A 349,297-nucleotide genomic window follows, 5' to 3' on the forward strand; every position below is an offset into this window, starting at 1 on the left:
CAAGAAGCAGGCCGGCGACGCCAAGGAAGACCTCCAGGTCGTCGACGTCGCACAACTGCTCCTCCAGTCCGTCAAACTGCCCGAACCACCGGCGGCGGATGAGGTGCCGGCGGACGCGGGAGTGCAGTAGGGCCGGTTTCGCACCGCGTGCCGTGATCGCCGTCGGCCCCTGGAGGGGTCGGCGGCGATCGCTTTTCCCGGGCCGGGTCCGACAACGGTTTTTGTGCCCGAATTACGACCTTCCCGGGACGACGCCAGGGGTCGAACTGCCGGTACCGTCATTGATGTGACTGGCAATGGACCCTACGACCCGTACCGGCAACAGCCCCCGCCTGCCGGCCAGGGTTACCCACCTCAGCATGGCGGGGCTTATGGCGATCAGTACGGCGGTGGCCAGTACAACGGGCAACCGGGGTACGGGCAGCCTGGGGATGGGCAGCCCGGCTATGGGCAGCCGGGGTACGGGCAGCCGGGGTACGGGCAACAGGGTCCGCCGCCTCCGCCGCCGCAGGGTGGGCAGGGCGGGTATGGCGGTTCGGGATCGGGTGGTTCCGGGGCCGGGTACGGCTCCGGGTCCGGCTCCGGCTCTGGGTCCGGCTCCGGGTCCGGTGGCTCGGGTGATCCGAACTACGGTCCGCTGTCTTTGCCGGACGAGACGAGCCTGTACATCTATGGCGCGCCGCCCGAGGAGTACACGACGGTCACGCCCGCGGTGTCACCTCGGCAGCAGCAGCCGTACCAGCAACCGCCGCAGCAGTTCAGCGGCCCGCCGCCGAGGCGCCTGCACTGGAAAGAGGTGCTGAGCGGGCTCACGCTGCGGCCGCTGCGCACGATGGACGCGGTTCGCGACCAAGCGGTGTGGTGGCCGGCGCTGATCATGTCCGCGCTCGGCGGTGCGCTCGCGGTGTTCGCGAACGACGCGTCGCGCAAGGAGATCGTCGACTCGACGCTCGCTACGAGCGTGCCCGCGCTCGGCATGGTGATCGTCATCGTGCCCGCGTTCTGCGCGCTGCTCGGACTGGTGTCGCACGCGCTCGCGACCCAGTTCGGCGGGAACGGGTCGCCGACACCGTTCATCACGCTGTCGATGATCCTGGTCTGGATCGCGGACGCGCCTCGGCTGGTGGTCGCGATGTTCGCGCCCGACGACAATGCGATCGTGGCCGCCATCGGCATCGCGTCGTTCGCGCTGACCGGGTGGCTGTTGACCATGCTGATGACGCGCGTGCACGAACTGCCGTGGCCGCGCGCGCTGGGGTGTGTGGCGGTGGAGTTGATCGCGTTGCTGCTGGTGTTGAAGTTGCCGCTGGCTTCGTGACGGTGTGGCGTCGTGGTGGTGATGGCGTCGAGGTGGTGATGGCGTCGTGACGTTGTTCGTCGCGACGCCGTGATGGTCGGCCGGGCGGCGCGCCTTCGGCGGCTCGCGTGGCGCGTGGGCGATGGTTGGCGATGGATGTTGGAGTGGTCGCCCACTGGCCGCGGGGTCGTGTCGCCGGCGGTGGGGTGGGCCTCGGGTTCGACGTCGGTTTCGAGGTCGGTCGCGAGGTTGGCTGCGGCGTCGGGTCTGACGTCGGGTCAGGTGACGGGCAAAGCGTGCCGGCAGTGGACCGGGTGGACCACAAGCGGCACGGTCAGGCCGCGTTGCGGATCTGTTCGGCAACCGTTTCGGGCGGTGTACTCGTAGAAGTACACCTATCCGCGCACGACATTTCGTCGTAATCGCGGTTGCGAGGAACGGAACGGACATGCTTGTGCGGCAACGCACCCGGGCTGCGCTTCAGGCCGCCGCCCTCTTCTACGTCGTGGATCGGGGTTGGCCCGTCCTGCCCGGTGCCTACGTCGAAGACGGCCGATGTTCGTGCGGCGACACCGAATGCCCGGACCCGGGCGCCCATCCGGCCGCGGAACCCGGGCTGACCCGGGCCACCCGATCGACCGACGACGTCTGGGAGTGGTGGAGCGGAAAGCCGTACACGGTCCTGCTCGCGAGCGGCCTGGAGTTCGACGTCCTGGACGCCCCGGCGAAGGTGGGCTACGCGGCGATCCGCCAGCTCGAGGTGGTCGGCCTGCCCCTCGGGCCGGTCCTGCATCTGCCCGACGAGCGGCTGTTGTTCCTGGTCGACCCGGGCGCGCGCAACCTGTTCTGGTACACGGTGGACCACAACGACACGGCCCGATTCGACGTCCGGCACCACGCGGTCGGCCACTTCGTACCGGCCCCGCCGTCCTCCACCGCGTGCGGCGGACGAACCCGCTGGGCGGTCCCGCCGGACCCGATCGAGCGGGGGCTGCCGGGGGCGGTGGACGTGCTGGGGGCGTTGATGCGGTTCAGCACGCAGGCGCGCTGAGGCGCGGGGGCGCGCGGCGTGCTCGCGGTCGCGCGGCGGGCGCGGGCGTTGCTCGCCGTGTGGAGGCTCTGGGCGTCGAGGCTCAGGGCGTCGAGACTCAGGTGTGCGGTGTGGGGTGTGGGGGCTCAGGCGTCGAGGATCTGGCCCTGGCGGGTGACGACCGGCGGCTGTACCGACCACGGGAAGTTGATCCAGTCGTCGGTGTGCTTCCACACGTACTCGCACTTCACCAGCGACTGCGGCTTCTCGTACACCACGGCGCAGCGCACCTCGGCGACATTGCCCTCGCAGAAGTCCCGGACCAGCAGCAGCGTCTTGCCGGTGTCCGCGACGTCGTCCGCGATCAGCACCTTCTTGTTGGAGAAGTCGACCACGTCCGGCACCGGCGCGAGCATGACCGGCATGTCCAACGTGGTGCCGATCCCGGTGTAGAACTCGACGTTGACCAGGTGCAGGTTCTTCACGTCCAGCGCGTACGCGAGCGCACCGGCCGCGAACACCCCGCCCCGGGCGATCGACAGGATGATGTCGGGCTCGTACCCGTCCTCCGCGACCTGCATGGCCAGCTCGCGCGTGGCCTGGCCGAAGAGCGGCCAGGTGAGGTTTTCGCGCACGTCACTCATGTCCGGGTATGCCTATCTTCTGTTCGGGGATTCGCGGTCGCGGTGCCGACGCGGTCTCGGGTGGTGCTTGGGTCTCGGGTGGTGACGCGGACTCGGGTGGTGAGGCGGTTGCGTTGCGCTTGCGGGGCCGTCTCGATTGCGGGGGCCGTCTCGATTGCGGGGGCCGTCTCGATTGCGGGTGCCGACTCGGTCGCCACCGCCTCGGTGGCCACCGCCTTGTCGAGCCGGTCCGTCGTGCGGTCTAGTCGCGGACGTTCGTCCGGTGGAAATCCTTGAACGAGCGGGACGGGGTCGGCCCGCGCTGTCCTTGATACCGCGACCCGTACACCGAGGACCCGTACGGGAACTCGGCCGGCGAGGACAGCCGGAACATGCACAACTGGCCGATCTTCATCCCCGGCCACAACTTGATCGGCAACGTCGCGACGTTCGACAACTCCAGCGTCACATGCCCGGAGAAGCCCGGGTCGATGAACCCGGCGGTGGAGTGCGTCAGCAGCCCGAGCCGCCCGAGCGAACTCTTGCCCTCCAACCGCGACGCCACGTCATCCGGCAACGACACGACCTCGTACGTCGAGCCGAGCGCGAACTCACCGGGATGCAGGATGAACGGCTCGCCCTCGGGCGGCTCGATCATGCGGGTGAGATCCGGCTGCTCGACGGCGGGGTCGATGTGCGGGTACTTGTGGTTCTCGAAGACCCGAAAAAACCGGTCAAGTCGAACGTCCACACTCGACGGCTGAACCATGGCCGGCTCGTAGGGATCGATCCGAACCCGACCGCAGTCGATCTCCGCGCGAATGTCCTTGTCCGATAGAAGCACGGGGAAAGGGTAATCGCAGCCCCCCGGATCCACCCAAACGCGCCACCGCCCCCGCGCCCCCTCCGATCCCCTCCCGTCCCCCCTCACCCGAATCGATGCTGCGACCACGCGCGACGATCCGGTAGAGTGACGGAGCAGGGCTCCCCATGGGGCGCCTGATGCGGGCGTAGTTTAATGGTAGAACATGAGCTTCCCAAGCTTAGAACGCGAGTTCGATTCTCGTCGCCCGCTCATTTAATGAAGGCCCAGGTCACGGACATGATCCGAGACCTGGGCCTTCGTCGTTCTGGGGCTCCTACGCCTCGCGTGCCAGATCCGTGCCAGATTGGCGATGATCTTGGGGCCGAGACTTCTTGATCCGCTTCGCGATCGAGTCCGCGATGGCTTGGTCCCGGCCGGCGCGGGCGTGCTGGTAGATCAGGGCCGCGCGAGTGGTGGACTGGCCCATGCGGTCCATCAGCTCGCGGAGGGTGGCGCCGGTCTCGGCGGCGAGGACGTTCCCGGTATGGCGTAGATCGTGGAAGTGGAGATCGGTCACGCCGAGGTGACGGGTCCCGCGTCGCCACACCCGGGTGAAGTTGCACCGGCGCAGGGCCGCACCCTTCGGGCCGACGAAGAGCAAGCCGTCATCCTCCTTCTCGGCGAACCACTCCACGTGCCGACGGAGGTCAAGCAGGATCGGCGCGGGGATGGTGACGGTTCGCTTGCCGGCGGCCGACTTCGGCGGACCGGTGACGCGCTTGCCGTTGCTCATCTCGATGGCGGAGACGTCGATGCGGATGGTGCCGGCGTCGAGGTCTACGTGATCGCGCCGGAGGGCAGCGAGTTCGCCCCAGCGCAGCGACCCGAAGGCGGCGAGGAGGACGAGGGCCCGGTAGCGAGGGCCGACACCGTCCGCGAGCGTGAAGACCTGTTCGAGGGTGAGGATCGGGCGTTCAGGAGCCTTCTCGTCACCACCGCCCTTGATGCGGCAGGGGTTACGGCGGATCAGCCCGTCGTCCACGGCGGTGTTCATGATCGCGCGCATGAGTCGGTACGACTTGGCGGTGGTCGACAGGCCAAGGCCGCCTTCCAGGCGCATGGCCCGCCAGCGGCGCACGTCGGCCTCCTTGATCGCCGGGATGGCTGCGTCGCCGAACGTGGGCTTGAGGTGGAGACGGAGCAGAATGCTGTACAACTCGCGCGTGCGCGGGCAAAGGTTCGGCCGCTCCTTGATCCAGGCCGTGGCGTAGGTGCCGAAGACCATGTCACCGCGTGGGTCGATCCAGTCGCCGCGGCGCATCTCCGACTCGGTGTCGGTCAGCCACTCTTCGGCGGCCGTCTTGGTGGCGAAGGTCTTGTCAGCCGTCCGCAGTTGGCCGTCCGGCCCGGGGTATCGCGCCTGCCACTTCTTGGACGGAAGTTGGCGGACCGCCCCGAAACGACGGCGCCGTCCCTTGCTGTTGGCCATCAGGCTGCCTTTCCATGAGTTCGGCCAGGCTCGACAAGACCGGCGCGAATGAAGGCGTCGACCGCGTCCGCCGAGATCCGGATGTGGCGGCCGATCCGAATGAAGGTGATGCGTCGCTCTGCGATGAGGCGACGGACGAAGCGCTCGCCGACGTTGAGCCGGTCGGCGGCTTGGGGGACGGTCAGGAGCCGTCCGGGAGTGCTCTTCTCGCTCACGGGAGCAAGTCCCCTCGCAGGTCTGGACTGGTCAGGTCGCGTCCTGTTGGGGCCCGTCTGCGTGGGGACCTCGGCTGGTTGTCTCGACACCGTTGGGCGTTTGGTCGGTGCGAGCCGGCCTGTAGCGGCCGTTGCCGAATATCGGTCGGGTGGTGCGTTGGTCCGGTCGGGTGCACGGAGAGCGCTCTGCGCACCCGACCGGGGTGTGTGGGGTCAGGCCGCTTCGTCGTGCGCGGCGAGGTGATCCAGCTCGGCACAAAGGCCGTTGGCGAGGAGCGCGGCCAGGCGGTGGACTGCGTCGGCGGGGACGGGGCCGAGGTTGACCAAGCCGTCACCGTGGACGTTCACTTCCGCCTTGAGCGCTCCGAAACCGTCGTTCAGGCCGGCTGTTGTGAGGCGTTTGGCGAGTTCGGTCGTGGCGTTGTTCGCCGTGCGCCAGCCACGGACGTAGGGGATGCCGGCGTGCAGGACCTCGGCAGGTGGTGCGCAGGTTCGAGCGTTGTCGGCTGCGGGGCGCATGGCGATACCTCCTGTCAGGTGGGGTTCTTCTCAGCTGTGGCGAGGAGTTCGGCGAGCCGGATGGCGGCTTCCGGTGTGGTGCGGCCGAGTTCGACGAAGCCGTGGCCGAAGGCGTTGACGTCGGCACGGAGGTAGGGGAAGTGCTCGGCGAGGCCGACGGCGATCAGGACGTCCCGCAGGGCGACGACGGCGGACCGCGCTTCGTACCAGGCCGTGGTGTCGATGGGCGACCAGGACGCCGCATCCGGGTCACTCATCATCCGTTCCTTCGGCTGCGGCGGACAGATTGCGCAACGCGATCAGGAGATGACCGGCCAGCAGCGCGACCGCGTCACGGTCGAGGGTGGATTCCTCGGTGGGCTTGCTGAGCCACTGGTAGCGGTCTCCGGTTTCGACGCCCGGTCCGGGGACGAGGAGGTATCCGCCGGTCGAGAGGTACCGGTACGGCACGTCTCCGCGCAGGACCGTCAACGCACCCGCAAAGAAGGGCTCTCCGACCGGAGCGACGAGGAAGGCGACCTTCCGCGCCCGGTGATCGATGGCGGACGGCGGAGCCTGGGAGCCGAGGCGCCGGTACCAGTCGACAGCTTCGATCCCCAACCGATCCGCCACGACGACCGCGTCGAAGACGTGGCCGGTCGCCCACAAACGAGGCCCCCGAGGGTGTTCGGTCCCGTCCGAGTTGCCCATGGCTGCGAGCAGCCAAGCGCCGGCGGATTCACTCGCCTGACGAAGCGTCATGTCTATCTCCCGAAGCCCGCCGGTCGCTCCGACCGGGCACCACCAAGGTGCGCCGGCGGCACCGGTCCGAGGCAGACGGCAAGGGATGACAAGGGGTGACACGCCCTGTCACCTCAGCGCACGCCAAGCAAGATCAACTCACTGCGACTCTTTGACGACGCTTCGTGTGCGCGAGCATGATGGCTGAATCTGGCTCCGCTTCAGGGGAGGCGATTCGTGGTGCCAACCACCACGCCGTACCGAGCCGATCTTCTGCGCGCGGCTCGTAATCGCCTCGGCTGGAAGAAGCCACGTCTCGTCTACGCCCTCCGCCAGGCCGCCGCGCAGGAGGGCCGCTCGCTGCCCACCGACACATCGCTGTTGCGGAGCATTGCCCGGTGGGAGAACGGCCGGACGCACCCGACCGACTATGTCGAGTTACTGGTGAAGGTCTACGGCGAACCGGCCCACCGTCTCGGGTTGGCCGATGTCCCGGCCGCGCAGGAGGCACTCGGAACGGCCTACCCCACCACCCCCACCGACGGAATCGAGTCCCTCGCGACGTTGTGGCGCGCCGATCTCGCGCCTGGTTGCGACGTGCAGGCGCTGTCCCCCGACCCGGCCGCCTGGAACGCGGCACCACTCGCGTGGCTGGTCTCCGGTGGGCAAGAGCAGTTGCCGAATTCCCGAACACGCACGCAAGTAGGCGCATGCGACGTCGAAACCGTCCGCGCAACCGTCGACGTGTACGCCGACCTGGACAACCGCTTCGGAGGCGGGCACGGCCGCCGGGCCTTGATCCAGTACCTGGACGGCGACGTTGCCGAATTACTGACCTCCCGCAGCACGGAGCCCGTGGGCCGAGCCCTGTTCGCCACCGTCGCCGAAGCCACCCTCCTCGCGGCATGGATGAGCTACGACAGCGGCCATCACGGCTTGGCCCAGCGCTACTTCATCCAGGCCCTACGCCTGGCCCAGACCGCCGAGGACCGCCGCCTTGCCGGAAGCATCCTGTCCGCGATGAGCCACCAGGCCACCTACCTCGGCCGCTTCACCGAGGCTGCCAACCTTGCCCGCGCCGCGCAGCTCGGCACCACGGGCCACGCGACCCCGACCCTGACCGCCCAGTTCCTCGCGATGGAAGCCCGAGCCCTCTCCCGCCTCGGTGACCACGCAGCCTGCAACGCCGCCCTGACCCGAGCCACCACGATCTTCGAGCGCAACAATCCCGGCGAAGACCCGGAGTGGATCGGCTACTTCGACCAGGCGGAGCTATCCGCCGAACTCGGCCACTGCTTCCGCGACATGCGCCAGGCCCACCAGGCCACCACGTACGCGGAACTGTGTCTCGGCGGCACCGACGGCCGCTACATCCGCAGCGACTTCTTCGCGACCATGGTCCTAGCCGAAGCCCACCTGGCGGCCGGCGAACTCGAACGCGCGTGCCGAACGGCGTTGGGCGCCCTGACCATTGGCCGCCAACTCAAGTCCGCCCGCTGCGTCTCCTACCTGGCTGCTTTCCGCAAGAAGCTGGACGCGCGCAGCGACTCAACCGCAGTTGCCGAATTCCTGGAAGAGGCCGCCGGCTACCGCCTGTGGCAGCAAGCCGCAGCCTGAACCACCCTCAGAACGGCTTCCAGCCGTGCCGGTCCCCACCGGACCGCAGGTCCGAGATCCGCCGCTCGACCTCTGCTGAAACCTCGGCGTCACCGGCCATGTTCTGCGTCAGCCACACGGTCATCATCAGCTCACGCATGTCCGCCAGGACCGGGTAGCCGTACCAGCTCATGACGTCGAATCCGTAGGTGTTCACGAACGCCTCGTACTCCGTCCGGGTGTGCCACCCGTACCGCTCGTAGTACATCGCGGTCAGCACCAGGTCCCACTCACGCGGCCCGAGCGCGAACCCATCCAGGTCAATCAGGACCGCCCGCCCCCCCTCGTCAACGAGCGCGTTCCCGACGCTCGCATCCCCGTGCACAAGCCCGAACGGAAGCACGAACTCCAGAGCGTCGTACCGCTTCCGCACTGTCTCGGCCCGCTGCCGAAGAAACCCACGGTCGTCATCGCCCAACCCCACCGCGGCGTCGATCCGCCCCCAGGTCGCCGCCAGCGGCTCCAGATACGGAAGCCCCAACGACGCCGGTTCCTCCAGCCAATGCAACCGCCGCAGCAGTTCAGCCAGCGCGACCACGCCCGCGAACCGCTCCTCCTCGGCCACAAGCTCCCAGAAGGTCACCACCCGCCCATCAACCACGAGCGGTTGCCGAATTCTCGAAACGACCCGCACCGCCGGGAACCCCACCTCGGCGAGCCACCGTGCACCAGCCACAGTCCGCTCATGCTCATCGATCCGGTCCGCCGATCGCGCCACCCGCACCACAACCGGATCGCCCAACCGAAAGACAGCGTTCTCCCCAAGCCGCAGCAGAGACGCCCCCTCGGCACTCAGCCCGGCCACAGCACATGCCGAGCCCAGCACCCCCCGAGCATGCTCCGCAGTGAACGCCCCTCCGGCCCCAGACACCCCGCCATCCGCCATACCGCGAAGCTACCCGCAACGGGCCCCAAGCCGACCAGCCATCGCCACCCAATCGACCACTGCCGAATTTGGCTCTACTAGATCAAGGGCGCGCCGCGACCGGCGCGCCACCGCCCGGTCGGTGGGGGTCCGCCGCGCTGCGGCGTGGCCGCCGGTCACGGCGGACCCCCCACCGACCGGGCGGCAGAGAGCAGCCGAGGAAACCACCCGCGGAGACGCGTCGATCGATCACGTCTCACCCGTCGTCAACTCGTCACGGCGGAGAACGTCAGGAAGTATGCGTACCGGGATTTCGGCTGATGTCGACAAGAACGTGAGCCCATACCTAATTAGAACTCGCGGATCTACCAACACATCTCCCGAATCGACAATAGACCGCTCAAAGTCACATTCAATCGACCGGGGAGATCCTGATTCTCGCACATAAATAGAGTTCACGCGGGAATGCTTACCGAGGCCCGCACTAATCATTTCTACGTTAGCTTCAGACGTAACGCTCGCCGCAGATGTCTCTAGCTGCATTCGCGCAGTAGGGGCCGAGAATTCCAATCGCTCGACCTCGTACCCACCGAGCCGTTCCTGAATTTCTGTCCACGTAGGCGTGCGACCATCAGACTCCCTTTTAGAGAATCGTCGGCGGTCGTCAGCAAACGACAAGCGGAAGTCAGGGCCAATCAAGGTCAACACTGAATTAACAACCGACCAGTCACTCTGATCCGCACCGCTGAACAAATCGGGATCATGCCGGGAAAGTGCCATCTGTCGCACAGATAGCCTGTCCAGGTTGACATTCACGAGGTCGTTAAGATTCCGGCGAACGGATACATTAACCAGACTTTCGACGATTCGAAGCGTCAACGCATCCCCAAGCTCTCGCCAGAAAATGTCGCTTTGGATATGAGGAAGATCTAGCAAGAAGGGCAGGATGTAGCGCAATTCTTCTTCGCCAAGCCGACTCGCGGTGTCACCACCACTTGGGAAATCTGTATTCTCTCTACCGTGACTTACCCAAAGCAGCTTCATCACGCGTTCAATTTGAACCGCGTATGACTCTCGAAATGAAGAATTCAACTTCCTTAAGGTCTCGGCCACTTCATCGGCGGGCCCATCAGCAAGAGTTGCGTCAATCCTTTTCGACTCTTCGGCCAAAGAGGCAGCCTTGGCGCCAACAAGGACACCACGACCACCCCGAAGAACCGAGCTTCGGATTACCTCGGACATTACATTGGCATGCGTTCGTGTCGTAAAAGGCTCAAGCGCCGACGCATCGGAGACAAGGCAGTTGGGATATTGTTCCGCATGCGCCTCGATTGACAGGTGATTCCGTCTCGGACTAGGGGAGATACCAATAAAGGCAGGATCTCCTGTGCCCAACGCTTCAAGGTCATACCCAAGCGTGCTACTCGCTACATCGAAGCGGAGAAACACGTCCCGCGAGCTAACCGGCGCTGCCGCACCCCAGTTGAGAACGAAATCTGGGACAAAGGAATGATTGAAATAGTCCGTCGATCGGACCTCAACTTTCGGATCCAGAGCCTCAAGCTCGCGAGCCATAATGTGCTTAACGTCACGAATTACGGCTTCCCCCGAGCGTTGAGAAATCGCACTCCCAAGTCGCTCCATAACCAATCCTGACGTCATGCCACATCCCCCTTCTGGGCAGTCAGGAAGCTCCGAATATGCCCGAGAAATTTCGGGCTCATCATCAATTCCCCTTGCCTGCGAGACAATACCAGGAGCCACAATCTGTCCGCAATTAATTCACCAATCTTCGAATCGTACCGATCATCACCCAATTTCTCTGGATAATGATCTTCTACAGCTTCCCGGATTGACGCCTCATCGCACAACTTGGTCCAAGATTCAACAAGAAATGGATGCCATGTGATCCACATGAATTCCCATTGCTTGTCGGTCCCATTTTTCAACATTTGCGCAGTCGCGGAATAGCAATCGGCCAAGTACTCGCGGTATTTGGGACCCTGGGACGATCCATCTGTATAGTTCTTTACTTCGGCATAGAAGAGGTTCTTACTATCCGAAAAGAACCCACCGATATCCCATGACTCCTCCTTTCCGCTAAGCAGCGTCAACGTCGTGAGATGTGGAATGTCGTAAACCGTCCAAGGGGCTTCGACGCGGGTCGTGCTTTCAAGCCACCGCTGCGCGAAAAAACCCCATCTCGCCCCTTCTCCTGCTGAATCTCCCCAGCCACCATGGCTCGATGGTAAGAGCCTGGCCGCCCGGGTGTCCGTCAGTTCAGAAGATTGCCCACTTACGCAAATTGCCCGAATGAAGATATGCAAAATCGTTATATGGGGACGGCATGGAACGCACTCTCTGGGGGCATCACCGTGGGTTAGATTTCTTCGCTAATCGACGGACACGGCGGGCGCGCGCTCAAAAGAAAATCGAGACGTCTGTGGGGTACGCAGCCCACGCCGACGTCCACCCGGGCAGTTGTCCAGCTTCATGCATTGATCTTGCTCGCGTGCGCCATCAGGCGTGGCTCGCCCCCAGGTCAGACACGATGTCAGCCAACAAAAACGCAGCTGGACGAGGCTGAGGTTCTGGGTGTTCTCGGGTCTGGGGTTCCCTCCTCGATCGGGCACCGGAGGCGTACCCGGAACCTGGAGAGAACTCCCAGGCCGACCACCCACTTGTGGACAGGCCCGGCTTGCGCACCAGATGCGCACCAGAACGAGGTGCGGCCCAGGGGTCCTCACTGGTACTCAGGAGATGAGCGAACGCTCCGCCGCAGCAGGTGGGTGATGCAGGTCGTGGGCGGGATCGCGGGCGAACCTTCCCAGCTAGGCTTCCGAAGTCACGAGTGCGCGAGAACGGGACCTACAGGCCGAGAACGCGTACCGCTCGCCGTGCCAGATGCGTGCCAGAACGGGTGGGGACTCGCGGTCATCGAGAGGTACTGACGGGCTGTCGCACAGGAATCACCGGCCATGACGCGGCGCAGGTCACGAGGCTTCTCCGCATGCCGGTGGAACGGCGCTTCCCAAGCTTAGAACGCGAGTTCGATTCTCGTCGCCCGCTCATTTGATGAAGGCCCAGGTCACGGACATGATCCGTGACCTGGGTCTTCGTCGTTTCCAGCTCGCTACGCCTCGAGTGCGGGGTCCGTGCCGGATGCGCGTCGATGTCGGCCCCTGAAGCTTTTTGAGCCGCTTCGCGATGACGTCGGGAAGCGGCTTGGCAGCGCCGCTGCCGCCTTCGACGCAACGTCCGGCCTTACCCGTTACACATTTACCCTGAGCCGATGCACCGTGTTTCCGGCAGTGGTGGCGCTGGGAGGCTTGCGGGGGAGCCCGGTCAGCCGGGATTGACCTCCACGCGTCGTTGAAGTCGCGGGGGCGCGACAAGCCGACCGAGTCGTCGAACGGGTTGCCCGTCGGGCGGCCGGCTTGAAGGTCACCACCGGGTTGTCGGTGAGCAATGCGACTGTGAAGTGCCCTTCCAAGGCCCGTCCCAGGCGGAGCAGTGTCGGTGTGGTCACCGGTCGGCCGCCGTCCTCAAGAGGGCGGATGCCACCCGCTCGTTCAGCCCCACGCGGCGGGCGAGTTCTGCCTTCGTCCAGCCGAGTGCAATGCGGCGGTCGTAAACGGCTTGGGCCAGCGCGTCACCGAACGCGGCCTCCGCATACGCCTGGTCGAACTCCTCGACCTCGCCCGTGGTCATCGCATCCGCGTGGGACGTCTCGGGGACGGGCTCGGCAGCGGCCTTCGCGGCCCTGCGACGCATTGCCTCACGCGCATTCATCGTCCTGCCTCCGTCAGTCATCTCGTCCGTCGCGGCCGTCGATCTCCCCGGTTTGCCACCAGCCGCCGTCACCGGCCGCCCGGTTCCAGCGGCTGGGGGCCGGGCGGGGCCGGACTGCCTGATGCGGCCTGCGTTTCTGGGCCGTCAGAGGTGTGAGATGAGGTTCAGCGCCCGATGTCGCGGGTTGTGGGGTCCTGGTGTCGGGGCGCGGAGCGGAATGTGGCGGGGGCGTTGGTGGGCGCGGTGGAGGAAGGGGCGGGGGCGCGGGGAGCCGGCGGCGATGACGACAGTGGGCCGAACGAGCCTCCGATCAGGCGGGCCAGATCCAAGTGGCGGGACGGCACAGGTGATTGCGCCTGGTGTTGTCGTGCCACTTCGATGGCGGCCGTCGACGCGACGTTGCGCCCGGCAAGGGGTGGCGTGGTGGGGGCGGGACCCCGTGCGGTCGACGGTTGTGCCTGGTCCCGAGCCGGCGCGGGCGTCGTCTTCGTCCTGTGAGCGGCTGTCGCGGCCTGGCCCTGGGTCGGTCGCCGTGCGGGGTCCCGGTGCGATCGGACTGCGGGCTGGTGCGGTCGGGCCACGTGCCGGCCGGAGCGGGCGAGGGGCTTGCGATTCGCCGGCATGGGCCCCATCACCGGGAAGGCGCGTTCGCAATGCAGCTGATGCTGCGCGGCCGACAGGGTGTGTGCCCGCCCGCGCCATTCCTGCAGAACCGCCCCGCTTCCGGGCTTGAACGGGGCGATCGCGCTGCCGAGACGTTCGGTGATGTAGGCGTTGGCGGAATTGGCCTCCGAGCCCTCCATGACCACGTTGTCCACCGCGTATGCGGGTACCTCGTCGGCTGCCACGGTCATACCCGGGCTGCACCACAACACCTGGGTCAGATCCTCGAGAGTGACCAAACCGGCGGGTTTTCCGATTTGCCCACCGATGATTTCCCGGAGATCGTCGTACATGGAATTGGGATAATCCGGGAGAACATCAGCATTTCTCCATTCGGGGTGGGCATTCATCTCCATCACATGCGCCATCTCGTGAGCCCCGATCCGAATGCCCATGACTTTGGGATCCAAGTCTCGCTGCGAGAGCGACTGCAACGTCTCACGTTGTTCAGGGCTGGCCCAGTAGTCGCTGAGGACGACCGAGACACCCAGGTTGACCCAGTTCCGGTGCTCGCTTCCTTCCACCGGAACATCCGCTGGAAGAGTCAGGGTCATAGCGCCGTTGTCCCGCTCCCAGTCGGCACCATTCGATGCATAGACGTTGAACGGCAGTATGTTCCCGCGAGCACTCGTCGAGAACAATTCGGATGTTCGGAGCATCCCGTCCGTGAACTCATGAAGCGTCCTGATGTCGCCGCGCCATGGAAGCTCGGGCCTTTCCTGTAGACCATCCGACGCAATGGCGGCCGGCCGGCCCCCGGCGGCTTCCAGGGCTGCCACCAGATCACTGTGGCGCCCGAATACGTGAAACTCCGGCGACATCGAGAATTGGAAAATCTCATCGAGGTGGCGCTTCAGGGCACGTGCGACCTCGCGGTGGGTTGTGGCCGCGTAGATCTCGGGAAATCGAGAGCCACTTTCGTTGTTCACGTCACGCTCACTCGGGAATCGGGGCTTCAGGCGAGGAGTCCGCAGTAGGGGTTGAGGCGCGACTCGGGAGGTGTGGGCGGGGTGGTCAGGGCATGCGGGTCGTTTCGTGTGCCGATCGTGAGGCGATGCCGGGTGCACCGGGTCGGGAGTACCGCGGTGCCGAAAGCCTGTTCGGGGTGTCAGGGCTGTTCGGGCTGTGCGGGCTGTTCGGGTTCGGAGCGGTCACGCGCTGGGCGCCTCGCGGCAGGGTCGGCCGCAGGTAGTCGCCTTGGAGGAACGGGTGTTGGTGGTCGCGTTGTACTTTGCGGACGCACCCGCCCACACGTCAAGCCGGACATTTGTTCGACATCCTGTACGCAGATCTCGGCGGGTCTCGGTGCATGCGGGCGTGCGGGCGTGAGTTTGGGGTTGGGGTCGGTGTGGCGTTGGGCGGTGGGGGGTGGGTTGGTGATGTTGGGTGGGGTGGTTGGGGTGACGGTTTTGGTGAGGGTTGGAGGAGTTGGTGGTCGGGATGATGCGGGCTGTTGTGTTGAGTGGGCCCGGGCCGGTCGGGAATCTCGTGGTTCGGGACGTGCCGGTTCCGGAGGTGCGGGCCGGGTGGGTTCGGGTTGTGGTCAAGGCGTTTGGGCTTAATCGGTCGGAATTGCATACGCGGTTGGGGTTGGCGGAGGGGGTCAGTTTTCCGCGGGTGCCGGGGATCGAGGCTGTGGGGGTTGTGGATGCGCTTGATCCGGCCGATGGGGGGTGTGGGTTGGCGGTCGGGCAGCAAGTGGTGACGATGATGGGGAATATGGGGCGGACCTACGACGGTGGGTACGCGGAGTACACGCTGGTGCCGGTGGGGCAGGTCATTCCTTTTTCGTCGGAGTTGGCGTGGGAGGTGGTCGGGGCCGTTCCGGAGACGTTGCAGACGGCTTATGGGTCGCTGACGACCGGGCTGGATTTGGCTGCCGGGCAGACTCTGCTGGTACGCGGGGGGACTTCGTCGGTGGGGCTGGCTGCCGCCGCGTTGGCCAAGGGGCTTGGAGCGACGGTTTTGGCGACCACGCGCAAGGCCGGGAACGTGGATGTGCTGAAGGCCCAGGGGGTCGACCACGTTCTGGTCGATGACGGGGATGTGGCCGGTGCGGTACGGGCTTTGTATCCGGCTGGGGTGGACGCGGCGCTGGAGTTGGTGGGTACGCCGACGTTGCCGGACACGTTGGCCGCCACGCGGGTGCACGGGACGGTGTGTTTCACCGGGATGTTGTCCAACGAATGGCTCGTGCGCGACTTCTATCCCATTGGGTACCTGCCGAAGGGGGTTCGGCTGACGGCCTATGGGGGCGAGAGCGGTGATCTGCCGGGTGAGGTGTTGCAGCGCTACCTCGACGAGATCGCCGCGGGGCGGATTTCGTTGGGGCCGACGCACGTCTATCGGATGGACGACATCCGGCAGGCTCATACGGACATGGAAATGGGCCACACCGTGGGCAAGTTGGTCGTGTCGACCGGTCGGTGAGCGAACCTGACGGGTAGTCGGTGCGACGGGGTTCGCTCGTGGAGGCGGGCGGCGTCTATGGCTCGTGGTGGGCGTGGGGTGGGGCCGAGGAGTCCGGGGCGGGCCGGCGTGCGGGGTCGAGGGTGGGTGGGGTGGTGGAGAAGCGGGCGGATCTGGCGTCTCGTTCGTCGCCGAAGTGGTGGGTGAGGATGGTGTAGAGGTCGGGGCGGCGGCCCTTGAGCCAGCGGCGGCCGGTGGACATCGGGATCAGGGACAGGTCGATGTCGGCGGTGACCATGGTGTCTTCGGGCGACCAGGTCTCGGTGAGGATTCGGCCGTAGGGGTCGAGGATCATCGCGTTGCCGGTGCGGACCTCGTCGTCGTCGCGGCCCACGCCGTTGCTGAAGATCAGGGCCAGGCCGTTGTCGTGGGCGCGGGCCGGGAGCCAGCGCAGGAGCCAGGCGCGGCCGCTGTCGCCGCGGAAGGCCGCCTCGATCGCGGCGGGGTCGCGGTGGCGGGCCTCCCACAGGGCCATCGGGATCGGGCGCATCGAGTGTGGACTGCGTGAGGCGGTGCCGCCGGTTTGGTGCGGGGCGACCAGGATCGAGGCGCCGAGGAGCGCGGTGGCGCGGACGTTCTCGACGAGGTTGTTGTCCCAGCAGATGAGGATGCCGACGCGGATACCCCACGGGGTGTCGAAGACGGTGTGGCGGTCGCCGCTGGAGATGGCCTCGTGTTCGAAGGCGTGGAGCTTGCGGTGGCAGTGCACTCGGCCGTCGGGCAGGCAGACGGCGTACGCGTTGTAGAGGCGGCCGTCTTCCTCGTCGAGTTCGAGGAAGCCCAGGCCGGCGGCTGTACCCAGGTCCGTCGCGAGCCGGCGTACCCGGGTGACGGACGGGCCGGAGAGTGGCTCGGCGAGTTCGCGCAGGCGTTCGGGGGTGTGTCGGCGCAGGTGCCAGTAGCCGAGGAGGCACATCTCGGGGAGTACGACCAGGCGGACTCCGTCGGCGGCGGCCTCGCGGACGAAGTGTTCGACGCGGGCTAGGTTGTACGCCTTGTCGTCCGGGCGCGGCTCGAACTGTGCCGAGGCGCACCGCAGGGTTTGCTCCATCGATCACTCCCGATTTCTGGTTTGGCGTGGCTCGGTTTCGCGCGGCTCGGTTTGGTGCGGCTCGGTTTCGCGCGGCCGGGTCCGGTCGGACCGGGTGCGATCCGGGTCGTTCGGTTCCGTGTTCTCTCATCACAGTCGGGGACACCGGCTGCGGTCCAATGAATGTTCGGTGTGCTTCGATAACCCGGTGGAATGGAAAGCGACCTAGGCTTCGGGCATGGACGTGCGGTTGCTGCGGGCGCTGGTGGCGGTGGCGGACTGCGGTGGGTTCGGGGTTGCGGCGGGGCGGTTGTCGATCACCCAGCCCGCGTTGACGAAGCAGATTCAGGCGCTGGAGGCAGAGGTCGGCGGCGCGCTGTTCACCCGCGGGCGGCGAGGGGCCGAGCCCACCCGGCTCGGGCTGGCGCTGTTGCCGGAGGCGCGGGAACTGGTGCGGCGCGTCGACGCGTTGAGCCGCCGCGCCGCGCAGTTCAAGCGCGGGGAGGCCGGGAGTCTGGCGGTCGGATTCGGACTGTCCGGGATCGATCTGGCGCCACAGGCCGTGGCGGCCTTTCGGCGGCGCTTTCCGGGGGTCGAGATCACGCTGGAGGACGTGTCGTCCAACGCGCAGGTCGAGGCGGTACGGGCGGGCGATCTCGACGTGGGGTTCGTACGGCTGCCGGCGCCGGAGGATCTGGGGCGGCTCGTCGTACTGGCCGACACGCTGGCGGTGGCCTCACCCGGAGATCAGGATCCGCCGCCGATGGATCCGGCGGGAGTCGCCGCGTGGTTGCGCGGGCGGCCGGTGGTACGGCTGACTCGGGCCAAGGGGCCGGGGCTGGTGCGGCAGATCGAGCTGTTCGAGGAGGAGTTCGGGGCCCGGCCGGAACCGGTACAGGAGGCCTCCGACCTGCAGACGGTGCTCGCCCTGGTGGCGGCCGGGGTGGGTGCGGCCCTGGTACCGGCGGGCGCCGCCGACATCGCGTCGGCCACGGTCAGGGTGACCCCGATCGAGTGCGACGGCGGGTCCACCGGCGACTTCGACGCGGTGTCCTGGCGCATCGGCGCGGTGTGGGATCCGGCCCGAGTCACCCGGGTACGCGACAACTTCCTCGCCGTCGTCCGCGAGCTCGCCCGCAAGCGCGACACGGACAGCCCCGACGCCGCGCCGGTACGACGACCACGCGACCGGGGTGACGAACACAAAGGCTCTTCGAACGCTTCGTGAGCGGTGCGCGGTAGGCAGCGACGGAGCGCCGCGCAGCGGACAGCGGACAGCGGGCAGCGGGCAGCGGGCGTGGTTGGTGCGTCGGGCACGGCCAACGCAGACGGCTGCGACGGACGCGGGTGGGTGCGGACGGGTACGGCAAGCGCGATGGACGCGGCGGATGCGGTGAGCACGATGGGGGACGGCCCGCAGGGCGCGCTACCTGCGAGGGTGGCGGGTCGGGTCGGGTGAGCCGAGTTGGGCCGGGGTGGGCGATCGCGGGTGTGCGGAGGGGATGGGGGTTACTTCTTGGCGAGGCGGGCTCGGGTCAGTTCCGGGGTTTCGGGGGAGCGGGATTCGACGGTGGTTCTGAGGTCGGCGAGGGTTTGGGCGGCCAGTTCGTGGCGCCAGGCGAGGTCGGCTCGGGACATGGCCTGGGCGATGGCGCAGGACGTGCGGTAGTCGGCCGTGGGGTCGGCGTCCGGTCCGTTGTGCAGGATCTGTTGGCAGCGAAACGCGGGGTCGGGGCCCTCGATCGCGACCACCACGTCCATCAGGGTGATGTCCTTGAGAGCGCGGGCGAGGCGGAAGCCGCCACGTGGGCCGGAGGTCGAGGTGACGATGCCGGCGCGGGCAAGGGCCTGGAGCTGCTTGTTCAGGTACGCGGCGGGCAGGCCGTAGAAGGCGGCCAGCTTCGTGGCCGTGACGGCGGTACCCGACTCGGCCCATGCCAGGTTGAGGCAACTGTGCAGCGCCCACTCGACGCCTTCGCTCATCTGCATATGCTGGACGCTACCCATCCAGAATAGCCGCTACAACCCCCATTCCCCCGATCGGCCGACGGTCGGAGCAGGTGGGCGGCTCCGGTAGGAGTCGTCCGGTTCGGGCCGCGCGGTCGAGCCCTGTGGATCGGGCTGGTGGGTCGGTGCCGGTGGGTCGGTGCCGGCAGAGGGCGGGGCGCTTCCGGTGAGGCCGAGGCCGCTGGGACGGGCCGACCCCCGCTCCCGGATCGGCTGACCGTCGGGGTGGGTGGACGGTGGCCGGAACATGTGGATTGGGCCGGGCTGGGCTGGTGAGTGGTGGGGGCTTGGGGCTTGGGGCTTGGGGCTTGGTGGGCGGTAGGGGCAGGGGAGATTTAGGGATTGGTGGGACGATCTCGGGCTTCGAGGCGGCCGAGAGTCAGAGCGGATGGGTGGTCAGTTGTAGGAGGCGTTCGGCTCGGGCCGCGCCGTCGAGCGGGGCGGGGTCGGTGCCGGTGCGGCAGTGCCAGCAGAGGGCGCCGGGGGTGAGGTCCGGGCCGGGGCGGCCGCAGTCGGCGCATTCGACCAGGCGGGGGCGGTGCGACTGGGGTGGGATTACGGGGTGTCTCGGGGCCTTGGTGAGGCGGTAGTGCAGCAGTCCGGTCTTGATGGCTCTGCCCGGTGGCGGTAGGTCTTCGGTGAGTTCGCGAAAGACCTCGGCTTCGACGTGGGTGTCGCCGCCGGCCAGGCGGTCCACCAGGAACGGGACGAGGGTGCGCAACTCCCGTTCTTTGAACGCCAATCGCTCGTCCACGTCGGCGAGGGAACGAAGCAGCGCGAGCGCGCGCACGGCGGGATCGTCGACGGCCGCGACGGTGGTGGCGTCGGCTGCGGCGGCGGGCTCGGGAGCGTCTCCGGCCGCGCGTGGGCCGGACCACTCGGTGAGGCGGCCGAGCATCCGCCCGGTCGCCGAGTCCCGTAAACGCTTGGCCACCGCGATGCCTGCTTCGGTGAGTTCACGAAGCACGCGACGGGCGATGTGGGCACCTACGCCGAGGAGTTCGCGGATGGTATCGACGGTGAGAGGCGTGTCCGCGGGCATGACGTGGTAGCGGAGGGCCGCTTCCAACGCTCGCCCCGAGAGGGCGCCATATTGGGCCAACACGGTGGCGACGGGGTCCTGGACAGAGGCGGGGGCATCGATACGCTGGGCTGTAGCCATGGGACGGGGTGGGGTTTCCTCGTTCGGTGGTCAGGCCCTCGCATCGGTGTTGTAGCACCAGCGGGGGCCGACTTGCTTGTGTTGCGGATACGGAACAGCAGACAGTGCGACCGCACTTGCCGTCAATCACCCTCCGGAGTGAAGCTTCCCCACCCAGGGCCAGCCGCCGCCCCGGAGGAGCAGCCGGCCTAGTGGGTCCTAGAGAACACCGCGTCCGCACAACGGAAAACCGCACCTACGGGCTGACCTCGACAACCGGGCAGATCCTCGGACTACCCCTCCGTACAACGGATTTCATGCGCGTCGGTAAACCCACCCGTCGGGAAATCGGGGGCGGGGACGACACGTTCGAGGCGCGATCGCCGACCGGTGCCCCCGGCCCGGCGCCTCGGACGACAGCGCGCACGACGAGGCGCACGACGAGGCGCCCGGCGAAGCATTCGGCGACTCCCGACGGCACGCTCCCGACGCGCCCGCAGCGCCCCGACGCCGAGCCCGGCGGCGCTCCGACGCGAACGCGGCGACGTCCTCGGTGGCCCGTGAGGGCCACCGAGGACGTCGGGCGGCGGCGGCTTCGAAGGTCTACCGGGTCCAGCGCGGGTCGGCGGCCATCGTCTCGAGCTGGTCGAGGGTCAGCACCGGCTCGTCGCGGGACGGCCGGTGCGGGCCGAGGTCCGGCTCGAACAGGGCCCCCTCCACGTCCTCGTCAGCAGCCATGACCGTTTGACCGCCGGAGCTGTTCCCCGCGTCGACCCACACCGTGCGTCCGTCCGGATGGCGCACTCCCGCGCGCCACTGGACGAACCCGGGCGGCGCGTTGCCCACCGGCTGCCGTGCGGCGAAGGTCGTGGTGCCGTCGGGCAGGGTCCGGGTTCGACAGTCCGGGATCCCGGCGCAGGACTGCAGCGGCTCGTCGGTGACGCGCACGTTCGCGGTGACGCCCGATACCCCTCGCGCGTCCGTCACGATGATCGACGCGCCGTAGTCCGGCTCGCCCTTCGACGTGATGTTCAGCCCCGGCGGAAGCACACTCTCCAGGGTCGCCAGCATGCGCTTGTCCGGTGTGGGAAGCGCGGTGACGGCCTTCTCCCAGCGCGCGTCCGTCACGATCCGGGTGAGGTCCGCGATCGACAGTCGCGGATCCTCCTTGACCCCGATGGTGCCCTTGTCCGAACCGATGTGCTGGTCGCGGGCCCCTCCGCTGTAGGCATCCGCCGCGATCCGGCCGCCGTCGGGTCGATCCAGGATGACCCGCCAGTGCCTTTGCCGTTCCTCCCCCCACGCGTCGAGGTGGGTCTTGGCGACGGTCAGTTTCGAGCCGTCCGGCCGCTTGGTGGCCTTGCACTCGTCGTAGGGCTTGCGGCCGTCGACGGCGCCGCAGTCGACGAGCCGGGCGTCGGGGGTGCCCGGTGCCGGGCGCGACAGCTTGACCCGTACGCCGGTCGCGCCGGTCCCGTCGCCGTACACGAGCTGCGCGGTCGGGTTCTCGGCGATCATCGGCGGGTCCTTGGGCGTGAGCTGCGACCCCGTACCGAAGACGTCGCTCACGTTCCCCTTGGCCGGCAACAGGCTCGTGAGCACGGCGGTCATCTGGTTCCCGGTCACCGGCCAACCCGTGGGCGAATCCGCGTCCGGGAGGGTACGGCGGGAGGCCGGCGACCCGTCGGCCGCCAGGCCCCGATCGAGCGCCACGCCGCCGCCCACCACGGCAACCGCCATCGCGCACGCGGCGGCACCGATCCGCAGGCGCCGGACCCGACGCAGTCGCCTGCCACGCGCCAGGCCCCGGGAGATCACCCCGGGATCGTGCTCGGGGAACGTATCGGCCAGTGTGCTCAACGCGCCGGGCAGGTCCCGCTCGAAGTCGCGGTCCCGGTCCGGAACTTGCCGATCCGGACCCCGGGAGGTCCAGCCCGGGTGGTCAGCGGCCACGATGCGATCACCGGTCCTTTCGGTAGGAGGTAGGGAGGTAGGAGTACGAGAGCTCAGCGAAGATGCGGAAAACATGGGGCGAAGGTGGGATAGGTCCCTCGACACCCGAAGCGCGGAAGCGCGGAAGCGGTCGCAACGAACGCACGAGCGCGCGGACGGCCGCCCGAAGTCGGTCCCGTCACGCCCGGTCGAGGGCAAGTCCCGCCAGTTGATCGCCGAGCAGCGCCCGCAGCCGGTCCAGCGCACGATGCGCACGCACCCGTACCGCTCCCTCGGACATGTCCAGCGCGTCGGCGGTCTGCTCCACGGAGCGGTCCTCCCAGTAGCGCAGGACCAGCACCGCCCGATCCTTCGGCACGAGTGCGGCCAGACCGTCGAGGAGGGTGAGCCGCAGTTCGGGATCCCCCGTCGGGCGATCCGCGCGTTCGGGCACCGAGTCGGTGGTGCGCTCGGTGGAACTCTTGCGACGCTGCTGTTCGAGGTAGACGCGGACCAGAATGGTGTGCGCGTAGGCGAACGGCCAGTCCATCCGGCTGACCTTGCGCCATCTCGGATAGAGCTTGCCCAGCGTCTCCTGGAGCAGGTCCTCGGCGCCGTGCCAGTCACCCGAGGTGAGCAGGCACGCGGTACGGAACAGCCTGCGGCTGTGCGTGGCGGCGAACTCCTGGAAGCTCGCGTCGCTCGCGCCTGCCATCCGATGCCCCCGTTCGTCGACGTCACCAGGGGAATGGGATGGGCCCGTCGATCCGTTACAGCCCGCTCGTCACGGCCCGCCAGACCGGGTTCCTGGTTTCCGGTGCCCATCGGGTTGGGCAGGCTCGAGGCGCGCGTACCCACGCGGGACTTCGGAGTTGGGGAGAGGCGACCAGATGGCCAGGATCAAGGGGAGCGTGAAGTGGTTCAACGAAGCCAAGGGGTTCGGCTTCATCAGCCCGGAGGACGGCAGTAAGGACGTCTTCGTGCACTTCAGCGCGATCCAGGGCAACGGCTTCAAGACGCTCGCCGAGGGCCAGACGGTCGAGTTCGAGGTACAGGACGGTCAGAAGGGTCCGAGCGCCGCCAACGTGCTGGCCGTCTGACGCCGCCGACCGGGACACCCCCGATCGTGGCCACGAGGTCGGCTCGCCGATCCGTGGCCACGACGGTACGAGACCGGGCCCGGTGGGCCGCGACGCCTACGCCAGGTATCGCTCGATCGTCTCGACCTTCGCCGTCAGCCCGTCGACGACGCCTTCGCGGATGTCCGCCTTGAGCACCAGGCTGACCCGATTCGAGTGCGCCTTGACCGCCTCGACGGCCGCCTTCACCACGGCCATCACCTCGTCCCACTCGCCTTCGATCGAGGTGAACATCGCGTCGGTCCGGTTCGGCAGTCCGCTGGCCCGCACCACCTTGACGGCTTCCGCGACCGCCTCCCCGACGTCTTCACCGACACCGAGCGGGGACACCGAGAACGCGACGATCACGACAACACCTTCCGCAGCCCGAACAACGACGCCCCCAGCCTAGGCCGAGGCCGGCGCCGCTACGCGACCTCGAAAGCGGCCCGGAGCGCGCGTCGGATGTCCGCCATCGCGCGGCGCGAGACCTCGGCGGCCGAAATCGCGTTGGAGCCGTGGAAGGTACCGGGCCGGTGGTGCAGTTCGACGCGGACGCCCGCGCGAATCAGCCGGCCCGCGTACTCGATCGCCTCGTCGCGCAGCGGGTCGAGTTCGTTGGCGGTGATGTACGCCGGCGGCAGGTTCGCCACGTCCTCGGCCCGAGCCGGCGCCGCGTACGCGGTGGGCTCGGCGCCGGCCAGGTAGTACCGCCAGCTCAGCGCCGCCTGACCGCGGTCCCACAGCGGCGCCGACTCGAATTCGAGCATCGACGGCGTGTCCAGGCGGTCGTCCAGGACGGCGGTGTCCAACACCTGGTGGACCAGCGCCGGCCCACCCTCGTCCCGCGCCCGCAGCGCCAGCGCCGCGGCCAGACCGCCGCCCGCGCTGACCCCGCCCACCGCGATCCGCGCCGGGTCGCCGCCGAACGAGGGCGCGTGCTCGGCCACCCAGCGCAGCGCCGCCCACGCGTCCTCGAAACCGGCCGGGAACGGGTGCTCGGGCGCGAGCCGATACTCGACGCTCACCACGACGCAGCCGACCTCGAGCGCGGTCGCCACACAACTGCCGTCCGAGCTGTCGATGTCGCCGAACACGAAGCCGCCGCCGTGGAACCACAGCAGCACACCGAGCGAGCCGTCCGGACCGGCCGCCTCGGCCGCGTCCTTCGGCGTGTAGATCCGCACCGGGACGTCCCCGGCCACGATCCGGTCCTCGACCAGCAGGCCGTCCGGGCGCTGCACCGGCTGGGTCCGGGCCCGCTGCGCCGCGCGGAAGGCGACCGGGTCGGTGATGTCCACGATCGGCAGGTACGGGAGGACCGCGAGCAATTCGGGGTCGATGCGGTGTTCCATGCCGCGGAAAGTAGCAGCGCCGGCCGCCAACTTCTATGACGGCCCGTCAGATCAGGGCGAAGCGAGGCGGAAGTCACTCCCCCGCCGCCCCCGGGGCCGGCGATCGGCCACGCCCGGCCCGCCGACCGGGTCACCCCCGGCCCGACCTCGCCGCGACCGCCCCCACCTGCGAAATCCGCTTTCACCCGGACCACCCGCGGACGCACCATGTGGCCATGAACGCCATCCCCACCACGACGCTCTGGCGGCCGACCGGACCGGCCGAACTCGAGCTCGTGCGCGAGTCCGGCTGGACCGCGTGGCCGGCCAGGCTGCCCGACCAGCCGATCTTCTATCCGGTGCTGAACGAGGACTACGCGATCAAGATCGCGCGCGACTGGAACGTACCGGCCTCCGGGGTCGGCTACGTGACCCGCTTCAGGATCGAGACCGAGTTCGTGATCCGCTATCCGGTACGGCGGGCAGGCGGGCGAACCATCCTGGAACTGTGGGTCCCCGCAGAGGAGTTGACCGAGTTCAATCGGCACATCGTGGGACCGATCGAAGTCGTGCACGAGTTCCACTGACCCCGCGCCCGGTCGACCGACCACGAGCCGGCCGAGCGGCCGCGAAGACGAACGACCGACCCAGGGCGTGTCTTCCATCCCCCGCCGAGCTCCACGACGCCCGGCGGGGGATGGAAGACACGCCCTGGCGCACACCCCGGACACGTACGGCGCGGGCAGACCCGGGGCACCGGATCCGCCCGCGCCAGGGTGTCCAGGGGTCGGCTCACGAGGCCGGCGCCCGCAGGCTCAGCCATGCCTGGACCGGCCAGTGGTCGGACGGGCAGCGGCCGTCCCGGGTCCAGGTCAGCGTGCGCGCGTCGACGACGTCGAAATCGGCGGTGGCCAGGATCCAGTCGATGCGCTCGCCGTCCACCGGCGGCTCCCAGTTGTTGTACGTCCGGGTCGCGTCGGCCGCACCGGTGTCGCGCAGCAGCCCACCGGCGGTCAACGCCGCGTACGGACCACCGGCCGCGCCGACGTTGAAGTCACCCAGCACGATGGCCGGTTCCCCGGCGAACCGACGGGCCAACAGGGCCCGCGTCGCGTGCGCGCTCTTGCGCCGCGCGTTGGCCGAGACGTGGTCCCAGTGCGTGTTCACGACGCCGAACTCGGTGTCGGTGGCCAGATCCCGGAAGCGAATCCAGGTCATCATCCGGGGGTGGCGCCAATTCCCCCACGTGCGCGATCCGATCAGGCGCGGGAAGGCGGACAGCCACACGTGGTCGAAGGCCAGCGGCTCCAAGCGCTCGACGTCGTAGAAGACCGCGCAGAACTCGGACCGGCTGCCGCCCTCGCGACCGAGGCCGATCCAGTCGTACCGGGCCCGCAGTTCGCGTGCCAGCGGCCGAAGTTGATGCCAGCGCCCCTCCTGGGTGCCGAGCACGTGCGGACGCTCGCGGCGGATCAGCTCCAGCACGAGCGGGCGGCGCTCCCGCCACGAGTTCGGTGTCGGGTTCTCCGGGCCGCGCAGATTGAAGGTCATCACGTGCAGGGGGTCGCTCATGTCCTGGGGACTACCACCGGGACGACCGCGGCACGCCGCAAGTCACCCATCGCCCGTGCGCGTTCGGGACCGGGACCGGGACGGCGCCGCGGGACGGGCCCGTTTCGGCCCGTCCCCCTTCGGCTCCGGCCGCGTCGAACCGACCCGGCCGACTCGACCCCGCCCGGCTCGATTCCACCCGGCCCGACTCGATCCCCGGCCCGCACGGCCGAGGCTCAGCTGAACACGTCGCTGACCGCGTTGACGCCGGCCGTGACGAAGTGGTCGACCAACTCGGAGAGCGAGGACGCCACCTGGGTTCCGGACAACATCACGCCGGCCACGAAGGCCAGTATCAGGCCACCGATCTTGTAGTTCTTGTGGGTGACCAGGTAGAAGAGAATGAAGATGATCAGGATCGGGACACCGACGGTCACCCCGCGACCGACGCTGCTCGTCTCGGTGGTCACCGCCATTTGGAGCTCGACGATGGAGTCGGGCGCGGCAGCGGCCACGGCGCTCAGCGACATGTGCATGATTCCCCTCCGGTCCTGCGGTCGTCCGCCGGTCCCTGTTTGCCTTGGCGTACCCGTGATATGACGGTTCGTAAGCTACTCACGTCGCACGCACCGTCACCCGCCACCGATGGGGATGGATGCGCCGGCCATCAGACCGGCGAGCACCCAGGCCCAGCGCATGAGCCGCATCAACGGCCATTTCGCGCTGACGATCACGATCCAGAAGCCCATCATGAGCCACAGGCAAAAGGCCGCCATGAAGCCTGCCTCGGACGAGCAGCTCACGAGGAGCCCCGCACCGTAATAGGCGGCGAATCCGGCGGGAATCAGCATGGCCAGGTCGGTCCCGGTGAACGGACCGAAGCTGGACCGGGTACTCCCGTCGGTGCCACCCGCGAACGGCGCCGGCACCTTGGGTATGCCCGAACTCCCACCCTGCGTACCGGAATCGGCCGATCCGGTGGAATCGTCTCCGGCGCCGGCCGCAGGGCCCTTGCGAACGAACCTGGCCAGGCCGGAGGCGCCGGCGGAGGTGCTCGCGGCGTCGGCCGCGGCACCGGCCCCGGCCGCCCCCGCTCCCGTGCCGGTGGCCTTGGCGGGCTTGCGCCACGACAGCTTGCGCGCGCTTTCGACGGGGGTCGCGGGCGTGTTGTGCCGGCCCGGGTCGCGAGGTTTCATCACGTGCCGCACCGTGGGGCGCGCGGGACGGTCGGCGGCCCCGGGGCCGCGCTCGGACCGTCGCGCGTCGGCGCCTCGGGCGCCATCGGCGCGGCGCTCGTCGGCTCGCCCGGGGCGCGCGCCCGACCCGCTCGCGCGCTCGGTCGTACGCCGGGCCTCGGCCGCGTCCCGCTCGTGCTTCCGACGCTCCCGCAAGTCCCGCCGCCAGGACGGCTCGTCGTCCTCTTTCGGCGCTCGGGTGCCGCGCGAGGAGCCGCGTCCGGGCTCGCTCGCGCGTTCGTCACGAGAGGCCGGGAAGGCCGGTTCCTCGTCGTCGGGGTCGGCGAGATGACGGCGACGGACCAGGTCACCGAGTCGAAGTCCGCGTGCCTCGGGGGGTGGTGGCGGTTCGTACGCGCTCATCGCCTGTTATCCCCCTCCCGACTGACGTGGGCACGGCTTGCAGGCGCGGCTGTGCCGGTATGCCGCCAGTATCCACGGCGCGGCTATCCCGATCGCGAAGAACTCGCCGTCGCGCGCGCGCCCCTTGAGGTGCAACACCACCGCGAACACCGCGGCGGTGCCCAGGATGAGCATGGTCAGCACGTTCGAGTGAACGATCTTCAGCGCGATCCAATTCGAGGACGAGGTACGGGTCTTGACCGTGCTCTCCACGAACTTCTTGCGCCAGTCGCCGGCCATCACGGCCCCCAGGGCTCGGTCGTACCGAGCCGTGCGTCGATCACCGAGGCACCCGTCGGCGGTGCACCGGTCACGACCACACCGAACGTCGAAGGAACGGTCGGTGAATTGGCGAAATATGAAGCGTGGGGCGGCCGTCGGTCACCGTCGCCGATGCCGTGTGCCACCCGGGAGGGCCAGGACATACGCGGACTCCTCTCGTCCGGTGTCGCATCGCGCCCGTCGACCGGGGCCACTTCGACCCGGCGGCGGAGCTCACGGTGGTGAGGTGACGGCTCCACTCCTCTTTCCGCAGGCCGCGCTCATAGCGCGGCAAACCGGTACGTTCCATTTGACCTTGTTCAGTGTGGCCAGTGGGCGGGACAGCGTCAAGGGGCGACCGCTCGGCTGCGTTGCGTAGCCCAGCGCTCGCCCCTTCGAGGCATTCCCTTGCACTCTAAGGGCTCTGACGATCCGTCAGATGCCCTGCCGATGATCTTCGGCCACTGTTGATCTGCCGTCAGATCCGCTCCGCCGGGATCCGCCCCATCCGCCCGGCCTTGAAGTCGTCGAACGCCTGCGCCAGTTCGGCGTGCGTGTTCATCACGAACGGGCCATACCAGGCGACTTCCTCGCCGATCGGCTGCCCGCCGAGGACGATCACCTCGAGGTTGGGCTTGTTCGAATCCTGTCGGGCGTCGGCCTGGAGGTCGATCGTGTCCCCGGCACCGAACACCGCGAGCCGGCCGGTTTCGATCGGTCGCCGATCGGTGCCGACGGTGCCGGAACCCGCGAGTACGTAGACCAGCGCGTTGTAGTCCCTGTTCCAGGGCAGCGAAAGTCGTGCGCCCGGGTTGACCGAGGCATGCAGCAACGTGATCGGGGTGTGCGTGATGCCGGGACCGTCGAAGCCGCCGACGGAGCCGGCGATCAGCCGAACCAGCGCACCGCCGTCGTCCGACGCGAGCAGCTTGACGTCGCCCGCGCGGATGTCCTGGTAGCGCGGATCGGTCATCTTCTGCGCGGACGGCAGGTTCACCCACAACTGGATGCCGTGGAACAGGCCGCCACTGGCCACCAGCGCCTCCGGCGGCGCCTCGATGTGCAGCAGGCCGGAGCCTGCCGTCATCCACTGCGTGTCGCCGTCGGTGATCACACCGCCGCCTCCCGCCGAGTCCTGGTGCACGAACTCGCCGTCGATCAGATAGGTGACCGTCTCGAAGCCGCGGTGCGGGTGCCACGGGGTGCCCTTGGGCTCGCCCGGCGCGTAGTCCACCTCGCCCATCTGATCCATCATGATGAACGGGTCGAGGTAGTTCTGATTGACCCCCGCGAGGGCGCGGCGCACCGGGAAACCCTCACCCTCGACACCGCTCGGCGCGGTGGTGACGGCGAGTACGGGACGCGGCCGCGCGTCGAGACCGGGTTCCGGCAGACGCGGCAGGGCCAGCGGGTTGGCAACGGTGACGGCGGGCATGGCCTGCTCCTCGAAGACGAGTGCGGTCCCGGATTTCCCGGGTCTTGCTCGCCTCAACGATAGTTGCCCTCTCAACATTCCCCGCGCGGAGGATCGTCTTTCAGGCAGGCGGAAGCGGCCGGATGGGCGCGTCACGGGGCCGGTCCGGCAGGTGGTGGAGGGCGCGAAGAGGGCCCCGATTCGGGCGGGGCCGGGGCTGGGATCCGGGGCGGGCTTCGAGCGTGGCTTCGGCTCGGGTTCTGCTCGGGTTCTGCTCGAGTTCGGTCCCGGCTTCGGGTCGGGCGTCGAGCCCGTCTTCCGACCGGGCTTCGAGCCCATCTTCCGACCGGGATCCCACCCGGCCGCGGGTCGGATTCAGGTCCGGCCGCGGCCGGCTCGGCTTCAGGCCGGAAGCGCCCGATTCACGCTCGGCAACGACCGCTGGCCCGCGAGCCGCGCGAGCGTGGCGTCCACCGAGTCGGGCGAGAGGATCTGATCCAGGGCCATGAACGCACAGCCGGTCAGACCCGCGGCCTCACCCAGCACGCTCGGCACGATCCGCAGCTCGCGCGTGGCCACGGCGGTGGACCGTTTGTAGACGACCTCGCGCACGCCCGCGAGCAGCGGGTCACCCGCGTCGGCGAGGTCGCCGCCCAGCACCACGACCGCCGGGTTGAGCACGTTGACCACGCTCGCCAGCACCTCGCCGAGCATGCGACCCGACTCGCGCACGAGCCGGACCGCCTCGGGCTGACCGGCCGCCGCCAACGCCACCACGTCGCGCACGCTGGAGACCTCGCGACCGTCCGGGAAGCGTGCCCCGTGCGCGGCCAGCGTCTCGATCAAGTGCCGTCCGCTGGCCAGCACTTCGAGGCAGTCCACATTGCCGCACCAACACCGCACGCCGGTGCCGCCGGCGACCGGGATGTGCCCGATCTCGCCCGCCGCGCCGAGCGCGCCGCGATACACCTTGCCGTCGGCGACTATGCCCGCACCGATACCGGTGGACGCCTTGACGAACACCAGATCGCCCGCGTCGGCCCGGGCCCGGTACTCGCCGAGCGCCATCACGTTCACGTCGTTGTCCACGTACACCGGTACGGGCAACCGGCGTTGCAGCGTGGGGGCTATCGCCACCCCGTCCCAGCCGGGCAGCGTCGGCGCGCCGGCCGCGCGCCCGGTGTCCAGTTCGACCGGCCCGGGAACGGCCACCCCGACCCCGCGCACACGCGACGGGTCGAAGCCCTCGTCCGCGAGCATCGTGTCGATCCAGTCCGGCAGTCCGGTGAGCACCGCGTCCGGTCCGCCCTGCGCGGCCATCCGGGTCTCCCGGCTGGCCAGCACCCGGCCGGTCAGGTCGCAGACCGCCAACTGACCTCGGCTGCTGCCGAGCGACGCGGCGAGCACCAGGCCGCCGTCGGGGTTGAGTTCGAGGCGGATCGGCGGTCGCCCGCCGGTGGACACGCCGTCGGCGCGCTCGGCGAGCAGGCCCGCGTCGACCAGTTCGTCGATCCGGGCCGCCACCGCGGATCGGGACAGCCCGGTCAGCCGGGCGACGTCCGCCCGGGTCTCGGCATCCCCTTCACGCACAAGGCGAAGCACCTCGCCTGCACTGCTGTGCGGAATGGGGTTCGCGCGTCGGGCCATGCCTTCCAGTGAACCAGGGCAGCTTTCCCTCGGTCAAAGCCCTAAGTTCACTACTTCGACACCCGAGCGTCACTCTTTTGCTTGCCAAGAGGCAAAAGTACCCCTAGTTTGGTACCCGAACCGGCAGAGCAGCCGCCGACAGCAGGGGCACGAAGATCGTGAGCGAGCAGAGGATCCACCCGACGGTGGCCGCGGTGACGGAGCGCATCGCGCGCCGCAGTGCCGCCACTCGTACGGCCTACCTGGAGCGGATCCGGGCGGCGGCCTCCGAGGCCCCCGCACGCGGTCAACTCGGTTGCGCGAACTTCGCCCACGGCTTCGCCGCCTGCTCACCCGGCGAGAAGCTCGTACTGCGCGGCACCGGCCCCCAGGGCCCGGTCAAGCCCAACGTCGCGATCGTCTCCTCCTACAACGACATGCTCTCCGCGCACCAGCCGCTGCGCACCTACCCCGAGCAGCTCAAGGCCGCGGTGGCCGAGGCGGGCGGCGTGGCCCAGTTCGCGGGCGGCGTACCCGCCATGTGCGACGGGATCACCCAGGGCCGCGCGGGCATGGAGCTCTCCCTGTTCAGCCGCGACGTGGTCGCGATGGCGGCGGCCGTGGCGCTCGCGCACGACATGTTCGACGGCGCGCTGATGCTCGGCGTGTGCGACAAGATCGTCCCCGGCCTGGTGATCGGCGCGCTGTCCTTCGGGCACCTGCCGACCATCTTCGTGCCGGCCGGTCCGATGTCCTCCGGCCTGCCCAACAAGGAGAAGGCCCGGGTCCGGCAGCGCTTCGCCGAGGGCAAGGTCTCCCGCGAGGAACTGCTCGACGCCGAGGCCGGCGCCTACCACGGCATCGGGACCTGCACGTTCTACGGCACCGCCAACACGAACCAGCTCGTGATGGAGGTGCTCGGTCTGCACCTGCCGGGCGCCAGCTTCGTGCACCCCGACCAGCCGCTGCGCAAGGCGCTGACCGACGAGGCGGGCCGCCGGGTCGCGGCCACCACCTCGCTCGGCGACCCGACGTCGCTGGTCCGCGAGTACACGCCGATCGGCGAGGTGCTCGACGAGAAGGCCTGGGTGAACTCGGTCGTCGCGCTGCTGGCCACCGGCGGCTCGACCAACCACACGCTGCACCTGGTCGCGATGGCCGCCGCCGCCGGGATCACGCTCACCTGGGACGACTTCGCCGAGCTGTCCACCGTGGTCCCGCTGCTGACCCGGATGTACCCGAACGGTCCGGCGGACATCAACCACTTCCACGCCGCGGGCGGCACCGCGTTCCTGATCGGCACGCTGCTCGACGGCGGGCTGCTCAACGAGGACGTGCGCACCGTCGCGGGCGACGGGCTGAACCGGTACCGGCGCGAGCCGCAGCTCACCGAGGACGGCTCGATCGTCTGGGTGGACGGCCCGACCGAGAGCCTGGACCTGGACGTGCTGCGGCCGTACGACAAGCCGTTCGCGCCCGACGGCGGGCTGCGGATGTTGCACGGCGACCTCGGTCGCGCGGTGATCAAGGTGTCCGCGGTCGACCCGTCGCACCACGTGGTGACCGCGCCCGCGCGGGTGTTCGACGGACAGGCCGAGTTCCTCGCCGCGTTCGAGAACAACGAGCTCGACCACGACCTGATCGCGGTGCTGCGCTACCAGGGCCCGCGCGCGAACGGCATGCCCGAGCTGCACAAGCTGATCCCCGCGCTCGGCGTCCTGCAGGACCGGGGCCACCACGTGGCGCTGGTCACCGACGGCCGGCTCTCCGGCGCGTCCGGCAAGATCCCGGCGGCGATCCACTGCACGCCCGAAGCGGCGGCCGGCGGTGCGATCGGCAGGATCCGGGACGGCGACATCGTGACGGTGGACGCGGTCGCGGGGACGCTGACGACGGAGGCCGACCTGAGCGTGCGCGAGGTCGCCGGCGCGGCCCCGACCGACGCCGAGTGGATCGGCACGGGACGTGAACTGTTCACCGCGCTGCGCGCCGGGGTCGGCCCGGCCGACCTGGGCGCCGGTGTGTTCGGCGCGGTCGCGGCCGTGAGTTTCGACGCTGTGACTTTTGCGGGGGGAACAGCGTGAGTGGCACCGTGGCACAGCCGACCCCCGACAGCCCGTGGCTGGTCGCCGACATCGGCGGCACCAACGCGCGCTTCGCCGTGGTCTCCGAGCCGGGCGGTCAGCCCGAACACGTGCTCGGCCTGCGCAGCGAGGACCACGTGGACCTGGCCGCCGCGATCGAGGACTACCTGGACCGCTCCGGCGCGGCCCGGCCGAGCGCGATCTGCGCGGCGGTCGCGGGCCCCGTACACGGCGACCGGTTCCGGCTGACCAACGGCGCGTGGGTGCTGTCCATCGCGGAGACCCGGGTCAAGCTCGGCGTCCCGGATCTGCACCTGATCAACGACTTCGAGGCGCTGGCGCTGTCGCTGCCGCACCTCGTGGGCGACGACCTGATCGTGGTCGGCGACCGACTGCCCGACCCGACGCTGCCGATGGCGGTGCTCGGCCCCGGTACCGGACTCGGCGTGGCCGGCCTGGTACCGATCCCGGGCGGCGGCTGGGTGCCGCTGCCGGGCGAGGGCGGACACGTCCTGCTCCGTCCGGCGCACGGCCCGGACGCCGCGGCCCTGGAGGTGCTGCGCGACGAGCGCGGCGGCCTGGGCACGGTGACCGCCGAGCACGTGCTGTCCGGCCCCGGGCTGTGTCGCCTGCACCGCTGCACGGCCGCGGTGCACGGAGTCCCGGCCGAGGCGCTCAGCCCGGCGGACATCTCCTCGCGCGCGCTGGACGGCAGCGACGAGGTGTGCGTCGCGACGGTGGAGACGTTCTGCCGACTGCTCGGCACGTTCGCCGGTGGGGTGGCCCTGACCATGGGCGCTCGCGGCGGCGTCTTCCTGGCCGGCGGCATCCTGCCCCGGATCATCGACGTGCTGCTCAAGAGCGAGTTCCGGATGGGCTTCGAGACCAACCCGACAATGGCGCCGTACCTGCACCGCATCTCCACCGCACTCGTGGTGGCCCCGCATCCGGCACTGCGCGGCGCGTCCGCGTGGCTGGACGCGCGCAGCACTCGACTCGTGGAGGTGGCGGCGTGAGCACGTCCGCTCTGGACCTGGCCCCGGTGATCCCGGTGGTGATCGTGGACGACCCGGAGTCGGCCGTACCGCTGGCGCGCGCGCTGGTGGCCGGTGGACTGCCGGCCGTCGAGGTCACCCTGCGCACGCCTGCCGCGCTCGGTGCGATCGAGCGGATCGCGGCCGAGGTGGAGGGCGCGTTCGTGGGCGCCGGTACGGTCCTGACGCCGGATCAGGCGAAGGCGGCGGCCGAGGCCGGCGCGCGCTTCCTGGTCACGCCGGGCTGCACCGAGACGCTGTACGGCGCGCTGGTGGACACCGGGCTGTCCTTCCTGCCCGGGACGTCGACGGTGTCCGAGGTACTGCGGCTGCGCGAACTCGGGGTCCGGGAGATGAAGTTCTTCCCGGCCGAGGCCTCGGGCGGCGCGGCGTACCTGAAGTCGCTGGCCTCGCCGGTGCCGGACGTGCGGTTCTGCCCGACGGGCGGAATCACCCCGGCCTCGGCCCCGACCTACCTGGCGCTGCCGAACGTGGCGTGCGTCGGCGGGTCCTGGATGCTTCCCGCGGACGCGGTCGCCTCGCGCGACTGGGCGCGGGTGGAAAAGCTCGCTCGCGAAGCCTCGGGGCTGCGCGGGTAATAAATCGTCCCCTGGCGCGCTCTGCCCTGAGGTGCGCCAGGGGCACGGACCGCGGATGGTGGGCCGTATGAGGGTTCGGCCCACGAACGAGCAGGTCGTATGAGGGTTCGGCCTGCGGAGACCGCGAATAGGGACCCGCTCTTCGGCGAGGAGAGCGGGTCTCTTCTTTTTTTGGGCTGTCGCCGGCTCGCGAGGCGCCGCCTTTTTTCTCTCCCCCGCAAGCTCCGCGGCTCTTGTTGGGCGACTTCGTCGCCGGCTCGCCAGGCACCACCTTTTTTCTCTCCCCCGCAAGCTCCTCCGAGAAAAAAGGTGGCGCCTCGCTCGGGGTTTCGTGTCCCTCCGCTTCGCTCCGGGCCACGAAACCCAAATTCTGCGGCTCCGCCGCTCTCCGCGCTTCGCGCGTCGATCACTTGGGTGGGCCGGGGTCGGGGGCGCTGACGCGCCGGGGGGGGTGGGCGGGGTCGGGGTGGCGTTGGGGGCGCGGCGTGGGGTTGGGCTGTGGGCCGTCGGGGTTGTGGGGTTCGGTCCCTGCGCGCGTGGGGCGGCGGCAGGCGAGCGCCGCCATGGCCGTACAGGTGACGCTCGGTCCCTGCGCGCGTGGGGTGGTGCGTTTCGCCGGGGCGAGGGGGAAAGCCCTGGTTGGTGGTGGGGGTTGGTTCGGGTGATGTGGCCGGCCGGCTCTTGTAGGAGTCTACGAAGAGGCGGTCGCGGGGTGTGGGCGCTTTCATTTCTTCCACCCCTGGTTGGCTCCACTCGGGTGAGTGTGTACTTCTCGTAGGTGCAGCGCACCGCGATCGGCGGGAAACCGCATGGGGAATCGGCATTTCCCGCGCGAGTCGCGGGCATCGGAAAACTGCCTGCCATGCGGGCCGATTCGACTCACTCTGCCCGAACTCTGGTTGCCGAGTGTCCAGACCGTGGGGGACTTTCCTGATGACCGAACAGACTTCTCCCGCCCGTACGCCGCAGCACCTCGACGAGTTGATCGACGGTGGGATCGGCGACAGCCCACTGCGGCCGGACGGGACGCTCAAGGTGCGCGGGCAGTACGCCTACTCGTCGGATCTGTGGGCGCAGGACATGCTCTGGGGCGCGACGCTGCGGAGTCCGCATCCCCATGCGCGGATCACGTCGATCGACATCGGTCCCGCGCTCGGGCACCCCGGGGTGTACGCGGTGCTGACCCACGAGGACGTCCCCGGTGAGAACATCTACGGCCTGAAGGTCGCCGACACACCCGTGCTGGCCGAGGGCGTCGTGCGCTACCAGGGCGAGCCGGTGGCCCTGGTAGCCGCCGATCACCCGGAGACGGCCCGGCGCGCGCTGGCGAAGATCGTGGTCGCCTACGAGGTGCTCGAGCCGATCACCGACCCGGAACGGGCCGCGCACGACGACACGTTGCCCAAGCTGCACCCCGGGGGCAACGTGGTGCGCCACCAGCCGATCGTCCGGGGCAATCCGGAGGCCGAGGCCGACGTCGTGGTGTCCGACGTGTACACCATGGGCATGCAGGACCAGGCCTTCCTGGGGCCGGAGTCCGGTTTGGCCATCCCGGCCGAGGACGGCGGGGTCGACCTGTTCATCGCCACCCAGTGGCTGCACGTGGATCAGCGGCAGACGGCGCGGGCGCTCGGGCTCCCGGTCGAGAAGGTGCGCTTCACCATGTCCGGCGTCGGCGGTGCCTTCGGCGGCCGCGAGGACCTGTCCATGCAGATCCACTGCTGCATGCTGGCGCTGCACACCGGCCGGCCGGTGAAGATGGTCTACGGCCGGGAGGAGTCCTTCTACGGGCATGTCCACCGGCACCCGGCGAAGATGTACTACGAGCACGGCGCGACCAAGGACGGCAGGCTCGTCTACGTCCGGGCGCGGATGTACTTCGACGGCGGCGCGTACGCCTCCAAGACGCCGGTCGTGGTCAGCAACGCCACGTCGTTGGGCGTCGGGCCGTACGAGGTACCCAACGTCAGGATCGAGGGTTGGGGCCTGTACACGAACAACCCGCCGTGCGGCGCGATGCGTGGCCTCGGCGCCGTGCAGCCCGCGTACGCCTACGAGTCCCAGATGGACAAACTCGCCAAGGCGTTGGACATGGACCCGGTGCGGTTGCGTCAGCTCAACGCCATCGAGGAGGGCTCGACCCTGCACACCGGGCAGGTGCTGGACTACCCCGCGCCGGTCGCCGAGTTGCTGGAACGGGTCAAGAGCATCCCGCTGCCGCCGGACGACCGCGGCGGACCCGTGGACATCCGGGAGCTGCCGGGCGGTGCGGCCAACACCACGCACGGCGAAGGTGTCGTGCGGGGCATCGGCTACAGCGTGATCATCAAGAACATCTCCTACGCGGAAGGCGCCGACGACTACTCCACGGCGCGGGTGCGGTTGCAGGTCATCGCCGGCAACCCGGTTGCGATGGTGCACACCGCGGCGGCCGAGGTCGGGCAGGGTCTGATCACCGTGCAGCAGCAGATCGCCCGCAGCGAACTCGGCGTGGAGCGGGTGAACATCCACCCGAACGACACCAACGTCGGCGACGCCGGGTCGAGTTCGGCTTCCCGACAGACCTACATCACCGGCGGTGCCGTCAAGAACGCGTGTGAGGCCGTCCGCGAGGTGCTCTTCGAGCGGGTCGCCCGGCGTTTCGGCGAGAAGCCCGGGGACCTGTCGCTTGCCGGGGGCAAGGTCGTCTCCGAAGTCACCGGTGTCCTCGCCGATCTCGTCGACGTGCTCGGTGACGACGTGATCGAGGAGACCAGGGAGTACCACCACCTGCGGACGTACGCGTTGGACCCGGTGAGTGGGCAGAGCCCGCGGGTGCACGTCCAGCACGCCTTCTCCGCGCATCGGGCGGTGGTGGACGTGGACACCGAATTGGGTCTGGTCAAGGTCGTGCAATTGGACTGCGCGCAGGACGTCGGCAAGGCGATCAACCCGGACGCCGTCGTCGGGCAGATCCACGGCGGTTCCGCGCAGGGGCTCGGCCTGGCCGTGATGGAGGAGATCCAGGTCAAGGACGGGAAGATCCGCAACGCGTCGTTCACCGACTACCTGATCCCGACCATCGTGGACATGCCGCCGATGACGGTGGACGTGATCGAAAGGGCCGACCCGAACTCGCCGTACGGGGTGCGTGGTGTCGGCGAACCGCCCACCATTTCCGCGACCCCGGCGATCGTGAACGCCATCCGCGACGCGACGGGGTTGAACCTGACCCACACTCCGGTCGCACCGGAGCACATCTGCGGCGTCCGGCCGTAACGGACTCCCGCGGGTGTCGCCGACCGAGGTGAACTCGGGGCGGCGCCCGCGGGCCCACTTGTCGCCCCGGTGCGTCGGTGTTCCGCATCGACAACGCATCGGGGAATCCCCCACACCGTCTCCGCTAGGAGTAACCGTGACCACGCACACCCAAGGAACAAGCATCCGGGACCTCGAGCGCGCCTGGATGGACGAGGCGATCAGGTTGGCCACCGACAACGTGGCGAATGGCGGTGGCCCGTTCGGCGCACTGGTCGCCAAGGAGGGCGTGGTTGTCGCGATCGGGCACAACCAGGTCACCGCGACCCTGGACCCGACGGCACACGCCGAGGTGAGCGCGATGCGCGCCGCCTGCAGGCAACTGGACGTCTTCTCACTCGAGGGCTGCGTCCTGATCACCTCGTGTGAGCCGTGTCCGATGTGCCTTTCGTCCGCCCTGTGGGCCCGAGTGGACCGGATCGTCTACGCCGCCGATCGGCACGACGCGGCGGTGGCCGGCTTCGACGACCGCAAGTTCTACGACCTGTTCGAGAAGAAGCCCAAGTCGATGTGGCCCACCCGGGTCGAGCAGTTGGACCTGCCGCACCGCACGGCCCCCTTCGACGCGTGGCTGGCCAAGTCCGACCGCGTCGCCTACTGAGGACACGGGTGACACGCGCGCCTTCGCCCGGGCGTCGGCGCGCTTTCCTGATCCCCGCCGGGGGTGACCGGTCGAGCGGGCCGAGGCGGGTGTCGGGCTCGGTGGGGATCCGTCGCTCATGGTTCGGGTCGATGGCGCCGATATGCCGTACATGGTCCACGCGTCCGAGGTTCCCGAGCCGGCGCCTCGAAGGGACGCGATGAGCACGTGGGGTTGGTGAATGTTGTCGTGCGTGTATTCGCCCGGGCGCTGCGATCGAGCCGTCCCGATCCGAGCGGCCCACACGATGTCGAGGTCGAGCGCACCGCGCGCCCGGGCGGCCCTCGCGGGCCGGCGGCGCGCCCGGGTGGATGGCGGGACTTCGTGCCGCCGCCCGCTCCCGTCGACGACCCGCCCGTGTTGGAGGCGACGAAGGTCGTCGGGTCGTACCTGATGTCGCCGGAGGAGCTCGCCGAACGGCGGCGCGCGGATCTGGAACGTGGCCGCCGACAGGCGCGATTCGTCGCGACCTCGCGCCGCCGACCGGGCTGACCCGGCCGACCGCTCAGCCGAGGGCGAACCCGGTCCATGTGGCGTGGAGCGGCGCGACATGGCGTGCGCCGCGACGGCGGGCCGACCGGCCGGTTGCGCGATAATCGGGGATTTCGGCGCCTCGCGTGGGGCGACCGGGCCCGTGATCGTGTGGGAGAGACCGTGTTTCGTGGCGTTCAAACCGTCCTCGTCTTCGCCGCCGATCCGCGCCGGAGTGCCGGTTGGTGGGCCGAGGTGCTCGACGTCCCGGCCCGCTTCGACATCGACGGGGAGTCGGTGTACGCGTGGGTGGACATCGCCGGTGTCGAGCTCGGCTTCCACCCGGCCGATCCGGAGCGCAACCCGCCGGGCGCGAGCACCGTTCCGTACTGGGGTGTGGATGACCTGGACGTGGTCCGGGATCGGCTTCTCGCGGCCGGATGTGTGCGGCATCGCGGCCCGTTGGTGGTCGAGGCCGGGCGGCGGATCTGCCAACTCACCGACCCCTTCGGCTTCGTCTTCGGGCTGGACGGGCCGTGAGCGGACGGCACCGGCCGCCGACGGCGCGGGTGCGTCGGCGGCCGGTCGGTGATCCCGCGGGTCAGTGCGGATGCGGATCGGTCGGTTCCGGGGCGAGGACGCCTCGGGTCAGGCTGGTCATGATCGCGTCGACCACCTCGTGGCGGGGCAGGCCGTCCTCCTTCGCCGCCTCCCAGCCGGAGTAGAGCAGGGCCCAGAAGGTACGGCGGGCCCAACCGGCGGGGAGCGCCGGGGCGGTCGGTCCGCCGGCGCGGGTGAGAATCGCGTCGACCGGGTCGTCGCCGCCGATCAGTTCGTCCCACAGGTCGGTGTCGCCGACGATCGTGGGCTCGTTGTAGATGAACAGCAGGATCGGACCCAGCTCGAACTGCCCCTCGACGACCCGGCGCAGCGCCGCGAGTGGCGGACCGCTGTCCGGGTGGGCCCGGGCCACGGCGGCGTCGCTGAGCGTGACGACGTGCCGGGCGAGGGCGCGCAGGAGGTCGTGCCGCTCGGGGAAGTAGCGGTGCAGCGTGGTCCGGCCGACCTCGGCCGCCGCGGCGATCTCGCCGAGCGACGCGGTGGGGGCGGCGGCGAGCACCGTCGCGGCCGCGTCCAGGATCGCGGTCCTGGTGCGGAGTCGGGTACCGGTTTCCGCAGCGCCGGCGTCTCTCGTCATGCCGGTCAAGGTACCACTATGACCCGTAATGGGAATTCTCTTGACCAAAATGGAACAGTCATGTTCCACTCGAAGCATGACGCAGCCCGCCACCCCTTCCGAGCGCCGGCCGAACGCCCGCCTGCTCTGGAGCTTCGTCCGCCCGCATCGCGCGCGGCTGGCCCTCGCGCTGCTCCTCGGCCTGGGCTACACCGGCACCGCGCTGGCCACCCCGCTCGCCACCAAGTGGATCCTCGACACGATCGACTCGCCGAATTCGCTGGTCGGGCCGATCGGCCTGCTGGCCGGGCTGCTGGTGCTCGGCGCCGGGTTCGGACTCGTGCAGTGGATCATGCTGGGCCGGCTCGCCGAGCGGATCGTCTTCGACGCACGCGAATCGCTGGTCCGGCGCTTCTTCCGAGGCGTGCTGCCCGACCTCCAGTTCCGGCCGCCCGGCGAACTGGTCACCCGGGTGACCTCGGACACCGTGCTGCTGCGCGAGGCCGCCTCGTCCAGCCTGGTCGACCTGGTCAACGGGACCGTCTCGCTGGTGGGCACGATCGTGCTGATGGCGGTGCTCGACGTGCCACTGCTGCTGTGCACGCTGGCCGCGCTCGTCGTGATCGCGGTCCTGGTCGGCCTGCTGATGCCGCCGATCGCGCGGGCCCAACGGCAGGCCCAGGAATCGCTGGGCAACCTCGGCGGCATCCTGGAGGGCGGACTGCGCGCGGTCCGGACGGTCAAGTCCAGCGGCGCCGAGCAGCGCGAGGGCGACCGGGTGATCGCCGAGTCCCGCGACGCGGCCCGGCACGGCGTGCGGGCGGTACGCACCGAGGCGATCGCCTGGACCATCGCCGGCAGCGGCATCCAGTTGGCCATCATCGTGATCCTCGCCTACGGCGCGTGGCGGGTGGGCGAGGGGCAGATGGCCGTGTCCACCCTCGTGGCGTTCCTGCTGTACGCCTTCCAAATCGCGGAACCGGTGGGCGAGTTGACCACCAACGTGGCCCAACTCCAGGCCGGTGTGGCGGCGGCGACGCGGCTGCGCGAGGCCGAGTCGATCCGAACCGAGGACCTCACCGACGGCGAGCCGGCCCCGGCCCGGTACGGCGGCCCCGCCGCACTCACCCTCGACAAGGTGTCGGTGACCTACCCGGGAGCCGAACGACCGGCCCTGTCCGAGCTGAGCGTCGACGTCCCGCATCGCGGCCACATCGCAATCGTCGGCCCGTCCGGGGCGGGCAAGACCACGATCTTCTCGCTCCTGCTGCGGTTCTACGAGCCGGACGGCGGCCGGATCGACATGGCCGGCGTGCCGTACCGGCGGCTGAGCATCGGCGCGGTGCGGTCCCGGATCGCCTATGTCGAGCAGGAGACGCCGCTGTTGGCCGGGACGGTCCGGGACAACGTGCTCTTCCGGCACCCGGACGCGAGCGACGAGGAGGCGTGGACGGCGCTGCGCGCGGTGCACCTGGAGGAGACCGTTCGGCGGCTCCCGGGCGGCCTGGACGAGCCGGTCGCCGGTACCAGCCTGTCCGGCGGCGAACGCCAGCGCGTCGCGGTGGCCCGGGCCATCGTCCGCCGCCCCGAGGTGCTGCTGCTGGACGAGGCCACCGCACAGCTCGACGGCCGGACCGAGGCGGCCATCCACGACGTCGTGCGCGAGGTGGCCGAGCACGGCGCGGTGGTCACCATCGCGCACCGACTGTCCACCGTGGTGGACGCGGACCGCATCCTGCTGATGGACGGCGGCCGGCTCCGGGCCACCGGCACCCACGACCAACTCCTGGCCACGGACAAGTTGTACAAGGAACTCGTCGCGGCGCTCCGGATCTCCACGGCACCGGACCCGACGCCGACCGCGCAACTGCCGGCCGCGAGTTCGCCGTAGGCGAGCGGTGAGCCCGATTCGTGGATCGGATTCGTGGGTCGGATCCGTGGGTCAGGCCGGGTGCCGGATCGGTTCCAGCGTCCGGGCCGGTTTGACCACCTTCATCAGCGGCCCCGTCAGGGTCACCGCGAGCATCGCCGCGTCGTCCTCCAGCTTGCCGCCCACGTGCGCCAGCAGGCCCTGTTCGACCGCGTCCAGCATCGCCGCGGCGTCGTTGTGCGCGTGCGTGGCCAGATGCCGGCCCAGCGCGTAGAAGGTGCCGGAGGTGTCCCGGGCCTCGGTCACCCCGTCCGTGTGCAGCAACATCACGTCCCCCGGCCGAAAGCGCACGTGCTCCACCGTGCGTGTGGTGGTCGCCGGCAGCAGGCCCATGCCCAGCGGAAGTCCCGCCTCGGCGATCACCTCGCCGACCGTGCCGCCGCGGACCAGCAACGGCGACGGATGGCCGCACGCCAGGACCTGCATGGTGCCCTCGCCGGGGCACAGCTCGACCATCACGGCGGTGACGAAGTCCTCGCCGCCGAGCTGCCGGTTGAGGCTGCGATCCACCCGGACGCCGACCTCCGCCAGGGTCGGCGCCTCGTAGGCCGCCTCACGGAACGCGCCCAGCGTCCGGGCCGCCATGTCGACCGCCTCCAGCCCCTTGCCGCGTACGTCGCCGAGCAGCACCCGCACCCCGTACGGCGTTTCCAACACCTCGTACAGGTCGCCGCCGATGGACGCCTCCTCGGCCGCCGCCCGATAGCGGACCGCGAAGCCGAATCGGCCGATCGTCCTGGGCACCGGCCGCAGCAGGGCACGCTGGGCCACCTCGGCCACCGACTGCACACGATGCAGCCGGGCGTCCTGTCGCCGCCGCTCCCAGCCCACCCAGCACCCGAACAGGGTCACGATCAGGATCGCCGCCGAGACGCCGGTGGAGTGCCTGTAGTCGCCGTAGTCGCCGCTGTACATCTCCGGCCGCAACAGCAGACGGGTGATCAGCGCGACCAGGCCGGCCACCGCGGTCATCCACGGCCGATACGCCAGTGCCACCACGGCCGGCACGGCGATCAACACCGCGTGCATGTCCAGGTAGTCCGGAGCGAACACCCGACTCAGCAGCACCGCCACGTACAAACCCACTGCCACCGGAACCGCTCGGCCGGCGGGAAGGGCCATGGCAGGCATGTGTCGGGACCTTTCGTTGACGCGCAGGGGGACGGACCGACGCCGACTTCATCCATCGTCACGTGCGCCGAGGCACACGGACAGGGGCGAAAGTCCCATTAGCTCCAAAACGTATCCAAACCTGGCCAAACAGGCACTTGACAACTCCGCCATTCGTGGCCGAACCCGGGCTCTACCCAGGCCATATGCTGCGCCCATGCCCCGTGACTCCGGCCCCACCAGGCGCCGCATCGTCGAGGCCGCCGAGATCCTGTTCGCGCGGCACGGTCTGGACGTGCCGTTGCAGGACATCACCCGCGCGGCGGGGCAACGCAACGCCGGCGCGATCCACTACCACTTCGGCGGTCGCGAGGGACTGCTGCGCGCGATCGTCGAACAGCACGTCCCGGTCGTGTACGCGCGGCGCCAGGCGCTGCTGGCCGCCGCCCGCGAGCGACCGGAGCAGATGGCCGGATACGCCCGCGCGATCGTGCTGCCGATCACCGAGTTGCTCAACGGGTCGCCCGCCGATCGGGCGTACCTGCAGATCTCGGTGGAACTGCTGCGCGACGCGACCTCGCCGATCACTCCGCTGCTCGGCGGCGAGGACGTCCAGGACGTGGTGGACGCGGTCGCGGCGGCACGCCCCGGATCGGCCGTGACGGCGCTGCAGACCCGGACCTTCCTGGTCACCCAGATGGTCGGCATGTTGTGCGCGGCCCGCGCCGCGCGGCACACGCAGCCGCCCCGGCCGGACGGGATCGTCGCCACCGGCCTGCTCGGCCCGGAAGCCTTCGACGACCACCTGACCACGATCGTCGCGGGCGCGCTCGCCGGCGGCTGAGCGGGTTCGGTCCACCCGACCGCCCGCCCGAGCGCCCACCCGCACCGCCCGAGCGCCCACCCGCACCGCCCGGCCGCGTGCCGCCCCGCCCATCGCTCGCCGCGGCCCGCCCGGTCGCCCGCCGCCCCCGCGCACCCGCTCCGCCCGGCCGCCGCGGCCTCGGCCCGGAATCCCTTGACTCCTTCACGTCCTCGTATTAAACACACTCTTTAATTAACTGAATCAAGGGCTCTGCCGAAGGACGAAGGAAGGGACGCCATGGCGAACTACGACGTGGTCATCAAGGGCGGCATCGTCGTCGACGGTTCGGGAAACCCGCGTTTCCGGGGCGACATCGCGATCACCGACGGCGTGATCAGCCGGATCGGGCGAATCCCGGCCGAGGACGCGGATCGGGTGATCGACGCGACCGGCCTGATCGTCGCGCCCGGCTTCATCGACCTGCACACCCACTACGACGGCCAGGTCTTCTGGGACCCGTACCTGACCACGTCCGGCCCGCACGGGGTGACCTCGGTGGTCACCGGGAACTGCGGCTTCGGCTTCGCGCCGGTGCGCGAGGACATGCGCGAGCGCGCGATGTTGTCGATGACCGCGGTCGAGGACATCCCCACCGAGACCCTGCGCGAGGGCATGCCGTGGGACTGGGTCACCTTCCCCGACTACCTGGACAGCGTCGACCGCACGCCCAAGGCGGTCAACGTGCTGCCGTACGTGCCGGTGAACCCGCTGCTGATCTGGGTGCTCGGCCTGGAGCGGGCGAAGGCGGGTGCCGAGCCCACCGACGCCGAGCACGCCGAACTCGCCCGCCTGCTGGAGGAGGCGATGGACGCCGGCGCGTGCGGTTGGTCCGCGCAGTGTCTGGGCGAGCCGGGCAACCCGAACGGCCGACTGATGCAGGGCGACTTCGACGGCACGCCGATGCCCACCGACATCATGTGGCCGCAGACCCGCCTCGCGCTGGCCGAGGCGCTGGGCCGGCAGGGCCGCGGCTTCATGCAGGTGTCCGGCACGCAGATCACCGAGGAGGAGTACGAGCACCTGGTCGAGGTCAGCGGCCGGCCGCTGATCTGGAACGCGGTGATCGCCAACTCGCGCAGCGGCGGCCTGTACAAGCGCAAGATCGAATGGCTGCGACGCTGCCAGGAACGCGGCATCCCGATCTACGGCCAGGCGATGACCACCGACGTCCCGGTGCCGTTCAGCTTCCTGTACGGCGGCGTGTCCACCCGCCCGCCGGTGGCGGACATCTTCGCGGCCGAGACGGTCGAGGAGAAGATCGCGATGCTGAACGACCCGGCGGTGCGAGCCGAACTGCGCGAGTTCGACCCGCTGTTCTACCACCTGTACCCGGACATGAAGCTGCACCGCACCTTCACCGCCGAGTACAAGCAGTACGAGGGCCTGTCGTTCAAGGAGATCGGCGCGAAGCTGGACCGACACCCGGTGGACGTGCTGTGCGACGTCACCGTCGCGGACGGGCTGACCACGCAGGTGCACACCGGCCAGTTCAACGCGACCCTGGAGGGCCTGAAGGAACTCGTCGACTACGAGTACCTGCTGCCCGGCCTGTCCGACGGCGGCGCGCACCTGAAGACGCTGAGCGCGGGCATGTACGGCACGGAGTACCTGGTCGAGTACGTCCGCAAGCACGCCTGGACCTCGCTCGAACAGGCGCACCGGCGGCTCTCCGGCCTGCCCGCCCGCTGTGCGGGGTTCACCGACCGCGGCGTGCTCGCCGAGGGCGCCGCAGCCGACATCATCGTCTACGACTACGACGAACTCGCTTACGGTGACCCCGTGTTCGTGCACGATCTGCCCGCCGGCCAACTCCGCACGGTGATCGACGCCAAGGGCTACCGCTACATCCTGGTCAACGGCCGGGTGACCATCGAGAACGACGAACCCACCGGCGTGCACAGCGGCGAACTGTTGCGCCACGGCCGGCGCGCCCGCTGACCCGGCCCCTCCCCGTCCGCCCATCGGCGCCGACGATCGCGCGCCGCGCGCCGCGCGTGTGGGCGCGCCGCACCCGATCGTCGGCGCTTCGGCGTCCTCCGGCCGGCCCGCCCGCCGAGGCGTCGACGATCGGGTACCGGTGGGGCGGCGAGAAGCCGCACGCGTGGCGGTCCGGGTATCGGCCATGCGGTGGACGACCGCGCGATCGACCGCGCGTCCGCGTGCGGGGCACGGCTTCGGCTTGGCAGTCTGGGTGGCAACCGCCGAGTGGGCGGTGGTGTCGCTCTGCGCGAAGCGAGGATTGCCATCGGAATGTCCCGTGACCTCGGATTCGACCCGGTCGAGCCGGAATCCGCCCCCGCGCGCACGCCCGAGACACGCCGGCGGCGCGTCCTGATCGTGCTGGTCGTGATCGCGCTGGTGTCGATCGTCGGCGGATGGACGGCCGCACGATTCGTCCGGTCGCCCGAGGAGCGGGCCGCCCAGGCCAAGGCGCCGGCTCGATCGGTGATCTCGGCGACGGTGGAACGCCGGGTGCTCACGGACACCGTGGTGCTGCGCGGGACGGTCGGGGCGGAGCACACGGTCACGGTGGCGCCCCGGGTGTCGACGAGCGGGGGCGGGGACGGCGGCGGTACGACGAAACCGGTGGTGACTGGGGTTCGGGTCCGGGCCGGGGACGTGGTCGAGGCCGGGCAGGTGCTGCTGGAGGTGTCCGGGCGGCCGGTCTTCGTGCTGCCCGGGGAGTTGCCGGTGTACCGGGATCTGCGGCCGGGCGGCGAGGGCCGCGATGTCGAGCAGTTGCAGGCCGCGTTGAAGGGACTCGGGTACCGGGTCGGGACGGACCGGGCGGGAACCTACGGGCCCGGGACGCGGGCGGCCGTGGCGGAGTTCTACCGGGCGGCCGGATACGACGCGCCGATGACGAGCGGGGACGACGCGATCGCGGCCGCCGAGGACCGGGTCACCGCCGCGGAACGCGCGTTGGCCCGGGCCAGGGACGGGGACGGAGCGGGGGCGGGGGACTGGGTCGAGGCGGGCGACACGACGTCGACGGGCGCCGCGTCGACGTCGAGTGGGTCGACGGGCGCCGCGTCGACGGAGGGCGGGTCGACCTCGGCTGGGTTGACCTCAGGTGGGTCGACATCGAGCGGATCGACATCGAGCGGGTCAACCTCGAGCGGATCGACATCGAGCGGGTCAACCTCAAGCGGGTCGACCTCAAGTGGATCGACCTCAAGCGGGTCGACCTCAAGCGGATCGACATCGGGTGGGTCGACCTCAAGCGGGTCGAAGGCCGGCGCGTCGGCGGCCGCGGCTCGGCAGGTGCGTTACGCGAACGAGGATCTGGCCAGGGCGAGGACCACGCTGGCCGAGCTCCGGGACAAGGCCGGCGCGATGGTGCCCGCGGCCGAGGTGGTGTTCCTGGGCCGCTTCCCCGCCCGGGTCGACACGATGAAGGCGGTCGTCGGCGACGAGATGCGGGACAAGGCCCTGACGCTCTCGGTCGGGGATGCGGTCGTGCGGGGATCGTTGGCGCCGCACGAGAAGGTCCTGGTACGACCCGGCCTGAGGGTGCGGATCCTGGCCGAGTCGTCCGGAATCGAGGCGACCGGCGAGGTCCGGTCGATCGCGGACACCCCGGCCGCCGCGAACGACGAGGGCTCCGCGCAGGGTGTCGCCGCCACGCCGGCGGCCGGCGGCGAGGGCTATCCGGTGCTCGTCGTGCCCACGGCGGCGTTGGATCCCGAACTGGCGGGCCGCGAGGTACGGCTGACCATCGAGGCGACCTCGTCGGACGGCCCCGTGCTGGTCGTGCCGGTTTCCGCGGTGTCCGCGGGCGCGGACGGCCGGACCATGTTGACGGTGCTCGAATCGGGCGGCGCCCGGCGGCGGGTGGAGATCCGTGCGGGCACCTCCGGCGACGGATACGTGGAGGTGGCGCCGATGGCCGGCGCGTTGGCCCCGGGCGACCGCGTGGTGGTCGGCGCGAACCGCAAGGTCGCGGCACCCGTCCGCGCCGGCGCGCACCCGTGACGGGCGGGGCCCGGCCGTCGCCGACCGGCGAGCCGGTACAGCGGACCGCCCGGTCCCGCCGACGCCTGCGCGCGTTGTGCTCCCAGGCCCTCGCCGACATGCTCCGTCGACCGGCCCGCTCGATCCTCACCGCCCTGGGCACCGTCCTGGGCGTGGGCACCCTCGTCGCCGTCGTGGGCCTGACCGCCGGTGCCGACCGTCGGCTCGACGACCGCTTCGACGTCCGCGCCGCCACCGAGGTGATCATCGAGGACACCGGCGGCGCCGACCCCGCCCACGAGCCGCTGATGTTCACCGCCGACGCCGACCGGCGCGTCGGCGCCCTCAACGGCGTCGAACACGCCGGTGTGCAGTGGACGGTCGAACTGCCGCCGGGCACCGAAGTGCGCGCCGCTCCCGTCGGCGGCGACCCGAACGCCCCGCGGATCCCCGTCCTCGCCGCCTCTCCCGGCTTCCTCCGGGCCGCCGGGCCGCACTGGGCGACCGGCCGCGGCTACGACACCTTCCACGACGGGCGCGCCGAACAGGTGGCCGTCCTGGGCGCGGACGTCGCCGAGCACCTCGGCGTCGGCAGCCTGGACACCGCCCCGGCCGTGTTCGTCGGCGACACCCCGTTCACCGTCGTCGGCATCCTCGCCGGCGCCGACCGCCGGGCCGACCTGCTCCGGTCCGTACTCATCCCCCGCACCACCGCCGAACGCGTCTACGGCCCGCCCGGCGGCGCCGACCGGGCCAGGATGCTGGTCACCACGAGGAACGGCGCCGCCCGCCAGGTCGCCGGCGAAGCCCCGTACGCACTGCGCCCCGACGCCGTCGACGCGTTCCGGCCGATCCCGCCGCCCGATCCGGGCACCCTGCGCGGCCACGGCACCGGCGACCGCGCCGGGCCGTTCCTCCTCCTGGCCGGGCTCTGCCTGCTCATCGGCGCCGTCGGCATCGCCGGGACCACTTTGGTCGCCGTCCAGGAACGCACCCCCGAGATCGGCCTGCGCCGCGCCCTCGGCGCCGGGAGCCGCGACATCGCCTGCCGATTCCTCCTCGAATCCGCCGGCCTCGGGGCGCTGGGCGGCCTCGTCGGCACCTCCCTGGGGGCGATCACCATCGTCGTCACCGCCGCCGCGCGACACTGGCCCGCGGTCGTCGACCCCGCCATGCTCGCCGCGGGACCCCTGATCGGCCTCGCCATCGGGCTCCTCGCCGGCCTGCCCCCCGCGTGGCACGCCGCCCGGATCCGACCCGCCGCCGCGCTGCGCCGCTGAGCCGAGGGCGTCGGGGTCGGGCCGGCGTTCGACGTCGCGGGTCGCCGGTCGCCGGTCGCCGGTCGCCGGTCGCGTGGAACTCCGGGCATGAACGCGGACCGGGCGCGGGTAAGCATGCGGCACGACGAGCAAGGGGGCGCGATGTCGAGGAAGACCCGCAAGCGCAAGTCCCGTCGCAAGAACAGAGCCAACCACGGCCATCGTCCGGCCTGATCGAGGCATCGTCCCGAGCGCGCCGACCCTCGACCGCCCGACATCGACGAAACGCGACCCCGCGGTCACCGTCGGTGCTCCGAGCGGCACGATCGTCGGCGCGTTCGGCCGTGCACGCCGCTCGGGTCGAACGGACGGCTCAGCCGTACATCCGGCGCATCGCGAAGGCGATCATCTGCTCTATGGCCTTCGCGTCGAACATCACCCGGTGTTCGCCGTCGAGGTCGAGCACGAAGCCGTAGCCGTTGGGGAGCAGGTCGAGCACCTCGGCACCGGTGACCGTGAAGTGGCGCGACTCCTCACCGGCGTACTTCTTGAGTTCGGCGAGGGAGCTGAACATCGGGATCACCGGCTCGGGGGTGTTGTGCAGGGCCAGGAAGCCCGGGCGATCACCTCTCGGGCAGAAGACCTTCGACGCTATGAAGATGGACTGGAAGTCCTCGCCGTTCATGACGCCCGTGGCGAACGCGCGCACGGCGTCGGTGAGCGCCGGCGCCTCCGCCCGGGCCTGGGATTCTTCCGTTGCGTAGCCGTACACACCACGAGGCTAGCGGGTCCGCGGCCCGGGTTTGAGCCCTCCGCCGAGACGGTCACATGTACCTGGTGGTAACCGGATGGGAACCTCTCGGGCATTGAAAAAGTTACCCATGGGTACGATCATTATGTTACTGACCAGTACACTGGGTCCCAGTTCAGTTCGGTCGTTCAGTTCAGTTCAGTCAGCGCAGTCCACGAGACGCAACCACGGGCGGAGCCTGTCATGGGTCACTACAAGTCGAATCTCCGCGACCTGGAGTTCAACCTGTTCGAGGTCTTCGGGCGCGAGCAGGTCTATGGCACGGGTCCGTTCGCGGAAATGGACGTCGATACCGCCAGGTCGATCCTGGCCGAGGTCGAACGCCTCGCCGTGAACGACCTCGCCGATTCGTTCGCGGAGGGCGACCGCAACCCACCCGTGTTCGACCCCGCGACACACTCGGCCACGCTGCCCGAGGCGTTCAAGAAGTCGTACAAGGCCTACATGGACTCGGAGTGGTGGCGCCTCGCGCTCCCCGAGAGCATGGGCGGCACCAACTGCCCGCGTTCGCTGCGCTGGTCGGTGGCCGAGCTGGTGCTCGGCGCCAACCCGGCGCTGTGGATGTACGCGGCGGGCCCCGACTTCGCCCAGGTGCTGCACACGCTCGGCACCGAGGAGCAGCGCAAGGTCGCCGGCTTCATGGTCGACCGCCAGTGGGGTTCCACGATGGTGCTGACCGAGCCCGACGCGGGTTCGGACGTCGGCGCGGGGCGCACCAAGGCGGTCCGGCAGGAGGACGGCACCTGGCACATCCAGGGCGTCAAGCGCTTCATCACCTCGGGTGACCAGGACATGACCGAGAACATCATCCACCTGGTGCTCGCGCGCCCGGAGGGTGCCGGTCCCGGCACCAAGGGCCTGTCGCTGTTCGTGGTGCCGAAGTTCCACTTCGACCCGGAGACCGGCGAGCCCGGCGAGCGCAACGGCGCCTTCGTCACCAACGTCGAGCACAAGATGGGCCTCAAGGTCTCCACGACCTGCGAGCTCACCTTCGGCGAGCACGGCGTCCCGGCGGTGGGCACGCTGGTCGGCGAGGTGCACAGCGGCATCGCGCAGATGTTCAAGATCATCGAGTACGCCCGGATGATGGTCGGCACGAAGGCCATCGCGACGCTGTCCACCGGCTACCTCAACGCGCTCGAGTACGCGAAGGAGCGCTACCAGGGCGCCGACCTCGCGCAGATGACGAACAAGGCCGCGCCGCGCGTGACCATCACCCACCACCCGGACGTGCGCCGCTCGCTGCTCACCCAGAAGGCGTACGTCGAGGGCATGCGCGCGCTCGTGCTGTACACCTCCTCGTGGCAGGACCGGATCGAGGGCGCCGCGCTCGCCGGCGGGAGCGACGAGACCGCGGACCGGGTCAACGACCTGCTGCTGCCGATCGTCAAGGGCTACGGCTCGGAGAAGTCGTACGAGCAGCTCGCGCAGTCGCTGCAGACCTTCGGCGGCTCGGGCTTCCTCCAGGAATACCCGATCGAGCAGTACATCCGGGACGCCAAGATCGACACCCTCTACGAGGGCACCACCGCGATCCAGGGTCAGGACTTCTTCTTCCGGAAGATCGTCCGCGACCAGGGCAAGGCGCTGACCGTGGTGGCCGGCGAGATCCAGGAATTCATCGCCGCGCACGCCGAGGGCGAACTGGCCGCCGAGGTCGGGCTGCTCGCGACCGCCGCCGAGGACGTCCAGGGCATGGTCGCCGCGATGATCAACCAACTGATGGCGTCCGAGCAGGAGATCGACTCGATCTACAAGGTCGGCCAGAACACCACGCGGCTCCTGATCGCCGCCGGTGACCTGGTGGTCTCCTGGCTGCTGCTGCGTCAGGCCTCGGTCGCGCTGACGAAGCTGGCCGGCACGCCCGGTCGGGACGAGGCGTTCTACCGGGGCAAGGTGGCCGCGGCGAAGCACTTCGCCCGCGAGATCCTGCCGCTGCTGACGCCGCAACGCCTGATGGTGGAGCAGATCGACAACGCGATCATGGAACTCCCGGAAGCGGCTTTCTAGTCCTTCGGCGGATCGGGCCGGCGGCGAGGGCGTCCTGTGGACGACCTCGCCGCCGGCCCGTTTCGTGCGGCCGCGGGGCCGGGAGCGCGCGGCGGTGACGCTCTGGGTGGGGCGTAGTCTCGGGGCGGAGAGACCGTGACGATCTTCGCGGCCGGGCGGCCGTGGACCTTGGAGTATGTATGCCCTCGCCTCGCTTCGACCGGAGTCACACCGACGACTTGATCGAGTTCGTCGCGGCCAGTCCGTCCCCGTACCACGCGGCGGCGAACGTGGCCGCGCGGCTGGAGGCCGCGGGCTTCCGGCGGCTGGTGGAGACGGCCGCGTGGGACGGCGGGGCCGGCGGGCGGTACGTGCTGCGCGGAGGCGCGATCGTGGCCTGGTACGTACCGGAGGGCACCGAGAGCACGCGCGGCTTCCGGATCGTGGGGGCGCACACCGACTCGCCGACCCTGCGGGTCAAGCCGCTGCCCGACACCGGGGCGGTCGGCTGGCGGCAGGTCGCCGTCGAGATCTACGGCGGGCCGCTGCTCAACTCCTGGCTCGACCGCGACCTCGGTCTGTCCGGCCGGATCGTGCTGCGCGACGGCGGCGAGCACCTGGTGTTCGTGGACCGACCGCTGCTGCGTGTGCCGCAGTTGGCGATCCATCTCGACCGCTCGGTCAACGACGCGGGCCTGAAGTTGGACAAGCAGCAGCACATGACCCCGATCTGGGGGCTGGGCCCGGTCGACGAGGGCGCGCTGATCCGGTTCGTGGCCGAGGAGGCCGGGGTCGCCGCCGGCGACGTCACCGGGTGGGACCTGATGGTCCACGACGTGCAACGGCCCAGCTATCTCGGGCGCGATCGCGAACTGCTCGCGTCGCCCCGGCTGGACAACCTGCTGTCGGTGCACGCGGGGCTGGCCGCGCTGCTCGCGGCCGCGCACGACGGCGTCGCGCACATCCCGGTGCTCGGCGCGTTCGACCACGAGGAGACCGGCAGCGAGTCGACCACGGGCGCGGCCGGGCCGCTCCTGGAGACGGTGCTGAGCCGGATCGTCAGCGCCCGCGGCGGGTCGTCCCAGGACCGCGCCCGCGCGTTCGCCGACTCGTTCCACCTCTCCAGCGACGTCGGCCACGCCGTGCACCCCAACTACGCCCTCCGGCACGAGCCGGGCCACCACCCGGTGCCGAACGGCGGCCCGATCCTGAAGGTGAACACCAACCAGCGCTACGCCACCGACGCGCGCGGCCGGGCGGTGTGGACCGCGGCCTGCGAACGTGCCGGGGTGCCCTCGCAGATCTTCGTCGGGATCAACTCGATCCCCTGCGGCTCGACCATCGGCCCGATCACCGCGACCCGGCTGGGCATCGAGACCGTGGACGTCGGCGCCGCGTGCCTGTCCATGCACTCCTCCCGTGAACTGTGCGGCGCCGACGACCCGTTCCTGCTCGCCTCGGCCGCCGCCGCGTTCCTGGAGGGCTGAGCGAGGGCCGCACCGGGGCCGAACGCCGCCGCGAATCGGTGGGCATGGTTCGGGGGACTCCGGGTAGGCGCGAGCCGACAGGCAAGTCGGGCACAGCGCGTACCCGCCGCACGTCAGCGGATCGGAGTGAACGAACTCATGGGCATCGGAGCGGGCATCCTGTTGATCGCGGTGGGCGCGATCCTGACCTTCGCCACCGACTGGAGCGTGTCCGGGGTCAACCTCGACGTGGTCGGTGTCGTACTGATGATCACCGGAGTCGTGGGCATCGCGCTGTTCCTGATGGTGTGGGGCCCGCGGCGCCGCGAAGTGCCGCTGAACCCGCCGCCGGCCGGCTACACGCAGCCGCCGGTGGTGGGCGGCTACGTCGAGCCGCCCGTCGAGCGGATCGTCGAGGAGCGGCCGACCCGCCGCTACTACCGACGCTGAGGACCATTTCGGCACCACCCCCCTGACGACCGCGACTCCGGAGTCCTCCCCCCTCCCGCTCCGGAGCCGCGGTCGTCGCCGTTCACGGGAACCACGGTGCGGGGCACCAGCGTTCGCGCGAACGACCGCTCGGGTCGGCCGAGCGCACGCAAACACGGCGACGCGGGTCGGCGGGTCGCCCCGGCCGCCGACGTCACGTGTGCGGCATGCGCAGCTTGTGGACCCGGTGGGCGGAGGATTCCACCACGGTCAGGTAGAGGTCCTCGTCCAGATCCGCGACCACCGCCACCGCGGCCGGCTCGGTCAGGCCCTCGACCAGGGTCGAGACGAACCCGTCCGCGGGGTCGTAGCGGCGCAGCGCGCCGTTGTAGGTGTCCGCGACCACCACCGAGCCGTCCGGCAACGTGTCCACGCCCAGGGGGTGTTGGAACAGCGCGTGCTCGGCCGGGCCGTCCCGCAGGCCGAAGTCGAACAGCCCTCGGCCGACCACGGTCTCGATCGCGCCGTCCACCAGCCGACGCAGCGCCGAACTCTCCGCGTCCACCACCCACAACGTGTGCTGGTCGGGCGAGACGGCCAGGCCACAGGGCTGGGCGAAGCTGGCGGTGTCGACCGGCCCGTCCTCCATGCCCTCGTCGGTGGTGCCGGCCAGTACCCCGACCCCCTCGCCCACCGGGTCGAACTCCCAGAGCTGGTGCACACCCGCCATCGCCACGATGATCCGACCGCCGAACCACGCGACGTCCCACGGGCTGGAGAGGTCGATCGTGCGGGCCGCGCCGTGGTCCTCGGTGCCGCGTCGGCGCGGGCGCCCGGTGCCCGCGACGGTGCGGATCGAACCGGTGGCCAGCGAGACGCCGCGCAGCGCGTGATTGGCGGTGTCCGCGACCACGACGTCGTACCGCACGTGCGCGGCCACCTCGGGCGGCAGCAGGGCCATGCCGTGCGGCTCGGCCAGCATCGCGTGCCGGGGCCCGCCGTCGAGCAGTCCGCGGCGCCCGGTGCCGATCCGGCGCAGCACCGTACGGCCGTCGTCGGACAGCTCGGCCAGCGAGTGGTGCCCGGTGTCCGCGACCAGCAGCGCCCCGGAGGGCAGCCGCAGCAGGTGGCCCGGGAAGCGCAGGTCGGTGCGCGGGCTCTCGGACCGCTCGAACTCCTCGGCGGCCCGGCGCAGCGTGCCCTTGCCCTCGTGTTCGACCACCAGGTCGGCGATCATCACCTCGAGTTCGCCGGCGTGGCCCTCACCGGACAGTTGCGCGACCACGTAGCCCTCCGGGTCGACCACCACCAGGGTCGGCCACGCGTGCACCGCGTACTGCTTCCAGGTGCTCAGCTCGGGGTCGTCCAGGACCGGGTGCCGCAGTTCGTGTCGCTGCACCGCGCAGACCACCGTGCCGTGCTCGGCCTCGTGTTCGAACTTGGGCGAGTGCACGCCGATCACGGTCAGCACCTCGCGGTGGCGCTCCTCGATCGGCCGCAACTCGGCCAGCACGTGGTGGCAGTTCACGCACGCCGAGGTCCAGAAGTCCAGCACCACGATCCGCCCGCGCAGTTGGGCCAGCGTCGGGCCGGGGCCGTCGGTGTTGATCCAGCCGCCGGAACCGGACAACTCGGGGGCCCGGACCCGGGCTCGGCGCGCGGTGCTGCTCATGGTTCGAAGTGAACCATCCGGGTCGGCCACAGGCCGCCGGCCGGCGCGTGTACGGGCCGCACCCCACCCAACCGGGTGTATCCGCGGCCGCGTCCCGGCGCGCCCGGCACGACTGAACGCCGGCATTTCGGGCAGTCTGCCCGACAACGCGTAGTCATCGTGGAGGCACAGTGTTCGGGGACGAGTACGACGGAGCCCAGCTCTATCCGGGAGTGGCTCCCGGGCGCTATCTCGTGCGCGAGAAGATGTTCGCGATCGGCGACGACTTCTGGGTCACGACGGAATCCGGCGAGAAGGTCTACCTGGTCGACGGCAAGGCGCTGACCCTGCACGACCGGCTGGAGCTCAAGGACACCGCCGGCACGGTCCTGGCGACCGTGAAGAAGAAGATCATGAGCATCCATCACGCGATGAAGGTCGAGGACGCCACCGGCGAGACGGTCGCCACGGTGCGCAAGAAGATGTTCACCCCGCTGCACGAGGCGTTCGAGGTCGACCTCGCGGTCGGCGTCGAACTCTCGGTGCGCGGCGACATGTTCCACCACGAGTACGGGATCGCCGGGCCGAACGGGCCGGTCGCGCAGATCACCCGCAAGTGGCTGCGGGTGCGGGACACCTACGGCGTCGACATCGCACCGGGGTGGGACCATGCGCTGATCATCGCGATCGCGGTGTGCGTGGACCGGTTGAGCGGCGAGGACGACGACTGATCCGGGGACGGCTCGACGTTCGCGGCGGCGGGTCGCGGGGCGCGGCATAGAACGAGCCCCTTCCACACGTCTGTTCGGGTGGAAGGGGGCACGGTTGAGATCCCATGGGGAAGACGAGTTCCGGGCCTTCGTCGAGGACCGTCGAACAGCCCTGGTGCGCACCGCGTACCTGCTGTGCGGCGATCGCGACGAGGCCGAGGACCTGGCCCAGACCACGCTGACCAAGACGTACACGTCCTGGGCGCGGGTGGCCGAGGTGGAGAATCCGGACGCCTACGTGCGCCGCATTCTGGTGAACACCAATCTGTCCCGGGTCCGTCGACGTCGGGTGACGCACTTTCTCACCGACCGGATGCCGGACCGCGCCGGGCCCGATCCGACCGGCGGGGTGGCCGAACGCAGCGTGCTGATGGCCGCGTTGGCCCGGTTGCCGGCGGGTCGACGGGCGGCGGTGGTGTTGCGCTACTGGGAGGACCGCTCGGAGTCCGAGGTCGCGCAGATCCTCGGGTGCACGGTGGGTACGGTGCGCAGTCAGACGTTCAAGGGGCTCGCCCAGCTCCGCAAGGATCCCCAACTGGCCGATCTGATCCCATGTCAGACGGAAACCCCCTCTACTTCGGACACGGAGGTGCGGCCATGGCCGACGACGGCACCGCACTGAGGGAGGCCTTCATGGCGGAGATTCGAGCGACGGAGCTGACCCCGCCCACGGCGCAGGCGGCGATCGAGCGGGCGGGCAGGCGGCGCGGCCGGCGCGGGTTCACGGTGGGGGCGGCCGTGGCGACCGCGCTGGTGGTGGGCGGCGGCGGCGCGGTGATCGCCGAGGGTGTGCTGGACGAGGACGGCAGGTCCACGGACATCGTCTCCGTCGACGGCGGCACCAGGCCGCCCGGCGCGGGTCCGGACATCGTGGGCGCGGGTGTGGTGGCCGGGAAGCCGTGGAGGTTTCGGGCCTGGACGGAGGGTCCGGAGCGGACCTGTTTCGAGGAGCTCGAGCGGCAGGTGTTCAGCGAGATGCCGAAGATGTGCGACAGCCGGCCCGGTCGAACCGCCCAGGACAAGGCGGCCGACCGGAACCGCTTCGGCGGCGGCGGCACGACCGGGCCGGTGACGGGCGAGGCGAACCTGTACGCGGCGGTGTTCCAGGCCGAGGTGTCCCCGGACGTGGACCACTTGGAGGTCACCTGGCGGGGTCACCGGGAGCCGGTGGTGATCCGGCCCGTGCAGATCGACCCCACCACGCGCGTCTACGTACTCGTGGTGACCGCGCGCACGTCCGACCCCGCGTACGAGCTCAAGGCGTACGACGCGGCGGGCAAGGAGGTGCGGAACACCCGCCTGTAGCACCGCCGCGGCGCGAACGCGCTCAGAACACCCGGTTCCGCAGGACCGGGAAGTCCTCCCGGGTCTTGGCCACCAGCGCCGGGTCGATCTCGGCGGTGAGCACGGTCGCCTCGGTGCCCGCCTCGGCGACGATCTCGCCCCACGGGTCGATCACCATGCTGTGGCCGCCCATCGCCTCGCCGCCCTGGGTGCCCGTCGTGTTGCAGGCGAGCACGAACATCTGGTTCTCGATCGCGCGGGCGCGGGACAACACCCGCCAGTGCTCGATCCGCCGCGCAGGCCACGCGGCGGGCAGCACCAGCACTTCCGCGCCCGCGTCCAGGATCCGCCGGAACAGCTCCGGGAAGCGCAGGTCGTAGCAGGTCGCCAGGCCCACCTCGGCCCACGGCATGCGCACCTGCGCGATCTCGGTGCCGCGCGAGATCAACGCGGCCTCGCCGCCGGTGAAGCCGAAGCGGTGGATCTTGCGGTATGTGCCGCGCAGCGTGCCGTCCGGGTCGAAGACCAGCGAGGTGTTGTACAGGTTTCGATCCGCGCCGCGCTCGATGATGCTGCCGGCGTGCAGCCACACGCCGGCGTCGCGGGCCGCGCGGGCCATGGTCTGGGCGACGGGTCCGCGCACCCCTTCGGCGCCCGCCTCCCAGTCGTCGTAGACCCAGCCGGTGTGCAGCCACAACTCGGGCAGCACCACCAGGTGGTCGCCGCGCCGGCTTCGGACCAGGGCGGAGACCTCGGCCAGGCGGTCCTGGGCGGGCACCGTCGGGTCGACGTCGAGTTGTACGAGCGAAACGCGCACTTTCCCCTCACCTACACCGCTTGCTTCCCGCGAACGGGCTGACCGCAGGATCTTCGGCAGCGTAACGTGCCTGCCAGGATCCGGGACCACGTCAAAGCAACGGTCGCACCCGTCCCGTCGACCGACGACGCAGCGACAAGAGGTAGTACGTGAGCAACGACCTGAAAACGCACGCCGACGCCTGGGAGCACTCGGTTCGCTCCCTCAAAGATCTGGTCTCCACCCTGACCGAGGGCCGGTGGAGCAGCGCGACCGAATGTCCGGGCTGGTCGGTCCGCGACATCGTGTCGCACGTGATCGGGATCGAGCTCGAACTGCTCGGCGATCCCCGACCGATCCACACGCTGCCGCGCGATCTGCGGCACGTGCACGACGAGTTCAGCCGCTACACCGAGATACCCGTGGACGTCCGGCGCTGCCACACCTCACCGGAGATGACCGGCGAGTTGGAGTACGTGATCCTGCGTCGGCGCCGGATGCTCGACGAGTGCGACCGCGGCCCGGAGGAGGAGGTGCGCGGCATCATGGGCCGCAGCGTCCCGTACCGGTTCCTGCTCACCCAGCGGGTGTTCGACGTGTGGGTGCACGAACAGGACGTGCGGCGCGCGATCGGGATGCCCGGCAACCTGGACTCGCCCGCCGCGCTGATCACCCGCGACTTCCTGCTGACCGGGCTGGCCCGGGTGGTGGCCAAGGACGCCAAGGCGCCGGCCGGGGCGTCGGTGGTGTTCGACGTGACCGGGCCGGTGGAGTTCATGCGCACGGTCACCGTCGACGAGAGCGGCCGGGGCCGGCTGGACGGGCGGGTCCCGCTGGGACCGCTGGTGACGATCTCCACCGACTGGGAGACGTTCGTACGGCTGATGTGCGGTCGCGTCGCGGCCGCCCGGGCCGACGCCAAGATCGAGGGCGACCCCGACCTCGCGCGGCGCATCCTGGACAACATGGCCGTCACGCCGTGAGCGGGTCGGGCGGGCGTCAGCCGGCGTCGGGGACACTTTCGCGTTCCGGCACCCGCCCGGCCACCACGCACACGGGTTCGGTCGCGCGACCGCGACCGGCGACCTTGCGGGCGTAGCGCAACACCTGGACCACGCCCAGCAGCACGGGCACGGCCTGGACGGCCATCGCGACACGATAGGCGTTCAGGCCGTGCGCGCCCTCACTCGGCTCGACCAGGTCCAGGACCAGGCCGATCGCGAACAGGCACAGGGTCGCGGCGGCGAACCCGCCGACGTTGACGATGCCCGAGACCGTGCCCAGCCGCTGCGGCGGGTTGCCCGCCCGGGCGAACTCCATGCCGACCAGGGACAGCGCCCCGCCCGGGCCGATCACCAGCGCGAGCACGACCAGCAGCCACAGCGGCGAGGGCTCGCTCGGGATCAGCACGGCCGCCCACAACACCGCGGCCAGCACCGGCTGGCCCACGCACAACACCAGCCTGCTGCCCGGCCGGCGGGTCACCAGCGGGCCGACCACCAGGCACGCGAGCATGTTGATCACGATCGCGACGGTGAGCAGCGCGCTCGCGGTGCCCTTGGCCAGTTCCTGGCCCTCGACCAGGAACGGGAAGCCCCACAACATCAGGAAGACCTGCGGCAGGCAGCCGCACGCCCAGTGCGCCCACAGGCCCAGCCGGGTGCCCGGTTCGGCCCACGCCGCGCGGACCTGGGACCACATGCCCGGCCCACCGGCCGGCCGCGCCCGGCTCGCCCCGCCGGGATTGTCGCGCAGCACGAACAGGACCACGATCAGCACCGCCACGCCCACCCCGGCGGAGACCGCGAAGGTCCGGCTCCAGCCGAACGCGTGCAGCGCCCCGGCCAGCGGTGTGGCGCCGGCGAGGTTGCCGGCCATCCCGAGCAGCGCGGTCAACTGGGTCAGTACGGCGACGCGGTTCGCCGGGAACCACACCGCCACCACCCGCAACACGCTGACGAAGGTCATCGCGTCGCCCATGCCGACCAGCACCCGGGCGAGCACGGCGCCGGTGAAACCGTGCGCGAACGCGAAGGTGAACTGACCCGCCGTCATCAGCACCAGGCCGCAGGCGAGCACCCGCTTGGCCCCGAACCGGTCGGTGAGCGCGCCGACGGGTATCTGGAGGCCGGCGTAGACGAGCAGTTGCAGCATCGGGAACAGCGACAACTGCGACGCGGAGACCCCGAACCGCTCCTGCGCGTCGATCCCGGCCACACCCAGGCTGCTGCGATGAAAGACCGCGACGACGTATACCGAGGCCGCGACCGCCCACATGATCCAGGCGAGACTTCCACCGGGCCGGAAGGGGGCGGGATCCGCGGATGGTTTCACAGTACATACACATTAGGGGACGCCCCCGGACATACGTACGGCCGGGCCCCGGAAACAGGCCCGGCCGCAGGGCCGTACGCGCACCGCGCGCGAACCGCGCGCGGTGGCAACGAACGGTCAGCCGCGCACGAACAGCAACTTCGGCCGCTCCAGCATCTGGGCCACGTCGGCCAGCACCCGCGAGCCCAACTCGCCGTCCACCATCCGGTGGTCGAAGGACAACGAGAGCGTGGTCACCTGCCGGGGCTTGACCTTGCCCTTGTGCACCCACGGCTGCTCACGGATCGCGCCCACCGCCAGGATCGCGGCCTCGCCCGGGTTGAGGATCGGCGTACCGCCGTCCACCCCGAACACGCCCACGTTGGTGATGGTGACCGTGCCGCCGGCCATGTCGGCCGGCGAGGTGCGCCCGTCCCGGGCGGTGGCCACCAGCTCGGTGAGCGCGCCGGCCAGCGCGACCAGGCTCTTGCCGCCCGCGTCCTTGATGTTCGGCACGATCAACCCGCGCGGCGTCGCGGCGGCGATGCCCAGGTTGACGCGATCGCGGATGACGATCTCCTGGTTCGGCTCGTCCCAGGAGGCGTTGATCTCCGGATGACGGGCGATCGCCACGAGCAGTGCCCGGGCGACCAGGAGCAGCGGACTCACCTTGGTGTCCGCGAAGTCGGGCATCTCGCGCAGCTTGCGCACCAGCCTGACCGTGCGGGTCACGTCGACCGTCACCCACTCGGTGACGTGCGGCGCGGAGAACGCGCTGGCCACCATCGCCTGGGCAGTCGCCTTGCGCACGCCCTTGACCGGGACGCGGCGCTCGCCCGCGACGCTCTCGCCCGGCCCGGTCGCCGCGAAGGCGGCCGGGGCCGCGGTGGCCGGCGCCGGACGCGCGGCGGCGTGCACGTCCTCGCGCGTGACGGTGCCACCGGGGCCGGAGGGCCGCACGGACGCGAGATCCACGCCCAGGTCCCGGGCCAGTTTGCGGACCGGCGGCTTGGCGAGCGCGATCGAGCCGTTGCCGGGCGAGCCCGACGTCGGCGGGCCCGCGTGGCCCGAACCGTTGGCCGCGTGGACCGCGGGCGCGGGGGTGTCGGTCCTGCGGGCCCGTCGCCGGCCGGACGTGGTGCGCACGCCGTAGCCGACCAGCACCGCCGTACGGGTGTCCTTCTTCTCCGGCTCCGCGCCGGCGGCGATCTCGGTGGACTCGGCCGGTTCGGGCACGAGATCCGCCGCGAGCGCCTCCTGCCGGGTGTCGGCCGGTTCGGCCGCGCCGGCGCCGGTGAGCACGGGCGTACCGCTCGGCGCCACGGCGATGATCGGCGCGCCGACCGCGACCGTGTCGCCCTCGGCGGCCAGGAGTTCGGTCACCACCCCGTCGAACGGACACGGCAGCTCGACCAGGGCCTTCGCCGTCTCCACCTCGACCATGACCTGGCCATCGCTCACCTCGTCGCCGACCTTGACGTGCCATACGACGATGTCGGCCTCTTCGAGGCCCTCGCCGACGTCGGGCATCAGGAACTTCTTCACCTCGGACACGGGATTCCTCACCAGGCCAGGGAGCGGTCGACGGCATCGAGCACACGGTCCAGGTCGGGGAGGTACTCCTCCTCGACCCGGGACGGCGGATACGGCGTGTGATAGCCGCCGACCCGGAGCACCGGCGCCTGAAGGTGGTAGAAGCAGCGCTCGGTGATGGTCGCGGCGACCTCCGCACCGATGCCCAGGAAGGAGGGGGCCTCGTGCACGACCACGAGGTGACCGGTGCGCTTGACCGACTCCTCGACCGCGTCGAAGTCCAGCGGGGACAACGAACGCAGGTCGATCACCTCCAACTCGCGCCCCTCCTCGGCGGCGGCCGCGGCGGCCTCCAGGCAGGTCGCCACCATCGGCCCGTAGGCCACCACGGTGCACGCGTCGCCCGGGCGGACCAGGCGGGAGCCGTACAGCGGGTCCGGCGTCGCCGCGGTGTCCACCTCGGCCTTGGTCCAGTAGCGCCGCTTGGGCTCCAGGAAGATCACCGGGTCGTCGGAGGCGATCGCCTGCTGGATCATCCAGTAGGCGTCCACCGGGTTCGAGCAGGACACCACCCGCAGGCCCGCGGTGTGCGCGAAGTACGCCTCGGGCGACTCGCTGTGGTGCTCGACCGCGCCGATCCCGCCGCCGAAGGGGATGCGGATCACGATCGGCAGCCGGACGTAGCCGAGCGAACGCGCGTGCATCTTGGCCAGTTGGGTGACGATCTGGTCGTACGCGGGGTAGACGAAGCCGTCGAACTGGATCTCCACGACCGGCCGGTAGCCGGCCAGGGCCAGGCCGATCGCGGTGCCGACGATGCCGGACTCGGCGAGCGGGGTGTCCACCACCCGGTCCTCGCCGAAGTCCTTCTGCAAACCGTCGGTGACCCGGAAGACACCGCCGAGCTTGCCGATGTCCTCGCCCATGATCAAAACCTTGGGGTCGCTCTCCAGGGACTTGCGCAGTCCCGTGTTGAGCGCCTGCACCATCGACATCTGACGGGTCGTGCCCGTCGACTGTGCGGGAGCCATCAGTGCCCGTCCTCCCCGGCGTCGACGAAGGACGCGTGATAAGCCTCGAACTCGGCCCGTTCCCGGTCCACGAGCGTGTGCGGATCGGCGTACACGTGCGCGAACATCGACACCGGATCCGGATCCGGCATCGTGCGCACACCGTTGCGTACGCGCTTGCCCAGTTCCTCGCTCTCGGCCTCCAGCGCGGCGAAGAAGGCGGCGTCGGCGATTCCCTGCTTGTGCAGGTATGCCTTGAGCCGTTCGATCGGGTCCTTGTGCTTCCACTCCTCGAGTTCCGCGTTCAACCGATAGCGGGTGGGGTCGTCGGAAGTGGTGTGCGCGCCCATTCGGTAGGTGAACGCCTCGATCAGCATCGGGCCCTCGCCGCGCCGGGCCCGGGCCAATGCCGCCCTGGTCACCGCGAGACACGCGAGCACGTCGTTTCCGTCGACCCGAACTCCGGGAAAGCCGAATCCGGCGGCGCGCCGATACAGCGGCACCTTCATCTGTCGTTCGTTGGGTTCGGAGATGGCCCACTGATTGTTCTGGCAGAAGAACACCACGGGGGCGTTGAACACCGCGGCGAACGTGAATGCCTCGTTGACATCGCCCTGGCTGGAGGCGCCGTCACCGAAATAGGTGACGACCGCGCCGTCGCCTCCGTCGCGTTGCAGGCCCATCGCGTATCCGACACCGTGCAGGGTCTGCGCGCCGATGACGATCGTGTAGAGATGGAAATTGTTCTCGCGGGGATCCCAACCACCGTTGTTGACGCCGCGGAACATCCCGAGCAGATTCAACGGATCCACGCCGCGACACCACGCGACGCCGTGCTCACGGTAGGTGGGAAACACATAGTCGTCCGGGTTCAGCGCACGGCCCGATCCGATCTGCGCGGCCTCCTGGCCGAGCAGAGAGGCCCACAGGCCCAGTTCGCCCTGGCGTTGCAACGCGGTGGCCTCGGCGTCGAAGCGACGCACCAGAACCAGGTCACGGTACAGACCCAGGTATTCGTCGTCGGACAGGTCGATCGAGTATTCGGGGTGCTCGACCCGCTCACCCTCGGGGGTGAGCAACTGGATCAGTTCTGGACCGGCTCCGGATTCGGGCGGAAACAATGTCCCGTCCGTACTGTCCACTGCCACGTTCTCTCCTCCGTCTGTCCGGTCCGCGGGGTCGCCGTGGACCGGGTCCGGATCGCCGGGCCCGGTTCCGCGCGGGGTGTGCGCGGCTACCTTGATGTGCAGACACGGCGATTGGTGGCTGTACTTCCTAGGATTTCCTAGGAATTCCCGGGTGAATCCGGGAGGCACCTGCGCACAGGCATGCGGTTCGGAAACCGCACACCGCAACGTTACCCACCAGTCCGCCCGGCACGTAGTGGCGACCGGCCCGAACGTGGCGGCGCTGTTTGTCGCTCCCCGACAAAAGGCCGCGGACGCGACCCGTTCCCAACCCTTCCGGCGGTGTCACCGAGACCCCGGACGATGTGCGTGCGAACCTGTACAAGTGAGCGATCAAGGCAGTATCCGGGTATTCCTCCTCGATGATCACGAAGTGGTGCGTCGGGGTGTGCACGAGTTGTTGTCGCTCGAGGACGACATCGACGTGATCGGCGAGGCCGGCACCGCCGCCGAGGCGCTGGTGCGCATCCCGGCGACCCGACCGCAGGTCGCGGTGCTCGACGTGCGACTCCCCGACGGGAGCGGGGTCGAGGTGTGTCGCGAGATCCGCTCGCAACTGCCGGAGGTGCGCTGTCTGATGCTCACCTCGTTCTCCGACGACGAGGCGCTGTTCGACGCGATCATGGCGGGCGCCTCCGGCTACGTGCTGAAGGACATCCGCGGCTCCGACCTGGTCGGCGCGGTGCGCGACGTGGCCGCCGGCAAGTCGCTGCTCGACCCGGCGGCCACCGCCCGCGTCCTGGAACGCCTGCGCGGCGGCACCCGAGGCGACGAGCGCCTGGCGGCCCTGAGCGACCAGGAGCGCCGCATCCTGGACCTGATCGGCGAGGGCATGACCAACCGCCAGATCGGCACCGAGATGCACCTGGCCGAGAAGACGGTCAAGAACTACGTCTCCAGCCTCCTCGCCAAACTCGGCATGGAACGCCGCACCCAGGCAGCGGCCTACGTGGCCCGCCAGAAGGCGGAACAGGGACGGTAGCCCGCTCGACACGGCCGGGAAACCGCCGGAGCCGGACCCCGTGCGGGGGTCCGGCTCCGGCGTGACGGGGTGGGTCAGTTGTCCGGGGTCTTGGCGAGGACGAGGTCCGGGTGGTCCGGGGTCGGTTCGAGGTCCGGGGCCGGGTCCGCCTCCACCTCGATGCGGACGGACTCCTTGACGTCGATGGTGGGCGCCGGCTTGGTGGGGGCGCCGTTGGTGGCGGCGAGGAGTTGGCGGGCGATGCCCAGGCCCGTGCCGCCCATGGTCAGGGCCTTGGCGAACAGGTCGCCCATGCCGTCGCCGCCGTTGAGCAGGACCATGTGGTCCACGTTGCCGAAGGCCTCGGCGCCGGCCCGGACGATCTCCGGCCAGTTCTCCGCGAGTTGTTGGGCGACGACGGCCTCCTGGTTCTCGGCCAGCGCCGCCGCGCGGGCCGCGATCGCGGCCGCCTCGGCGAGTCCCTTGGCCTTGGCCGCCTCGGCCTGCGCCTTGCCGGTGGCCAGGGTGGCCTCGGCGGCGGCCAGACCGCGTACCTTCGTCGCCTCCGCGTCGGCGATCGCCGCCAACTCGGTCTCCCGGGCGCTCGCCTCGGCCGCCGAGATCCGCGCGTCGCGCTCGGCCTGGGCCCTGGTCCGGGTCTCGTACGCCTTCGCGTCGGCCGGCTTGCGTACGTCCGCCTGAAGCTGCTGCTCGCGTCGCATCGCCTCCAACTCGGCGACCCGGGTCTCCTGGACCACCACCTCCTGCTTGGCGGCGGCGTCCGCGAGCGGGCCCGCCTGGCGCGAGCGCGCGGTGGCCTCGTCCCGCTCCGCCTGGTAGCCGGCCTGCTGGATCTCGCTGTCCCGGGTGGCCTGGGCCATCCGCGCCTTGGCGTCCTGCTCGGCCTCGGTGGCCTTGCGGGTGGCCAGCGCCTCGGCGATCCGCGCGTCCCGGATCACCGCGGCCGTGTGCGGCGCGGCCATGTTCTTGATGTAGCCGGTCGGATCGTCGATCTCCTGGATCTGCAGGCTGTCCACGATCAGCCCGAGCTTTTCCATGTCCGATCCGGAGGCCGCGCGCACGTGCGCGGTGAGCTTCTCCCGGTCGCGGATCATGTCCTCGACGGTCAACCCGCCGACGATCGAGCGCAGATGGCCCGCCAGCACCTTGCGGACCCGGGACTCCATCTGCTTCTGCTGGTCCAGGAAGCGGCGGGCCGCGTTGGCGATCGAGACGTAGTCGTCGCCGATCTTGAAGATGACCACGCTCTGCACGCGCAGCGGGATGCCCTGGGTCGTGACGCATTCGACCGAGAGCTCCGCCTCGTTCAGATCCAGCGAGAGCTTGCGCACCGCCTGCACGAACGGCAACACGAGCGTGCCGCGTCCGGTGACGATGCGAAATCCCATGCCCTCGCCCAGGCCCTCGGTGTGGTGCCGGGAGCCGGAGATGACGAGCGCCTCGTTGGGTTCGGCGACGCGCCACATGAGTTTGAAGACCACGATCAGGATCACGAGCAGACCGAGCACGGCGAGCACGGTGTAGAGCACGGAGCATTCCCCCTTTGGCCTGTTCCGGAGTGTCCTCGCCACCGCCGTACGCGCCAAGAGGGAGCTCCCCAGGGGCAGTTGCACCCCACCGGCCGGTCGGGGCCGGTCCCTGCCGGCCGCGCTCAGACCGAGGTGGTCGCCGTGACCGCGCCCACCGCGTGCTCGCGCTCCAGCAGTTCCCGAAACGGGCCGGGGGCGGTGCTCAAGTGCGCCCACGTACCGCGTTGCAGCACTCGGCCCCGGGCCAGCACGAGGATCTCGTCCACCGCGTCCAGGCCGGTGAGCCGGTGGGTCACCAGCAGTGTGGTGCGTCCTCGGGTCGCGTCCAGCAGGTCGGCGGTCAGCGCGTCGGCCGTCGGCAGGTCCAGGTGTTCGGCCGGCTCGTCCAGCAGCAGGATCTCGAAGTCGGCGAGCAGCGCGCGGGCCAGCGCGAGTCGTTGCCGCTGGCCGCCGGACAGCCGCGCGCCGTGCTCGCCGACCATCGTGTCCAACCCCTCGGGCAGCGTGTCGACCCAGTCCAGCAGCCGGGCCCGGGCCAGCGCCGCGCGGATCGCGTCCTCGTCGCAGTCCGGGCGGGCCAGTCGCAGGTTCTCCCGCAGCGAGCTGTCGAAGACGTGCGCGTCCTGCGCGCACAGCCCGATCACCCGCCGCACGTCGTCCCCGTCCAGTTCGGTGATCGGTACGCCGGCCAGGGTCACCGATCCCGCGGCCGGGTCCAGGAAGCGCAGCAGCACGTTGGCCAGCGTGGTCTTGCCCGAGCCGCTCGCCCCGACCACCGCGAGCCGCTTGCCCGGGGTGAGTTCGAGGTCGACGCCGGCCAGTGCGGGCGGGCCGTCCGGCGTCCAGCGGGCGTGCAGGTCGCGCACCACCAGCGGGCGCGGCGCGGCGGGCAGCACCCGCGGGGCGGCCGGCTCGGCCACCGGTTCCGGCGCGTCGATCACCTCGAACACCCGCGCGGCGGCCCGGCGCGAGCTCTGCAGGTGCCGGCCGGCGGCGGGCAGCACGACGGTGGCCTCGAACGCGGCGAGCGGGGTCAGCACCACCAGCGCGAGCAGCACGCCGCTCAACCGGTCGGCGTGCACCGCCGCGACGCCCACCAGCGCGGACGCCCACACCGTCGCGCCGGACACCAGCGCGGCCAGCCCGGCCCCGACGCCCGCGCCCCGGGCCTGCCCCGCCTCGGTCGCGCGCAGCCGCGCGTCCACCGCGTCCACCTCGGCCAGCCGGGCGGGCGCGCGGCCCGCCGCGATCAGTTCGGGGGTGCCGCGCAGCAGGTCGACCACGGCGCCGGCGAGTTCGCCGCGGACCGCGGCGACCCGGCGTTCGGCCCGCCGGGCGACCCGGCCGGCCAGCCACGGCACCAGGATCCCGGCGGCGAGCAGGCCGAGCAGCAGGACGGCGCCGGCCTCGGGCAGCACCAGCGCGACGGTGAGCACCGCGCCCGCGCCGACCACGGCCGCCACGCACGCGGGCAACAGCGCGCGCAGGAAGAAGTCCTGTACCGCGTCCACGTCGGTGACCAGTCGCGAGAGCAGGTCGCCGCGCCGGAACGCGGGCAGTCCCGCGGGCGCCTGCCGCTCGAGCCGCTCGTAGACCCGCACCCGCAGCCGGGCCAGGATCCGAAACGCCGCGTCGTGCCCGATCAGCCGCTCGGCGTAGCGGAACACCGCGCGCGAGACACCGAACGCGCGCACGCCGGTCACCGCGACCATCAGGGTGAGTACCGGCGGGTGCTCCGAGGCGCGCGAGATCAACCACGCCGAGGTGGCCATCAGCCCGACCGAACTGCCCAGCGCGAGCGCCCCGCACAACACCGCGAGCGCGAGCCGTCCGCGCAACGGCCGGGCCAGCGCGAGCAGTCGGCGGCCCGGACCGGTCCCGGCGTCCACCGACACATCCGCCGAAGGCGGCTCCAAGGGCGGCTCGAAAGGCTCCTGAGGGGATGGCTCGACGGGCTGCTCGACCTTTGGCCCCTCCCCCGACGCCTCCGACGCCCGCGAGGCCTCGACCCGCGCCCGGGCCGCGACCGCCGCGTGCGCGCCCTCCGGAATCCCCTCCGAAGCCCCCGCCGCGGCCGCCGCGCCCACGGCCACCACCCGGTCGGCCAACGGCAGCAGGGCCGGCCGATGCGCGACCAGCACGACCGTACGGCCGACCGCCAGCCGCCGGACCGCGTCGACGATGTCCGCCTCGCCGGCCCCGTCCAGGTTCGAGGTCGGCTCGTCCAGGAACAGGATCGGCCGGTCGGCCAGGAACGCCCGGGCCAGCGCGAGGCGCTGCCGCTGCCCGGCGGACAGTCCCGCGCCGTCCTCGCCGAGCGGCGCCTCCAGGCCGCCCGAGGCCTCGACGAAGTCGGCCGCCCCGGCCGCGACCAGCGCGTCGTGTACCTCGGCGTCGCCGGCGTCCGGGCGGGCCAGGCGTACGTTGGCGCCGATCGTGCCCGCGAACAGGTAGGGCCGCTGCGGGACCCACGCGATCCGGGCCCGCCACGCGTCCGGGTCCAGCTCGGCCAGGTCCACGCCGCCCACGGTGATCCGGCCCGCCGTCGGCCGGACGAAGCCGAGCAGCGCCGAGAGCACGGTGGACTTGCCGCACCCGCTCGGTCCGGTCAGCGCGATCGTCTCGCCCGGTCGCACGGTCAGGTCCAGGTCGGCCGGCGCCGCGTCCGTCCGGCCGGGCCGGCGCACGCTCAGGCCGGTCAGTACCAGCTCGGCCGAGTGCGGGTCGGGCACCGGAGCGGTCCCGGCGGGTGCCTCCGGTGTGCTCTCCAGGACCGCGAACACCCGCTCGGCGGCGCTCACTCCCTCGACGCTGGCGTGGTACTCGGCGCCGACCTGACGCAGCGGCAGGTACGCCTCGGGCGCCAGGATCAGCACCACGAGCGCGGTCTCCAGGCTCAGATCCCCGTCGACCAGGCGCAGGCCGACACCGACCGCGACCAGCGCGACCGAGATGGTGGCGAGCAGTTCGAGCGCGAACGAGGACAGGAACGCGATGCGCAGCGTCTTCAGGGTGGCCCGACGGTAGTCGTCGGTGATCGTGCGGATCGACGCGGCCTGGGCCTTGGCCCGGCCGAACACCTTGAGCGTGGGCAGCCCGGCGACCACGTCCAGGAAGTGTCCGGCGAGCCGGTTCAGCACGCTCCACTGCCGGTCCATGTACTTTTGTGTGGCCATCCCGATCAGCGCCATGAACAGCGGGATCAGCGGCAGGGTGATCACGATCGTCACCGCCGAGATCCAGTCGCCGAACACCACCCGCGCGAGCACCGCCACCGGCACGGTGACGGACAGCACGAGCTGCGGCAGGTAGCGCGCGAAGTAGCCGTCGAGCGCGTCCACCCCGCGGGTGGCCAGCGTGGTCAGCTCGCCCGAGCGTTCGTTGTTCAGCCAGGCCGGGCCGAGCCGGACCACGTGCGCGAGCAGTCGCGAGCGCAGTTGCGACTTCACCGCCGCCGAGGTGCGGTGCGCGATCACCTCGGTGAGCCAGGAGATCGCCGAGCGGGCCGCGACCACCGCGGCCAGCAGGCCCAGCTCCGGCCACAGGTCGGCGACCGCGGCCCCCTCCTCGAAGGCCGCCACGATCACCCGGGCGAGCAGGCCCGCCTGGACGAGCACGAGACCCGCGCCCGCCGTGCCCAGCACCACGGTCAGGGCCAGAAAGCCCCGGGTGGCACGGGCGTGGGTCAGCAGGCGCGGGTCTACAGGCTTCACGAGCCGCTCTTTCGTCGGTGCGTCTTCGGCGCGGTGCTACACGGTGCCGCGGTCCGCTACTTGCCGACCAGGTCGGCCGCGGCGGCACCGAAGGCCGGCTTGGTCGGGATGCTCCGGGTGCTGATCCGCTTGCGGAACACCCAGTACGTCCAGGCCTGGTAGCACAGCACGATCGGGGTCATGAACGCGGCGACCCAGGTCATGATCTTGAGCGTGTACGGCGTCGAGGACGCGTTGTGGATGGTCAGGTTCCACGCCGAGTCCAGGCTGGAGGGCATCACGTTCGGGAACAGCGACAGGAACAGCATCGCCACCGCTGCGATCACTGTCACGCCGGACAGCGCGAACGCCCAGCCCTCGCGGCCGATCCGGTTCATCGCCAGCGCGGCGACCAGGGCGAGCACCGCGACGATCAGCGCGGCCAGGGTGCGGCCGTTGCCGTGCTGCGCCTGGGTCCAGATCAGGAACGCCGTCGCGAGCACGGCGGTGGCCAGGCCGAGCTTCCCGGCCAGCGCGTTGGCCCGGGTCCGGATGTCGCCGTCGGTCTTGAGCGCGACGAACACCGCGCCGTGAAAGGTGAACAGCACCGTGGTGACCACGCCGCCGAGCAGCGCGTACGGGTTGAGCAGGTCGAGCAGGTTGCCGACGTACTCCTTCTCCGCGTCGATCTTCACCCCGCGGGTGATGTTCGCGAAGGCCACCCCCCACAGGAACGCGGGCACCAGCGAGCCCCAGAAGATCGCCTGTTCCCAGCCGCGCTTCCAGCGGTCCTCGTCGCGCTTGGCCCGGTACTCGAACGCGACCCCGCGCAGGATCAGCGCGACCAGGATCAGCAGCAGCGGCAGGTAGAAGCCGCTGAACAAGGTGGCGTACCACTCGGGAAAGGCCGCGAAGGTGGCCCCGCCCGCGGTGATCAGCCAGACCTCGTTGCCGTCCCACACCGGGCCGATGGTGTTGATCAGCACCCGGCGCTCGGTCTCGTCGCGGGCCAGCAGCTTGGTCAGGATGCCCACGCCGAAGTCGAAGCCCTCGAGGAAGAAGTAGCCGATCCACAGGACGGCGATCAGCAGGAACCAGAATTCGTTGAGTCCCATGACACTCTCCCCTTAGTACGCGAAGGCGAGCGGACGTTCGGCGCCCTCGCCGTCGCCCGACGGATCGTCGGGGTCCTTGCTCACGGGCGGCTTGATCGGCTCGGGACCGGCCTTGACGTAGCGCCGGATCAGGCCCAGTTCGACCACCGCGAGCGCCCCGTACAGCAGCGTGAACACGATCAGCGAGGTCAGCACCTCACCGGTGGAAACGCTCGGCGACACCCCGGCCTCGGTCTTGAGCACACCGAACACCAGCCACGGCTGGCGGCCCATCTCGGTGAAGATCCAGCCGAACGAGTTCGCCGCGAACGGGAACGCGATGGTCCACAGGCCGATCCGGTACACCCACGGGTTGCTCGGCAGCTCGCGTCCCCGCCTGGTCAACCACAGGCCGACCAGGCCGATGCCGGCGGTGACCATGCCGACGCCGATCATCAGCCGGAACGACCAGTAGGTGACGAAGATGTTGGGGCGGTAGTCGCCGGGGCCGAACTTGACCACCGACTGCTCCTGGAGGTCGTTGATCCCGGGCAGCTCGGCGTTGAAGTCGTTCTTGGCCAGGAAGGACAGCGCGCCGGGGACCTCGATGGCGACCTTGTTGTGGCCCCTGTTGACGTCGCCGTAGGAGAAGATCGAGAACGGCGCCGGCTTCGAGGTCTCCCACAGCGCCTCGGCCGAGGCCATCTTCATCGGCTGCTGCTCGTACATCAGCTTGCCCTGCATGTCACCGGTGAGCGCGAGGCCGATGCCCGCCAGCACCGAGACCCACAGGCCCAGGCGCAGCGACGGGCGGAACACCGCGACCTCGTTGCGCTTGCGCAGGTGCCAGCAACTGATCCCGATCAGGAAGCCGCCGGCGACCAGGAACGCGGCCGGGAGGATGTGCAGGAACGCGGCGATCGCGGTGTTGTTGGTGAGCACCGCGACGAAGTCGGTCAGCTCGGCGCGGCCGGTCTCCGGGTTGATCCGGTAGCCGACCGGGTGCTGCATCCACGAGTTCGCGGCCAGGATGAAGTAGGCCGACAGGATCGTGCCGATCGCGGCGGCCCAGATGGTGGCCAGGTGGATCTTCCGCGGCAGTCGTTCCCAGCCGAAGATCCACAACCCCAGGAAGGTCGACTCGAGGAAGAACGCGACCAGCGCCTCGATCGCGAGCGGGGCGCCGAAGATGTCGCCGACGAAGCGCGAGTAGTCGGACCAGTTCATCCCGAACTGGAACTCCTGCACGATGCCGGTGACCAGGCCGAGCGCGAAGTTGATCAGGAAGAGCTTGCCCCAGAACTTGGTGGCCCGGAGGTAGTGCTCCTTCCCGGTGCGCACCCACGCGGTCTGCAGACACGCGACGAGGATGGACAAACCCATCGTGAGCGGGACGAAGAGGAAGTGGTAGACGGTCGTGACGCCGAACTGCCACCGGGCTACGTCGAGTGTTTCGACGGCGAGGTCCATGGGCCCCTCATTCCTCCTGATCGCCGGTCGTGTCTCGCGGGCGAGCGCACGTTTGGTTCACGATGCACACGGCGCCTCCGCGCGTCCCGCCCGACACTCCGCCGAACAAACCCGGATGAACCGGGATGGAAGCGCGGATCCACCACGGCAAACTTTGTGAATGGGTTCACAAAGTCGAGCTTGTGCATCCGTTCACAAACACTAGCGAGCCCTCTCGGGGACCCTTTGAGGGGGGTACCCGAGAGGGCTCGAAGTGGTCCGAACGGACCCAAACGACGACGGTCGCCGACCGCGCCGGGAGCGGGCTAGGCGGACATGAACCGCGCGGCCTGCTCCAGGAAGATCGTGTTCGCCTCGGTCTCGCCGATGGTGATCCGGCAACCCTCGCCGGAGAACGGGCGCACGGTCACCCCGGCCGCCTCGCACAGCGCGGCGAACTCGTCGGTGCGCTCGCCCAGGCGCAGCCAGACGAAGTTGGCCTGCGAGTCGAAAACGGTCCAGCCCTGGCCGATCAGCGTCTCCAGCACCCGCTCCCGCTCGGCCACCAACGCGTCGACCCGCTCCAGGAGTTCGCCCTCGGCGCCGATCGAGGCGATCGCGGCCACCTGGGCCAGCCGGTTCACCGAGAACGGCATCCCGGTCTTGCGCAGCTCGGCGGCCACCGGCTCGTGCGCGATGGCGAAGCCCACCCGCAGGCCGGCCAGACCGTACGCCTTCGAGAAGGTGCGCAGCACCACCACGTTGGGCCGGTCCCGGTAGACGTCCACCCCGTCCGGGACGCGCTCGTCCCGGATGAACTCGCGGTACGCCTCGTCCAGCACGACCAGCACGTCGCGTGGCACCCGGTCCAGGAAGCGCTCCAGCTCGGCGCGGTGGATCACCACACCGGTCGGGTTGTTCGGGTTGCACACGAAGATCAGCCGGGTCCGCTCGGTGACGGCGGCGGCCATCGCGTCCAGGTCGTGGCTCTCGTCGGCGAGCAGCGGTACCGGCACCGGCGTCGCGCCCGCGAGCAGCACCAGCAGCGGGTACGCCTCGAAGGAGCGCCACGCGAAGACGACCTCGTCGCCCTCGCCGGCCGTCGCGTTCACCAACTGCTGCGCCACGGTCACCGATCCGGTGCCGGCCACGATGTGCGACGCGGGCACCCCGAAGCGCTCGGCCAGCGTCTGGGCCAGCTCCGCGTTGCTCGGGTCCGGGTAGCGATTCATCTCGCCGACGGCGTCGGCCACCACCTTGTGCACGCTGGGCAGCGGCGGGTACGGGTTCTCGTTGGAGGCGAGCTTGTACGACGGCAGGCCCTCCTCCACCACCGGCGCCTTGCCCGCCTTGTAGACGGGCACCCCGGCCAGGGCCGCCCGGAACCTCACAGTGGCGCCGTCGTCCGTACCTGGGGCGTTGTGCTGGGTCACGCCCGTCCTCCTCGCATACTGGTCGGGGTGCCTGGGCGCACGTCCCGGTCGTGTCAACTCTATGGTCCGCCGGCCGGGGAGGGCATGGTCGGGGCGCACGAGTCAGTCGCCGAAGGTTCAGCGGCAGGTATGGGGCGATACGTTTCTTCGTAAAGCAATGACATGAACCCGGCCAGGGCGGCGCAATCGGCCTAGTGTCGGGACGATGACAGCGCCAGATGTACCGCGTGTGGGGCGGCGGATCCGGGTGGGCATCCGGGACGTCGCGGCGGCCGCCGGGGTGTCGATCACGACCGTCTCCGACGCGCTCAACGGCAAGGGCCGACTGCCCGACACGACCCGACTGCACGTGCGCGAGGTCGCCGATCGACTGGGCTACCGGCCCTCGGCCGCGGCGCGCACGCTGCGCACCGGTCGCTCGGGGCTGCTCGGGCTGACCACGACCATGCGCTCCACCGAGCCGTTCGCACTCACCGAGTTCGCGTGGTTCGCCGAACTGGTCCGCTCGGCCACCGCGACCGCCCTGGACCTGGGCTACGCGCTGGTCGTGCTGCCCGCGTCCTCGCCGCACGACGTGTGGGGCAACGTCGCGCTGGACGGCACGATCGTGGTCGATCCCGCGGACGACGATCCGCTCGTGCACGAGCTGCTGCGCCGGGGGGTGCCCGTGGTCAGCGGCGGCCATCCGGGCTCGACCCCGGTGTACGGCTGGGTGGACAACGACCACGTGGCCGCGGTGCGTTCGGTGCTCGACCACCTCGCCGACGCGGGCGCCGGCCGGATCGCGCTGCTGGCCGCCTCGGACGGACCGGGCGCGGCCAAGGGCGTCGCGGGCTACCGCGCGTGGTGCGCGGACCGGGGTGTGTCGCCGATCACCGCGGAGTACGAGGCACGTACGCCCGGCGCCGGTCGGGCCGCCGCGACCCGACTGCTCGACCTGGCCCCGGACGCGGTGTTCGGGCTGCACGAGGGGTGCGCGGCCGAATTGCTCACCGCGGCCCGGGCGCGCGAGCTGCGGGTGCCCGAGGACCTGCTCCTGGCCTGCTGCGGCGAGGGGGCCGATCCGTCGGTGACCTCGCTGAGCCTGCAACCGGCGCTGGCCGGCGCGTGGGCGGTGGAACTGCTGGTGAGCGTGATCGACGACGCCGGGGCCGGGCCGCTGCTGCCCGCCCAGCGCACCGTGCCCACCCGGCTCTCGGTCCGCGACTCGTCCACGCGCCGCTGACCGCCGGGCGCCCGCGGCCCGGTCGGCTCGGGTCGGGGCCGCCCGGTGGGACGGGCACGGCTGCACGCACAATTGAGCGTGGTCCGTTCCGCCGTGCCCGCACGAGAGATACGGTCCAGGAATCATCCGAATCGGACCGGGTGTGCCGCAGCCGAACCCGGCCCGCGTGCGTCTTGGTTCACAACGGGTGTCGGCATCGCCGCCGTACGGTGGTGCGGATCGTGAAGAAAGGACCCTTCTGGTGAGCAACGTCTCGGCTACACCGGCCCCGATGGGCGCCGCAGCGGAGCAGGACGCCCCGCTGTACGTGGTCGGTGACGTCCACGGTCATCTGGAGGAGCTCAAGGCCGCCCTGCGCGCCCGGGACCTGATCGACGCGGACGCGCACTGGTGCGGCGGCCGGGCCCGGCTGTGGTTCCTCGGCGACTTCACCGACCGCGGCCCGGACGGCATCGGCGTGGTCGAACTGGCGATGGCGCTGGCCCGCGAGTCCGCCGAGGTCGGCGGCAGCACCCGGATGTTGCTGGGCAACCACGAGATCCTGCTGCTGGGGGTGTTCCGCTTCGGCGACCACCCGGTGCCGGTGGCGGGCGGCGCGACCACGTTCCGCGAAATCTGGCTGCGCAACGGTGGCATGCAGTCCGACCTGGACCGCTTCACCGACGAACAGGCCGGTTGGCTGGCCGCGCAGCCGGTCGCCGCGGTGGTCGACGGGCACCTGCTGATCCACTCGGACAGCAACGCCTACCTCGAATACGGCGACACCATCGAGGAGGTGGACGGCGCGGTCGCGGACATACTGCGCGAGCCGGATCCGCTCTCGTGGTGGGACCTGTTCCGCAACCTGACCCGACGCGGCGCCTTCATGGGCGAGGTCGGGCCGTACGCGGCCGCCGACCTGTTGAGCGAGCTGGGCGGCCGGCGCATCGTGCACGGCCACACCCCGATCCCGTACCAGACCGGCGAGGACCCCTCGACGATCGTCGAGCCGCGCGTGTACGCGGACGGACAGGTGGTCAACCTGGACGGCGGGATCTACCTGGGCGGCCCGTGTCTGGTCGCGCGCCTGCCGCTGACCGCCACGCCGCCGAGCGCGGCGGCCGGTTCCCTGGAGGAGACCCAGGGTCGCGAATACGACCTGGGCGCCCTCGGCGGCGACACCGGAGACGAGCCGCGGTCGTAGGGAACTCCCTGCCCAAAAACGGGGGATGCACCCTATCATCAATAAGTATCCGCCTCGACACCGTCAGGTGCTTTTGCGGGTCGTTGATCCACCGACAGCTTGCACGGGTCCCCTGACGGGCCCGGCGGACGCGGGACACGCCCGCGCGGCCTCATTCGGGGGATCCGATGCAACACTGGTTTGGAAGTGACGAGCACCGCCGTCAGTACGAGCAGTTCGTCGATGACGCGCTGCACCTGGAGGAGACCCTCTCCGGTCTTGCGGCGGTACCCAACCTGAACGTCGAGCAGTTGCGGACGGCCACGTTGGACGCGACCCCGTCGATCGCGGACGCGGCACGCGACGAGTACGACCGCTACGAACGTACAGAGCAGCGTTTCGAGTCCGGGATCCGACAGGACTTCGGCGCCTCGATGATCGAGGCCGGCGAGAGCTTCGGCTGGTTCGCGCTCGCCACCGCCATGGCGGTGATCGTGGCCGGCATCTCGGCGGTCGTCTTCCTGATCGTGGGTTACGTGCTGTTGCCGCTCACGATGGACGACTCGTCCATGCAGCACACGATGCAACTCGCCTCGATCGCGGCCGTGGGCATCTCGCTCGGGGCGGCGGCGATCGGGGGACTGGCAATGCTGGCGGTGGCCGCGCGCAATCGGGCCCGGCCGACCGGCGAGGTCGAGGTGTACCTGGCCCGCGAGGAATGGCGCCGGGCGATCCTGCACCGGGGCATCCTGCCGTTCATGCGCTCGCGTCTGCGCGAGGCCTCCGACGAGGGCACCACCCTCCTCGGCTGACCGACCGTCGGCGCCGGCTCTCCCACCCGCTCGGGGCGGGAGAGCCGGATCACGCCGGCCGGGCGGGCCGGGCGGGCCTGGCCACACAATGGTCGACATGGTCGGCAAACGCGGGAAGGTCACCGGGGGAATCGGTCCCGGACTGGTGGGCGAGGTCATGATCGAGGTGCGCGGCGGCGTGGAGGCGTTCCTCGCGTATCCGGCGCTGCCCGGCGAGGAGCACCCGGTGGGTTCGTTGGTGGTGATCGTGGAATACCTGCCGCCGCGCACGGTGTACGTGGCGGGGGCTTTCGGCTGAGCGGGGGCGGCGGGCTTTCGCGCGTGCATCTGCGTGTGCGGACCGGTAGGCGTGAAGCGTGCGCGGGGGATCCGCACGCGTGTCCGGGATGATTTGGTGGTTTCATCCTGATTTGCCCACGTAGGCTGCGGTCATGGTGAACGCCACCGGCAGCAGTGCCGACAGCGCCGACGAGCCCGACGGGGCGGATCGCTCCGATCGCGCGCCCGGACCGGCCGGGTCGGCGTCGGCCGCGCCGGCCTCGCTCGGTCTGGACGACCTGGTGTCCGAGGTGGTCGAGCGGCTCGGCTCGGCGGCGGCGGCCGGGGAGCGGCTCCAGGGGCTGCTCGAAGCCGTGATCGCGGTCGGCGCCGACCTGGACCTGCACACCACGCTGCGCCGGATCGTCGAGGCCGCGGCCGATCTGGTGGACGCGCGCTACGCCGCGCTCGGCGTGATCGGCACGGAGAACAACCTGTCCGACTTCATCACCGTCGGCATCGCCGACGCGGACCGCGAGCGGATCGGCGAACTCCCGCACGGGCGAGGCATCCTGGGCCTGCTGATCGAGCACCCCGAGCCGCTGCGCCTGGACGATCTGGCCCGGCACGCGGCGTCCTACGGCTTTCCGCCGAACCACCCCGCGATGCACTCGTTCCTGGGCGTGCCGATCCGGGTGCGCGACGAGGTGTTCGGCAATCTGTACCTCACCGAGAAGCGCGGCCGGCCGGGCTTCAGCGTCGAGGACCAGCAGGTCGTCCGGGCGCTCGCGGCGGCGGCCGGAGTGGCCATCGAGAACGCGCGCCTGTTCGAGAGCGCGGCCCGCCGGGAGAAGTGGATCATGGGCTCGGCGGACGTCACCACGGCGCTGCTGACCACGCAGGACCCGGACGAGGCGCTCGCGGTGGTGGCCGAACGCGCGCGCAGCCTGGCCGAGGCGGACTTCGCCGCGATGTACCTGCCCCAGCCGGACGGTTCGTACCTGGTCGAGGTCACCTCCGGCGAGGACCTCGCGGGCCTGGGCGGCACGGTGGTCGCGCAGGGCAGCCCGGTCGCGGAGGCGATCAACACCGGGCGCAGCATCTTCATCGCGGACATGAGCACCGACCCGAACGTGATGCTGGACCAGTCCCGCTGCTTCGGGCCGGGCCTGTTCGTACCGCTGATCGCCAACGAACGCATCCTCGGGGCACTGGAGTTGGACAAGCGGATCGGCGCGGTCCCGTTCAACCGGACCGAGCGCTCGATGGCCCAGGCGTTCGGCGGCCAGGCGGCGATCGCGCTGATGCTGGCGAGCGCGCAGCGCGACCGGGAGAGGCTGGCGGTGTTCGAGGACCGCGACCGGATCGCCCGGGACCTGCACGACCTGGTCATCCAGCGGCTGTTCGCGACCGGGATGATGCTCCAGGGCGCGGCCAGGCTGGCGCGGGTGCCGGCCGTCACCGCCCGGATCAACCAGGCGGTGGACGAACTCGACGCGACGATCCGCGAGGTACGCAGCACCATCTTCGCGTTGCAGAACCCGCCGCGCGAGGGGCCGACCGGGGTCCGCGGCCGGGTGTTGCGCGAGGCGAGCGCGTCGGCCGGCACGCTCGGCTTCGAGCCGACGGTCACCTTCACGGGCCCGGTCGACTCGACCGTCCCGGACGAGGTCGCCGAGCAGCTCCTCGCCGCACTGCGCGAGGTCCTGTCCAACGCCTCCCGCCACGCGCACGCGTCCCGGGTCGAGGTGCGCCTCGCGGTGACCGGCGGCACGGTCGAGCTGACGGTCACCGACGACGGCGTGGGCATCGCGCCCGGCGGTCGGCGCAGCGGGCTGGCCAACCTGGCCGCCCGCGCGGAGGAGTTGGGCGGCCGGGCGGCGTTCGGACCGGGGCCGGAGGGCCGCGGAACCGCGGTGACCTGGTCGGTGCCGCTCCGGCGCGGGTCCTAGCCAAAAGTCCCCCACCGATGCTTGACACGCTGGTGGCACGCATTTAAGTTAGAGATTATAACAAACACTAAGACCAATCACTTGGAGTCCTGATGAATGCCACCGCCACCGGGACCACACCCGAAACCGCAACCCCGACCGCCACCGAGGCCGTCGCCGCCTCGGTCACCGAGATCGTGCTGCCGGGCATCGTCGAGCCCGAGGGTCTGGAGGTCCAAGTGCGCCCGGCGCCGGAGCCGGCGGCCGGGGAGGTCCTGCTGGCGGTCGACGCCTCGGGGGTGTCCTTCGCCGAGCAGCAGATGCGCCGCGGCAAGTACTACGACCAGCCGGCCTTCCCCTTCGTCCCCGGCTACGACCTGGTCGGTACGGTCCTGCGGGTCGGGCCCGGCGGCGATGCCGCGCTGATCGGCCGCCGGTTCGCGGCGCTGACCAAGGTGGGCGGGTGGGTGAGCCTGGCGGTGGTCCCGGCCGCCGACCTGGTCGAGGTGCCCGCGGACATCGACCCGGCCGAGGCGGAGACGGTCGTCGTCAACGGGATCACCGCGTGGCAGATGTTGCACCGCACGGCCGGGATCCGCCGGGGACAGACCATCCTGGTGCACGGCGCCAACGGCGGTGTGGGATCGACCCTGGTCCAGTTGGCCACGCACGCCGGCGTCCGGGTGATCGGCACCGCCTCGCCGCGCCACCACGACGCGGTACGCGCGCTGGGCGCGATCCCGCTGGACTACCGGGCCGCCGACCTGCCCGCCGCGGTGCGCGCGCACGCCCCGAACGGAGTCGACGCCGTCTTCGACCACGTCGGCGGCGAGGGGATCGTGGACTCGTTCGGGCTGCTCGCCCGGGGCGGCACCCTCGTCTCGTACGGGACGGCGGCCACCAAGAACGAGTCCGGCTCGTCCCGGCTGCCCGTGCTCAAGCTGGTGGCCCGCCTCATGTGGTGGAACCTGCTGCCCAACGGCCGGCGCACGCACTTCTACAACATCTGGGCCGGCAAGCGCCGCCCGGCGACCTTCCGCGCTCGCCTGCGCGCCGACCTGTCCCAGGTCCTCGCCCTGCTCGCGGCCGGCACCATCACCGCCCAGGTCGCGGCCCGCGTCCCGCTGAGCCGGGCCGCCGACGCCCTCGCACTGGCCGAATCGGGCACGGTCACCGGCAAGGTCGTCCTGGTCCCCGACACGCACTGACGCACCGCCACCCCCACCTCACCCACACCAGGGACTCCACCGTGCGCCTGAACCGCTCCCTCACCAACCCGTCCCACTGGGCGAGCGCCACCCTGATGACCGCCCTCGCCCTGGGCACCTCGACCTCCGCCCGTCCGCCCCGCCTCCCGGGCCCCACACCCCCGCCCCGGGCCACCCGCACCCCGACACCCCAAGTCCACCCCCGCCCATGACCGCGGGCGCCGGGCGGGCGGCTATGCCGGAATGTCGCGAACGTTGCGTTGCAGGACGTCGGGCAGGACACCGGCCGCGGTGACGAAGTCGTTGTCGTCGTGCAGCACGATCAGCCCGTGATGGGCCGCGATCGCACAGACCACCAGATCCACCGCGGACAACGCGCGAACAGCGCCTCCGGCCTGGGCGAGCCGAAACTGCGCGGACTCGATCCAGCCCCACATGTTCTTCGACAGCGGCACGTCCGGGTACAGGTCGGCGAACATCTCGCCCATCTGCTCGTACTGCGCCAGGTTGCGGGCGCAGCGGCGGAACTCGGTGCGCTGCGGGGCACAGGACCCGATGACCCGCAGGTCGATGTCCTCTCCCCACGCGTCGTTCAAGCTCGGCTCGCGCAACAGCCGCCACACGGCGGTGGAGTCCACGAGGTACCGAATCACTCCTCGCCTCGCTTCTCGGTGTCGTGGAGTCGCTGCCACCCCTCGTAGTCCCACTCCTGAGCGGCCTGTATGTGACGGGCCCGCCGGGCGGCCCGCTCGTGGCGCTCGGCGTACTCGCGGAGGGCGGTGTTCACCACCTCCTTCTTGGTCGCGCCGCCGGAGACCCGCAGCGCCTTCGCCAGGGCGTCCTCGTCCAGGTCGATCGTCGTGACACTCATACCGATCTCCTTTATATAAAGCCAACAGAGACTTTGAATATAGCCGGGAACGGCCGACCGGCTCCTCCTTCGGTGGCAGGTCGGGTTTGATCTTTTGGCTGAGGACCGGGAGATCGGGGGCGTCGATGCTTTCGGTATGACTTCGGTGCCATCACCGACCGCGGCGATCGCGGTCCACGAGCTGACCAAGCGTTACGGGCGGACGACAGTGGTCGACCGGCTCTCCTTCACCGTACGGAAGGGCGCGGTGACCGGGTTCTTCGGTCCCAACGGCGCGGGCAAGACGACCGTGTTGAAGACGATCGTCGGGCTGGCCAGGCCCACCGCCGGTCACGTGTCCTTTCAAGGCGGTCCGGTGCCCGCCGACGCCCGGGCGCTGGGTGTGCACATCGAGCCGTGCGGCGCCCATCCCGGCCGGACCGGCCGAGCCCACCTCCGGGCCCTGGCGCTGTCGGCCGGGCTGCCGGCCCGCCGGGTCGACGAGGTACTGGAGACCGTCGGGCTGGAGCAGGCCGCCGGGCGGCGGGTCGGCAAGTACTCGTTGGGCATGCGCCAACGCCTCGGCCTGGCCACCGCGTTGCTCGGTGATCCCGAGGTGCTCGTCCTGGACGAGCCGGTCAACGGCCTGGACCCGCAGGCGATCCGCCGACTGCGCACCCTGCTCCGCGACCGGGCCGCTCGCGGTCGCACCACCCTGCTCTCCAGCCACATGCTCGGCGAGGCCGCGCAGACGGTCGACGACGTCGTCGTCATCGACAAGGGCCGGCTGATCCACACCGGCACGATCGGCGATCTGGCACAGGGCGCCCTCTCGGTACGCACCCCCGAGCCCGAGCGGCTCTCGGCACTCGTCGAGGGCGCAGGCGGACGAATCCGGCCCGCGGACACCGGCGGGTTGTGGATCGAAGGACTCACCGCCGCGGAGGTCGCCGGGCTGGCGCTGCGCGAGCACATCCCCTTGGAGGAGATCACCTCCCGGACCGCCTCCCTGGAGGACGTGTTCTTCGATCTGACCGACGGCGAGACGCAAGCTCCGATGAAGGGCCGAAGCGCATGAACCGGCTGTTGCGGGGCGAGTTGCTCAAGACCCTCACCACCCGCTCGATCCACGGCTTCGTGGCCGGCGGCGTCGCGTTCACCGTGCTCAACGTCGTGATCGTCGCCGTGGCGTCGGGCCGGCTGGACGAGGTGGCCGAAAAGGAGGAGGCGCTGTCCGGGCTGCCGGTCCTGATGATGTTGTGGGGACTCGTCGGCGTGGCCGGCGAATACCGCCACCGCACCGCCGCACCCGCGGCTCTGGTGGCCCGGCGCGACCGCGGCCTGGTCCTGCTCGCCCGGATCGGCGCCTACGCGGTGACGGGTCTGCTGATCGGGGCGCTGCTGGTCGCCGTATCCGTCGCACTCGCCGTGCCGCTGCTCGCCGACCATCCGGGAGCCGACCTCACCCCGGGGGAGGTCGGCTCGGTCGCGGCGGGCAACCTGGCCGCGTTCGTGCTCTCTGCGATCATGGGTGCCGCCATCGGCGCGATGGTGCGCAGCCCGGTCGTGGGGGTGGTCGTGGTGTTGCTGGTGAACTTCGCGGTGCTCCCGCTGGTCGCCGGTGTCGCCGAGTCCGCCGCCAACTACACGCCGTTCGGGGCCGCCGGTGTGCTGGCGCGGTCGACGCACCACACGACGCTGTCGGCCGGTGCCGCCGCGGTGGTCCTCGGCGCCTGGGCGATCGCGCTGGTGATCGCGGCCGTCGCCGGCGAACGTCGGCGTGACCTGGCATGAACCCGGTTCTCCGGTACGGCCGAGCGGCGCGCCGGTGGATCCGGGCGCGCCGCTCGGCCGTGTTCGACACCCTCGTCGCGGTGGTGACCACGGGCGTCGAGGTCGGACTGACCTTCGAGGACTCGACACCCGTCCCGACGCTGCCCCTCGCATTCGTCGTCCTCACCGGTGCGCTCCTGCTCGCCCGACGGCGCGCGACGCTCACCGTGCTGGCGCTCGTCTGCGCGATCGAGGCGGTGCTCGCGGCGACCGGCGCCTACCCCGGCGGGGCGCCGGTGTTGGTGGCCCTCTACACCGTCGCCGAACTGCGGAATCGGCGTGTGTCGGTGGCCGCCCTGGTGCCGACGGCGCTGGTGCTGATGCTGGCGAGCATCGTCTCGATCCCCGTCTCCGTCGTCGCGTGGGGCCTGGGCACCTACGCGCAGACCCGACGGCGCTACACCGAGGCCCTGGAGGAGCGCACGGCCCACCTGGAGCGCGAGCGCGAGCAGCTCTCGGTGATCGTGGCGCAGCGCGAGCGCGCCGCGATCGCCCGCGAACTGCACGACATCATCGCCCATTCGGTCACCGTGACCCTGGTGGGTGTACGCGGTGCGCGCGACGTACTGCGCACCGCGCCGGACGTGGCCGACGACACCCTGGGGCGGGTCGAGAGCAACGCCGAGCAGAGCCTGGTCGAGTTGCGCCGGATGTTGCTGCTGCTGCGCGAGCCGGACCAGGGTGTGCGGATGCGTCCGCAGCCCTCGCTGGCCCAACTGCCCGCGCTCGTCGCCTCGTACGGCGAGGCCGGGCTGCCCGCGCGCCTGGAGGTCACCGGCACGTCCCGACCGCTGGCCGGCGGCGTCGAGCTGTCGGTCTACCGCATCGTCGAGGAGGCACTGACCAACGTGCTCAAGCACGCCCGACCCACCCACGTCACGGTGAAGCTCGACTTCGACCGCACCCATCTGCGGGTCACGGTCGTCAACGACGGCGAGCGGGTGTCCCAACCCTCGTCCGGCGGCCACGGCATCGTCGGCATGCGCGAGCGCATCGGCGTCCTCGGCGGCGAACTGGAGGCCCGGCCCGGCGCGGACGGCGGGTTCGAGGTCGCGGCCCGGCTGCCCCTGGGGGAACCCGCATGAGCATCCGGCTGCTCATCGTCGACGACCAGGAGCTGATCAGGACCGGCCTTCGCCTGTTCCTGCAGACGCAGGACGACCTCGCCGTGGTCGGCGAGGCCGAGGACGGCGACGAGGCGATCGCCCTGGCGGGCGCCCTGCGTCCGGACGTGGTGCTCATGGACATCCGGATGCCGCGGATGGACGGCGTCGAGGCCACCGCCCGCTTGCACGCCGCGGGCATCTCGCCGCCGCCGCGCGTGCTGATCCTGACCACGTTCGACCTGGACGAGTACGTCTTCGGCGCGTTGCGCGCCGGCGCCGCGGGCTTCCTGCTCAAGGACGCCTCCCGCGCCCGCCTCGTGGAGGCCATCCACGTCGTCCACGACGGGGAGGCGTTGCTCTCGCCCTCGATCACCCGCCGCCTGATCGAGAACTTCGCCACCCGCACCGAACCGCTCCGCTCCTCACCCGCGCTCCTGGCGGGCCTGACCCCGCGCGAACGAGAAGCCCTGCTCCTGGTCGCCCGCGGGCTGTCCAACAGCGAGATCGCCGCCCGTCTGGTGGTCACCGAGGCGACCGTGAAGAGCCATGTGGGCAGCATGTTCGCCAAACTGGGCCTGCGTGATCGCGCGCAGGCGGTCGTCTTCGCCTACGAGCACGGCGTCATCGTCGCCGGCGAGAGCGACCGGCCCGGACCGGCCTGACGACGTCCCGGGAGCCGGCCCGCTCCCGAGACGTCGTCTCCCGAGAAGCCGTCCCCCGGGACGTCGTCGACGCGTGCGTCAGTCGGCCAACGGCAGATAGACGCGGTTGCCCGAGGCGGCGAACTCCCGCGACTTGGCCCGCATCCCGGCCTCGGCGTCCACCTCCGCCGCAACGGCTCCGTCGCCGTGCTCCGCACGGATGTCATGCGAGATCCGCATCGAACAGAACTTCGGTCCGCACATCGAGCAGAAGTGGGCCGTCTTGGCCGGTTCCGCCGGGAGCGTCGCGTCGTGGTAGGCGCGCGCGGTGTCCGGGTCCATCGCCAGGTCGAACTGGTCCTGCCAACGGAACTCGAAACGGGCGTCGGAGAGCGCGTCGTCCCAGGCCTGCGCGCCCGGGTGCCCCTTGGCCAGATCCGCCGCGTGCGCCGCGATCCGGTACGCGATCACGCCCGCCTTGACGTCGTCCCGGTCCGGCAGGCCCAGGTGCTCCTTCGGCGTCACGTAGCAGAGCATCGCGGTGCCCCACATGCCGATCATCGCCGCGCCGATCGCCGACGTGATGTGGTCGTACCCGGGGGCGACGTCCGTGGTCAGCGGACCGAGCGTGTAGAACGGCGCCTCGTCGCAGATGCGTTGCTGGAGGTCGACGTTCTCCTTGATCTTGTGCATCGGCACATGGCCGGGGCCCTCGATCATCACCTGGACGTCCATCGAGCGGGAGATCCGGCCCAGCTCGCCCAGCGTCTCCAACTCGGCGAACTGCGCCGCGTCGTTGGCGTCCGCGATGGAGCCCGGCCGCAGCCCGTCGCCGAGCGAGTAGGTCACGTCGTACGCGCGCAGGATCTCGGTCAGCTCGGCGAAGTGCGTGTAGAGGAAGTTCTCCCGGTGGTGCGCCAGGCACCACGCGGCCATGATCGAGCCGCCGCGCGAGACGATCCCGGTCTTGCGACGCGCGGTCAGCGGCACGTAGCGCAGCAGCACGCCGGCATGCACCGTCATGTAGTCCACGCCCTGCTCGCACTGCTCGATCACGGTGTCGCGGTAGAGCTCCCAGGTGAGTTCCTCGGGCTTGCCGTTCACCTTCTCCAGCGCCTGGTACAGCGGCACCGTGCCGATCGGGACCGGCGAGTTGCGCACGATCCACTCGCGCGTGGTGTGGATGTCCTTGCCGGTGGACAGGTCCATCACCGTGTCCGCGCCCCACCGGATCGCCCACACCAGCTTGTCGGTCTCCTCCTCGATCGAGGAGGTCACCGCCGAGTTGCCGATGTTCGCGTTGACCTTGACCAGGAAGTTCTTGCCGATCACCATCGGCTCGATCTCCGGGTGGTTGATGTTCGCGGGCAGCACCGCGCGGCCGGCGGCGATCTCGTCCCGGACCAGCTCGGGCGTCAGGCCCTCGCGGATCGCCACGAACTCCATCTCCGGGGTGACCAGTCCGCGTCGCGCGTAGGCGAGTTGGGTCACCGCCTCGGTCCCGGACGCGCGCCTGGGTCGGGCCCCGGCGCCGGGCACCGCGAAACCGGCCGGGGTGAGCGCGCCGATCCGCCCGTCGTAGCGGACGGTGTCGCCGCGCTCCTCGATCCAGGCCTCCCGCAGCGCGGGCAGGCCGCGCCGCACGTCCACCTCGAAGGCGGGGTCGGTGTACGGGCCCGAGGTGTCGTACAGGCGAACCGTCTCGCCGTTGGTCAGATGCACCGTGCGTACCGGAACGCGCAGGTCCTCGCGCGATCCGGGGACGTAGCCGCGGTGGTGGGCGGGGGAAATCGGTCCGCTGGTGACCGTGCTCGCGGCGGCCGGATCGGCAACCGGGACAGCGGGCAGCGATGTGTCGTGCGAGGTCATGGAAAGGCTCCCTACGCCGGCATTACCCGGTCAGGTTCTGCGGTCGGCGCGGCCTCAGCGCCCTCTCAGCCCGGTGCCCCGAGCTCCCGTGTATCTCCGTGTGGTGCGCCCCCACCCTGACACACCGCCGGTCGCACGACCAGCGTCGGGTTTCAGCCGAGCGGATCGCGCGGCTCGCGGCCGACCACCGCGGTACGCGCGAGCACGACCATCCCGACCGTGACGAGCAGCCCCACGACGCCCTTGACGATGAGCATCAGGAAGGCCGAGAACAGCCAGATCAGCAACCAGCACAGCAGCACCAGCGCGAGTACCGGCACGCCGACGCGCACCCACTGCGGCCATCTCTCCATCGTTCAACCCCCAGTCACGCGATCCCACGCGAGACGTGCTTCCGGGGACCACATTCCCCGGGAGGACACGTCGTATCCGGGCGGACCGGTTCCGGCCGGACCGATTCCGGCCGGCCGGGGCGCGTCGCGACGCCCGGCCCGATCCGACCAAGACCGCCCCCGCCGCCGTCGACCCGGCCGACCTCGGCCCCGCTCAGACCGGCCAGCGCTCGCCGCGCCACGCGGCGTCCCAGAACATCCACTCGTAGCGGGCCGTGGTGGTGAAGTGTTCGATCATCCGAGCCCGCTCGGTCGCCGAGAGGTCCTCGCCGATCCGGTCCACCAGATCCAGCACCGCGCGCACCGTCTCCTGGAACTCCTCGGCGCCGTAGGTGGCTATCCACCGCCCGTACAGCTCGTCGGGCGAGCCCTTGGCCAGCAGCGCGTCGCCCACCCGGGCGTAGATCCAGTAGCACGGCAGCACCGCGGCCACACCTTCGGCGAACGAGCCGTTGTGCACCGTGGCGAGCAGGTAGCTGACGTACGCCCGGGTGCTGGGCAACACCGGCTCGGTCGCGGTCGCGTCCGCCACCGAGCTGCCGAAGTCGACCATGAAGCCCTCGTGCAACGAGCGCTCGGCGGCGATCGCGCCGGCCGCGTCGCCGGCGAACTGCACGGTCGTCGCCTCGTCCGGCGCCTTGGCCGCGCACACCGCGAGCGCCTTGGCGTAGTCGCGCAGGTAGTGCGAGTCCTGCACGACGTAGTGCCGAAACGCCTCGCGCGGCAGCGTGCCGTCGGTCAGCCCGTGGATGAACGGGTGTTCGAGGATCGCCGCGTAGACGTCCTCGATCGCGGCCCAGAGCTCGTCGCGCAGCGCCATCAGGTCTACTCCCGATCGTCGGATCCCGGGATCCGAATCCCGGATCCCAAGGTCCGATTGTCGTACACGGGTCCGGGCCCACCCGTAGGTGCGCCCACCCCGCCCGCCCCGCCCGCCCCGCGCATGCCGCTCAGCCCTCCGGCGGCGAGAAGAACACCAACACGCGCAGCGGTTCGGTGATCCGGTGGAAGTGGTGCCGCACGCCGGCCGGTACGTACACGACGCTGCCGCGCGCGACGTCGGTGGACTCGTCGCCGACGGTCAGCGTGGCCCGACCGCTGATCACCACGTACGCCTCGTCCTGGCGGTGCGGCTTCTGCGTGTCGGTCTCGCCCGGTTCGAGGGCGTACAGGCCCATCGAGAAGTTCCGCTCGCTGAGGAACTTCAGATACGCGCCCTGCTCGAACGCGCGCTCGGCGTCCAGATCATCGAGTCGAAAGACCTTCATGTGACCAACTCCTTACCGACACGAACAGACTTTCTCACCAGGCTCAAGCGGGAGGGTCCCCCCGGATGCCAGCATCAAGATATGAAAAGCCTGGTCGTCAAACTGGTTGTCAACGCACTGGCCATCTGGTTCGCAAGCTGGTTCGTGCACGGAATCGATCTCGCCGACGGCGCCTCGGCCGGCAGCAAGGCCAAGACGATAGTCGTGGTCGCGCTCATCTTCGGCATCGTCAACGCCGTGATCAAGCCGTTGGTGAAGCTGTTCTCGCTACCGCTGTTCGTGCTCACCCTGGGACTGATCACGTTCCTGATCAACGCCTTGATGTTGTGGTTGACCGAGGTGATCTCGAACAAGCTGGACCTCGACTTCCACATCGACGGCTTCTGGCCCGCGCTGCTCGGGGCCCTGGTGATCAGCATCGTGAGCTGGTTCCTGAGCATGATCCTGGACCGCGACTGAAGGTCCCGGGCGCGGCCTCGGCCCGGCGTCGCCCCGGGGGCACGCCGAGGGGCCGCGCAACGTTTCACGTGAAACAGGCAGCGAAGGAGTCGTGATGGTCACCGAGTGGAGCGACGGCACCCGGGCGGTCCGAGCCGGCAGCCCCGGCCACGCCCCGGGCGACCCCTTCCTGCCCGGCCCGGTCTTCGCCGGTACGTACCACCTGCCCGGCGAGGTGAACGGTCCCTACCAATACGGGCGTTACGCGAACCCGACCTGGACCGGCCTGGAAGCGGCGATCGGCGACCTGGAGGGCGCCGCCGACACCGTCACGTTCGCGTCCGGGATGGCCGCCGTCTCGGCCGTCCTGATCGGGCTCACCGCGCCGGGCGACGTGGTCGTACTGCCGTCCGACGGCTACCCGGCCACCCGCACGGTGGGCGAGCACCTCGCCGCACGCGGGATCACCGTACGCCTGGTGCCGACCGCCGGCGCCGAGCTCGAACAGGCCTTGCCCGGCGCCCGCCTGGTGTGGCTGGAGACGCCGAGCAACCCGGGCCTGGACGTGTGCGACATCGAGCGGATCGCCACGCTCGCCCACGCGCGGGACGCCCTGGTGGCCGTCGACAACACGCTGGCCACACCCCTGGGCCAACTCCCGCTCGCGCTCGGCGCCGACATCTCCGCGGCCAGCGGCACCAAGGCACTGACCGGGCACAGCGACCTCCTGCTCGGGTACGTCGCCTGCGCGAACGCCGAACTCGCCACCCGCGTGCGGTCCTGGCGCTCGCTCACCGGCGCGGTGCCCGGACCGATGGAGGCCTGGTTGGCGCACCGCTCCTTGTCCACCCTCCAGTTGCGGGTGGACCGGCAGGCGGCCAACGCGCTGGCCGTCGCCGAGGCGCTGCTCGGCCGCACCGACGTCGCCGACGTTCGTCACCCCGCGCTCACGGGCGATCCGGCCTACGATGTGGCAACCCGTCGGATGCGGCGGTTCGGCTGCGTCGTGGGCTTCACGCTCGCCGACGCGGACACCGCTCGCCGGTTCCTGGGCGCCCTCGAATTGGTCGCCGACGCCACCAGCTTCGGTGGCGTGCACAGCATGGCCGAACGTCGTGCGCGCTGGGCCGGCAACGATGTGCCGGAGGGATTCGTCAGGTTCTCGGCCGGTTGCGAGGACACCGCGGATCTCATCGCGGACATCCTGCGCGCCCTGGACGCCGCCTCCCCGGGCTGACCTGCGACTTCGGGCAAGATCACGTGATGTCCCCGACTCTCGGGAGTGGTCGGGGGACACGAGACGGGGGACCCGTGGACCTGACGCTGTTGCGCACTTTCCTGGCCGTACACCGCGCGGGTTCGTTCACCCGGGCCTCCGCGTCGCTCGGGCTCTCGCAGCCGGCGATAACCGCGCAGATCCGCACCCTGGAGAAGCAGGTCGGCAAGCAGTTGTTCGAGCGGCTGCCGCGCGGTGTCGCGCCCACCGGGCCCGCCGACGAACTCGCCCGCCGGCTCGCGCCGCACCTGGACGCGATCGAGGAGATCGCGGCCCGCGAGGTGCGCGGCGTGGACCCGATGCGGCGCACCGTGCACCTGGGCGGCCCGACCGAACTGACCGCGCTGCGGGTGCTGCCGTCGCTGGCCGACCTGGTCCGGCGCGGTCTGCGGTTACGGGTGACCCTGGGCCCCGGCGACGCGCTGCTCGCGGGCCTGGCGGCGGCCCGGCACGACCTGGTGATCTCCGACGTGCGGCCGCGGGCGCGCGGGATCGTGGGGACGCCGCTCACCGACGAGGAGTACGTCCTGATCGGCGCGCCGCACTGGGCCGCACGGCTGCCGCAGAGCCGGATCCTGGCCCAGGGGCCGACCGCCCTGGAGGGGGTGCCGCTGGTCTGCGAGGCCGAGGAGCAGCCGCTGATCCGGCGCTACTGGTCGACCGTGTTCGACGCGAAGCCCACCGCCCCGGCCGCGGTGACGGTGCCCGACCTGCGCGCCGTACTGGAGTGCGTACGCGCCGGGCACGGCATCGCGGTGCTGCCGCGCTATCTGTGCGCCGAGGCGCTGGACCGGCGCGCGGTGGTCGCTCTCCTGGAGCCGGAACTGCCGCCGCTGCACACGGTGTTCCTGGCGGTGCGGGAGGGTACTTTGAGCCAACCGCACATCGCGCATCTGCACGGCGAGCTGATCGCGCGCGCCGCGCGCTGGGCGTGATCCCGAACGTGCGGCCGCGCAGGCATAAACCCCCCGTCCCGCCGGAAAGGGAGACTTCAGACGGGGGCAACGCGGCAAGAAAGCAGAGGGCACCGACGATGCGTTCAGTGGTGAAGCGGACGGCACGCGCGATCCTGCTCGACGACGAGGATCGGATGGTGCTGATCAAACGCACCAAGCCGGACAGCCCCCCGTACTGGATCACCCCCGGCGGCGGCGTCGAGCCCGAGGACACCACGGTGTCCGAGGCCTTGCGGCGCGAGGTGTTCGAGGAACTCGGCGGCAAGATCGGCCGGCCGGTGCCCGCGTTCGTGGACACCGTGCCCGAGCCGGGTGGGGTCAAGGTCCAGCACTTCTTCGCCTGCCGGCTCGAATCGATGGATCCCGCGCTGCGGCACGGCCCCGAGGTGGACGAGCCGAACGGCGAGTACGACATCGTGCGGGTGCCCTTCACCCCCGCGGGGCTGGCCTCGGTGGGCTTGGTCCCGGCGAGCCTGGCGGCCTACCTGCGGGCCAACATCGAGGGCATCCACACCCTGCTCGCGGGCGACCTGGGCTAGCCCCGGGCCGGTCCGGTCCCGTCCCGGGGTCCCGCCCGAAAGCGCGGCGGGGCGCGGTGCTCAGCCGCGTCCCGGCCGGACCATCCCCGACTCGTAGGCGATCACCACGAGCTGCGCGCGATCACGCGCGCCGAGCTTGACCATCGCCCGGCTGACGTGGGTCTTGGCGGTCAGCGGCGAGACGAACAGGTGCTCGGCGATCTCGTCGTTGCTCATCCCGGCCGCCACCAGCGAGAGCACCTCGCGCTCGCGGTCGGTGAGCGCCTCCAGCCGATCCGGCGCGGCCACCTTGGGCTCGGGCTGGGACAGGAAGCGGGCCACCAGCGCGCGGGTGGCGCCCGGCGAGAGCAGCGCGTCGCCGGTCGCCACGGTCTTGATCGCCTTGAGCAGGTCCTCGGGATCGGTGTCCTTGACCAGGAAGCCGCTGGCCCCGGCCCGCAGCGCCTCGAAGACGTACTCGTCGACCTCGAACGTGGTCAGCACCAACACCCGTACACCGGCGAGCTCGTCGTCGTGCACGATCCGGCGGGTGGCCTCCAGGCCGTCCATGCCGGGCATCCGGATGTCCATCAGCACCACGTCCGGCCGCGTCTCCTTGGCCAGCGAGAGCGCCTCGGCGCCGTTCGCCGCCTCGCCGACCACCTCCAGCTCGGGGTCGCTGCCGACCAGCACCTTGAAGCCCGACCGGACCAGCAGTTGGTCGTCCGCGATCAGCACGCGCACCGTCATGAGGAATCTCCGTCCCGACGCGCGGTGAGCGCGCCCTTGTGGTGCGGCAGCACCGCGTGTACCGAAAAACCGCCATTGGGGCCGGGTCCCACCGCGAGCGAACCGCCGACGGCGACCGCCCGTTCCCGCATGCCGAGCAGCCCGTGTCCGGTGCCGTCGGCGCTCTTGCCCCGATCCGTCTGGGGCGTGCCCCGGCCGTCGTCGAGCACGTCGACCTCGACCGCGTGCTCGCCGTACACGACCCGCACGATCGCGGACGCGCCGTCGCCGCCGTGCTTCATCGCGTTGGTCAACGACTCCTGGACGATCCGGTACAGCGCGAGGCCGACCGGCGCGGACGGGGTCCGGGTCTCGCCGGACTCCTCCAGGAGCACCGGCAGGCCGGCGTTGCGGTAGGACGCCACCAGCGCGTCCACGTCGTCCACCCCCGGGGTCGGTTCGGTGGGCAGGTCGTTGTCGCCGTCCTGGCGCAGCACGCCGAGCGTCGTGCGCAGCTCGGCCAGGGCGTCCCGGCTGGCCACCTTGATGTGCACGAGCGCCTCCTTGGCCTGCGGCACGTCCCGGTCGATCACGTGCGCGGCCACGCCCGCCTGGATGTTGATCATCGCGATGCTGTGCGCGACCACGTCGTGCAACTCGCGGGCGATCCGCATGCGCTCGGCGGTGACCCGGCGACGGGCCTCGTCCTCGCGCTCGTGCTCGGCGCGGGCCAACCGGGCCTGTACCTCGGCCCAGTAGGCCCGCTTGGCGCGGACCGCCTCGCCGATCGCGACCGGCAGGTACATCCAGATCCCGGAGAGGTACTTCTCCGGGGACAGGAACCCGTCCGGGGTCAGGCCTATCCGCATCCCGGTGTGCACCACCGCGACCGCCGAGGCGATCAGCACCGAGCGGCGCAGTTGCCCGCTGGCGGCCACGGTGTACAACGCGACCATGGTCGGGATCAGGATCGGGCCGTCCGTGCCGTCGGCGGCCAGGTAGAACACCTGGCCCGCCTCGGTCAGCGCCAGCACCGTGAGCGGCCACCGCAGCCGGCCGAGCAGCACCAGGCAGGTGAGGCCGGCGATGGTCAGGTTGAGCGCGTCGGGGTGTCCGACGTTGTGCTCCTGGGTGGAGCCGCCGACCGAGCCGCCGATCACGCACATCAACACCAGCGCGACCAGGCACACCTCGCCGACCCAGGGTCGACAGGGCAACCAGCGCGCGAAGGACTTGGGCACCGGCAGCAGCCAGGGCTCGACCGACTCGCTCGTACGGGGGCCGGCCGCGGACGCGGGACGGCCCCGCACGGCTGCCGGCGCGGGGCCTTCCTTGGGCATGCGTTCTCCTGGGTCCACCGGGTCCGCGGTCCCCGGCGAATACCGGTTTCCTGTCCTCGTCACCTCGGCCGAGTCGATGCCCGCCATCATGAGCGACGCGAACGTCCCCGCCAGGATGACACCTGCGGGCGCGATCGAGGGACCCGCGTGCTCGACGGCCGGGGCGGCGGCCCTCCTCGACGCGTTGCCCTCCGTCACCTCCTCGCGCAATCGGGCGACAACTTCCGCCCCCGGGATGACAGGGGTGCACCGCCCCCGCAGGCGCGGGCGCGGCGGCGTACCCCAGCGGGAGTATCGAAAATTCGTGCCCGGGGATGAACGTCCCGTACGCGTGGCCGCGGGCGAACCGCGCGGGCTGCGGGGCCGCGCGCCGCCGGTCCGAGGAAACGAGAGATGCGCGGCGGCGGGTGCCGGGACCGACCTCGACAGTGCGCGCCAAGCCCACGCCCATCCGATCCCAAGCGGCGCCGACCATGATCGAGGGCATGCGGCGGGCCGGACAACCCCGTGATCGGGTCCGCCGCACCGGGAGCGGTCCGGAGCCTTCCGAGGGGGAGGGGCTCCGGACCGGACTCCCCGACATCCGCCGCCCGCCGGCACGCTCCGCCGGCGCGCGCCTGTGCCGAAAGTCGTGGACGAGCCCTGTCGAACGAGCGATGCCGCGCCCCGTGGCCCCTCCTAGCGTCGTCGGACGAGGAAGGAGCACGATGATCAGGCTCGAACGACTGACCAAACGCTACGGCGCGCACACCGCCGTCGACGCACTCACGCTCACCATCGAGGGCGGGCTGGTGACCGGCTTCCTGGGTCCCAACGGCGCGGGCAAGTCGACCACGATGCGGATGATCCTGGGCCTGGACCGGCCGACCTCGGGACACGCCTCGATCGACGGCCGACCGTACGCCCGCCTGCACCGCCCGCTGCACGAGGTCGGCGCGCTGCTCGACGCCAAGGCGGTGCACCCCGGGCGGAGCGTGCGTGCACACCTGCGCACGTTGGCGCGCACCCACGAGATCCCGCTCCGACGGGTGGACGAGGTCCTGGACCAAGTCGGCCTGACCGAGGTCGCGAACCGCCGCGCGGGACTGTTCTCGCTCGGCATGAGCCAACGGCTCGGCGTGGCCGGCGCACTGCTCGGCGACCCCCGGACGCTGATCCTGGACGAGCCGATCAACGGCCTCGACCCGGACGGCGTGCGCTGGATCCGCGAGCTGATCCGCTCCCTCGCGGCCGAGGGGCGGGCGGTGTTCGTCTCCAGCCACCTGATGAGCGAGATGGAGCAGACCGCGGATCGGCTCGTCGTGGTGGGCCGGGGACGGCTGATCGCCGACGCGCCGATCGCCGAGGTGATCGACGCGGCAGGTGCCTCCGGGGTGCTGGTCCGCAGCCCGGACCGGGCGGGCCTGGACCGACTGACCCAGTGCCTGCTCGGCACCGGCGCCCGGGTGGTGCCGGCCGACGAGGACGCCCGCGGCTACGCCGGCGCCTCGATCGAGGAGGTCGGCCGGGCCGCACACGCACTCGGCGTGCCGCTGTACGAACTGAGCCACCGACGGGCCTCGCTGGAGCAGGCATACCTCGAACTGACGGCGGAGGCGGTGGAGTATGCGGCGGGCTGAGACACCGACCCGGGTCCGGGAGCGGGGGCCGGGCGGGCCGCTCGCGCTGCGCTCCGCGGTGGGCTCGGAATGGATCAAGCTGTGGTCGGTGCGCTCCACGTGGTGGTCGGTCGCCGCCTCGGTGCTCCTGATGACCGTGTGCGCGGGGATCATGGGCATGGACTTCGCCAACGACGTGGAGCACGGGGAGACCAAGGACGGGCTGACCATGGCCGTGGGCGAACCCGCGACCGGCGCGGTCCTGCTCGCCCAATTCGCCGTCGTGGCACTCGCGATGGCGGTGATCACGGCCGAGTTCGCGACCGGGTCCATCCGCGGCACACTGACCGCCGACCCGCGCCGGGGAAGGATGCTGTTCGCGAAGACGGCGGTGGTGGTCGCGGTGACCACGCCGCTGGCCGCGCTGCTCGCACTCGCCGGCGTGGGCATCGGCCGGTTCACGCTCGGCTCGTACGGGATCACCTCGTCCGGCGCGGTGGCCGGCGACATCGCCGCGATCACCGCCTACCTGGTGCTCACCGCGATCCTGACCGTCGGCCTGGGCGCCCTGCTGCGCAGCCCGGTGGCCACGCTGAGCGTCGTGCTCACGGTGATGCTCGCGCTCCCGATGCTGATCGCCACCGAAGCCGCGGACGTCCTCCCCGGCCGCGCCGGAATGAACCTCCTCGACGGCGACGCCACCGCCGCCGCGATCCTCGCCGCCTGGGCCCTGACCGCCCAACTCGCAGGCTGGGCAGCCCTGCACCGCCGCGACATCTGACCACCGCCGCGCGCCGACCGACCCCCGCCCCGGGCATCCCGGGGTGGGGGGTCGGCCCGTCCCCCGAGTCAGCTCTGCGCCATGTCCACGAACCGCGAATAGTGCCCCTGAAAGGCCACGGTGATCGTCGCCGTCGGCCCATTACGATGCTTGGCCACGATCAGGTCCGCCTCCCCGGCCCGCGGCGACTCCTTCTCGTAGGCGTCCTCGCGATGCAACAAAATGACCATATCGGCATCCTGTTCGATAGATCCTGATTCGCGAAGATCGGAAACCATCGGCTTCTTGTCGGTGCGTTGCTCCGGGCCACGGTTGAGCTGGGACATCGCCACCACCGGGACCTCCAGCTCCTTGGCCAGGAGCTTGAGGTTTCGCGACATCTCGGAGACCTCCTGCTGGCGGTTCTCGGCCCGCCGCGAGCCGCCCGACTGCATGAGCTGGAGATAGTCGATGATCACCAGCCGCAGGTCGTGCTTCTGCTTGAGCCGGCGACACTTGGCCCGGATCTCCATCATCGACAGGTTCGGCGAGTCGTCGATGTACATCGGCGCCGCCGTGACCTCACCCATCTTGCGCGAGAGCCGCGTCCAGTCGTCGTCCGTCATGCTCCCCGAGCGCATGTGGTGCAACGCGACCCGAGCCTCCGCCGACAGCAGACGCATCATGATCTCGTTGCGCCCCATCTCCAGCGAGAAGATCACACTCGCAAGATTGTTTTTGATCGAACACGCACGTGCGATGTCCAATCCGAGGGTGGAATTGTGGGTGGGAATCCACGAGCGGCCCGCCAGGTAGAGGTGGCTGTCGTTGTCCACCTCCACGCAGCGCACCGGTACCGAGTCGACGCGCCGCACCGCGCTGATGTAGCGCAGCCGAGTCGTCGGGTAGGCCAGGGTGCTCTGCCGGGCGATCTTGCGCGGCAGCCGGAAGACCTTGTCCGCCGGCGTGAAGTTCACTTGGTAGCAGACCGACGATTCGGCATTGCGGCCCTTGACCGGCTTCGTACGCATCGTCGCGCGATAGCCCAGGCTCAGCACGAGTTCGAGAGCACCCTCGGCGAGCCTGCGGCTGGTCACCGCGAACTGCACGGTGCCGCTCGGGCTCACGTACCCGTCGGTGTCGAGCAGTCCGGCGAGGAGATCGCGCCGTTGCTGTTCGGAGGCCCGCAGGTAGACCTCGGGAATGTGCTTGTCGTTCAGGACACCGAGCGTGCGCAGGATGGCCGGAACCGTACCGTGTCGGTCGCGGCAGGACTGACACCGCAGCAATCCGCTGGACGGTCCTCCACAGTCGGGGCAGGACGGCTCGCCGACCGGCGCCGAAACCGCCTCGGCCTTGTCACCACAGGACTTGCCGCACGAGCGCACCTGGGAGGTGCGGGGCACGAACGGCTTCCCGCAGACCACGCACGCACGCTCCCCGAGGACCGCCGGTTCCTGGAGGCGCAGGTTGTACACCAGGGGACTCCCGGTCGGGACGGCTCGGATGCCGGCCCGCTCGATGTTGTCGATCATTTCCGGATCGGCCGTGGTGAGCCGGCTCCCCGCGCTGTGCCCGTCGCCCAACCAGGCCCCCAGCACATACGGCGGCAACATCAGGTCCCGCTCCGGGAAACGCGCGGGCGCGGCCACCCCGACGGCATGGTTCAACCGCCCGTCGGCCGTCTCGCACCGCACGGTGGCCGCGATCTCCTCGGTGGTCCGGACCGTCCCGGCGACCGCCGGCGCGCCGGTCCGGTCGTGGATCGCGCGACGCTCGGCCCGGGTCTGGGTCACCCACTGGTGGGCGCCGTCCGCAACGATCACCGCACCGTCGGAGAACTCGACCTCGTAGCACGGTCGATCGATCAACATCTCGGTCGCCGCCACCACCCGGGTCGGCGCTCCGTCGGCTCCGATCAGCAGGTCGCCGACCCGCACCTCACCCATCGTGGTCCAGCCGGTCGGCGTCGGCAGGGGAGTGTCCAGCGCCAGCGCCTTGCCCATGGCCGGACGGGCGGCGATCACGATCATCTGGCCGGAGTGCAGGCCGTTGGTGAGGGAGTCGAGGTCGGTGAAGCCGGTGGGGATGCCGGACATCTGGCCGCCGCGGGAGCTGATCGCCTCGATCTCGTCGAGCGCGCCCTCCATGATGTCGGCCAGCGGCGCGTAGTCCTCGGTGGTGCGCTGCTCGGTGACCTTGTAGACCTCGGCCTGGGCGTTGTTGACGATGTCGTCGACCTCGCCGTCGGCCGCGTAGCCCATCTGCACGATGCGCGTGCCCGCCTCGACCAGGCGGCGCAGCACCGCCTGTTCGCGCACGATGCGGGCGTAGTACTCGGCGTTGGCCGCCGTGGGCACCGACGAGATCAGGGTGTGCAGGTACGGGGCGCCGCCCACCCGGCCGATCTCGGTGCGCTTGGTCAGTTCGGCGGCGACGGTGACCGCGTCGGCCGGTTCGCCCCGGGCGTACAGGTCCAGGATCGCGTTGTAGACGAGTTCGTGGGCGGGCCGATAGAAGTCGATCGGCTTGAGGTTCTCCACGACGTCGGCGATCGCGTCCTTGGACAACATCATGCCGCCGAGGACCGATTGTTCGGCGGCGATGTCCTGGGGCGGGGTCCGCTCGAATCCCTCGCGGGCCGGCTCGGGCCTGGCCTCTTCGAACTCGGAGACGCTCATGCCCGGGGTCTCCTTTCACAAAGGCTCGCGCGAGATCGCACCGCAGTACACCGTGTCCTTCATACGCCACACGGCCGACAGTTCCGCCGCACGACGCGGCATGCGGCCCTTCACCGTACGGGTGGACCCCGGGACCGCCAAGACGGTCATACACAGGCCTTGTGGATAACTGTGGATAACCTGTGGAGAGAGGCGGGTCGAGCTGTGCACAAGCTGTGCGCAGTCGACCGCCAACGCTTCGCAATCATGTACACAAACCCGGTCTGACCTGCGCTTTCTCTATCCACCGGCTGTGTATGTGAAAAACTGTTGGGCGAATCATGCGGCTATCGCCCCACGTGTGCACCCGCGTACGCCCCGCGCTCGCCGGTAATGACCAGGAGCGCATTGTGACCCTTACCTGTGGATGACTACGGTGGACGCGTGCCGTCCACGGTCCCGTCCCCGCCCCCAGAACCGCCCACCGGCGAGCCGCCCGTCCCCGAGCGCCTCGCCACCGGAGAACGCGACACCGGAGAACGCGACACCGCGCAGCCCACCGGCGAGCCCGCCGGCCCGGCGGCGCCCGTCGACCGGAACCGGCGCCGCGCCCACGACCGCGACATCCTGCGCCTGGCGATACCCGCCTTCTTCGCCCTCGTCGCCGAGCCGCTGTTCGTACTCGTCGACTCGGCGATCGTCGGCCGCCTGGGCACACCCCAGTTGGCCGGCCTCGGCGTCGCGGGCGCGGTGCTGACCACCCTGGTCAACCTGTGCGTGTTCCTCGCCTACGCGACCACCGCCGCCGTCGCCCGCCTGATCGGCGCGGGCGACCCGCGCGCCGCGATCCGCCAGGGCCTGGACGGGCTGTGGCTGGCCGCGCTGCTGGGCACCGCACTGCTCGTGGTCGGCCTCGTCGCCGCCCCGTGGGTGGTCGCGGCGTTCGGCGCCTCGGACAGCGCGACGCCGCACGCGGTGACGTATCTGCGGATCGGCTCGCTGGGCATCCCGGCGATGCTGATCGTGCTCGCCGCCACCGGCGTGCTGCGCGGGCTCCAGGACACCCGGACCCCGCTCGTGGTCGCGGTCCTCGGCTTCGGCGCCAACCTGCTGCTCAACATCGTGTTCGTGTACGGCCTGCACTGGGGCATCGCCGGATCCGCGTGGGGCACGGTGCTCGCGCAGACCGGGATGGCGCTGGTCTACCTGGTCCGCGTCGTCCGCGGCGCCCGCCGACACGGCGCGTCGCTGCGACCGGACCCCGCCGGGATACGCGCGTCCGCGAGCGCCGGCGCGCCGCTGTTCGTGCGCACCGTCAGCCTGCGCGCGATCCTCGTCGTGGCCACCGTGGCCGCCACCCACATGGGCGACACCTCGATCGCCACGCACCAGGTCGCCTGGCAGGTGTGGACCTTCCTCGCCTTCGCGATGGACGCCCTGGCCATCGCGGCCCAGGCGATCGTGGGCCGGGCGCTGGGCGCGGGGGACACGACCGGGGCCCGCGCGGCGACCCGCCGAATGCTGGTGTGGGGGGTGTGGACCGGCGTGTTGTTCGCGATCGTGGTGGTCCTGGCCCGTCCGCTGTACATCCCGCTGTTCACCGCCGACCCGGCGGTGCGCGACCTGCTGGCCGGCACGCTGCTCGCGGTCGCCGCGCTCCAGCCGCTCGCCGGCGCGGTGTTCGTGTTGGACGGGGTGTTGATAGGCGCGGGCGACGGCCGCTACCTCGCGCTCACCATGCCGATCGTGCTGGCCGTCTTCTGCGCGGTGCTGGGCACCGTACTGGCCCTGGGCGGCGGCCTGATCGCGGTCTGGTGGTGGGCGATCGGCATGTTCATGCTCACCCGTCTGGTCGTGCTCGGCCGGCGCGCGATCGGCGACGCGTGGCTGGTGACGGGCAAACGCTGAGGTCGGGCACGCAAAGACGGCGCGCGCCGGCCGGACCGAGAGCGGCCGACCGACCTCCGCGTCCGACCGGGGCCGCGCGGCCGGACCTCGGCGTCGCGAGCCGTCCCGCCGACCGGGCCGGCGGGACCGCTCCCACTCACGCTCCGACGACCTCGTAGCCCGCCTCCACGACGGCCGCGCGCACCGCGTCCGCGTCCACGGGCGCCTCGGAGGTCACGGTCACCAGACCGGAGGCCAACTCGACCTTGACGTCGGTCACGCCCGAGACCTCGGAGACCTCCTCGGTGACGGACGATACGCAGTGGCCGCAGGTCATCCCGCTGACGGTGAAGGTGGCGGTGCTCATGACGGTGATCCTTTCGTCGACACGAGGACCATGATCGGCCCCACGACGACGAATTTATACCCCCCTAGGGTATCCAGGCAAGTCGCCGAACCCACCCGTTCGAGGGATTCCGACCACCCCACCCGCCCCGAACCACTCCGGCCCGCCGGGATCACGCCCGTCCGCGCAAGTCACCCCGCCGACCCCGGGTCACATCCACCGGCCCCGCCAGGTCCGTCCGCCGCGCGGACCGCACCGGCTCCTCCACCGGCCGCCCGACCCGAAACACCGCCAACGGAACCGCCCCCACCCGCTCCGCCAACTCCCCGCCGGTCCGCCCGCAGTCGACGAGCTGACTGAGCGGATGCGTCGCGTACCCGTGCCGGGCCAGCGTCAACCAGCAGCGCAACAGCCCCCGCCCCGCTTCGAGCACATCCTTCGGCCCGACGGGCGCCGTCGGCGCGGTCACCACCAGCACGGTCCCGTCGTAGCGCAACACCCCCCGCGACGCCGCCGCCAACGCCCGGGCCAACCCGACCCGGCGCAGCACCCGATGGGCGGCCGGACTCAACGCCGCGCGCAACGCCCGCTCCTCGACTCGGGACAGCGCGAGCGCCGGCCCGGTCAGCCCGTCCCGCGCGTCCGGATGCCCGGCCGGAACCGGCCGCAGCCGCAACCACCGCCGCAACTCGGCCACCAGCGCCGGATCCGCGAACAACCACCGATCCGCCTCCTCCAACAACGGCGCCAGCGCCCGGGTCCCGCCGCGCCACAACCCCGCCGACCCGGCGAACGCGTCGCCCGCCTCCGCGAACACCGCGTCCGGCAGCGCCCCCGGCTCGTACGCTCCGCGCGCGCTGCGCCGCCCCGCCAGGTCCGCCGCCGTGAACGACGTCGGATGGCACTCGTACGCCCGCACGAACCGCGCCACCGGGCCCCGCTCCCAAGCGCCCGTCCACTCGACCCTCAGCGGCACACCCAGGTCCGCCGACGCGATCAGGAACGCCTCCGTGAACGCCCCGAGCGCCAGGAACAGGTCCCGCCGCGTGGGGTCGCCGACCGGCAGCTCGCGCGCGGCGTCCCAGGACAGCGCGTAGCCCAGGGCACCGCTCGGCGACACCGTCCACGGCTGGGTGTTGTGCGCGCTCGGCGCCCGCCCGGCCGCCCGCAACAGCTCCTCGAGTTGCCCGCTCACGACGCGCTTCCCATCGATCGCGCGTAGAACGTATGCCCGTGCAGTTCGCGTCCGCCGATCCGGCGATACTGCGCCGCCGAGGCCTTGTTCTCGTCCTCGACCCAGGTGCTGCGCAACGTGTCGTAGCCGCCCGCCCGCAGCGCCCGGTACTGCTCGCGCGCGAGCAGCGTCAGATATCCGCGCCCCTGGGCCGCCGGCACGGTCCCCTTGATGATCAGCACGGCCTCCCGGCGATGGCGCCCGCGCGTGGCCAGCAGCCGCAACTGGTTGCCCACGTGCAGATCACCGCCGATCCGCGTCAGGAACTCCGAGATGTCCGGCACCGCGAGGGTGAACGCGATCGGCTCGCCCGCCCGTTCCAGCCACAACAGCAGCGACTCGTCCAACAGGTGCGCCAAGCCGTCCGTCTGCGCCCGCAGTTCGTCGAGTTCGATCGGCGTGTAGTAGCCGAGCTGCCCGAAGCTCGCGTTCAACATCGTGTGCAGGACCGGCAGTTGCTCGGCCAGCCGACGACGCGACCCGCGCCGGATCACCAACCGCTCGGCGGCGATCCGCGCGTCGTCGAACACGTACGTCTCGCCGGGGTCGTCGGTGCGCTCGCGCAGATCCGGGCAGATCCAGGTGGAGGCGGAGAACCGTCGGGCGAAACCGGCCCGTTCGTAGGTCTCGGGGTACCGCGCCGGATTCCACGCCGAGTCCACGAAGCCGCGCTCGGTGAACCCGGAGGTGATCACCCCACCGGTCTGGTTCGGCAACAGCGCCACCGGTCCGAACAGGCGATCGCGACCGGCCCGCGCGGCCCGCCGCTCCATCAGGTCCACCAGGACGGCGAACACCTCGGGATCGTCGGTGAACTCGGTGAGCCCGAAGAGCTGATGCCGCCCACGCAACTTGGCGTCGAAGCGCCCGTCGGTGTGCAGACAGGTCCGCCCCACCACCCGCCCGGCCCGATCCCGCACCACGTACAACTCGATCCCGGCCCGCTGCCACTGCCGCACCTGACCGCGCAACACCGGTACGTAGCGGTCCTTCGGGTGCAGCCGCAGCGGGAGTTCGCAGAAGTCGCGCAGCGCGCGCCGGGACTCGACCCGCTCCACCGTCGGTATCACGACTTCGCCTTCCGGTGCACCGGCGCGCCGGTCTCCTCGTGACCGATCGGGGTGAACTCCTCGATGTGCGCCATGCCGTCGCCCTCGGCCCGCCACTCGCCGTTGCTGTAGCCGGCCGGCTGCGCGTCGAAGAGCCGGATGAAGCCCGCCGTGCCGTTGCGGTCGTCGTGATCGGTCATCCAGCACATCAGGTCGCGGTGCGCCTTGGAGCGGGCGAACCGCAACATCGCGTCCCGATCCGCGAACACCGCGACCGTGCCGAGCGTGAACGGGCCCTGGCGGTAGACCTTGTGCCAGCGGTAGCCCTCCATGCGCTTCATCGTGCGCACCATCCGCAACCACGGCCGGGCCAACGACAACAACGAGCGCAGCCCGCTGTAGTGCGTGGCTCCGATGAACAACGCCTCGCCGCGCGCCTGCGGCGGTGCCGCCGAGAAGTCGGTGGTCCTCATCGCTGCTCCCCCTCCACGAGGTAGACGTTCTTGATCCTGGTGGTGCCGCGCAGGAACGGCCCGGTGCCGAAGTCGTGCACGAGCACCCGCACATCGGCCGCCGTCGGATCCTCCGCGAGCGACTGGGCGAAGTCCCGGCTGACCCGGGCCAGATGGCGCACCACGCCCTCCCGGCACACCCGGGCCAGCTTCTCCCGGTCCGCGTCGTCGAGCGAGGTCCCGTCGCGCAGTTGCAGGTTGACCACGGGCCGGCTCTCCAGATCGGCGTACTCGTCGACGGTCAGGCAGAAACCCTCCAGGTGCGCCGCCATCGGGTTGTCCTGATAGAGCCCGTACTCGACGTCCTGCGGATAGATGTTGGCGCCCATGTACGAGATCGTGCTGTCCTTGCGCCCGAACAGCAGCAACATCGGCAGCCGCATGCCCTCGACCCGCGCCGCGCGTTCCCAGTCGATCCAGGCCCGCGCGTCCGGCCGGATCATCTCCTCGACCTCGGCGAAGGTCAGCAGCCGGCCCTCGTCGCCGATGTTGTAACGCACCTTGGGACTCATCACCGCAGTCGAGTTGATCGTGCAGATCACCTCGTCGTCGGCGTTGGTCTCCAGGTACGTCTCCAGCGGGTTGTACTGGAACACCATCGGCACCCGGCCCTCGTCGGGCCCCAGCAGTCGCGCCCGCAGCCGCTCGTCGGTCAGCAGCCGCTTGCGCAGCCACACCGTCGCGTCGCTCTCGCCGGCCATCCCGATGGTCAGGTCCGAGGCGCCGTAGCCCGAGCGCACCTTGACGAACCGCTCCTCCAGGTAGTCGCGCAACGCCTCGGTCATGCCCTCGCCGCCGACGAAGCCGTACATCGCGTGCCGGCGCCAGTCGAAGCCCTCGGCGTCGAGCCGGTCGCGCAGATGCTTGAGGAACGGCGGGTACGCGGTGACCAGGTAGGTGAAGCGTGGCCCGAAGTGGCGCAGCGTGTCCACGATCTTGTCGATGTCGGGTCCGGTGTTCTTGACCATCGCCACCCGGGCCATCGCGATGCCGGTGTTGGTCCCGGTGGCCCACGCGCCCATCGAGTAGGCGTTGATCACGAACAACTTGCGTCGCGGGAACACCAGCGACGTGTAGCCGGCCACGTTGCGGTGCACCGACTTGAGTTCGCGCCGCGAGCGCAGCCAGTTGTGCGGTGTCCCGGAGGAGCCGGAGGACTCGTCCACGACCGTCCCGGCCACCTCCAGCGTGCCCAGCCAGCACCGGGTGTCCTCGGGGTACGCCTTGACGTAGTTCTCCTTGGACGTCTCCGGGTACGACGTGAGGTCGAACCAGCGAAAGCGCCAACGGTGCCGGCGCAGGAAGTCGCGGTACGCGGGCACGTCGAGCGCGGCGAACTGGCAGGTCATCCAGGCGTGTCGGCGGGCGAACCCCTGCATCCACGGCCGATAGTTGCGCGCGGTCCAGCGCCAGACGACGGGATGGACGCGGTAGAGCTGATACAGACCGGTCAGCGCGAAGCTGACCACGCGCAGCAACCACTGTCGGATGAACCTGGCCATGACCGTCCGCCCCTTTGTCCCGCCGGACCGCCCGGCGTGTGTCTCCAGCCTGCGGTGGCAGGGGAGTTCGGACATGAGTACCACTACTCAGTCGACTACTCGGAAACGCCGAACGGCCCGACCCCACAAGGGGTCGGGCCGTTCGGGTGCTTCAGGTCAGGCGGGCACGACGTCGAGGTCGAGCGCGGCCGAAACCTCCTGGTGGAGGCGGACCGTGATGCGGTGCGACCCGACGGTCTTGATCGGCGTACCGATCTCGACGCGACGCTTGTCGATGTCCGGACCGCCGGCGGCCTTGATGGCCGACACGACGTCCGCGACGGTGACCGAGCCGAAGAGTCGGCCCGTCTCGCCGGCGCGCGTCTGGAGCGTCACCTTGAGACCCGCGAGCTGACCCTTGACCTCGGCGGCCTGGTCGAGCGTGCGGATCTCGCGGACCTTGCGGGCGCGACGGATGGCCGCCACGTCCTTCTCGCCGCCACGGCTCCAGCGGATCGCGTAGCCGCGCGGGATGAGGTAGTTGCGGCCGTAGCCGTCCTTGACCTCGATGATGTCGCCGGGCTCACCGAGACCGGTCACCTCGTGGGTGAGGATGAGCTTCATGACAAGATCACCCTTTCTCAGCGAGCAGTGCTGGTGTACGGCAGCAGCGCCATCTCGCGGCTGTTCTTGACAGCCACGGCGACGTCACGCTGGTGCTGCGTGCAGTTACCGGTCACGCGACGAGCGCGGATCTTCCCGCGGTCGGAGATGAACTTCCGCAGCAGGTTGGTGTCCTTGTAGTCCACATAGGAGATCTTCTCCTTGCAGAACACGCAGACCTTCTTCTTAGGCTTGCGCGCAGGCGCCTTCGCCATTGTGCTCTCCAGATCGTTTCAGAAGTCTTCAGCTCGGGGTGCGAACCGATCCCTCGGCCTTGCGGCCTAGAAGGGGGGTTCGTCCGAGTAGCCGCCCGGCGGGGGACCCCAGCCCCCCGCGCCGCCGCCGCCCTGCTGCTGGCCGCCCCCTGCGGGAGTGGCCCACGGGTCGTCGGCGGGTGCGCCACCGCCCTGCTGGGGACGGCCGCCGTAGCCACCGCCGCCCTGCTGTCCGCCGCCCTGCTGGCCGCCGTAACCGCCACCGCCCTGCTGCTGACCGCCGCCGTAGCCACCCTGACCGCCGCCTCCGCGGCTGGTCTTGGTGATCTTGGCGGTGGCCCACTTCAGGGTCGGGCCGATCTCGTCGACCTCGAGCTCCACGACGGTGCGCTTCTCGCCCTCTTTGGTCTCGTAGGACCGCTGCTTCAGCCGGCCCTGGACGATGACGCCCGTGCCGCGCTGGAGGGACTCCGCGACGTTCTCCGCGAGCTGCTTCCAGGCCGAACAACGGAGGAACAGCGCTTCGCCGTCCTTCCACTCGTTCGTCTGACGGTCGAACGTGCGCGGCGTGGACGCCACGGTGAAGTTCGCGACAGCGGCACCGCTGGGCGTGAAGCGCAGTTCCGGGTCGGCAGTCAGGTTCCCGACAACAGTGATGATGGTCTCGCCTGCCATGCTGACCCCTTCGCTGATTTCAGCGCAGTGCTGCGTTTCGACGTGCGGTGCGGTTGGTGGTGCGCGAGCTCGGACTAGCGCTGGTCGGGGCGCAGGACCTTGGTCCGCAGCACCGACTCGTTGAGGTTCATCTGACGGTCGAGTTCCTTGACGGTCGCGGGCTCCGCGGCCAGGTCCACGACGGCGTAGATGCCCTCGGACTTCTTCTTGATCTCGTACGAGAGCCGGCGACGGCCCCACGTGTCGATCTTCTCGACCTTGCCACCGTCGTTGCGGATGACATTGAGGAACTGCTCGAGCAGCGGCGTGACCGCGCGCTCTTCGAGGTCCGCGTCGAGGATGACCATGAGTTCGTAGCTACGCATGTGAACACCCACCTCCTGTGGACTGATCGGCCACGGAATCTCCGTGGCAGGAGGGCTTGCGTAAATGCCGCCACGCCAAGGCGGCCCCCGATCCGAAAACGCACGGGGGTGCCGAGAAGGCAGCGGACGGTACAGCGTACCCGGCCCCACACACACTCTTGAAATCCGAGCTTGACGCCCGCCACTCCGGGGGATGGATATACGGACAAAACGTCTGCACCGCAGTCACTCACCGGAGGTGCGTGATGGCACATACGATCCGCCGTACGGGGACCGCCGCGACCGCAGGGACGCACCGGCCCCGCCTGACCCTCAACTCCGACGGCCGTGCCCATCCGCGCGAGAACGCGCTGGTGGCCGCGGTGGTGCTGTTCGCGCTGGTGGCGGGCATCTGCGCGTTCTTCGACGAGATGCACATCCTGGGCGCGTGGACCGCGCTCGCGGGTGTGCTGACCGGACTGGTCAGTCAGATGTTCTCGGCGACCACCGGGGAGCGTGTGGTCACGGTGCTCGCGCTGGGTGTGTCCGCCGTCGCCCTGTTCATGAACATGTTCCACGGCGGACTGTACTGAGCACCCGCGCCCGTATCCGGCGACTCACACGGCCAGCAGTCGCCGGATCTCCGGTTCGGCCAGTTCGCGGCCGGCGCCCTCGCGCACCACGACGCCCGCGTCCAGGACCGTGAAGCGGTCCGCCAGGCGCTCCGCGAAGTCCAGATACTGCTCGACGAGCAGCACCGCGAGACCGCGCTCGCGGTGCAGCCGCTCGATGACGTCCTCGATCTCGGTCACGATCGAGGGCTGGATGCCCTCGGTGGGCTCGTCCAGGATCAGCATCGCCGGTTCGGTGACCAGGGTGCGGGCGATGGCGAGCTGTTGTTGCTGGCCGCCGGAGAGGAAGCCGGCGGGCCGGTTCAGCAGCGGGCGCAGGCGCGGGAAGAGGTCCAGCACCTCGTCGAGCACACCCCCGTCCCGGCCGCCGCTCGCCTCCCGGGTCACCCGCAGGTTCTCCCGCACACTGAGCCGGTCGAAGCTCTCGTGTCCCTGCGGCACGTAGCCCAGGCCCAGCCGGACCCGCTCGTGGGTGGGCAGCCGGGTGATGTCGCGGCCGCGGAACCGGACCCGGCCGGCGCGCACCGGCAACACCCCCATGATCGCGTCGAGCAGCGTGGTCTTGCCGACGCCGTTGCGGCCCATGACGCACACGAGCGAGCCCGCGGCGACGGTGAGGTCGACGCCGAACAGCACCCGGGCCCGGCCGTAGCCGGCCTCCAGGCCGGCCACCTCCAACATCGCGTCCATCAGGACACCGCCTCCCGCTCGTGGGCCTCGCCGGCCGTCCGGGTCCGCGCCTCGCGCGCGCGGCCGAGATAGACCTCCCGCACGGTCGGATCCGCCTGGACCGAGGCCATGTCGCCCTCGGTGAGCACCCGCCCCTCGTGCAGCACCGTCACCGTGGACGCGTAGGCGCGGACGAACTCCATGTCGTGTTCGACCACGATCACCGTGCGGTCCCGGGCGATCGCGGTGAGCAGTGCGCCGGTGCGCTCGCGCTCGTCCCGGGACATGCCCGCCACCGGCTCGTCGAGCAGCAGCAGGCGCGGCTCCTGGGCGAGCAGCATGGCGATCTCCAGCCACTGCCGCTGCCCGTGCGAGAGCACGCCGGCCGGGCGGTCGGCCAGGTCGATCAGGCCGGTGTCCACCAGCGCCGCCTCCACCGCGGCGCCGCGTCCGCGCCGTCGTCGCAGCAGGCGGTGCAGGCCGAGCCGGAACGAGCCGGCCAGGTCGACGTTCTCCTCGACGGTCAACTCCTCGAAGACCACCGCGGTCTGGAAGGTGCGACCGATGCCCGCCCGGACCACCTGGTGCTCGCGCCGGCCGACCAACTCGGTGCCGGCGAAGCGCACGCTGCCCTCGGTGGGCCGGGTCAGACCGGTGACGATGTCGATCAGGGTGGTCTTGCCCGCCCCGTTGGGACCGATCAGAAAGCGCAGCTCGCCCTCCTCGACGGTCAGGTCGACGCCGTCGATCGCGCGGAATCCGCCGAACACCACCCCCAGACCCCGCACGCTCAGCAGTGGCTCGCTCATCCGGACACCTCCTCGGCGGTACGGGGGCGCACCGGCGTACTCGCGCGCGTCGGACGGCGGCGGGCGATCGTGTCCCGGATCTGCCCGACCAGGCCGAGCACACCCTTGGGCGCGAACGCCATCACCACGATGAACAGGACGCCCTGGAGGTAGAGCCAGCCGTCCGCGTAGTTCTCCGAGAACGTGGTCTTGGCGTAGTTGAGCAGGACCGCGCCCAGGATCGCGCCGGCCAGCGCGTACCGACCGCCGACCGCGACCGCGAAGACCAGTTCCAGCGAGGGCACCACCCCCAGCAGGGCGGGCGAGATGATGCCGACCACCGGGACGAACAGCGCACCGGCGATGCCCGCGGAGATCGCGGACAGGGTGAAGGCCGCGGTCTTCACCAGCGCCGGGTCGTAGCCCAGGAAGCGGACCCGGTCCTCGCCGTCGCGCACCGCCACCAGGAGCCGGCCGAACCGGCTCGCCACGACCTGCCGAAAACCCAGATAGAGCAGGCCGAGCACGATCGCCACGACGAAGTACAAGGTGCGCCGGTCCGCGTCGGCGGCCAGGTCCAGGCCGAAGAAGGTGCCGAAGTCGGTCAGCCCGTTGGTGCCGCCGGTCAGGGCCTGTTGACCGACCAGCCAGATGGTGAACGCGGCGGCGAGCGCCTGGGTGAGGATGGCGAAGTAGGCGCCGCGTACCCGACGGCCGAAGACCAGCAGGCCCAGCAGCGCGGCGACGGTGCCCGGCAGCAGCACCACCATCGCCAGGGCGAACCACGGTTGGCGGAACGGCTCCCACACCATCGGGAGTCGGTCCACCCCGCTCCAGACCATGAAGTCGGGCAGTTGCCCCGGACCCGCCTCGGCGAGTTTGAGGTGCATCGCCATCGCGTAGCCGCCGAGGCCGAAGAACACCCCCTGGCCCAGGGTCAACATCCCGCCCTTGCCCCAGGCCAACCCGATGCCGAGCGCGGCGATCGCGAAGCACAGGTACTTGGCCAGGAGTTCGAGGCGGAAGGGGCTCAACGTCGCGGGTGCGACGGCGAACACGAGCAGGGCTGTGGCGACGAAGCCGACCACCCCGCGCCAGTTCTCGGATCGGGCCCACCGGCGGCCCGCGGGGCCGCTCACGTCAGCGCCCGGGAGCGCAGCACGAACAGGCCCTGTGGACGCAGTTGCAGGAAGCCGATGACGACCGCGAAGACCAGCACCTTGGCCAGCGAGGCGTCCGACCAGTACTCCAGGTAGCTGTTCATCAGGCCCAGCGCGAAGGCCGCGATCACCGCGCCCTCCAGCCGGCCCAGCCCGCCCGCCACGACCACCAGGAACGCGTCGACGATGTAGTAGGTGCCGAGCGAGGGCCCGACCGGGCCGACCAGGGTCAGCGCGACGCCGGCCACGCCGGCCAGGCCGGATCCGATGAAGAAGGTGCGCTGGTCCACCCGCCCGGTGTCGATGCCGCTGCACGCGGCGAGCCGGCGGTTCTGCATCACGGCCCGCATCCGCCGACCCTGGCGGGTGCGGTCCAGGTAGACCCGGATCGCACCCACGCAGACCAGCGCCAGCACCAGGATGAACACCCGGGCGTATTGGATCCGGACGCCGAACACCTGGTCCCCGCCGACCAGCCAATCGGGCGCCACCACCTGGACGTTGGGGGCGCCGAACAGATCCCGCGCGACCTGCTGGAGCACCAGTGACACGCCCCAGGTGAGCAGCAGCGTGTCCAGCGGCCGGCCGTAGAAGCGGCGGATCAGCGCCCGCTCCAGGATCAGCCCCATGGTGCCCGCGACCACGAACGCCACGGGGAGGGCGACCGGTACGGCCTGCCCCTTCAGGCCGAGTGCCGCCACCGGCGCCTGCACCATGTACGCGGTGTACGCGCCGGCCATGATGAATTCGCCGTGGGCCATGTTGATCACGCCCATCTGACCGAAGGTGAAGGTCAGGCCGAGCGCGATCAGCAGCAGGACGGCGCCGATCGCGAGGCCGATCGGCAATTGGTTCAGGAATGCCTGCACCGGGTGATACCTCCTGTCTCCGTGGTCCCTGTCCCTGTCTCCCGGGTCGCCGGGCCGGGTCGCCGGGCCGGGTCGCGTCACCGGGCCGGGCCGGCCCGCGTCACCGGACCGGCCGCGTCGACCGACTAGGACAGGCCCGAGGCCCACGGGTAGGCCTTGAGGTAGGGATCCGGCTTGATCGGCGCCCCGGAGTTCCAGACCTCCTTGATCAGGCCGTCCGGCTGGACCACACCGATCCGCGCGGTCTTGTGGACGTGTTGGGTGGCGCCGTCGATGGTGACCCGGCCTTCGGGCGCGTCGATCCAGACGCCGTCCGCGGCCTTCTTGACCGCCTCGGGATCGAAGCTCCGGGCCTTCTCGACCGCGGCCTTCCACAGGTAGACCGAGTTGTAGCCGGCCTCCATCGGGTCCGAAGTGACCTTGTCCGCGCCGTACTTGGCCTTGTAGGCGGCGACGAACTCGGTGTTCCGCGGGGTTTCGGTGCTCTGGTAGTAGTTCCAGGCGACCGGCTGGCCGACGATGTTGTCCGGGCCGATGCCCCGGACCTCCTCCTCGGCGACGCTGACCGAGAGCACGGGCATGCTCGCCGCGCCGACGCCGTTGCCGCGCAACTGCTTGAAGAAGGCCACGTTGCTGTCGCCGTTGAGGGTGTTGAACACCGCGTCGGGCTTGGCCGACTCGACCTTGTTGATCAGCGTGCTGTACTCGGTGTGGCCCAGCGGCGTGTACTCCTCGCCGACCACCTCCATGCCGTTCGCCTTCGCGTACGCCTTGATGATCTTGTTGGCGGTGCGCGGGAAGACGTAGTCGCTGCCGACCAGGAAGATCTTCTTCTTGCCCTGGCTCTTGAGGTAGTCCAGGCCCGGCACGATCTGCTGGTTGGTGGTCGCCCCGGTGTAGAAGATGTACGGCGAGCTCTCCAGGCCCTCGTACTGCACGGGGTAGAACAGCAGTTGTCGGTTCTTCTCGAACACCGGCAACATCGCCTTGCGGCTCGCCGAGGTCCACCCGCCGAAGGTCACCGCCACCCGGTCCCGGGAGATCAGCTTCTGCGCCTTCTCGGCGAAGGTCGGCCAGTCGGAGGCGCCGTCCTCGGTGACCGGCGAGATCTTCTTGCCGAGCACACCGCCCTTGGCGTTGATCTCGTCGACCGCGAGCAGGACCGAGTTCTTCACGGTCACCTCGGAGATGGCCATGGTGCCGCTGAGCGAGTGCAGCACCCCGACCTTGACCGAGTCCCCGCCGACGTCCGGCCCGGCGGCACTCTTGTTCGCGGTGCTGTCGTCGGCGGCGCAGGAGGTGACGAGCAGGGCGGCCAGCGACAGGGCGGCGACGCGTGCCCAGGGTCGGTAAACCGTGATTTTCCGCACGATGCCGGGACTCCTTCGGTTCCGGGGGATGACGTACGGAGTCTGGCGAGACGCGGTTTCCCCGCCGAGTCGCGATTGTTAAGCGACGATTGCTGATTACTGACACAGTCAAGCGCCTGTTTCGACGACGAAAGCCTGAATTGTCCGCGTACCGTCCCGCGTGTGCCGCCCGGCACGATCCATAGCGCCCAAAGGCGCAGTAACCTCTGTCACGGCCGAACCGATTTCGAGGAGCTCTTACATGTCTTTGCGCCTGAGGACGCTCACCGCCGAGGAGCATCTCGCCTTCATCAAGGGCAGGCCCTCCGTGAGCTTTCTTCAGTGCCCTTCGTGGGGCGCGGTGAAGAGTGAGTGGCGGTCCGAGAGCATCGGTTGGATCGACGAGTCGGGCGCGGTGGTGGGCGCGGCACTCGTGCTGTACCGGCAATTGCCCAAGATCAAGCGCTATCTCGCGTACATGCCGGAGGGACCGGTCATCGACTGGTTCGACGGCGATCTGCGCAAGTGGCTCGACCCGATGCTCGCGCATCTCAAGAGCCGCGGTTCGTTCTCGGTCAAGATGGGCCCGCCGGTGGTGATCGCCCGCTGGGAGGCGGACACGATCAAGAAGGCGATCGCGGCCAAGTCGGCGAACCGGCTGCGCGATCTGACCCCGGACTGGACCGACGAGCGCGGCGCCGAGCTGGAGCGGCAACTGCGCGGCCTGGGCTGGCAGCAGGACGCGTCGGGCGGCGCCGGCTTCGGGGACGTGCAGCCGCGCTACGTGTTCCAGGTGCCGCTGGTCCGGCGCAGCCTGGACGACGTGCACGCGGGCTTCAACCAGTTGTGGCGACGCAACATCAAGAAGGCCACGAAGGCCGGCGTCGACGTGGTCCAGGGCGGCTACGACGACCTGCCCGTCTTCCACGAGGTCTACAAGGTCACCGCCGTGCGCGACCACTTCACGCCGCGCCCGCTGGCCTACTTCCAGGGCATGTGGAAGGCGCTCAACGCCGAGGACCCCGAGCGCATGCGGCTGTACCTGGCCAAGCACGACGGCGAGGTGCTCGCGTCCACCACGATGGTCACGGTGGGCGACCACGTCTGGTACTCGTACGGCGCCTCGGCCAACCACAAGCGCGAGGTGCGCCCCTCGAACGCGATCCAGTGGCGGATGTTGCGCGACGCGTACGCGCTCGGCGCCTCCGCGTACGACCTGCGCGGCATCAGCGACACCCTGGACGAGAACGACCACCTCTTCGGCCTCATCCAGTTCAAGCTCGGCACCGGCGGCCAGGCCGTCGAATACCTGGGCGAGTGGGACTTCCCGCTCAACAAGATGTTGCACAAGGCACTCGACATGTACATGTCGCGTCGTTGACGCAACGCCGGCGGCACCTGTGTCGTTGGCTGTTACGTGATGATCATCGTGACGCGGCCGGCGTCGCGTGTCCCCCGCCTCCGCCCTGTGTTCCCCAAGGGCAAGCCCCGCACACGGAAGGCCCCGAAGCGCCCATGTCGCTCACGCTCTACGTCGACGCCGCCCGCTGGCGCAAGCACCAGGACGAGGTACGCGACACGTTCCCCGGTCTCGTACCGGTGATGAAGGGCAACGGGTACGGGTTCACCAATCCCAGGCTGGCCGAGGAGGCCACCCGGATGTGCGTGGACACCGTGGCCGTGGGGACCACGTACGAGGCCGCGGTGGTCAAGGACCACTTCGACGGCAAGGTGCTGGTGCTCACGCCGTACCTGCGCGGCGAGGAGGCGGTCCCGCTGCCGGACCGCACCATCCGCACGGTGTCCTCGGTGCAGGCCGCCCGGGACCTGGTGGGCTGCCGGGTGGTGGTCGCGTGCATGACCACGATGAAGCGCGACGGGGTCACCGAGGAGGAGCTGGTCAAGCTCCGCACCGGGATGGACGACGTGCGCCTCGAGGGCTTCTCGCTGCACCTGCCGCTGGACCACCCGGACGGCTACGACCCGGTGGCCGAGGTGGTGGGCTGGGTCGAGCGGCTGCGCGCGGCGCGGCTGCCGGTGCGCACGATGTACGTCAGCCACCTGAAGGCCACCGAGCTCGCGGCGTTGCGCGAGCGGCACCCGGACACCGAGTTCCGGCCGCGGATCGGCACCGACCTGTGGCTGGGCGACCACGACGTGCTGGCCAGTCGCGGGACGGTGCTGGACGTGGTGCGCATCGCGCGCGGCGAGCGGTTCGGCTACCGCCAGCGCAAGGCGCCCAGCGACGGGCACCTGGTGGTGGTCAGCGGCGGCACCGCGCAGGGGGTGGGCCTGGAGGCCCCCAAGACCGTGCGCGGGGTGATGCCGCGCGCCAAGGGCGTGGCCCGGGCCGGCCTGGCCACCGTCAACCGCTCGTTGTCCCCGTTCACCTGGGCGGGCAAGCAGCGCTGGTTCGCCGAGCCGCCGCACATGCAGGTCAGCCTGCTGTTCCTGGCCAACGACGTGGCGCCGCCCAAGCCCGGCGACGAGTTGGAGGCCGCGCTGCGGCACACCACGACGCACTTCGACCGGATCGCCCTTCGCTGAGCGGCCCGAACGACGAGGCGGCCTCGGCGGCGGCGGGCGAACCGCCGCGGCCGAGGCCGCCTCGTGGTGTTCAGCGACCCGCGCGGGCCAGGACCGAGGTCGGCACGAAGACGTCCGGCGCGCGGTCGAGCACTCCGCCCGAGGGGTCGTCGCTGCCGTCCGCGCGCACCGGGTCCCGATCGGGGCGCAGGATGTCGCGCACCACCACCAGGCAGATGTACGCGGTGCCGAGCAGGTGCAGCAGGATCACCACGTGGTACGCGTTCTGCGACAGGCCCTTGCCGGAGAACGAGGCGATGTACATCCACACGCCGAGGAAGTACGTGACCTCGCACGCCTGCCAGATCAGGAAGTCCCGCCAGCGCGGCCGGGCCAGTACCACCAGCGGGATCAACCACAGCACGTACTGCGGCGAGTAGACCTTGTTGGTCAGCACGAACGCGGCCACGATCAGGAACGCCACCTGGGCGAACCTCGGCCGCCTCGGCGCGAACATCACCAGCGCGGCGATCGCCAGGCAACACAGCACCAGGATCGCGGTGACGTAGCTGTTCAGGTGCTCCAGCGGTCTGCCGTCGCGCTGCTGGACGATCAGCCAGATCGACCCGTAGTCGGCGGGCCGGTCCTGGCTGAACGTGTAGAAGAGCTTCCAGCCCTCGCGGATGTACCAGTCTCGCCGCTCGTACCAATGGCCGTCGTAGACCAGCATCACCGGCAGGTTCACCACGAGCCAGGACACGACGGCCGCCGCCGCGGTCTTGGCGAACGGGACCAGCCGGCCCGAGCGCAGACACAGCAGGAACAACGGTGCCAGCAACAACACCGGATACAACTTCGCCGCGGTCGCCAGGCCGATCATCACCCCGGCGACCACCACGTTGCGCCGCGCCCACGTCCACATGGCCACCGCCGTCAGCGCGACCGCGACCAGGTCCCAGTTGATCAGCCCGTTGAGCGCCAACGCGGGCGCGCAGGCCACCATCGCCGCGTCCCAGGGCCGCCGCCCGGACGTGCCCTTGACCGCGACCACGGTCACCACGGCGCAGGCCATCATGATCAACGCGTTGATCATGACGAACCACAACTGCTCGTCCTGGAGATCGCCGTCGGTGATGTCCCCGGCCGCGCGCGCCAGGGTCCCGGCGAAGGCCATCACCCCGCCGGTGATCACCGGGTACTCCAGGAACCTCATGTCCTTGTCGCCGGTCTCCTGGAAGTACGGGATCTTCCCGTCCGCGAGACCGCGATTGATGTACAGGTGCGGCATGTCGCTATAGCACGCGTGCGAGTACTGCGTGCTGCCGGAGAACCAACCCCCGTCGTAACAGGGCTTCTTCTGCATGATCCCGAGCGCGAAGCAGACCACCGCGAGCAGCACGAGCACCCGGACGGGGGTCCACCACCGGTCCGGCACGAAACGAATGCGCCGCCCGGCCGGACCGCCGACGAGTTCGCTGCCGGCGCGGACCACCGGATCGTCCCGAGTGGGCAGGACGGGTTCGGTCGATGTCGGCGTCATGGCGCCCATCCTCTCGCGCTCCACGAGGAGGTCGCCCTCGCCGGCCGGATACGACAACGCGTGCCCCACCGCCGAAGCGATGGGGCACGCGTAAGGCTAACGCCGGTCAACCGCCCCGGCCGCCCATGATGAAGCCGCTCGAACCGCCGCGGGTGTTGCCCTGTGGGCCGCCGGGCGGATCGGTGCTCGGCGGCCTGGTGCTGTTCGGCGGCTTGGTGGAGTGCCCGCCCCCGGGATCACCCGTACTGCCCTGCGAGCCACCGGGCGAGGTCGACGACGGCGGCGCCGCGGAGGTCGGCGGCGCGGTGGACGACGGCGGCGGCGTCGTGGGCGCGCGGCTGGTCGGCGGCGCGGTCGTCGGCGGCAGCGTCACCCTGTCCTTGTCCTCGAACTTCTCGCCGGGCGTGGCGAAGTCGGACGAGGGCAGACCCTGCACCGCGCTCTTCATGTACGCGGTCCACACCAGCGTGGGGACGTCACCACCGTGCACGGAGTCACGACCGCCCAGACCCTTGAGGGACAGCCGGGCGTGCGTGTTCGGGTCCTCCCGGAACAGCGCCACCGAGGTGGCCAGGTTGGGCGTGTACCCCACGAACCACGCGGAGTTGTTGCCGTCGGTGGTACCGGTCTTGCCGGCCACCGGCCGGTTCAGCGCCTTCGCCGCGCGACCGGTGCCGTCGTTGAGCGGCGGGTTGTCCACCACCCGCTGCATGACCTGGTTGACGGTGTCCGCGACGTTCTTGGGGAAGAGCTGCTTGGTCTCGCGCTTGGGCAGCTCGACCTTGGAGCCCCCGTGGGTGACTTCCTTGATCCAGTACGGATCCGCGTGCAGGCCGCGGGCCGCGAAGGTGGCGTACGCCTCGGCCATGTCCAGCGCGCTCGGCGGCGCGACACCGAGCGCCATGGTCGGGGTCGGCTCGAACGAGCCCAGGTCCGGCGGCAGTCCGGCGTCTATCGCGGCCTTCTTGACCTTCTCCGGTCCCACGTCGGCGGCCAGTTGGAGGAAGACGGTGTTCACCGACTTCTCCATGGCTCTGGTGATCGGGACCGGACCGTAGTCCACGTCCCCTTCGTTCGGCGCCAGATACTCCTTGCCGGACTTGTCGTCCTTGAAGATCTGACCGCTCTGCAGCTTGATCGGGATCTTGCTGTCGCCGTTGTACATGCTTTCCGGGCCGATCGGCTTCGCGTCCGCCCCGCCGTCGCGCAGCGCCGCCGCGAGCACGAACAACTTGAACGTCGAACCGGCCTGGATGTCGCGTCTGACCGCGTCGTTGTACTCCTGCTGGACGAAGTCCGGACCGCCGTAGAGGGCTACCACCGCCCCGTCGCCGGGGACCACCGAGGCCAGGCCGGTACGGATGTAGCGGTCCGCCTCGTTCTTGTCCGGTTTCAGCTCGGAGGTCAACTGGTCCTTGACCGCCGCGACCGCCGCGTCCTGCTTGGCCTTGTCGAACGTGGTGACGATCTTGAAGCCGCCGCGCGCGAGTTCGGCCTCGGGGATCACGTTGTTGGCCTTGAGGTACTGGTCGGTCACCTTCATCAGGTAACCCGCCTGGCCGGCCTTGTTCGCGGCCGGCTTGGGCTTGATCGGCATCGGGAACTGGAGCGTCTCGCGTTCCGCCTTGGTCAGCCAGCCCTCCTTGACCATGCCGTCCAACGCGTAGGCCCAGCGCCCCTTGACCTTCTCGATCTGGCCGGGGAACTCGATCACGTCGTAGATGCCGGGCGCATTGAGCAGGGTCGCCAGATAGGCGCCCTCGGCCACGTTCAGCTCGCCGACGTTCTTGCCGTAGTAGGCCTGCGCGGCGGCCTGGATGCCGTACGCGTTGCGACCGTAGAACGCGGTGTTGAGGTAACCGACGAGGATGTCGTCCTTGCGCATCTGCCGGTCGACCTTGAGCGCGATGAAGATCTCGCTGAACTTGCGCTTGAAGGTGCGTTCCTGGGTCAGATAGGTGTTCTTGACGTACTGCTGGGTGATCGTGGAACCACCCTGCGTGTCACCACCCCTGACCATGGTGACCCCGGCGCGCAGCAGGCCCTTCGGCGAGACGCCCGAGTCGCTGTAGAACGACCGGTTCTCCGCCGCGATCACGGCCCGCTGCACGTGCTTGGGGATCTGGTCCACCGTCACGTTCTGCCGGTTGACCTGACCGGTCCGACCGATCTCGGTCTTCCCGTCGGCGTAGTAGTAGATGTTCGACTGATACGTGGTGTTCGCGTTCGGGTCCGGCACCTTGACCATCGCGTACGCCAGGGCCGCCAGGCCCATGATCGACGCGAGGAAGAACAGGATCATCGCCAGGATCTGCTTGAAGGACGGCAACCAGCGGCGCACGCCGGTCTTGCCGTACCTCGGGTAGTCGATGAACCGCTTCTTCCGGGGCGGACCGGCGTTGGCCCGTGATCGGCCCCCGGCCGCGGTGCCGTTGGCGGCGCGTCGGCCGCCCCCGCGGGCGGCCGCTCGGGCCTCCACACGCGAGAGCGGGCGCTCCTCGTCGTCTCCTCCCGGCCCGGCGGGCAGCGACGAGCCGCCGGGCGGCGTCCCGCCTCCGGCGCCGGCCGCGCCCCCCGAATACGAGTCACCGCGCCCCTCGGGACGCGGCTGTTGTGATCTACGGCGATGTTCACTCATGCGTTCGCTACTCCTCGGCCGTACGACGCGGAGGTCGGACGCACGGGTCGTGGCTCTCCGCTCCCCAGGACGCACGCGCGAGGGGGGCGGTTCCGCAGGAAGCGGGGCTTGAGGTACCACACGGCGGAACAGACTACGCGGAACCGCTTTCGCGACCTCACTGTGACCTGCCTGTGACCCGAGTCACCGGCGGCCGCCTTGCCACCACACGGCAAGGAGACCTATCGTCTCGATGTATCGGTTCGATACATCGGGCCGGTACATCGAGCCGGGGGCACAGAAGCCCCGGCCGGACGAAGGTCGGCTGCGACCGTATCCCACGATCGCGGATGGACCCACGTCCGGCCCGGTCAGCATGGATGGAGGAAGGCGATGAGCAGGCGCGGTGGCGTCCTCGAATTCGCGATCCTCGGCCTGCTGCACGACTCCCCCATGCACGGTTACGAACTGCGCAAGCGGCTCAACACCGTGCTCGGCTCGTTCCGTGCCATCGCCTACGGCACCCTCTACCCCTGCCTGAAGTCCCTGCTGGAACGGGGCTGGCTCGCGGAGGAGGTTCCGGAGGTGACGGCACTCGCCGGCAGCAAGCGATCCCGGATCGTCTACCAGCTGACGGCACAGGGCAAGGAGCACTTCCAAGAACTGCTGTCCGAGTCCGGGCCCTCGGCCTGGGAGGACGAGAACTTCGGCGTGCACTTCGCCTTCTTCGGTCGAACCGACCACGAGGTGCGCATGCGTATCCTCGAAGGTCGGCGCAGCCGGCTCGAGGAACGCCTCGACCGGGTGCGCGGGTCGCTGACCCGGACGCGGGAGAAGCTCGACGGCTACACCCTCGAGTTGCAGCGACACGGCTTGGAGTCGGTCGAGCGCGAAGTGCGCTGGCTGAACGAGCTCATCACCGCCGAACGGCACGCCGGAGCCACTCCGGACGCCGCCGGTCCCGAAACCCCGGTCGACGCGTCGAAGGACGCCGACCGGCTTCGGACCCCCACCCAGGACGTGGCCTCGGACCCGTCCGCATCCAACAACTGAGGTCGCCGGTTCATGGCGGCTTCGTCGAGATCACAGGGAGCAACCGGAATGGGTTCGGTTCGCGTAGCCATCGTCGGCGTGGGCAACTGCGCCGCTTCGCTGGTGCAGGGCGTCGAGTACTACAAGGACGCCGACCCGAACAGCCGCGTCCCCGGCCTGATGCACGTGCAGTTCGGCGAGTATCACGTGCGTGACGTCGAGTTCGTGGCCGCTTTCGATGTGGACGCCAAGAAGGTCGGCTTCGACCTCACGGACGCCATCGGTGCCAGCGAGAACAACACGATCAAGATCTGCGACGTGCCGCCGTCGGGCGTCACCGTGCAGCGTGGGCACACCCTGGACGGTCTCGGCAAGTACTACCGCGAGACCATCGAGGAGTCGACCGAGGCCCCCGTCGACGTGGTCAAGGTCCTCAAGGACCAGGCCGTCGACGTCCTCGTCTGCTACCTCCCGGTGGGCTCCGAGGACGCGGCGAAGTTCTACGCCCAGTGCGCCATCGACGCCAAGGTCGCGTTCGTCAACGCCCTCCCGGTCTTCATCGCCGGGACCAAGGAGTGGGCGGACAAGTTCACCGAGGCGGGCGTGCCGATCGTCGGCGACGACATCAAGTCGCAGGTGGGCGCCACGATCACGCACCGCGTGATGGCGAAGCTCTTCGAGGACCGCGGTGTCCTGCTCGAGCGCACCATGCAGCTGAACGTCGGCGGCAACATGGACTTCAAGAACATGCTCGAGCGCGAGCGCCTGGAGTCGAAGAAGATCTCCAAGACGCAGTCCGTCACCTCGCAGGTCGACCGTGACCTCGGCGCGGACAACGTGCACATCGGCCCGTCGGACTACGTCGCGTGGCTCGACGACCGCAAGTGGGCGTACGTGCGCCTCGAGGGTCGCGCCTTCGGTGACGTTCCGCTGAACCTGGAGTACAAGCTCGAGGTCTGGGACTCGCCGAACTCGGCCGGTGTCATCATCGACGCCGTCCGCGCCGCGAAGATCGCCAAGGACCGCGGCGTCGGTGGCCCGATCCTGTCGGCGTCCTCGTACTTCATGAAGTCGCCGCCGGTGCAGTACTTCGACGACGAGGCCCGCAACGCGGTCGAGTCCTTCATCAAGGGCGACATCGAGCGCTGACCCGCCTCGCTCGGCCGATCCGGCCGGGTGACCTCGGGTGATCGAAGGCCCGGCTCCCGCCCAGGAGTCGGGCCTTCGGCGTGTCCGCGGCCGATCGGTGCCGGTCTCCGGTCCGGGTGCCGGGGCCGGCTACGGTGGGCGCCGTGGCCCTCATCCGTGATCTGCGCTCGTTGCTGAGGTTGCGCGACTTCCGACGGCTCTTCGCCACCCGACTGACCTCGCAGCTCTCCGACGGGGCGTTCCAGGTGGCCATCGCGGGCCAGGCGTTCTTCTCGCCGGAGAAGCAGACCTCGGCGGCCGACATCGCGACCGCGTTCGCGGTCCTGCTGCTGCCCTATTCGCTGGTCGGGCCCTTCACCGGGGTACTGCTCGACCGGTGGCGGCGGCGCCAGGTACTGGTGTTGTGCAACCTGCTGCGGGCGGTGCTGGTGACGGTGACCGCGGGCCTGGTGCTGCTCGGGGTGCCCGACCCGATCTTCTACGCCGCCGCGCTCGTGGTGCTCTCGGTGAACCGGTTCGTGCTCGCCGGGCTGTCCGCGTCGCTGCCGCGCGTGGTGCCGGTCGAGCAACTGGTGACCGCGAACTCGGTGTCGCCCACGGCGGGCACCGTCGCCGCGGCGGTCGGCGGCGGGTCGGCCCTGCTCGTGCACGCCTTCCTGGCCGAGGGCTCCGGGGCGACCGCGCTGGTGATCGTGGTGTCCGGGGTGTTGTACCTGGGTTCGGCGGCGGTCGCGGCGACGATGCCGGCCGATCTGCTCGGGCCCGATCCCGATCGGGTGCTGCCCGGCGCGGGGGAGGCGCTGCGCTCGGTGGCCCGCGGCCTGCGCGAGGGAGCGGTGCACGTGTGGCGGCGTCGGGCGCCGGCGCACGCGTTGGCCGCGATCACCGCGATGCGGTTCTGCTACGGCGTGCTGACCGTGATGACCGTTCTGCTCTGCCGCAACACGTTCAACGATCCGGCGGACACCGACGGCGGGCTGGCCACCTTCGGGATCACGGTGACCGTGTCCGCGCTCGGCTTCTTCGTCGCGGCCGTGGCCACGCCCGCGATCACCACCCGGATCGGCGTCGCGGCCTGGATCGGCACCTGCGCGCTCGCGGGGGCGGTCTGCCAGACCGCGCTCGGCCTGCCCTTCGTGTTCGCGCCGATGGTGGTGGGCGCCTTCCTGCTCGGGGTGACCTCGCAGGGCGCCAAGATCGGCGTCGACACGATCGTGCAGACCACCGTCGACGACGCGTATCGGGGCCGGGTGTTCTCCGTGTACGACGTGCTGTTCAACGTCGCGTTCGTGGGTGCCGCCGCCGTCGCGGCGCTGGGACTGCCCGACGACGGCCGGTCCCCGGCGGTACTGCTCGCGGTGGCCGGGGTGTACGCGCTGACCGGCGCCCTGTACACGCTGGCAGCGCGTCGCCACCCTCCGGTGATCGTCGAGACCGTTCCGGCGGACGATCGCCGGCCGTAATATCCCTTTTGATACCGATCATGGCTTATTTCACCCGGCAGTATCTCCAGGAAAAAATTACCTGCGGGTAGTGCATTACCGAGGCCGAGGTTCTAACCTGCACATCCAGCGACTTTCGGCACCTCTGGAGATACTCCATGTCCAATAACGCCGGTTCGGGTGAAAACGATCCTCTGCCGTACATACCGGCATGGACCGAGAACACCCCGCCGCACGGGCTCCCGCTTCCGCCGCAGGAAGCGTCGATGCCGCATGCGCCCGTCGTACGCCGGGCGCCGGTCGACGGGCGCGCGGCGCGCCGGGAGGCCGCCCGGCCGGCCCGCCGTGGGCGCGGGGTGCTGGTCGCGGTGCTGGCCGTGCTGCTGGTGGGCGGTACCGCGGCCGGGGGCTGGTGGTACATGCAGAAGGAGGACGACGGGCCGCGCATCCACGAGGGCGACTGTCTGCGGGACAAGACGACGATCGACCAGGACCCGGTGCGGTGCGAGGACTCCGCGGCCCGGTTCATCGTGGTCGAGCGCGTGCAGGGCACCACGTTCGCCGGCGTCTGCGATTCGGTGCCGGGGGATCCCATCGCGTTGACCTCGGATCCCACCGTGGAGAGCTTCGTGTTGTGTCTCGCCGAGCGGAAATGACGCGCCGCTCCTGCGATTGGCGCTTTATGCCCGTTATTCCGCTCACATTCGACCGGGACAAGGGGAATCCCCGCTGCGGGTGTCCGGCCGGAGCCCTAGTGTTCCGGACTGTCTCACCAGTCCCCTGCAACGGAGATCGTCCCCATGTCCAATCCCTTCCCGCCCGACCCCAACGGTCCCCAGCAGCCGAACCAGGGCTGGAACCAGCAGCCGGGCCAGCCGCAGCAGCCCCAGCAGGGTTGGGGGCAGCAGCCGGGCCAGCCGCAGCCGCCGCAGGCCGGCTTCCCGCCGGGCGGCTACCCCCAGGGCGGTCAGCCGGGCTTCTACGGCGGCCCGCCGCCGCCCCCGCCGCGCAAGAGCAAGATCAAGCGGATCGTGATCCCGATCGTTGTCCTCGTGGTGCTCGCGATCGTCGGTTTCGTGGTCAAGGGCGTGCTCAACAAGGACGCCGTCGACAAGGCGAAGGTCGGCGACTGCATCACCGGCACCAAGAACAAGAGCCCGAAGGTGGTCTCCTGCTCCAAGTCGGACGCCGCGTTCAAGGTCGTCGCCAAGTTCACCGACACCTCGGACACCGAGAAGTGCAACTCCGAGGAGATCGCGCGCAAGGGCTCGGTGCTCGGCCTCTACCGCAAGGGCTCCGACAAGGGCCTGCTGTGCGTGACGGTCACCGACCACACCACCCCGGAGTCGTTCTCGGGCGTGCCCGGTGCCAGCACGACGTTCACCCCCTCCGTCATCGCGCAGATCCAGAAGATCATGGCCGACGGCAAGGTCAGCGACGAGGAGCTCCAGGAGCTGGGCGGGAGCTGAGGCAGCCCCCGCCCGAATCCGGTGGTGGCCCGCTCACGCGCTCCCGTGGGCGGCCCACCACTCCCGTAGCGCCGCGACCGCCGTGTCGTGGTCCATCGGGCCGTGTTCGAGCCGCATCTCCAGCATGTGCCGGTAGGCCTTGCCCACCAGCGGGCCCGGCGGCACGTCCAGCAGTCGCATGATCTCGTTGCCGTCCAGGTCCGGCCGGATCGAGTCCAGCTCCTCCTGCTCGGCGAGCTGCGCGATCCGCTCCTCCAGCGAGTCGTAGGCGCGCGCCAGCGTGGCCGCCTTGCGCTTGTTGCGGGTCGTGCAGTCCGAGCGGGTCAGCTTGTGCAGCCGCTCCAGCAGCGGCCCCGCGTCCCGCACGTAGCGGCGCACCGCCGAGTCGGTCCACTCGCCCGTGCCGTAGCCGTGGAAGCGCAGGTGCAGTTCGACCAGGCGCGTGATGTCGTCCGTGACGTCCTTCGGGTACTTCAGCGCCTTGAGCCGCTTGCGCGTCATGTGCGCGCCGACCATCTCGTGGTGGTGGAACGAGACCCGGCCGTCCGGCTCGAAGCGCCGCGTGCGCGGCTTCCCGATGTCGTGCAGCAGCGCGGCCAGCCGCAGGATCAGGTCCGGCTCGCCCGGCGCCTCCAGCGCCATCGCCTGTTCGAGCACGGTGAGCGTGTGCTCGTACACGTCCTTGTGCCGGTGGTGCTCGTCCACCTCCAGGCGCAGCGTCGGCAGCTCGGGCAGCACCCGCGCGGCCAGCCCCGTGGAGACCAGCAGTTCCAGGCCCTTGCGCGGGTGGTCGGAGCAGATCAGCTTGTTGAGCTCGTCCCGCACCCGCTCGGCGGAGACGATGTCGATCCGCTCGGCCATGTCCGTCATCGCCGCGACCACCTCGGGCGCGACCTCGAAGTCGAGCTGCGCGGCGAAGCGCGCGGCCCGCATCATCCGCAGCGGGTCGTCGCCGAAGGACGCCTCGGGCGTGCCCGGCGTACGCAGCACCCGCGCGGCCAGGTCCTCCAGACCGCCGTGCGGGTCGACGAAGGTGATCCCGGGCAGCGCGACCGCCATCGCGTTGACCGTGAAGTCTCGGCGGACCAGGTCGTCGTCGATCGAGTCGCCGTAGGAGACCTCGGGCTTGCGCGAGGCGCGGTCGTAGGCCTCGGAGCGGTAGGTGGTGATCTCGATCTGGTAGTCCGGCGAGTCCGCGAGCTTCCGGCGGCAACCGATCGTGCCGAACGCGATCCCCACGTCCCACACCGCGTCCGCCCACGGGCGCACGATCGCCAGCACCTGTTCGGGGCGGGCGTCGGTGGTGAAGTCGAGGTCGTTGCCGAGCCGACCGAGCAGGGCGTCCCGCACCGAGCCGCCGACCAGCGCGAGCGTGTGCCCGGCCGCCTCGAAGCGACGGGCGAGGTCGTCGGCGACGGGGGCGACGCGCAACAGTTCGGTGACGGCGCGGCGCTGTACGGCGCTCAGTTCGCCGGTGGCCGGCGGGTCGTCCGGGTGGGGTGTGTTCTTGGCGTTCGGCACGGGAGACAAGGTTACGGGTCGAGGCCGCGGGTCTCGCGCGCATTACGCGGCCGCCGACCTCGCGAGCGGGCCGCGCGATGGAGTGATCATGGCGTTATGGCGTGGCGCATGTCGCACTAAGCTTGGCGGATGCCTTCCGAGACCACGCCGCCGCGCCGTCGGCTGCAGGTGGTCGAGGAGACCTCGGCGGGTGGTCTGGTGGTCGATCGACTCACGTTGCGCGCGGCGTTGATCGCGCGCCGGGACCGACGCGGCCGGCTGTTGTGGTCGTTGCCCAAGGGGCACATCGAGAACGGCGAGAGTGTGGTCGACGCCGCGTTGCGCGAGGTCGAGGAGGAGACCGGCATCGTGGGTCGGGTGCTGGCCCCGCTCGGGGTGATCGACTATTGGTTCACCGCGCCGGACCGGCGGGTGCACAAGACCGTCCACCACTACCTCATGGAGGCGGCGGGCGGGGATCTGTCGGACGACGACATCGAGGTCGAAGCGGTGGCTTGGGTTCCGCTCGGCGCGCTCTCCGCGCGTCTCGCCTACCCCGACGAGCGGCGATTGGTCACGCTCGCCCCGGAACTGCTGGCGGACAGCGCGTGAGCCATGGACGGTTCCGATCCGGGACCCCGACGAGCGTGCCTCGCGGCCGGCCGGCCGCCATCCTGATAGTGATCCTGGCGCTCGCCGCCGGGCTGTTGTCGATGATGCCGACCACCGCGCGCGCCGCCGACGGCGACGGGATCCAGGTCCTGATCACCAAGATGACGCCGGTGGCCAAGGCCGGCGGCACCATCACCATCGAGGGCCAGGTGCTGAACTCCGGCACCAAGGCGATCGACTCGGCCGAGGTCGCGGTCCGGCTCCGCACCTCCGAACCGCTCTTCCGCAGCGGCATCAGCTCGGCCGAGGACGCCCAGTCGAGCGGCACCCTGCTGCGCGATCCCAAGCCGGTGACGCTGCGCAACCTGGCACCGGGCACGGCCCAGCCGTGGACGTTCACCTTCCGCGCCGACCCGCTCGGCCTGGTCGAGGCCGGCGCGTATCCGCTCGCGGTCGAGGCCAGGATCGGCGGCAAGACGATCGGCGCGGCCCGCACCTTCCTGCCGTGGATCCCCAAGAACGGCCTCAAGGACGTCAAGAGCATGCGGATCGGCATGGTCTGGCCGCTGGTCGATCGGCCGCACCGGGACGGCACCACGCTCGGCGACGAGGCCCAGACGCCGGTCTTTCGCGACGACGACCTGGCCGCGCTGTTCGCGCCGGGCGGGCGGCTGTACGACCTGGTGAACATCGGTAGCGGGATGAAGGTCGACTGGATCCTCGACCCAGAACTGCTGGACTCGGCCACCCGGATGGCCGGCGGCTATCGGGTCGCGCCGCCCGGCAGCCTGGATCCGGACAAGCCGAAGAAGTCCCGCGACGGCAAGACCCCGAGCGACGAGGACACCGCCAAGGCGACGCCGAACCAGATCGAGAACACGCTCGCGGGCGGCGGCGGCCAGGTCGCGGCCGGATGGCTGGATCGGCTCAAGACCGGCATCGGCACCCAGCCGGTGATCGCCCTGCCCTACGCCGACCCCGACCTGGCCGCCGTCGCGCACGCACTGGACGCGGGCAAGGCGGACCTGCGCCCGCAACTGAGCGAGGCCCAGGCCGAAGCGGCCACCGTCATGCAGCGCACGTTCGCCCGCCCGGTGCGCACCGACGTGGCGTGGCCCGCCGGCGGCGCGCTGGACCCCGCGATCGTCGACGTCGCGATCGGGAACGGCGCGAGCACCGTGCTCACCTCCGGGGCGAGCCTGCCGCCGGCCAAGGAGCTCAACGTCACCCCGCTGGCCACGGCGGCCCTGCCGGGAGCCGACAAGGGCACCGCGCTGGTCACCGACCCGGACATCGACAAGACCCTGACCGCCGACACCAGGGCGCCGGGACAGAGCGTGCTGACCACCCAGCAGTTGCTGGCCGAGTTGCTGACCATCGTGCTCCAGGAGCCCACCCTCAAGCCCGCCCGCAGCCTGCTGATCGCCCCGCCGCGCACCATGGACGCCTCGCTGGCCGGCGTGCTCAAGGACGTCATGAACGCCTCGGCCGAATGGACCCACGGCGTCACCCTGGCCGAGCTCGCCGCCGAGCCCGCCCCGCTGCCCGCGCGCAAGCTCGCCGGCTACCCCAAGGACGTCCGCGCCGGCGAGCCGTCCGCGCAGTACATCGCCGAGACCGACAACCTGGTCCGGTCGATGCAGACCTTCGCCTCGATCCTGACCCGGCCCGAGCGGGTCACCGGCCCGTTCGACCCCGCGCTGCTGCGCCTGCTGTCGACCGAGTGGCGCGGCGATCCCCAGGGGGCGGACCGCTATCGGCTCGGCGTCACCCGCGGCCTGCGCGAACTCGAATCACTCGTCTACATCATCCGCAGAACCGGTGTGACGCTCTCCGGCGAGGAGGGCAACATCCCGGTCACCGTGGTGAACAACCTCCAGCAACCGGTCACCGTACGGATCGCGGCCGTCTCGCATCAGCCCAACCGGCTCAAGCTCGGCGATCCGACCACCGTGACGGTGCCCGACGGGCGCCGCCGGGAGGTGCCGATCTCGGCGAAGTCGGCCGCGAACGGCAAGGTCATGGTCGACGTACAGTTGCTCACCCCGGACGGGCGAGCGGTCAAGACGCCCGAGTCGTTCTTCGTCAACACGACCACGATCGACGCGCTGACCCGCTGGATCATCGGCGGCCTCGCCTTCCTGCTCGCGGTCTTCTCGCTCCGCGCGTTCCTGCGCAAACGTCGGGAAGCGGCCCTTGCCCGGGACGCGAACGGCGAGGATGGTGAGGACCTCGACGACGCGCCGTCGGACTCCGACACCTTCGACGCCACCGAAAACGATCGGAACCAGCCGACCTCCGGGTGGCCCCCGCCCCATCCCGTGGCACCTCCCGCCGGCGGAAACGGACCGCCCGATCAGGCCGACCCGCGCGGACACACACCGTCGAGATCCACGACCGACCGCCCCGAATGAGAAAGTGGGCACCGGACACTCAACCTGACCGAGAAGACGAGGGCCCGCCCGCATGAGCGACCGGAGCGACGAACGTCAGCCGTACACCGGCGGCTCCGCCGAGCCGGACGACGGCGCGCACGACGATCCCTACCGGGGTCGGCCGCCCGCCGACCCGTACCTGCAGCAGTACGTCGACCCGTACGGACAGCCGGCCGATCCCTACGCCGCGCAGCCGCACGACCCGTACGCGCAGCCGGGCGACCCTGGCTACCACGACCCCAACGCGCCGCAGCCGGGGTACGGCGAGCAGCCCTACCCGCAGCAGGGCGGCTACCCGGGCCAGGGCGGCTACGGCGTCGGGCCCGAACCGGTCTACGGGGATCCGTACGGCTCCGGATCGGGTCAGGGCGGCTACGACCCGTACGCCCAGCAGGCTCCGCAGCAGCCCGCCCAGGACGGCGGCGGCGCGTGGTTCCGGGACGAGTTGAGCGATCCGCCGGCGAACGACCCGTACGTGGGCGTGGACGAGCTCTTCACGCCGGAGCCCCCGCAGCACTACGACCCGTCCCGGCCGTACGACCCCTCGGGTCAGGGCGGGCAGCCGCACCAGGGCCACCAGGCCCAGCAGTACGGCGGCGGCGGTTACGGCTCGGGCGACCCGTATCAACAGCAGCACCAGGCCCCGCCGGCCCAGAACTACCCCCAGCAGCAGCCGCACCAGCAGCAGCCCCATCAGCACCAGGCACACCAGCAGCCGGCACACCAGCAGCCGGTGCACCAGCAGGCGTACGTCCCGCAGCAGCCGAGCCCGCAGCAGGGGCAGGGCGGCTGGGGCGACTACGACCGGCCCGGCGGCTGGCTGATGGACCAGACGCTGACCGGCATCAACCTCGGCCTCGCCGGCGACATCGCGGGCATGCCCTCGTACACCGAGGCCTACCAGCGCTACGAGACCCAGCACCGGGCCGAGGCCGCCGCCGCGTCGATGTCCGCGAGCGCGGTCCTGGACGCCCCGCCGGTCCCGCTGAACCCGTCCACGTCGCCCGTCTACCGGATGCCCGGCTCGGGCGCCGAGGAGCGGATGGCCGGCATCCCGGTCGGCGGCGAGAGCAAGAAGGGCAGCAAGCTCGGCGGGATAATGCGATCCTCCGCCGTGATGGCGGCGGGCACGATCGTGTCCCGGATGACCGGCTTCGTGCGCAACCTGGTCGCCGCGGCGGCCCTGGGCACGGCGATCCTGGCGAACACCTACAACGTCGCCAACACGATGCCGACGCTGTTGTACATCCTGGTCGGCGGCGGCGCGCTGAACGCGGTCTTCGTCCCGCAACTGGTGCGCGCGATGCGCCAGGACGACGACGGCGGCGAGGCGTACGCGAACCGCCTGCTCACGCTGGTCATGACGGTGCTGGCGGGGCTGGTGGTGATCGCCTGGCTGGGGGCGCCGCTGCTGATCCGGGCCTTCGCGAACTCGCTCGCGAAGCACCACCAGGACTACGAGCTGGCGATCACCTTCGCCCGCTACTGCCTGCCCATCATCTTCTTCATGGGCCTGCACGTGCTGTTCGGGCAGATTCTCAACGCGCGCGAGCGCTACGGCCCGATGATGTGGACCCCGGTCCTGAACAACATCGTCATCATCGCCACGTTCGGCCTCTACATCTGGGTCGCCGGCACCGCGAAGAACACCGGGCAGAACTCGGACACCATCACCCCGGACGAGATCCGGTTGCTCGGCCTGGGCACGCTGCTCGGGATGATCGTGCAGTCGATGGCGATGGTCCCGTACCTGAAGGCGGCCCGGTTCCGCTTCCGGCCCCGGTTCGACTGGCGCGGCTCGGGGATGGGCAAGGCGCTGGGACTGGCCAAGTGGACGTTCCTGTTCGTGCTCGCGAACCAGGCCGGCTACCTGGTGGTGACCCAGCTCGCGACCGCGATCGACGTCAACGCCCGGGACGAGAACATCCAGTACGGCGTCGGCTTCACCGCGTACAGCAGCGCGCTGCTGATCTGGCAGTTGCCGCAGGCGGTGATCACCGTGTCGGTGATGACCGCGATGTTGCCGCGGATGAGTCGGGCCGCCGCCGACGGCGACCTGGCCAGCGTGCGCGGCGACATCTCCTCCGGGTTGCGCCTGTCGGCGGTGGCGATGATCCCGTGCGCGGCGATCTTCGTGGCGCTGGGCCGGGACATCGGCGGCTTCATCTTCGCCCCGACCGGCGAACAGAGCGCGCACTGGATCGGCTACATGCTGATGGCGCTGGGCCTGGGCCTGATCCCGTACTCGGCGCAGTACGTGCTGCTGCGCGGGTTCTACGTGTACGAGGACACCCGCACGCCGTTCCTGAACACGGTGTGGATCGCGGGCGCCCAGGCGGCGTTCGCGGGCCTGGCGTTCATCGCGCTGCCCACCAAGTGGGCCGGTGTCGGCATCGCGGGCGGCTACAGCCTCGCCTACCTCGTGGGCGTGGTGCTGGCCGCGCAGCGGCTCAAGAAACGACTCGGCGACCTGGACGGCCGACGGGTGACCCGGACCTACACCCGGCTGCTGATCGCCGCCGGGATCGGCGGAGCCGCGGCGTTCTTCGTGGCCCGGGTGTGCACCGGCCACTTCGGCTCGGCGATGGGCGGCTCGGCGATCGCCGTGGGCGCGGGCATCGTGACCATGTTCGTGGTCTTCTTCATCGCGGCGAACCGGATGCGGGTCGAGGAGATGAGCGCGATGACCGGGATGATCAAGGGCCGCCTCGGCCGCTGACCGCCGGCCGGACCGGAGCGTCCACCTCCGCCCGCCGAATCCCCCACCGGGAATTCGGCGGGCGGATCCGTGTGGGATGTACCACCATGGGCGAGTGAGGGTGTGCCGAGCGCCTGAACCGGGGTAAAGCTCCCGATACGCCGGTCTCGGTTTCCTTTCGGATCTTGTGACGAGGCAACCCCAGGTGCGGTCCGGGAGTCTCATGTTTGTGGAGAGGTCGTCCCTGACCAACGGTCGGAGATGGCTCACCTCTACGATGAGTACGCCGACGAGGAGGATGAGGCCGAGGTGACGGACCGAACCGCAGGATCCGTCGACCTAGCGACGGACGAGGCAAACCCCGTACCGACAAAGGCTTCTGATACATCGTCGGACAATCCGGTCGGTTCGGACGGCAAGGTCTCCGGAAACACCACCACGGTTCTGCCCGTCGGTACCGAGCCCGAATCCGATCCGGTCGAGGAAGTCGCGGCCGACGCCGGCGCGGTCGCCGAATCCGCGAACGGCGGTGTCGGGAAGGGCGATTCGACCGAGATCGCCGACGCACCGGCCGCAGAACCCCCCGCCGCCGCGGCCACATCCGCGTCCGCCGCACCCGCGCCGGACGCGCCCGACGAGGACGAACCGGTCACCCACAAACGGGCGAAGCGCACATCCGCCGGGTCCGCGACCGCGGACCCCACGCCCGGCGACCCCACGCCCGGCGACACCGAGGCCGCGAAGCCGAGCGACACCGAGCCCGCCGCACCGCGCGCCGGCACGGACTCCGCGGCGGTCGCGCCGGAACCCGCCCCGGAACCCGCGCCGCCCCGGGTCAACGTCAGCCGAGGCACCCGGCTGGCCGACCGCTACCGGCTCGAACACCGCCTCTCCCAGAACGGCCGCAGCGAGACCTGGCGCGCCGTCGACGAGAAGCTGCGGCGCGCGGTGGGCGTGCACATCGTGCCCGCCGGCGGAGAGCACGGCCGCGCCGTGATCGCCGCCGCCCGCGCCGCCGCGCTGATGGGTGACCCGCGCTTCGTCCAGGTGCTCGACTGCGCCCAACAGGACGGCCTGATCTACGTGGTGAAGGAGTGGCTGCCCGACGCGGACAACCTCACCAAGGTCTTCGAGAGCGCGCCGCTGCCGCCGCACGAGGTCTACGAACTCTCCCGCGCGGTCGCCCAGGCGATGTCCGTCGCCCACCGGGCCGGTCTCTCCCATTTGCGTCTGACGCCGGAGAACGTGCTGCGCATGCACACCGGCCAGTACAAGATCGTCGGCCTGGCCGTCGAGGCCGCGCTGTACGGCCACGACACCACCGACGCGGCTCGCGACGACACCCACGCGGTCGGCATGCTGATGTACGCGGCGCTGACCCGGCGTTGGGTCGACGGCACCGAATACGGGCTCCAGGCCGCGCCGTTCACCGGCGGCAAGCTGTGCGCGCCCGGCCAGATCCGGGCCGGTGTGGACAACACGCTGGCCGCGCTGGCGATGCGCGCGCTCGGCCACGAGGTCAAGCACGACCCGGCGTTCGAGACCCCGGGCGAACTCTCCGCGGCGATCGCCGCGATCCCGGAGATCCATCCGCCCGAGCAGGGCGAGATCGTCGGCGGCCCGGAACAGGACGAGTACCCCGTCTACACGCCGACGCCGACCCGGACCGTCTACACCTCGGCCGGCTACGGCGGCGGCTCGAACGGCTCGGTCCGCCCGCCGATCGCGCCACCGCCGCCGCTGGGCGGCCGGTTCGGCGCGACGGTCAAGGGCGCGGTCGCGGTCCTGGTGGTGCTCGCGATCGTGTTGGTGACCTGGCAGGTGGCCAGCCACCTGGGCGACGGGGAGAAGAAGGAGGACCCGTTGAAGCCGCAGGGGGGCACCTCGTCGTCGATCCCGCCGCCGAGCACCGCGGCCCCGACTCCGGTCACGGCGACGCCCAAGAGCGCCCGGGAGATCTCGATCGGCGGCGGTTCGCCGACCCAGGCGGACGCCGCGAAGCTGACCATCGACGGGAACCCCTCGACCTACTGGCGCACGAACTACATGGTCGACGGCCCGGCGATCACCTTCAACCGCAAGGGTTACGGCATCGTCTACGACCTGGGCGCGGTGCACGAGATCCAGAGCGTCGAGGTCCAACTCGGCGCGGGCGGACCGCGCACCGACATGAAGCTGATGGCGGCGCCCGACGCGAAGTCGATGCCGACCTCGGAGGGCGCGTTCCGGGTCGAGGTCGGCCAGGCGTCGACCTCCGAGAACAGCCTGAAGATCACCGCCGGCAAGCCCGTGAAGGCGCAGTACGTCCTGCTGGTGATGACGGCGATGCCCAGGGTCGAGTCGAGTGTCGGCGACTACCAGATCTACAACCCCGGTTACCAGAACGCCTGGCGCGAGGTCACCTTCACCACGCTCGGCTGACCCGTCGCGACGATCGAGGCGAACCCCTCGCCAACCGGCGGTCGGCCCGTGCCAGGATGATCCCGGCACAGGGGGAGGTAGGCGGTGGGCAGCGAGCAGACCGGATCGGCATACGCGGACGTCACCGACGCCGATCTGCTCTCCCGGCACGGCGGCGGCGACCCGGACGCGTTCGGCGAACTCGTCCGTCGACACCGCGACCGGCTGTGGGCGGTGGCCCTGCGCACCCTGGGGGACCGCGAGGAAGCCGCTGACGCCCTCCAGGACGCCCTGGTTTCCGCCTACCGTGCCGCAGGTCGGTTCGAGGGCCGTTCGGCCGTCACGACGTGGCTGCACCGGATCGTGGTGAACGCCTGCCTGGACCGGGCCCGGCGCAAGGCCGCCCGGCCGGCCGTACCGCTGCCCGAGGATCTCGACCAGCGCCTGCCCGCGCCCGTGCACGAGGACCCGGCCATTCGCGGCGAGACCCGCGCGGCGGTGCTCGCCGCGCTGGCCACGCTGCCGGCCGAACAGCGCGCCGCGCTGGTCCTGGTGGACATGGAGGGCTATCCCGTCGAGGAGGCGGCCCGGATCCTCCAGGTCGCGTCGGGCACCATCAAGAGCCGCTGCGCCCGGGGTCGGGCCAAGCTCCTGCCGCTGGTGCGCCACCTGCGCGAGGCCGGACCACCCGGGGCGGATCGGGCACTCGGGAACCCCGGAGCCGGACAATCCGTCCCATCGACGGACGACCGCCCGAGAGCCGGCGGTCCGACCCCCGACACCGGTGGCACGAGCATGGAGGGAGGTGGCACACGATGAGCGAGCACATCGACGTCGAAGTGCTGTCCGACCTCGTCGAAGGACTGCTCACCCCGGAGCGCGCGGCCGCCCTGGACGCGCACCTGGCCGAGTGCGCCGAGTGCCGCGACACCCGGGACGCGCTCGCGGAGGTCCGCGAGTTGCTCGGCGGACAACCCCCCGAACCGATGCCGGCCGACGTGGTCGCGCGGATCGACCAGGCGCTCGCCCTGGCCGCGCTCCCGCCGCCGCGACCCGCCGAGGCACCCTCCGTGGGGATCCCCACCGCCGAGCTCTTCGCCCTGCCGAGCCCGGTCGCTCCGGTCGCGCCACCCGCCCCGGCCGACGCCCGGCCCGGGGCCGGCCACGACAGCGTCGTCCGGCTCGACTCCGCCCGCCGCCGGCGCCGGCGCGGTCCGCTGCTGCTCGCCGCGGCCGCCGTCGCCGCGGTGGCCCTCGGCGTCACGGTCGTGGTGGTCGGCACCGGTGGTGACGACCGCGACTCGTCCGGGCGCCCCGCCGCCGCCAGGGACAACTCCGCCGTGTCCGCGCCCCGGGGCGGGGCCGGCGCGACCGCCAAGGCGGGCGACCAGCCGGGCGCGAAGTCCGAGGAACGGGCACCGAGCCTGGAGATGCCGTCCATCGCCGCGCCCCGGGAGTACACCGCCGCCGGACTGCAACAACAGATCTCGCAACTGCTCCGCCGCGGCACCGTCCCGCCGACCCGGGAACTGCCCGGGTGCGTCGCGACCGCGGTCGGCCCGAACGCGCCACGAGCGCTGGCCGTCGACACCGGCACCTACGCCGGCGTCCCGGCCTGGGTGGTGGTCCTGGACGGCTCGAGCGCCGGCCGGGTCAAGGTGGTCATCGTGGACTCGTCCTGCGCCCGAACGCTCTCGGCGGCGCCTTCGAGCGCGTTCGCGGGCTCGGTACTGCTGAGCACCGAGGTCGCCCGAGGGTGATCCCCGGCACGCCGCGCCCGCGGCGTTGGGACCCGGGAATGGCGCGCACCTAGGATCCGTTGTCGAACGAGACACCGCATCTCATCGGGGCGCGGGGCTCGCAGACCCGCACAGCCGACGCCGGCCACCGGCACGAGGCTCGACAAGGAACCAGGAAAGGCTCAGCGTGAGCGACGTCCGCAACGTGATCATCATCGGATCGGGTCCGACCGGGTACACGGCCGCCGTCTACGCAGCACGCGCGGACCTGAAGCCGCTGGTCTTCGAAGGCGCCGTCACTGCGGGCGGCGCGCTGATGAACACCACCGAGGTCGAGAACTTCCCCGGCTGGCCGGACGGCATCATGGGTCCGGATCTGATGGACAACATGCGCAAGCAGGCCGAGCGCTTCGGCGCCGAGCTGATCCCCGACGATGTCGTGGCCGTCGACCTGACCGGCGACGTCAAGACCGTCACGGACGGCGCGGGCACCGTGCACAAGGCGCACGCGGTGATCCTGGCGACGGGGTCCGCGTACCGCAAGCTCAACCTGCCCAACGAGGACGCGCTGTCCGGCCGGGGCGTCTCCTGGTGTGCCACCTGCGACGGCTTCTTCTTCCGGGACCAGGACATCGCCGTGGTCGGCGGCGGCGACTCGGCGATCGAGGAGGCCACGTTCCTGTCCCGCTTCGCGCGCTCGGTGACGGTCATCCACCGCCGGGACGAGCTGCGGGCGAGCAAGGCGATGCAGCATCGCGCGTTCGCCGACGAGAAGATCTCGTTCGCGTGGAACAGCGAGGTCGCCGAGATCGTGGGCGACGGCAAGCTCACCGGCGTCAAGCTGCGCGACACGGTGACCGGTGAACTGCGCGATTTGGCGGTGACCGGCCTGTTCATCGCGGTCGGCCACGACCCGCGCACCGAATTGCTGAAGGACCAGATCGAGTTGGACGGCGAGGGCTACATCAAGGTCGACGCGCCGACCACGCACACCAACCTCACCGGTGTCTTCGCGGCGGGCGACGTCGTGGACCACACCTACCGGCAGGCGATCACCGCGGCCGGCACCGGATGTGCCGCCGCCCTCGACGCCGAGCGCTACCTCGCCTCGCTCGCCGACGGCGCCGGCGCCTGACGCACACCCGTCCGGCGGTTCTTCGTTCCGCCTTCCCGCAGTCGAGCACACAACCACCCGAGCAGACCGCCACCCGAGCACACCGAGGAGCAACCATGGCCGGGGCCACCACCACCGTCACCGACAAGACCTTCGACACCGACGTCCTGATGAGCGACAAGGCCGTGCTCGTCGACTTCTGGGCCGAGTGGTGCGGCCCGTGCCGCCAGATCGCCCCGGCCCTGGAGCAGATCGCGGAGGAGAACGCCGACAAGCTCACCGTCGCGAAGCTGAACATCGACCAGAACCCGGAGATCACCACCCGCTACGGCGTGATGTCGATCCCGACCCTGCACGTGTTCAAGGGCGGCGAGATCGTCAAGACGATCGTCGGCGCGAAGCCGAAGTCGCTGCTGCTCAAGGAGCTTGCCGAGTACGTCTGAGCCGACGCGTTCGACGCACCGGCCGCACGGCACGCGAGGGGCGCTTCCCGGAACCGGGGAGCGCCCCTCGCGCGTGTCAGGGCGTACCGTCGACCGGCGGGCGACCGGCGAACGGCCGCGAGCCGCACGCCCCGCCCGCTCGAGCCGGAATCCGGGCCCCGAGAGCCCCGCTCCGGTACGGGAACGGCCGAATGCGCGCGTACGATCGAGTGTTGCGTCAAAACTCGGGAGGACTTCTTTCCATGACCATGCAGCGGCGGTACCGACGCGGTGACACCGGCCCCGCAGTGGCCGAGATCAGGTCCAAACTGGTGCTGCTCGGCCTCCTGCCCGCCGGTGCCCACGCCGTCCACGGCACCGGCGACACGGACGGCCACGGCGGCTACGCGGACGCGGTGTTCGACGATTCCGTGGACCTGGCCGTCCGGCATTTCCAGCAGCAGCGCGCGATGACCGTGGACGGCGTCGTCGGCCCGGAGACCTACCGTCACCTCGACGAGGCACGGTGGCGCCTCGGCGACCGCATGCTGTCCTACTCGATCGGTCACCCGACGGTCGGGGACGACGTGGCCACCCTGCAACAGCGACTGCTCGACATGGGCTTCGACTGCGGGCGGGTGGACGGCATCCTGGGCCCGGCCACCGAACTCGCGCTGCGCGAATTCCAGCGCAACTACGGACTCGGCGCGGACGGTACGTGCGGACCGGCCACATTCCGAGCCCTCGACCGGCTCGCGCGCACGGTCGTCGGCGGCCAACCGCACGCGATGCGCGAGTCCGAACTGCTGCACCGCTCCGGCCCTTCGCTGGCCGGCAAGACCGTGGTCATCGACCCGGGCCACGGCGGTACGGATCAGGGCGTGACGGCACACGGGCTGACCGAGGCCGAGGTCGTCTGGGACCTCGCCCGGCGGCTGGAGGGCCGACTGTCCGCCCTGGGCGTGCAGGCGTATCTCACCCGAGGCCTGGACTCCGACGGCATCGGCGAGGAGGAGCGCGCGGCCTTCGCCAACGCCACGGACGCGGACCTGGTGATATCCCTGCACGCGGACCGCAACGAGAGCCCGCGCGCCGCGGGCGTCTCCTCCTACTACTACGGCAGCGGCAGCGACCGGTACGGGCGGCGCTCGCCGACCGGGGAACACTTCGCGAGCCTGGTCCAGCGCGAACTCGTGGCGCGCACCGGCATGGTGGACGGCCGCACGCACGGGAAGGCCTGGACGCTGCTGCGGCGCACCCGGATGCCCGCCGTACGGATCGAGGTGGGCTACCTCACCAACGCGGAGGACGCGGCCCGACTGGCCTCGTCGGAATTCCGCGACCACGCCGCCGAGTCGGTGGTGGTGGCGCTCCAGCGGCTCTACCTGCCGCCGGAGGAGGACGTCCCCACGGGGATGTTGCGACTGCCCGTATTCACCTGAGCCGATCGGCCTTCGCCCGATCGCACGTCAGGTCCTCGGGTACGACCGGATCCACCGGCCGGCGTGAGCCCCGCGGCAGGGCATGGACCGGGATCGCCGGCCCGTCCGGCGTCCACGGCGCCGGGACCGGGACCCGTGAACGCGGCGACCCGGCGAGCAGCCCGCCGACGAATCCGCCGACGGCACCCACTCCGAGACCTGCGACGACCCAGCGCATCGATCTCATCGCCCCTCCAGGGGTGGTGCCACGTTTCACGTGAAACGCGGCGCGAAGAGTGCCTGCCACCGCGCATGAACCGGGCGACACGTTTCACGTGAAACACAAGCAAGGAAGGGGCCCTCGGTCAACGACCGAGGGCCCCTTCGCGTGTTCCTTTGCCGACTACGGGACGAGCAGCGAGGTTTCCGCGTCGGCCGTCGACGTCGGACCCGCCTCCCGGCCGGCGTCCTCCGGGTGCGCGTCCACCGGCGCCACATCGTCCGGCGCAACCTCCGCCGCGTCCGCGTCCGCCACGTCCGTCGCGTCCGCGGAGGCCGCGCCGGTCCGAACGGGTCCGGCCTGGCCGGGCAGTTCCGGCTCGGACAGCCGCTTGGCGAAGTGGTCGCCCTCGCCGGGTGCCATCGAGGCGAGGATGCGTTCCAGGTCCTCGATCGACGCGAACTCGACGACGATCTTCCCCTTCTTCTGCCCGAGGACGACCTTCACCTCGGTCTCGAAGCGGTTCTTGAGTCGGTCCGCGAGATGGTTCAACGCGGGCGCGACGATCCGACCGGCACGCGGCTTGTGCGCCTTGGACTTGGCCGGACCCTCGTTGTTGATCGAGCGGGCGATCTCCTCGACCGTCCGCACGGTCATGCCCTCGGCGATGATCCGCTTGGCGAGCTTGGTCAGCTCGTCCGGCCGATCCTCCAGCGCCAGCAACGCCCGCGCGTGTCCGGCGAGCAACGTGCCCGCCGCGACCTTGGAGCGGACCTCCATCGGCAACTTCAACAGCCGCATCGTGTTGGTCAGATGCGGACGCGAGCGACCGATCCGGTCGGCCAGCTCCTCCTGCTTGCAGTCGAACTCCTCCAACAACTGCTGGTAGGCCAGCGCCTCTTCCAGCGGGTTGAGTTCGGAGCGGTGCAGGTTCTCCAAAAGCGCGTCGAGCAGCAGCTTGTCGTCGTCGGTCACCCGGACGATCGCCGGGATGTGGGTCAGCCCGGCCTTGCGGCAGGCCCGCCACCGCCGCTCGCCCATCACCAGCTCGTAGGTGCCCTCGGCGGTCGCCCGAACCACGACCGGTTGGAGGACGCCCACTTCCCGGATCGACTGGACCAGCTCGGCCATCGCGTCCTCGTGGAACACCTCACGCGGCTGGCGGGAGTTCGGCACGATCAGATCGAGCAACAACTCGGCGTACAGCGCGGCGGCGGGAGCGGGTTCGGTCTTCGGTGAATCCTGCACCGGGACCGACGTCGGCGACAGGGCCGACTCGTCCGTCGCTATCTCCGCCATCTTGCGCAAGGTCGCCGCGGCGGAGGACGAGGGCTGCAAGGGCCGAGGGGGGATGAGCGATCCGAGCCCCTTGCCCAATCCCCTGCGTTGTCCGCTCATACTTCCTCCTTCGCCTTCGCCACGCCGCGCAGCGCCATCTCCCGAGCCGCTTCAAGATACGACAACGCCCCGGTGGAACCCGGGTCGTAGGTCATCACGGTCTGCCCATAGCTGGGTGCTTCGGAGATGCGCACCGAACGCGGAATCGCGGTGGGCAACACCTCGTCCGGGAAGTGGTCGCGCACCTCCTGCGCCACCTGGGAGGCCAGCCGCGTCCGGGCGTCGTACATGGTGAGCAGGATCGTCGACACGGCGAGGTTCGGGTTCAGGTGCGCCCGGACCAGTTCCACGTTCCGCAACAACTGGCCGAGGCCCTCCAACGCGTAGTACTCGCACTGGATCGGGATGACCACCTCGGCACCGGCCACGAGCGCGTTCACGGTCAACAGGCCGAGCGACGGCGGACAGTCGATCAGGATGTAGTCCAACGGCTGCTCGTACGCCGCGATCGCGCGTTGCAGCCGGCTCTCCCGGGCGACCAGCGAGACGAGTTCGATCTCGGCACCGGCGAGGTCGATCGTCGCCGGCGCGCAGAACAGGCCCTCGACATCGCGCACAGGCTGGACGACCTCGGCCAGGTCGCGGCCCTCGACCAGCACCTCGTAGATCGACGGCGTGCCGGCGTGATGGTCCACCCCGAGCGCGGTGGAGGCGTTGCCCTGCGGGTCGAGGTCTATCACCAGGACACGGGCACCGTGCATGGCCAGCGCCGCCGCGAGGTTCACGGTCGACGTGGTCTTGCCGACGCCACCCTTCTGGTTCGCGACCACCATGACCCGGGTGTGCTCCGGGCGGGGCAGCCCCTCCGAAGCACGGCCCATCGTCTCGACGGCCTGTCTGGCCGCTCGGGCGATGGGTGTGTCTTCGATACCGGGCGCCTCTGTTTCACGTGAAACGTCGACGACGGCACCCACTCGGGGCGCCGGCATCGAGGCTGTCGGGTACTCGGACGGCAACGGTCCACTCTCCTCTCCTGCCGCGGCGACATGGGAACTCGGGCCGACGGAATGACCACGCACTGCGGCGGCACCCTCAGAGGGTGTCACGTTCCGGCGCGCCTCAGGTGAGTAGAAGCGTTTCCACGGAAGGCGTTTCACGTGAAACACGATCTCGGGTATCGCGGTGGGAGCACGCTCACGACACACCCCGAGCGGGCAGGATCGGCGTTTCAGCCGTCCGGCCCAACCCGGGGACGGACTACTTTCCGGGACGCCGCTTGGTCGTCTTCGCGGCCCGCCGGGCCTTCGTCGACTTGGACTCCTTGGCCGACACGGTGCCGATCCGCACCCGCACGACGGTGGTCAGGGGATCGACGATCCCGGCCCCGGCGTGCGCGACCCGCCACGACACCGCGCCGAGCTTGCGCAGGTCCGCCTCGGACTCCAGCAGTTCCTCGGCCGCCGAGTCGCCCTTGAGCGCGAGCATCTCGCCGCCCGAACCGAGCAGCGGCAGCCCCCACCCGGCCAGCTTGGCCAACGGCGCGACCGCGCGCGCGGTGACCACGTCGGCGGAGGTACGGCCGCGCAGTTCCTCGGCGCGGCCACGCAACACCCGGACGTTGTCCAGGCCGAGTTCCTCGACCACCTCGTCGAGGAACGTGGTGCGCCGCAACAACGGCTCGACGAGGGTGATCCGCAGGTCCGGTCGGACCAGCGCGAGCGGAATGCCCGGCAGGCCACCGCCCGAACCGACGTCGTGCACGATCGCGTTCTCCGCGATCAATTCGGCGACCACCCCGCAGTTGAGCAGGTGCCGCTCCCAGAGCCGGCCGACTTCGCGTGGGCCGACCATGCCCCGGCGTACACCGGGCCCGGCCAGCAGATCGGCATAGCGAATCGCGCGGTCCAGGTTGGCACCGAAGAGACGGCCTGCCGCCTCCGGCGCCTCGGGCGCGCGCTCGTCCACCGGCGGGTCGGGGGTCGTGTCGTCCTGACGTTTCACGTGGAACATCATCCCAGGAACGGCGCCGGCCCCACCTGTGATGCAGGTGGGGCCGGCGCGACGGTTTGCGGAAACGGATCCGTGGACCCGATCAGGCGGGCAGGACGACGACGCAGCGATTGGGCTCCTCGCCCTCCGACTCGCTGCGCAGTCCGGCCTCCGCGACGGTGTCGTGCACGACCTTGCGCTCGAACGGCGTCATCGGCTTGAGCTTGAGAGAGGTACCCGCGGCCTTGACCTCTGCCACCGCCTCGGTAGCGATCTCCGCCAGGTTCGCCCGCTTGGCGGCACGGAACCCGTCCACGTCGAGCATCAGCCGGCTGCGCTCGCCGGTCTCCCGGTGCACCGCCAGCCGGGTCAGTTCCTGGAGGGCCTCCAGGACCTCACCGTCGCGACCGACCAGACGCTTGAGGTCGGCGCCGGAGGATTCGCTCTCGTCCCCGGCGATCACCGAGACCGACGCGCGCCCGCCCTCGACGTCCATGTCGATGTCGCCGTCGAGGTCGGCGATGTCGAGCAGGGCCTCCAGGTAGTCCGCGGCGATCTCGCCCTCCTGCTCCAGACGGCTGATCTCCTCCGCGGTGAGCGTGATCCGACGCGAGGCGGCGGGTGAGTCGACGGCGGGGGTCGTGCCTTCCGTCACAGGGGAACTCCTTTGTGGACGAGTGAGCGAGTCGTTGGGGTGGGCGGCGGCCGGCCCTTCGAGGGTGGTCACTTCTTCCTCGGGTGCTTCCGGCCCTGGGTCTGCTTGCGCGGGCCGGCGTTACGCGCACCGGAGTGCGGGGTTCGCGCGGTCGAGCCCTTGACCGAGCCGTTCGACCGGGCGGTGCCGTTGCTCGCCGCGGTACCGGCCTCCGAGGTCTCCTCGGCGTCCCTGCCCGCCGCTTCCGCGTCGTCCCGAGCCCGAGCCTTGCGCTGCGACTTGGTGAGCCTGGTGGGCTGCTGGCGCCGGGCGGCCTGGGCCTTGATCTCGGCCTGCTGGGCCTCGTACTCGGCGATGTCCATCAGCTTGCCGTCGGGAAGCAGCACCTTGCCCTGCTTGCGCGCCTTCTCCGCGAGCTTCTCCTGCCGCACCTTGTACGCCGGGCTGCCCGGGGTGGGGTTGCGGTTGATCACGAAGAGCTGCTGGCCCATCGTCCACACGTTGGTGGTCAGCCAGTAGACGAGCACACCGACCGGGAAGTTGATGCCGAAGACCGCGAACATGATCGGGAACGCGTACATCATCAGCTTCTGCTGCTTCGCGAACGGGTTGCCCACGAGCGAAGCGGGGTCGGTGTTCTTCGTCATCAGCTGGCGCTGGGTGAAGAACTGCGACCCGGACATCAGCACGATCATCACGATGGTGACGATGCGCACAGTGGTCAGGTCGGCCCCGAGGCTGGCGATCTTGGCCGCCGAGTCGGTGAACTTGGCGGCGATCGGCGCACCGAAGATGTGCGCCTGCTGCGCGCTGTTCACCAGGTCGCGGTCGATCACGCCGACCGTGCGGTTCTGCGAAATGCGCTGGAGCACGTGGAACAGCGCGAAGAAGAACGGCGACTGGACCAGGATCGGAAGGCAGCTCGAGAGCGGGTTGGTACCCGTCTCCTTGTAGAGCTTCATCATTTCCTGGGACTGACGCTCACGGTCGTCCTTGTACCGCTTCTGGACCTCCTTGATCCGCGGCTGCAGCGCCTGGAGTCCCCGGGTCGCCTTGATCTGCTTCACGAAGAGCGGGATCAGGCAGATCCGGATGACGACCACGAGGCAGACGATGGACAAGCCCCAGGACCAACCGCTGTCCTTGCCGAAGATCGGGCTGAACAACGAGTGGAATTGGACGATGATCCAGGAGACGGCGGTATATAGGGGGTTAAGAATCCCCACGGTCAAGCTCCTCGGGCGGTGGTGTTCGCACCGGGCGCGGGCTCGGTACGGCCGGTGCTGGACGTCTGCTGCCGCTCGTGCGGCTCCGACTCCGAACGCGACTTCCGTTCGGGGAGTCGCCACGGTCGGCGTGTGCGCGGCGGCACAGGATCGACACCGCCAGAGTTCCAGGGGTTGCAGCGCAGGATGCGCCACACGGTGAGGTAGGTGCCCTTGAACGCACCATGGACGGACATCGCCTCATACCCATAATGCGAGCACGACGGGTAGAAGCGACACACCGGCCCCAGCATCGGGCTGATCGTCCACTGATAGACCCGAATGAACCCCATGAACAGGTACTTCACGCCGTCGCTCCCGGCTTGGCCGCGGGCCCGTCCATGCGAACCGCGACAGGGCGCCCGGCCCGGCCCAGAAGCCGGTCGAACGCTGCGTCCAGATCCCGTGCCAGTGCGGAGTGCTCCGCCTGGGCAGCAGGTGGCAATGCCCGTACCACGACCAGGCTACCTGCCGGAAGCAGGGCCATCCGATCGCGTATGAGGTGGCGTAGCCGACGCTTGACGACGTTACGGACAACCGCGGGGCCGACAGCCTTGCTCACGACGAAACCCGCACGCGGTGGTGGAGCGTGCTCCACATCCGCGTGCGGGTCCTCTGCCACAGATTGGCGCAGGGTGTCCGGCTCGGACGGCCGTACGGTCGCCAGGGTGCGGTCGGACGTCACGGGCCCACTCGTCTCCTGGCGATGCAGGTGGACGACCAGGTTCGGACGGCCGGCTCGACGCCCGCGGCGAACCGCGATCGCGAAGTCCTCGCGCCGCCTCAGCCGGTTATCGGCAGGCAGCACGGAGAGATCCGCGAACTCAGGCGGAAAGCTCCGCGCGGCCCTTGCGGCGACGGGCAGCAAGGATGGCGCGACCGGCACGGGTGCGCATGCGCAGCCGGAACCCGTGGGTCTTCGCCCGGCGACGGTTGTTCGGCTGGAAGGTGCGCTTGCTCACTCGGGGGCTCCAGGATTTGAATCGTGGGCCGGCAGAAAAGACCGCCGGCCACCACCGTACGTCCGCATCGACATGATCTCGGACATGCGGCAGCGGTCGTCAGACAACTAGACCGGCCCACGGTACGTACCAACAGGCGACGGGGTCAAATGGGGGATCCGGGGCACGTCGCCCACCTGCGAAAACACAGTATCGAGCAGTCTGTACACAGGCTGTGGACAACGGGTTGAGCAGGTTACCGGGCGCCACTACCGTGAACAGGTGGGTCGGACCGGAGCGCTCGCTCCCGGGGTCCGGGACACTGGGAGCCCTCCCGAGACCTGCGTCGACGCAATGAAAGAGCGTGCACTGTGGCTGACATCACCAGCGACCTCGCCGCAGTCTGGGCACGGTTCCTGGAACGACTGGCCACCGACGACTCGGTCACGGCCAAGGACAAAGGATGGCTCCAGCGGACGCAGCCGCTGACCCTGTTCTCCGACACCGCACTGCTGGCGGTGCCGAACGAGTTCGCCAAGGAAGTATTGGAGACCCGGCTCCGTCAGGTGGTCACGGACGCGTTGAGCCACGGTTTCGGCCGGCCGATCCGGTTCGCGGTCAGCGTCGAGCCGGGAGCCGGCGAACCCGAGCCGGTGCCCGAGCGGCACGACCGCTCGCCCCGGCACGACGACTACAACCCGGGCCCGTACGGGCGCCCCTCGTATGGCGGCGACCGCTACGGCCGCGACGGCTACCCCCAGGAGCCGTACGGCCAGCAGTCGTATCGCCAGGACCGCGATCCGTACGCCGAGCCGCAGTACCAGCAGGACTACCCGCACGAGCGCTACGCGCCGGGACCGTATCGGGATCAGCGCGATCCGCGCGAGCAGCGCGATCCCAGGGACGGTCGGGACGGCCGTGAACAGCGTGACCTTCGTGATCCCCGGGAGCCGCGTGAGCCGCGTGAGCCGCGGGACACCCGTGATCCGCGCGACGCGCGCGACCCGCGGGATTCCCGTGATCCATACGGATACGGCGGCAGCCCGAGCGCCTCCTCGGATCATCCGGGAATTCCGCCGTCGGACGGCACGCTCTTCGCGGATCGCGAGGACCTGTTCGGGCCGCCCGGCTTTTCCACACCGTCCGTCCACAGCTTTGTGGATAATTCGACACATCAATCCGGCGACAGAGAGCAACCGCCGGGCTCCTCGCAGCCGCCCCAGCAGTCCCAGCCCCCGCACCAGGCGCCGCCCGTACCGCCGGCCGACGTGCCCGGTGGGCCCGGTGGGCGACCGCTGCGGCTGGCCCGGCCGGGCACCGGGCGCGAGCACGGCGTGGTCGAACACGAGCCGGCCGCGCGGCTGAACCCCAAGTACCTGTTCGAGACGTTCGTGATCGGGTCCAGCAACCGGTTCGCGCACGCGGCGGCGGTGGCGGTGGCCGAGGCGCCCGCGAAGGCGTACAACCCGCTGTTCATCTACGGCGAGTCGGGCCTGGGCAAGACCCACCTGCTGCACGCGATCGGGCACTACGCGAAGAGTCTGTATCCGGGCACCCGGGTGCGGTACGTGAGCTCGGAGGAGTTCACCAACGAATTCATCAACTCGATCCGCGACGGCAAGGCCGACGGCTTCCGCCGGCGCTATCGCGACGTCGACGTCCTGCTTGTGGACGACATCCAGTTCCTGGAGACCAAGGAGCAGACGCAGGAGGAGTTCTTCCACACCTTCAATACGCTGCACAACGCGAACAAGCAGATCGTGATCTCCTCGGACCGGCCGCCCAAGCAGCTCGTGACGCTGGAGGACCGGCTGCGCAACCGGTTCGAGTGGGGGCTGTTGACCGACGTGCAGCCGCCCGAGTTGGAGACCCGGATCGCGATCCTGCGCAAGAAGGCCATCCAGGAGGGCCTCAACGCGCCGCCGGACGTCCTGGAGTACATCGCCAGCAAGATCTCCCGGAACATCCGCGAGCTGGAGGGCGCGCTGATCCGGGTGACCGCGTTCGCCAGCCTCAACCGCCAGCCGGTGGACCTGCAGCTCACCGAGATCGTGCTCAAGGACCTGATCCCGGACAGCGCGGGGCCGGAGATCACGGCGACCACGATCATGGCGCACACCGCCGCCTACTTCGGGCTGTCCGTCGAGGACCTGTGCGGCACCTCGCGCAGCCGGGTGCTGGTCACCGCGCGCCAGATCGCGATGTACCTGTGTCGTGAGCTGACCGACTTGTCGCTGCCCAAGATCGGGGCCCAGTTCGGTGGGCGCGACCACACGACGGTGATGCACGCGGACCGCAAGATCCGCTCGTTGATGGCCGAGCGGCGCTCGATCTACAACCAGGTGACCGAGTTGACGAACCGCATCAAGAGCTGATTCGGCGTCTCGAGACCGCTTCGGACCGGCCGGCGTTCCCCTTCGGGGCCGCCGGCCTTCGCATGTCCGGTGTGACCTTCGTCTCATCGGCTCCACGGAGGCCGAGTTATCCACCGATCGGCGCCGACTTGGGCATCCACACCATGGGGATGACGCGTTTGCCGTCGAGTTCCCCACAATGGCTCCGGGATCCTGGGGAAAACGCCGGCGAGCCGGCAGGTCAGGTTCCTGTGGTGATGTGGAGCGAACTCCTCCACAGACTGTGGATAACTTTCCCTTCGCGCACCGTCCACCGCCGTGTTGTCCGGTTGTCCACGTCCCGTCCACCGAAATTCCGAGCTTGTCCCCAGGTTGTCCACGGATGTGTCCACAGTCGGGCCGGTTTCACCCCTTACGGTGAATCCCGAGCCGAGCGGCGTCCGCAGAGGGTGGGGACAAGTGGCCCTCAACCTGGGGATTGACTGGGGACAAGTACGGGTACGGCTGGGGACGGCCTGTGGAGCCAATTCGGGCATCCACAGACACAGGGGGTTTATCCACTGGTCCACCCACACCTCGAAGTGGATAAAGAACAGCCTCTGACCTGCGCATATACCGGTTATCCACGGTATCCACACCCCCTACTACTACGACCACACGAAGTTCAAGAGAGATCCACGGAAAACGGTCGGGTCGGCCCGAATCTGTGGACTGCGGGTTTGCCGGGGGCTGCGCGGGCTGTCGGCGCGGTGCGTCAGACTGTGTCCCGGTGGTAGGCCCCGACGGCCCGACACCGACTGCCGAACCGACGAACGGCAGACAGACGACAGACAGACGGCCGGTAACGGCAGGAGGCGGTGAACCGGTGAAGTTCCGGGTCGAGCGTGACGTTCTCGCTGATGCGGTGGCGTGGACCGCGCGGAGTCTCCCGGCGCGGCCGGCGGTTCCCGTCCTCGCCGGATTGCTCCTGGAAGCGGCGGACCAGCGACTGACGCTGTCCAGCTTCGACTACGAGGTCTCCGCCCGAGGCGGCGTCGAGGCCGAGATCGACGAGCCGGGCCGGGTGCTGGTGTCCGGGCGACTGCTCGCCGACATCTCCAAGAGCCTGCCGAACCGCCCCGTCGAGGTGTCCACCGACGGCGCCAAGGTGACCGTGGTCTGCGGCAGCGCCCGATTCACCCTGCCCACCCTGCCTGTGGAGGACTACCCGGCGCTGCCGGAGATGCCCACCGCCGCCGGGACGGTCGAGGGCGACGTGTTCGCCGCCGCCGTGGCCCAGGTGGCCATCGCGGCCGGCCGCGACGACACGCTGCCGATGCTGACCGGCGTCCGGGTCGAGATCGAGGGCGACCTGGTCACCCTCGCCGCCACCGACCGATACCGGCTCGCGGTCCGCCAGTTCCACTGGAAGCCCGAGGCCGACGGCCTCTCCTCGGCGGTCGCCCTGGTGCCCGCCAAGACGCTCAACGACACCGCCAAGTCGCTGACCCAGGGCGACAGCGTGCAGATCGCGCTCTCCGGGGACAAGATCGGCGAGGGCATGATCGGCTTCGAGGGAGCCGGTCGACGCACCACCACCCGGCTGCTCGAAGGCGAATTCCCCAAGTACCGGGCGCTGTTCCCGGAGCAGTCGGAGACCGTCGCGACGGTGGAGACCGCACCCTTCGTGGACGCCGTCAAGCGCGTGTCCCTGGTCGCCGAGCGCAACACCCCGGTGCGGCTGTCGTTTTCCAACGGCCGGCTGGTGCTCGAAGCCGGTTCCGGCGACGAGGCGCAGGCCTCCGAGGCGATCGACGCGACGCTGGAGGGCGAGGAGATCTCGATCGCCTTCAACCCGACGTTCCTGCTCGAAGGGCTCAGCGCGATCGGCTCCCCGGTCGCCCAGATCTCCTTCACCACGTCCACCAAGCCCGCCGTGATGACCGGCAAGCCGGACGTCGAGGCCGAGGCCACCGACGAGTACCGCTACCTGATCATGCCGGTGCGCCTGTCCGGCTGACGCCGGACAGCGGCCGAACCGGGTGGGATTCACACCCGGGTTCGGCCGCGTCCACCGTGCATGACCCCGCAGCAGCACGGGCAACCGCTACCCGCGTACCGTCGACGCGGTGAAAAGCCCCCACAAGGGGTGTGCAAGCGGCCTCGGCGGTGCCCCACCCGGCATCGCAGCAGCGAACGAAGGATTTCAGGATGCAGCTCGGACTCGTCGGCCTCGGCAAGATGGGTGGCAACATGCGCGAGCGTCTGCGGCGCGCGGGTCACACGGTCGTGGGCTACGACCGCAACCCGGACGTCGCGGATGTGCACAGCCTCAAGGAACTTGTGGACGCGCTCCCCGAGCCGCGCGTGGTGTGGGTGATGGTGCCGGCGGGCGCGCCGACCCAGGCCACGGTCGACGAGCTCGGCGAACTGCTCTCCCCCGGTGACGTGGTCGTCGACGGCGGCAACTCCCGCTGGACGGACGACATCAAGCACGCCGAGGCGCTGGCCGCGAAGAACATCGGCTTCGTCGACTGCGGTGTCTCCGGCGGCGTCTGGGGTCGCGACAACGGCTACGCGCTGATGTGCGGCGGCGACGCCGCGAACATCGCGAAGGTGCAGCCGATCTTCGACGCGCTCAAGCCCGAGGGCCCGGCGGGCTTCGTGCACGCGGGCAAGGTCGGGGCCGGGCACTTCGCGAAGATGGTGCACAACGGCATCGAGTACGCGCTCATGCAGGCCTATGCCGAGGGCTGGGAACTGCTCGAGGCGGCCGACGTGGTCACCGACGTGCGCGAGGTGTTCCGCAGTTGGCAGGAGGGCACGGTCATCCGCTCGTGGCTGCTCGACCTGGCCGTGCGCGCGATGGACGAAGACGAGCACCTGGAGGGCCTGCGCGGCTACGCGGAGGACTCCGGCGAGGGTCGCTGGACCGTGGAGGCGGCGATCGACCACGCCGTCCCGCTGCCCGCGATCACCGCGTCGCTGTTCGCCCGGTTCGCCTCCCGTCAGGACGACTCGCCGCAGATGAAGATGGTCGCGGCACTGCGCAACCAGTTCGGTGGCCACGCGGTCACCGCCGCGTCGACGCACAAGGGGGCCGACGCCCCGGGCGCCGACACCACGCCGCCGAAGGAGGCCGACGCGGGCTGATCGCCGGCCCGCCCGCCCATGCATGTAGCGCACCTTTCACTCGTCGACTACCGGTCGTACGCCCGGATCGAGGTTCCCCTCGAACCGGGCGTGACCGCGTTCGTGGGGCCCAACGGCCAGGGCAAGACGAACCTCGTCGAGGCGATCGGATATCTGGCCACCCTCGGCAGCCACCGGGTCGCCTCCGACGCGCCCCTGGTCCGGCTCGGCGCCGAGCGGGCGTACGTACGGGCCAGCATCGTCCGTGAGGACGGCCGCAGCGCGCTGGCCGAGTTGGAGATCAATCCCGGCAAGGCCAACCGCGCCCGGATCAACCGCTCGGCCGCGACCCGGCCGCGCGACCTGCTCGGCCTGCTGCGCACCGTGCTGTTCGCGCCGGAGGACCTGGCGCTGGTCAAGGGCGACCCGGGCGAACGCCGCAGGTTCCTGGACGAGTTGCTGACCGCGCGCACCCCGCGCCTGCTCGGCGTACGCCAGGACTACGACCGGGTGCTCAAGCAGCGCAACACGCTGCTGCGCACCGCGGCCCTGGCCCGGCGGGCGGGTGGTGGTCGCAGCGGCGCGTTGAGCACGCTGGACGTGTGGGACGAGCACCTGGCCGCGACCGGTGCCGAACTCACCTGTGCCCGGCTCGATCTGGTCGCCGCGCTGCAACCGCTGGTGGACAAGGCCTACGACGCGTTGTCCACAGGCGGTGGACCGATCGTCCTGGACTACCGCAGTTCGATGTCGGAGGATCCGCTGCCCACCGACCGGGCCGGCGTGCACGCGGTGCTCACCGCGGCGATCGCGGCGGGCCGGGCGGCCGAGGTGGAGCGCGGCCAGACACTGATCGGCCCGCACCGCGACGATCTCGTCCTGCGCCTGGGCCCGCTGCCCGCCAAGGGCTACGCCAGCCACGGCGAGTCCTGGTCGTACGCGCTGGCGCTGCGGCTGGGCTCCTACGAACTGCTGCGCGCGGACGGCGGCGAGCCGGTCCTGGTGCTCGACGACGTGTTCGCCGAGCTGGACGTCACGCGGCGCGCGCGGCTCGCCGAGATGGTCGCGCACGGCGAGCAGGTGCTGGTCACGGCCGCGGTGGCCGAGGACGTGCCGGCCGCGCTCGCGGGCGCGCGCTACGACGTCGCCGCGGGCGAGGTTCGGAGGGTCGGGGATGAGTGACGAGGCCCACATCCCGCCCGCCGGCGGCCCCGGGCGGGCCGAGCAGCCCCCCGCCGAGCCGACCCGCGGGATCGACCTGGCCCGCGCGGCGCTGACCCAGGCCCGGGCCCAGGCGCGGACCCGCCACGACGTTCGGCAGGACCAGGCACAGGCCCGACGTGGCTTGAAACGCAGTGGGTCCGGTCCCGACGATCGCGACCCCCAGCCGCTGCGGCAGATCATGGGACGCCTGGTCAGCGAGCGCGGCTGGCAGACTCCGGCGGCGGTGCACGGGGTCCTGCAGCGCTGGCCGGAAATCGTCGGACCGGCGCTGGCGGCCAACTGTCGCCCGGAGCGCTTCGAGGACGGCGAACTGGTGGTTCGCGCCGAATCCGACAACTACGCGACCCACGTGCGGTGGCTCGCGCCGAAACTGCTGGCCCGGCTCAACCAGGAGCTGGGCGACGGCACCGTCACGTTCATTCGGGTCCTGGGCCCGGCGCAGGAACGCCGCCGGGGGCAGTGGCGCGCGCAGCCGTAGGCGGTTTTCGGCCGCGGGCGATCGGGCCCGCGCCCGCCCGCGGGCGGGCCGCGGCGCGAACGACCGCCGCCGGCCGGGGCGATGTGTCCGGTGTCATACCGGTCTGACACGCTGTTACCGTCCGAGTCGGTCGCGCCGCGTGGACAGGCATGAGAGCGATTCGGGACCCCGGGGCAAGTAGGGGGACATGCGACAGGGCACATCAGGGCGCCACACGCGGACACAGGCCCCTTGGGAACCCATCTTTGTGTCGCCCCGACCGGTAGACTGAACCAGCAATACCGCTCATGCGGATCCTGTTTCGACTTCCGCGGCTCCGTGCCCGGGGGCGTGTCGGGCCGGCCGGCCGGTCGTCCGACGCTCCCTGCCGATCCTGCTCCCGGGCAGGGAGCCGTGCTGTGCCAGAAAGGGCGCTTCGTGGCCGATTCCGGCAACCCCAAGGAGAATGACGTGGCCGGCTCGCCGGAAACCTCTGCCGCGAGCAACTCGCCGTCGTACGGCGCGAGTGACATCCAGGTCCTGGAGGGCTTGGACGCGGTCCGGAAGCGCCCGGGCATGTACATCGGTTCCACCGGTGAGCGCGGCCTGCACCACCTGGTCTACGAGGTGGTGGACAACTCGGTCGACGAGGCCCTCGCGGGGCACGCGACGCACATCGAGGCGACCATCCTCGCCGACGGCGGCGTGCGGGTGGTCGACAACGGGCGCGGCATCCCCGTCGACATGCACCCGGTCGAGAAGAAGCCCGCGGTCGAGGTCGTGCTGACCATCCTGCACGCGGGCGGCAAGTTCGGCGGCGGCGGCTACTCGGTCTCCGGCGGTCTGCACGGTGTCGGTGTGTCCGTGGTCAACGCGCTGTCCTCGCGCCTGGCGGTGGACATCCGCCGCGACGGCTACCGCTGGACGCAGGACTACAAGCTGGGCACGCCCACCGCGCCGCTGGAGCGGCACGAGGCGACCGGCGAGACGGGCACCCAGGTCACCTTCTGGGCCGACGGGGACATCTTCGAGACGACCGTCTACTCGTTCGAGACGTTGTCCCGGCGCTTCCAGGAGATGGCCTTCCTCAACAAGGGCCTGACCATCTCGCTCACCGACGAGCGCCCGGACCACGTGGACGACAAGGGCGAGCAGCTCTCGGTCACGTACCACTACGAGGGCGGCATCGCCGACTTCGTGCGCTACCTCAACTCGCGCAAGGGCGAGCTGGTCCACCCGTCGGTGATCGACATCGAGGCCGAGGACAAGGGCCGGACCATCTCGGTGGAAGTCGCGATGCAGTGGAACTCGCAGTACACCGAGGGTGTGCACAGCTTCGCCAACACGATCCACACGCACGGCGGCGGCACCCACGAAGAGGGCTTCCGGTCCGCGCTGACCGCGTTGATCAACCGCTACGCGCGGGAGAAGAAGCTGCTCAAGGAGAAGGACGAGAACCTCGCCGGCGAGGACATCCGCGAGGGTCTGACCGCGATCATCTCGATCAAGCTCGGCGACCCGCAGTTCGAGGGACAGACCAAGGACAAGCTGGGCAACACCGAGGCCAAGACCTTCGTGCAGCGGGTCGTGCACGAGCACCTCACCGACTGGCTCGACCGCAACCCCGCCGAGGCCGCGGACATCATCCGCAAGTCGATCCAGGCCGCGACCGCGCGCATGGCGGCCCGCAAGGCGCGCGACCTGACCCGACGCAAGGGTCTGCTGGAGACCGCGTCGCTGCCGGGCAAGCTCAGCGACTGCCAGAGCAACGACCCGTCCAAGTGCGAGATCTTCATCGTCGAGGGCGACTCGGCCGGTGGTTCGGCCAAGTCCGGCCGTGACCCGATGTACCAGGCGATCCTGCCGATCCGCGGCAAGATCCTGAACGTCGAGAAGGCCAGGATCGACAAGATCCTGCAGAACACCGAGGTCCAGGCGCTCATCTCGGCCTTCGGCACCGGGGTGCACGAGGACTTCGACATCGAGAAGCTGCGCTATCACAAGATCATTTTGATGGCGGACGCCGACGTCGACGGTCAGCACATCAACACCCTGCTGCTGACCTTCCTGTTCCGCTTCATGCGCCCGCTGGTCGAGGCCGGACACGTGTACCTGTCGCGCCCGCCGCTCTACAAGATCAAGTGGAGCCGGGACGACTTCGAGTACGCCTACTCGGACCGCGAGCGCGACGCGCTGCTCGAACTGGGCCGACAGGCCGGCAAGCGCGCCAAGGACGACTCGATCCAGCGCTTCAAGGGTCTCGGCGAGATGAACGCCGAGGAGCTGCGGGTGACCACGATGGACATCGACCACCGGGTCCTGGGCCAGGTCACGCTCGACGACGCGGCCCAGGCCGACGAGCTGTTCTCGGTGCTCATGGGCGAGGACGTCGAGGCCCGCCGGTCGTTCATCCAGCGCAACGCCAAGGACGTCAGGTTCCTGGACATCTGACCAGCCGGGGGGATCCGCCGCGGCGCGGATGTCCACACCCGAGTCGGCCCCACGCCACACCTCGAAAGGACTTTGACCAGCAATGGCCGAAGAGAACACCCCGGCGCCCGAAGGCGACCCGGCGGACGCGGTGAACAGTACCGGCGGTCTGCGGATCGAGCCCGTCGGGCTCGAGACCGAGATGCAGCGCAGCTATCTCGACTACGCGATGAGCGTGATCGTCTCGCGCGCCCTGCCCGACGTGCGCGACGGCCTCAAGCCGGTGCACCGCCGCGTGCTCTACGCGATGTACGACGGCGGCTACCGGCCCGAGAAGGGCTTCTACAAGTGCGCCCGCGTCGTCGGCGACGTGATGGGTACGTACCACCCGCACGGCGACACCTCCATCTACGACGCGCTGGTGCGGTTGGCCCAGCCGTGGTCGATGCGGATGCCGCTGGTGGACAGCAACGGCAACTTCGGCTCGCCGGGCAACGACCCGGCCGCGGCCATGCGGTACACCGAGTGCAAGCTCAAGTGGCTGTCCATGGAGATGCTCCGGGACATCGACGAGGACACCGTCGATCTCCAGGACAACTACGACGGCCGCAACCAGGAGCCGACGGTCCTGCCGGCGCGCTTCCCGAACCTGCTCGTCAACGGCTCCGCGGGCATCGCGGTCGGCATGGCGACCAACATCCCGCCGCACAACCTGCGCGAGGTGGCGTCGGGCGCGCAGTGGTTCCTGCAGAACCCGGACGTGTCGGCGGAGGAACTCCAGGACGCGCTGATCGAGCGGATCAAGGGCCCGGACTTCCCCAGCGGCGCGCTGGTGGTCGGCCGACGCGGGATCGAGGACGCGTACCGCACCGGCCGCGGCTCGATCACGATGCGCGCGGTGGTCGAGGTCGAGGAGATCCAGAACCGGCAGTGCCTGGTGGTCACCGAACTGCCGTACCAGGTCAACCCGGACAACCTCGCGCAGAAGATCGCCGACCTGGTCAAGGACGGCAAGATCGGCGGCATCGCCGACGTCCGCGACGAGACCTCCTCGCGCACCGGCCAGCGCCTGGTGATCGTGCTCAAGCGCGACGCGGTGGCCAAGGTCGTGCTGAACAACCTGTACAAGCACACCCAGTTGCAGGACACCTTCGGCGCGAACATGCTCGCGCTGGTGGACGGCGTCCCGCGCACGCTCTCGATCGACCTCTTCATCCGCAACTGGGTGGAGCACCAGATCGAGGTGATCGTCCGGCGGACCCGCTTCCGGCTGCGCAAGGCCGAGGAGCGCGCGCACATCCTGCGTGGTCTGCTCAAGGCCCTGGACGCGATCGAGGAGGTCATCGCGCTGATCCGGGCCTCGAACACGGTCGACGAGGCGCGCACGGGCCTGATCGGGCTCCTGGAGATCGACGAGATCCAGGCCAACGCGATCCTGGAGATGCAGCTTCGCCGGCTGGCCGCCCTGGAGCACCAGAAGATCACCGCCGAGCACGACGAGCTGATGGCGAAGATCACCGACTACCAGGCGATCCTGGCCTCGCCGGACCGGCAGCGGCTGATCATCAGCGAGGAACTCGCCGCGATCGTCGACAAGTTCGGCGACGACCGGCGCAGCGCGCTGGTGCCCTTCGACGGTGACATGTCCATCGAGGACCTGATCGCCGAAGAGGACATCGTCATCACCATCACGCGCGGCGGCTACGTCAAGCGCACCCGGACCGACCTGTACCGCTCGCAGAAGCGCGGCGGCAAGGGGGTGCGCGGCGCGCAGCTCAAGCAGGACGACATCGTCGACCACTTCTTCGTGACCACCACGCACCACTGGATCCTGTTCTTCACCAACAAGGGCCGGGTCTACCGGGCCAAGGCGTACGAGCTGCCGGACACCGGTCGGGACGCGCGTGGTCAGCACGTGGCCAACCTGCTGGCGTTCCAGCCGGACGAGAAGATCGCCCAGGTGCTCGACCTGCGCGACTACGAGGTGGCGCCGTACCTGGTGCTCGCCACCAAGGCCGGTCTGGTGAAGAAGACCGCGCTCAAGGAGTACGACACCAACCGCGCGGCCGGCGTGATCGCGATCAACCTGCGCTCGGACGAGGCCGGTGACGACGACGAGGTGATCGGCGCCGAACTGGTCTCCGCGGACGACGATCTGCTGCTGGTGAGCAAGAAGGCGCAGTCGATCCGGTTCACCGCCACGGACGAGACGCTGCGGCCGATGGGTCGGGCGACATCCGGGGTGAAGGGGATGAGCTTCCGCGAAGGTGACGAACTGCTGTCGATGAACGTGGTGCGCGAGGGTACTTTCGTGTTCACGGCCACCGATGGGGGCTTCGCGAAGCGAACCAGTGTGGACGAGTATCGCGTCCAGGGACGTGGGGGCCTGGGCATCAAGGCCGCCAAGATCGTCGAGGACCGAGGTTCACTCGTCGGGGCTCTCGTTGTGGACGACACGGATGAAATCCTCGCCATCACCCTCGGCGGTGGAGTGATCCGTACCCGCGCCGCGGGTGTCCGGCACACCGGACGTGACACGATGGGTGTGCAGCTGATCAACCTGGGTAAGGGCGACGCCGTTGTCGGCATCGCACGTAACGCCGAACCTGAGCCCGAGGCCGAGATCGACCCTGAGGTCGACGGGGCCGAAGCCGGTGCGGCCGATGGCACGCACGAGCCGACCTCCACCGTCGAAGGGGAGGTCGCGCCCGGCGGGCAGGAAGGGTGACGCGTGAGCACAGACCGGAAGTCGGCCGGCGGGAGAGGCGAGCGCGCCGACCGGGGTCGGGCCGGCGGGCGCGCTGACAGCACGAGCCGTAGCGAGGCGGCACCGCCCCCCACGGGGCCGGTGCCGCCGAAGCCGGTCGCACCACCTCCCGTGAAGGGGAGTGGGCCCGCCAAGGACGCGGCGGCACGTCCGCCGCGTCCCTCGGCGCCCACCCCGTTCACGTCCCCCTTCCCTCCCGCGGCTGCGGCGAGCGAGGGTGCGGAGCGGCCGCCGGCCGCGGTCAACGGCACAGCGGCCACCGCCCGCCCGACGGCCGGCGGCACGATCACCACGCCGCGCCCGACCCGGGGCACCCCGGGCGGGGGCACTTCGTCGACCGGTCACCAAGTGGGGCGGCCCATGGCGCAGCAAGGGCGGGTCGGGCCGGAGCCGCAGCCCCGACCGAGCGCGCGCTCCCGGCGGGCCCGGCTGCGGGCGGCGCGGGTGGACCCGTGGTCGGTGATGAAGGTCGGTTTCCTGCTGTCCTTGGCACTGGGCGTGGTGCTGATGGTCGCGGTGAGCGTGCTGTGGCTGGTCCTGGACGGCCTCGGCGTGTTCACCTCGGTGGGCGACACGGTCAAGGAGGCGACCCAGTCGGAGAACAACGCCGGCTTCGACCTCCAGCACTTCCTGTCCCTGAAGAACACGCTCTTCTTCAGCGGCATCGTGGCCATCGTCGACGTCATCCTGGTGACCGCGCTGGCCACTCTCGGAGCCTTCCTCTACAACCTCACCGCGTCCTTCACCGGAGGCATCGAGGTCACGCTGGCCGAGGAGGACTAAGGATTTTGGTGGCGGGCAAGCGGTGCGGTACGCTCTTCGAGCACGCACGCGGGCCTATAGCTCAGACGGTTAGAGCGCTTCCCTGATAAGGAAGAGGCCACAGGTTCAAGTCCTGTTAGGCCCACTCTCATAAGTGCAGATCAAGGGCCCTTCCTCATTCACAGGGGAAGGGCCCTTGATCATGTGTGGGGAAATTGTGGGGAATCCGGCTCAGACTGCCCGGTTCTCCTCCAGGTCGGCGATTACCGGCCCAAGGTGCGGGAGCAGGCCGACGAGCGTTTCCCGTTCGTTCGCGTCGAGCGTCGGCAGTGAGGCATCCCAGCGAGCCTCAGGGACGTCGGATACCCGCTGCTCCACTTCCGGCGTCACGTGTTCGTAGATCCGTGCGATACCCGGCATCTTGTGGCCGAGGTGAGCCCGCCGGGCGACTTCCGGCACATCATCGTGTGCGAGCCACGTCGGAGACGATCGACCCCGCGAATGCCTGCGCCGTGCGTTCAAACTTTCTCTACGTGTTCAAGGCGCCCGCCCGCCGCGCACGGCGCGGGGCGCGCGTCCGGGGCCCGGCCGCCGCTCCTGTCTTCGCCCCACGCCGACCGGGCCCCGGACGCGCGCCTGCCGAGCTCGGTGGATCGGTCCGCCGCGGTCGAGTCTTTACCTTCGCGCCGATCGGCGGACAGCGGAGATCCTCCGCAACGCTGGCGGCGGTGAACTGATGAAGCACGGTCGTAACGGCCGGATCATCGACAAGCGCACGATTGCCCCCGGGAACGACCCCGCAAGCTCCGAGGGTTAACCGATAGCGCGGTGGTTGCTGCGCGTGGCGACCACCGCGCCGATCGGACCCTGGCTACGCCCGCCGGGTGCGGCGACAAGCCGCAGTGGGTCGGGGATCCACTGTTCGGCGGAGCGGCTCCGATCCGCCGGAGCAAGGGACGGGGCACTGATCAGCTCTGGGAACCTTCGATGGCCTCGAAGATGTCGGAGTCGGTCTCCTGCTGCCAATCCGGCAGATCCGACCAGTCCGCGACGTAGCCCGGCTTCGGGTCCTCGAAGTGCTTGAACATCTGAGCCGTCCAGCAGGTCGCGACGAAGCGTCCCTTCTGTTCACGCGTCAATCTGGTCGCGTGGCCGGCACTGACTTCCAGGAATTGACGGACCTGGTCGAAGACGGCGCCCGCAGCTTCGCGTTCCCACTCCGGGGTGTCGTCCCAAGGAGTCACGTATCCCGGCTTCGGTTCGCCCGGGAAGTACTTGTGAACGCTTGAGATCCACGTCTCGCGGAACAGTCGTGCCCCGTGGTGCTCCGACATGTCTACCCCTCTCGTCACGCCATGTTCAGTGCGATGATCTCGGCTTGCAGGTCGGCGATGCGACCGTCGTGAGCCGGTTGACCGAACTCGCCCAGCAGCCCTTGGAGCCTACGGGCGACGTATCCGGACGAGGACTCACGGGCGAGCTGAAGAGCTTCCCGACCGTAGGTCACCACTTGGTCCGGATCCCGGCGCTTCGCGCCGATCGCTGCGAGGTCCGTCAGTACGGCCGCGCGTCGCCGAAAGGATTGCCCTGGTGCGAGCGCGCCTTGAGCCAAGGCGCCGACCAAGACGTTCTCCGCTCGGTCGAGGTGCCCGAGTTGTACGTAGCGGGCACCGCGTTCCTCTGCGAGCCGGGAGCCGTCGAACCGAAGCCAACCGCCGTTGTGGCCGGGGCCATCGAGTTCGGCTACCTGCTCCGCGTTGTCGAGCGCACGTTCGCAAGCTGCCATCTCGCCGAGACCGGCGTACGCCTCAGCCTGGACGCAGGCAACCCAATGCCGTGTCGAGAGCGAACTGTCCCCGCGGCGCGCTACTTGCTCAGCGCCCGACAGCGTTCGGGCCGCTTGCCTATAGCGGTGCTGGTACAGCTCGACGTAGGCATGTCGCACCAGCGCACACGCCCACAGGTCGAAGGACCCCGCTTCCCTGCCGGCGACAGCAGCCAGGGTGTAGGAGGCCGCGGCATCGGCGTAGCGGTCTCCGTCGAAGGCGAGTTCGCCTGCCAGTTGGAAGAGATCACCCGCAGCCCCGCACAGTCCCTGGAGTTCGGCGGTCGACCCACCGTCCATCGAACTGTTCAGCGTGGAGAGCTGATCCCGCACGATCGGGCGCACCGATCCCTTGGTTCGGGCGCGCAGGTACACCTGCCACAGATGATCGTTCATCTGTAAGAAGTCGGTGGTGCGGCCCCGCTGGGCCACCTCTGTAAGTGCTTCCGCGTTCTGAACGGGGATGCCTACGAGGGCACTTGTCACGGCTATCGCGCGCAGGAAGTCGCGTCGAATCATGTCGTCAATGCTCTCCAGGCCGGGGTGGTCGCCTGCCGGCGACCCGGTGGGTCTCTCGGAACCGGCCTGTAAGGGGATCACCAGAGCATCGAGCCCGGCGAGATCCACTTGCAGCAATTTGGCTGCTTTGGGCCGAAGTTGAGGCTGGGGTGTGGTTTCCCCCCGCTCCCAGCGCCCCACCGTTGTGCGGTCGACACCGAGTGCATATGCGAATGATTCCTGACTGTAGCCCAGGAGTTTGCGGCGATCTGCAAGGCCCACGCGAGCCTCCTTCCCCTGTTTCACCGTGAACTACCAGGTGGCACAGGCTGTGCATCCGATGTGCATCAAGAGTGCCGCTTCGATGCGGTGGAGAAGCCCAACTCCAGACGGTTCGCTGAAGCCATGACGGTTGTTCACAATGCGGGACCGATGGTGCTGCCCGTTGGACACGCGATGTCGCTCCGCGTCTACCGACTGACGCCCGACGGAAACCGAAGCGACGTACGTGCTCCTGAGACCTTCACGAGCTACGCCATGCCCTGGGGTGGCACGCCCGAGCCTCCATGTCGATGCTCTCTTGCGAGCTGCCCTCTGCCGCGCGGAATCTGAGCGGCGCCGGAGTGGGCCTGCGGTTGAGCAACCTCCTGGCTGCGTCGGCCCAATGACGCGGCTCCTTTGATCGGAGCCGCTCGACTCCTGCGGGATGTCGGGCGGATCCCGCGCCACACCAATTCAAGTCTGGCGAAGGGTGGAACGAGCATGACAAGCACGCTGTCACCGAAGGTCGCGACAGGGGTACTCGTCCCTGCCGCGGTTCGCGCAAGGCTTACAGCACGCATCCGAGCGGACCGTCCCGAGATCGACGCCGATCTCGCCGACCGGATTGTCACCGGGACCGCCGAGTTCCTTACGGTCAGCGCGGCCGACCCCAGGGCGCGCATGGTTCCGTCGGCCCTCATCGACGTCGGTTGGCACGCGTGGGTGCTCCACACGGTCGACTACGCCGAGTACTGCGACCGGATTGGCCGGTTCGTTCATCACGTGCCGGACACCGGGCCGCGCACCATGGCGCAGGGCCGGGCCGAGGTCGTTCGCACGGCCGAGGTGATCAAGGCGGCCGGCTTCGAGGTCGATGCCGAACTGTGGGCGGTTGCCGCGGCCGACTGCTCCCAGTGCCATGCGGGATGCCACGACAGCCCGTGATCACACGTAGGTGAGGAGCGCCCCCGATCGGCATCGTCACGAGCGGGGGCGCCCCTTCGACCCATCCGCCCCGAAGCGAGAGAGCATCGACAATGCCCCGTCGCCATGCATGGACCGAACTACCCGAGTCGGTCCGCGAGAAGATCCGGCAGCACACCGGCCCCATTCGTTCGATGCACGCCCCCGAGTTCGGCAAGTCGTCGGAGTTCTCGGCGACGCTCGAGACGCGGGATGGCCGGGTGTTCTGCAAGGGGGTTCGTGCGGACCGGCCGTACGCGTGGACGCACCGCAACGAAGCCGCCGTGGCGCCGTTTCTGCCCGTCTCGCTCGCTCCTGCGCTGCTGTGGAGTGTGGTGCAGGACGGGTGGCACATGCTCGGGTTCGAGTACGTGCCTGGACGCTACCCGTCGCTGTTGCCGACATCCGGCGACCTGGACATGATCGGCGACCTGGTCGTCACGATGGCCGAGACGTTGACGCCGTGCCCCTCCGCCGCACTGCACTCGATCGCCGACCGATGGGGCAGCGCTCCCGGTTGGGCTGCCGTCTACGCGAAGTCACCCGACGACCTTGATCCCTGGGCACGCGTGAACATAGGGGTGCTCGCGACGCTCGAACGGGGCGCCTCGTTGGACGGGGACACCCTCGTTCACTCCGACCTGCACCCGGCGAACATGCTCACCAGCGACGACCGGGTGCGCGTGATCGATTGGGCATGGTCGGCGCGAGGTGCCGCGTGGATCGATGCCGCATACGTGGTCGTCCGCCTCATGCACGAAGGCCACACACCCGAAGCGGCCGAAGCGTGGGCGATGCACGTGCCCGCTTTCGCCAAGGCGCCCGACCGGGTGATTGACGCGTTCGCCGTGAAGCTCTCCGGGATGTGGGAGTTCATCACCCGGTCCCCCCGGGCACGGCCGCACTCCCGAGCACTCGCCGACACCGCCCGGGAATGGGCCCGGTACCGGCTCGACTGACACCACGACCCGCGAACCGAAGCGCCCGGGGACCGTCGCCTAACGGCCCCCGGGCTGAGCCGATCAGCGTTTCCCTGAAGAGGAGCTGACAAGCCATGACAGAGCCTATTGCCCGCTTACTCGCATGGGTGCTCGGACGACCGGCCCCAAAGCCGGCAACCGGCATGCACCGCAGCGGCCAACTGAACCGCCCCCGCCCCGCCGGACCGAGCAGGCCCAAGCGCATGCGGAAGGCCAGTGCTGTGACTTGGCGCGACTTCACCCCGCCGACGCCCGAGGACGTAGCCCGCCGTGAGGCAGCAGAGATCACAGCCCGAGCGCCTCTACCCGCCGTGGCAGTTGAATCCGAGTTCGAGCCCGACCATGTACTCGTACGCCCGTTCGTGACGCGGCTGTACGAGGAGCGAGCCCGGAAGCAGGCCGAGGAGGATGCCTACTGGGTACGTCGCGGCGAACAGATGGAGCGGGAAGCCATCCAACGAGAGCGGCGAGAAGCCATGCGACGACACGAGAGGGTTTCACTGCAAGAGCGCCGAGACACAGCGGAAGGCATCGGATCGGGCCGACCTTTCACCATCACGGGCCGAGGGACCGCGTACGTATGACGCTGCCTCAACCCGCACGCGCGCGCTTCTGCCATCGCTGCTCAGAGATGCGTGACGATGTCGAAGTCGTGCGCCGTGTCGTCACCGCGAGCGGACCGGGATGGAGCGAGTACGCGTGCAGGCGATGCTTCGATCGGACCGAGCCGAAGGTGTCTGTGGGAGTCGAGGCGGCCCCATTGAGTCGAGCTTGCGAAGCCGAACTCGTCCCGCAGGTGTGGGGCGATTCTGGGGCGAGCAACGGAGCGGAAGGCGCCGGAACCCGTCGCAACCCGAGGCAACACGCCTTGTGAGACAAGGGATCTGCGTGTTTGCCCAAGTCAGAGGCGTGCGCGAGCATCCCTGATAAGGAAGAGGCCACAGGTTCAAGTCCTGTTAGGCCCACTCTCATAAGTGCAGGTCAAGGGCCCTTCCCCGTGTCTTGGGGAAGGGCCCTTGATCGTCTTGGGGGAGATTTAGGGGAAACCCGGATCAGGCCGCCGGCCCCAAGTGCGGAAGCAGCCCGACGAGCGTTTTCCGTTCGTTCGCGTCGAGCGCCAAAAGCGGGCCGTCCCAGCGAGCCCCGAGGACGTCGGATACCCGCTGCTTCATTTCCGGCGTCGCGTGTTCGTCGACCCGTGCGATCCCCGGCTGGAGTACCGGATCAACGACGGCGTCCCGTCCCGGCCGAGAGGCGGGTTCAGCCGCGGAGGAGTTCGGCGACGTGGGCGTAGGAGTCGTCCGCGTAGCCGGCCGCCATGCCCCGGCGCGCGATCTCATGGGCGGCGGAGATCACCGTACTGTCGACGCCCCGGCTGCGTGAGGCCTCCAGGACATGGGACATGATCGCCGCCGCCGAGCGGAGGTTGGAGCCCCCGGCGGGGTAGCTGCCGGTGTCGACCTGCTCGGCGAACGCGTCGATCACGTCGGGCAGGAGCGCGGCGACGCCCTTGGCGTAGGGGGCCAGGTCGGATGCGGTGACGCCCTCGGACCCGGCGAGGGCGAAGGCGTGGACGACGCCGGTCAGTGCCGTCCAGAAGATGTCGAGCAGTGCCACGTCGTGCGCCCCCGCACGGCCCGGGTCCGTGCCAAGGTGCACACAGGTGCCGCCGATGGCCGCGAGGGTGTCCCGGTGGCGTTCGTACAGATCGGCCGGGCCGCTGTGGAGGACCAGGGTGGACGGGCCGCCGACGAGGTACGTCGGAACCATGATCGCGCCGTCGAGATAGCCGATGCCGTGGGCGTCGGCCCACTTTGCGGTGGCGCGGGCGTCGTCGGGGGTTCCGGCGGTGAGGTTGACCAGGGTCCGGCCCTTGAGTTCGGCGGCGTGCGGGGCGATGACGGCACGGACGGCTTCGTGGTCCAGCACGCAGATCACCACGAGGTCGCTCGCCGCGATCGCCTCCGCGGCGGTCCCGGCCTCGACGGCGCCGTTCTCCACCAGGCCGTCCGCCCGGCCCGGAGTACGGTTCCAGACGGTTGCGGAATGGCCTGCGGCCAGGAACGCGGAGGCCAGGGCCCGGCCCATCGGGCCCAGGCCGAGAACGGTGACGGGGGAAGCAGACATGGGGAACTCCGAGGTCGTGACGACGACCGATCCGCACACATGCGGGATGGGTGTGGCCGTCGGGGTGTTCGAGGGCAAGTGGAAGTCGTTCGTCATGTGGGCGCTCTCCGAGCGTCCGCGCCGCTTCGGGGAGACCAGGCGGCTGGTCACCGGCATCAGCGAGAAGGTGCTGACCCAGCAGCTCCGGGAGCTCCGGGCCGACGGGATCGTGCACCGGGAGGACTACGACGAGATGCCGCCCCGGGTCGAGTACTCGCTGACCGAACGGGGCCGTCGGCTCTACGAACTGCTGGAACTGCTCTCCGCCTGGGGTCGGGACCACCTGGCCGAGAGGACAGGGGCGGTATCGGACGACGGGCTTGGCGCGCCTCGACAAGACTTCCCGGTCGCCGGTCCTTGATCAAGTACGCACCTTCGGGTACGTGCCACGTCCCCTCCCGGCTTGGCGTTCGCGGCCCCGGATCGGTACGCCGACGGCCGGCGACGGGTGAGCCGCTTGACCGAACCCTCCCGGCAGCCCCCGGAGCCTACGGGCGACGCACCCGGACGAGGACTCACGGGCGAGCTGAAGAGCTTCCCGGCCGTGGGTCACCACTTGGTCCGGGTCCCGGCGCTTCGCACCGATCGCTGCGAGGTCCGTCAGTACGGCCGCGCGTCGCCGATACGGGTGCCCGAAGCACGCCCCGGCCTGCGGTGTCGTGGGGTTCGGCGGGGGATCGAGGGCACGCCCTAGGTGCGTTCGAGGAGGGTGCGGAGGCGTAGGCCCAACGCGGCGGCGACGTCCATGGGGTACCACGGGCTGCCTCTGTCGCGGAAATGGAACCAGTCGTCGTGCGGGCCGGGCACGTCCAGGACCTTGAGTCGTCTGTAGGTGTACACGACTTCGCCGAAGGGTTTTGCCGCCCAGCGTGTTCGCACCGCGTCGCAGGCGAGCTCCACCATCTCGTGGGTGACCTTCCACGCCTCGGGCGGGCCCTGCGGGCGCAGGAGCAGTACGACATCGGCGCCGTCGAGGCGGGGCGCGAGCTGCTCGGCCCACGCTGCGGATTCGCCGACCTGCGGCATGGCGCCGGCATCGATGGTGACGTCGTCGCACCGCAGCCCGAGGAGGCGGACATTCTCCACGAGCCACATCCGGATCCGGTCACTCGGGAAGGACGGCCGGGTGCCGAGCGAGACCAGCGCGACCAAGGGGCGGCCGGGCGAAGACGCATCGGCTTCGCCCTGCCGGCCACCACGCCACGGCCATCGTCTCCTGAGCATGAGCGAGGATGCTACAGCCGATGGCCCGTGGCGTCTTACGAGAAAAAGCCTTCGTTCCCGGTCGGCGGGGCGGCGCGGGTCGGGCCGCCCCCTTGGTGGGTCAGTCGCGCAGGGCGGCCGGTTTCGTGTTGCCGACCTTGGCCTCGGTGACGGTGAGTTCGCCCCAGTAGATCATTCGGTTTCGCGACGTGAACTCCGGATCGCACGTGGTCAGGGTGATCAACCGACGGCCCGCCGGGCCGCCCAGGTCCGGGGGGCGTGCGGTGAGCACCGAGCCGTTGGAGGGCTTGGTGATGAACGGGCCCTTGACGATCGTGTACGTGAACCACTGGGTCTTGGTCTCCACGACCACCTTGTCGCCCGCCTTGAGCTTGTTCAGGTGGCGGAACGGCTCGCCGTGGCCGTTGCGGTGCCCGGCGAGGCCGAAGTTGCCCGCGCCGCCCGGGCCGACGTAGGGCGGGTAGGTGTAGTGGCCGACGCCCTTCGAGAGCGAGGCCAGGCTGGAGCCCTCGATGATCGGCTTGAACCAGCCCGAACCGAGCCTGGGGATCCACAGGACGGCCATCGTGTCGCCGCGGATGCTGCCGCGCGAACCGGGCACCTGCTGACCGTCCTTGCCGCCGTCCGTGCTCACGTCGGTGGGGCCGGTGAGGATGTCGGTCGGCGGCTGCGCCCGGGGCGCCTCCGCCTCCGCCTCCGCCTCCGCCGCCGACTCCGCCTCCGGTGTGCCGGGGGTGCCCGCCCTGGCCCAGTCCTTGCGGAGCTGCTCCACTTCGCTGCGGGCCTCGGCACGGGCCTCGAAGTTGGTCCAGTAGAGCTGGTGTACACACAGCAGCAGCCCGACCAGGCCGAGTGTCAGGAGCAGTTCCGCCCCGACGCGAATCGTCTTGCGTACAACGCCCATGGGTCGACAGCTTGGCATAGCCAAGCAGTTAGGTCAGGACCCGGAGGCCGGAATGTGACGTGTTCTCACTTGGCCGCGAGCAGCGCGTCCGGCTTGCCCTTCGATCGGGGCCGCTCCTCCTCCAGGTGCCCCCAGACGATCAGGCGGTATGTGGACGCCCCGTCGGGAGTGCACGTGGTCAGCGTGATGTAGCGACCGGCCTTCTTGTACGGGCCTTTGTCCGGGATCGGGTCGATCACCTCGATGTGCTGCGGCGAGGTCTCCGGCAGGTCGGCGTCGACGGTGTACGTGAAGTACGTCGTCGCGGTCTCCACGACGATCTTGTCGCCGGGCTTGAGCTTGTTGATGTAGCGGAACGGCTCGCCGTGCCCGTTGCGGTGCGCGGCCACCGCGAAGTTGCCCTGGGCGTCCCAGGGCATCGCGGTCTGCGGGTCCGTGTAGTGGCCCACCAGGCCGTTGTTGAGCACCTTGGCCCGATCGGTGCCCTCGGCCACCGCCTGCTTCTCCATCCCGATCCGCGGGATGTACATCAGCGCGAACCCCTTGTTCGGCGCGACGTATTGGCCGGGGTTGCGCGGGTCGACCACCTGACCGGGCGTGTTGTTCCAGCTCTGCTGTATGTCGTGCGCCTCCTCCCGGGCCTTCTCCGCCGCCACGATGTTCGTCCACCAGGTCAGGTAGACCACGTACAGCACCAGCAGTACGCCCACCGTCATGGCGAGTTCGCCGACGAGTCGGGCACCGGCGGTGAGCACCCGCGAGCCCACCGACGGCTTGGCCGCCCGGCGCCGCGCGGCCCGACCGGCCCCCTCGGCGACCGCCGGCCCGGCGGGCGGGCGATCGGCTCCTCGGCCGCCCTTCTTCCGCTGCGCCTTGCGCCGGGCCGCCCGGCCACCGGAGACGGCCGCGCCGCCGGCCGCGGCGCTCGGCGCGGCCGCGGCACTCGACACGGGGGGCAGGACGGACGTGGCACCCATGGACGGATCGTGTGCGGGGTCGAGTGCCAAAGCCGGCGTCGGGCCCGCGACCGCCGTTCCCGCGTCCTCCCGGAACCACACACCGGGGTCGGCCGCGACGGCGGCCGACGAAGGCTCGACACCCGCCGGCCCGAGCGCCCGGGGCCCCGGCACCGCGGGCCCCAACGCTCCCGGCCCCGGCGTCCCGGGCCCCAACGCCCTGTGCCTCGGCGCGCCGGGTCCCGACGCCCCCGGTCCCGACGCCCCCGGCCCCGATGCGCCGGGCGCCGGAGCCCCGTGGAACGCGTCCGGGGGCGGCCCCGTCGGCGGCCGGACCGGGCTACCCGTCGGCGGCCGAAGCGGATTCCCGGTCGGCGCCCGAAGCGGGCTTCCGGTCGGCGGCGGAAGCTGGTTCCCCGCCGCCGCCTCGGCCTGACGGGCCTGCGCGGCCCGCCGCCGGGCCGCGCGGCCACCCGGAATCGGCTCGGAAACGGCGGGAAGGGCCGCTGTGGGCGGTGCGGCGAAGCCGGGCTCCACCAGGTCGCCCGAGTACGTTCCGGGCGCGTACGGGGCGATCTCCGCCGATCCGTACCCGCCACCGGGTATCGGGGGCTCGGTCAGGCCGGGAGCGGCGTGCGCCCGACGACGGGAGCCAGTCCCGCCGAGCGGCTCGGCGCCGTCGGGTCCCCGCACGTCACCAGCCAGTTCGCCAGCATCCGGTGGCCGTACTCCGTCAGCACCGACTCCGGGTGGAACTGCACGCCTTCGACCGGTCGGTCGCGGTGCCGCAGGCCCATGATCACGCCGGTCTCGGTCCATGCGGTCACCTCCAGTTCGGCCGGAATCGTGTCCGGATCCACCGCGAGCGAGTGATAGCGCGTCGCGGTGAACGGCGACGGCAGGCCGGCGAAGACGCCCGACCCCTCATGCAGCACCGGGCTGGTCTTGCCGTGCAGGAGCTCGGGTGCCCGGCCAACGGTAGCGCCGTGCGCCGCCGCGATGGACTGCATCCCCAGGCACACCCCGAAGACCGGCACCCGGCCGCCCTCGCGACGGACCATCTCCATGCAGATCCCGGCGCCCTCGGGCGTCCCGGGACCGGGCGAGAGCAGGACGCCGTCGAACTCCTCGGCCTCTTCCACGGTCACCGCGTCGTTGCGGCGCACCTCGCAGGTCGCGCCGAGTTGGTAGAGGTACTGCACGAGGTTGAAGACGAAGCTGTCGTAGTTGTCCACGACGAGAATGCGCGCGCTCATCCGGGCAGCCCTCCCGGCAGGGTCGTGGGTGAGGTCGCGCCGGCCGGGCGCGGCACGACGCCGGGACCGGTGGTGTTCGTGACGCTGTCCTGATCCACCGTCACATCGCTGAACGGCAGCAGGGGTTCCGCCCACGGGAAGACCCACGTGAACAGCGCGTACACGATCGCCAACACCAGGAGCAGGGAGATCAACAGCTTCACCCACGCGTTCCCCGGCAGAGTGCGCCAGATCCAGCCGTACATCAGGCCCAGGCCCTCTCTCGCTCGCCGCCCGCGCGGCTCGACTCGCTCATCCCTGCAACGCCGCCGGCTTGCCGGCCGCCAACGGAGTGCGCGACTCCAGGTGGCCCCAGACGATCAACCGGTGTGTGCTGCCGAACTCAGGTTCGCAGGTGGTCAGGGTGATGTACTTCCCGGCCGTCGTATAGGCCTTCTCCGGCACCGGGTCGAGCACGTGCACATCCTCGGGGATGGTCTTCAGGACCGCCTTGTCACCGGAGAGGCTGACCGGCTTGTCGATCGAGTAGACGAACCACTCGGTGATGCCCTCGATCACGATCTTGTCGCCCACCTGCAGCTTGGGCACGTTCAGGAACGGGTCGCCGTAGGTCTTGCGGTGCCCGGCGATCGCGAAGTTGCCGTCCTCGCCCGCCTGCGCGCTGCCCTTGTACCAACCCAGGCCCTTCTGCAGCTCCTTCGGCGTGACCCCGGGCCGGATCGTCTTGTACCAGTCGCTTCCGAACCGCGGCACGTACATGGTGCCGAACGGCTCGCCGTCCTCGTACGGGGCCTGCACGGGGGTCTGCGCGACCGGCACGTTCTTGGGCGCCGCCGCGACGGTCCGCTTGCGCGCCTCGTCGAGCTTGTGCATCTCGTCGGCGCGGGCCCGATCGGCCAGTACTCCGGTCCAGTAGAGCTGATAGACGACGAACAGCAGGATGACGACGCCCAGTGTGATGAAGACCTCCCCGAGGCCTCGCATCGTGGTCCGCAACACTGTCGTCAGACTCCCCTCGGTTCACCGCTGCCGATCACGTCCCGGAGACTTTCGCATACTCCAGGCCCAGCGGGCCCGTGTACCCCGGCGCGTCCAGGCGCTTCTTGTCCTCGACCTTCCAGCCGAGTCCGAACGCCTCGACGTAGTCGGTGTAGTTGGACACGCTCTTGCTCTCGTCCAGGGCGCGCCGCAGGGCGCCGGTGTCGCCCACCGCCGAGATCACGTACGGCGGCGAATACACCCGACCGTGCAGGATCAGCGTGTTGCCCACACACCGCACGGCGGACGTGGCCACGATGCGCTGGTCCATGATCTGGATCGCCCGCGCACCGCCGCTCCACAGCGCGTTCACCACGCCCTGGATGTCCTGCTGGTGCACCACCAGGTCGTCCGCGGTGGGCTCGCGCACCCCGGGCACCCGCGACTTCGCGTCCGGCGGGGCGTCGGTCAGGGTCACGGTCAGGCCCTCGCCGGACACCGGGGTGACTCCGGCCGGGTCCGCGACCGCGTCGATCCGGCCGCGTGCCTGGGGGTCGTTGGCCTGCTCCTGGACCAGCGAGTCGACGTCCCGCTGCAGCTTGGACAGGTCGTGCTGGGCACTCTCGTTGCGCCGGCCCTGGTCCCGGATCACGTCGGACAGCCGAAGCATCTGCGCGTCGCTGCGCAGATTGGTGCCGTGCGAGGTGTCGGCGCTGATCCAGAACAGCAGCCCGGCCAGGGCGAACACCACAAGAGCGGACAACCGGGGTACGATCGCACGCAAAGACATCCCGGACGGCCGCATGGCGGAGATACGCACGTCGCCGTACCCTCCTTCCGGACCTGACAGCGACTACGCTAACCGACACATCACCGGATCGTGTCGCGTGTGCTGCGCACCCACTCGTCCGGCTACATCGACAGGAGAGACTCTCGTGCCGAAGTCCCGGATCCGTAAGAAGGACGACTTCACCCCGCCGCCGCCCAAGAAGACGACCATAAAGCTGGACTCGCGCCGTTGGGTGGCGCCGTTCATGCTGGCTCTCTTCGCGATCGGCCTGCTGTGGATCGTGGTCTTCTACGTGACCGACATGCACTTCCCGGTCGAGTCCCTGAAGAACTGGAACATCGTCGTCGGCTTCGGCTTCATCGCCGCCGGCTTCGGCGTGTCCACGCAGTGGAAGTAGCGCGTCGGCGCAGCTCAGCAGGTTTTCCGGGGAAGACTCCACAGAGTTATCCACAGTGGGGATAACCGAGCAGATCCTGTGGATAACCCCTTACGGTCCAACGAGTGACCGGGATGCGAGTAACGGCTTGCATCCCGGATTCATCACTGTGGGTCATTAAACAGATTCATCGGGTGACATCGATCAGCTGATCTGTGCGTTCCTGACCAGCACGATCGCCACGATGATCGCGGTCACCGCGAGCACCGTCCCCACCTGGATCAGCGTGCGGTTGCGCTGCGGCGCGTAGACCAGCCCGATCGCGGTGACAGTGCCCGTGACCAGCCCGCCGATGTGCGCGCGCCAGTCGATCGTGCCCATGTTGAGAAACGTGATCATCAGGTTGAGCGCCAGCAGGATGAGCAGCGGGCGCAGGTCGTACCGCAGGCGGCGACCGAGCACGATCATCGCGCCGAACAGCCCGAACAGCGCTCCGGACGCGCCCAGCGAGGCCTGATGGGGGTCCGCGATCAGGTACGACAGCGCGGTGCCGCCGAACGCGGAGACCAGGTACAGGGCGATGAACCGGATCCGGCCCAGCGCGGCCTCCAGCGGCGGTCCCAGCATCCACAGGCCGACCATGTTCAGCGCGATGTGCCAGATCTGCTGGTGCAGGAACGCGGCGGTGAGCAGCCGGTACCACTGACCCTCGGCGACGCCCTGCCACTCGCCGCCCATGAAGTACCGGCCGAAGAGGATCATCCGGTCGACGAACTTGTCGCCGACCACCAGGACCAGCAGGAAGACCGCGAGGTTGAGCCCGATCAGGGTCTTGGTCACGATCGCGTTCGCGGGCGCGACCCGGCCGCCGGCTATCGTGCGTGCCTCGCGTACCTGCGCGGTGCCCTGCCGCACGCAGTCCGGGCACTGGAAACCGACCGACGCGCTCACCATGCAGTCGCCGCAGACGGGACGCTCGCAGCGCGTGCAGCGGATGTTCGACTCGCGGTCGGGATGCCGGTAGCACACGGGCGGTCCGGCCGGACCCGCCGCGCCCGGTTGTTGCTGGTCGGGGCTCATGCTCACCTTCAGGCACGCGACGCGGGCCGGGACCCGAGGGCCCCGGCCCGCGTGCTCGGGGTTCAGGACTTGACGGTCTCGACCTCGACGGTGTTGATCACGACGTCGGAGGCCGGGCGGTCGCGCATGTCGGTCTCGGTGCCGGCGATCGCGTCCACGACCTTGCGGCTCTCCGGGTCGGCGACCTCGCCGAAGATGGTGTGCTTGCGGTTCAGGTGCGGGGTGGCACCCACGGTGATGAAGAACTGGGAGCCGTTGGTGCCCGGTCCCGCGTTGGCCATCGCCAGCAGGTACGGCTTGGAGAACTGCAGATCCGGGTGGAACTCGTCGGCGAAGCGGTAGCCCGGGCCGCCGGTACCGGTGCCCAGCGGGTCACCGCCCTGGATCATGAAGCCGGAGATGACCCGGTGGAACACGGTGCCGTCGTACAGGCGCTCGGTGGTCTTCTGCCCCTTGGCCGGGTGGACCCACTCGCGCTGCCCCTGCGACAACTCCACGAAGTTCGCGACCGTCTTCGGTGCGTGGTTCGGGTACAACCGGATGCGGATGTCCCCGTGGTTGGTCTTGATGGTGGCGAAAAGATCCTCGGCCACTGATGTGCCTTCCCTACGGTTGCACGGACGGTCTTCCTGAATCCTCGAAATCCTCGCATGCTGCGGGCGGCTCCTGCCACGAGACCACCCCCGGCACGGTTCCACCGTACGGATCCCGGGCGGATACGCGGCGCATGATCCCGGGATCGTCGGGAACAGATAGCGGATGAACCCGGCGAGTAGGAGGATGTCGTGACCCGCATGGATCCGGTACGTGAGGCGACCGGCAGGACCAGGGAGCGGCTCGCCCCACACGCCGCCAACGCGAAGGACGCGGCGGCCCACTACGCGGCCACGGCCCGTGATCGAGCGGTCGAGACCACCCGCGAACGCGTGGTCCCCGCCCTGGTGCTGGCCAAGGAGAACGCCGCCCCGAGGGTGGAGCACGCGGTGGAGGCGGCTCGCCACCGGGTCCGCCACGACGTGGTGCCGCGTGTGCACCTGGTGGTCGACCAGGCCCGGGAGGCGGCCGAGCCGGTCCGTGACGAGGCTCTCGCGCGCGCCGTTGCCGCGCTGTCCGTGATCAAGGGCGAGGTGACTGCGGCGGAGATCGAGAAGGTCACCCGAAAGAAGCGGCGCCGCGGCCGAGGCCGTCGGTTCCTGCTGATCACCGCGGTCGCGGGCGGCGGCTATGTGGTCTTCTCGTGGTGGCGGCGGCGCAACGCGCAGCCCGAGTGGCTGACCGACGAACCGGATGTGGCGCCGCAGGGCTCGGCGACCACGCCGACGACCGTCGAGACGCTCGACAACGAGGTCAAGCCCGCCGAGGACGAGTTCCGCTCGACCGCGCCGAAGACCGACTGACCGCGACCCTCGTCGACACACGACACACGACACGACGAAGGGCCCGCCGCACCGGATGGTGCGGCGGGCCCTTCGTCGTGCGCACCTCGGGTGCGCGGTCTGTGGAGCCTAGGGGAGTCGAACCCCTGACATCTGCCTTGCAAAGGCAGCGCTCTACCAGCTGAGCTAAGGCCCCTCGGTGCCGAACCAGGTTACCGGTAATCGGGGTCGGGGTGGACAACACCTCACCCGGGGAAAGGGACGTTTCACGTGAAACGCGCCCTTCCCCCGGGTGGGTTCAAGCCTTTGCGGGGTCTCCCGCAAGATCTGTTCAGCGGGTGGCAGTGCCCGCCGGAACCGCGTCCGTCGCCTCGGTCCACAGATCCTGCTCGGCCCGATCCGCCTGGATCTGGCGGTAGACCAACAGGCCACCTACAGCAGCCAAAGCCACCAGGATCAGCTTCTTCATCAGCGTGGCCTCTCCGTCCTGCGAGTGACGTTCGTGCACCTGTCCGTACGCCGGAGCGCCGCGGCCGGGTTGGGCTCGACAATAACAGGTGCACCAAGGCACCGACCAATACCGAAAGTCCCGGTCAGGCGCCGGTCGGGTGACCCGCCGGGCCGGCGGGGCGGGACGAGCCGAGGGCCCCGGAGGCGGGTGCCTCCGGGGCCCTCGGCCCTGGTGTGTGCGGATGCCCTCGGTCAGTTGGGCCAGCTGCCGTGGCCGCCGCGGAGGTCGCCGCCCATGATCGGGTTGCCGCCGCCACGGGAATCGCCCGTGGACGGTGGCGGAGTGGTGCCGCCGCCGGTGTTGCCGCCGGGGCTGCCCGAGGAGGGCGGCGGCGACGAGGAGGCCGGCTGCGGGCCCTTGGAGACGGTCAGGTTGATCGTGTTGCCCTCGGTGGCCTTGGTGCCCGGGGTCTGGCTCTGCTTGATCACCGTGCCCACCGGCTTGTCCGCGCTGAACTGCTCGGACTTGGTCACCTTGAGCTGGAGGTTCTCCAACTGTGCCTTGGCGTCGTCATAGGACGAGCCGACCACGTTCGGCATGTCGTGCTGCGGCTTGCCGCTGAAGACGTTGAGGGTGACCTTGTCGCCCTCGTTCAGCTCGGTGCCGGAGTCGGGGCTGGTCGAACACACGGTGTCGCGGGTGCAGTTGGTCAGCGTCTGGCTGCGCGCCACCTCGGCCACCAGGTTCGCGGCCTTGAGCTTGGCCGTGGCCTCTTCGTCGGACAGCCCCTTGAGACCGGTGGGGACGGTGGTCTTCTTCGGACCGCCGAAGGCCCAGACCTGGATGATGTCGCCCTTCTTGGCGCTCGCCCCGGCCTCGGGGACCTGCTTGCAGATGTTCCCCTTCACCGAGCCCGCGACCTCCGGGCACTTGGAGGGATCGTTGTTCATGTTGATCTTGAAGCCGGCGTTCTCGACGGCCTTGTTCGCCTCGTCCAGGGTCTTGCCGACCAGGCTCGGCGCGCTCGCGGACTTGTCCTCGTCGCCGCCCATCAGGGTCTTGCCGACGAAGAACGCCGCGACCAGGACCGCGACGCAGGCCAGCGCGAGCAGGATCCAGGCTCCGCCGCGGGAGCGCCGGGGCTCGTCCTGCCGGTGGTCGGTGTCGTCGATCTCGTACCGGCCCGTGTTCGGCCCCTGGCCGTGCGCCGGGATGACCTGGGTCGCCCCGCCCGCGGTCGGCGGCAGGTACTGCGTCGCCGGGTCGGCCCCCATCGGGGCGGCCATCACGCTCGGCGCGCCCACCGGCAGCCCGTGCAGGGCCCGCTCGATGTCGGCGCGCATCTCGTCGGCGCTCTGGTACCGGTTGTCCGGGTTCTTGGCCAGCGACTTGAGCACGATCGAGTCGATCGTCGGCGAGACCTCCGGGTCGAAGGTGCTCGGCGGCAGCGGGTCCTCGCGCACGTGCTGATAGGCCACCGCGACCGGCGAGTCGCCGATGAACGGCGGACGCTCGGTGAGCAGTTCGTAGAGCAGGCAACCGGTGGAGTACAGGTCGGTGCGGGCGTCCACGGTCTCGCCGCGCGCCTGCTCCGGGGAGAGGTACTGGGCGGTGCCGATCACGGCCGCGGTCTGCGTCATCGTCATGCCGTTGTCGGCCATGGACCGCGCGATGCCGAAGTCCATCACCTTGACCGTGCCCTGCCGCGTCAGCATGACGTTGGCGGGCTTGATGTCGCGGTGGATGATCCCGTTGCGGTGGCTGTACTCCAGCGCCTGGAGCACGCCGGCCGTCATCTCCAGCGCGCGTTCGGGCAACAGCCGGCGGCCGGAGTGCAGCAGCTCGCGCAGCGTCGAGCCGTCCACGTACTCCATCACGATGTACGGGATCGAGATCCCGTCGATGTAGTCCTCGCCGGTGTCGTAGACCGCGACGATCGCCGGGTGGTTCAGCGAGGCGGCGGATTGCGCCTCGCGTCGGAACCGGGCCTGGAACGTAGGGTCACGGGCGAGATCGGCGCGCAGTGTCTTGACGGCCACACTGCGTCCCAGACGAATGTCACGGCCCATGTACACCTCGGCCATGCCACCACGGCCGAGGACCGCGCCGATCTCGTACCGGTCGCCGAGGCGACGCGGCTCTTCCATAACTTCCAGCCCTTCCCTTACCGGTCCACGGCCTTCGGTCTTCGGCCGGCCGAGACCGGGTCGGTTGCCCGACCGGCCCGGCGCGTTCTCCGACACGGTACCGGTGCGACGCCCCGCGGGGCCGTCACACCCGAGTCACGAGGGCACGTCGGTATCTGATTGCAGTAGTGGTCGGAGTGATCAGGTGTGCGATCGCGGGCCATGGCTCACTTCTTGACCACGGCTTCCATGATGGACTTGGCGATCGGGCCGGCGAGCTGGCCACCGGCGATGTCGTCCCGCTCGATGTTGTCGTCGGGCTCGACCACGACCGCGACGGCGATGTTCTTGCCGTCGGCGCCCTTGGCGTACGAGACGAACCACGCGTACGGCTTCTTGCCGTTGTTGAACCCCTGCTGCGCGGTACCGGTCTTGCCGCCGACCTCGACGCCCTGGATCGCGGCGGGCTTGCCGGTGCCGTCCTTGACGACGCCCTGCATCATGTCCCGCAACTGCGCCGAGACCTCGGGCGAGACGGCCTGGCTGAGCATCTGCGGCTGGGTCTTCTCCAGCACCGAGAGGTTCTGCGCCCGCAACTCGTCCACCACGTACGGCTTCATCACCTTGCCGTTGTTGGCGATCGCGGCGACGACCATGGCCATCTGCATGGGCGTGGACGCCACGCTCTCCTGGCCGATCGAGGACCGCATGAGCTGACCGCCGTCGTTGCCGCCCGGGAACAGGCTGGGCTTGACCCGGCTGGGAATGTCGAGCGGGTTGTCGTTGGCGCCCTTGCCGAAGTTGTTGAAGCCGAACTTCTCGGCCTGCTCCTTCAGCTTGGCCTCGCCCACGTCGGTGCCCAGTTGGGCGAAGACCGTGTTGCAGGACAGCTCGAGCGCTCGTTGCACGGTCGCGCCGACGCACCCCTGGTGGTTCTTCTCACTCAGCCCCTGCGTCGACGACGGGTAGAACAGCGTGTCGCCCTTGAGCGGGACCGTGGGTGCCTCGTTCGGCTTGGCCTTGCCCTCGGACAGCGCCGCCGCCGCGGTGATGAGCTTGAAGGTCGAACCGGGCGGATAGGTGTACCGGATCGCCCGGTTGTCCATCGGCATCTTCGGGTCGAACTTGGTGTCCGGCTTCTTGCGGTTCTTGTCCGTGTCCAAGGTGAGCTGGTCGTACGCCTCGGCCACCTCGTTGCGGTTGTTCTGGGCCAGGACGTTCGGGTCGTAGGACGGGGTGCTGACCATCGCGAGCACCTTGCCGGTGTCCGGGTCGATCGCGACCGCGGCGCCGGTCTTGTCCTTGAGGCCGTTGTACGCGGCCTCCTGCGCCTTGGCATTGATGGTCAGCGCGACGTTGCCGCCCCGGGTGCCCTTGTTCGTCACCGTGTCCAGCACCTTGCGGACGAACAGCCGGCTGTCCTTGCCGCTGAGGATGTCGTCGTCGATGCTCTCCAGCAGGTTCTTGCCGACGAACGGCGAGATGTAGCCGGTGACCGGCGCGTACATCGGGCCGAACTCGTACTTGCGCAGGAACTCGTACTGCTTGTCGTCGGTCTTGACCGAGCTGGTGATCGGCTTGCCCTCGACCAGGAAGTCGCCGCGCGGATGCGAGTACTTCTCGTAGATCGCGCGTTTGTTGTGGTTGTTGGTCGCGTAGTCGTCGGCTTTGACGACCTGGACCCAGTTGGCCCGAAGCATCAGCGCCGCGACCAGGATCAGGCAGAAGACGGAGACCCGCCTCAAAGGCTTGTTCACGGTATGTCCCTCCCCTGGACGTGCGTTGCGGCCGTCACGGGTTCTGCCCGCCGGTGCCGCTCTGGCCCGGTGGGCCGTACGGAGTTCCGCCGCCGGGGTTCGGCGGGGGAACGAAGGGTCTGGGTGGCGTTGCGGACCCGCCCGCGGGCGGTGTCGCGCCGGGGCCGCCGGTGGCACTGGGCACCCCGCCCGCCACGGTCAGCGCCTCGGGCGAGGCGGAACCGCCGGCCGGCGTCGAACTCGGCGCCTGCGGGGCGGGCGTGCCGGCCGCGGGGGTGCCGCCGCGGTTGGAGGCGTGCGAGCCGCGCCGGGGCGCGACGCCCTCGCTCGGGTCGAACGCCCCGGCCGGTGGGGCGGGTCGGCGGGCCGTGTCGCTGATCCGGATCAGGATCGCGATCAGGGCCCAGTTGGTGATCACGGACGAGCCGCCCTGGGCCAGGAACGGCATCGTCATACCGGTCAGCGGGATCAGGCCGGTCACGCCGCCCGCGACCACGAAGACCTGGAGCGCGACCGAGACCGACAGACCGGCCGCGAGGAGCTTGCCGAACGGGTCGCGGGCGGCCAGCGACGTGCGCAGGCCGCGCTCGATCAGCAGCGCGTACACCATGAAGATGGCCATCATCCCGGCCAGGCCCAGCTCTTCGCCGACCGTGGTGAGGATGAAGTCGCTGCGCGCCGCGAAGCCGATCTCGGTCGGGTGGCCCTGGTTGAGGCCGGTACCGAGCAGACCGCCGGTGCCGTAGCCGAACAGCGCCTGGGCGAGCTGCTCGGACTGCACCGAGCCGTCGCCGTTGTAGACCGCCAACGGGTTCAGCCAGGCCGCCACGCGGTCGTGCACGTGCGGCTCGAAGGTGCCGACGACGGTCGCGCCGCCGACCGCCATGATCACGCCGAACAGCAGCCAGCTCGTGCGCTCGGTGGCCACGTAGAGCATCACCACGAACAGGCCGAAGAACAGCAGCGAGGTGCCCAGGTCGCGTTCGAACACCAGGATCAGGATGCTCAGCAGCCAGACCACCACGATCGGGCCCATGTCCCGACCGCGCGGGAAGTACAGCCCCATCACCTTGCGACTGGCCAGCGCGAGCGCGTCCCGCTTGGCCATCAGGTAGCCCGCGAAGAAGATCGTCAGCACGATCTTGGTGAACTCGCCGGGCTGGAAGTTGAACGGGCCGAGCCGGATCCAGATCTTCGCGCCGTACATGTCGCCGGGGAACGGGATCGGCGACACCAGCAGCACCAGCGAGAGCGCCATGAACGAGTAGGTGTAGCGCTGGAGCAGCCGGTGGTCCTTCATGATCACCACGACGCCCGCGAACAGCGCGATGCCGATCGCCGAGTACATCAGCTGGGACGAGGCCGCCGCGGTGCCCTTGACGTTGTTGGGGAGGCCGATCCCCTTGACGATGTCCAGGTCGAGCCGACTGATGAACATCAGGCCCATGCCGTTGAGGAACGTGGCCAACGGCAGCAGCAGCGGGTCGGCGTACGGCGCGAACTTGCGCACCAGCAGGTGGGCGAGGCCCGCGAAGACGCCGAGGCCGAGCCCGTACTTGACCAGGCTCCCCACCGGCAGTGACCCGTCCCCCGCCAGTCCCACGTTGGCATAAGCCAGCATCGGCACCAGAACCGCGAAGCCGAGCATCATCAGCTCGGTGTTGCGGCGATTCGGTGCGGCTTGGGGGGTGATCGTCGTGTTGCTCACGGCGCTCCCCTCAGTTCGTTCCGGTGGTTCCGGGCGGTCGCGGATAGCACTGCTTGGCCAGGTCGGCCTCTTCGGCGGTGAGCCCCGATCCCGGTGCCTCCGGCACCGCGGCCGGCGGTGCGGAACTCGGTGGCGCCGATCCGGCCGGCGCGCTCGGGCTCGTCGTCGACAGGCCCCTGCCCTTGCTGCCCGGTTCGGTCGGTGGCGCCGACGAGCGGCCGCTGCGCGACGCGGTGGTCGGGGTGTGCTTGCCCATCGGGGCGTTGGTCTGGAGCGCGGCCGGCGTGCCCAGGTTCTGCTGCGGGAACAGGTCCACGCTGCCGGCGGGCTGGGCGCCGGGGGCGCCCTCGACCTTCTTCGCGTCGTCCGCCGCGTAGGCCCTGCGACACACGTCGGCCTGCCGCTTGAGCCGGTCGATGGTGTGCCGGGCCTCGGTCAGGCTGGCCGCGTCGAGCGTGCTGTTGACCGCGTCCCGGTTGGTCTGACCGATCATCGTGAGCTTCACGTCGTCGTAACTCTGGTACGTGCTCGCGAGGTTGAGGCCCAGGATCTTCGAGTCGATGCCCCGGTAGATCGCGACGTGGTCCCCTTTGTCGGCCACGAAGTACTGCGTCTGGGTCCAGTAGTACGCGCCGCCGAGCGCGGCCACGAGCACCGCGACACCGCCCCAGATGGGCAGGGTTCTGCGCAGCGTGGACTTCGGCTTGGGCTTGCGCCGGCTGCCCGGCTCGGAGACCAGCGCCTCGGTCTCGTACTCGCCGGCGGTCAGCTCCCGGGCCCGGGAGGCGGGCGTGGTCGGCAGGGTCGTGGTGTCGTCCACGATGCTGGCCACCGCGCCGACCACGATCGGGCTGTCCGAGGGCTGATCGGACGGATCCACGACGTCCGCGACGATGCACGTGATGTTGTCGGGGCCGCCGCCGCGCAGCGCGAGCTGGATCAGCTCCTGTACCGCGTCGTTGGGGTTGGCGTAGGTGAGGAGGGTGCCCTCCATCGTCTCCCGGCTGACCACCCCCGACAGGCCGTCGCTGCAGATGAGGTAACGATCGCCGGGGCGGGCCTCGCGCACCGACAGGTCCGGCTCGACGTGGCCGCGCCCGTCCAGGGCACGCATCAGCAGCGAGCGCTGCGGATGGTGGTCGGCTTCCTCCTCGGTGATCCGGCCCTCGTCGACCAGGCGTTGCACCCAGGTGTGGTCCTGGGTGATCTGTTCCAGGGCGCCGTCACGCAGGAGGTAGGCACGGGAGTCGCCGATGTGGGCGAGGCCGAGTCGGCTCCCCGTCCACAACAGCGCGGTCAGCGTGGTCCCCATGCCCTCGAGCTGGGGATCGTCGTCGACCATCACACGCAGTCGGTCGTTGGCGCGATCGACCGCCGAACGCAGCGCGTCCAGCAGGTCGGCTCCGGGCACGTCCTCGTCGAGTTCGACGATGGTGGACAGGACTTCGGAGCTGGCGACTTCGCCCGCTGCCTGCCCGCCCATGCCGTCGGCGACCGCGAGCAGCCGAGGGCCGGCATAGCCGGAGTCCTCGTTGCCTTCGCGGATCATGCCCTTGTGGGATCCGGCGGCGAAGCGGAGAGAGAGGCTCATTCAGGCTACCTGCGCAGCTCGATAACGGTCTTGCCGATGCGGATCGGCGCACCGAGCGGCACGGGGGTCGGACCGGTCAGGCGCGTACGGTCCAAATAGGTACCGTTCGTCGACCCGAGGTCTTCGACCACCCAGCTGCCGTCGGGCGCAGGGTAGATGCGGGCGTGCCGACTCGACGCGTAGTCGTCGTCGAGCACGATGGTCGAGTCGTGCGCCCGGCCGATGGTGATCTGCTGATCCGTCAGATTTATCGTCGTGCCGGTCAGCGAGCCCTCGGTGATCACCAGCTTGCTGGGGTTGTTGCGCTGGCCGCGGCGGGGCCGGGCCTGCTGCCGCTGCGGAGGCGGGGCCGGCTGCGCCTGCGAGGGCGGAGCGGCACCTCCTCCACCGGCGGCGGGCGCGGCGGTTCTGCGCCGCGCGGGTCGTTGGGTCACGCGAGTGCCGAAGAGGTCGCTACGGATCACCTGTACGGCGACGATCACGAACAACCACAGCACAGCGAGGAAACCCAACCGCATAACGGTGAGGGTCAGCTCAGACATGCGCCCGTTGTCACCCCTCGGCTTGGCGGAACACGACAGTGGTGCTGCCGAGCACGATGCGGGATCCGTCGCGCAGACCGGCACGCTGACAGTGCTGACCGTCGACGACGATCCCGTTGGTCGAACCGAGGTCCGTGATCGACGCGGGAGCGCCGATGCGGATCTCGGCGTGGTGCCGCGAGACGCTCGGATCGTCCACGCGAACTTCCACATCGGTGCTGCGGCCCAACTTCACGACTGGGGCAGTGAGCTCGTGACGCACCCCGTTGACCTCCAGCCAGGTACGCAGCCGTGGTGCCGGCGGCGGACTCTGACCGTAGGCGGCCTGCTCCCCCGGCTGCGGCCGGGGAGGCGTCGGCGTTCCCGGGGTCCCGGGCGGGCCGAAGGGCGGTGGTGCGGGCACCCCGGGCGGGGGTGGCCCGCCGGGTCGACCGTATCCATAACCCTGTGGTGGCTGCTCCGGTTGCGGCCCCCCGCCCGGGAAGGGCGGTTGGTGCGGGGGCTGCTGTTGTTCATGGTGCGACTGACTGCCCGCGAGTGCCTGACTGCGCACACGGTACAGACCCGTGTCCAGGTCGTCGGCATGCTCGAAGTGCACCTCGACCGGACCGATGAAGGAGTAGCGCTGTTGTTGCGCGTAATCCCGCACCACGGTCGCCAGCTCGCCGCCGAGTTGCTGCACGTACGGGCTCAGGCGCTCATAGTCGTGTTGGCCGAGCTCGACGACGAAGTCGTTCGGGACCATGGTTCGGTCGCGGTTCCAGATCGTCGCGTTGTTGTCGCACTCGCGCTTGAGCGCGCTGGCGATCTCGACGGGCTGGACATCCGACTTGAACGCCTTGGCGAAGGCGCCGTTGACCAGGCCCTCAAGCCGTTGCTCGAACTTCTTCAGGGGACCCACGGGCACCTCCTTCCGTACGCGATCGGCCGGTCCGGTCCTACAGTCTGCTCACTGATCGTATCCACGCGTGGGAAACGGGCGCGGTTCCCTACCGTGGCCACTGTAAGGAGTGTTGGCTTTCACAGGGATTCCTACACCCTGTTGCCCCCTCCGTGGCTCGCTTGCAGTAGTTGTGCCGCGACCGTGTGCGTGGCCGGGGTCGAAGCCCGTTCACCGTACGGTGCAGGGCAAGCATGCCGGAGAGGCGGGGGTCGTGGGGATCCCGGTCCACAAAGATGAACCGTTGGTTGCTGTGGGTGTCCATACGGATGCTCATGGTGTGAGCGGTGCGGCCTGCGGGTATGGATTCGTATCGGACCTCGCGCCCGTGCTAATCTTTGATTGCTCGCGCGGGTGGCGGAATAGGCAGACGCGCTGGATTCAGGTTCCAGTGCCCGAAAGGGCGTGGGGGTTCAACTCCCCCCTCGCGCACCGAGCAAAGGCCCCAGGTCATCGACCTGGGGCCTTTCCGTATGTCCCGCCGGGTAGGTCTGGTGGTGTCGTGGCGGGTCTTGGCGGTGGGCCGTGCGCCGGCTCCGGGGAGGATCGGTAGATGTCGGGGACTGCGGTGGGGCGGGAGTTCATCGTTCCGGGTTTTCGGGACAGGTCGGATGTGGCGTCCAAGGCGCTGGGCAAGGGGCTGCGCGAGCGGGTCTCGCGCACCGCGCACGCCGACTTCGAGCCCGCGGTGGATCGGCCCGGTGTGGTGGAGAGCGTCGAGCGGGCCAACGCAGGGCGGCTCGACCACCTGGTGCCGTTGCGGATCGGACGGATGGCGGCCTCGCCGTTCGCGTTCCTGCGCGGGTCGGCCGGGTTGATGGCGGCCGACCTGGCCGCGCAGCCGGTCACCGGGTTGACCGGGCAGATCTGCGGTGACGCGCACGCCGGGAACTTCGGGGTGTTCGGCACCGCCGAGGGCCGGTTGGTGATGGACCTCAACGACTTCGACGAGACCGTGCAGGGCCCGTGGGAGTGGGACCTCAAGCGGCTGACCGCGTCGCTGGTGGTGGCCGGTCGGGTGGGCGGCCTGGACGCGGACGCGTGCCGGGCGGCCGCCTACGACGCGGCTGCCTCGTATCGCAGGACGATGGCGGTGCTGGCCCGGATGCCGGTGTTGCAGGCGTGGCACGCGATCGCCGACGAGTCGCTGGTGGCGCACGCGGACGCGGGCGAGTTGTCCGGGCTGCTGGCCCAGGTGACCGCGAAGGCCCGGCGCAACACCAGCGCCCGGTTCGCGGCCAAGTCGACCCGGCAACGCTCTGACGGCACGTGGCACTTCGTCCCGGAGCCGCCGGTGCTGACCGCGGTGGACGACGACCTCGCCCGTGCGGTGGCGGCCGGCCTGGAGAGCTACGTGGACACCCTGTCCACCGAACGGCGCCCGCTGCTGGCCCGGTTCGCGATCGAGGACGTGGCGTTTCGGGTGGTGGGCACCGGCAGCGTGGGCACCCGGGCGTACGTGGTGCTGTTGCTGGGCAACGGGGACGAGCCGCTGGTGCTCCAGGTGAAGGAGGCGCGGCCCTCCGCGCTCGCGCCGTATCTGCCGCACGCCCACGTCGAGCACGAGGGGCGTCGGGTCGTGGTCGGCCAGAAGTGGATGCAGGCCGGTACCGACGCGCTGCTGGGCTGGACCTCGATCGACGGGCGCGCGTACATGGTGCGGCGGTTCCGCAACATGAAGGGGAGCATCGACCCGGGTGTGCTGGCCGCGCACGAGATAGACGACTACGGGCGGATGACCGGCGCGCTGCTGGCCCGCGCGCACAGCCACTCCGTGGACCCCAAGGTGCTGGCCGGCTACTGCGGCAAGAGCGACAAGCTGGAGGAGGCGTTCGCCCGGTTCGCGGTGCGCTACGCGGATCGCACCGAGGCCGACCACGAACAACTGCTCGCGGCCGTGCGCTCGGGTCGGCTGCCGGCCGAGACCGGGGTCTGACCCGGGGTCACCGGCGGGCGGCGAACAAGGGCTCCAGCAGTGCCCGGGGCGGGACGCCGGCGGGCAGGTCCGAGACCTGCCCGTCGCCGACTTCGATCACCCGCCACGCGCCGTCCCGGCGCCGGGCCAGGTCCGTGGTGCAAAACGGCGAGCCCAGCTCCTCGACGGCCGTGCGGACCGCCGCCAGGTCCGGCGGATCGGTGTGCCCGCCGGGTGTGTCGGGGTGCGCCGTGCTCAGCACGGGGACGCCGTCGACCCACCACACCCGGGTCTCGGCGCCGGTGAACTCCTCGAAGGCGCGGTAGAGCACGCCGCCCTGCAACTCGGCGCCCTGCCGTTCGAGGAAGGTGCGCACCACCGAGCGGGTGTGCGCGACGTCGGCGACATCGGGCACGAAGCACGCCTCGTGCCATTCGTGCTTGCGCGACTTCACCCAGTCCTTGACGATCGCGGGTCCCGCGCCCAGCAGCGCGGGATCCTCCACCGTGCGCGGCGTCAGGTCGCGAAAGCGCGGATACCAGCCCGGAAGTTCGTGGGCCGCCCGGTAGTGCTCGGGGGAGGTGGCCAGGCCCGCCCCACGCGAGCGCAGCGCCGCGTCCAGCGCGGCGTAGTGCGGCCCGGGGATCATCCAACCCCGATAGCGCAGCGGTCCCCGGTCGTGGGGGACGCGTCGCACCGCCTCGTGCGCGTCGCCGCGCACGAGGGCTTCGTGGTCCACGCGCGCCACCGGGATCCCCAGCGCGAGCGCTGCCTCCGCCTCGGGGGCGAAGTGGGGGTCGGTGCGGCGGGGGTTCAGGGGGTCCGTGGGGACGAGCAGGACCTCGGGTGCGCCCTCCCCCGGGGGTGGTGTCATGGGGAGGACGGTATTGCGTGGGCATGCCGGATGAAGGGTGGACCCTTCATCCGGCCGTGCGCCCTATGACTGCTTCATCGACGCGATGGACGCTCGCGTGAACTCGATGAGGTGCTTGCGCCGGTTCGCCCGGGCCTCCTCGGACTCCGAGTCGGCCCCGAGCAGTACCCGCGACATCTGCGGCATCGTCTGTTGCCAGGCGGCGACGCCGATGAGCGAGAAGAGCAACTGGGCGACGTCGGGCGAGGGCTTCACGCCGAGGTGGTCGGCGAACTCCTGAAGTTTCGCGGCGTAGCTCGTGACTCGCCGCTCCTCGTCCGGAACCGGGTCGTGGCCGTAGTACAACGCCTCCCACACCAGCAGCCGGAGCAGCTCCGGGCGGGCGCAGTAGAAGTCGTAGACCTGGGCGATGTACTCGGCCGGGTCGTCGTTGGGCATCGTGACGACCGTGTTGAGCTCCTGGAGCGACTCCGTCAGCACGTGCTGGAAGAGCTGCTCCTTGTTGCCGAAGTACGCGTAGATGCGCTCCTTGTTCACCCCGGCGCGCAGGGCGATGCGGTCGACGCGGGCGCCGGCGATGCCGTGCTCGGCGAACTCCGCGCGGGCGGCGTCGAGAAGTTTGGCTCGGGTGCGTGCGGTGTCGGGCGGCATGGCTGGATCTTATCCCCTCTAGCCAACTGCTTTGTTGGATCGACTGGCCAGGGACGGCCTGACCATGCTGCCCTACCACATAGGCTGCTGGGGGGTGTTGCGAGTGATTTGATCTTCAAAGTCCGGCAGACGCGCCCGCCGGCCGGTGTCGCGCGGGAACAGAACAGCACACAAGGGACGTGATGGACGAGGTCAGCGCGCCGACCCCCTGGTCGGACCCCGAAATCGCCGAGTTGGAACAACAGGTCGCCGCGGCGGAGACCGCGCTGCTCGACGACGAAGTCGACGTGACGACCCTTCAGGTCGAGCTGGACAACCTGGCGATCGTGCACCATCGCCGGCTCGGGCCGCTGTACGAGCGGCTCGACGAGTTGGACGCCTTGATCGCGGAGGCGATCGCGGCGCACACCGGCGATCCGGCGGACATCCGGCGTGCGGTCGAATTGCGTGGTGTGGTCACGGACATGCCGGACTTGGACTCGCTTTTGGGCGCCCTGGACGGTGCGGGCCGCGGCGAGGCCGGCGAGGCGGCCGAGGAGCCGCTGCCGGTGCCGGAGGTGCACCGGGTCAGCCCCGGCGCCGAGGCCCGCAAGCTCTTTCGCGAGCTGGCCCGCCGGGCGCACCCGGACCTGGTCCAGGATCCCGAGGAGAAGCAGCGCCGAGGCACCTTCATCGCCCGGGTGAACGCCGCCTACGCGCGCGGTGACGTGACCGAGCTGCTGGCCCTGGGTACGGAATGGGCCACCTCCCCGGAGGGCGCGATCGGTCCGGACGCGGAGAGTCGGGGGCAGTGGCTGCGCAGCCGGCTGGCCTGGCTCACCCACCGGCGGTCCGAACTGGCCGGCCTGCGCGGTCAACTGATGGAGGGTGCGATGGGGCAATTGCTCCAGCTCGCCCCGCACGACCCGGACGGGCTGCTCGAGCACCTGGCCGATCAGCTCCTGCACGAGATCGCGGAGAAGGAGAAGGTGCTCGGCACGCTCGTCGAGTCCTGATCGGGGGTCGGCTCGGCGCATCGCCCGGGCCGGCGGCACTTCCGGCGGGCGGCCCCTCCCGGGCCGGCCGGATGGGCGTCGGTCGGCCCGGGAGGTTGCCGCCCACCCTGCTCGCCCGGGCGGCACATAGCCGTCATTTCGGCCGCGTGTCGCGGGTGACGGCCGGACGGTTCGCTCTTTCGAGGCACCTGTGCGCGGCGCGGATGACCGACAATGTGCGATGAGCGCGGCCGGACGGGTTCCGGACGCCCGACCCCCCGGAGATCCGATGCACCTGTCGCCCCCGCCGGCCGTCCCCGCCGCCGCGGTCCCTGACGACGCCTTCGTCCTGGACGTACGGGAGGTGCACGAATGGGACGCCGGTCATGTGGCCGGTGCCCGGCACATCCCGATGAGCACGCTCCTGGAGCGGATCGACGAGGTTCCGCACGACACGCGTGTGTACGTGATGTGCCGGGTCGGCGGGCGCTCCGCCCAGGTCGCGCACTATCTGGGGCAGCAGGGTTGGGAAGCGATCAACGTCGACGGGGGGATGCTCGCGTGGGAGGCCGCCGGGCGACCCATGGTGAGTGAGACGACCCTCGCCCCGGTGGTGGTGTGATCGCGGCCGCCGCCCCCGGTCAGGACCGGCGTTCCGCGATGAACACCGCGGTCGCCTCGGCGGTCACCTCGCCGTCGGCGCGGATCTCGCCGGTCGCGAAGCTCTTGCGCCCTTCGCGACCGGTCCAGCGTCCGGTCAGCTCCAGCGGTACGTCGTAGGGCGTCGCCCGGCGGTAGCGGATGTCCAGCCCGGCGGTGAGCCCGGGCGCCCCGGCCGCGGACGCGGCGACGCCGAGCAACTGGTCGAGGACGACCGCCACGATCCCGCCGTGCGCGCGGGCGGGCGGGCCGCCGTGTGCCGCGGTCAGCGTGCAGCGGGCGTGGATCTCGATCGACTCCGGCTCGGCCGAGGGGTCCGGCCTCGGCGCGACCTCCTCGAACACCAGCCTGGGCGCCTGCGGATTGAGCCGGCCCGAGCCCATCTGGGTCAGGTGCTCCAGCCTGCCGTTCGGATACCGGATCAGCGAGACCGCCTGCGGGCGTCGGGCCGCGCCCAGCAGCGCGGTCAGTTCGGCGACCCGCCGGGCCGCGTCCGCTCGCGTCGCCGGGTCCACGTCCGTCCACACCACCGCCTCGACCAGGTCCCGCACCCGATCCGCGAGCTCCAGCGCCTGGGGGGTCACGCTCTCGGGTCCGGGCAGTGTGCCGGCCATCAGTTCGGCGAGGGCGGTGGCCGAGGCCGGCGGCAGCGGCCTGGTGTTCGAGTTCATACCCGTACCTCCGTGACACTTTTCTTGATCTTGCCAAGAATGCGGGCAAAGAATATGACGGTGCATCAGATCTAACGGTCTATCAGATCCGGCCCGACCGGATCTCGGTGAGGGAGTGCGGCATGGTGACGATCGCGGAACTCGTCCATCACCAGTGGGGCGACCAACGGACCGGGCTGTACTTCGAGGATCGGACCTGGACGCACCACGAACTCGCCCGCGGCGCCGCCGCGCGGGCCGCGCTGCTGGCCGACCTGCTGCCGAGCGGGGCCGAGCCGCACGTGGGAGTCCTGCTCGACAACGTGCCCGAGTTCCCGATCTGGCTCTCCGGCGCGGCGGTGGCGGGCGCCACCCTGGTGGGGGTCAACTCCACCCGGCGCGGCGCGGAACTGGCGCGCGACATCACGCACGCCGAGTGCGCGGTGATCGTCACCGAGCGCGCGCACCTGCCGCTGCTGGACGGGCTCGACCTGGGCATCCCCGCCGAGCGCATCCTGGTCGTCGACGATCCCGAGTACGACGAACGGCTGCGGCCGTACGCGGACGCGGCGCTGCCCGCACTGGTGGCGGACCCCTCGGACCGGCTGCTGATCGTGTTCACCTCCGGGTCCACCGGGGCGCCCAAGGGCGTGATCTGCTCGCAGGGCCGGCTGGCCGGCGCCGGGACCGTGTTGTCCGAGCAGTTCGGCTTCGGGCCGGACGACGTCAACTACATCTGCATGCCGATGTTCCACGGCAACGCGCTGATGGCGAACTGGTCGCCGGCGCTGCGCGCGGGCGGCGCGGTCGCGCTGCGCCGGCGGTTCTCGGCGTCCGCGTTCCTGCCCGACATCCGGCGCTACGGCGCGTCGTACTTCACCTATGTGGGCCGTGCGATCTCCTACCTGCTGGCCACCCCGGAGCGGCCCGACGACCGGGACAACCCGCTGCGCGCCGGGTTCGGCACCGAGGCGGGCGCGGTGGACATGGCGCGCTTCGAGGCGCGCTTCGGGTGCGCGTTGACCGAGGGGTACGGCTCGTCGGAGGGCGGGATGAGCGTCAACTGGCGGCCGGGCACCCCCGCCGGAGCGGTCGGGCCGTGTCCCGAGAACGCGTCGGTGCTGGATCCGGCGACCGGAAGGGAGTGCGCCCGGGCCGAGTTCGACGCGGCGGGCCGGCTGGTCAACGGGGACGCCGCGATCGGCGAGCTGGTCAACACCGGGCGCAACGGCTTCGAGGGGTACTGGCGCAACGAGGAGGCGTCGGCGGCCCGGGCCCGGGACGGGCAGTACTGGACGGGAGACCACTTCTACCGGGACGGCGCCGGATACCTGTACTTCGCCGCCCGCTCGGACGACAAGCTGCGGGTGGACGGCGAGAACCTGGCGGTCGCCGGCATCGAGGGCATCCTGGCGCGCTTCGCGCCGTTCGAGGTCGTGGTCGTGTACGGGGTGCCGGACCCGGTGACCGGGGATCAGGTGATGGCGGCCGTACAGGTGCGCGAGGGAGCGGTGTTCGACCCGGAGGAGTTCGCCGCGTTCCTGGCGGAGCAGCCGGACCTGGGGGCCAAGATGGCGCCGACGTTCGTGCGGGTGGTGGACGAGGTGCCGACCACGGCGACCAACAAGGTGCACAAGGTCGGCCTGCGGCGGGCGGGCTTTCGGGCGGCGGGGCCGGTGTGGTGGCGGCCCGCGCGCGGCGCCGGGTACGGCCCGCTCGACGACGCGGGGCGGGCGGAACTGCTCGACCGCTACCGCGCGCACGGCCGGGAGGGCGTCCTGGACCTGTGAGCCGAGCGGCCGCGCCGCCTCGACCCCCGGCGGGTCCGTCGCTCCGAGCCGCCGCGTCGCCCCGCCGCCTCGACCCCGGCGGGTCCGTACCCGGAACCGGGGTCGGGGCGTCGGGGCCCGGGGCGGAGCGTGGTCGTGGGTCACCGAAATCGCCTCGACGGCTTGGTTGGCGACGGTTTCGGTACGTGCGACGGACCGGACCCGGTAGCGTGCCGGCAGCACGGGTCCGGACCGGTGGACCCATCGACCACGGGAGAGGCATGCAGCCGCCTGACGACGCGGTGCCCGGACAACCGGCGGACCGCTCCAGGCCCGGACCCGAGACCGGCGCGACGGTGGGCGTCTCGGCCGCCGACCCGGCGACGGGTCGGGGCACGGAGCCCGATTCCGACCCGATGATCGCCCGGATCCCGGAGCAGTCGGGGGAACGCTCCCCCGTCGACGTCCCGATCGACACGGCCGTGCCCGCGGACGAGCGGCGCTCCACCGCGGTGCGTTCGATCTCCGCGCTGTTCGCCGTGCTCGCGATCCTGGTCACCCTGGTCCACGTGTTCTTCGTGTTCCTGCACGTCGCGCCCAACAACACGCTGACCCAGGACTACCGCAAGCCGACCGGCACCTGGATCTACCCCTACTTCGAACAGAACTGGGCGCTGTTCGCGCCCAACCCGATGTCGGAGAACTTCCGCGTGCAGGCCCAGTCGCGGGTGCGCAACGCGGACGGCACCCTCGTCGAGTCCGACTGGTCCGACCTGACCGGGGACGACCTGAAGCACATCCGCGGCAACCCGTATCCGAGCAAGGCCGACCAGAACATGATCCGACGCGCGTGGTCGAGCTACGCCGACGCGCACGACGCCAAGGACGAGTCGGCGATCGGCGCGCGCGGCCCGCTGACCCAGAACTACCTGCGGCGCATCGTGGTGCACCGGTTCCAGGACGCGGGAGCGAACCGCTCGGTCGAATCCGTCCGGGTCCGGGTCGCCACCACGCCGATCGGCCGGCCGGACGCCAAGACCAAGCCGGAGACCTCGTACCGCATGCTCGGCTGGTGGGAGACGAAGCCCGATGACTTCCGCTGACCCGACGCCGCGCGTCGCGGCGAGCCCGTACCGCCGGGTGGAGGACGCCGTCGCCCGTCGACTGGTGTACGCCCTGGACACGGTGAGCACCCGTACCTTCGCCGTGCACCAGGCGGCGCTGCTGCGGATCGGCTACGGCCTGGTCTTCCTGGTCGGCCTGATCCGCGAATACCTCAACCGCCGGGAGATCTGGGGCGACCGGTCCGCGTGGTCGCCCCAGATGGCCCGGGAGCTGCTCAGCGGCATCGACGGGGTGAGCCTGCTGCTGGAGAGCGACGCGCGCTGGTGGTTCGAAGGGGTCTACCTCGCGGCGATCGCGGTGAGCGCGCTGTTCGTGCTCGGGTGGCACACCCGGGCGATGAGCGTGCTGTTCGCGGTCATGGTCGTCTCGTTCAACAGCCGGTCCATCCTGATGACCGACGGCGGCGACACCGTCCTGCTGCTGATGTCGATCTACCTCGCGTTCACCGCCTGTGGACGGGTGTGGTCGCTGGACGCGCGCCGGGCCAGGCGCACCGGGATCCGCCCCGGCACCGGTCCCGGACACGAGGTCGGCGTGCTGGTCGGGCTGCTCGCGATGGTCGCGCTCGGCACCACCTGCCGAGCCGACTCGTGGACCCCGGACCCCGAGTTCTCCTTCGCGTTCGTCTGCCAGTGGATCTGGATCCCCGGCATCGCGATCGTCTTCGGCGCGCTGTGGCGGCTGCCGCGCGCGGCCGAACAGGTACGGGCCGGCCTGGTCACCGTCGTGCACAACTGCGCGCTGTTCGTGATCGCCGCCGAGGTGTGCTTCATCTACGGCGCGGCCGGGCTGTACAAGGTGCAGGGCTCGTACTGGCAGGACGGCACGGCGATGCACTACGTGCTGAACCTGGAGTACTTCGCACCGTGGCCCGGGCTCAGCCACACGCTCGGGGAGAACGCCCAGATGGGCGTCCTGATGGGCTACCTCACGGTGTTCATCCAGGTCGGCTTCGTGTTCATGCTGTTCGCCAAGCGGGTCAAGTACGTCGCGATCGTGATCCTGCTCGGCATGCACTTCGGCATCGCGATCCTGCTGGGGCTGCCCGCCTTCTCCGCGTCGATGTCGGTGGGCGACGCGCTGTTCCTGCCCACCGCGTTCCTGATCTGGACCCGATCGCGGGTGGTCGGCCGACTGATGGACCGGCTGCGCCGCGGACCCGCCGGGCCGGCCCCGACGCCCGCGGGCCGCGAGGCGCCGCCCGCGCCGCCGGTGCCCGGCGGAGTCGAGGGGATGGCCTCGACCTCGGGTCGGGCCTGACCGCTCCCGGCCGTCGGCGTGCGGTCCCGGCCGGCGCGGACCCGGCCGCCGGCCGGCGCGCACCGCTTGCCGGCCGGCCGGGACCCGTGCGCGGCAGGTCCTACGCTGCTGTCATGAACGCGCACGAGATGGAGACCCTCGCGCTGTGGCGGGCCGCGTCGCCCGGCGCGGTGCTGCTGGACGGCTTCCACGCCGTCAAGCACGCGCTGCGATTCGGCGCCGAGATCCGCGTCGTGCTGACCACCGACCGGGCGGCGGTGCGCGCCCTCGCCGACGAACTCGCGGCCGACGTGGGCGGCTATATAGAGGAGACGGCGCGTGAGGTGTCCGTCCCGTTCCTGCGCGAGCTGATCCCGCGTGGCGGCCCCACCGGGGTGGTCGCGCTCGCCCGCCGCCCCGAGGCCGGCTCCGACTTCGAGCCCGCGCGCACCGCGCCGATCGTGCTCCTGGAGAACCCGCGCAACCTCGGCAACGTCGGCGCGGTCGTCCGGCTCGCCGCCGGATTCGGCGCCGCCGCCGTGCTGACCACCGGCGACCTGGACCCGTGGCACCCGAACGTGGTCCGCGGCAGTGCCGGACTGCACTTCGCGACCGGCGTCGCCCGGGTGGACCCGGACGCGTTGCCCGCCGGACCGCTGTTCGTGCTCGACCCCGAAGGCGTCGACCTGCGCGCGACCGAGATCCCGGACGACGCGATCCTGGCCTTCGGCACGGAGCGGCACGGCGTCTCGGCGGAGCTGCGCGGGCGCGCGGACCGGCGCGTGGCCATCCCGATGCGACCGAAGGTCTCCAGCTACAACCTGGCCACCAGTGTCGGGATGACCCTCTTCCGCTGGTCCGAGACCTCCGCGAACGTGCCCGCGTGAGCGGCTACGACGCGGTGGTCCTGGCCGGCGGCGCGGCCCGCCGGCTGGCCGGCGCCGACAAGCCGGGCCTGCTCGTGGCCGGCGTGTCGCTGCTCGACCGGGTGCTGGCCGCCGCGGCGGGAGCCGAGCGGATCGTCGTCGCCGGGCCGCGCCGGACCACCCGGCGCGAGGTGGTGTGGGTGCGCGAGGACCCGCCCGGCGGCGGACCCGTGGCCGCCCTGGCCGCCGCGCTGCCGCTGGTTCGCGCCGAGACGGTCGTGCTGCTCGCGGCCGATCTGCCGTTCCTACCCGCCGCGTTGATCGACCGCCTGGTGGCCGCCCTGGAGCCGGCGCTCGATCGAGGCGGCGGGTACGCCGGCGCGGTGGCGGTGGACGCCGACGGGCGCGATCAGATCCTGCTCGCCGCGTACCGCACCGCGGCCCTGCGGGCGGGTGTCGCGGCCCTGCCCGAACCGGCCGGAGCGCCGCTGCGCCGGGTGGTCGAGCCGCTCGCGCTGCGCCGGATCCGGGCCGATCCCGACGCCGTCCTCGACTGCGACACCTGGGCGGATGTGCGCGGCGCGCGGGCACGGTCGGGGAGGATGGACGCAGCCCCGAAGAGGAGAGACATGACTGGCTTGGAAGAGTGGACCGAAGCGGTCAAACAGGAGCTGGGCATCGATCTGGACGTGGACATCGCGGCGCTGCTGGACATGACCCGGGTGGCGGCGCACAACGTACAGCGACCGGCCGCGCCGCTCACCTCCTTCCTGGTCGGCTACGCGGCGGCCAGTCGCGGCGGCGGCGCGGCCGCCGTGACCGAGGCGCTGCGGCAGGCCCGTGAACTCGCCGAACGCGCCGGCGCCGAGCCGGGCACCCGATGACCCTTCGGGAGGACCGGGCCACCATGCCGCGCTCCGAGTCGCACCAGCCGCGGGCACTGGGCTGGCCCGAGGCCCGGGCCACCGCCCGCGCGGCCGGCCGACCCCTGCCCGTGGTCTCGCGCACGCTGCACCACGCGCGCGACCACGTGCTGGCCCGGCCCATCGTCGCGCTCACCGACCTGCCCTCCTTCGACACCTCGGCGATGGACGGATGGGCGGTCGCCGGACCCGGGCCGTGGCGGGTGCGCGGCCGGCTGCTCGCGGGCGAGGCCGGCGAGGACATCGGCGTGATGCGCGACGGCGACGCGGTGGAGATCGCCACCGGGGCGCGGGTGCCGCGCGGGGCCACCGCCGTGCTGCGCAGCGAGCAGAGCCGGGTCGAGGGCCGCACGCTGTTCGGCGACGTGCACATCCAGCAGGGCACCGACATCCGCGCGTGCGGCCAGGAGTGCCGCCGCGGCGACGAGTTGTTGCCGGCCGGCACCACGGTCACGCCGGGGGTCACCGGGCTGGCCGCCGCCTCCGGCTACGACGAACTGGTGGTGGTCGACCGGCCTCGGGTGGAACTCCTGGTGCTGGGCGACGAGTTGCTCGACTCCGGGCTGCCCCGGGACGGCCGGATCCGGGACGCGCTCGGCCCGCTGATCACGCCGTGGCTGCGCACCCTCGGCGCCGACCTGCTGCGGGTGCGGCGGGTGGGGGACAGCCTGGACACGCTGCGCGGGCACGTGAGCGCGTCCCGCGCCGACGTGGTGATCACCACGGGCGGCACCGCCGACGGCCCGCGCGATCACGTGCACCCGCTGCTCGCCGACCTGGAGGCGGACGTGCTCGTGGACGGCGTCGCGGTCCGCCCGGGTCATCCGATGTTGCTCGCGCACCTGCCCGGCGAGCGTCCCGGCGCCGGCCGCTACCTGGTCGGCCTGCCCGGCAACCCGCTGGCCGCGGTGGCCGGCATGCTCACCCTCGCGGTACCGCTGCTGCGCCGGCTCTCCGGGCGCCCGGAGCCGCGCCCGCGCCGGATCCGGGTCGGCGCCGACATCGCCGGCCACCCGAGCGACACCCGGCTGGTGCCGATGCGCGCGGATCGGCCGCTGCCCTTCTCCGGGCCGGCGATGCTGCGCGGGCTCGCGGTCGCCGACGGGATCGCGGTGGTGCCGCCGGGCGGCGTGCGGGCGGGCGATCGGGTCGAGGTGCTCGGGGCGCCGCGATGAAGACCGTGCGCTTTCCCGACGACCGGCCGGCCGATCGGCGCGGGCCGCGCGGCGCGCTGGCCCGGCCGCTGCCGGGGCTGAAGCGGCGCTCCGACGAACCGGCGGGCCTGGCCGGGCAGGCGGGCGCGACCGTACACATCCCCAAGGAGCGCCCCGGCCCGCTGGTGCAGGTGTTGCGCCGATTCGGGATGGCGCTGCTGGTCCTGGCGCTCACCATCCTGGTCGTCTACCTCGACCGGGACGGCTACCGTGACACCGTGGACGATCACGTCTCGCTGCTCGACGCGGTCTACTACGCGACGGTCACCCTGTCCACGACCGGCTACGGCGACATCACCCCGGCCGGTGACGGCGCGCGCCTGGTGAACGTCCTGGTGATCACCCCGCTGCGGGTGATCTTCCTGATCATCCTGGTCGGCACGACCCTCGAGGTGCTCACCGAGCGCACGCGGGAGCAGTTGCGGCTCAACCGTTGGAGGTCCACGTTGCGCGACCACACCATCCTGGTCGGCTACGGCACGACCGGGTACAGCGCGGTGCACACCCTGATGGCGCAGGGAATCTCGCGCGAGAACATCGTCATCGTCGACTCCGACCCGGAGGCGGTCACCGAGGCGAGCGAGGACGACAAGCTCGTGGTGGTCTCCGGTGACGCGACCCGGGCCGAGGTGCTGCGCCGGGCCGAGGTGGAACGGGCGCGGAACATCATCGTCGCGGTCAACCGGGACGACACCGCGGCCCTGGTCACGCTGACCGCTCGGCAGTTGAATCGGCGGGCCTGGATCGTGGTCGCGGTCCGCGAGGACGAGAACGCGCCGCTGATCCGGCAGAGCGGGGCCGACTCGGTGGTCACCACCGCGAGCGCCGCCGGCCGACTGCTCGGGCTCTCCATGCTCAGCCCCAACGTGGGCGAGGTGATGGAGGACCTGATGCACTACGGCGAGGGCATGGACCTGATCGAGCGGCCGATCGACAAGCGCGAGGCGGGCAAGTCGCCGAGCGAGTGCGGCGATCTGGTGGTGGCCGTGGTGCGCGGTCACCGCACGCTGCGGCACGACGACCCGGAGGCGGCGGTACTCGGCGCGGGTGACCGACTCGTGGTGATCAAGACGCATAAGCCGCAGCCGAAGACGGGCGACTCATAGGCTGGTGGCCATGTTTGCAATCACGATTGCCGAACCGGGCGGACCCGAGGTACTGACCTGGACCGAGGTCCCGGACGAGAAACCCGAACCCGGCGAGGTGTTGCTGGAGGTGGCCGCGTCGGCGGTCAACCGGGCCGATCTGTTGCAGCGACAGGGGTTCTACCAGCCGCCGGCCGGCGCCTCGGCCTACCCCGGCCTGGAGGCGTCGGGTCGGATCGTCGAGGTGGGCGCGGGCGTGTCCGGCTGGGCGGTCGGCGACCGGGCGTGCGCGCTGTTGGCGGGCGGCGGCTATGCCGAGCGGGTCCGGGTGCCCACCGGCCAACTGCTGCCCGTGCCCGAGGGCATGGACCTGATCACGGCCGCGGCGCTGCCCGAGGTGGTCTGTACCGTCTGGTCGAACGTGTTCATGGTCGCCCACCTGCGCAAGGGCGAGACCTTCCTGGTGCACGGCGGGTCGAGCGGCATCGGCACGATGGCGATCCAGCTCGCCGCGGCCGCGGGCGCGCGGGTGCTCACCACGGCGGGCTCGGCGGTCAAGCTGGAGCGCTGCCGCGAACTCGGTGCCGAGGTCGCGATCAACTACCGGGACGAGGACTTCGTGACCCGGGTCCGCGAGGCCACCGACGGGGCCGGCGTGGACGTGATCCTGGACAACATGGGCGCGAAGTACCTCGATCGCAACGTGGACGCGCTCGCGGTCAACGGCCGGCTCGTGGTGATCGGCCTCCAGGGCGGCGCCCGGGGCGAGTTGGACCTCAACAAGCTGCTGACCAAGCGGGCCGCGGTCGCGGCGACCTCGCTGCGGGCCCGCCCGATGTCGGAGAAGTCCGCGATCGTCGCGGCGGTACGCGAACACGTGTGGCCGCTCCTGGACGCGGGCCGGGTCAAGCCGATCGTCGATCGGGTACTGCCGGTGTCCGAGGCGGCCGACGCGCACCGGGTGCTCGAGGAGAGCGGCCACATCGGCAAGGTCCTGCTGAAGGTGCGCTGACGCGGTACGGGCCCGCCGGCGCGGCCGACGACGTGCCGGCGCGGTCCGGGCAAGGCGACCGCGCGGTGTGGTCCGGGCGGTGTGCTCCGGATGTCGCGCTTCGGGTGTCGTGCTTCGGGCGAGGCGGCGCCCGTGGCCGCGGTCCGCGGGGCGTCGATCCGAACCCTCCGCCGGACGAATGAAAATCGGATGACCATTCCACTGCGCCGAATGTCGCTGAATAGGTCCTTTGTCGATTTTCCTTAGTCTGACCGCATGCCTACCCCCGGCGGCTTCGCGCGTCGACTGGCTGCCGGGTGTGTGCTCACGGCGGCCCTTGTCCTCTCCGGTGCCTCGGCGCTCCCCGGTACGCCGGCGCTGCCCGATGCCCCGGCGCTCGCGGGCGGGTCGCCCGGACCCTCGGCCACCCCGGTCGACGGGTCGCGGCCGCCGCCCGAGGAGCCGGACCCGGGGGCGTCCCCGCGCGGCCGGGCGCCGGCCGCGCCCGAGTTGCGCCCGGATCCGCCGGTGCACGTGGACGCGCCGGCCGAGCCGGCCGGGCCGCCCCGCCCCGCCCCGGTCACGAACGCGCCGACGCAGCAGGAGTGGGAACGCCTGCTCGACCGGCTGGCCCGGCACGGCGCCCGCCCGCTGACCGACGAGTCGGGCCGGGCGGTGCTCGACGTCGAACACGAACTCGTGCTCATCGGCGGCGCCGCCGGCCTGGACGCGCTCCGGTCCTGGGGGGCGGAGATCACCGAGGACGATCGACCCGGGGTGTACGCCGTGCGCTCCCGCGGCCGCGTCGTCGCGCGCTACCTGATGGAGTCCGACCCGAACGCACCGACCGACACCTCGGCTCCGGTCACCTCCCCGGCCTTCGATGCGCCGCCCACGCTGCCCAGAACCGGACCATCCGTTGTGAATTTGACTCTGATGGGCCTCGGGGGAGCCGGTATCGTCTGCGCCGGTGGACTGCTCGTCCGGTGTTTCCCGGCGCCGCGACGACGCTGACCGGCGGGATGGGCGTCGGTCCCGCCGGGCAGACTGTGTGTCTGGCGCATCGCGGATGAAGGGTGCAGGCTCGTCGAGGATGCGAATCGTGATACAGCGGTACCTTCCGGCAACGTCCGACCGGTGGTGGGGGAAGGAGGCGTGATGTGGTCGATCGGCGGGTTTCACCGGCGGATACCGCTGGGCCCGACGATCATCGCGCTGGCCCTGATCACGCTGCTCGTACTCACGAACATCTGCGGCTCCGGCCCGGGCGTGCAGGCCCGACACGACCGGAGCGGGCCCTCGCCCGCCGACATCCCGCCGCAACTGCCCGCCCAGGACCAGAGCATCGAGGCCGGTCCGATGCCGACCGGCGGTGCCACGCCCGCGCCCGACGGCTCGGCGCCCGCGAGCGGGCAGCCCGTTCCGGTACCCACGGTGACCGTGACCGAGACGGTGACGGCACCACCCGGGAACGCGCCCGGTTCCGGGGGCCGGACCGGGAACACGACGAGCACTCCCGCTCCGGGCGGACAGTCCGGTGGATCCGGCGGCACCACCGCGACGACCGGCTCCGGCGGCCAGACGCCCACTCCGCCGCCGCCGTTGGGTCAGCGGTTTCGGGTCAGCGACGTACGACTGAGCGCGGACCGCGCCAACGGTTCCTACGTGCGCTGCAACGGACTCGACCAGGTGACGTTCGTCGGGACGGTGCTCGTGGACGGGGCGGGGCCCGGCGACATCGTCTTCCAGTGGGTGTACGAGAGGGGGCTGGTGCTCCCGCAGGACATCCTGCACTTCACCGGTTCCGGTCCGCGCCAGGCGAGTATTCCGATCACCTGGGCGATCCCGCCGCAACTGTTCGGTGAGGCGAGCGGTGTCCTGCAACTGCTGATCCTCCAGCCGGTCGCGAACGCGCAGACCGAGCGGTACACGTTCAACTTCAACTGCCGGGGCGGCTCCCCCTCCAACGACCGCTGACCCTGGTTCGCCGGTCGTTCGCCTCCGTCCGCGAGCGGCTTCCCCGGACGCTCCCACCGCGTGCCGGTCTTGCGCTGTCGAGCATACCGGGTATACATACTCGGTATGTCCATCAAGCACGGCCTGCTCGCACTGCTCGATCAGGGCCCTCGATACGGCTATCAGCTCCGGACCGAATTCGAGGCCCGGACCGGATCCACCTGGCCGCTCAACGTCGGTCAGGTCTACACCACGCTCGGCCGCCTCGACCGCGACGAACTCGTCGCGCCCGACGGCGAGGACGACGAGGGGCACGTCTTCTACCGGATCACCGACAAGGGTCGGGCCGAACTGCGCGAGTGGTTCGAGGCGCCGGTGTCGCGCACCAACCCGCCCCGGGACGAACTCGCGATCAAGCTCGCGATGGCGGTCACGGTGCCCGGGATCGACGTCCGGTCGGTGGTCCAGGGACAGCGCGCGCACACGTTGCGGGCGTTGCAGGACTACACCCGGCTCAAGACCCGCGCCGCCGAGGACGATCTCGCGTGGCAACTCGTCCTGGAATCACTGATCTTCCACGCGGAGGCCGAGGTTCGCTGGCTCGACCACTGCGAGGCGCGGCTGGCCCGCCGGGCCGCCGAACAGGCGCCGGCGCCGACTTCGACGAACGAGCGGCCGGCGCCCACCCGCAAGCGCGGGGCGCGTCGATGACCACGGGCACAGGGGGCACAGTGGAACCGGTATTGGAACTCAGGTCGGTGGGCCGGATCCACGGTCGGGGCGACGTGCGCGTCGAGGCCCTGGCCGAGGTGGATCTGGCCGTCGCGCCGGGCGAGATGCTCGCCGTGATGGGGCCGAGCGGGTCGGGCAAGTCGACCCTGTTGATGCTCGCGGGCGGGCTGGACCGGCCCACCCACGGCGAGGTCCTGGTCGAGGGCCGGGAACTCGGCGGGCTCAACCGGCGCCGGATGGCCGCGCTGCGCAGGCGCAGCGTCGGCTACGTCTTCCAGGACCTCAACCTGGTCCCGGCGCTGACCGCGGCGGAGAACGTCGCGCTGCCGCTCGAACTCGACGGCGTGTCCATCCGCCGGGCCCGGCAGGCCGCGCAGGCGGCGCTGACCGAGGTCGGCCTCGAACACTTCGGCGACCGCTTCCCCGACGACATGTCCGGCGGCCAGCAACAACGCGTCGCGATCGCCCGCGCGTTGGTGGGCGAGCGCCGACTGGTGCTGGCCGACGAGCCGACGGGCGCGCTCGACTCGACCACGGGCGAGGCGGTATTGCGGGTGCTGCGGGCGCGGTGCGAGGCCGGCGCCGCGGTGGTCCTGGTGACCCACGAGGCCCGGCACGCCGCGTGGGCGGACCGGATCGTGTTCCTGCGCGACGGTCGGCTCGTGGACGACACCGGTCCCACGGCCGACGCCGAGTCGCTGCTGTCCCGGGGTGGTTCGCGATGAGCGTGGGCTCGTGGCGGGCGACCTTGCGGATCGCCCGTCGGGACGCGCTGCGGGCCAAGGGACGCAGCGCGCTGATCGTCGCGATGATCGCGCTTCCGGTTCTGGGTATGAGCGCGGCCGACGTGTCCTGGCGGAGCGTGCAGTTGGACACCGACGAGGTGATCTCGCGCTCGATGGGGCGGGCGGACGCCGTGGTGCGGGACACCACCTCGGAGCGGCCGGGCGACGGGACCTCGGTGCCCACCGTCCCGATTCGACAGAACGCCGAAGGCGACGAGTGGCGCCCGGCCGACGAGCGGCCGAAGCCGCCCGGGCAGCCCGAAACAGCGCCCCCGGCCGGCGGATCCCCCGATCGGCCGGCCGCCCGGATGGCGAGCGCGGCGATTCCCGGGGTGACCGAGCGGCTGGTCGACCGCTTCGGCTACGGGACGGTGTCCACGGAGCACGGTCGGACCGAGGTGCGGATCCGCGAGTTCGACTACACCGAGCCGCTCGCCGAAGGCATGGTGTTCCAGCGTCGGGGGCGGGCCCCGCAAGCCCTCGACGAGGTGGTCGTCACCGAGCAACTGCGTCGTTCGGGCGGATACCGGGTCGGTGGGCGCCTGACCGAGAAGTCCACCGGTCGCACGTTTCGCATCGTCGGCACGGTCGATCTGCCGAACGACCTCCGCGAGTCCATGGTGATCGGCCGGCCGGGCGCGGTGCTCGACGCGATGCGTGCCCTGCCGGGGGCGAGCGGTTCGTTCGCCGAGCAGGTCGACGAGCTGATCCGGGTCCCGGGCGGGGTGTCGTGGGCGATGGTCGGGGAGGCGAACCGGCAGGGCGTCCTGGTCAAGTCCGCCGCGGTACTCGAGGATCCGCCCGCGAGCGACGAGTTGCGGTACGAGAGCCCGCGGCAGTGGGTCGACTCGCGCGCGCTCAGGCTCGGCGGCATCGGCGTGGGCCTGGGCCTGCTGGAGATGATCCTGCTCGCCGGCCCGGCCTTCGCGGTGGGCGCCCGCCGCAAGCGGCGCGAACTCGGGCTGATCGGCGTCGCGGGTGGCAGTCGCCGGCACATCGGCGGGGTGGTGCTCGGCGGTGGTGTCGTGCTCGGCGCGGTCGGCGCGCTGCTCGGCACGGCCCTGGGCATGGCGGTCGCGGCCCTGCTGCGGCCGTGGTTCGCCGAGAAGTCCGGCCGGCTTCTGGGCCGGTACGACGTGCGCGCGCTCGAACTGCTCGGTATCGGCGCGGTCGGGGTGGCGGTCGGCGTACTCGCCGCGCTGATCCCGGCCTGGCTCGCGGCCCGTGAGGACATCGCCGCGTCGTTGTCCGGCCGCCGAGGAGTGCGCCGAGGCTCGCGCGCGCTGCCGATCGCCGGGGTCGTCGGTGCCGGGCTCGGCGTCGCCATCGCGCTGTTCGGCGCGGATCGGGCGAACGACAAGGTCATCGTCGCGGGTGTGGTGGTGGCCGAACTGGGCCTGGTCGCGTGTTGCCCGGCACTGATCGGAGCGACCGCGAAACTCGGTCGGTTCCTGCCGCTGAGCCCTCGATTGGCGTTGCGCGACGCGGCCCGCAGCCGTCCGCGCAGCGCACCGGCGGTGGCGGCGGTGATGGCCGCGGTGGCGGGTTCGGTGGTGATCGCGGTGGTCTGGTCGAGCCAGAACGCGGACGAACGCAACAGGTACCGCCCCAACGCCCAGGAGAACCACGTCCTGATCGGTTTCCCCGGGCGCGTGCCGGGGGGCGGCATGCCGGGCGAGACGGCGGTGGGCGCGCGTGAGGTCGAGGATGTCCGGCGGGCGGTGGAGCGGATCCTGCCCGACGCGAAGGGCGGACCACTGGGCACGCTGGGCGGACCCTGCGCCCAGGAGGGCAGGTGCGTCACCTTCCGACCGCAGAAGTTGCCCGAGGCCCGCTGCCCGGCCCCCGGCGACGACCGGTGGCGTGACGATCCCAGGTGCCGATACGAGACACGGGCCCAGAACGGCTTCTTCCTGTCGGTGGTCGGGGACGCGGATCTGCTGCGCAAGCTGACCGGCGCGGACGACCCGCGCGCGATCGAGGTGTTGTCCCGCGGCGGGGTCGTCCTGTTCGAGGACGGGTACGTCGGGCCGGACGGCAAGGTGGAGGTCAAGTCACAGGAGGTGTTCTCCGGCCCCGGACCGGTCCGCGCACCCTCCCCGGAAGCGGCCGGGTCGGAACCGCCGGGCGTGTGGCTGCCCGCGGTGTCGGTGCGAGCGCCCTTCGGCCTGTCCGGCATGTTCGCCTCGCCGGAGGCGGCGCGCGTACTCGGGGCCGTCGTCGAACCGGCCGGGATGGTCTACGACGCCGGGCGCTCGCTCTCGGACGCGGAGAAGCAGCGGCTGGAGGAGCAGGTGGCGAAGGTCTCCGAGCACGGCTTCGTCTTCGTCGAGCGTGGATTCCAGCCGAGGAGCGACGCGCGGATGTTGTTGCTCGCGGTGTTCGCGCTGGTGATCACGGTCGGCGCGTCCGGGGTGGCCACCGGGCTGGCCCTGGCCGACGCGCAGAAGGACCTGGCCACGCTCGGTGCTGTGGGCGCGCCGCCGAGTGTGCGGCGCCGGTTGTCCGCGTTCCAGAGCGGGGTGATCGCGTTCCTGGGCACCGCGTTGGGACTGGGGGCGGGCGTACTCGCGGGAGTGGTCGTGCGTCGAGGACAGAAGTCGGCCGTGTGGGATGTGATGCCGGCCGAGGCCAAGAGTCGGCTGCACGCTCCCGAACTGGTGATTCCGTGGTCGCAATTGGGCCTCGCGCTGCTCGTGCTGCCGATCCTCGCGGCCCTGCTCGCGGCGCTTTTGACACGATCGCGTGCGGTGGTGCGCGGCAGGACGGCTTGAGCCCCCGGCGCTCCTAGGATGAGATGTATGGACACGCCGAACAGCGAAGCGAATGGTGAGAACCCGCAGGTGGTGATCGTCGGGCCGGATGGCATGGCGCTCGGCGGCGGCCTCGGTGAAGAGGGCGGTGAACTCGCGGTGACCGACATGGTCGAACAACCCGCGAAGGTCATGCGCATCGGCAGCATGATCAAGCAGCTTCTGGAGGAGGTGCGCGCGGCTCCCCTCGACGAGGCGAGCCGGGTGCGCCTCAAGGAGATCCACGCCAGCTCGATCAAGGAGCTGGAGAAGGGGCTCGCCCCGGAGCTGGTCGAGGAGCTGGAGCGGCTCTCGCTCCCGTTCACGCACGACTCGGTGCCCAGCGAGTCCGAGCTGCGGATCGCGCAGGCGCAACTGGTGGGCTGGCTGGAGGGCCTGTTCCACGGCATCCAGACCGCGCTGTTCGCGCAGCAGATGGCGGCGCGCGCGCAACTGGAGACGATGCGTCGGGCACTCCCGCCCGGCGTGGTCCCCGGTGGCCAGGGTGAGCCGCCGCACACCCAGTCGGGTCCCTACCTCTAGCGTTCGGGAGGGGACGCACCCCGGAGCGGCGCTCGATGGCGCCGACCCGGTGCGCTCCCGTCGCGTCTCTGACAGGCTGTCGGCGGTGCGACGGGAGCGCTTTTCGGTAGGTCGATTCGTGCCGGAGTCGTGCGCGAGTCGTGCGGCGTGGAGGGCGGCCTGACGGTGACCGTTTCGGGAGACCCGGCTCGGGCGAACGGGCGTGTCTTCGGCGGCGGGCGGTATCGCACCGGGCGCCGGATCGGCGGCGGCGGCATGGCCGTGGTGTACGAGGCGCACGACCTGGTGCTCGATCGGCTCGTCGCGGTCAAACGCCTGCGCAGCGACCTGGCCGAGGACACCGTCGCGCGCTCGCGGTTCGCCCGCGAGGCCGAGCACGCGGCCGCGCTGAACCACCCCACGATCGTCTCGGTGTTCGACACCGGTGCGGATCCGGGCGAGGACGGCGTGCTGGTGCCGTGGATCGTGATGGAGCTGATCGAGGGGCTGACCCTGCGCGATCTGCTGGAGGCGCACGGTCCGGTGCCGTGGCCGCGCGCCCTCGCGATCACCGCGAAGGTGCTGGACGCGCTGGAGTACAGCCACGATCGCGGTCTGGTGCACCGCGACATCAAGCCGGTCAACGTGATGATCACCCCGGGCGGCGCGGTCAAGGTGATGGACTTCGGCATCGCCCGTGCGCTGTTCGTCACCGACGGCGCGCTCACCGACCCCGGTCGGATCATGGGCACCCCGCAGTACTTCTCGCCCGAGCAGGCGTTCGGGCATCCCGCGTCCACCCGCAGCGACCTGTACTCGGTGGGATGCCTGCTGCACGAGCTGCTGGTCGGGGTGCCGCCGTTCGACGGCGGTACGGCGGTGCACATCGCCTATCGGCACATGCGCGAGGAGCCGACCCCGCCGTCGGTGTACCGGCCCGACGTGCCCGGCGCGGTCGACGACCTGGTCCTGCACGCGCTGCGCAAGGACCCCCACCTGCGCTTCGACACCGCCGGGCGGATGCGCGAGTCGGTGCGCCGGATCCTGCCCGCGGACGTCTGGGACTCGGTCCTGTACGGCGCCGGCGTCCCGGCGGGGTCCGCGCGGCCGCCGGGGCCGCCGACGTCGCAGCGGCCCGCCCGCCCTTCCGCCGGCGGCCCGCCGTGGGCGCGGGTGTTGTCCGGGTTCGGGCCCCGGGCCCGTTCGGCGGGCGCGCACAGCGCGCCGGGGGCGTACGGGCGCAAGACCGGTGCGGGCGCCGCGTTCGCGGCGACGGTGCTGGGCGTGCTGGCGGTGCTCGCCTCGATCCTGATGCTGCGCTGATCGGGTCGGCCGGATTCCGCGGGCGGGCGGTGCCCGGGGCGGACAAGGCACCGGCCGGGGATCCGGAATCCCGTTACCATGGGCAATTCACACGGAGTACCGCTGATCCCGGTATCGTTTCGGGACTTGACGCGAGGATGCACCACATTTCATCTGCACACCGGCGCGGGCCAACGCCCCGGCGCCACGTGAGGGGACTGTCGAGGATGAGCTCCGAGTCCCCGGCCGCAACCCTGACGCCCGAATCGGCGTGCCTTTGTGGCCGGCCGATCGTTGGAACCGTCGTGCTCCCCCGCTCCCGTGGTGCTTTCCGCTTCCCCTTGCTCGCGGCGGACGCCATCGCCACAGTTCGGCGGCCCCGGCGGGGCCGCCCCGACGCGCAGGGCGAGGAGCGATGACCGCGCCGACGGGACCGGACGAGCGTGAGACGTCCGGCACACAGGTGAAGACGGTCGGGTCCGGCCGCTACGAACTCGGCCGCCAACTCGGCCGAGGCGGCATGGCCGAGGTGTTGATGGCCCACGACGTGCGGCTCGGTCGCACCGTCGCGGTCAAGACGCTGCGCCCGGACCTCGCGCAGGATCCGGTCGCGCGCTCGCGGTTCGGCCGCGAGGCGCAGAACGCGGCGTCGCTCAACCACCCCGCGATCGTGTCGGTCTACGACACGGGCGAGGACCAGGTCGGCGACGAACTGGTGCCGTTCATCGTGATGGAGTGCGTCGAGGGCCGCACGGTCCGGGAACTGCTCGGCGAGGGCAACCCCATACCGCTGGAGCAGGCGCTCCGGGTCACGGAGGGGATCCTGGAGGCCCTCGAGTACAGCCACCGGCACGGCATCATCCACCGCGACATCAAGCCCGCGAACGTGATCATCACCAACTCGGGCGCGGTCAAGGTGATGGACTTCGGGATCGCCCGCGCGATGCACAGCGCGGCGACCACGATGACCCAGACCGGCATGGTCATGGGCACGCCGCAGTACCTGTCGCCGGAGCAGGCCCTGGGCCGCACCGTCGACGCGCGCAGCGACCTGTACTCCAGCGGCTGCCTGCTCTACGAACTGCTCGCGCTGCGTCCGCCGTTCAACGGTGACACGCCGCTGTCGGTGGTGTACCAGCACGTCCAGGACGAGCCGCGTCCCCCGTCGATGATGGATCCTCGGGTGCCTCCGCACCTGGACGCGATCGCGTTGAAGGCGCTGGCGAAGAACCCCGACGACCGGTATCAGACGGCCGACGAGATGCGGATGGACATCCGTCGCGCGCTCGCCGGTCAGCAGGTCTCGGTCGCGGTTCCGCCGCGGGTGCCCACCCAGCAGAGCCGGCCCGAGTTCGGTTCGTGGAGCCAGGTCGCCGCGGGTTCCGCGGCCCCGGCGCACACCGGCTCCACCGACGCGACGGCGGCGATGCCGCCGCTGGCGGGGCAGCCGGGCACCGGGTCGCAGCAGCGTCAGCCGGCCAACGACGGCGGCACCGGACCGCTGCCGATCCTGCCGCAGGAGCCGGCGCACAGGCGCAGGCTGCCGCTCTACCTGGTGGCCGCGCTCGCGGTGATCCTGGTGCTGGTCGGCGCGGTGCTCCTGGTCAAGGGCCTGCCCGGGGACGGGGACAGCCCCTCGAACCGCGATCCGGCCGGACCCGCCGTGTCGGTGAGCAACGACAGCGGCGCGCAACCGGGGAACAACAACAACCAGCCCAGCCCCGACGCGAACACCAAGGGCACGTCGGGCGCGACCCCGTCCAATCCGACGCAGACGTGGCGGCAGACGGCGCCGCCGTCCAGCACGCGCGATCCGGGCGGGACGACCTCGGGTCAGTCGCACACGCCGTCCTCGACCGCGTCGAACAAGCCGTCCGAGACGAGCCGGCCGACCACGTCGGCCACCGCGCCGCCGGGTTCGACCAAGGGCGGCGGCGAGACGAAGCCGCCGGACTCGGGCGGCGCCGCCGCCGGGGGCAATCCGGCGGGCGGCAGCGGTACGACCCCCTGAGTCGTACGCCCGCCGAGTCGTACGACCTCCGGGCCGTACGACCTCCGGGCCGCACGACGGCAAAGTCGCGCGACCTCCGGGTCGAAGACGCGAAACCCGCGCGAGCCACGATCGGTGGCGCGCGCGGGTTTTCTCGTGTGGGACCGGTTCGTCAGCCCAGGAACGCCTTCAGGACCTCGTCGTAGGCCATCGTCCACCACACGATCAGTGCGGCGGACGCGGGGAACAGCGGGGCACAGCGCGGGTCGTGCTCGAGGTAGTGCCGGGTGAGCATCCAGAAGTCGTTCAGTCGCTCCCACCACAGCCGGTGCACGGCGGCGGCGAGTTGGGTGGGCCCCGGATCCACGACCGCGCGATAGCCGTTCACGAAGCCGCGTACCCGCTCGAGGTCGAGCGTGCCGGAGATCGGGTCGGTGAAGAAGATCAACGCGGCCCGGACCAGCTCCTCGGTGTCGGGCAGCGCCGCGAGCCGGTCCCAGTCGATGATCGCGACCGGTTCGCCGGCGCGGTACAGCAGGTTCAGCGGATGGAAGTCGCCGTGCACATAGCCGGTTCCCGGCGCCTCGTGGTCGCGTGGTCGCCGGTGCGCGTACCGCAGGAGCATCGCGCGGCGCTCGATCAGGCGCAGTTCGGCGAGCCGGTCGAAGGCGTTCGGGCCGGGCCGGGTGCGGATCCGGGTGAGCAGCCGCTCGACGGTGGCCAGTGATTCGTGCGGGTCGGCGGTGGGCACCAGCAGCGGCTGCTGGATCGGCGGCAACAACTTGGGCAGCGTCACGTGCACGCCGCCGAGCAGCGCGCCCACCCGCGCGCAGCCCCGGGCGTCGAGCTCCGTGCCGCGTCGGTGCTCGCCGTCCACCCAGGGGTACAGCGCGAACCAGCGTCCGCGCGAGGTGAGTACGGTGCGTCCGTGTCGGTCGGCCACCGGCGGGATCGCGGGTATCCCGCACGCGGCGAGCCGCTGGGTGGTGCGGTGCTGGAAGCGGATGGTGTCGGGTCGTTGGTTCAGATAGTGCTTGAGAAACCAGCGTCCCCTGGTGGTGACGACCTCGTAGCCCCGGTTGAGCAGGCCCTCGGCGATGGGTCGGAACGAGAGTGCCTTGCCGACCCGGTAGCGATCGATCGTCACAGCCAGTGGGGACCCTGGCCGGGAGGGGATGTACACGGGCGTCAATCTATGTCACGGAAAGCGATCGTGTAACTACACTGTGCAACCTTCATGCGTAAGCGTGTCTTTGCTGTCACGCGTTCGAGGAGGCGGCTGCCGCGTACACCGATACCGGGCGACGCGCGATCGGCTCAGCCGAACAACTTCTCCAGCACCTGGGCGACGCCGTCGTCCTGATTGCTCCCGGTATGCCGGATCACCGCCGCGAGCACGTCGGGGTGCGCGTTGGCCACCGCGTACGCCTGTCCGGCCCAGGCCAGCAGCGGCAGATCGTTGGGCATGTCGCCGAACGCCACCACGTCCTCGGTGCGGATCCCGCGCTGCGTGCAGAACCAGGCCAGCGTGCTGGCCTTGCTGATCCCCAGCGCGCTGATTTCGACCAGGGCGATCGAGGACGAGTGGGTGAACTCCGCGTACGCGCCGGCCCGGTCCCGGGCGAGCGCGAGGAACACGTCGGGATCCAGGCTGTGGTGCCGGGCGAGCAGCTTGAGTACCGGCCCGGTGAGCAGCTCCTCGACCGGACCGACCGCGTGCACGATCGACACGTCGCGCTCCAGCGCGGGGTAGTCGGGCTCGTGCATGAAGCCGGTCTCGGTCTCGACCGCGAAGGACACGTCCGGCACCGCCTCGCGGAGCAGCCGGGTCACCTTGCGCGCGGCGGTCACGTCCATCGTGTGGGTGCCCACCACACGTTCGGCGCGCAGGTCGTAGACCACCGCGCCGTTGCCGCAGATGGCCAGGCCGCGATGGCCGGTGACCTCCGCGACGCGGCTCATCCAGCGCGGCGGCCGGCCGGTCACGAAGACCACCTCGGCGCCGGCGGACTCGACGAGTTCGAGCGCGGCGAGGGTGCGTTCGGAGATGGATCCGTCGTCGCGCACGATGGTGCCGTCGAGGTCGGTGGCCACTAGGCGTGGGCGATTCGTGATCGTCACGGGTACATCCTCGCTCAGAAACGATTCGCCCGGTCCGGGGGGCCGGGTCGACCGACCCTTCGGGACGGATCGGCTCAGTCGAGTTGGGCCGGGCCCTCGGTCGCGATGCGCTCGAAGACCTTCGGGTCCGCCTCGAAGACGGAGTCCGGCACCGGCCAGTGCAGCACCAGCTCGGTGATGCCCACCTCCCGGTATCGGCCCGCGTAGTCGACGAACGCGTCCACCGAGTCCAGCGGCCGCTCCCGCGTCGAGCCCTGGAGCAGGACCTTCTCCAGCTCGTCGGGCTTGCGGCCCTCCTCCGCGCAGATGTCGGACAGCCGCGCCAACTGGCCCGCGATCACGGCCGGGCAGTCCTTCGCCGGGACGGCCTTGGGGTCGCGCGGGTCGCCGTAGCTGATCCAGCCCTCGCCGTGCCGCGCGGTCAGCCGCATGCCCCGGGGTCCGGTCGCCGCGATGTACATCGGCAGGCGCGGGCTCCGCCGACCGGCCGGGATCATCCGGACGTCGTGGGCGGTGTAGTACGTGCCCTGTTCGGTCACCGCCGGCTCGGTGAGCAACCGGTCCAGCAGCGGGACGAACTCGGCGAAGCGGTCGGCGCGCTCGCGCGCGGTCCACTCCTGTTGTCCCAGGGCGGTCGCGTCGAACCCGGAGCCGCCCGCGCCGATGCCCGCGATCAGCCGACCCTCGGAGATGTCGTCGATCGCCGCGAGGTCCTTCGCGAGCGTGACCGGGTGCCGGAAGTTGGGCGACGTGACCATCGTGCCCAGACGCAGCCGCTCGGTGGCCGTCGCGGCGGCGGTGAGCGTGGGCACCGCGCCGAACCAGGGCCGCTCACGGAAGCTGCGCCAGGACAGGTGGTCGTAGGTGTACGCGGCGTGGAAGCCGAGGTCTTCGGCGCGACGCCAGACCTTTCGGCCCTCGGCCCAGCGGTGGATCGGGAGGATCACAGTGCTCAAACGCATCCGTCGACCATACGTGCCCGACCGAGCGGAGCCGGCGCATGGGCCGGCCGGCCCGTCGGCTACGGGACGTACGCTCCCGCCCGGGCCGCGGCCGCGGCGGCCGTCGCGGCGCGCTCCGCGCTGGCCTCGTCCAGCGGGTCGCCACTGGCCAGCAGCCGGTAGTACAGCGGTCCCGATACCGCCCGGATCACCTCGTGCGGGTCGGTGCCCGGCGGCGCCTCGCCGCGCTCGATCGCGGCCTCGACGCAGGGCGCCCACTCCTTGATCCGGGTCGCGTAGAACGCGTGCAGCGCCTCGGAGGTCCGCGCGTCGCAGGTCGCCGCGGCGATCACCGCCTTGAACAGCGCACCCTGCCGCCGGTCGGTGAGCGTGCGGCGCACCAGGTGCGCGTTGGCCCGCAGGTCGCCGAGCAGCGACCCGGTGTCGGCGCGCGGCACCGAGCTCTCGGCCATGTCCACCAGCAGGTCCGCGACCAGGCCCGCGGTGTTGCCCCAGCGCCGGTACACGGTGGTCTTGCCGACCTCGGCGCGCTGCGCGACATCGGCCAGGTCGAGACCGGCGAAGCCGCGCTCGGCGAGCAGGTCCCCGGTCGCGCGCAGCACCGCCTCGCGGACCCGGGCGGTGCGTCCGCCGGGTCGGACCGTGCCCGGATCCGCCGATGTCCCGGCCGATCCCGAAGAGCGGTCGGAGGAGCCGGGAGGGGGATCGCCGGCGAGACCATCCGAAGTCATAACGGGACTCCTGTTCCATTAAGTCGATCCATCGTGCTACCTTCGAGACATCTTAACGGGAAAGCAGACCCGTTAGAGCATCTCGGGAGACGCACATGTCCACGCTCGATCACCGCGCGAGGCCCGTCGAGGCCACGCCCGCCGCACCGCCCGCCACATCGGCCGACGCCCTGCCCGACGCCTCGCCCGAATCGCGCGGCGACCGGATGACCGGACAGCAGAAGCTGATCCTCACCCTGCTCCTCGGCGCCCAGTTCATGATCGCGGTGGACTTCTCGATTCTGAACGTCGCACTGCCCGTGGTCGGCGAGGGCCTCGGCTTTTCCCTGAACAACCTCCAGTGGGTGGCCACCGCGTTCGCGCTGACCGCCGCCGGATTCACCCTGCTCTTCGGACGCGTCGCGGACCTGTTCGGCCGCAAGCGACTGTTCCTGGGCGGCATGGCCCTCCTCGGCGCCTCCTCCGCGCTCGGCGGCTTCGCCACGTCGCCCGAGATGTTGCTCACCGCGCGGGTGCTGCAGGGCCTGGCCACCGCCGCGGTGACACCGGCCGGCCTGTCGCTGCTGACCACCGCGTTCAAGGAGGGACCGCTGCGGGACCGGGCGCTGGGCCTGAACGGCGCGCTGATGTCGGCCGGCTTCACCGCCGGAGCGATCCTGGGCGGCCTGCTCACCGACATGTTGTCCTGGCGCTGGGCGTTCTTCGTCAACGTCCCCGTCGCCGCGCTGGTGCTGATCCTCGCGCCGTCCGTGATCACCGACTCGCGGCCGACCCACCGGCCCAAGCTGGACGTCCCCGGCGCGATCGCGGTCACCGGCGGTCTGCTGGCACTCGTCTTCGGACTCACCCAGGCCGGCGCCGAGGGCTGGGGCGAGCCCACCACCCTCGGGGCGCTGATCGCCGGTGCCGGACTCCTGGTCGCCTTCTGGTTCATCGAGCGAGGCTCCGCCTCGCCGCTGGTCCCGGTCGGCATCATGAAGCGCCGCACCGTGCTGTGGGGCAACATCACCGGCCTGATCGCGTTCGTCACCGAGACCTCGCTGGTCTTCCTGCTCACGCTCTACCTCCAGGAGGTCCTGGACTACTCGCCGCTGGCCACCGGGCTCGCGTTCGGCGTGCTGGGCATCGGCACGGTCATCGGCGGCACGCTCGGCGGCCGGGCGGTGGGCCGGTTCGGTACCCGCGCCACGATCGTCGTCGGCGGCGTCGTCCAGGCCCTGGCCACGCTGTCGCTGGTCGCCCTCGGCAGCTCCGGCGGGTGGATCTGGCTGCTGCTCGCGGCGACCTTCGTCGGCGGCATCGGCAACATGCTGATGATCGTGGGCTTCATGGTCACCGCGACCTCGGGCCTGCCGGACGCCGAGCAGGGCCTGGCCACCGGTCTGGCCACGATGACCCAGCAGGTCGGCATCACGATGGGCATCCCGATCATGAGCGCCATCGCCACCGCGCGGATGAGCTCGCTCGGCAGCACCGGACCCGACGCGGTCCTGTCCGGGGTCGCCGTCGCGATCCTGATCGACTCGGCCCTGGTCCTGCTCGGGGCGCTGCTCGCGGGACTGTTCCTGGCGCCGCGTCGGGGTCGGCGGACGACGGCCTGAGCGCCGACCGGCGGTTCGGCGTGCACCTGCCGGCGCCCGCGCCGCCGTCCCGCGCCGCCGCTGTCCCGCCGCCCCGCCCCGCGCCGCTTCGTCCCGCTCTTCGTACGCCCGAGGCGACACGACAAGACCGAGGAGGTCTGTCATGGCCGTGACCCGTATCACTCCCGACATCCTGCCGCCGACGATCATCGTTCCCGGCGCCGAGCACGACGTTCCGGTCCGGATCTTTGCCGGCGGAACCGGCTCGGCCGGCCTGCTGGTCTGGGCGCACGGTGGGAGCTGGCGCTCGGGAGCCACCGCCGACTGGGCGCCGGCCCTGGCCCACCTGGCCCGGATCGCGGCCACCACCGTGGTCGGCGTCGACTACCGACTGGCCCCCGAACACCCGCACCCCGCCGCGCTGATCGACGTCCTCACCGTGCTGGACTGGGCCGACGCCGAGCACGTCTCGGTCGGCGGGGACAGTGCCGGCGCGACGATCGCCGCGTCCGCCGCGCTGGCCCGGCGCGACCTCGGCCGGCCGCTCGCCGCGCAGGTGCTCGCCTATCCGCCGATCGACCCCGGATGCCGAGCCGGGTCCTACCTCGGCCGGCCGGGAGCCTTCCCGTCCCGGGCCGCGCTGGGCTCGGCCTGGCGGGCGTACCGGGGCGAGGCGCCGACCCACCCGGCCGCCGCCGGCTCGCGACCGCTGTACAGCACGCCGGACGAGGCCGAGAACCTCGCCGGGGTCGCCCCCGCGATCCTCGCGGTCGGCTCGCTCGACCCGGTCGTGGACGACGTCCGCGATTACGCCCGCCGACTGCGCGCCGCCGGCGTCCCGACCGACCTGCACGAACTCGCCGGCACCGGGCACGGCGCCTTCCTGACCGACCCGGCCTTCCGACACCGCCTGGGCACCGCGTACGCCGCGGCCCACCGCACCGCGTCCTCGAGGAGGACCCGATGAACACCACCGCTCTGCTGCGGCACTTCGCGGACCTGCGCGACGGCACCCACGGCGACGTGGTCTCGCGCCGGGACAAGGAACGACTGTTCGGCGCGGCCGTCGCGCTGCTCGACCCGCAGGCCCGCCGGGCGCTCGCCGAACTGGACGCCGACCTGCTGCTGGGTTCCGGCGAGTACACCGCGACCGGCGTCCGGCGCGCGTCGGACGGCGGCCTGGAGGCGATCTGGGCGCTGTCCTGGGCCGAGCAGCGCGCGGCCGGCGTCCCGCCGATCACGCTGCGGGCGGTCTACGGCGCCGGCTTCCACCACCCGCATCTGCGCGGCGGCACGATCGGGGAGTGGCCGCTGAACGTGTTCACCCCGGAGCAGGCCGCCGAGGAACTGCCCACGCTGCGCGCGATCGCCGCCGCCGATTTGCACAACCTGGTCTTCCTGCGGGACTTCCGGATCGTCCCGGCGACGACGCGACCGGCGGGTGCCGAGCGGGTTCCTGGGGGCGCGGGGTGGGCTGAGAGCAGTGCTCTTGGTGAGAGCACTGCTCGCATTGAGAGCACTGCTCGCGGGGAGAGCGCTGCCCGTGGCGAGAGACCTGCCCATGGCGAGAGCACTGCTCGCGTTGAGAGCACTGCTCACGGGGAGAGCGCTGCCCGTGGCGAGAGACCTGCCCATGGCGAGAGCACTGCTCACGATGAGAGCACTGCTCACAGGAAGAGCGCTGCTCACGGGCAGAGCGCCGCTCATGTTGGGAGCGCGGCTCATGGCGAGAGCGCTGCTCGTGTTGAGAGCAAGAGCACTGCTCATGGCGAGAGCGCTGCTCACGATGAGAGCGGCGCTCACGTTGAGAGCGGCGCACACGATGAGAGCACTGCTCACGGCGAGAGCGCCGCACACACCTTCCTCACCGAGAATGGAGCCTGATCATGTCCATCCGCCTCTCCGTCCTGGACCAGTCGCCGATCCCCGCGGGCGGCACGCCGGCCGACGCGCTCACCGCGACCCTCGACCTGGCCCGCACCGTCGACCGGCTGGGCTATCACCGCTACTGGGTGGCCGAGCACCACGGCTCACCGAGCTTCGCCGGCACCGCGCCCGAGGTCCTGGTCGCGACGTTGCTCGCGCAAACCCGGCGGCTGCGGGTGGGCAGCGGCGGGGTGTTGCTGCCGCGCTACGCGCCGGCCAAGCCGGCGGAGGTCTTCCGGGTGCTGGCCGCGCTGTATCCGGACCGGGTGGACCTGGGGATCGGCCGCGCGGGCGGCCCGGCCGACCGTTTCCCGCAGCAGGTGGCCGAACTGCTCGGGCACCTGGGCGACCCGGCGCAGGACTACCCCGGGTACGTCCCGCCGCCGGTGTGGCTGCTCGGCGCGGGCACCCGATCCGCCGCCCTGGCCGCCGAACTGGGCACCCACTTCGCGTTCGCGCACTTCTTCAACCCCGGGCTCGGCGTCGGCGCGCTGGAGACGTTCCGCGCGGGGCCGGCGGGCGCGGACCGTACTCGCGCCGCGCTCGCGGTCCGCACGATCGTCGCGGACACCGAGGCCGACGCGAGCGAACTGGGCTCGGCGTACCTGCTCTGGCGCAGCCGCAAGGACCTCGGCTTCGACGAGCCCTTTCCGGACCGGGCGCGCACCCGCGCGCACCGCTGGACCGGCGCCGAGCGCGAGCGGGCCGGGCACAACGCGCGTGCGTTGCTGACCGGGACGCCCGAGCGGGTCCGGGCCGGGCTGGACGAGTTGGCCGACCGGCACGGGGTGGACGAACTGGTGGTCAACACGTTCACCCACGACCCGGCCGACCGGGAGCGCTCGTACCGACTGCTGGCCGAGGTCTACGGCACGGTCGAGGCCGCCGGCACGCCGCTGCGGGGAGCCGCGTGACGCGACGATCGCGGATCGCATCGGCCGCATCGGCCGCATCGGTCGGACCGGTCTCATCGGCCGCGCCGGCCGCACCGACCCGCACCGGCGTACCGGTCGGATCGGGTCGGAGGGGAAGCCGGCGTGCGCGGGCCACGGGCCGCGGACGCCGGCTTTTCGCCGCCCTATCGCATGTACTGCACAACTACTTGTAGGATGACTGGGCAACCCCACGAATTCGGGAGAGTCCATGTCGCTCCAGGCAGCCGGTCGGCGGTCCCTCGTCGACGACGCGATCGACCAGCTCCGCGCCCAACTGACGGCCGGCACCTGGCCGATCGGCGCGCGCATCCCGAGCGAGAGCGTGATCGCCGAGCGGCTCCGGGTCGGCCGGAACACCGTGCGCGAGGCGATCCGCGTGCTCGTGCACGCCGGGATGCTGGAGTCGCGCCAGGGCGACGGGACCTACGTACGCTCGACCACCGACCCCGGCGACCTGGTCCGCCGGATCGAACACGCCGACCTGCGGGACATCTTCGAGATGCGCCGCGCGCTGGATGTGGAGGCCGCCCGGCTCGCCGCACAGCGCCGGGACGCCGCGGATCTGGACCGGATCCGGGCCGCCCTGAACCGGCGCGGCGCGGCCGACGGCAGCGCGGATACCCCGGAGCCGCACGACTTCGACCGGGGCGACGTGGCCGAGGGCGAGTTGGACGACCTGGTCGAGCAGGACGTGGCCTTCCACACCGCGATCGCCATCGCGTCGCACAACTCGGCGATGGTCTCCACCTACCGCTGGTTCAGCGACTCGTTGTGGCGCAGCATCCGCGCGGTGGTCGGCGACGGCACCCTGCCGGACGCCTCGCACGCCCTGCACGTGGCGCTGGCCGACGCGATCGAGGCGGGCGATCCGGACGCGGCCGAACGCGCCGTGCGGCGCATCCTCGAACCCGCCGTGGTCGCCCTGGACGCACTGCTGCACGACCCGACGAGGCCTCACCCGCCCCACCCGACGAAGCACCACCCGACGAAGCACCACCCGGCGAAGCCCCACCCGACAAGGCACCACCCCATGGAGCACGACGCATGAGCACGACCGAACTGCGCATACCCCCGGCCGGCGAGTCCGGCCGGACCGGCACGAGTACCGCGCGGGCGACCGGCGGCGCGCTGCTGCTCGCCGGCATTGTGCTGATCGCGCTCAACATGCGGGCCGGGCTCTCCAGTGTGTCCCCGCTGGTGGGCGAACTGCGCGAGGTGTTCCACCTGTCCGCGACCACGGGCAGCCTGATCACCGCGATACCCGTGCTGTTCCTGGGCCTGATCTCGCCGCTCGCGCCGGTCGCGGCCCGCCGGTACGGCACCGAGACGGTGCTGCTCGGCGCGCTGGTCGTGGTGGGCGTCGGGATTCTGCTGCGGGTGATCCCCGACCTGACCGCGCTGTTCGCGGGCGGCGCGCTCGTGGGCGCCGGGATCGCGGTGCTGAACGTGCTGATGCCGGGCGTGGTCAAGCGCGAGTTCCCGCATCGGGCGGCGGCGATGATCGGCGTGTACAGCGCGGCCATGGTGTTCGGCGCGGCGGTCTCGGCGGGCGCGACGGTGCCGCTGGAGCAGGCGATCGGGCACGGCTGGCAGCCGGCGCTCGGCGTCTGGGCGCTGCTCGCCTTCGCGGCGGTGGCGGTCTGGCTGCCGCACGTGCGCCGCCGGCGCGGGAGCGTCGCGGCGGCGATGCCGCACGTGCCGGGTCTGTGGAGGTCGCCGCTCGCCTGGCTGGTGACCGGCTTCATGGGCCTGCAGTCGCTGTTGTTCTACGTACTGCTGGCGTGGATGCCGACCATCCTCACCGACCACGGGATGGGCAAGGGCACCGCGGCGACGATCTTCGCGTTCAACACGTTCGTCCAGATCCCGGCCTCGCTCGCGGGGTCGATCATCGCCGGTCGCATGCGGAACCAGAGCCCGTTGGTGATCGCGTCGATCGGGCTGGTCGCGGCCGGCTACGTGGGGCTGATGGTCGCGCCGACGGGCGGGGCGTGGGTGTGGGCGGTGCTCCTGGGGCTCGGGCAGGGCGGTGCGGTCTCGCTCGCGCTGACCCTGATCGTGCTGCGCTCGCCGGATCCGAACACGGCCGCGCAACTGTCCGGGATGGCCCAGGCGGTCGGGTACGTGCTCGCCGCGTTCGGGCCGTTGGCCGCGGGGGCGCTGCGTCAGGCGACCGACGGGTGGACCGTGCCGATCGTGCTGATGCTGGTGTTGTGCGGGTGCGCCCTCGCCTGCGGGGTGGGCGCCTCGCGCCCGATGCACGTGCGCGTGGCGCGCGAGGTCGTGCCGGGCGATCGTGCACCCGTCGGGTGAGGTGGGACGGGTTCGGCTCGCCGGGAAGGGCGCTCAGTGGTCGGGGAACAACCGTTCCAGGACCACCGCGACGCCGTCGTCCATGTTGGACAGGGTCACCTCGTCCGCCACGGCGAGCAGTTCGGCGTGCGCGTTGGCCATCGCGACGCCGTGGGCCACCCACTTGAACATCGCGACGTCGTTGGGCATGTCGCCGAAGGCGATGGTGTCCGCGGCCCTGGCCCCCAGCTTGCGCGCGGCCAGGGACAGGCCGACCGCCTTGCTCAGGCCCAGGGGCAACAGCTCGACGATGCCCGCTCCGGCGTGCGTGACGTCCACCAGACCGGCGCAGATCTTGCGCGCGCACGCGGTCAACCGGTCGTCGTCGTAGTCCTCGTGGTGCAGGTAGAGCTTGAGGATCGGCTCCGCCCACAACTCGTCGCGGTCCCGGACCACATGCACCGGCAACGCCGGGTTGTACGGGTAGCCGCGCTCCACCGCGATCTCGCCGCACAGCCCGTCCCGGCTGACCGCGAACCGCACCGCGCCCAGTTCCTCGGTCAACCGCTCGGTGGCCAGCCTGGCCAGAGGCCGGTCCAGCGTGACCGACGTGAGCAGCCGGTCCTCGCCCGCGTGGTAGACCTGCGCGCCCTGCCCGCACACCGCGAGGCCCCGGTAGCCCAGCGCCTCGAACACCGGACGGGTCCAGGTCACCGCCCGCCCGGTCACTATCACGTGCTTCGCGCCGGCTGCGGTGACCCGGGCCAGCGCCGCACGATTGCGCGCCGAGACGGTGTGGTCCTCGCGCAGGAGCGTGCCGTCCAGGTCGGTGGCGACCAGGGAGAAGGTCACGCCCCCACCGGTTCCAGCACCTCACGGCCGCCGAGGAAGGGACGCAGCGCCTCGGGTACGACGACCGAGCCGTCCGCCCTCTGGTGGTTCTCCAGGATCGCCACGATCGTGCGCGGCACCGCGCACAGCGTGCCGTTGAGCGTGGCCAGCGGGCGGGTGCCCCGCTCGTCGCGCATCCGCACCTGGAGCCGGCGGGCCTGGAACTCGGTGCAGTTCGAGGTGGACGTGACCTCGCGGTACTTGCCCTGGGTCGGGATCCACGCCTCGATGTCGAACTTGCGCGCGGCCGAGGCGCCGAGGTCGCCGGACGCGACGTCGATCACCCGATAGGGCAGTTCGAGCCGGTTCAGGAACTCCTTCTCCCACGCCAGCAGGCGCCGGTGCTCCGCCTCGGCCTCCTCGGGCGCGACGAAGCAGAACATCTCCACCTTGTCGAACTGGTGCACCCGGATGATGCCGCGGGTGTCCTTGCCGTACGTACCGGCCTCGCGGCGGAAGCACGGCGAGAAGCCGGCGTAGCGCAGCGGGAGTTCGGCGGCCGGGATGATCTCGTCCATGTGGTACGCCGCGAGCGGTACCTCGGCGGTGCCCACGAGGTAGTAGTCGTCGGCCTCGAGGTGGAACACGTTCTCCGCGGCCTGGCCGAGGAAGCCGGTGCCCTCCATGGCGGGCGGGCGCACCAGCGCGGGCGTCAACATCGGCGTGAAGCCGGCCTCGGTCGCCTGCGCGATCGCCATGTTGACCAGCGCGAGTTCGAGCAGCGCGCCGATGCCGGTCAGGTAGTAGAAGCGCGAGCCGGAGACCTTCGCGGCCCGCTCGACGTCGATCGCCTTGAGCACGCGGCCCAACTCGACGTGGTCGCGCGGCTCGAAGCCCTCGGCCGCGAAGTCGCGCCGGGTGCCGATCTCCTCGATCGTGACGAAGTCTTCCTCGCCGCCGACCGGCGCGTCCGGGTCGATCAGGTTGGCCAGCGCCTTGAGCAGCCGGTCGGTCTCGGCCTTGGCCTCGGCCTGTTCGGCGTCGGCGCTCTTGACCTCGCCGGCCAGCGTCTGGGCCCGGGTCAGCAGTTCCTGCCGCTCGTCGCCCTTGGCCTTGGAGACCTGCTTGCCCATCGACTTCTGCTCGTTGCGCAGCGCGTCGAACCGGGAGCCCGACGAGCGGCGGAGCTCATCCGCCGCGAGCAGCGCGTCGACGATGGTCTCGTCCTCGCCGCGGGCGCGCTGCGAAGCGCGGACACGGTCGGGATCCTCACGGAGCAGTCGCAGGTCGATCACACCCGAAGCCTACCGGGGGACCGCCAACGGATTTCGCGAGTGCGTCGAACCCGATGGCGGGTGAAGGGAAGTGACAGCCGGGATTCGGGCTAAGAATGAGAGATGACCTCCACCCCGACCTGGACCAGAAGGCGCCTCGACCCCGACCGGCGGTTCGGCCTCAGGATGACCCTGGTCGCGCTCGCCCTGCTCGTGGGAGCCCTGCCGTTCGGGCTGCTCGCCCTCCTGGTGGAGACCAAGTGGTCGCCGCTGCTCGACCTGGACAGGGACGTCGCGACCGGGCTGAACGACTGGGTCCGCGAGCATCCCGGATGGCAGCACGCGCTGCGGATCCTCAGCGACTGGGTCTGGGATCCGAACATGTACCGCCTCCTGGTCGCGATCATGTGCGTGTGGTTGTGGTGGCGCGGCGCCCGTCGGCTGGTGGTGTGGGCGGTGGTCACCATGGCGGTCGGCGGGCTGCTGGGCGCGATGTTCAAGCTCGTCTTCACCCGGGCCCGGCCGAATCTGCCCAACCCGGTCGACCACGCCGGCGGTTGGTCCTTCCCGTCCGGGCACGCGTTGATGGGCGTGGTCGGCCCCGGTGTGCTGCTGTTGGCGCTGCTGCCGCTGATTCCGCGGGTGTGCCGGCCGATCGCGTGGGTGGTCGCGATCGCGTCGGCGGTGGGTGTCGGGTTCACCCGGGTCGCACTCGGTGTGCACTACGTCACGGACGTGCTCGGCGGCTGGGTGCTCGGCCTGATAGTGCTCGCCGCGACGTCCGCGGTCTTCGAATGGTGGCGTCGCGACGCCGGACTGCGGGATGTGGACGCGACCGACGAGGGGCTGGAACCGGAGATCGACGGGCACGATCCGGATCCGGAGATTCGGCACATTAGGCCCGGAACGGAGGGGCACTCCTCGGATCGGCGGAACTGAAGGATCCATGGCCGGGTAAGAATGTCGGTCATGCTGACCGAAGCAGGACGGTTCCTGCGCCGTATCGTCCTGCCCCTTGCCATATTGACCTTCGTCATGGTCGGCCTCGGTCTGCTGATCACCAAGACCCTGGACGGGGTCTGGCCGTTCACGATCGAGGACGACCTCGACCGCACCTTCGCCGAGCATCGCTCGGGGGGCTGGAACGACGTCACCCACCTGTTCTCCACCCTGGCCGACACCCGTGTGATCATCGCCACCACGCTGCTCGCGGCGGTGGTGGCCCGGATCGTCGGCCACTCCTGGCGCGGCCCGCTGTTCCTGGCCTGCTCGGTGGCCGGCCAGGCGCTGGTGTTCTTCCTCGTACAACTCTTCGTCTCGCGCGATCGGCCGGACGTGCCGCGCCTGGACGAGGCCGCCGCGACGTCGAGCTTCCCCTCCGGGCACACCGGCGCCGCGTTCGCGCTGTACGGCGGGCTGGCGGTGCTGCTCGCGAGCCGGCTGCGCGGGCGCTCGGTGGTCGCCCTGGTGTGGGTGCTGCTCGGCGCGGTGCCGCTGGCGGTGGCCGGGAGCCGGATGTACCGGGGCATGCACCACCCCAGCGACGTGCTGATGTCGCTGCTGTACGCGAGCGTCGTGCTGGCGGTGATGAACCGCGCGCTGTTGTCCCCGAAATCGATCTGGGGATTTCGGTCCCGCCGGCTCGGGGCGCCGCAGGGCGCGGACGGCGGACGGCCGCGCGCGGCGCTGGTGGTCAACCCGATCAAGCTCGACATCGCCGAATCGCGCGCCCGGATCGACCGGATCATGCGGGAAGCCGGGTGGGCCGAGCCGCTGTGGCTGGAGACGACCGTGCTCGACCCGGGCGCCGGGGTGACCGCCAAGGCGCTGGCCGAGGGGGTCGACCTGGTCATCGCGGCGGGCGGCGACGGCACGATCCGCGAGTGCGCCGGCGCGCTGGCCGGTACAAGCACCCCGCTCGCGGTGATCCCGGCGGGCACCGGCAACCTGCTCGCGCGCAACCTCGGCCTGCCGATCGACGTGGCCGACGCGCTGCACGTCGCGATGCACGGGCGCGACCGGCGGATCGACCTGGGCACGGTGGACCCGGACGAGGAACTCGCCGACACCGCGGGCGTGGAACCGCGCTGCTTCACCGCGATGGCCGGCATCGGCCTGGACGCGGCGATGGTCGCGGACGCGCCGGACGCGCTCAAGAAGAAGGTCGGTTGGCCCGCGTACGTGGTCTCCGGGGCCCGGCACCTGCGCGATCGGCGGATGCGGGTGACGCTGACCGTCGACGACGGCGAGCCGATCCGGCGGCGGGCCCGGATGGTGCTGGTCGGCAACGTCGGCGCGCTCCAGGCCGGCATGCAACTGCTGCCCGGGGCCGCGCCGGACGACGGGCTCCTGGACGTCGTGGTGTTCGCGCCGTACGGGATGACCGGCTGGGCGCACGCCACGGTACGAGTCATAGGCCGGCGCCGCGATCAGGAGCCGGCCGTGGTGCCGGTCAAGCAGCAACGGCTGCGCCCGATCGAGCACTTCACCGGTCATCGGGTGCTGATCGAGACCGATCGCCCGGAGCCGCGCGAGTTGGACGGCGACCCGATCGGGCCCGGCACCCGGCTCGCGGTCCGGATCCGGCCCGGAGCGCTCACGGTGCGCGTTCCCTGAGGCCCCGCCGCCGGCGGAGCGTCGACTCAGATCTCGCCGCCGCGAGCGCGCGCCAGCCACTCGCTCGCGTTCGCGAACTCGGCGTCCGAGGTACCGCGACGCAGCGTCGGACGGACCTGGTCGGCCCGCGGATAGGAGCCGAGGAAGCGCACCGCCGCGCACACCCGCCGCAGCCCCATCAGCGCTTCGCCGACCCGTGCGTCCGCGACGTGGCCCTCGGCGTCCATCGAGAAGAAGTAGTGCCCCAGACCGTCTCCGGTCGGCCGCGACTCGATCCTGGTCAGGTTGACCCCGCGGACCGCGAACTCCTGGAGGATCTCCAGCAGCGCGCCCGGGTGGTCGTCCACGATGTACGCGACCACCGTGGTGCGGTCCGCGCCGGTGGGGAGCGTGGGCCGGTCCGGACGCTCGACCAGGACGAAGCGGGTGACCGCGCCCTCGACGTCGTGGATGTCGGTGATCAGCGGCACCAGGCCGTACGGCGCGGCCGCGAACTCGCCGGCCATGGCCGCGTCGTAGCGCCCCTCCTGGACCAGCCGGGCGGCGTCGGCGTTGGACGCGGACGAGTACCAGTGCGCGTCGGGCAGGTTCGTCGCGAGCCAATTGCGCACCTGCGGTTGCGCGTGCGAGTGGCTCGAGAGGGTCTTGATGTCGTCCAGGCCCACGCCCGGACGCACCAGCAGCGCGAACGCGATCGGCAGCAGCACCTCGGCGGTGATCACCAGCGGGGCACCGGTCGCCAACTCGTCCAGCGTGACGGACACCGCGCCCTCGACCGAGTTCTCCAGCGCGACCACCGCGCCGTCGGCGTCGCCGCGGCGGACCGCGTCCAGCGCGGCGGGCACCGACTCCATCGGGACGGCCTCGGCGTGCTCCGCGCCGGGCAGCGTACGCAGGGCGGCCTCGGTAAAGGTGCCCGCGGGGCCGAGGTAGGTCCAGCGGGGCGCGGCGGGCGTCTGGGCGTCGGACATGTCGTCACTGTACTGAGCCGGCCGGCGTGCATTGCCCGGGTTCCGGGGTGTGGACGGGTGGGCTGCGACGGTTGCGGGGGGCGGGTGCCGGCGTTGTGCGCACACGTTGTGTGCACGCGCTGTGGAGAGTGGACGCCCGCGCTGCGCGGCACCGCCGAGAGGGTGAGGCTGGGCCTGTGGAAAACGCCGCGACACTGCTCCCGGTGACCCCCACCCTGGGGATCGTCACCGCGCTGCTCCTGGTCGTCGCCATGGCGGTCTCGGGGGTGGCGCGACTGGGTCACGGCCGGGCGGTGGTGGTGGCCGGGCTCCGGGCGACGGCGCAGTTGCTCGCGGTGTCCTTGGTCATCACACACGTGGTGGACCGACTCGGCTTCGCGGGTCTGTTCGTGGTGATGATGTACACCGTCGCGGCCTTGACCGCGGCCGGGCGGGTGACCGCGAATCGACGGTTGTTCTGGCCCGCGGTGCCGATCGTGACGGCGACGGCGCCGACCCTGGTGCTGCTGTGGGCGACCGGTCTGCTGCCCGCCGAGGGCATCGTGCTGATCCCGATCGCGGGCATCCTGATCGGCGGCGCGATGACCGCGACGGTGCTGGCGGGGCGGCGGGCGCTGGAGGAGTTGGCACAGCGCCACGGCGAGGTCGAAGCCGCTCTGACCTTGGGTTTCACCGATCGCGACGCGGCGATGGAGATCTGTCGGCCGGCTGCGGCGGGGGCGATGATCCCGGCTCTGGACCAGACCAGGACGGTGGGTTTGGTGACCCTGCCCGGCGCCTTCGTGGGCATGTTGCTCGGCGGGGCGACACCGCTGCAGGCGGGGGCGGTGCAGTTGTTCGTGTTGGTCGCGCTGCTTCAGGTCCAGGCGGTCGCGGTGGCCCTGACCATCGAGTTGGCGGCGCGGGGGCGGCTGGTGCGGACGCGGCCGGGTCAGGGGCGCAAGGGCGGCTCCGGCACGTAGCGGTAGGTCTGGCCGCGCACCGCCGAGCGCATGGTCGAGTCGCTCACGCCGTGCTCGCGAGCGAGGCGATAGACCGACACCCCGTCCCGGGCCCGACGCCGGCACTCGGCGACGACCTCGGGGGTGAGACGACGCCGATCACCGGGTGTGGGTAGATGCGCGGGCCTGTGGATAACCCTGTGGAAATCGCTGTGGAGAACTTGCGTGGGGCTGTGGGTTTCCGAGGTGGGAGGGGTCGCGTCAGAGGTAACTGTGGACAACGGAGCCGCCGACTCGAACCCGGCGGTGAGGCGGGCGACGGCCATGGTGTTGATCTCGACGGCCTTGGTCAGATCACCGGTGCGGGCGGCGAGATCGGTGATCGAACCGAATGCGCGGGAGAGCAGCGCATCCATGTTTTCGCTGGTGGCGGGGTGTAGCGGCCGGTGCGGCGGATGGTGGGGAGGACGTCGTGGGTGACCCGGCGGCGGAAGGGTTTGGCCTCGGGCTTGTTGCTGCGCAGGATCAGTGTGTAGAGGCCCGACTCGCTGACGAAGGTCATGTTCGGATTGCCCCGACCAGTTCCGTATGGATTTTTTACACAACCCTCCTGAACTGCAGTTTTGTGGACAACTACCGTGGTCTTCTCGTCCGGATCGAGAGCGCTGACCGCCCGGCGCGAGTCGGACTGGAATGCCGGCACCGTGCACACGTCGGCGGCACGGAACCAGGGATCTCCGGCGATCATGGCGACGCGCACTTGGTCCCTGCCGGCAAACGTGAAAATCTCAATCGCGTTCGTGTGCCTCATCTTGGCCCCTCGCTCGGGTTGGCAGTTCCTTTTGTCCCGATTAATTCCGTACGGATTTGACACGGTATTCGCCTGACCTGCGGATTCGAGGGCGATTTTTTGGTCACCGCGATGCGCTCATGTTGCTGGCGTCATCCATCGCTTCGAGCTGCCCGCATCCCCCGAACGGCTCATTGCGTTCGCCCATACGTATGAACGAGCGGTGGGCGGTCGGGTTACGTGCCGGTTGGTGAGTCTGTTCGCCCTTGGGGGATTCGCGAGATTCGGCGACGGGGTGATGGGTTTCGGTGAGTATCGTTGATCTCATTGCGTGATCAAGCGACCACTGGGAGGGATCTTGGCTGGTGGTGGCGGTGAGAGTGGGGGCGGCTCGGCGCGGATTCGGGTCGAGACGGGGGCGTTGCGGCAGGGAGCCACAGTGGCTCGGGAGGTGGCGGGAGCGTTGCGGCGGGCGGCCGGGGGGCCGAGTGCGGGGGTCTCGGGGTGCCCGGGGTTCGCGGTCGCGGGGGCGGCCGGGGCGCTGACGGTGGCATGGGCGGATCATCTGCGGGCGCTCGGCGACGGGTACGGCGGGGTCGGCGACGTCTTGTGGACGAACGCCGACGCGCACGATCGCACCGATCAGGCGGTCGCGGGTGCGTTCGCCGGGGCACGGCCCTGATGGTGACGCTGGCTCAACTGCGCGACGCCGCGTTGGGCGGGCTGGACCGTGCGGTGGTCGAGTGGACCGACCTGGCGGCCGCGTTGGACGCGTTGGTCGGGCGGGCGACGACGGGGGTGGGTGGGCTGCTGCGGGCCTCGCACTGGGAGGGTGCGGACGCGGAGGCGGCGGCGCGGGGATTGGCCGCGCGGGGTGAGCAGGTGATGGTGGCGGCGCAGGAGGCCCGGTGCGTGCTCACCGTCCTGGACACGGCGGCCGACCAACTCCGGAACGCGCAGCGCGATTTGTGGGCGGGATTGGCGGAGGCGGCGGCTGCGGGATTCACCGTGTTCGAGGACGGGCGGATGGAGCCGGCCGATCCGACGCGCCGCGCCGACGCGGCGACGATCTCGCGGCGGCACGAGTTGGAGCAGCGTCTGGCCGTGCCGATCCGGACGGCGACCGAGGCCGACACACGTTGTGCGGAGACGCTGGCGCGGTTGTATCCGACGGGTACGGCCGACTGGGCGGATACGGCGGCGGACGGCACGTGCGTGATGGCGTTGGCGGGTCTGGATCTCGCCACCATCCCGAAGGGTGATCCGGTCGCGGCGGCCAAGTGGTGGGCGGGGCTGAATCCTTCGGAGCGGGCGATGTATCTGGCCGGGTATCCGGCGGTGCTGGGGGCGATGGACGGGTTGCCGACGGAGATCCGGGACCGCGCCAATCGGGTCGCGCTGGCCGAGGCGAAGGCCTCGCTCATCGCCGAACTTGCCGCCGCACGTGCCAAGCGGGACGCGGCGGGTCGCACCGACGACGCGAAGTGGCGCCTCCGGGTCACGGCGCTCAAGGAACGCCTGGCGGCGATCGAGGGTTTGGAGGCGACGTTGCGCTCGGGCGACGACCTCTACCTGATGGGCTTCAGCTCCAAGGGCGACGGCCGCGCAATCGTCGCCATCGGCAACCCCGACACAGCCGCCCACACGGCGGTATACGTCCCGGGGACGGGGGCTGGATTGACCAACATTGGCGACCACGTCCAAAGAATGCGGCGTCTTGTGATCGCATCGCGCGGCTATACAGGACCCGAAGATGTTAGCGCCATTGCGTGGGTTTCTTACGACGCTCCCGATACATTAATTCAAGCAATGTCATCTGCGGATTCGCAACACGCGGCGCCTGTGCTGCAGAAATTTCTGCGCGGAGTTGGCATTTCCCAAGGGATTGACTCAAAGAAACATGTGACTCTTATTGGGCATAGCTATGGATCCGTAGTCGTTGCGGATGCTGCGAGAAGCGAGGGCGGAGCATACGCCCAGGATGTGATTGTTGCTGGAAGTCCTGGAATGCACGTCGCTAAGGCGAAGGATCTGAACATGAACCCGAGTCACGTCTGGGTGCTGGCTGCCAGCGGTGATCCAGTTCCAACTCTGGGCTCCGGGGCGCACGCGCCAGTTGTGGAGGACAGCGGTCGACTCGGGCGAAGGACGCCTGATGATGAAGGCTTCGGTGCAAATCGAATGACAGCAAACGGTGCAGAAGGTCACAGTGAGTACTGGGCCTCGGGCAGTCTGGACAGCTTGGACAATCAAGCCGCTGTGGTCGTGGGCCGCTACGAAGAGACGAATCTTCTTTGGGGGAAGCGACCATGAGGCTTCTTTTGAAGGGAACCCTTTTTGCGGTGGGGCTAATTTCAGCGTGTGGACAACAAGGGGCGGGGGATCATGTCGAGGCGAGTAGAGCAGAGGTGAATGCTCGTATCGACCAGTATTCGAGCCGAGTATTTGATGCGCTGAAGGTAAGTTTCAGGACTGGGGAAAACGAGGGAAGATTCCCGCGTACTTGCCCGGCGGGCAATGGTTCCGGTGAATATGGTGTAGAGCATTTCTGGCAGGCTGACGACTTGCAGGCTGGTCAGGTCGACCCGGTGATTTCCCGTATCTACGAGTACTTGCGGAGTGAAGGGTGGACTATCGATAGATACGAAAGACCGCCGATTGTGCCGAGTGCCATTGTCAGTGCAATCAACCCTCGGGATGGGTATTTTGTATGGGCTAAAGGCGTGGAAGACAGGAATCGCGTCATTGTTCGTGTTTCCTCTCCGTGCGTCAGGCTCCCGAAGCGTGATTCGTAGGAGGCCGGAGGCGGAAGATGGCCCAGAAGGTGATTGATGCGAGTGCGGCGGTGGCGAAGAGGATCGTGGAGCGGAGCCACATGTCTCGGGTGAGGCCGTTGGCGGCGCCCGTGGGGTCGAGGAGGGCCAGGACGAACAGGAACAGGGCCAGGGCGTAGATCGCCGCCCAGGCCCAGCGGTTCCATTGCCACAGGGCGTGGCCGTCCATGAAGCGCATCGGCAGCAGGCCGAAGACCAGGCCGACCACCGCCGCCACGAAGCACTGGGTGAGGACGTCCTCGGCGAAGACCCAGCCGAAGGGTGCGCCGTCCGACTCGTTCAGGACGTGTGTCACCGGGATGCGCCACACCCACGCGACCACCGCGAGGCCCGCGAGGGACCAGGAGCCGAGGGCTATCGCGCGGCCCTCGTCCGAGGGTGCGAGCCGCCGCAGACCGGCCGAGGTGAAGGCCAGGAACAGCCCGTACACGTAGCCCGGCGTCAGATGCAGCAGCCGCGAGGCCACGGCCAGCACCAGGGCGACGCCGAGTGCCCCCGGAACCAGCCGAGGCAGGGCCCGGATGCGGGAGACCCGCCGTCGGTAGGCCTCCGCCGAGCCCTCGTACACCAGCACGCCGAGCGGAACCGCCGCCACCAGCGCCAGCGCGAGCGCGGCGGTGCCCGCGTTCCAGCCCGTGCCGGGTTCGACCGCGACGCAGAACGCGGCCGAGAGCAGCACGAAGACGAGCACCTGCAACTCGGGCATGCGCGGCTGTGATCGCGGGCGCGCGGCTCCCGGGCGCAGTCGGCGTCGGATCCGAAGCCGGTTCCGCTCCCACGTCTTGTTGAACAACTCGGCCGAGAAGCCCAGTACCGGCAGCGCCACCACCGCCGTCGCGCCGGCCAGCACCACCGGCCGGGGTTCGTCGAACAGCGCGCTCGGGCTCGGCAGGTTCACCGCCGCCTCGGACCGCTCCGAGACCGCGCTCGTCCCGGCCGCGCCCAGCACCGCGACCCGTATCGAGAAGTCGCCGTCGTAGCCCACGCCCGTCGCGCACGCGACGGTCAACATCCCTTCCCCGCCCGGCAGTTCGCGCGGTACCCGAATCTCGCTCGCGAACCGCCCGTCGGCGGCCACCGGCACCGTCCCCAGCACGGTGCCGCCATGACGCACCGTCAGCGTCCCGGCCCCGCCGTCGACCGGCCGACCGCAGGTGACGAATCCGCTGCCCTCGACCCGCAACGGCCGACCGGCCGTCGGCTGCGTGGGCGTCAGCGTCAACTCCGGCCGGGCGACCTGGAAGTCGGCGCGCTGGACGACCCCGTTGTCCGGCATGCCCGCGCCCTGCGCGAAGCAGGTCACGGTGATCGGGCGTGGTCCGCGATCGGGCCCGTCCGGCACGATGAAGCGCTGGGCCTCGGCGCCGGAGCCCGAGATGCTGAGCTTGGCGAGGTCGCGTCCACCCCACGTCACGCGTGCGTCGTCGCTCGCGTTCGCGTTCCCGCAGCGCAGGTCGGTCCACAGGGTGACTTCGGTGCCGGGCACGCCGGTGGCCGGCTCCAGCACGAGGTGCCTGGTGCGCAGGTCGGCCGGCGGGGTGCGGGTCTCCTCGGGACGAAACGCGTTGATCTCGATCGCCGTCTCCGCGAGGGCCTTCTCCTGCCCCGGACAGCGCACCGCGATCCGGTTCACCGGCCGGTCCGTGTTCGCTGCCCCGTTCGAGCTGAAGGTCGGGGCGAGCATCGTGTGCCGGAACGCGATCGAGTCCCCGTGCGCGGTGTCCACCGGAAGGTCGGCCGCGAGCAGGTCGAGGTACTCCCCGGAGCTGCCGCCGTTGGCCGACAGGAGGTAGACGTCCACCTTGTTCGTCGGACAGCCGGTCAGCCCGGATCCCCGGATCGCCACGGAATCCCCCGGCCGCACCGGGCCGGGTGTCACGCTCACCGTGGCGCCCGTGGCGCCGGCGGCCGAAGTCCCGAACGCGAGGGGCGCCAGGGTCAGGGCCACCGCCCCGATCCCCATGCCGAGCGCGGCCCGCGTCCGCACCAGTGTCCTGTTCATGGTCCCCGTTCCCCGTAGCCGAGCACCGATGATGATGCCGGCGATTCCGCATTCGTGACCCCTTGTCCGCCAGGTCCACAATTCCTGGGGGTGGGTGCGGTACGGGTGTGGATCAGGTGCGGTACGAAAGCGGCACCGGTGCCGATCGGGTTCAGGAGCGGCGGTCGACGAACGTCTCCAGGCCGTCGAGCAGGAGGCGTAGGCCGAACTCGAACACCGCCTCGCCGTCCTGGGTGAAGCTGTCCTCCGCGAGCGCGGCCAGCTTCGGGTAGCGCCCGCTTGTCATCGCCGCGTTCAACAGGGGAGCCTGCGCGGCCCAGAACTGCTCGTCGCTGACCCCGGTGCGCTGCGCCGCGTGCACGGTGTTGAAGTGAGTGCGTGCCATGCCGCTCACATAGCCGCCGTCGATGATCGACAGGACGGTCATCTTCTCCCGGTCGGACAGCGCCGCGTCGCCGATCGCGGCCAGCGTCAGCTCCAGGGCCTCGAGCGAGTTGGGCCCCAGCACCGGCCTCGCCTGATCGACGCCCAACAGCCACGGGTGGCGGTTGTACATCTGCCAGATGCCGCGGGCGACCTGCTCCAGGGCGCCGCGCCAGCCGAGTTCGGGGGGAAACTCGGCGTCGCCCGGCGCGTTGACCTTGTCGATCATCAGGTCGAGCAGTTCGGCCTTGCCGGGGACGTAGCGATAGAGCGACATCGTGCCGGACCCGATCTCGGCGGCCACGCGCCGCATCGACACCGCGTCCAGCCCCTCGGCGTCCGCGACGGCGATCGCGGCCGTGACGATCCGGTCCAGGGTCAGCGCCGGCTTGGGGCCTCGGGCCGGTTTCCGGTCCACGCCCCACAACAGTTCGAGGCTGCGCGCGAGGTCGCCGCCGCCGGTGTGGTCGGTGCTCGTCATGGTGCCCCCATCGTAGGAGGCCGCCTCGGCGCCCCACACCGGTAGGCCGATCGGCCGGCGTGCGCGCACGCCGGATCCGGGAAAACTGGGTACGCCGTACGCGTAATCGGGTACGGTGTACTCGGTTTGAAGGAGGCCGATGAGAACGTCGATGAGAACGCCGACGCAAATGCGGATGGAAACCACGAGCCACGCGGTCCTCGCCGAGGGCCTGACCAAGCGCTACGGCAACACGCACGCGCTCGACGACTTCGACCTGACGGTGCCCCGGGGCACCGTCCAGGGGCTGCTCGGGCCCAACGGCGCGGGCAAGACCACGGCGGTCCGGATCCTGTCCACGCTGCTGCGTCCGGACGGCGGCCGGGCCCTGGTGGCGGGCCACGACGTGACCGGCGATCCCCGCCGGGTGCGCCGGCACATCGGACTGGTCGGTCAGTACGCGGCGGTCGACGAGAAGGTGACCGGGCGGCACAACCTGATCCTGTTCGGGCGCCTGTTCCATCTGGACAAGCGCGGGGCGGCCCGTCGCGCCGACGAACTGCTGGAGCGGTTCGGCCTGGTCGAGGCGGCGGACCGGAGCGTCAAGCAGTACAGCGGCGGCATGCGCCGGCGGCTCGACCTGGCCGCGAGCATGATCCTGGCGCCCGACGTGCTCTTCCTCGACGAGCCGACCACCGGACTCGACCCGCGCGGGCGCAACGAGGTCTGGGAGGCCGTGCGTTCGTTGCTCGCCGGCGGTACGGCGGTGCTGCTGACCACGCAATACCTGGATGAGGCCGACAAGTTGGCGGATCGCATCGCGGTGCTCGACCGCGGGCGCAAGATCGCCGACGGCACCCCGGATCGGCTCAAGCGCGAACTCGGCGGCGACCGGATCGAGATCGTCGCGCGGGACGCGGTCGACCTGGCGCGCGTGGCCGAAGTGGTGGCCCGGGTGGCCGAGTCGGGCACCGAGCCGGTGGTCGATCCCGAGGATCGGCGGGTGACCGCCCCGGTCGGCGATCGGGTCGCGGCGCTCACCCACGCCGCCCGGGCCTGCCAGGACGAGGGGATCACGATCGAGGACATCGGCGTACGCCGGCCGACCCTGGACGAGGTCTTCCTCGGGCTGACCGGCCACCGCGCGCACGAGCCGGAGCAGGCCGCGAACGATTCCGCGAAGGAGGCGGTGCGCCGATGAGCGCGACCACCGCGGGGTCGGTGCAGGCTCCCGAACGCCGGCTGTACTGGGCGATCGCGGACTGTTGGACCGTCGTGCGCAACGAGATGGTGCACATCGCTCGGCAACCGAGCGTGCTGGCCTGGCAGTTGGGCTTCCCGATCGTGTCCGTGCTGCTGTTCGTGTACGTCTTCGGCAGTGCCATGGACGTGGGCGGATCCATCGACTACAAGGACTACGCGCTGCCCGGCATGTTCGCGATGACCATGGCCCAGGGGTTCATGAACACCGCGACGGTCGTCGCGGTCACCCGACAGCTCGGCGTGATGGACCGGTATCGCTCGATGCCGATGGCGCCCTCGGCGGTGGTCAGCGGGCGCGGGGTGGCCGACGTGCTCGGCGCGAGTCTGGACCTCGCGGTGCTCGCGTCGATCGCGCTCGTCGTCGGATGGCGACCGGACGGCACCCTGTTGGAGATCCTGGCCGCATTCGGGCTGCTGTTGCTGCTGCGGTTCGCGCTGACCTGGGTCGGTGTCTACCTGGGGCTGCTGGTGCCCAACGGGGAGGCGGCGGGCAGCCTGTTCGCGGTGGCCCTGCCGTTCGGGATGATCTCCAGCGTCTTCACGCCGCCGTCGATGATGCCGCAGTGGCTGGGCGCGGTGGCGATGTGGAACCCGGTCTCCTCCACCGCGAACACGATCCGCGATCTGTTCGGCAGCCCGGCTCCGCACGGGGGGAGCTGGATCGAGGAACACGCGTTGCCGATGGCGGTGGTCTGGCCGTTGGTGATCACCGCGATCTTCCTGCCGCTCGCGGTGCGCAGGTTCCAGGCCCTCGGCCGCTGATCGACGAAGACCGGCCGCGATTCCTCGCGGCCGGTCGGTCGACGGGTCGGATCGGTCGGATCGGGCGGGCATACGCGCGCACACCCGATCCGTGCCATAGGTCTACTACGGAACAATCTACTGGCTTACCTATCTTGTTACGCTGGCCGCATGACTACCGAGAGCCTGGCCCCGACCGTCCTGGACATGACCGGCATGTTCGTGCACGCCGGCCACGTGATGAACACCCGAATGGCCGCCGCCCTCGCGGCGATCGACGTCACGCCGCGCAGCTTCTGCGTCCTCTCGCACGCGATCGATCGGGATTTGACCCAGGCTCAGGTGGCCGAGCTCTCCGACCTGGACAAGACCACGATGGTCGTGACCATGGACGAGCTGGAGCGGGCCGGACTGGCCGAGCGGCGGCCCGCGCCGACCGACCGGCGGGCGCGGATCATCGTGGTCACCGAGGCCGGGCGGGACCTGGTCCGGGCCGGGCGCGGGATCGTCGACGGCGTGCATCACGAAGTGCTCGAGGCGCTGCCCGAGGACGAGCGCGCGGTGTTCGTCTCCGCGCTGGCGCGCCTGGTCGGCGGAGTGCTCGCGAAGCCGGTCGAGTCCGAGGCGACGGTACGGCGGGCGCGGACGTCGAAGCGGTAGGCGCGGGTCGCTCGCGGGCTGCAGGCGTGAGGCGGTAGGCGTGAGGTGTCGGGGGACGGATGGCGGGCCGCGGACACGATCGAGCGAGATGAGTCCGTGGCAGATGGGTTTTAAAAAGAAGAGTCTGAAAGAGATCGTCTACAACAAAACTATCTGCTAACGTCTCTCCTGTGAGTCGGCCGTCCGCCGACCGGTCGTCCAGGGAGATGAGCAGCATGTCGCGCACGTTCGCCACACCGGAATCGACGGACAGGTCACGCTGGTCGGCGCTCGCGGTGCTGTGCGCCGGGGTGCTGATGGTCGTCCTCGACGGCACGATCGTCACGGTGGCCCTGCCCGCCATCCAAAGCGATCTGGGCTTCTCCCAGTCGGGTCTGGCCTGGGTGGTCAACGCGTACGGGATCGCCTTCGGTGGCCTGCTGCTCCTGGCCGGCCGGCTCGGCGACCTGATCGGGCGGCGCCGGATGTTCATCGCGGGCATGGTCGTCTTCACCGCCGCGTCGCTGCTGTGCGGCGTGGCGACCGGGCCCGAACTGCTGATCGCCGCCCGCTTCCTGCAGGGCATCGGCGGCGCGATGTCCTCGGCCGTGGCGATCGGCATGATCGTCACGCTCTTCCCGGACCCTCGGGAACGGGCCAAGGCGATCGGCGCGTTCAGTTTCGTCGGCGCGGCCGGGGCGTCGATCGGGCTCGTGCTCGGCGGGCTGCTCACCGAGGCGTTCACGTGGCACTGGATCTTCTTCGTCAACGTGCCGATCGGCGTCGCCGCCACCGCGCTCGCGTTCCGCCTGCTGGTCGCCGACCGGGGGCTGGGCCGGTCGGCGGGCGCGGACCTGTGGGGCGCGCTGCTGATCACGTCCGGCCTGATGCTGCTCGTCTACACGATCGTCGAGGCCGACACGCACGGCTGGGCCTCGGCGCGCACGCTCGGCATGGGCGCGGTGTCGCTCCTGCTGATCGCCGGTTTCGTGGTCCGCCAGGCGAAGGCCCGGGAGCCGCTGCTGCCGCTGCGGGTGTTCCGGTCGGCGCGGGTGTCCGGGGCCAACGCGATCCAGATGTTGATGGTCGGCGCGCTGTTCGCCTTCCAGTTGATGATCGCGCTCTACCTCCAGCACGTGCTCGGCTACGGCGCGGCCCGGACCGGCGTCGCGATGTTGCCGTCGGCGGTCGTGATCGGGATCGTCACGCTCGGCTACTCGGCGCGGATCAACGCCCGGTTCGGCGAGCGCAACGTCGTGGTCGCGGGCCTGGCCCTGCTGCTGGTCGGGCTGCTGTTCCTGGCCCGGGTGCCGGCCGACGGCGCGTACCTCACCGATGTGCTGCCCGCGATGTTGCTGCTGGCCGGCTTCGGTCTGGCCATTCCGGCGCTCACCACGCTGGGCATGTCCGGGGCCACCGCCGAGGACGCCGGAGTGGTCGGCGGTCTGTTCAACACCACCCAGCAGGTCGGCGGCGCGCTCGGGCTGGCCGTACTGAACACGCTCTCCAGTGCCAAGGCGGAACGGCTGCTGGCCGGGGGCACCTCCGCGCCCGAGGCGCTGACCGGCGGGTACACCCTCGCCTTCGGCATCGGCGCCGGTCTGATCGCCGCCGCGATCGTGCTCACCCTGCTGGTGCTGCGCTCGCCGAAGCGGGAGTCGATCGTGGTCGCCGAAGGCACCGAAGGCACCGAAGGCACCGAAGGCATCCAAGGCACCGAAGGCACCCAAGGCACGGAAGGCACCCAAGGCGCCCGAAGCACCGAAGGCATCGGGGCAACTGGCGGCACGGGAGGCGTGGAAACGGCCCCGGCCGAGCCGACGGCGTCCGCGCGCTGAACGAAGCCGGTACGCAACCCCACTTCCGAACACCCGAGGGCCCCGTGTCGCCACCGCGACCGGGGCCCTCGGCACACCCGCCGCCCGCCGCGCCCGCGCGAGGCGCCCGTCAGTCCGCCTCCGGTCGGCTCGCCGCCGCCTCGGCGTAGGCCAGTTGCGCGGCCTCGATCTCGTCGATGTGGCTCTCGGACCAGGTCCGGATCTCGCTCATCAAGCCGCTCACGCTGGTCCCGAGTTCGGTCAGCGAGTACTCGACCTGGGGCGGCACCGTGGCGTAGACCTTGCGTCGGACCAGGCCGTTGCGTTCGAGGTCGCGCAGAGTCTGGGTGAGCATCTTCTTGGTGATCCCGCCGAGCCGGCGGCGCAGTTCCGCGTAGCGCAGGGTCTGCGGGTGGAGCGCCCCGACGACGAGGGCCACCCACTTGTTCGCGATCAGGTCGAGGACCGCCCGGGAGGCGCAGTCGGCGAGATAGACGTCGGCGCCACCGTAAGGGCGCAGGTCGGGAGGGGTATGCATAAGGTACCCAGGTACCAGGAAGGTGCCTTCTTCACAATGGTTACCGGGCCCACGATGCTTTCCGCATGACGAAGAACATGATCACTGTGCACCAGGACACGCTCGGCGGCCCGGAGGTTCTCCGGGTGATCGAGACCGCGATACCCACCCCCGGACCGGGCGAGGTACTGGTCGAAGTGCGCGCCGCGGGGGTCAACCCTATCGACACCAAGATCCGCGCCGGCGGGATGTGGCTGACGCCGCCGTTCACGCTCGGGTGGGACGTCTCCGGCGTGGTCGCGGGCGTCGGCGCGGGCGTCTCCCGGCTCTCCGTCGGCGACGAGGTGTACGGGATTCCCGGTTTCCCGCAACTGGCCGGTGGCTACGCGGAGTTCGTGGTGGCTGCGGAATCCTCCCTCGTGCCCAAGCCGAGCACGCTCGACCACGTGCGGGCGGCCGCCCTGCCGCTGTCCGCCTCCATCGCGTGGCAGGCCCTGGTCGAGGCGGCGCGGGTGCAACCGGGGCAGCGCGTGCTGATCCACGCGGCGGCGGGCGGCGTCGGGCACCTGGCGGTGCAGATCGCCAAGTCCCGGGGCGCGTACGTGATCGGCACGGCGAGCGCGGCCAAGCACGACCTGCTGCGCGAGTTGGGCGCGGACGAGGTCGTGGACTACACCACGACCGACTTCGCGGAGACGGTACGCGACGTCGATGTCGTGTTCGACCTGATCGGCGGCGAGTACGAGGACCGCTCGCTGCGTACCCTCCGGCCCGGCGGCGTCCTGATCAACATCACCAACCCGCCCGCCGCCGAGGCCACCGCGGCCAAGGCCGAGGCGGCCGGCGTCCGCGGCATCACCGTCGACCTGGAGCCGAACCCGGAGCGGTTGACCCTGCTGGCCGAGGCGGTGGACGCGGGCCTGCTGCGCCCGGTCGTCGCCGAGACCTTCCCGCTGGTCGACGTGGTCAAGGCACACGAGGTGGCCGAGACGAACCGCACCGCCGGCAAGATCGTGCTGATCCCCTGAGCCGGCCCGAAAACCCCGCGCCGGCCCGGAAATCCCCGGCCCGCCCCGGAAGTCCCAGGCCCGCCCCGGAAGTCCCAGGCCCGTCCCGGAAGTCCGGGGCCGGGCCAAGCAGATCCTCGATACTCCAGACCGGCACACCCGCCCCACGACAACGAAGCCGGGTACCCGCGCCGAACGGCCGGGATACCCGGCTTCGACCGGTGCGCGTCCTACTCGGTGATCTCGATCGTGCCCGCCATGCCGGTGCCCACGTGATACATGCAGTTGAAGGTGTACGAGCCGGGTCGGCCGAAGCTCAGCTTGATGTCCTGGGACTTGCCGCCCTCGGACGGCGCGACCGGAGCACCGCCGGGCAGGATCATCTGGTGCGGGGTGATCCCGGTGTCCGCGAGGGTGATCACCAGCGGGCCGGTCCGGGCGCGGATCACCGACGGCGAGAAGCGCAGCTTGTCGTCCACCCGCAGCTCGATCCGCTGCACCCCGTCGCTGCCCAGGGCCGCGACGCCCTCGGACGCCGCCGCGGTCGCCTCGGCCTCGCTCATGTACGAACCCGGGCCGCCCTCCGCGCCCCAGCTCCCGCAGCCGGTGAGCAGCAACGGCAGGGCCGCGGCCCCGACCAACCATCGACGGCGCATCGGAGTCAGCCCTCCAACAGGGAATGACCGACATACCCGCCCGGGGCGCACCCCGGCGGGATCACGAACAGCCCGCTCGCCTCGTGCCGCAGGAACGGGGACAACGCGTCGCCGCGGGCCAGCTTGCGCTGGATCGGCACGAAGCCGTCGTCCGGGTCGTGCTGCCACGCCACGAACAGCAGCCCGGCGTCCGGCGCGCCGTCCGTACCGAACCCGTCGTGGTAGGAGTAGCCGCGCCGCAACATCGTCGAGCCGCGGTTGAACTCCGGTGCCGCGACGCGCATGTGGGCGTTCGCGGTGATCACCAACTCGCCGTCGGGACCCCGCTTGCCGAAGTCCGCGGCGCTGTGCTCGCCGCCGCCGGACAGCGGCGCACCGCTGTCCTTGGTCCGGCCGATCACCCGCTCCTGATGCGCCTTGTCCAGGCCGTCCCACGCGTCCAGCAACATCCGGATCCGGCGGAAGACCACGTAGGTACCACCGGTCAGCCAGCCCTGGTCGGGGCCGGCCGCGGCGGTGACGAAGATCTTCTCGTCGAACTTCGGGTCGGCCGGCTTCGGATTGTTGGTGCCGTCGATCTGGCCCATCAGGTTCCGGTGCGTCATCGGCTTGGCGGTGGCACCCGGCGAGCGGGCGAAGCCGTTCATCTGCCAGCGGATCCGGGCCACGCCCTTGGCCAGCCGCTGCAGCGTACGGACCGCGCCGAAGGTGACCAGCCCGTCGTCCGCGCACACCTGGACGAACAGGTCGCCGTCGCCGCGGGCCGGATCCAGCGCGTCGTCCGGGAACGGCGGCAGCGGCTTGAGCGCGGCGGGTCGCCGCGCGGCCAGGCCCACCTTGTCGAACAGGCCGGCGCCGAAGCCGAAGGTGACCGTCAACGAGCAGGCCCCGGCGTCCGCCGCGACCCGGTCGTCCTGCGCCACCGGCCGGCCCGAGGTCAGCAGTGCGGCCGCGTCCGACCAGCGCCGCATCAGCGCGGCGACCGCGGCCCGGTCCGCGCCCGGTTCCAGGTCCCAGCCCAGGAAGACGGCCTTGGCCTGGGCAGGGGTGGTGATGCCGGCCTGGGTCCTGCCGTGGAAGGGCACGCTGGTCGAGCCGACGTGGGCCAGCGCCGGGCCGGCGGCGGTCGAGTCGTCCGCGAACGCGACCGCGCCGCCGGTCGCGCCGACCGCCAGGCCGCCCGCGCCGGCCGCTCCCGCGACACCGACGAACCGGCGGCGCGAGACGGCCGAACCGGCGCTCGCTCGATCGGAGGATTCTGGGCTGCTCATCACGTCGTCCCTCGCAGGTTCCACCGGCTCGTGCGCGCCGTTCGCGCCGCGCTCGCCGTCCGTCACACGCATCACTTCCGCGCCCTCGGCGGTCGCCGCCGCCGGGTACGGTCCCCGTCGCACCACCACGACCAGCGCGAGCGCCGCACCGAGTCCGGCGCCCAGCACCAGCACGGTCAGTGCCCGGTCCAGCGCCAGCCCGCCCGCGAACGGCGACGACGAGCGCCACAACACCGGCAGGTCGTACCCGGCCACCCGCAGGGCCAGCACGCCGAGCGCCGGCGCGGCCAACCACGCGCCGCCCACCCGACTTCGGACCAGCAGCACCGCGCCCGCGAACGCCACCGCCCCGGAAAGCAGTTGGAGCAGATTGCCGGCGAAGAACGCGCCCGCCCAGGCGCCGAACCCGCCGGCCCGGGCCGCCGCGACCAGGGCCAGGTGCAGCACGCTCGCCGCCGCGACCGCACCCGCGAGCACGCCGTACCCGATCAGCGCCCGGCGGCGGACCGGCGGCAGCCACACCACCGCGAACACCAGCACCGCGAGCCCGATCGAGCCGAGGATGCCCGGCCACGGGCTGGGCCCCGGCACCCAGCGCAGTTCGCCGGTCGCGGCCAGCTCGCGGTCGCCGATCCGCATCGGCACGGTCCAGGTGGAGATCCGCTGCGCGCGGTCCGGATCGGCCATCACCCGCGGTGGCAGCCGCTGTTGCACGATCCAGTGCACGCGCTGGTCGTACCAGCGGGCCACCGGCTCGGCGGAGATCCGGTGCCACTGCGGCGCGCCGGTCGGTTGCAGGTTCGACTTCTCGTCGACCGAGCCCCACCGCTCGCTGCTCAACTGCACGGCGGGGGACTGGCGGTTCTCGAACACCCCGCCCGGGCCGATCCGCAGGAACGGCTCGCTCATGTATCCGAGCACGACCACGTCCCGCGGCCCGGTGTTGCGCACCTGCATCCGCGCACCGTTCTCGATCACCTTGACCGTCAGGCCCGGGTCGAGCTCGCTCGGCGAGGTCATCACGGTGTGGAAGTTGCTCGGCCCCTGACCGGACAACTCCTGCGCGAACGCGCTGCCCGCCGGGGCCAGGCAGGCCAGCACCCCGACGAACAGCAGCACGAGGCGGCGTACGTGCCTCACTTGACCTCCACGGGCACCGTCACGGTGATCCGGTCGACATCGGAGGTACGGATCGAGAAGGACAACTCCCAGCGGCCCGCCATCGGCAGCGACAGATCGCCGAGCCAGTGCCCGGGACCTCCCTGGCGCACCTGGACGTCCGCGCCGTCGATGCCCTTGCCCGGCAGCGCCATCGACACCGTCAACTCGGCGACGTCCCGGATCTGCCCGATCGGATCGGAGAAGTAGATGTGCAACTCGTTGGGGCCGACCCGGGCCGGATCGACCGTGACGTCGAGCTTGCCCTTGCCCGCGGCGCCCCCGGCGTCGAACGGGACGCTGCGGCTGACCGGGCCCGCCGTCTCGGATTGTTTGCGCTCGTGCGCGGTGCGGCCCGGTTCGGTGTCGGTGAGCACCGTGGTGACGCCGAGCACCGCGATCGCCAGCGCCGCCTCGATCGCGACCGCCTTGCGCAGCACGGCCCACTTCGGCTTCCCGGCGGTGCTCTTGCCGATGGGGGACTTCCCGGCCACCGCCAACTGTCGCATCAGCCAGCGCCGGGAGACCCAGGCGCCGGCCAGCATGAGCAGCACCAGGTCGACCTTGAAGACCAGCAGCAGGCCGAACGTGGTGTCGAACAGCGCGGCGAAGGAACCCACCTGACGCCAGCTCGCGTACAGCCCCGTCGCCACCAGGACGCAGACCGAGACGAACGCGGTCCGGGAGAAGACCCGCACCGTCGGCACGTCCAGGCCCGCCTCCGGTGCCGGCTCGCCCGGCCGCACGATCAGGGTGACCACGATCGCGAGCCCGCCCAGCCAGGTGGACATCGCGAGCAGGTGCAGCGTGTCCGCGGCCATCGCCACTTCCACCTGGCGGCCCACCGACGCGTGGTCGGCGATCGGCCAGGTGATCGCGATCGCGGTGCACAACACCGCCCAGACGCCGCCCAGTACGCGCCGAGTGCGATCGGTCGAGTGCGCGAGCGAGGCGATCAGCCAGCCGAGCAGCGCGCCGGCCGCGCCCAGCAGCAGCACCCGGGCCGCGATCGCCTTGCCCAGCTTGGTGTCCAGCGTCGCGCGCAGCACGTCCGCGTCGAACGCCGAGGACAGGCCCAGACCGGACGCGTTCGGGCCGTGCAGCATCAGCACCGCGAGCGAGGACAGCAGCAGCCCGCCCCACGCGCCGGACAGCAGCAGCCAGACCCGGAACCGGCCGACCGCGGCGGGCCGGGCGATCAGCAGGAACAGCACCGCGCCGCCGAGCACCGCGAAGGACAGGTAGGCGACCCCGGTCGAGGCCCGCTCCAGCACGTCGGTCGCGGTGGAGCCTTGGTCGGTCAGGTCGGAGACCCGGACGCCGCCGGAGGCCTGGCCGATGTTGAACGTGAACGCGCCGGAGATCGGGTGCGAGTCGGCCGAGACCGCGCGCCAGGCGACCGTGTAGGTGCCGGTCGGCAGGCCGCCCCGGAGCGGGGTGACCACGCTGGTGTCGCCGTCCGGACCGTGCTTGGTCTGGTTGTTGTCCACCCGGGTGCCGCTGGGGTCGAACACCTTGACCCCGCCGAGCCCGATCTCGACGCCCTCGCTGAACCGGAGCGTGACCGTCGCGGGCGCGCTCGTCAGCGTCGAGCCGGACGCCGGGTTGGACGACTGGAGGACGGCGTGCGCGGACGCGACCCCGGCCCCGCCGAGCACGAGCGCGGCGAGCAGCAGCGGCAGCGCGAGCAGCCACGTGAGCGCGCGGCGGGCCGGCCCGCGCGCGGCTCGGGCCGGGGGCGGTGTCGGGACGGCGGCCGGGCGGCCGGCCGGGTCAGTGACCCGCATGGCCCGGTTGTTCGGCCGAGGGCGCGACCGCCGCGGGCGCGGCCGACGAGGCGGCCGGTGCCGGCGTGGTCGAGCCCGGTGCGTTCGAACCGGGTGTGTTCGACCCGGGCGCGCCCGCGGCCGGGGCGTCTCCGGGGCGTTCGGTCACCCCGAGCACGGGCACCTGTACGGTGACCGGCCCGGTCTGCTGGAAGGTCAGCGTGAGCGGCACGGTGTCGCCCTTCTTCACGGCCTTGTTCGGGTTCATGAACATGATGTGGGCGCCGCCGCGCGCCAGCACGCCCTTGCCGTGCGCGGGCACGTCCAGACCCGGGATGTGCCGCATCGAGTTGCCGCTGGTCTGGTGCAGCATCACCTCGCCGGACAGCGGGCTGGCCACCGAGAGCAGCCGGTCGGCGGTGTCGCCGTCGTTCTGCACGATCAGGTAGCCCGCCGCGACGTCCGTCGACGAGGGCTGCGGGATGTACGGGTCGACGATGCGCAACTTCGGCGTGCCCTTGGCGGCGCCCGCGTTCGCCGGCGCGGCGGCCTCGCGGTCGGCCGCGTCGGAGGACCCGGAGTCGGCGCAGGCCACCAGCACACCGCCGATCCCGAGCGCGAGCATGCCGCCGACGGCGAGTGGTACGGCCTTGCGGGGGAGGGGGAAGAGCTTCACTTCTTGGCGTCCTCGGGGTGGATCAGCAGCGGCAGGTCATGGGCGAAGTCGTCGGACGAGTTCCCGTTCGGGGTGCCGTCCGGCAGCAGTCCGCTGCTCGCGCTGTACATGACCGGTCCCTCGTTGTTGGGGGCGAACGCGATCACCTGGGTGCCGTGGGTGCTCACCACCTTGCCGTCCGGGCCGGTGGTCGGCGGCTCGATGGAGACCCCGACCTGGCGCGCGGCGGCCTGGATCTTGTCGAACGGGCCGGTCAGGCCGACGAAGGACTTGTCCAGCGAGTCGAGCCATTCGCGCAGCGCCGCCTGGGTGTCGCGCTCCGGGTCGGTGGTCACGAACACCACGTCCACGGTGGCCCGGTCCGGCGCGGGCAGCTTGCCCAGCGCGCGCACGATGTCGCCCATGACCGTGGGGCACGCGTCCGGGCAGTGCGTGTAGCCGAAGTACAGCAGCGTGGTGCGCCCGGCGGTCTTGGCCCGGAAGTCGTACGGCTGCCCGGAGGTGTCGGTCAGGGTGAGTTCCGGCTTGCTCCACGGCGGGTCGACGGCGATGCCCTTGTACTTCGAGTTCGCCTCGCGCACCTTCACCGGCGAGCCGTTGTCGGACTTGTCGGAGTCACCGCACCCCGTGGCCAGGAGCAGCCCGGCCGCGACCAGCGCGGCGAGGCGGAGGCCGGTACGACGGCCCCGGACCGGGGACTGCGTTGCGTTGCTCATCGTTCTCCAGGTCGTTGCTGCCGAGGGCTCGTGGCCGACGGGTTCGGCGCCGGCGCGGGCCCGGTGGCCCGGGCGGCCGGCACCGATCGATGCGGTGCCGGCGCCCGGGCCGGGAAGTTCACGTCCGAGACCGCGGTGCGAGACCTCGGTCCGGGCGGACCGACGATCAGGCGGAGGTGCCCCGACGCGAGGCGCGCAGGACGGCGAACACGCCGGCGCCCAGGCCCAGCACGCCGACCACGATGCCGACCACGCCGAGCGTGCGCGCCGTCGAGTCGTCGCTCTTGTCCTCGGCGACCGCGGCGACGGACGCCTTGGCATCGGTCGAGGCCTTGGCGTCGGTCGAGGGCTTGGCCGAGGCGGCGGCCGGCGTGGTGCCGGCACCCGCCTTGGCGGTGAGCTTGAGCGCCGGCGCGGGGTACTGCGGCTCCTTGCCGTCCGCGCCGGCCAGGTCGATCCAGCGCACGACCTCGCCGCTGTCGTAGGTCTGCACGGCCTTGAAGACGAGCTTGTCGGTGTCGGTGGGCAGCTTGCCCATGGACACCTCGAAGTCCTCGAACGTGCCCGGGTTCACCCGGGTGCCGGCGTCCGCGGTCCAGGTGATCTTGGAGACCACCTCGGTCAGCGGCTTGCCGTGGTTGTCGATCGGCGTGGCCAGCTTGGTCTTCTCGACCTCGGCCTTCCAGCCCGCCATCGCCCGGGTCTGTACCGACGTGAGCGGCTTGTCGGCGGGCAGGGTGATCTCGAGCTTGGTGGTCCCCGCGTCGTCGCGCTCGTTGGGGACCCGGAAGGCGACCTTGGCGTACGAACCCTGCTCGGCGGTGCCCGGCTGCACGGTCACGTGCGCGGAGGCCGAGCCGGCGAAGACGAGGATGCCGGCGCCGGCCGAGGCGGCTATCACGGACAGCCGGCGGCGCGTGGTGGTCATGGTCATGGGGTGTCTGCTCCATGGGTGATCCGGCCGAGGGCGCACGGGGGCGGCCTCGGTCCGGGAGGGGACGGCAGGAGGGCGGACGCGCGCCACCGCCGATCCGACACCCGGTCGAGAGCGGATCAGCAGGCGAGCGCGTACTCCGCCGGCGGGCCGCGCCGGGTCACCGCGTGCCGAAGCAGCGTCTGATGTGTCGTCAGGTCCGGGTCCGAGCCGGTCCGCCGGATGCCGCCCGGGGTCTCGAGGACCGGGACGACCAAGCCGCGGAGTACCGCCAGCACGATCCGCAGCGGCGCCGCGGCCAAGCCGAGCAGGGCGAACAGCGCGGCCTCGCCGCGCCGCAGCCACCAGCCGGTGAGCAGGGCCGCCCCGAGGTGCGCGCACACCATGCCCGCGCCGCCGTCGAGCAGCAGCGGGCCCGAGCCGCCCATGTGGTGGTGCCCGGCCGGCGGCTCCTGCGGGAACAGCGTGGGGTCCACCCGGGCGTTTCGGATGATCTGCTCGGGCGTCCAGCCGTTGGGCAGCAGGATGTGCCCGGTGGAGTCGCGCGGGCCGCACAGCAGTCGATCCAGCAGCGTGCTCGACCCCGAGCCGCCGGCCGCGGCCGAAGGGCCGGGCGTCGCGGCGCTCGCCGCGGCGGCGAACAGGGTGTGCAGCGCGAGTTGGGCCGCCGCGAGCAGCGTGGTGATCGCGGCGAAGGAGCGCTGTCGACCCGCTCCGGCGAAGGCCGAGACGAACACCGCGGCGAAGCCGGCGACGGGCGCCCACAGCGGCAGCGGCTCGGTCGACATCCACGCGTGACCGCATGCCGCGAGCGCGGCGCATACCGCCGCGAAGACGGCGGCGCGCACGGCGCGGAAAGGTACGGACACGGCCTGCATGACGCCCCATCGTCTCATCGCGCGCCGGCCCGTCGTGCCCGGGGCCGGGAATGGCCGATGATCACGGCCGGCGAACCGGCACCGGTCGGGGCGAGCACATGATGTCCCCACGATGCGGCCGAACGAATCGTCTTTACGGGGTATTGACGACCGATCAAGTGATGTGCGCATACAGGGACCAAGCGGCGGCAATAAAACCAGGTGTGTGATCCGCCGGATACAGCCGGACTCCCAGAGATGTCGAAAGGCCGCTCATGGACATGAGGTGGACTGTCCACCTGCCACGGGATACGGCGAGCGTGCCGATGGCGCGCCGGCTATTGGTCGGTGCGATGGAGACGGCGGGGGTGGATCGCGAGATCGCGATGGAGATCGGCCTCGCATTGTCCGAGGCGTGCGCGAATGTGGTCGAGCACGCCCGGGGCGGGCCGTATTCGGAATACCAGATTCGCGCGGGCATCACCGGTGACTGTTGTCGGGTCGAGATCATCGACGGCGGTCCGGGCTTTCCGATGGACCGGCTGCGCGGCTCGGCGGTGAACGTCGGCCCGGGCGCCGAGAACGGTCGCGGGTTGATGCTGATCCGGGCGATGACCGACCACGTGCAACTGAGCAACCATCCGCGGCGCGGCGCGGTGCTGCGCTTCGAGAAGACGCTGCGCTGGCGCGAGGACGCGTTGGTCCCGGTCTCCTAGCGGTCTCCTGGCCGGCCCGCGGGCGACCCGGCGCCCGCTGCCAACTGCCGTGTCGGACGCGGTCGTTCCGGTGGAGGTTACGATCGGGGCAGTGGACCGGGCCGAGGTAAGGGAATTGCTCGACCGCGTGGCCGCCGGGGAGGCGGGCGTGGACGAGGCGCTCGACGACCTCGTGCGCGGGCCCACGGCGGGCTTCGCGGATCTGGGATTCGCCCGGGTGGACACCCACCGGGCGCTGCGCACCGGTGATCCCGAGGTGGTCTTCGCGGCCGGGAAGACACCCGAGCAGACCGTCGCGCTCTTCCGCCGGTTGCGCGAGGCGGGCGGGCGGCCCGCGTTCGCCACCCGCGCCTCGGCAGCCGTGGTGGACGCGGTGCGCACGGCGTTCCCCGGCGAGGCGTACACCGACGACAGCGGCACGTGTGTCGCGGTGGGCACGCCGCCCACCCCGCGCGGCCTGGTCCGGGTGGTCTCGGCGGGCACCTCGGACGCGGCGGTGGCGGGCGAGGCGGCGTTCACCGCGCGCCTGTTCGGCGCCGACGTGGAGCGGATCGAGGACGTGGGCGTGGCCGGCATCCACCGGCTGCTCGCGGTGCACGCCGAACTCGACGCGGCGGACTGTCTGATCGTGGTCGCGGGCATGGAGGGCGCGTTGCCCAGCGTGGTGGCGGGCCTGGTGTCGGTGCCGGTGCTCGCGGTGCCCACCAGCGTGGGCTACGGGGCGTCCTTCGGCGGGCTCGCGGCGCTGCTGGCGATGCTCAACTCGTGCGCGCCCGGGGTCGCGGTGGTCAACATCGACAACGGCTTCGGCGCGGGCGTGTTCGCGGCCCGGGTGGCGCGGTCGGTCGGGGCGGCGCGGAGCGCCGGGACCCGGTAGCCACGAACGCCGAAGCACGTAGCCACGAACGCCGAAGCACACGGGAACCCAAGTGCAAGAAAGCGGTCGCTTTCGGTCGCTTCGTCGGTTTCCCGGCGGGACCCGCGATCGGCTGCGACAGTGGCCGCGACGGGAGGTATCCGCGTGGCAATCGCATGGTTCCAGTGCCAGGCCGGTGCGAGCGGCGACATGCTGCTCGGGGCCCTGATCGACGCCGGAGCTCCGCTGGAGGCCGTCCAGCAAGCCGTCGACGCGGTGGGCGTCGAACCGATTCTGATCACCGCCGAACGCACCGACCGACACGGGATCGCCGCGACCCGCGCCCGGGTCAAGACCGTGCACAGCCACGTGCACCGCACCTGGCACGACGTCCGCGACCTGCTCGATCGCGCCGACCTGGCGGAACCCGTGCACGCCCGCGCGCACGACGTGTTCGATCGGCTCGCGCACGCCGAGGCCCGCGCGCACCGGTGTCTGCCCGAGGAGGTGCACTTCCACGAGGTCGGCGCGTTGGACGCGATCGCCGACGTGGTCGGCACGTGTACCGCGCTGCACGCGCTGGGCATCGAGGACGCGGTCGGCTCGCCGGTCGCGCTCGGGAACGGCAGTGTGCGGGCCGCGCACGGCGTCCTGCCGGTGCCGGTCCCGGCCGTGCTCGAACTGATGCGGGTGGCCGCGGCGCCGGTCTACGCGGGCCCGGCCCCGTACGAGATGTGCACCCCCACCGGCGCGGCCCTGCTCACGGCGGTGTGCCGGAGCTGGGGGCCGATGCCGGCCCTGCGGATCACCGCGTCCGGGACCGGCGCGGGCAGCCGACGGGTCGAGGAGGTGCCCAACATCCTGCGGGTCGTGCTCGGGGAGCGGCACGAGGCGGAGCGCGTGCGCCCGACCGGCGAGGACGTGCTGATCGAGACCAACGTGGACGATCTCGATCCGCGGCTGTGGCCCGCGGTGCTCGGCAAGCTCCTCGCGATCGGCGCGGGCGACGCGTGGCTGGTGCCGATCCTGATGAAGAAGGGTCGTCCCGCCCATACGCTGTGCGTCCTGGTCCCGGCGGACCGGGTGGACGCGGCGCTGCACACGGTGTTCCTGGAGACCTCGACGATAGGGGCGCGGATCGTTCCGGTGGCCAAGCGGGCGCTGGCCCGCGAGTTCGGCACGGTGCGGGTGGAGGGCCTGCCGGTGCGGGTCAAGACCGCGATGTTCGAGGGCAGGGTGGTCAACGCCCAGCCGGAGTACGAGGACGTGGCCGCGGCGGCCGCGTCGCTGGGCCGACCGGTGAAGGTGGTGATGGGCGCCGCGACCGCGGCGGCGTACGCGGCGGGCCTGCTGCCCTGAACGTGCGGGCGGGCGCGGACGCATAGCCTTGGGCGACCATCCGTCCCCGTGTAGGCCGCGTACGTCGAGGAGCAGGCACCCGTGATCGCACGTCCCCTCCGGTTGCTGCTCGCCGTGCTCACGGCGGTGCTCGCGCTCTCGGCGCTGCCCGGGTCGGCCGGCGCCGCACCCGCTCGTCCGGCCGCCGCCGACCATGTCGTCCTGCTCGGGATACCGGGCCTGACCTGGGCCGACATCGACGCCGGGCGCACCCCGGGGTTGGCCGCGCTGGCCGGGCACGCGAGCTCGGCCGCGATGTCGGTGCGCACCGTGCATCCGCGCGCGTGCCCGGTCGACGGGTGGCTCACCGCCGGCTCGGGTGCCCGCTCGACGGATGCCCGGACCGGTGCCGGGAGCGGCGAGCCGTGTGCCGAGCCGCTGCCGCCGACCCTGGCTCCGGACGGCTCGGCGACGGTGCCGAACATGCGCGCGATCGTCAAGCGCAACGACTCGTTCGGCTACAACCCGAGGTACGGGCAACTCGCCGCCTCGGTCGCCGAGCGCGGCCGGGTGGTCACCTCGGTCGGCCCCGGCGCGGCCTACGCGAGCGCCGACCCGACCGGCCGGGTGCGCGGCGCCTACCTGCCGGACCCGAACGCCGTGGACAGCGCGCTGATCGAACGCTCCGCGCTGACCCTGGTCGACCTCGGCGGCCTGACCGGACCCGGCGTCGACCGCGTGCAGCGGCTGCGGGCGGTGGACGCGCAGGTGGCCCGGATCGGCGCCGCGCTGCCGCCGCGCACACAACTCGTGGTGGCCGGCCTCGCCGACGACACCGGCACCCCGCACCTGCGCGCGCTGTTGGCGAGCGGGCCGGGCACCGCGTCGGACACGAGATTCTCCTCCGGCTACCTGACCGCGACCTCGACCCGCGACGACGGTCTGGTCCAGCTCACCGACCTGGCCCCCAGCCTGCTCGCGCCGCTGGGCATCGACGCGCCGAGCGAACTGGTCGGCGCGGTCTACACCCGGGCGGCCGGCCCCTCCGGGAGCACCGCGATCGACGAGTTGCGCCTGTTCGACGTGGGCGCGCAGGCATCGCGCACGGTGCGCGAGGTCTGGTACTTCTTCACCTGGCTCACCCTGCTGCCGATCGTGCTCGCGGCGCTCGCGCTGTGGCTTGCCGTGCGGTTCGGCCGCGGCGGCCGGACCCGGGCCCGGCGCGCGGTGATACGCGCCGCGACCGGGATCGGGGTGTTCTTCGGCGCCGTTCCCGGCGGATCGTTCCTGGTCGGCCTGGTGCCGTGGGAGCAGGCCGGCGACCCGGCCTGGGCGCTGCTCGGGCTCACCGTGGCGTTCGCCGCCGTGCTCGCGGCAGCGGCCCTGCTCGGCCCCTGGCGACGGCACCCCTACGGCCCGGCCGGCGTGGTCGCCGCGGCGACCGCCGTGATCCTGGCCGGCGACGTCATGGCCGGTTCACCGCTGCAACCGAACACCCTGTTCGGGCTGTCCCCGCTGGTCGCGGGCCGGTTCTACGGCTTCGGCAACGTCGCCTGGACGATCTTCGCGATGGCCGTCCTGCTCGCCGTCGCGTGGCCGACGGGCCGGCTGCTCGCGGCCGGCCGGCGGCGGGCGGCGGTCGCGGTGCTGGTCGTGGTGGGCGCGGTCGCGGTGGTGGCCGACGGCTGGCCCGCGTTCGGCAGCGACTTCGGTGGCGTGCTCGCGCTGATCCCGGGACTGGCGGTGCTCGGCCTGCTGCTCACCGGAACCCGGATCTCGTGGGCCAAGGTCGGCCTGGTCGGCCTGGGCGCGGTCGTGGTGATCGGCACCATCGCCGTGCTGGACTGGCGGCGCCCGGCGGCGAGCCGCTCGCACCTGGGCCGGTTCGTCCAGGAGCTCGTCGACGGCGACGCCGGCGACACGCTGCACCGCAAGATCATGGGCAACCTGCACTCGTTCACCACGCCGTTCACGCTGATCATCCCGGTCGTGTTCGTGCTGCTCGTGCTCGCCCTGCGCGATCCCGCGAAGTGGCGGGCGCCCGCCCTGGAGCGCTCCTTCGCGGCCGTGCCGTGGCTGCGTTCGACGCTGCTCGCGTGCTGGCTGACCGCGGTGGTCGGCTACGCGGTGAACGACTCCGGCATCCAGATCCCGGCGGTCGCGCTCACCATCGCGGCGCCGCTGGCGATCGCGGTGATCGCAGCCGCGGAGGCCCGCCCGCACGCCGACTGACCAGCACCACCGCGACCAGGATGGCCGCGCCCGCCCACGGACCGACGGTGCCGCGCAGGGTGCGCTGGAGGGTGTCCACCACGTCCGGCAGCGGAACCACCCGGCCGGGAATGTACGCGCACACCAAAAGCGTGCTGCGGGCCAGCAGCAGCCCGTCGAGCGCGGACGGCGCGAGCAGCACGAGCGGTGCCCAGGCGGCGACGTCGTACCAGGGCAGGCTGTACGGCGTGGTCAGCAGCCAGGCCAGGGACAACAGCGCGGCCGCGGCGGCGCTGTCGCGCGTCACGCGGTCCATCGCCGCGGGCCGGGCCCGGGCGGCGGTGCGGGCCAGCAGCCATACCACCGCCGCGGCCAGCAGCCAGCCGAGCAGGCCGATCACGGTGCGGGCGGGGTCGTGCCCCAGGGCCGACTCCAGCGGCCCCAGCACCAGCCGCAGCGGCACCGCGAGGGAGACCAGTCTGCTGTTCTCGCGCATCTGATCGAACGCGCCGAGGCCGACCGGCAGATATGTGGCGATCCCGACCGCCAGCGCCGACCCGATCAGCGCGGCGAGCGCGCGCGGGCGACCACGCAGGCCCCAGGCCAGTGCCAACACGTACAGCCCCAGCGAGATCTTCGCCGCGCAGGCCAAGCCGACCAGGACGCCCGCGAGCGCGGGGGAGCGGCGCACCGCGAGCAGCGCGCCGACCGCGAACACCAGCGCGAACGCGTCCAGGTGGCCCGCGTTGACCGCCACGAACAGCAGCAGCGGATTGAGCGACCACAGCATCGCCACCCGGGCCCGGGCGCCCCGGTCCGGGCCGGCCGCGCGCTGGAGCAGCAGTCCGGTCAGCACGAACGCGGCCGCTCCGAGCAGGGTCAGCACCAGCACGATCGTGTGCACCGAGGTCCCGCCGATCCGGGCCGCGAGCCACTGCTCGGCGGTCGCCACCGGCCCGTACACGGACGGCACGTCCGTCCACGGCGCCTCGACCGCGACGCCGACCGGATCCCCGTCCCGCACCAGCGTCGCGGCGGTGTCCCGGTAGGGGTCGCCGCCGCCGGCCGCGAGCCGGCCGTACGCGGCGTACACGAGGTGGTCGGCCGAGCCCATCGGCGGTACGCACACCACCGCGAGCGCGGCGACCGCCCCGGCGAGGGTGAGCCGGCCCGGATCCGGCGCCCAGCCCCGGCGCAGCTCGCGCATCGCCATGCCCAGCCCGAGCGCGCCCGACAGCGCCGCCGAGAGCAGCAGCGCGGTCACCACACCGGCGCCGGGCCGGGCGTCGCGGTGATACGGCGGCAGCCAGGACGGCCCGCCCGGCATCGGCGGTTGTGCGGCCGAGGGCCCCAGCAGCCCGGCCGCCAGGAGCAGCGCGATCGCCAGTGCCGTCAGGCCGAGCGCGACACGCCCAAACGGGTGTTCCACGTGAAACATCGACGGGCGACGCTCCGTGCCGGGCCGTGGCGTCACCGTTTCAGCCACGACCGCGGATCGCCCCCGGCAACGCCCCGGCCGCGCCGCGCTCGGCCAACGCTCGGGCCACGTGCGCGTACTGCCGGGCCCGATGGCGCTGCGCGGCGAAGTCGGTTCCGGTCACCCGGTGGTGCAGTTCGACCTCGACCTCCTCGACCGCGAACCCCTCGCGGACCAGGTCGATGGTCAGTCCGGTCTCGACGCCGAAGCCGGCCGCGAGCGGCAGCGCGGCCTCGAACGCCTCTCGGGTCAGGCAGCGCTGGCCGGAAAGCGGCTGGGTCGCGGTGAACCCGCAGGCCCGGGCGATCCCGTCCCGGGCGGCCCGGACGACGAACCCGCGCCCGCCGCCGGCCCGCAGTTGCGGCGGCAGCACCGCGATGGTCATCGCCGCCGTCCCGGCTCGTACCGGGTCGATCAGGGGTGCCGCGGCGGCGGCCGTACGCTCCAGGTCGGCGTCCAGGAACAGCAGGTGGCGCGGCTGCTCCCGGCCCTCACGCACGTCGATCGCGGCGACCACGGCCGCCCCGGTCTCCATCGCCGCGGCCTTGCCGCGATTGCGCCCGTGCCGGGCGATCACGGCGCCGGCGACGCGCGCCGCGGTACCGGTGTCGTCGGTGCAGCCGTCGTCCACCACCACCACGAGATCCACGCCGGCGATCGATCGTGCCGCCTCGACCGTGGCCGAGATGCGCTGTGCCTCGTCGTATGCCGGGATCACCACGGCCGTGTCGCCGGTCGGTGTGCCGGTCGTGTGCTCCGCCATGGCGTGATCCTACGAGCCGACCCGAATGCCGGCCGGTTCCACCCGTCCTGCCCAACCCCGCGGCGCGGCGGCGTGAAGGTCGCGGACGATGGGGGTACAACGGAAGAGAGCCACATCGCGGGTATGCTCAAGGACCCTGTGATCGCGGTCTCGTGAGATCTGCGGAACCTCCGAGGGCCGGCTGTTCGTCGTCCTCGGTGAGGAGTGCTGGAACAGTCGCGGCGTCGCATCGGACGCGGTGCCGGGCCAGGCAGAGACCAACAGACCGAACCGCAGCGCAAACCGCAGCAACGGATGGCACAACGGTCCGCTCGGGAGCCCCCATCTCCCGCCCGAGGCCCGATCCGCGAGGGCAACACCCGTACCGGGCGCCGTAATTCGCCACCCCTGCGCCACCTCGCGCCATGTGCCGCCAAGCGGCCTCCTCGTGGTCGGCTGCGGAGTACCTGAGTATCACGCATAGTGCTTCCACGTTCACGGAAAGGAACGAGCGCATGCTGCGCGAGATCCTCGGAAGACGACGGAGGGAACGCACCGCATTGATGTCGGCCGTGCTGACGTGTGCGAGATGGCGCTGGCCGGTGGTTCCCGGCGTCGGATACGACCGCTGGTCGGGCGTGTGTCGTTGTGGTGCGACCGATTGCCGCGTGCCGGGCGCCCATCCGGGTGAACCTCCCCTGCTCGCGGCCACATGTGACGAGCGCATGGCGCGCTGGTGGTGGCAGCAGACCCCGGACGCGTCGGTGATCCTGGCGACGGGTGGGCGGGTGGCGGCGTTGAGCGTGCCGTCGGAAGCCGGTGCCCGCTCGCTCGACCAACTCGCCCGGCTCGGTGTGCGTACCGGTCCGGTCGTCGCCGCGCCGGGCCGCTACGCGTTCCTGGTTGAGCCATACGAGTTGGGCGAACTGGGTGAGTTGCTGGACCGATACGGCCTCGATCGGTACGGCACGGTGCCCTCGACCCTGCGCTTTCACGGGGACGGCGGCTACCTCGCGCTGCCGCCGTCCCGAGTGCAGGGCGGCCTGTTGCGTTGGGCCCGGCCACCGGCTCCCTCCGGGGATCCGACGGCCGGCGGACCATGGTTGCCGGCCGTGGCCGACCTGGTCCGCACGCTCGTGGACACCTGCCAACACGCCGGGCCCAGAGCCTGATCGAAGGCGCGCCGTCACGCGATGGAGTGATCGTTGTGGCGTAACCGCAACATGTGGTGATCGCTGCACGTCGTGGCGGCGCGATAGGCTCGGCGCGCCGATCATTCCGGCCCCGTTCCGCACCCGGATCCCCATCGTCGGGGAGCGTGCGGAGGGGGCTTCGCGCGCTAGGAGACACCATGCAGCGCCCACGCACGGGTCACATCCGCACGGTGGCCCTGGGCGCGGTCGTGGGTCTGTGCCTGATCGTCCCGCTCGCCGCCGCCTCCGCGGACTCGGCGGGCCCGGACAAGGGCCGCCACACCGCCGACTCGGGGCCGACCACCCGCCCGAGCGCCGCCAAGGCGGCCGAGTTCGGCAACGGTGTCGGCGACCGCGATCGGGCCGGTTCGGCCGGGCTGCTGGAGCTGATCGGCGGCAAGCCCACCGCGAAGTCCTCGGCCACGGCCGGTACTTTGCCGGTCGTGGGCACGGAAAGCGTGTGCGGCAAGGCGGTCGACGGCCCCCAGGGGGTGCGCGCGCAGACCTGCGTCGAGCGCGACGGCTCGGAGGCCTGGGGCCGGGTCTACTACCGAAACCCCACGCCCGACCCGCTGTTGCTGGTGATGAGCGTTCTCCAGCCGGGCGGCAACACGCTGCGGGTGACCTGCACCGTCGAACCCAAGGACGCCGAGGGTCGCTGCGACAGTCCGCGCGTGCGCGTGCCCAAGGATATCCAGGGCTGGTCCGCCGTCGCCGAACTGGCTTCCAAGGACGGCTCGACCAAGCTGCTCCGTTCGGGATCGGCCACCGCGCAGCGCTGACTTCGGCCCGGGAGAGCCACCTCGTCCGGCGATCGACGCATACGGACATTCCGGTGCGGGGCGGCGGAAAAAGCCCTCGGGACAAAAACGGGAAAAGACCCCGGAAAAGTGAGAGGCCCGGCCGCTGAAGACGGGGGATGCATCAGCGACCGAGCTGTCTCAAAGGTAACAACAAGCCGGCCGATCTCCAATCCGGGGCCGTTCATCGACCGATCACGACCGATCCCGCACGCCCGTTGTCGGGCGTGCGGGCGGTTCTTGTCGTCTTACGTGTACGCCGGGCACCGGGCGGATCGACCCCGCCCCGTTGCCTATCGGCTGGGCGTCAGCACCTTCTCCGCGGTGTCCCCGGCGGTGCCGGGGGCGTCGCCGGCGGGCCGGTCGGGCGGGTCCACCGCCAGGTGCGGCAGCACCTTGTCGAGCCACGCGGGCAGCCACCAGTTGGCGCGGCCCAGGACGTGCATCATGGCGGGCACGAGCAGCATGCGCAGGATGAACGCGTCCAGCGCGACCGCGCCCGCCAGGCCGAGGCCGGCCATCATGCCGCCGCGGTCGCCGCTGAGGATGAACGAGCCGAATACGAAGATCATGATGAGCGCGGCCGAGTTGATCACCCGCCCGGTCCCGGCCTGGCCCACGCGTACCGCACGGGCGTTGTCGCCGGTGTGCAGCCATTCCTCGTGCATGCGGCTGACCAGGAACACCTGGTAGTCCATCGACAGCCCGAACAGCAGCGGCAGCATGATCACCGGCAGGAAGGAGATGATCGGCCCCTCCTTGCCGAGCCCCATCAGGTCCATGCCCCAGCCCCACTGGAAGATCGCGACCAGCAGGCCGAACGACGCGCACGCGGCGATCAGGTTCATCAGCGCGGCGGTCAGCGGCACCAGCAGGCTGCGGAACGCGACCAGCATGAGCAGGGCGCCCAGCCCCACGATCAGGGCGATGAAGCCCGGCATGCGGTCGCCGACCACGGCGGCGAAGTCCTTCTGCAGCGCGGTCTCGCCGCCGATGTGGACCTTGAGCGTGCTGTCCTTCGCGGCGGCGGGGACGGTCTTGTCACGCAACGTGTCGATCAGCTTGTCGGTCGCCTCGGCCTGCGGGGACGTCGCGGGCACGACCTGTACGACCCGGGTATCCGCGGCGAGGCCGCGGGCGTCGGCGGGCACCGGGGCCTCGACGACGCGCACGACACCGGGGGTACGGCGCACCTCGGTGATCAGGGTGTCCAGCGCCTGCCGGTCCCGCGCGCCGTCGAGCTCGGCGACCATCAGCAGCGGGCCGTTGAAGCCGGGGCCGAAACCCTTGGCGAGCAGGTCGTACGCCTGCCGGACGGTCTGCGAAGTCGGCTGGTTGCCTTGGTCGTTGGTGCCGAGGCGGAGCGAGAGGGCGGGCACCGACAGCGCCCCCATGACGACCAGTGCGACGAGGCCGAGGAGGCGGGGCCGGCGTTGCACCAGGCTCGCCCAGCGCAGCGCGGCGCGTCCGGCCTCCTCGCCGCGCGGGGCGCCGGCGGCGGACGCCGCGGCCAGTGTCCGGCGTTCGCGGCGGCTGAGCGCGCGCGTGCCGAGCAGTCCGAGCAGTGCGGGCAGCAGGGTGGCGGACGCGAGCACGCTGAGCACCACGACGAGGGTGGTGCTGATCGCGATTCCGTCGAACAGGGTGATGTCGACGGTGAACAGCGCGAGCAACGCGACGCACACCGTGCCGCCCGCGAACACGACGGCCCGCCCGGAGGTGTCCAGTGCCCGTACCGCGGCCTCCTTGGGGGAGAGGCCCGCCTTGAGGCCGTTGCGGTGTCGCGTCACGATGAACAGGGCGTAGTCGATGCCCACACCCAGCCCGATCAGGCTGCCCAACAGCGTGGCGGTCTCCGGGATGTCGGTGACGTGGCTGAGCAGGACGACCGTGGAGATCCCGGTGCCGACCGCGAACACCCCGCTGACCAGCGGGAGCAGCATCGCGAACAGCGATCCGAAGGCGAGGAAGAGGATGATGCCCGCCGCGACGATGCCCACCGCCTCGGCCAGCCCGGCCGGAGGCTCCTGGGCGGCCTCGATCGCGGGTCCGCCGAGTTCGACGCGCAGCCCGGGCGCGCGGGCCTGTTCGGCGCGCTCGATCAGGTGCTTGAGATTCTCGGTGTCCAGCTCGAACTGCTGCTTGACGAAGGTCACCTGCGCGAACGCGATCCGGCCGTCGGCGCCGACCTGCTCGGCGCCGTCCGGGTCGTACGGGCCGACCACACGACCGACGTCGGGCATGCGCGCGATGTCGGCGAGCAGCGCGGTCATCCGCTCGCGTACCGCCGGGTCGTGCACGGTGCCGCGCTCGGTCTGCCACACCACGTTGTCCACGTCGCCGGCCGCGTCGGGAAAGGCTTTCTGCAGGCGCTCGTACGCGGTCGACGACTCGGTTCCGGGGATCTTGAACACGTTGGAGTACGCACTGCCCGCCGTCACGCTCGCCGCGACGGTTCCGAACAGCGCGGCCACCCACAGCAGGACCACCGCCCACCGGTGATCGAGACACCATCGCGCCCAAGCCGCCATAGCCGTTCCTTCCTCGTGCGGGCCTCGTGGCCCGGTCGTGCGTCCTGAGGCCAGACTCGGCGGCCGGGCGGGCGCCGCGGCGGGCGGCCGGCGCACTCACAGGAAGCTCACAAGCAGTCCTCCGAAGTTCCGCAAACTTCCGCCGGATACTGGGGACATGAACAGCAGTCAGCCGCGCGCGGGCGCCACGGTCCTGATCGTCGAGGACGAGCCGAGCATCACCGACGTCCTCGCCATCACCCTGCGGTTCCACGGCTTCGAGGTGGCCACGGCGGACGGTGTGCACGCCGCCCTCGCCGCCGCGCGCAGCGTGCGGCCCGACGTCGTGCTGCTGGACATCTCGCTCCCGGACGGCGACGGACGCCAGGTGTGCCGCATACTGCGCGCCGAACGGCCGGAGATCGCCGTCGTGTTCCTCACCGCCCGCGACGCCCCCGCGGATGTCGTCAAGGGGCTCACCCTCGGCGGCGACGACTACATCACCAAGCCGTTCAATGTGGACGAGCTGGTCGCGCGGACACGCGCGGTGCTGCGGCGCACCCGGCCGACGCCGGACGAGAGCGCGCCGCCGCTCGCGCGTCCGCCCGTACTGCGGCACGGCGACCTGGAGTTGGACGAGGCGACGTACACCGCGCGCCGGGGCGGACGCGGCGTGGAACTGACCCCGACCGAGTTCGCGCTCCTGCGCCACCTGATCCGGCACGGCGACCGGATCGTGCCGAAGGAGCAACTGCTGCGCGAGGTGTGGAAATACGAGCACGTCGTGGAGTCCACGGTGGTCGAGACGTACATCAGCTATCTGCGTCGCAAGCTCGACCCGCTGGTGCCGGACGGGCCGCCGCTGATCACGACGCGACGGGGCATGGGGTACGGGCTCCGGCCGGCGGACTACGGGGCGTGACGGGCGGGATCGGCGGGAACGAGGGGCGGAGCGACGTGGGCGGGTCGAAGGGGCGAGCGGGCGGACGACTGCGCCGGCGCGGGAACACGTGCGAGCGCAAGCGTCCGCACATCGTCGCGATGCGCGCGACGCTGGCGCTGAGCAGCATCGCGGTGCTCGCGATCGGGCTGGCGCTGCTGATCTGGTTCAGCATGATGGGGGTTCGGCACTACCTGGAGTCGGGCGTCGACGACGACCTGACCACGGGCCGGACCGGCATCGAGCGGGCCGGTCTCACCCGTGCGCAGTTGTCCGAACCGGGCCTGACCGCGGGCCTGCGCGACGTGCTGATGTCGGTCGGACTGCACGGCAAGGTCTTCGTGATGGTCGACGAGCGGGGCACTGCCCTGCCGGTGGCCGACCAGACGCCGAACGCCCTGCAGCGCGCCTTGGCGGCGGTGCTCCGGGACCCGCGCGGCCTGACGGCACACGACGAGCCGCGCGCCGTCTCCCTCGGCGGGGAGCCCTACCGGGTCGTCACGGCACGCCTCGGCGACGGCCACTACATCCTGCTCGCCCGCTCGACCCAGGACGTCGACGGTGTGGTCGACCGGGTCGTGCACTTCGAACTGCTGGTCGGCGGCGCCCTGTTGCTGTTGCTGGGCGGGTCCATCTACTTCGTCGCCCGGTGGCGGCTGCGGCCGTTGGAGGACATGGTCGAGACGGCGTCGGGCATCGCCGAGGGCGGCCCGGACCGGCCCGACCTGTCGGCGCGCGTGGCGCCGCGCAAGAGGTCGTTCAGCGAGGTCGAGCAACTGCGTACCGCGTTGAACGCGATGTTGCAGCAGGTCGAGTCGGCGTTCGAGATCCGCGAACACGCGGCGACGCACCTCAAGCGGTTCGTGGCCGACGCGTCGCACGAGCTGCGCACACCGTTGGCGGCGATTCGCGGCTATCTGCAGTTGTACGAGAAGGGAATGCTGGTGTCGGAGGACGAGCGCACCCGGGCCCTGAACCGTATGGGGGTCGAGGCCGAGCGGATGGACCGGCTGGTCGACGAGTTGCTGGCGCTGGCACGGCTGGACCAGCGCCCGCAGTTGCGGCCGCGCCCGATCGACCTGGTGTCCGTGGTGCGCGGGGCGGTCGCCGACCTGCGCGCGCAGCAGGCGACCCGGCGGGTGCACACGGACGTGCCGGAGACCTGTGTGGTGCTGGCCGACGAGGCGACGCTGAGTCAGATCGTCGGCAATCTGCTGACCAACGTGCGCGCGCACACGCCGACGTCCGCGGATGTGCACGTGTCGGTGTCGATGTCCGAGGCCACCGGAGAGGACGGGGAGCGGCGGGTCGTGTTGCGGGTGCGCGACGAGGGGCCGGGCATGCGGCCGCAGGATGCCGAGCGCATCTTCGACCGCTTCTTCCGGGCCGCGCGCGAGCGCGGCGGGAACGGCATCGACCGGGGGGCCGGCTCGAACACCGGCAGTGGGCTCGGCATGGCCATCGTATGGGCGGGAGTGGCCGCGAACCGGGGCAGTGTGCGGGTGGAGACGGAACCGGGGGCGGGGCTGTCCGTCGTCGTCGAGTTGCCGGCCGCGGAGGTCGACGCGCGGCGGCAGGGGGGCGAGGCGGACGCGAGGACGGGTGAGGACTCCGCGCGACCGCCGTCGCTGGTGTCCCCGACGTCGGATTCGCGCTGAACGCGGCCCGGGCGAGTGACCCGGGCCGGCCGCGGGTGCGGCCGGCCCGGGTGCGCGCGGGGTCCGGCTAGTTCAGCGTGATCTGGCGGTTCAGCAGACCGTTGCGGGCGCTGCGCTGACGCGGCGTCAACGGGCTGGTGTCCGCCATCGCGGCGGCGAGCCGCTCACCGAATTCGCGGGCCGGCTTCTCCACGTCCTCGGCGGTCATCGCGGTCGGCAGGTCCCACACCGGGACGAGCAGCCCGTGCGCGCGGAACGAGCCGACGAAACGCGTGCCCTCGCCCAGGCTCGACTCACCGGCCGCGTGCAGCCGCGCGATCGCGTCGAGCAGTTCCTCCTCCGCGTACGGCATCACCCAGCGCAGGTGGTTCTTCTCGGTGGTGCCGCACCAGTAGGCGGCGTCCACCGAGCTCAGCCGTACGGTCGGCATGGCCGCCGCGTTCGCCCGCTCCAGCGACGCGCTGACCTCGGCGTTCATCGCGGCCGGGTCGTCCACCCAGAAGTCGAAGCCCTGGTGGACGGTGATCTCCAGCGGCTTGGTCAGGTCGAGCAGGTCCTGCAGCCGGTCGCCGGACTCGGGCAGCGGGCCGGGGGTGACCGAGGTGCCGTCCTCCTGCGCGAGCGCGCGCTCCAGGGCGTGCGCGAGGTCCCGGCTGACGTCACCCGAGCTGGTGTGGGTCTGCAGACCGACCAGGATCGCGCCGTCGGCGCGCCGCAGTGCGGGCCAGGCCATCGGCAGCACGGTCGCGAGCGTGACCACCTGGTCGGCGTGCTCGCCGGTCAGGGTCAGCCGCGCGGTCGCGGCCGGGACCAATTCGCGCAGCGCGATCCAGTCGCATTCGTTCGGCAGCCCCTGGAACGGACGCAGCACGAGCGTCTCGGCGGCGGAGGACGCCTCACGTCCGTGACATGCCTTGTACCGGCGGCCCGAGTTGCACGGGCACGGTTCGCGACCGCCGACGACCGGGACGGATCCCGTGGCGGCTGCGGTCTGGGTCTTGTTGCCGGTGTGGCCCTTCAGCGCGGCCTTCTTGCCCATGCTGCGGTCTCTCCGCCTCGGTGTCGGGGGGATGGTGGTCGACGACTCACCAGGTCCGAGGGTACTGAGTTCCGCGAGCACGGGCAGCCGCTCGAACGTGTGGGCGAACACGTGGCCGGTGCGGTGGGTGCGCGGGTGGACGCGCGGGTCGGCCCGCGTCGGCGGGGTCGCGCCGGCTCGGCGGTGCGGGGTCGGTTGCCCGGGCTCGGCCGCACGGGTGAACGCGCCGTGCGTAGCCGCGGTGGGTCGGCGCGGTGGGTCGGCGCGACCGGATTCAGTCGAGCGGGTCCACCGTGTCCAGGTCGAACTCGTCCCACAGTCGGTCGGTGGTGCGCGACTCGATCGGAACCAGCGCCCACACGGTGACCTCGTCCGGGGTGCCGCGCACGCCCCAGTCGGCCGCCAGGGTGCCGATGATGGACAGCCCCCGGCCGCCGTGCGCGCTCAGTGACGGGCTGGCTTGCCGGGGGCGGGTCGAACTGCCGCCGTCGGTGACCTCCATGGCGAGCAGCCCGTCGGGACGCACCCACCAGGCCGCGCGGACGTTGCCGGACGGCAGCGCGCGGGCGTGCCGCAGCGCGTTGCTCAACAATTCGGACAGGATCAGCACCGCGTCGTCCACGACGTTCCCGGCGATGCCGCGTTCGTCGAGGTCGGTGGCCAGGCGGTGCCGAGCCGCGGACACACCGATCGGAGCGTGCGGTACCAACACCGCCGCGGAATCGGGCACCCCACGGGCCACGACCATTGCCACCCCCGGCCTCCTTAGTGCACACGCCTGCCGCGCGCGCATGTCTCGCGCGTCGGGCTTGAGATGCCCGATGCCGACGGACGGGAAACGGCGGGGAGACGCGCGCTCCGACTCGCCCAGGGGCGTATAGGGGTATGCGATCCTGCCAAGACGGATATAACGGCTCGAAAGGCTACCAGCGTACGCCCCCTAATCGGGGTCAACCGGACACTTGGGCCAGTACCTGTCGTGGCCGATTCGTGATGATGGCGTCCACGCCGAGCCGCAGGCACAACTCGACGTCCTCGGGAGTGTCCACGGTCCACACGTGCACCCGGTGACCGGCCCGGTGCAGGCGGGCGACGTAGCGCGGATGCGCCCGCACGATGTCGATGCTCGGGCCGGCGATGCGCACGTCGCGGGGCAACGTACCGTCGCGGAACAACAGCGGGACGTGCTCCATCAGGAACACCGTGGGCAACTCCGGCGCCATCAGCCGCATCCGGCGCAGGGACAGTTGGGAGAAGCTCATCACCCGGATCAGCGACGGGTCCTCGGCGGTCGGACGGGTCAGTGCGAACCGCTCCAGCAGGTCGACCAGGCGGCGCTCGACCAGGCCCGCGTAGCGGGTGGGGTGTTTGGTCTCGATCGCCAGGCGCACCGTGCGCGGCGCGTCCACGACCAGTTCGAGCAGGCGTTCCAGGGTGAGCACCGATCGGCGGTCCCAGTCGGGGGCCTCCGGTTCGTTCGGGCGTTCGCGTTCGACGCCGGATTCCTTCCAGGAGCCGAAGTCGAGCGCGGACAGATCCGCGAGTTCCAGCGTCGAGACGATTCCGCTGCCGTTGGAGGTGCGGTCGACCTTGCGGTCGTGGACGCAGACCAGATGGCCGTCGGCGGTCAATCGGACATCGCATTCGAGTGCGTCGGCGCCGTCCTCGATGGCCTGGAGATAGGCCGCGAGCGTGTGTTCGGGGACGGTGTCGGACGCGCCTCGATGGGCGACGACCTGCACGTTGGCGCGCAGTGGGCGCGCCCCGGTGGTGGGCACGGAACAATCGTGCCATCCCGAGGTGAGCACAGGGTGACGGCCGGGTGTCCGGCGCCGGTGTCCGGCGGCGTGGTCGGGGGTGCTGCGGGGGTGCCGCCGGGGCGCCGTGGGGTTGGTCGGCGGGCCGGCGAAGGGGCCGGTGGGGTGGGCCCTCGGACGCTCCCGGCGGGCTCACCGGGAGCGGTCGATGGTGTGCCGACGGGGCCGCGAACGGGCCGCGAACCGGCCCGCCGACGCCGGATCGGGGTCGATCTCCGGTGATTCTTCCGGGATTTACACCCCGGTTCAGGGGGTTCGACCTGCGCGGATAACCCCGGGATAAGGGGGACGGGCGGCCGGGACGCCCGGCGCTTACGGTGTTCAGACAGGGCGTCGGGGAGTCTGTGGACATCAACGATTCCGAAGTGTGTGGGAGGAAGACCGTGAGCGACGACCGCGACGTGACCGGCGGCGAAGTCGGTTCACCGGTGCCAGGGGAGGGCCACGGATCGTCTCCCTCCACACCACTGCCGGCGGAGCCGGTGATCGGGTCCGAGCCGGTGTTCCGTTCCGAGGCGGCGGCCGAGCCGGAGGTTCGGTCGGAAGCGCCGGCCGAGTCGGAGTTTCGGTCCGAGGCGCCGGCCAAGCCGGTCGAGGCGCCCACCGTGGGGCAGCCGCACGCCGAGTCGGCGTCGCCGACCGCGCCGCTGCCGCCGGTGGGCGAGCCGTCGGCCGAGGTGCCGGCCGCGTTCGCTGCCGGCGCGGGCGGCGCGGGCGTTCCGCCGTTCGGGGCCACCGGTGCCTACCCCGGTTACCCGGGCTACCCCGGCTTCGGCGCACCGCCCAAGCCCAAGCGCCGCCCGTCCGGGATCCTGGTCGCGGCCGTGGTGGCCGCGCTGCTCGCCGGCGGTGTCGGCGGCGGGGTGGGCGCGTGGATCGTGGACCGCGACGACAAGCCGGCCACGGCCGGTGTCAGCCCGTCCTCCTCCCCGGTGGACCCGGCCTCGCTGAACCGCTCGCCCACGAGCGTGGCGGGCATCGCCAAGCAGGCCGTGCCCAGCACGGTGACGATCAAGACCAAGGGCAGCGCGTCCGGTCAGGGCACCGAGTCCGGCACCGGCGCCGGCTTCGTGTACGACAAGCAGGGCCACATCCTCACCAACAACCACGTGGTCTCGCTCGCCGCCGCCGGTGGCACGTTGAGCGTGACCTTCTCCGACGGCACCACCAAGCCGGCCAAGATCGTCGGCCGCGCCGAGGGCTACGACCTCGCGGTGATCAAGGTCGACGACATGCCCGCCAGCGTGCAGCCGCTGCCGCTCGGCGACAACGACAAGGTCGCGGTCGGCGACCCGGTGATCGCCATCGGCGCACCGTTCACCCTCTCCAACACGGTGACCACGGGCATCGTGAGCGCCAAGGACCGCCCGGTCGCCTCCGGCGACCAGCAAAAGGTCTCGTACATGAACGCGATCCAGACCGACGCGGCGATCAACCCCGGCAACTCCGGCGGCCCGCTCCTGAACGCGGCCGGCGAGGTGATCGGGATCAACTCGGCGATCCGCTCGACCGGTGGCGGCGGCGGCCAGTCGCCGTTCGGCCAGCAGCAGGAGTCCGGCAGCATCGGCCTGGGCTTCGCGATCCCGATCAACCAGGCCAGGTGGGTCGCGGACACCCTGATCCAGGGCAACAAGCCGGTCTACGCGCAGATGGGCATCCTGCCCGACTCGCGCTACACCGGGACCGGCGCGCAGATCGTGGCACAGAGCACCAACGGCCAGGACCCGGTCACCGCGAACGGCCCGGCGGCGAAGGCGGGCCTGAAGGCCGGCGACGTGATCACCAGGCTGAACAACCGCGCGATCGGCTCCTACGAGGACCTCTTCAGCGAGATCTGGAGCCACCGCCCGGGCGACAAGGTGAAGGTCACCTACCAGCGCGACGGCAAGGAAGCCACCACCGAGGTCACCCTGGGCCAGCGCGTCGGCGACAACTGACCACCACCCCGGGCCCGAACGCCTCGGCCCCGAATCCCCAGTGATCGACACCATCGCTCATGAGAGACTGATCCCGCTCGCGCCCGATCCCGGTCGCGACGCTGGAGGACTCGCCTAGTGGCCGATGGCGGCAGTCTTGAAAACTGCTAGCAGGGGTGACTCTGCTCGTGGGTTCGAATCCCACGTCCTCCGCAGGAAGCAACGCGGAAGTGCAAAAACGCAGGTGGGCGGCGGTACCCGAGTCAGTCCGGGTCCCGCCGCCCACCTGCGTCATGTCCAGCCATGTTCAGCCGTGACCGACTCTCCACGGCCGTCCACGGCGAATACGCGTCGAAGTTTCGGGGCGCTCGCCCGGACGAACCCCGAGGTCAGGCACCTTCGAGAGCGTCCCTGAGGGCCACGTCCACGAGCTTCCGGGCGCTCGCGTCCTGACCGACGATGCACTTGGCGTACACCCGCAACAGCACCGCGACGCTGTGCCCCGCCCACTCGGCGACCTGCGCAGGAGGTACGCCCGCGTTGAGCCACGTCGACACGGCGGCGTGCCGCAGGTCGTACGGCCGAGCGGCAAGCGGCGAACCGCACTCCTCCTCGGTCAGCGCCGCGGCACGTGCCGCCCGCCACACGGGGAGATGGCTCGACTCGGCGAGCAACCCACCGAGCGGACCGACGAACAGCAGGCCCCCGGCGCCGTACCCGAACCCTTCGACGTGCGATCGAAGACGCCGAACCAGGGCAGGGGGAGCCGGGACACGGCGAGTCGTCTCATCCGCTCGATGCTTCAGGCTGCGTTCTTCCCGGGACGTCCCGGAGTTTGTCCAGCGAGTGCCCCCGCGCGGGTTCGAGCGCGTGAGCAGCAACTCGCCCCACCCGTCGTCGGGGAGCCCAGCCAGATTTGCCCTGCGCAGGTTGATCGCCTCGGCGGGCCGCAGAGCCGCGTAGTACTGCGTGGCGAAGAACGCGGCGAGGCGGCGCCCCACCTCGCCCTGAGCCTCGACCGCCGCAAGCAGGGCTTCGGCCTGCTTCCGGTTCACCACGCAGCGACGATCCACCTGATCGTCCTGCTTCGGCAGCTTCCACGCGATGGCGTCGACGGGGTTGCCGTGAAGCCTGCCGAGTTCCACCGCGTAGTTGAATGCGTTCACGAGCACGGCCCGCTTGCGCGCGGTCGTGTTCGGCGCCGCTGATGTGCCGTCCAGGCGCTTGGAGAGAGCGTCCAGCGCGGCCCGAACGACCCGCGCGCCGTCGTCCGGCTCTTCGAGGTCCGTTACGCGAACGGTGTGCTTCTCCAGCCAGGCAAGCACCGCCGCGAACTCGTCCGGAGGCGGGCCGGCCGCCCGCTTCGGCGCTACGAATGCCCACTCGTAGAGCGCTCGCCGCAGCAGATCGGCATCCGGGCGCCCGCGGTCGGCCGTGATGAACGCGGGCATCACCGTGGCCAGGGACTCCGCGATGTTCCGGCGGCTTCCCGCTGCGGCACCGGGCCACTTCATGTCCACGTATTCGCAGGCATGGGAGTACCAGGAGCAGGAGTGAGTCTCGCGGTAGACCGGCTCCGGGAGGCCCGTGGCGATGTGGAAGGGGACGCCGCGTTGGGTGTACGCAAGGAGGCTTGCCCGTTCGGCGTTGGCGAACGTGCTGGTCGAGAAGGGTTGGCGGTGTTCCTTCCCCGCGACCACCCACCGAACGGTATAGGTCGTCTTGCGGGCACCTCGGTACACCAGCACGTCCCAGATGCGGACGTCTCGGGAGAAGCGACGACCTGTTTCCAGCGGCGCGTTCAGGTTCCGGCGACGCGTCATGCAGCCTCCTCAAGGGACTCGAACCAGGCGTCCAACACGCTTCGGCGAACGCGGAGTTCACCGTTGGGCAGCCGGATGCAGCGGGGCGCCTTTCTGATCTGGCGCCAGTAGTAGAAGGTCGACCGGCTCACACCGATCTCGTTGAGGACTTCGGCAAGCGTGAGCTTGTCGGTGGGCTTGGGCGGGCGAGGTGCGGTGGACTTGAGGGAGCGGACGCGGCGTTCAGTCATCCTTCGCTCCGTGGGTGTGGGGGTCGGCAGCGGTCGTGGGCGGTGCGATGGTCAGGTAGACGAGGCAGAGCTTCGAGGGCGGCCGGTCGGCGTAGGGGCGGCTGATGTCGAGGACTTCGAGCACTTCGGCGAGGGTTGCGGCGGTGTGGTCGCACTCGTCCGGTGTGCCGTGAAGACGGATACGCACAGTGACTCCCATGGGGTTGTGGACCCTTGGAGGCGCGCACAAATCGCTAAATTCGAGAGAGGGCCCTGACCTGTGGGTTCGCGGATCCTTAAATCGCGCACAAACCGCGCACAACTCGCACTAAATTCCGCTGCTCCCCGCGTGGGCAGCCCAGTTCACTACGGAAAGTGACGGATCCGGGCGGAAGCTCGGCAGGGCTCGGAGCCGGCGCCTGCTGATTTTGGCGCGATTTTGGCGCGGTTTGTGCGCGAATTAGCTTCTGGCAAAACCGCAGGTCAGAGGCCCGTTTTGAATTTAGCGATTTGTGCGGGGGTCCCTGAGGCTCGGGTGGAGGAGGTAGCGCTTCGCGGGCGGTCGCCCTCGGCCGCGCTTGTCCGGCGGCGGCATCGGCTGAAGCCACCCGAACTCCTCCAGCGTGGTTAGCGCCGGGTCGATCGAGCGGGACGTCGGGTACTCCCGGCAGCGGACGCCCTTGAACACGGCCGTGTGGCTCACCTCGCGCGCCGGGTTGGCCCTGAGCCAGCCATGTACGAGTCGGGCGCCGTCGAGGTCCATGTCCTCGTCGGTGCCCATGAGTTCGAACACGGCGAGGGCGTGGGCGACGAAGTAGTCGCCGAGGTTGATGGCCGCGGTCATGGTCTCGGGGGTGACGGGTTTGCCCCAGCCGTCGGTCAGGTGCTCGGCGAGGTGGAGCAGGCCCGCGATCCGCGCGACCGCGCCCGCGAGCTTGCTGGCCCACGTGGCGATGTGCCCGAGGGCACCCTCGCGCGGGCGCAGTTGCGGTTCGAGGCGCTCCTGAAAGACGGCGAACACGGCATCGGCCTCGGGCGAGACGGTGACCGCGGCGGGTTCGGTGAGCGCGCCGAGGGAGCGGGTGAGCGCGGCCATGTTGCGGCCGTACGTCTCCAGGACCTGCACGGGGATGGGCTCGGGGCGGGTGCTTCTGTAGCCCACCCAGGACTCCGGCAGGCTGTACAGGAATCGCGCCAGGAGCCCGCGTCCGGCGAACTCCTCCTGGGCGCCGATGGCCTTGAGGACGTCGGGTTGGCAGGCGAGTCCGATGGTCAGGGCGGGGGCGCGGAGGTATTCGGCGCGTCCGGCGCGGTTGACCTTGAGCATGTCCCCGGCGTGGCCCTTGAGGTAGACGTCGAGGTTGGATCGTCCACTGCTGTAGCGCCCGGCGATGATGTCGAACACCCCACCCTCGGCGGACAACACGGCCAACCGCCCGCCCTGCTGGGCGAGCAGGGAGGCGACCGCTTCCGGGGTGGCGTCGTCCGCGATCAGTTGCGGCATCGCGGGCACGGTCATCGCCTCGGCGGCCTGGGCGAGGTCGACGGCTTCGGCGGCGAGGTAGGAGCCGCCGCTTCCGTCGTCGTTGGCGGCCTTGATCGCGGCCTTCTTCGCGGCCTCCTCAGCGACGTCCTTGAGCATGCGGGCCTCGACCACGGCCATGCGGCTCTCCTCCTGCATGGCCTGCTCGACATCCAGCAACGGAGCCGTCATCAGGTCGAACACGGCGCTCTTGCGGTTGCCGGGCGGCAGCGCGGCGGCGGTGAACAGGTTCAGCGGCTCCGCCCACTGCCCCCGCACCCGCACCACCACCCGCCCACCGGCGGCCGTGGCCAGACACGACAGACCCACGACCCCGGCCAGATCCGGCGGGGTCTGCGTCTCCTCGGCGACCGCCGTCACGAACTCACCCATCCACCCGGGAAACGAGCCGACCGGCAACGGCGGCAGCGCTACCCCACCGCCGAGCGGGATCGGCTCCGGCCACCGCTCGCTGCTCGCTTCCGCGACGGCACGCAACTCGTCGGCGGCGACCCGACCGGCCTCCTCCGGGTCGGCGGACCCGGAGACCTGGACGAGCCGGACCCCGGCCTGGGCGATCCGCCGCAACCGGGCCTGTTCGGCCACGATCCGGGCGTAGTACGGGCCGTTCGCGGCGGTGGGCACCGCGCTCAGGCAGGTGTGCAGATAGGCGGCCCCGCCGACGCGGGAGATGACGCCCGCACGGGTCAGGTGGGCGGCCACGGCCACCGCGTCGGTCGGCTCCCCGACCGCCACCAGGTCCCGCACCGCGCGCCAGATCGAGGCGTGCGCGGGCCGGTAGAACGCCGTGTCGGGGTCGCCGAGTTCGGCCTCGATCTCGGCGATGACCGATCCATCCAGCAGGGCCGCGCCGAGAACGGAGCGTTCGGCGTCCAGGTCGCACGCGACGCCGTCGATCGGCACATCGTCGGAAGCGCCGGGGCGCTCGAAGGGGATGGCGGTCATGCCGCGGTCACCTCACCATCGGCCTCGTCGTGGCATCCCCACGGCGAGCAGCCACCCCGGCGGTCCTCTTCCGCGAGCCGGTCGGCGTGCTGGGCGAGGATGTCGCCCTGACGGTCCTTCCATTCGCGGCGGCTGATCCGGTCGATCGGCGCCTCGTCCAGCGGAACACAGGAGCGGTGGAGGTATTCGCGGATGCCGTCGGGGTGCGCGGTGGTGCGCAAGGCGTGGTCGAAGGCGACGGCCTGGGCCCATTCGTCGGGGCTGGTGTCGCGCAGGTCGCGCCATTCGCGGTCGGTGTGCATGGGGCAGCCGACGCATGCGCTGCGCGGGGTGTGTCCCCAGCCGTGGGCGCGCAGGTGGCGTGCGCAATCCGCGCGGGTCCAGCCGGTGTGCCCGTCGGCTGCCCCGGTCAGGTCGAGCAGGGGAAAGTCGTTTCGCAGGTAGCGGCGTCGGGAGTCCTTGGCACGATGGAGTTCGTCCCGGCTGATCCCGATGTCCTGAAGTGCGTATACACCGTCGGGGACCCTGCGCGGGTGGGGGTAGCCGAGGCGTTCGCGGACGAGGCGCTTGAGTTCGTCCAGCTTGTATTGCTTGGTGCACTGGCGCTGGCCGATGCCGCGCCTGCCGTTGGGATGCACGATGTGCACGGGCATCGTGACGAATCGCCGGTGGAGACCGTCGGCCCGAATGTCCCCGGCGCCGACCCGGACCAGTTCGATCCCGGCCGGGCGTGCGATCTCCGCCTCGATCCGGTCCAGGTGCGCGTGCACGCGGGCGGGTTCCCACCCGGTGTCCGCGAACGCAGCGAGATCGTAGCGAGGGATGCGGCCCTGCGCGGACAACAGCAGCAGGGTCGTGGACTGCACCCCGGCACCCAATGAGAGCATCCGCAGCGCGGGTGCGGCCGTTGTCGTCATCGGCCCACCCGTCCGTCGCGGCACTTCGAGCAGCGGGCCTGGTGGAACTCCCCGTCCCGGGCGGTGTACCACTCGTAGCCGTCGCCCTTGCAGCGCTGGCAGGCCGGGTCGGTCTCGGTGTGGTCGGCGGAGGGCAGGACCGGCCGGTGCACGTCGCGATGCTCGATCTCGATCCGCGAGCACCCGTCGCCGAGGATGTCGGCGATGTGGCGGGCGACGGCAACGCTGCGGTGTCTACCGCCGATGCACCCGCAGGCCACGATGATCGGACCGGGGACGGCGTGGGCGAGGTCGTGCGCGGCGAGGGCGATCACGGCGGCGAGGTCGCGCACGCCCGGGGTGTCGAGGACGTGCTCGAACACGTCCTCGTCCAGGCCCGTCCGGTAGCGCATCGCGGGGTCGCCGTGCGGGTTGCGGAACCTCCTGCGGAGGTCGAGCGTGATCTCGGCCTCGGGGGCGTCGGCGTGGCCGTAGCCGAAACTGACGACACGGATCACCCGCGCGGGGCTGTGATTTGTCATGCTCGTGGTCCCTTCCGGGTCCTTGAGGTCGGGTTGGGCCCGGGACGACCGCCGGTCTTGGCGGATGGACGGTCGTCCCGGGGGTTGTCAGACCTTCAGGTCGGCGATCTCCTTGGCGCGGTTGGGGAAGAGGATGCGCCGGGAGACGGTGCCGAGGACGATGCGCTTGTCGGTGCGGTGTGCGGACGTGAGCAGGTTCCGCCCCGTGGTCAGGGCGTGGGTGTCGGTCGGCTCGCTGTAGTACTTGCTGCCGCGCGTGGTGCCTGAGGCGTCTTTGAACTCGATCTGGAACTGGGCCATGGCGACCCTCCTCGGGTGGCGTGTTGGTGGTGTCAGGAGTCAGGTGTCAGGGGGTGTCAGAGTGCGGTTTTCTCTTGCGCGTGCGCGCGCGAGGGGTGTCAGACGCGTTCTGACATGTCAGAGCCGTCGGGGGTGTCAGGGCGCCGTGACCAGCTCGGACACGGTCTGCCAGTGGTCGGTCCAGCGGTAGGTTCCGGGCTCCGGTTTCGTAAGGCGGCCCTCTTCGACCAAGCGGGCCAACTCGCCCATGACCCACGGGCGTTTGCGGCCGACGGCGGTGACGGTTTCGGCGAGATCGTTCGGGGCGAACCCGCTGCGGCCCTCGATCCTCAGTTCCTCGATCCGGGCTTCGAGCGTCGCGACCGAGGTTGCACGGTCGCGGCGGAACGGGTTGGCTTCGCCGATTGAGACGGCGGGGCGACCGGTGGGCGGGATCTCCTGGTCGACGTCGACTGTGCCCAGGTCCTCGGTGTCGGGCCGCGGCTCGAACTCGACCGGGGCGTCCCGCTGTTCCTCGGTGGGGCCGGTGGGGGTGTCGTCCATGTCCGCCGCCTTCTCGCGAGACTCTGCGCGGGCGTCGGCGACGGCCTCCTTGAGGCCGATCGGGTTGTGCCGGTTGGCGAATGCGGCACCGGCCGCCCTCGCGGTGACCAGGTCGGAGACCGCGCGCAGGTTCTTGTGCACGGCGATGACCTTGCGGAGCTTCGCCGGGTCGGACATGTACGAGCGGATCGGGATCGGCCAGCGGGCTTCGGGGATGCCGGGCGCGACCAGGTAGTTCTTGCCGGGGCAGGTGTTGCCCCAGCGCACCGGGTCGGCACCGGCCTCGGTCAGCGCGTCGGGCGTGACGTAGTTCGCGTCGATGTCCTCGCCCTGACCGTGGATGAGGCCGCCGGGGAACTGCCCGCGCGACTTCCGAGGGATGACGGTGTGGTCGAAGACCTGAGCGGACGCCAGGAGCGCAACACCGGCCGATCGAGCCTCTTGGCCTGCCGTCACCCACGCCTCGTTGCCGCGCAGCACCCGGGACGCCTCCTCCACGAACACGCACAGGAACGGCATTCCGTGCTTGTCGTAGACCTCGGGTACCCACTGCTTGTAGCCCCACCGGCCGAGTTGATCGGCCCGCGCGGTGATCACGTCGGGCAGGCTGGAGATCATCGCCAGGGTGCGGGCCGTCCCGATCGCCACCCATTCGAACGCACCGGCCACGTCCTGGAGGGTCTGGCTGCCCTTGCCCGGGTCGCCGATCCACATCACGACCCGACGGCGCGTGGCCACTTCCGCCACGACGTCGATCGTGGTCTCGCCCTTCCCCGCCCCGGTCATCCCGGAGATGAGGAAGTGCGTCACCGGCCGCGGCTGCCTGCCCTTGCCACCCGGCTCGCCCGGCAGCCAGAACTCGGCGGGCTGGCCGTCCTCGTAGATGCCGTACCGGATCGGCTCGGAGATGCACGCCCCGGGCCGCGAAGGGCCCGGCCATGCGATCGGGTCCTTCAGCAGGTCCTTGACCACGATCGACAGGTGCGCCCGGTCACCGCGTTCGTCGTCCTCGCGCACGGTGATCCCACGTGCGTGGATCCCGAGCGCGGAAGCGATGTGCTTGCGCGCTCCCTGCACGTCCTCGACGGTGACCTCGCCAGGCGGCAACCCCAGCGTCGCCGTGAGCCTGTGCCCGTCGATCGTCGCGCTCTGCACCGTGGTGCCCTTGAGCCGGTTTACCTTGTCGAACAGGTCCGTCCCCGAGGGCAGGGCCTTGGGGCCGTCCGCGCCGCCGTTGCGGGTGAGCTTGCGGATATTCCACGACAGCGCCGTGCCGACGCCCAGGATCGCCCACGCGGACATCGCTCCCGGCGCCCCCGGGTCCAGCGCCGCCGACAGTGGCATTGCGCCCGTGGCCAGCGCGCATGTGACTGTGGCGTGCCAGCGCCACATCGGCGCCCCGTCGGGCGCCACCTTCGCGGTCCCGGCGGTCAACGCGGCCGACGCGAGCGTGGCGGCCATCACCGGGCCCGGCTGATTCGCCCACGCGTGGTGGGCGACGTTGGCCGCCGCGTACGTCGTCCCGGCCAGCAGCCACGGCGGTGTGAACGGCAGCAACTTGGACACCATCGCCGCGGCGGCGCGGTTCGCTCCCGCAGTCACCGGGTTCTTCGCGGCGGCCATCAGTGCCCCTCCTCGAACTGGAAGGTCGGCTTGCGAGTCGCGCGCTTCTGCGGGTTCATCTCCAACTCGAACTGCTTCTCGAAGCTCCTCCACGCGCGCACCATCGACGCGGCGGCGTGCTGGGAGGCGTCGGCGGCGGTGCGGATGTGCCCGGCCACCAGGCGCGCCCGCTTGTGCGACGGGTTGCGCCCGCTCCCGGCGGGCGGGTCCGGGACCTCCATCAGGAACGCCTGCAGCTCCTCGGCGCTCACGTTCAGTTCGATGGCCAAGATCCGAAACGCCTTGCGCGCCCGGTCGCAGTACTGGCGCAACGCGGCGTCAGTGACCAACTCGGTGTCACCGAGCGACGGTTGGGTGGACATGGATTCAGCCCCCTTGTGGGATCGGTGCTGTGGTGGACCCGCCTCGTCCCGGCGGAACCCGATCCGCTCTTCCCGCCCGGTCCGTCCGTTGGGAGCCGGGGCGGGAGAGAGTCGGTTGGTCGGGTGAAAGTGAACGGGCCGGCTCTTTCGCCGGGCGCTCAGAAGAGTGGTTGCGTCTTGGACTCGGCCGTGTGCTCGCGTGCCGCGGCCTTGCACGCGGCACCTCGTGCCGGGCCGTGGCAGCGTTCGCACCACGTCGTCAGGTCCGCCGAGCCCAGCCCGACCGCGACCGTGAGGGATGCCGCGAGGTCGCGCGGTCCGACGATCAGGCCGTCGTGGCGGTCGCATCGGCCGTTGGTGTCCTTGTGGCGTCGGCCGCACTGTCCGGTGCAGCCGCAGGTCCCGCTCTCACGGGTGGCCACCGCCGACCACAGTTCGGCGCCGACGATCGGGGGCCGGTTCATCCCGCCCCCTCGACCAGGCTCAGTCGCCCGGCGGGTGGGTCCTCGCGGAGTTCCTGGTATCGGGCGGAAACCCAGCCGACCGACCAGCCGCACAACTCGGCCGCCGACCGCACCGGGCGCTTTTCCTCGAACGCGGCCCGCACCACCGCACGAGCACGCTCTTCGGGCAACCGGCCCTCCGCCGGATCGACTGCCAACAACTCGCGTCGCTCACGCTTGGCGTGTTCGGCGGCCTGACGTTCGAGCTGTTGATGCTCGACCCGCAGCCGCTCCTCCTCGCGTTCACGGCGTTCACGCTCGGCCGCCTCGGCCCGTTCCCGGGCCCGCTCCGCCTCCCGTTCCCGCCGAAGCGCACGCTCGGCCGCCTCGACCTGTTCACGGGCCAACCGGGCCTCGTGCTCACGCTGTTCACGCATCACCGACGCGTGGTGCTCACGCTCCTCGCGACGAGCCCGTTCGGCAGCCGCCCGACGCTCTGCCGCGGCCGTCTCGCGCTCCTCGCGTTCGGCCCGTTCACGCTCGTTCAGCGCGACCCGAGCGGCCGTGATCGCCCGCCGGTACGCGAGTCCGGTCTCGGCGGTGACGATCAGCAGCAAAGGGGCCACGGCGTGCACGGCGACGCCGACCGGGTCCCGGCGCAACGCGCTGTCGGCGACGTTCAGGAGCAGCGTCATCAGGCCCGTCATCCACCGCAGCACGACCGGCCACCCACCGCCGTGCCCGCCCAGGCGGGCCAGCGCGGCGTCCAGGCGCACCACGATCACCACCGCCGCGTCGACCACCAACGGCAGGATCGGCGCCGTCCACGCCCACCGGGCCGGGGTGTGCGCCGCGGCCAACGGGGTGACCGTCAGGACGGAGTAGAGCATCGCGCCGGCCACGATCAGCCACGAGCCGACGTTCAACGCCCGTTCCGCCGAACGCAGTTGAGCGGCGTTCACGGGGCCTCACCGTCCGCCCGGCGGACCTCGACCGCCGCGATCAGCCGCACCGGCGACGTGTCGTCCCCGGGCACCTCCGCGTGCTCGGTCCAGTCCCACTCGGCGCCGTCCGTGAACACGAAACCGAGCGCGTTCAACGCCCGTGAACGCCGCGCCGGGGTCGGCACCGCCGACCCCCGGGCGAACTCGTGCACCGGCCACCGCGACACCAACCCGGACATCGGCACGAACACCTGCCAACGCCCGTCACGAAACGTCAGCAACGCCTTGAACGCCACACCGCCGTCGACCCGGCACTGCAGCCCGATACGCGTGTCGGTCATCGCACACCCGCCGACACCGCGTGCTCCAACCGGTGCGTGAACTCCGCCCACGTCTCCGCCGGCCACCCGCCGCTCGGGCCGTGGCGATCCACGAAGTCCTCGACCAACGCGGCCCGCGTCGAGAACTCCCCGACCGGACGCCCACCACGGGCACCACGCGCCCACTCGTCGACCCCGTGAGCCCACAACACGCACCGATCCCGCAGGCTGCGTCGGCCGACCCGGGAGACGATCAGAAGCAGGTCCGCCGATACGACCACGAAGTTCAGCATCGCCACCGGCACGGCCCACGCCCCGGGGGTGAGCGAACCCGTCACCAGCGCCGCCCCGGCACCCCCGGCGAGCGCGAGCAGGACCGGCGCCGCCGTCAACACGCGGAACCCGACCGCTGCCACCGTCCGGCGGGCCAGGCCGAGCGTGTTCGCACTCGGCGACCAACGCGGCATGTGCGCGACCGGCCACACGGCCAACTCCCGGGGCGTCACGCCGCCCACGACCCCTCGCGCACCGCAGTGTCGATCCGCGCCACCAGGCCGAACGGGGCGGAGGAGAGCGCCAGCATCTCGGCGCACACCCACGTTCCCGCGTCCACCACCCGCAACCCGGCCAACATCCGCTCCACGTGCCGGGCGAGTTCGCGATCCGTCGCCCACAGGTCGGCGAGGATGTCCCGCGCCGCGTCCAGCCGCGCCGCCTCCTCCTCCGCCGACTCACCGGGCTCCCCGTCGAACAGAGCCCAATCGATGCCGAGCGCCAACTCGGCGAACTCGGCCCTCGTGGCCGCCACGCGGCCATCCACAATGGTCTTCACGGTCGTGTACTCCTTGCATCGGAGGAACGACCCACGGAGTGGCCACCACCCCGCCAAGGACAGGTGGCCGCTCCGGCACACATCGGTGTGCCTCATCCCAAGGGACGAGTGGCCTTGACCCCCGACGCGCGACATCTCGCGCCGCCCGCCGAGGACCAAAAGCACTCGTAGCCAGCCCCTGTGCAGCACGCATCCGAGCGGCCCGGGGCTTTGGCCGAAGTGCTCGGATCGATCCAGTTGTCAAGGAACAAGCCAACTCCGCTACCACCCGGACGAGCGGCGATGAACGCCGCCGTATCCGCCGGAACGCAGAGCCAGCACAGACACGTGGAACCAGGCACCTAGATGCCTCACAACTTCACTAGTGAGGTTGTGGTGTGACGGTAGCGCTACAGCGCGCTCGGGTGCAATACCTCACTAGTGAAGTCACCTAAGCTGGGGATATGGCCATCGATCCGACCGACCCGCGTTCGCCGTCCCGTCAGATCGCGGACGAACTCCGCGACGAGATCACCAGCGGGCGCCTGGCGCCTGGTGACAAACTTCCGTCCGAAAGTGTGCTCGTGGGACGGTTCGGGACCGCGCCCCAGACCGCCCGTCAAGCCGTTGCCTTGCTCAAGGCTGAGGGCCTGGTGGTGTCGGAGCGAGGTCGGGGCGTCTTCGTCAAGAAGCAGCCGCCGACCATCCACATGGGCTCACACCGCTTCTCCAGGAAGACCCGCTCGTCCGGCAAGGCTGCTTTCGAAGCAGAGATCGAGGCCCAGGGCCGGAAGTGGGGGCAAGAAATCCTGGAGCTGGCCGAGGTACCAGCTCCGGACTGGGTAGCCGAGTGGTTCGACGTGGCACCGGGGACTACCGTCTTCGTCCGCCGCCGTCGCAACTGGGTTGACGATGATCCGACGCAGGTTGCCGATAGCTACTACCGACTGGAGACCGTGGAAGGGACTGCAATCCGCACTCCTGACACAGGCCCGGGAGGGAGCTACGCGAGGCTGGAGGAGCGAGGGCACCACCTCGAACGCTTTCGGGAGGAGATCGCCATTCGCATGCCCACCCCTGCCGAGACCAAGGCCCTTCGGCTGTCGCCTGGTACACCGGTGGCCGATCTGCGGCGCATCGCGTTCACGGCCGCTGGGCCTGTGGAAGTGTTGACGTCCGTGGTCGCCGGTGATCGCCACGTTTTTTGCTACGAGTTCGACGCACCCGAGTAGACGGGAAGAACCTTGCAGGTCACCCACATCAGTGAGCCCTCTCCGGGCGGCGTGAATGACGACTACGTCGTGGCGAGCGAGCGCTTCGTCATCGTGTTGGACGGCGCCACCGCGAACGGCCTGTCAACCGGCTGCATCCATGATGTCCCGTGGGTGGTCGGCCGCTTGGCCGCGCAACTTTCGCTTCGACTGATCGCCGGGGACCACGTGCCCCTTGCCGACATCCTCGCGGAGAGCATCACGGCCGTCTGCGAGCAACACGCGGACACATGCGATTTGACGAACCCGAACAGCCCCTCGACCACCGTTGCCCTTCTGCGCCACCACGGGTCCGTGGTGAACTACCTCGTTCTGTGCGACTCGCCCATCCTGATCGAGACGACCGCCGGGAGCGTGCAGTTGGCGAACGACGACGCCACCGCGCATCTGCCGGGGTACACGCGGGAGATTCTGCAAGAGGTGCGGAACCAGCCGGGGGGCTTCTGGGTCGCCAGTACGAAGCCGGAGGCTGCCAAGCACGCCGTGACCGGCTCCGTGCCTGCCGGTGACGTGCGACGGGTGGCCGTCATGACGGACGGCATTTCGCGGCTGTTCGAGCGGTACGAGTGGTCGTTGAGTCGTGTCCTGGATGAACTCGAAGCGAACGGCCCCGCATCGTTGGTGGATGCCGTTCGACGGGCCGAAGTCGAGACACCAACCGGGCAATTCCGGGGTAAGCAGCACGACGACGTCACGGTGGCGCTATGCACCCGGTTCGGAGCGTGAGCCCATGTCCACGCTGCCGCGCCACTCGGTTAGCGTCGCCGGTGTCGTCCTGGACGCGTCGGGCCGCTGCCTCCTGACGAAGCGCCGGGACAACGGACAGTGGCAGGCGCCGGGTGGCGTGCTCGAACTCGCCGAGAGCATCCCGGACGGCCTTCGTCGCGAAGTGCGCGAAGAGACCGGCTTGGACGTCGAACCGTTGGCCCTGACTGGCGTCTACAAGAACATGCCTCTCAGTGTCGTGGCACTCGTCTTCCGATGCCGACTGCTCAGCGGGCGCCTGACGGAGAACGATGAGGTGTCGGCCTTCACCTGGGCGTCGCGTTCGGAGTTGTCCGACCTCATGACCGAGGCTTTTGCGGTCCGGGTAATTGACGCCATGACCGAGCCTTCAGCGCCCGCTATCCGGGCTCATGACGGAACCCATCTGCTCTACGGCTGAGGCCACGCCTCGCTAGTCGGACCGGCTCTCTGCAGCGGGCCTGACCAGTTGACTCAGCTCCGCAACCAACCTCTCCTGTGACGGGCGCATCGTGAGCCCCCGTGTGGGGCCTAAGAGAAACGTGAGCCCAAACAGAAGGAGAGTAGTCCCAGCTCGCTGCTGGCTGCCTACCTGTCCGAAGCTGCAGAAGTCTCGTGCTCTAGGCACCCCAGATACGGATGAACCCCAGCCATCCGGGAGATTTGCCATCTACTCGCTGTGGCGTTCACCTCACGGCTCACACCTGTGGCAGGGGTTGTGCAACGACACACCTGGCGCAGACACCACCAGTTAACAGCCCGTTTCAGCCCCTATCGATGACGGCTCCTCGACGAACCTGCTGGATAGGCCACGAAATCGGACTGGAGTGCTAGATGATGTCCTTGCTGAGGACGGCGGCGACGACGCTTGACTCGTGTGCCACACCCTATCCGAGCGAACTGCTAAGCGAAAACGGGAATATGCATGCCTACGCAGGCTAAGGAAATATTCGAGGCGCAGAGCAAGAGCCTCCGCGAGCTTCTATCTGACAATGGTCTGGGCCTCTACCTACCGCCCTATCAGCGTCCATACGGCTGGGGCAAAGACAAAGTCGAGAAATTGCTCGACGACACACTGCATGGCCTCAAGAACCTAGGTGAGGCGCCGGACAGTTTCACCTTCTTGGGCACCGTCATCACCATCCATGACGTCAACCACGTTACGGTGAAGCCAATCGTCAAGCCCGAGGTCCCGTCCAAGGTCCTTACCGTGATCGATGGGCAGCAGCGTTTGTCGAGCCTCCTTATCCTGCTGGTCGACCTGCACAATCTCATTCGTCAGCGTGCATGGAAGGTCTTCAAGGGCAAGGCGCCGGATCAGACCGATAGTGCTCGGATTCACCTCTACTCGGAAACGGTCAACATCCTGCAGATGCTTGGGGCGGCGTTCTACGAGCGAAAGAACTTCGGAAGTACGCCGATCTACCCGCGCCTCATTCGAGCCTTCGTGGATCAGTGGGCTAAAGACGAGAACCTCAAGAAGTATGATTCGCCGATCGCCAATCTTATTTACAGCTACTCGGTGCTGGCCGACAGCGAGCCGGTAGATTTTAAACCGACGGACTTCAGGCCGAAGGCGCGGCAGAATGCAGGTGAAGGCGAAGGCGATCTCATTAAGAGGTTCAACGAGATCCGAACGGCGTTGACCAAGCTGGCGCAGCGAAATGCTATCGAGGAGCTGGAGAATCTGCCGCCGCTAGCCACTCTTGCCACCAGCATCGAGTTCCAGCGTGCGCTCTTCAATCACGAACTCGACCCCGAGCTCTGTACTTGGCTGGGGCAGCTGCAGGACGAGCCTGAGGCTGAGCTGATGCGACTCGTCATGTTTGCTGCCTATAGCTTGAACCGCATCGCTCTTACGGTCGTGCAAGGCAAAGATGAGGACTACGCCTTCACGATCTTCGAGTCTTTGAACACCACGGGCGAGCCTCTGACTGCCTTCGAGACTTTCCTCCCTCGGGTGGTCATGGCAGAGAAGATTCAAGAATACCAAGATTCGGACGCACACAGGCACATGAGGGCGGTTCAGAGCTACCTCGATCATTTCGACGTCGGCGACAAGCTTCAGAACGCGACTCGAGACCTGCTGGTTACTTTCGCGTTGGCAGAGACTGGGAAGAAGCTTTCCAAGCGTCTCCCGGATCAGCGGGTCTACATGCGCGATACCTTTGAGCGTCACAAGGACTCGGCCGATGATCGCATCGCGTACTTGCGCCACCTACGTGACACGGCGGCCTTTGTCGGGAAGACCTGGGAGCCTGCGGCCAACTCTCCTCGCACGCTATCTGAGCTAGAAGCGACCGCCATGACGGACACTGTGAAGTTGTGTCTGGCCTTCCTTAGTTCGCTCAATCACACCATTGCCATCGCGCCGCTCGTGCGCTTCTACTCCGAGGCTGTTCACGCGGACGAAGGAGAGGCGAGGAGCAAGCGCATCATCGAGTTTGAGAAGGCGATCAAGGCAATCACTGCCTTCACGGTATTCTGGCGAGCAACCCGCCGCGGCACGGGTAACATCGACAGCCAGTACCGGGCGGTCATGGCCGGGGACTCACTCACGGGCATTGGACCGCTCGCTCGGCAGTGGGCAGTGCCGAATGCATCGAAGCCTGATCCGATTGTCGACGCCGAGGCGCTGAAGACGGAACTTGCGGCGCGTTTGTTGCACCCTAAGCACGGCGGTGTCCCAAACTTGGCGTCGTTCCTGGCATCTGCTTCCGCGCTGCCGCTCTACTCAATTAGTCGCCCGCTGACGCGCTTCCTTCTTCTGGCCGCATATCACGATACGATTGAAGATCCGGGGAACCCGGGCCTGATCATCCAAGGCAAGGCGGGGGTCGCCTCATGCTTCACCGCAGACGGTTGGGCGGACGAGACACACCTCACGATCGAACACATCGCACCACAGCAGGCCACGGGTGGGTGGGATCAGGAGTTCTACAGCCAGAAGGAGACCGTCCACAAGCTGGGCAATCTGGTTCTGGCACCAGGCGCTGCCAACACATCCCTCAGCTCGCGGCCTTGGACCGAGAAGAAGGTCCTGTATGAGGCACTCGGTGCCTCGACGGCCGACGACGCCAAGTCGATCCTCAACAATTCTGGCGTGACGTTCGCACAGACGACTGAAGATCTAGCGGCCATGTCACGCTACCTCCCGCACCTGCGCGCACTGGGTCAGCGTGAAGGCGACTGGAATCCGACGTTCATGGATCAGCGTGCTGACGTCCTCCTACGTCTGGCTTACTCACGGCTCAAGGTCTGGCTTGGCCTGGAACTGTCTGACTCCAGCAGTGATCTGGTGGTCAAGGTCGAGGATGTGGAGACGGAGAACGATGAGCTCGATGCGAGCGAGGATGCCGTGGGAGCAAGTGGAACGACGTGACAATACAAGCCGGTTGGACGGTGTTGACGAATCGGCTGGATAGGCCACGAAACCGGACTGGAGCACTAACGTGGCACTCGTTGCACGAGTGTCCTCCCAGGCCATCTCGGGGTGGTGAAAGAGTGCTCAACGAGTAACAACGCTGACAACTGCCGACAGCTCTGCACCAGATCAGGAGGCCAATCGCTAGGCGGTCGCAGGTCACGGACTCCGTTGATCAGTTATGGCTACAGAGCAGCGGAGTACAGCAACCATCGCAACCGTAGGCGCCGCGAAGTAGCCCACCAGCGGCTCGGCGGCCGCCCGGATGGCTGCTGATGACCGGTCCGGACAGAGCTACGGATCAGAAGGTTGCAGGTTCGCATCCTGGCGAGCGTACATGCAGGTCAGGGCCCCTTTCCGCTAGATCCGAAAAGGGGCCCTGAGTCGTTTGCCAGCATCTGCAAGCAGCGAAGTTCTGCAGTGATTACCGCAGGTTGTCCCCGAGTTCCTTGCGCGCCGCCCGCATCCGCACTCGCGACGTGGCTCTAGATTTCCATCACCGCGTGAGGATGCACACTGAGTGCCATCGGCAGCGAGCCGTAAGTGTGCCGGATCTCGCGCATGCCAGCCTTGCGGGACCGCGCCGGGTACATCGTCGTCAGGTTGCCCGGCCTGCAGGACCTGCCGACCCCGTCACGAACACCAGGTTCAACACCGGACACGGCGCGTCCACCCGCTCACCCGCAGCCGGGCTCGCCGATCCTCGTGGCCTCGCCGACCCGCCTCCTGCCACTCGCGGCGCGGCACTGGGTGACCGCACTGTGCTAAACAGCAGCTCAAGGCGTGGACAGCGGTTCATGGTGCACGTGCCTTCCAAGCACTTGGCCGCAGGTTCGAGTCCTGCCGAACGTGCCGCCACACCGCCGCGAGTCGCCCGCCCCTCCGCACGGCGAAGACGAATGACTAGTTCGGTTCGGATGCGTCCGGAGAGTCGGACTCCTTGGCCAGATGGTCTGCGTGGCGCTGTCGGGCCTCGCGGCGAAGTTCATCTGCGAGTTTGCCGCGGTTGACGCCTCGGGTCTTCAGGGCGTGGCAGTTGGGGCAGAGGGCGATCATGACTTCGGGGATGTCCCGGCCGCCGCGGGCGAGGTCGTGGACGTGGTCGACCTCCAGGATGGGTTGGCCTGCCATGGTGAGTTCGGTCGGGTGGCCGAGGCAGCGTGGGTTTTCGCAGATTCCGGCGCTGCGTTCGATGACGGCCTGGCGTGCGCTACCGTTGCGGGCTCGCCTGACGATTGCCCGCACGACAGTGCTCCCGATCCGGTCGTCCGCGCCCTGAGTGGCTCTTTGGTTGAGCAGCGCGTAGGTGTTCTTGGTGCTGCTCGCGGATGTACGAAGCCGTTCGTTGACGGCGTCTTCGAGGGATGTCGTGGCGAGGAGTTCGTGGACTGCGGGCGGCCATGATTCGGGGTCGTCGGAGGGGACCGGTCGTAGCAGCCAGGAATCCCCGCTTCGGTGGGAGCCCGCTGCGTCCGTGGACGGTTGTGTGCAACGACCGACGACTACTGCCCGGGTCTCGAAGTCCCAGCCTCCCGAGCCGTCCGGGCGGCTCACACGGATGGGGCGAGTTGCGGCGCGGGCACGTTCGAGCGCCAGGTCCGTTGCGGCGTCGGGGGCGGTGTATCCGATGAGGTCGGTTTCGGGAATCGGTCCGTCCTCGTTGGGGCCGCCGGGCACGTAACGCAGGTCCGGGCTCTTGTCCTCGTCGCCTTCCGTGACGCCTGGCCCGTGTGGGGCGGGGGCCGTGTCGGGGACTGCCCGATCGGAACGTGCCCACTCTGGGAGTCCGAGCGGTGCAGGATCGGGGAACTTCGCCAGTACGAGCGCGATTGCGGCGTCGAGGACCCGGGGTTCTCTCGTGAGCAACTCGTGGTCCGCTGCGGGGAATCCCATCATCGGGTTGGATCGGTTCAGTTCCCCGAGCGTCGGACGCTGCGACGCCGTCAGGTGCTCGGTGCCGTCCACCTCCCACAGGCCGTCGTTGCGTAGGGTCCAGACCGGATACAGCGCCTGGGCGTTCGCGTCCCGAGCGTTGCCGAACTTCTTGCCGACGACGGTGAGAGCCTCGCGTACGACGGTCCACGGCTGTCGGGGGTCCGGGTTCAGGCGGACCTGTTTCAGTGCCCACAGCAGCATCAAGGGGCGGTGCAGCGCGGTTCGGTCCGCGAACCTCTGCGGAGACACCGCCTTCACGCGCGACAGGAACTCCGCCCCGGCTGCGGAGTGTTCGGTGTGCCGATCGATCACCACGAACCCCAGACGCTCCATGACGGCGTTCGCCGCCGCGTGCCCACCGCTGAACCGGTCGTTCGTCAAGGGCCCCCGCTCCGGGAACTGATATCCGTACGCGGCTCCGACCAGCGCCTTGACGTCGTAGAGAGATCCTTCGTGGTCGACGAAGTAGCGGGTCGACCGACCGTACTTGTACCGCTCCAGGAACGCGTCTCGCCTGATGTGGTCGAACTCGTCGATGGCACGGAGGACGGCGTCTCGCTCCGTCAGATCCCTGAGGACCACAGTCCCTCCTTCAAGCTTGAGGTCCGTCCGAACACTCAGGCTAGCGCCGGGAAACGACACGCCTCGGACGCAGACAGCAGCTTGCTGACGAGAGCATTGCCCAACCTGACGAGCCGGTCCGAGCGGAGTTGAGGTCCGCGACTTCCGACGCCGACCGCTCGGCGGGCGCCCGGCCGATGTCGCCACCTGTTCCGATCCACATCTCCGGTCACACATCTAGTCTTCGAATGTGGCGCCTGTCACATATCGAACGGATGCTCGATGACAGGGGATGCCAGGGAGTGCCCTGCGTTGTCACACGGTTCCAAGTGCCCACGTTCTCTTATGACTTGTGGATCGAGGTGGACTTTCGGCGACGGTACGCTGATGCCCAGCATTCCCCTCCACCCAGCCGGGTGCGCCGTGGACTTCCCGCGGGGCCCACGAACTGTGGACTCGGCCCCAAGGAGGGGGGTGATCCCGTTGACTTCAGCCGAATGGCTGAGAAGGCGGGATGTGCGCAGTCTTGCCAGGCGGTTCGCTGAGGCGTTTCGCAGGTGGGGAGCCTCGGTCTACACGCTGTTGCGTGTGGTGTGGGACCTCTACAACGGCAACGGCCCTGGTGGCTAACACCACCAGGGCCCTGCGCTGATGCACACGGGGTCCCGTCGCGAGCTGGCCAGCCTTGGCGGGACCTTCGTGTTTCCGCGAACCGTGCACAGTCCAATGCACAAATTTGGGCGTTCAACCACCCTGGACCTGCACCGAGCTTCGCTGAGCATTTCTGAGCTTCGCGAAGCTTCGCACACCATCATGCCTTGTCCGCAACTGGAGTTGTGCGAAGGGCGGCCTGCTGCTTGGGCCTCGCGGGGCGCCCGTTGGGCATCCGATGCCCAAAAGTGTGCACTCGCTGCCCACTCAAGAGGCTCAGCCCTCTGAAGAGGAGGGGCCTGTTGGCGGGTCCTGGTGGGCTTCTGGGTCAGGTCGACGGCGGTCGCAATCATGATCCACGGCGAATGCGCGGTGAAGTTCGGTCGTCGGGTGCCGAACGTGCTGGTCAGAGCGATCCTGGTGGTCCTCTTGAAAACTGCTAGCAGGGGTGACTCTGCTCGTGGGTTCGAATCCCACGTCCTCCGCGGGAAGCAACGCGGACACACGAGAACACAGGTGGGCGGCGGTACTCGGAGGGATTCGGGTGCCGCCGCCCACCTGTGTTCTCGTGGTGTTCGTGGGGGCGGTCATAATCGCTGTTCGTGCCCGGTTCGGCCGGCGCCTTTCGGCGGCAGGGGCGGGGTCGGGCGGACGGGGGACTTGGCATGATCGAGCCGTTGCTTCCTGATGATCCTCGCGAGATCGCCGGGTATCGGCTGCGGGGCAGGCTGGGGCAGGGCGGGATGGGGAGCGTCTACCTGTCCTATACGCGGGGCGGGCAGCCGGTCGCGCTCAAGGTGGTTCGGCCCGATCTGGCGCGGGATCCCGAGTTTCGCAGGCGGTTCGAGCGGGAGGTCCAAGCCGCTCGGCGGGTGCACGGGCCGTATACGGCGCCGGTGTTGGACAGCAATATCGACGGTCCGCTGCCGTGGCTCGCGGGTGCGTACGTCGCGGGCCCGCCGTTGTCGGAAGCCGTGCGGGTGCATGGACCCCTGCCGGTCGAGACGGTGTTGTTGCTGATCGCGGGTGTGGCCGAGGCGCTGGAGTCGGTGCACGCGGTGGGCATGATTCATCGCGATCTCAAGCCGTCCAATGTGTTGCTGGCGGGCGACGGCCCGCGAGTGATCGACTTCGGGATCGCGCGGGCGGCGGATACCACCGCGCTCACCGGCTCCGATGTCGTGGTCGGTACGCCCGCGTTCATGTCGCCGGAGCAGGTGGTGGGGAAGCCGGTGGGTTTCGCGAGCGACGTGTTCTCGCTCGCGTTGGTCGGGTACTACGCCGCGACCGGCGAGCACGCGTTCGGCCAGGGGCATGCGCAGGCCCTGATGTACCGGATCGTCGGTGAGGCCCCGGATCTGCGTGCGTGTCCGCCGCCGCTGCGGGGCCTGCTCGAATCGTGCCTGGTCAAGGAACCCGCCGACCGGCCCTCGCTCGCGGACGTGATCGAGGGATGCCGGCGCGGTGCGGAGGTGACCACGCTCGTACGCGGAACCGGGTGGCTTCCGGCGGGTATCGCTCGGGACATCGCCGAGCGCGAGGCGGTCCCGCCGGCGGCGGCGACGGTCGGCCGGGAGGCGTCGTCCGAGGCCGCCGGCCCGCCGATCCCACCGCCGCCGCCCATGCCTTCGGCGCCCCCGAAGCCGCCCGCGCAACCACCGACCATCGGCCTGACCGCCGGCCCGGGCCCCGGGGTCGGGATGGCGCCGCCGGTGATCCCTGGTGTTCCACCGGGCGTCTTGCCGAGCCCGCCGTTCGGGTCCGCGAAGCCCACCTCCCGCGGCCGAAGGGACCGGCGCATCGTGGTGGCGGCGGTCGCCGCGGTGGCGCTGATTGTCGCGGCCGTGGTCGTGCTCCCCTCGTTGATCGGCGGCGACGGCGACGGGAGCGGGGCGCTGACGGCCGGAGACACCCCCGGGGCCGGGACCGGTGGCGACGACGGGAAGGAGACGCGGTCGAAGGTTCCCTTGGTGATCGCCGCACCCGCAGTGCCTCCGCAGTCCTACCTAGACCACGAGGTCTGCAACGGAGGCCTCGCCACCTACGTCGACCTGGAGAATCTGACCGTCCGGAACGCTCGGCCCGACGTCGCGGATTCCGCCGTGTCGCCGCCGGCCACGCTCAAGTACGTGGCGTGCCGGGAGAAGGACAGCGGCGCCGATGACACCGTCACGGCCGAACTTCGGTTCCTGGACCGGCAGGCCGTCGCGGGGTTCGTCACCAACCCGGACGCGAGCGTCGAGGAGTGCCGCAGCGCCGCCCGCGCCGCGAGCCTGCCCACGTCGGTGCCCATGTCCGTGCTCAACTCGAGCGTCGTCTCGCGCAATATCGGGTTCTGCGTCGAGACCGGCCGCAAGACCGTGGTGCTGGTGTGGATCACCGACATCCGGGACGCCGGGAACGGCACGGGATTGCGGACGTTCTCCACGCTGGCCACCCGGTGGAAGGCCGGGGCCGGCACGGCGTCTTGACGGCCCCGGGCAGCGCGCTCCGTCCCCGCTCCACCGTCCCCTTCCGCAGCCCTTGTCCACCGCTCTTGTCCACCGATCGGTGGACGACGAGTTCCATCGGTCGAGCCTGTCCGGGACATGGGCGCCCAGACCAGGATTTCGGGCATGACGAAACTTCCTGTTCGCGTGGCGCGGTGGAGCGCCGGACATCCCTGGCGGGCGATCGCCGGCTGGTTCCTCTTCGTCGCACTGTGCCTCGGAGCGGGGATCAGCGTCGGGACCAACGCGGCCACGGCCGACGACTTCCGGGTCGGCGAGGCCGGTCGCGGCGAGGCGCTGGCCACCGAGGGCGGGCTGCAACAAAAGCCAATGGAGCGGGTGTTGATCACCGCGAAGCCCGGGCAGCAGTTGGACCCGGGCGCCGCCGATGCCGCGGCCCGCGAGGTCGTCGACCGGATGCGGGTGCTGCCCGAGGTGTTGTCCGTGGCCGCGCCGGTGCGCTCGGCGGACGGTACGGCGGTCCGGGTCGACGTCACCCTCAAGGGCGCCGAACTCGACGGCAAGAACCACGTCGACCCGCTGCTGGCGCAGACCGCGAAGGTACGGGCCGGCCATCCCGGGCTGCTGATCGGGGAGACCGGCGGCCCCTCGATCAGCAAGGACGTCCAGGGCCAACGCGGCGAGGACCTCTCGCGTACCGAACTGATCGCGTTGCCGATCACCCTGATCACCCTGCTGATCGTGTTCCGCTCGGCGGCGATGGCCACCGTGCCGCTGCTGCTCGCGCTGTCCTCGATCGCGGCGTCCATCGGGTTGTCGATGCTCGTGTCGCACGTGTTCCCGGACGCCGGCGTCGGTACCAACGTCATCCTGCTGATCGGCCTGGCGGTCGGCGTCGACTACGCGCTCTTCTACCTCAAGCGTGAACGCGAGGAGCGGGCCCGGTCCGGCGGCCGGCTCGACTCGCGGGCGCTGGTGGAACTGGCCGCGGCCACCTCCGGACACGCCGTCGTGGTGTCCGGGCTCGCGGTCGCCGCCTCCAGTGCGACGCTGTTCCTCGCGGACGACGTGATCTTCTCCTCGATCGCCACCGGTGCGATCCTGGTCAGCCTGGTCGCGGTGCTCGGTTCGCTGACCGTGTTGCCCGCGCTGCTGGTCAAGCTCGGCACCCGGGCCGAGCGCCGGGCCGTCCGTCGGGCCGAGCGGGCGAGCCGACGCGGCAAGGTCGCGGCGGCGAAGCCGGCGCGCACCACCGGAGCCGGCCGGGTCACCTCGGCCATGCTGCGCGTCGCCGGCCGGCGACCCGGCGCCACGCTCGCCGTCGCCGTGCTGGCCATGCTGGCCATGACCGCTCCGCTCGCGGACCTCAAGCTGACCGACATCGGCCGGGAGACCTACTCCCGCGACCTCCCGGCGATGGAGACCTGGCACCGGCAGAACCAGGCGTTCCCGGAACTGAAGTCGATGCACCAGGTCGTGGTCCGGGCCGAGGCCGGCCGTGCCGACGAGGTGGCCGGCGCGCTGCGCGAGTTGGAACAGCGGGCCCAGGCCGACCCCTCGCTCGCCCGGGTCACCGAGCTGCGCACGTCGCCCGACCGCCGGATCACCATGCTGGAACTGCGGGTGCCGCATTTCGTCAGCGCCTCCACCGCGCAGGACTCGCTCGATCGTGTCCGCGACGAGTACGTGCCGGCCACCGTGGGCAGGCTGGCCGGCGTCGACGTCGCGGTGACCGGTGACGTCGCCCGCTACGCGGACTATCCCGAGCACCAAAAGGGCAAGTTGCCGCTGATCATGGTGACGCTGCTCCTGGTCACCTTCGTGATCACCGTGTTCGCGTTCCGGTCGGTGGTCCTGGGCCTGGTCGGCGTGTTGTTGAACCTGCTCTCGGCCGGCGCCGCGCTCGGGCTGCTCGTGCTGACCTTCCAGGGGACGTGGGCGGAGGGGCTGCTCGACTTCGATTCCACCGGCTCGATCGGCTCGCGCGTACCGCTGTTCCTGTTCGTGATCCTGTTCGGGCTGTCGATGGACTACCAGGTGTTCGTGATCAGCCGGATCCGGGAGGCCGCGCTGCGCGGGGCGTCGACCCGGGAGGCGGTGCTCGACGGGATCGGCAGTTCGGCCGGCGTGGTGACCAGCGCGGCGTTCGTGATGGTGACCGTGTTCGCCAGCTTCATCGGTCTGCATCTGATCGAGATGAAGCAGTTCGGCTTCAGCCTGGCGGTGGCCGTGCTCCTGGACGCGTTCGTGATCCGGATCATGATCCTGCCCGCGACGATGCTGCTGCTGGGGGAGAAGACCTGGTGGCCGTCGATCGGGACGCGTCGGACCCGGGAACAGGCCCCCGCCGCCGACGCTCGTACGACCGAAAAAGTAGGCTGATCGGTATGTCCGAACGGCCGCAGCTCACCGACCCGTTCCGGATGTGGACCCTGCACCGGTGGTACATCCTCTTCTGGGTGCTGCTGGGACTGGCTCCGATGACCGCCGCCGGCACGGACGATGCCGGCGCGACCCGGTACTGGTCGGTGGGGCTGCCGGTCGTGCTCGGCCTGGCCTACCTGATCATGTGGGCGTTTCCCGACAACCGGGTGCTGCGACCGCGCACCTTCGTGTGGGTGCTGATCGTCGGGCTGGGCGCGATGGCCTACCCGCGCGACGGCGGTGCCTCGGTGTACGTCGCGACCCTCCCGCTCTTCTGGTTCCTCACCAGGGACCCCAGGCCCGCGATCACGTACGGCGGCCTGGCCGCGGTCGCCACCGTGATCGGCGGGGCGGCGCCGCAGGGCTGGAGTCCGGACCTGCTCACCGGCAACACCGTCGCCACCCTGATCGCCTACACGGTGAGCGTGCCGCTGGGGTTGTCGGTGCACCGCCTCGTCGAGCAGAGCGGTGAGCGGGTCCGCGTCCTGGGCAGCGAACTGGAGAGCGCCCAGCTCCGGTTGGCCGAGGCCAACCAGCGCCGGGGCGCCGCGGAGGAGCGGGAGCGGTTGGCCCGGGAGATCCACGACACCCTCGCCCAGGGCTTCGCGTCGATCATCGTGCTGGCGGAGGCGGCCCGTTCCGGCATCGCGACCGATCCCGCGACCAGCGGCAGGCAGTTGCTCTCCATCGAGCACACCGCTCGGGAGAACCTCGCCGAGGCCCGGGTGCTGGTCGGCTCCGCCCCGCAGAGCGGCGTCGTGCCCGGTTCGGTCGCCGGAGCCCTGCGCCGCACGCTGGACCGCTTCGTCGAGGACACCGGGATCACCGTGGACGCGGACCTGCCCGACGTCGAGTGCGACCAGCCGACCCGGATCGCGCTGCTGCGCTGCACCCAGGAGTCGCTGGCCAACGTCCGCAAGCACGCGGAGGCCGCCGCGGTCGGCGTGGTGCTCGCCCGGCACCCGCACGGCATCGAGCTGGAGATCACCGACGACGGGCGGGGCTTCGTGGTCGGGGACGCCCGCGGCTTCGGGCTCGACGGCATGCGCAAGCGACTGGCCGAACTCGGCGGCGAGTTCACCGTCACCAGTTCGGTCGGTGACGGCACCCGGATCCTGGCGATGATTCCCACCGACGGTCAGGAGTGAAGGACATGACACAGGAAGCGCTGCGCGTCATCGTGGTCGACGACCACTCGGTGATGCGGGCCGGGGTGGTCGCCCTGCTGGCCGCGGAGCCCACCATCGAGATCGTCGGCGAGGCGGGTGACGGCCTCGCCGCCGTCGAACTGGTCGAGCGGCTGGAGCCGGACGTGGCGCTGATCGACCTGCGGATGCCGGTGCTGGACGGGGTGGCCGCCACCACCCGGATCGTCGGCCTCCCGGGCCGGACCCGGGTGTTGATCCTGACCACGTACGACACCGACGCCGAGATCGAGCGCGCGGTCGAGGCCGGTGCGATCGGCTACCTGCTCAAGGACACCACCCGCGAACAACTCGTCGAGGCCATCCGCTCGGCGGCTCGGGGCCAGACCGTACTGGCCCCCAGGGTCGCGGAGCGGCTGGTGGCCCGGATGCGCCGACCCGCCCCGGTGGTGCTGACCTCGCGCGAGGTGCAGGTGCTCGACGCGGTGGCCGACGGCCTCTCCAACGCGGACATCGGCAAGCGACTCGTGATCGCCGAGGCGACCGTGAAGACACACCTGCTGCGGGTCTTCGCGAAGCTCGACGTCAGCGACCGCACGCACGCGGTGGTCATCGCCATCGAAAGCGGGTTGTTGCCTCGTTCGAAGCACGAATCGCACGGTTGAACCGACCGACGCGCGAAGCGTGTGGTCGAACCGGTCGAACCCGCCTCGACCCGCCCGGGGGTGTCCGGGCGCACCCCGCACCCCCCGGCGACCCCGGGTGGGTCTCGGCCCGCGCCGGAGCGCGCATTCGTCCGTACCGGGGCGCGCCCGACCCCGGAAGAGCGCTCCTATATATAGGGGTGCGCCGGGCGCGACTTTCGGCGCACGGAATCCGCTTTCCCATCGCCACGCATCGTGATACCGGCGCGCTTTCCACAAGCTCCGGCTTCCGGAGGATCGCGTTCCGCCGCGGTGTCCCTCGAAACGGGCGAAAATAGCGCCACGCGCGAGTGAAAGTGGCGCGGGTCACAGATGCGGATGTGGCGCGGATCGCATTCGGCATACTTTTCCGGCCGGTGGCGAAGCGCTCTCGCAGCGTGAATACATGCAGGCTGGGACGGTTGTCCGGGGCGATGGCCGGCCGGTTATACCCGGTCTGTCCGCAGGCTACCGTCGCCGGAATTGTGATGACGCTCACGCTGCACGTGTAAGCCGGACATAAAGGTATTTAAGGCTCGCCCGAAATGCCGCTTCCAGGGCGCCGGCCTGCGTGATCATGCGATCGCATCCGGTAGTGATTCGACAATGTGTCACGGATTGATCGCTCGGTGTGTACAACCGGGGGTCAAAAGGGGCAAAAGGTTCCCCGGTTTGTCGGCCGGTAAACGCCGATCGGGCTCGGAAGGCGGCTCGAAGGGCATCGACGGGCATTTCTAATACCTATCCTGACCTGCGTAAATACCGGAGCGGGTTGATAACGGCCGGATAACCTGTTTATGGTCCTGGCGATGTGCAAATCGCACCTCCTGGGTTCCCGCCGGCACGGCATGGCGGAACTCGCGGTCTGGGAGGGCCGCGGGGTTGCGGCATCGGACATCACGTCTTGGACGTGACCGTTCGGTTCCGGGCGGGGGTGATCCGCAAGGATCGCGCCGGTCCATCCGCCCCAGGGGAATTCCGAGAGGAATGTATGTCTCTCCGCAACGCTTTCGGTCGCACCAACACGCACCGCGGCATGGGTCGTACCCAGCGCCGCCTGCGCACCGCGACCATTGTCGGCGTCGTCGCCGCCACCCCGCTCGTCGGGCTCGCGACCGCGACCTCGGCCGGCGCTGCCACCACTTCCACGTGGGACAAGGTCGCCCAGTGCGAGAGCGGCGGCAACTGGTCCATCAACACCGGCAACGGCTACTACGGCGGCCTGCAGTTCACGCAGAGCACGTGGCGCGCCAACGGCGGTACCGGCAGCCCGCAGAACGCCTCGAAGGCCGAGCAGATCCGGGTCGCCGAGAACGTGCTCAAGACCCAGGGCCCGGGCGCCTGGCCGGTGTGCTCGGTCAAGGCCGGACTGACCCGCGGTGGCGGCAGCCCGGACGCCGGCAGCACCACCCCGAAGAAGTCGACCCCGAAGAAGGAGTCGACCCCGAAGAGCACCACCCCCAAGAGCACCCCGAAGAAGGTCGTCGTCGCGCCGCAGAGCGAGACGCCGAAGAAGGCCGCTCCGGCGAGCAAGCCGGCCGCGGCTCCGGTCGCCGAGACCGCGCCGACCACCTCGACCGAGGGCGCCTACGTCGTCAAGACCGGTGACACCCTCAGCGGGATCGCCGCGGCGAACAACGTGGGCGGCGGCTGGCAGGCGCTGTACGCGAAGAACCAGGGCGTGGTCGGCAGCAACCCCGACCTGATCCTCCCGGGCCAGCAGTTGGTCCTGCGCTAGAACCCCCCCGGGACCGCCTCGGTTCCGAAGGTTCGGCGTACGCCGTGCGGTGCCCGCGACGCGGTGCACGGCGGTCGAGTGAGTGGTGCGAAGAACGGGCTGTGCGCACGTGGTGCGCGGAGCGAGCTGTGCGAAGACGGTCGGGGGCGGCCGTATCTCCTGTGCGAACACCGGGAGATGCGGTCGCCTTCGGCCGTTCTGTCGGCATTTCCCGCTTCGATGACGGAAGTACCACGACGTGCCGTGGAGGGGACGGGACGTCGCGAGGGGTCCCACGGGCCCCTCGACCGGCCCGGGAGGCATCGTCAGGTGCGGCCCGGGCCGCGCTGCGTCGAGGCCGCCTCGGCGGCGCACAGCGACTCCAGACGGCGGGCGATCGACGCCGCGCGCTCGATCAGCAGTCGGGCACGCTCGTGCTCGGCCTCGCTCCACTCGCCGGGGTCCGCGCGGTTGCCGCCCGGATGATGACCGTTGTTGCCCATAACCGCTTGGTTCCCACCGGATGGGGGCGATCATTCACGATGTGACGGCTCATCACCCGTGATGCCGATCACGTCCGTCTTCCGGCCGGTGCCCACATTCCTGCGGCAGGGCCTCGATCCGGGCCACACTGACGACCATGACGACTCTGATCGCCGGGGCCAATGTCCCGGTTCCCGCGGGCCCGCTGACCCTGGTGATCCGCCGCGCGGCGGACGCGCCGATCGCGGACGCCTCGGCGCTCCTGCTCGGATCGGACGGCAAGGTGCGCTCGGACGAGGACTTCGTGTTCTACAACCAGCCGGCCGGGGCCGCCGGCGCGGTGCGCCACCTCGGCCCGACCGCGGGCGGCGAGGCGGTCGCGGTGGACGTGCCCGCTTTGCCCGCCGACGTGGATCGCGTGGTGGTGGCCGCGTCCGTGCACGAGGGCACGTTCGCCTCGGTGGGCGGGCTCGCGCTGGCCGTGCTGGACGGCGCGGGCGGCACCGTCGCGACCTTCCCGGTGCAGGCCGGCGGCAGCGAGACGGTGCTGGTGCTGGGCGAGTTGTACCGGCGTCAGGGCGCCTGGAAGTTGCGGGCGATCGGCCAGGGTTACGACACCGGGCTGGCCGGACTCGCGAGCGACTACGGCGTGGACGTCGGCGAGGAGGACGAGGAGAGTGCCGGCGCCGGGCTGCCCGCCGGGACGTTGCCGGTCGCGCCGGTGGGTGCCACGCCCGGGTGGGCGCCGCCGCCGTACAGCGACGAACCGACCATGCGCCTGCCCGCGCCCGCGGACGACCCGCAACTGGCCGGGCTGCCGCCGGAGGTGGGCGCGCGGATCTCGCTGCGCAAGGAGGCGGTGCGGATCACCCTGGAGAAGAAGGGTCTGCGTGACGTGCGGGCCCGGGTGGCGATCGTGCTGGACCGCTCCGGGTCGATGCGCGAGCTGTACGGAAACGGCGCGGTGGGGCGCCTGGTCGAGCGCATGGCGCCGATCGCGGCGCGGCTCGACGACGACGGCGAGTTGGACGCGTGGATCTTCGCCGACGAGTTCGCGCCGCTGGATTCGGTCCGCATCCCGGAACTGCCGCGCTGGATCGCCGACAACGTGTACATCGACGGCCGCAACAACCGGCCGCAGTCGCCCCCGCTGCCGAACGGGGCACAGCGCTCGCCCGACCACCTGTCCGGCGTGTTCGGCGGCAACAACGAGCCGGCGGTGATCGAGGACATCATCGCGCGCTACCGCCGCGAGCCGGGCGCGCCGGTGCTGGTGCTGTTCTACTCGGACGGCGGGGTCAACCGCAGCAAGCAGATCCAGCGCCTGCTGACCGACGCGGCGGGGCTGCCGATCTTCTGGCAGTTCGTCGGACTGGGCCGCTCGAACTACGGGATCCTGGAGCGGATCGACACCATGCCCGGTCGGCTCGTGGACAACGCCGGCTTCTTCCAGGTGGACGACATCGACCGGATCTCCGACGTCGAGCTGTACGAGCGCATCCTGACCGAGTTCCCGCAGTGGCTGACCGCCGCCCGGGCGGCCGGCATCGTGCGCTGATCCGACGCCCGCACGCCGCGACCACCACCCGTGCGCCCGAGTGATTGGGGGATGACGCGACGTCACCGGGACGGTCACAATGGGACATTGCGCCGTCCTTTGGCACCACGTCGTCGTGCAGTCGAGGTACGGGGAGGGTTTCCATGCCGATATCGGGTGAATTTGCCGATTGGGCCATAGAACTGACGATGCGTCATATCCCAGTGCCGGTCCGACGGGCGACCGGTCGGCGGATCCTGACCGCGATCGCGGCCGGGGTCGGCGCGGCGCGCGTGGGCCTGGTGGACCCCGCCGTACACGTCGCCGTCGGGATCGGCGGCCCACCGGAGGCGGAACTCATCGGGCACGCCGCGGGCCGGCTCGCGGCGCCCGCGGCCGCGCTCGCGAACGGCATGCTGATCGGCGCGGCGCGCCCCGAACCCGATGGCGCGGGTGGGGCGATGGCCGTGGTGCTGCCGGTCGCCATGGCCGTCGGCCAGGAGGTCAAGGCACGCGGCGACGAGGTGCTGGTCGCGGTGATCGCCGGGCACGAGATGGCCTGCCGGTTGGCCGCGCCGGACGGTTCGCGCCCGGTCGGGGTGCTCGGCGCGGCGCTCGCGGCGGCCCGGCTGATGACGGCGGACCGGTGCCGGGTCCGGGACGCGGTGGGCATCGCGGGGGAGTTCGCGGGTGCGCGGATCGGCACCGGCGGCACCCTCGGGCTCACCACCGGGATCGCGGCCGGCAACGCGATCATCGCCGCGCGACTGGCCGCGTCCGGCGCGAACGGCCCCGTCGGCGGGATCGACGAGTTGTGCCGGGTCTGGGGGCTGCGGCCGGAACGGGTGCTCGGCGGGCTGGGCGACGAGTGGGTCAGCGAGCCGCATCCGGCGGCGAAGACGACGGACTACCGGTTCGACCTGGAGACCTGCGAACGCCTCGGCGGCAGCCGCCGCGACGCCCGAGCCCTGGTCGCCGAGATCCGCGCGCTCGCCTTCGCGCCGTCCCTCGACTCGATCCTGGCCCTGACGGTGCGGGTCGCCGCGGGCACCTGAGCCGGCCGGAACCCGCCCGCCGGGCCGAGGCGCCCGGCGGCGGTCGGCCGTCGGGCGGCGGCGATCGACCGAAGCCGGGCGGAGCCGATTCGGCCCGTTGCTCGATCACGCGGGACCGGCTCGCTCCTCGGCCGGGCCGGACAGGGCCTATGCGCCCGTGCCCGGTGTCCTGCGGCCCGGGGCGCCGCGGAAGGCGGCGCGATAGTCCCTGGGGGCGACGCCGACGTGCCGGGTGAAGTGTTGGCGCAGGGCCAGCGGGGAGCCGAAGCCGCAGTGCCGGGCGATGGCGGTGATCGAGAGATCGCCGATCTCCAGGAGGCGCTGCGCGGCCAGGACCCGCTGGGTGGACAACCAGCGCAGGGGCGAGGTGCCCGTGCTGCGCGCGAAGTGGCGGGCGAAGCTGCGCTCGGACATGCCGGCCAGGGCGGACAACTCGGCGACGGTCCACGGGTGGCGCAGGTCGTCCAGGACCCGGCCGCGCAGTCGGCCGAGGCCGTCGTCCGGGGCGGCGGGCGAGGCCGGTACCGGGTTGTTGACGAACTGGGCCTGGCCGCCCGAGCGGAAGGGCGCGGTCACCATCGTGCGGGCGATCTCCATGGCCGCCGCCGCGCCGTGGTCGACGCGGACCAGGTGCAGGCACAGGTCGATGCCGGCCGCCGAGCCGGCCGAGGTCCAGATCGAACCGTCGCCGACGAACAGGACGTTGGCGTCCACGGTGACGTCCGGGTAGTGGTCGGCCAGGTCCTCGGTGTCCAGCCAGTGTGCCGTCGCGCGCCGTCCGTCCAGCAGGCCGGCGGCGGCGAGCACGAAGGCACCCGAGCACAACGACGCGATCGTGGCACCTCGTTCGTGCGCGGACCGCAGGGCCCGCAGCACGTCGTCGGGGAAGGTGTCGCGCCTCGGCACGACCCGGTGTTCGTTGCCCGGGACGATCACGAGATCGCACTCGTCGAGGCCGTCCAGGTCGTAGTCGGGAACGCAGAAGACGCCGGCCCCCAGGTTCACCCCGGCGCGTTGCGGGCCGCACACCCGAACCTCGAAGGCCGGGACGCCCCGATCGGTGCGATCGACGCCCCAGACCTCGAAGGCGACCGCGTATTCGAACACCCGTACCGGATCGAACAGCAGAATCCCCACGCGCCGCATGGCGGCAACCTAACCCGCCCGGCCTCGATGCCACCACGGCCCGACCGATGATCCGGTGGATCGGCCGGCCGGGCCGTGGTCCGCGCGAGCGCTCGGGCGACGAGCGGCTCCTCGTTCCCGATCCGTCCCGCGACGTCCGGGTCCTGTCCGTTCCCGCGGCAGGATCCGGGCGCATCCTTGGTGCGACTCGCGCCCATCCGCCCCGTGACCGATGGGATCGAGCGGCCGGCTCGGCGTACCGCACACCCCGGGAGGATCCTCGGGGCCGAGGTGTGCGGCGGCTTCCGGCTCGCCTTCGATCCTTGTCGCTGTCGTCGGGTCGAGGTGAGTGGCAGAAATGCCAACCATGGATGGATTCCTGCCACATCCGGTGGGCGTACTCCGAGCCGGGACCACGGATCGGGGCGGAGGTCTGCACAAGACGGGTGCGCGTGAGCCGGTGTGCACAAGCGGAGGCGGGCGTCAACGCGGGTGTGCATAAGTTGTCCACAGCCTGTGGAAACTTTTGGGGGATGTCGGGGCTTCCTGTGGACAAGGCGTGTCCCATGGTGGGCCGGGTCGGCCCTGGCGCGCCCCGGTGACACGCCGTCAGACCCCCTTGCGCGCCGGCACCTCGTCCGGGTCGAGCCGGCGCATGTCGGCGAAGCCGTCACCCGTGGAGTAGCTGTCCTCGCACAGCACGAGCGCGTCGGCGTCGAAGCCCCACACGATCGCCATCTGCGTCTCGTACAGGTAGAACGCGTCGACGTCCGGCACCGACCGGCCCATTTCGGCCAGGACCCGTCCCGGATAGGCGATCCGCAGGATGCCCTCGGTCACCACGGTGTCCTGATCCACCGTCAGGCGGTCGATGTGGTGCGCGAGTCGGCCGCAGTCGTTGTCGACCACGGCACGATAGAACTCGCGGACCTCGGCGTGACTCTTGGGGGCGCGGTCCACCGGGGACGCGCCCCACTGGTGGTAGACCGCCCGCGGCGAGACGGTGGCCATCAGGGCGTCCAGGTCGCCCTCGTGCTCGGCGCGCATGTGCGCCACCAGGGTGGTCAGGATCGCGTGCCGACGCGGATCGTTCTCCGCGGCCAGGCGTTTCTCGGCGAGTTCCCACGTGCGTCGCGCGTCGATGAGCCCGGTCATGTGTCCACCCTCCGCCGGTCGTTGTGTCGCCCGACACCTTGCACCGAAGTAGTTCACTGTGCAATACAAGTAATTGACTGTGCAATGCAAATCTCCCCATGTGGCACACCGGCGATCCGCCCGGGTGGCACACCGGCGGATCCGCTCGGTGCGGCGTGCCGTGTTCCAGACGACGAGGTGGCGACAGATGAGCGACGCGGGCGAAGTACGGGACGCGAACGCGATGTTCGACCTGAGCGGCCGAGTGGCGATCGTGACCGGCGGCAGCCGGGGCATCGGCCGGGCGATCGCGCACGCGTACGCGTCGGCGGGCGCCTCGGTGGTGATCGCGAGCCGCAAGGCCGACGCGTGCGACGCGGTGGCCGAGGAGATCACCGCGGCCGGCGGCCGGGCGCTCGCGGTGGCCACCCACTGCGGCGACCTCGATCGACTGGCCGCCCTGGTGGACGCGACCGTCGCGCACTTCGGCGGCATCGACATCGTGGTCAACAACGCCGCGAACGAACTGGCGCAACCGGTCGGCGAGATCACCCCCGCCGCGTGGGACAAGTCGTTCTCGGTCAACCTGCGCGGCCCGGTGTTCCTGGTCCAGTACGCGCTGCCGCACCTGATCGCCTCCGGGCGCGGGTCGGTGCTGAACGTGGTCAGCGCGGCGGTGTTCACCCGCGCCGAGGGCAAGGGCCTGTACGCCGCGGGCAAGGCCGGCCTGGTCGCCTTCACCCGCACGATGGCCGGCGAACTGGCCGAACACGGCATCCGGGTCAACGCGATGGCCCCGGGCGCGGTGGAGACCGACATGGTCCGCAAGACCGGCCCCGAGGCGATGGCCCGGATGAAGGGTGCCGCGCCGCTGAACCGGATCGCCGCGCCGGAGGAGATGACCGGTCTGGCGCTGCTGCTCGCGTCCGACGCGGGCAGCTTCATGACCGGACAGATCGTCAGCATCGACGGCGGGCTGACCGTGCACTGAGCCGGGCGTCGACCGGTCGGGCACGGGTAGCTCGGTCGTGGCTCGCTCGGTCCTGGCGCGCCGAGTCTCGCGGCGGCTCAGTCGAGCGCGGTGGCGCCGATCACCGGGACCAGTGCGTCCGGGAGCGGATACACCCGTTCGGTCGGCACGGCCGCGGCGGCCGCGGCCAGGTCACCGGCGCGGACCAGATCGTGCACCCGGTGCGCGAGCGCGGTCACGTCGGTGATCCGGCGCGTCCACTCGTCGGCGTAGGCACGCGTCGCCCATCCGGCCAGGCCGAGCTGCAACGAACGATGCGCCAACGGCCGCAGGGCCAGGTCGCGTTCGGGGTCCCACTGGATCCGCACCGTGGTCGCGTGCAGCCGCCGACCCCACGTGTCCCGGTCCGGGTAGGTGGTGTGGTCGTAGTGGCTCAGGCACGCCCCGGCGAGCGCGGCTTCGAAGCCCTCCCGGCTGATCTCCAGGGCCAGCACCCGCTCCTGCTTGGGCTTGGTCGCCCATCCGCTGCGGTACATCATCCAGGTGAAGCTGGGCTTGACCCAGGTCATCCGCTCCCGGCTCCAGGTGTCCGGAAACCGCTGCCCGCGGATGGCAGCGTCGGCGATCTGCGGCTTGTACGCCTGGTACACCGTGACGGTGTCGTCGGTGTACGCGGCGCGGATCTGTCGGTTCGGTATTTCCATGCCCGCAGTCTGTTCGCCCCGCCCGACCCGCGACCAATCGTTTTCTCACCGGCTCACCGGCTCACCGGCTCACCGGCTCACCGGCTCACCGCGACGAGGCCGCCGGGTCCGGCTCCACCCGCCCCCGCTCGGGTGGAGCCTGCCCGGGTGGGGCTCAGCCGTCCTCGCCGGGCGGCGTGCCGCAGCTCGGGCCGCCGGGTCCGTCGAACCGCACCGAGCCGAAGAAGTCCCGGTAGGTGGGGAAGAAGTTGCCCTTGCCGGTCGGGCCGGCGGAGGTCACGGCCGTGCAGCCGCTGTAGTTCGCGTCGGACCACAGGTGGATGGTCGAGGGGGTCCGGTTCCAATCCGACTCGGCCCGGTCGTCCATGCCGAGCGCGGCGAGATCCGGGGTGCTCCCCCTGAGGGTGATCATGTCGCCGGTCCCGTCCAGGCCCGAGAACATGCAGTAGTAGCCGTCGGGGCACCGGTCGTACCCGTCGGCGGCGCGCGCCGTGGAGACCGGTACGGCGCCGGCGGTCGCGGCGGCCGCCGCCACGAGCAGTACGGAGAACTTCTTCCTCATCGACGCTCCTCGGTCGAGATGTCGTGAACTCCTGACACCAGGCCAAACGGTCCGATGGCCGGAAGGACACGGCCGCCGCGACGGGCGTCGACGGGGATGTGATCCCGCCTCGAAAAAATGCTTGATATTGACAAGCGATCGCGAGTCGGAGAGATTCGATGTTGCCGGGCGACACGCGTTCCCGGTCCGTATCGATGTGCAGCGCGGGGCAGACCCGACCGCGACCCTTCCGTGCCCGGCGGGCGTCGACCCGCGTCGCGACCACGCGATCCACGCACGTGAAGGAGCAGCGACGTGCATCTCGCCCCGACCCCAGCGCAGGACGCTCTGCGGGCAGAGCTGCGGGACTATTTCACCCGCCTGATCACCCCCGACGTCCGCGCGGAACTCGACCGCGAGGGCGAGGGAGGCGGCCCCACCACCCGGCGGGTGCGCCGGCAACTGGGCGCCGACGGCTGGCTCGGCATCGGTTGGCCGGCCGAGTACGGCGGCCAGGGCAAGGGCCCGGAGATGCAGTTCATCTTCTTCGACGAGGCGTACCGCGCCGGCGCGCCGGTCTCCATGGTCACCCTGAACACCGTCGGCCCGACCCTGATGAAGTTCGGCACCGAGGCGCAGAAGAGCTACTACCTGCCGAGGATCCTCGCCGGCGAGATCATCTTCGCGATCGGCTACAGCGAACCCTCGGCCGGCACCGACCTGGCGTCGCTGCGCACCCGCGCGGTGCGCGAGGGCGACGAGTGGGTGATCAACGGGCAGAAGATCTTCACCTCGACCGCCCAGGGCGCCGACTGGATCTGGCTCGCCTGCCGCACCGACGTGGACGCCCCCAAGCACAAGGGCATCACGATGATCCTGGTGCCCACCAGCGACCCGGGCTTCTCCTGGACCCCGATCGTCACGGTCGGCGGGATGACCACGACGGCCACGTACTACGACAACATCCGGGTGCCCTACGACAACCTGGTGTTCGAGGAGAACTCGGGCTGGAAGCTGCTCACCAACCAGCTCAACCACGAACGCGTCGCGCTCGCGGCGCTGGGCATGCAGGCCGAGGACTTCTTCGCCGAGGTGCTGGCATGGGCCCGCGAGACCGAGATCGAGCCGGGCGTCAAGGTGGTCGACCAGCCATGGGTCCAGCTCAAGTTCGCCGAGACCTACGCGCGCCTGTCCGCGGTGCGGATGTTCAGCTGGCGGCTCGTGCACGACGTCGGCAACAACACGCTCAACGCGGGTGACGCGTCCGGCGTGAAGTTCTTCGGCACCGAGGGTGCCATCGAGGTGTATCGCAACCTGATGGAGATCGTCGGCCCGGACGCGACGCTGCGACCGAAGTCGCCCGGCGCGTTCAGCGACGGACTCCTGGAGGCGATGAACCGCCGCGCGCAGATCAACACCTTCGGCGGCGGCGTCAGCGAGGTCCAGCGCGAGATCGTCGCCATGGTTCGCCTTGGCATGACCCGAGTGAAGCGGTGAAGGACGACATGACCGACCCCAACAGCCAGGACAAGGCCGCCTTCCTCGCGGTCGTCAAGAAGTACGAGGGCGTGCACGACGTCTCCGGCGTGCTCGCGCTCGACCCGGTCAACGGGCCGATGATCCGGCACTGGGCCGAGGCCATGGGCGACACGAATCCGGTGTACACCGACCCCGAGGCCGCCGCCCGTACCCACTTCGGCGAGGTGGTCGCGCCCGCGACCATGCTCCAGGTGTGGATCATGCGCGGCCTTCAGGGCGGCGCCCCGGCGAACTCGGCGACCGGCGAGCTGTACAAACACTTCACCGACAACGGCTTCGGCTCGGTGGTGGCCACCAACTGCGAGCAGGAGTACCTGCGCCCGCTGCGCCTGGGCGAGGTGGTGCAGTACGACCAGCTCATCGAGACCGTCTCCGACGAGAAGACCACCGGCCTGGGCACCGGCCACTTCATCACGACACTGACCAACGTCTACGTCGACGGCGAGGCCGGCCGCGAACTGGTCGGCACGCACCGCTTCCGGATCCTGCGCTACACCCCGCACCGGAAGAAGGCCAAGGCCGCGCCGCCCGCCGAGCGGCCGCTGCGCCCGCGCAAGGTGGTCAACAAGGACAACCAGGCGTTCTGGGACGGCGTGGACGCCGGGAAGCTGCTGTTCCAGAAGTGCGCGGCCTGCGCCACCCCGCGCTTCCCGTTCGCGCCCGGCTGCAACAACTGCGCGTCGCTCGAATGGGAGACCGTCGAGTCCACCGGCAAGGGCGTCGTGTACTCGCACGTCACGATGCACTACCCGAAGTTCCCGGCGTTCGACATGCCGTACGCGGTCGGCCTGATCGAACTCGAGGAAGGCGTCCGGATGCTGGGCAACGTGCTCGGCGTCGCGCACGACGAGGTCCGCATCGGGATGCCGGTCGAGCTGGAATTCGTCACCCACGACGCCGAGCTGACCGTGCCCGCGTTCCGAGCGGTTGGGGAGAACTGATGGACTTCAACCTCACCGAGGACCAGCGGGAGCTGTCCTCGCTGGCCGAACGCATCATCGCCGACCAGTCCACGGACGAGCGGCTGAAGAAGCTCACCCAGTCCGGCGCGGACCTGGACACCGAGTTGTGGGGCAAGATCGCCGAGGCCGGTCTGGTCGGCGCGCTCGTCGAGGAACGGCACGGCGGCGGCGACCTGGGCCTGGTCGGCCTGGCACTGCTGCTGGAGCAACAGGGCCGGTTCACCGCGCAGATCCCGCTGCTCGACACGGTCGTCTACGGGCTGCTCCCGCTGCTGCGGTTCGGCTCGGACGAGCTGATCGAACGCGACCTGCCCGGCCTCCTGGACGGTTCGCGGATCGTGGCCGGCGCACTCGCCGAGGTCGGCGCGGGACTGCCCGCCGTACCCAAGGTGACCGCGCGACGGGACGGCGCCGGCTATCGCCTGGACGGCGACAAGCGCGCGGTGGCCTGGCTCACCGTCGCCCACCGGATCCTGGTGACCGCGTCGCTCGACGGCGCGCTCGCGGTGTTCACCGTGGACGCGGACGCCGCCGGCGTCGAGATCCAGGCCGCGCCGACCACCGCGCCGTGGGCCTCGGGCAACCTGCGCCTGACCGACGCGCCCGCCCGGCCGGTCGGCACCGTCGAGGCCGGCCCCGAGGTCGCCGCGTGGATCGTCGACCGCGCGCGCGTCGCGCTGGCGGCCCAGCAACTGGGCGTGTGCGAGCGCGGCCTGGCCCGCACGGTCGAACACGTGAACGCCCGCGAGCAGTTCGGCAAGCCGCTGTCCACCAAGCAGGGCGTGATGTTGCGCGCGGCCGAGGCGTACATGGACACCGAGGCCATCCGGGTCACCACGCTGGAGGCCGCGTGGCGGATGGACCGGGGCGAGGCGGCCACCGAACAGGCGCTGGTCGCCCGCTGGTTCGCGTCCGAGGCGGGCAAGCGCGTGGTGCACGCGTGCCAGCACCTGCACGGCGGTACCGGCTCCGATGTCGACCACCCCATCCACCGCCACTTCCTGTGGGGCCGTCAGATCGACGTGACCCTGGGCAGCGGCATCCAACAGCTCGCCGCGCTCGGCAAGCTGCTCGCCCACGTGCCCGCCCAGGGAGGCAGCCGATGACCACCGAGGACCTCGTGAGCCGGACCCACGCGCAGGTGTCCGTCGGCGACGAACTGCCGCCGCTGGCCATTCCGCTGACCCGCACGCTGATCGTGTCGACCGCGCTGGCCACCCGCGACTTCCAGGACGTGCACCACGATCCGCAACTCGCGGCGGACAAGGGCTCGCCGGACATCTTCATGAACATCCTGACCAGCAACGGCCTGGTCGGGCGCTACATCACCGACTGGGCGGGCCCCGAGACCGAACTGCGCAAGGTCGCGATCCGGCTCGGCGCGCCCAACTACCCCGGCGACACCATGACCCTGACCGGCACGGTGACCGCCAAGACCACCGCCGAGGACGGCACCCCGCTCGTGGAGATCGCCGTCGTCGGCGCCAACAAGCTCGGCAACCACGTCACCGGCACGGTCACGGTGAAGCTGCCGGAAGGAGCCGAAGCGTGAGCCTCAAGCACGCCGACAATCTGCGCGGCAAGACCGCCATCGCCGGGATCGGCGCGACCGAGTTCTCCAAGCAGTCCGGTCGCAGCGAACTGCGCCTGGCCGTCGAGGCGGTGGGCGCCGCGCTCGACGACGCCGGGATCGCGCCGTCCGAGGTGGACGGCCTGGTCAGCTTCACCATGGACACCAACCCCGAGATCGCGGTCGCCGCGGCGGCCGGGATCGGCGACCTGACCTTCTTCAGCCGGATCCACTACGGCGGCGGCGCGGCCTGCGCCACCGTCGCGCAGGCCGCGATGGCGGTCGCGAGCGGGGTCGCCGACGTGGTGGTCTGCTACCGCGCGTTCAACGAGCGCTCCGGCCGCCGGTTCGGTTCCGGCGTGCTCCAGCGCGACCCCACCGTCGAGGGTGTGGGCCTGGGCTGGAACATGCCGCACGGCCTGCTCACCCCGGCCTCGTGGGTGGCCATGTTCGCGCAGCGCTACCTGCACGTGTACGGCGCGACCACCGAGGCGTTCGGCCACGTCGCGGTCGCCGACCGCAAGCACGCGGCGAACAACCCGAAGGCGTACTTCCACGGCAAGCCGATCACGCTCGAGGACCACCGCAACTCGCGCTGGATCGTCGAGCCGATGCGGTTGCTCGACTGCTGCCAGGAGACCGACGGCGCGCAGGCGATCGTGGTCGTCAGCGCCGAGCGCGCCAAGGACCTGCGGCAGAAGCCCGCGATCATCAACGCGGCCGCACAGGGCGCGGGCCGCCTCCAGGACCAGATGACCAGCTTCTACCGGGACGAGATGACCGGTCTCGCCGAGATGGGCGTGGTCGCCAAGCAGTTGTGGCAGACCTCGGGACTGACCCCCGACGACATCCAGACGGCGGTGCTCTACGACCACTTCACCCCGTTCGTGCTGATGCAGTTGGAGGAGTTCGGCTTCTGCGGGCGCGGCGAGGCGCCGGCGTTCGTCGCGAACGGCGGGTTGGAACTGGGCGGCAAGCTGCCCACGAACACGCACGGCGGCCAATTGGGCGAGGCGTACCTGCACGGGATGAACGGCATCGCCGAGGGCGTCCGGCAGATCCGCGGCAGCTCGGTCAACCAGGTGGAGAACGTGCACAACGTGCTCGTGACGGCGGGTACCGGGGTGCCGACGTCGGGACTGGTGCTGGGCGTCGAGTAGACGGGGCCGGCGGCGCGCGGCGGGCGCGACCGAAGCGGTCGGAGGCCCACCGGGTCGGGCGCCGCTCACCCGGGCCGCCCGTACCGCGCACCCGTGCCGCTCACCCGGCCGCCCGGGTGCCGCCCGCCCGGGCCGCCCGGTGCCCGGTCGCCGGGACTGCCCGGTGCCGCTCCGCTTGGGCCGCTCGGGTGACGCGTCGGCGCGTCGCCCGAGCGGTCCGGCGGATCCGCCGCACGTGGTGCGCAGCGTGGTGGGACTTCCTTTCCCACCACGCCGGGAGACACCGTGCGCCCTTCGCTCACTCGTCGCATCGCCTCGGCCGTGTTGCTCACCGCCGTGCTCGGCCTGTTGCCGGCCGGGCTCGCCGAGGGTGCCCGCGCGCGTTCGGGACAACCCTTCTTCGTCGACGGGCCGGGCTTCGACACGTGCGAGACACCGACCGTGGAGACCATGCGGGCCTGGCGGGACTCGCCGTACAAGGTGGTCGGGATCTACGTCGCGGGCGACAACCGCGCCTGCCGGAGCAGCCGGCTGACCCGCGACTGGGTCACCGCCGTACATCGCCAGGGCTGGGACTTCCTGCCGATCCAGGTGGGCCTCCAGGCGCCCTGCTCGCAGTCCGGCAAACCGGGCAGGATCGACCCGGCGCGTGCCGCGGCGCAGGGCGTCGCGGAGGCGAACGACGTGGTGGACCGCAGCACCGCGCTCGGATTCCAGCGCGGCAGCGCGGTCTGGTACGACATGGAGGCGTACGACAACACCGACGCCGCCTGCCGGACCGCGGTGCTGGACTTCGTCTCCGCGTGGTCCGACCGGGTCCGCCAACGCGGCTTCCTGGCCGGCTACTACAGCAGCCTCGACTCCGGCATCGCCGACCTGGTCGAGGCGGTCGACAAGCGCTCCGTCCCGGACGCGGTCTGGTACGCCCGCTGGGACGATCGCGCGGTCACCACCGGCGACGGCGCGCTCCCCGACGGCTATTGGCGGAACCGGCGCGTGCACCAGTACAGCGGCAACGTCACCGAGACGCACGGCGGCAAGAAGATGAACATCGACCGCAACGCGGTCGACGGACCGGTGGGCGTCTTCTGACGGCACGATCCGCGCGACGTGACCACCACCACCACCATCGGGACCGCGCGGCGCGAGGGCATCGATCCCGCGCGACGCGACCACCGGTCCCCCGCGGGACGCCGGTCGAGCCGGGATCGGCCCGACCGGCGACGCCCGTGCCGGCGGCTCAGCCTCGGTCGAGTTCGCTGACCTCCAGTGCCCCCTCCGCGTACTGGCTCCGGATCACCTTCTTGTCGAACTTGCCCACGCTGGTCTTGGGCACGGCGGTGATCAGGCTCCACCGCTCGGGCACCTGCCAGCGGGCCACCCTGCCCGCGAGGTAGTCGCGCAGTTGCTCGATCGTGGTCTCCGCGCCCTCGCGCAGCACGACCGTGGCCAACGGGCGCTCGCCCCACTTGTCGTCGGGCACGCCCACCACGGCCGCCTCGACCACGTCGTCGTGGCCCATCAGGGTGTTCTCCAGTTCGACCGACGAGATCCACTCGCCGCCCGACTTGATCACGTCCTTGGCCCGGTCGGTCAGCCGCAGGAAGCCGTCGGCGGTGATCGTGCCGACGTCGCCGGTACACAACCAGCCGTCCTTGAACCGGCCGCCGCCACTGGCGTCCACCGATCCCTCGTCGCCGATGTAGGCGCCCGCGATCCACGGACCGCGTACCAGCAGTTCGCCGACCGACTCGCCGTCGAGCGGGACGTCGACACCGTCCGGACCGACCAGCCGGGCCTGCACCGAGGCGGGCAGCCGCCCCTGGGAGATCCGGTACGGGAACGCCTCGTCGCCGGTGAGCCCGGCCGGCGGGCGGGCCACCGAGCCCAGCGGCGAGGTCTCGGTCATCCCCCACGCGTGGATGATCCGCACTCCGTGCCGTTCCTCGAACGCGTGCATCAGACCGGGCGGACAGGCCGAGCCGCCCACCACGACCTCCTTCAGCGAGGACACGTCGGTCTTGTGCACGTCGAGGTGGTCGAGCAGGCCGGTCCAGATGGTCGGTACCGCGGCGGCGAACGTCGGCCGCTCGGCGGCGATCATCGTGGCCAGCGGTTCCGGCTGGAGGAACCGGTCGGGCATCAGGATCGACGCGCCGCACAACATCGCCGCGTACGGCAGGCCCCACGCGTTGACGTGGAACATCGGCACCACCGGCAGCAGCAGGTCCCCGGAGCCCAGGCCGAAGCCCTCCATCGAGCACACCTGCATGCTGTGCAGGTACGTCGAACGGTGGCTGTACACCACCCCCTTGGGGTTGCCCGTGGTGCCGGAGGTGTAACACATCGCCGCGCCCTGCCGCTCGTCGATGTCCTCGGCCCAGTCGAACTCGGTCGGCCGTCCGGCGAGCAGGTCGTCGTAGCGGTGCACCTGCTTGCCGCAGTCCGCGAGCGGAGCCAGATCGGTGTCGGCGCCGGTGACCACGACGTGTTCGATGGTCCGGAGCTGGGGCAGCAGCGGCGCGGCCAGCGCCGCGAGCGAGCCGTCCAGCACCAGCACCCGGTCGTCGGCGTGGTTCGCGATGTAGATCAACTGCTCGGGAGGCAGCCGCAGGTTGAGCGTGTGCAGCACCGCGCCCATCGACGGGATCGCGAGGTAGCACTCCAGGTGCTCCTGGTTGTTCCACAGGAACGTGGCGACCCGCTCGTCGCCGGTGACGCCGAGCTCGCGCAGGCCGTGGGCGAGTTGCGCGGAGCGCCGACCGACCTCCGCGTAGGTGGCCCGCCTGGGCGCGCCGCCGGTCCAGGTCACCACCTCCGAACCGCCGTGCACCGTGGTGCCGTGTCGCATTATGCGAGCGATCGTCAAGGGCACGTCCTGCATCGTGCTCAGCACTGTGTGGCCTCCCTGCATTCGCCGGACGGGGACCGGTCGAGGTGAAGGGATTCTTTCTCGCGGATCGGGTGGTTGTCAGCCCCCGGAGCGTGCGCTTCCGTATGCGCGTCGAGCGCCGAACCACGCGCCCGGTCCGATCCGCCGTGCGCCCGTACGGGTGAACCAGGCGTGGCGATCGGCCGATCGGGCTAGCCGAGCGGAAGAATGCGACGGTGTCCCGGTTGCACCGATGACACATCGTTTTCGGTGGAACGCCGCGAGCATTCGGTAATTCCCGCTTTTCCGCTCATCCGGAGGGGGACCGGCGAGCCCTCGGCTTCCCCTTGGAGGGTGCCCCATGTACCCGCTGGAGGTGCGACCCGAACCGCACCGACCGTACGACGTCGTGCTGCCGGACGCGCTCGGCCATCCCGTGCTCGGCTTCCGGGACGGCTACTGGTTCCGGCTCGATCGGGACGGGCCGCCGCGTCCGTTGTGCGCGCGCACCGCGATCATCGGACATCCGGAGTCCGCCGGGCCTATCGTGCAGGTCATGTGTTGGTGGATGCGGGAACACCACGACCACCCCCAGGCGATGGACCTCGCCACCGAACTGGCTTTGACCGTCGGCGAGATGAGTCGTCGGCTGCATGCCCAGGGGCCGGCGGCATGGTGAGGCGCTGCGGGTCGGTGCGGATACGGCGGGTGCCGTGCGGCCCCCGGGTGCCGGCGGTCCGGGTGCGGTCGTGTGCGATTCCGCGCTGCCGGACCGGGCCTCGGCGGCGGTGCGGGTGACCGGGTCCTCGCCCGGACGGGTTCGAGGTCTCGCCCGGGTGGTCCGCTCGTCCGGGTGACGCGCGCGCGTGGTGGGCGGGTGCCGGGTCGGTCGCCGACCCGGCGCGCCCGCCCGCTCGCGCCGCCTGCCCGCCCGGGCCCCCTACTTGGGTGACGCGATCTTGCCGAGCAGGTCGACGATGCGCTGTTGTACGTCCTCGCGGGTCGACCGCTCGGCCAGGAACAGCACGGTCTCGCCGGTCTGCAGCCGGTGCAGGTCGTGCTCGACGAGGTCGAGCGTGGTGTAGACGACGATCGGCGTCGAGTGCAGGCGCGCGTTGTTGCGCAGCCAGTCCACCACGCCCATCCGGCGCCGGCGCACCAGCATCAAGTCGAGCACCACGAGATTGGGCTCGACGCTGGACGCCTTGGAGACCGCCTCGCTCTCCGAGGCCGCGTGCACCACGTCCATGCCGCGCCGCTCCAGCGACGCGGTGAACGCCGCCGCGATATCCGGATTGCCCTCCACCAGGAGGACCCGCGAGGCGTGTCCGGCACTGTCCGCCGGCGCGAGCGAACGCAGCAGTACGGCCGGGTCGGCGCCGAACGCGGCGTCCCGGGTGGCCTGCATCAGCCCGGCGGTGACCAGCACCGGGATCTGCGCGGCGGTCGCGGCGGTGCGCAGGGACTGGAGCGCGGTACGGGTGATCGGGCCGGTCAGCGGATCCACGAACAGCGCGGCGGGCTGCACCGGGACGCTCGCGTCCACCTCCTCGCGCGAACGCACCAGGAGCGGACTCCAACCGCGCGCGGTCAACGCGCCCGCCGTGGCACCGTCCGGCTCGGGCCAGACCAGCAGCCGGCGCGGCTGCCCGTCCGGCGCGGGCGTGACCATCGTCGGCAGGTCGGCGCCGGACATCGCCTCGGCGTCCCCGGGCGGCGCGGCCGGGAAGCCGGGTCGCCGGCCCTGGACCGGAATCGGCTGATCCGGCCCGGCCGGGATCGGTGGCAACAACTCGGTCGGCATGTCGTCGGCGGCGGGCCGGCCCGGCCGATCCTGCACGCTGGTGGTTCGTCCCGCACCGTCCGCCGTACGACCCTGGGCCGGGATGGCCGCCGGGGGCGTGGACAACCGGCGCCGGGCCTGCGCGCCCTGCGGGGTGTGCGTGCCGTTGAGCCGCCCGCCGGCCGCCGGTGCCGACGCGGGCGAAGCGGTGGCGGCGGGTCGTTGCGGCAGCGCGCTCGGCTCGGGCCGCTCGACCTCGGTCCCGGCCCGGTGGGCGACCCCGCGGTGCGATCCGGACGGTCCGTCGGCGGACTCGCCGGCGTCGTGCGTGTCGCGCGAGGGCCGGCCGCGCCGCGAGCGCGGCGGATAGACCGCCTCGAACGCGCCGCTGTTGTTGCGCGCGGCCTCCTCGGCCTCGTCGTACCCGTCCGAGTCGGGCCGCTCGTGCCCGCCTTCGGCGGAACCCTTGCTCGCGGGCACCAGCGGTACCGGCGCGACCGTGCCCGGCGGCAACGCGAACGGTCCCTGCGGCGCGGCGGCCACCGAACCGGGCGGCGGCGGCGCGGGCACCGGCGGGGTGGACGAACCGGCCGGCTCCAGGCGGGCCCGGGGCGGCTGCGCACCGCGTCCGCGCACGGCGAGTTCGACCCCGCTGCCCGGTGCGGGCGCGGGTCGCGCGGCGGCGTTCCCGGCCCGCTCGACGTCCGCACGACCCTTCGCGTCCGCGGTGCCGGTCCCGCTCTTCGGCTCGGCGGCCTCGCCGTCGTCCGCGTCCTCCGCTTCCGGACCGGTCGGCTCGGCCGCGGCGTCCTCGTCCTCGCCGGTCGGCTTCGCGGCGCCCTCGGCCCGGCTCTTCCCGTCCTTGCCCCGGTCGCCGTCGCCTCCACCCTTGCCGGCCTTGTCGGCGGCCGGGTCCGGTCGGCCCGCCTGGCGCGCCCGGCGGCCCTTGGCCGCGCGGTGCTCGCCGGAGCTCTCGACCTGTTCCGCGGCCTCCGCGTCGGCGGGCAACTCGACCACGTACGTGCTGCCTCGGCCGGGCATCGTGTGCGATTCGACGGTGCCGCCGTGCGCCTCGACGACCGCGCGCGCGAGCGGGACCCGGACGGCACTGCCCCGGCTCTCCGGACCACGCACCTCGATCCGGGCGAGATCACCGCGCTGGGCCGCCGCGACCACGACGGTGGAACCCTCGGGGCCGGCCGCGACGACGTCCGCGAGCAGGTGGCCCAGGGCCCGGGTCATCGCGTCCACGTCCACCCGCACCCCGACCGGGGACGCGTTCACCGCGAACTCCACACCCGCGCCGCGGGCGAGGTAGGTCACCGTCTCCATGGCCCGGTCGACGAGGTCGTCCACCGTGGTCGGCACCCGTTCGGGCTCGGCCGCCGCGTCCGCGTCCTGCGGCTCGGCCGGTTCGGCATCGGCCGCCTGGTGCGCGAGCACCTCGCCCGCGAGCTCCTCCAGGCTCTCCAACTCGCCCGCGACCTGACGCACCATCCGCCGGGCGCCGTGACCGACGTCGCCGGCCGCTCCGTCGGCCACCTTCTTCAGCCGACCGCGCACCGCCGCGAGCCGCCCCAGTATCTCGCTGTCGACCAACTCGGCGAGTTGGGACCGACGTTCACTGAGCAGCTTCTCGCGCGCGGTGTCGCTGAAGGTCATCACGGCGCCGACCACGGCACCGCCGAGCAGGATCGGCGCGGTGATCATGTCCACCGTCACGTAGCCCTCGTCGCCGCGCCACAACACCTGGTCGCGCAACCGCTGCCGGCGACCGTTGCCCAGGGTGACCAGCGGCGGGCACTCCTCGGCGGGCAGCGCGGTGCCGTCGGCGCGGGCGTGCATGAGCAGTTCGTGTACGTTCCGGCCGCCGAGGTCGCTCGCGCGATGGCGCAGGATCCGGGCGGCGGCCGGGTTGGCCAGCACGATGTTGCCCTCGGCGTCGATGCCGATGATGCCCTCGCAGGCCGCGCGCAGGATCATCTCGGTCTGCCGTTGCTGACGGGCGAGTTCGGCCTCGACGTCGACCTTTCCGGTCAGGTCGCGCACGACGATCATCAGCAACTCGTCGTCGTACCCGGCGGGCAGGTTCGCGCTGGTCACCTCGACCGGGAACACGCCGCCGTCGGTGCGGTGCGCGGACATTCGGGTCGGCTTGGTCCGGGTGTCGCGCGAGTCGTTGGCCCGGACCGAACCCGGGATGCGCCGGTGGTCGAACGAGGGCAACAGATCGAGAAGCCCGCGACCCACCACGGGAGTACCCGGCGCCTCCAGGACCTCCAGTGCCATGGCGTTCGCGTTGACGACGGTGCCGTTGCGATTCACCAGCAGGAGAGCGTCCGGCAGGGCGTCGAGTATGGCGGCGAGGCGAGCAGCGCCTCGGGATGGCCTGCTGCTCACGAAGCGCGTACCTCCTCCGGTCCTCGTACTGCGCGACGGCCATCTTGCCCGTCACCGCCGAGGCATGTCACGACCGACTATCCCATTGTTTTTGCAGTCACGTTGACGAGCCTAGTAATCTGTTCCTCGTCGGCAAACACCGATGGAGGCTTCGCCTAGTCCGGTCTATGGCGCCGCACTGCTAATGCGGTTTGGGTTCATCCCCATCCCGGGTTCAAATCCCGGAGCCTCCGCTTCACGAACAGCCCGTCCGGTCCCACCGGACGGGCTGTTTCGCGTCCATGGCGATCACGTTTCGGTGAGCGCACGGCGACCACGGGTCACGACTCGGGACGTGATGTCCGGTATAGGGCTCTTTTCCGGAGCCGCCGCCCGACCCGCCGCCGACTCGGCCCGAGTGCCTCGCCCGGCCCCTCACCGGCGGGCCGCGACCCGTCCGCACGACACGGTGAGGCGCCTTCCGATTCCCCCACCGGCCGACATGTCCGAAAAGGCGCTTTCAGCTCACAGCGAACAGACCGGGAACATCCCCGCGCGCGTCGTCGCGAGGACGACGCCGGGGTGACGCCGGGGTCGGCGGCCGACCCCTCACCGCGCTCCGCCACCTCCGCCGGCCACCCGCCGAAGCCCCACCGACCGCCCACCCACCAGCACCCGTCCCACCGCCGATCACCCTCCAAATGAAGGTGCTTGATCACCAAATGCCCGGCTCCGATCGACCCTCGAACAATGGATTTCACCCCCGGCCGGGGAGCATGTATTGTTGACCTCGGTCAAAGCGACCAAGCGCTCGTAGCTCAACGGATAGAGCATCTGACTACGGATCAGAAGGTTGCAGGTTCGAATCCTGCCGAGCGCACAAGATTGATTGTGCTTCCGCTGCAAGCCAGACCCGGAACAGGGTCTGGCTTGTTTTGCGTTTCCGAACTCGCAGGCCGGCTCGCGCGAGTCCACGTCGAGGCGACTTGTCGAAGCCGGGCCGCCCGGCTGCCGGCGATCAGCCGAAAGGTGCGCTGACCCGGACGACGGTGACCACGACCACGTTCGGGCTGACGTCGTAGGACAGGAACGCGTTGGCGAGCGTGACCTCGCGTCGGTCGCGATCTCCCCTGACGGACGTTGAACCCCAGGCGCACGGATCCTTGCCGAGTGCCCGTGTCGCCGCGTTTTCGATCTCCGCCTTGCGTGCCGCGGGGAGTTTGCTCATGTTCTCGCCGGCGTACGTGGTGAACTGAACGTAGTAGGTCACGACACCGGCCTCCCCGGGTTGCCGTCGACTCCCCGGACACCGCTGAGATCTCCGTGACGGACTCGCTCCATGACCTCGTCGGCCGTGACGCGTTCTTCCTCGGGGATGGCCCAGCCGAGGATGGCCCGGCGCATGATGTGTTCCAAGGGAGTGGCGTACATCTCCCTGTCGAACTCTTCGCGCTGGTCCTCGGGGAGCAATGCCCGGATCTTGCCGAGAGTGTTCGGGAGCACGATCTCGCCGGCCTTGACGCTGACGTGGGTGTAGACCGGCTCGGCGGCATCTTCGTTCGTGTTCATTCGCTCAGCCTGACACCGCTTCATATCCGGTTGGTAGACGGGCACACACGGATCGATGCGCGCGCCGAGCACGCGCCGTTCGTGCCCGCCCGTGCGCCGCCCGGTCGGATGTCCCCGGCCGGGCCGAATGGCTGAAGGCTCGTTCGATACCCGGACATCCGGGCACCCGTTCCTTCTCGGACCTGTTCCCCAGGGAGGCCGGATTGCCCGCCAGCCACGCCGTACCCCGCTCGCGCGGCGGAGTACTGCGGACGAAACCCGTGGACGCCATCCTCGAGGAGAGCGGTGGCGGCGGCGAGGGCGGGGAGGAAACCGGCCTACGGCGCACCATGGGGCTGCTCGAACTGACCTTCTTCAGTGTCGGCGCGACCCTGGGCACCGGCATCTTCGTGATCCTGGGCGAGGCGGTGCCCAAGGCCGGCCCGGCCGTGGTGATCTCGTTCGTGCTCGCGGCGGTCACCGCGCTGTTCTCGGCGCTGTCCTACGCCGAACTGGCCGGGACCATCCCGGTGTCCGGTTCGTCCTACTCCTACGCGTACGCCACCCTGGGCGAAGGCATCGCGTGGGTGTGCGGGTGGTGCCTGCTGCTGGAGTACGGCGTGTCCATCTCCGCGGTCGCGGTCGGCTGGGGGCAGTACGTCAACGAACTGCTCGACTCCGCCTTCGGGGTCAGCCTCCCCGACGCGATCAGCCAACCGCCCGGCGACGGCGGCACGTTCAACGTCCCGGCCGTGATCGTCGTGCTGCTCGCGGTGATCCTGCTGGTGCGCGGCGTGTCGGAGAGCGCCGTGGCCAACACAGTCATGGTCTTCATCAAGCTGATCACGCTCGCGTTCTTCTGCGCGATCGCGTTCACCGCGTTCGAGGACGGCAACCTGACCCCGTTCGCACCGCTGGGCCTGGCCGGGATCAGCGCCGGCGCGTCCCAGGTGTTCTTCTCCTACATCGGCTTCGACGCCGCCTCCACGGCCGGCGAAGAGGCCAAGAACCCGCGCCGGGACCTGCCGCTGGCGATCCTGATCTCGCTCGCGATCGTCACGGTCGTCTACGTCGCGGTCGCGCTCGCGGCGCTCGGCGCGTTGCCCTGGCAGGAGTTCGAGGGCAGCGAGGCGACCCTCGCGAAGATCGTCACCGATGTCACCGGCGGCTCCTGGGCGTCCACGATCCTGTCCGCCGGCGCGATCATCTCGATCGCCAGCGTCGTGCTGACCGTGCTGTACGGGCAGACCCGAATCCTGTTCGCGATGTCCCGCGACGGCCTGATCCCGCCGATCTTCGCGAAGGTGAACCGGCGTACCCAGAGCCCGGTGGCGAACACGCTGATCACCGGCGCGTGGGTGGCCGTACTCGCCGCGCTGGTCCCGCTCGGCCAACTCACCGAGGCCACCAGCATCGGCACCCTGTTCGCGTTCGCGCTGGTCAACATCGGCGTGATCGTGCTCCGCCGGACCCGGCCGGACCTGCCCCGCGGCTTCAGCACCCCGTTCTTCCCGATCACCCCGATCCTGGGCGTCGGCTTCTGCATCTACCTGATGGCCCGGCTCTCCGGCACCACGTGGCAGGTCTTCCTGGTCTGGATGGCGGCCGGCGTGGCGATCTACTTCCTCTACGGCTACCGCCACTCGCGCTGGCGCGCGCGGTCCGCCGACACCGAGGTGGGCCCGTGAGCGGGGACGGCACGCGGATGCGCATCGTGGTGGGCTGCCGGCCGGAGCCGCGCGGCCAGGACGCGCTGGCGCTGGGCATGCTGCTCGCCCGGCAACTGGGCGCCGGCGTCGTGCTCGCGCACATCCAACCGCCCGCGCCGCCCGGCGCGGGGGTGGGCGCCGTGGACGCGGAGTGGCGCGCGTTCCTGCACGAGGAGACCGATTGGCTGCTCAACGACGCGGAGAGCCGAATTCGCGACTGGGCCCCGGAGCTGCCGGTGGAACGCGCGATCGGCCACAACCGCGGCAGCGGCCGAGGCCTGGCCCGGATCGCCGAGAGCCACCGCGCCGCGCTCGTGGTGCTGGGCCCGGCGCCGGGCGGCCGGACCGCGCGCGTCGCGCTCGGCAGCACCGCCGATCAACTCCTGCACGGCTCACCGGTGCCGGTCGCGCTGGCCCCACGCGGCTTCGCCGACCACCCGCCGCCTCGCGTCGCCCGGTGCACGATCGCCTACCAGCGCGAGCCGCAGCTCACCGGAGTGCTCACCTGCGGCGTGGAGTTCGCCCGCCGACTCGATGCCGACGTGCGGCTGCTCACCCTGGTGCTGCGCCCGGTCCGGCTGTACTCCGGCAAGCAGCACCAGGCCGCCGAGCACCAGGTACTGCGGGCCGCGCGCGAACAGGCCCGGCAGGACCTCGCGACGGCGATGACCGAGGTCGACGGGTCGGTCGACGCGGAGACCGCCGAGGGCGACGACGTACGCGCCGCGATGGACACCGTCACCTGGGCCGACGACCTGCTGATCTGCGCCTCCAGCACGGTCGGCCCGGTCAAACGGGTCTTCGTCGGCGACGTCTCGCACAAGATCGTCCGCAACGCCCGCACCCCGGTCATGGTCCTCCCCCGCGGCGTCCGAGCCGACCTGTGGGACCCGCGGTGAACCGCGACCTGTTGCCCCGGTCGGGGCAAGTCGGCGGGGGCCACCCCGCCCCCGTCGGCCCCCATCCCACCCGCATCAGGCCGCCGGCACCGCACTGACCGATGCCGCGGGCTCCGCCGCCACGTCGCCCGCCCACCGGTTCGGCGCCGCCGCCACCTCCCGCCACCACGGCTCCACCGCGGCCCCGTCGACCAGCGCCGGCTCGAACAGCGCGCCGGGACGCGGGATCACCAGCTCGGTGCCCAGCGCCCGAGCCGCCGCCACCGACCGCTCGGCGGGCTCCTCCCAAGCGTGCGGCGCCAGATCGAACGTCCCCCAGTGGATCGGCAACATCAACCCCCCACCCAGCTCCGCGTGGGCCTGCACCGCGCCCTCCGGGTCCAGATGCACCTCGGGCCAGGCCTCCGCGTACGCGCCGGCCTGAATCATCGTCAGATCGAACGGCCCGTGCTCGCGCCCGATCTGCGCGAAGCCCGGGAAATAGCCGCTGTCCCCGCTGTGGAACACCCGGTGTCGGGGCCCGGCCACCACCCACGACGCCCACAGCACGGTGCCCAGCACCCGTGCGCCGCGATTGCAGTAGTGCCGCGCCGGCGTCGCGGTGAAGGTCAGCCCGGCGACCTCGCCCGCCTCGTGCCAGTCCAGTTCGGTGATCCGCTCCGCGCCGACGCCCCACCGCTCGAGGTGCGCCCCGATGCCCAGCGGCACCACGAACGCCGCGTCGCGCCCGGCCAGCGCCCGGATCGTGGCCATGTCGAGGTGGTCGTAGTGGTCGTGCGAGACGACCACGACGTCCACCTCGGGCAGGTCGGCGAAACGCACCGGCACCGCGTGCAGCCGCGCCGGGCCGAACGCCGCGGACGGCGAGCACCGGGTGCTCCAGACCGGGTCGAACAGGACCCGCACACCGTCCATCTCGACCAGCACGGTCGCGTGCCCGAGCCAGCACGCGCGCAGCCCGGTCATCGGCGTCCGGGCGAAGTCCAACGCGGAAGCGGTGACCAGCGGAATGGCGCCGGCCGGCCGGCGCAACCCGGCCGCGGCCTTCTGCGCGCGCAACATCTTGCCGATCGCGCCGGGGCTGCCGCGCCGCGTCGGCACCGGATTCCGGAACGCGCCGTCGCGGAAGTGCGGTGATCCCTGGATGCGCGCCAGGCGCTCGCCGGCGGGTCTGGCGCCGAACGCGGCGGGCGCCAAAGACGTCAAGAAGTGCCCGGCCACATGGACTCCTCGGGCAAGCGGGGCCTTCGGCCGACCGTGCTGAGGCCGGACCGGCGACCGGTGATCGGGATGAGTGGAGATTAACCCGGCCTCCATGGCTGAAACGTCGTCCCGGGGGAGGGGGTGTACCCGTGGTGCTCCTCCCCTCGGAGTAGGGGTCGGACGAAAGCGCGAGTGCTTTGTCCGAGAACCGACCCCTCGATACCGGGTTGCGCCGTCCGAGTGAGCCGAGCATTGCCCCACCTGCCCCACCGCTGTCGGCTCACGTGAGTAGGGTCGAGCCATCGCCACGGGGGATGACGGCGCATCAGTCCCCTTGTACGGCATGGTTCTTGCGCCCGGTCGCGGGTCCCGCGGCGGATCCCCGCAGCCACCGCGACCACCGCAGCCACCCGCATGGACACAACACCCACAGCCACCCGAACAGAGCAGCGGAGCCGAGGAGTCGTCATGCCCGAGACCCGTACCTACCTTGAACTGTCCGAAGAAGGCGACGGCGCGCACAAGTACTACGAGGTCGTCCTCGACGGCGTCGACGTCACGGTCACGTACGGGCGGATCGGGGCCAAGGGCCAGACCGGCACGGTGACCCACGCGAGTCCGGAGAAGGCCGCCGCGGACGCCAAGAAGAAGGTCGCGGCCAAGCTGCGCAAGGGCTACGAGCCCGCCGTGCAGGGCGTTCGCCAGCCGCGCGCGATCACCCGCCGCGAGATCGTGTCCCGGCCGACCACGGCCCGCAACTCGGCGCCCGTGTTGTGGCGCTACCGCACCGGCTCCTCCGCGTTCGGCATCTTCGTGGACTCCGAGCGGGTGCTGGTGGGCAACCAGCGCGGCGACGTGTGGTTCCTGGACCACACCGGCGAGGTGAAGAACCGCTACCAACTGCCCAACGGCGTCAAGTGCATCGTCGCGGACGACTCGTGGATCTACGCCGGTTGCGACAACGGCAACGTGTACGACGTCGGCGGCAAGGCCCCGCGGGTGGCCTACGAGATCACCGACAACATCGACATCTACTGGCTCGACATCCACGACGGTGTGCTGGGCGTCTCCGACTCCAACGGCGGCTGCACCACCATCGACCACGAGGACGAGTCGCTGTGGGCCGCGGCCACCAACGGCACCGGCGCGTGGATGGTGCGCTGCGACGAGAACGCGATCTTCCACGGGCACAGCGCCGGTGTACAGGCGTTCGCGGCCGGCGACGGCAAGGAGCTGTGGCGGACCAAGACCCGGGGCGGCGTGCTCTTCGGGTGGCAGGAGAAGGACGACGTCTACGCCGGCACCTCCGGCAACAAGGTGCACCGGATCGCCAAGTCGGACGGCACGATCCGCACCACCTACGACTGCGACGCGTCGGTGTTCTCCTGCGCGACCGCCGAGAACGGCAAGTACGTCTTCGCCGGCGACAGTTCCTCCACGGTCTACTGCTTCGACGAGGACGGCAAGCGGCTGTGGAAGCTGGGCACCACGTGCGGCTCGGCCTACTCGATGCAGTACCACGACGAGCGGCTGTACCTGGTCACCACGGACGGCTCGCTGGCCTGCATCGACGTGAGCGAGGCGGCGATCGAGGCGGCCCAGAGCGGCACCGTTCCGCAGGTGCGCGACGTCAAGGCGGCCACGATCGAGGCGGTGGTGCCGACCACCGAGGTGGCCACCACCACCGACGCGGGCACCGGCGTCGTGGTCGAGTGTGTCGACCAGGGCGGCGGCCGGCTGCGGGTGCACGTGGTCACGGCCGGCTACGAGAGCGGCTGGAACGTGCAGTTCCCGAAGAACGTCCGGGTCGCCGGCGCGCGCTACGTGGTGGACTCGGTACACCCCGCCGACCGCGGCGGCTTCTACCGCGTGCGCGGCGAGATCCGCCGACTGGTCTGAGTCGACGGGGCCGGTCCGACCGGCCCCCAAGGCCCACCGAAACGCCCGAAGGGCGGCGCTCCCGAGGGGGAGCGCCGCCCTTCGGCGCGATCGCACGGACCGCTCAGGGCCGCTTGTACTCGGCCGGCTCCCGCTGCTCGGCGGTCCACCCGGTGAGCGGCGGCGTGGTCTCGTCGGCCTTGCGCTTGGCCAGGGCCGCCACCCGCTGCTCGTGCCGGGCGCCGAACAACTGGGGCAGCGTGGGCGTGGTCAGGAAGCCCTCGGCGCGGGCCGCCGCGATGCCGATCCGGGGCAGCTCGCTCGCCTTGCGGAAGCAGATGTAGCGCGGTTCCCAGATCGGCCGGTACTTCTCGTTGGCCCGGTACAGCGACTCGATCTGCCACCAGCGCGAGAAGAACACCAGGACGGTGCGCCACAACCGCAGCACCGGGCCGGCGCCCAGCTTGTTGCCGCGCTCGAAGACCGAGCGGAACATCGCGAAGTTGAGCGAGATCCGCTCGATGTCGATCGGCGAGGACGGCTCGGGTGCGGCCTCGGCGTCCGGCTCCGGCGCCCGGCCCTTCCCCTTGCCCTTGGCGGGCTTGGCGTTCGCCGCGGCGTAGGCCTTCGCACCCTCTATGACGTCGAGCACCATGAACTCGATCAGACCGTTGTCCGAGTCCCGGTCGCGGCGCATCAGGTCCAGCGAGACGCCCTTGCAGCCCCACGGCACGAAGCTCAGCACCGCGCGCAGCCGACCCTCGTCGTCCATGCACTCGACCATCAGGCAGCGCCCGTCGTCGGGGTCGCCCAATCGGCCCAGCGCCATCGAGAAGCCGCGCTCGGTCTGCCCGTCCCGCCAGTGGTCGGCCAGGTCGAGCAGCTCGCGCATCTCGCCCTCGGGGATGTCCTCGTGTCGGCGCACCCGAGTGGTGTACCCGGCCCGCTTGACCCGGTTGTACGCCTGCCGGACGCCCCGCATCGCGCGGCCCTCCAGGCTGAACTCGGCCACCTCGACGATCGCCTCGTCGCCCAGTTCGAGTGCGTCCAGACCGTGCCGGGCGAAGATCGTGCCGGCCTCCTCGCTGGCACCCATCACGGCCGGCACCCACGCGCGGTCCTCGGCCTCGGCGAGCCAGCGGTCGATCGCGCCGGGCCACGCCTCGGGGTCGCCGATCGGGTCGCCGGACGCGAGCGAGACGCCGCCCACGACCCGGTAGGCGACGGCCGCCTTGCCGCTGGGCGACCACATCACCGCCTTGTCCCGACGCAGCGCGAAGTAGCCGAGCGAGTCGCGCTCGCCCTGCTTGTCGAGCAGTTCGCGCAGCAGCACCTCGTCGTCGGGGGTGAGCAGTTCGCGCCCCTTGGGCGCGCGGAACAGCACGAACAGCACCAGCAGGAACAACATCACGCCGGCCACGTTGATCACGATGTCGACCCAGCGCGGCACCGACACGGAGCCCAGATCGCTGTCCGGCGCGAGGGTGAAGATGCGCAGCACCGCGTACAGGATCCGGTCGCCCATGCTCGAGGTGGGGATCCGGTCGGTCGCGTTCACCAGGGTCGAGCCGAGCACCACGCCGACCACCGCGCCGCCGGCCAGCACCAGGCCCGCCTTGAGCACGTTGCCCCGGTCACCCTTGGCGCCGAACTCGGCGAAGCTGAGCAGCAGCGCGACGCAGATCAGGAGGGTGATGATCGTCGACGACCAGTTGAACGGGTGTTGCCGCAGGTCGTCGAACCACAACGCCCAGATGTACACGCCGGTGGACGGGATCAGCAGGATCGCCGTGAACGCCCAGGCGGCCCGCTTGCGGCGGGCGAGCATGATGGCCAGGAAGGCGGCGAGCGCGGCCGACGTGAAGCCGGACGTGACCAGGAACGGGGTGTAGTACTCACCCGTGTCGTGGTGTCGTACCCGGTCCCGCAGCGGGACCGAGATCGCCGAGACGAAGTCGAGCGCCGCCACGATCCGCAGGTACCAGATCAGCACCCCCGCCGAGATCCCGCGCACGCGCTCGGCGGCCGGGGTGCCGGTGCCGTTCTTGTTGTGGCCGTTCGCGGCGGCCCGCGTCGTGGCAGACACCGTGCTCCTCGATTGTGGGGTGGTGGAAAAGTCTCCTGTGTCTTATGTCCAGGATTGCGACTCTTCGTAACGCTCGCACAACAGCGTAGACACGCACCAAGATATTTGGATGCGCACGACGGCCCGTTGTACGTCATCCCACGGAGGGATACCCGATCGTTTGCTAATCCCAATGGTGGATAAGCGCGGAGCGGACGCACGGCGGGGCCGGTGCGGCATGAATGGACACGCCGCACCGGCCCCGCCGGTTTCACTGGGATTGCAACCGAATGAATCAGCCGCCCAGCGGGAGTCCGCCGAGGGAGGGCACGGCGGGCAGGGACGGCGCGGCGGGTACGCCGCCACCGGCGAGCTGGCCGGCGGCCGGGGCCGCCTGCCCGATCGTCTCACCGGCGGCCGGCGCGGCCGCGGCGGCGCCCTCACCCACCGTCTTGTTCGCGTTGGAAGCGGTGGTGCCGGCCGTCTGACCTGCGGTCTTGGTGGCCACGGGGACGGTCTTGGAGGCCGCGCCCCCCGCCGTGTTGCCCGCACCCTCGGCGGCCGCGGGCACCTTGTCGGCGACGCCGCCGACGTCCGGCTGGGTCAGCGCGCCGAGGCCGCCCGTGGGCAGGTCCGCCGCGTGGGCGGCGGACGCACCGAGGATCGGGGCGGCGCCGGCGGCGATGAGCAATGCGGCCTGGGCTACGCGGCGCGAGATGTGCGTCATGGTGCTCCTCGAGGTGTCACTGGGAGGCCGGGCCCCTCCGGCGCCGGCCACAGTGACTACCGCTCGAAACACGATCGGGTTGCGGGCGTCGTTGGCAAAGTATTGGCAATGGGAAGGCGTGTCGTCACTATTTGTGGCTGACCGGCTGTTTGTCGGGATCGTCGCGTGGATCGGAATCATCCTGCTTTGACTCCGACGAACGGGTGATCACGACCGAGTCGCCGGCCCGGGTCGGTGTCGCTGTGTTATCCGCGACGCCGGATCCGCCTGCGGCGCCGACCGCCACCGTCGCGGGCACGGGTGCCGCGGGCGGCTCGACCGAGAAGGCCGAGCGCCCCGTGAGCAGGTACTGGACCGCGAAGCCCAGGCCGACCACGGCGCCGCCGCCGACCGCGTCCATGATCCAGTGGTTCGCGGTACCCATCACCACCAGCGTGGTCGCCAGCGGATACGTCAGGCCCAGCCAGCGCCAACCCTTGGGCGCGATGGCCAGGATCATCAGGCCGCACCACAACGACCAGCCCACGTGCAGCGAGGGCATCGCCGCGTACTGGTTGGAGATCTTGGTCAGCGCGCCGAAGTTCGGGTTGTTCAGATCCTGCACGCCGTGCACGGTGTCGATGTAGTCGTAGCCGGGCATCAGCCGCGGCGGCGCGAGCGGGTAGAGCCAGAAGCCGACCAGGCCGGTGACGGTGGCCACGCTCAGCACGGTGCGGGCCGAGCGGTACGCGGCGGGCTTGCGGATGTAGAGGATCGCCAGGATGGTCAGCGGCACGATGAAGTGGAACGTCTCGTAGAAGAAGTTCATGCCGTTCTCCAGCCAGCCGATCCTCGCCACGAAGTGGTTCAGACTCCGCTCGACGTCGACGTGCAGGAACTTCTCCATGTCGATGATCTGCTGCCCGTGCTCCTCGGCGACCCGGCGCTGGTCGGGCACCGAGGCGCGGATGAACGAGTAGACCTGGTAGCCGACCCGGATCATCAGCAGTTCGAGCAGCAGGTTCGGCCGGGACAGCGGACGCCAGCCGAACGGCAGCGCGGGGATCCAGGAGAACCGGCCCTGCGTGGCGGCGCCCTGCGGCATCGCCTGCGGGGTCCACTTGGCCGACGCCTTGGTGATGAAGGGCACCACGCACGCCGACGCGATCGCGAGCAGCAGTGGACCGTTGTCGGCGACCACCCGGACGGCGGAGAGCTTGGCCCAGATCAGCGTCCGGCTGTCGAACGTCATGATCATGAAGACCGCGACCGGCCACACCATGCGGTCGGTCTGCCGGGCGCCCAGTCGGCCGGCGGCGGCGAGCAGGATCCACAACTGCTGGTGCTGCCAGGACACCGGGGCCACCGCGACCATCACGCAGCCCGCGAGCGCGACGCCGAGCAGCGCCTGGCCGTCCTTGGCGTAGGCCACCGCGCGCGGCATGCCGAACCACAGCACCGCCGCGGACAGCAGCACCACGAGCATGATCTCCAGCGGCCCGGAGAGCCCGATCCGCGACATCAGGCCGTGCAGCGACTGGTTGGACAGCGCGTCGGCGTCCCCGCCCAGGCCCGCGCCCGCGACGTGGTGCACCCAGTAGGTGAAGGAGTCGCGCGGCATGGTGAGCCAGGCGAGCGCGGTGCACGCCAGGAAGGTCGCGGTCGCGTTCGCGGCCGCGCGCTGCTTGCCGGTCATCCACAGGTAGACGGCGAACAGCAACATCGCCGGGTGCAGCGCGGCGGCGACGCCCACGGCGATCGAGGCGGGCTTGCCGGGCGCGGGTCTGAGCGTCGCGGGCAGCGCGAGCAGCACCGGGAGCAGGCTCATCTGGCCGAGCGAGAGGTTGCCCCGGACCGGCAGCGACAGCACCAGGAGGCTGATGATCAGCGGCGCCGCGAGCAGTTGCGCGCGGCGGGTGCGCAACGCCGGGAGGGCGTACGCCACCAGCACCCCGATCGCGGCCACGATCAGCAGGGTCACGATCGTCCACGCGACGCCCAGCGCGTTCTCCGCCGCCTTGGTGAGCGGGCGCAGCACCCAGCCCGCGAACGGCGTCTCGCTGAAGGTGGTGCCGCGCGAGTCGGTGTCGTAGAGCGAACCGGGCAGGTGCAATACGCCCTCCGGGCCGAGCCAGGCGTCCAACTCGGGCAGTCTGCGGTCCTGTGGCCGGTCGAGTACCTCGTTGGCCTGTCGGATGGCGACGCATGCGGCGAGCAGCCACAGACCCACCAGGGCCAGAGAGATCCTGGTCCTTCGTATGTCCAGTAGCCGGCGAACGCCTGCCCTCACCATGTGCGACTTCTCCCGTTTTTCCGTGTCCTGTCGCCCGATGGCCCTCGATCCGTGGCGAGGCCATCCGGTTGCCACGCTTCGGACACCTTGTCACCGCCCGAGCGCGACGGAAAGCGGAGGTCCCTCGCGAGGCCCACGCCGTACGCTCGGGGGCGGTATGGAAGACATCGCCGAATCGACGAGGGGCGAGAAACAACAATGGTGCCGCAGGACGCGTCGACGCGAACGCACGAGGCCCCCGAGGGGCTCATCCCGGTCTCCTTCCGCCAGGCCGATGCAACCCACATCCCTGCCCTGGTCGAGCTGGTCGAGTCCGCCTATCGCGGAGACGAGAGTCGACGGGGCTGGACCACGGAGGCGAGCCTGCTGGAGGGACAGCGCACCGACGCGGACGCGGTCGCGGCAGTGGTGGGCGGGGCCGACAGCGTGATGTGGATCGCCGAGCGGGACGGCGTGCTGCTCGGGTGTTGCCAGCTCGAGCGCCGCGCGGACTCGGTCGCGTACTTCGGGATGTTCGCGATCCGGCCGGGGCGACAGGGCGGCGGCCTGGGCCGATCGCTGCTCGCCGAGGCCGAGCGGGTCGCGGTGCGGCTGTGGGGCGCCGAGCGCATGCAGATGACCGTGATCCGACAGCGCGAGGAGCTGATCGCCTGGTACGAGCGGCGCGGATTCGCGCGTACCGGCGTGTTGTCCCCGTTCCCGTACGGCGACGAGCGGTTCGGCCGGCCGTTGCGGGACGACCTGGAGTTCGAACTGCTGACCAAGGACCTGTGAGTCCGGGGGAGCGCGCGAGGCCCGCGGCGGTGGCGGCGGAGCCGATCGGACGCCGGGGCGTGGCCCCGGTCCCGCACCGCGCACCACGACGGGGATCGAACCCGCGCCCCGGCCCGGGCGGTTCGGGATTCCCCTCGATCAGGTGATCATTTCGCCTGGACTTCGGTGGATCGGCTCCTGCGCGTCCCGATCGTGACAGCATGGGTGTTCGGGGATAGTTCGGCCCCGGCACCGGTCGCTTGGGGGAGTCGAAGCCGTGTCGCACCACGAACCGCCACCGCGGTATCCGCAACAGCCCGGGCAGCCGCCCCCGCCTCCGCAGGGTGGCGGCCGGCGCGGCAACCCGTTGATCACGCTGGTGATCGCACTGGTGGTGGTGGCGGCCGTGGTGACCGCGATCATCCTGATCACCCGGGGGGACGACGAGGGGGACGGTCCGAAGAAGACGCCCTCCACCCAAGGACCCAACCAACCGGGTCTGCCCACCGGTCTGTTGCCCTCCGGCCTGTTGCCGTCCGGGCTGCTTCCCTCGGGCCTGGACATCCCGTCCGGCCTGTTGCCCGACATCGGATAGGGCCGGCCCTATCCGGCCCGCTCGTCCCCGGGCGCACCGCGGCCCGCGTTGGGTCACTCGGGTGATTCCCCGGCCTGCCCCCGGTCCGGTCACCGAAATCGGGGCGCCGGCTGCCTACCGTCGGCTGATATGGCCAAACAGTCGATCAGATCATCAGTCTTAATCCTGCTCGTCGGTGTCGTGGGCGCCGCATTGGCCGTGGCCCCGACCACCCCCGCCGAGGCCGTCGAGGACCGGACCTGGGACGCCCTCGCGGACTGCGAGAGCAGCGGTCGATGGAACCTGAACACCGGGAACGGCTACTACGGCGGGCTCCAGATCCTGCCGAGCACGTGGGACGAGGCGGGCGGACAGGAGTACGCCACCCGCCCGGATCGGGCCACCCGCGACGAGCAGATCGCCGTCGCCGAGGTGATCCTGCGCATGCAGGGCTGGGAGGCGTGGCCGCAGTGCGCCCGACAGATCGGCATGCTCGGGTCGACCTACACGGTCAAGCCGGGCGACACGCTGTCCTCGATCGCGCGCGACCTCGGCGTGATCGGCGGCTGGCAGGCGCTGTACGACGCGAACCGCGACACGATCGGCGAGGACCCGGATCGGCTGCTGCCGGGCACGGTCCTGAACGTGCCGAAGGCCGCTCTCCGGAGCGGCCCTCGGTTGGCGCGTCATCACGATCTGATCGGTGCTCACGACTGGGATCGAACCAGTGACTTCCTCGGTGTGAACGAGGCGCTCTCCCGCTGAGCTACGCGAGCCTGCGTAGGTTTCGTGCACATCTTAACCAGTAACACGCGAGTGGGTCGCCCCCTCCCCGTGACGGGGCGGCCCGCTCGTGCTCACCGCCCTTCGGCGGAGTCTCCACAATGCCGCCGGGCGCCGGGTCGGTTCAACCGGTTTTCCCCGGTCCGGCCGGGCGCGCAGCGCCACCAACAGGCCGGACAACCCGAACACCAGCGTGATGGTGGGCGCGGGTCGCCGCAGCAGTCCGCGCACGTCCAGGTCGGCGGAGAATCCGTAGCGGTGCGCGGCCGCCAGGCACAGGATCGCGCCCGCCACCGCACAGACCGCGCAGGCGGCGAGCGGACCCGGGATCGGCCGGCTCCGGTCGGTGTGTCGAGCTGTCACGGCGAACTCCAGGACGGATGTGCAGCGTTTCCTCCAGCCTGGCCGGGCGGCCCCCCGCGGACCAGGTAGGTGCCTGGCGGATCGGGGGTGGGGCCAGCCCCACCTTCGCCGGACCGGAGGGAAACACCCGCCCTGTCGGTGCCGTGTGCCTATCCTGGGCTGCCCTGTGAACGCCGACCGGAGGCGCCCCGCTTCATGAAGCTGCTGCACGCCGCCGACCTGCACATCGACAGCCCGCTGCGCGGACTTTCCGGCTACGAGGGGGCACCCGCGGCGGAGATCCGCGGCGCGGCGCGGCGGGCCGTGGTCAACCTGGTGGACCTGGCGCTGGCCGAGGCGGTCGACGCGGTGCTGCTCGCGGGCGACATCTACGACGGCGACTGGAAGGACTACCACACGGGGTTGTTCTTCACGGTGCAGATGCGTCGCCTCGCCGAGGCGGACATCCCGGTCCTGCTGGTCGCGGGCAACCACGACGCGGACAGCCGGATCACCCGCGAACTGCGCCTGCCCGCCAACGTGCACCGGTTCTCCACCGCGCGCCCGGAGACCGTCGTGTACGAGGACCTGGGGCTGGCCGTGCACGGTCAGGGCTTCGCGGTGCGGGACGTGACCGAGAACCTCGCGGTGAGCTATCCGGCGCCGCGCGGCGGGATGTTCAACGTCGGGCTGCTGCACACCGCGCTGGCCGGCGCCGAGGGGCACGCGAACTACGCGCCGTGCAGCGTCGGCGACCTGCTCTCGCGCGGCTACGACTACTGGGCACTGGGCCACGTGCACGCGCGCGAGGTGGTGCACGCCGCCGAGCCGTGGATCGTCTTCCCGGGCAACGTGCAGGGCCGGCACGCCCGCGAGACCGGGCCCAAGGGCGCGACACTGATCACGGTCGACGGCGACCGGGGCCGGGCCGGGATCGAGCACCGCGACCTGGACGTGGTGCGCTGGGCGCGCCTGGACGTGGACGCCACCGGGGCGACCGGCGTCGAGGACGTGCTGGACCTGGTGCGCCGGCGGATGGCCGAGGAGCGGGCCGCGGCCGGCGACCGCCTGCTGGCGACCCGGGTCCGGGTCGTCGGCGCGTCCCACGCGCACGAGGCGCTGTGGCGCGACGAACGCCGGTTCGTGTTCGAGGCCCGGGCGCTGGCCGCCGAGTTCTCCGGGGTGTGGCTGGAAAAGGTCCGTCTGGAGACCCGGCACGCCGAACTGGGCGACACGGGGATCGAGTTGCCCGCACTGGTGGAGGACCTGGCCCGGACCGCCCGGGCCCTGCGCGCCGATCCCGACGCCCTCAAACAGTTGATCCGATCGGTGCCCGGGCTGCGCACGCTCGACCCCAAGGTGGCCGAGGAGGGCATCACGCCCGCGGACCGGGCCTGGCGCGCGGACATCTTCGATCAGGCCGTCGACCTGCTCACGGCGCTGGTCACCGGGACCGACGGGGAGTCCGGATGAGGATCGATCGGCTCGACCTGATCGCGTTCGGCTGCTTCACCGACCGGCACATCGAGCTCGGCGCCCCGGGCGTGCACGTGATCAGCGGCCCGAACGAGGCCGGCAAGTCCACCGTGCGGCACGCCCTGGACCAGCTCCTGTACGGGATGGACCGGCAGACCTCGTACGACTTCGTGCACGCGATGCGCGACCTCAAGCTCGGCGCGCTGGTGCGGGACGAGCGCGGGAGCGTGCTAGACGTGGTGCGGCACAAGCGGGACAAGAACCCGCTCACCCGCGCGGACGGCACGGTGCTCGCCGAGGCCGAGCTGACCCGACTGCTCGCGGGCGTGGGCCGCGACGACTTCCGGCACGTCTTCGCGCTGGATCACGCCGGGCTGCGCGAGGGCGGCGCGGAACTGCTCAGGGGCGAGGGCGACGTGGGGCGGGCGCTGTTCGAGTCGCGCTCCTCGGCCCGACTCGGCGAGGTGCTGACCCGCTTGGAGGAGCGCGCCGACGAGCTGTACAAGACGCGCGGGAAGAACCAGCGGATCAACGCGGGACTGACCGAGCTGGGCCGGCTGCGCAAGCGGGTCCAGGACGACGCGCTGGCGCCCTCGGTGTTCGGCGACGCGGTCAAGGAGGCCCGGCGGGCCGAGGAGGAGCGCGACCGGCTCGGCGGCTGCCGCAGCGAGGCGCGCGCGCAGGCGGGCCGGCTGGATCGGGTCCGCCAGGCGCTGCCGGTGCTGGCCCGGCGCACCGCGCTCGACGGCGAGCGGGCCGCGCTGCTCGCCGAGGGCCCACCGGTCCCCGCCGAGCTCGCGGCCGAGTTGGCCGCGCTCGACGAGCGGGTGCGGGAGGCGACGGCGGAGGCCGAACGAGCCGCGCGCGAGGCGGCCGAGGCCCGCCGCGAGGCGGCCGAACTGGTGGTGGACCGCGCGTTGTCGGCGCAGGCCGCCGAGGTGGACGCGCTGCACGCGGACGTCGCGGCGATCCGCGACGCGGTCGAACTGGCCGCGGACGCCGACGCCGAGGCGTCGCAGACCCGGGCGGGCGCCGCCGAACTGCTGTCCCGGGTGCGCCCGGACCGTGCCCTGGACGACCCCACGGCGTACGACGTGCCGCCCGGCGTCGGCGACCGGGTCACCGAACTGCGCGACCACCTCAAGGTGTGCGAGGCCCGGCTCGCGGGCGCCGGCGAGCAGGTCGCGCATCGCCGCGGCCGGCTGGACGCGGCGCGCGCGACCTGCGCGCTGACACCGGAGCCGGCCGACCCGGCCGCGCTGCGCGCGCTGCTTCGGGCGGTACCGGGCAACCTGGTGGAGGACATCGCGCGCGACGAACGGCGGCTGGCCGAGCTCGAACGCGAGGCGCACGACCTGCGGGCCCGGCACGACCTGGCGGACCTGGCGCCGCTCGCCGAGGACCGGCCGGCCCGGCTGCGGCTGCCCGGCCGGGAACGGGTCGCCGACCACCTGGACCGGGTGGGCCGGATCCGCGAGGAACTGCACGCGAGCACGCGGGCCGAGGACGAGGCGGTGGCCGACCACGACGCGCGGCGGCGCGAGCTGGCCGTGCTCGCGCTCGCCGATCCACCGCCCACGCCCGCCGACTGGGCCGCCGCCCGGGCCGAGCGCGATCGGCTGTGGACGCTGGTGTGCGCGAGTCCGCCGCCGAGCGACGACCGGATCGACGCCTACGAACGCGCGGTTCGGGCGGCGGACGAGATCGCCGAGCGGATCGCCCGCCGGGCCGAGGACGCGGTCCGGCTCGGCCGGCTCCACGTGGATGTCGAGCACGACGAGCGCACGCTGGCCCGACTGGCCGAGCGGCGGCTGGAATTGACCGCGCGCCGGGCCGAGCTCGCGGCGGAGTGGGCGGCAACCTGGGCGCCGAGCGGGTTGCCCGCGCCGGACCCGCACGACGCCGGCGCGTTCCTGGACGCGCTGGCCGAGCTGGCCCGGATCGAGGTCGAGGCGCGCGCGGCGCGGGATCGGCTGGCCGCGGGCAGGGCGCGCGCCGCCGAACTGGCGGGGGCGTTTCGCGTCGCGCTGGCCGAGTCCGGCGCGCCGGCCGGCACGAGCACCCTGGGCGCGCTGATCGAACTGGCCGACGCCCGCCGCGACGCGCTCGCGGACGCGGTGCGGGTGCGCGAGAGCGGGCTCGCGGCCGTGCGCGAGGCCGAGGCGGAACTCGCCGAGGCCGTCGCGGAGGCGGACCGGGCCCGGGACGAGCGCGCGGCGTGGGAGCGGCGCTGGCACGAACTGGTGCGCGGCCTGGACCTGCCCGAGGGCGACCCCGACGAGGTCGCCGCGTCGGTGTACACGCTGGCCGAGGTGGCGGCGGCGGTGGGGCACGCGGCCGAGGCACAGCGGCGTCGGATCCGCGCGGACGAGCGGGTGGCCGCGTTCGGCGCGCGGGTGGCCGAGGTGTTCGCCGCGTGCGGACGGCCGGAGCCGACCGAGGCGGACGGGCGTTTGGCGTTCGCCGCGGTGCTCGCGCTGCACGAGGAGTCGACCCGGGCCCGGCGCGCCGACGAGGCCCGCGGCAGGCTCGTCGAGCGGATCGCCCGGCTGGACGACGCGGTGGCCGCCGGGCGGGGAGCGGTCGAGCGCGCCGAGGGCGAACTCGCCGCGCTGGTCGAGGCCGCCGGCGCCGCCGACGCCGACGAACTGCGCGCCTCGGTCGGCCGGTCCGCGCGGCTGCGCGAGATCGAGCGCGTGCTCGTCGAACACGGTGCGCTGCTGTCGCCCGAGCTCGAACAGGAGGCCGCGCGGCACGACCCCGAGGAGCTCGACGTGGCGATCGAGGACGCCGCGCGCCGGGTCGAGGAGGCCGAGGCGGCGTACGCCGCGGCGGGCGAGGAACTCGGTCGGTGCCGACAGATCGTGCGGGACCTGGAGCGCGAGTCGGTGGCCGCCGCCCGGGCCCAGGAGGAGGTGGCCGGCACGGTCGCCACGATCGCCGAGGACACCGAGGAGTTCGTCCGGCTGCGGCTGGCCCGCGAGGTGCTGCTGCGCTGCATGGAGGACTACCGCAAGCAGAACCAGGCCCCGGTGCTGGCCCGGGCGGAGGAGGTGTTCACCGCGCTCACCGCGGGACGCTTCGACCGGCTGCTCGTGGAGACCGACGGCCGCAAGGGCGCCCCGGTGCTGCGCGCGCGGCGGGCCGGCTCCTCCCCGGTCGCCGCGGCCGGTTCGGTCGGCGTGGACGAGATGAGCGAGGGCACCCGCGATCAGCTCTACCTGGCGCTGCGCCTGGCCTCGCTGGACGCGTACGCCGACGCGGGTCGGGCGATGCCGATCGTGCTCGACGACATCGCGATGACGTTCGACGACGGGCGCACGCGCGCGATGCTCTCGGTGCTGGACGCGATGGCCGACCGGTTCCAGGTGGTGTTGTTCACCCACCACCCGCACCTGGGTCGGCTCGCGGTGGACACGCTCGCGCCCGGCCGCGCCCACGTGCACGAACTGCCGGTCTACGTCGCCCGGTCGGCTGCGGCGCAACCGGTGGAGTGAGCCCGCGGCGGGCGTCGTGCGGCCGGGTTCAGGCGGTCATCGCGAGCCGGAAGCGCACGCACTTCCCCCCGGGCTCGGGGACCGACTCCCAGCCGTCGGACAACGATTCGACCAGCAGCAGTCCCCGCCCGGTGGTGTCGTCGTCGGTCGCCTCGACCACCTGGGGCGCCCGGGTGTCCGTGTCGTGCACCTCGATCCACACACAGGCGGCGCCGTCGGGGGCGCGGTCTCGGCGGACCACGACGCTGAAAGGGCGTCCCAGACCCGCATGGCGTACGGCATTGGTCGCCAGTTCGGAGGCGAGAAGTACGGCGATGTCGGACAAGGATTCGAGGTCCCAAACCGTCAGCGCCACGCGGACATGCTCCCGCACGGCGGACACGCACGCGGGCATCGCCGGCAGCGTGATGGTCGGGCTGACCTCGTCCTCTGCGTCCGCCACTTCCGGATCGGCCAGGGTGGTCATGCAGCTACCTCCTGTTGCGTGGGCTGCGTTTGCCCCCGCAAGCGGCCCCGCCCCGTCCCGTCGCTTTAAGTGATCTTGTAAGCGCGTAAAGTGAGGGTGCTCGGTAGGATGCTCCACGAAACCCGGTGGTGCAACTCTCGCCGCCACTTCGGTGTCCGCGTGTACACGGTTCACCCGATCGGGCGATGTCCCTGGCCCTCACATGGAGGAAGCGGGTTCGAGTCGCCCCGTCGGCGTGGCCTCGACGAGTCAGGGGTGACGGGCCGATGGCGACCTCGTCGCGGGAAACCCACGCACCGACGTGGCGACGGAGCTCCTACAGCAGCGTGCAGGGGAACTGCGTCGAAGTGGTCAATCGTCAGCCCTGCGAGGTGGTGGTGCGCGATTCGAAGCAACGCGCCTGTGCGGTCCTGAGGTTCACCGACCGCGAATGGACCCACCTGTTGGTTGCCCTTGTCGGGCACGGAAATTGACGATCAGTCAGAAACAGTCTCGGTGAGTACCGGGACATCGCTCCAGCGGAAGACGTGGGCCAGTGTCGGCTCCACGATCGACCCGGGCACCTCGCCGTCGAACCAGCGGTCCACATGCGCCCAGTGGTAGGGGTTCAGCAGGTACTCGCCGGTCAGTCCCTCGACCGCGGCGTACTCCTGCTCCCACGCGTGCGTCCACCGCGACCGCCCGGCGCGCTCCACCACCCGGGACAGCGCCCACGAGCGGATCGTCGGGATGTGCCGCGGCATGGCGATCAGATCCGCCTCGAACTCGGCCAGCACGTCGGCGGGTGTGCCCGCGCGCACGGTCAACAGCAGCGTGCGCTTGACCCGGGGACCGGTCAGCGGCGCGAACCCGGCGCGCACCGGGCGCAGCGCGACCTCCTCGGCCCGCGCCGGGAGTTCGGGCCGCGCGTCGGACCGAAGATCCCACGAGTAGCCGTGCCCGCCGACGCAGCCGGGCAGGTCCGCCCCGGCCGAGAGCGACCGGTGTCCCGGCCCGGGCATGGTCGTGGCCAGCACCACTCGACGGGTCATGCGCGTGCTCCGGTGCGATGTGCGGTGCGGCCCGCCGGGGTGTGGTCCGTCTCGGAGGTGGCCGCGTCGGTGGCGGCGGTGGCCGCGTCGGTGGCGGCGGCCGGCGGGGCCGGGTCCGGCGCCTCGGCGGACGCGGACATCGCCGGTCGCAGCGCCCGGCGTTGCCGATCCAGCGCGTAGCCGTCGGTGGCGGCCCAGAACGCCGCGACGTCCGGATCGGCCGCCGCGGCCCCGCGCATCGCGTAGAACGCGCGGATCGTCGGCAGCGCCCACAGGATGTGCACGGTGGTGGCGTCCCGGCCCGCGGGCGAGCGCCAGACGCGTTCCAGCCGCATTCCGCGCCGCTGCGCGCCGGGCAGATAGCGATCATGGAACCGGCCCAGCCACAACGCCACCTGATGGTTCGTCAGGGTGACCTGGTCGAGGATGTTCACCGGGCCGGGAACGGGTTCGGCGGCGGTGCTCACAGCTTGTCCAGCACGGTCTCGCGGTAGCGCGCGATCCGCTCGCGCAACGTGTCCAGCCCACCGGGACCGGCCAGTTCGGCCGGATTCGGCGCGAAGACCAGCCGGCTCGCGCCCGCGTCGGTGAACCGTCGCACCCAGTTCGGGTCGTGCTGCAGGTCGCGGTCGCGCGAGCCCGGCCACGCGGTGATCTCGACCGCGTCCGCCGCGCGGCCGGCCGCCCGCGCGGACGCGCGCAGCAGTTCGGCGCGGGTCTCGAACTCGTCGGGCGCGATCGTGTACGGGAACCAGCCGTCGCCGAGCCGCCCGGCCCGGCGCACGGCGGGCTCGCTGTTGCCGCCCAGGACCACCGGTACCGCTCCGCGTTCGGGGCGCGGCAGGCAGTGCACGCGCTCGAAGGAGGTGAACCTGCCGCGGAAGGTGGCGGGGGCGTCGGCCCACAGCGCGCGCATCGCGCCGACGCACTCCTCCAGGCGGGCGCCGCGCTCGGTGAAGGACGCGCCGACCGCCGCGTACTCCTCCTTCTGCCACCCGATGCCCAGGCCCAGCATCAACCGGCCGCCGGAGTGCCGGTCGATGGTGGCGACCCGCTTGGCCAGCACCACCGGGCTGTGCAGCGGGGCGACCACCATCGCGGTGCCGAAGCGCAGCGTGCGCGAGGCGCCGGCGAGGAAGGCGATGGTCTCCAGCGGGTCGGGCATCGGGACCACGCCGGCGGCGCTGGGGGTGCGACCGGAATCCGAGTACGGGTACAGCGGCTCGTAGTCCTCGGCGACCACGACGTGTTCGACGGTCCACACGGATTCGACGCCGCACTCCTCCAGCGTCCCGGCGAAGTCGCGCAGGAAGCCGCCGGAGGTGATCAGACCGTCCGCGAAGGGCGCCATCACGCCCAGCTTGATCGTCATTCTGACGCCCTTTCAGATCCCGTGCCCGCACCCTGCCCCGGTGGACGTGCGAACGCAAGACCCGACCGACGGTGTCGTTGGACACGCGGTCGAGGACGGGCGACCCGGCGTCCTCGGCCCGGGGAATGCCGCGTGCGCCCGCCATCGGGGCGCGGGCGCACGCGGTCTGTGCGGGCAGGCCGGCGCAGGGCCGGACGGCGGATCGGGAAGGGAGAGGTCAGGCGAGCTCGACCAGCTCGTCGTGCCGGTACAGCGGGCGAAGGCCGTCGGCGAAGCGCACCGAGTACCACTGGTACGGGGACAGCGGCGGCCGATGCGCGTCCGCGAACACCTCGCACACCTCGCCGATGTGGCCGGTGCTCAGGCCCACCTGCACACGCACGCGGGTGCCGACCTCGAATCCCTGCCAGCGGGTGGCCCCGCCGCGAACGTGCTCCTGGGTCCTCGTCGTCGCGTCGCCCATGACGGGCACCGCCCTTCTGCCGATGGGTAGTTCACCCATGCTGTCGAGAACGCTCCCCTACCCGATATCGGGCGCGGCGCTCGCGCTCTTGAGACGAGGACTCCGTTCGCGCGCGGACTTCACCCGGAAGGAGCGCCCGAGTGGCGCGGCGGAGCCGGCAGGCTTCCGATGTGGACGTCTTGTTGTGGATCACCGCCGTGTCCGGCCTCGCCTGGCTTTACCTGACGCTGTGCCACGGCTGGTTCTGGCGCACCGACGTGCGCCTTCGCGGGGGTGCCGCACCGGTGGCCGAGAGCATGTCGGTGGCGGTGATCGTGCCCGCGCGCGACGAGGCGGCGGTGCTCGGCGAGAGCCTGCCCACGCTGCTCGCGCAGGATTTTCCCGGCCGGGTCGAGGTGCTCCTGGTCGACGACGGCAGTACGGACGGAACCGGCGAGCTGGCCCGGCGGCGGGCCGCGGCGGCCCGGGTGCCACTGACCGTGACCTCGCCCGGCGAGCCGCCCGCGGGCTGGACCGGCAAGGTGTGGGCGCTGCGGCACGGCGTCGAGTCGGTCGGCGACGTGGACTGGATCCTGTTCACCGACGCGGACATCGCGCACGCGCCCGACTCGCTCGCCCGCCTGGTCGGCGAGGCCGAACACGATCGCCTGGACCTGCTCTCGGTGATGGCCCGGCTGCGCACGCACACCCGGTGGGAGAAGCTGATCGTGCCCGCCTTCGTGTATTTCTTCGGCAAGCTCTTCCCGTTCCGCCGGGTGAACCGGCCCGGCTCGCGGGTCGCGGCGGCCGCGGGCGGCTGCGTGCTGGTCCGGCGTACCGCGCTGGAGCGGGCCGGCGGTGTGGCGGCGATCCGGGACGCGGTGATCGACGACGTGTCGCTGGGCACCGCGGTCAAGCGCTCGGGCGGGCGGATCCGGCTGGTGCTGGCCGACCCGGTGCGGCACGTGGACAGCGTGCGGCCCTATCCGGCGTTGGCGGACCTGTGGAACATGGTCGCGCGCAGCGCGTTCGCGCAGTTGCGGCACTCGTGGCTGCTGCTCGCGGGCACCGTGGTGGGGCTGGCGCTGATCTACCTGGCCGCGCCGGTCGCGCTGTTCGTCGCGATCGTCGGCGGCGACGCCGCGCTCGCGCTGCTCGCCCTCGCGGTGTGGGCGCTGATGACCGGGACCTATGTGCCGATGGTGCGCTACTACGGACGGCCCGCCGCGGAGGCGGCGTTGCTGCCGTTCGCGGCCACGCTGTACCTGGGCATGACCGTGCACTCGGCGGTTCGGCACGCGCGCGGGCGGGGTGCGGCGTGGAAGGGCCGCACGTACCCGGCGCCGGCCGAATAGGCTCCGTTCGTGCCCAGCCCAGACTCCACCGCCCGTCCCTATCGCGACGGCGTCCCCGAACACGGCCGCGTCCCCAAGTCGTACATGGTGAAGATGAGCCTGCTCCAACTCATGGACGAGTTGGGCGAGGACGCGCTGCTGCCCTCCGAACGCGAACTCGCCGCCGGCTACGGGGTCGCCCGCAGCACCCTGCGGGCGGCGATCGGCGAGTTGGTGATGGAGGGCCGACTGCGCTCCGCCCGAGGGCGGGGCACCTACGTCGCGCCGCCCAAGCTCATGCAGCCGGTCAGCCTCGGCAGCTACACCGAGGCGGTGCGCTCGATGGGGCTGACCCCCAGCCGCCGGGTGGTCACCCTCGAACACCACGTCGCGCAGCCCGACCTGGCCGACCGGCTGCGGATCCGCACCGGTGACCTGACCGTGCACCTGGAGCGGGTGCTGCTCGCCGACGACGAGCCGATCGGCCTGGAGAGCACGTACCTGCCGCTGGACCGCTTTCCCACCCTCCTGGACGTGCTGCGCCCGGAGGGGTCGCTGTACCTGTGCCTGCAGAAGGACCTGGGTGTGGTCTTCGCGGAGATAGACGAGACCGTGGAGACCGTGTTGGCCGCGCCGCGCGAGGCGCTGCTCCTGGAGACCAACCCCGCGCTGCCGATGCTCCTGGTCATGCGCACGTCCTACGACCCGGACGGCGTGCCCATCGAGCGGGTCCGAGCGCTGTTCCGGGGCGACCGGATGGGCTTCGCGACGCGCCTGCGCGCGTAGGCCCATCCGGGCTTTGTCACGAGAAGATAACAGGTTCGGACCTTAACGGACTGTTCACCCGGACGACATACCGCCTCCGCATGCTCGGCATCGACCACTCCCAAGCTGGTCGCAATCGCCCCCGAGAACGTGGAGGAAGCCGGTGCGAGTCATCGTCGTCGGAGGTGGCGTGCTGGGCACCATGCATGCCTGGCAGGCCATCGATCGAGGTCACGAGGTCGTGCACATCGAGCGCGAGCGCGAGGCGCGCGGTGCTTCGGTGCGCAACTTCGGCCTGGTGTGGATCGGTGGCCGGGCCGTCGGCGACGAACTGGCCACCGCGCTCCGGGCCCGCGAACTGTGGGAGCGGATCGGCGCCGACGTGCCCGGTACCGGCTTTCGCCCCAACGGCTCGCTCACCGTGTGCCGAGGCGCCGAGGAGGTCGCGGTGGCCGAGGCGGCCCTCGCGCTGCCCGACGCCGCCGAGCGCGGCCTGAAGCTGCTCACCCCGGGCGAGGCCCGCGAGCACAACCCGGCGCTGCGCGGCGGCTTCGACGCCGCCCTGTGGTGCGAGCGCGACGGCGCGGTCGAGTCCCGGGTCGCGCTGCCCGCGCTGCGCGCCCACCTGGCGGCCGGCGGCCGGTACACCTGGCTGCCCGGCCGCGAGGTGCGCGACCTGCCGCCGAGCGGCACCGGCGTGCGCGACGACCACGGCCACACCCACGAGGGCGACCTGGTGGTGCTGTGCACCGGTGCCTGGCTGACCGGCCTGGTCCGCGAGCTCGCCCCCGAGCTGCCGGTGCGCCGGGTGCGCCTGCAGATGATGCAGACCGACCCGCTCGACGAGCCGCTGACCACCTCGGTCGCCGACGGCGACAGCTTCCGCTACTACCCCGCCTACGCCGGCACCGCGCTCGACGCGCTCCGCGCGGCCCACCCCCAGGCGCCGGTGCCCGCCGAGCACCGCATGCAACTGCTGATGGTCCAGCGCCTCGACGGCGGCCTGACCATCGGCGACACGCACGAGTACGACGAGCCGTTCACGTTCGACGTGGACTCCGCGCCCTACGAGCACCTGGTCGAGGTCGCCGAGAGCCTGCTCGGCCGGCCGTTGCCCGCCGTGCGCCGCCGCTGGGCCGGGGTGTACGCGCAGACCACCGACACCACCCGCGTCGTGCACCGCGAGCAGGTCGCCCCCGCGACCTGGCTGGTGACCGGCCCCGGTGGGCGCGGGATGACCTGCTCGCCCGCCATCGCCGAACGCACCGCGAACCTGGCCGGCCTCTAGACCCGGCGCACCCCGCCCCGAACTCCCGCCCGTCGCCGAAAGCCCAACCGGAGCACCACTCATGACGCACTATCAGCTCGCCGTCCTGGACATGGCCGGCACCACCGTCGCCGACGACGGCCTCGTCGTCGAGGCGTTCACCCGGGCGATCGGCGCGGCCGGTGTCGAGGTCGGCTCCGCCGACTTCGAGCACAAGCTCGGCTACGTCCACGCCACCATGGGCGAAAGCAAGATCACCGTCTTCCGGGCCCTGCTCGACGGCGACGAGGAGCGTGCGCAGGCCGCCAACCTCGCGTTCGAGGCGGCCTACGCCGACCTGGTCGCGGCGGGCCGGTGCGCGCCGATCGAGGGCGCCGAGGCGGCCGTCCGCGCGCTGCGCGCCGACGGGGTCAAGGTCGCCCTCACCACCGGCTTCGGCCGACCCACCCAGGACGCGATCCTGGCCTCGCTCGGCTGGACCGACCTGGCCGACCTGACCCTGTGCCCGGCCGACGCCGGGCGCGGCCGGCCGTACCCCGACCTGGTGCTCACCGCCGTACTGCGCCTGGGCGTCGAGGACCTGCGGGCGGTCGCCGTGGTCGGCGACACCGCGTTCGACGTGCTCACCGGGCTGCGCTCCGGTGCCTCCATCGCCGCCGGTGTGCTCACCGGCGCGCACGACCGCGCCGCCCTCGAAGCGGCCGGCGCGACCCACGTACTCGGCTCCATCCGCGACCTCCCCGCCCTACTCCAGGGCTGATTCGTCTTTTCGAAAGGGCGATTTCCCATGCGACGCATCCTCGGCCTCACCGCCGCCGCCACCGTGGTCGTGCTCAGCGCGAGCGCCTGCGGCGGGACCGGCGGGAGCGGCTCGGACGACACCAAGCCCGCCGCGAACGCCGCCCCCGGCGAAGCGCCCGCCAAGGGCTCCGGCAGCGTGACCGTCTACTCCGTGGACGGGCTCGCCGACTGGTACACCAAGCGCTTCGCGGACTTCGAGAAGAAGACCGGGATCAAGGTCAACCTGGTGGAGTCCGGCTCCGGCGAGGTGGTCACCCGCATGGAGAAGGAGAAGGGCAACCCGCAGGCCGACGTGGCGATCACGCTGCCGCCGTTCATCCAGCGCGCGGCCCAGGCGAACCTGCTCACCGCGTACACGCCCGCCGGCGCCGACAAGGTGCCGGCCGGCTCCAAGGACGCGCAGGGCCGCTATGTGGCCGTGGTCAACAACTACGCGTCCTGGATCTACAACCCCGACCAGGCCAAGCCCGCGCCGACCAAGTTCCAGGAGCTGACCGAGGGCCGGTTCAAGTCCAAGCTCCAGTACTCGACGCCGGGTCAGGCCGGCGACGGCACCGCCGTGCTGATCCAGCTCCAGCACCTGTACGGCAAGCAGGGCGCGCTCGACTACCTCAAGCGGCTCGAGTCGAACAACGTCGGCCCGTCCTCCTCCACCGGCAAGCTCCAGCCCAAGGTCGGCAAGGGCGAGCTCAGCGTGGCCAACGGCGACCTCCAGATGAACCTGGCGTCGATCCACAACGACAAGTCCAACTTCAAGGTCTGGTTCCCGGCGGACGACGCGGGCAAGGCCTCGACCTTCGCGCTGCCGTACTTCATGGGCCTGTCCTCCGGCGCCCCGCACGCCGACGCCGGCCGCAAGCTGATGGACTACCTGCTCTCCCCGGAGGCGCAGACCTCGGTCTCCGCCGACGCGCTGGGCCTGCCCGCGCGCGAGGACGTCAAGCCGACCGACGCGAACGCCGCCGAGATCGCCAAGGCCCTGGAGGGCGTGGAGATCTGGACGCCGGAGTGGGACGCGGTGCTCAAGGAGCTGGACGCCGACCTGGCCGCGTACAACAAGGCCGTCGGTCGCTGACCCAAGCCACGCACACCCCGAGAGAACCGCGGAGAGGGAGGGAACCCGCATGACCGCACCAGCCATCGAGCGCACCGAGGCGACCACCGTGAGCGCAGCGCCGACCCGACCGGCGATCGGCATCCAGGACCTGACGGTCCGGTACGGATCCGTCGTGGCCCTGGAGGGGCTGAGCCTGGAAGTCGCCCCGGGCGAGACGGTCGCCCTGCTCGGGCCGTCCGGCTCGGGCAAGTCCACGGCGCTCAAGGCGGTCGCGGGTTTCCTCCGACCCGCCTCCGGGCGGATCACCCTGGCCGGCCGCGACGTCACGTACGAACCGCCGAACAAGCGCGGGATCGGCGTCGTCGTGCAGAACTACGCGCTGTTCCCGCACATGCGGGTCGCGGACAACGTCGCGTTCGGGCTCAAGGCCCGCCGGGTGCCGCGCGCCGAGGTGGCCCGCCGGGTCACCGAGGCGCTGGACATGGTGGGCATGGCGAGCTACGCCCGGCGCTACCCCCGCGAGTTGTCCGGCGGGCAGCAGCAACGGGTGGCGATCGCCCGGGCGTTGGCGATTCGCCCGCCGGTACTCCTGCTCGACGAACCGCTGTCCGCGCTGGACGCGACGCTGCGCGCCGACCTGCTCGGCGAGTTGCAGCGGCTGCGGGCCGACCTGCCGGACGTGGCGATCATGTACGTGACGCACGACCAGACCGAGGCGCTCGCCCTCGCCGACCGGATCGCGGTGATGCGGGACGCGCGGCTGGTCGACCTGGACGCCACGGATCGGCTCTACCGGCGCCCGCCCAGCGAGTTCACCGCGTCCTTCCTGGGCGCGGCCAACCTGCTCGGCGCGCGGGTGCTCGCGGCGTGCGCGGCCGGGGACGACGCGGTCGAAGTCGCGGTGGGCGGGCTGACCGTCGCCGCCGACCCGACCCGCGCGTTCGCCGAGGGCGAGCGGGCGATGCTGGTGGCTCGCCCGCACGCCCTCGCGGTGACCGCGGTCGACCACCCCAACACGCTGCCCGCGCGGCTCACCGCGACCCAGTGGCGCGGCGCCGACTACCGGCTGACCTGCGTGCTCGACGGCGACGGCGACGGCGGGACGGGTCGGGAGATCCGGATCGACGTCACCGACCTGGCCGAGGTCCCGGCCCTCGGCGAGCGCCTGGGTGTGGCGCTGCCCGCCGAACCGTGCGTCCTGGTCCCGGCGGGAGCGGCCGGATGACCGCGACCGCGACCGCGGCCGAACGGCCGATCACGGCCGAGCCCGGCCCGGCTCCGACGCGCACGAGCAAGGCCCGCGGCGGCGCGTCCCGCGCGCTGTGGGTGCTCCCGCCGCTCGTGCTCGCCGCCGGCTTCTTCCTCTATCCGCTCGCACTCGTGGTCAAGCAGTCCTTCGTGGACAAGGACGAGCGGGTCGGCCTGGACGTGTGGCGCCAGGTACTGAACTCGCCCTCGTTCGGCGACGCGCTGTGGAACACGGTCAAGATCGCCGTACTGTCCACGCTCGGCTGCCTGGTGGTCGGCTTCTTCCTGGCCCTGGTGTTGTCCTTCGTGCCCTTCCCCGGCGCCCGCGCGGTCGGCCGGATCGTGGACACGGTGCTCGCCTTCCCGTCCTTCCTGATCGCGCTCGCCTTCACCTTCCTGTACGGCACGGCGGGCGTGGTGAACGCGGCGGCGGAGCAGCTCGGCCTGGGCGAACCGCTGGTCGGCTTCCTGTATTCGCCGTGGTGCGTGGTGCTGGCCGAGATCACCTTCTACACCCCGTTCGTGATGCGCCCGCTGCTCGCCGCCTTCGCGCTGGTGCCCCGGGACCGACTCGACGTCGCGGCCTCGCTCGGCGCGGGACCGCTGCGGGTGATCCGCCAGGTGCTGCTGCCCGAGGCCTGGCCCGCGCTCGCGGCCGGCGGCAGCCTGACCCTGCTGCTCACCCTCAACGAGTTCGGGATCGTGCTGTTCATCGGCGCCAAGGACGTCACCACGCTGCCGATGCTCGTGCACGCCAAGGGCGCGGTGACCTTCGACTACCCGGGCGCGTGCGTGGTCGCGGTGGTCGAGGTCGCGCTGTCGCTCACGCTCTACGCGGTCTACCGATTCGTCTTCTCCCGGACAGGAGCCGGCCGTGCTGGTCTGGTCGCGTAGCGGACGAGCCCTCGTCTGGGCCCTCTTCGCACTCGTCTTCGCCCCTCTCGTGCTCGCCCCGCTGGCGATCCTGGGCATCGCCGCGTTCGCCGGCGACTGGAACAGCGTGCTGCCCGCGTCCTGGACGAGCGAGAACATCCGCGAGGCCACCGCGGGTACCAACCACGACAGCCTCGTGGTCAGCATCGAGACCGCGCTGGGCGCGTCGCTGATCGCGATCGTGGTCGGCACGTGGGCGGCGATCGCCGCCCGGACCGCGCCGCGCTGGATCCGCCGGCTCACCGACGCGGTGTTCCACCTGCCGGTCGCGGTGCCGTCGGTGGTGGTCGGTCTGGGCATGCTGGTGGCCTTCAGCGACGGCCCGATCCTGCTCAACGGCACCAAGTGGATCGTCATCGCCGCGCACGCGGTGCTGGTGGTGACGTTCGCGTACTCCACCGTGTCGGCCGGGCTCGACCGTACCGACGCGGCCTTCGCGGACGTGGCAGCCTCGCTCGGCGCGAGCGCGGCCCGGGTGCTGCTGCGGGTGCGGCTGCCCATGTTGCTGCCGTCGATCACGGCGGCGGCGAGCCTGGCGATCGCGCTGTCGATGGGCGAGGTCGGCGCGACGATCATGGTCTATCCGGCCGAATGGCGGACCCTGCCGGTCTCGGTGTTCACCCTGACCGACCGGGGCAAGGTGCTGCTCGGCTCCGCGGTCACGGTGGTCCTGCTGGTCGCGACCCTGGTGGTGCTGCTGCTCGTCGGCCTGCTCAAGGGGCGGGTGGAGGAGCGCAAGCGGCGGCGATAGCGGTTCGCCGCGGTTCTTCGGTGCCGGGCCGGTGCGCGCGCGGTCGCCTGGCGTCCGTTCGGCGCGCGCCGGTTCAGTTCCGGCCGAAGGTACGCGCGGGCGGGGCCGGCGACGCGACCGCCGTGGCGTCGTGGACCACGGCGGCGCCACCGGCGAAGTCGGCCGGCGCCGAGCCGTGCTCGACCCGCCCCGGGAACGGGTCGGCGGCGGTTCGCCGGGCCAACTCGGCGATCGGCAGCTCACGGTGCGAGGCGACCAGCACGACGTTGCCGAACCGCCGACCCCGCAACACCGCGGGGTCGGCGATCAGCAGCAGGTTCGGGAACACCGACCGCACCGTCGCGACCTGCGATCGCACGAAGTCGAGCCGCCCGCCGTCGGCCAGGTTCACCGCGTACACCCCGCCGGGGGCCAGTGTCCGGGCCACCTCGCCGACGAACTCGGCCGAGGTCAGATGCGCGGGTACCCGGGAATCGGCGAACACGTCGACCACGGCCAGGTCGAACGCGGCGTCGGGCGCCTTGCCCGCCACCTCGCGGGCATCACCGGTACGCACCCGGATCTGCCAGTTCTTCTCCCACGGCAGCTCGCGGCGGACGAACTCGACCAACTCCCCGTCCAGTTCCGCCACCTGCTGGCGCGACCGCGGTCGGGTGGCCGCGACGTAGCGGGCCAGCGTGAGCCCGCCCCCGCCGAGGTGGAAGGCCCGCAGCGGCTTGCCGGTGTCCGCGATCAGGTCGACCACATGACCGAGCCGGCGGACGTACTCGAACTCCAGCCAGGTCGGATCGCCCAGATCCACATGCGACTGCGGTGATCCGTGCAGGCGCAGCGTCCACGCCCCGGCCCGATCCGGGTCGGGCTCCAGTTCGGCGCTGCCGGAACCCACCTCGGCACGGATCGGCTCGGGAGCACGACCGCGTCGGCGCTGCTTGTCTGCCATCCGACCAGTATCGAGCCGGTGGCCGAACGGGGCGGGTCCGCCCCGATCCCGGGCTGCTCGGATCGGGGCGGACCGCCTCGGCCGCGGCTCGGGGGGTCGACTCGGGGGTCGGCTCGGGGGTCGGCTCGGCGGCCGGTCCCGACGACCAGGCGGCTCAGCGGCCGGTCTTGACGAACCGCTCCAGGCGGTCGTCCGCGCCGCCCCGCAGGGTGCGGTCGCCGGTCACGGCGGAGATGGTGATGTTCCCCTTGTTCAACTCGGTCCAGTCGGCGTGCCGCTTGGTCTCCGGCCGGCAGAAGGTACCGGGCACCGCACAGTCGCCCTGGCCGATCGCGAAGGTGTCGCCGTCGGCCTTGGCCGTGTACTGGATCGCGACCACGGTCTCGGTACCGATCTCGGTCCACACCGGCCGGCCCGGCTTTTGGCCGGGCACCGCGTTCGGGTGGTTGATGCTGACGACGTACTCGTCCGACAGCGCCTTGCGGTCCTTGAGTTGCGCCACGTACGAGGGCAGGAAGTCGGCGAAGGCGCGGTAGGTCTCCGGGGTCACCTTGAACGACGCCATGTCGAAGCCGCCGCTGAGCGCGATGGCCGGCTTGCCGTTGTCGATCGCGGCGATGGCGGCGCCCAGCGTGCCCGAGTCGTTGGTGACCGAGGCGACGTTCGGCCCGGAGTTGATGCCGGTGAGCACCAGGTCGGGGCCGGTGCGCCAGCCGACCTTGGCGGCGAGTCCGCCACGCAGGGCGAGCCGCACGGTGTCCACGGGGGTGGCGCTCGGGGTGGTCGGGCCGCACGGGGCGTCGCCCTTGCACACACCGAAGACTGCTCCCTTGCTCGGCGCCCCGGCGCAGTCGCCCTCGAAGCCGGCCGGCAGCGCGGTGCGCCGGGACACGGTGAGCGCACCGCCGCCGGTGGCCGCGGTGCCGTAGCCGCTCATGAACTGCCACGGCGCCATCACCACGACGTCCGCCCCGGCGGCGCACAGCGCCCGGCGCACCTCGTACACGCCTCGGCCGTCGGCCCCGTCGGGCTTGGCATTCTGCATCGAGTCGTCGTTGCTCAGGAGGATCCGCATCCCGGCCACCGACGAACGGTTGTCACCGTGTCCGGGGGCCGCGTCGGCACTCCCGGTCAGGGCCAGGAGCAGAGCCCCGGCACCGACGGCCGCGGGCAGGGCGGCGAAACGCTTCCGCTGAAGCTTCATGGGTTCCTCGACTCGATGTCGTACCGAATACGGAGAAATCGACAGCCGAGCGTTCACGACTCGAACACTCGCCGCCGATCCGGGTGCGAGTGAACGTAGAAGCTAAACCTAGCGAGTGAAAGGTTTGAGACCTAAGCGTTACCAATGAGCCTGAGTCGGGGACTCTCCGTGGGCGGCAGGGCACGCCACGAGCAACTCTCGGCGGCGAAGAAGCACTGCGACCGACCGACGACGTCTCCGGCGTCGACCGGCTCGTACGCGCCGGGGCCGTCCACCGGATCGAAGTCCAGATAGAAGAGGTCGCCGTACGTCTCGTCGGTGAATCGGGACAGCACCGGGTCGAAATAGAGCATTCCGGAGAAACCCTTGCCGTGTTCGACCCGGTAGTCGCGAAGTCCCGTAAGGGTGAATTCGACGGGAATCCACGGCCAGCCGTGCTCCCGGTCGCGGGCGTCCACCAGGACACGTGCCGTGGCCCCGCCCGGACTGAACGGGTCGTCGATGTGGACCCGGGTGACACACCCGTTCCCGAAATCGAACAAGCCCAGGAGATCGCCCAGGCTGTCCGGGGTGAGCAGGGACATGGGGCCCTCCGGTCGGCGGCGCTGCGGTTCGGTCCTCGTACCAATCATCGCGACTGGTGCGCCGCCACCGTACGGAAGTATCGAGCGGACCGCGTTCGCGTTCGCGGTCAGACCCGGCTGACCAAACGCGAGATCAGCGCACCGGCGGCGAGGTAGACCACCGCGGCCAGTCCGTAGTTCACGGTGACCCGGGCCTTGACGTTGTCGGGGGTGAAGAGGTCCTTGGCCCAGCGGGCCAGCCAGTCGGCCCAGTCGGCGATGGTCTCCACCGCGCTGTTGCCGGGATTGGCTTCGAAGACGAACAGAATGATGTGCAGAACGAGGATCACGGCGATCGCCGCGGCCACGACACTGACGACGGTCGCGATCGGGTTCACGCGCCGTGCGGTAGAGGTCACCATGCGGGGAGTCTGCTCGGGTTCGAACACCTGAAACGGAGCCTCCGCGCGCCGGTTTGCAGTCGGCCCCGACCCCCGGTAGGGTCCTCCAAGTTGCCCGACAGGGAGACCTGAGACAGACGCGAGCCTAGGCGCCCGCGCTGGCTGGTCCCGGGGTGGCCATTCCGATCATTCGAACCAGGTGTGGTGCGCGTGCGCATCGCACTGTCGTTCTGTGCTCGGGTGTCCCGAAGAACGCCGGAACGTGAATTGCTGCCGATTAGACGGTGCGAAATGCGATCCGCTAATGTTCGGGACGTCGCGGAAAGCGCCGGGAAGAACAAATTTCCGAAGCCGAAGCGGTGGGCGAAGCAGGCCGGAAGGGCTGCTAAGCTCGAAGAGCCGGAAGCCGGGGAAACGAAAGTTTCGAGGGCCGAAAGCAACGGACGAAAAGCGGGTCGGAAGATCTGCTAGAGTCCGGGAGGCGGAAAACGCGGAAACGCGGTGGACGCCGAAAGCGAGGAAAGCGAAGCCGCCAAAACGGTGTGCTAGGCTGGAAACGCGAAAGCGAAACACGAAAAACTGAAACACCTTGAACGTTAAACGCCCGGAGGGCGCGGTTGATTCCGCACCGAAGGAAGCGTCCGTTCCTTGAGAACTCAACAGCGTGCCAAAAGTCAACGCCAAAGAAACACCCCCGGCGCTCGAAGCCCCGTCACATGGCGGTGTGTGGAGAGTGTTGGTGGTTCCTTTGAAGAAAATCCTGGGTTCCGTCAGTGGGCCCAGGTCACAGCAAGGACGCCGGCGACATACCCGGACTATTCCT

312 protein-coding genes, 9 tRNA genes and 3 pseudogenes are annotated in these 349,297 nt (G+C 70.8%); 161 read left to right on the forward strand and 163 right to left on the reverse strand.

The window, feature by feature from the left end; translation table 11 throughout:
• The first annotated feature begins 643 nt into the window (after positions 1–643).
• Together ACWCPW_RS07010 and ACWCPW_RS07015 are read left to right on the forward strand one after the other, a co-directional pair.
• On the forward strand, positions 644–1,318 hold the full coding sequence (locus tag ACWCPW_RS07010) for a Yip1 family protein (protein WP_449760540.1): 675 nt from the start codon (positions 644–646) through the stop codon (positions 1,316–1,318).
• Between the two features lie 427 nt (positions 1,319–1,745).
• Entirely contained in the window at positions 1,746–2,348 is a 603-nt protein-coding gene (locus tag ACWCPW_RS07015; protein WP_449760541.1) for a bifunctional DNA primase/polymerase, read from the forward strand.
• Between the two features lie 125 nt (positions 2,349–2,473).
• Here the strand turns inward: ACWCPW_RS07015 and ACWCPW_RS07020 are convergent, their stop codons facing one another.
• A complete protein-coding gene (locus ACWCPW_RS07020) occupies positions 2,474–2,971 on the reverse strand; it encodes a phosphoribosyltransferase (RefSeq protein WP_395867950.1) in 498 nt (165 codons plus the stop codon).
• A gap of 241 nt (positions 2,972–3,212) precedes the next feature.
• Positions 3,213–3,794, reverse strand: a complete 582-nt coding sequence (dcd, locus tag ACWCPW_RS07025; protein ID WP_020557430.1) for a dCTP deaminase — start codon at positions 3,792–3,794, stop codon at positions 3,213–3,215.
• Positions 3,795–3,954: 160 nt separating this feature from the next.
• Here dcd and ACWCPW_RS07030 point away from each other — a divergent pair.
• A tRNA-Gly gene (locus tag ACWCPW_RS07030) sits at positions 3,955–4,025 on the forward strand.
• Positions 4,026–4,089: 64 nt separating this feature from the next.
• On the opposite strand, the gene ACWCPW_RS07035 is transcribed toward ACWCPW_RS07030, so the two are convergent.
• From ACWCPW_RS07035 to ACWCPW_RS07055, 5 genes are all read right to left on the reverse strand, one after another.
• A complete protein-coding gene (locus ACWCPW_RS07035) occupies positions 4,090–5,244 on the reverse strand; it encodes a tyrosine-type recombinase/integrase (RefSeq protein ID WP_449760542.1) in 1,155 nt (384 codons plus the stop codon).
• A complete protein-coding gene (locus ACWCPW_RS07040) occupies positions 5,244–5,459 on the reverse strand; it encodes an excisionase family DNA-binding protein (RefSeq protein ID WP_439675970.1) in 216 nt (71 codons plus the stop codon). The genes ACWCPW_RS07035 and ACWCPW_RS07040 overlap by 1 nt, the downstream gene beginning before the upstream one ends.
• Positions 5,460–5,672: 213 nt before the next feature.
• Positions 5,673–5,978, reverse strand: coding sequence for a hypothetical protein (locus ACWCPW_RS07045; RefSeq protein ID WP_449760543.1), 306 nt, complete (start codon positions 5,976–5,978; stop codon positions 5,673–5,675).
• Positions 5,979–5,992: 14 nt separating this feature from the next.
• Entirely contained in the window at positions 5,993–6,235 is a 243-nt protein-coding gene (locus ACWCPW_RS07050; RefSeq protein WP_449760544.1) for a hypothetical protein, read from the reverse strand.
• On the reverse strand, positions 6,228–6,719 hold the full coding sequence (locus ACWCPW_RS07055; protein ID WP_449760545.1) for a hypothetical protein: 492 nt from the start codon (positions 6,717–6,719) through the stop codon (positions 6,228–6,230). The genes ACWCPW_RS07050 and ACWCPW_RS07055 overlap by 8 nt, the downstream gene beginning before the upstream one ends.
• A 216-nt stretch (positions 6,720–6,935) precedes the next feature.
• On the opposite strand from ACWCPW_RS07055, the gene ACWCPW_RS07060 reads away from it, so the two are divergent.
• Positions 6,936–8,315, forward strand: a complete 1,380-nt coding sequence (locus tag ACWCPW_RS07060; protein WP_449760546.1) for a hypothetical protein — start codon at positions 6,936–6,938, stop codon at positions 8,313–8,315.
• A gap of 7 nt (positions 8,316–8,322) precedes the next feature.
• On the opposite strand, the gene ACWCPW_RS07065 is transcribed toward ACWCPW_RS07060, so the two are convergent.
• From ACWCPW_RS07065 to ACWCPW_RS07085, 5 genes are all read right to left on the reverse strand, one after another.
• A complete protein-coding gene (locus ACWCPW_RS07065) occupies positions 8,323–9,180 on the reverse strand; it encodes a phosphotransferase (protein WP_449760547.1) in 858 nt (285 codons plus the stop codon).
• Positions 9,181–9,468: 288 nt separating this feature from the next.
• Entirely contained in the window at positions 9,469–10,881 is a 1,413-nt protein-coding gene (locus tag ACWCPW_RS07070) for a hypothetical protein (protein ID WP_449760548.1), read from the reverse strand.
• Positions 10,878–11,546 carry a hypothetical protein gene (locus ACWCPW_RS07075; protein ID WP_449760549.1) on the reverse strand — a complete coding sequence of 223 codons (669 nt, stop codon included), beginning with the start codon at positions 11,544–11,546 and terminating at the stop codon, positions 10,878–10,880. The genes ACWCPW_RS07070 and ACWCPW_RS07075 overlap by 4 nt, the downstream gene beginning before the upstream one ends.
• Before the next feature lie 1,198 nt (positions 11,547–12,744).
• Positions 12,745–13,011, reverse strand: coding sequence for a helix-turn-helix domain-containing protein (locus ACWCPW_RS07080; RefSeq protein ID WP_449760550.1), 267 nt, complete (start codon positions 13,009–13,011; stop codon positions 12,745–12,747).
• Positions 13,012–13,175: 164 nt separating this feature from the next.
• Entirely contained in the window at positions 13,176–14,603 is a 1,428-nt protein-coding gene (locus ACWCPW_RS07085) for a hypothetical protein (RefSeq protein ID WP_449760551.1), read from the reverse strand.
• A gap of 514 nt (positions 14,604–15,117) precedes the next feature.
• Here ACWCPW_RS07085 and ACWCPW_RS07090 point away from each other — a divergent pair.
• Positions 15,118–16,104 carry a zinc-binding dehydrogenase gene (locus ACWCPW_RS07090; protein WP_449760800.1) on the forward strand — a complete coding sequence of 329 codons (987 nt, stop codon included), beginning with the start codon at positions 15,118–15,120 and terminating at the stop codon, positions 16,102–16,104.
• A 55-nt stretch (positions 16,105–16,159) separates the two neighbouring features.
• Here the strand turns inward: ACWCPW_RS07090 and ACWCPW_RS07095 are convergent, their stop codons facing one another.
• Positions 16,160–17,194 (reverse strand): nitrilase family protein, encoded by a 1,035-nt coding sequence (locus tag ACWCPW_RS07095; protein ID WP_449760552.1) that lies wholly within the window; start codon positions 17,192–17,194, stop codon positions 16,160–16,162.
• A 217-nt stretch (positions 17,195–17,411) separates the two neighbouring features.
• On the opposite strand from ACWCPW_RS07095, the gene ACWCPW_RS07100 reads away from it, so the two are divergent.
• Complete coding sequence (locus ACWCPW_RS07100; RefSeq protein WP_449760553.1) at positions 17,412–18,401, forward strand: LysR substrate-binding domain-containing protein; 990 nt, start codon at positions 17,412–17,414, stop codon at positions 18,399–18,401.
• Positions 18,402–18,682: 281 nt separating this feature from the next.
• On the opposite strand, the gene ACWCPW_RS07105 is transcribed toward ACWCPW_RS07100, so the two are convergent.
• From ACWCPW_RS07105 to ACWCPW_RS07120, 4 genes are all read right to left on the reverse strand, one after another.
• On the reverse strand, positions 18,683–19,162 hold the full coding sequence (locus tag ACWCPW_RS07105; protein WP_449760554.1) for an RrF2 family transcriptional regulator: 480 nt from the start codon (positions 19,160–19,162) through the stop codon (positions 18,683–18,685).
• Positions 19,163–19,559: 397 nt separating this feature from the next.
• Positions 19,560–20,222, reverse strand: a complete 663-nt coding sequence (locus tag ACWCPW_RS07110) for a hypothetical protein (protein ID WP_449760555.1) — start codon at positions 20,220–20,222, stop codon at positions 19,560–19,562.
• A gap of 702 nt (positions 20,223–20,924) precedes the next feature.
• Complete coding sequence (locus tag ACWCPW_RS07115; protein WP_449760556.1) at positions 20,925–22,274, reverse strand: hypothetical protein; 1,350 nt, start codon at positions 22,272–22,274, stop codon at positions 20,925–20,927.
• 178 nt (positions 22,275–22,452) lie between these two features.
• Positions 22,453–22,968 (reverse strand): SigE family RNA polymerase sigma factor, encoded by a 516-nt coding sequence (locus ACWCPW_RS07120; RefSeq protein ID WP_449760557.1) that lies wholly within the window; start codon positions 22,966–22,968, stop codon positions 22,453–22,455.
• A 175-nt stretch (positions 22,969–23,143) separates the two neighbouring features.
• Between ACWCPW_RS07120 and cspE the strand changes: the two genes are divergently transcribed.
• Positions 23,144–23,353, forward strand: a complete 210-nt coding sequence (gene cspE / locus ACWCPW_RS07125; RefSeq protein WP_449760558.1) for a transcription antiterminator/RNA stability regulator CspE — start codon at positions 23,144–23,146, stop codon at positions 23,351–23,353.
• Positions 23,354–23,449: 96 nt separating this feature from the next.
• On the opposite strand, the gene ACWCPW_RS07130 is transcribed toward cspE, so the two are convergent.
• The gene (locus tag ACWCPW_RS07130; protein WP_395867931.1) at positions 23,450–23,740 is read right to left on the reverse strand and encodes an MTH1187 family thiamine-binding protein; all 291 of its coding nucleotides are present in this window, start codon (positions 23,738–23,740) and stop codon (positions 23,450–23,452) included.
• 59 nt (positions 23,741–23,799) lie between these two features.
• Entirely contained in the window at positions 23,800–24,726 is a 927-nt protein-coding gene (locus tag ACWCPW_RS07135; protein WP_449760559.1) for an alpha/beta hydrolase, read from the reverse strand.
• A 215-nt stretch (positions 24,727–24,941) separates the two neighbouring features.
• Between ACWCPW_RS07135 and ACWCPW_RS07140 the strand changes: the two genes are divergently transcribed.
• Complete coding sequence (locus ACWCPW_RS07140; RefSeq protein WP_449760560.1) at positions 24,942–25,292, forward strand: hypothetical protein; 351 nt, start codon at positions 24,942–24,944, stop codon at positions 25,290–25,292.
• A 205-nt stretch (positions 25,293–25,497) separates the two neighbouring features.
• Here ACWCPW_RS07140 and ACWCPW_RS07145 read toward each other — a convergent pair whose 3' ends face one another.
• From ACWCPW_RS07145 to ACWCPW_RS07170, 6 genes are all read right to left on the reverse strand, one after another.
• Positions 25,498–26,277, reverse strand: coding sequence for an endonuclease/exonuclease/phosphatase family protein (locus ACWCPW_RS07145; protein ID WP_449760561.1), 780 nt, complete (start codon positions 26,275–26,277; stop codon positions 25,498–25,500).
• A 215-nt stretch (positions 26,278–26,492) separates the two neighbouring features.
• Complete coding sequence (locus ACWCPW_RS07150) at positions 26,493–26,792, reverse strand: hypothetical protein (RefSeq protein ID WP_449760562.1); 300 nt, start codon at positions 26,790–26,792, stop codon at positions 26,493–26,495.
• Between the two features lie 96 nt (positions 26,793–26,888).
• Positions 26,889–27,854, reverse strand: a complete 966-nt coding sequence (locus ACWCPW_RS07155; protein ID WP_449760563.1) for a hypothetical protein — start codon at positions 27,852–27,854, stop codon at positions 26,889–26,891.
• A gap of 6 nt (positions 27,855–27,860) precedes the next feature.
• Positions 27,861–28,133 carry a hypothetical protein gene (locus ACWCPW_RS07160; protein ID WP_395867919.1) on the reverse strand — a complete coding sequence of 91 codons (273 nt, stop codon included), beginning with the start codon at positions 28,131–28,133 and terminating at the stop codon, positions 27,861–27,863.
• A 499-nt stretch (positions 28,134–28,632) separates the two neighbouring features.
• Positions 28,633–29,589: a pirin family protein gene (locus tag ACWCPW_RS07165; RefSeq protein WP_449760564.1), complete on the reverse strand. Its 957-nt coding sequence runs from the start codon at positions 29,587–29,589 to the stop codon at positions 28,633–28,635.
• A 381-nt stretch (positions 29,590–29,970) separates the two neighbouring features.
• The gene (locus ACWCPW_RS07170) at positions 29,971–31,158 is read right to left on the reverse strand and encodes an ROK family protein (protein ID WP_449760565.1); all 1,188 of its coding nucleotides are present in this window, start codon (positions 31,156–31,158) and stop codon (positions 29,971–29,973) included.
• A gap of 215 nt (positions 31,159–31,373) precedes the next feature.
• Here ACWCPW_RS07170 and edd point away from each other — a divergent pair, with 215 nt between their 5' ends.
• From edd to ACWCPW_RS07205, 7 genes are all read left to right on the forward strand, one after another.
• Entirely contained in the window at positions 31,374–33,278 is a 1,905-nt protein-coding gene (gene edd, locus ACWCPW_RS07175; protein WP_449760566.1) for a phosphogluconate dehydratase, read from the forward strand.
• Positions 33,275–34,294, forward strand: coding sequence for a glucokinase (gene glk / locus ACWCPW_RS07180; protein WP_449760567.1), 1,020 nt, complete (start codon positions 33,275–33,277; stop codon positions 34,292–34,294). The genes edd and glk overlap by 4 nt, the downstream gene beginning before the upstream one ends.
• Positions 34,291–34,911, forward strand: coding sequence for a bifunctional 4-hydroxy-2-oxoglutarate aldolase/2-dehydro-3-deoxy-phosphogluconate aldolase (gene eda, locus ACWCPW_RS07185; protein ID WP_449760568.1), 621 nt, complete (start codon positions 34,291–34,293; stop codon positions 34,909–34,911). Before glk ends, eda begins: the two co-directional genes overlap by 4 nt.
• Positions 34,912–35,844: 933 nt before the next feature.
• Positions 35,845–38,169 (forward strand): xanthine dehydrogenase subunit D, encoded by a 2,325-nt coding sequence (gene pucD, locus ACWCPW_RS07190; RefSeq protein ID WP_449760569.1) that lies wholly within the window; start codon positions 35,845–35,847, stop codon positions 38,167–38,169.
• A 136-nt stretch (positions 38,170–38,305) separates the two neighbouring features.
• Positions 38,306–38,809, forward strand: coding sequence for a nucleoside deaminase (locus ACWCPW_RS07195; RefSeq protein ID WP_449760570.1), 504 nt, complete (start codon positions 38,306–38,308; stop codon positions 38,807–38,809).
• 228 nt (positions 38,810–39,037) lie between these two features.
• Positions 39,038–39,340 carry a hypothetical protein gene (locus ACWCPW_RS07200; RefSeq protein ID WP_449760571.1) on the forward strand — a complete coding sequence of 101 codons (303 nt, stop codon included), beginning with the start codon at positions 39,038–39,040 and terminating at the stop codon, positions 39,338–39,340.
• A 162-nt stretch (positions 39,341–39,502) separates the two neighbouring features.
• Positions 39,503–39,859 (forward strand): VOC family protein, encoded by a 357-nt coding sequence (locus ACWCPW_RS07205; RefSeq protein ID WP_449760572.1) that lies wholly within the window; start codon positions 39,503–39,505, stop codon positions 39,857–39,859.
• 61 nt (positions 39,860–39,920) lie between these two features.
• Here ACWCPW_RS07205 and ACWCPW_RS07210 read toward each other — a convergent pair whose 3' ends face one another.
• Positions 39,921–40,517, reverse strand: a complete 597-nt coding sequence (locus tag ACWCPW_RS07210) for a TetR/AcrR family transcriptional regulator (RefSeq protein ID WP_449760573.1) — start codon at positions 40,515–40,517, stop codon at positions 39,921–39,923.
• Positions 40,518–40,593: 76 nt separating this feature from the next.
• Here ACWCPW_RS07210 and ACWCPW_RS07215 point away from each other — a divergent pair, with 76 nt between their 5' ends.
• Complete coding sequence (locus ACWCPW_RS07215; RefSeq protein WP_449760574.1) at positions 40,594–42,387, forward strand: ABC transporter ATP-binding protein; 1,794 nt, start codon at positions 40,594–40,596, stop codon at positions 42,385–42,387.
• A 51-nt stretch (positions 42,388–42,438) separates the two neighbouring features.
• On the opposite strand, the gene ACWCPW_RS07220 is transcribed toward ACWCPW_RS07215, so the two are convergent.
• Complete coding sequence (locus ACWCPW_RS07220; RefSeq protein WP_449760575.1) at positions 42,439–43,557, reverse strand: PP2C family protein-serine/threonine phosphatase; 1,119 nt, start codon at positions 43,555–43,557, stop codon at positions 42,439–42,441.
• A gap of 196 nt (positions 43,558–43,753) precedes the next feature.
• On the opposite strand from ACWCPW_RS07220, the gene ACWCPW_RS07225 reads away from it, so the two are divergent.
• The 4 genes from ACWCPW_RS07225 (at position 43,754) to ACWCPW_RS07240 (ending at position 49,635) form a co-directional block, all read left to right on the forward strand.
• A complete protein-coding gene (locus ACWCPW_RS07225) occupies positions 43,754–44,380 on the forward strand; it encodes a TetR/AcrR family transcriptional regulator (RefSeq protein WP_449760576.1) in 627 nt (208 codons plus the stop codon).
• A gap of 258 nt (positions 44,381–44,638) precedes the next feature.
• Positions 44,639–46,339: an N-acyl-D-amino-acid deacylase family protein gene (locus ACWCPW_RS07230; RefSeq protein ID WP_449760577.1), complete on the forward strand. Its 1,701-nt coding sequence runs from the start codon at positions 44,639–44,641 to the stop codon at positions 46,337–46,339.
• 312 nt (positions 46,340–46,651) lie between these two features.
• A complete protein-coding gene (locus tag ACWCPW_RS07235; protein WP_449760578.1) occupies positions 46,652–48,376 on the forward strand; it encodes a peptidoglycan-binding protein in 1,725 nt (574 codons plus the stop codon).
• 98 nt (positions 48,377–48,474) lie between these two features.
• Positions 48,475–49,635, forward strand: a complete 1,161-nt coding sequence (locus ACWCPW_RS07240) for an ABC transporter permease (protein ID WP_449760579.1) — start codon at positions 48,475–48,477, stop codon at positions 49,633–49,635.
• 352 nt (positions 49,636–49,987) lie between these two features.
• Here ACWCPW_RS07240 and ACWCPW_RS07245 read toward each other — a convergent pair whose 3' ends face one another.
• A complete protein-coding gene (locus ACWCPW_RS07245) occupies positions 49,988–50,386 on the reverse strand; it encodes an SseB family protein (RefSeq protein ID WP_020549161.1) in 399 nt (132 codons plus the stop codon).
• 222 nt (positions 50,387–50,608) lie between these two features.
• On the opposite strand from ACWCPW_RS07245, the gene ACWCPW_RS07250 reads away from it, so the two are divergent.
• From ACWCPW_RS07250 to ACWCPW_RS07260, 3 genes are all read left to right on the forward strand, one after another.
• The gene (locus tag ACWCPW_RS07250) at positions 50,609–52,435 is read left to right on the forward strand and encodes an acyl-CoA dehydrogenase (protein ID WP_449760580.1); all 1,827 of its coding nucleotides are present in this window, start codon (positions 50,609–50,611) and stop codon (positions 52,433–52,435) included.
• Positions 52,436–52,614: 179 nt separating this feature from the next.
• On the forward strand, positions 52,615–53,901 hold the full coding sequence (locus tag ACWCPW_RS07255) for a M18 family aminopeptidase (RefSeq protein WP_449760581.1): 1,287 nt from the start codon (positions 52,615–52,617) through the stop codon (positions 53,899–53,901).
• A gap of 126 nt (positions 53,902–54,027) precedes the next feature.
• Positions 54,028–54,330 carry a DUF6458 family protein gene (locus ACWCPW_RS07260; RefSeq protein WP_449760582.1) on the forward strand — a complete coding sequence of 101 codons (303 nt, stop codon included), beginning with the start codon at positions 54,028–54,030 and terminating at the stop codon, positions 54,328–54,330.
• A 202-nt stretch (positions 54,331–54,532) separates the two neighbouring features.
• Here ACWCPW_RS07260 and ACWCPW_RS07265 read toward each other — a convergent pair.
• Positions 54,533–55,981: pseudogene (locus tag ACWCPW_RS07265) on the reverse strand (thioredoxin-like domain-containing protein); the annotation flags it as partial.
• A gap of 170 nt (positions 55,982–56,151) precedes the next feature.
• On the opposite strand from ACWCPW_RS07265, the gene ACWCPW_RS07270 reads away from it, so the two are divergent.
• The 3 genes from ACWCPW_RS07270 to ACWCPW_RS07280 all read left to right on the forward strand — a co-directional run bounded on the left by ACWCPW_RS07270 (position 56,152) and on the right by ACWCPW_RS07280 (position 58,035).
• The gene (locus ACWCPW_RS07270; protein WP_449760583.1) at positions 56,152–56,691 is read left to right on the forward strand and encodes an LURP-one-related/scramblase family protein; all 540 of its coding nucleotides are present in this window, start codon (positions 56,152–56,154) and stop codon (positions 56,689–56,691) included.
• Between the two features lie 94 nt (positions 56,692–56,785).
• Positions 56,786–57,352 carry a SigE family RNA polymerase sigma factor gene (locus ACWCPW_RS07275; protein WP_449760584.1) on the forward strand — a complete coding sequence of 189 codons (567 nt, stop codon included), beginning with the start codon at positions 56,786–56,788 and terminating at the stop codon, positions 57,350–57,352.
• Positions 57,353–57,363: 11 nt separating this feature from the next.
• The gene (locus ACWCPW_RS07280; RefSeq protein ID WP_449760585.1) at positions 57,364–58,035 is read left to right on the forward strand and encodes a hypothetical protein; all 672 of its coding nucleotides are present in this window, start codon (positions 57,364–57,366) and stop codon (positions 58,033–58,035) included.
• Between the two features lie 22 nt (positions 58,036–58,057).
• Here the strand turns inward: ACWCPW_RS07280 and ACWCPW_RS07285 are convergent, their stop codons facing one another.
• The gene (locus tag ACWCPW_RS07285) at positions 58,058–58,831 is read right to left on the reverse strand and encodes a carbon-nitrogen family hydrolase (protein WP_449760586.1); all 774 of its coding nucleotides are present in this window, start codon (positions 58,829–58,831) and stop codon (positions 58,058–58,060) included.
• A 149-nt stretch (positions 58,832–58,980) separates the two neighbouring features.
• Between ACWCPW_RS07285 and ACWCPW_RS07290 the strand changes: the two genes are divergently transcribed.
• Positions 58,981–59,793: a maleylpyruvate isomerase family mycothiol-dependent enzyme gene (locus ACWCPW_RS07290; RefSeq protein ID WP_449760587.1), complete on the forward strand. Its 813-nt coding sequence runs from the start codon at positions 58,981–58,983 to the stop codon at positions 59,791–59,793.
• A gap of 16 nt (positions 59,794–59,809) precedes the next feature.
• Here the strand turns inward: ACWCPW_RS07290 and ACWCPW_RS07295 are convergent, their stop codons facing one another.
• From ACWCPW_RS07295 to pdhA, 4 genes are all read right to left on the reverse strand, one after another.
• The gene (locus tag ACWCPW_RS07295; protein ID WP_449760801.1) at positions 59,810–61,087 is read right to left on the reverse strand and encodes an MFS transporter; all 1,278 of its coding nucleotides are present in this window, start codon (positions 61,085–61,087) and stop codon (positions 59,810–59,812) included.
• Between the two features lie 174 nt (positions 61,088–61,261).
• Positions 61,262–62,689: a dihydrolipoamide acetyltransferase family protein gene (locus ACWCPW_RS07300; protein WP_449760588.1), complete on the reverse strand. Its 1,428-nt coding sequence runs from the start codon at positions 62,687–62,689 to the stop codon at positions 61,262–61,264.
• Entirely contained in the window at positions 62,686–63,651 is a 966-nt protein-coding gene (locus tag ACWCPW_RS07305; protein WP_449760802.1) for an alpha-ketoacid dehydrogenase subunit beta, read from the reverse strand. Before ACWCPW_RS07305 ends, ACWCPW_RS07300 begins: the two co-directional genes overlap by 4 nt.
• 35 nt (positions 63,652–63,686) lie before the next feature.
• Positions 63,687–64,814, reverse strand: coding sequence for a pyruvate dehydrogenase (acetyl-transferring) E1 component subunit alpha (gene pdhA, locus ACWCPW_RS07310; RefSeq protein ID WP_449760589.1), 1,128 nt, complete (start codon positions 64,812–64,814; stop codon positions 63,687–63,689).
• A 364-nt stretch (positions 64,815–65,178) separates the two neighbouring features.
• Here pdhA and ACWCPW_RS07315 point away from each other — a divergent pair, with 364 nt between their 5' ends.
• Positions 65,179–65,835: a response regulator gene (locus tag ACWCPW_RS07315; RefSeq protein ID WP_449760590.1), complete on the forward strand. Its 657-nt coding sequence runs from the start codon at positions 65,179–65,181 to the stop codon at positions 65,833–65,835.
• Between the two features lie 74 nt (positions 65,836–65,909).
• Here ACWCPW_RS07315 and ACWCPW_RS07320 read toward each other — a convergent pair whose 3' ends face one another.
• From ACWCPW_RS07320 to hisC, 5 genes are all read right to left on the reverse strand, one after another.
• Positions 65,910–67,301 (reverse strand): flotillin family protein, encoded by a 1,392-nt coding sequence (locus ACWCPW_RS07320; protein ID WP_449760803.1) that lies wholly within the window; start codon positions 67,299–67,301, stop codon positions 65,910–65,912.
• A 185-nt stretch (positions 67,302–67,486) separates the two neighbouring features.
• Positions 67,487–71,077 (reverse strand): thiol reductant ABC exporter subunit CydD, encoded by a 3,591-nt coding sequence (cydD, locus tag ACWCPW_RS07325; protein ID WP_449760591.1) that lies wholly within the window; start codon positions 71,075–71,077, stop codon positions 67,487–67,489.
• Positions 71,078–71,133: 56 nt separating this feature from the next.
• Positions 71,134–72,171 (reverse strand): cytochrome d ubiquinol oxidase subunit II, encoded by a 1,038-nt coding sequence (cydB, locus tag ACWCPW_RS07330; protein WP_449760592.1) that lies wholly within the window; start codon positions 72,169–72,171, stop codon positions 71,134–71,136.
• A gap of 12 nt (positions 72,172–72,183) precedes the next feature.
• Complete coding sequence (locus ACWCPW_RS07335; protein WP_449760593.1) at positions 72,184–73,620, reverse strand: cytochrome ubiquinol oxidase subunit I; 1,437 nt, start codon at positions 73,618–73,620, stop codon at positions 72,184–72,186.
• Between the two features lie 305 nt (positions 73,621–73,925).
• Positions 73,926–74,990: a histidinol-phosphate transaminase gene (gene hisC / locus ACWCPW_RS07340; RefSeq protein ID WP_449760804.1), complete on the reverse strand. Its 1,065-nt coding sequence runs from the start codon at positions 74,988–74,990 to the stop codon at positions 73,926–73,928.
• Positions 74,991–75,237: 247 nt separating this feature from the next.
• On the opposite strand from hisC, the gene ACWCPW_RS07345 reads away from it, so the two are divergent.
• From ACWCPW_RS07345 to ACWCPW_RS07370, 6 genes are all read left to right on the forward strand, one after another.
• The gene (locus ACWCPW_RS07345; protein WP_449760594.1) at positions 75,238–76,257 is read left to right on the forward strand and encodes a LacI family DNA-binding transcriptional regulator; all 1,020 of its coding nucleotides are present in this window, start codon (positions 75,238–75,240) and stop codon (positions 76,255–76,257) included.
• Positions 76,258–76,498: 241 nt separating this feature from the next.
• Positions 76,499–77,440 (forward strand): metallophosphoesterase family protein, encoded by a 942-nt coding sequence (locus tag ACWCPW_RS07350; RefSeq protein ID WP_449760595.1) that lies wholly within the window; start codon positions 76,499–76,501, stop codon positions 77,438–77,440.
• Between the two features lie 167 nt (positions 77,441–77,607).
• Positions 77,608–78,231, forward strand: a complete 624-nt coding sequence (locus ACWCPW_RS07355) for a hypothetical protein (RefSeq protein WP_406297685.1) — start codon at positions 77,608–77,610, stop codon at positions 78,229–78,231.
• Between the two features lie 88 nt (positions 78,232–78,319).
• On the forward strand, positions 78,320–78,529 hold the full coding sequence (locus ACWCPW_RS07360) for a hypothetical protein (RefSeq protein ID WP_395867858.1): 210 nt from the start codon (positions 78,320–78,322) through the stop codon (positions 78,527–78,529).
• A 133-nt stretch (positions 78,530–78,662) separates the two neighbouring features.
• A complete protein-coding gene (locus tag ACWCPW_RS07365; RefSeq protein WP_449760596.1) occupies positions 78,663–80,441 on the forward strand; it encodes a GAF domain-containing protein in 1,779 nt (592 codons plus the stop codon).
• A 92-nt stretch (positions 80,442–80,533) separates the two neighbouring features.
• The gene (locus tag ACWCPW_RS07370; RefSeq protein ID WP_449760597.1) at positions 80,534–81,628 is read left to right on the forward strand and encodes a medium chain dehydrogenase/reductase family protein; all 1,095 of its coding nucleotides are present in this window, start codon (positions 80,534–80,536) and stop codon (positions 81,626–81,628) included.
• Between the two features lie 233 nt (positions 81,629–81,861).
• Here the strand turns inward: ACWCPW_RS07370 and ACWCPW_RS07375 are convergent, their stop codons facing one another.
• A complete protein-coding gene (locus ACWCPW_RS07375) occupies positions 81,862–82,281 on the reverse strand; it encodes a PIN domain-containing protein (RefSeq protein ID WP_449760598.1) in 420 nt (139 codons plus the stop codon).
• The gene (locus tag ACWCPW_RS07380) at positions 82,278–82,499 is read right to left on the reverse strand and encodes a type II toxin-antitoxin system VapB family antitoxin (RefSeq protein ID WP_449760599.1); all 222 of its coding nucleotides are present in this window, start codon (positions 82,497–82,499) and stop codon (positions 82,278–82,280) included. The genes ACWCPW_RS07375 and ACWCPW_RS07380 overlap by 4 nt, the downstream gene beginning before the upstream one ends.
• Positions 82,500–82,635: 136 nt before the next feature.
• On the opposite strand from ACWCPW_RS07380, the gene ACWCPW_RS07385 reads away from it, so the two are divergent.
• Genes ACWCPW_RS07385 through ACWCPW_RS07400 form a run of 4 tightly spaced genes read left to right on the forward strand, consistent with a single transcriptional unit; the run spans position 82,636 to position 86,079 of the window.
• A complete protein-coding gene (locus tag ACWCPW_RS07385) occupies positions 82,636–83,556 on the forward strand; it encodes an ABC transporter ATP-binding protein (protein ID WP_449760600.1) in 921 nt (306 codons plus the stop codon).
• Entirely contained in the window at positions 83,553–84,272 is a 720-nt protein-coding gene (locus ACWCPW_RS07390; RefSeq protein WP_449760601.1) for an ABC transporter permease, read from the forward strand. The genes ACWCPW_RS07385 and ACWCPW_RS07390 overlap by 4 nt, the downstream gene beginning before the upstream one ends.
• A complete protein-coding gene (locus tag ACWCPW_RS07395) occupies positions 84,269–85,396 on the forward strand; it encodes a histidine kinase (protein WP_449760602.1) in 1,128 nt (375 codons plus the stop codon). The genes ACWCPW_RS07390 and ACWCPW_RS07395 overlap by 4 nt, the downstream gene beginning before the upstream one ends.
• Positions 85,393–86,079 (forward strand): response regulator, encoded by a 687-nt coding sequence (locus ACWCPW_RS07400; protein ID WP_449760603.1) that lies wholly within the window; start codon positions 85,393–85,395, stop codon positions 86,077–86,079. Before ACWCPW_RS07395 ends, ACWCPW_RS07400 begins: the two co-directional genes overlap by 4 nt.
• Positions 86,080–86,157: 78 nt before the next feature.
• Here the strand turns inward: ACWCPW_RS07400 and thiC are convergent, their stop codons facing one another.
• The 4 genes from thiC to ACWCPW_RS07420 all read right to left on the reverse strand — a co-directional run bounded on the left by thiC (position 86,158) and on the right by ACWCPW_RS07420 (position 89,587).
• Positions 86,158–87,927: a phosphomethylpyrimidine synthase ThiC gene (gene thiC / locus ACWCPW_RS07405; protein ID WP_449760604.1), complete on the reverse strand. Its 1,770-nt coding sequence runs from the start codon at positions 87,925–87,927 to the stop codon at positions 86,158–86,160.
• A 152-nt stretch (positions 87,928–88,079) separates the two neighbouring features.
• Positions 88,080–88,280 (reverse strand): hypothetical protein, encoded by a 201-nt coding sequence (locus tag ACWCPW_RS07410; protein WP_449760605.1) that lies wholly within the window; start codon positions 88,278–88,280, stop codon positions 88,080–88,082.
• A gap of 193 nt (positions 88,281–88,473) precedes the next feature.
• Positions 88,474–89,139 carry a thiaminase II gene (tenA, locus tag ACWCPW_RS07415; RefSeq protein WP_395867840.1) on the reverse strand — a complete coding sequence of 222 codons (666 nt, stop codon included), beginning with the start codon at positions 89,137–89,139 and terminating at the stop codon, positions 88,474–88,476.
• A 130-nt stretch (positions 89,140–89,269) separates the two neighbouring features.
• Positions 89,270–89,587 (reverse strand): cupin domain-containing protein, encoded by a 318-nt coding sequence (locus ACWCPW_RS07420; protein ID WP_402234853.1) that lies wholly within the window; start codon positions 89,585–89,587, stop codon positions 89,270–89,272.
• Between the two features lie 81 nt (positions 89,588–89,668).
• Here ACWCPW_RS07420 and ACWCPW_RS07425 point away from each other — a divergent pair, with 81 nt between their 5' ends.
• The 4 genes from ACWCPW_RS07425 to ACWCPW_RS07440 all read left to right on the forward strand — a co-directional run bounded on the left by ACWCPW_RS07425 (position 89,669) and on the right by ACWCPW_RS07440 (position 92,796).
• Positions 89,669–90,046: a phage holin family protein gene (locus ACWCPW_RS07425; protein WP_449760606.1), complete on the forward strand. Its 378-nt coding sequence runs from the start codon at positions 89,669–89,671 to the stop codon at positions 90,044–90,046.
• Positions 90,047–90,140: 94 nt separating this feature from the next.
• A complete protein-coding gene (locus tag ACWCPW_RS07430) occupies positions 90,141–91,262 on the forward strand; it encodes a cystathionine gamma-lyase (RefSeq protein WP_449760607.1) in 1,122 nt (373 codons plus the stop codon).
• Positions 91,263–91,336: 74 nt separating this feature from the next.
• Positions 91,337–92,236, forward strand: coding sequence for a LysR family transcriptional regulator (locus tag ACWCPW_RS07435; RefSeq protein ID WP_449760608.1), 900 nt, complete (start codon positions 91,337–91,339; stop codon positions 92,234–92,236).
• 98 nt (positions 92,237–92,334) lie between these two features.
• Positions 92,335–92,796, forward strand: a complete 462-nt coding sequence (locus tag ACWCPW_RS07440) for an NUDIX domain-containing protein (protein WP_449760609.1) — start codon at positions 92,335–92,337, stop codon at positions 92,794–92,796.
• Positions 92,797–92,856: 60 nt separating this feature from the next.
• Here ACWCPW_RS07440 and ACWCPW_RS07445 read toward each other — a convergent pair whose 3' ends face one another.
• From ACWCPW_RS07445 to ACWCPW_RS07455, 3 genes and pseudogenes are all read right to left on the reverse strand, one after another.
• Positions 92,857–93,525, reverse strand: a complete 669-nt coding sequence (locus tag ACWCPW_RS07445) for a response regulator (RefSeq protein ID WP_449760610.1) — start codon at positions 93,523–93,525, stop codon at positions 92,857–92,859.
• Positions 93,522–94,844, reverse strand: a complete 1,323-nt coding sequence (locus tag ACWCPW_RS07450) for a sensor histidine kinase (RefSeq protein ID WP_449760805.1) — start codon at positions 94,842–94,844, stop codon at positions 93,522–93,524. The genes ACWCPW_RS07445 and ACWCPW_RS07450 overlap by 4 nt, the downstream gene beginning before the upstream one ends.
• A gap of 84 nt (positions 94,845–94,928) precedes the next feature.
• Positions 94,929–95,444 (reverse strand): annotated as a pseudogene (locus ACWCPW_RS07455) (MMPL family transporter); the annotation flags it as partial.
• Between the two features lie 107 nt (positions 95,445–95,551).
• Here ACWCPW_RS07455 and ACWCPW_RS07460 point away from each other — a divergent pair.
• Both ACWCPW_RS07460 and ACWCPW_RS07465 read left to right on the forward strand, forming a co-directional pair.
• On the forward strand, positions 95,552–96,463 hold the full coding sequence (locus ACWCPW_RS07460; protein ID WP_449760611.1) for an ABC transporter ATP-binding protein: 912 nt from the start codon (positions 95,552–95,554) through the stop codon (positions 96,461–96,463).
• A complete protein-coding gene (locus tag ACWCPW_RS07465) occupies positions 96,450–97,223 on the forward strand; it encodes a hypothetical protein (protein WP_449760612.1) in 774 nt (257 codons plus the stop codon). The genes ACWCPW_RS07460 and ACWCPW_RS07465 overlap by 14 nt, the downstream gene beginning before the upstream one ends.
• A gap of 68 nt (positions 97,224–97,291) precedes the next feature.
• Here the strand turns inward: ACWCPW_RS07465 and dnaB are convergent, their stop codons facing one another.
• A complete protein-coding gene (gene dnaB / locus ACWCPW_RS07470; RefSeq protein ID WP_449760613.1) occupies positions 97,292–99,883 on the reverse strand; it encodes a replicative DNA helicase in 2,592 nt (863 codons plus the stop codon).
• 603 nt (positions 99,884–100,486) lie between these two features.
• On the opposite strand from dnaB, the gene ACWCPW_RS07475 reads away from it, so the two are divergent.
• The gene (locus ACWCPW_RS07475; RefSeq protein WP_449760806.1) at positions 100,487–101,770 is read left to right on the forward strand and encodes an MATE family efflux transporter; all 1,284 of its coding nucleotides are present in this window, start codon (positions 100,487–100,489) and stop codon (positions 101,768–101,770) included.
• A gap of 136 nt (positions 101,771–101,906) precedes the next feature.
• On the opposite strand, the gene ACWCPW_RS07480 is transcribed toward ACWCPW_RS07475, so the two are convergent.
• The 9 genes from ACWCPW_RS07480 to rpsF form a co-directional block, all read right to left on the reverse strand.
• On the reverse strand, positions 101,907–102,116 hold the full coding sequence (locus ACWCPW_RS07480; RefSeq protein ID WP_395867818.1) for a heavy-metal-associated domain-containing protein: 210 nt from the start codon (positions 102,114–102,116) through the stop codon (positions 101,907–101,909).
• Positions 102,117–102,267: 151 nt separating this feature from the next.
• The gene (locus tag ACWCPW_RS07485; RefSeq protein WP_449760614.1) at positions 102,268–103,290 is read right to left on the reverse strand and encodes a hypothetical protein; all 1,023 of its coding nucleotides are present in this window, start codon (positions 103,288–103,290) and stop codon (positions 102,268–102,270) included.
• The gene (locus tag ACWCPW_RS07490; RefSeq protein WP_449760615.1) at positions 103,287–104,399 is read right to left on the reverse strand and encodes a hypothetical protein; all 1,113 of its coding nucleotides are present in this window, start codon (positions 104,397–104,399) and stop codon (positions 103,287–103,289) included. Before ACWCPW_RS07490 ends, ACWCPW_RS07485 begins: the two co-directional genes overlap by 4 nt.
• The gene (locus ACWCPW_RS07495) at positions 104,396–104,851 is read right to left on the reverse strand and encodes a DUF4188 domain-containing protein (RefSeq protein WP_449760616.1); all 456 of its coding nucleotides are present in this window, start codon (positions 104,849–104,851) and stop codon (positions 104,396–104,398) included. Before ACWCPW_RS07495 ends, ACWCPW_RS07490 begins: the two co-directional genes overlap by 4 nt.
• On the reverse strand, positions 104,848–106,392 hold the full coding sequence (locus ACWCPW_RS07500; protein WP_449760617.1) for a phenylacetate--CoA ligase family protein: 1,545 nt from the start codon (positions 106,390–106,392) through the stop codon (positions 104,848–104,850). The genes ACWCPW_RS07495 and ACWCPW_RS07500 overlap by 4 nt, the downstream gene beginning before the upstream one ends.
• Before the next feature lie 156 nt (positions 106,393–106,548).
• Positions 106,549–106,995 (reverse strand): 50S ribosomal protein L9, encoded by a 447-nt coding sequence (gene rplI, locus ACWCPW_RS07505; protein WP_020557175.1) that lies wholly within the window; start codon positions 106,993–106,995, stop codon positions 106,549–106,551.
• A gap of 17 nt (positions 106,996–107,012) precedes the next feature.
• On the reverse strand, positions 107,013–107,249 hold the full coding sequence (rpsR, locus tag ACWCPW_RS07510; RefSeq protein WP_020557174.1) for a 30S ribosomal protein S18: 237 nt from the start codon (positions 107,247–107,249) through the stop codon (positions 107,013–107,015).
• A 66-nt stretch (positions 107,250–107,315) separates the two neighbouring features.
• Positions 107,316–107,924: a single-stranded DNA-binding protein gene (locus tag ACWCPW_RS07515; protein WP_020557173.1), complete on the reverse strand. Its 609-nt coding sequence runs from the start codon at positions 107,922–107,924 to the stop codon at positions 107,316–107,318.
• Between the two features lie 74 nt (positions 107,925–107,998).
• Complete coding sequence (gene rpsF, locus ACWCPW_RS07520; RefSeq protein ID WP_020557172.1) at positions 107,999–108,289, reverse strand: 30S ribosomal protein S6; 291 nt, start codon at positions 108,287–108,289, stop codon at positions 107,999–108,001.
• A gap of 245 nt (positions 108,290–108,534) precedes the next feature.
• Between rpsF and ACWCPW_RS07525 the strand changes: the two genes are divergently transcribed.
• The gene (locus ACWCPW_RS07525) at positions 108,535–108,861 is read left to right on the forward strand and encodes a hypothetical protein (RefSeq protein WP_449760618.1); all 327 of its coding nucleotides are present in this window, start codon (positions 108,535–108,537) and stop codon (positions 108,859–108,861) included.
• Between the two features lie 24 nt (positions 108,862–108,885).
• On the opposite strand, the gene urtE is transcribed toward ACWCPW_RS07525, so the two are convergent.
• The 5 genes from urtE to urtA form a co-directional block, all read right to left on the reverse strand.
• Positions 108,886–109,581 carry an urea ABC transporter ATP-binding subunit UrtE gene (gene urtE / locus ACWCPW_RS07530; protein WP_449760807.1) on the reverse strand — a complete coding sequence of 232 codons (696 nt, stop codon included), beginning with the start codon at positions 109,579–109,581 and terminating at the stop codon, positions 108,886–108,888.
• A gap of 8 nt (positions 109,582–109,589) precedes the next feature.
• Positions 109,590–110,378, reverse strand: coding sequence for an urea ABC transporter ATP-binding protein UrtD (gene urtD, locus ACWCPW_RS07535; protein ID WP_449760619.1), 789 nt, complete (start codon positions 110,376–110,378; stop codon positions 109,590–109,592).
• Positions 110,375–111,496, reverse strand: coding sequence for an urea ABC transporter permease subunit UrtC (gene urtC / locus ACWCPW_RS07540; protein ID WP_449760620.1), 1,122 nt, complete (start codon positions 111,494–111,496; stop codon positions 110,375–110,377). Before urtC ends, urtD begins: the two co-directional genes overlap by 4 nt.
• Positions 111,493–112,386 (reverse strand): urea ABC transporter permease subunit UrtB, encoded by an 894-nt coding sequence (gene urtB, locus ACWCPW_RS07545; protein WP_449760621.1) that lies wholly within the window; start codon positions 112,384–112,386, stop codon positions 111,493–111,495. Before urtB ends, urtC begins: the two co-directional genes overlap by 4 nt.
• A 125-nt stretch (positions 112,387–112,511) precedes the next feature.
• The gene (gene urtA, locus ACWCPW_RS07550; RefSeq protein WP_449760622.1) at positions 112,512–113,756 is read right to left on the reverse strand and encodes an urea ABC transporter substrate-binding protein; all 1,245 of its coding nucleotides are present in this window, start codon (positions 113,754–113,756) and stop codon (positions 112,512–112,514) included.
• Between the two features lie 241 nt (positions 113,757–113,997).
• Here urtA and ACWCPW_RS07555 point away from each other — a divergent pair, with 241 nt between their 5' ends.
• The gene (locus tag ACWCPW_RS07555; protein WP_449760623.1) at positions 113,998–115,116 is read left to right on the forward strand and encodes a lipid II:glycine glycyltransferase FemX; all 1,119 of its coding nucleotides are present in this window, start codon (positions 113,998–114,000) and stop codon (positions 115,114–115,116) included.
• A 134-nt stretch (positions 115,117–115,250) separates the two neighbouring features.
• On the forward strand, positions 115,251–116,282 hold the full coding sequence (locus ACWCPW_RS07560; RefSeq protein ID WP_449760624.1) for an alanine racemase: 1,032 nt from the start codon (positions 115,251–115,253) through the stop codon (positions 116,280–116,282).
• Between the two features lie 70 nt (positions 116,283–116,352).
• Here the strand turns inward: ACWCPW_RS07560 and ACWCPW_RS07565 are convergent, their stop codons facing one another.
• A complete protein-coding gene (locus ACWCPW_RS07565; protein ID WP_449760808.1) occupies positions 116,353–117,810 on the reverse strand; it encodes a glycosyltransferase family 87 protein in 1,458 nt (485 codons plus the stop codon).
• Between the two features lie 97 nt (positions 117,811–117,907).
• Complete coding sequence (locus tag ACWCPW_RS07570) at positions 117,908–120,439, reverse strand: transglycosylase domain-containing protein (protein ID WP_449760625.1); 2,532 nt, start codon at positions 120,437–120,439, stop codon at positions 117,908–117,910.
• A 372-nt stretch (positions 120,440–120,811) separates the two neighbouring features.
• Here ACWCPW_RS07570 and ACWCPW_RS07575 point away from each other — a divergent pair, with 372 nt between their 5' ends.
• The 5 genes from ACWCPW_RS07575 to ACWCPW_RS07595 all read left to right on the forward strand — a co-directional run bounded on the left by ACWCPW_RS07575 (position 120,812) and on the right by ACWCPW_RS07595 (position 125,510).
• Entirely contained in the window at positions 120,812–121,471 is a 660-nt protein-coding gene (locus ACWCPW_RS07575; RefSeq protein ID WP_395867789.1) for a PadR family transcriptional regulator, read from the forward strand.
• 48 nt (positions 121,472–121,519) lie between these two features.
• Positions 121,520–122,599 carry an inositol-3-phosphate synthase gene (locus ACWCPW_RS07580; RefSeq protein WP_395867788.1) on the forward strand — a complete coding sequence of 360 codons (1,080 nt, stop codon included), beginning with the start codon at positions 121,520–121,522 and terminating at the stop codon, positions 122,597–122,599.
• A gap of 143 nt (positions 122,600–122,742) precedes the next feature.
• Complete coding sequence (locus tag ACWCPW_RS07585) at positions 122,743–124,062, forward strand: MFS transporter (RefSeq protein WP_449760626.1); 1,320 nt, start codon at positions 122,743–122,745, stop codon at positions 124,060–124,062.
• A gap of 245 nt (positions 124,063–124,307) precedes the next feature.
• On the forward strand, positions 124,308–124,697 hold the full coding sequence (locus ACWCPW_RS07590) for an LppU/SCO3897 family protein (protein WP_449760627.1): 390 nt from the start codon (positions 124,308–124,310) through the stop codon (positions 124,695–124,697).
• Between the two features lie 144 nt (positions 124,698–124,841).
• Complete coding sequence (locus ACWCPW_RS07595) at positions 124,842–125,510, forward strand: LppU/SCO3897 family protein (RefSeq protein ID WP_449760628.1); 669 nt, start codon at positions 124,842–124,844, stop codon at positions 125,508–125,510.
• A gap of 33 nt (positions 125,511–125,543) precedes the next feature.
• On the opposite strand, the gene ACWCPW_RS07600 is transcribed toward ACWCPW_RS07595, so the two are convergent.
• Positions 125,544–127,031: a CCA tRNA nucleotidyltransferase gene (locus ACWCPW_RS07600; RefSeq protein WP_449760629.1), complete on the reverse strand. Its 1,488-nt coding sequence runs from the start codon at positions 127,029–127,031 to the stop codon at positions 125,544–125,546.
• Between the two features lie 129 nt (positions 127,032–127,160).
• Between ACWCPW_RS07600 and ACWCPW_RS07605 the strand changes: the two genes are divergently transcribed.
• The 9 genes from ACWCPW_RS07605 (at position 127,161) to ACWCPW_RS07645 (ending at position 139,872) form a co-directional block, all read left to right on the forward strand.
• The gene (locus ACWCPW_RS07605; RefSeq protein WP_395867777.1) at positions 127,161–127,622 is read left to right on the forward strand and encodes an NUDIX hydrolase; all 462 of its coding nucleotides are present in this window, start codon (positions 127,161–127,163) and stop codon (positions 127,620–127,622) included.
• Positions 127,623–127,657: 35 nt separating this feature from the next.
• A complete protein-coding gene (locus tag ACWCPW_RS07610; protein ID WP_449760630.1) occupies positions 127,658–130,036 on the forward strand; it encodes a DUF6049 family protein in 2,379 nt (792 codons plus the stop codon).
• A gap of 52 nt (positions 130,037–130,088) precedes the next feature.
• On the forward strand, positions 130,089–132,776 hold the full coding sequence (murJ, locus tag ACWCPW_RS07615) for a murein biosynthesis integral membrane protein MurJ (RefSeq protein WP_449760631.1): 2,688 nt from the start codon (positions 130,089–130,091) through the stop codon (positions 132,774–132,776).
• A gap of 240 nt (positions 132,777–133,016) precedes the next feature.
• The gene (locus ACWCPW_RS07620; RefSeq protein WP_449760632.1) at positions 133,017–135,176 is read left to right on the forward strand and encodes a protein kinase family protein; all 2,160 of its coding nucleotides are present in this window, start codon (positions 133,017–133,019) and stop codon (positions 135,174–135,176) included.
• Between the two features lie 84 nt (positions 135,177–135,260).
• Entirely contained in the window at positions 135,261–135,974 is a 714-nt protein-coding gene (gene sigM, locus ACWCPW_RS07625; protein WP_449760633.1) for an RNA polymerase sigma factor SigM, read from the forward strand.
• Positions 135,971–136,915: an anti-sigma factor family protein gene (locus ACWCPW_RS07630; protein WP_449760634.1), complete on the forward strand. Its 945-nt coding sequence runs from the start codon at positions 135,971–135,973 to the stop codon at positions 136,913–136,915. The genes sigM and ACWCPW_RS07630 overlap by 4 nt, the downstream gene beginning before the upstream one ends.
• Before the next feature lie 166 nt (positions 136,916–137,081).
• Entirely contained in the window at positions 137,082–138,029 is a 948-nt protein-coding gene (trxB, locus tag ACWCPW_RS07635) for a thioredoxin-disulfide reductase (RefSeq protein WP_449760635.1), read from the forward strand.
• A 95-nt stretch (positions 138,030–138,124) separates the two neighbouring features.
• Positions 138,125–138,451 carry a thioredoxin gene (gene trxA / locus ACWCPW_RS07640; protein WP_449760636.1) on the forward strand — a complete coding sequence of 109 codons (327 nt, stop codon included), beginning with the start codon at positions 138,125–138,127 and terminating at the stop codon, positions 138,449–138,451.
• Between the two features lie 242 nt (positions 138,452–138,693).
• Positions 138,694–139,872, forward strand: a complete 1,179-nt coding sequence (locus ACWCPW_RS07645) for an N-acetylmuramoyl-L-alanine amidase (RefSeq protein ID WP_449760637.1) — start codon at positions 138,694–138,696, stop codon at positions 139,870–139,872.
• Positions 139,873–140,254: 382 nt separating this feature from the next.
• Here ACWCPW_RS07645 and ACWCPW_RS07650 read toward each other — a convergent pair whose 3' ends face one another.
• The 8 genes from ACWCPW_RS07650 to rpmH form a co-directional block, all read right to left on the reverse strand.
• Entirely contained in the window at positions 140,255–141,469 is a 1,215-nt protein-coding gene (locus tag ACWCPW_RS07650; protein ID WP_449760638.1) for a ParB/RepB/Spo0J family partition protein, read from the reverse strand.
• Positions 141,466–142,398 (reverse strand): ParA family protein, encoded by a 933-nt coding sequence (locus ACWCPW_RS07655; protein WP_449760809.1) that lies wholly within the window; start codon positions 142,396–142,398, stop codon positions 141,466–141,468. Before ACWCPW_RS07655 ends, ACWCPW_RS07650 begins: the two co-directional genes overlap by 4 nt.
• A gap of 268 nt (positions 142,399–142,666) precedes the next feature.
• On the reverse strand, positions 142,667–143,419 hold the full coding sequence (gene rsmG / locus ACWCPW_RS07660) for a 16S rRNA (guanine(527)-N(7))-methyltransferase RsmG (protein WP_449760639.1): 753 nt from the start codon (positions 143,417–143,419) through the stop codon (positions 142,667–142,669).
• 82 nt (positions 143,420–143,501) lie between these two features.
• Positions 143,502–144,053 (reverse strand): Jag family protein, encoded by a 552-nt coding sequence (locus ACWCPW_RS07665; protein WP_395867756.1) that lies wholly within the window; start codon positions 144,051–144,053, stop codon positions 143,502–143,504.
• Between the two features lie 68 nt (positions 144,054–144,121).
• Complete coding sequence (gene yidC, locus ACWCPW_RS07670) at positions 144,122–145,279, reverse strand: membrane protein insertase YidC (RefSeq protein WP_449760640.1); 1,158 nt, start codon at positions 145,277–145,279, stop codon at positions 144,122–144,124.
• Positions 145,280–145,281: 2 nt separating this feature from the next.
• A complete protein-coding gene (gene yidD / locus ACWCPW_RS07675; RefSeq protein WP_020557146.1) occupies positions 145,282–145,626 on the reverse strand; it encodes a membrane protein insertion efficiency factor YidD in 345 nt (114 codons plus the stop codon).
• Positions 145,623–146,126, reverse strand: coding sequence for a ribonuclease P protein component (rnpA, locus tag ACWCPW_RS07680; RefSeq protein ID WP_449760641.1), 504 nt, complete (start codon positions 146,124–146,126; stop codon positions 145,623–145,625). Before rnpA ends, yidD begins: the two co-directional genes overlap by 4 nt.
• 16 nt (positions 146,127–146,142) lie before the next feature.
• Positions 146,143–146,280, reverse strand: a complete 138-nt coding sequence (gene rpmH / locus ACWCPW_RS07685) for a 50S ribosomal protein L34 (RefSeq protein ID WP_010849920.1) — start codon at positions 146,278–146,280, stop codon at positions 146,143–146,145.
• 350 nt (positions 146,281–146,630) lie between these two features.
• On the opposite strand from rpmH, the gene dnaA reads away from it, so the two are divergent.
• The 9 genes from dnaA to ACWCPW_RS07730 all read left to right on the forward strand — a co-directional run bounded on the left by dnaA (position 146,631) and on the right by ACWCPW_RS07730 (position 159,509).
• Entirely contained in the window at positions 146,631–148,634 is a 2,004-nt protein-coding gene (gene dnaA, locus ACWCPW_RS07690; protein ID WP_449760642.1) for a chromosomal replication initiator protein DnaA, read from the forward strand.
• An 844-nt stretch (positions 148,635–149,478) separates the two neighbouring features.
• Positions 149,479–150,612: a DNA polymerase III subunit beta gene (gene dnaN, locus ACWCPW_RS07695; RefSeq protein WP_449760643.1), complete on the forward strand. Its 1,134-nt coding sequence runs from the start codon at positions 149,479–149,481 to the stop codon at positions 150,610–150,612.
• Between the two features lie 191 nt (positions 150,613–150,803).
• Complete coding sequence (gnd, locus tag ACWCPW_RS07700) at positions 150,804–151,745, forward strand: phosphogluconate dehydrogenase (NAD(+)-dependent, decarboxylating) (protein WP_449760644.1); 942 nt, start codon at positions 150,804–150,806, stop codon at positions 151,743–151,745.
• 18 nt (positions 151,746–151,763) lie between these two features.
• A complete protein-coding gene (gene recF, locus ACWCPW_RS07705) occupies positions 151,764–152,906 on the forward strand; it encodes a DNA replication/repair protein RecF (protein WP_449760645.1) in 1,143 nt (380 codons plus the stop codon).
• Complete coding sequence (locus ACWCPW_RS07710; protein ID WP_449760646.1) at positions 152,899–153,426, forward strand: DUF721 domain-containing protein; 528 nt, start codon at positions 152,899–152,901, stop codon at positions 153,424–153,426. Before recF ends, ACWCPW_RS07710 begins: the two co-directional genes overlap by 8 nt.
• Before the next feature lie 393 nt (positions 153,427–153,819).
• The gene (gyrB, locus tag ACWCPW_RS07715) at positions 153,820–155,856 is read left to right on the forward strand and encodes a DNA topoisomerase (ATP-hydrolyzing) subunit B (RefSeq protein WP_449760647.1); all 2,037 of its coding nucleotides are present in this window, start codon (positions 153,820–153,822) and stop codon (positions 155,854–155,856) included.
• Positions 155,857–155,938: 82 nt separating this feature from the next.
• Positions 155,939–158,563: a DNA gyrase subunit A gene (gyrA, locus tag ACWCPW_RS07720; RefSeq protein WP_449760648.1), complete on the forward strand. Its 2,625-nt coding sequence runs from the start codon at positions 155,939–155,941 to the stop codon at positions 158,561–158,563.
• Positions 158,564–158,962: 399 nt separating this feature from the next.
• Positions 158,963–159,385, forward strand: a complete 423-nt coding sequence (locus ACWCPW_RS07725; RefSeq protein WP_449760649.1) for a DUF3566 domain-containing protein — start codon at positions 158,963–158,965, stop codon at positions 159,383–159,385.
• 50 nt (positions 159,386–159,435) lie between these two features.
• Positions 159,436–159,509: transfer RNA gene (locus tag ACWCPW_RS07730), tRNA-Ile, on the forward strand.
• Between the two features lie 86 nt (positions 159,510–159,595).
• Here the strand turns inward: ACWCPW_RS07730 and ACWCPW_RS07735 are convergent.
• The 3 genes from ACWCPW_RS07735 to ACWCPW_RS07745 all read right to left on the reverse strand — a co-directional run bounded on the left by ACWCPW_RS07735 (position 159,596) and on the right by ACWCPW_RS07745 (position 161,969).
• A complete protein-coding gene (locus tag ACWCPW_RS07735) occupies positions 159,596–159,823 on the reverse strand; it encodes a hypothetical protein (RefSeq protein WP_449760650.1) in 228 nt (75 codons plus the stop codon).
• A 509-nt stretch (positions 159,824–160,332) separates the two neighbouring features.
• Positions 160,333–160,698 (reverse strand): hypothetical protein, encoded by a 366-nt coding sequence (locus ACWCPW_RS07740; protein WP_449760651.1) that lies wholly within the window; start codon positions 160,696–160,698, stop codon positions 160,333–160,335.
• A 14-nt stretch (positions 160,699–160,712) separates the two neighbouring features.
• On the reverse strand, positions 160,713–161,969 hold the full coding sequence (locus ACWCPW_RS07745; RefSeq protein WP_449760652.1) for a helix-turn-helix transcriptional regulator: 1,257 nt from the start codon (positions 161,967–161,969) through the stop codon (positions 160,713–160,715).
• Positions 161,970–162,449: 480 nt separating this feature from the next.
• On the opposite strand from ACWCPW_RS07745, the gene ACWCPW_RS07750 reads away from it, so the two are divergent.
• Positions 162,450–162,893, forward strand: coding sequence for a glycine-rich domain-containing protein (locus tag ACWCPW_RS07750; RefSeq protein ID WP_449760653.1), 444 nt, complete (start codon positions 162,450–162,452; stop codon positions 162,891–162,893).
• 92 nt (positions 162,894–162,985) lie between these two features.
• A complete protein-coding gene (locus tag ACWCPW_RS07755) occupies positions 162,986–163,870 on the forward strand; it encodes a phosphotransferase family protein (RefSeq protein ID WP_449760654.1) in 885 nt (294 codons plus the stop codon).
• Positions 163,871–164,193: 323 nt separating this feature from the next.
• Here the strand turns inward: ACWCPW_RS07755 and ACWCPW_RS07760 are convergent, their stop codons facing one another.
• Together ACWCPW_RS07760 and ACWCPW_RS07765 are read right to left on the reverse strand one after the other, a co-directional pair.
• Entirely contained in the window at positions 164,194–164,379 is a 186-nt protein-coding gene (locus tag ACWCPW_RS07760; protein WP_449760655.1) for a hypothetical protein, read from the reverse strand.
• 772 nt (positions 164,380–165,151) lie between these two features.
• Positions 165,152–166,018 carry an NAD(P)-dependent oxidoreductase gene (locus ACWCPW_RS07765; protein ID WP_449760656.1) on the reverse strand — a complete coding sequence of 289 codons (867 nt, stop codon included), beginning with the start codon at positions 166,016–166,018 and terminating at the stop codon, positions 165,152–165,154.
• Here ACWCPW_RS07765 and ACWCPW_RS07770 point away from each other — a divergent pair.
• Positions 166,017–166,418 carry a winged helix-turn-helix transcriptional regulator gene (locus ACWCPW_RS07770; RefSeq protein WP_449760657.1) on the forward strand — a complete coding sequence of 134 codons (402 nt, stop codon included), beginning with the start codon at positions 166,017–166,019 and terminating at the stop codon, positions 166,416–166,418. The two genes, ACWCPW_RS07765 and ACWCPW_RS07770, sit on opposite strands and share 2 nt — an antisense overlap.
• A gap of 329 nt (positions 166,419–166,747) precedes the next feature.
• On the opposite strand, the gene ACWCPW_RS07775 is transcribed toward ACWCPW_RS07770, so the two are convergent.
• The 7 genes from ACWCPW_RS07775 to ACWCPW_RS07805 form a co-directional block, all read right to left on the reverse strand.
• On the reverse strand, positions 166,748–167,281 hold the full coding sequence (locus ACWCPW_RS07775; RefSeq protein WP_449760658.1) for a hypothetical protein: 534 nt from the start codon (positions 167,279–167,281) through the stop codon (positions 166,748–166,750).
• A gap of 100 nt (positions 167,282–167,381) precedes the next feature.
• Positions 167,382–168,185 (reverse strand): class E sortase, encoded by an 804-nt coding sequence (locus ACWCPW_RS07780; RefSeq protein WP_449760659.1) that lies wholly within the window; start codon positions 168,183–168,185, stop codon positions 167,382–167,384.
• Between the two features lie 65 nt (positions 168,186–168,250).
• Positions 168,251–169,162: a class E sortase gene (locus ACWCPW_RS07785; protein WP_449760660.1), complete on the reverse strand. Its 912-nt coding sequence runs from the start codon at positions 169,160–169,162 to the stop codon at positions 168,251–168,253.
• 596 nt (positions 169,163–169,758) lie between these two features.
• Positions 169,759–170,397 (reverse strand): aminodeoxychorismate/anthranilate synthase component II, encoded by a 639-nt coding sequence (locus tag ACWCPW_RS07790; RefSeq protein WP_449760661.1) that lies wholly within the window; start codon positions 170,395–170,397, stop codon positions 169,759–169,761.
• Positions 170,394–170,600 carry a hypothetical protein gene (locus ACWCPW_RS07795; RefSeq protein ID WP_449760818.1) on the reverse strand — a complete coding sequence of 69 codons (207 nt, stop codon included), beginning with the start codon at positions 170,598–170,600 and terminating at the stop codon, positions 170,394–170,396. Before ACWCPW_RS07795 ends, ACWCPW_RS07790 begins: the two co-directional genes overlap by 4 nt.
• A gap of 88 nt (positions 170,601–170,688) precedes the next feature.
• A complete protein-coding gene (locus tag ACWCPW_RS07800) occupies positions 170,689–171,381 on the reverse strand; it encodes a class E sortase (RefSeq protein ID WP_449760662.1) in 693 nt (230 codons plus the stop codon).
• Between the two features lie 49 nt (positions 171,382–171,430).
• Positions 171,431–172,180: a DUF881 domain-containing protein gene (locus ACWCPW_RS07805; RefSeq protein ID WP_449760810.1), complete on the reverse strand. Its 750-nt coding sequence runs from the start codon at positions 172,178–172,180 to the stop codon at positions 171,431–171,433.
• Between the two features lie 130 nt (positions 172,181–172,310).
• Between ACWCPW_RS07805 and crgA the strand changes: the two genes are divergently transcribed.
• A complete protein-coding gene (crgA, locus tag ACWCPW_RS07810) occupies positions 172,311–172,562 on the forward strand; it encodes a cell division protein CrgA (protein WP_449760663.1) in 252 nt (83 codons plus the stop codon).
• 183 nt (positions 172,563–172,745) lie between these two features.
• Here the strand turns inward: crgA and ACWCPW_RS07815 are convergent, their stop codons facing one another.
• Positions 172,746–173,621: a rhomboid family intramembrane serine protease gene (locus ACWCPW_RS07815; RefSeq protein WP_449760664.1), complete on the reverse strand. Its 876-nt coding sequence runs from the start codon at positions 173,619–173,621 to the stop codon at positions 172,746–172,748.
• A 62-nt stretch (positions 173,622–173,683) separates the two neighbouring features.
• The gene (locus tag ACWCPW_RS07820; protein ID WP_449760665.1) at positions 173,684–174,214 is read right to left on the reverse strand and encodes a peptidylprolyl isomerase; all 531 of its coding nucleotides are present in this window, start codon (positions 174,212–174,214) and stop codon (positions 173,684–173,686) included.
• A 201-nt stretch (positions 174,215–174,415) separates the two neighbouring features.
• On the opposite strand from ACWCPW_RS07820, the gene ACWCPW_RS07825 reads away from it, so the two are divergent.
• Positions 174,416–175,018 carry a DUF5324 family protein gene (locus tag ACWCPW_RS07825; RefSeq protein WP_449760811.1) on the forward strand — a complete coding sequence of 201 codons (603 nt, stop codon included), beginning with the start codon at positions 174,416–174,418 and terminating at the stop codon, positions 175,016–175,018.
• Between the two features lie 102 nt (positions 175,019–175,120).
• Here ACWCPW_RS07825 and ACWCPW_RS07830 read toward each other — a convergent pair.
• From ACWCPW_RS07830 to ACWCPW_RS07865, 8 genes are all read right to left on the reverse strand, one after another.
• Positions 175,121–175,193: transfer RNA gene (locus ACWCPW_RS07830), tRNA-Ala, on the reverse strand.
• Between the two features lie 135 nt (positions 175,194–175,328).
• Entirely contained in the window at positions 175,329–175,466 is a 138-nt protein-coding gene (locus ACWCPW_RS07835; protein WP_020557117.1) for a DLW-39 family protein, read from the reverse strand.
• 233 nt (positions 175,467–175,699) lie between these two features.
• On the reverse strand, positions 175,700–177,595 hold the full coding sequence (pknB, locus tag ACWCPW_RS07840) for a Stk1 family PASTA domain-containing Ser/Thr kinase (RefSeq protein WP_449760666.1): 1,896 nt from the start codon (positions 177,593–177,595) through the stop codon (positions 175,700–175,702).
• 206 nt (positions 177,596–177,801) lie between these two features.
• Positions 177,802–179,331, reverse strand: a complete 1,530-nt coding sequence (locus ACWCPW_RS07845) for a peptidoglycan D,D-transpeptidase FtsI family protein (RefSeq protein WP_449760667.1) — start codon at positions 179,329–179,331, stop codon at positions 177,802–177,804.
• Between the two features lie 34 nt (positions 179,332–179,365).
• Complete coding sequence (locus ACWCPW_RS07850) at positions 179,366–181,039, reverse strand: FtsW/RodA/SpoVE family cell cycle protein (protein WP_449760668.1); 1,674 nt, start codon at positions 181,037–181,039, stop codon at positions 179,366–179,368.
• A 10-nt stretch (positions 181,040–181,049) separates the two neighbouring features.
• Positions 181,050–182,630: a PP2C family protein-serine/threonine phosphatase gene (locus ACWCPW_RS07855; RefSeq protein ID WP_449760669.1), complete on the reverse strand. Its 1,581-nt coding sequence runs from the start codon at positions 182,628–182,630 to the stop codon at positions 181,050–181,052.
• Between the two features lie 5 nt (positions 182,631–182,635).
• Complete coding sequence (locus ACWCPW_RS07860; protein ID WP_395867704.1) at positions 182,636–183,172, reverse strand: FHA domain-containing protein FhaB/FipA; 537 nt, start codon at positions 183,170–183,172, stop codon at positions 182,636–182,638.
• A 10-nt stretch (positions 183,173–183,182) separates the two neighbouring features.
• Positions 183,183–184,073 carry an FhaA domain-containing protein gene (locus ACWCPW_RS07865; protein WP_395867702.1) on the reverse strand — a complete coding sequence of 297 codons (891 nt, stop codon included), beginning with the start codon at positions 184,071–184,073 and terminating at the stop codon, positions 183,183–183,185.
• A gap of 387 nt (positions 184,074–184,460) precedes the next feature.
• On the opposite strand from ACWCPW_RS07865, the gene ACWCPW_RS07870 reads away from it, so the two are divergent.
• Together ACWCPW_RS07870 and ACWCPW_RS07875 are read left to right on the forward strand one after the other, a co-directional pair.
• Positions 184,461–184,544 (forward strand) — tRNA-Leu (locus tag ACWCPW_RS07870).
• Between the two features lie 121 nt (positions 184,545–184,665).
• Positions 184,666–186,048, forward strand: coding sequence for a DUF2252 domain-containing protein (locus tag ACWCPW_RS07875; protein WP_449760670.1), 1,383 nt, complete (start codon positions 184,666–184,668; stop codon positions 186,046–186,048).
• A gap of 7 nt (positions 186,049–186,055) precedes the next feature.
• Here the strand turns inward: ACWCPW_RS07875 and ACWCPW_RS07880 are convergent, their stop codons facing one another.
• A complete protein-coding gene (locus ACWCPW_RS07880) occupies positions 186,056–186,901 on the reverse strand; it encodes an ATP-grasp domain-containing protein (protein WP_449760671.1) in 846 nt (281 codons plus the stop codon).
• A 63-nt stretch (positions 186,902–186,964) separates the two neighbouring features.
• Entirely contained in the window at positions 186,965–187,552 is a 588-nt protein-coding gene (locus ACWCPW_RS07885; RefSeq protein WP_020557109.1) for a TetR/AcrR family transcriptional regulator, read from the reverse strand.
• A gap of 182 nt (positions 187,553–187,734) precedes the next feature.
• On the opposite strand from ACWCPW_RS07885, the gene ACWCPW_RS07890 reads away from it, so the two are divergent.
• Together ACWCPW_RS07890 and ACWCPW_RS07895 are read left to right on the forward strand one after the other, a co-directional pair.
• Complete coding sequence (locus tag ACWCPW_RS07890) at positions 187,735–188,547, forward strand: hypothetical protein (protein ID WP_449760672.1); 813 nt, start codon at positions 187,735–187,737, stop codon at positions 188,545–188,547.
• 268 nt (positions 188,548–188,815) lie between these two features.
• A complete protein-coding gene (locus ACWCPW_RS07895) occupies positions 188,816–189,148 on the forward strand; it encodes a rhodanese-like domain-containing protein (RefSeq protein ID WP_395867694.1) in 333 nt (110 codons plus the stop codon).
• A gap of 19 nt (positions 189,149–189,167) precedes the next feature.
• Here the strand turns inward: ACWCPW_RS07895 and ACWCPW_RS07900 are convergent, their stop codons facing one another.
• Positions 189,168–189,857: a PaaI family thioesterase gene (locus ACWCPW_RS07900; protein ID WP_395867692.1), complete on the reverse strand. Its 690-nt coding sequence runs from the start codon at positions 189,855–189,857 to the stop codon at positions 189,168–189,170.
• Positions 189,858–189,979: 122 nt separating this feature from the next.
• On the opposite strand from ACWCPW_RS07900, the gene ACWCPW_RS07905 reads away from it, so the two are divergent.
• The 16 genes from ACWCPW_RS07905 to ACWCPW_RS07980 all read left to right on the forward strand — a co-directional run bounded on the left by ACWCPW_RS07905 (position 189,980) and on the right by ACWCPW_RS07980 (position 209,148).
• Positions 189,980–191,626, forward strand: coding sequence for an AMP-binding protein (locus ACWCPW_RS07905; RefSeq protein WP_449760673.1), 1,647 nt, complete (start codon positions 189,980–189,982; stop codon positions 191,624–191,626).
• 260 nt (positions 191,627–191,886) lie between these two features.
• Entirely contained in the window at positions 191,887–192,708 is an 822-nt protein-coding gene (locus ACWCPW_RS07910) for a DUF5819 family protein (RefSeq protein WP_449760674.1), read from the forward strand.
• Positions 192,695–193,990 (forward strand): HTTM domain-containing protein, encoded by a 1,296-nt coding sequence (locus ACWCPW_RS07915; RefSeq protein ID WP_449760675.1) that lies wholly within the window; start codon positions 192,695–192,697, stop codon positions 193,988–193,990. The genes ACWCPW_RS07910 and ACWCPW_RS07915 overlap by 14 nt, the downstream gene beginning before the upstream one ends.
• 113 nt (positions 193,991–194,103) lie before the next feature.
• Positions 194,104–194,856: a TrmH family RNA methyltransferase gene (locus ACWCPW_RS07920; RefSeq protein ID WP_449760676.1), complete on the forward strand. Its 753-nt coding sequence runs from the start codon at positions 194,104–194,106 to the stop codon at positions 194,854–194,856.
• Positions 194,853–195,719: a DUF6457 domain-containing protein gene (locus tag ACWCPW_RS07925; RefSeq protein ID WP_449760677.1), complete on the forward strand. Its 867-nt coding sequence runs from the start codon at positions 194,853–194,855 to the stop codon at positions 195,717–195,719. Before ACWCPW_RS07920 ends, ACWCPW_RS07925 begins: the two co-directional genes overlap by 4 nt.
• Positions 195,716–196,933, forward strand: a complete 1,218-nt coding sequence (locus ACWCPW_RS07930; RefSeq protein ID WP_449760678.1) for a molybdopterin molybdotransferase MoeA — start codon at positions 195,716–195,718, stop codon at positions 196,931–196,933. The genes ACWCPW_RS07925 and ACWCPW_RS07930 overlap by 4 nt, the downstream gene beginning before the upstream one ends.
• Positions 196,930–198,078, forward strand: a complete 1,149-nt coding sequence (locus ACWCPW_RS07935) for a potassium channel family protein (protein ID WP_449760679.1) — start codon at positions 196,930–196,932, stop codon at positions 198,076–198,078. The genes ACWCPW_RS07930 and ACWCPW_RS07935 overlap by 4 nt, the downstream gene beginning before the upstream one ends.
• A 10-nt stretch (positions 198,079–198,088) precedes the next feature.
• Positions 198,089–199,069, forward strand: coding sequence for an NAD(P)H-quinone oxidoreductase (locus ACWCPW_RS07940; RefSeq protein WP_449760680.1), 981 nt, complete (start codon positions 198,089–198,091; stop codon positions 199,067–199,069).
• Positions 199,070–199,324: 255 nt separating this feature from the next.
• The gene (locus tag ACWCPW_RS07945; RefSeq protein WP_449760681.1) at positions 199,325–200,062 is read left to right on the forward strand and encodes a hypothetical protein; all 738 of its coding nucleotides are present in this window, start codon (positions 199,325–199,327) and stop codon (positions 200,060–200,062) included.
• Positions 200,063–200,206: 144 nt separating this feature from the next.
• The gene (locus ACWCPW_RS07950; protein WP_449760682.1) at positions 200,207–201,025 is read left to right on the forward strand and encodes a hypothetical protein; all 819 of its coding nucleotides are present in this window, start codon (positions 200,207–200,209) and stop codon (positions 201,023–201,025) included.
• A 105-nt stretch (positions 201,026–201,130) separates the two neighbouring features.
• Positions 201,131–201,715 (forward strand): PadR family transcriptional regulator, encoded by a 585-nt coding sequence (locus ACWCPW_RS07955; protein WP_449760683.1) that lies wholly within the window; start codon positions 201,131–201,133, stop codon positions 201,713–201,715.
• A complete protein-coding gene (locus tag ACWCPW_RS07960; RefSeq protein WP_449760684.1) occupies positions 201,712–202,461 on the forward strand; it encodes an ABC transporter ATP-binding protein in 750 nt (249 codons plus the stop codon). The genes ACWCPW_RS07955 and ACWCPW_RS07960 overlap by 4 nt, the downstream gene beginning before the upstream one ends.
• Entirely contained in the window at positions 202,458–205,295 is a 2,838-nt protein-coding gene (locus tag ACWCPW_RS07965) for an FtsX-like permease family protein (protein ID WP_449760685.1), read from the forward strand. Before ACWCPW_RS07960 ends, ACWCPW_RS07965 begins: the two co-directional genes overlap by 4 nt.
• 27 nt (positions 205,296–205,322) lie before the next feature.
• On the forward strand, positions 205,323–205,856 hold the full coding sequence (locus ACWCPW_RS07970; protein WP_395867663.1) for a bacterial proteasome activator family protein: 534 nt from the start codon (positions 205,323–205,325) through the stop codon (positions 205,854–205,856).
• Between the two features lie 165 nt (positions 205,857–206,021).
• Entirely contained in the window at positions 206,022–207,158 is a 1,137-nt protein-coding gene (locus ACWCPW_RS07975; RefSeq protein WP_449760686.1) for a protein kinase domain-containing protein, read from the forward strand.
• 394 nt (positions 207,159–207,552) lie between these two features.
• Positions 207,553–209,148: a protein kinase domain-containing protein gene (locus tag ACWCPW_RS07980; RefSeq protein WP_449760687.1), complete on the forward strand. Its 1,596-nt coding sequence runs from the start codon at positions 207,553–207,555 to the stop codon at positions 209,146–209,148.
• Positions 209,149–209,299: 151 nt separating this feature from the next.
• On the opposite strand, the gene ACWCPW_RS07985 is transcribed toward ACWCPW_RS07980, so the two are convergent.
• The 4 genes from ACWCPW_RS07985 to ACWCPW_RS08000 all read right to left on the reverse strand — a co-directional run bounded on the left by ACWCPW_RS07985 (position 209,300) and on the right by ACWCPW_RS08000 (position 212,941).
• Positions 209,300–210,274, reverse strand: coding sequence for a phosphotransferase (locus ACWCPW_RS07985; RefSeq protein ID WP_449760688.1), 975 nt, complete (start codon positions 210,272–210,274; stop codon positions 209,300–209,302).
• 170 nt (positions 210,275–210,444) lie between these two features.
• Positions 210,445–211,248, reverse strand: a complete 804-nt coding sequence (locus tag ACWCPW_RS07990) for an HAD family hydrolase (RefSeq protein ID WP_449760689.1) — start codon at positions 211,246–211,248, stop codon at positions 210,445–210,447.
• A 74-nt stretch (positions 211,249–211,322) separates the two neighbouring features.
• A complete protein-coding gene (locus tag ACWCPW_RS07995) occupies positions 211,323–212,210 on the reverse strand; it encodes an LLM class flavin-dependent oxidoreductase (RefSeq protein WP_449760690.1) in 888 nt (295 codons plus the stop codon).
• Positions 212,211–212,269: 59 nt separating this feature from the next.
• A complete protein-coding gene (locus ACWCPW_RS08000) occupies positions 212,270–212,941 on the reverse strand; it encodes a TetR/AcrR family transcriptional regulator (protein WP_449760691.1) in 672 nt (223 codons plus the stop codon).
• 206 nt (positions 212,942–213,147) lie between these two features.
• Here ACWCPW_RS08000 and ACWCPW_RS08005 point away from each other — a divergent pair, with 206 nt between their 5' ends.
• The 6 genes from ACWCPW_RS08005 (at position 213,148) to ACWCPW_RS08030 (ending at position 219,695) form a co-directional block, all read left to right on the forward strand.
• On the forward strand, positions 213,148–214,542 hold the full coding sequence (locus ACWCPW_RS08005; RefSeq protein ID WP_449760812.1) for an MFS transporter: 1,395 nt from the start codon (positions 213,148–213,150) through the stop codon (positions 214,540–214,542).
• A 142-nt stretch (positions 214,543–214,684) separates the two neighbouring features.
• A complete protein-coding gene (locus ACWCPW_RS08010; RefSeq protein WP_449760692.1) occupies positions 214,685–215,488 on the forward strand; it encodes an alpha/beta hydrolase fold domain-containing protein in 804 nt (267 codons plus the stop codon).
• Complete coding sequence (locus tag ACWCPW_RS08015) at positions 215,485–216,405, forward strand: hypothetical protein (protein ID WP_449760693.1); 921 nt, start codon at positions 215,485–215,487, stop codon at positions 216,403–216,405. The genes ACWCPW_RS08010 and ACWCPW_RS08015 overlap by 4 nt, the downstream gene beginning before the upstream one ends.
• Positions 216,406–216,407: 2 nt before the next feature.
• Positions 216,408–217,361 carry an LLM class flavin-dependent oxidoreductase gene (locus ACWCPW_RS08020; RefSeq protein WP_449760694.1) on the forward strand — a complete coding sequence of 318 codons (954 nt, stop codon included), beginning with the start codon at positions 216,408–216,410 and terminating at the stop codon, positions 217,359–217,361.
• A gap of 229 nt (positions 217,362–217,590) precedes the next feature.
• The gene (locus tag ACWCPW_RS08025) at positions 217,591–218,430 is read left to right on the forward strand and encodes a FadR/GntR family transcriptional regulator (RefSeq protein WP_449760695.1); all 840 of its coding nucleotides are present in this window, start codon (positions 217,591–217,593) and stop codon (positions 218,428–218,430) included.
• Positions 218,427–219,695: a CynX/NimT family MFS transporter gene (locus ACWCPW_RS08030; RefSeq protein ID WP_449760696.1), complete on the forward strand. Its 1,269-nt coding sequence runs from the start codon at positions 218,427–218,429 to the stop codon at positions 219,693–219,695. The genes ACWCPW_RS08025 and ACWCPW_RS08030 overlap by 4 nt, the downstream gene beginning before the upstream one ends.
• 33 nt (positions 219,696–219,728) lie before the next feature.
• Here the strand turns inward: ACWCPW_RS08030 and ACWCPW_RS08035 are convergent, their stop codons facing one another.
• Both ACWCPW_RS08035 and serS read right to left on the reverse strand, forming a co-directional pair.
• Complete coding sequence (locus ACWCPW_RS08035; protein ID WP_449760697.1) at positions 219,729–220,526, reverse strand: HAD family hydrolase; 798 nt, start codon at positions 220,524–220,526, stop codon at positions 219,729–219,731.
• Positions 220,523–221,800: a serine--tRNA ligase gene (gene serS, locus ACWCPW_RS08040; RefSeq protein WP_449760698.1), complete on the reverse strand. Its 1,278-nt coding sequence runs from the start codon at positions 221,798–221,800 to the stop codon at positions 220,523–220,525. Before serS ends, ACWCPW_RS08035 begins: the two co-directional genes overlap by 4 nt.
• 102 nt (positions 221,801–221,902) lie before the next feature.
• On the opposite strand from serS, the gene ACWCPW_RS08045 reads away from it, so the two are divergent.
• Both ACWCPW_RS08045 and ACWCPW_RS08050 read left to right on the forward strand, forming a co-directional pair.
• Entirely contained in the window at positions 221,903–222,718 is an 816-nt protein-coding gene (locus ACWCPW_RS08045; protein WP_449760699.1) for a phosphatase PAP2 family protein, read from the forward strand.
• A gap of 30 nt (positions 222,719–222,748) precedes the next feature.
• Positions 222,749–224,395 carry a diacylglycerol kinase family protein gene (locus ACWCPW_RS08050; protein ID WP_449760700.1) on the forward strand — a complete coding sequence of 549 codons (1,647 nt, stop codon included), beginning with the start codon at positions 222,749–222,751 and terminating at the stop codon, positions 224,393–224,395.
• Between the two features lie 26 nt (positions 224,396–224,421).
• Here ACWCPW_RS08050 and pheA read toward each other — a convergent pair whose 3' ends face one another.
• Positions 224,422–225,366, reverse strand: a complete 945-nt coding sequence (gene pheA, locus ACWCPW_RS08055) for a prephenate dehydratase (protein WP_449760701.1) — start codon at positions 225,364–225,366, stop codon at positions 224,422–224,424.
• Between the two features lie 194 nt (positions 225,367–225,560).
• Between pheA and ACWCPW_RS08060 the strand changes: the two genes are divergently transcribed.
• A complete protein-coding gene (locus ACWCPW_RS08060; RefSeq protein ID WP_449760813.1) occupies positions 225,561–226,328 on the forward strand; it encodes an ABC transporter permease in 768 nt (255 codons plus the stop codon).
• Here ACWCPW_RS08060 and ACWCPW_RS08065 read toward each other — a convergent pair.
• Entirely contained in the window at positions 226,298–226,723 is a 426-nt protein-coding gene (locus ACWCPW_RS08065) for a hypothetical protein (protein ID WP_449760702.1), read from the reverse strand. The two genes, ACWCPW_RS08060 and ACWCPW_RS08065, sit on opposite strands and share 31 nt — an antisense overlap.
• The gene (locus ACWCPW_RS08070; RefSeq protein WP_449760703.1) at positions 226,657–227,067 is read right to left on the reverse strand and encodes a BRO-N domain-containing protein; all 411 of its coding nucleotides are present in this window, start codon (positions 227,065–227,067) and stop codon (positions 226,657–226,659) included. Before ACWCPW_RS08070 ends, ACWCPW_RS08065 begins: the two co-directional genes overlap by 67 nt.
• A 469-nt stretch (positions 227,068–227,536) precedes the next feature.
• On the opposite strand from ACWCPW_RS08070, the gene ACWCPW_RS08075 reads away from it, so the two are divergent.
• Both ACWCPW_RS08075 and ACWCPW_RS08080 read left to right on the forward strand, forming a co-directional pair.
• Complete coding sequence (locus ACWCPW_RS08075) at positions 227,537–227,779, forward strand: hypothetical protein (protein ID WP_449760704.1); 243 nt, start codon at positions 227,537–227,539, stop codon at positions 227,777–227,779.
• Positions 227,779–229,410: an alpha/beta hydrolase gene (locus tag ACWCPW_RS08080; RefSeq protein WP_449760705.1), complete on the forward strand. Its 1,632-nt coding sequence runs from the start codon at positions 227,779–227,781 to the stop codon at positions 229,408–229,410. Before ACWCPW_RS08075 ends, ACWCPW_RS08080 begins: the two co-directional genes overlap by 1 nt.
• Positions 229,411–229,866: 456 nt before the next feature.
• On the opposite strand, the gene ACWCPW_RS08085 is transcribed toward ACWCPW_RS08080, so the two are convergent.
• Positions 229,867–231,933 carry an FGLLP motif-containing membrane protein gene (locus ACWCPW_RS08085; RefSeq protein WP_449760706.1) on the reverse strand — a complete coding sequence of 689 codons (2,067 nt, stop codon included), beginning with the start codon at positions 231,931–231,933 and terminating at the stop codon, positions 229,867–229,869.
• Between the two features lie 151 nt (positions 231,934–232,084).
• A complete protein-coding gene (locus ACWCPW_RS08090; protein ID WP_449760707.1) occupies positions 232,085–232,837 on the reverse strand; it encodes a TetR/AcrR family transcriptional regulator in 753 nt (250 codons plus the stop codon).
• A gap of 175 nt (positions 232,838–233,012) precedes the next feature.
• Between ACWCPW_RS08090 and ACWCPW_RS08095 the strand changes: the two genes are divergently transcribed.
• The 4 genes from ACWCPW_RS08095 to ACWCPW_RS08110 all read left to right on the forward strand — a co-directional run bounded on the left by ACWCPW_RS08095 (position 233,013) and on the right by ACWCPW_RS08110 (position 237,297).
• Positions 233,013–234,017 (forward strand): ATP-binding cassette domain-containing protein, encoded by a 1,005-nt coding sequence (locus tag ACWCPW_RS08095; protein WP_449760708.1) that lies wholly within the window; start codon positions 233,013–233,015, stop codon positions 234,015–234,017.
• On the forward strand, positions 234,014–234,841 hold the full coding sequence (locus ACWCPW_RS08100; RefSeq protein ID WP_449760709.1) for an ABC transporter permease: 828 nt from the start codon (positions 234,014–234,016) through the stop codon (positions 234,839–234,841). The genes ACWCPW_RS08095 and ACWCPW_RS08100 overlap by 4 nt, the downstream gene beginning before the upstream one ends.
• A gap of 150 nt (positions 234,842–234,991) precedes the next feature.
• Positions 234,992–235,480, forward strand: a complete 489-nt coding sequence (locus ACWCPW_RS08105; RefSeq protein WP_449760710.1) for a MarR family winged helix-turn-helix transcriptional regulator — start codon at positions 234,992–234,994, stop codon at positions 235,478–235,480.
• A gap of 215 nt (positions 235,481–235,695) precedes the next feature.
• Positions 235,696–237,297 (forward strand): DHA2 family efflux MFS transporter permease subunit, encoded by a 1,602-nt coding sequence (locus ACWCPW_RS08110; protein WP_449760711.1) that lies wholly within the window; start codon positions 235,696–235,698, stop codon positions 237,295–237,297.
• Between the two features lie 109 nt (positions 237,298–237,406).
• Here the strand turns inward: ACWCPW_RS08110 and ACWCPW_RS08115 are convergent, their stop codons facing one another.
• On the reverse strand, positions 237,407–237,814 hold the full coding sequence (locus ACWCPW_RS08115; RefSeq protein ID WP_449760712.1) for a winged helix-turn-helix transcriptional regulator: 408 nt from the start codon (positions 237,812–237,814) through the stop codon (positions 237,407–237,409).
• Positions 237,815–237,879: 65 nt separating this feature from the next.
• On the opposite strand from ACWCPW_RS08115, the gene ACWCPW_RS08120 reads away from it, so the two are divergent.
• Complete coding sequence (locus ACWCPW_RS08120; protein ID WP_449760713.1) at positions 237,880–238,821, forward strand: NADP-dependent oxidoreductase; 942 nt, start codon at positions 237,880–237,882, stop codon at positions 238,819–238,821.
• 209 nt (positions 238,822–239,030) lie between these two features.
• Here the strand turns inward: ACWCPW_RS08120 and ACWCPW_RS08125 are convergent, their stop codons facing one another.
• The 7 genes from ACWCPW_RS08125 to ACWCPW_RS08155 all read right to left on the reverse strand — a co-directional run bounded on the left by ACWCPW_RS08125 (position 239,031) and on the right by ACWCPW_RS08155 (position 246,846).
• Positions 239,031–239,456, reverse strand: a complete 426-nt coding sequence (locus ACWCPW_RS08125) for a cupredoxin domain-containing protein (RefSeq protein WP_395867599.1) — start codon at positions 239,454–239,456, stop codon at positions 239,031–239,033.
• 5 nt (positions 239,457–239,461) lie between these two features.
• Positions 239,462–241,867, reverse strand: a complete 2,406-nt coding sequence (gene efeB / locus ACWCPW_RS08130) for an iron uptake transporter deferrochelatase/peroxidase subunit (RefSeq protein WP_449760714.1) — start codon at positions 241,865–241,867, stop codon at positions 239,462–239,464.
• On the reverse strand, positions 241,864–243,672 hold the full coding sequence (locus tag ACWCPW_RS08135; protein ID WP_449760715.1) for a copper resistance CopC/CopD family protein: 1,809 nt from the start codon (positions 243,670–243,672) through the stop codon (positions 241,864–241,866). Before ACWCPW_RS08135 ends, efeB begins: the two co-directional genes overlap by 4 nt.
• Positions 243,659–244,327 (reverse strand): copper chaperone PCu(A)C, encoded by a 669-nt coding sequence (locus tag ACWCPW_RS08140; protein WP_449760716.1) that lies wholly within the window; start codon positions 244,325–244,327, stop codon positions 243,659–243,661. Before ACWCPW_RS08140 ends, ACWCPW_RS08135 begins: the two co-directional genes overlap by 14 nt.
• A complete protein-coding gene (locus ACWCPW_RS08145) occupies positions 244,324–245,043 on the reverse strand; it encodes an SCO family protein (RefSeq protein ID WP_449760717.1) in 720 nt (239 codons plus the stop codon). The genes ACWCPW_RS08140 and ACWCPW_RS08145 overlap by 4 nt, the downstream gene beginning before the upstream one ends.
• Before the next feature lie 166 nt (positions 245,044–245,209).
• Entirely contained in the window at positions 245,210–245,977 is a 768-nt protein-coding gene (locus tag ACWCPW_RS08150; protein ID WP_449760718.1) for a YcnI family copper-binding membrane protein, read from the reverse strand.
• Positions 245,978–246,096: 119 nt separating this feature from the next.
• Positions 246,097–246,846: a hypothetical protein gene (locus tag ACWCPW_RS08155; protein ID WP_449760719.1), complete on the reverse strand. Its 750-nt coding sequence runs from the start codon at positions 246,844–246,846 to the stop codon at positions 246,097–246,099.
• A gap of 269 nt (positions 246,847–247,115) precedes the next feature.
• Here ACWCPW_RS08155 and ACWCPW_RS08160 point away from each other — a divergent pair, with 269 nt between their 5' ends.
• From ACWCPW_RS08160 to ACWCPW_RS08175, 4 genes are all read left to right on the forward strand, one after another.
• A complete protein-coding gene (locus tag ACWCPW_RS08160; protein WP_449760720.1) occupies positions 247,116–247,550 on the forward strand; it encodes an ATP-binding protein in 435 nt (144 codons plus the stop codon).
• A 91-nt stretch (positions 247,551–247,641) separates the two neighbouring features.
• Positions 247,642–248,427 carry a nickel pincer cofactor biosynthesis protein LarB gene (larB, locus tag ACWCPW_RS08165; RefSeq protein WP_449760721.1) on the forward strand — a complete coding sequence of 262 codons (786 nt, stop codon included), beginning with the start codon at positions 247,642–247,644 and terminating at the stop codon, positions 248,425–248,427.
• Between the two features lie 144 nt (positions 248,428–248,571).
• Positions 248,572–249,765: a nickel pincer cofactor biosynthesis protein LarC gene (gene larC / locus ACWCPW_RS08170; RefSeq protein ID WP_449760722.1), complete on the forward strand. Its 1,194-nt coding sequence runs from the start codon at positions 248,572–248,574 to the stop codon at positions 249,763–249,765.
• A gap of 81 nt (positions 249,766–249,846) precedes the next feature.
• Positions 249,847–251,976 carry a hypothetical protein gene (locus ACWCPW_RS08175; RefSeq protein ID WP_449760723.1) on the forward strand — a complete coding sequence of 710 codons (2,130 nt, stop codon included), beginning with the start codon at positions 249,847–249,849 and terminating at the stop codon, positions 251,974–251,976.
• Here ACWCPW_RS08175 and ACWCPW_RS08180 read toward each other — a convergent pair.
• Positions 251,909–253,384 (reverse strand): hypothetical protein, encoded by a 1,476-nt coding sequence (locus ACWCPW_RS08180; RefSeq protein WP_449760724.1) that lies wholly within the window; start codon positions 253,382–253,384, stop codon positions 251,909–251,911. The genes ACWCPW_RS08175 and ACWCPW_RS08180 overlap by 68 nt on opposite strands.
• A 49-nt stretch (positions 253,385–253,433) precedes the next feature.
• Positions 253,434–254,195: a glycosyltransferase family 2 protein gene (locus tag ACWCPW_RS08185; RefSeq protein WP_449760725.1), complete on the reverse strand. Its 762-nt coding sequence runs from the start codon at positions 254,193–254,195 to the stop codon at positions 253,434–253,436.
• 542 nt (positions 254,196–254,737) lie between these two features.
• On the opposite strand from ACWCPW_RS08185, the gene ACWCPW_RS08190 reads away from it, so the two are divergent.
• Together ACWCPW_RS08190 and ACWCPW_RS08195 are read left to right on the forward strand one after the other, a co-directional pair.
• Positions 254,738–255,346: a bifunctional DNA primase/polymerase gene (locus tag ACWCPW_RS08190; RefSeq protein ID WP_449760814.1), complete on the forward strand. Its 609-nt coding sequence runs from the start codon at positions 254,738–254,740 to the stop codon at positions 255,344–255,346.
• A gap of 179 nt (positions 255,347–255,525) precedes the next feature.
• Positions 255,526–256,149, forward strand: coding sequence for a hypothetical protein (locus ACWCPW_RS08195; protein ID WP_449760726.1), 624 nt, complete (start codon positions 255,526–255,528; stop codon positions 256,147–256,149).
• Between the two features lie 311 nt (positions 256,150–256,460).
• On the opposite strand, the gene ACWCPW_RS08200 is transcribed toward ACWCPW_RS08195, so the two are convergent.
• Positions 256,461–258,698 carry an MMPL family transporter gene (locus tag ACWCPW_RS08200; protein WP_449760727.1) on the reverse strand — a complete coding sequence of 746 codons (2,238 nt, stop codon included), beginning with the start codon at positions 258,696–258,698 and terminating at the stop codon, positions 256,461–256,463.
• Between the two features lie 157 nt (positions 258,699–258,855).
• Here ACWCPW_RS08200 and ACWCPW_RS08205 point away from each other — a divergent pair, with 157 nt between their 5' ends.
• Both ACWCPW_RS08205 and ACWCPW_RS08210 read left to right on the forward strand, forming a co-directional pair.
• Positions 258,856–259,599 (forward strand): response regulator transcription factor, encoded by a 744-nt coding sequence (locus tag ACWCPW_RS08205; RefSeq protein ID WP_449760728.1) that lies wholly within the window; start codon positions 258,856–258,858, stop codon positions 259,597–259,599.
• Positions 259,600–259,634: 35 nt separating this feature from the next.
• The gene (locus ACWCPW_RS08210; protein ID WP_449760729.1) at positions 259,635–261,275 is read left to right on the forward strand and encodes a sensor histidine kinase; all 1,641 of its coding nucleotides are present in this window, start codon (positions 259,635–259,637) and stop codon (positions 261,273–261,275) included.
• Positions 261,276–261,342: 67 nt separating this feature from the next.
• Here ACWCPW_RS08210 and ACWCPW_RS08215 read toward each other — a convergent pair whose 3' ends face one another.
• From ACWCPW_RS08215 to ACWCPW_RS08225, 3 genes are all read right to left on the reverse strand, one after another.
• Positions 261,343–262,314, reverse strand: a complete 972-nt coding sequence (locus ACWCPW_RS08215) for a DUF5926 family protein (RefSeq protein ID WP_449760730.1) — start codon at positions 262,312–262,314, stop codon at positions 261,343–261,345.
• Positions 262,315–262,588: 274 nt separating this feature from the next.
• Positions 262,589–263,062 carry an ATP-binding protein gene (locus tag ACWCPW_RS08220; RefSeq protein WP_449760815.1) on the reverse strand — a complete coding sequence of 158 codons (474 nt, stop codon included), beginning with the start codon at positions 263,060–263,062 and terminating at the stop codon, positions 262,589–262,591.
• Positions 263,063–263,264: 202 nt separating this feature from the next.
• Positions 263,265–264,092: a glycerophosphodiester phosphodiesterase gene (locus tag ACWCPW_RS08225; protein ID WP_449760731.1), complete on the reverse strand. Its 828-nt coding sequence runs from the start codon at positions 264,090–264,092 to the stop codon at positions 263,265–263,267.
• Positions 264,093–264,514: 422 nt separating this feature from the next.
• Here ACWCPW_RS08225 and ACWCPW_RS08230 point away from each other — a divergent pair, with 422 nt between their 5' ends.
• Positions 264,515–266,068: a trypsin-like peptidase domain-containing protein gene (locus ACWCPW_RS08230; RefSeq protein ID WP_449760732.1), complete on the forward strand. Its 1,554-nt coding sequence runs from the start codon at positions 264,515–264,517 to the stop codon at positions 266,066–266,068.
• Positions 266,069–266,171: 103 nt separating this feature from the next.
• Positions 266,172–266,260 (forward strand) — tRNA-Ser (locus ACWCPW_RS08235).
• 176 nt (positions 266,261–266,436) lie between these two features.
• Here ACWCPW_RS08235 and ACWCPW_RS08240 read toward each other — a convergent pair.
• The 14 genes from ACWCPW_RS08240 to ACWCPW_RS08305 all read right to left on the reverse strand — a co-directional run bounded on the left by ACWCPW_RS08240 (position 266,437) and on the right by ACWCPW_RS08305 (position 277,372).
• Positions 266,437–267,870 carry a tyrosine-type recombinase/integrase gene (locus tag ACWCPW_RS08240; RefSeq protein WP_449760733.1) on the reverse strand — a complete coding sequence of 478 codons (1,434 nt, stop codon included), beginning with the start codon at positions 267,868–267,870 and terminating at the stop codon, positions 266,437–266,439.
• Entirely contained in the window at positions 267,867–268,100 is a 234-nt protein-coding gene (locus tag ACWCPW_RS08245; protein ID WP_449760734.1) for a helix-turn-helix transcriptional regulator, read from the reverse strand. The genes ACWCPW_RS08240 and ACWCPW_RS08245 overlap by 4 nt, the downstream gene beginning before the upstream one ends.
• Positions 268,093–268,287 (reverse strand): hypothetical protein, encoded by a 195-nt coding sequence (locus tag ACWCPW_RS08250; RefSeq protein WP_449760735.1) that lies wholly within the window; start codon positions 268,285–268,287, stop codon positions 268,093–268,095. The genes ACWCPW_RS08245 and ACWCPW_RS08250 overlap by 8 nt, the downstream gene beginning before the upstream one ends.
• 294 nt (positions 268,288–268,581) lie before the next feature.
• Entirely contained in the window at positions 268,582–270,567 is a 1,986-nt protein-coding gene (locus ACWCPW_RS08255) for a DUF3987 domain-containing protein (protein WP_449760736.1), read from the reverse strand.
• Complete coding sequence (locus tag ACWCPW_RS08260) at positions 270,564–271,484, reverse strand: hypothetical protein (RefSeq protein ID WP_449760737.1); 921 nt, start codon at positions 271,482–271,484, stop codon at positions 270,564–270,566. The genes ACWCPW_RS08255 and ACWCPW_RS08260 overlap by 4 nt, the downstream gene beginning before the upstream one ends.
• Positions 271,481–272,005, reverse strand: a complete 525-nt coding sequence (locus ACWCPW_RS08265; RefSeq protein WP_449760738.1) for a RapZ C-terminal domain-containing protein — start codon at positions 272,003–272,005, stop codon at positions 271,481–271,483. Before ACWCPW_RS08265 ends, ACWCPW_RS08260 begins: the two co-directional genes overlap by 4 nt.
• Before the next feature lie 87 nt (positions 272,006–272,092).
• Positions 272,093–272,305, reverse strand: coding sequence for a hypothetical protein (locus ACWCPW_RS08270; RefSeq protein WP_449760739.1), 213 nt, complete (start codon positions 272,303–272,305; stop codon positions 272,093–272,095).
• Positions 272,306–272,440: 135 nt separating this feature from the next.
• Positions 272,441–274,471, reverse strand: coding sequence for a hypothetical protein (locus ACWCPW_RS08275; protein WP_449760740.1), 2,031 nt, complete (start codon positions 274,469–274,471; stop codon positions 272,441–272,443).
• Positions 274,471–275,088 (reverse strand): plasmid transfer protein TraA, encoded by a 618-nt coding sequence (gene traA, locus ACWCPW_RS08280; protein WP_449760741.1) that lies wholly within the window; start codon positions 275,086–275,088, stop codon positions 274,471–274,473. The genes ACWCPW_RS08275 and traA overlap by 1 nt, the downstream gene beginning before the upstream one ends.
• Entirely contained in the window at positions 274,992–275,297 is a 306-nt protein-coding gene (locus ACWCPW_RS08285) for a hypothetical protein (protein ID WP_449760742.1), read from the reverse strand. Before ACWCPW_RS08285 ends, traA begins: the two co-directional genes overlap by 97 nt.
• Entirely contained in the window at positions 275,294–276,238 is a 945-nt protein-coding gene (locus ACWCPW_RS08290) for a DUF2637 domain-containing protein (RefSeq protein ID WP_449760743.1), read from the reverse strand. The genes ACWCPW_RS08285 and ACWCPW_RS08290 overlap by 4 nt, the downstream gene beginning before the upstream one ends.
• On the reverse strand, positions 276,235–276,561 hold the full coding sequence (locus ACWCPW_RS08295; protein WP_449760744.1) for a DUF6303 family protein: 327 nt from the start codon (positions 276,559–276,561) through the stop codon (positions 276,235–276,237). Before ACWCPW_RS08295 ends, ACWCPW_RS08290 begins: the two co-directional genes overlap by 4 nt.
• The gene (locus tag ACWCPW_RS08300; RefSeq protein WP_449760745.1) at positions 276,558–277,055 is read right to left on the reverse strand and encodes a hypothetical protein; all 498 of its coding nucleotides are present in this window, start codon (positions 277,053–277,055) and stop codon (positions 276,558–276,560) included. The genes ACWCPW_RS08295 and ACWCPW_RS08300 overlap by 4 nt, the downstream gene beginning before the upstream one ends.
• On the reverse strand, positions 277,043–277,372 hold the full coding sequence (locus ACWCPW_RS08305; RefSeq protein ID WP_449760746.1) for a hypothetical protein: 330 nt from the start codon (positions 277,370–277,372) through the stop codon (positions 277,043–277,045). The genes ACWCPW_RS08300 and ACWCPW_RS08305 overlap by 13 nt, the downstream gene beginning before the upstream one ends.
• Before the next feature lie 443 nt (positions 277,373–277,815).
• Here ACWCPW_RS08305 and ACWCPW_RS08310 point away from each other — a divergent pair, with 443 nt between their 5' ends.
• The 5 genes from ACWCPW_RS08310 to ACWCPW_RS08330 all read left to right on the forward strand — a co-directional run bounded on the left by ACWCPW_RS08310 (position 277,816) and on the right by ACWCPW_RS08330 (position 283,648).
• Entirely contained in the window at positions 277,816–278,583 is a 768-nt protein-coding gene (locus tag ACWCPW_RS08310; protein ID WP_449760747.1) for a GntR family transcriptional regulator, read from the forward strand.
• Between the two features lie 12 nt (positions 278,584–278,595).
• The gene (locus ACWCPW_RS08315) at positions 278,596–279,348 is read left to right on the forward strand and encodes a protein phosphatase 2C domain-containing protein (RefSeq protein WP_449760748.1); all 753 of its coding nucleotides are present in this window, start codon (positions 278,596–278,598) and stop codon (positions 279,346–279,348) included.
• A 4-nt stretch (positions 279,349–279,352) separates the two neighbouring features.
• Positions 279,353–279,787 (forward strand): NUDIX hydrolase, encoded by a 435-nt coding sequence (locus ACWCPW_RS08320; protein WP_449760749.1) that lies wholly within the window; start codon positions 279,353–279,355, stop codon positions 279,785–279,787.
• A gap of 504 nt (positions 279,788–280,291) precedes the next feature.
• A complete protein-coding gene (locus ACWCPW_RS08325) occupies positions 280,292–282,748 on the forward strand; it encodes a DUF262 domain-containing protein (protein WP_449760750.1) in 2,457 nt (818 codons plus the stop codon).
• An 822-nt stretch (positions 282,749–283,570) separates the two neighbouring features.
• A tRNA-Gly gene (locus tag ACWCPW_RS08330) sits at positions 283,571–283,648 on the forward strand.
• Between the two features lie 45 nt (positions 283,649–283,693).
• Here ACWCPW_RS08330 and ACWCPW_RS08335 read toward each other — a convergent pair.
• Positions 283,694–285,367 (reverse strand): HNH endonuclease, encoded by a 1,674-nt coding sequence (locus tag ACWCPW_RS08335; protein ID WP_449760751.1) that lies wholly within the window; start codon positions 285,365–285,367, stop codon positions 283,694–283,696.
• A gap of 1,235 nt (positions 285,368–286,602) precedes the next feature.
• Between ACWCPW_RS08335 and ACWCPW_RS08340 the strand changes: the two genes are divergently transcribed.
• The 5 genes from ACWCPW_RS08340 to ACWCPW_RS08360 all read left to right on the forward strand — a co-directional run bounded on the left by ACWCPW_RS08340 (position 286,603) and on the right by ACWCPW_RS08360 (position 294,377).
• Positions 286,603–288,408, forward strand: coding sequence for a protein kinase domain-containing protein (locus ACWCPW_RS08340; RefSeq protein ID WP_449760752.1), 1,806 nt, complete (start codon positions 286,603–286,605; stop codon positions 288,406–288,408).
• 144 nt (positions 288,409–288,552) lie between these two features.
• Positions 288,553–290,769, forward strand: a complete 2,217-nt coding sequence (locus tag ACWCPW_RS08345; protein WP_449760753.1) for an MMPL family transporter — start codon at positions 288,553–288,555, stop codon at positions 290,767–290,769.
• A gap of 5 nt (positions 290,770–290,774) precedes the next feature.
• On the forward strand, positions 290,775–291,959 hold the full coding sequence (locus ACWCPW_RS08350; protein ID WP_449760754.1) for a sensor histidine kinase: 1,185 nt from the start codon (positions 290,775–290,777) through the stop codon (positions 291,957–291,959).
• Positions 291,960–291,964: 5 nt separating this feature from the next.
• On the forward strand, positions 291,965–292,621 hold the full coding sequence (locus ACWCPW_RS08355; protein WP_449760755.1) for a response regulator: 657 nt from the start codon (positions 291,965–291,967) through the stop codon (positions 292,619–292,621).
• 1,054 nt (positions 292,622–293,675) lie between these two features.
• Positions 293,676–294,377, forward strand: coding sequence for a transglycosylase family protein (locus tag ACWCPW_RS08360; RefSeq protein WP_449760756.1), 702 nt, complete (start codon positions 293,676–293,678; stop codon positions 294,375–294,377).
• A 305-nt stretch (positions 294,378–294,682) separates the two neighbouring features.
• Here the strand turns inward: ACWCPW_RS08360 and ACWCPW_RS08365 are convergent, their stop codons facing one another.
• On the reverse strand, positions 294,683–294,859 hold the full coding sequence (locus ACWCPW_RS08365) for a hypothetical protein (RefSeq protein ID WP_449760757.1): 177 nt from the start codon (positions 294,857–294,859) through the stop codon (positions 294,683–294,685).
• Between the two features lie 137 nt (positions 294,860–294,996).
• Between ACWCPW_RS08365 and ACWCPW_RS08370 the strand changes: the two genes are divergently transcribed.
• Both ACWCPW_RS08370 and ACWCPW_RS08375 read left to right on the forward strand, forming a co-directional pair.
• Entirely contained in the window at positions 294,997–296,397 is a 1,401-nt protein-coding gene (locus ACWCPW_RS08370; RefSeq protein ID WP_449760758.1) for a VWA domain-containing protein, read from the forward strand.
• Positions 296,398–296,540: 143 nt separating this feature from the next.
• Positions 296,541–297,431 carry an MmgE/PrpD family protein gene (locus tag ACWCPW_RS08375; protein ID WP_449760759.1) on the forward strand — a complete coding sequence of 297 codons (891 nt, stop codon included), beginning with the start codon at positions 296,541–296,543 and terminating at the stop codon, positions 297,429–297,431.
• Positions 297,432–297,578: 147 nt separating this feature from the next.
• On the opposite strand, the gene ACWCPW_RS08380 is transcribed toward ACWCPW_RS08375, so the two are convergent.
• Together ACWCPW_RS08380 and ACWCPW_RS08385 are read right to left on the reverse strand one after the other, a co-directional pair.
• On the reverse strand, positions 297,579–298,577 hold the full coding sequence (locus ACWCPW_RS08380; RefSeq protein WP_449760760.1) for a GlxA family transcriptional regulator: 999 nt from the start codon (positions 298,575–298,577) through the stop codon (positions 297,579–297,581).
• A gap of 588 nt (positions 298,578–299,165) precedes the next feature.
• Positions 299,166–299,711: a nuclear transport factor 2 family protein gene (locus ACWCPW_RS08385; RefSeq protein WP_449760761.1), complete on the reverse strand. Its 546-nt coding sequence runs from the start codon at positions 299,709–299,711 to the stop codon at positions 299,166–299,168.
• A 187-nt stretch (positions 299,712–299,898) separates the two neighbouring features.
• On the opposite strand from ACWCPW_RS08385, the gene ACWCPW_RS08390 reads away from it, so the two are divergent.
• Positions 299,899–300,681: an SDR family NAD(P)-dependent oxidoreductase gene (locus ACWCPW_RS08390; protein WP_449760762.1), complete on the forward strand. Its 783-nt coding sequence runs from the start codon at positions 299,899–299,901 to the stop codon at positions 300,679–300,681.
• Positions 300,682–300,758: 77 nt separating this feature from the next.
• Here the strand turns inward: ACWCPW_RS08390 and ACWCPW_RS08395 are convergent, their stop codons facing one another.
• Both ACWCPW_RS08395 and ACWCPW_RS08400 read right to left on the reverse strand, forming a co-directional pair.
• Positions 300,759–301,364 carry a DUF4291 domain-containing protein gene (locus ACWCPW_RS08395; protein WP_449760763.1) on the reverse strand — a complete coding sequence of 202 codons (606 nt, stop codon included), beginning with the start codon at positions 301,362–301,364 and terminating at the stop codon, positions 300,759–300,761.
• Positions 301,365–301,518: 154 nt separating this feature from the next.
• The gene (locus ACWCPW_RS08400; RefSeq protein WP_449760764.1) at positions 301,519–301,926 is read right to left on the reverse strand and encodes a peptidase inhibitor family I36 protein; all 408 of its coding nucleotides are present in this window, start codon (positions 301,924–301,926) and stop codon (positions 301,519–301,521) included.
• Between the two features lie 294 nt (positions 301,927–302,220).
• Between ACWCPW_RS08400 and ACWCPW_RS08405 the strand changes: the two genes are divergently transcribed.
• The 6 genes from ACWCPW_RS08405 (at position 302,221) to ACWCPW_RS08430 (ending at position 308,228) form a co-directional block, all read left to right on the forward strand.
• Positions 302,221–303,402, forward strand: coding sequence for an acyl-CoA dehydrogenase family protein (locus ACWCPW_RS08405; RefSeq protein WP_449760765.1), 1,182 nt, complete (start codon positions 302,221–302,223; stop codon positions 303,400–303,402).
• An 8-nt stretch (positions 303,403–303,410) separates the two neighbouring features.
• The gene (locus ACWCPW_RS08410) at positions 303,411–304,385 is read left to right on the forward strand and encodes a bifunctional MaoC family dehydratase N-terminal/OB-fold nucleic acid binding domain-containing protein (RefSeq protein WP_449760766.1); all 975 of its coding nucleotides are present in this window, start codon (positions 303,411–303,413) and stop codon (positions 304,383–304,385) included.
• The gene (locus ACWCPW_RS08415) at positions 304,385–305,512 is read left to right on the forward strand and encodes an acyl-CoA dehydrogenase family protein (RefSeq protein ID WP_449760767.1); all 1,128 of its coding nucleotides are present in this window, start codon (positions 304,385–304,387) and stop codon (positions 305,510–305,512) included. Before ACWCPW_RS08410 ends, ACWCPW_RS08415 begins: the two co-directional genes overlap by 1 nt.
• On the forward strand, positions 305,509–305,958 hold the full coding sequence (locus ACWCPW_RS08420; RefSeq protein ID WP_449760768.1) for a MaoC family dehydratase: 450 nt from the start codon (positions 305,509–305,511) through the stop codon (positions 305,956–305,958). The genes ACWCPW_RS08415 and ACWCPW_RS08420 overlap by 4 nt, the downstream gene beginning before the upstream one ends.
• Positions 305,955–307,136, forward strand: a complete 1,182-nt coding sequence (locus ACWCPW_RS08425) for a lipid-transfer protein (RefSeq protein ID WP_449760769.1) — start codon at positions 305,955–305,957, stop codon at positions 307,134–307,136. The genes ACWCPW_RS08420 and ACWCPW_RS08425 overlap by 4 nt, the downstream gene beginning before the upstream one ends.
• Positions 307,137–307,421: 285 nt before the next feature.
• The gene (locus ACWCPW_RS08430; protein ID WP_449760770.1) at positions 307,422–308,228 is read left to right on the forward strand and encodes a DUF1906 domain-containing protein; all 807 of its coding nucleotides are present in this window, start codon (positions 307,422–307,424) and stop codon (positions 308,226–308,228) included.
• A gap of 148 nt (positions 308,229–308,376) precedes the next feature.
• Here ACWCPW_RS08430 and ACWCPW_RS08435 read toward each other — a convergent pair whose 3' ends face one another.
• Positions 308,377–310,032, reverse strand: a complete 1,656-nt coding sequence (locus ACWCPW_RS08435) for a long-chain fatty acid--CoA ligase (RefSeq protein WP_449760771.1) — start codon at positions 310,030–310,032, stop codon at positions 308,377–308,379.
• A gap of 337 nt (positions 310,033–310,369) precedes the next feature.
• On the opposite strand from ACWCPW_RS08435, the gene ACWCPW_RS08440 reads away from it, so the two are divergent.
• Positions 310,370–310,687, forward strand: a complete 318-nt coding sequence (locus tag ACWCPW_RS08440; protein WP_355534154.1) for a hypothetical protein — start codon at positions 310,370–310,372, stop codon at positions 310,685–310,687.
• Positions 310,688–310,948: 261 nt separating this feature from the next.
• On the opposite strand, the gene ACWCPW_RS08445 is transcribed toward ACWCPW_RS08440, so the two are convergent.
• A complete protein-coding gene (locus tag ACWCPW_RS08445) occupies positions 310,949–314,191 on the reverse strand; it encodes a PAS domain-containing protein (protein WP_449760772.1) in 3,243 nt (1,080 codons plus the stop codon).
• Positions 314,192–314,335: 144 nt separating this feature from the next.
• Here ACWCPW_RS08445 and ACWCPW_RS08450 point away from each other — a divergent pair.
• Positions 314,336–314,424 (forward strand) — tRNA-Ser (locus tag ACWCPW_RS08450).
• A 553-nt stretch (positions 314,425–314,977) separates the two neighbouring features.
• Positions 314,978–315,050, forward strand: a tRNA-Arg gene (locus ACWCPW_RS08455).
• Positions 315,051–315,188: 138 nt separating this feature from the next.
• Here the strand turns inward: ACWCPW_RS08455 and ACWCPW_RS08460 are convergent.
• The gene (locus ACWCPW_RS08460; RefSeq protein WP_449760773.1) at positions 315,189–315,440 is read right to left on the reverse strand and encodes a hypothetical protein; all 252 of its coding nucleotides are present in this window, start codon (positions 315,438–315,440) and stop codon (positions 315,189–315,191) included.
• Positions 315,437–315,739, reverse strand: coding sequence for a hypothetical protein (locus ACWCPW_RS08465; protein WP_449760774.1), 303 nt, complete (start codon positions 315,737–315,739; stop codon positions 315,437–315,439). Before ACWCPW_RS08465 ends, ACWCPW_RS08460 begins: the two co-directional genes overlap by 4 nt.
• A 182-nt stretch (positions 315,740–315,921) precedes the next feature.
• On the opposite strand from ACWCPW_RS08465, the gene ACWCPW_RS08470 reads away from it, so the two are divergent.
• Positions 315,922–317,406, forward strand: coding sequence for an amino acid permease (locus ACWCPW_RS08470; protein WP_449760816.1), 1,485 nt, complete (start codon positions 315,922–315,924; stop codon positions 317,404–317,406).
• Positions 317,403–318,326: a universal stress protein gene (locus tag ACWCPW_RS08475; RefSeq protein WP_449760775.1), complete on the forward strand. Its 924-nt coding sequence runs from the start codon at positions 317,403–317,405 to the stop codon at positions 318,324–318,326. Before ACWCPW_RS08470 ends, ACWCPW_RS08475 begins: the two co-directional genes overlap by 4 nt.
• 75 nt (positions 318,327–318,401) lie before the next feature.
• Here ACWCPW_RS08475 and ACWCPW_RS08480 read toward each other — a convergent pair whose 3' ends face one another.
• Positions 318,402–319,547: an MBL fold metallo-hydrolase gene (locus ACWCPW_RS08480; RefSeq protein ID WP_449760776.1), complete on the reverse strand. Its 1,146-nt coding sequence runs from the start codon at positions 319,545–319,547 to the stop codon at positions 318,402–318,404.
• 450 nt (positions 319,548–319,997) lie between these two features.
• Here ACWCPW_RS08480 and ACWCPW_RS08485 point away from each other — a divergent pair, with 450 nt between their 5' ends.
• Positions 319,998–321,428, forward strand: coding sequence for a WGR domain-containing protein (locus ACWCPW_RS08485; RefSeq protein WP_449760777.1), 1,431 nt, complete (start codon positions 319,998–320,000; stop codon positions 321,426–321,428).
• 103 nt (positions 321,429–321,531) lie between these two features.
• On the opposite strand, the gene ACWCPW_RS08490 is transcribed toward ACWCPW_RS08485, so the two are convergent.
• The 3 genes from ACWCPW_RS08490 to ACWCPW_RS08500 form a co-directional block, all read right to left on the reverse strand.
• Positions 321,532–323,493, reverse strand: a complete 1,962-nt coding sequence (locus ACWCPW_RS08490; protein WP_449760778.1) for a phosphatidylglycerol lysyltransferase domain-containing protein — start codon at positions 323,491–323,493, stop codon at positions 321,532–321,534.
• A gap of 274 nt (positions 323,494–323,767) precedes the next feature.
• Positions 323,768–324,199: an ATP-binding protein gene (locus tag ACWCPW_RS08495; RefSeq protein WP_449760779.1), complete on the reverse strand. Its 432-nt coding sequence runs from the start codon at positions 324,197–324,199 to the stop codon at positions 323,768–323,770.
• 127 nt (positions 324,200–324,326) lie between these two features.
• A complete protein-coding gene (locus tag ACWCPW_RS08500) occupies positions 324,327–326,471 on the reverse strand; it encodes a bifunctional glycosyltransferase 87/phosphatase PAP2 family protein (protein ID WP_449760780.1) in 2,145 nt (714 codons plus the stop codon).
• 198 nt (positions 326,472–326,669) lie between these two features.
• Between ACWCPW_RS08500 and ACWCPW_RS08505 the strand changes: the two genes are divergently transcribed.
• From ACWCPW_RS08505 to ACWCPW_RS08515, 3 genes and pseudogenes are all read left to right on the forward strand, one after another.
• Entirely contained in the window at positions 326,670–327,245 is a 576-nt protein-coding gene (locus ACWCPW_RS08505; protein WP_449760781.1) for a GNAT family N-acetyltransferase, read from the forward strand.
• A gap of 256 nt (positions 327,246–327,501) precedes the next feature.
• Positions 327,502–327,819, forward strand: a complete 318-nt coding sequence (locus ACWCPW_RS08510) for a hypothetical protein (protein WP_449760782.1) — start codon at positions 327,502–327,504, stop codon at positions 327,817–327,819.
• A gap of 129 nt (positions 327,820–327,948) precedes the next feature.
• A pseudogene (locus tag ACWCPW_RS08515) lies at positions 327,949–328,260 on the forward strand (transglycosylase family protein); the annotation flags it as partial.
• Positions 328,261–328,502: 242 nt separating this feature from the next.
• Here the strand turns inward: ACWCPW_RS08515 and ACWCPW_RS08520 are convergent.
• Both ACWCPW_RS08520 and ACWCPW_RS08525 read right to left on the reverse strand, forming a co-directional pair.
• Positions 328,503–328,574 (reverse strand) — tRNA-Val (locus tag ACWCPW_RS08520).
• A 22-nt stretch (positions 328,575–328,596) separates the two neighbouring features.
• Complete coding sequence (locus ACWCPW_RS08525) at positions 328,597–328,944, reverse strand: hypothetical protein (protein ID WP_406297508.1); 348 nt, start codon at positions 328,942–328,944, stop codon at positions 328,597–328,599.
• A 195-nt stretch (positions 328,945–329,139) separates the two neighbouring features.
• On the opposite strand from ACWCPW_RS08525, the gene ACWCPW_RS08530 reads away from it, so the two are divergent.
• The gene (locus ACWCPW_RS08530; RefSeq protein WP_449760783.1) at positions 329,140–330,396 is read left to right on the forward strand and encodes a metallophosphoesterase family protein; all 1,257 of its coding nucleotides are present in this window, start codon (positions 329,140–329,142) and stop codon (positions 330,394–330,396) included.
• Entirely contained in the window at positions 330,393–333,896 is a 3,504-nt protein-coding gene (locus tag ACWCPW_RS08535; protein ID WP_449760784.1) for an AAA family ATPase, read from the forward strand. Before ACWCPW_RS08530 ends, ACWCPW_RS08535 begins: the two co-directional genes overlap by 4 nt.
• A gap of 28 nt (positions 333,897–333,924) precedes the next feature.
• Here ACWCPW_RS08535 and ACWCPW_RS08540 read toward each other — a convergent pair whose 3' ends face one another.
• Positions 333,925–334,362, reverse strand: coding sequence for an ATP-binding protein (locus ACWCPW_RS08540; protein ID WP_449760785.1), 438 nt, complete (start codon positions 334,360–334,362; stop codon positions 333,925–333,927).
• 266 nt (positions 334,363–334,628) lie between these two features.
• Here ACWCPW_RS08540 and ACWCPW_RS08545 point away from each other — a divergent pair, with 266 nt between their 5' ends.
• Positions 334,629–334,835 (forward strand): DUF397 domain-containing protein, encoded by a 207-nt coding sequence (locus ACWCPW_RS08545; RefSeq protein ID WP_449760786.1) that lies wholly within the window; start codon positions 334,629–334,631, stop codon positions 334,833–334,835.
• Between the two features lie 3 nt (positions 334,836–334,838).
• Here the strand turns inward: ACWCPW_RS08545 and ACWCPW_RS08550 are convergent, their stop codons facing one another.
• The 4 genes from ACWCPW_RS08550 to ACWCPW_RS08565 form a co-directional block, all read right to left on the reverse strand.
• Positions 334,839–335,393, reverse strand: coding sequence for a Dabb family protein (locus ACWCPW_RS08550; protein WP_449760787.1), 555 nt, complete (start codon positions 335,391–335,393; stop codon positions 334,839–334,841).
• Entirely contained in the window at positions 335,390–335,860 is a 471-nt protein-coding gene (locus tag ACWCPW_RS08555; protein ID WP_449760788.1) for an NIPSNAP family protein, read from the reverse strand. Before ACWCPW_RS08555 ends, ACWCPW_RS08550 begins: the two co-directional genes overlap by 4 nt.
• On the reverse strand, positions 335,857–336,765 hold the full coding sequence (locus ACWCPW_RS08560; RefSeq protein WP_449760789.1) for an LLM class F420-dependent oxidoreductase: 909 nt from the start codon (positions 336,763–336,765) through the stop codon (positions 335,857–335,859). Before ACWCPW_RS08560 ends, ACWCPW_RS08555 begins: the two co-directional genes overlap by 4 nt.
• Before the next feature lie 217 nt (positions 336,766–336,982).
• A complete protein-coding gene (locus ACWCPW_RS08565; RefSeq protein ID WP_395867484.1) occupies positions 336,983–337,228 on the reverse strand; it encodes a hypothetical protein in 246 nt (81 codons plus the stop codon).
• A gap of 170 nt (positions 337,229–337,398) precedes the next feature.
• Between ACWCPW_RS08565 and ACWCPW_RS08570 the strand changes: the two genes are divergently transcribed.
• The 8 genes from ACWCPW_RS08570 to ACWCPW_RS08605 all read left to right on the forward strand — a co-directional run bounded on the left by ACWCPW_RS08570 (position 337,399) and on the right by ACWCPW_RS08605 (position 345,363).
• Entirely contained in the window at positions 337,399–338,562 is a 1,164-nt protein-coding gene (locus tag ACWCPW_RS08570; RefSeq protein ID WP_449760790.1) for a glycosyltransferase, read from the forward strand.
• A gap of 84 nt (positions 338,563–338,646) precedes the next feature.
• Positions 338,647–339,327, forward strand: coding sequence for a GntR family transcriptional regulator (locus ACWCPW_RS08575; RefSeq protein ID WP_449760817.1), 681 nt, complete (start codon positions 338,647–338,649; stop codon positions 339,325–339,327).
• Positions 339,328–339,469: 142 nt separating this feature from the next.
• Entirely contained in the window at positions 339,470–340,594 is a 1,125-nt protein-coding gene (locus ACWCPW_RS08580; RefSeq protein WP_449760791.1) for a TIGR03364 family FAD-dependent oxidoreductase, read from the forward strand.
• A gap of 61 nt (positions 340,595–340,655) precedes the next feature.
• Positions 340,656–341,333, forward strand: coding sequence for a phosphonatase-like hydrolase (locus tag ACWCPW_RS08585; RefSeq protein WP_406297499.1), 678 nt, complete (start codon positions 340,656–340,658; stop codon positions 341,331–341,333).
• A gap of 27 nt (positions 341,334–341,360) precedes the next feature.
• Positions 341,361–342,449: a 2-aminoethylphosphonate ABC transporter substrate-binding protein gene (locus ACWCPW_RS08590; RefSeq protein ID WP_449760792.1), complete on the forward strand. Its 1,089-nt coding sequence runs from the start codon at positions 341,361–341,363 to the stop codon at positions 342,447–342,449.
• Between the two features lie 49 nt (positions 342,450–342,498).
• Positions 342,499–343,656 (forward strand): ABC transporter ATP-binding protein, encoded by a 1,158-nt coding sequence (locus tag ACWCPW_RS08595; RefSeq protein ID WP_449760793.1) that lies wholly within the window; start codon positions 342,499–342,501, stop codon positions 343,654–343,656.
• Positions 343,653–344,573 (forward strand): 2-aminoethylphosphonate ABC transporter permease subunit, encoded by a 921-nt coding sequence (locus ACWCPW_RS08600; protein ID WP_449760794.1) that lies wholly within the window; start codon positions 343,653–343,655, stop codon positions 344,571–344,573. Before ACWCPW_RS08595 ends, ACWCPW_RS08600 begins: the two co-directional genes overlap by 4 nt.
• Entirely contained in the window at positions 344,554–345,363 is an 810-nt protein-coding gene (locus ACWCPW_RS08605) for an ABC transporter permease (RefSeq protein WP_449760795.1), read from the forward strand. Before ACWCPW_RS08600 ends, ACWCPW_RS08605 begins: the two co-directional genes overlap by 20 nt.
• Before the next feature lie 73 nt (positions 345,364–345,436).
• Here ACWCPW_RS08605 and ACWCPW_RS08610 read toward each other — a convergent pair whose 3' ends face one another.
• From ACWCPW_RS08610 to ACWCPW_RS08625, 4 genes are all read right to left on the reverse strand, one after another.
• A complete protein-coding gene (locus ACWCPW_RS08610) occupies positions 345,437–346,306 on the reverse strand; it encodes a spermidine synthase (RefSeq protein WP_449760796.1) in 870 nt (289 codons plus the stop codon).
• Positions 346,307–346,460: 154 nt separating this feature from the next.
• On the reverse strand, positions 346,461–347,510 hold the full coding sequence (locus ACWCPW_RS08615) for a 5'/3'-nucleotidase SurE (protein WP_449760797.1): 1,050 nt from the start codon (positions 347,508–347,510) through the stop codon (positions 346,461–346,463).
• A 131-nt stretch (positions 347,511–347,641) separates the two neighbouring features.
• Positions 347,642–348,094, reverse strand: a complete 453-nt coding sequence (locus ACWCPW_RS08620; protein WP_449760798.1) for a hypothetical protein — start codon at positions 348,092–348,094, stop codon at positions 347,642–347,644.
• Positions 348,095–348,201: 107 nt separating this feature from the next.
• Entirely contained in the window at positions 348,202–348,495 is a 294-nt protein-coding gene (locus ACWCPW_RS08625; protein ID WP_449760799.1) for a hypothetical protein, read from the reverse strand.
• Positions 348,496–349,297: the final 802 nt, after the last annotated feature.

The organism is Embleya sp. NPDC001921, assembly GCF_053594475.1.

Excerpts from the sequence above, each read along its gene's own strand:
- ACWCPW_RS07045 (WP_449760543.1), bottom strand. The coding sequence starts at position 5,978 with ATGCGCCCCGCAGCCGACAACGCTCGAACCTGCGCACCACCTGCCGAG.
- ACWCPW_RS07215 (WP_449760574.1), top strand. The coding sequence starts at position 40,594 with ATGACGCAGCCCGCCACCCCTTCCGAGCGCCGGCCGAACGCCCGCCTG.
- ACWCPW_RS08120 (WP_449760713.1), top strand. The coding sequence starts at position 237,880 with ATGACGAAGAACATGATCACTGTGCACCAGGACACGCTCGGCGGCCCG.
- ACWCPW_RS07655 (WP_449760809.1), bottom strand. The coding sequence starts at position 142,398 with ATGCCGGCGCCCCGAGTGGGTGCCGTCGTCGACGTTTCACGTGAAACA.
- ACWCPW_RS08215 (WP_449760730.1), bottom strand. The coding sequence starts at position 262,314 with ATGGGCAAGAAGGCCGCGCTGAAGGGCCACACCGGCAACAAGACCCAG.
- ACWCPW_RS07645 (WP_449760637.1), top strand. The coding sequence starts at position 138,694 with ATGACCATGCAGCGGCGGTACCGACGCGGTGACACCGGCCCCGCAGTG.
- ACWCPW_RS08090 (WP_449760707.1), bottom strand. The coding sequence starts at position 232,837 with ATGACGAGCACCGACCACACCGGCGGCGGCGACCTCGCGCGCAGCCTC.
- ACWCPW_RS07410 (WP_449760605.1), bottom strand. The coding sequence starts at position 88,280 with ATGGAGAGATGGCCGCAGTGGGTGCGCGTCGGCGTGCCGGTACTCGCG.
- ACWCPW_RS07235 (WP_449760578.1), top strand. The coding sequence starts at position 46,652 with ATGTCCCGTGACCTCGGATTCGACCCGGTCGAGCCGGAATCCGCCCCC.
- ACWCPW_RS07825 (WP_449760811.1), top strand. The coding sequence starts at position 174,416 with ATGGATCCGGTACGTGAGGCGACCGGCAGGACCAGGGAGCGGCTCGCC.
- ACWCPW_RS08195 (WP_449760726.1), top strand. The coding sequence starts at position 255,526 with ATGCAGCGCCCACGCACGGGTCACATCCGCACGGTGGCCCTGGGCGCG.
- ACWCPW_RS08610 (WP_449760796.1), bottom strand. The coding sequence starts at position 346,306 with ATGGCAGACAAGCAGCGCCGACGCGGTCGTGCTCCCGAGCCGATCCGT.
- ACWCPW_RS07225 (WP_449760576.1), top strand. The coding sequence starts at position 43,754 with ATGCCCCGTGACTCCGGCCCCACCAGGCGCCGCATCGTCGAGGCCGCC.
- ACWCPW_RS07965 (WP_449760685.1), top strand. The coding sequence starts at position 202,458 with ATGAGCGTGGGCTCGTGGCGGGCGACCTTGCGGATCGCCCGTCGGGAC.
- ACWCPW_RS07835 (WP_020557117.1), bottom strand. The coding sequence starts at position 175,466 with ATGAAGAAGCTGATCCTGGTGGCTTTGGCTGCTGTAGGTGGCCTGTTG.
- ACWCPW_RS07620 (WP_449760632.1), top strand. The coding sequence starts at position 133,017 with ATGGCTCACCTCTACGATGAGTACGCCGACGAGGAGGATGAGGCCGAG.
- ACWCPW_RS07345 (WP_449760594.1), top strand. The coding sequence starts at position 75,238 with ATGACAGCGCCAGATGTACCGCGTGTGGGGCGGCGGATCCGGGTGGGC.
- ACWCPW_RS07100 (WP_449760553.1), top strand. The coding sequence starts at position 17,412 with ATGGACGTGCGGTTGCTGCGGGCGCTGGTGGCGGTGGCGGACTGCGGT.
- ACWCPW_RS08375 (WP_449760759.1), top strand. The coding sequence starts at position 296,541 with ATGCCGATATCGGGTGAATTTGCCGATTGGGCCATAGAACTGACGATG.
- ACWCPW_RS08360 (WP_449760756.1), top strand. The coding sequence starts at position 293,676 with ATGGGTCGTACCCAGCGCCGCCTGCGCACCGCGACCATTGTCGGCGTC.
- ACWCPW_RS08095 (WP_449760708.1), top strand. The coding sequence starts at position 233,013 with ATGGAAACCACGAGCCACGCGGTCCTCGCCGAGGGCCTGACCAAGCGC.
- ACWCPW_RS07055 (WP_449760545.1), bottom strand. The coding sequence starts at position 6,719 with ATGACGCTTCGTCAGGCGAGTGAATCCGCCGGCGCTTGGCTGCTCGCA.
- ACWCPW_RS08440 (WP_355534154.1), top strand. The coding sequence starts at position 310,370 with ATGTACCCGCTGGAGGTGCGACCCGAACCGCACCGACCGTACGACGTC.
- ACWCPW_RS08615 (WP_449760797.1), bottom strand. The coding sequence starts at position 347,510 with ATGAAGCTTCAGCGGAAGCGTTTCGCCGCCCTGCCCGCGGCCGTCGGT.
- ACWCPW_RS08395 (WP_449760763.1), bottom strand. The coding sequence starts at position 301,364 with ATGGAAATACCGAACCGACAGATCCGCGCCGCGTACACCGACGACACC.
- ACWCPW_RS07155 (WP_449760563.1), bottom strand. The coding sequence starts at position 27,854 with ATGAGCGCGTACGAACCGCCACCACCCCCCGAGGCACGCGGACTTCGA.
- ACWCPW_RS08000 (WP_449760691.1), bottom strand. The coding sequence starts at position 212,941 with ATGACTTCGGATGGTCTCGCCGGCGATCCCCCTCCCGGCTCCTCCGAC.
- ACWCPW_RS07390 (WP_449760601.1), top strand. The coding sequence starts at position 83,553 with ATGAACCGGCTGTTGCGGGGCGAGTTGCTCAAGACCCTCACCACCCGC.
- ACWCPW_RS07905 (WP_449760673.1), top strand. The coding sequence starts at position 189,980 with ATGGTGACGATCGCGGAACTCGTCCATCACCAGTGGGGCGACCAACGG.
- ACWCPW_RS08400 (WP_449760764.1), bottom strand. The coding sequence starts at position 301,926 with ATGAGGAAGAAGTTCTCCGTACTGCTCGTGGCGGCGGCCGCCGCGACC.
- ACWCPW_RS08160 (WP_449760720.1), top strand. The coding sequence starts at position 247,116 with ATGAGGTGGACTGTCCACCTGCCACGGGATACGGCGAGCGTGCCGATG.
- ACWCPW_RS07945 (WP_449760681.1), top strand. The coding sequence starts at position 199,325 with ATGCCTACCCCCGGCGGCTTCGCGCGTCGACTGGCTGCCGGGTGTGTG.
- ACWCPW_RS07575 (WP_395867789.1), top strand. The coding sequence starts at position 120,812 with ATGAGCAGGCGCGGTGGCGTCCTCGAATTCGCGATCCTCGGCCTGCTG.
- ACWCPW_RS07785 (WP_449760660.1), bottom strand. The coding sequence starts at position 169,162 with ATGGGTGCCACGTCCGTCCTGCCCCCCGTGTCGAGTGCCGCGGCCGCG.
- ACWCPW_RS07560 (WP_449760624.1), top strand. The coding sequence starts at position 115,251 with ATGTCGCTCACGCTCTACGTCGACGCCGCCCGCTGGCGCAAGCACCAG.
- ACWCPW_RS08265 (WP_449760738.1), bottom strand. The coding sequence starts at position 272,005 with ATGACAAATCACAGCCCCGCGCGGGTGATCCGTGTCGTCAGTTTCGGC.
- ACWCPW_RS07995 (WP_449760690.1), bottom strand. The coding sequence starts at position 212,210 with ATGCGTTTGAGCACTGTGATCCTCCCGATCCACCGCTGGGCCGAGGGC.
- ACWCPW_RS07875 (WP_449760670.1), top strand. The coding sequence starts at position 184,666 with ATGTCGGGGACTGCGGTGGGGCGGGAGTTCATCGTTCCGGGTTTTCGG.
- ACWCPW_RS08420 (WP_449760768.1), top strand. The coding sequence starts at position 305,509 with ATGACCACCGAGGACCTCGTGAGCCGGACCCACGCGCAGGTGTCCGTC.
- ACWCPW_RS07595 (WP_449760628.1), top strand. The coding sequence starts at position 124,842 with ATGTCCAATCCCTTCCCGCCCGACCCCAACGGTCCCCAGCAGCCGAAC.
- tenA (WP_395867840.1), bottom strand. The coding sequence starts at position 89,139 with ATGGCGCTGCGCGACGAGCTCTGGGCCGCGATCGAGGACGTCTACGCG.
- ACWCPW_RS07525 (WP_449760618.1), top strand. The coding sequence starts at position 108,535 with ATGGCACATACGATCCGCCGTACGGGGACCGCCGCGACCGCAGGGACG.
- ACWCPW_RS07500 (WP_449760617.1), bottom strand. The coding sequence starts at position 106,392 with ATGGCCAGGTTCATCCGACAGTGGTTGCTGCGCGTGGTCAGCTTCGCG.
- ACWCPW_RS07295 (WP_449760801.1), bottom strand. The coding sequence starts at position 61,087 with ATGTGGGCGGTCGCGGCCTCGGTATACGTCGTCGCGGTCTTTCATCGC.
- ACWCPW_RS08550 (WP_449760787.1), bottom strand. The coding sequence starts at position 335,393 with ATGACCCGTCGAGTGGTGCTGGCCACGACCATGCCCGGGCCGGGACAC.
- ACWCPW_RS07210 (WP_449760573.1), bottom strand. The coding sequence starts at position 40,517 with ATGACGAGAGACGCCGGCGCTGCGGAAACCGGTACCCGACTCCGCACC.
- ACWCPW_RS08415 (WP_449760767.1), top strand. The coding sequence starts at position 304,385 with ATGGACTTCAACCTCACCGAGGACCAGCGGGAGCTGTCCTCGCTGGCC.
- ACWCPW_RS07495 (WP_449760616.1), bottom strand. The coding sequence starts at position 104,851 with ATGAGGACCACCGACTTCTCGGCGGCACCGCCGCAGGCGCGCGGCGAG.
- ACWCPW_RS07855 (WP_449760669.1), bottom strand. The coding sequence starts at position 182,630 with ATGAGCCTCTCTCTCCGCTTCGCCGCCGGATCCCACAAGGGCATGATC.
- ACWCPW_RS07650 (WP_449760638.1), bottom strand. The coding sequence starts at position 141,469 with ATGAGCGGACAACGCAGGGGATTGGGCAAGGGGCTCGGATCGCTCATC.
- ACWCPW_RS08390 (WP_449760762.1), top strand. The coding sequence starts at position 299,899 with ATGAGCGACGCGGGCGAAGTACGGGACGCGAACGCGATGTTCGACCTG.
- ACWCPW_RS07570 (WP_449760625.1), bottom strand. The coding sequence starts at position 120,439 with ATGAGTGAACATCGCCGTAGATCACAACAGCCGCGTCCCGAGGGGCGC.
- ACWCPW_RS08505 (WP_449760781.1), top strand. The coding sequence starts at position 326,670 with ATGGTGCCGCAGGACGCGTCGACGCGAACGCACGAGGCCCCCGAGGGG.
- ACWCPW_RS08355 (WP_449760755.1), top strand. The coding sequence starts at position 291,965 with ATGACACAGGAAGCGCTGCGCGTCATCGTGGTCGACGACCACTCGGTG.
- rplI (WP_020557175.1), bottom strand. The coding sequence starts at position 106,995 with ATGAAGCTCATCCTCACCCACGAGGTGACCGGTCTCGGTGAGCCCGGC.
- cspE (WP_449760558.1), top strand. The coding sequence starts at position 23,144 with ATGGCCAGGATCAAGGGGAGCGTGAAGTGGTTCAACGAAGCCAAGGGG.
- ACWCPW_RS08025 (WP_449760695.1), top strand. The coding sequence starts at position 217,591 with ATGTCGCTCCAGGCAGCCGGTCGGCGGTCCCTCGTCGACGACGCGATC.
- ACWCPW_RS07950 (WP_449760682.1), top strand. The coding sequence starts at position 200,207 with ATGTGGTCGATCGGCGGGTTTCACCGGCGGATACCGCTGGGCCCGACG.
- ACWCPW_RS07465 (WP_449760612.1), top strand. The coding sequence starts at position 96,450 with ATGCGGCGGGCTGAGACACCGACCCGGGTCCGGGAGCGGGGGCCGGGC.
- ACWCPW_RS08585 (WP_406297499.1), top strand. The coding sequence starts at position 340,656 with ATGACGCACTATCAGCTCGCCGTCCTGGACATGGCCGGCACCACCGTC.
- ACWCPW_RS08005 (WP_449760812.1), top strand. The coding sequence starts at position 213,148 with ATGACCGGACAGCAGAAGCTGATCCTCACCCTGCTCCTCGGCGCCCAG.
- trxA (WP_449760636.1), top strand. The coding sequence starts at position 138,125 with ATGGCCGGGGCCACCACCACCGTCACCGACAAGACCTTCGACACCGAC.
- ACWCPW_RS08560 (WP_449760789.1), bottom strand. The coding sequence starts at position 336,765 with ATGACGATCAAGCTGGGCGTGATGGCGCCCTTCGCGGACGGTCTGATC.
- ACWCPW_RS07775 (WP_449760658.1), bottom strand. The coding sequence starts at position 167,281 with ATGCTCAGGAGACGATGGCCGTGGCGTGGTGGCCGGCAGGGCGAAGCC.
- ACWCPW_RS07805 (WP_449760810.1), bottom strand. The coding sequence starts at position 172,180 with ATGCGGCCGTCCGGGATGTCTTTGCGTGCGATCGTACCCCGGTTGTCC.
- ACWCPW_RS07770 (WP_449760657.1), top strand. The coding sequence starts at position 166,017 with ATGGGGAACTCCGAGGTCGTGACGACGACCGATCCGCACACATGCGGG.
- ACWCPW_RS08105 (WP_449760710.1), top strand. The coding sequence starts at position 234,992 with ATGACTACCGAGAGCCTGGCCCCGACCGTCCTGGACATGACCGGCATG.
- ACWCPW_RS08325 (WP_449760750.1), top strand. The coding sequence starts at position 280,292 with ATGCCTACGCAGGCTAAGGAAATATTCGAGGCGCAGAGCAAGAGCCTC.
- ACWCPW_RS08200 (WP_449760727.1), bottom strand. The coding sequence starts at position 258,698 with ATGGCGGCTTGGGCGCGATGGTGTCTCGATCACCGGTGGGCGGTGGTC.
- ACWCPW_RS08590 (WP_449760792.1), top strand. The coding sequence starts at position 341,361 with ATGCGACGCATCCTCGGCCTCACCGCCGCCGCCACCGTGGTCGTGCTC.
- ACWCPW_RS08385 (WP_449760761.1), bottom strand. The coding sequence starts at position 299,711 with ATGACCGGGCTCATCGACGCGCGACGCACGTGGGAACTCGCCGAGAAA.
- ACWCPW_RS08115 (WP_449760712.1), bottom strand. The coding sequence starts at position 237,814 with ATGCATACCCCTCCCGACCTGCGCCCTTACGGTGGCGCCGACGTCTAT.
- ACWCPW_RS07590 (WP_449760627.1), top strand. The coding sequence starts at position 124,308 with ATGCCGCATGCGCCCGTCGTACGCCGGGCGCCGGTCGACGGGCGCGCG.
- ACWCPW_RS07565 (WP_449760808.1), bottom strand. The coding sequence starts at position 117,810 with ATGGGCGCCATGACGCCGACATCGACCGAACCCGTCCTGCCCACTCGG.
- rpsF (WP_020557172.1), bottom strand. The coding sequence starts at position 108,289 with ATGCGTAGCTACGAACTCATGGTCATCCTCGACGCGGACCTCGAAGAG.
- ACWCPW_RS08535 (WP_449760784.1), top strand. The coding sequence starts at position 330,393 with ATGAGGATCGATCGGCTCGACCTGATCGCGTTCGGCTGCTTCACCGAC.
- ACWCPW_RS07360 (WP_395867858.1), top strand. The coding sequence starts at position 78,320 with ATGGTCGACATGGTCGGCAAACGCGGGAAGGTCACCGGGGGAATCGGT.
- ACWCPW_RS08050 (WP_449760700.1), top strand. The coding sequence starts at position 222,749 with ATGCTGACCGAAGCAGGACGGTTCCTGCGCCGTATCGTCCTGCCCCTT.
- ACWCPW_RS08190 (WP_449760814.1), top strand. The coding sequence starts at position 254,738 with ATGTCGGCCGTGCTGACGTGTGCGAGATGGCGCTGGCCGGTGGTTCCC.
- urtD (WP_449760619.1), bottom strand. The coding sequence starts at position 110,378 with ATGAGCGAGCCACTGCTGAGCGTGCGGGGTCTGGGGGTGGTGTTCGGC.
- ACWCPW_RS07480 (WP_395867818.1), bottom strand. The coding sequence starts at position 102,116 with ATGAGCACCGCCACCTTCACCGTCAGCGGGATGACCTGCGGCCACTGC.
- ACWCPW_RS08530 (WP_449760783.1), top strand. The coding sequence starts at position 329,140 with ATGAAGCTGCTGCACGCCGCCGACCTGCACATCGACAGCCCGCTGCGC.
- ACWCPW_RS07740 (WP_449760651.1), bottom strand. The coding sequence starts at position 160,698 with ATGTCGGAGCACCACGGGGCACGACTGTTCCGCGAGACGTGGATCTCA.
- ACWCPW_RS07280 (WP_449760585.1), top strand. The coding sequence starts at position 57,364 with ATGGCGGAGATTCGAGCGACGGAGCTGACCCCGCCCACGGCGCAGGCG.
- pheA (WP_449760701.1), bottom strand. The coding sequence starts at position 225,366 with ATGTCCGACGCCCAGACGCCCGCCGCGCCCCGCTGGACCTACCTCGGC.
- ACWCPW_RS07140 (WP_449760560.1), top strand. The coding sequence starts at position 24,942 with ATGAACGCCATCCCCACCACGACGCTCTGGCGGCCGACCGGACCGGCC.
- ACWCPW_RS07335 (WP_449760593.1), bottom strand. The coding sequence starts at position 73,620 with ATGGACCTCGCCGTCGAAACACTCGACGTAGCCCGGTGGCAGTTCGGC.
- ACWCPW_RS08150 (WP_449760718.1), bottom strand. The coding sequence starts at position 245,977 with ATGACCATGACCACCACGCGCCGCCGGCTGTCCGTGATAGCCGCCTCG.
- ACWCPW_RS08010 (WP_449760692.1), top strand. The coding sequence starts at position 214,685 with ATGGCCGTGACCCGTATCACTCCCGACATCCTGCCGCCGACGATCATC.
- ACWCPW_RS08540 (WP_449760785.1), bottom strand. The coding sequence starts at position 334,362 with ATGACCACCCTGGCCGATCCGGAAGTGGCGGACGCAGAGGACGAGGTC.
- cydB (WP_449760592.1), bottom strand. The coding sequence starts at position 72,171 with ATGGGACTCAACGAATTCTGGTTCCTGCTGATCGCCGTCCTGTGGATC.
- ACWCPW_RS08030 (WP_449760696.1), top strand. The coding sequence starts at position 218,427 with ATGAGCACGACCGAACTGCGCATACCCCCGGCCGGCGAGTCCGGCCGG.
- ACWCPW_RS08620 (WP_449760798.1), bottom strand. The coding sequence starts at position 348,094 with ATGTCCCTGCTCACCCCGGACAGCCTGGGCGATCTCCTGGGCTTGTTC.
- thiC (WP_449760604.1), bottom strand. The coding sequence starts at position 87,927 with ATGACCTCGCACGACACATCGCTGCCCGCTGTCCCGGTTGCCGATCCG.
- ACWCPW_RS07020 (WP_395867950.1), bottom strand. The coding sequence starts at position 2,971 with ATGAGTGACGTGCGCGAAAACCTCACCTGGCCGCTCTTCGGCCAGGCC.
- ACWCPW_RS07900 (WP_395867692.1), bottom strand. The coding sequence starts at position 189,857 with ATGAACTCGAACACCAGGCCGCTGCCGCCGGCCTCGGCCACCGCCCTC.
- ACWCPW_RS07980 (WP_449760687.1), top strand. The coding sequence starts at position 207,553 with ATGACCGCGCCGACGGGACCGGACGAGCGTGAGACGTCCGGCACACAG.
- gyrA (WP_449760648.1), top strand. The coding sequence starts at position 155,939 with ATGGCCGAAGAGAACACCCCGGCGCCCGAAGGCGACCCGGCGGACGCG.
- ACWCPW_RS07160 (WP_395867919.1), bottom strand. The coding sequence starts at position 28,133 with ATGGCCGGCGACTGGCGCAAGAAGTTCGTGGAGAGCACGGTCAAGACC.
- ACWCPW_RS08045 (WP_449760699.1), top strand. The coding sequence starts at position 221,903 with ATGACCTCCACCCCGACCTGGACCAGAAGGCGCCTCGACCCCGACCGG.
- ACWCPW_RS07355 (WP_406297685.1), top strand. The coding sequence starts at position 77,608 with ATGCAACACTGGTTTGGAAGTGACGAGCACCGCCGTCAGTACGAGCAG.
- ACWCPW_RS07095 (WP_449760552.1), bottom strand. The coding sequence starts at position 17,194 with ATGGAGCAAACCCTGCGGTGCGCCTCGGCACAGTTCGAGCCGCGCCCG.
- ACWCPW_RS07885 (WP_020557109.1), bottom strand. The coding sequence starts at position 187,552 with ATGCCGCCCGACACCGCACGCACCCGAGCCAAACTTCTCGACGCCGCC.
- murJ (WP_449760631.1), top strand. The coding sequence starts at position 130,089 with ATGAGCGACCGGAGCGACGAACGTCAGCCGTACACCGGCGGCTCCGCC.
- ACWCPW_RS08340 (WP_449760752.1), top strand. The coding sequence starts at position 286,603 with ATGATCGAGCCGTTGCTTCCTGATGATCCTCGCGAGATCGCCGGGTAT.
- ACWCPW_RS07860 (WP_395867704.1), bottom strand. The coding sequence starts at position 183,172 with ATGTCTGAGCTGACCCTCACCGTTATGCGGTTGGGTTTCCTCGCTGTG.
- ACWCPW_RS08625 (WP_449760799.1), bottom strand. The coding sequence starts at position 348,495 with ATGGTGACCTCTACCGCACGGCGCGTGAACCCGATCGCGACCGTCGTC.
- ACWCPW_RS08345 (WP_449760753.1), top strand. The coding sequence starts at position 288,553 with ATGACGAAACTTCCTGTTCGCGTGGCGCGGTGGAGCGCCGGACATCCC.
- ACWCPW_RS07395 (WP_449760602.1), top strand. The coding sequence starts at position 84,269 with ATGAACCCGGTTCTCCGGTACGGCCGAGCGGCGCGCCGGTGGATCCGG.
- ACWCPW_RS08270 (WP_449760739.1), bottom strand. The coding sequence starts at position 272,305 with ATGGCCCAGTTCCAGATCGAGTTCAAAGACGCCTCAGGCACCACGCGC.
- ACWCPW_RS07630 (WP_449760634.1), top strand. The coding sequence starts at position 135,971 with ATGAGCGAGCACATCGACGTCGAAGTGCTGTCCGACCTCGTCGAAGGA.
- ACWCPW_RS08100 (WP_449760709.1), top strand. The coding sequence starts at position 234,014 with ATGAGCGCGACCACCGCGGGGTCGGTGCAGGCTCCCGAACGCCGGCTG.
- ACWCPW_RS07890 (WP_449760672.1), top strand. The coding sequence starts at position 187,735 with ATGGACGAGGTCAGCGCGCCGACCCCCTGGTCGGACCCCGAAATCGCC.
- ACWCPW_RS08575 (WP_449760817.1), top strand. The coding sequence starts at position 338,647 with ATGGTGAAGATGAGCCTGCTCCAACTCATGGACGAGTTGGGCGAGGAC.
- urtE (WP_449760807.1), bottom strand. The coding sequence starts at position 109,581 with ATGTTGGAGGTGGCCGGCCTGGAGGCCGGCTACGGCCGGGCCCGGGTG.
- ACWCPW_RS08295 (WP_449760744.1), bottom strand. The coding sequence starts at position 276,561 with ATGACCGACACGCGTATCGGGCTGCAGTGCCGGGTCGACGGCGGTGTG.
- ACWCPW_RS07710 (WP_449760646.1), top strand. The coding sequence starts at position 152,899 with ATGAGTGACGAGGCCCACATCCCGCCCGCCGGCGGCCCCGGGCGGGCC.
- ACWCPW_RS07255 (WP_449760581.1), top strand. The coding sequence starts at position 52,615 with ATGCCCTCGCCTCGCTTCGACCGGAGTCACACCGACGACTTGATCGAG.
- ACWCPW_RS07445 (WP_449760610.1), bottom strand. The coding sequence starts at position 93,525 with ATGACGGTGCGCGTGCTGATCGCGGACGACCAACTGCTGGTCCGGTCG.
- ACWCPW_RS08205 (WP_449760728.1), top strand. The coding sequence starts at position 258,856 with ATGAACAGCAGTCAGCCGCGCGCGGGCGCCACGGTCCTGATCGTCGAG.
- ACWCPW_RS07605 (WP_395867777.1), top strand. The coding sequence starts at position 127,161 with ATGCCTTCCGAGACCACGCCGCCGCGCCGTCGGCTGCAGGTGGTCGAG.
- ACWCPW_RS07145 (WP_449760561.1), bottom strand. The coding sequence starts at position 26,277 with ATGAGCGACCCCCTGCACGTGATGACCTTCAATCTGCGCGGCCCGGAG.
- ACWCPW_RS08255 (WP_449760736.1), bottom strand. The coding sequence starts at position 270,567 with ATGACCGCCATCCCCTTCGAGCGCCCCGGCGCTTCCGACGATGTGCCG.
- ACWCPW_RS07440 (WP_449760609.1), top strand. The coding sequence starts at position 92,335 with ATGCGTTCAGTGGTGAAGCGGACGGCACGCGCGATCCTGCTCGACGAC.
- ACWCPW_RS08065 (WP_449760702.1), bottom strand. The coding sequence starts at position 226,723 with ATGGATGCGCTGCTCTCCCGCGCATTCGGTTCGATCACCGATCTCGCC.
- ACWCPW_RS07970 (WP_395867663.1), top strand. The coding sequence starts at position 205,323 with ATGGACACGCCGAACAGCGAAGCGAATGGTGAGAACCCGCAGGTGGTG.
- ACWCPW_RS07385 (WP_449760600.1), top strand. The coding sequence starts at position 82,636 with ATGACTTCGGTGCCATCACCGACCGCGGCGATCGCGGTCCACGAGCTG.
- ACWCPW_RS07580 (WP_395867788.1), top strand. The coding sequence starts at position 121,520 with ATGGGTTCGGTTCGCGTAGCCATCGTCGGCGTGGGCAACTGCGCCGCT.
- ACWCPW_RS08285 (WP_449760742.1), bottom strand. The coding sequence starts at position 275,297 with ATGAACCGGCCCCCGATCGTCGGCGCCGAACTGTGGTCGGCGGTGGCC.
- ACWCPW_RS08135 (WP_449760715.1), bottom strand. The coding sequence starts at position 243,672 with ATGCGGGTCACTGACCCGGCCGGCCGCCCGGCCGCCGTCCCGACACCG.
- ACWCPW_RS07150 (WP_449760562.1), bottom strand. The coding sequence starts at position 26,792 with ATGCACATGTCGCTGAGCGCCGTGGCCGCTGCCGCGCCCGACTCCATC.
- ACWCPW_RS07135 (WP_449760559.1), bottom strand. The coding sequence starts at position 24,726 with ATGGAACACCGCATCGACCCCGAATTGCTCGCGGTCCTCCCGTACCTG.
- ACWCPW_RS08380 (WP_449760760.1), bottom strand. The coding sequence starts at position 298,577 with ATGCGGCGCGTGGGGATTCTGCTGTTCGATCCGGTACGGGTGTTCGAA.
- ACWCPW_RS07895 (WP_395867694.1), top strand. The coding sequence starts at position 188,816 with ATGCACCTGTCGCCCCCGCCGGCCGTCCCCGCCGCCGCGGTCCCTGAC.
- ACWCPW_RS08260 (WP_449760737.1), bottom strand. The coding sequence starts at position 271,484 with ATGACGACAACGGCCGCACCCGCGCTGCGGATGCTCTCATTGGGTGCC.
- ACWCPW_RS08080 (WP_449760705.1), top strand. The coding sequence starts at position 227,779 with ATGGTGACGCTGGCTCAACTGCGCGACGCCGCGTTGGGCGGGCTGGAC.
- ACWCPW_RS08310 (WP_449760747.1), top strand. The coding sequence starts at position 277,816 with ATGGCCATCGATCCGACCGACCCGCGTTCGCCGTCCCGTCAGATCGCG.
- ACWCPW_RS08500 (WP_449760780.1), bottom strand. The coding sequence starts at position 326,471 with ATGGTGAGGGCAGGCGTTCGCCGGCTACTGGACATACGAAGGACCAGG.
- ACWCPW_RS07935 (WP_449760679.1), top strand. The coding sequence starts at position 196,930 with ATGAAGACCGTGCGCTTTCCCGACGACCGGCCGGCCGATCGGCGCGGG.
- ACWCPW_RS07960 (WP_449760684.1), top strand. The coding sequence starts at position 201,712 with ATGACCACGGGCACAGGGGGCACAGTGGAACCGGTATTGGAACTCAGG.
- ACWCPW_RS08185 (WP_449760725.1), bottom strand. The coding sequence starts at position 254,195 with ATGGCGGAGCACACGACCGGCACACCGACCGGCGACACGGCCGTGGTG.
- ACWCPW_RS08320 (WP_449760749.1), top strand. The coding sequence starts at position 279,353 with ATGTCCACGCTGCCGCGCCACTCGGTTAGCGTCGCCGGTGTCGTCCTG.
- ACWCPW_RS07250 (WP_449760580.1), top strand. The coding sequence starts at position 50,609 with ATGGGTCACTACAAGTCGAATCTCCGCGACCTGGAGTTCAACCTGTTC.
- ACWCPW_RS08370 (WP_449760758.1), top strand. The coding sequence starts at position 294,997 with ATGACGACTCTGATCGCCGGGGCCAATGTCCCGGTTCCCGCGGGCCCG.
- ACWCPW_RS07780 (WP_449760659.1), bottom strand. The coding sequence starts at position 168,185 with ATGGGCGTTGTACGCAAGACGATTCGCGTCGGGGCGGAACTGCTCCTG.
- ACWCPW_RS07305 (WP_449760802.1), bottom strand. The coding sequence starts at position 63,651 with ATGTCGATGGTGCAGGCGCTCAACACGGGACTGCGCAAGTCCCTGGAG.
- ACWCPW_RS07035 (WP_449760542.1), bottom strand. The coding sequence starts at position 5,244 with ATGGCCAACAGCAAGGGACGGCGCCGTCGTTTCGGGGCGGTCCGCCAA.
- ACWCPW_RS07420 (WP_402234853.1), bottom strand. The coding sequence starts at position 89,587 with ATGAAGGTCTTTCGACTCGATGATCTGGACGCCGAGCGCGCGTTCGAG.
- ACWCPW_RS07750 (WP_449760653.1), top strand. The coding sequence starts at position 162,450 with ATGACAAGCACGCTGTCACCGAAGGTCGCGACAGGGGTACTCGTCCCT.
- ACWCPW_RS08020 (WP_449760694.1), top strand. The coding sequence starts at position 216,408 with ATGTCCATCCGCCTCTCCGTCCTGGACCAGTCGCCGATCCCCGCGGGC.
- ACWCPW_RS07940 (WP_449760680.1), top strand. The coding sequence starts at position 198,089 with ATGTTTGCAATCACGATTGCCGAACCGGGCGGACCCGAGGTACTGACC.
- ACWCPW_RS07765 (WP_449760656.1), bottom strand. The coding sequence starts at position 166,018 with ATGTCTGCTTCCCCCGTCACCGTTCTCGGCCTGGGCCCGATGGGCCGG.
- rpsR (WP_020557174.1), bottom strand. The coding sequence starts at position 107,249 with ATGGCGAAGGCGCCTGCGCGCAAGCCTAAGAAGAAGGTCTGCGTGTTC.
- ACWCPW_RS08275 (WP_449760740.1), bottom strand. The coding sequence starts at position 274,471 with ATGGCCGCCGCGAAGAACCCGGTGACTGCGGGAGCGAACCGCGCCGCC.
- ACWCPW_RS08545 (WP_449760786.1), top strand. The coding sequence starts at position 334,629 with ATGGCGACCTCGTCGCGGGAAACCCACGCACCGACGTGGCGACGGAGC.
- ACWCPW_RS07555 (WP_449760623.1), top strand. The coding sequence starts at position 113,998 with ATGTCTTTGCGCCTGAGGACGCTCACCGCCGAGGAGCATCTCGCCTTC.
- ACWCPW_RS08350 (WP_449760754.1), top strand. The coding sequence starts at position 290,775 with ATGTCCGAACGGCCGCAGCTCACCGACCCGTTCCGGATGTGGACCCTG.
- dnaB (WP_449760613.1), bottom strand. The coding sequence starts at position 99,883 with ATGAGCGTCTCCGAGTTCGAAGAGGCCAGGCCCGAGCCGGCCCGCGAG.
- ACWCPW_RS07400 (WP_449760603.1), top strand. The coding sequence starts at position 85,393 with ATGAGCATCCGGCTGCTCATCGTCGACGACCAGGAGCTGATCAGGACC.
- ACWCPW_RS07165 (WP_449760564.1), bottom strand. The coding sequence starts at position 29,589 with ATGCCCGCCGTCACCGTTGCCAACCCGCTGGCCCTGCCGCGTCTGCCG.
- pucD (WP_449760569.1), top strand. The coding sequence starts at position 35,845 with ATGACCGAACAGACTTCTCCCGCCCGTACGCCGCAGCACCTCGACGAG.
- ACWCPW_RS07725 (WP_449760649.1), top strand. The coding sequence starts at position 158,963 with ATGGCGCAGCAAGGGCGGGTCGGGCCGGAGCCGCAGCCCCGACCGAGC.
- ACWCPW_RS08015 (WP_449760693.1), top strand. The coding sequence starts at position 215,485 with ATGAACACCACCGCTCTGCTGCGGCACTTCGCGGACCTGCGCGACGGC.
- ACWCPW_RS07050 (WP_449760544.1), bottom strand. The coding sequence starts at position 6,235 with ATGAGTGACCCGGATGCGGCGTCCTGGTCGCCCATCGACACCACGGCC.
- ACWCPW_RS08485 (WP_449760777.1), top strand. The coding sequence starts at position 319,998 with ATGCCCGAGACCCGTACCTACCTTGAACTGTCCGAAGAAGGCGACGGC.
- ACWCPW_RS07920 (WP_449760676.1), top strand. The coding sequence starts at position 194,104 with ATGAACGCGCACGAGATGGAGACCCTCGCGCTGTGGCGGGCCGCGTCG.
- ACWCPW_RS07755 (WP_449760654.1), top strand. The coding sequence starts at position 162,986 with ATGCCCCGTCGCCATGCATGGACCGAACTACCCGAGTCGGTCCGCGAG.
- ACWCPW_RS07450 (WP_449760805.1), bottom strand. The coding sequence starts at position 94,844 with ATGCCCAAGGAAGGCCCCGCGCCGGCAGCCGTGCGGGGCCGTCCCGCG.
- ACWCPW_RS07955 (WP_449760683.1), top strand. The coding sequence starts at position 201,131 with ATGTCCATCAAGCACGGCCTGCTCGCACTGCTCGATCAGGGCCCTCGA.
- rsmG (WP_449760639.1), bottom strand. The coding sequence starts at position 143,419 with ATGTTCCACGTGAAACGTCAGGACGACACGACCCCCGACCCGCCGGTG.
- ACWCPW_RS07930 (WP_449760678.1), top strand. The coding sequence starts at position 195,716 with ATGACCCTTCGGGAGGACCGGGCCACCATGCCGCGCTCCGAGTCGCAC.
- ACWCPW_RS07425 (WP_449760606.1), top strand. The coding sequence starts at position 89,669 with ATGAAAAGCCTGGTCGTCAAACTGGTTGTCAACGCACTGGCCATCTGG.
- ACWCPW_RS07430 (WP_449760607.1), top strand. The coding sequence starts at position 90,141 with ATGGTCACCGAGTGGAGCGACGGCACCCGGGCGGTCCGAGCCGGCAGC.
- ACWCPW_RS07240 (WP_449760579.1), top strand. The coding sequence starts at position 48,475 with ATGCTCCGTCGACCGGCCCGCTCGATCCTCACCGCCCTGGGCACCGTC.
- ACWCPW_RS07910 (WP_449760674.1), top strand. The coding sequence starts at position 191,887 with ATGCAGCCGCCTGACGACGCGGTGCCCGGACAACCGGCGGACCGCTCC.
- ACWCPW_RS08600 (WP_449760794.1), top strand. The coding sequence starts at position 343,653 with ATGACCGCGACCGCGACCGCGGCCGAACGGCCGATCACGGCCGAGCCC.
- recF (WP_449760645.1), top strand. The coding sequence starts at position 151,764 with ATGCATGTAGCGCACCTTTCACTCGTCGACTACCGGTCGTACGCCCGG.
- ACWCPW_RS08125 (WP_395867599.1), bottom strand. The coding sequence starts at position 239,456 with ATGCGCCGTCGATGGTTGGTCGGGGCCGCGGCCCTGCCGTTGCTGCTC.
- ACWCPW_RS08145 (WP_449760717.1), bottom strand. The coding sequence starts at position 245,043 with ATGAGCAACGCAACGCAGTCCCCGGTCCGGGGCCGTCGTACCGGCCTC.
- ACWCPW_RS08240 (WP_449760733.1), bottom strand. The coding sequence starts at position 267,870 with ATGACGCGTCGCCGGAACCTGAACGCGCCGCTGGAAACAGGTCGTCGC.
- ACWCPW_RS07105 (WP_449760554.1), bottom strand. The coding sequence starts at position 19,162 with ATGCAGATGAGCGAAGGCGTCGAGTGGGCGCTGCACAGTTGCCTCAAC.
- ACWCPW_RS07460 (WP_449760611.1), top strand. The coding sequence starts at position 95,552 with ATGATCAGGCTCGAACGACTGACCAAACGCTACGGCGCGCACACCGCC.
- ACWCPW_RS07070 (WP_449760548.1), bottom strand. The coding sequence starts at position 10,881 with ATGACGTCAGGATTGGTTATGGAGCGACTTGGGAGTGCGATTTCTCAA.
- ACWCPW_RS07220 (WP_449760575.1), bottom strand. The coding sequence starts at position 43,557 with ATGCCTGCCATGGCCCTTCCCGCCGGCCGAGCGGTTCCGGTGGCAGTG.
- ACWCPW_RS07110 (WP_449760555.1), bottom strand. The coding sequence starts at position 20,222 with ATGCCCGCGGACACGCCTCTCACCGTCGATACCATCCGCGAACTCCTC.
- ACWCPW_RS08110 (WP_449760711.1), top strand. The coding sequence starts at position 235,696 with ATGTCGCGCACGTTCGCCACACCGGAATCGACGGACAGGTCACGCTGG.
- ACWCPW_RS08220 (WP_449760815.1), bottom strand. The coding sequence starts at position 263,062 with ATGGTCGTGGCCCGTGGGGTGCCCGATTCCGCGGCGGTGTTGGTACCG.
- ACWCPW_RS07815 (WP_449760664.1), bottom strand. The coding sequence starts at position 173,621 with ATGAGCCCCGACCAGCAACAACCGGGCGCGGCGGGTCCGGCCGGACCG.
- ACWCPW_RS08245 (WP_449760734.1), bottom strand. The coding sequence starts at position 268,100 with ATGACTGAACGCCGCGTCCGCTCCCTCAAGTCCACCGCACCTCGCCCG.
- ACWCPW_RS07790 (WP_449760661.1), bottom strand. The coding sequence starts at position 170,397 with ATGAGCGCGCGCATTCTCGTCGTGGACAACTACGACAGCTTCGTCTTC.
- ACWCPW_RS08410 (WP_449760766.1), top strand. The coding sequence starts at position 303,411 with ATGACCGACCCCAACAGCCAGGACAAGGCCGCCTTCCTCGCGGTCGTC.
- ACWCPW_RS07365 (WP_449760596.1), top strand. The coding sequence starts at position 78,663 with ATGGTGAACGCCACCGGCAGCAGTGCCGACAGCGCCGACGAGCCCGAC.
- ACWCPW_RS07370 (WP_449760597.1), top strand. The coding sequence starts at position 80,534 with ATGAATGCCACCGCCACCGGGACCACACCCGAAACCGCAACCCCGACC.
- ACWCPW_RS07090 (WP_449760800.1), top strand. The coding sequence starts at position 15,118 with ATGCGGGCTGTTGTGTTGAGTGGGCCCGGGCCGGTCGGGAATCTCGTG.
- ACWCPW_RS07515 (WP_020557173.1), bottom strand. The coding sequence starts at position 107,924 with ATGGCAGGCGAGACCATCATCACTGTTGTCGGGAACCTGACTGCCGAC.
- ACWCPW_RS08365 (WP_449760757.1), bottom strand. The coding sequence starts at position 294,859 with ATGGGCAACAACGGTCATCATCCGGGCGGCAACCGCGCGGACCCCGGC.
- ACWCPW_RS08465 (WP_449760774.1), bottom strand. The coding sequence starts at position 315,739 with ATGAACACGAACGAAGATGCCGCCGAGCCGGTCTACACCCACGTCAGC.
- ACWCPW_RS08565 (WP_395867484.1), bottom strand. The coding sequence starts at position 337,228 with ATGGGCGACGCGACGACGAGGACCCAGGAGCACGTTCGCGGCGGGGCC.
- ACWCPW_RS07320 (WP_449760803.1), bottom strand. The coding sequence starts at position 67,301 with ATGTGGCGCGTCGCCGAACCCAACGAGGCGCTCGTCATCTCCGGCTCC.
- ACWCPW_RS07120 (WP_449760557.1), bottom strand. The coding sequence starts at position 22,968 with ATGGCAGGCGCGAGCGACGCGAGCTTCCAGGAGTTCGCCGCCACGCAC.
- ACWCPW_RS07800 (WP_449760662.1), bottom strand. The coding sequence starts at position 171,381 with ATGCGAGGCCTCGGGGAGGTCTTCATCACACTGGGCGTCGTCATCCTG.
- ACWCPW_RS07915 (WP_449760675.1), top strand. The coding sequence starts at position 192,695 with ATGACTTCCGCTGACCCGACGCCGCGCGTCGCGGCGAGCCCGTACCGC.
- ACWCPW_RS08085 (WP_449760706.1), bottom strand. The coding sequence starts at position 231,933 with ATGAACAGGACACTGGTGCGGACGCGGGCCGCGCTCGGCATGGGGATC.
- ACWCPW_RS07230 (WP_449760577.1), top strand. The coding sequence starts at position 44,639 with ATGGCGAACTACGACGTGGTCATCAAGGGCGGCATCGTCGTCGACGGT.
- gnd (WP_449760644.1), top strand. The coding sequence starts at position 150,804 with ATGCAGCTCGGACTCGTCGGCCTCGGCAAGATGGGTGGCAACATGCGC.
- ACWCPW_RS07015 (WP_449760541.1), top strand. The coding sequence starts at position 1,746 with ATGCTTGTGCGGCAACGCACCCGGGCTGCGCTTCAGGCCGCCGCCCTC.
- ACWCPW_RS07380 (WP_449760599.1), bottom strand. The coding sequence starts at position 82,499 with ATGAGTGTCACGACGATCGACCTGGACGAGGACGCCCTGGCGAAGGCG.
- ACWCPW_RS08495 (WP_449760779.1), bottom strand. The coding sequence starts at position 324,199 with ATGACGCACATCTCGCGCCGCGTAGCCCAGGCCGCATTGCTCATCGCC.
- ACWCPW_RS08595 (WP_449760793.1), top strand. The coding sequence starts at position 342,499 with ATGACCGCACCAGCCATCGAGCGCACCGAGGCGACCACCGTGAGCGCA.
- ACWCPW_RS07080 (WP_449760550.1), bottom strand. The coding sequence starts at position 13,011 with ATGAATGCGCGTGAGGCAATGCGTCGCAGGGCCGCGAAGGCCGCTGCC.
- pknB (WP_449760666.1), bottom strand. The coding sequence starts at position 177,595 with ATGGAAGAGCCGCGTCGCCTCGGCGACCGGTACGAGATCGGCGCGGTC.
- ACWCPW_RS07880 (WP_449760671.1), bottom strand. The coding sequence starts at position 186,901 with ATGACACCACCCCCGGGGGAGGGCGCACCCGAGGTCCTGCTCGTCCCC.